At 66.7% G+C, this 461373-nt stretch carries 395 protein-coding genes, 7 tRNA genes, 1 other RNA gene and 4 pseudogenes (2 of these 407 cut by a window edge); 253 read left to right on the top strand and 154 right to left on the bottom strand.

Annotated elements, in window-relative coordinates:
- From larB to ACOGJB_RS11270, 17 genes are all read left to right on the top strand, one after another.
- Positions 1-126 carry the end of a nickel pincer cofactor biosynthesis protein LarB gene (gene larB, locus ACOGJB_RS11350; RefSeq protein ID WP_419837244.1) on the top strand. The gene continues 693 nt to the left of window position 1, outside the view, so only the last 126 of its 819 coding nucleotides appear in the window; its start codon lies off the left edge, out of view; it ends in the stop codon at positions 124-126.
- Positions 126-1451, top strand: a complete 1326-nt coding sequence (gene larC, locus ACOGJB_RS11345; protein ID WP_419840724.1) for a nickel pincer cofactor biosynthesis protein LarC — start codon at positions 126-128, stop codon at positions 1449-1451. Before larB ends, larC begins: the two co-directional genes overlap by 1 nt.
- A gap of 103 nt (positions 1452-1554) precedes the next feature.
- Positions 1555-1628, top strand: a tRNA-Arg gene (locus ACOGJB_RS11340).
- 18 nt (positions 1629-1646) lie between these two features.
- On the top strand, positions 1647-3014 hold the full coding sequence (locus tag ACOGJB_RS11335) for an FAD-dependent oxidoreductase (RefSeq protein WP_419837243.1): 1368 nt from the start codon (positions 1647-1649) through the stop codon (positions 3012-3014).
- A 44-nt stretch (positions 3015-3058) separates the two neighbouring features.
- Entirely contained in the window at positions 3059-6964 is a 3906-nt protein-coding gene (locus tag ACOGJB_RS11330; RefSeq protein ID WP_419837242.1) for a hydantoinase B/oxoprolinase family protein, read from the top strand.
- A 67-nt stretch (positions 6965-7031) separates the two neighbouring features.
- Positions 7032-8246, top strand: a complete 1215-nt coding sequence (locus tag ACOGJB_RS11325; protein WP_419837241.1) for an acyl-CoA dehydrogenase family protein — start codon at positions 7032-7034, stop codon at positions 8244-8246.
- Positions 8247-8668: 422 nt separating this feature from the next.
- Positions 8669-9235 carry a MarR family transcriptional regulator gene (locus tag ACOGJB_RS11320; RefSeq protein ID WP_419837240.1) on the top strand — a complete coding sequence of 189 codons (567 nt, stop codon included), beginning with the start codon at positions 8669-8671 and terminating at the stop codon, positions 9233-9235.
- Entirely contained in the window at positions 9232-9354 is a 123-nt protein-coding gene (locus tag ACOGJB_RS11315; RefSeq protein ID WP_419837239.1) for a hypothetical protein, read from the top strand. Before ACOGJB_RS11320 ends, ACOGJB_RS11315 begins: the two co-directional genes overlap by 4 nt.
- A 94-nt stretch (positions 9355-9448) precedes the next feature.
- The gene (locus ACOGJB_RS11310; protein ID WP_419837238.1) at positions 9449-11899 is read left to right on the top strand and encodes a beta-propeller domain-containing protein; all 2451 of its coding nucleotides are present in this window, start codon (positions 9449-9451) and stop codon (positions 11897-11899) included.
- A gap of 312 nt (positions 11900-12211) precedes the next feature.
- Positions 12212-18607, top strand: a complete 6396-nt coding sequence (locus ACOGJB_RS11305; protein WP_419837237.1) for a S8 family serine peptidase — start codon at positions 12212-12214, stop codon at positions 18605-18607.
- Positions 18608-18710: 103 nt separating this feature from the next.
- On the top strand, positions 18711-19652 hold the full coding sequence (locus ACOGJB_RS11300) for a PAC2 family protein (RefSeq protein ID WP_419837236.1): 942 nt from the start codon (positions 18711-18713) through the stop codon (positions 19650-19652).
- An 82-nt stretch (positions 19653-19734) separates the two neighbouring features.
- Positions 19735-20841, top strand: coding sequence for a chorismate synthase (aroC, locus tag ACOGJB_RS11295; protein ID WP_419837235.1), 1107 nt, complete (start codon positions 19735-19737; stop codon positions 20839-20841).
- A gap of 135 nt (positions 20842-20976) precedes the next feature.
- Positions 20977-21198, top strand: a complete 222-nt coding sequence (locus ACOGJB_RS11290) for a type II toxin-antitoxin system VapB family antitoxin (RefSeq protein WP_419837234.1) — start codon at positions 20977-20979, stop codon at positions 21196-21198.
- Entirely contained in the window at positions 21195-21617 is a 423-nt protein-coding gene (locus ACOGJB_RS11285) for a PIN domain nuclease (protein ID WP_419837233.1), read from the top strand. The genes ACOGJB_RS11290 and ACOGJB_RS11285 overlap by 4 nt, the downstream gene beginning before the upstream one ends.
- Before the next feature lie 20 nt (positions 21618-21637).
- A complete protein-coding gene (locus ACOGJB_RS11280) occupies positions 21638-22354 on the top strand; it encodes a sulfite exporter TauE/SafE family protein (RefSeq protein ID WP_419837232.1) in 717 nt (238 codons plus the stop codon).
- 221 nt (positions 22355-22575) lie between these two features.
- Positions 22576-25020 (top strand): beta-propeller domain-containing protein, encoded by a 2445-nt coding sequence (locus ACOGJB_RS11275; RefSeq protein ID WP_419837231.1) that lies wholly within the window; start codon positions 22576-22578, stop codon positions 25018-25020.
- A gap of 155 nt (positions 25021-25175) precedes the next feature.
- The gene (locus tag ACOGJB_RS11270) at positions 25176-26330 is read left to right on the top strand and encodes a MalY/PatB family protein (RefSeq protein WP_419837230.1); all 1155 of its coding nucleotides are present in this window, start codon (positions 25176-25178) and stop codon (positions 26328-26330) included.
- A gap of 123 nt (positions 26331-26453) precedes the next feature.
- Here the strand turns inward: ACOGJB_RS11270 and ACOGJB_RS11265 are convergent, their stop codons facing one another.
- The gene (locus ACOGJB_RS11265; protein ID WP_419837229.1) at positions 26454-27299 is read right to left on the bottom strand and encodes an SURF1 family protein; all 846 of its coding nucleotides are present in this window, start codon (positions 27297-27299) and stop codon (positions 26454-26456) included.
- Positions 27300-27397: 98 nt separating this feature from the next.
- Here ACOGJB_RS11265 and ACOGJB_RS11260 point away from each other — a divergent pair, with 98 nt between their 5' ends.
- Entirely contained in the window at positions 27398-28324 is a 927-nt protein-coding gene (locus tag ACOGJB_RS11260; RefSeq protein WP_419837228.1) for a hypothetical protein, read from the top strand.
- Positions 28325-28358: 34 nt separating this feature from the next.
- Positions 28359-29102 (top strand): hypothetical protein, encoded by a 744-nt coding sequence (locus ACOGJB_RS11255; RefSeq protein WP_419837227.1) that lies wholly within the window; start codon positions 28359-28361, stop codon positions 29100-29102.
- Positions 29103-29174: 72 nt separating this feature from the next.
- Here ACOGJB_RS11255 and ACOGJB_RS11250 read toward each other — a convergent pair whose 3' ends face one another.
- The 3 genes from ACOGJB_RS11250 to xseA all read right to left on the bottom strand — a co-directional run bounded on the left by ACOGJB_RS11250 (position 29175) and on the right by xseA (position 33121).
- Positions 29175-31100 carry a prolyl oligopeptidase family serine peptidase gene (locus tag ACOGJB_RS11250; RefSeq protein ID WP_419837226.1) on the bottom strand — a complete coding sequence of 642 codons (1926 nt, stop codon included), beginning with the start codon at positions 31098-31100 and terminating at the stop codon, positions 29175-29177.
- A 295-nt stretch (positions 31101-31395) separates the two neighbouring features.
- Complete coding sequence (gene xseB, locus ACOGJB_RS11245) at positions 31396-31653, bottom strand: exodeoxyribonuclease VII small subunit (RefSeq protein ID WP_419837225.1); 258 nt, start codon at positions 31651-31653, stop codon at positions 31396-31398.
- Entirely contained in the window at positions 31646-33121 is a 1476-nt protein-coding gene (gene xseA / locus ACOGJB_RS11240) for an exodeoxyribonuclease VII large subunit (protein WP_419837224.1), read from the bottom strand. Before xseA ends, xseB begins: the two co-directional genes overlap by 8 nt.
- Before the next feature lie 107 nt (positions 33122-33228).
- On the opposite strand from xseA, the gene ACOGJB_RS11235 reads away from it, so the two are divergent.
- Positions 33229-33318 (top strand) — tRNA-Ser (locus tag ACOGJB_RS11235).
- Positions 33319-33353: 35 nt separating this feature from the next.
- Here the strand turns inward: ACOGJB_RS11235 and ACOGJB_RS11230 are convergent.
- The 6 genes from ACOGJB_RS11230 to ffs all read right to left on the bottom strand — a co-directional run bounded on the left by ACOGJB_RS11230 (position 33354) and on the right by ffs (position 38899).
- Positions 33354-34910, bottom strand: a complete 1557-nt coding sequence (locus ACOGJB_RS11230; RefSeq protein ID WP_419837223.1) for a benzoate-CoA ligase family protein — start codon at positions 34908-34910, stop codon at positions 33354-33356.
- Positions 34911-34933: 23 nt separating this feature from the next.
- On the bottom strand, positions 34934-36349 hold the full coding sequence (boxB, locus tag ACOGJB_RS11225) for a benzoyl-CoA 2,3-epoxidase subunit BoxB (RefSeq protein WP_419837222.1): 1416 nt from the start codon (positions 36347-36349) through the stop codon (positions 34934-34936).
- 2 nt (positions 36350-36351) lie between these two features.
- Positions 36352-38019: a 2,3-epoxybenzoyl-CoA dihydrolase gene (gene boxC / locus ACOGJB_RS11220; RefSeq protein ID WP_419837221.1), complete on the bottom strand. Its 1668-nt coding sequence runs from the start codon at positions 38017-38019 to the stop codon at positions 36352-36354.
- A gap of 17 nt (positions 38020-38036) precedes the next feature.
- On the bottom strand, positions 38037-38486 hold the full coding sequence (gene tadA / locus ACOGJB_RS11215; RefSeq protein ID WP_419840723.1) for a tRNA adenosine(34) deaminase TadA: 450 nt from the start codon (positions 38484-38486) through the stop codon (positions 38037-38039).
- A gap of 135 nt (positions 38487-38621) precedes the next feature.
- Positions 38622-38710, bottom strand: a tRNA-Ser gene (locus tag ACOGJB_RS11210).
- A gap of 90 nt (positions 38711-38800) precedes the next feature.
- An RNA gene (gene ffs / locus ACOGJB_RS11205) (signal recognition particle sRNA small type) lies at positions 38801-38899 on the bottom strand.
- A gap of 167 nt (positions 38900-39066) precedes the next feature.
- Between ffs and dnaX the strand changes: the two genes are divergently transcribed.
- The 3 genes from dnaX (at position 39067) to ACOGJB_RS11190 (ending at position 42251) form a co-directional block, all read left to right on the top strand.
- Positions 39067-41010: a DNA polymerase III subunit gamma/tau gene (gene dnaX, locus ACOGJB_RS11200; protein ID WP_419837220.1), complete on the top strand. Its 1944-nt coding sequence runs from the start codon at positions 39067-39069 to the stop codon at positions 41008-41010.
- 34 nt (positions 41011-41044) lie between these two features.
- Positions 41045-41641 (top strand): recombination mediator RecR, encoded by a 597-nt coding sequence (gene recR, locus ACOGJB_RS11195; protein ID WP_419837219.1) that lies wholly within the window; start codon positions 41045-41047, stop codon positions 41639-41641.
- Positions 41642-41849: 208 nt separating this feature from the next.
- Positions 41850-42251 carry a hypothetical protein gene (locus ACOGJB_RS11190; RefSeq protein ID WP_419837218.1) on the top strand — a complete coding sequence of 134 codons (402 nt, stop codon included), beginning with the start codon at positions 41850-41852 and terminating at the stop codon, positions 42249-42251.
- A gap of 39 nt (positions 42252-42290) precedes the next feature.
- Here ACOGJB_RS11190 and ACOGJB_RS11185 read toward each other — a convergent pair whose 3' ends face one another.
- A complete protein-coding gene (locus ACOGJB_RS11185) occupies positions 42291-43472 on the bottom strand; it encodes an acetyl-CoA C-acetyltransferase (protein ID WP_419837217.1) in 1182 nt (393 codons plus the stop codon).
- 149 nt (positions 43473-43621) lie between these two features.
- Here ACOGJB_RS11185 and ccrA point away from each other — a divergent pair, with 149 nt between their 5' ends.
- From ccrA to ACOGJB_RS11145, 8 genes are all read left to right on the top strand, one after another.
- Positions 43622-45007 carry a crotonyl-CoA carboxylase/reductase gene (ccrA, locus tag ACOGJB_RS11180; protein ID WP_419837216.1) on the top strand — a complete coding sequence of 462 codons (1386 nt, stop codon included), beginning with the start codon at positions 43622-43624 and terminating at the stop codon, positions 45005-45007.
- Between the two features lie 57 nt (positions 45008-45064).
- On the top strand, positions 45065-45466 hold the full coding sequence (gene mce, locus ACOGJB_RS11175; RefSeq protein ID WP_419837215.1) for a methylmalonyl-CoA epimerase: 402 nt from the start codon (positions 45065-45067) through the stop codon (positions 45464-45466).
- A 127-nt stretch (positions 45467-45593) separates the two neighbouring features.
- Positions 45594-46676 carry a BMP family ABC transporter substrate-binding protein gene (locus tag ACOGJB_RS11170; protein WP_419837214.1) on the top strand — a complete coding sequence of 361 codons (1083 nt, stop codon included), beginning with the start codon at positions 45594-45596 and terminating at the stop codon, positions 46674-46676.
- A 158-nt stretch (positions 46677-46834) separates the two neighbouring features.
- Positions 46835-48463 carry a site-specific DNA-methyltransferase gene (locus ACOGJB_RS11165; RefSeq protein WP_419837213.1) on the top strand — a complete coding sequence of 543 codons (1629 nt, stop codon included), beginning with the start codon at positions 46835-46837 and terminating at the stop codon, positions 48461-48463.
- Between the two features lie 34 nt (positions 48464-48497).
- Complete coding sequence (locus ACOGJB_RS11160; protein WP_419837212.1) at positions 48498-51026, top strand: DEAD/DEAH box helicase; 2529 nt, start codon at positions 48498-48500, stop codon at positions 51024-51026.
- A 49-nt stretch (positions 51027-51075) separates the two neighbouring features.
- Positions 51076-52185, top strand: a complete 1110-nt coding sequence (locus ACOGJB_RS11155; RefSeq protein WP_419837211.1) for an ABC transporter permease — start codon at positions 51076-51078, stop codon at positions 52183-52185.
- Positions 52186-52279: 94 nt separating this feature from the next.
- Positions 52280-53338: an ABC transporter permease gene (locus ACOGJB_RS11150; protein WP_419837210.1), complete on the top strand. Its 1059-nt coding sequence runs from the start codon at positions 52280-52282 to the stop codon at positions 53336-53338.
- Complete coding sequence (locus ACOGJB_RS11145) at positions 53335-55101, top strand: ABC transporter ATP-binding protein (protein ID WP_419837209.1); 1767 nt, start codon at positions 53335-53337, stop codon at positions 55099-55101. Before ACOGJB_RS11150 ends, ACOGJB_RS11145 begins: the two co-directional genes overlap by 4 nt.
- Positions 55102-55126: 25 nt before the next feature.
- Here the strand turns inward: ACOGJB_RS11145 and ACOGJB_RS11140 are convergent, their stop codons facing one another.
- Together ACOGJB_RS11140 and mtnA are read right to left on the bottom strand one after the other, a co-directional pair.
- Complete coding sequence (locus ACOGJB_RS11140) at positions 55127-57274, bottom strand: bifunctional aldolase/short-chain dehydrogenase (protein WP_419837208.1); 2148 nt, start codon at positions 57272-57274, stop codon at positions 55127-55129.
- A gap of 82 nt (positions 57275-57356) precedes the next feature.
- Positions 57357-58427, bottom strand: a complete 1071-nt coding sequence (gene mtnA, locus ACOGJB_RS11135; protein WP_419837207.1) for an S-methyl-5-thioribose-1-phosphate isomerase — start codon at positions 58425-58427, stop codon at positions 57357-57359.
- 161 nt (positions 58428-58588) lie between these two features.
- Between mtnA and ACOGJB_RS11130 the strand changes: the two genes are divergently transcribed.
- Both ACOGJB_RS11130 and ACOGJB_RS11125 read left to right on the top strand, forming a co-directional pair.
- The gene (locus ACOGJB_RS11130) at positions 58589-58819 is read left to right on the top strand and encodes a hypothetical protein (RefSeq protein ID WP_419837206.1); all 231 of its coding nucleotides are present in this window, start codon (positions 58589-58591) and stop codon (positions 58817-58819) included.
- A 49-nt stretch (positions 58820-58868) separates the two neighbouring features.
- On the top strand, positions 58869-59930 hold the full coding sequence (locus tag ACOGJB_RS11125) for a class I adenylate-forming enzyme family protein (RefSeq protein ID WP_419837205.1): 1062 nt from the start codon (positions 58869-58871) through the stop codon (positions 59928-59930).
- A 256-nt stretch (positions 59931-60186) separates the two neighbouring features.
- Here the strand turns inward: ACOGJB_RS11125 and ACOGJB_RS11120 are convergent, their stop codons facing one another.
- Positions 60187-61731 (bottom strand): ATP-binding protein, encoded by a 1545-nt coding sequence (locus tag ACOGJB_RS11120; protein ID WP_419837204.1) that lies wholly within the window; start codon positions 61729-61731, stop codon positions 60187-60189.
- 96 nt (positions 61732-61827) lie between these two features.
- Here ACOGJB_RS11120 and ACOGJB_RS11115 point away from each other — a divergent pair, with 96 nt between their 5' ends.
- Both ACOGJB_RS11115 and ACOGJB_RS11110 read left to right on the top strand, forming a co-directional pair.
- Positions 61828-62274, top strand: coding sequence for a hypothetical protein (locus ACOGJB_RS11115; RefSeq protein ID WP_419837203.1), 447 nt, complete (start codon positions 61828-61830; stop codon positions 62272-62274).
- 2 nt (positions 62275-62276) lie between these two features.
- On the top strand, positions 62277-62810 hold the full coding sequence (locus tag ACOGJB_RS11110) for a DUF6036 family nucleotidyltransferase (protein WP_419837202.1): 534 nt from the start codon (positions 62277-62279) through the stop codon (positions 62808-62810).
- A 77-nt stretch (positions 62811-62887) separates the two neighbouring features.
- On the opposite strand, the gene menC is transcribed toward ACOGJB_RS11110, so the two are convergent.
- A complete protein-coding gene (menC, locus tag ACOGJB_RS11105) occupies positions 62888-63901 on the bottom strand; it encodes an o-succinylbenzoate synthase (RefSeq protein ID WP_419837201.1) in 1014 nt (337 codons plus the stop codon).
- A 95-nt stretch (positions 63902-63996) separates the two neighbouring features.
- On the opposite strand from menC, the gene ACOGJB_RS11100 reads away from it, so the two are divergent.
- A complete protein-coding gene (locus ACOGJB_RS11100) occupies positions 63997-64386 on the top strand; it encodes a cytidine deaminase (RefSeq protein ID WP_419837200.1) in 390 nt (129 codons plus the stop codon).
- 10 nt (positions 64387-64396) lie between these two features.
- Here ACOGJB_RS11100 and menH read toward each other — a convergent pair whose 3' ends face one another.
- From menH to ACOGJB_RS11085, 3 genes are read right to left on the bottom strand one after another with little or no spacing between them, the layout of a single operon-like run.
- Positions 64397-65287: a 2-succinyl-6-hydroxy-2,4-cyclohexadiene-1-carboxylate synthase gene (gene menH / locus ACOGJB_RS11095; protein ID WP_419837199.1), complete on the bottom strand. Its 891-nt coding sequence runs from the start codon at positions 65285-65287 to the stop codon at positions 64397-64399.
- Positions 65287-67134, bottom strand: a complete 1848-nt coding sequence (menD, locus tag ACOGJB_RS11090; RefSeq protein WP_419837198.1) for a 2-succinyl-5-enolpyruvyl-6-hydroxy-3-cyclohexene-1-carboxylic-acid synthase — start codon at positions 67132-67134, stop codon at positions 65287-65289. Before menD ends, menH begins: the two co-directional genes overlap by 1 nt.
- An 8-nt stretch (positions 67135-67142) precedes the next feature.
- Positions 67143-69380 carry an isochorismate synthase gene (locus ACOGJB_RS11085; RefSeq protein ID WP_419837197.1) on the bottom strand — a complete coding sequence of 746 codons (2238 nt, stop codon included), beginning with the start codon at positions 69378-69380 and terminating at the stop codon, positions 67143-67145.
- Positions 69381-69451: 71 nt separating this feature from the next.
- Between ACOGJB_RS11085 and ACOGJB_RS11080 the strand changes: the two genes are divergently transcribed.
- Positions 69452-70054 carry a TetR/AcrR family transcriptional regulator gene (locus tag ACOGJB_RS11080; RefSeq protein WP_419837196.1) on the top strand — a complete coding sequence of 201 codons (603 nt, stop codon included), beginning with the start codon at positions 69452-69454 and terminating at the stop codon, positions 70052-70054.
- A 154-nt stretch (positions 70055-70208) separates the two neighbouring features.
- Positions 70209-71723 carry a trimethylamine methyltransferase family protein gene (locus ACOGJB_RS11075; RefSeq protein ID WP_419837195.1) on the top strand — a complete coding sequence of 505 codons (1515 nt, stop codon included), beginning with the start codon at positions 70209-70211 and terminating at the stop codon, positions 71721-71723.
- A gap of 115 nt (positions 71724-71838) precedes the next feature.
- Here ACOGJB_RS11075 and ACOGJB_RS11070 read toward each other — a convergent pair whose 3' ends face one another.
- Positions 71839-73368, bottom strand: a complete 1530-nt coding sequence (locus ACOGJB_RS11070) for an AMP-binding protein (protein WP_419837194.1) — start codon at positions 73366-73368, stop codon at positions 71839-71841.
- A gap of 190 nt (positions 73369-73558) precedes the next feature.
- Between ACOGJB_RS11070 and ACOGJB_RS11065 the strand changes: the two genes are divergently transcribed.
- Complete coding sequence (locus tag ACOGJB_RS11065; RefSeq protein WP_419837193.1) at positions 73559-74200, top strand: hypothetical protein; 642 nt, start codon at positions 73559-73561, stop codon at positions 74198-74200.
- On the opposite strand, the gene ACOGJB_RS11060 is transcribed toward ACOGJB_RS11065, so the two are convergent.
- Together ACOGJB_RS11060 and ACOGJB_RS11055 are read right to left on the bottom strand one after the other, a co-directional pair.
- Entirely contained in the window at positions 74149-75078 is a 930-nt protein-coding gene (locus tag ACOGJB_RS11060) for a DNA-methyltransferase (RefSeq protein ID WP_419837192.1), read from the bottom strand. The genes ACOGJB_RS11065 and ACOGJB_RS11060 overlap by 52 nt on opposite strands.
- Positions 75059-75298 carry a hypothetical protein gene (locus ACOGJB_RS11055; RefSeq protein WP_419837191.1) on the bottom strand — a complete coding sequence of 80 codons (240 nt, stop codon included), beginning with the start codon at positions 75296-75298 and terminating at the stop codon, positions 75059-75061. Before ACOGJB_RS11055 ends, ACOGJB_RS11060 begins: the two co-directional genes overlap by 20 nt.
- A gap of 373 nt (positions 75299-75671) precedes the next feature.
- On the opposite strand from ACOGJB_RS11055, the gene ACOGJB_RS11050 reads away from it, so the two are divergent.
- Positions 75672-76637, top strand: a complete 966-nt coding sequence (locus ACOGJB_RS11050) for a 5'-3' exonuclease (protein WP_419837190.1) — start codon at positions 75672-75674, stop codon at positions 76635-76637.
- Between the two features lie 44 nt (positions 76638-76681).
- On the opposite strand, the gene ACOGJB_RS11045 is transcribed toward ACOGJB_RS11050, so the two are convergent.
- Entirely contained in the window at positions 76682-77041 is a 360-nt protein-coding gene (locus ACOGJB_RS11045; RefSeq protein WP_419837189.1) for a VOC family protein, read from the bottom strand.
- Positions 77042-77306: 265 nt separating this feature from the next.
- Here ACOGJB_RS11045 and ACOGJB_RS11040 point away from each other — a divergent pair, with 265 nt between their 5' ends.
- Together ACOGJB_RS11040 and ACOGJB_RS11035 are read left to right on the top strand one after the other, a co-directional pair.
- On the top strand, positions 77307-77582 hold the full coding sequence (locus tag ACOGJB_RS11040) for a DUF2191 domain-containing protein (RefSeq protein ID WP_419837188.1): 276 nt from the start codon (positions 77307-77309) through the stop codon (positions 77580-77582).
- Positions 77579-77908 (top strand): type II toxin-antitoxin system PemK/MazF family toxin, encoded by a 330-nt coding sequence (locus ACOGJB_RS11035; RefSeq protein ID WP_419837187.1) that lies wholly within the window; start codon positions 77579-77581, stop codon positions 77906-77908. The genes ACOGJB_RS11040 and ACOGJB_RS11035 overlap by 4 nt, the downstream gene beginning before the upstream one ends.
- 35 nt (positions 77909-77943) lie before the next feature.
- Here the strand turns inward: ACOGJB_RS11035 and ACOGJB_RS11030 are convergent, their stop codons facing one another.
- Positions 77944-78489 carry a DUF6642 family protein gene (locus tag ACOGJB_RS11030; RefSeq protein ID WP_419840722.1) on the bottom strand — a complete coding sequence of 182 codons (546 nt, stop codon included), beginning with the start codon at positions 78487-78489 and terminating at the stop codon, positions 77944-77946.
- Positions 78490-78595: 106 nt separating this feature from the next.
- On the opposite strand from ACOGJB_RS11030, the gene ACOGJB_RS11025 reads away from it, so the two are divergent.
- The 4 genes from ACOGJB_RS11025 (at position 78596) to ACOGJB_RS11010 (ending at position 83157) form a co-directional block, all read left to right on the top strand.
- Positions 78596-79888, top strand: coding sequence for an ISL3 family transposase (locus tag ACOGJB_RS11025; RefSeq protein WP_419837016.1), 1293 nt, complete (start codon positions 78596-78598; stop codon positions 79886-79888).
- Positions 79889-80221: 333 nt separating this feature from the next.
- Entirely contained in the window at positions 80222-81763 is a 1542-nt protein-coding gene (locus ACOGJB_RS11020; protein WP_419840721.1) for an acyl-CoA carboxylase subunit beta, read from the top strand.
- Between the two features lie 33 nt (positions 81764-81796).
- Positions 81797-82003 carry a hypothetical protein gene (locus ACOGJB_RS11015; protein WP_419837186.1) on the top strand — a complete coding sequence of 69 codons (207 nt, stop codon included), beginning with the start codon at positions 81797-81799 and terminating at the stop codon, positions 82001-82003.
- A 32-nt stretch (positions 82004-82035) separates the two neighbouring features.
- On the top strand, positions 82036-83157 hold the full coding sequence (locus tag ACOGJB_RS11010; RefSeq protein ID WP_419837185.1) for a CaiB/BaiF CoA transferase family protein: 1122 nt from the start codon (positions 82036-82038) through the stop codon (positions 83155-83157).
- 172 nt (positions 83158-83329) lie between these two features.
- Here ACOGJB_RS11010 and ACOGJB_RS11005 read toward each other — a convergent pair whose 3' ends face one another.
- From ACOGJB_RS11005 to ACOGJB_RS10985, 5 genes are all read right to left on the bottom strand, one after another.
- On the bottom strand, positions 83330-84694 hold the full coding sequence (locus ACOGJB_RS11005) for a hypothetical protein (protein WP_419837184.1): 1365 nt from the start codon (positions 84692-84694) through the stop codon (positions 83330-83332).
- 6 nt (positions 84695-84700) lie between these two features.
- On the bottom strand, positions 84701-85240 hold the full coding sequence (locus tag ACOGJB_RS11000; protein WP_419837183.1) for a hypothetical protein: 540 nt from the start codon (positions 85238-85240) through the stop codon (positions 84701-84703).
- A 65-nt stretch (positions 85241-85305) separates the two neighbouring features.
- On the bottom strand, positions 85306-87282 hold the full coding sequence (locus ACOGJB_RS10995; protein WP_419837182.1) for a methylmalonyl-CoA mutase family protein: 1977 nt from the start codon (positions 87280-87282) through the stop codon (positions 85306-85308).
- A gap of 91 nt (positions 87283-87373) precedes the next feature.
- Complete coding sequence (aat, locus tag ACOGJB_RS10990; protein WP_419837181.1) at positions 87374-88081, bottom strand: leucyl/phenylalanyl-tRNA--protein transferase; 708 nt, start codon at positions 88079-88081, stop codon at positions 87374-87376.
- Positions 88082-88137: 56 nt separating this feature from the next.
- On the bottom strand, positions 88138-89073 hold the full coding sequence (locus ACOGJB_RS10985) for a peptidylprolyl isomerase (RefSeq protein ID WP_419837180.1): 936 nt from the start codon (positions 89071-89073) through the stop codon (positions 88138-88140).
- 104 nt (positions 89074-89177) lie between these two features.
- On the opposite strand from ACOGJB_RS10985, the gene ACOGJB_RS10980 reads away from it, so the two are divergent.
- Together ACOGJB_RS10980 and ACOGJB_RS10975 are read left to right on the top strand one after the other, a co-directional pair.
- Positions 89178-90404, top strand: a complete 1227-nt coding sequence (locus tag ACOGJB_RS10980; RefSeq protein WP_419837179.1) for an aspartate kinase — start codon at positions 89178-89180, stop codon at positions 90402-90404.
- 73 nt (positions 90405-90477) lie between these two features.
- The gene (locus ACOGJB_RS10975) at positions 90478-91497 is read left to right on the top strand and encodes an aspartate-semialdehyde dehydrogenase (protein ID WP_419837178.1); all 1020 of its coding nucleotides are present in this window, start codon (positions 90478-90480) and stop codon (positions 91495-91497) included.
- A gap of 74 nt (positions 91498-91571) precedes the next feature.
- Here the strand turns inward: ACOGJB_RS10975 and ACOGJB_RS10970 are convergent, their stop codons facing one another.
- The 3 genes from ACOGJB_RS10970 to ACOGJB_RS10960 all read right to left on the bottom strand — a co-directional run bounded on the left by ACOGJB_RS10970 (position 91572) and on the right by ACOGJB_RS10960 (position 93222).
- On the bottom strand, positions 91572-92588 hold the full coding sequence (locus ACOGJB_RS10970; protein ID WP_419837177.1) for an NAD(P)-dependent oxidoreductase: 1017 nt from the start codon (positions 92586-92588) through the stop codon (positions 91572-91574).
- 93 nt (positions 92589-92681) lie between these two features.
- Positions 92682-92755, bottom strand: a tRNA-Pro gene (locus tag ACOGJB_RS10965).
- A gap of 80 nt (positions 92756-92835) precedes the next feature.
- Entirely contained in the window at positions 92836-93222 is a 387-nt protein-coding gene (locus tag ACOGJB_RS10960) for a response regulator (protein ID WP_419837176.1), read from the bottom strand.
- 173 nt (positions 93223-93395) lie between these two features.
- Between ACOGJB_RS10960 and ACOGJB_RS10955 the strand changes: the two genes are divergently transcribed.
- Both ACOGJB_RS10955 and ACOGJB_RS10950 read left to right on the top strand, forming a co-directional pair.
- Complete coding sequence (locus ACOGJB_RS10955) at positions 93396-94829, top strand: NfeD family protein (protein WP_419837175.1); 1434 nt, start codon at positions 93396-93398, stop codon at positions 94827-94829.
- 169 nt (positions 94830-94998) lie between these two features.
- A complete protein-coding gene (locus tag ACOGJB_RS10950; RefSeq protein ID WP_419837174.1) occupies positions 94999-95265 on the top strand; it encodes a WhiB family transcriptional regulator in 267 nt (88 codons plus the stop codon).
- Between the two features lie 108 nt (positions 95266-95373).
- Here the strand turns inward: ACOGJB_RS10950 and selB are convergent, their stop codons facing one another.
- The 4 genes from selB to ACOGJB_RS10930 form a co-directional block, all read right to left on the bottom strand.
- Positions 95374-97098, bottom strand: coding sequence for a selenocysteine-specific translation elongation factor (selB, locus tag ACOGJB_RS10945; protein WP_419837173.1), 1725 nt, complete (start codon positions 97096-97098; stop codon positions 95374-95376).
- A 46-nt stretch (positions 97099-97144) separates the two neighbouring features.
- Positions 97145-99778 (bottom strand): cell wall-binding repeat-containing protein, encoded by a 2634-nt coding sequence (locus ACOGJB_RS10940; RefSeq protein ID WP_419837172.1) that lies wholly within the window; start codon positions 99776-99778, stop codon positions 97145-97147.
- A 90-nt stretch (positions 99779-99868) separates the two neighbouring features.
- Positions 99869-101152 carry an L-seryl-tRNA(Sec) selenium transferase gene (selA, locus tag ACOGJB_RS10935; protein WP_419837171.1) on the bottom strand — a complete coding sequence of 428 codons (1284 nt, stop codon included), beginning with the start codon at positions 101150-101152 and terminating at the stop codon, positions 99869-99871.
- Between the two features lie 176 nt (positions 101153-101328).
- Entirely contained in the window at positions 101329-102519 is a 1191-nt protein-coding gene (locus tag ACOGJB_RS10930) for an Mrp/NBP35 family ATP-binding protein (RefSeq protein WP_419837170.1), read from the bottom strand.
- A 175-nt stretch (positions 102520-102694) separates the two neighbouring features.
- Here ACOGJB_RS10930 and erpA point away from each other — a divergent pair, with 175 nt between their 5' ends.
- From erpA to ACOGJB_RS10905, 5 genes are all read left to right on the top strand, one after another.
- On the top strand, positions 102695-103030 hold the full coding sequence (gene erpA / locus ACOGJB_RS10925) for an iron-sulfur cluster insertion protein ErpA (protein ID WP_419837169.1): 336 nt from the start codon (positions 102695-102697) through the stop codon (positions 103028-103030).
- Between the two features lie 120 nt (positions 103031-103150).
- On the top strand, positions 103151-104938 hold the full coding sequence (locus ACOGJB_RS10920; protein WP_419837168.1) for a 2Fe-2S iron-sulfur cluster-binding protein: 1788 nt from the start codon (positions 103151-103153) through the stop codon (positions 104936-104938).
- A 213-nt stretch (positions 104939-105151) separates the two neighbouring features.
- Complete coding sequence (locus ACOGJB_RS10915) at positions 105152-105613, top strand: pyridoxamine 5'-phosphate oxidase family protein (protein ID WP_419837167.1); 462 nt, start codon at positions 105152-105154, stop codon at positions 105611-105613.
- Between the two features lie 26 nt (positions 105614-105639).
- The gene (locus ACOGJB_RS10910) at positions 105640-105987 is read left to right on the top strand and encodes a RidA family protein (RefSeq protein WP_419837166.1); all 348 of its coding nucleotides are present in this window, start codon (positions 105640-105642) and stop codon (positions 105985-105987) included.
- Between the two features lie 20 nt (positions 105988-106007).
- Positions 106008-106163, top strand: a complete 156-nt coding sequence (locus ACOGJB_RS10905) for a hypothetical protein (protein ID WP_419837165.1) — start codon at positions 106008-106010, stop codon at positions 106161-106163.
- Positions 106164-106167: 4 nt separating this feature from the next.
- Here the strand turns inward: ACOGJB_RS10905 and ACOGJB_RS10900 are convergent, their stop codons facing one another.
- Both ACOGJB_RS10900 and ACOGJB_RS10895 read right to left on the bottom strand, forming a co-directional pair.
- Positions 106168-106857 carry a winged helix-turn-helix domain-containing protein gene (locus tag ACOGJB_RS10900; protein ID WP_419837164.1) on the bottom strand — a complete coding sequence of 230 codons (690 nt, stop codon included), beginning with the start codon at positions 106855-106857 and terminating at the stop codon, positions 106168-106170.
- A 10-nt stretch (positions 106858-106867) separates the two neighbouring features.
- Entirely contained in the window at positions 106868-108238 is a 1371-nt protein-coding gene (locus ACOGJB_RS10895) for a glutamine synthetase family protein (RefSeq protein WP_419837163.1), read from the bottom strand.
- Positions 108239-108537: 299 nt separating this feature from the next.
- Here ACOGJB_RS10895 and glnII point away from each other — a divergent pair, with 299 nt between their 5' ends.
- Positions 108538-109551: a glutamine synthetase GlnII gene (glnII, locus tag ACOGJB_RS10890; protein WP_419837162.1), complete on the top strand. Its 1014-nt coding sequence runs from the start codon at positions 108538-108540 to the stop codon at positions 109549-109551.
- A 205-nt stretch (positions 109552-109756) separates the two neighbouring features.
- Here glnII and ACOGJB_RS10885 read toward each other — a convergent pair whose 3' ends face one another.
- Positions 109757-111637, bottom strand: a complete 1881-nt coding sequence (locus ACOGJB_RS10885) for an NAD+ synthase (protein ID WP_419837161.1) — start codon at positions 111635-111637, stop codon at positions 109757-109759.
- A 303-nt stretch (positions 111638-111940) separates the two neighbouring features.
- On the opposite strand from ACOGJB_RS10885, the gene ACOGJB_RS10880 reads away from it, so the two are divergent.
- On the top strand, positions 111941-112876 hold the full coding sequence (locus ACOGJB_RS10880) for a sigma-70 family RNA polymerase sigma factor (protein WP_419837160.1): 936 nt from the start codon (positions 111941-111943) through the stop codon (positions 112874-112876).
- A 222-nt stretch (positions 112877-113098) separates the two neighbouring features.
- On the opposite strand, the gene ACOGJB_RS10875 is transcribed toward ACOGJB_RS10880, so the two are convergent.
- Positions 113099-113194 (bottom strand) — tRNA-Sec (locus ACOGJB_RS10875).
- A 149-nt stretch (positions 113195-113343) separates the two neighbouring features.
- On the opposite strand from ACOGJB_RS10875, the gene ACOGJB_RS10870 reads away from it, so the two are divergent.
- The 10 genes from ACOGJB_RS10870 to ACOGJB_RS10825 all read left to right on the top strand — a co-directional run bounded on the left by ACOGJB_RS10870 (position 113344) and on the right by ACOGJB_RS10825 (position 118894).
- Positions 113344-113976 carry a hypothetical protein gene (locus ACOGJB_RS10870; RefSeq protein WP_419837159.1) on the top strand — a complete coding sequence of 211 codons (633 nt, stop codon included), beginning with the start codon at positions 113344-113346 and terminating at the stop codon, positions 113974-113976.
- Between the two features lie 92 nt (positions 113977-114068).
- The gene (locus ACOGJB_RS10865) at positions 114069-115241 is read left to right on the top strand and encodes a CpaF family protein (RefSeq protein ID WP_419837158.1); all 1173 of its coding nucleotides are present in this window, start codon (positions 114069-114071) and stop codon (positions 115239-115241) included.
- A gap of 67 nt (positions 115242-115308) precedes the next feature.
- Complete coding sequence (locus tag ACOGJB_RS10860; protein WP_419837157.1) at positions 115309-115947, top strand: type II secretion system F family protein; 639 nt, start codon at positions 115309-115311, stop codon at positions 115945-115947.
- Positions 115948-116229: 282 nt separating this feature from the next.
- The gene (locus tag ACOGJB_RS10855; protein WP_419837156.1) at positions 116230-116601 is read left to right on the top strand and encodes a hypothetical protein; all 372 of its coding nucleotides are present in this window, start codon (positions 116230-116232) and stop codon (positions 116599-116601) included.
- Positions 116601-116996 (top strand): type II secretion system F family protein, encoded by a 396-nt coding sequence (locus ACOGJB_RS10850; protein WP_419840720.1) that lies wholly within the window; start codon positions 116601-116603, stop codon positions 116994-116996. The genes ACOGJB_RS10855 and ACOGJB_RS10850 overlap by 1 nt, the downstream gene beginning before the upstream one ends.
- 1 nt (position 116997) lies before the next feature.
- Entirely contained in the window at positions 116998-117150 is a 153-nt protein-coding gene (locus tag ACOGJB_RS10845; protein WP_419837155.1) for a hypothetical protein, read from the top strand.
- Positions 117151-117306: 156 nt separating this feature from the next.
- Positions 117307-117576, top strand: coding sequence for a hypothetical protein (locus ACOGJB_RS10840; RefSeq protein ID WP_419837154.1), 270 nt, complete (start codon positions 117307-117309; stop codon positions 117574-117576).
- Positions 117477-118010, top strand: coding sequence for a TadE family type IV pilus minor pilin (locus ACOGJB_RS10835; protein ID WP_419840719.1), 534 nt, complete (start codon positions 117477-117479; stop codon positions 118008-118010). The genes ACOGJB_RS10840 and ACOGJB_RS10835 overlap by 100 nt, the downstream gene beginning before the upstream one ends.
- Before the next feature lie 140 nt (positions 118011-118150).
- Entirely contained in the window at positions 118151-118432 is a 282-nt protein-coding gene (locus ACOGJB_RS10830; protein WP_419840718.1) for a WhiB family transcriptional regulator, read from the top strand.
- 267 nt (positions 118433-118699) lie between these two features.
- Positions 118700-118894 carry a Sec-independent protein translocase subunit TatA/TatB gene (locus tag ACOGJB_RS10825; protein WP_419840717.1) on the top strand — a complete coding sequence of 65 codons (195 nt, stop codon included), beginning with the start codon at positions 118700-118702 and terminating at the stop codon, positions 118892-118894.
- Positions 118895-118908: 14 nt separating this feature from the next.
- Here the strand turns inward: ACOGJB_RS10825 and ACOGJB_RS10820 are convergent, their stop codons facing one another.
- Entirely contained in the window at positions 118909-119040 is a 132-nt protein-coding gene (locus tag ACOGJB_RS10820; RefSeq protein ID WP_419837153.1) for a hypothetical protein, read from the bottom strand.
- 40 nt (positions 119041-119080) lie between these two features.
- Entirely contained in the window at positions 119081-119413 is a 333-nt protein-coding gene (locus ACOGJB_RS10815; protein ID WP_419837152.1) for a WhiB family transcriptional regulator, read from the bottom strand.
- 294 nt (positions 119414-119707) lie between these two features.
- On the opposite strand from ACOGJB_RS10815, the gene ACOGJB_RS10810 reads away from it, so the two are divergent.
- The 9 genes from ACOGJB_RS10810 to ACOGJB_RS10770 all read left to right on the top strand — a co-directional run bounded on the left by ACOGJB_RS10810 (position 119708) and on the right by ACOGJB_RS10770 (position 128925).
- Entirely contained in the window at positions 119708-120001 is a 294-nt protein-coding gene (locus ACOGJB_RS10810) for a hypothetical protein (protein WP_419837151.1), read from the top strand.
- Positions 120002-120293: 292 nt separating this feature from the next.
- Positions 120294-121349, top strand: coding sequence for a PstS family phosphate ABC transporter substrate-binding protein (locus tag ACOGJB_RS10805; protein ID WP_419837150.1), 1056 nt, complete (start codon positions 120294-120296; stop codon positions 121347-121349).
- 165 nt (positions 121350-121514) lie between these two features.
- Positions 121515-122453, top strand: coding sequence for a phosphate ABC transporter permease subunit PstC (gene pstC, locus ACOGJB_RS10800; RefSeq protein ID WP_419837149.1), 939 nt, complete (start codon positions 121515-121517; stop codon positions 122451-122453).
- Positions 122453-123385, top strand: a complete 933-nt coding sequence (gene pstA / locus ACOGJB_RS10795) for a phosphate ABC transporter permease PstA (protein WP_419837148.1) — start codon at positions 122453-122455, stop codon at positions 123383-123385. The genes pstC and pstA overlap by 1 nt, the downstream gene beginning before the upstream one ends.
- Before the next feature lie 88 nt (positions 123386-123473).
- The gene (gene pstB, locus ACOGJB_RS10790; protein WP_419837147.1) at positions 123474-124370 is read left to right on the top strand and encodes a phosphate ABC transporter ATP-binding protein PstB; all 897 of its coding nucleotides are present in this window, start codon (positions 123474-123476) and stop codon (positions 124368-124370) included.
- Positions 124371-124389: 19 nt separating this feature from the next.
- Entirely contained in the window at positions 124390-125097 is a 708-nt protein-coding gene (gene phoU / locus ACOGJB_RS10785) for a phosphate signaling complex protein PhoU (RefSeq protein WP_419837146.1), read from the top strand.
- Positions 125094-126599, top strand: coding sequence for a sensor histidine kinase (locus ACOGJB_RS10780; RefSeq protein WP_419837145.1), 1506 nt, complete (start codon positions 125094-125096; stop codon positions 126597-126599). The genes phoU and ACOGJB_RS10780 overlap by 4 nt, the downstream gene beginning before the upstream one ends.
- Entirely contained in the window at positions 126596-127300 is a 705-nt protein-coding gene (locus ACOGJB_RS10775; RefSeq protein ID WP_419837144.1) for a response regulator, read from the top strand. The genes ACOGJB_RS10780 and ACOGJB_RS10775 overlap by 4 nt, the downstream gene beginning before the upstream one ends.
- Before the next feature lie 122 nt (positions 127301-127422).
- Positions 127423-128925, top strand: coding sequence for an MFS transporter (locus ACOGJB_RS10770; RefSeq protein WP_419837143.1), 1503 nt, complete (start codon positions 127423-127425; stop codon positions 128923-128925).
- Here ACOGJB_RS10770 and ACOGJB_RS10765 read toward each other — a convergent pair.
- A complete protein-coding gene (locus tag ACOGJB_RS10765; protein WP_419837142.1) occupies positions 128922-130043 on the bottom strand; it encodes a zinc-dependent metalloprotease in 1122 nt (373 codons plus the stop codon). The two genes, ACOGJB_RS10770 and ACOGJB_RS10765, sit on opposite strands and share 4 nt — an antisense overlap.
- Positions 130044-130106: 63 nt before the next feature.
- On the opposite strand from ACOGJB_RS10765, the gene ACOGJB_RS10760 reads away from it, so the two are divergent.
- From ACOGJB_RS10760 to ACOGJB_RS10740, 5 genes are all read left to right on the top strand, one after another.
- Positions 130107-131054, top strand: coding sequence for an NAD-dependent epimerase/dehydratase family protein (locus ACOGJB_RS10760; RefSeq protein WP_419837141.1), 948 nt, complete (start codon positions 130107-130109; stop codon positions 131052-131054).
- Positions 131051-131521, top strand: coding sequence for a molybdenum cofactor biosynthesis protein MoaE (locus tag ACOGJB_RS10755; protein ID WP_419837140.1), 471 nt, complete (start codon positions 131051-131053; stop codon positions 131519-131521). Before ACOGJB_RS10760 ends, ACOGJB_RS10755 begins: the two co-directional genes overlap by 4 nt.
- The gene (locus ACOGJB_RS10750) at positions 131518-132204 is read left to right on the top strand and encodes a hypothetical protein (RefSeq protein ID WP_419837139.1); all 687 of its coding nucleotides are present in this window, start codon (positions 131518-131520) and stop codon (positions 132202-132204) included. Before ACOGJB_RS10755 ends, ACOGJB_RS10750 begins: the two co-directional genes overlap by 4 nt.
- The gene (locus ACOGJB_RS10745) at positions 132104-133198 is read left to right on the top strand and encodes a rod shape-determining protein (RefSeq protein ID WP_419837138.1); all 1095 of its coding nucleotides are present in this window, start codon (positions 132104-132106) and stop codon (positions 133196-133198) included. The genes ACOGJB_RS10750 and ACOGJB_RS10745 overlap by 101 nt, the downstream gene beginning before the upstream one ends.
- A 142-nt stretch (positions 133199-133340) precedes the next feature.
- On the top strand, positions 133341-134858 hold the full coding sequence (locus tag ACOGJB_RS10740; RefSeq protein ID WP_419837137.1) for a hypothetical protein: 1518 nt from the start codon (positions 133341-133343) through the stop codon (positions 134856-134858).
- A gap of 111 nt (positions 134859-134969) precedes the next feature.
- Here ACOGJB_RS10740 and ACOGJB_RS10735 read toward each other — a convergent pair whose 3' ends face one another.
- From ACOGJB_RS10735 to ACOGJB_RS10725, 3 genes are all read right to left on the bottom strand, one after another.
- Positions 134970-136562, bottom strand: a complete 1593-nt coding sequence (locus ACOGJB_RS10735; protein ID WP_419837136.1) for a DUF222 domain-containing protein — start codon at positions 136560-136562, stop codon at positions 134970-134972.
- A gap of 80 nt (positions 136563-136642) precedes the next feature.
- Positions 136643-137386, bottom strand: coding sequence for a hypothetical protein (locus ACOGJB_RS10730; protein ID WP_419837135.1), 744 nt, complete (start codon positions 137384-137386; stop codon positions 136643-136645).
- Between the two features lie 181 nt (positions 137387-137567).
- A complete protein-coding gene (locus tag ACOGJB_RS10725; RefSeq protein WP_419837134.1) occupies positions 137568-137732 on the bottom strand; it encodes a hypothetical protein in 165 nt (54 codons plus the stop codon).
- A 140-nt stretch (positions 137733-137872) separates the two neighbouring features.
- Here ACOGJB_RS10725 and ACOGJB_RS10720 point away from each other — a divergent pair, with 140 nt between their 5' ends.
- The gene (locus ACOGJB_RS10720) at positions 137873-139177 is read left to right on the top strand and encodes a PDZ domain-containing protein (protein WP_419837133.1); all 1305 of its coding nucleotides are present in this window, start codon (positions 137873-137875) and stop codon (positions 139175-139177) included.
- A 64-nt stretch (positions 139178-139241) separates the two neighbouring features.
- Here the strand turns inward: ACOGJB_RS10720 and ACOGJB_RS10715 are convergent, their stop codons facing one another.
- Positions 139242-139610: a hypothetical protein gene (locus tag ACOGJB_RS10715; RefSeq protein WP_419837132.1), complete on the bottom strand. Its 369-nt coding sequence runs from the start codon at positions 139608-139610 to the stop codon at positions 139242-139244.
- Positions 139611-139815: 205 nt separating this feature from the next.
- Between ACOGJB_RS10715 and ACOGJB_RS10710 the strand changes: the two genes are divergently transcribed.
- Positions 139816-140196: a hypothetical protein gene (locus tag ACOGJB_RS10710; RefSeq protein WP_419837131.1), complete on the top strand. Its 381-nt coding sequence runs from the start codon at positions 139816-139818 to the stop codon at positions 140194-140196.
- A 106-nt stretch (positions 140197-140302) separates the two neighbouring features.
- On the opposite strand, the gene ACOGJB_RS10705 is transcribed toward ACOGJB_RS10710, so the two are convergent.
- A complete protein-coding gene (locus tag ACOGJB_RS10705; protein WP_419837130.1) occupies positions 140303-141715 on the bottom strand; it encodes an ImmA/IrrE family metallo-endopeptidase in 1413 nt (470 codons plus the stop codon).
- Positions 141716-141735: 20 nt separating this feature from the next.
- Between ACOGJB_RS10705 and ACOGJB_RS10700 the strand changes: the two genes are divergently transcribed.
- From ACOGJB_RS10700 to ACOGJB_RS10690, 3 genes are all read left to right on the top strand, one after another.
- Positions 141736-142038, top strand: coding sequence for a helix-turn-helix transcriptional regulator (locus ACOGJB_RS10700; RefSeq protein WP_419837129.1), 303 nt, complete (start codon positions 141736-141738; stop codon positions 142036-142038).
- Positions 142020-143588, top strand: a complete 1569-nt coding sequence (locus ACOGJB_RS10695) for a HipA domain-containing protein (RefSeq protein WP_419837128.1) — start codon at positions 142020-142022, stop codon at positions 143586-143588. Before ACOGJB_RS10700 ends, ACOGJB_RS10695 begins: the two co-directional genes overlap by 19 nt.
- Before the next feature lie 131 nt (positions 143589-143719).
- Positions 143720-143902 (top strand): hypothetical protein, encoded by a 183-nt coding sequence (locus ACOGJB_RS10690; RefSeq protein ID WP_419837127.1) that lies wholly within the window; start codon positions 143720-143722, stop codon positions 143900-143902.
- 106 nt (positions 143903-144008) lie between these two features.
- Here the strand turns inward: ACOGJB_RS10690 and ACOGJB_RS10685 are convergent, their stop codons facing one another.
- Positions 144009-144683: a DUF3226 domain-containing protein gene (locus ACOGJB_RS10685; protein WP_419837126.1), complete on the bottom strand. Its 675-nt coding sequence runs from the start codon at positions 144681-144683 to the stop codon at positions 144009-144011.
- Positions 144684-145787: an AAA family ATPase gene (locus ACOGJB_RS10680; protein ID WP_419837125.1), complete on the bottom strand. Its 1104-nt coding sequence runs from the start codon at positions 145785-145787 to the stop codon at positions 144684-144686.
- A 207-nt stretch (positions 145788-145994) separates the two neighbouring features.
- Between ACOGJB_RS10680 and ACOGJB_RS10675 the strand changes: the two genes are divergently transcribed.
- The 4 genes and pseudogenes from ACOGJB_RS10675 (at position 145995) to ACOGJB_RS10660 (ending at position 148306) form a co-directional block, all read left to right on the top strand.
- Positions 145995-146249 (top strand): type II toxin-antitoxin system RelB/DinJ family antitoxin, encoded by a 255-nt coding sequence (locus ACOGJB_RS10675; protein ID WP_419837124.1) that lies wholly within the window; start codon positions 145995-145997, stop codon positions 146247-146249.
- Positions 146250-146255: 6 nt separating this feature from the next.
- Positions 146256-146480 (top strand): annotated as a pseudogene (locus ACOGJB_RS10670) (type II toxin-antitoxin system YafQ family toxin); the annotation flags it as partial.
- A 444-nt stretch (positions 146481-146924) separates the two neighbouring features.
- Positions 146925-147170 (top strand): hypothetical protein, encoded by a 246-nt coding sequence (locus ACOGJB_RS10665; RefSeq protein WP_419840791.1) that lies wholly within the window; start codon positions 146925-146927, stop codon positions 147168-147170.
- Positions 147171-147187: 17 nt separating this feature from the next.
- Complete coding sequence (locus ACOGJB_RS10660; RefSeq protein WP_419837123.1) at positions 147188-148306, top strand: hypothetical protein; 1119 nt, start codon at positions 147188-147190, stop codon at positions 148304-148306.
- Positions 148307-148736: 430 nt separating this feature from the next.
- Here the strand turns inward: ACOGJB_RS10660 and ACOGJB_RS10655 are convergent, their stop codons facing one another.
- Positions 148737-149132 carry a hypothetical protein gene (locus tag ACOGJB_RS10655; RefSeq protein WP_419837122.1) on the bottom strand — a complete coding sequence of 132 codons (396 nt, stop codon included), beginning with the start codon at positions 149130-149132 and terminating at the stop codon, positions 148737-148739.
- Positions 149133-149533: 401 nt separating this feature from the next.
- On the opposite strand from ACOGJB_RS10655, the gene ACOGJB_RS10650 reads away from it, so the two are divergent.
- Together ACOGJB_RS10650 and ACOGJB_RS10645 are read left to right on the top strand one after the other, a co-directional pair.
- Positions 149534-149833, top strand: a complete 300-nt coding sequence (locus ACOGJB_RS10650) for a hypothetical protein (protein WP_419837121.1) — start codon at positions 149534-149536, stop codon at positions 149831-149833.
- Between the two features lie 103 nt (positions 149834-149936).
- Entirely contained in the window at positions 149937-150215 is a 279-nt protein-coding gene (locus ACOGJB_RS10645) for a hypothetical protein (protein WP_419837120.1), read from the top strand.
- A gap of 106 nt (positions 150216-150321) precedes the next feature.
- Here ACOGJB_RS10645 and ACOGJB_RS10640 read toward each other — a convergent pair whose 3' ends face one another.
- Complete coding sequence (locus ACOGJB_RS10640; protein ID WP_419837119.1) at positions 150322-151863, bottom strand: ImmA/IrrE family metallo-endopeptidase; 1542 nt, start codon at positions 151861-151863, stop codon at positions 150322-150324.
- 467 nt (positions 151864-152330) lie between these two features.
- Between ACOGJB_RS10640 and ACOGJB_RS10635 the strand changes: the two genes are divergently transcribed.
- Complete coding sequence (locus ACOGJB_RS10635) at positions 152331-152825, top strand: hypothetical protein (protein WP_419837118.1); 495 nt, start codon at positions 152331-152333, stop codon at positions 152823-152825.
- Between the two features lie 32 nt (positions 152826-152857).
- A complete protein-coding gene (locus tag ACOGJB_RS10630; RefSeq protein ID WP_419837117.1) occupies positions 152858-153079 on the top strand; it encodes a type II toxin-antitoxin system HicB family antitoxin in 222 nt (73 codons plus the stop codon).
- A gap of 243 nt (positions 153080-153322) precedes the next feature.
- On the opposite strand, the gene ACOGJB_RS10625 is transcribed toward ACOGJB_RS10630, so the two are convergent.
- Together ACOGJB_RS10625 and ACOGJB_RS10620 are read right to left on the bottom strand one after the other, a co-directional pair.
- Positions 153323-154639 (bottom strand): HipA domain-containing protein, encoded by a 1317-nt coding sequence (locus ACOGJB_RS10625; RefSeq protein ID WP_419837116.1) that lies wholly within the window; start codon positions 154637-154639, stop codon positions 153323-153325.
- Positions 154636-154908 (bottom strand): helix-turn-helix domain-containing protein, encoded by a 273-nt coding sequence (locus ACOGJB_RS10620; RefSeq protein ID WP_419837115.1) that lies wholly within the window; start codon positions 154906-154908, stop codon positions 154636-154638. Before ACOGJB_RS10620 ends, ACOGJB_RS10625 begins: the two co-directional genes overlap by 4 nt.
- 133 nt (positions 154909-155041) lie before the next feature.
- On the opposite strand from ACOGJB_RS10620, the gene ACOGJB_RS10615 reads away from it, so the two are divergent.
- On the top strand, positions 155042-155305 hold the full coding sequence (locus tag ACOGJB_RS10615) for a hypothetical protein (RefSeq protein WP_419837114.1): 264 nt from the start codon (positions 155042-155044) through the stop codon (positions 155303-155305).
- On the opposite strand, the gene ACOGJB_RS10610 is transcribed toward ACOGJB_RS10615, so the two are convergent.
- Together ACOGJB_RS10610 and ACOGJB_RS10605 are read right to left on the bottom strand one after the other, a co-directional pair.
- Entirely contained in the window at positions 155277-155777 is a 501-nt protein-coding gene (locus ACOGJB_RS10610; protein ID WP_419837113.1) for a helix-turn-helix domain-containing protein, read from the bottom strand. The genes ACOGJB_RS10615 and ACOGJB_RS10610 overlap by 29 nt on opposite strands.
- Before the next feature lie 10 nt (positions 155778-155787).
- Positions 155788-156003: a hypothetical protein gene (locus ACOGJB_RS10605; RefSeq protein WP_419837112.1), complete on the bottom strand. Its 216-nt coding sequence runs from the start codon at positions 156001-156003 to the stop codon at positions 155788-155790.
- 428 nt (positions 156004-156431) lie between these two features.
- Between ACOGJB_RS10605 and ACOGJB_RS10600 the strand changes: the two genes are divergently transcribed.
- Positions 156432-157100, top strand: coding sequence for a hypothetical protein (locus tag ACOGJB_RS10600; RefSeq protein WP_419837111.1), 669 nt, complete (start codon positions 156432-156434; stop codon positions 157098-157100).
- Positions 157101-157212: 112 nt separating this feature from the next.
- On the opposite strand, the gene ACOGJB_RS10595 is transcribed toward ACOGJB_RS10600, so the two are convergent.
- Together ACOGJB_RS10595 and ACOGJB_RS10590 are read right to left on the bottom strand one after the other, a co-directional pair.
- The gene (locus tag ACOGJB_RS10595; RefSeq protein ID WP_419840716.1) at positions 157213-157632 is read right to left on the bottom strand and encodes a DNA adenine methylase; all 420 of its coding nucleotides are present in this window, start codon (positions 157630-157632) and stop codon (positions 157213-157215) included.
- The gene (locus ACOGJB_RS10590) at positions 157569-158150 is read right to left on the bottom strand and encodes a hypothetical protein (protein WP_419837110.1); all 582 of its coding nucleotides are present in this window, start codon (positions 158148-158150) and stop codon (positions 157569-157571) included. Before ACOGJB_RS10590 ends, ACOGJB_RS10595 begins: the two co-directional genes overlap by 64 nt.
- A gap of 531 nt (positions 158151-158681) precedes the next feature.
- Here ACOGJB_RS10590 and ACOGJB_RS10585 point away from each other — a divergent pair.
- From ACOGJB_RS10585 to ACOGJB_RS10560, 6 genes are all read left to right on the top strand, one after another.
- Positions 158682-159074 carry a hypothetical protein gene (locus ACOGJB_RS10585; RefSeq protein ID WP_419837109.1) on the top strand — a complete coding sequence of 131 codons (393 nt, stop codon included), beginning with the start codon at positions 158682-158684 and terminating at the stop codon, positions 159072-159074.
- Positions 159071-160369, top strand: coding sequence for an ImmA/IrrE family metallo-endopeptidase (locus tag ACOGJB_RS10580; RefSeq protein ID WP_419837108.1), 1299 nt, complete (start codon positions 159071-159073; stop codon positions 160367-160369). The genes ACOGJB_RS10585 and ACOGJB_RS10580 overlap by 4 nt, the downstream gene beginning before the upstream one ends.
- A 232-nt stretch (positions 160370-160601) precedes the next feature.
- Positions 160602-160772: a hypothetical protein gene (locus ACOGJB_RS10575; RefSeq protein ID WP_419837107.1), complete on the top strand. Its 171-nt coding sequence runs from the start codon at positions 160602-160604 to the stop codon at positions 160770-160772.
- A gap of 23 nt (positions 160773-160795) precedes the next feature.
- On the top strand, positions 160796-161059 hold the full coding sequence (locus ACOGJB_RS10570; RefSeq protein ID WP_419837106.1) for a hypothetical protein: 264 nt from the start codon (positions 160796-160798) through the stop codon (positions 161057-161059).
- Positions 161060-161388: 329 nt separating this feature from the next.
- Positions 161389-161598: a hypothetical protein gene (locus ACOGJB_RS10565; RefSeq protein ID WP_419837105.1), complete on the top strand. Its 210-nt coding sequence runs from the start codon at positions 161389-161391 to the stop codon at positions 161596-161598.
- Between the two features lie 152 nt (positions 161599-161750).
- Entirely contained in the window at positions 161751-162263 is a 513-nt protein-coding gene (locus ACOGJB_RS10560) for a DUF6338 family protein (RefSeq protein WP_419837104.1), read from the top strand.
- 702 nt (positions 162264-162965) lie between these two features.
- On the opposite strand, the gene ACOGJB_RS10555 is transcribed toward ACOGJB_RS10560, so the two are convergent.
- Positions 162966-163313, bottom strand: a complete 348-nt coding sequence (locus ACOGJB_RS10555) for a hypothetical protein (RefSeq protein ID WP_419837103.1) — start codon at positions 163311-163313, stop codon at positions 162966-162968.
- Positions 163314-163661: 348 nt separating this feature from the next.
- Here ACOGJB_RS10555 and ACOGJB_RS10550 point away from each other — a divergent pair, with 348 nt between their 5' ends.
- Complete coding sequence (locus ACOGJB_RS10550; RefSeq protein ID WP_419837016.1) at positions 163662-164954, top strand: ISL3 family transposase; 1293 nt, start codon at positions 163662-163664, stop codon at positions 164952-164954.
- Here the strand turns inward: ACOGJB_RS10550 and ACOGJB_RS10545 are convergent.
- On the bottom strand, positions 164951-167443 hold the full coding sequence (locus ACOGJB_RS10545; protein WP_419837102.1) for a hypothetical protein: 2493 nt from the start codon (positions 167441-167443) through the stop codon (positions 164951-164953). The genes ACOGJB_RS10550 and ACOGJB_RS10545 overlap by 4 nt on opposite strands.
- 30 nt (positions 167444-167473) lie before the next feature.
- Positions 167474-167710 carry a hypothetical protein gene (locus ACOGJB_RS10540; RefSeq protein ID WP_419837101.1) on the bottom strand — a complete coding sequence of 79 codons (237 nt, stop codon included), beginning with the start codon at positions 167708-167710 and terminating at the stop codon, positions 167474-167476.
- A gap of 122 nt (positions 167711-167832) precedes the next feature.
- Between ACOGJB_RS10540 and ACOGJB_RS10535 the strand changes: the two genes are divergently transcribed.
- The 3 genes from ACOGJB_RS10535 (at position 167833) to ACOGJB_RS10525 (ending at position 170324) form a co-directional block, all read left to right on the top strand.
- A complete protein-coding gene (locus ACOGJB_RS10535) occupies positions 167833-168195 on the top strand; it encodes a hypothetical protein (RefSeq protein WP_419837100.1) in 363 nt (120 codons plus the stop codon).
- A gap of 224 nt (positions 168196-168419) precedes the next feature.
- Positions 168420-168989 (top strand): hypothetical protein, encoded by a 570-nt coding sequence (locus ACOGJB_RS10530; RefSeq protein ID WP_419837099.1) that lies wholly within the window; start codon positions 168420-168422, stop codon positions 168987-168989.
- A 240-nt stretch (positions 168990-169229) separates the two neighbouring features.
- Positions 169230-170324 (top strand): IS630 family transposase, encoded by a 1095-nt coding sequence (locus ACOGJB_RS10525; protein WP_419837098.1) that lies wholly within the window; start codon positions 169230-169232, stop codon positions 170322-170324.
- 297 nt (positions 170325-170621) lie between these two features.
- On the opposite strand, the gene ACOGJB_RS10520 is transcribed toward ACOGJB_RS10525, so the two are convergent.
- Complete coding sequence (locus ACOGJB_RS10520) at positions 170622-170873, bottom strand: hypothetical protein (protein WP_419837097.1); 252 nt, start codon at positions 170871-170873, stop codon at positions 170622-170624.
- Positions 170874-170972: 99 nt separating this feature from the next.
- Positions 170973-171239 carry a hypothetical protein gene (locus ACOGJB_RS10515; protein WP_419837096.1) on the bottom strand — a complete coding sequence of 89 codons (267 nt, stop codon included), beginning with the start codon at positions 171237-171239 and terminating at the stop codon, positions 170973-170975.
- 86 nt (positions 171240-171325) lie between these two features.
- Here ACOGJB_RS10515 and ACOGJB_RS10510 point away from each other — a divergent pair, with 86 nt between their 5' ends.
- The 3 genes from ACOGJB_RS10510 to ACOGJB_RS10500 all read left to right on the top strand — a co-directional run bounded on the left by ACOGJB_RS10510 (position 171326) and on the right by ACOGJB_RS10500 (position 173459).
- A complete protein-coding gene (locus ACOGJB_RS10510; RefSeq protein WP_419840715.1) occupies positions 171326-172015 on the top strand; it encodes an RNA-directed DNA polymerase in 690 nt (229 codons plus the stop codon).
- Positions 172016-172492: 477 nt separating this feature from the next.
- Positions 172493-173044 carry a hypothetical protein gene (locus ACOGJB_RS10505; RefSeq protein ID WP_419837095.1) on the top strand — a complete coding sequence of 184 codons (552 nt, stop codon included), beginning with the start codon at positions 172493-172495 and terminating at the stop codon, positions 173042-173044.
- Positions 173034-173459, top strand: coding sequence for a hypothetical protein (locus ACOGJB_RS10500; protein WP_419837094.1), 426 nt, complete (start codon positions 173034-173036; stop codon positions 173457-173459). The genes ACOGJB_RS10505 and ACOGJB_RS10500 overlap by 11 nt, the downstream gene beginning before the upstream one ends.
- 140 nt (positions 173460-173599) lie before the next feature.
- On the opposite strand, the gene ACOGJB_RS10495 is transcribed toward ACOGJB_RS10500, so the two are convergent.
- Positions 173600-173824 carry a hypothetical protein gene (locus ACOGJB_RS10495; RefSeq protein ID WP_419837093.1) on the bottom strand — a complete coding sequence of 75 codons (225 nt, stop codon included), beginning with the start codon at positions 173822-173824 and terminating at the stop codon, positions 173600-173602.
- A 171-nt stretch (positions 173825-173995) separates the two neighbouring features.
- Between ACOGJB_RS10495 and ACOGJB_RS10490 the strand changes: the two genes are divergently transcribed.
- Positions 173996-174979: a nucleotide kinase domain-containing protein gene (locus tag ACOGJB_RS10490; RefSeq protein WP_419837092.1), complete on the top strand. Its 984-nt coding sequence runs from the start codon at positions 173996-173998 to the stop codon at positions 174977-174979.
- Here the strand turns inward: ACOGJB_RS10490 and ACOGJB_RS10485 are convergent.
- A complete protein-coding gene (locus ACOGJB_RS10485; protein WP_419837091.1) occupies positions 174976-176493 on the bottom strand; it encodes a hypothetical protein in 1518 nt (505 codons plus the stop codon). The genes ACOGJB_RS10490 and ACOGJB_RS10485 overlap by 4 nt on opposite strands.
- 385 nt (positions 176494-176878) lie before the next feature.
- On the opposite strand from ACOGJB_RS10485, the gene ACOGJB_RS10480 reads away from it, so the two are divergent.
- Positions 176879-177703, top strand: a complete 825-nt coding sequence (locus ACOGJB_RS10480) for a dCTP deaminase domain-containing protein (RefSeq protein ID WP_419837090.1) — start codon at positions 176879-176881, stop codon at positions 177701-177703.
- On the opposite strand, the gene ACOGJB_RS10475 is transcribed toward ACOGJB_RS10480, so the two are convergent.
- The 3 genes from ACOGJB_RS10475 to ACOGJB_RS10465 all read right to left on the bottom strand — a co-directional run bounded on the left by ACOGJB_RS10475 (position 177668) and on the right by ACOGJB_RS10465 (position 179941).
- A complete protein-coding gene (locus ACOGJB_RS10475) occupies positions 177668-178633 on the bottom strand; it encodes an LLM class flavin-dependent oxidoreductase (protein WP_419837089.1) in 966 nt (321 codons plus the stop codon). The two genes, ACOGJB_RS10480 and ACOGJB_RS10475, sit on opposite strands and share 36 nt — an antisense overlap.
- Before the next feature lie 222 nt (positions 178634-178855).
- Positions 178856-179464 carry a hypothetical protein gene (locus tag ACOGJB_RS10470; RefSeq protein ID WP_419837088.1) on the bottom strand — a complete coding sequence of 203 codons (609 nt, stop codon included), beginning with the start codon at positions 179462-179464 and terminating at the stop codon, positions 178856-178858.
- Between the two features lie 3 nt (positions 179465-179467).
- The gene (locus ACOGJB_RS10465) at positions 179468-179941 is read right to left on the bottom strand and encodes a TIR domain-containing protein (protein ID WP_419837087.1); all 474 of its coding nucleotides are present in this window, start codon (positions 179939-179941) and stop codon (positions 179468-179470) included.
- A 67-nt stretch (positions 179942-180008) separates the two neighbouring features.
- Between ACOGJB_RS10465 and ACOGJB_RS10460 the strand changes: the two genes are divergently transcribed.
- The 6 genes from ACOGJB_RS10460 to ACOGJB_RS10435 all read left to right on the top strand — a co-directional run bounded on the left by ACOGJB_RS10460 (position 180009) and on the right by ACOGJB_RS10435 (position 190168).
- Positions 180009-181229, top strand: coding sequence for a hypothetical protein (locus ACOGJB_RS10460; RefSeq protein ID WP_419837086.1), 1221 nt, complete (start codon positions 180009-180011; stop codon positions 181227-181229).
- Positions 181229-182083 (top strand): hypothetical protein, encoded by an 855-nt coding sequence (locus ACOGJB_RS10455; RefSeq protein WP_419837085.1) that lies wholly within the window; start codon positions 181229-181231, stop codon positions 182081-182083. The genes ACOGJB_RS10460 and ACOGJB_RS10455 overlap by 1 nt, the downstream gene beginning before the upstream one ends.
- 68 nt (positions 182084-182151) lie before the next feature.
- Positions 182152-182457 carry a hypothetical protein gene (locus ACOGJB_RS10450; RefSeq protein ID WP_419837084.1) on the top strand — a complete coding sequence of 102 codons (306 nt, stop codon included), beginning with the start codon at positions 182152-182154 and terminating at the stop codon, positions 182455-182457.
- 225 nt (positions 182458-182682) lie between these two features.
- A complete protein-coding gene (locus ACOGJB_RS10445) occupies positions 182683-183228 on the top strand; it encodes a hypothetical protein (protein WP_419837083.1) in 546 nt (181 codons plus the stop codon).
- A gap of 452 nt (positions 183229-183680) precedes the next feature.
- Positions 183681-186656 (top strand): cell wall-binding repeat-containing protein, encoded by a 2976-nt coding sequence (locus tag ACOGJB_RS10440; RefSeq protein WP_419837082.1) that lies wholly within the window; start codon positions 183681-183683, stop codon positions 186654-186656.
- A gap of 536 nt (positions 186657-187192) precedes the next feature.
- Complete coding sequence (locus ACOGJB_RS10435) at positions 187193-190168, top strand: cell wall-binding repeat-containing protein (RefSeq protein WP_419837082.1); 2976 nt, start codon at positions 187193-187195, stop codon at positions 190166-190168.
- Between the two features lie 706 nt (positions 190169-190874).
- On the opposite strand, the gene ACOGJB_RS10430 is transcribed toward ACOGJB_RS10435, so the two are convergent.
- Complete coding sequence (locus tag ACOGJB_RS10430) at positions 190875-191537, bottom strand: transposase (RefSeq protein ID WP_419837081.1); 663 nt, start codon at positions 191535-191537, stop codon at positions 190875-190877.
- Positions 191538-191829: 292 nt separating this feature from the next.
- Between ACOGJB_RS10430 and ACOGJB_RS10425 the strand changes: the two genes are divergently transcribed.
- Entirely contained in the window at positions 191830-192393 is a 564-nt protein-coding gene (locus ACOGJB_RS10425) for a DUF2335 domain-containing protein (RefSeq protein WP_419837015.1), read from the top strand.
- Positions 192394-192555: 162 nt separating this feature from the next.
- On the opposite strand, the gene ACOGJB_RS10420 is transcribed toward ACOGJB_RS10425, so the two are convergent.
- Positions 192556-193272, bottom strand: coding sequence for a DUF3800 domain-containing protein (locus ACOGJB_RS10420; RefSeq protein ID WP_419837014.1), 717 nt, complete (start codon positions 193270-193272; stop codon positions 192556-192558).
- 331 nt (positions 193273-193603) lie between these two features.
- On the opposite strand from ACOGJB_RS10420, the gene ACOGJB_RS10415 reads away from it, so the two are divergent.
- From ACOGJB_RS10415 to ACOGJB_RS10405, 3 genes are read left to right on the top strand one after another with little or no spacing between them, the layout of a single operon-like run.
- Positions 193604-193903 carry a hypothetical protein gene (locus ACOGJB_RS10415; protein ID WP_419837080.1) on the top strand — a complete coding sequence of 100 codons (300 nt, stop codon included), beginning with the start codon at positions 193604-193606 and terminating at the stop codon, positions 193901-193903.
- On the top strand, positions 193900-196077 hold the full coding sequence (locus ACOGJB_RS10410) for a cell wall-binding repeat-containing protein (protein ID WP_419837079.1): 2178 nt from the start codon (positions 193900-193902) through the stop codon (positions 196075-196077). Before ACOGJB_RS10415 ends, ACOGJB_RS10410 begins: the two co-directional genes overlap by 4 nt.
- 26 nt (positions 196078-196103) lie before the next feature.
- Positions 196104-196391 (top strand): hypothetical protein, encoded by a 288-nt coding sequence (locus tag ACOGJB_RS10405; protein WP_419837078.1) that lies wholly within the window; start codon positions 196104-196106, stop codon positions 196389-196391.
- A 549-nt stretch (positions 196392-196940) separates the two neighbouring features.
- Here ACOGJB_RS10405 and ACOGJB_RS10400 read toward each other — a convergent pair.
- The 3 genes from ACOGJB_RS10400 to ACOGJB_RS10390 form a co-directional block, all read right to left on the bottom strand.
- On the bottom strand, positions 196941-197210 hold the full coding sequence (locus ACOGJB_RS10400; protein WP_419837077.1) for a hypothetical protein: 270 nt from the start codon (positions 197208-197210) through the stop codon (positions 196941-196943).
- 234 nt (positions 197211-197444) lie between these two features.
- Complete coding sequence (locus ACOGJB_RS10395; RefSeq protein WP_419837076.1) at positions 197445-199076, bottom strand: SIR2 family protein; 1632 nt, start codon at positions 199074-199076, stop codon at positions 197445-197447.
- A gap of 1031 nt (positions 199077-200107) precedes the next feature.
- Positions 200108-200557: a hypothetical protein gene (locus ACOGJB_RS10390; RefSeq protein ID WP_419837075.1), complete on the bottom strand. Its 450-nt coding sequence runs from the start codon at positions 200555-200557 to the stop codon at positions 200108-200110.
- A 431-nt stretch (positions 200558-200988) separates the two neighbouring features.
- Between ACOGJB_RS10390 and ACOGJB_RS10385 the strand changes: the two genes are divergently transcribed.
- From ACOGJB_RS10385 to ACOGJB_RS10370, 4 genes are read left to right on the top strand one after another with little or no spacing between them, the layout of a single operon-like run.
- On the top strand, positions 200989-202086 hold the full coding sequence (locus ACOGJB_RS10385) for a phosphoribosyltransferase-like protein (RefSeq protein WP_419837074.1): 1098 nt from the start codon (positions 200989-200991) through the stop codon (positions 202084-202086).
- Positions 202083-204002 (top strand): hypothetical protein, encoded by a 1920-nt coding sequence (locus tag ACOGJB_RS10380; RefSeq protein WP_419837073.1) that lies wholly within the window; start codon positions 202083-202085, stop codon positions 204000-204002. Before ACOGJB_RS10385 ends, ACOGJB_RS10380 begins: the two co-directional genes overlap by 4 nt.
- Positions 203999-205090 (top strand): hypothetical protein, encoded by a 1092-nt coding sequence (locus ACOGJB_RS10375; protein ID WP_419837072.1) that lies wholly within the window; start codon positions 203999-204001, stop codon positions 205088-205090. The genes ACOGJB_RS10380 and ACOGJB_RS10375 overlap by 4 nt, the downstream gene beginning before the upstream one ends.
- Entirely contained in the window at positions 205090-206058 is a 969-nt protein-coding gene (locus ACOGJB_RS10370; RefSeq protein ID WP_419840714.1) for a carbohydrate kinase family protein, read from the top strand. Before ACOGJB_RS10375 ends, ACOGJB_RS10370 begins: the two co-directional genes overlap by 1 nt.
- A gap of 86 nt (positions 206059-206144) precedes the next feature.
- On the opposite strand, the gene ACOGJB_RS10365 is transcribed toward ACOGJB_RS10370, so the two are convergent.
- The 3 genes from ACOGJB_RS10365 to ACOGJB_RS10355 form a co-directional block, all read right to left on the bottom strand.
- Entirely contained in the window at positions 206145-207113 is a 969-nt protein-coding gene (locus ACOGJB_RS10365) for an IS110 family transposase (RefSeq protein WP_419837071.1), read from the bottom strand.
- Positions 207114-207193: 80 nt separating this feature from the next.
- Positions 207194-208408: an ISL3 family transposase gene (locus tag ACOGJB_RS10360; RefSeq protein ID WP_419837070.1), complete on the bottom strand. Its 1215-nt coding sequence runs from the start codon at positions 208406-208408 to the stop codon at positions 207194-207196.
- Positions 208395-208583, bottom strand: coding sequence for a hypothetical protein (locus ACOGJB_RS10355; protein ID WP_419837069.1), 189 nt, complete (start codon positions 208581-208583; stop codon positions 208395-208397). Before ACOGJB_RS10355 ends, ACOGJB_RS10360 begins: the two co-directional genes overlap by 14 nt.
- A 263-nt stretch (positions 208584-208846) precedes the next feature.
- Between ACOGJB_RS10355 and ACOGJB_RS10350 the strand changes: the two genes are divergently transcribed.
- The 5 genes from ACOGJB_RS10350 (at position 208847) to dcm (ending at position 220190) form a co-directional block, all read left to right on the top strand.
- Complete coding sequence (locus ACOGJB_RS10350) at positions 208847-212170, top strand: helicase-related protein (RefSeq protein ID WP_419837068.1); 3324 nt, start codon at positions 208847-208849, stop codon at positions 212168-212170.
- Positions 212171-212256: 86 nt separating this feature from the next.
- Positions 212257-215649 (top strand): DISARM system helicase DrmA, encoded by a 3393-nt coding sequence (drmA, locus tag ACOGJB_RS10345; protein WP_419837067.1) that lies wholly within the window; start codon positions 212257-212259, stop codon positions 215647-215649.
- Positions 215646-217430 carry a DrmB family protein gene (gene drmB / locus ACOGJB_RS10340; protein ID WP_419837066.1) on the top strand — a complete coding sequence of 595 codons (1785 nt, stop codon included), beginning with the start codon at positions 215646-215648 and terminating at the stop codon, positions 217428-217430. The genes drmA and drmB overlap by 4 nt, the downstream gene beginning before the upstream one ends.
- The gene (gene drmC, locus ACOGJB_RS10335; RefSeq protein ID WP_419837065.1) at positions 217420-218214 is read left to right on the top strand and encodes a DISARM system phospholipase D-like protein DrmC; all 795 of its coding nucleotides are present in this window, start codon (positions 217420-217422) and stop codon (positions 218212-218214) included. Before drmB ends, drmC begins: the two co-directional genes overlap by 11 nt.
- A 149-nt stretch (positions 218215-218363) precedes the next feature.
- Positions 218364-220190, top strand: coding sequence for a DNA (cytosine-5-)-methyltransferase (gene dcm / locus ACOGJB_RS10330; RefSeq protein ID WP_419837064.1), 1827 nt, complete (start codon positions 218364-218366; stop codon positions 220188-220190).
- A 261-nt stretch (positions 220191-220451) separates the two neighbouring features.
- Here the strand turns inward: dcm and ACOGJB_RS10325 are convergent, their stop codons facing one another.
- From ACOGJB_RS10325 to ACOGJB_RS10315, 3 genes are all read right to left on the bottom strand, one after another.
- Positions 220452-220688, bottom strand: a complete 237-nt coding sequence (locus tag ACOGJB_RS10325; RefSeq protein ID WP_419837063.1) for a hypothetical protein — start codon at positions 220686-220688, stop codon at positions 220452-220454.
- 118 nt (positions 220689-220806) lie between these two features.
- The gene (locus ACOGJB_RS10320; RefSeq protein ID WP_419837062.1) at positions 220807-221496 is read right to left on the bottom strand and encodes a DUF2290 domain-containing protein; all 690 of its coding nucleotides are present in this window, start codon (positions 221494-221496) and stop codon (positions 220807-220809) included.
- On the bottom strand, positions 221483-223633 hold the full coding sequence (locus ACOGJB_RS10315; RefSeq protein ID WP_419837061.1) for a DEAD/DEAH box helicase: 2151 nt from the start codon (positions 223631-223633) through the stop codon (positions 221483-221485). Before ACOGJB_RS10315 ends, ACOGJB_RS10320 begins: the two co-directional genes overlap by 14 nt.
- 583 nt (positions 223634-224216) lie before the next feature.
- On the opposite strand from ACOGJB_RS10315, the gene ACOGJB_RS10310 reads away from it, so the two are divergent.
- The 3 genes from ACOGJB_RS10310 to ACOGJB_RS10300 all read left to right on the top strand — a co-directional run bounded on the left by ACOGJB_RS10310 (position 224217) and on the right by ACOGJB_RS10300 (position 227852).
- Complete coding sequence (locus ACOGJB_RS10310; RefSeq protein WP_419837060.1) at positions 224217-225287, top strand: ISL3 family transposase; 1071 nt, start codon at positions 224217-224219, stop codon at positions 225285-225287.
- Between the two features lie 297 nt (positions 225288-225584).
- A complete protein-coding gene (locus ACOGJB_RS10305; RefSeq protein ID WP_419837059.1) occupies positions 225585-225917 on the top strand; it encodes a hypothetical protein in 333 nt (110 codons plus the stop codon).
- 105 nt (positions 225918-226022) lie between these two features.
- Positions 226023-227852: a hypothetical protein gene (locus ACOGJB_RS10300; RefSeq protein WP_419837058.1), complete on the top strand. Its 1830-nt coding sequence runs from the start codon at positions 226023-226025 to the stop codon at positions 227850-227852.
- Positions 227853-228164: 312 nt separating this feature from the next.
- Here ACOGJB_RS10300 and ACOGJB_RS10295 read toward each other — a convergent pair whose 3' ends face one another.
- Positions 228165-228452, bottom strand: a complete 288-nt coding sequence (locus ACOGJB_RS10295) for a hypothetical protein (RefSeq protein WP_419837057.1) — start codon at positions 228450-228452, stop codon at positions 228165-228167.
- Positions 228453-228545: 93 nt separating this feature from the next.
- Between ACOGJB_RS10295 and ACOGJB_RS10290 the strand changes: the two genes are divergently transcribed.
- The 6 genes from ACOGJB_RS10290 to ACOGJB_RS10265 all read left to right on the top strand — a co-directional run bounded on the left by ACOGJB_RS10290 (position 228546) and on the right by ACOGJB_RS10265 (position 236576).
- Complete coding sequence (locus ACOGJB_RS10290; RefSeq protein ID WP_419837056.1) at positions 228546-230174, top strand: AAA family ATPase; 1629 nt, start codon at positions 228546-228548, stop codon at positions 230172-230174.
- A gap of 170 nt (positions 230175-230344) precedes the next feature.
- Positions 230345-231439, top strand: a complete 1095-nt coding sequence (locus tag ACOGJB_RS10285) for an IS630 family transposase (RefSeq protein ID WP_419837055.1) — start codon at positions 230345-230347, stop codon at positions 231437-231439.
- A gap of 53 nt (positions 231440-231492) precedes the next feature.
- Positions 231493-231819 carry a hypothetical protein gene (locus tag ACOGJB_RS10280; protein ID WP_419837054.1) on the top strand — a complete coding sequence of 109 codons (327 nt, stop codon included), beginning with the start codon at positions 231493-231495 and terminating at the stop codon, positions 231817-231819.
- Between the two features lie 56 nt (positions 231820-231875).
- Positions 231876-232397 (top strand): hypothetical protein, encoded by a 522-nt coding sequence (locus tag ACOGJB_RS10275; protein WP_419837053.1) that lies wholly within the window; start codon positions 231876-231878, stop codon positions 232395-232397.
- A gap of 541 nt (positions 232398-232938) precedes the next feature.
- Positions 232939-234129 carry a hypothetical protein gene (locus tag ACOGJB_RS10270; protein ID WP_419837052.1) on the top strand — a complete coding sequence of 397 codons (1191 nt, stop codon included), beginning with the start codon at positions 232939-232941 and terminating at the stop codon, positions 234127-234129.
- A gap of 17 nt (positions 234130-234146) precedes the next feature.
- Positions 234147-236576, top strand: a complete 2430-nt coding sequence (locus ACOGJB_RS10265; RefSeq protein WP_419837051.1) for a hypothetical protein — start codon at positions 234147-234149, stop codon at positions 236574-236576.
- A gap of 5 nt (positions 236577-236581) precedes the next feature.
- On the opposite strand, the gene ACOGJB_RS10260 is transcribed toward ACOGJB_RS10265, so the two are convergent.
- Positions 236582-237109, bottom strand: coding sequence for a hypothetical protein (locus ACOGJB_RS10260; protein ID WP_419837050.1), 528 nt, complete (start codon positions 237107-237109; stop codon positions 236582-236584).
- 569 nt (positions 237110-237678) lie between these two features.
- Here ACOGJB_RS10260 and ACOGJB_RS10255 point away from each other — a divergent pair.
- Entirely contained in the window at positions 237679-239214 is a 1536-nt protein-coding gene (locus ACOGJB_RS10255) for a hypothetical protein (RefSeq protein ID WP_419837049.1), read from the top strand.
- A 357-nt stretch (positions 239215-239571) separates the two neighbouring features.
- Here the strand turns inward: ACOGJB_RS10255 and ACOGJB_RS10250 are convergent, their stop codons facing one another.
- Positions 239572-239868 (bottom strand): hypothetical protein, encoded by a 297-nt coding sequence (locus ACOGJB_RS10250; protein WP_419837048.1) that lies wholly within the window; start codon positions 239866-239868, stop codon positions 239572-239574.
- Between the two features lie 115 nt (positions 239869-239983).
- Here ACOGJB_RS10250 and ACOGJB_RS10245 point away from each other — a divergent pair, with 115 nt between their 5' ends.
- The 10 genes from ACOGJB_RS10245 to ACOGJB_RS10200 all read left to right on the top strand — a co-directional run bounded on the left by ACOGJB_RS10245 (position 239984) and on the right by ACOGJB_RS10200 (position 253477).
- The gene (locus ACOGJB_RS10245; RefSeq protein WP_419837047.1) at positions 239984-242389 is read left to right on the top strand and encodes a hypothetical protein; all 2406 of its coding nucleotides are present in this window, start codon (positions 239984-239986) and stop codon (positions 242387-242389) included.
- A 113-nt stretch (positions 242390-242502) separates the two neighbouring features.
- Entirely contained in the window at positions 242503-244011 is a 1509-nt protein-coding gene (locus ACOGJB_RS10240) for an IS1380 family transposase (protein ID WP_419837046.1), read from the top strand.
- Between the two features lie 513 nt (positions 244012-244524).
- Positions 244525-245334 carry a hypothetical protein gene (locus ACOGJB_RS10235; RefSeq protein ID WP_419837045.1) on the top strand — a complete coding sequence of 270 codons (810 nt, stop codon included), beginning with the start codon at positions 244525-244527 and terminating at the stop codon, positions 245332-245334.
- Entirely contained in the window at positions 245318-245677 is a 360-nt protein-coding gene (locus tag ACOGJB_RS10230; RefSeq protein WP_419837044.1) for a hypothetical protein, read from the top strand. The genes ACOGJB_RS10235 and ACOGJB_RS10230 overlap by 17 nt, the downstream gene beginning before the upstream one ends.
- A 258-nt stretch (positions 245678-245935) precedes the next feature.
- The gene (locus ACOGJB_RS10225) at positions 245936-246238 is read left to right on the top strand and encodes a hypothetical protein (protein ID WP_419837043.1); all 303 of its coding nucleotides are present in this window, start codon (positions 245936-245938) and stop codon (positions 246236-246238) included.
- Entirely contained in the window at positions 246235-246471 is a 237-nt protein-coding gene (locus ACOGJB_RS10220; RefSeq protein ID WP_419837042.1) for a hypothetical protein, read from the top strand. The genes ACOGJB_RS10225 and ACOGJB_RS10220 overlap by 4 nt, the downstream gene beginning before the upstream one ends.
- Positions 246472-246480: 9 nt before the next feature.
- Positions 246481-246789 (top strand): hypothetical protein, encoded by a 309-nt coding sequence (locus ACOGJB_RS10215; protein ID WP_419837041.1) that lies wholly within the window; start codon positions 246481-246483, stop codon positions 246787-246789.
- Positions 246786-247088, top strand: coding sequence for a hypothetical protein (locus tag ACOGJB_RS10210; protein ID WP_419837040.1), 303 nt, complete (start codon positions 246786-246788; stop codon positions 247086-247088). Before ACOGJB_RS10215 ends, ACOGJB_RS10210 begins: the two co-directional genes overlap by 4 nt.
- A gap of 1158 nt (positions 247089-248246) precedes the next feature.
- On the top strand, positions 248247-250976 hold the full coding sequence (locus tag ACOGJB_RS10205) for a cell wall-binding repeat-containing protein (protein WP_419837039.1): 2730 nt from the start codon (positions 248247-248249) through the stop codon (positions 250974-250976).
- 158 nt (positions 250977-251134) lie between these two features.
- Positions 251135-253477 (top strand): hypothetical protein, encoded by a 2343-nt coding sequence (locus ACOGJB_RS10200; protein ID WP_419837038.1) that lies wholly within the window; start codon positions 251135-251137, stop codon positions 253475-253477.
- A 968-nt stretch (positions 253478-254445) separates the two neighbouring features.
- Here ACOGJB_RS10200 and ACOGJB_RS10195 read toward each other — a convergent pair.
- Positions 254446-254919: a hypothetical protein gene (locus tag ACOGJB_RS10195; protein ID WP_419837037.1), complete on the bottom strand. Its 474-nt coding sequence runs from the start codon at positions 254917-254919 to the stop codon at positions 254446-254448.
- On the bottom strand, positions 254916-255146 hold the full coding sequence (locus tag ACOGJB_RS10190) for a hypothetical protein (RefSeq protein WP_419837036.1): 231 nt from the start codon (positions 255144-255146) through the stop codon (positions 254916-254918). Before ACOGJB_RS10190 ends, ACOGJB_RS10195 begins: the two co-directional genes overlap by 4 nt.
- A gap of 184 nt (positions 255147-255330) precedes the next feature.
- Here ACOGJB_RS10190 and ACOGJB_RS10185 point away from each other — a divergent pair, with 184 nt between their 5' ends.
- From ACOGJB_RS10185 to ACOGJB_RS10175, 3 genes are all read left to right on the top strand, one after another.
- Positions 255331-257418: a hypothetical protein gene (locus ACOGJB_RS10185; protein WP_419837035.1), complete on the top strand. Its 2088-nt coding sequence runs from the start codon at positions 255331-255333 to the stop codon at positions 257416-257418.
- Positions 257419-257684: 266 nt separating this feature from the next.
- A complete protein-coding gene (locus ACOGJB_RS10180; protein WP_419837034.1) occupies positions 257685-259421 on the top strand; it encodes a hypothetical protein in 1737 nt (578 codons plus the stop codon).
- Positions 259422-259473: 52 nt separating this feature from the next.
- Complete coding sequence (locus ACOGJB_RS10175; RefSeq protein ID WP_419837033.1) at positions 259474-259698, top strand: hypothetical protein; 225 nt, start codon at positions 259474-259476, stop codon at positions 259696-259698.
- Positions 259699-259933: 235 nt separating this feature from the next.
- Here the strand turns inward: ACOGJB_RS10175 and ACOGJB_RS10170 are convergent, their stop codons facing one another.
- Together ACOGJB_RS10170 and ACOGJB_RS10165 are read right to left on the bottom strand one after the other, a co-directional pair.
- Positions 259934-261265 (bottom strand): IS1380 family transposase, encoded by a 1332-nt coding sequence (locus ACOGJB_RS10170; RefSeq protein ID WP_419837032.1) that lies wholly within the window; start codon positions 261263-261265, stop codon positions 259934-259936.
- 449 nt (positions 261266-261714) lie between these two features.
- Positions 261715-262908 carry a type II toxin-antitoxin system death-on-curing family toxin gene (locus ACOGJB_RS10165; RefSeq protein WP_419837031.1) on the bottom strand — a complete coding sequence of 398 codons (1194 nt, stop codon included), beginning with the start codon at positions 262906-262908 and terminating at the stop codon, positions 261715-261717.
- Positions 262909-263023: 115 nt separating this feature from the next.
- On the opposite strand from ACOGJB_RS10165, the pseudogene ACOGJB_RS10160 reads away from it, so the two are divergent.
- Both ACOGJB_RS10160 and ACOGJB_RS10155 read left to right on the top strand, forming a co-directional pair.
- Positions 263024-263188: pseudogene (locus ACOGJB_RS10160) on the top strand (helix-turn-helix domain-containing protein); the annotation flags it as partial.
- A 3-nt stretch (positions 263189-263191) separates the two neighbouring features.
- Complete coding sequence (locus ACOGJB_RS10155) at positions 263192-263539, top strand: IS30 family transposase (RefSeq protein ID WP_419840713.1); 348 nt, start codon at positions 263192-263194, stop codon at positions 263537-263539.
- A gap of 14 nt (positions 263540-263553) precedes the next feature.
- On the opposite strand, the gene ACOGJB_RS10150 is transcribed toward ACOGJB_RS10155, so the two are convergent.
- A complete protein-coding gene (locus ACOGJB_RS10150; protein WP_419840685.1) occupies positions 263554-264726 on the bottom strand; it encodes an ISAzo13 family transposase in 1173 nt (390 codons plus the stop codon).
- A 344-nt stretch (positions 264727-265070) separates the two neighbouring features.
- Between ACOGJB_RS10150 and ACOGJB_RS10145 the strand changes: the two genes are divergently transcribed.
- The 6 genes from ACOGJB_RS10145 (at position 265071) to ACOGJB_RS10120 (ending at position 269676) form a co-directional block, all read left to right on the top strand.
- A complete protein-coding gene (locus ACOGJB_RS10145; RefSeq protein ID WP_419837030.1) occupies positions 265071-265355 on the top strand; it encodes a DUF3467 domain-containing protein in 285 nt (94 codons plus the stop codon).
- 278 nt (positions 265356-265633) lie between these two features.
- Positions 265634-265903 (top strand): hypothetical protein, encoded by a 270-nt coding sequence (locus tag ACOGJB_RS10140; RefSeq protein WP_419837029.1) that lies wholly within the window; start codon positions 265634-265636, stop codon positions 265901-265903.
- A 356-nt stretch (positions 265904-266259) separates the two neighbouring features.
- Entirely contained in the window at positions 266260-267981 is a 1722-nt protein-coding gene (locus tag ACOGJB_RS10135; protein WP_419837028.1) for a hypothetical protein, read from the top strand.
- Positions 267930-268508 (top strand): hypothetical protein, encoded by a 579-nt coding sequence (locus ACOGJB_RS10130; RefSeq protein ID WP_419837027.1) that lies wholly within the window; start codon positions 267930-267932, stop codon positions 268506-268508. The genes ACOGJB_RS10135 and ACOGJB_RS10130 overlap by 52 nt, the downstream gene beginning before the upstream one ends.
- A gap of 321 nt (positions 268509-268829) precedes the next feature.
- Positions 268830-269027 carry a hypothetical protein gene (locus ACOGJB_RS10125; RefSeq protein ID WP_419837026.1) on the top strand — a complete coding sequence of 66 codons (198 nt, stop codon included), beginning with the start codon at positions 268830-268832 and terminating at the stop codon, positions 269025-269027.
- Positions 269008-269676, top strand: a complete 669-nt coding sequence (locus ACOGJB_RS10120; RefSeq protein ID WP_419837025.1) for a hypothetical protein — start codon at positions 269008-269010, stop codon at positions 269674-269676. The genes ACOGJB_RS10125 and ACOGJB_RS10120 overlap by 20 nt, the downstream gene beginning before the upstream one ends.
- A gap of 285 nt (positions 269677-269961) precedes the next feature.
- Here ACOGJB_RS10120 and ACOGJB_RS10115 read toward each other — a convergent pair whose 3' ends face one another.
- The 5 genes from ACOGJB_RS10115 to ACOGJB_RS10095 form a co-directional block, all read right to left on the bottom strand.
- Positions 269962-270438 carry a TIR domain-containing protein gene (locus ACOGJB_RS10115; RefSeq protein WP_419837024.1) on the bottom strand — a complete coding sequence of 159 codons (477 nt, stop codon included), beginning with the start codon at positions 270436-270438 and terminating at the stop codon, positions 269962-269964.
- A 24-nt stretch (positions 270439-270462) separates the two neighbouring features.
- Positions 270463-270873, bottom strand: a complete 411-nt coding sequence (locus tag ACOGJB_RS10110; RefSeq protein WP_419837023.1) for a hypothetical protein — start codon at positions 270871-270873, stop codon at positions 270463-270465.
- Positions 270874-271455: 582 nt separating this feature from the next.
- Positions 271456-271626, bottom strand: coding sequence for a hypothetical protein (locus ACOGJB_RS10105; RefSeq protein WP_419837022.1), 171 nt, complete (start codon positions 271624-271626; stop codon positions 271456-271458).
- Positions 271627-271652: 26 nt separating this feature from the next.
- Positions 271653-272012 (bottom strand): hypothetical protein, encoded by a 360-nt coding sequence (locus ACOGJB_RS10100; protein WP_419837021.1) that lies wholly within the window; start codon positions 272010-272012, stop codon positions 271653-271655.
- On the bottom strand, positions 272009-272230 hold the full coding sequence (locus ACOGJB_RS10095; protein ID WP_419837020.1) for a hypothetical protein: 222 nt from the start codon (positions 272228-272230) through the stop codon (positions 272009-272011). The genes ACOGJB_RS10100 and ACOGJB_RS10095 overlap by 4 nt, the downstream gene beginning before the upstream one ends.
- A gap of 582 nt (positions 272231-272812) precedes the next feature.
- Here ACOGJB_RS10095 and ACOGJB_RS10090 point away from each other — a divergent pair.
- The 3 genes from ACOGJB_RS10090 (at position 272813) to ACOGJB_RS10080 (ending at position 277801) form a co-directional block, all read left to right on the top strand.
- Positions 272813-275035: a hypothetical protein gene (locus ACOGJB_RS10090; RefSeq protein ID WP_419837019.1), complete on the top strand. Its 2223-nt coding sequence runs from the start codon at positions 272813-272815 to the stop codon at positions 275033-275035.
- Between the two features lie 359 nt (positions 275036-275394).
- Entirely contained in the window at positions 275395-276099 is a 705-nt protein-coding gene (locus ACOGJB_RS10085) for a DUF6338 family protein (protein ID WP_419837018.1), read from the top strand.
- Between the two features lie 49 nt (positions 276100-276148).
- A complete protein-coding gene (locus ACOGJB_RS10080; protein ID WP_419837017.1) occupies positions 276149-277801 on the top strand; it encodes a hypothetical protein in 1653 nt (550 codons plus the stop codon).
- 687 nt (positions 277802-278488) lie between these two features.
- On the opposite strand, the gene ACOGJB_RS10075 is transcribed toward ACOGJB_RS10080, so the two are convergent.
- Positions 278489-278977 (bottom strand): transposase, encoded by a 489-nt coding sequence (locus ACOGJB_RS10075; RefSeq protein WP_419840712.1) that lies wholly within the window; start codon positions 278975-278977, stop codon positions 278489-278491.
- A gap of 107 nt (positions 278978-279084) precedes the next feature.
- Here ACOGJB_RS10075 and ACOGJB_RS10070 point away from each other — a divergent pair, with 107 nt between their 5' ends.
- Together ACOGJB_RS10070 and ACOGJB_RS10065 are read left to right on the top strand one after the other, a co-directional pair.
- On the top strand, positions 279085-280377 hold the full coding sequence (locus ACOGJB_RS10070; RefSeq protein ID WP_419837016.1) for an ISL3 family transposase: 1293 nt from the start codon (positions 279085-279087) through the stop codon (positions 280375-280377).
- Positions 280378-280864: 487 nt separating this feature from the next.
- A complete protein-coding gene (locus ACOGJB_RS10065) occupies positions 280865-281428 on the top strand; it encodes a DUF2335 domain-containing protein (protein WP_419837015.1) in 564 nt (187 codons plus the stop codon).
- Between the two features lie 162 nt (positions 281429-281590).
- On the opposite strand, the gene ACOGJB_RS10060 is transcribed toward ACOGJB_RS10065, so the two are convergent.
- Positions 281591-282307: a DUF3800 domain-containing protein gene (locus tag ACOGJB_RS10060; protein ID WP_419837014.1), complete on the bottom strand. Its 717-nt coding sequence runs from the start codon at positions 282305-282307 to the stop codon at positions 281591-281593.
- Positions 282308-282614: 307 nt separating this feature from the next.
- Here ACOGJB_RS10060 and ACOGJB_RS10055 point away from each other — a divergent pair, with 307 nt between their 5' ends.
- The 4 genes from ACOGJB_RS10055 (at position 282615) to ACOGJB_RS10040 (ending at position 290865) form a co-directional block, all read left to right on the top strand.
- The gene (locus tag ACOGJB_RS10055; protein ID WP_419837013.1) at positions 282615-285281 is read left to right on the top strand and encodes a cell wall-binding repeat-containing protein; all 2667 of its coding nucleotides are present in this window, start codon (positions 282615-282617) and stop codon (positions 285279-285281) included.
- Between the two features lie 533 nt (positions 285282-285814).
- Complete coding sequence (locus tag ACOGJB_RS10050; RefSeq protein ID WP_419837012.1) at positions 285815-287806, top strand: ATP-dependent nuclease; 1992 nt, start codon at positions 285815-285817, stop codon at positions 287804-287806.
- Positions 287799-289685 (top strand): UvrD-helicase domain-containing protein, encoded by a 1887-nt coding sequence (locus tag ACOGJB_RS10045; RefSeq protein WP_419837011.1) that lies wholly within the window; start codon positions 287799-287801, stop codon positions 289683-289685. Before ACOGJB_RS10050 ends, ACOGJB_RS10045 begins: the two co-directional genes overlap by 8 nt.
- Before the next feature lie 460 nt (positions 289686-290145).
- A complete protein-coding gene (locus ACOGJB_RS10040; protein ID WP_419837010.1) occupies positions 290146-290865 on the top strand; it encodes a RelA/SpoT domain-containing protein in 720 nt (239 codons plus the stop codon).
- Positions 290866-290875: 10 nt separating this feature from the next.
- Here the strand turns inward: ACOGJB_RS10040 and ACOGJB_RS10035 are convergent, their stop codons facing one another.
- Complete coding sequence (locus ACOGJB_RS10035; RefSeq protein WP_419837009.1) at positions 290876-291784, bottom strand: IS982 family transposase; 909 nt, start codon at positions 291782-291784, stop codon at positions 290876-290878.
- A 148-nt stretch (positions 291785-291932) separates the two neighbouring features.
- Between ACOGJB_RS10035 and ACOGJB_RS10030 the strand changes: the two genes are divergently transcribed.
- Entirely contained in the window at positions 291933-292217 is a 285-nt protein-coding gene (locus ACOGJB_RS10030; protein WP_419837008.1) for a hypothetical protein, read from the top strand.
- Here ACOGJB_RS10030 and ACOGJB_RS10025 read toward each other — a convergent pair.
- Positions 292211-292417: a hypothetical protein gene (locus ACOGJB_RS10025; RefSeq protein WP_419837007.1), complete on the bottom strand. Its 207-nt coding sequence runs from the start codon at positions 292415-292417 to the stop codon at positions 292211-292213. The genes ACOGJB_RS10030 and ACOGJB_RS10025 overlap by 7 nt on opposite strands.
- Here ACOGJB_RS10025 and ACOGJB_RS10020 point away from each other — a divergent pair.
- From ACOGJB_RS10020 to ACOGJB_RS10010, 3 genes are all read left to right on the top strand, one after another.
- A complete protein-coding gene (locus tag ACOGJB_RS10020; protein WP_419837006.1) occupies positions 292392-293741 on the top strand; it encodes a hypothetical protein in 1350 nt (449 codons plus the stop codon). The two genes, ACOGJB_RS10025 and ACOGJB_RS10020, sit on opposite strands and share 26 nt — an antisense overlap.
- A 344-nt stretch (positions 293742-294085) precedes the next feature.
- Positions 294086-294328 (top strand): hypothetical protein, encoded by a 243-nt coding sequence (locus tag ACOGJB_RS10015; protein ID WP_419837005.1) that lies wholly within the window; start codon positions 294086-294088, stop codon positions 294326-294328.
- Positions 294322-294738 carry a TIR domain-containing protein gene (locus tag ACOGJB_RS10010; RefSeq protein WP_419837004.1) on the top strand — a complete coding sequence of 139 codons (417 nt, stop codon included), beginning with the start codon at positions 294322-294324 and terminating at the stop codon, positions 294736-294738. Before ACOGJB_RS10015 ends, ACOGJB_RS10010 begins: the two co-directional genes overlap by 7 nt.
- Before the next feature lie 193 nt (positions 294739-294931).
- On the opposite strand, the gene ACOGJB_RS10005 is transcribed toward ACOGJB_RS10010, so the two are convergent.
- From ACOGJB_RS10005 to ACOGJB_RS09990, 4 genes are all read right to left on the bottom strand, one after another.
- Positions 294932-296644 (bottom strand): IS1634 family transposase, encoded by a 1713-nt coding sequence (locus ACOGJB_RS10005; RefSeq protein ID WP_419837003.1) that lies wholly within the window; start codon positions 296642-296644, stop codon positions 294932-294934.
- A gap of 250 nt (positions 296645-296894) precedes the next feature.
- Positions 296895-297305 carry a DUF6941 family protein gene (locus ACOGJB_RS10000; protein WP_419837002.1) on the bottom strand — a complete coding sequence of 137 codons (411 nt, stop codon included), beginning with the start codon at positions 297303-297305 and terminating at the stop codon, positions 296895-296897.
- 3 nt (positions 297306-297308) lie between these two features.
- Positions 297309-297602, bottom strand: a complete 294-nt coding sequence (locus ACOGJB_RS09995; RefSeq protein WP_419837001.1) for a hypothetical protein — start codon at positions 297600-297602, stop codon at positions 297309-297311.
- Positions 297603-297634: 32 nt separating this feature from the next.
- On the bottom strand, positions 297635-297871 hold the full coding sequence (locus ACOGJB_RS09990) for a type II toxin-antitoxin system HicA family toxin (protein WP_419837000.1): 237 nt from the start codon (positions 297869-297871) through the stop codon (positions 297635-297637).
- 473 nt (positions 297872-298344) lie between these two features.
- Here ACOGJB_RS09990 and ACOGJB_RS09985 point away from each other — a divergent pair, with 473 nt between their 5' ends.
- The gene (locus ACOGJB_RS09985; RefSeq protein WP_419840653.1) at positions 298345-299016 is read left to right on the top strand and encodes a hypothetical protein; all 672 of its coding nucleotides are present in this window, start codon (positions 298345-298347) and stop codon (positions 299014-299016) included.
- A gap of 18 nt (positions 299017-299034) precedes the next feature.
- On the opposite strand, the gene ACOGJB_RS09980 is transcribed toward ACOGJB_RS09985, so the two are convergent.
- From ACOGJB_RS09980 to ACOGJB_RS09970, 3 genes are all read right to left on the bottom strand, one after another.
- Positions 299035-299943 carry an IS982 family transposase gene (locus ACOGJB_RS09980; protein WP_419840652.1) on the bottom strand — a complete coding sequence of 303 codons (909 nt, stop codon included), beginning with the start codon at positions 299941-299943 and terminating at the stop codon, positions 299035-299037.
- 95 nt (positions 299944-300038) lie between these two features.
- Positions 300039-300383 (bottom strand): hypothetical protein, encoded by a 345-nt coding sequence (locus ACOGJB_RS09975; protein ID WP_419840651.1) that lies wholly within the window; start codon positions 300381-300383, stop codon positions 300039-300041.
- A gap of 114 nt (positions 300384-300497) precedes the next feature.
- Complete coding sequence (locus tag ACOGJB_RS09970) at positions 300498-300644, bottom strand: hypothetical protein (protein WP_419840650.1); 147 nt, start codon at positions 300642-300644, stop codon at positions 300498-300500.
- Positions 300645-301075: 431 nt separating this feature from the next.
- Here ACOGJB_RS09970 and ACOGJB_RS09965 point away from each other — a divergent pair, with 431 nt between their 5' ends.
- Both ACOGJB_RS09965 and ACOGJB_RS09960 read left to right on the top strand, forming a co-directional pair.
- Positions 301076-303322 (top strand): cell wall-binding repeat-containing protein, encoded by a 2247-nt coding sequence (locus ACOGJB_RS09965; RefSeq protein ID WP_419840649.1) that lies wholly within the window; start codon positions 301076-301078, stop codon positions 303320-303322.
- A complete protein-coding gene (locus ACOGJB_RS09960) occupies positions 303271-303849 on the top strand; it encodes a hypothetical protein (RefSeq protein WP_419840648.1) in 579 nt (192 codons plus the stop codon). The genes ACOGJB_RS09965 and ACOGJB_RS09960 overlap by 52 nt, the downstream gene beginning before the upstream one ends.
- A gap of 97 nt (positions 303850-303946) precedes the next feature.
- Here the strand turns inward: ACOGJB_RS09960 and ACOGJB_RS09955 are convergent, their stop codons facing one another.
- The gene (locus ACOGJB_RS09955) at positions 303947-304231 is read right to left on the bottom strand and encodes a hypothetical protein (protein WP_419840647.1); all 285 of its coding nucleotides are present in this window, start codon (positions 304229-304231) and stop codon (positions 303947-303949) included.
- 379 nt (positions 304232-304610) lie between these two features.
- Here ACOGJB_RS09955 and ACOGJB_RS09950 point away from each other — a divergent pair, with 379 nt between their 5' ends.
- Positions 304611-304853, top strand: a complete 243-nt coding sequence (locus tag ACOGJB_RS09950) for a hypothetical protein (RefSeq protein ID WP_419840646.1) — start codon at positions 304611-304613, stop codon at positions 304851-304853.
- Between the two features lie 141 nt (positions 304854-304994).
- The gene (locus ACOGJB_RS09945) at positions 304995-305558 is read left to right on the top strand and encodes an orotate phosphoribosyltransferase (protein WP_419840645.1); all 564 of its coding nucleotides are present in this window, start codon (positions 304995-304997) and stop codon (positions 305556-305558) included.
- Positions 305559-305573: 15 nt separating this feature from the next.
- On the opposite strand, the gene ACOGJB_RS09940 is transcribed toward ACOGJB_RS09945, so the two are convergent.
- Both ACOGJB_RS09940 and ACOGJB_RS09935 read right to left on the bottom strand, forming a co-directional pair.
- Complete coding sequence (locus ACOGJB_RS09940) at positions 305574-305834, bottom strand: hypothetical protein (protein WP_419840644.1); 261 nt, start codon at positions 305832-305834, stop codon at positions 305574-305576.
- A gap of 56 nt (positions 305835-305890) precedes the next feature.
- On the bottom strand, positions 305891-306547 hold the full coding sequence (locus tag ACOGJB_RS09935; protein WP_419840643.1) for an NYN domain-containing protein: 657 nt from the start codon (positions 306545-306547) through the stop codon (positions 305891-305893).
- A gap of 367 nt (positions 306548-306914) precedes the next feature.
- Between ACOGJB_RS09935 and ACOGJB_RS09930 the strand changes: the two genes are divergently transcribed.
- From ACOGJB_RS09930 to ACOGJB_RS09920, 3 genes are all read left to right on the top strand, one after another.
- Positions 306915-307115 carry a hypothetical protein gene (locus ACOGJB_RS09930; protein ID WP_419840642.1) on the top strand — a complete coding sequence of 67 codons (201 nt, stop codon included), beginning with the start codon at positions 306915-306917 and terminating at the stop codon, positions 307113-307115.
- Between the two features lie 136 nt (positions 307116-307251).
- Complete coding sequence (locus ACOGJB_RS09925) at positions 307252-307986, top strand: HNH endonuclease signature motif containing protein (protein WP_419840641.1); 735 nt, start codon at positions 307252-307254, stop codon at positions 307984-307986.
- A 51-nt stretch (positions 307987-308037) separates the two neighbouring features.
- Positions 308038-310779, top strand: a complete 2742-nt coding sequence (locus ACOGJB_RS09920) for a cell wall-binding repeat-containing protein (RefSeq protein ID WP_419840640.1) — start codon at positions 308038-308040, stop codon at positions 310777-310779.
- A gap of 72 nt (positions 310780-310851) precedes the next feature.
- Here the strand turns inward: ACOGJB_RS09920 and ACOGJB_RS09915 are convergent, their stop codons facing one another.
- A complete protein-coding gene (locus ACOGJB_RS09915; protein WP_419840639.1) occupies positions 310852-311859 on the bottom strand; it encodes a L,D-transpeptidase in 1008 nt (335 codons plus the stop codon).
- Positions 311860-312088: 229 nt separating this feature from the next.
- Here ACOGJB_RS09915 and ACOGJB_RS09910 point away from each other — a divergent pair, with 229 nt between their 5' ends.
- The 4 genes from ACOGJB_RS09910 to ACOGJB_RS09895 all read left to right on the top strand — a co-directional run bounded on the left by ACOGJB_RS09910 (position 312089) and on the right by ACOGJB_RS09895 (position 319715).
- Complete coding sequence (locus tag ACOGJB_RS09910; RefSeq protein ID WP_419840638.1) at positions 312089-313819, top strand: cell wall-binding repeat-containing protein; 1731 nt, start codon at positions 312089-312091, stop codon at positions 313817-313819.
- A 103-nt stretch (positions 313820-313922) separates the two neighbouring features.
- Positions 313923-314510 (top strand): orotate phosphoribosyltransferase, encoded by a 588-nt coding sequence (gene pyrE, locus ACOGJB_RS09905; protein ID WP_419840637.1) that lies wholly within the window; start codon positions 313923-313925, stop codon positions 314508-314510.
- A gap of 109 nt (positions 314511-314619) precedes the next feature.
- Entirely contained in the window at positions 314620-317859 is a 3240-nt protein-coding gene (locus ACOGJB_RS09900) for a cell wall-binding repeat-containing protein (protein ID WP_419840636.1), read from the top strand.
- Positions 317860-318050: 191 nt separating this feature from the next.
- On the top strand, positions 318051-319715 hold the full coding sequence (locus ACOGJB_RS09895; protein WP_419840635.1) for a sigma-70 family RNA polymerase sigma factor: 1665 nt from the start codon (positions 318051-318053) through the stop codon (positions 319713-319715).
- A gap of 172 nt (positions 319716-319887) precedes the next feature.
- Here ACOGJB_RS09895 and ACOGJB_RS09890 read toward each other — a convergent pair whose 3' ends face one another.
- The 5 genes from ACOGJB_RS09890 to ACOGJB_RS09870 all read right to left on the bottom strand — a co-directional run bounded on the left by ACOGJB_RS09890 (position 319888) and on the right by ACOGJB_RS09870 (position 324193).
- Positions 319888-320676 (bottom strand): SDR family NAD(P)-dependent oxidoreductase, encoded by a 789-nt coding sequence (locus ACOGJB_RS09890; RefSeq protein WP_419840634.1) that lies wholly within the window; start codon positions 320674-320676, stop codon positions 319888-319890.
- Between the two features lie 145 nt (positions 320677-320821).
- A complete protein-coding gene (locus tag ACOGJB_RS09885) occupies positions 320822-321628 on the bottom strand; it encodes an SDR family NAD(P)-dependent oxidoreductase (RefSeq protein ID WP_419840633.1) in 807 nt (268 codons plus the stop codon).
- Between the two features lie 32 nt (positions 321629-321660).
- Complete coding sequence (locus ACOGJB_RS09880) at positions 321661-322329, bottom strand: nitroreductase family protein (protein ID WP_419840632.1); 669 nt, start codon at positions 322327-322329, stop codon at positions 321661-321663.
- A 226-nt stretch (positions 322330-322555) separates the two neighbouring features.
- Positions 322556-323605 carry a DNA-formamidopyrimidine glycosylase family protein gene (locus tag ACOGJB_RS09875; protein WP_419840631.1) on the bottom strand — a complete coding sequence of 350 codons (1050 nt, stop codon included), beginning with the start codon at positions 323603-323605 and terminating at the stop codon, positions 322556-322558.
- 6 nt (positions 323606-323611) lie between these two features.
- A complete protein-coding gene (locus ACOGJB_RS09870) occupies positions 323612-324193 on the bottom strand; it encodes a hypothetical protein (RefSeq protein ID WP_419840630.1) in 582 nt (193 codons plus the stop codon).
- Positions 324194-324435: 242 nt separating this feature from the next.
- Between ACOGJB_RS09870 and ACOGJB_RS09865 the strand changes: the two genes are divergently transcribed.
- Together ACOGJB_RS09865 and hemB are read left to right on the top strand one after the other, a co-directional pair.
- The gene (locus ACOGJB_RS09865; protein ID WP_419840629.1) at positions 324436-324750 is read left to right on the top strand and encodes a hypothetical protein; all 315 of its coding nucleotides are present in this window, start codon (positions 324436-324438) and stop codon (positions 324748-324750) included.
- 43 nt (positions 324751-324793) lie between these two features.
- Positions 324794-325777, top strand: coding sequence for a porphobilinogen synthase (gene hemB / locus ACOGJB_RS09860; protein WP_419840628.1), 984 nt, complete (start codon positions 324794-324796; stop codon positions 325775-325777).
- A 140-nt stretch (positions 325778-325917) separates the two neighbouring features.
- Here the strand turns inward: hemB and ACOGJB_RS09855 are convergent, their stop codons facing one another.
- The 6 genes from ACOGJB_RS09855 to dnaE form a co-directional block, all read right to left on the bottom strand.
- Complete coding sequence (locus ACOGJB_RS09855; RefSeq protein WP_419840627.1) at positions 325918-326592, bottom strand: aquaporin; 675 nt, start codon at positions 326590-326592, stop codon at positions 325918-325920.
- Positions 326593-326764: 172 nt separating this feature from the next.
- Positions 326765-329233 (bottom strand): peroxidase family protein, encoded by a 2469-nt coding sequence (locus ACOGJB_RS09850; RefSeq protein WP_419840626.1) that lies wholly within the window; start codon positions 329231-329233, stop codon positions 326765-326767.
- 287 nt (positions 329234-329520) lie between these two features.
- Positions 329521-330696 carry a zinc-dependent alcohol dehydrogenase gene (locus tag ACOGJB_RS09845; RefSeq protein ID WP_419840625.1) on the bottom strand — a complete coding sequence of 392 codons (1176 nt, stop codon included), beginning with the start codon at positions 330694-330696 and terminating at the stop codon, positions 329521-329523.
- A 108-nt stretch (positions 330697-330804) separates the two neighbouring features.
- A complete protein-coding gene (thrS, locus tag ACOGJB_RS09840) occupies positions 330805-332820 on the bottom strand; it encodes a threonine--tRNA ligase (RefSeq protein ID WP_419840624.1) in 2016 nt (671 codons plus the stop codon).
- A gap of 65 nt (positions 332821-332885) precedes the next feature.
- Positions 332886-333065, bottom strand: a complete 180-nt coding sequence (locus ACOGJB_RS09835) for a hypothetical protein (protein WP_419840623.1) — start codon at positions 333063-333065, stop codon at positions 332886-332888.
- A gap of 148 nt (positions 333066-333213) precedes the next feature.
- Complete coding sequence (gene dnaE, locus ACOGJB_RS09830; RefSeq protein ID WP_419840622.1) at positions 333214-336822, bottom strand: DNA polymerase III subunit alpha; 3609 nt, start codon at positions 336820-336822, stop codon at positions 333214-333216.
- 290 nt (positions 336823-337112) lie between these two features.
- Here dnaE and ACOGJB_RS09825 point away from each other — a divergent pair, with 290 nt between their 5' ends.
- Both ACOGJB_RS09825 and ACOGJB_RS09820 read left to right on the top strand, forming a co-directional pair.
- Entirely contained in the window at positions 337113-338024 is a 912-nt protein-coding gene (locus ACOGJB_RS09825; RefSeq protein WP_419840621.1) for an HDIG domain-containing metalloprotein, read from the top strand.
- Between the two features lie 184 nt (positions 338025-338208).
- Entirely contained in the window at positions 338209-339063 is an 855-nt protein-coding gene (locus ACOGJB_RS09820; protein ID WP_419840620.1) for a TerC family protein, read from the top strand.
- Positions 339064-339093: 30 nt separating this feature from the next.
- Here the strand turns inward: ACOGJB_RS09820 and ACOGJB_RS09815 are convergent, their stop codons facing one another.
- Genes ACOGJB_RS09815 through ACOGJB_RS09805 form a run of 3 tightly spaced genes read right to left on the bottom strand, consistent with a single transcriptional unit; the run spans position 339094 to position 341658 of the window.
- Positions 339094-340521 carry a flotillin family protein gene (locus ACOGJB_RS09815; protein WP_419840619.1) on the bottom strand — a complete coding sequence of 476 codons (1428 nt, stop codon included), beginning with the start codon at positions 340519-340521 and terminating at the stop codon, positions 339094-339096.
- 36 nt (positions 340522-340557) lie between these two features.
- Entirely contained in the window at positions 340558-341112 is a 555-nt protein-coding gene (locus tag ACOGJB_RS09810; RefSeq protein ID WP_419840618.1) for a hypothetical protein, read from the bottom strand.
- Between the two features lie 48 nt (positions 341113-341160).
- Positions 341161-341658, bottom strand: coding sequence for a pyridoxamine 5'-phosphate oxidase family protein (locus tag ACOGJB_RS09805; RefSeq protein ID WP_419840617.1), 498 nt, complete (start codon positions 341656-341658; stop codon positions 341161-341163).
- 57 nt (positions 341659-341715) lie between these two features.
- On the opposite strand from ACOGJB_RS09805, the gene ACOGJB_RS09800 reads away from it, so the two are divergent.
- From ACOGJB_RS09800 to ACOGJB_RS09790, 3 genes and pseudogenes are all read left to right on the top strand, one after another.
- The gene (locus ACOGJB_RS09800) at positions 341716-343212 is read left to right on the top strand and encodes a PQQ-dependent sugar dehydrogenase (protein WP_419840616.1); all 1497 of its coding nucleotides are present in this window, start codon (positions 341716-341718) and stop codon (positions 343210-343212) included.
- A gap of 95 nt (positions 343213-343307) precedes the next feature.
- A pseudogene (locus ACOGJB_RS09795) lies at positions 343308-343520 on the top strand (IS982 family transposase); the annotation flags it as partial.
- A gap of 106 nt (positions 343521-343626) precedes the next feature.
- The gene (locus ACOGJB_RS09790; protein WP_419840615.1) at positions 343627-344118 is read left to right on the top strand and encodes a hypothetical protein; all 492 of its coding nucleotides are present in this window, start codon (positions 343627-343629) and stop codon (positions 344116-344118) included.
- Between the two features lie 123 nt (positions 344119-344241).
- Here ACOGJB_RS09790 and ACOGJB_RS09785 read toward each other — a convergent pair whose 3' ends face one another.
- The 5 genes from ACOGJB_RS09785 to ACOGJB_RS09765 all read right to left on the bottom strand — a co-directional run bounded on the left by ACOGJB_RS09785 (position 344242) and on the right by ACOGJB_RS09765 (position 351869).
- Positions 344242-346662 (bottom strand): hypothetical protein, encoded by a 2421-nt coding sequence (locus ACOGJB_RS09785; protein ID WP_419840614.1) that lies wholly within the window; start codon positions 346660-346662, stop codon positions 344242-344244.
- 196 nt (positions 346663-346858) lie between these two features.
- Positions 346859-347620 carry a succinate dehydrogenase/fumarate reductase iron-sulfur subunit gene (locus tag ACOGJB_RS09780; protein ID WP_419840711.1) on the bottom strand — a complete coding sequence of 254 codons (762 nt, stop codon included), beginning with the start codon at positions 347618-347620 and terminating at the stop codon, positions 346859-346861.
- A 41-nt stretch (positions 347621-347661) separates the two neighbouring features.
- Entirely contained in the window at positions 347662-349545 is a 1884-nt protein-coding gene (locus ACOGJB_RS09775) for a fumarate reductase/succinate dehydrogenase flavoprotein subunit (RefSeq protein ID WP_419840710.1), read from the bottom strand.
- A gap of 189 nt (positions 349546-349734) precedes the next feature.
- Positions 349735-350574: a succinate dehydrogenase cytochrome b subunit gene (locus ACOGJB_RS09770; RefSeq protein ID WP_419840613.1), complete on the bottom strand. Its 840-nt coding sequence runs from the start codon at positions 350572-350574 to the stop codon at positions 349735-349737.
- 71 nt (positions 350575-350645) lie between these two features.
- Positions 350646-351869: a hypothetical protein gene (locus tag ACOGJB_RS09765; protein ID WP_419840612.1), complete on the bottom strand. Its 1224-nt coding sequence runs from the start codon at positions 351867-351869 to the stop codon at positions 350646-350648.
- Positions 351870-352191: 322 nt separating this feature from the next.
- Here ACOGJB_RS09765 and ACOGJB_RS09760 point away from each other — a divergent pair, with 322 nt between their 5' ends.
- Both ACOGJB_RS09760 and ACOGJB_RS09755 read left to right on the top strand, forming a co-directional pair.
- Positions 352192-353643 (top strand): sigma 54-interacting transcriptional regulator, encoded by a 1452-nt coding sequence (locus tag ACOGJB_RS09760; protein WP_419840611.1) that lies wholly within the window; start codon positions 352192-352194, stop codon positions 353641-353643.
- A 106-nt stretch (positions 353644-353749) separates the two neighbouring features.
- Positions 353750-355786, top strand: coding sequence for a hypothetical protein (locus tag ACOGJB_RS09755; RefSeq protein ID WP_419840610.1), 2037 nt, complete (start codon positions 353750-353752; stop codon positions 355784-355786).
- A gap of 17 nt (positions 355787-355803) precedes the next feature.
- Here the strand turns inward: ACOGJB_RS09755 and ACOGJB_RS09750 are convergent, their stop codons facing one another.
- Positions 355804-356514: a TetR/AcrR family transcriptional regulator gene (locus ACOGJB_RS09750; RefSeq protein ID WP_419840609.1), complete on the bottom strand. Its 711-nt coding sequence runs from the start codon at positions 356512-356514 to the stop codon at positions 355804-355806.
- A 235-nt stretch (positions 356515-356749) separates the two neighbouring features.
- Here ACOGJB_RS09750 and ACOGJB_RS09745 point away from each other — a divergent pair, with 235 nt between their 5' ends.
- The 4 genes from ACOGJB_RS09745 (at position 356750) to ACOGJB_RS09730 (ending at position 362001) form a co-directional block, all read left to right on the top strand.
- Positions 356750-357874, top strand: coding sequence for an LLM class flavin-dependent oxidoreductase (locus ACOGJB_RS09745; RefSeq protein ID WP_419840608.1), 1125 nt, complete (start codon positions 356750-356752; stop codon positions 357872-357874).
- Positions 357875-357883: 9 nt separating this feature from the next.
- The gene (locus ACOGJB_RS09740; RefSeq protein WP_419840607.1) at positions 357884-358252 is read left to right on the top strand and encodes an STAS domain-containing protein; all 369 of its coding nucleotides are present in this window, start codon (positions 357884-357886) and stop codon (positions 358250-358252) included.
- 77 nt (positions 358253-358329) lie between these two features.
- Positions 358330-359694, top strand: a complete 1365-nt coding sequence (nhaA, locus tag ACOGJB_RS09735) for a Na+/H+ antiporter NhaA (RefSeq protein ID WP_419840606.1) — start codon at positions 358330-358332, stop codon at positions 359692-359694.
- Between the two features lie 198 nt (positions 359695-359892).
- The gene (locus tag ACOGJB_RS09730; RefSeq protein ID WP_419840605.1) at positions 359893-362001 is read left to right on the top strand and encodes a sodium-translocating pyrophosphatase; all 2109 of its coding nucleotides are present in this window, start codon (positions 359893-359895) and stop codon (positions 361999-362001) included.
- Between the two features lie 205 nt (positions 362002-362206).
- On the opposite strand, the gene ACOGJB_RS09725 is transcribed toward ACOGJB_RS09730, so the two are convergent.
- From ACOGJB_RS09725 to ACOGJB_RS09705, 5 genes are all read right to left on the bottom strand, one after another.
- On the bottom strand, positions 362207-363538 hold the full coding sequence (locus ACOGJB_RS09725; RefSeq protein ID WP_419837032.1) for an IS1380 family transposase: 1332 nt from the start codon (positions 363536-363538) through the stop codon (positions 362207-362209).
- 202 nt (positions 363539-363740) lie between these two features.
- A complete protein-coding gene (locus ACOGJB_RS09720; RefSeq protein ID WP_419840604.1) occupies positions 363741-364139 on the bottom strand; it encodes a type II toxin-antitoxin system VapC family toxin in 399 nt (132 codons plus the stop codon).
- Positions 364139-364426, bottom strand: a complete 288-nt coding sequence (locus tag ACOGJB_RS09715) for a type II toxin-antitoxin system Phd/YefM family antitoxin (RefSeq protein ID WP_419840603.1) — start codon at positions 364424-364426, stop codon at positions 364139-364141. The genes ACOGJB_RS09720 and ACOGJB_RS09715 overlap by 1 nt, the downstream gene beginning before the upstream one ends.
- A 108-nt stretch (positions 364427-364534) precedes the next feature.
- Positions 364535-366529 (bottom strand): ABC transporter permease, encoded by a 1995-nt coding sequence (locus ACOGJB_RS09710; RefSeq protein WP_419840602.1) that lies wholly within the window; start codon positions 366527-366529, stop codon positions 364535-364537.
- Positions 366530-366593: 64 nt separating this feature from the next.
- The gene (locus tag ACOGJB_RS09705; protein WP_419840601.1) at positions 366594-367622 is read right to left on the bottom strand and encodes a quaternary amine ABC transporter ATP-binding protein; all 1029 of its coding nucleotides are present in this window, start codon (positions 367620-367622) and stop codon (positions 366594-366596) included.
- A 77-nt stretch (positions 367623-367699) separates the two neighbouring features.
- On the opposite strand from ACOGJB_RS09705, the gene ACOGJB_RS09700 reads away from it, so the two are divergent.
- Complete coding sequence (locus ACOGJB_RS09700; RefSeq protein WP_419840600.1) at positions 367700-368410, top strand: TetR/AcrR family transcriptional regulator; 711 nt, start codon at positions 367700-367702, stop codon at positions 368408-368410.
- Here ACOGJB_RS09700 and betA read toward each other — a convergent pair.
- Together betA and ACOGJB_RS09690 are read right to left on the bottom strand one after the other, a co-directional pair.
- The gene (gene betA, locus ACOGJB_RS09695; RefSeq protein ID WP_419840709.1) at positions 368368-370053 is read right to left on the bottom strand and encodes a choline dehydrogenase; all 1686 of its coding nucleotides are present in this window, start codon (positions 370051-370053) and stop codon (positions 368368-368370) included. The two genes, ACOGJB_RS09700 and betA, sit on opposite strands and share 43 nt — an antisense overlap.
- A 154-nt stretch (positions 370054-370207) precedes the next feature.
- On the bottom strand, positions 370208-371290 hold the full coding sequence (locus tag ACOGJB_RS09690) for a glycine betaine ABC transporter substrate-binding protein (protein ID WP_419840599.1): 1083 nt from the start codon (positions 371288-371290) through the stop codon (positions 370208-370210).
- Positions 371291-371589: 299 nt separating this feature from the next.
- Here ACOGJB_RS09690 and betC point away from each other — a divergent pair.
- From betC to ACOGJB_RS09655, 7 genes and pseudogenes are all read left to right on the top strand, one after another.
- Positions 371590-373101 (top strand): annotated as a pseudogene (gene betC, locus ACOGJB_RS09685) (choline-sulfatase).
- Between the two features lie 276 nt (positions 373102-373377).
- Positions 373378-374751, top strand: coding sequence for an ammonium transporter (locus tag ACOGJB_RS09680; RefSeq protein WP_419840598.1), 1374 nt, complete (start codon positions 373378-373380; stop codon positions 374749-374751).
- A 316-nt stretch (positions 374752-375067) separates the two neighbouring features.
- Positions 375068-375922, top strand: a complete 855-nt coding sequence (locus ACOGJB_RS09675; RefSeq protein ID WP_419840597.1) for a DUF368 domain-containing protein — start codon at positions 375068-375070, stop codon at positions 375920-375922.
- A 110-nt stretch (positions 375923-376032) separates the two neighbouring features.
- Positions 376033-378873, top strand: a complete 2841-nt coding sequence (gene topA, locus ACOGJB_RS09670) for a type I DNA topoisomerase (RefSeq protein ID WP_419840596.1) — start codon at positions 376033-376035, stop codon at positions 378871-378873.
- Between the two features lie 141 nt (positions 378874-379014).
- Complete coding sequence (locus ACOGJB_RS09665; RefSeq protein ID WP_419840595.1) at positions 379015-380499, top strand: MFS transporter; 1485 nt, start codon at positions 379015-379017, stop codon at positions 380497-380499.
- Positions 380496-381242 (top strand): dTMP kinase, encoded by a 747-nt coding sequence (gene tmk, locus ACOGJB_RS09660; RefSeq protein WP_419840594.1) that lies wholly within the window; start codon positions 380496-380498, stop codon positions 381240-381242. Before ACOGJB_RS09665 ends, tmk begins: the two co-directional genes overlap by 4 nt.
- A 10-nt stretch (positions 381243-381252) precedes the next feature.
- Positions 381253-382689: a hypothetical protein gene (locus ACOGJB_RS09655; RefSeq protein WP_419840593.1), complete on the top strand. Its 1437-nt coding sequence runs from the start codon at positions 381253-381255 to the stop codon at positions 382687-382689.
- A gap of 48 nt (positions 382690-382737) precedes the next feature.
- Here the strand turns inward: ACOGJB_RS09655 and ACOGJB_RS09650 are convergent.
- Positions 382738-382809, bottom strand: a tRNA-Thr gene (locus ACOGJB_RS09650).
- 80 nt (positions 382810-382889) lie between these two features.
- On the opposite strand from ACOGJB_RS09650, the gene ACOGJB_RS09645 reads away from it, so the two are divergent.
- The 7 genes from ACOGJB_RS09645 to folK all read left to right on the top strand — a co-directional run bounded on the left by ACOGJB_RS09645 (position 382890) and on the right by folK (position 387496).
- Positions 382890-383024 carry a hypothetical protein gene (locus ACOGJB_RS09645; RefSeq protein ID WP_419840592.1) on the top strand — a complete coding sequence of 45 codons (135 nt, stop codon included), beginning with the start codon at positions 382890-382892 and terminating at the stop codon, positions 383022-383024.
- A gap of 8 nt (positions 383025-383032) precedes the next feature.
- On the top strand, positions 383033-384175 hold the full coding sequence (locus ACOGJB_RS09640) for a zinc-dependent metalloprotease (RefSeq protein ID WP_419840591.1): 1143 nt from the start codon (positions 383033-383035) through the stop codon (positions 384173-384175).
- Complete coding sequence (gene tilS / locus ACOGJB_RS09635; RefSeq protein WP_419840590.1) at positions 384159-385160, top strand: tRNA lysidine(34) synthetase TilS; 1002 nt, start codon at positions 384159-384161, stop codon at positions 385158-385160. The genes ACOGJB_RS09640 and tilS overlap by 17 nt, the downstream gene beginning before the upstream one ends.
- A 102-nt stretch (positions 385161-385262) precedes the next feature.
- Positions 385263-385814: a hypoxanthine phosphoribosyltransferase gene (hpt, locus tag ACOGJB_RS09630; RefSeq protein ID WP_419840708.1), complete on the top strand. Its 552-nt coding sequence runs from the start codon at positions 385263-385265 to the stop codon at positions 385812-385814.
- A 165-nt stretch (positions 385815-385979) separates the two neighbouring features.
- The gene (locus ACOGJB_RS09625) at positions 385980-386498 is read left to right on the top strand and encodes a hypothetical protein (RefSeq protein ID WP_419840589.1); all 519 of its coding nucleotides are present in this window, start codon (positions 385980-385982) and stop codon (positions 386496-386498) included.
- An 8-nt stretch (positions 386499-386506) separates the two neighbouring features.
- On the top strand, positions 386507-386953 hold the full coding sequence (gene folB, locus ACOGJB_RS09620) for a dihydroneopterin aldolase (protein ID WP_419840588.1): 447 nt from the start codon (positions 386507-386509) through the stop codon (positions 386951-386953).
- A 6-nt stretch (positions 386954-386959) separates the two neighbouring features.
- Positions 386960-387496 carry a 2-amino-4-hydroxy-6-hydroxymethyldihydropteridine diphosphokinase gene (gene folK / locus ACOGJB_RS09615; RefSeq protein WP_419840587.1) on the top strand — a complete coding sequence of 179 codons (537 nt, stop codon included), beginning with the start codon at positions 386960-386962 and terminating at the stop codon, positions 387494-387496.
- 206 nt (positions 387497-387702) lie between these two features.
- On the opposite strand, the gene ACOGJB_RS09610 is transcribed toward folK, so the two are convergent.
- Positions 387703-388404: a PaaI family thioesterase gene (locus ACOGJB_RS09610; protein WP_419840586.1), complete on the bottom strand. Its 702-nt coding sequence runs from the start codon at positions 388402-388404 to the stop codon at positions 387703-387705.
- A 40-nt stretch (positions 388405-388444) separates the two neighbouring features.
- On the opposite strand from ACOGJB_RS09610, the gene ACOGJB_RS09605 reads away from it, so the two are divergent.
- Together ACOGJB_RS09605 and ACOGJB_RS09600 are read left to right on the top strand one after the other, a co-directional pair.
- Complete coding sequence (locus ACOGJB_RS09605) at positions 388445-389599, top strand: acyl-CoA dehydrogenase family protein (protein WP_419840585.1); 1155 nt, start codon at positions 388445-388447, stop codon at positions 389597-389599.
- 9 nt (positions 389600-389608) lie between these two features.
- Complete coding sequence (locus ACOGJB_RS09600) at positions 389609-390943, top strand: 3-hydroxyacyl-CoA dehydrogenase family protein (protein ID WP_419840584.1); 1335 nt, start codon at positions 389609-389611, stop codon at positions 390941-390943.
- A gap of 123 nt (positions 390944-391066) precedes the next feature.
- Here ACOGJB_RS09600 and ACOGJB_RS09595 read toward each other — a convergent pair whose 3' ends face one another.
- The 3 genes from ACOGJB_RS09595 to ACOGJB_RS09585 all read right to left on the bottom strand — a co-directional run bounded on the left by ACOGJB_RS09595 (position 391067) and on the right by ACOGJB_RS09585 (position 396462).
- On the bottom strand, positions 391067-394222 hold the full coding sequence (locus ACOGJB_RS09595) for a hypothetical protein (protein WP_419840583.1): 3156 nt from the start codon (positions 394220-394222) through the stop codon (positions 391067-391069).
- A gap of 306 nt (positions 394223-394528) precedes the next feature.
- On the bottom strand, positions 394529-395308 hold the full coding sequence (gene folP, locus ACOGJB_RS09590; protein WP_419840582.1) for a dihydropteroate synthase: 780 nt from the start codon (positions 395306-395308) through the stop codon (positions 394529-394531).
- Between the two features lie 113 nt (positions 395309-395421).
- A complete protein-coding gene (locus ACOGJB_RS09585; RefSeq protein WP_419840581.1) occupies positions 395422-396462 on the bottom strand; it encodes a polyprenyl synthetase family protein in 1041 nt (346 codons plus the stop codon).
- Between the two features lie 186 nt (positions 396463-396648).
- Between ACOGJB_RS09585 and ACOGJB_RS09580 the strand changes: the two genes are divergently transcribed.
- Complete coding sequence (locus tag ACOGJB_RS09580) at positions 396649-399150, top strand: ATP-dependent Clp protease ATP-binding subunit (protein WP_419840580.1); 2502 nt, start codon at positions 396649-396651, stop codon at positions 399148-399150.
- A gap of 172 nt (positions 399151-399322) precedes the next feature.
- The gene (locus tag ACOGJB_RS09575; RefSeq protein ID WP_419840579.1) at positions 399323-400150 is read left to right on the top strand and encodes a hypothetical protein; all 828 of its coding nucleotides are present in this window, start codon (positions 399323-399325) and stop codon (positions 400148-400150) included.
- A gap of 176 nt (positions 400151-400326) precedes the next feature.
- Here the strand turns inward: ACOGJB_RS09575 and ACOGJB_RS09570 are convergent, their stop codons facing one another.
- From ACOGJB_RS09570 to ACOGJB_RS09545, 6 genes are all read right to left on the bottom strand, one after another.
- Entirely contained in the window at positions 400327-401682 is a 1356-nt protein-coding gene (locus tag ACOGJB_RS09570; RefSeq protein ID WP_419840578.1) for a Fic family protein, read from the bottom strand.
- A gap of 200 nt (positions 401683-401882) precedes the next feature.
- The gene (locus ACOGJB_RS09565; protein WP_419840577.1) at positions 401883-402524 is read right to left on the bottom strand and encodes a hypothetical protein; all 642 of its coding nucleotides are present in this window, start codon (positions 402522-402524) and stop codon (positions 401883-401885) included.
- Positions 402525-402547: 23 nt separating this feature from the next.
- Entirely contained in the window at positions 402548-407176 is a 4629-nt protein-coding gene (locus ACOGJB_RS09560; RefSeq protein WP_419840576.1) for a DEAD/DEAH box helicase family protein, read from the bottom strand.
- Between the two features lie 163 nt (positions 407177-407339).
- The gene (locus ACOGJB_RS09555) at positions 407340-407594 is read right to left on the bottom strand and encodes a hypothetical protein (RefSeq protein ID WP_419840575.1); all 255 of its coding nucleotides are present in this window, start codon (positions 407592-407594) and stop codon (positions 407340-407342) included.
- Positions 407595-407618: 24 nt separating this feature from the next.
- The gene (locus tag ACOGJB_RS09550) at positions 407619-408017 is read right to left on the bottom strand and encodes a hypothetical protein (RefSeq protein ID WP_419840574.1); all 399 of its coding nucleotides are present in this window, start codon (positions 408015-408017) and stop codon (positions 407619-407621) included.
- Positions 408018-408280: 263 nt separating this feature from the next.
- Entirely contained in the window at positions 408281-409168 is an 888-nt protein-coding gene (locus ACOGJB_RS09545; RefSeq protein WP_419840573.1) for a hypothetical protein, read from the bottom strand.
- A 411-nt stretch (positions 409169-409579) separates the two neighbouring features.
- On the opposite strand from ACOGJB_RS09545, the gene ACOGJB_RS09540 reads away from it, so the two are divergent.
- The 3 genes from ACOGJB_RS09540 to ACOGJB_RS09530 all read left to right on the top strand — a co-directional run bounded on the left by ACOGJB_RS09540 (position 409580) and on the right by ACOGJB_RS09530 (position 414043).
- Entirely contained in the window at positions 409580-410635 is a 1056-nt protein-coding gene (locus tag ACOGJB_RS09540; protein ID WP_419840572.1) for a nucleotidyltransferase domain-containing protein, read from the top strand.
- Positions 410636-410660: 25 nt separating this feature from the next.
- On the top strand, positions 410661-411698 hold the full coding sequence (locus ACOGJB_RS09535) for a nucleotidyltransferase domain-containing protein (protein ID WP_419840571.1): 1038 nt from the start codon (positions 410661-410663) through the stop codon (positions 411696-411698).
- A 419-nt stretch (positions 411699-412117) separates the two neighbouring features.
- Positions 412118-414043: a cell wall-binding repeat-containing protein gene (locus ACOGJB_RS09530; protein WP_419840570.1), complete on the top strand. Its 1926-nt coding sequence runs from the start codon at positions 412118-412120 to the stop codon at positions 414041-414043.
- Here ACOGJB_RS09530 and ACOGJB_RS09525 read toward each other — a convergent pair.
- Positions 414033-414890: a hypothetical protein gene (locus tag ACOGJB_RS09525; protein WP_419840569.1), complete on the bottom strand. Its 858-nt coding sequence runs from the start codon at positions 414888-414890 to the stop codon at positions 414033-414035. The genes ACOGJB_RS09530 and ACOGJB_RS09525 overlap by 11 nt on opposite strands.
- Positions 414891-415165: 275 nt before the next feature.
- Between ACOGJB_RS09525 and ACOGJB_RS09520 the strand changes: the two genes are divergently transcribed.
- The 4 genes from ACOGJB_RS09520 (at position 415166) to ACOGJB_RS09505 (ending at position 417614) form a co-directional block, all read left to right on the top strand.
- Positions 415166-415861, top strand: coding sequence for an IspD/TarI family cytidylyltransferase (locus ACOGJB_RS09520; RefSeq protein ID WP_419840568.1), 696 nt, complete (start codon positions 415166-415168; stop codon positions 415859-415861).
- Positions 415862-415872: 11 nt separating this feature from the next.
- Positions 415873-416406 carry a 2-C-methyl-D-erythritol 2,4-cyclodiphosphate synthase gene (gene ispF, locus ACOGJB_RS09515; RefSeq protein ID WP_419840567.1) on the top strand — a complete coding sequence of 178 codons (534 nt, stop codon included), beginning with the start codon at positions 415873-415875 and terminating at the stop codon, positions 416404-416406.
- A gap of 61 nt (positions 416407-416467) precedes the next feature.
- Positions 416468-417508, top strand: a complete 1041-nt coding sequence (rlmB, locus tag ACOGJB_RS09510; protein WP_419840566.1) for a 23S rRNA (guanosine(2251)-2'-O)-methyltransferase RlmB — start codon at positions 416468-416470, stop codon at positions 417506-417508.
- A 33-nt stretch (positions 417509-417541) separates the two neighbouring features.
- A tRNA-Thr gene (locus tag ACOGJB_RS09505) sits at positions 417542-417614 on the top strand.
- A 92-nt stretch (positions 417615-417706) separates the two neighbouring features.
- Here the strand turns inward: ACOGJB_RS09505 and upp are convergent.
- On the bottom strand, positions 417707-418333 hold the full coding sequence (gene upp / locus ACOGJB_RS09500; protein WP_419840565.1) for a uracil phosphoribosyltransferase: 627 nt from the start codon (positions 418331-418333) through the stop codon (positions 417707-417709).
- Between the two features lie 272 nt (positions 418334-418605).
- Between upp and ACOGJB_RS09495 the strand changes: the two genes are divergently transcribed.
- The 12 genes from ACOGJB_RS09495 (at position 418606) to ACOGJB_RS09440 (ending at position 431424) form a co-directional block, all read left to right on the top strand.
- A complete protein-coding gene (locus ACOGJB_RS09495; protein WP_419840564.1) occupies positions 418606-419229 on the top strand; it encodes a LytR C-terminal domain-containing protein in 624 nt (207 codons plus the stop codon).
- Positions 419230-419241: 12 nt separating this feature from the next.
- Positions 419242-420276: a glycerate kinase gene (locus tag ACOGJB_RS09490; protein ID WP_419840563.1), complete on the top strand. Its 1035-nt coding sequence runs from the start codon at positions 419242-419244 to the stop codon at positions 420274-420276.
- Positions 420277-420391: 115 nt separating this feature from the next.
- Positions 420392-422014 carry a chaperonin GroEL gene (gene groL / locus ACOGJB_RS09485; RefSeq protein ID WP_419840562.1) on the top strand — a complete coding sequence of 541 codons (1623 nt, stop codon included), beginning with the start codon at positions 420392-420394 and terminating at the stop codon, positions 422012-422014.
- 112 nt (positions 422015-422126) lie between these two features.
- Positions 422127-422333 (top strand): DUF2191 domain-containing protein, encoded by a 207-nt coding sequence (locus ACOGJB_RS09480; RefSeq protein WP_419840561.1) that lies wholly within the window; start codon positions 422127-422129, stop codon positions 422331-422333.
- A 1-nt stretch (position 422334) separates the two neighbouring features.
- The gene (locus ACOGJB_RS09475) at positions 422335-422754 is read left to right on the top strand and encodes a PIN domain nuclease (protein ID WP_419840560.1); all 420 of its coding nucleotides are present in this window, start codon (positions 422335-422337) and stop codon (positions 422752-422754) included.
- Between the two features lie 135 nt (positions 422755-422889).
- Positions 422890-423738 (top strand): formate dehydrogenase accessory sulfurtransferase FdhD, encoded by an 849-nt coding sequence (gene fdhD / locus ACOGJB_RS09470; protein ID WP_419840559.1) that lies wholly within the window; start codon positions 422890-422892, stop codon positions 423736-423738.
- An 18-nt stretch (positions 423739-423756) separates the two neighbouring features.
- On the top strand, positions 423757-424449 hold the full coding sequence (locus tag ACOGJB_RS09465) for a chlorite dismutase family protein (RefSeq protein WP_419840707.1): 693 nt from the start codon (positions 423757-423759) through the stop codon (positions 424447-424449).
- Between the two features lie 120 nt (positions 424450-424569).
- Positions 424570-425796 (top strand): low temperature requirement protein A, encoded by a 1227-nt coding sequence (locus ACOGJB_RS09460; RefSeq protein WP_419840558.1) that lies wholly within the window; start codon positions 424570-424572, stop codon positions 425794-425796.
- 354 nt (positions 425797-426150) lie between these two features.
- Positions 426151-428202: a hypothetical protein gene (locus ACOGJB_RS09455; RefSeq protein ID WP_419840557.1), complete on the top strand. Its 2052-nt coding sequence runs from the start codon at positions 426151-426153 to the stop codon at positions 428200-428202.
- Positions 428199-429203: a hypothetical protein gene (locus ACOGJB_RS09450; RefSeq protein ID WP_419840556.1), complete on the top strand. Its 1005-nt coding sequence runs from the start codon at positions 428199-428201 to the stop codon at positions 429201-429203. Before ACOGJB_RS09455 ends, ACOGJB_RS09450 begins: the two co-directional genes overlap by 4 nt.
- Positions 429203-429991, top strand: a complete 789-nt coding sequence (locus tag ACOGJB_RS09445) for a hypothetical protein (RefSeq protein WP_419840555.1) — start codon at positions 429203-429205, stop codon at positions 429989-429991. The genes ACOGJB_RS09450 and ACOGJB_RS09445 overlap by 1 nt, the downstream gene beginning before the upstream one ends.
- Complete coding sequence (locus ACOGJB_RS09440; protein ID WP_419840554.1) at positions 429988-431424, top strand: DNA cytosine methyltransferase; 1437 nt, start codon at positions 429988-429990, stop codon at positions 431422-431424. Before ACOGJB_RS09445 ends, ACOGJB_RS09440 begins: the two co-directional genes overlap by 4 nt.
- 53 nt (positions 431425-431477) lie before the next feature.
- Here ACOGJB_RS09440 and ACOGJB_RS09435 read toward each other — a convergent pair whose 3' ends face one another.
- Both ACOGJB_RS09435 and ACOGJB_RS09430 read right to left on the bottom strand, forming a co-directional pair.
- A complete protein-coding gene (locus ACOGJB_RS09435) occupies positions 431478-432488 on the bottom strand; it encodes a ParA family protein (protein WP_419840553.1) in 1011 nt (336 codons plus the stop codon).
- A gap of 4 nt (positions 432489-432492) precedes the next feature.
- Entirely contained in the window at positions 432493-433701 is a 1209-nt protein-coding gene (locus ACOGJB_RS09430) for an ATP-binding protein (RefSeq protein ID WP_419840552.1), read from the bottom strand.
- A 310-nt stretch (positions 433702-434011) separates the two neighbouring features.
- Here ACOGJB_RS09430 and ACOGJB_RS09425 point away from each other — a divergent pair, with 310 nt between their 5' ends.
- The 4 genes from ACOGJB_RS09425 to ACOGJB_RS09410 are packed head-to-tail and all read left to right on the top strand — an operon-like array spanning position 434012 to position 439689.
- The gene (locus ACOGJB_RS09425) at positions 434012-435865 is read left to right on the top strand and encodes an acyl-CoA dehydrogenase (protein ID WP_419840551.1); all 1854 of its coding nucleotides are present in this window, start codon (positions 434012-434014) and stop codon (positions 435863-435865) included.
- A 19-nt stretch (positions 435866-435884) separates the two neighbouring features.
- Positions 435885-436841 carry an ATP-dependent sacrificial sulfur transferase LarE gene (gene larE, locus ACOGJB_RS09420; protein WP_419840550.1) on the top strand — a complete coding sequence of 319 codons (957 nt, stop codon included), beginning with the start codon at positions 435885-435887 and terminating at the stop codon, positions 436839-436841.
- Positions 436838-437404, top strand: a complete 567-nt coding sequence (locus ACOGJB_RS09415; protein ID WP_419840549.1) for a hypothetical protein — start codon at positions 436838-436840, stop codon at positions 437402-437404. The genes larE and ACOGJB_RS09415 overlap by 4 nt, the downstream gene beginning before the upstream one ends.
- Complete coding sequence (locus ACOGJB_RS09410; RefSeq protein WP_419840548.1) at positions 437401-439689, top strand: [protein-PII] uridylyltransferase; 2289 nt, start codon at positions 437401-437403, stop codon at positions 439687-439689. The genes ACOGJB_RS09415 and ACOGJB_RS09410 overlap by 4 nt, the downstream gene beginning before the upstream one ends.
- Before the next feature lie 99 nt (positions 439690-439788).
- Here the strand turns inward: ACOGJB_RS09410 and ACOGJB_RS09405 are convergent, their stop codons facing one another.
- On the bottom strand, positions 439789-440652 hold the full coding sequence (locus ACOGJB_RS09405) for a PAC2 family protein (protein WP_419840547.1): 864 nt from the start codon (positions 440650-440652) through the stop codon (positions 439789-439791).
- A 277-nt stretch (positions 440653-440929) separates the two neighbouring features.
- Between ACOGJB_RS09405 and ACOGJB_RS09400 the strand changes: the two genes are divergently transcribed.
- Genes ACOGJB_RS09400 through ACOGJB_RS09385 form a run of 4 tightly spaced genes read left to right on the top strand, consistent with a single transcriptional unit; the run spans position 440930 to position 443075 of the window.
- Positions 440930-441421, top strand: coding sequence for a GNAT family N-acetyltransferase (locus ACOGJB_RS09400; protein ID WP_419840546.1), 492 nt, complete (start codon positions 440930-440932; stop codon positions 441419-441421).
- A 53-nt stretch (positions 441422-441474) separates the two neighbouring features.
- Positions 441475-441978: a DoxX family protein gene (locus ACOGJB_RS09395; RefSeq protein ID WP_419840545.1), complete on the top strand. Its 504-nt coding sequence runs from the start codon at positions 441475-441477 to the stop codon at positions 441976-441978.
- 37 nt (positions 441979-442015) lie between these two features.
- Positions 442016-442453 (top strand): GtrA family protein, encoded by a 438-nt coding sequence (locus ACOGJB_RS09390; protein WP_419840544.1) that lies wholly within the window; start codon positions 442016-442018, stop codon positions 442451-442453.
- Positions 442443-443075, top strand: a complete 633-nt coding sequence (locus tag ACOGJB_RS09385; protein WP_419840543.1) for a class I SAM-dependent methyltransferase — start codon at positions 442443-442445, stop codon at positions 443073-443075. The genes ACOGJB_RS09390 and ACOGJB_RS09385 overlap by 11 nt, the downstream gene beginning before the upstream one ends.
- Here the strand turns inward: ACOGJB_RS09385 and ACOGJB_RS09380 are convergent.
- The 3 genes from ACOGJB_RS09380 to ACOGJB_RS09370 are packed head-to-tail and all read right to left on the bottom strand — an operon-like array spanning position 443053 to position 446355.
- Entirely contained in the window at positions 443053-444177 is a 1125-nt protein-coding gene (locus ACOGJB_RS09380; protein ID WP_419840542.1) for a prenyltransferase, read from the bottom strand. The genes ACOGJB_RS09385 and ACOGJB_RS09380 overlap by 23 nt on opposite strands.
- Positions 444167-444994, bottom strand: a complete 828-nt coding sequence (locus ACOGJB_RS09375) for a class I SAM-dependent methyltransferase (RefSeq protein ID WP_419840541.1) — start codon at positions 444992-444994, stop codon at positions 444167-444169. Before ACOGJB_RS09375 ends, ACOGJB_RS09380 begins: the two co-directional genes overlap by 11 nt.
- Positions 444994-446355 (bottom strand): glycosyltransferase family 4 protein, encoded by a 1362-nt coding sequence (locus tag ACOGJB_RS09370; RefSeq protein ID WP_419840540.1) that lies wholly within the window; start codon positions 446353-446355, stop codon positions 444994-444996. Before ACOGJB_RS09370 ends, ACOGJB_RS09375 begins: the two co-directional genes overlap by 1 nt.
- Positions 446356-446527: 172 nt before the next feature.
- Between ACOGJB_RS09370 and hemE the strand changes: the two genes are divergently transcribed.
- From hemE to ACOGJB_RS09330, 8 genes are all read left to right on the top strand, one after another.
- A complete protein-coding gene (gene hemE, locus ACOGJB_RS09365; protein WP_419840539.1) occupies positions 446528-447634 on the top strand; it encodes a uroporphyrinogen decarboxylase in 1107 nt (368 codons plus the stop codon).
- Positions 447635-447684: 50 nt separating this feature from the next.
- Positions 447685-449253, top strand: a complete 1569-nt coding sequence (gene hemG / locus ACOGJB_RS09360) for a protoporphyrinogen oxidase (protein ID WP_419840538.1) — start codon at positions 447685-447687, stop codon at positions 449251-449253.
- A gap of 8 nt (positions 449254-449261) precedes the next feature.
- Positions 449262-450713, top strand: coding sequence for an apolipoprotein N-acyltransferase (gene lnt, locus ACOGJB_RS09355; protein WP_419840537.1), 1452 nt, complete (start codon positions 449262-449264; stop codon positions 450711-450713).
- A 34-nt stretch (positions 450714-450747) separates the two neighbouring features.
- A complete protein-coding gene (locus ACOGJB_RS09350) occupies positions 450748-453147 on the top strand; it encodes a HelD family protein (RefSeq protein ID WP_419840536.1) in 2400 nt (799 codons plus the stop codon).
- Positions 453110-453343: a CDGSH iron-sulfur domain-containing protein gene (locus ACOGJB_RS09345; RefSeq protein ID WP_419840535.1), complete on the top strand. Its 234-nt coding sequence runs from the start codon at positions 453110-453112 to the stop codon at positions 453341-453343. Before ACOGJB_RS09350 ends, ACOGJB_RS09345 begins: the two co-directional genes overlap by 38 nt.
- Before the next feature lie 323 nt (positions 453344-453666).
- A complete protein-coding gene (locus ACOGJB_RS09340; protein ID WP_419840534.1) occupies positions 453667-455415 on the top strand; it encodes an ATP-binding protein in 1749 nt (582 codons plus the stop codon).
- Positions 455416-455501: 86 nt separating this feature from the next.
- Positions 455502-459653, top strand: a complete 4152-nt coding sequence (locus ACOGJB_RS09335) for a DEAD/DEAH box helicase (RefSeq protein ID WP_419840533.1) — start codon at positions 455502-455504, stop codon at positions 459651-459653.
- Positions 459539-460702, top strand: a complete 1164-nt coding sequence (locus ACOGJB_RS09330) for an Lhr family helicase (protein WP_419840532.1) — start codon at positions 459539-459541, stop codon at positions 460700-460702. The genes ACOGJB_RS09335 and ACOGJB_RS09330 overlap by 115 nt, the downstream gene beginning before the upstream one ends.
- Before the next feature lie 56 nt (positions 460703-460758).
- Here ACOGJB_RS09330 and ACOGJB_RS09325 read toward each other — a convergent pair whose 3' ends face one another.
- Together ACOGJB_RS09325 and ACOGJB_RS09320 are read right to left on the bottom strand one after the other, a co-directional pair.
- Positions 460759-461175 (bottom strand): PIN domain-containing protein, encoded by a 417-nt coding sequence (locus ACOGJB_RS09325; RefSeq protein WP_419840531.1) that lies wholly within the window; start codon positions 461173-461175, stop codon positions 460759-460761.
- Positions 461132-461373 carry the 3' portion of a hypothetical protein gene (locus ACOGJB_RS09320; RefSeq protein WP_419840530.1) on the bottom strand. It continues 49 nt past the right edge of the window, so 242 of the gene's 291 nt are visible here — the last part of the coding sequence; its start codon lies off the right edge, out of view; the stop codon is at positions 461132-461134. The genes ACOGJB_RS09325 and ACOGJB_RS09320 overlap by 44 nt, the downstream gene beginning before the upstream one ends.

The following is a 461373-nucleotide window of genomic DNA, read 5'->3' as shown; positions in this document are numbered from 1 at the left end:
CTTGCCATGCACGCCTCGTGTGCGGCGGGCATCACGGTGGTGGGCATCGACAATGGTTTCGGCGCAGCGATGGCGGCCATGAGAATCCTGGATCTGGCTGCGGGCTCCAACAGCGGCACAGTGTGATGCACGACTCCCCGACGGCAGGTGCCCCGATCGCATCTGCGAGCGAGCCGACGCTTGCTGACGCCGGTCCCGACGGCGCTGCTGGGCTGCCCAGGACTCACGGCACGGTGGCGTGGTTCGACCCGGTCTCGGGCATCGCAGGCGACATGGCGCTGGGGGCGTTGCTGGACGCCGGTGCCGATCTGGACTTCGTGACGGCTCAGCTGGAATTGCTCTCCCTCGATGGCTGGCGCCTGGGCAGCGAACGCGTGCGGCGGAACGGGCTAGCGGCGACGCGGGCGATCGTTGACGCGCCCGAGGGGCACCATCACCGGCGTTGGCGCGACATCCGCGAGCTCCTGGTCGCAGCGCCGCTGACCGACCGGGTCCGCCAGCGGGCACTCGCAGTCTTCGAGGCATTGGCTACGGCCGAAGGCCAGGTGCACGGCATGGCGGCCGACGAGGTGCATTTTCACGAAGTCGGTGCGCTGGACGCCATCGTGGACATCGTCGGCGTGTGCGCCGCACTCGAATCGCTCGATGTGGACGTGGTGTGCTGCGGGCCGGTGGCGGTGGGCAAGGGGACCATCAACGCAGCTCACGGAGTGCTGCCGAACCCGCCGCCTGCGGTGGTGAACCTATTGACAGGCCGGCGGATCGTCGGGGTCGACATCGACATGGAGCTCACGACACCCACCGGCGCCGCCATCGTTGCTGCCTTGGCTGAGTACTTCGGGCCCGCTCCGGCCATGACGCTCACCAGCACCGGTTTCGGTGCAGGCACCCGGGACACTCCCGGACGTCCGAACGTCACCGGCGTGCTCGTCGGCACGGCAAACCAAACGTCGGCGGCGCAGCCATCGGGGCAGCTGGGTGCGGCGATGGCCGAGATGGCGAGCGCCGATGCCACCGAAGAGCTCGTCGAGCTGGCCGCCAACCTCGACGATGTCTCCGGCGAGGTGCTGGGTCACGCGATCGAAGAGCTGCTGGCAGCCGGCGCGCTCGACGCCTGGGCCATCCCGATCGTGATGAAGAAGGGCCGCCCAGCGCACACCCTGTCAGTCCTGTGCCAGCCCGAAGCCGTGACGCTGCTGGCTGATCTCACCGCTCGGCTCACCGGCACGCTGGGGCTGCGCGCCCGCACGGTTGTGCGCACCGCGCTGGAGCGGCACACATCAACCGTCGACGTCGACGTGTACACGATCTCTGTCAAGCACGGCCCCTATCGGGTCAAGCCGGAATGGGCCGATGTCGTCGCGGCCGCCGAGGCGCTCGGTCGCACGCCGGCGGAGATAGCCCGCGCTGCTGGCCTGCTGGCCGCTGCTGAGCAGTCCGACCAGCGGTGAGAGGGCGTCAGAATCCGAAATGGCTTTTCGCCCTCCAGACACCTCCTCCTAGACTGCTTGGGCGCCATCGGGCCGCCGGCCGGCCCGTTCTCGGTGAGTACCAGCGCTTGTAGCTCAATTGGATAGAGCATCTGACTACGGATCAGAAGGTTGGGGGTTCGAGTCCCTCCAAGCGCGCTGAGCGGCGGGAGCACCATGACCCAGCGCAGAGTTGCGATCGTCGGCGGGGGAATGTCCGGGCTGGGTGCCGCGTGGGCGCTGAACCATCACCCCGACCGGTTCGACTTCGTTCTGTTCGAAGCCAACTCCCAGCTCGGCGGCAACGCCGTGACGGTCGACATGCCCCAAGCCGACGGCAGCACGATCCCGTTCGACATCTCGGTCACGGCGTTGATCCCGTCGGTGTACGACCACGTGCTGCTGCTGTTGGAGCGGTTCGGCATCCAGCGGTTCGACACCAAGTTCAACTACAGCGTGAAGTACCAGGGCGGCACCTACGCACACGACTTCGACTCCGACATCAGGGCTGAGCTGGCCCCCGAGATCGCGAAGTTCCAGCGCCTGCTCGCTCGCCTGCACTCATTCGGTCGACTGACCCGCGCCCGCTCGAAGCTCCTCAATGCCCTCAACCCGTTCAACTACATCAGCATGCGCACCGTGCTGAACGTGGGCGGCTTCTCGGCGGACTTCCGCTACAAGGTGCTCAAGCCCATGTTCGTCAACTTCCTGATGGCGACGAACGTGTTCGACATGCCCGCAGCGCTGTTTGCCAGATATCTGGAATTCTTCGACATCGAGTCCGCCACGCCGATGCAGACCTGGGACCAGGGGACCCGGCGCATCTACGAGAACCTGTCCGCGGATTTCACCGACAAGATCCGCCTGAGCTGTCCAATCCGCAAGGTGTACCGCCAGCCATCCGGCGTGGTGATCGAAGACGCAAGCGGTGCCCGCGAATCGTTCGACGACGTCATCTTCGCCGCCAATGCGAACCAGACGCTGATGATGCTGGACAAGCCCACCACGCTGGAGCGCTACCTGCTCTCGTCGGTTCGTTACGAGAGCGAGCTCCACAACCATGTGGCGGTGCACTCGGACCCCTCAGTCCTGCCCGACGACGAGGTGCAGTGCCTGTCCACGCGCACCAACCACGTCTCCCAGTACGGAGCACGGCCAGACAATTACGAGCTCACCTACATCATGGGTAACCAGCAGCCGTGGGCCCACGGTTCCGATCGGCCCTGCTTGGTGACCTACAACCCGATCACTCCCATCGATCCCGATCAGGTCGTGAAGCGCTGGTGGTTCCAGCACATCGTGCATGACGTCCGCCATGTGGCGCTGCTGGTGCCGCTGTTCCGCTTCATCCAGGGCAAGCGCCGCAGTTGGCACTGCGGGGCGCACACGCTGGTCAACAGCCAGGAGACCTGCTTCGTGACCGGGCTCGCCGCGGCTACCCAGATGGGTGCGGACTACCCCTTCGATGAGCCCGCTGCCCGCCAGGTTTTCAACTACTACGGCAGCATCATGCACGGCTCCCGATTCCGCAAAGCCAAGGCGTAGGTTTCCGTTCGCGCCGCAAACAGCCATCTACCTAGGCTCACGGCATGGAGACCGTGGCGGGCGCTTGGGATTTCTGGGTCGACCGCGGAGGCACGTTCACCGACGTCGTCGCTCGCCGGCCCGACGGCAGCCTCGTCACGCACAAGCTGCTCAGCGAGGACCCGCGCCGTTACGACGATGCCGCTACGACCGCCATCGCGGACCTGCTGGATGTGCCACGGAATGAGCCGCTGCCGCCTGAACGGATCCGCTCCGTGAAGATGGGAACCACGGTGGCCACCAACGCGCTGCTGCAGCGCCGCGGCGTGCCGACTTTGTTCGTCACCACTGCGGGGTTCGGCGACGTGCTGCGCATCGGATACCAGACCCGCCCGCACCTGTTCAAGCTGGACATCGTCCTGCCCGAGATGCTCTATGCCGAGGTGCTCGAAGTCGACGAGCGTGTCGCAGCCGACGGCACGGTGCTGTGCCCGCTGGATCTGCCGGCCGCCACGGCGGGTATGGAGGCGGCTCGTGAGCGCGGCATGGAGGCGGTGGCCATCGTGCTGGTACACGGCTATCGCCACACCGACCACGAGGCCGCGCTGGCCGCCGCTGCACGCGAGATCGGCTTCACCCAGGTCTCGGTCAGCCATGAGATTGACCCTCTGGTCAAGATGGTTCCCCGGGGCGACACCACCGTGGCCGACGCCTACTTGTCGCCGATCCTGCGGAGCTACGTCGACGCGGTGGCGTCGAGAATCGGTACTGCCGACGCGGTGGCGTCGAGGATCGGCAGCGGCAAGGCTGCGGAATGCGACGGCAGCGGCAACGCTGCGCAGTGCGACGATCCGCAGCTGCAGTTCATGCAGTCCAACGGCGGCTTGGCCGATGCCCGGCGCTTCACCGGGCGTGACGCGCTCCTGTCGGGGCCGGCGAGCGGTGTCGTGGGTATGGCTCGTACCGCCCAGGCAGCCGGCTTCGAGCGGCTGATCGGATTCGACATGGGCGGCACATCGACCGATGTCTCGCACTTCGCCGGTGAGTTCGAGCGGGCGAACGAGACCGAAGTCGCGGGCATCCGCGTGCGTACCCCGATCATCGATATGCACACGGTGGCAGCCGGCGGCGGTTCGGTGCTGGCCTTCGACGGCAGCCGCCTGCGGGTAGGTCCCGACTCGGCTGGAGCCGACCCCGGACCGGCCTGCTACGGCAACGGCGGCCCGTTGGCCGTCACCGATGCCAACGCGGTGCTCGGCGTGATCCGGCCCGAGTACTTCCCTGCGGTGTTCGGCGCCAGCGGCACCGAACCGCTCGATATCGACGCCGCCGCCGGTATCGCCGAACTGGCCGAGCCGATTGCGGAGTCGAGCGGTGTGCGGCGCAGCACCGCCGAGGTGGCGTTCGGCTACGGCGAGATCGCAGCCGAGAACATGGCCAACGCGATCCGCAAGATCAGCACCGAACGCGGTCACGACATCACCGCCTACACGCTCGTGTGCTTCGGCGGAGCAGGCGGGCAGCATGCGTGCCGGGTGGCCGATCGGCTCGGCATCACCACGATCCTCATCCACCCGCACGCCGGGGTGCTCTCCGCGCTGGGCATCGGGCTGGCCGATGTGACCGACTTGCGCGCCGAGCCTGTCGAAGCCCCCCTCGACGAGGCGCTCATCGATGATCTGCACCGTCGACTTGCTGCTGCACGCCCCGCCGCCGCCGACGCGGTGGCCGCTGCAGGTGTGCCCCCCGAACGGATCGAGGTGACCGGACGTCTCGCCGTCCGGTACCGAGGCTCGGACACCTCGCTCGAGGTGCCGCTGGGCACGGCCGCCGTGGGGGCGGCGTCGTCGGGCACGGCCGCCGTGGGGGCGGCGTCGTCGGGCACGGCCGCCATGGCGGCGGGGTCATTCAGCACAGCCGACGAGGTGGCCGCGGCGTTCGCAGCTGCACACCGCACGAGGTTCGGCTTCAGCCCGCCCGGATCGGCGAACTCTGCAACGGCGCTGGTGGTCGATGCGCTGCTCATCGAGGCGCGAGGCCGCGCCGTCGATCCGCCTCCTGCAACACCGCCTGCTGACGACAGCGACGCGCTGCTCGCCACCCACACCACCTACATGAGCGCAGACGCCGCCCAGTTCGGCGACGGATCACCGCGCAATGGCCCCTCCCCGCACACCTGCGCCCCCTACGACACCCCGTTCTGGGATCGCACAGCGCTGGCACCCGGTGCCGTCGTGTCGGGCCCGGCGGTCGTCGTCGAGCCCAACGCCACCACGGTGATCGAGCCGGGTTGGCAGGGCACGATCACCGACCGCGGCGACCTCGTGCTCGAACGTGTCACGGCACGGCCGTCGAGCGTTGCCATCGGCACCACGGTCGACCCGGTGCAGCTCGAGATCTTCAACAACCTGTTCATGAACATCGCCGAGCAGATGGGTGTCGTGCTCGAGCACACGGCCGTATCGGTGAACATCAAGGAACGGCGCGATTTCAGCTGCGCGCTGTTCGATCTCGAAGGCCGGCTGGTGGCCAACGCCCCGCACTTGCCGGTGCATCTCGGCTCGATGAGCGAATCGATCCGCACGGTGATCACCCAGAACCCAGCCATGCTGGCCGGCGACGTCTTCGTGCTCAACAACCCCTACAACGGCGGCACGCATCTGCCGGACGTGACCGTCGTGCGGCCCGTCTTCGACGCATCGGGCACCGAGCGCATCTTCTATGTGGCATCCCGCGGCCACCACGCCGACATCGGCGGCTGCGTGCCGGGCTCGGCGCCGGCCGACTCCACCACGATCGACGAGGAGGGGCTCGTCCTCGACAACCTGCAGATCGTGGCCGAGGGCCGATTCCTCGAAGAGACAGTGCGCGAGGTGCTTGCCAGCGGCCCGTGGCCGGCCCGCAACCCCGACCAGAACGTCGCCGACCTGCGCGCCCAGGTCGCCGCCTGCGAGCGCGGCGCCGCCGAGCTGGCGCGCATCGTGGACTACTACGGCCTCGAAGTAGTCCATGCCTACATGGGCCATGTCGCCGACAACGCCGAGGAGATGGTGCGGCGGGTCATCGATGCGCTCGGCAGCAATGACAACTTCCGGGGCAGCTACCGGGCCGAGCTCGACGACGGCAGTGTCATCTGCGTCCGCATTTCGGTGGACTCTGCGAATCGCAGTGCGGTGGTCGACTTCACCGGCACCAGCGGCCAGCACCCTGGCAACTTCAACGCCCCGGTGGCGGTGTGCCGTTCCGCGGTGCTGTACGTGTTCCGCTGCATGGTCGACGATGCCATCCCGCTCAACGCAGGCTGCTTGCGGCCGCTGGAGCTTGTGGTGCCCGATCCTTCGATGCTGTCGCCCCATCCCCCGGCCGCGGTCATCGCCGGCAACGTGGAGACCTCCCAGCAGATCACCGATGCGCTGTTCGGCGCCCTCGGCGTGGTGGCGGCGTCGCAGGGCACCATGAACAACTTCATCTGGGGCAACGACCGCCACCAGTACTACGAGACCATCTGCGGGGGAGCGGGTGCTACCGCTCGCCGCCGGGGTGCCGACGCGGTGCACACCCACATGACCAACACCCGGCTCACCGATCCCGAGATCCTCGAGCAGCGCCATCCGGTGCTGCTGGAGCGGTTCGAGGTGCGCCGGGGGTCCGGCGGGCGGGGTGCGAATCGCGGGGGCGACGGCGTGGTGCGACGTCTGCGCTTCGGCGAGGCGATGACGGCGAACCTGCTGTCGAGTCGCCGCCGGATCGTCCCGTTCGGTGTGGCCGGGGGCGAAGCCGGGGCGCTGGGTCGCAATCTGCTCGAACGCGCCGACGGCACGGTGACCGAGCTGGCTGGGTGCGCCCGAGTGGAGGTTGCCGCAGGCGACGTGATGGAGATCCACACGCCCGGCGGAGGCGGATACGGCGCGCCCGAAGCCGAGCCGCATGACGAAGCCATGACCGAAGCGGCCCGTGAGCCTGCCACATGAGATGGGCAAACAAGAGCCGAGAGCATCGGGCACCGACAGGTCAACAACCAAGGGAATGGTGTGAGTGATGAACGAACCGGTGCTGACGCCCGAACGAGCCGAGCTGGTGGCCAAGATGGCGGAGCTGGGGCCTGCATTTGCTGAGCGCGCCCCGAAATACGACCGCGATGCCAGCTTCCCCCATGAGAACTGGGCTGACCTGGCCGACACGGGGTTCTTGGGGCTCTGCGTTCCCAAAGAGGCCGGCGGGCTGGGCGCAGATTTCGTGGGCTATGCCCTCGTGGCCGAGGAGATGGGACGCCACTGCGCCACCACGGCCTTGACGTTCAACATGCACACGGCCACGGCGCTGCTGTGCGGGCCGATCGCCGAAGCATTGCTGGCCGGCGAGCGCGGACGTGAGCAGGATCCTGACGGAGCCATGGCCGCGCACCTGGAGAACACCCGCCCGCACCTGTGGGAAGGAATGGTCCGCGGCCGCGTCATCCATTCCCAGCCGTTCTCCGAGGGCCAGGCACCGGGGGCCCGATCGGGCTTCAGCACCGTCGCGGTACCCACCGAAGGCGGTTATCGCGTCACAGGCCGGAAGATCTTCGCCTCGCTGAGCGGTGCCGCTCACGTGCACAACGTGCTGGCGCTCGTGGAGGGCGATCCGCGCATCCGCCTGCTCGGCGTGCCGGCCGACGGCGACGGTGCCGAGATTGTCGGCGACTGGGACCCGATCGGCATGCGCGGCACCGACTCCCGCACCCTGGTGATGGACAACGTGTTCGTGCCCGCCCGCAATGAGGTGCTGCCGCCGGGCATGTTCAACGCAATGGTGTCTCGCTTCCCGCAGTTCTACATGAGCCTGACGTTCAGCTACCTCGGGCTGATGCGCGCCATCCTCGACGCCACCCGCACGTACCTGCGCGGCGAGTCCGGCGTGAAGGCATCGCGCGACCATCCGATCAAGCAGACCGGCTGGGCGCAGCTGCAGCTCATCTACGACCGTGCACAGTCCCTCACCTACCGGGTGCTCAGCGAGATCGGCGCCGACCCCGATCCCGAACAGCTGCGGCGCGCCCACGTGGCCACCGTGACCACGATGGAGAGCGCCCCCGAGATGGCCTCGCTCGCACTGCGCACCTGCGGCGGCCGGTCGCTGCTGCGGCCCGGCCGGCTCGAACAGCACTACCGCGACGCCCGTTGCGGAGCCACCATGCTGCCCTGGAGCACCGAGGAGCTCCTGGTGCGCCTCGGCCGCAACGGCCTCTACGACGAACCCGCCGACTCGGATTAGGCCATCCGGGAGTTTCGTCCGACTCGGTGTCGTCGCCGCTCGATCCAGCGCTCGATCCAGGATGCGAGCCATATCACTTGCCCGCTCGACATCAGTATCCCTGCAGGTGCCAAGGCCGCTTCCCAAGGATTGTGCCTGACAACAGTGCCAAACACGACAGTGCACACACCGACAGCGCCGGCGGCCACTCCGGCAGCCCGGCTGACGGGCGTGGCGTTCCTCCAGCATCGCAGCAAGAACCGCGTCGCGAAGACGGCTAGACCGACAGTCGCCGTCACGGCGCCCAGATAGGCGAGTATCACGAGCATTGCTTCAATACCGATCTAGTCGCAACGGAATGCCATGACCGCCAGTGCCGCTGCATGGCCCCGTCGATGCACAGGTTGTTGTTCATATGACTAAGAATGCGTATATTTGTATGCGTGCCTGCCGCCGCGCCCGCTCTGCTTCCGATCTTCAGGTCCAGCACCCAGGTGCGACTCCTCGCCGAGGTGTTCTTCAACCCGCCGGCTAGCGGCCGCGAACTCGCCAGGCGCTTGGGTGTGGCTCAGCCGACCGTAGCCCGAGAACTCGGCCGGCTGGCCGACGCCGGCATGGTGGAGTACGAACAGGTTGGCAAAGCCAAGCTCATCCACCCGGCGCCCACGCCCTTCGCGGGCGCGCTCCGTCAAATCGTTGCATATGCGGCCGGGGTCCCTCATATTGTTCGGGCTGTCTATGAGAACGTGGCAGGAATCGACGACGTCTTCATTCACGGGTCGTGGGCGGCACGGTTCCACGGGGAAGCGGGCGATCCGCCGCGCGACCTTGATCTGGTTGTCGTGAGCCCGACTCATACTCGGTTCAGCCTGGCTTCCCAGCGGGCGGCGATCGAGGCTGAGACCGGTCTGGCCGTCGATCAGCTCGTCCTTGAACCTGCCAATGAGCAGCTCCCGCTGCTTCGCGAGCGCTGCGTGCCGGTCTTCGGCGCCGCGGAGTGCAGCGCGTGAGCGCCAGACCGGCCCAATTCACCGGTCTCGTCGATGCCGTGCTCGTCCGGGCCCAGATGGCCATTGCTCCCATACCGCCGCCACCGGCTGGCCGCGAGTTCCCGGGCGGGCTGGCGTAGAGCGCAAGCCGGCTGCGCTGTCCTGTGGGAATCGTCATCTCAACGTAACATCGCGTGTGGAACGGCGGGGCTGCACATGGCGTCGTGTGAGTTGATGACCGAAGCACCCAAACACACCAGATCCGAGTTCGCCACGAAGCGGCGCCTGCTCGCAGTGCTGGCTGGCGTAGGTCTGCTGGCCGCGGCCTGCGCGAGCGACGCCGACGACAGCGCCGACCGATCGCGGTCGGATCCGTCGCAGCCCGCAGCCACCACCGGCGCACCCGACACCGACACCGCCTCCGCCGATGAGTCCGGCGAGCCGGACGCGTCCGCAAATGGCATGTCGGAGGCCGACACCGGCGGCGACGAGTCGGACACGACCGGTACCGGGGCCGACCTCGACACCTCGTCGGCTGAGATCGAGGACGGTGACGGTGCCGCGGCGCAGGACACGTCGGCGCATAACGGTTCGTCGCGAGACAGTGCGGCCCCCGCAGGCGACGACGCTCCCGTGAGCGGCGTCGAAACCGCAGCGCTGCACTCGTTCGACGAATGCGCAGCCTTGCTCGACTACGTACACACCCATGCAGCCGCAGCAGCAGGACCGTGGGGCTTTGAGACCGGCTTCGGAGGAGGATTCGGGCCGTTCGGCTTCGCCGATGACGCTGTCGCGGACATGGACGAAGCGGGACCCTTCCCGGCGGCTGCGGGTGCCGGCGGCGACGTTCCGCTGCTGGCCGGGGAGGACTACAGCACGAGCAATCTCCAAGAAGCCGGGATCGACGAGCCCGACAGCGTCAAGACCGACGGGCGCCGGATGGTGCTGACAGTGCGCGACACGGTGCAGGTCGTGGACGTGTCAGCCACGACGCCGCGCCGAATCGGCTCGCTGACCCTCGACGCGACGTGGCCCGCGCAGCTGCTGTTGCACGGCGACCGGGTGGTGGCCTTCGTCCGACGCTGGGACTCGCCGTTGCCATTCCCCGTCATCGGCCGCTCGGATGATGACGACGGCGAGCCGCTGTGGCCTGGCGATGACTGGGGTCCCACGACTGAGCTGGTCGAGATCGAGCTCACCGAGGGCGATCCGCGGATCGTGCGGCGCCTCACGCTCGAAGGCGACCTCGTCGGCGGGCGGATGATCGACGGAGTGATTCATGTCGTCACCGCGACGCATCCCCGGCGTATCGACTGGGTGATCCCCCAGCGCGACACGCCCGCAGAGCTCAGCCGAGCCGCTGCGGCCAACAGGCGTTTGGTGGCATCCACCGGCGTGGAGCACTGGCTGCCGCGATACCAGCTCGCCGACGCCGCTGGCAACGTGACCGCCGGCGGGCAGCTCGGCTCGTGTGAGCGCACGTTCGCGCCGGCCCATTACGGCGGACCGGGCACGCTGACGGTCACCTCCGTCGATCTCGGCGCGGGCGACGGGGGGCTCGCCGGCTCGGTGGAGGCCACCTCGATCCTGGCCGGCGGACGCGACATATACGCCTCGTCGGAGCACCTGTATGTGAGCACCACGCGCTGGGACGACCTGCGCCGCTGGCAGGAATTCGACGCAGGCGCCTCCGATGGCGCCGAAACGCCCCAGACCGTCACCGAGGTGCATCAGTTCGAGATCAGCAGCCTTGGCGACGCCGCCGGCTACGTCACGACCGCCTCGGTGCCGGGAATACTGCTGAACCAGTACTCGATGTCCGAGCACGACGGCTACCTGCGCATCGCCACCACGGTGTCGCCGCCTTGGTTCTTCGGTGACGACCTGTCGTCAGAGAGCCTCCTGACCGTGCTCGACGCCGACGACGGTGCGCTGTCGCAGGTCGGCCAGATCGGCGGTCTTGGCGTGGGCGAACGCATCTACGCCGTTCGCTACCTCGGCGACGTCGCTGCGGTCGTGACGTTTCGCCAGGTCGATCCGCTGTACCTGATCGACTTGAGCGATCCGGCTGCACCCGATGTGCGCGGTGAGCTGAAGATCACCGGCTATTCGGCATACCTGCATCCTGTCGCCGAAGATCTGTTGCTGGGCGTCGGCCAAGAGGCCGACCTCGACGGCGTCACGCAGGGCTCGCAGGTGTCGCTGTTCGACATCGGCGACCTCGACTCGCCCCAGCGAATCGACCAGTGGACGCTGGCCGGGGCGCACAGCAACGTCGAGTTCGATGCGCTGCAGTTCTTGTACTGGCCGCCGTCGGAGCTGATGGTGATGCCGGTGATCCAGTACCTCGACGGCGATGACGCCGCCGCGCCGTCGGCGTCGCCGCTGATGGGCGCGGTGGCACTCAGCACCTCGCAGCGGCAGCTCGCCGAACTGGCGCGGCTGAGCCATGCCGATGAGCCGACACGCCGCTGCAATGAGCACCGCGAGATTGTCATCCGCCCCGACGGCACCGAGGAAGCCGGGTCGCTGGAGCGCTACTGCTGGTACGACCAGGACTGGGAAGCGCAGATCACTTCCACCGCCGTGGTGGGCGATCGCCTCTACCTCGCTTCGGCGAAGGGCCTGCAGACGGTCGATCTCGCCACGTTCGCACCGGTCGGCCTGCTGCACTGGGCGCGTTGATCTGCTGCGTGCCCACGCTCGTTCACGAACTGCTCGCCGTGCGCACCCTTGGATGCGCCGAAGGGATCGGCTGCAAATTCCCCTATGCCTCTGCGACCGCTATTCTGTGTGGTCTCAGGTTTGCGTGATGGAGCGATCTCCGTGTGCTCTTCGGATTTCTTTGAGATGCAGGCACCTGCGATGACGGCGGTGTGCGAGCGGTGACTGCGCGCAGGCGTTGTGCCGTGTTCCGATGTGCGGTCGCGGTTGTGGTGTCGCTGGTATTGGCGGCGGCCGTGGCGTCGCCGACGGCTGCGCAGGCATCCGACGGCGATGGCGATCTTGTGTCCGGGGGGGGGGGGGGCTGAAAGCGTCGGCGATGTCGCCGATGGCTTGGAGCCTGATGGGCTGGGGCCGGAGGGTTCTTTGGGTCCCGATCCGGGTGATGGATTGTCGGCGGCGGAGGTGGTGTACCCCAATCTGGGCTCGCAGCTGAGTGAGCTGGCGGTCGCGACCGCCGCTGGGGCAGAGTCCGCTGTTGGCGGCGCGACCGACGGTGAGGCGCAGCCCGGCGGCACGAATGCCCCCCAGGGCGGCGAGCCGCTGCTGCTCACGGTGCAGTTGGACGGCAACCGCACTGACGTCTTGGGCTTCCTGGCCGACAACGGGGTGACGCCGGCGAACGTGGTGGGCGACTACCTCGAGGTGTACGTGCCGCCCGCGCTGCTGGGTCCGCTCGCGCAGCAGACCGGCGTGTCGCGTGTGCGCGAGATGCCGCGGCCGTTCAAGAGCCAGCAAGAAGTGGCCGCCGTCATCGACAGGTCTCTTCGTGCCCATGGCACCGCGGTGTGGCGTTTCAACGGCTTCACCGGCGCGGGGGTGAAGGTCGGCGTCATCGATGGGCCTACCAGTGGCACTTCCAAGGACGGCTTCACCGGCTTGCGCGCCCTTCTCGGCACGGAACTGCCCTCGACAGTAGTCGGCCGCTGCTACAGCGCTGTCGGCACGCCTACGAGCAGTCTGGCGAACTGCGACACCGCGGGCGGCGACGACCACGGCACTCGAGTGGCGCAGTCGGTCATCGACGTCGCACCCGAGGCTGCGCTGTACGTCTCCAACCCGCGGACGTGGGCCGACATCCAGTCCGCAGTCGAGTGGATGCACGGCCAAGGGGTGAAGGTCATCGCCCACTCGATGTCCTGGAGTTTCCACGGTGCCGCCGACGGCACGCCGGGAACCACGCCGAGCCCTCTGAGCACGGCCAAGTGGGCTTCGGACAACGGCATCTTGTGGGTCAACTCAGCCGGGAACTACGCGAAGCAGGCTTGGTACGGCGCTTTTGCCGATTCCGACAACGACGACTACCACGAGTGGTCCGGCACAGGCAGCACCGCGCAGGAGGCGCAGGGGTTCGAGCTGTCCGCATCCGCGAGCGTCTTTGTCAACATGCGCTGGGACGATGCGTGGGGCGGTGCGGCCAAGGACCTCGATCTCGAGGTCCGCTACTCGGCCACCAAAGGCGGGCCGCGGACCGTGGTCGCCACCAGCGCCGACCTCCAGAACGGCAGCTCGACCGATGTCCCGTGGGAGGGCTTGTACCTGCCGACGACGAGCGCGGGGTTCTACTGGGTCTACGCGAAGAAGAAGGCTGCCAGCGCGGCCCCGTCGTGGGTGCAGTTCCTTGCGTTCGGCGCCAGTATCGAGCACTGGACCGCGAGCGGCAGCGTCTCGAGTCCTGGAGACAGCTCGAGTCCGGGGGTCCTGGCGGTCGGCGCCGCGGACGAAGAGAGGGACGGCACCTTCGCCATCAGGTGGTACAGCAGCCGCGGGCCCACACCCGACGGCCGCATCAAGCCCGACATCGTGGGTCTCGATTGCCTGCCGTCATGGAGAGGCGGCGGTGCCTGGAGCTTCTGCGGGACGAGCCAGTCGGCGCCGGTCGTCGCGGGCCTTGCTGCGTTGGTGCTCGAGCGCAGCCCCGCCTCGACCTCTCAGCAGGTGGCTGCGTACCTCAAGACCAACGCAGCCGATCAAGGCGTCCCGGGCGCAGACAGCACTTGGGGTCACGGCTTGGCGTTTCTGCCCTCTGACGGCCTCGCCACGCTCGCTGAGGCTTGCGCGACGACGGCGCTGGCAGGAAGCGGGACCGTCCAAGGAACCTGGGACCAATACTGCCTTCAGGACGGCAACGATGACGTGTCTGCGCGCTACTACAGCTTCGCCCTGAACCAGCAGAGCAGCGTGACGATCAAGCTGTCTACCGCCTCGCAGTTCACAACCCGTCTGGAACTGCGGCGGGGCGGTGACACGAGACGCGGAGGCACCGTGGAGCAGCAGCAAATCACTGGCCGCAAAGGAACGCCTGCCAGCATGACCATGAGCCTGCCTGCCGGCGATTACACGATCTCGGCGCGACCATTCGAGGCGTTCGTCCGCGGCTCGTTCACCTTGGATGTCCAGGGCATCCCGACGCTGGTCCGGTCGGGTTCGGAGGTCAGCATCGCGGCCGGTGCCGATGTGACCGAGGGCGGCGACGCGGTGTTCACGGTGTCGGCGACTCCGCCGCCATCGGCGCCGTTTACCGTATGGGTGAAGGTGACCAAGCAGGGCCACTTCGGCGTGACGGCAGGTCTGCAAGCGGTGACGGTGTCGACGGCAGGCAGCGGTTCGCTGACGGTGCCCACCGTCGACGACAGCGCTGACGAAGCTGACGGCTCGGTGACCGCGACGGTGGATGCCAGCCCGAGATACGCCGTGTCGTCGTCGGCCGGATCGGCTTCGGTGGCCGTGTCCGATGACGAGGATTCGCTGCCGCCGCCGGTGCCGGGCGATGAGTGCGTGTCGGCGCTGACCGGCAGCGGCGAGTTTGAGACAGAGTTCACCGATTCCTGCAATTCGGTGCAACGTGGCGACAGCCACCGCGCCCGCTTCTACACCTTCACCTTGGATAAGCCGTCCACGGTGACGATCGATCTCTCGACGCCGTACGTACCACCGCACCTCTATTTGCGGAGCGGATCAGGCCAAAAGGACGGAGCTTGGCTGAGGCAGGCCACATTCCCTTACTGCTTCTCCTGTCCATGGATCAAAACAGTCCAGATCCGCGGGAGTCTGCCTGCCGGGGATTACACGATCGAAGCCACCACCAAGCGCAGCACCAGCTACTACATCAACTGGAACACCAAAAGCACGACGGGCCCGTTCGTCTTGAAGGTCGCGGGTGTGCCGACGGTGGCTCAGCCGGCGCCGGTTGTTCCGGTGGTGAGTGTCTCTGGTGGCGGCGGTGTGACCGAGGGCGGTGACGCAATATTCACGGTGTCTGCGGTGCCGAAGCCGGCTGCGGATCTCGACGTTGAGGTGACGGTGGCCGCGGTGGGCGATTTCGGGGCGACAACGGGTGCACAGACCGTGACGGTGCCGGTGTCGGGCAGCGTGAAGGTGACGGTCGCGACGGTCAGTGACAGTGTCGATGAGGCTGACGGTTCGGTGTCTGTGTCGTTGGACGCTCCTGCTGCGGATGCGGGCTACACGGTGTCGGCCACCGCCGGATCGGCGAGCGTGGCCGTGTCCGATGACGATGATCCGCCGTTGCCGGTCGTGTCGGTCTCGTCGGCGGGCGGGGTGACCGAGGGCAGCGCGGCGCGGTTCACGTTGTCGGCGTCGCCGAAGCCGTCAGGGACGATGTTCGTTCAGGTCAAAGTGGCGCAGTCGGGCGATTTCGGTGTGCTGACGGGTTCGCGGTCGGTGGGGCTGCCCTCGGGCGGTTCGGTGTCGTTCTCGGTGCCCACGGCTGGTGACAGCGTCGACGAGGCCGACGGTTCGGTGTCGGTGCAGGTGATGGCCGCTTTGGGTTACACGGTGTCGCCCACGGCGGGTTCGGCGAGTGTGGCTGTGTCCGATGACGATGATCCGCCCCCGGTGGTTCCGGTGGTGAGTGTCGCTGCTGGCGGCGGTGTGACCGAGGGCGGTGATGCAATATTCACGGTGTCTGCGGTGCCGAAGCCGGCTGCGGATCTCGACGTTGAGGTGACGGTGGCCGCGGTGGGCGATTTCGGTGCTGTGGCGGGTGCACAGACTGTGACGGTGCCGGTGTCGGGCAGCGTGAAGGTGACGGTGGCGACTGTCGGTGACTCTGTCGATGAGGCTGACGGTTCGGTGTCTGTGTCGTTGGACGCTCCTGCTGCGGATGCGGGCTACACGGTGTCGGCCACCGCCGGATCGGCGACCGTGGCGGTGTCCGACGATGACGATCCGCCGCCGGTGGTCGAGCCGGAGCCGGAGGCTGATCCGCCGTCGGTGGAGGCTGATCCGGCGCCGGTGGTGGTGCCTGTGTGCACCGGCAGTCCGGAGTTGTCGGTGGCTGATGCGAGTGCTGTGCCGGGTGGGATGTTGGTGTTCGAGTTCTCTTTGAGTTGTCGTGCGTCTGGTTCGGTGGTGGCGTACTACTACTTGGTGCGTGACGGCGCGATTGCGGGGTCGACTCAGGCGGTGCGGTTTGCTGCGGGGGTGACGTCGGGGTCGGCGAGTGTGGCTGTTGGGGGTTCTTCTGCGGTGTCGCTGACGGTGGTGTACGCGCCGGGCACGGCGAGGCCGTTCCGTGGGCTGAAGGCGACTGGCGTGATCGTGGAGACGTTGCCGGTGGTGAGCGTGTCGGCGGGTGCGGGCGTGAGCGAGGGCGCGGACGCGGTGTTCACGGTGTCTGCGGTGCCGGCGCCGACGAGCCCGGTGAATGTTGTGGTGGATGTCTCTCAGAGCGGCGATTTTGTGGTGTCGTCGGCGCGGCGGACGGTGGAGCTCAGCGGCGCGTCGGCGACGCTGACGATCGCGACGAGTGATGACGCGGTCGACGAGGCGGACGGGTCGGTGACTGTCACGCTCGTCGACGGCGCAAGCTACGACGTGGGCACGAGCAGGGCTGCGACGGTGAGCGTTGCCGATGACGACGTCCCGCCGCCGGTGGTGAGCATCACGGCCGGCTCGGGCGGCGCCGAGGGCACCAGCGCGACGTTCGCGGTGACGGCGTCGTCGGCGCCAACGGCGAATCTTGAGGTGAGCGTGACGGTTGCTGCTTCGGGCGATTTCGGTGTCACAGCCGGAACACGCACCGCGACGATCCTCGCGGGCACTACCGGGGCGACCCTGACAGTTGCCACCGCAGATGACAGCGTCGACGAGCCCGACGGGTCGGTCACTGCCACGCTGGCGGCGGGCAGCGGTTACGCGGTCGGTTCGCCGGCGTCGCGGACGGTGCAGGTCACAGACGACGACGATCCGCCGGTGGTGATCCCTGAGGTCTCGGTCACTGCTGGTGGTGCTGTGAGCGAGGGTTCTGGTGCGGTGTTCACGGTGACTGCGAGCGAGCCGAAGTCTGCGGGGTTCGATGTCGCTGTGTCGGTGTCGGCGTCGGGCGAGTGGGGTGTGGCTGGGGGTTCGCGGACGGTGAGCTTCGCAGCGAACGCGGCAACGGCGACGCTCACCGTCCCGACCGTCGGCGACAGCACCGACGAGGCCGACGGCGCCGTGTCGGTCGCGTTGGACGCACCCGCGGCGGATGCGGGGTACACGATCTCGACCGTCCAGGGCACGGCCACGGTGGGGGTGTCTGATGATGATGTGGATCCGTTGACGGTGTACATGATCTTTTTCTCGAGGTCGATTGACGAGAACGGCACCGGCTATGGCAATCAGGCGCAGTTCGCCATTGCCCCCACGCGTGCTTTGCGGTCGTGGGAGAAGCTGACGGTGCCGTTGAGCGTGACCGGCGGCGATGAGGGCACGCATTGGACGATGCGCGATCGGAATGATCCTGATGCGGTGTTCGCGAACGAGTTCGAGGTGGTCTTCGGGCCGGGTGATCGCGGTGTTGTGCTGGAGCCCGGCGATCAGCGTGTTGAGTTGGTGTTGACCGCCGTGCCCGACAGCGACTGGGTCGATCAGGCGATCACTGTGTCCTATGGGACCGGCGCTCGGGCGCCGACGCTGAACGGCAGCACTGAAGGCGTGACGTTGGGGATCTCGTGGGGCCCCGACGGCGTCGAGCGCGCCGACGGGTCCACGACGGTGGTGATCATTGACAGCGACGAGCCGCCGCCGCAAGTGAGCATCACCGCCGCCACAGGCGGCACTGAGGGTGCAGACGCGACGTTCACGATCGCCGCGTCGGCGCCGGTCGCGGCCGATCTCGACGTGAGCGTCGACGTCGCCTCAACGGGCGACTGGGGCGCAACCGTCGGCACGCAGACGGCGACGATCCCCCAAGGCGCCACCCAGGCCACCCTCACCGTGGCCACCACAAACGACAGCGCGGACGAGCCCGACGGGTCGATCACTGCCACGCTGGCAGCGGGCAGCGGCTACACCGTCGGCCCGCAAGCGACGCAGAGCGCCCACATCACCGACGACGACGACCCGCCACCCGAGCCCGCCGTCCCGGCCTGCACCGGCAAGCCGACGGTGTCGGTCGCCGACGCGACAGCCGCACGAGGCGACGACCTCGAGTTCGTGATCAGCCTCAGCTGCCGCTCGACGAGCGCTGTCACCGCCTACTACTTCATCTCCCACGGCGGAAGCTTCAGCGGCGGCGAGATCCTCACCATCGACAGCGGCGACATCGACGCCACCGTGAGCGTGCCCACCGCCGGTGTGAACCAGACCATCGGGCTCCACGTCCTGTACACCATCGGCGCCGCCAACAGCACCGCCAAGGCCACATCCACCATCACCAACTGACACGTCGCCGGCAGGCCCCGACGAGACTCGTGCCACGAGCCGTTGCGGAGACTCCGGAGCAAATCGGAGCGCAATTTGTCGGCGCAGCGGCCATAGTTGGAACGTGAACAGTGATGCCGCACACGGGGAAGGTGCCGATGGCCGCAGCGAGCCCGAGCCGGTGGTGATCTGGGATGGCTCGCCGAGACTGCGCAATCCGCTCCTGCTGGTCGCGTTCGAGGGCTGGTTCGATGCCGGCGAATGCGCCACCGGCGCGCTGACGTGGATCCGTGAGCGCAGCGAGGCTCGGCGGGTCTGCCACATTGATCCCGAGGAGTTCTTCGACTTCCAGGAGAGCCGCCCGCACATCGAGATCACGTCCGAAGGGGAGCGCCGCATTCGTTGGCCCGATATCGAGTGCCACGTCGTGCCGGCCGCCCCGCCCCACGACCTCGTGCTGCTGTCGGGCATCGAGCCGCGGATGCGCTGGCGCACGTTCTGCGAAGGCGTGGCGGAAATCGCCCGGGAGCTCGGCTGCCAGATGGTGGTGACGCTCGGGGCAATGGTCGCGGGTGTGGCGCACTCGCGGACGGCCTCGGTCAAGGGCAGCGCCGCGAATGGCGAGCTGGCGGCCCGCTTAGGCCTGGATCGGCCGACCTATCAAGGCCCGACCGGCATCATCGGCACACTGCACGACGTGCTGGACCGGGCCGCGCTGCCAGTCGTGTCGCTGCGCGTCGGTGTGCCCCATTACGTCGCGGGCCCGCCGAATCCCAAGGGCACGCGGGCGCTGCTCGCCCACTTCGAGACGGTCACCGGCGTGACGACGGGCTATCGGGAGCTTGACGCCAGCGTGCAGACTTGGGAGCGTCGCGTTGATGAGGCGGTCGCTCGAGATCCCGAGATCGTGGCCTATATCCGCCAGCTCGAATCCGAAGCGGATCGCACAGCCGAAGAGAATCTGCCAAGCGGCGACGACATTGCGCTCGAATTCCAGAAGTTCTTGGCCGAGCAGCGCGAGTCGCCCTCCGGCGACGTCGACAGCGACGCCGACGAGTCGGGCTGAACGCCGCAGAGGTCAGGCTCTACCGCAAAAGAGACGTACAAACGAGGGCGTCGGCTGGCACCTGCCGTCGTAGGGTTCTCACATGGGCGGCAGCACGTTCGGGGAACGCTTCGCAGTCACCACGTTCGGCGAATCCCACGGCGGGGCGCTGGGAGTGATCATCGACGGCTGCCCGGCGCGCCTCGAATTGAGCGAAGCCGATGTGCAGGTCGACTTGGACCGCCGCCGGCCGGGCCAGAGCCGGATCGTCACCCAGCGCCAAGAGCCAGACCGGGTCACGATTCACTCGGGCGTCTTCGAGGGCCTGACGCTGGGGACGCCGATCGGCATGACCGTGGCGAACACCGATGCGCGTCCCGGTGCCTATTCCGAGATGGCTGCCACGTACCGGCCCAGCCATGCCGACTACACCACCGAGGCCAAGTACGGCATCCGCAACTGGCAGGGCGGCGGCCGGGCATCCGCCCGCGAGACGGTCGGCCGTGTCGCGGCGGGAGCCGTTGCTCGCAAGATCCTGGCGACGGTCGGCACAGAGGTGCTGGGGTGGGTCAGCTCGGTGCGCGACATCAACGCCGACGTGGACCCTGCAGAGCTGACGCGCGAAGACGTGGAGGCCGATCCGACGCGCTGCCCGGACCCAGCCGCCGCGGCTCGCATCACCGAGGCCATCGACGCGGCCCGCCGCGACGGCAATTCGCTGGGCGGGGTTGTGGCCTGCGTTGCCCGCGGCGTGCCGCCAGGCCTGGGCGAACCTGTCTTCGACAAGCTCGATGCCGAGCTTGCTGGCGCGGTGATGTCATTGCCTGCCGCGAAGGGCATGGAGATCGGCAGCGGCTTCGCTGGCACGTTGATGACGGGCCGCACGCACAACGACGAGTTCGCGCCCGGTCCCGACGGCCGACCGATGACCGTCACCAACCGCAGCGGCGGCATACAGGGCGGGATCAGCAACGGTGCCGACATCGTGCTGCGCGTGGCGTTCAAGCCCACCGCCACCATCGCGAGCGAGCAGAAGACCGTCACCAGCACTGGTGAGCCGACGGTGCTGGCAGCGCGTGGCCGTCACGACCCATGCGTGCTGCCCAGAGCGGTGCCGATGGTCGAGGCGATGGTCTGCCTCGTGCTGGCAGATCATCTCCTGCGCCAGCAGACCACCCAGCTCGCAGGCAGTCCTCCGAACCAGGCATAGCGACGATGGTCCTGCATTGATGGACCGAGCCTGATCCGCTGCTGGCACGGCGGACTGCGGGGAGTATATACAAATCGAGCATCATCGTGGCAGTTTGTATATCCAATGGATGATCGATGAGGTATATTGACGACAATGACCAAGCGACTCGTCGACATCGATGACGACACGCTGCATCAGGCGCGGATGGCGCTCGGCGATGTCACCATCAAAGAGGCCGTGAACACCGGGCTGCGCGAGATCTGCGATCGCCACAAGCGTCGGCATCTGTTTCGCCGCATACAGGAATTGGCGCGTTCCGATCTTGGCGACGCCGACGTGATGCGAGGTGCATGGCCGGATTCCATCGAGCGGTGAGCGCGCCGTCCCGATCCCTGTACTTGGCAGACAAGAGCGCGCTCGCGCGCAGCCATCTCGAGGTGGTCGCCACTGTGCTCGGACCGCTGTTCGATGCCGCCGATGTCGTGACATGCCCGATCGTCGATCTCGAGTTGCTCTTCAGTGCTCGAAACGAGGCGCAACACAGCGCGCTGCGCGCCGAGCTTGCCGTACTGCGGTCGTTTTCGATCGATGAGCAGATCACCGATCGCGCTGTCGAAGTGCAGGGATTGCTGGCCGTAACCGGTCAGCACCGTGTGCCGATTGCGGACCTGTTGATCTCGGCAGTCGCAGAGCTGAACGACTTGGTGGTGTTGCACTACGACCGGGACTTCGACACGATCGCTGCGGCGACGGGTCAGCGCGTCGAATGGGTCGCGCCGCGTGGTTCGCTGTGAATCTGACTCAAGCAGCGCTTGTGGCCGGTGCGGGCGTGGTGGCCGGCGTGGTGAACGCCATGGCGGGCGGCGGCTCGCTGCTGACGGTCAGCTTGCTGACCGTGGTCGGCGATCTCGGCGGGCTCGTGGCCAACGGCACCAACCGCATCGGCGTCGTGACCCAGAACGTGGCCTCAGTGTTGGGGTACCGATCCCAAGGCGTATCGGGGCTGCGCAGGTCGGTGCCCGTGCTCATCCCCGCGGTGGCAGGCTCGGTGATCGGCGCGTATGCCGTGTCCAGCCTGCTCAGCGACACGGCCTTCGAACGCACCTTCGGCATCTTGATGGTGCCGCTGCTGATCTTGAGCCTGCGCCCGCCCAAGGCCCGTAGCGACGACATCATGTGGCCGACATGGCTCACCGTGGCGGTGTTCTTCGCTATCGGCCTTTACGGCGGGGCGTTCCAGGCCGGAGTGGGGCTCATGCTGGTCTTGGCGCTGTCGCGCGCCGGTCTGGACCTGGTGAACGCCAACGCGGTCAAGGTAGTGGTGATCGCGGTGCTGACCGTTGTGGCGGTGCCGGTGTTCATCCTGAACGACCAGGTGCACTGGGGCTTCGCCGTCATCGTCGCAGCGGGGTTCGCGGTCGGCGGCTGGCTGGGCGCCCGCTGGGCCGTACGGGGAGGCGATCGCCTCATCCGCCCCGTCTTGGTGGTGGCGGTACTCAGTCTCGCCGGCCGCATGATCGGCTTCTACTAGCAGGATGTGCTGTGTGTCGTGGATGTGGCGCGAGCTGGCGGCATCGGCGGCTGATCAGACCGCAGCCGGTCGGCGGCTGATACGTGAGTATCGCTCACCCCATCTGACAGCAAGTGGTTCGCTCGGACGAGAACGTTCGGTCTGGAGTGCCGAAACTGAACTGTAACAATGGACACGGAACGCCCTCGTGACGTCAGGAGTCTGAGTTCGCGATGACACGCATGGATGCGTCACCAGTGTTGCGCCGCTCGTTGGCTCGCCTGCTGGGCACGATGACCGTGGTAATGCTGGCGGGTGTCGCCTGTGCCGGCGAACCGGTCGACTCTGTGTCGGGTGACTCTGCTGTGCATACGCGCAGCACACTGACGCCGGCCAGAGTTGAGCAGTTCGATGTGGTCGCCTCTGGGCAATCTGATGCCGACGGGTCGAGTGTCGTCGTCGAAGCACTCGGCGGCGAAGCCTCGGGCATCAGCGGGGAGCCGGAGTCGACGGCCCCCGTGCTGTCCGCGCAGTCTGCGACATCTGGCGAGTCTGCGGTGTCGACGGCCCCTGCGCAGTCTTCTGCCCCCGTGCACAAACAAATCTCCCAAACGCCCGAGACCGGACCGCTCGTCGGCTCGCCAGAAGAGCGCCCGCAGTTGCTGCCGACACACCGGGCCTCTGTGGACGCCGCACCGGCGGCCGCGCTGGACCGCTTTGCCGAGTGCGGCGCGCTGCTCGGTTACTTCCAAGCGAACGCTGCCGAAATCACGCGGCCTTGGGGTCTCGGCAGTCAAATCGCTCCCGCAGCAGACTCGGGCCTGGACATTGCGATGGCCGGCGACGCCGCGGCGAGCGACAGTTCCGCTTCAGGTCAATCCGCCCCCATGCAGGCCGGCGCCGACTACAGCATCTCCAATGTGCACGAAGCCGGTCTTGACGAGCCCGATTCGCTCAAGACCGACGGGAGGCGGATCGTCGTCGCCACGGACAATCTGGTCCGTGTCGTCGATGTGACCGGGCCGACACCGACGCTCGCAGCCACGATTGATCTGGGACCCGAATGGGGCTGGAAGCTGCTCATGCACGGTGACCGGGTGCTCGCGCTGAAGACGCACTGGGGTTCCCTCGCCCGGTTCGCCGGATCGGGGCCCGGCCGAGAACAGCTTGATTGGGGGCCAACGAATTGGGGGCCAACGACCGAAGTCGTCGAGATCGACTTGGCGCGCTCAGTACCTGCAATCGCCAGTCGGCTGAGCGTCGAGGGCGAATACGTCGGTGCTCGCATGACCGACGGTGTCGTGCGACTGATTACCCGATCGCAGCCCAAGGGCATCTGGTGGGTCTATCCCGAGACCTCCGACGTGGCCGCCGCGGAGCGGGCAGCCGATGCGAACCGCAGAATCATTGCCGAAACCACGATCGAACACTGGCTGCCGAACTTCATCTTGCGCGATGAGGCAGGCGAGCCCGTCGACGCAGGACACCTCGGCGACTGTGACCGCTTCTGGGCGCCGACGCGTTACGCAGGCCCGGGCACGCTCAGCATCACCACCGTGGACATCGCCGAGAACGGTTTGGCCGGACCCATGGACACCACCTCCATAGCGGCCGACGGCAGCACCGTGTACGCCTCCCGCAATTACCTCTATGTCACCACCACCGACTGGTTTGGCCAGCGTGACCGATTCGCAGATCTGCGCGATGGTCCGCTTGACGAGTCCGGGCCCAACGTGGTCGCGACCGAAATCCACGTGTTCGACACATCGGCGCCGGGTTCGAGTGCGTATGTCGGATCGGCCTCGGTGATGGGCACGGTGCTCAATCAGTACTCGATGTCGGAGCATGAGGGGCATCTGCGAATTGCGACAACCGTGGCCCGGTCTTGGCGCTCTGACGGCAGCCTGGACTCGGAGAACTTCGTGACGGTGTTCGCCGTCGGCGACGACGGGCTCTCCGAGACGGGTCAAGTCGGCGGCCTCGGCGTGGGCGAGCGGATCTACGCGGTGCGCTATCTCGGCGATGTCGCGGCCGTCGTCACCTTCCGGCAGGTCGACCCGCTCTACCTGCTCGACATGGCGGACCCGACCGCGCCGACGGTTCGCGGCGAGCTGAAGATCAACGGCTATTCGGCCTATCTCCATCCGCTGGACGGCGACGTGCTGCTCGGCGTGGGTCAGGAGGCCACCGACGAGGGCCTGCCGCTCGGAGCGCAGGTGTCGATGTTCGACATCGCCGACCTCGACCGGCCGCGCCGCATCGACCAATGGATTTTGCCCGAGAGTCACACTGCGGTGGAATTCGACGCACTCGCCTTCTTGCACTGGTCCGCGCGCAGTGTGGCAGTTCTGCCGGTGGAACAGCATCCGAGCAACCTGTCGCCGCCGTTCATCGGTGCAGTCGTGCTCAGCACCGCCGACCGCGCGCTGACCGAGCGCTCGCGGCTCACCCATGCTGCGCCGCCGGTACGCACGTGCCGGGAACCACGAGACACCGACGACCAGGGCGACAGGGGCGACGAAGTTGGCCCAGCTCAGCTGTCGTGCTGGTACGAGGCTGACTGGTCGGCGCGCATCGTTGCGAGCGCGGTGATCGGCGACCGCTTGTATCTCGCGTCAAGCAAGGCGTTCGGGTCTGTCGACTTGATGACGCTCGAACCGGTGTCCCAGCTGAACTGGGCCAGCTGATTCCCGACGCCTGCGCTGTCGCACGCGGGCCTGGGCTCGGTGAGTGTCGACGCAGTCGAGGCGCCAGTGATCGCTGCGGTGACGGCCGTGGCGGTGATCGGTCTCGTCCGTCCCGTGTTCGGCCTCGATGAGGCAGATGCGCGTAGGGTCGCCCCGTGATCTTCGACTTGGATACCGAACGGGTTCGCAACCGCCCGGGCATCAAGTGGGGACGGGAAGGCCCCGACGTGCTGGCGGCCTGGGTCGCCGACATGGACGTGGAACTGCCTGGCGTCGTGCTTGACGCCGTGCGTGAACGCATCGACTCCGGCGGCTTGGGCTACGACTTCTACGACCAGCCGATCCCCGTGCTGCGCGTCTTCGCCAAGCGCATGGGCGAAGCGTTCGGCTGGCAGGTCGACCCGGCCGACGTCGTCCGGGTTCACGACGTGATCCAAGGCTTGGAGCTGGCGATCACATACTTGACCGAACCCGGGGACGGCATCATCTTCCAGACCCCGGCCTATCCGCCGTTCTTCTCCAGCGTGACCGGACACGGGCGCCGTGTGGTACCCAACCCCCTCATCCGCCATGACGACGGCTGGCGACTCGATCTCGACCACTTCGAATCGGTTGCGTCGGCTTCTGATGTCACCGCAGTGATCCTGTGCCAGCCGCACAACCCGTGCGGCATGGTGCTCGACGCTGACGACATTGCGGCGGTGATCGACGTCGCCGAGCGTCATGACCTGGTGGTGATCTCCGATGAGATCCACTGCGACTTGGTCTATGCGCCCAGGCGGCACATTCCGGTTGCGTCGGTCAGCGAGCTGGCCTCGGAGCGGACCGTGACCGTCACCGCTGCCACCAAGTCGTTCAACATGGCGGGGCTGCGGATGGCATTCCTGCATTCAGCGTCATCGCGTTACGGCCCGGTGATCAAGAAGATCCCCAAGCGGCTGATCGGCGGCATCGGGATCCTCGGCCAGGTAGCCACGATCGCCGGGTGGACCGAGGCGCTGGACTGGCTGGACGACCTGGTGGCCGGTCTTGACAGAAACCGTCACCTGCTGGCGGAGCTGCTGGCCGAGCGACTGCCCGAAGTCGGGTACCGCCCGCCTGACGCCACCTACTTGGCGTGGATGGACTGCAGCGAGCTGGGCCTCGGCGACGATCCCGCCTCGGTCTTTCTGGGGCAGGGCAGGGTGTATTTGAACTCCGGGTTGGACTTCGGGCCCGAGGGCGTCGGCCATGTGCGCCTCAACTTCGCCACCTCGCCGGCGATGCTCGACGAAGCGACCGCCCGCATGGCCAAAACCATCGGCCGCTAACAGTCGCTCGCCCGTGGCGGCGGCGGCAGAACCCTCGGCGACCAGCGATCCGGCAGGTCGCAACGTCGCCGAGTCTCCTGCTGCCTTCGCCGCTGTGACATCTGTGTCTTTTGGTGTATGCGCTCAGTCGTCGGCGATCTGTTCAGACTCGCCCTTGCGGGCGTGGTGGCGCAGCACGAGCGTGTAGCCGACGATGGCGACCGCAGCGAAGCTGAACCACTGGAACGTGTAGCCCAGGTGCGGGCCGGCGTCGAGCTGGGGCGGCGGAAGCGGTTCAAGCGCTGGGAGAGCGTCACCCGGATCGCCCGGCCACGTACCGAGACGGATCGCTGCGCCGTTCTCGTCGACAGCTCCGGTGATCTCGACGTACACCGGCGCCAGGTCCTGCGTTGTCTGCTGGTCGATCCGCTCGACATCGGTGCGGGCCAGCGAGCTGAGCTGTCCCTGGGCTGGGTCGGCGGGCCCAAGCAGGCCGCGTTCTTGGCTCAGCCGGATTCGGCCCGTGATCTGGTCGGCAGACGGGAGCCGGCGCTCGAAGACGTCGACGTCGCCATCGAGCAGCGATGCGCATGCCTGCTGGGGCAGCCATCCGACGATCACGAGCACGCCGAAGGGCGCTTCGCTGCCGTTGGATGCGGTTTCCATCGGCACGGCAATGTGACAGCCGGCACGGCCGTCGAGGCTGCGGTTGCGGATCTGCACCGACTCCTGCCAGTCAGCTCCCACGATCGGCAGGCTCACCGACCGGTACTCCAGTCCTTCTGCGAGCCCGGCGTTCGTCACGGCTTCGAAGAAGCGGTCGGCATCCAGCGCCGCCATGGCCTGCCGTTCGGCGATCACTGCGTTTCGGTCACGCACTTCGTTGTGACGGCTGAGCTGCCAGAAGCCGGCGATCACGAAGATCACCAGCAGCACGCCGGCGAGCGCGTGCCCAGCCAGCCAGATCGGCCTCCGAGCGAAGCTGTACACCTCAATAACCTCGTATCACTACGACGCCCTCGTGCGACCATGGTCGCGGGAGTAGACGTGTCGAACCTATCGACGGCGAACCGGAGGCTGCGATCGTCATGTCAGCGGGCCCCAGTCATTACGCGGTTGTCGATGTGACGAGCTGGCGGGCGATTGGTGATGAGCAGCTTGGCACCAAGCCCAAGCGTTGGCTCATGCATCCCGATTCTGGTGAGCGATGGCTCTTGAAGTACGTCACGCACAGCACGCGTAACGATGGAACCCGCTACCAGAAGGGCGATGATTGGGCGGAACGCGTCGCGTTCGATGTGGCCCGAAAGCTCGGGATCCCGGCCGCGCGCATCGAGCTCGCGGTCGAGCACTCCAGTGGAGCGACTCGCCTGGGGATCATCAGCAGGTCGGTGCTCGCAGCTTCGGACGCACAAGGGCGTCCGACTGAGGAGCTCGTTCCCGGCAACGAACTCTTGGCCAAACCAGTCTCGGAGGGTGCCCGTCATGGCTACACCGTGGAGGCCGTTGAGCAGGCGCTGCTTCCGGTTCAACCCCCGAGCGAATCGCGGCTGGGACTCAGCGCCTGGGACATCTTCGTCGGGTATCTCGTTCTTGACGCGCTGATCGGCAACACTGACCGGCACGAGGAGAATTGGGCAGCCGTAGCGAATTTGCGCGAGCGAAGGCTCGCCCCAACTTTCGATCACGCCTCGTCGCTGGGATTCCTGTTGTCGGATGAACAACGACAGCAACGCTTGGCCACGGCCGATCAGGGATTCACGCCCGAGGGATTCGCAGATCGTGCCAAGTCTCCGTTCGTCGGCAAGCCGCACCCAATCGAAGTCGCAAGAGTGGCACTTGACCGCTGCGCAGCCGATGTCAAAGACCACTGGCTGAGCCAGTGCAGTGATGCCGACCGCTTGACGGAGGCTGTCGCACTCGTGCCGCGGAACCGTATGTCTGCAACGGCGCAGCAGTTCGCGGAACGGGTGCTCAGGCGCAATATCGCGCGGCTGCTCGGTGCGCGTCGCTAAGTTCGTGTCACACCCCACACCTACGGTGAGAGCCATGTCCCCACGAGGCGAGCGCCGCCTGTACGCCGCTTGGCGCAACCCTGACGGATTGATCCGGCCGGTCGGCACTCTCACGCTCCGCACATCTGGTGATGGTCAGTGCTACCGATTTGCCTACTTGAAGGCTGCTGAGCAGTTCGAGGGCTTCCATGGTCTTCCCGGTCTGCCTGATTTGCATGCTGTCCATGAGAGCGAACAACTCTTCCCAGTGTTCCGCAACCGGCTGATGCCGCGCCGTCGACCCGACTATGAGGACTTTGTGAAGAGGCTCAACCTAGATGTTGAGACCGATCCATTCGAAGTTCTGATTCGTAGCGAGGGCTGGAAGGCAACGGATCGCGTGGAGGTGTTCGCACACCCTGAGCGAACCCACGACGACCATCTCTCCATGCTCTTCTTCTTGCGTGGGATTCGCCACCTTGAAGGCGCTGAGCGCGCCACCCTTGATGTGCAAGTCGGCGATGTTCTCGAACTTGAGAAGGAACCCTCGAACCTAGTGAACCCGCGAGCGGTGCTCCTGTGTACACGAACGGACCGCCGCATCGGCTGGGTGCCTGACTGCCTAGTGGACGTCATTCACGAATTAGGCGAGCGAGCAGTCGAGATCACAGTCACCGCCGAGCATGTCAACCCTGAGAGCGCTCCGCTTCACATGCGGTTGTTGTGTCGTTTGCTGGCACCCTGGCCGCAGGGATACGAACCCCTCACCGGACCGGAGTATCAGCCCATCGCAGCGTGAGACGAATGTCCAGCGCAGCTCTTGACGTACGCGATAGATCAGGCGCTGGGTGCTTCTGCTGAGAGGACTGCGTCAGCGCACCTCGACGCGGGCCATATCGCCTGCGGGTTCGAAGCCCAGCACCCGGCCCAGGAAGGACAGCTCAGCTTCGAGCGCGGCCACGATGTTGGGCCCGCGGCGGAAGCCGTGCCCCTCACCCTCGAACAGCAGGTAGGCGTGCGGCACGCCCGCGTTCGCCAGAGCCTCGACGACCTGTTCGGACTGGCTCTGGGGCACCACCCGATCTTCGGTGCCCTGCAGCACGATCATCGGGGTCCGAAGGTGGTCGGTGCGCCAGATCGGCGAGCGCTCCCGGTACAGGTCGGCCTCGGCGGGCCAGGGGCCGATCAGCCCATCGAGATATCGGGCCTCGAACTTGTGCGTGTCGCGGGCGAGCGCTTCGAGGTCGGCCACGCCGTAGCGGGAAATGCCGGCTGCGAACACGTCGCTGCCCGTGAGTGCGCAGAGCGTGGTGTAGCCGCCAGCCGAGCCGCCCTTGATGACCAGCCGCTGCGAGTCGGCAGCGCCCTCGCGGGCCAGATGCAGCGCAGCGTTGATGCAGTCCTGCGTGTCGACGACGCCCCACTGGCCCGCCAGCAGGTTGCGGAAGGCGGTGCCGTAGCCGGTGCTGCCGCCGTAGTTCACGTCCACCACGGCGATGCCACGGGTGGTCCAGTACTGAATGCCCAGATCGAGCGAGCTGCGAGCCGAGCCTGTGGGTCCACCGTGGCTGAGCACCATGAGCGGCGGAGGGCTGTCGGGCTCCGCCGGAACCGCCGAGTTGGCAGGCGGGAAGAAGAATGCGTGCGCCTGGCGTCCGCCCTCGCTGCCAAAGGTGAATGTCTGCGGCACCGACACATCGTCAGGCTCGAGCGCCGAGGGCTCGTTGTCGCTGAGCTGCCGGTGCGTGCCGTCGGACGCGATCTCGACAACGGCGGCTCGCCGGGTCCAGCTTGCGGCAACGGTGACCGCGGCACCATCAGCCGTTACGGCAAGCCGGCCGAAGTCGGTGAATCCGCTCGGGACTTCCTCGAGTCGGCCATCGTGAATACGTCCGAGATGGCTGACGCCATCGGCTGTCCAAGTGCACCACAGGGTGCCGCCCCCGTCCCAGCCATAGGTGGCCTGCGCGAACACCCATGCAGGAACCCCGAATTCGCGGCGGGCACTGCTCGTGTCCGCGTCGGCCAGCAGCGGTTCGGTGTCACCGGTCTCGGCATCGACGCGATGTATCGACCACCAGCCGTCGACGTCGGTCACGATGTGCAGCTCACCGTCGGGGCTCCATGCCGGCTGGGTCAGCGCGGGGCCGTTGCACAGCACCCGGTCGGTGCTGGGCACCGGGTCGCCGTCACGGAGTTCGACCAGATGCAGGCGGGTGTGGTCCCACGGCATGTTTGGGTGGTCCCAGCTGAGGTAGGCCAGCTCGGATCCGTCCGGTGAAGGCCGTGGCGAGGAGTAGAAGTCGGCACCGGACGCCACGACGCTGACCGTCCCGTCGAGGCGCACCGTGACCAGCTCGTTGGTCGGCTCGCCTGCGGTGTCGGGGTGGGACTCTCGCACCCACACCGTGACCGGTTCGAATCTCCCGTCGCCGGCGGCGGGACGTGGTGAGGGCACCAGCGCCGGGTCGGCATAGCGCAGGCTCCCCGGCACATCGGGTTCGGGGGTAATCGGGTTCGGGGCAGTGTTTCCCGCCACGTCGAACAGCCGGATCCGGTGGTCGCTCATGCAGCTGCCCAGCACGAAGTGGCTGCCGTCTGGCGCTTCCAAAGGCAGCCATGCCCCGCCGCCGTATTCGTGCACCGCGGTGCGGATGTCTGCTTCCGATGTATGGGCAACGTCCGCGGGCCCCGCATCGGGCTCGTCGAGCCTCACCCGGACGACGGCGCCCCGCCCGCGCTCGAGTGGCCGCTCTTCGACCCAGTAGGCCCAGCCGCCAGCGACCCGGGGTTCCACCCGACGCACAGCACCTGCGGCAACGTCGGCCGCCTGCAGTGGCGATGGCCACGCGCCATGTGGAAAATCCCCGGAATCACTGGGATTTCTGGCTTCATCATCTTGACAATTGGATGGCGAACTCATAGGTTTCTCGGTGGTTTCGACAAACTGCCGCGGTCACTCACAGTGGGCACTTCCCGTGGCGGCGTGAGCCTGCGCTCCGGGTTTCCACCGACCCGTGACGCGCAAGTGGACCGGGGGAGCGCCCACCAACTCCCCCGGTCCACACCTTCGCGACGCCGCGGGTCGAGCCTCAGGAGGCTTCCTCGTCGGCCGATGCCGGCTCGTGCTGGGCCAGGATCGTCTGCAGGGACAGTTCCGTGGCGCGTAGGCGCCCTTCGCAGTGCGCGATCAGGCGCGAGGCGCGTTCGACCTGGGAGGCCAGCGCGTCGATGTCGATGTCGTCGTTTTCGAGGCTGGTCAGGATGGACTCGAGCTCGACCATCGACTCGGCATAGCCGCCGAGCTCGGCATCGCCCGCCTCCGCGCCGCCGTCGTTGTCTTCAGCCATCAGTGGTCCTTCCCGTTGTCGGATCATCAGCCGGCCTGTCTGGCTGACTGCCGGTAGTCCTGCTGCGGTGAACGACGCTGGGGAACACAGCGTGTTGGGTCTCGGTGGAGATGGTGTCGCCGGCAGCAGGCATCTCTCGCACAATGCCGCCGTCGGCCGCTCGTGTGATCGAGAAACCCCGAGCCAGGGTTCGCTCGGGCGCGACCGCCGACACGAGTGCCGATGCGGAACGCAAGTGCGCCTTGGCTGCGCTGAGGTGTCGCGTCGAGGCCCGTTTCAACCGCTGCCGTTGGGCACGGAGCGACGCCAGCCCGCGCTGCGCATGGGTGTGACTGCGCTGCAGTGCGCGGCTCGCGCTGGTGAGCCTGCCGGCCGCTGCGCGGCAATGCCGCTGCGCGTGATGATCCAGCCGCAGCCGGGCCTCGCCGAGCTGCGCGCGCGGGCGTGCCAGGCGGCGCTCGGCCAGCAGGCCGAGCGCTCCTCGCGCTGTCGCCAGGCGCGCTGTGGCGGCCGATGTCCTTGAGCGAGCGGCACGGTCGATCTCGCGGCGGGCTTGGGCCAGGCGTTCATCGAACGCGGCGACATTCCCAACGAGCGCGCTGGCGCATGCGGTCGGTGTCTTGGCTGCGGTATGTGCCACTTGGTCTGCCACCGAGGTGTCGATCTCGTGGCCGATCCCGCAGAACACCGGCAGCGGGCACGTGGCGATGGCTGTGGCCACGCTGGCGAGGTCAAACGCCAGCAGATCGGTGCGGTCGCCTCCGCCGCGCACGAGCGCGATCACGTCGACGTCGGCTTGGCCGAGTGTGCGCAACGCTGCGACGAGGTCGGCTTCGGCTGTCACGCCCTGCACCCGGGCGTCGCACAGCAGCACCTCGAATGCGTATCCGCTCGACTCGAGTTCATGGACGAAGTCAGCGTGGGCGGCGCTGCCGGCGGCTGTGATGAGCCCGACGCGCAGCGGCACCAACGCGAGCGGCACAGCGGCATTGCGCCGCAGCAGGCCCGACGCGGCCAATTCGGCCAGCGTGCGCTCACGGTCAGCGGCCAGCACGCCGAGCGTGAAGTGCGGATCGACGCCGCTCATGATGAGCTGGACCTGCCCGCTGCCGGCGTAGTACTCCACCTCGGCGCGGATCCGCACCTCAATGCCGTCGTCGAGCGTCAGCCCGCCGGCAGCGGCGAGGTCGCGGTTCACGAACCGCTGACGTCCCTTGAACAGCGCCACCCGCATGCGATCGCCACGACGGTCGCCGTCCGTCCCTGGCTCGATGAGGTTGAAGTAGATGTGGCCGCTTGCTGCCACCGAGTAGCCGATGATCTCGCCGCGTACCCAGACCTCGGCGGGGAAGGCCCGCTGGATCGTCTCGCCGATGGCGTGTGCAAGTGCAGAGACTGACCAGGTGCCGTCAGGCTGCCCGGACATACCGCCTGCCGGGGTTCGGTAGCTCTCCACAGCGCTGCTCACGGCCCTGAGGCTGTCACGAATTCGCCTTCCGCGCGACCGATTATTGCCGTGTGGCAGGGGCCGCGGGCGAGGCGGTCAGCCGTGCAGGCGTCGATAGGGTGCGCTGCGGAAGGTTGCCAGAGCGGACGAATGGGGCGGTCTCGAAAACCGTTGTGGCCCTCGGGTCACCGTGGGTTCGAATCCCACACCTTCCGCCACACCCGCCGTCACCGCAGATCGGTCTGGCGGCGACTCATGACCGCAGCTTGAACCGCTGGATCTTGCCAGTCGCAGTCTTGGGCAGATCGTCGACGATCTCGTAGCGGCGAGGCCGCTTGTAGCCGGCCAGCCGCTCACGGCAGAAGGCGGTCAGGTCGCGCGTCATGTCGTCGGCAGTAACGAGGTCGCCGTCGACGGGAGTCACGTAGGCCACGGGTCGCAGCACGCCGTCGGTGTCGTGCTCGCCGACCACCGCCGCTTCGAGCACGGTGGGGTGCTCGATCAGGGTGGCCTCGACCTCGGCTGGTGACACCCACTCGCCGCCGACGCGCAGCATGTCGTCGACCCGGCCCAGGTACGTGTGATATCCATCGGCGTCGACGTCGTACAGATCGCCGGTGCGCATCCACGGGCCCTCGAAGGTGGCCCGGTTCGTCTCGGATCGACACCAGTATCCCGTCGTCATAGACCCGCCCTTGACGAGAAGCTGGCCCGGCTCGCCGGGAGGTTGATCCCGGCCGCTGTCGTCGACGATGCGGATCTCGTAGCCGCCCACCGGCTTGCCGCTTGTTCCGGGCCGCAGGTCTGCAAGCGAGTTGGACAGGTAGACGTGGAGCATCTCGGTCGAGCCGATGCCGTCGAGCACCGTGACGCCGAACCGCTCACTGAACCGTTCGAAGGTCTCGGCCGGCAACGGCTCGGCAGCCGAGGCGGCCAGGCGGACCGAGGCAAAGGTGTCGTCGGCCAGATCGGAGCCGTTGAGTGCCGCGTAGAAGGTGGGAATGCAGAAGAACAATGTCGGCCGATGGGCGGTCACCAATTCGGCGACCCGCTTCGGCGTCGGCGGTCTGGCAGGTTCGAGAATCGCCGAAGCTCCGACCGAGAACGGGAAGCTGAGCGAGTTGCCAAGCCCGTAGGCGTGGAACATCGGTCCGACCGAATAGCACCGATCCTCGGGCGTGATCTCGAGGACGGAGCGCGCATAGGTCTCGCAGGTGACGCGGATGTCGACATGGCGGTGCGCCGCCAGCTTGGGCTGGCCGGTCGAGCCTGAGGTGCAAAGCCAGAAACCCGGCGATTCGTCCCACGTCGGGTACGGCGCGCTGTCGGCACCTTCGGCCCCGGCGTCGAACTCATCCCAGCTCAGGATGCGGGCGTGTCCGTTGCCGGCATCGGGCGGAAGGTTGCCAGCCACGATCACCGTCGCGACTTCCGGCGCCCCCGAGCACAGATCACCGATGCAGCCGGCGACGGCTTCGGAAACGACGGCGACTGTGGCGCGCGCGCCGGCCGTGATCACGGCGAGATCTCGGCCCGGCAGCAGCGGGTTCATCGGGACCGGCACGGCACCGATCCGCAGCGCACCCAAGAACACAGCCACGTAGGGAACCGAGTCGAGCATCGCCATGGCGACGCGCTCCTCGGGTCGCACGCCGAGCCCCCGCAGCGCAGCCGCGGTGCGAGCAATCTCGTCGGCAAGCTCGCGGTAGGTGTATCGCTGGTCATCGCAGATCACGGCCAACCGGTCGCCGTCGCCGGCAGCGACGCGACGGTCGACCAGCCAAGTCGCAGCATTGAACGGTTCGACCATTGACTGCCTCCTCGTTCGTGACCTCAGATTCGCACGTATTCGAACTCGAGCGGTTTCCGGTTGATGCCGGTGGCTGGCGGCGCTACCCAGCCGGCCATCTTGCCCGGCTCGGTCACAGCGACCTGGAGCGACTTCACGTGCGACTTGTCGTCATCGCTCGGCAGCCAGTCCGAGGCGTTGGCGTGCCATTGCGCATCGCTGATCATCCGGCCGTCCGGTGAGACACGGTGGTTTGCGAAGGTGCCCACGTTGCGGTTGAAGCCGGAATGGGGCAGTCGCAACTCGAAGTCGACCCCGGCTTCGGCGATCGACCGGTTCCAGCGGTCGAGGCCCTTGCTGCAGTCCTCGGTGTAGTCCTCGCGCAGCGTCTCGTTGAGCGCAGCCAGCTGCGTGACTTCCCGGACGCCGATGCCGTCATCGGTGGCTTCGGGCACGAGGCGGGTGGCGTCGCGCAGCACGTGGTCGTCGTCGCGACGCTCTTCCTGGAAGCGGCCTTTCAGCCCGGCGGCGAAGTAGTTGGCGGCGTTCGTCGAGGTCTCGGCACCGAAGAGGTCCAGCGACACGGCGTAGTGGAAGTTGAGATACCTCTGGATCAGATCGAGATTGAGGCCACCGTGGGGGTGAACATCGTCGGTGTCGTGCTCGTGCATCAGTTCCAAGGTGCGCTGCACGACCCGACCGACCCCGGAGGCCCCGACGAACATGTGGTAGGCCTCTTCCTTGAGCATGAAGTCGCAGGTTCGGCTGAGTGGGTCAAAGGCCGACTCTCGCAGGGAGGCCAACTGGTACTTGCCGTCGCGGTCGGTGAAGTACGTGAACATGAAGAACGACAGCCAGTCCGGCGTTTCCTCGTTGAACGCTCCGAGGATCCGGGGGTTGTCGGTATCGCCGGAATGACGCTCGAGCATCTCGTCGGCCTCGTCCCGTCCGGCTCGGCCGAAGTAACGGTGCAGCAGATAGACCATCGCCCACAGGTGGCGCCCCTCTTCGACGTTGACCTGGAACAGGTTGCGCAGGTCATACAGCGAGGGGGCGGTCAGGCACAGTTTCTGCTGCTGCTCGACCGAGGCCGGCTCAGTGTCGCCCTGGACCACGATCAGACGCTGCAGATCGGCCCGGTACTCGCCCGGGATTTCCTGCCAGGCGTCGTCGCCCTGGTGGTCGCCGAAGGCGATCTTGCGATCTGGCTCGGGCTCGGCCAGGAAGATCCCCCAGCGGTAGTCAGGCATCTCCACATGGTCAAAATTGGCCCAGCCCTCACGGCCGACGTCGACCGCGGTCCGCAGGAACACCGGGCTGCGCTTGAACGCCACGGGGCCGAGCTCTTCCCACCACCGGATGAACTTCGGTTGCCACCCTTCCAGTGCTCGCTGCAGCCGGCGGTCGTCGGCCAGGTCCACGTTGTTGGGGATCTTGGCGTCGATGTCGACGATGGTCATGTTCACACCCTCCTGGGGTCGAATTCCGGCCGGGAACCGGTGCCGAAGCGCTGCAACGCTCCATTCGACCCCACGGCGTTGGGTCGTTGAAAGATCCAGTTCTGCCAAGCCGAGAGGCGGGAGAAGATCTTGGTCTCCATCGTCTCCGGCCCAACGAAGCGATAGTTCGCCTCCATTGCGGTGAGCGCATCGGGAGAGAAGCTGTTCCGTTCCTCGAGCGCGATCCTGACTTCGTCGTCCCAGTCGATGTCGTCGGGGGCGAAGGTGACGAGCTCGGCCCCCGCAGCCTCGCGCGCTTCGAGCTCGGTGCCGACGGCGGCCTCCGCTGCGGCAAGTGCGGCGGGTCGGCCCCAGAACCGGGTCTGGAGCCGGCTGAGGCCATTGGACATAGCGAACCAGCCGAGATTGGCGCCGGTGAGCCGGATCGTCGCCGGCTCGGGCGGGTCGTCGAGCTCTTCCCACGTCCCGTCGAGCATGAAGCTGCGATCGGCGGCGAGCACCAGCTCGGCCAGGACTCCGGCAAAGCAGCTGCCCGGTTCGATCAGGGTCATCAGCGACCGGGCAGACAGGTCCAATCGCTTGAGCGTCCGTGCCCAGTACAGCCGGATCTCTCGCACCAGCCAGTGATCTGGATGATCAGCCAGGAGCTCTTCGGCCGCGATAACCACATCAGGATCGCCCTCGGTGCGGAACACCCATGTGCCGATGGCGGTCTCGTTGAAGCGCAGATGGAGCACGGCTGCGTCGAGCTCGCGTGCGCAGCGCAGGACCCAGGCCTCCGCACCGGCTTCGATCAACTCGTCGGGCGTCGCGGGCTGCGGAGCGTCGGGGGCGGTGATCGTGAATGTGGCCGTGCCCGCTCGCCGGTCGATGCGCACCGACACGGCGGAGTACTCGACGGAGTCGCCGTCGACGGTGCGGTCGAGCGGCACGAGACGGATGCCAGGCCCGAGATCTGGGCGATCAGACTCGACAGCACGGGCAGCCACGCGCTCGTCAATGAGGTCGCCAAATGAACTGAGCGGGGCTGCTTGATCGACGAGGCCCCAGTCGACGGCCTGGCGACCCCGGATTCCCTCGGTGCGGGTAGCGAATGCATCGGCGAGATCGCGCCGCACGTGCCGCTTCTCGACGACGCGGGTGAGCCCCCCGGTGCCGGGCAGCACCGCCAGCAGGGGGATCTCGGGAAGCGAGACCGACGAGGCGCGGTCGTCGACCAGCAGGATCTCGTCGCAGGCGAGGGCCAGTTCGTAGCCGCCTCCCGCAGCCGTGCCGTTGACCGCCGCGATCCATACCTGAGAAGAGTTGGCTGTGGCGTCCTCGATGCTGTTGCGGGTCTCGTTGGTGAACTTGCAGAAGTTCACTTTGTGCTCATGGGTGGCGCCGGCCAGCATCCCGATGTTGGCGCCCGCACAGAAGATCTTGTCGAGGCCGCCGGTGACCACCACCACCTTGACCTCGGGGTGTTCGAATCGCAGCCGTTGGACTGCGTCGTAGAGCTCGATGTCGACACCGAGGTCGTAGGAGTTGGTCTTGAGCTCGTAGTCGTCGCGCAGCCCTGCGGTCGGGTCCACGTTCATCGTGAGCGTGGCCCGCTCCCGGTCGATCTCGGTGACCCAATGGCGGTACTGCTCGGGACTCGTCTCAAACTCGATCTCTGGATCGCTCACGGTTCCCCCTCGGCCGCTCAGCGATGATTGCTGAAGAAATCGCTGAGCATCTCGCCGCATTCGGCTTCGCGTAGCCCGCCGATCACCTCAGCGTTGTGATTGAAGCGGGGGTCCACCAGCAGGTTGTAGAGCGTCGCCGCAGCACCCGCCTTGGGGTCATAGGCCCCGAACACCACCCGAGCCACGCGGGCCGACAGCGCAGCCCCGGCGCACATCGGGCACGGTTCGAGCGTCACCACCAGCGTTGCGCCGCTCAGCCGCCAGTCGCCGACCGCCGCAGCGGCGTCGCGCAGTGCCAGCACCTCGGCGTGCGCCGTGGGATCGTTGGTGGTCTCGCGTTCGTTGTGGCGGGCAGCGACGACCTCGCCGTCGATCATCACCACGGCGCCCACAGGCACCTCTCCGACGGCAGCAGCCTGCCGAGCCTGTTCGATCGCCTGTTCCATCGCCGCGTCGTCTGTCACCACCGCAGTGTGGCCGCTTTCTTTCGGCGTCAGACAGCCGCGTCCCACAGCAGTGATGCCGCGGCGAGCCTTGGCGGCCCGGCTGGGCGCCCGCCGCCGGGCATCAGTGCTCGACCTCACATGGCTCAGCACGACATGCGGAGAGTGTGGGATTCGAACCCACGGAGGCCGATGAAAGCCTCACACGCTTTCCAAGCGAGCCCATTCGTCCACTCTGGCAACTCTCCGTAACGATGCAGCGATCGCACGATGATCACTGTGATGATGCCGGGATCGCACGGCGATCCCGGGACATCAGACGTGTCGCCGTCTGGCGAGGCGGCCAGGCGATCTGCGGCACACAACGAGGTCCGCTGAGAGCTGCTGCCTCCCGGCCCTGACTCGGTTCACGGGTCGCCGTTGCACAGGACCCGGCCGCCACGTCAGACGGCGACACAGCCCAAACGATAACCGCAGAGCCTGCCGATGAGTCACCGTCGAGGGCCGAGCGGCCCGTGAGCGCAGCGACGGGGAGATGCCGGCATGCGGCGTCGCCAAAAACTGTCGGCAAGCCGCCGCGTCGGCTCTTAGGATCGCCTCCAAGATGCCGCACCAGTCGCTCTACCGGAGGTTCCGGCCTCAGCGGTTTGCAGAGGTAGTCGGCCAGCCTCACTTGGTCCGGGCCTTGAGCAATGCCGTGCGCGAGGACCGCGTCGGGCACGCATACCTGCTGAGCGGTCCCCGCGGCACCGGCAAGACCTCCACCGCACGCATCCTGGCCAAGGCCCTCAACTGCGAGGCGCTCACCGACGACGGCGAACCCTGCGATGCCTGCGACAGCTGCACCGCCGTGGCCGCCGGCACCTCGTTGGATCTCATCGAGCTCGACGCTGCGTCCAACAACTCGGTCAACCACATCCGGGACATGACCGAGAAGGCAGCCCTCGTCAGCTCCGGGCGTCGCAAGGTCTACCTGCTCGACGAAGTGCACATGCTGTCTGCGGCAGCCTCCAACGCGCTGCTCAAGACCTTGGAGGAACCGCCGTCCCACGTCGTGTTCATCCTGGCCACGACCGATCCGAACAAGGTGCTGCCCACCATCCGCAGCCGTACTCAGCAGTTCGAGCTCTCGCTGGTCGGCGCCGACGAGATGGCGCCTCATGTGCGGGCGATCGCCGACGCCGCCGGAGCGCCGGTCGACGACGCCGTCGTCAACTATGTGACCGAGCGCGGTGCGGGGTCGGTGCGCGACGCGCTCTCCGCGCTCGACACGGTGCTGGCGGCCGGGGGCATCCCCGATGACCGCACCGACGTGAACGCGCTGGTGCAAGCGCTGGCACATGCTGATCTGGCGGCGACCTTGATTGCGGTTGCGAATGCGACCTCGGCCGGTGTCGATGCGCGCGACCTCGCGGAGCGCACCGCACGCCGCCTGCGCGACATGTTCTTGGTGGGTGCCGGGGTGGAGCCTGCTGAACTGCCGCGCGCCGACATCACCTCGGCCCGGGAGCTGAGCGACGCGATGGGTCGGCGCGCCAACGTGCGGGCGCTCGAGGCGCTCGGCAGCGCGCTGGCGCAGATGCCGCAATCGGCCGACCGGCGCCTGACCCTCGAGACCGCGCTGGTGGGCTTGCTCGCCGATGATGCGGTGGGCGCTGGCGCATCGTCGCGAGCTGCGCCGGCGTCGGACGCGCGTCGGCCGGCGGAACGAACCGCGTCTGCGGGCGGCGGACCGGCTGCTGCCCGCGCGGCGATGGCCGCGACCACAGCGCCCCCGTCGATCGATGCCCCTCCCGGTGCCGCACCGCCTCCGCCCACGGCCCCCGCAGCACCACCCGCGCCCCCGACTGCCGCAGCGGTGCCGCCGACGACCGCTGAGCCTGCTGCGGCGTCGGCGCCAGCCGAGCCGTCGCCTGACGCAGTGGTCGGCGTACAGAGAGGCGATGCCGCCGCTCCCTCGTCGTCGCTGGAACCAGACCCCCAGCCAGACATGACAGCCGAGTCCGCACCGGCGTCTGGCGCTGCGATGACGGCCGATGACATCCAGCGCATCTGGGAAACCCAGATTGTCGGGAAGCTGCGTCCTGTCGCGGCAGGACTCTTCCGCGACGCGTACGTTCTTGCTCGCGAGCGCAATGTCGTGACTGTCCGGCTAGGCGAAGGTGTGCCGCTCGCTCAAGCCCGTCGCCGCATCAATGAGGTGCAGCCGATCCTGTCGGAATTGCTGGACCAGGAAGCTCGCCTCGAGGTGAGCGATGCGGGAGGCGAACCCAGCCCGATCTCGAACGCCACCGGCGAAGCGCCGTCCTCACCGACCACGCCTGCCGGGGAGGTCGCGTCCGGCTCTGCCGCCCAAATGGCCGGCGACTCAGTGAACCCGCCCGCCTCCGGCAGCGCCGCTCGGCAGTCCGAGGAAGCCAATCTGTCAGCCTCCGCGTTCTCGCGGGACGTTGGCTCATCGGCAACCTCCCCGGAGGCCAAGGTGCAACGCATCGTGGAACACTTCCCCGGCTCGGTCGTGGTCCGCGACGACGAGGGCGCCACCTGACACTCTCTAGTGATCACCGGCGGCAGGGACTGACGTGTACGACGACGCGGTCGAAGACCTGATCGACGAGCTCAGCCGCCTGCCCGGCATCGGTCCCAAGAGCGCGCAGCGCATCACGTTCTGGCTGCTGAAGCGACCGGCGGCCGATGCACATCGCTTGGCCGCGGCCATCACTGCAGCCAAAGACCGGGTCGGATTCTGCAGCCAGTGCTGGAACCTCAGCGAGACCGACCCGTGTCCCAACTGCGCCGACCCGGCCCGAGCCAACGGGATGATCTGCGTCGTAGAAGAGCCTCGCGACGTGGTGGCGATGGAGAAAGCCGGCTTCCGGGGTCGCTACCACGTGCTCGGCGGGGCGCTGAACCCGCTGGAGGGCGTCGGCCCCGAACAGCTGCGCATTCGCGAGCTGCTTGCACGTCTCGACAGCGAGTCGGTCACCGAGCTGATCGTGTGCACCAACCCCAACATCGAGGGCGACACCACCGCGATGTATCTCGCCCGCCAGCTCGAACCCCTCGGTGTGCAGGTCACTCGTCTGGCGAGCGGCCTGCCCGTGGGCGGCGACCTCGAATACGCAGACGAGCTCACCCTCGAACGAGCCCTCCGCAACCGCCGCACCCTCGCCCCCTGACAGGCTGAGCCGATAGGCGAAGCCGTGGCCCGAGCGGCCCGTGAGCGACGGCGAACAAGAGCGGGAAATAACGAGTGCGGCAACGGGAGGGTTCACCTACTCGCGCGGCTCCTCAGGGGGGCGGGGCGTTAATCGCTGGACGGCGGGACGGTGGCTGCCTACGGTCCGTGTGGCACTTCCCCGGCGGCCTGCGCGCGCGAGGAGTGCTATGGCTGCCTTCGACCACGACGACCCGACGACGGGCCGCACGGCCCACGAGCTGCCTGTTGCGGTGTTCCGACCGTCACCCGATGAACGTGTGATGGTGGCGGGGCCGTGCCATGCGCAGGCACTGTGCCGCAGCGCCGGAACGGCACCGCAGGGGGTCGCCGCGGTGTTCGTGGACCCGTGCGGCGTGCTGTTGGCAATCGCCACTGCACCTGCGGCTGTGGTCGGGGCGATGCTCGTCGATCCGGCCCCGTTCGCCCGGTTGACCGAGCTGCTGGCGGCGAGCCGCATCTACCTGGAGGTTCCGTCTGCCGACGCTGCGGCGATGAGCGATGCAGTCCAGGCTGCGCTGTGGCCGCTCTGCGTTGCGACAGAAGTGCTCGCCCGGCCACAAGCGGCGTGAGGGAGCCTCCGGTGCCCGTTGATTCGCCAGTGACGCCGGCTAGGCGACCTTCAGGACGACGGCATCGCCTTGGCCGCCGCCCCCGCACAGCGCCGCCGCACCCAGGCCGCCGCCACGGCTGCGCAGCGCGCTGGTGAGCGTGAGCGCCAGGCGAGCCCCGGACATGCCGATCGGGTGGCCGAGTGCTACCGCGCCGCCGTTCGGGTTCACGATCTCCGGCGAGACGCCGAGATCCTCCGTCGACGCCACTGCCACGGCGGCGAAGGCTTCGTTGATCTCGAACAGCGACAGATCGTCCACCGTTACGTCAGTGCGCCGCAGCGCCCGCCGGATCGCATTCGCCGGCTGGTGCAGCAGGCAGGTGTCGGGCCCTGCCACCATGCCGTACGCCACGACTTCGGCCAGCGGCTCGATGCCGCGCTCGGCAGCCGCCTCGGGCGACATGACGATCAACGCGCAGCCGCCGTCGGAGATCTGCGAGGCATTGCCGGCGGTGACGGCACCGTCGGATGCGAACGCCGGTCGCAAACCGGACAGGCTCTCGGGTGTCGTTCCCGGTCGCACGCCCTCGTCGTCGAGCACCGCCAGCGGCTCGCCGCGGCGCTGCGGGATGCTCACCGCCACGATCTCGTCGTCGAAGCGCCCGTCCTTTTGAGCGGCCGCTGCACGCTCGTGCGACTGTGCTGAGTATTCATCCATAGCGCTGCGCGAGATGCCCGCACTCGCCGCGTCGCGTTCGGTGCCGTCGCCCATGTGCCCGTCGTCGAAGGCACACCACAGACCGTCGTGGATCATCGCGTCGAGCACCGTCGCTGAGCCCATGCGCATGCCGTTGCGCCCCTCGGGCAGCAGGTAGGGCGCGTTGGTCATCGACTCCATGCCGCCCGCAACGACCACGTCGGCGTCGCCCGCCGCGATCATCTGGTCGGCCATGTAGAGCGCGTTCAGCCCCGACAGGCACACCTTGTTGATGGTCATGGCCGGCACATCCATGGAGATCCCTGCGTTCGTCGCCGCCTGCCGGGCGGTGATCTGGCCCTGACCGGCCTGCAGCACTTGGCCCATCACCACATAGTCGACATCGGCAGCCGCAACACCGGACCGCTCCAGCGCGCCCTCGATCGCGATGCCGCCGAGCTGTGCGCCGCTCAGGCCGGCCAGCCCGCCGTTGAACTTGCCGATCGGCGTGCGTGCGCCCCCGACAATCACCGAACCAGACATCGCAACCCCCTCGCCTGCATCGACGCGCCAGCCCGCGGGCTGGGCGACAGATGTGTGAACGGCGAGTGTACGAAACGGCTCATGAGGCTGCCGGGGCGCCACTCGAGAGTGGAACTTGCAGCCCGTGCGCACCGTTAGCGTTCGGGTCCGTGAAGCAGTTCGCTGATGCCATCGCCGCCGGTGCGTCCGGTCCCGAACTCGAGGCCATGCCGATCCCGGAGAGCTTCCGTGCGGCCTATGTACGGCGCGATGAGCAGGCGATGTTCGAGGGGCGCGCTTCGGCCGACAAGGATCCCCGCGAGGCGGTGCACATCGGCGAGGTCGCCACGCCAGAACTCGCGCCCGACGAGGTGTACGTGGCGGTGATGGCCAGCGCCATCAACTTCAACACCGTCTGGACGTCGATCTTCGAACCCATGCCGACGTTCGGCTTCTTGGACCGGTTGGGTCGCGAGAGCCGCTGGGGCGCCCGGCACGCGCTCGACTACCACGTGCTCGGCTCCGACGCCTCAGCCGTGGTGCTGCGGTGCGGCTCGGCCGTGCGCAACTGGCGGCCTGGCGACCGGGTCGTCGTCCATTGCAACTACGTCGACGATCAGGATCCCGCCGCGCACGAAGACTCGATGAAGGCCTCCAATCAGCGGATCTGGGGCTTCGAGAGCAACTTCGGCGGTCTCGCCGACCTCTCCATCGTCAAGGCCAACCAGCTCATGCCCAAACCGGCGCACCTGTCCTGGGAGGAATCGGCGGTGAACGCGCTCTGCGGCGCCACCTCGTACAGGATGCTGGTCGGCGACAACGCCGCTCGCATGAAGCAGGGCGACTCGGTGCTCATCTGGGGTGCCACGGGCGGACTGGGTGGCTACGCCTGCCAACTCGTGCTCAACGGCGGCGGTGTGCCCGTCGGTGTCGTCAGCTCGCCAGACAAGGCGGAGCTGCTCGGCCAGCTCGGCGTGGAGCACACCATCGATCGCGGCGCCGAGGGCTATCGCTTCTGGAGCGACCCCCACACCCAGGACGAACGCGAGTGGCGCCGCTTCGGCAAGAAGGTGCGCAGCCTCATCGGCGACGACCCCGACATCGTGTTCGAGCATCCTGGGCGCTCAACCATGGGTGCCTCGGTGTTCGTCACCAAGCGAGGCGGCAAGATCGTGACCTGCGCCGCCACCAGCGGGTACATGATCGAGTACGACAACCGGCACCTGTGGATGCGCCTGAAGCAGATCCTGTCGAGCCATTTCGCGAACTACGCCGAAGCGTGGGCGATGAACCGCCTGATCGACCAGGGACGCATCCAGCCGATCCTGTCCAAGACGTTCGCGCTCGACGAGACCGGCTTGGCCGCCTGGCAGGTGCACCACAACCTGCACGAGGGCAAGCTCGGCGTGCTGTGCCTGGCCGACGAGCCGGGGCAAGGCATCACCGACCACGAGAAACGTGAGCGGATCGGCGAAGACCGCATCACGCTGTTCGCACGCCACGCCGCGTCGCTCGAAGCGGCGTCAACTGAGACAGGCAGCGCAGCCGCCGGCTAGCGCAGCCAAACGGCGTCGTCTGTGCGCGCAATTGCACCCAAGAGGAGAGCAACGCTGATGATCCTGACCGAGATCGACCACGTCGCCATCGCCGTGAAGGACCTCGATGCGGCAGTCGACTATTACACCGAGGCGTTCGGCGCAGAGGTCGCCCACCGCGAGACCGTTGATGCCGACGGCGTCGAAGAGGCGCTGATCAAGGTAGCCGACAGCTACATCCAACTGACCGCCGCCACCCGGCCCGACTCGCCCATTGCAAAGTTTCTCGAGCGGCGGGGCGAAGGCCTGCACCACGTGGGCTACCGGGTGGACGACTGCGCAGCAGCGCTGCAGGCGATGCTCGACGCAGGCGCCGTGCCGATCGACACTGCGCCGCGACCGGGCTCGCGTGGCACGACGGTCGCATTCGTCCACCCGAAGGGCAATCTCGGCACGCTCGTCGAACTCGTCGAGGAATAGGCTCGTGATCGGCAGTGCTTGCACTTCAGGTGCGCCGGACGAGCAGACCGGCGGCCCGTGCATTCGGGAGGGTCAGATGACATTGTTCGCGAGGCGATCCACGAGGCGATCCACGAGGCGATCCGCCGTGCGACGCACCGGGCGGCTCGCCGTGCTCGTTGCCGTGCTGGCGGTATTCGGCGCCGCATGCGGCAGCAGCGACGATCCGGCGCCCACGACGGCGGCGGCAGCACCTGCCACAACTGCGCCTGCTGTCACCGAAGCTCCCGCCGAACCCGACGAGTCTGACCCGATCAAGATCGGCTTGGTCACCGACACGGGCAAGGTGGACGACAAGAGCTTCAACCAGTCGGCATGGGAAGGCGCCCAGCAGGCCGCAGCAGCGCTCGGGGCCGATGTCCGCTACATCGAGACCGAAGAGGCCAAGGACTACGAGAACAACATCAACCTGTTCGTCGAAGACGGCGTGGACGTCATCGTCACGGTCGGCTTCGGTCTCGGCGACGCCACTATCGCGGCTGCGACGGCGAACCCTGACATCGACTTCATCGGCGTCGACCAGTTTCAGGCCGAGAATCTCCCGAACCTGACAGGGCTGATCTTCCCCGAGGACAAATCAGGCTTCTTGGCGGGCGCCTTGGCGGGGCTGATGACCGAGACCGACATCGTCGGCGCGGTGCTCGGCACCGATCTGGTGCCGCCGGTCGTTGCCTTCAAGGAGGGCTGGGAGAACGGCGCCCGATACACCAACCCGCAGGTGCAGACCATCTCCACATATCACCCAGGCGGGCTTGACATCGCTTTCGGCGATCCTGACTGGGGAGCGGCCACCGCCCGCCAAGCGCTCGACCAAGGCGCAGACATCATCTTCGGCGCCGGCGGCGCCACCGGCAACGGCGCCCTGATCGAGATCGCCTCCCAGGAGGGGGCCTACTGCGTGGGTGTCGACACTGACCAGTGGAACACCGTGCCAGAGGCGCGGCCGTGCCTGCTGACGAGCGCCATGAAGCTGATAACGCCGGGAGTGGCGGAACTGATCGAAGCGGCGGCAGCGGGCGAGTTCCCGGGCGGCAATCACCTTGGCGATGTGGGACTGGCGGCGTTCTACGACCACGACAGCGCGGTGAGCGACGACTTCAAGCTCAGCCTCGAGGCAATCAAGGGTTTGCTCGACTCCGGGGAGATCTCCACCGGCTACCCGCCGGGCTGATCCAGCGAGCCACGTTCTGAGCCGGTCGCCGTGGGCCGCGGGAATCTCGCCTCGTTGTGAGCGATCTCGCTGGTCCCGCGCTGCCCTCCCGCTCGCCCCGTTTCTGTGACACCGCAGGGCTACGGTGCTCATAGGGGTCGAGCAAGCGGGGAGGGCCGATGCCGACGCTGGATTTCAAGGGCAAGTCCCATGTCTACGGCCATCATCTGGTGGTGCCGTGGCGACCGCTGGTCCCGCATCCGGACCGATCCGTCGGAGCGGGTGAATTCGATGACAACCTGATCATCCACGGCGACAACCTGCACGCCCTCAAGGCGTTGCTGCCGCGCTACGCGGGCCGCGTCAAGTGTGTCTACATAGACCCGCCATACAACACAGGCAACGAAGGCTGGGTCTACAACGACAACGGCAACAGCCCGGCGTTGCGGCACTGGCTGTCCGAGAACGGCCCGGTCGACGGCGAGGATCTCGAACGGCACGACAAGTGGCTGACGATGATGTGGCCCCGCCTGCAGCTGCTGCGCCAACTGCTGTCCGACGACGGCGTGATCTTCGTGTCGATCGACGACAACGAGGTCCATCACCTCCGCATGATGATGGACGAGATTTTCGGCGAAGAGAACTTTTTTGTCACTCAAGTCCGTCGAGCGATGCACACGGTGCGCAACTCGAGCAAAGACTTCAACCTCAACGCTGACTACGTCGTCAGCTATGCCAAGGACAAATCATGGTTCGGCGAGTCAACGGATCGGTACATCCGTTATGTCTCTGACAAGTCGGCGAACTACCCGCGCGATGACAATGACGGCCGGGGTCCGTACAAGCTCGACCCGTTGAGCGCTCGCAACTTCTTCGAGCCGTACACCCACACATTTGAAAATGGTGTCGAGTGGTCGGCGCCCTCCGGCAGTTACCCCCGTTACTCGCGTAAACGGCTGCGAGAGATGGAAGCGTCGGGTGCGATCGAATTCGGCGGGACGGCACCTCGCGCAAAGCGATACCTCAGAGACGTCCAGGCCGGCCAGCCTCCCAACGCTGTGCTCGACCCCGACATCGTGCGTTTCAATGCCACCGGCACGACACTCCTGCAAACGATCTTTGGAGTTGGAGGTGTCTTTCCTCAACCAAAGCCTGTGGAACTCATTCAGTATTTGGTCGAGCTCCTGCGCGACCCCGAGGCGATTGTGTTGGATTCGTTTGCCGGGTCGGGGACGACTGGGCATGCTGTGCTGGCTCTGAACAAGGCCGACGGCGGCAATCGGCGCTTCATCATGGTCGAATGCGAGGACTACGCCGATGAGGTGACGGCGGAACGGATACGTCGCGTGATCGCCGGTGTGGACACGGGTCGGGGCGAATCGCTCCGCGAAGGTCTCGGGGGGACGTTCACATTCTGCACGCTGGGTGAACGCACCAGCGGCAACGGGATGCTCAGCGGCGAATCGCTGCCCAGCTTCGACGACCTTGCCGCATGGCTGGTGCATTCCGCCACGGGCTTGTCGATTGGCACGGAGGATCTGGCGACGCGCGACGAAAACGGACTGATCTTCAGCGATGATTCCCGCGACTACTACCTCATCTATGAGCCCGACATCGCGTGGCTCCGGACCAACGAGTCAGTGCTGACGGCACCGCGTGCGGAAGCAATCGGGGCCATGTGCCGCGAGCGCGACCGCAACGCAGTGGTGTTCGCGACGGCCCGTTACATCCCTCAGGACGAGCTGAAGGACATGAGGGTCATGTTCGCCCAGCTTCCGTTCGCGGTCCAGCAGATCGACGAGGCGTAGCGGTGACAGCGATGCCGTCCGCGAAAGTGCAGTCATGCTGGAACTGAAGGAGTATCAGCGCCGGACACTCCGGGCATTCTCGGAATGGGAGCAGGCCCTCGCCACGGCTCATCAAGAGTACGAGCAACGCGCGTTGGTGCTGTCTCGCGCGAGTCTGGAGCCAAGCGCAGACGATGCGAACTATCCAGCAAAGGCGTGGGCGTCCCTGTCTGGCAGCGAGAGCATTCTCGCGGGCGAACGGCCCCATGTGGATCGCTACGACGGTGCTGGCCGCTCGATACCGCATGTCTGCTTCAAGATCCCGACCGGCGGCGGCAAGACACTGCTGGGCGCTGCTGCGCTGGAGCGTCTCGGGATGCAGACCGGTTTCGTGCTGTGGATCGTGCCGTCTCGGGCCATCTACGCCCAGACGCGCAAGGCGTTCTGGACGCGCCAGCATCCTTACCGCCAATTGCTCGAATTTGCCAGCGGCGGCCGAGTCAAGGTGATGGAGAAGGACGACCGGCTCCAGCAAGGCGATCTCGACAACTACTTGTGCGTCATGTTGCTCATGTTGCCCGCTGCGAACCGGCGTAAGGGCAAGGAGTTCCTGAGGATGTTCCGCGACTCGGGCCGCTACTCCACGCTGTTCCCTCGCGAAGACGATGTGGCTGCCTTCGCGGCGCTGCTTGAGACCCACCCTGATCTCGAGACCAACCCGAGCGGGACCGTCAAGCACAGCCTGTTCAACGTGCTCAAGATGCAGCGCCCGGTGGTGGTGCTCGACGAAGCGCACAAGGCCTACGGAGGCAAGGGCGCGGATGATTTCGTGGCTGCTGTCAACCGGCTCAACCCTCGGTTGGTGATTGAGCTGTCTGCCACGCCGAACGCTGCCATCAGCAACCTGCTCGTGGACATATCGGGTGCCGATCTCGGCCGGGAGGAGATGATCAAGCTGCCGGTGGAGGTCAGCACCAGCGACGGCGACTGGACTGACACCTTGGCCCGCGCCCACGACCGCCTCGTCGATCTGACAGCCGCGGCGCAGCAACTCGAAGGCCGCAGCGGGCGCTACATACGGCCCATCGGCGTGATCCGCGTGGAGCGGACTGGCAAGGATCAGCGCGGCACCGGTTATCTCCACGCCGAGGACGTGCGCGAACATCTCATCGGCCGACTTGGCGAGGCACCTGAATCGGTACGTGTGAAGTCGTCTCAGAGCGATGAGATCGCCGGCGAAGATCTCATGTCGCCGTACTCATCGGTGCGCTGGATAATCACCAAGGCGGCTTTGATGGAGGGCTGGGATTGTCCCTTCGCGTACGTGCTGGTCATGCTGGACAACACACGCAGCAGTACGGCGATCACCCAGCTCATGGGACGAGTCATGCGCCAACCCGGTGCCCGCCGAACCGGCGAGACCGCTCTGGATCGCTGCTACGTGCATTGCTGGCAGACCGGTGTAGACGAGTCTGTCAACGCAGTCAAGCACGGCTTGGAAAACGAAGGTCTGACCGGGCTCGGTCAAGACGTGCAGACCTCCGATGTCCTCTCGGTGGAGCCTCGCGTTATCGAGCGGCGCCCTCAGTTCCGTGACGCCGACATATTCCTTCCCAAAGTACTGGCACGCCGGGACGAGACATGGGTGGACTTGAGCTATGAACGCGACATCCTGCCCGGGATCGACTGGGCCTCGCTGGAGGTGCCCGATACGGGAGACCACCGCAGCGGTCAGAGAGAAGCGACTGAGCAGACCATCAGTGTCGGACTCGACGATGACGGCATCTCAACCTCGCTGACTCGGCGCGTGGGCATGACGGCCGACAATTCAGTGTCCATCGTCTGGTTCGTCCGGCAACTGATCGACATGGTGCCCAATCCGTGGCAGGCCTCGCGTGTTGCGCTCGGCTACATCGGTGCGCTGCGCGCAGAGGGCCACGACGACGGCGAGATCTATGCGGACCGCCGCTGGCATGTGAACCATGTCCGGGAGAGCCTGGCCGCAGAGATCGACGCTGCCGCTCAGGCCGTATTCGTGTCGAAGCTGCGTTCGGGAGACATTCGGTTCGACCTTGAAGCCAGCGAGCCGAATTTCAAGATGGCTGACACATTCACCTACATATGGAGCGAGGGCGACCACACGTTCGAATACGCCGGCCGGCCGGTTCAGCAGAGCCTGTTCGACCCGCTGTTCCAAAATCAGTTCGACTCCGACCTCGAGCGCCAGTTCGCGTTCTACCTCGACGAACACGAAGCGATCGACTGGTGGCATCGCGTCGCCGCCCGACAATCGCACGACTACTACCTGCGAGGCTGGCAGACCGACCGCATCTGGCCAGACTTCGTCGCACTGTCTGCTTCGGACGACCGCGCGGCCCGGCTGCTGGTGGTGGACACCAAAGGCGAGCACCTCGCGGGCAACGCTGATACGACCTACAAGGAGCAGGTCTTCGCCACGCTGGAGGAGCATTTGAGCGGCGCCGACGCCATCGACTGCGGAGAAGTCAAGCTGGGTCCCCGTGGCGAGCAGGGTCGCTTCCGAATCGTTTTCCATCAGCACCAGTTCGACGAGGCACTTGCTTGACCTCCCCCGGAGCTGCCGCCCTCGGCCGTGAATGCGCTGAGGTGGTCGGTTGACATCCTCCGGTGTCGCTGTCACGGGACGAGTCCAAGCTCGCCGCCAGGCATTCCTGCGCGCCGCGGCCGTGCCGCTGGCATCGGTCGTGCTGGGGCTCGTCCTCGGAGCGGTGCTCATCGCCGTGCAGGGCCATTCGGTGCTCATCGCCTACGGAGCACTGGTCCTCGGCGGGGCCGGCGATGCCGATGCCGTGCTGCGCACCTTGCAGAAGGCGACGCCGCTCATCTTCGGCGGCTTGGCTGTGGCCTTCGCGTTCAAGGCGGGCCTTTTCAACATCGGCGGGCAGGGTCAGCTGCTGGTCGGTGCTGCGTTCGCCGCCGGCGTCGGATTCGGGATCGACGGCCTGCCGCTGGTCGTCCACCTGCCGCTGGCACTGCTGGTGGGCGCGATTGCCGGAGCGGCATGGGGCGCGATTGCCGGAGTGCTGAAGGCCACCTCAGGGGCGCACGAGGTGATCGTGACGATCATGCTCAACTTCGTGGCCGGCAATCTGACGGACTGGCTGGCAGCGAACCCCTGGCAGGACCGATCGGGCTCCAACATCATCGCGCGCACCCCGCTGGTCGAGCCGTCGGCTGAGATCCCCACCTGGGGGTGGCTGCCGGCGGGCTTTTTGCTGGCGGTGATCGCAGCGTTCGCGTGCTGGTTCGTTCTGGAACGCACTACCTACGGCTTCGAAGTGCGCAGCGTGGGCGCGAACCGTCATGCTGCCCGCTATGCGGGCATCTCGGTGGCCTGGATCCTGGCCTCGACCATGGCAGTGGCGGGGTTGCTGGCCGGCCTTGGCGGCGCGATCGAGTCGCTCGGCGTCGATGGTCGCTTCGAGGCGGGCGTCAACGTGGGTCTCGGCTTCGAGGGCATCACCATCGCGCTGCTGGCGCGCACCAACCCCATCGCGGTCATTCCTGCGGGGTTGCTGGTGGGTCTGATGGAGGCGGGTGCCGCCAAGATGCAGTTCGAGTCGGGAGTAGCGCCAGAGATCATCGACGTGATCCAAGCGCTCATCTTGCTGTTCGTGGCAGCACCGTTGATCGTGCGTTGGCTGCTGCGGCTGCGCGACGCTGACGACCGACGCCTGACGCTCGGCGCGGGGTGGGGCCGATGACTGCCGCGGACAGCGTCTGTGCAGGGCTCGATCCGGCGCGCAGTGTCTCGCTAGCACATCTGATGCGATTCGGCGCGGAATCGAGCGGGAGGTCATGAGTTCGATGGCACTGGACCCGAGCGCCGGTTCGCCCCACGACCGCGCCGGCGCCAACCCGTTTCGGTGGATCCCACAGCGCGCGTGGTCGCTGGCCGCGGCGGCGGCGCTGGTGGCGGTGGTGTGGGGCTTCTACGCTTGGGACGGGGCACAGACCACCGCCGTGCTGTCAGGCACCGTCCGCGGCGCCACCCTGCTGGTGCTCGGCGCCATGTGCGGGATGATCGGCGAGCGCTCGGGCATCGTGAACATCGGCATCGAGGGGCAGTTCCTGATGTCGGCGTTCACCGCGTTCACCGTCGCATCGATCTCGGGCTCGCTGTTCCTGGGCGTGGTGGCAGGCGTCAGCACCGGGTTCGCCATGGGCTGGATGCTCGCGGCGATGGCGGTGGGGCTGCGGACCGACCAGATCATCGCCGGCACCGTGCTGAACATCGCGGCGCTGGGTCTCACGTCGTTCTTCTATGACCGCGGCCGATCGCTGGGCCAGCCCAAGTATCAGGCGATCGAGCTGGGGCCGCTCGCCGATCTCCCGGTGGTCGGCACAGCGCTGTTCAGCCGGCCGCCGCTCACCTACCTCGCGCTGGTGCTGGTAGTGGTGCTCCACGTGCTGTTGCTGCGCTCGGTGTGGGGTATGCGCACGACCGCGATCGGGGAGCATCCCGGTGCCGCCGCAACCGTGGGCATCGATGTGATCCGGCTGCGTTACTTGAATGTGACCCTGGCCGGCGGTCTGGCGGGCCTCGGCGGCGCGTATCTGGCGCTGGAGTCGGTGGGCACGTTCTCCCGAGCCATGACCGGCGGCCGGGGATTCCTGGCGCTCGCCGTCATGATCTTTGGGCGGCGAACCCCGCTCGGTGCGTATGCGGCGGCGCTGTTCTTCGGATTCACCACGGCGTTGCAGGGCCAGTTCCAGCTCAACGACACCTTCGACATCCCAGCACAGTTCGTGGGGATGCTGCCCTTCGTCGTGACGATCATCGTGGTGGCGGCCGCCGGCCTGTTCGGCCGGATGCGCGACCCGGCTGCGCTGGGCCAGCCCTACGAGGTCCGATGATGGCTGCGGCAGCGGGGTCCGCTGGGGTTCAGCTGGAGTCTGAAGCAGCCGCTGCGCAGCCCGAGGTGTTGCTGGCAGGCCGTCACATCACCAAGCGATTCAGCTCGGTCGTCGCCAACGACGATGTGTCGATTGAGCTGCGGCCTGGTCGGATCCTGGCGCTGCTCGGCGAGAACGGCGCCGGCAAGAGCACGCTCGTCAACGTGCTGTTCGGTCTGCACCGGCCCGATGCGGGCCAGGTCGTGATTGCCGACGAGGAGGTCGAGCTGTCGAGCCCGCACGACGCCATCGCCCGCGGCGTCGGCATGGTGCACCAGCACTTCCAACTGGTGCCGCCGATGAGCGTCGTGCGCAACATCGTGCTCGGCGCGGAGCCGCGCAAGCTCGGGATGATCGACGTCGCACAGGCGCGCCGCCGGGTGCTGGATCTGGCAGACCGGTTCGGGCTCCATGTCGACCCTGACGCCGCGGTGGAAGACCTGCCCGTCGGCGCGCAGCAGCGGGTCGAGATTCTCAAGGCGCTGTACCGCGATGCCAAGGTGCTGATCGCTGACGAGCCGACCGCAGTGCTCACTCCTCAGGAGACCGACCATCTGCTTGATGTGCTGCGTGGGCTGACGGATCAGGGCGTCGGCATCGTGTTCATCACGCACAAGCTGCGCGAGGTCATGGCAGCCGCCGACGACATCGTCGTGCTGCGCGAGGGCAGGGTCGTGGGCACCACCACGCCTGCGCAGACCAGCGAGGCGGCGCTGGCGGAGCTGATGGTCGGCCGCGCTGTCGACCTGCATGGCGACCGGTTCGAGTCCGGTGCCACCGGTGTCGGGTCGGCACCCGCTGCCACCGTTGTCGATGAAGCATCCGGCCAGATGACGCAGACCGGGGTTGCTGCGGATACCGGTGTCGGCGCCCTGGTCAGACGCGCGGTCGTCGATCCGGTGCCGCTGAGCGCGGGTCACCGCAGCGTTGCGGATGCAGGACCGGCAGTTGCCCTTCAGCCGCCGGTTCTCGACATTGTCGGCCTCTGCGCTGATGACGACCGCGGCCAGCGTGCGGTCGACGAGCTGTCGCTGAGCGTGCGTGCGGGAGAGATCGTGGGGGTCGCCGGCGTGGAAGGCAACGGCCAACGGGAGCTGGTCGAGGCCATCACGGGCTTGCGGCACGCAGCCTCGGGCACGGTGTCGATCAGCGACCGGGACGCCTCAGGTGCCCGGCCGCGGCAGGTCACGGTCATCGGCGTGGGACACATTCCCGAGGACCGGGCCAAGCACGGGCTGATCGGCTCGTACTCGGTGGCCGACAATTCGGTGCTGAACCGCTACTTCAGGCCGCCGTTCGCGGCGGGAGGCATGCTGCGCCGTGACCGAATCACCTCCCACGCCGAAGACGTGGTGGCCGCCTTCGACGTGCGCACGCCCAGCGTGGATCTGCCAGCGGACAATCTCTCGGGCGGCAACAAGCAGAAGCTCATCGTGGGCCGCGAGTTCTCCGACGACATCGATCTGCTCATCGCCGCTCAGCCCACCCGCGGCATCGACATCGGCGCCATCGAATTCATCTGGCGCCGCATCCGCGAGCGGCGCGACGAAGGCACCGCCGTGCTGCTGGTTTCCGCCGAGCTGGACGAGGTGCTGGCGCTCAGCGACCGGGTTGCCGTGATGTACGAGGGCCGCATCGTGGCCACCGTCGACCCTCGCACCGCCACCCGCGAAGAGATCGGCCTGCTGATGGCCGGCGCCACCCCCGCCGCTTCGAGCAGCTAGGCGACTTGATCGCCGTCAGCGGCGACTAGACGACACGGTCGCTGCCGCCGTCTTGGGGGATCTGGGCGCCGGTGGTGTGCGCGAATGCCGGGCCGCACATCTGGGCGATGAGGGCGCCGACGTCGGCTGATGACAGCTCGCGGCCGAGCAGGTTGCGCTTGCGGTACTGCTCGGAGGTCAGCCCGTAGGCGGCGGCGCGCTCGGCGATGAGCTCGTCGGACCACAGTCCGGTGTCGAACACGCCGTCGGGGTGCACCACGTTGACGGTGATGCCATCGCCGGCCCATTCGAGAGCTGCGACACGGGCGAGCTGGGTAAGCGCGGCCTTGGAAGCGGAGTACGCGGCGGCGCCGCGGCCAGGTGCGGGAACATTCTTCGAGCCCACGATGACAACCCGGCCACCGGTCGGGGAATGCCGCAGCAGGCGGTGGGCGGCTGCGATCGTGTTCGCCGTTCCGCTCACGTTGATGTCGAACGTCTGCTGCCACTCTGCGCGCAACTCGAGCGTCGCGTCTCGGACACGGAATGCGGTGCCTTCAGCATCGGTGCGCTCAGGGTCGAGGTGGCTCGATCGGTCTGCCTCGCTGGCGTCGGGTTCCTCCACGTCGCAACCGGCGAGCGCAGCAAGCGGTGCGGACGGACCGAAGATGCCGGCTGCGGCCACCACGATGTCGACACCGCCGAAGCACTCGACGGCCTCCTGCAGTGCGATCGCCATGTCGTCCGGATCGGTGACGTCGGCAATTACATGGCGACGCGTGGACCCCGCGGCGCGCCCCGGCCCCTCGTCCAGATCGACGCCGACCACCGCGGCACCCTGCGAGGCCAATGCTGCGGCTGCTGCTTGACCGATTCCCGACGCAGCTCCGGTCACCAGCGCCACCTGACCGGCCAACGCAGCGGGCGTACCGGCACGAGCGAGCTTGGCCTGCTCGAGTTCCCAGTACTCCACGTCGAACAGATCGGCCTCGCTGAGCGCCACGTAGCCGCCCAGCGCCTCCGCAGCACAAATCACGTCGATCGTGTGGAGATAGATGTCCGCAGCGATGTCGCAGTCGACTGCCCGGCACCCAGCGGTCCACAGTCCGAGCTGAGGGTCGAGCACAACACGCGGTGCGGGATCCAGCATGGTGAGAGCGGTCTGCGCGCCGTGCTCGTCGTGGCGGGCACTGTTGCGCTCGAAGTAGGCGCGATAGTCCTCGACGAAGGCATCGACATCGCGGCCCACCATCGGGAACTGCTTGGTACGGATGATGTGATCTGGGGTCGCCGGCCCACGGCATGCCACCGACGCCACATCGTCGCGAGCACAGAACGCGTCGGCGCGCTCGTCGCGCACGGCGCGCAGCAGCATCGGCGCGCCGGCCGCAACTGAAATTGCCGCTCGCAGCCCCGCTATCGACTCGTGCTCGCCTTGCGTTGGCGCCGCGCTGCCGGCACTGCCCCACAGTTCTTCCGGCAGGCTGTCGTCACCGGTCTCGCCGAATGAGGGCACGCCCGCCTCCGCAAGGCACTGCTCGGCTTCGCTGATCGCGTCGACCATCGAGTCGTATGCTTGGCGGGTCGTCTGGCCGAACGTGAAGATCCCGTGGTTCAGCAGGACCATTGCCTCGGTGCGGTCATGGGCTTGGGCCCGCCATTCGTCCGCGCAGCGACGGGCCAGGTCGAAGCCGGGCATCACGTAGGGCACCACGACGACCCGGTCGCCCCAGAGCTCACGCACCTTGGCGTCGCCGTCAGCGGTGTTGGTGAGCGCCAAGACGGCGTCGGCATGGCTGTGCAGCACGGCGCGATGGGGCAGCAGCGCATGCAGGATCGCTTCCACCGATGGATTCGGCGCCGACGCATCGAGCAGACCGATGCGCAGCTGGTTCACCATCTCGGTGTCGCTCAGCTTCGGTAGCTGCGCCAGTCGCCGCACCGGTTCGAGGCGCAGCGGTGCGAAGCCCGGAGGCTCGATGGTCGCCAAGTCCCAGCCGCTGCCCTTCACCCACAGCGTGGGTACCGGCTCGCCCCAGGCGTCGGTGCTGTGGCCCTTGATCGAAGTGTTGCCACCGCCGTGCAACACCAGCGCCGGATCGGCCCCCACCAATCGTGAGCCGTAGGTGATCTCACCGAGATCGCCCAAGTCGGCCCAGCGAGCTGCCTCTGCGTCATCCCAGCGATTCAGCATCCGACGGCTCCCAGCCTGGTTGGCTCGGCCCCCGCCAGCGCCAGCGGCGGGTACCCGCGCGTACTCGTCATTCGCCCGATCCTCACCCGGGGCCTCCGGCCGCGGCCAGTGCGCGAGCAATGGAGTGGTTGTACGGCGGCTGCAGCACGCCCGCGTCGGTGATGATCGCCGCGATCAGGCGAGCCGGTGTCACATCGAAAGCGGGATTCACGGCGTCCGCGCCGGCAGGCGTGAGACGGCTGCTCCCGGCGCGGTGCACCTCGTCGGGGTCCCGCTGCTCGATGACGATGCACTCGCCCGACGGAACCGCTGCATCGATCGTGGTGGTTGGCGCGGCGACGTAGAAACCGATGCCCGCGTCGGCAGCGGCAAGCGCATGCGCGTAGGTGCCGACCTTGTTTGCAGTGTCGCCGTTGGCGGCAATGCGATCTGCCCCCACGATCACTGCGTCGACCTCGCCGCGGGCGATCAGCGAGGCCATCGCGCCGTCGGCGACAACCGACACGTCGATGCCCGCGTCGGCGAGCTCCCACGCAGTGAGCCGGGCGCCCTGCAGCAGCGGCCGGGTCTCGGCCGCCAGCACACGGACCGGCTCGCCCGCTGCAGCCTTGGCGTACACAACGGCCAGTGCGGTGCCCATGCCCGCGGTTGCCAGCCGTCCGGCATTGCAGTGTGTGGCGATGACCGTTGCATCCGCGAGCAGTACGCGCCCGAGGCGACCGATCTCGGCGCACGCCAGCGCGTCTTCGGCGCCGACGGCCAGGGCCTCGTCCAAGAGCCGCCGGCGCATCTGCGCGACGTTGGCCACGCCGGGCTCGGCGAGCGCAGCGTCGATCGTGCGGTCCACGGCCCAGCGCAGGTTCACTGCAGTCGGGCGGGCATTGCCGACCTGGGTCCTCAAGCGCTCCAGCACGGCCCGTGCCTCGGGCAGCGAATTCGCCCCAGCCTCGTCGAAGCCGACGACCACGGCGAGGGCACCGAATGCCCCGAGCGCCGGCGCTCCACGGATTGCGAGCCGTCCGATCGCATCGACGGCGGTTGCCACGTCTCGCACGCTGATGAAGGCCAGCTCAGCGGGCAGGCGCGTCTGATCGATGATCTCGATGCTGTCGCCGGTCCAGCGCAGCGTTGGCGTCGGCTTGGACTCATTCATGCCACCCTCAGTCTCGCGCCCATGTGTGACGATTCCGCCGCGAGAGGCGTTTCCGCATGTGCCTCTGCGCCCCGCCGCGCTGAGTGCAAGAAATTGGCCCGTGACCGTGCAGGACCCATCGGTAGAGTCGTATGAGAGTGGGGCTCAACAGCAGGAGCGGGATGGTGACACCAGACGAAACGCGGGAATTCCTGACCGAGATGTTCGGACAGATCGGCGAGCGCTTCGACCGCGTGGACCAGCGGTTGGACGGCGTGGACAAGCGGTTCGATCGTGTGGACGACCGCATGGACCAGATCGAGCACAAGGTCGATCGGCGGTTCGAAGAACTGACAGTCGTCAACAATTCGCTGATCGATGCCGTAGCCGATATCAACAAGCGACTGAGCTGAACACCTGCAACGACTCATCGCGCTGGCGCTCGGAGGCGGCGAACGCTTCGTGGCCGAGCTGCAGCGCGCTTGGGATGCCGGCGACGCCGTGTTGCCGGTCGATCAGCGGCTCCCGGCTGCAGCCCAAGAGGAACTCGTCGGCCGAATGGGCGCGAGCGTCGTTGTGGATGCCACAGACCGTCACCGCCGCCGCGGCGGTTGGGAAGTCGAGGCCGGCGACGCACTCGTCATGGCCACCAGCGGAAGCACCGGTGAGCCGAAAGGCGCCGTGCTCACCCACGCAGCCATAGAAGCCAACGCGATGGCAACCAGCTCCGCCCTCGAGGTCGACCCGAGCACCGATCGCTGGCTGGCCTGCCTGCCGCTCGCCCACGTCGGAGGCCTCGCAGGAGTAGTCCGCGCACTGCTCACCGACACCCCACTCGATGTCCACGACGGATTCGACACAGCAGCAGTCGAAGCAGCAGCCCGCCAAGGCGCCACGCTCACCTCACTGGTGCCCACGGCACTCGCGCGCATCGACGCCACAGCATTCCGGGCAATCCTGCTCGGCGGTTCAGCGATGCCCGCCCAGCGCCCCTCCAACACGGTCGCCACCTACGGCATGACCGAGACATTCAGCGGCGTGGTCTACGAAGGCTGGCCCCTACAAGGCGTCGAACTCCGCATCCAAGACAGCGAGGTCCAGCTCCGCTGCCCGATGCTGCTGCGCACCTACCGCGACGGAACCGATCCCCGAACCGAAGACGGCTGGTTCGGTACAGGAGACGCTGGCGTCCTCTCGAAAGAAGGCCAACTCTCCGTCTTCGGCCGAGTAGACGACATGATCACCACCGGCGGAGAAAAAGTCTGGCCAGGAGCAGTAGAGCGAATCCTCGCCGACCTGCCCACCATCGCGGAAGCAGCAGTAGTTGGCCGCCCAGACCCCGAATGGGGCCAAGCAGTAACCGCAGTAGTCGTCCCAACCGGCGCCAACCAGCCCCCCGAACTGGAAGCACTGCGTGACGCAGTGAAGGCCCACCTCCCCGCCTACTGCGCCCCCCAAGCCATCGAGCTCGTCAGCAAACTGCCGCAAACACTCCTAGGAAAGACCCAACGCTGGCGCATCTGAGATCGGCCGCCCGCGCTGTCACCGACGTCGACGAGACTCCACCCGACGACGGCAATGGAGATGACGGCGGCGCCAACGGCTCCGGCATCTTCGACATCACCATCAACTGACCCCGCGCAGGGGGTCGTCTTGATCGTCCCGGGCCTGTTCGGCTGAGTGAGGCCCTGTCCGTTACGGCGGGCGGGGCCTCGCCGCGTCGGCACAGTCTGGATGGCGCTTCCCCTGCGACCTGCAGATGCCGTCGCGTTCTTGTGCTCTACGTGCCTGCGGCGGGCCGGACGTAGTGCGCACCACGCCGTTCTCCTCGAAGCTCGAGGTGACCCAGGTCGACGAGGGTCGTCAAGTCTGCGAGGGCTTCACGGCGGTCCACCTTGAACAGTTCCCGGTAGTCCGCATTCGAGACATGGCCCTCCGCGTCGAGGAGTTCGTCCATCCGAAGCATGCGAGATCGCAGTCGCGCAGCGCGTGTCGAGCGGTCACGGTCGGCGCGACGCAGGTCCGCCGCGCTCGACGACATCGACTCATCCGCAGTGCCGACGCCCTCGCCGTCGCTCAGCACGTCGCTGGCGGATGCAGCAGGCGTGTTGCGGAGACGCACGACATGGCTCGACCCGTCGGCGTCGATCTCCGGCGGCAGCAGGCCCATGCCGCTCATCTCGCGGAACATCCGGGGGACGCCCTCGCCTTCATCACGCATGATCCCTGCCGCTGCGAGGACGCGCACGAGCACCGGATTGCGGCTCGCATGTGTGGGCACTCCGTTGCGCAGCGCTTCGAGCGTCACCGGAGGCACAAGCCCGCCGGGGCTGTGCACCTCCATCCGGTCGCTGTAGAACCAGACCTCGATGCCGCGCCCGAAATCGTCGTAATCGCGGTGCGCCACGGCGTTTACCAGCGCTTCTTGCCAAGCGACCTCGGGATACTCCGGAGTGTCTTCGAAGTGCAGCCCGCTCAGGCTCTCCGAACGTCGGACTTGGCCACGAACCACATCTCGAAGCGACTCGATGAGCGCAGCGATCGGCAAGTCGAGTTGCGCGATCTGGGTGACGTTGCGCTGCGCGCCATGCGAGCGCACTGTTCCGTCCACCCGGAACACGCGGGCATCTGCACGCGGGTGCCAGCGCCAGACGGAGTCGCGCGCAAACATGAGCACTGCGGCGTTGGTGACGCGGACGCCGCTTGGCCCGCCCGGGTGGATCAGCCCGTACCGGAACAAGACTTCGGTCGGTGGCCTGCCGGCTTCGGCGACGCGACGGAAGAACCGCTCGGCGAGCCCCATGTCGAGGTCATCGAGTGAGGCGTCAAGGCAGATGCGCTGCTCGTAGCCGTGACGCCGGTAGGCCGTCTTGCGTTCGTTGATCGCTTCTTGGGACTCTCGTACCACGGTGTCGCCAACGCGATATGGGAACCCGTTGCCCTCCACCATGACTGCCTCGGCACTGGGATCGACAGCGACAACGATCAGTTCCGTACCATCGAGCACAACGCGTTGCGTGCGAGGCCGCAACGCCGGAACGATGCGCCTCGCGGGAACGGCCAGGATGTCGGCGATCGCATCGTCGGGGTAGCCATGGCCCGACGGTGTGCCGTCGTCGTCGACTCCCAGGATCAGGATGCCGCCGTCGCTGTTGGCAAACGCGGCAAGCGCCTCGGTAACGAATTTTCGCACTGCGGAGCGGGCGAGGACACGTCGCCGACCGCCGTCCCGGTCCCAGAGCGATTTGAATTCCACGAACTGTCCTTCGCCGCCTCCGAGCAGACGTCGCAGCTCCGGCTCGCTGAACAGCTCAACCCCAGACATTTGCCAAGCATATGCCTGTTTTGACGGTCATATATTGGCCGTCGTGCAGCGACGGGAATGGTTCGCGTCAATTGCAGCGCCGTTACGCTGGCAGTCATGGCTGGCCCCAGCGGCGCAGGCGTTGCTGCTGGCGGCGATGCGGCTGGCACAGACCGAGACGACCAGCCGCCGAATGCCCTGTGGCGTTATGTCCCCGCGCTGCGCACCGAGGACGACGAGTGGAGGCTCAGGCTGGTGCTGCACGACTTCGGGCAGGTGTGGGAGGACACGCCGGTCGAACAGCGTCGGGCGCTCGTGTGCCGGGCACCGGACAGCGTCGACGAGCGATGGGATGCATTCCTGGCTGCCTACGTGGAGCATCGTTGCATCGAGGACGGCATCGAGCCGCCCGCATGGACGCTGCAGCGCGAGCGGCATCTGCGGGCGTTCTGGTACGCAGGCGGCTGCCACGACTACGACCGGGTTCGCACGATCGTGACCACACCGATCACTTTCGAAGCTCACGGCATCTGGATCCCGCGCGAAGAACTCACGGTTGTCTAAGCGTGGAGCCGCTCAGCGCATCCGACATCCGCGGTGCATTCGACGACCTCGCCCGGCGGCTCGACGCCCGCGGCGTGACCGCCCGCATCTATGTCGCCGGTGGAGCGGCAATGGCGTTGCTCTATGACGAGCTTCGACTCACCCGCGACGTGGATGCCTCGATCTCGGCCGGCTACGACGAGGTGATGCGTGCAGCGCACGAGATTGCCCGCGAGCGCGGCTGGCCGTCGACATGGATCAACGAACAGGCAACGATGTACATGCCGCCAGAGCGTGATCGACGCGGCGCAATCGCATTTGAGCGGCCGAGCCTGTCAGTTGTCGCCGCATCCGCCGAGCACATGATCGCTATGAAGGCACGCTCGGCACGTCGAACCGACGAGTCCGATCTTCGGCGCTTGCTGACACATCGGGGCATCGACTCTGTCGAAGACATCGCAGAGATCGTGGCCCGGGTGTTCCCCGGCGAAGAGCTCGGGCTGCGACAGTTGCGCTGGGTCGAAGAGATCGTCAGCTTGCAGAGCGATGACGTGTGAGGCGATGCATCGATGCGGCGGCGCATCGGGATACGCCAAATGCCGTCCCTGCGGCGTGCAACGCAGGCCTCAGGCACTCAAGCAGAGTTAGGCACAGGCAGGTACCCCCCAGCAGGAGTCACATCCTCCGGCAAGGCTTCAGCAAACAGCGAAGCAGTGCCGATCCCATGCACCCCGCGCGGATCAACAGCCACAGCAGTGTCACGAGCAACCCGTAACCCGGCCGGCCCGCAGATAAACGTAGAAACCACTGGCCGCACTCCACGCATGGCAGCGCGCCGAGCAAGGTCGTAGGTGGCATGCGGACCACCGAGCACAGCAGGCTTCAGCACCGCCACGGAGATGGCGCCCACCTCGACGAGCCGGTCAAGCGCGTCAGGGTCGCGCAGGTGTTCATCGGCAGCAATGGGCAGTCCGACGGTCCGGCTGATCTGCGCCCAGTCCGCAGGCTGCGGCGTCGGTTCCTCCACGAACTCGATGTCGAGATGACCGACAGGGCGCAGCGCCTTCACCGCGGTGGATCGGTCCCAACCCCCGTTGGCATCCAGCCGCAGCGCCACGCCGGCGGGCAGGGCCAGGCGAACCGCGGCAATGCGCGCCGCCTCGCTCGCTGCGGTAGCCGCCGCAGCGCTGCCGCCCGGATCACGCGCGGCAACCTTCAACTTCACCGCCAGATGCCCTGCGGCGGCAGCCCGTGCGGCCCGCTGAGCAGCCGCCTCAGGATCCAGATCGGAAACCAGCGCATGCGTCGCGATGCGCCGCTGTGTCGGCACCTCCCCAGCGAGCAGCGTCGCCAGTGTGACCCCCTCGATCTCAGCGTCAAGCTGCGTCAGCGCCGATTCCACCGCAGCAGCAGCGCAAGGTTCACGCGGCGGTTCACCCTCAGGATCGGCTGCCCAACGCTCCAGAGATGCGAGCGCCTCTTCGTAGGTCTCCACGCCGAATCCCGGCAGTGGCGCTGCCTCACCTCGACCCACGCAAGCGTCATCCCCCACGAGCACCTCAATGCCACGCCGCACAGCAATGGCCCCATGAGCAGTCAGCAACGGCTGAGCCAACTCCAGCTCGAATTCCCGCAAGGTCGCCTGCACCGGCTAGACGCTATTGCGGCGAAGCTCCAAGAGAACGAGGGGCGTGCGCAGAGCCCGTACTCTCAGCGACCACCCAAGGCGAGAGGCAAGCCCAGATGCCAAGCAACAAGGACATCGATTGGGCTGAACTGCGCACCGTGGCCCGTCAAAGGGCGCGCATGGCCTACGCGCCGTACTCGGACTACTTCGTAGGAGCTGCTGGCTTCACCGACGACGGCCGCGTGGTGTCTGGTTGCAACGTCGAGAACGCGTCCTACGGCCTGACGCTGTGCGCGGAGTGCGGCATGGTGAGCGACTTGCACCGCAGCGGCGGCGGGCGTCTCGTGGCGGTGGCGGTGACCGGTCCCGACGGCAATCCGATCACCCCCTGTGGCCGCTGCCGGCAGCTGCTGGTGGAGGCCGGCGGTCCGGACTGCATCGTGAACGAGGTCGACACCGTCGGTGCGCTGCTGCCCGGCGCGTTCGAGCTTCCCGCTGAGGGGTAGACGCCCACACTCAGTGAGCGGTGAGGTGTCGGCGGATAGCTGCTGCGCAGGCGTCAGGGTCTTCGAGATGGGCGGCGTGACCCGCATCGGCCACGACGGCGAATTCGCTGTGGGGCAGCAGATCAGCCATCGCGCGGCCAATCGCGACGAATTTGGCGTCGAGTTCGCCGCACAGCACCAGCGTCGGCACCGCTATGCCGTCCAGTCGATCCCACAGGGGCGTCATCGATCCCGTTCCCGCCGCACGCAGCGAGTTCGCCAAGCCGACCGGATTGCATTGCGTGCGCTGGCGGATGGAGGCCTGCCACTCGGCAGCGCTGAGCCGAGACCGCAATGTGTCCCACATCGGCAGTGCCACCCAGTCCTCCACGAAGCGCGCCAAGCCCTCTTCGCCGATCCGCTCGGCAAGCGCATCGTCGGCTGCACGGCGCTGCGCGCGCTCAGCGGCGTCAGCGATGCCGGCAGTCGAGCTGATGAGCGAGAGCGATCGACACACCTGCGGGTGTGCCTCGGCCAGCGCCAGTGCCACCCGGCCGCCCATCGAATAGCCGACGATGTGGCAGGGCCCGTCAGCCGAGTCGGCCGCGAGACCAGCAACCGTCGCCGCCATGGCCTCGACGCTGTAGGGCGCAAGGTCAGCCGGCGAGGGGCTGTGGCCGTGGCCAACTAGGTCGACGGTGATGCACCGGTAGCCATTGAGGCGATCGACCAGCGGCGCCATCGCGGCAGTACTGCCGGTGAACCCGTGGATGATGATGACCGGCTCGCCACGACCGCATGTCGTGACTGCGAGGGGTGCGACGGGGTTCGGGTTCACCGCGACGCGCCGGGCGCCGGGCGCCGGGCTGCCATCTGCGATCCCGGTGAATGCACCGCAGCGCATCGACGGTGGCGTCGACATCACCGTTCACCTGCCTCGCCATCGGCAATTGCCCGTTCGACCGCGTCGGCCAGGCGACGGTGCTGGTCCCGGTTGGCGTCGGCGTCGATGTCGATCGTGACGACGCGAAGGCCGCGCCCCGGTTCGTGGGATGCCAGCAGTGATCCGAGCTGGTCGCAACTGGTGACGTGGTGGTGTTCGAAACCCATGGCCTCCGCGAGCCCGCGGGCCATTTCGGCACTGCTGTGTTTCGGCGGCGTGGTGAGCACCCGATCGAATGCACCGGAATCCACGACGCCGTGCGCCGGCAGGAACGAGAAGATGGTGCCGCCGCCGTTGTCGACGACCACCACGGTGAGGTCGAGCCCGCCGGTCCCTGAGTCGAATGCCCCGACCAGCCCGCCCAGATCGTGACGGAACGCCAGATCGCCGATCAGCACGGTCGTGGGCGCGCCCGACGCTGCTACGCCAGTCGCTGCAGAGATCACGCCATCAATGCCGCTAGCACCCCGGTTGGCATGCACCGCCAAAGGCTCAGCGCGGGCTCGCAAGTACGAATCGACATCGCGCACAGGCATCGAGTTCGACACAAACAGCGCGCAACCCTCCGGAAGGCTGCGCCCAAGTTGCCGAGCAACACCCGCTTCCGCCAACGGCTCACCATCCAACAAACCATCAATGGCAGCAGCAGCCCGCGCATCGCCAGACGCCCAGCGCTGCCCCCACGCGCTGCCCGCAGGGCTCAGCTGCGCTGCGGCGTCAGCCAAGGCGGCAGGCCCCGCTCGCAGGTGCAGCGAAACACTGAAGCTGGCATCAGTCCAGCCACCCGCCGGATCCACCAGCGCAAAGGCAGGCCGATGGCGTTCGATCCAAAGCCGCAAAGGCTTGCAAGTAGGAGCCCCACCAACACGCAGCACGGCCTCAGGGGGCTCAGCATCGGCCCAAGCCGTACGCAGCAGCAAATCGTGATGATCGGTCACCACCACCCCATCCAGCTCCCGCCGCAACTGCGAACACGGCTCAGCCAACAGCGGCCACCCCGACGCTCTGCAGAACGCCGCCACCGCCTCCGCCCACCGATCCCCGTCCCACCAAGGCCCAGCCACCACCACCCCACGAGCACGCCCACGAGCAAACGCCACAAGCTCCACAGCGTCCCCCGCAGACACACCGAAACCAGTCCCAGGGACAAACGTACGAATGGGGAGGGGAGGGGCAGGGATCTGCGACGTTGCGACCTGCTGGATCGCGGGAGCAGAGCACTGCCCCTCCCCTCCCGAAACCCCGGGCGAAGCAACACCGTCAATCGACCCGACCGGCTCCAGAGGCTCACGAAACGGCACATTCAGATGCACCGGCCCAGGATTCATTCCCAACGCCAGCGTCACAGCCCGAGCAGCCGCAACACCGAACCACCGCACCGCGTCAGCGACCGGCAGCTCCGAAGCCACCGGCGTCTCACAGAACCAGCGCACATGACTGCCGTACAGCGAGTGCTGATCGATGGTCTGCCCAGCGCCCCAGCCCCGCAACTCAGGCGGCCGGTCAGCAGTCAGCACCACCAGCGGCACGCCGGAATAGTGCGCCTCGACCACCGCCGGCAGGTAGTTGGCCGCTGCAGTGCCCGACGTGCACACCAGCACCACCGGCCGCCCCGAACCCTTCGCCAGCCCGAGCGCGAAGTAGCCGGCGGATCGTTCGTCGATCCGCACCCAGGTGCGCAAGCCGGCGGTGGCGTCCACGGTGAGCGCCAGCGGCATCGACCGAGAACCGGGCGACACCACTGCATCGCTGATGCCGGCCCCAACCAGCCCCTCGCACAGCGAGCGGCAGGCCAGGTAGGCGGCATCGTTGTCGGCAATGTGCATGCTGCGGCTCACTCGTCTGCGAGCGCGTGCAGGAGGGCTTCGAACTTGGTGGCGGTCTCGGCCAGCTCCGAGGGAGGATGTGCGCCCGCCACGATGCCGCCGCCCGCGAACAACCTGGTCTCGGTCGGACCCGTCAGCGCGCAGCGCAATGCCACACGGAACTCGCCGTGCCCATCCAGCGTCGTCCAGCCGATCGGTGCCGCGTACCAGCCGCGGTCGAAGCCTTCGTGCCGCTCGATCCAGTCGCGGGCGACGCGCCGTGGCAACCCGGCGACCGCCGCCGTCGGGTGCAGCGCGCCAGCGAGTTCCAGCACGGTCGAGCTTGCCGTGACACGCCCGGTGATCGGCGTGTGCAGGTGCATGATGCGCCGCAATTCCATGACCCCGGTGGGTGCGGGAGGCGCCAGCGACACGCCGCGCCCGCGCAGCGTGTCGCGCACATCGGTGACCACCATCGCGTGCTCGGTCAGCTCCTTCGGGTCGCGTTGCAGTTCGGCTGCGCGTTCCCGGTTGCGTGCGGGATCATCGTGGCGGGGCCGGGAGCCGGCCAGCGCGTCGGTTCCCAGCCGTGTGCCGTCGAAGCGCACCAGCCGTTCAGGCGTCGCGCCGAAGAACGTCTGCGACCCGCGACCGACGGCAAACGTCACGCACGACGGGTACCGCTTCCGCAGCCGGTTGAGTACGGCGATGGGTTCGATCTGCGAGGCGATGCGCAGCTCGCGGGCCGTCACGACCTTGTCGAGTCCGCCTTCGGCGATCCTGTCGAGGGCGCGCTGCACGAGCGCTTGGTAGCTGTCGTCGGCCTGGTAACCGGCGCCGAGCAGCGCAAGTGCCGTTGCGTTCGGATCGCTCTCGGGAAACTCCTGCAGTTCAGGGTCCGCGCCAACGCACGCCATTGGGGCCACGGCTTCGCCATTCGGCTCAGCCTCCAAGCCGCAGCCACCGTTGCCCTCTGCCACCCCGCAGGTCGCGCACGCCCCCCCGAATCCAGAACGAGCCGCCGCCATGATCGAACTCAGATTCGCGCCCGGCACTGATGTCAGCCAGGCCCCGCCGTCGCTGCGCACCAAGAGCACTTCGGGCAGCGACAGCTGACCCGTGCCGTATGCCTCCCACGCTGAGCCCGTCTCGGGCGGTTCCGCACTGAACGAGAACCCGCCGACGAGCAGTGGCCCAGTCGGGTGGCCGACGTCGCCGGCAACCGTGACATCGAGGTAGCCCATTGCCTCGGCGGCCGAGCTGAAGCGGTCGGTGCCAGCGGGGGCAGTGGCGTCGAAGGCGCTGCCGAGCGCGCAGAACTCCAGGTCGTCGTCGGGACAAGCCCAGTACAACCGTTGGTGCGCGTCGGAAGCCGCGAACACCGCCAGCGGGTCCAGCTCATCGGACAGCTCACGGCATTTCAGCGTCAGGGCGCGCCGGGCGCGCAATTGCGCTGACGGGTCCGGCGCGCTCGATGCCGGGACCGCCGTCACCGCCGCACGCCGAGCCGGGTCATCGTCGCTGCTGGCCAGGATGCGTTCGGTGGCATGTTCGACGAGCGATTCGCGGAAGTGCTGCGCCACCAGGTCGGTGACCAGCGGGATTAGGCGGGCTGCCAGCCCGGCGCGTTGCGCTGTGGGGACATCTGCGAAGCGGTTTGCGAAGAGCCCGACCGCGTCGGCGGCGACAGCTTCCATGTTCGATGCGTGTCGCAGGGCGAGGCCGATGAGGTCATCGAGCGGCATCTGCGCCGCAAGCAACTCTGCAGCCGAGCGCAGCATCGTCAGTGCGCCCGTGCTGTAGAGCGCTTCATCGTCGGCCCCGCTGGCGTCCGGGGCCGACGGATCTCCTTCTTCACTGCTTGGGGTCGCGCGTACCGGCCGAACCAGGCCGGTGTCGGTTGCCAGGCGCACGAGCTCTGGGTCGAGCCCGGATCGGCGCACAAGTTCGCCGAAGGTCAGGGTGTCACCGCGGCGACCGCCCAGGGCGACCAGCATCGGGTCGTCGTGGCCCTCGCCGAGCTGGCGAATCTGCGCGAGGGAGAAGCCCGCGCCAGACAGGCGGCGGATCTCGCCGAGCCGTCGCTCATGGCTCTCGTCGTAGTGCGCCACCCTCCCTTGCCGGCTGGGCGGGTGCAGGAGACCGAGCTTCTGGTAGTAGCGGACGGTGTCGACGCTCACGGCGTGGATCGCTGCGAGTTCCTCGACACGCACAGCCACAGCGTAGACCCATTGTGGGAGCGATGACTCCAAGAGTCTGAGCTTCATCGAGTCTGAGCTTCATCTTTCCGAACGAGACGTAACTATCGAGTCGCAAGTCGCTGACTAAGGTAGGCTCCATGGCTGAACGCGTGCGCCTGAGTGCCGATGACTGGCTCGCGGCAGCGCTGGACACGCTCGTCACCGACGGCATTGCCGCCGTGAAGGTGCTGCCGCTTGCCAAGAAGCTCGGCGTCACCCGGGGCAGCTTCTACTGGCATTTCGAGAACCACGAGGCCCTGCTCGCGCGGTTGCTGGAGGTCTGGGAAGAGACCAATTCGGGGACAATCATCGCAGCGGCGACAGGCGAGGGCGGGATCATCGAGCGCTACATCGCGCTGATGCGCTGCTGGCTTTCCATGGAGCGATTCGATCCCCACCTCGAGGTGGCGGTGCGGCACTGGGGACGCAGCAATGCCGAGCTGTGGGAGCGCCTGTGGGAGGCCGACGAGCGGCGAGTCGAGGCGTTCGTCGCGATGCTTGCCCCGGAGGTTCCCGATCCGACGATGGCCTTGCACCGCGCCCGGACCATGTACTACCTGCAGATGGGCTGGTACGAGCTCGAGGTGGACATGCCGATGGATGTACGAATCGAGTCCTGCACGTATTACTTCGAGATCTACGTGGGTCGGCCGCCGACCCAGGACGAGCGAGCAGCCATCCTCGCCGGACTGCGCTCCTGACGTTCCGCCATCCGTTCAGCCATTCATTCAGTTATTGCGCGACCGGCACGCTGTTCATATTGACGTGATCCAAACAGGACCGTACGGTTCGAGACGGTGAGCAGCCCAGTGAGCCCAAGTCTGAGCGGCGTGGACTTGCAGTCACAGCGCGACGATGGCGCGTCGAGGTCGTAGGCGCCAGGCCGCGGCCACCGCTGCGCCGGCGCCGCTGTCCCAAGCACGCAACACCTTTCCGCCACTCGAGCTCATCAGCGCCGACGAAGTCGAACGCATCCACGAGGCATCGCTGCGGGTGCTGTGCGAGATCGGCATGAACTTCCTGCTGCCCGAAGCGGTACAGATCCTGTGCGCGGCGGGTGCAAGCTCCGAAGACGGCGTGCGCGTGAAGTTCCCTCCCGAGATGGTCACCGAGCAGGTCGCGCTCGCACCGTCGCAATTCACGCTGCATGCGCGAGACCCGGTCAACAGCGTCGTCTTCGGCGATGACTGGGTGGTGTTCGGCATGGTCGGCAGCCCGCCGAACGTGTCCGACCTCGACCGCGGCCGGGTCACCGGCAACTACGCCGACTTCGCCAACATGCTGCGCCTGCAGCAATCGCTCGACGCAGCCGACACCTGCACCGGCCACTCCGTCGAGCCGATCGATCTCGAAGTGCGCACACGCCATCTGGACGCCGTGTCGGCCATGTACACGCTGTCGACCAAGCCCGGGTTCTGCTACTCGCTGGGACGCGCACGCGTCAGCGACGCCATCGAGATCGCCCGCATCGCCCGCGGCATCGACCACGACACACTCCTGCGCGAACCGTCCATCCACACGGTGGTGAACGCGAACTCGCCGCTCGTGTACGACAAGCCGATGCTGGAGGGTGCCATCGAACTCGCCCGCCACGGCCAGCCGGTCGTGTACACGCCATTCACCCTCGCGGGGGCGATGGCGCCCGTCACCATCGCTGGTGCCCTCACCCAGCAGAACGCTGAAGCGCTCGCGGGCATCACGCTGTCGCAGCTGGTGAACCCCGGCGTCCCCGTCGTGTACGGCAGCTTCACGTCCAACGTCGACATGCGATCGGGCGCACCGGCGTTCGGCACGCCCGAGTACGCGAAGGCCACCATCATCAGCGGCCAGCTCGCCCGCCGCTACGGCCTGCCGCTGCGGGCCTCGAACGCGAACGCCTCCAACGCCCCCGACGTCCAGGCCGCCTACGAGTCGCAGATGTCGCTGTGGGCGTGCGTGGTCGGCGGCATCAACTACGTGCTGCACGGTCTGGGTTGGATCGAGGGCGGGCTGTGCGCCTCGTATGAGAAGGTGATCATCGACGCTGAGATGATCCAGATGATCCGGGCGATGCTGCAGCCAACGGTGATCGACGACGCGTCGCTGGCGGTCGACGCCATTGCGGAAGTCGGGCCTGCCAACCACTTCTTCGGCGCCGCCCACACGCTGGAGCGCTACAACACGGCGTTCTACGAGCCGATGCTGTCGGACTGGCGCAACTTCGAGACGTGGCACGAGGACGGGGCGCTCGACGCCACCCAGCGGGCGAACGGCATCTGGAAGCAGCTCTTGGCCGACTACGAGGAGCCGCCGATGGACGACGCCATCCGCGCCGAGCTCACCGACTTCGTAGAGCGCCGCCGAGCAGAAGGCGGCGTAGAGCCCCTCTAGCCGCGGCGGCGCCGCACAGAATCGATAGCTGCGGAGGCGGCAGGAGACTCTGCGACGTTGCGACCTGCCGGATCGCGGGAGCAGAGGGTCCTGCCGCCTCCGCAGCGGTCGCGCGCTAGTTGATCTGCTTCTCCATGCCTTCCCAGTACGGCGCACGCAGCTTGAACTTCTGGAGCTTGCCGGTGGCGGTGCGGGCGAGCTCCTCGCGGAAGTCGACGCTGGTGGGGCACTTGAAGTGCGCCATCCGCTCGCGGCAGAAGTCGATCAACTCACGCTCGGTTGCCTCGCCGTCGATGACCACAAGAGCCTTGATGGTCTCGCCCCACTTCTCGTCGGGCACGCCGATCACCGCAACCTCGGTGACTGCCGGATGGCTGAACAGCACGTCTTCCACCTCGATAGACGACACGTTCTCGCCACCGGAGATGATCACGTCCTTCTTGCGGTCGGAAATGGTGACGTGGTGCTCATCGTCCATCGTGCCGCCGTCGCCGGTATGGAACCAGCCGTCGGTGATGGCCTCGGCGGTGGCCTCGGGCTGCTCCCAGTAACCCTCGAGCACCACGTTGGCCCGCGCCAGGATCTCGCCCTGGCTGTCGACGTCGATCTTGACGCCGATCGCGGGAGCGCCGGCCCGGCTCAGCTTGCGGGCCTTCTCGTCGGGCTCGAAGTCGTCCCATTCGGGCCGGCAGCGGTTCATGGTCAGCAGCGGCGCCGTCTCGGTGAGCCCGTAGATCTGGATGAACTCCCAGCCCAGCTCGGTCTCCATCCGGGCGATGGTGCGCGTCGGGGGCGGGGCGCCCGCCACCACCATCCGCACCCGTCCGCTGCCGGGAATGGGACCCTCCCACTCGGCCGCAGCATCCAGCACTGCTGCCACCACGGCCGGCGCGCCGCACATCAGCGTCACGCCGTGCTGGTCGATGCGCCGCAGGATCTCGGGGCCGCGCACCTCGCGCTGCACCACGTGCTTGCCTCCCATGCCGGTCACGGCGTAGGGCACGCCCCAGCCGTTGCAGTGGAACATCGGCAGCGTGTGCAGGTACACGTCGCGGTCGCTGACGCCCGAGTGCCAGCCGAAGGTGGTGGCGTTCACCCACAGCGCCCGGTGGGTCTGCTGCACGCCCTTGGGGCGGGCGGTGGTGCCGGAGGTGTAGTTGATGGTGGCGGTGACGTCCTCGTCGGGCGTCCACGGGGCGGGCTCGACGCCCTGCGCGTACATCTGGTCGTCGGCGTCGGTGCCCATCACCACGAAGTGCTCGACGTCGATGTCCTTGCAGGTGTCCTCCATGGAGGGGTCCACCAGCAGCATCGTGGCGCCGCAGTGATCGATGATGTAGCTGATCTCGTCGTGGCTGAGGCGGAAGTTGATCGGCACGAAGATGCGGCCGTAGCCCGACACGCCATAGAACGACGTCATCAACCGGCCGGCGTTCTGGGACACCATCGCGACCCGCTCGCCGTGGCCGATGCCGAGCTGGTCCAGCTTGGCGGCTTGGGCTCGCACCAGTTCGCCGAACCGGGCGTAGGTGATCTCGCCAAGCCCGCCGCCGGGTGCCTCGGGCTCGTCGGCCAGCGCCACCCGGTCCGGATAGACGTTCTCAGCCCGGTACAGGAAGTCGGAAACAGTAAACGGAACCTTCATGTCGTCCCCTCAGTGTGGTGGGTCGGTGCCGTGGATCGTTGCGGGCCGCTGGCGTGCAGCCCCCACTGCAGCAAGTGCGATGGCAGGGTGCCGCGCCAACTCTAGAACGCAGCCGTAATGCAATCGCGAGCCGGTCGCACAGCCGGCCGCCTCGGAACGCTCGCTGCCACACGCCCTAGCCTGCGCAACCGTGAGCGTTGTGCGCCGCCAAGTCCGTCGGGAGCGCTTCAACGCAGAGCACACGCTGCCGTATGAGTTGCGGCTGCTTGACTTCGAGTCGGCGATGCAGGACGTCTACGACTTCTTCTACGACGTCAACCAGCACCTCGAAGGCAAGGGTCTCGGTCGTCTCGAGGACACCGTGCGGGGCGCGATCTTGTCTGGCGTGGTCTCCGACATGCTGACGGCGTACCTCGCCTCGCATTCGCGAACGCTCGTCACCAACGCCTACCACAACGGTCACCCTGACTTGGTGGTGGCCGGCACGTATCCCGAAGACGCAGTCAAGGCCGGTGAGGCCGGTGTTGAAGTGAAGGCCACAACCAAGCGCGGGGGTGCGGTGGACACTCACGGCGCACGAGACCAGTGGTTCTGCGTCTTCGTATACGGCGTCGACCGGGAGACCCAGCCAGCGGCGGCTCGACGGCCGCTGCGCTTTACCGAGGTGTATCTGGCTCATGTCAGCAGGGACGATTTCCGGCGCGACGAGCGGGGCGAACTCGGAACGCGGACGGCCACGCTGCATCGTGCTGGGATTGCCAAACTCCGTGAGAGCTGGGTCTATCTGGATACGGAACCCGAGATGGACGCTGGATCCGAAGCCGGCAGCTGATAGTCGCGTAGGCGCTTGATCGCACCCACGGCCATGTCGGCGTAGTCGAGATCGCGTTCCACTCCAATGCTGCGGTAGCCGACTGCTTCAGCCGCTGCCAGTGTCGAACCTGAACCGGCAAACGGGTCGAGCACTGTCCCTTTGCCGAGCGGCAGCACTGCTCGCACCACTTCTCGGAGGAATGCCTGAGGCTTCAAGCTCGGATGCGGAGCAAGTCGCTTTTCCGGCGGCCTCGTCGGCGCCGACTGGATCACATCAGCGAACGGGCGCTCAGGCGAGCGCCTCCGCAAACCGCCAGTACCCCACATGCGAAGGTTGTCCTGGACCCGACCCTCGAGCGGCTTTCGGAAGAGCAGCCAGGGTTCCCAGCCCGAGCGTGGCATGACCGTGACATCGGGAAACTCATCATGCGCGTTCTTGGGCCGGTCGCCGCCTCGCATGGTCATCACGAGTCGGACGATTTCGCCGCGGCGCTCGAAGCCGGCTTTGCAAATGGCGCCTGCTACGAGGTGCGACACCAGCGGATTTGACGCGACGACGACGTGGGCGCCGGGCACGAGCGCGGGCAAGACAGCGTCGGCCCAGCGGCGGAAGAAGCAACCCAGCTGATCGAGGTCGGCGGCGGTCAGCGTGGTGAAGCGCGGCAATGGCGAGCGCTGATGGCCGTCGAAGCTCGGCGGAAGCCGCCACACGCCGCCGCGACCGTTGCGCAGTTTGGCTTGTTGCGCCGGGGAGTATTCCACGAGACCGTAGGGAGGGTCGGTGACGACACCGTGGATCGACTTGTGCTCCTGCTCGGCAAGCCACTCCAGGCAATCTGCGTGGTACAGCATCGCGTTGCCGACGACGGCGAAGGGCTCAGCGGAGGGTGTAGACACCGTGGCGCACCTTGGCAAGCCGACCGTCGGAGTGTGCATTGAGCCGCAGGTAGCTGCGGATTGACGAGGCTGCGACGGCGCCTCCAAGTCGAGCTTCAACTCGTTCATGGATGTCGCTCACGTGCAAGGGACCAGCGGCGAGTGTCAGCACTTCCTCGATGGCGTCGCGAACTTCGCCCGGCCGACGTCGAGTGACGTTCCCGGTTGGAGTTTTGCTCATTGTCGTGACAATAGACGTCCCGACGTCGTTGCGCCGTGATGGTCTTGAGACCGCCGCTGGCACCCTGACGCGCTGGAAAACGTCGGTGGCCGCACAAGAGCCCCGCGAGGAGCAAGCTCACGCTGAGTGGTTTCGAAGCCCGCATCGGTGATCGCCGCATGACACCAACGTATGCGGCAGGTGTGACATCGACCCGCCGATCGTATGCCTCTGGACCCAGAGGTTTCGAGAGAGCCTCAAGGAGTCTGCTTTCAAGGGTTTATGCAACGCTGTCGAGACTCTGCGGATCGGTCGCGCTCGTGGCAGGCCATACCCGCTGCGATAGCGCCTGTAGTCGCAATATCTTGATGGTGCTCGGCGTAACGTCGGTTCGATGCCTCAAGACGAGATTCCTCAGTCGTCGGATGCCATGCCCGTGGTGGAGAGCCGGACGCCTGAGCCTCCGCGGGCGGGAAGTTTCGACGTTCACCTGATAGACGGCACCTACGAGCTGTTCCGTCACTTCTTCGCCGTGCCCAGCCGCAAGGCGTCCGACGGTTCTGAGATCGGGGCGCTGCGAGGGGTGCTTGGCAACATCGTGCTGCTGCTGGACGGCGGCGCCACGCATGTGGCCGTGGCCACCGACCATGTCGTGGAGTCGTTCCGCAACGATCTGTGGCCGGGCTACAAGGACGGCTCGGGCATCGACCCTGACCTGGCGTCGCAGTTCCATCCCACCGAGGAGGCACTGCGCCTGCTGGGCGTGGCCGTGTGGCCGATGATCGAATTCGAAGCCGACGACGCCATGGCGGCCGGCGCGGCGATGGCGTCCGACGACGATCGGGTGCGGCAGGTATTCATCTGCACGCCCGACAAGGACTTGGGCCAGTGCGTCGGCGGCAAGGTCGTCCAGTGGGACCGTCGAGCCGACGAGATCATCGACACGGCCAGCGTCGAGGCGAAGTTCGGCGTCAGGCCCAGCTCGATTCCCGACTACCTGGGCCTGGTGGGCGACAGTGCCGATGGTTTTCCGGGCCTGCGAGGCTGGGGCGCCAAGTCGACATCGGTGATGCTGTCGCACTACGGCCACATCGAGGACATCCCCGACATGCACACCGACTGGGCGCCCAAGGTCCGCGGCGCCGCCGGCCTCGCAGCGACGCTCGTTGCAGAGCGAGATCTCGCTCTGCTGTTCCGCCGCATCGCCACGGTGCGCACTGATGCGCCGGTGTCAGACAGCATCGACGAACTGGCCTGGCGCGGCCCGCGCAGCGGCTTCGAAGACCTGTGCGATCAGATCGGCGCCGGAGCACTCTTCGATCGTGTGATGAACCTCGCCGCCTACCGCGCCGACGCCTAGTTCAGACGAAGTTCCCCCGGCGCCGGGCCCGAGCAAAGACGGATTCAGGCGGGCTGATTCAGCTCGATCATATTGCCGGCAGGGTCGAAGAAGAACGTCTGGCGAGCGGTGGTGCCCGGCAGCGGCACCGGGTCCTTGACCCTCACGCCAGCGTCTCGCAGCTCGGCCACGGTGGCGTCGATGTCGGCCACCTTGAAGGCCCAGTGCTGGCCCTTGGGCGGCACCCAGTCGGCCACTTCGATGAGATGCACCTCGCCGCCGCCAGGGGTTTGCAGCCACCGTCCGTTGAAGCCGAAATCGGGCCGGTCCAGCTGCTTCATGCCCAACACCTCGGTATAGAACGGCGCCGCTGCATCCACATCGGCGCAATTGATCGATACGTGATGCACAGGCCCCAGTTCCATGCCCGCAGCTTACGACGTGAACCCAGTAGACACAGATGCCATAGCTGTGGCGGCGGCAGGAGACTCTGCGACGTTGCGACCAGCCGGATCGCTGGAGCAGAGGGTCCTGCCGCCGCCACAGCGATCGCGTACTCAACATGTCTTCCTGCGTTCTCGCCGACTACGACAGTCGCTCGTTTCCCGTGGAACTGCTTGCGCGATGTGCCATACGTCGCCCTCGCTCCTGCGGGCCACATGAATAGCATGAAAATGCTATGTTTGTGGCATGAGACGTCGAGTAAGCACTACAGTCGATGAAGACCTTCTCGCCCACGCTCGTGGGCTGCAAGTCTGGGACAGCGATGCAGCGATGATGGACGCCGCGCTCGAGGCCCTTGCCAAACGTCACCGCAAGGCTGAGATTGATGCGCAGTACGAGGTCTACGACCGCATTCCGCTCAGCGCACCCGATAAGTGGGGTGACTTGGAATCATTCCTGGCGGCCGACCTTCATCAGGCACAGCGCCCTGGGGAACCCGACACCGACGAAGTACAGCCGTGAATGCGACTCGTCCACGGTGGGGTGAGGTCTGGTGGTGTGAAGCGCCGGACATCGGGCGCCGTCCAGTCGTCGTGTTGCTGCGCGATTCCGCCTTGGATCGCCTGACGAACGCGGTAGTGGCGCCATGCACGACAACGATCCGAGGCTTGTCGAGCGAGGTTGTGCTTGAACCCGGTGACGATCCCGTATCGGAACTCTCGGCCGTCAACCTCGACTCCGTGCGCATCACGTCTCAGGCTTCGATGGTGGAGCGCTTGGGTCGTCTGAGCGATGAGCGGATGCGGCAGATCTGCACCGCAATGGAATTCGCGTTCTCCTGCGATTGAACACGCCCGATTCCGGGAGTGACAAGGCGGCGCGGTCAGCGGATGATCTTGACTCCGAGCCGATCCCACAGCTCGCCAAAGTTCGTCCTCAGGTACTTCTCCGCTGCGCTGATTCTCTGATAGTCACAGAGGGCGCCGAGCATGAGCACCTCGAATGCCGGAGCCTCCCGCCATTGCACATCTTCTCTGTAACCCGTCACCGCAGCTGCCTCCGTCAACTTGCGGAAGTCGCGCAGATCGCGGTCGTCGATGTTCATTACCGAACAGGCTCCGAAGTGAATGATGCGGTCCCGTGCCTTTCCGGCAAGCCAATCCGCGAGTTCGTCCAGCGAGATGCTCTTGCGACGGTTGTCAGCGAAGCAGAGTTCACCGGGACTGCCATGGAAGCTGAAGTAGCCGACTTGGTACTTCTTGTACCTCGCTTGCGTCCACTTCTTGACGTAGAACTCCAATTCCCCAGCAGTTCCGATGTCGCGATGGATAAACTTCAATCCTTCGAGATCGTTCAGGAACTGCAAGACGGGCCGAATCGAGTACCGCTTCCGCACGTCGTTCTCGGTGTCGCCTTCGAAGGCAAACAGGCGCTTCGCGTTTCCGCGTGGGGTAGTGCGGTGAGGGTCCCGGCTGGATAGGGAGGGATCCCCCAGAATCGGAGGTGCTTTGTTACCCCGATCCGGGAGGATCCCTGTGGCTGTTGACCTTACGCGTGCGTTGTTGCTGATCGTCGGTCTGGGTCCGGGCGTCGCGGTGCTCGATGTGCGGGGCCGCCGCGGCGGCCCGCTCGAGGTCGAGATAGCGCTGACGGACCGGCCGTGCTGTGGGGGCTGCGGCGCCAAGGTGCATCGTCACGGCGCCAGCGAGGTGCGCCTGGCGGATCTGCCGGCGTTCGGTCGGGCGGTGAAGCTGGTGTGGCGCAAGCAGCGCTGGCTGTGTCCGCATCAGGGCTGTGCGGTGCGCACGTTCACCGATCAGCAGCCCGCCATCGCGCCGCCCAGGGGGCGCATGACCAGCCGGGCTGCTCGCTGGGCGACTCGCGGGGCGGGTGCGGGACGCGCGATCAAAGAGATCGCTGCCGAGCTGGGGTGCAACTGGCATACCGCGATGGCTGCGGTGCAGCGTTGGGGCCGAGCGCTGCTCGAAGCCGATGACGGCCGCATTGACGGCGTGACCGCTTTGGGTCTCGACGAGATCTTGATGTTCCGACGCGGCCGGTACCGCGAGCAGCACTGGGGCACCACCATCGTGGACGCCGGCACAGGCAAGCTGCTCGACATAGTCGCTGGCAAGAGCGCCAAGGGCGCCACCAGATGGATCCAGGGACGCACGTCGAGATGGCGAGCCCGGGTGCGCTGGGCAGTCATGGACCTGTCAGGCCCGTACCGCAAGGCGTTCACCGACGCGCTGCCCAAAGCGATCCAGGTCGCCGACCCGTTCCATGTCGTCAAGCTCGCCAACAGCACCGTCGACCAGGTGCGCAGACGCGTCCAGAACGAGACCACCGGCGGACGCGGCACCAAAGACGACCCGCTGTATCGGATACGGCGGCTGCTGCTCAAGGCACACGAACGCGTCACCGAACGCGGCAACGCCAAGCTGCGCGGCCTGCTCGCAGCCGGCGACCCCCACGGCGAGGTCCGCGACGCCTGGCACGCCAAAGAGACCCTCCGCATGACCTACACGATCCCAGACCACGAGGTCGCCCTCGAAGCCATCGACGAGCTGTCCCGCGACCTGCGAGACGACACATTCTCACCGGAGCTGAACAAGCTCGGCCGCACGCTTCGCACCTGGCGGGAACAGATCACCAACTGGCACCGCTCACAGGTGACCAACGGGCCGACCGAAGCGGCGAACAACCTGGCGAAGCTGATCAAGCGAGTGTCGTTCGGCGTCACCAACTTCGACCACTACCGCATCCGAGTCCTGCTGTATGCAGGCAAACCCGACTGGACCCTGCTCGACACCCTCACCCCACGCTAAAGCGCGAAGAGCCGGCAAACACTCCCGACGCGAGCTGCTTGAACCGTGGCTGAGTTGACGCGCTGGACCTACTGGAACTTCCCATCCTGTAACCCTTCCCGGCCCCCAGCACCCAGTCAAGGACGGCGGACTCCACCGGTGGTTGCGAGTGATCGGTCATGATGACCGGTTGTTCGACACAGCAACCACCAGTGGAGTCCGCCCTGGGACAACGCTCACGGGACGACAACGGCGATCCCGGCGTTTGTCTGGGTCTCCGGCCATCGACGAACTATTGTCAGCGGCTGCGTTGCGGGCCTTTCTCGTAGGCTCTGCCAGATGTCTGAGCCGACCATGGACGAGCGGCTGGAAGAGCTCGCCCGCCGCCGCGACGAGGCGCGCAACGCCGGTACCGAGCGGGCCGTCCAGCGCCAGCACGACAAGGGCAAGATGCTCGCCCGCGAGCGCATCGAGTACCTGTTCGACGAGGGCACCTTCCACGAACTCGACATGCTCGCTCGCCACAGGGCCCACGACGTCGGCCTCGACGAGCGCCCCTACACCGACGGCATCATCACCGGCTGGGGCAACATCGAGGGCCGCAAGGTCTTCGTGGCCAGCCAGGACTTCACCGTGTTCGGTGGTGCCCTCGGCGAGGTGTTCGCCGAGAAGACCCACAAGGTCATGGACCTCGCCGAGTCGGTCGGTGCCCCCATCATCGGCCTCAACGACGGCGCCGGCGCCCGCATCCAGGAAGGCGTCGTCTCGCTGGCCGGCTACGGCGGCATCTTCCGCCGCAACGTGCTGGCCTCGGGCGTCATCCCGCAGATCAGCGTCATCATGGGTCCGTGCGCCGGCGGCGCTGTGTACTCGCCCGCCATGACCGATTTCATCTTCATGGTGCGCGACTCCAGCCACATGTTCATCACCGGCCCCGACGTGGTGAAGACCGTCACCGGCGAGGACGTCACCCTCGAAGAGCTCGGCGGCGCCGGTTCGCACAGCACCAAGTCGGGCGTGGCCACGTTCGTGGCGGCCGACGAGAAGGCCGTCCTTGACGACGTGCGTTACCTGATGTCGTTCCTGCCGTCGAACAACCTCGACGCGCCGCCGGTCATCGAAGCCACCGACGAACCTGACCGCTGGTGCCCATCGTTGCGCGACCTCATGCCGCACAGCCCCAACGTGCCCTACGACATGAAGCAGGTGATCGGCGAGGTCGTCGACGACGGCGACTTCTTCGAGTACCACGCCGCCTGGGCGGGCTCGATCGTTTGCGGTTTCGCACGGCTCAACGGCCGCTCAGTGGGCGTTGTGGGCAACCAGCCGATGGTGATGGCCGGCGTGCTCGACATCGAGTCCTCAGAGAAGGCCGCGCGCTTCGTGCGCTTTTGCGATGCCTTCAACATCGGTCTGCTGACGTTCGTGGACGTGCCCGGGTTCCTGCCCGGCGTCGACCAGGAACATGGCGGCATCATCCGCCACGGCGCCAAGCTCTTGTACGCCTACTGCGAGGCGACCGTGCCGCGGGTGCAGGTGATCACCCGCAAGGCCTACGGCGGCGCATATGTCGTCATGGATTCCAAGTCGGTGGGCTGCGACGTCAGCTTCGCCTGGCCCACAGCCGAGCTGGCCGTGATGGGTCCGCAGGGAGCGGTGGAGATATTGAACCGGCGCGAGCTGCAGCAGGCCGCCGACCCCGAGGCCCGCAAAGCGGCGCTGGTCGACGAGTACAGCCGCAAGTATGCGAACCCCTACATCGCCGCCGAGCGAGGCATCGTGGATGCGGTCATCGACCCTGCCGAGACCCGCCAGAAGGTCATCGCTGCATTCGACATGATCGGCGCCAAGCGCGAGGAGTTGCCGCGCCGCAAGCACGGCAACGTGCCCCTGTAAATCGGCGGCGCAGATGGCACGAGCGAGCGACCGGTGACAGCGCCTGTGATCAGCGATTCGAACGTGGCCATCACGCCCGCCGCAACTGCGGCCGAAGCCGCGGCCATCGTCACCGCACTTGAGCTGCTGTGGCCGCGTCCCGCTCCGCCTGCCCCCGACGCGGGCCCGACCACCAAGTGGCGCTTCAGCGGCCGCCCCTGGCAAGCCCCCACGTCCTGGCCCGCCGTCCGCTACCGCTAGCCGTGTCAGCCGGCCCGACTCCCGCGCCACCCATGCCGCTCGACGGCTTGCGGGTTGTGGACCTGTCTTCAGTTTTCGCCGGACCGCACTGCGCCCGCTACTTGGCCGATTTCGGGGCCGATGTCATCAAGGTGGAACGGCCCGGCGGCGACACCGTCCGCAACATGGGCTGGCGCGACGCGCACGGCGAGACGCTGTGGTGGCGCCTCGTCAACCGCAACAAGCGCTGCGTGACGCTCGACCTCAAGGCCGCTGACGACCTGGCGCTGCTGCTGCGGCTGCTCACCGCCGCCGATGTGCTGGTGGAGAACTTCCGGCCCGGCAAGCTCGAAGCCCTCGGCCTGGTGCCCGACGAGCTGATCGAAGCCAACCCGAAGCTGGTGATCGTCCGGCTGACTGGCTTCGGCCAGGACGGTCCCTACCGGGACCGGCCGGGCTTCGCCACCCTCGCTGAGGCAATGAGCGGCTTCGCCTCCATGAACGGCGAGGCCGACGGCGCGCCGCTGCTGCCGCCGGTGGCGCTCACCGACGAGATTGCGGGGCTGGCCGGCGCGTTCGCAGCAATGGCAGCGCTGCACAGCGGCGTCGGCCAGGTGGTCGACGTCAACCTGCTCGACTCCATGTCACAGGCGATGGGCCCGCTGATGACCGCCTGGCACTCCGAGGGCTACCTGCAGCCCCGCCTCGGATCAGGCATCCCCTACAGCGTCCCTCGGGGCACCTACCAGGCATCCGACGGGGGCTGGCTGGCCGTCAGCACCTCTTCAGACTCGGTCGCCGCGCGTGTCATGGCAATGATCGGCGTAGGCGACGACGAACGCTTCACCACGTTCGAAGGCCGCATGGCCCACCGCCCCGAGCTCGACACGGCGATGGCGGAGTGGGTATCGCAACGAACCCTCGCTGAAGCAGTAGCCGCCTTCGACAAGGCCCAAGCCGCAGCAGCACCAGTCCTCGACATGAGCCAGCTTGCCGACGACCCCCATGCCAAAGCCAGAGACGTGTTCGTAGAGGTAGATGGCCTCAAACAGCAGAACGTGATCGCTCGCCTCAGCGCCACACCCGGCCAAGTCCGCTGGACCGGCCGCGACGAGGGCGCCGACAACGACTGCCTCACCGACCTCACCGACGCCGACCCCTGGCCCAACCCCTGAGCAGCCGAGCCAAAGAGCCAAGCGCCCAGAAGAACTAGGGGTGAGCGGGGGCAGGTGTGCCCACGCGCAGTTCGCAGCGCCCACAGCCCGCCCAGCGTTCAACAATCGGCGCTGCGCTTGTTTGAGCATGGGTGCATCTGCCCCCGATCACCCCGGCCCCGACCCTGCGAGCTCAGCCATCGGAGGTAATCGGCGCCACGCCCTTCAGCTTCAGCAAGACCCACCGAGCACCCTTCATCACGGGATAGGTAACACGCGAGATCAGCGGCGAACGAAACGCCAGCCGGTTGAACTTATTGAACAACCCACGGTCCTCCGCCAGCAGCGCCAGCACGTTCAGCGCATCGTGACCGACAAAGAAGCGCTCGCCGATCTTGACCACCATCCCGTCGTTGAGATCGTGCGGCAGCTTCCGGACCTCGTCGACGATCGGGCCGCCCAGCCGCGCATCGACCAGCACGAATTCCCCGACTGACTGCTGCAGCTTCAAGTACTGGGCGTAGTTGTTGCACATGATGCACTCGCCGTCGTACACGAGCCAGACGCGATCCGCGGGTGGAGGCTCCTGCGACCGCTGCCGGCGTTCGAGAGCGCGGAACCCGATGCCCACGATCGGCAGCGACCGAACAACACCCGACAGCGAGAACCGTGCGGGGGCCAATGGCGACAGCAGCAAGAACAACCCCAGCATGACGATGTTCAGGGAGAACGAGATGTTCATGAGCCAGTCGCTCGTGATGTGGAACAGCATCAGCACGGCGCCGAACGGCCGATGCAGGTGGGGCCGGAACACCACCAGCAGCGCAAAGATCTCGATGTAGAGCGTCAGCCACCACATCGACTGCGCCAGCCAGTTGTGCTGTGCCACGAACGGCAGCAGGACCGGGATGTTGTCGGCCTCGAGCAGCGCCCGGTCCAGCAGGATCCTCGACATGGCATCGGGCGAGAACACCTCGAGGCGGCTGTGCCAGATCTTCCAGAAGCCCGACAGCGTGTACGACAGCAAGATCAGTCCCTGTGCAAACCACAGGACCGTGAGGCACGACAGCACGTTCGTGCGCGCCATGCGGGGGCCGTCGTCGCGCCGGGGCAGGAACAGCAACGCGAACCCGACGAAGAGGATCACGTGCGAGCCGTGGTTGATGGCTCCGTAGGAATTGGCAAGCGACACGTGCAACAGCAGGTACGCAAAGCTGCCCAGCCGCCACAGCAAGATTCTCGGGAAGCTCGCTGCAGCGATAGCAAAGAGCAGCCCGACCACCGTCACGACATGGTCGCGAGCGAACCACCCCCCTCCGGTCAGCCACTGCACGGCATCGATCGGCCACAGCGGCGCAGTGGGCGGCCGTCCCATGTAGGCCCGGGCGAACTGCAGCCCTGAAGTGCCGATGTTGAAGGCGAGAAACAGGTAATAGAAGCGACTCAGCATGACCACATCGGTGGCCGCCTCCCTCAGCTCGGCCGGGGTGCGATGTCCGGTCTCGCCCGCCTGCAGGACGGACCTGCGGATCCAGCGCATCGAGCTCTTCGTGCGCACGGCCGCCTACTCCGCGTCCGTGGACGGCCCGATGCGTCCGGTCTCGGTATTCCACTGGCCGATGACCCTGACCGGCCGGTAGAAGTCGGTCCTGAGCGCGATCCCGTCCGCGAGATCGTCGACCCCGTCCCGAACATCGCGAAGGTCGACCTCGGCTTCGACGATGCTGAAGTCGATGCTGTGATCGCCGAGTGCTTGGCGGACGATCGGCACCAGCACATCGGCGACCGTCTCGTCGCAGGGGTCGCCCCGGCGGCACGCCCAGGCGATGCTGCTCATCACCTTCCAGTCGCGAATGTCGGTGCTCGGGATCAGGTAGAAGTCGCCGTCCGTCGGTTCGCCGTCAATCGCATCGATGGCCAGGCCGAACTCGGTCGTCTGCCAGTCGGGAATGTTCGCGAAGAGCTTCCATTTGAAGAACGGGAAGACCTCGCTGTGCTCGGACTCGAGCACCCCGTTGAGCGGGATCATCACCAGGTACAAGACGAAGAACGCCGGAACGAGCAGCTTGGCGAGCCGGAAACGGTTCTTCAGCAATGGATCCACACCTCTGAACCCTGCGATCCGGCGACCCTTCGGAGAGGTCGGCCCGGATGCGAGCGAAGACACGGTCAGGCTGATCGGGCGCGAGCCCGCTCGGCCAAGCCGGCGATGTCGGCCATGATCGCGGACAGCTCGAAGTCTTTCGGCGTGTAGACGGCGGCCACCCCGGCGTCACGGAGCGCCTGATGATCCGCCGGCGGGATGATGCCGCCAACGATCACCGGTGCACTCACGCCCTCGGCATCGAGGCACGCCAGCACCTCTGGCACGAGTTCGAGGTGGCTGCCCGACAGGATCGACAGGCCGATCACGTCGGGGTCCTCGTCGCGCGCTGTCGCGGCAATGTGGCGCGGAGTCAGCCGAATGCCCTCGTACACGACTTCCATGCCGGCGTCGCGTGCTGCGACCGCTACTTGCTCGGCCCCATTGGAATGACCATCCAAGCCGGGCTTGGCCACCAGCACCCGCGGCGGCCCTCCCGCCATCGCTGCGCATCGCTGGGCCACCGTCGCCAGTGCCGAACCCCGCGAGGTGCCGCCCGCAGCCGCGCCGCCCAAACCGGTCGGCGCGCGGAATTCGCCGAACACCTCGCACAGGGCTTGTGCCCACTCGCCGGTGGTCACCCCGGCATGGGCCGCCTCGATGCTCGGCCCCATGATGTTCACGTCGCCTGAAGCGGCCACCCGCAGGTCGTCCAGCGCCGCGACGACCCGGTTCGAGTTCCGGGCGCTGCGCCAGCGTTCGAGGTCGGCCACCAGCTCGGCTTCCACCGCGGGATCCACCCGCAGGATCGACTCGTCGCCCTCCAGCGGCGACGGCGCCGTCTCGGTGAACTCGTTCACCCCCACCACGGTCAGATCGCCGCTCTCGATCTGGCGCACCCGTTCGGTGTGACTCGCCACCAGCCGCCGCTTCAGTTCGGTGATCGCCGCAAAGGCGCCGCCCATATCGAGCACCTCTGTCAGCTCAGCCTGCGCCGACTCCACCAGCTCAGCCGTCAAGCCTTCTACCACCACCGAGCCGTCGAAGATGTCGCCGTACTCCAGCAGGTCGGTCTCATGGGCCAGCACCTGCTGGATTCGCAGCGACCACTGCTGGTCCCATGGGCGTGGGAGTCCCAGCGCTTCATTCCAGGCAGGCAGCTGCAGCGAGCGGGTCCGGGCTCGCTGCGACAGCGTGACGCCGAGGGCTTCGAGGGTGATCCGGGCCACGTTGTTCTCCGGCTGTGCCTCGGTGAGCCCGAGCGAGTTCACCTGTACGCCGTAGCGGAACCGTCGCATCTTGGGGTCGGCCACCCCGTAGCGATCGGCACAGATCTGGTCCCACATCTGGGTGAAGGCCCGCACCTTGCAGACCTCTTCGATGAAGCGGATGCCCCCGTTCACGAAGAACGAGATGCTGCCCACGGTGGCATCGAACCGGTCCGGGGGCACCTTGCCGCTGTCACGCACCGCGTCCAGCACGTCGATGGCGGTCGCCAGCGCGTAGGCGATCTCCTGGGTGGGTGTGGCTCCGGCCTCCTGCAGGTGGTAGCTGCACACGTTGATCGGGTTCCACTGCGGCACGTGCTGCGAGCAGTACGCCACGACATCAACCGTGAGGCGGCGGCTGGCCTCGGGGCTGTATATGTGCGTGCCCCGGCTCAGGTACTCCTTCACGATGTCGTTCTGGGTGGTGCCCCGCAGCGCCTGCGGCGCGACACCGGCGTTGCGCGCGTTGGCGATATAGAGGCTGAGCAGCCACGGCGCGGTGGCGTTGATGGTCATGGAGGTGTTCATGGCATCGGGCGGGATGCCGTCCATGAGCTGAGCCATGTGGCCCAGGTGGGTGACGGGGACGCCCACCTTGCCCACCTCGCCGCGCGCCATCGGGTGGTCAGGGTCGTAGCCGGTCTGCGTCGGCAGGTCGAACGCCACGGACAGCCCGGTCTGGCCCTTGGCCAGCATCGAGCGGTACAGCTCGTTGGACGCCCGGGCTGTGGAATGCCCCGAGTACGTGCGCATGAGCCACGGCCGCGTGCGCCGTGGCGATTCAGTGCCTGTCACAGCCGTGAACGCTAGGCCCTAGCCGGATCGCTGAGCCGCTGAGGACTCGAGCCGGGAGGCACAGATGCCGCCTCCCCAGCGGGCTCGGCTCCTAGCCGTCGAGCATGCGGAAGACCATCGGGCGCAGCCAGATTTCGGGCAGCGGCCGGGTGATGGCTTCAGCCAGCAACTCCAGGTACGCCGCGCGCTCGACCTCCACGGCGCCCAGCCCAGCCAGGTGCGGCGTAGACCATTGCACGTCGAGCAGTGCGCCCCCCGTCACCTTCATCGCATCCACCAGGGCCACCAGCGCGACCTTGGAGGCGTCGCTCTCGGTGTGGAACATCGACTCGCCGGCGAAGAGCGCGCCGACGGCCACGCCGTACAGGCCGCCCACCAGTTCGTCGTCGAGCCAGGTTTCCACGCTGTGGGCCCACCCCAGCTCGTGCAGCTGGAGGTAAGCGGCGTGCATGTCGTCACTGATCCAGCCATGCGGGCGGGCGGGATCGGCGCATGATTCCAGCACCTGTTCGAAGGCGGTGTCGATGCGGATGTCGAAGCGCTTGCAGGCCCGCCGCAACGAACGGCTGACCCGCAGGTAGCTGAGCGGCAGGATGCCGCGCGGGTCGGGCGACCACCAGCCGACGGTGTCGCCCAGCGGCATGGGGAACAGTCCTGCCCGGTAGGCACCGAGCAGCGTGCCCGCTTCGAGGTCTGCCCCAGCCCCGACCAGGCCGTTTTCATCCGCGGTGGACGCCGGTGGGAACGACCATCCCGACGCGTCTGGCTCCGTCGGGCCGTCTTCAGACTGGCGCTGCATCGGAGCGAGCCTACGCCTGATCGGTTCGCTGCGCCCGGCCTGCCAGCGTGTCTGCGCTAGCTGCGCGCATCGGTGTACGCGTCGATCTGGGCCTCGGTGGCCTCGCTGATCGTCACGCTGCGCACCACGACCTCGTCGACCGGCTCGGCGCCGGCGCCGGTCGCCACGTCTTCGATCTCCATCACGACGTCCAAGCCCTCGACGACATGGCCGAGCGGTGAGTACAGCGGCGGCAGCCCTGCGCCGTCGTCGCCGGTGATGATGAAGAACTGCGAGCCGTTGGTGGCGGGATTGCCCCGGTTGGCCATCGCCACCGAGCCGATCCGGTACCAGTCGTCGGCTGGCGGGAAGTCGCCCGTGAACTGGTAGCCGGGACCGCCCCTGCCGTACTGCAGTTGCACGTCGCCGCCCTGCACGACGAAGTTGGCGATGATCCGGTGGAACAGCGTCCCGTCGTAGGCGCCCCAGCGGCCGAGCACCACGAAGTTGTTGACGCTGAGGCGATCCAGCGACGGGTCGAGGACCATCGTGAAGGCGCCCATGTTGGTGTCGAAGCTCGCGGCGTACAGCGTTTCGACGTCGATGCACAGCGGGGGCGGTGCGTCGAACTGGTTGAGCGGGCCATCGCTGCCGTCTTCAGCGGGGCAACTCGCCGGATCCGCCGCGGGGGCTGCGGTGGTCGTAGCGGCCACGGCGTCAGTGGCATCCGGCGCCTCGTCGGTCGCCTCGTCGCTCGTATCGCCGGTCGGCTCGTTGGTCTCGAACGTCGTGACCGCGGGTGCGCCAGCCTCGGCGTCGGTCGCAACGTCGTCGCTCTCGTCGTCACCGCCTGAGAACGTGCTCCACAGCCACAGCCCCACCAGCACGGCGACCACGGCGAGCACGACGCGCAGCACTTTGCGCCCCACGGTGGAGCGCTTCTTGGCGCGCTCGGCCTCGGCCACCGCCCGCATGCGGTTCTCTCGCTGGCGTTGTCTCTTCTCGCTGCTCATAAAGACCCCTGACCAGTACCGGCGGTCACACTACCGACGCCCCAGCACGCCCGGCGCGGCACCCCAGCACCCCCTCGGACGCCTGCCCGTTACCCTCGCCCGACGTGCCGCTCGTAGTGCAGAAGTTCGGTGGAACGTCGGTCGCCAGCGCGACGCGCATGCGCGAGGTTGCCGATCATGTGAAGCACTGCCGCAGCCGCGGCGACGAGATCGTTCTCGTGGTGAGCGCCATGGGCTCCGAAACCGACGAGCTCATCGCGCTGGCCACGCAGATCTCCGACGAGCCGTCGGGCCGCGAGATGGACATGCTGATCACGGCGGGCGAGCGCAAGGCGATCGCGTTGTTGTGCATGGCACTGCACGACGCGGGTGTCCCGGCCGACTCGTTCACCGGCAGCCAGGCGGGCTTTCTCACCGACACCAACCATCGCAACGCCAAGATCCTGTCGGTCGCGCCCAAGCGGGTGACCGAGTCGCTCGAAGCCGGGCGGGTCGCTGTCGTGGCGGGGGCGCAGGGCGTGTCCACCGACAACGATGTGACGTTCCTGGGCCGCGGCGGCTCGGACACGACCGCGGTGGCGCTGGCGCACGGTCTCGGCGCTGACGCCTGCGAGCTCTACACCGACGTGTCCGGGGTGTTCACGACCGATCCACGGGTGTGCCCCAACGCCCGCAAGATCGCTCGCATCGGGTTCGACGAGCTGCTCGAGATGACTGCGATGGGCTGCCCCAAGCCGGCTGCCCGATCGGTCGAGGTTGCCCGCACGTACGGCGTTCGGTTGCACGTGCGCTCGGCATTTACGTGGGAACCGGGAACATGGGTCGTCGATACGGAGTCAGGCATGGACGCGAGAGAGATGGAAAAGCCGATCGTGACCGGCATCGTGCCGGACACATCGCAAGCCAAGGTGACGCTGGTCGGCGTGCGTGACGAGCCGGGCATCGCTGCCAAGGTGTTCCGCACCCTCGCCGACGCGGCGGTCATCGTCGACATGATCGTGCAGAACGTGGGCGATCATGACCGCACGGACATCTCGTTCACCGTGCCCGCAGACAGCGCCGATGAGGTGCGAGCCATCTGCGAGGGCATGGTCGACACGGTGGGTTTCTCATCGACGAACACCGATGCCGGCATCGCCCGGGTGTCGCTCGTGGGCGCGGGCATGGCCAGCCATCCCGGCGTGGCCGCCACCATGTTCGAGACGCTGGCCGCCCAGCACATCAACATCGAGATGATCTCCACCTCGCCGATCCGCATCTCCTGCGTAGTAGCCGAAGCCGACGTAGACCGAGCCACGGTCGCCCTCCACACAGCCTTCGGCCTGGATTGACCAGGCGAATCAGACACAGCCTGGACTGAAAATCACAGGAGCCCGCTAAACGGGCCTCGGTAGCCTCGTTGGCATGCGTGTAGGAATCGTCGGAGCCACCGGTCAAGTAGGCGGCGTCATGCAGGCCATTTTGGCCGAGCGAAGCTTCCCCATCGACGAGTTGCGCTTGTTCGCGTCAGCGCGCTCAGCAGGGCGCAAGATCCAGTGGAACGGCAGTGAGATCGCCGTCGAGAATGCCGCTGAAGCCGACTACAGCGACCTCGACATAGCGCTCTTCTCCGCCGGCAAGACCACGTCGCTGGCGATCTCCGAGCACGTCGCTTCCCAGGGCCCGACGGTCATCGACAACTCCTCGGCGTGGCGCATGGATCCCGACGTCCCGCTCGTGGTGCCAGAGGTCAACGCCAAAGAGGTGTTCAACGCCCCCAAGGGGATCATCGCCAACCCCAACTGCACGACGATGGCCGCGATGCCCGTGCTGGCGCCGCTGCACACCGAGGCCGGCTTGGTGTCGATGGTGGCCGCGACCTACCAGGCGGTGTCCGGAGCAGGCCTCGCAGGCGTCGACGAACTCGACCGCGCGCTCGACGCGACGATCGACGGTGTGGCTGCGCTCACCTATGACGGAGGGGCCGCTGTCCATCCCCCGCACGACAAGTTCCCCGGCCCGATTGCCCACAACGTGCTCGCTCAGGCAGGCAGCTTCGTCGACGACGGCACCGGGGAGACCGATGAGGAGCAGAAGCTTCGAAACGAGAGCCGCAAGATCCTGGGAATCCCCGATCTCGCGGTGTCAGGCACCTGCGTCCGGGTACCGGTCTTCACGGGCCACTCGCTGTCGCTGAACCTGCGCTTCGAACGCCCGATCTCACCCGAACGAGCCACCGAGCTGCTCGCCGATGCACCCGGCGTAGAGCTGGCCGAGGTGCCCACCCCGCTGCAAGCCGCAGGCCAAGACCCGTCCTACGTAGGCCGCATCCGCCGCGACCCCACAGTCGAGCACGGCCTGGCCCTCTTCGTAGTAGGCGACAACCTCCGCAAAGGCGCCGCCCTCAACGCAGTCCAGGTCGCCGAGGTCCTCTCGGCGACGTGAGGCATGGTGCCGAGGTCCTCTCGGCGACGTAAGACACAGCGCAGAGACAGTCGCCCCCGCAGCGGGCGCAGGAGTCAACTGCGGCGCGCCGACACTTCAGCGCCCGGCACTTCGGGCTCGTCGTCGACGATCTCGGCGGGAAAGCCGGGCGCCGTGATGGTGCGCCCCGTGGCCTCCTCGAGCCGCCGGATGATGTTCGGCGACCACTCCCGCTCGCCGTAACGGGCCGCACCGTCGGCGAACACATCCACCAGCACCGGCGACAGCTCCAGCGGCAGGTCGTGCTGCGCCGCGATGTCGGCGAACAGCCCGATGTCCTTGCACACCAAGTCCATGGTGAAGTTGATGTCACGCGAGCCGTTCAGGATCACCTGGCTCTCGGTCTCGTGGACGAACGAATTGCCTGAGCTGATGCGGATGGCCTCATACGTCGTCGCCAGGTCCATGCCGGCGGCGTGAGAGGTGACAAGCGCCTCGCACAGCGAGACCAGGTTGGCGGTGGCCAGGTAGTTCGTCACCACCTTCAGAATCGATGCCGAGCCCAGCGGCCCGGTGTGCAGGATGCGCCGCCCCATGGCCCTCAGCAGCGGCAGCATCGCCTCGAAGGTGTCGCGCTCGCCGCCGGCAAAGATCGAGATGTTGCCGGTGGCGGCCCGATGGCATCCGCCCGACACCGGGCAGTCGATGGCGGCGGCCCCCACCGCTTGCACCTGTGCCCCCAGCCGGCGCACCTCGTGGTGGTCGGTAGTGCTCATCTCAGCCCAGATCTTGGGCCTCGAACGGGATGAGCCGGACGCGGCGGCCGAGGCGAACCCGGCCAGTACCCCGTCGGGCGCCTCGAGCACCGCCGCGGACGCAGCAGGCGTCGGCAGGCAAGTGATCACCACATCGCAGCGCTCCGCCAGCTCAGCACCCGAGGAAGCCTCACCAGCACCAGCATCCACAAAAGGCGCCATAACCGCCCGATCCAGATCGCGAACAACCAGCTCAAACCCGTTGCGCTGCAAAGACCCGGCCAGCTTCCCCCCAACATTCCCAAGCCCGACAAACCCCACCCGAGCACCAGTCGCCCTCGCGTCACCATCCGCCACGCCGCCACCTCGCAGAATCAGCGCTCAAGACCGGAGCCTTGCGCCCTTCTATTGTCGCGAGCGAGGGCGAAGCCCTTTCGCTCGCATGAGACGTCGGGCAGGCGGGATTTGAACCCACGACCTCTTCGTCCCGAACGAAGCGCGCTACCAACCTGCGCCACTGCCCGTTTGCAACCGCCATTGGCAGATTGCTTCGGCTGAAGTTACCGGTCCTGCCAGCGCGGGCGCTACAGCAATGCTGGACCGCTCAGGTCGTGCTTGCCGCATCGGCTTGCAGCAGCTCCTGCGCCGTACGCCGCAGCAGCAGCGGATTGAGCGGCTTGACCAGCCACGCGTCGGCCTCGGAGCGTCGGGCCAGGAAGACGTCGGCCTCACGATCGGCGAGCATCAGCACGGGCACCCGTGGCAGCCTGCCCACGCCCGATTCGAGGCGCAAGTCCAAGCAGGTGGCCATGCCGCCCATGTTGCCGATCTGAAAGTCCAAGATCACCAAGTCGGGCGTGCTTGCCTTCACCGCGGGTCGTACGTCTTGACCTGATCGCACCACCCGGAACGTCACCTCGGGAGCGGAGAGCGCGGCGGCCACCTCTTCGACCACCCAATCGGCGTCGGTGGCGAGCAGCACATCGGTCACGGTGGCGCAGCGTAATGGGGTCGGCGGTGCCCGGCGTCGGGCCGTTCGGACCACGGCTCTTCCCTGCGCTTTCGGTTCTCGTCCCCAGTCTTCATGCGGTTGGGCTTACGGGCCGTTCGGGCCCGTAAGCCCAGCCTCTAGAGTTCGTGCGGCCGCCAATCCAGGGAGCCTGGGTGATCGCACGTCAGCATCGTCGCCGGGTCGCGCGCCTGGGGGCCTCGTTGCTGCTGCTGAGCGCGGTGCTGGGCTTGGCTGCCACCGCGGCGTCTGCTCACGACGAGTCGGGCCCCGACTCGCACGAGTCTGAGACCCCCCAGATCGTCGGCGAAGAACGCCCGCGCCTGATCGTCGTAGTGGAGGTCAACGGACTGCTCGACCCGATCATGGCCTCGTACATCAAGCGGCAGCTGGTCTCCGCGTCAGGTCTCCACGCGGTCGGCGTGGTGCTGCAGATCGACAGCGCCGGGACCACGCTCGATGACGACGCCTTGGTCGAATTGGCTGACGGCGTGCGGCTCGCGCACCTGCCGGTGGGTGCGTGGGTCGGTCCCAGCGGGGCGCAGGCGCTGGGGGGTGCCGCCCACTTGGTCACCGCAGCCGACTTCGCCGCGATTGCGCCTGGAGGCCGCATCGGCGACTTCACCGCGGTCGAGGGATTCATCCATGCCCACGGATCCGGCGCTGACCGAGGTGACGCCGGCGGTGTTCACAGCCACGACGATGACGGGCTCCACTCGGGAGCGAGCGTCCGGTACTTCGACGCCGACACTGCCATGGGTGCAGGTCTGATCCACAGCACGGCACCGGTGATCGGCGAGTTCCTCTTCGCCATGTCCGACGCGGGCGTCCTGCCAGCCATCGGGCAGAACGTGACCGGCGACGACGGCGTGGTCCGACGGGCCCCGGCTGACGACGTGGTCGTCTCGTTCGTGAAGCTGCCGGTGCTCGACGGCCTGTTCCACTCCGCTGCCAGCCCTGCGGTTGCCTACTTGCTGCTGCTCGCCGGGCTGTCGCTGCTGTTGCTCGACTTCTACACCGGCGGAATCGGCATCGCGGCAATCGTCGCCGCATCGTGCGGGCTGCTTGCTGCGTTCGGCTTGGGGACGCTCGACATCCGGCTGTGGGCGCTGGCGCTGATCTTCGTGGGCTTCGTGGCGTTCGCGGTGGACATCCAGACAGGTGTGCCGCGCTTTTGGACTCTGGCGGGCGGCGTGGCAGTGCTCGCCGGGTCGCTGACGCTGTTCGGGCAGCACTCGATGAGCTGGATCCCGCTGCTCGTGGGTCTCGTCGGTGTCGGCGTGTTCGTGCTGTCGGGCTTGCCTGCGCTGGTGCGCACTCGTTACGGCACTGCGACGGTAGGCCGGGAGTGGCTGATCGGCGTGGCGGGGATCGCGGTGACCGATATCGATCCCGAAGGGACCGTCGAAGTTCACGGCGCCCGGTGGCGGGCCAGGGTGAACCGTCTCACTCCGCTGCAAGCGGGCGAACCGTTGCTTGTCAGCGGCCTAAATGGGGTGGTGCTGGAGGTGGAACCGCTCGAGGGCGCGGCCGTGGATTACCGCGAAATGCGCCGACGGCCCGAGCGGCCCGTGAGCCCAATCCCATGAAGACTGGGAACGCGAGCGGGGCATGAGAGCCAGCAGAGCGGCGCGCACAGATGCTCGCGCAGCCTGCCAAAACGGGCCGATGCGACGGTTTCCGAAACCGAATGAGGTTTCGTTTACTCTTGTCAAGTGAATTTTCGTGTTCTAGGGTCCCCCCCGACAAGGGGGGCATATGAGCGCTTTGTTGGTTGAGGAGTGGCAGGACAGCGCAGCTTGTCGAGGACCTCAGGCGGCGGTGTTCTTCCCGCCGCCCCGCACGGAGCGGCGGGACGAGAAGGCTGAGCGCGAGGCGCGGGCGAAGGCCATCTGCGACCAGTGCTCGGTCGTCAGCGACTGCCTGGAACACGCTCTGGATGTCGGTGAAGCCCATGGCATCTGGGGCGGGCGCAACGAGATTGAGCGCCGCAACATGCTGCTCCTGCGCGCTGACGACAACTAGCGCCCTACCCACCGAGCCCGCAGCCGCAGCCAACGCGTCGCTGTTCGCCGCGCCGCCACTCATGGTGTCGCGAGCGAGGGCGACACGCTCTCGCTCGCAGGATGCGGCTCAATCCGATTCCGCTGGCAGCCTCGGTCCGGCGATGCGCAGATCTCCCCGCCGCCGTGTCACCCCCGTCCGGTCCAGGTGGCCCACCAACGGCAGCGCGTACTTCCGGGTGGTGCCGAGTTCCTCGCGAATCTCCGCGACGGTGACGCCTTCGGGTTGAGCGCGGAGCAGGCCGGCGATGCGCTCGGCTGCAGCGGTAACAGCATCGGCCGCGAACCAGATCCCGTCCGCATGCACCAGGTCGCCACGCGCCGACAGCGCCAAGAGCTCCCGCTGGCTGACGCCGCTCACCGCAGGCGGGGCGAAGGGCGACGCTGCCAACTCGGCGATCACCGGGTGATCGGCGAGAACGTCGGCTGCATCGGCGCGTCGGGCCCTGCCGGCTTCGATCACGATCCCTTCGAGCGTGTCCATGGCAAGCCGCTGCCGTTCGTCGAGCGCAGCGAGGTCCAGGCCGAGCGGGCCGGCACGCTCGATCTGGTCCCGAAGATCGTCGACGAGCGCCTCGAGCAGCTCTGGGGGTGCCACCCAGTCGCCCAGCACGGGCTCGGGGCGTTCGCCGGTCAGCCGCTCGAGCTGGCTCGCTTCGACCCACCCGCGCTCGGCGATCATGCGCTTCGCGCGGGCGTCGGGCTTGGCGACCGAGGCTCGCAACTGCGGGTCGGGATCGAGGACGGTGCCGCCGCCGATGGTCTGTCCCCGACCGAAGTCCCGCAGCACGAAGCGGTCACCCACGACGAGCGGCAGCGCGATGGGCAAGTGCAGCCGGGCATAGCCGGTCTCGCCGGGGGCGATGCGTTCGGGCCCGAGCACGCGCAGCCGCACCGGCCACTCGCCCGATCCGAGATACAGGGCGTAGGCGCCCCGCCGGGTCACATCGCTGCCGAGGCCGTCCAGCACCGTGAGCTCCACGTCGACACTGCGGGTGTGGTGCCACTGGTCGCGTCGCACCAGGGCGATGCCTCGTCCGAGATCGTCGGCGTCGACACCGGTGAGATTGAGCGCGACACGGTGACCCGGGCCGATCTGCTCGACGGTCGTGCCTTGGGTCTGGATCGCTCGCACCCGTGCTGGGTGGCCTCCCGGCGCCGTCCGCAGCTCGTCGCTGGTCGAGACGCTGCCGCCAGCGAGCGTGCCGGTCACGACTCGCCCGGCGCCGGTCGCGGCGAACGACCGGTCGATCCACAGTCGGGGCCGGTCGCGGTCGGCTGCTGTGGGTGTGGCGGCGCAGAGGTCATCGAGGGCAGTCCGCAGCTCGTCCAGACCGGTGCCGTCGATGGCGTCGGTGGCGACCACCGGCGCGTGCTCGAGGAATGTGCCCTCGACATGCTCGGCGACGTCCAGCCGGGCCAGCTCGGCCAGTTCGTCATCGACGAGACCGATCTGGCTGAGCACCACCACGCCGTGGGAGATGCCCAGCAGATCCAGGATCGCCAGATGTTCGGCCGACTGCGGCTTCCAGCCCTCCGGCGCCGCCACGACGAACAGGGAGGCGTCCACCGCTCCCACGCCGGCCAGCATGTTCTTCACGAAGCGGATGTGGCCGGGCACGTCGACGAAGCTGACCTGCCTGCGGGAGGGCAGCGTGCAGAACGCGAAGCCGAGGTCGATAGTGAGCCCGCGCGCTTTCTCCTCGGCCAACCGGTCGGGGTCGGTGCCGGTGAGCGCACGCACCAGTGTCGACTTGCCGTGATCCACGTGCCCTGCCGTGCCGACGATGTGCACGCCGCCAGCATGCCCCGCCGGTGCGGCGACCCGGCGCTCTCAGGCTCTAGGGGCCCTCGAAGCGTAAGACGACCTGCCGTAGGTTGGGGTTGCCTGCGAGGTCGGTGATGGCGTTCGACCGCACGAACGCGCTCGACTCTGTGCTGGGCAGGCCGTCGCTGCGTTCTGACTGGATCCGCGCCACGAGCGTCCCTGGGCGAACTCCCGGTGTGGTCGTGTCGCAGACGGCCCTGTCTGGCTCGATCGAGTCGGATCCGTCGGCTTCGCCATCGACGAAGATGACGTCGCTGCCACCGAAAGTGAAGCCGTCGAGGGCGAAGTCGGTGGCGCCGTCACCGTCGGCGTCGATCTCGATCAGGCGCGTCCGCGCTTGCTCGTTGCTCAATACGTCGCATTCCCGCGCCACCTCGGTCCAGTACACGGCGAGGTCCACGGTGCTGGCGCCGCCCGCGAACCGCTTGCGCCCGCCGGTGTCGATCGGCGTGTCGAAGTCGAGGCCCAGCCGCTCGACGGTGAACAACTGGTTGAAGGCGCGACGAGCCTCGAGGTCGTCGGCCACCTCGCCGATGGTTGCCGCGTCAGTCGAACTGGACAGTGCCACTACCAAGATGTGCTGGTTCGTGGCGGACACTTGCACCGACGTGGTCTGGGTGACCGACCAACTGCTCGGGCGGCGGCTGCGCACGTCGAGATCGATGGTCCACTCGTTGCCGACCGTGCCGTCTATCGCGGTACCGGGCTTGGCAGTGATCTTCAGCGCCTCGCCGGGGATTTGGGCGTCGCCTGCGGTGAGCGTTACCGATGCTTGGGAGACCGGATGCGGCTCGGTCACGGTGATCCGGCTGACGCGTGGCGCCGTGGTGTCGCGAGTCACGATCCGCCTGATCGCCTTGCCAGCATTGCCCGCGAGGTCGCGTAGCTGGCTGGAGGCGATCGAAATGCTGTCTCCGATCTTGAGGCTGTCGCCGAACGACGTCGGCACGGCCACATCGAACCTGACGACCCCGGCGGGTACCGTCACCTGCTCTGACACAGAGCTGATGCCGCTGCGCCGGAACACCACGGTCACGGAGTCGTCACCAGCCCGCAGCGGCTCATCGGCTTCGATCCATATCTTGCTGCTGCCCTGCGCTGCGTTCAGTGCCAGCGTCGGCGGTGTTTCGTCGGCTGCGACGAAGTAGTCGACGCGGCCGACGCGCCGGCTGCCTGTCGCGATTTGGATCTTGCCATCCAAGATGCCGATGCGGTCACGGCCTTGCAGCGGCGTCACGCACCCGGTCGGCACGGTCGCATCGGTTTCGAGCAGCGCCCCGGAGAGTGTCAGCACGGCCTTGGTGGTGCTCGTCTCGTTTCCGGCGTCGATGAGGCCTTCCACCTCCTCGGGCCTGAAGGGCGCGTTGCCGTAGAAGTAGTTGGCGACATTCGTGGCGTCGGGGGTGCGCACCGGTGCGGCGAACGTGACGGCGATGTGGCATCCGCCGTCGAACGCCTCCAGGGTTGCGCCCAAGGCCACCAGCGTTGCGGCCCTCATCGCGCTGTCCACCGCCCGGCTCCCCACCGCCGCGGTGCCGCCGAACACGGTGATGCGCAGCTTGCCAGCGGTATCGCCGACCACGTAGTCGTCCGACCTCAGGAATTCCCCAACCGTCAACGGCAGAGCGTCGCGCTCGGTCAGCAGCAGCGGCGCGCACAGCTCGCCGAGCAGCGGCCCGCTGACGATGGCATCGGGTGAGCGCCATCCGTAGGCGAGGCCGATGTCGCCGCTGTCGTCGAAGCACTGTTGCGGCGGGTCGGTGCCCAGCAGTTCTTCGGCGATGTCGATTGCCGTCGCAAAACGATCGGTGCCTTGCCAGCGCTGCGTGGTGATGCCCAGGCCTTTGACGCTGTTCTCGACTGCTGTGCTCACTGCCGCAGTGCCGCCCAGGATGACGACGTGGTCGGTGAGGCTGTCGCGCAGGAACGTCGGCACTGCCGCAGGCAGCTCTGATTGGGGGATCAGCAGGATCGGATGCTCGCCGCGGTAGGCGAGCGGGCCCGCTGCGAGCGCATCGGCGAAGTTCTCGCCGGTGGCCAGCAGCACCGTACGGCCTCTGCCCGGGATCTCTCCCGGTGAGCCCGGCGACCAGCCCACCAGTCCGGCGATCGCCGCGGCGGCGTCGACCGCAGTGCCGACATCGGCGATGCGGTTGACCGTCACGCCGTTGATCGCGGCGACGTCGACCTCGACGCCGGCCGACACCACATCCTCGTTGCCCACGATGTACACGGTGGTGATGGCCGGACGGGCGAGAAACGTGGCAACGGCGGATGGCAGCTCGTCGGGCGCTGTCAACAGCACCGGTGCGCTGTGCAGCTTCGCAAGCGCCGGTGTGGGCAGCGTGTAGCCGAAGTGCTCGTCGAGACCCGAGGTGAGAATGACCGTGTCGACCGTCGGCTGGCCGGCGGTGCTCTCCACTTCAGTCACGTAGGCCTCTGCCACCTTGACTGCGGTCGTGTAGCGGTCGGTGCCCGAGAGGCGAGTGGGCTTCTCCACGTCCGCCGCTGCGCCCATTGCCGGGCTGTGCGCTGTGGCGAGCACGCTCGCTGCGAGCGCCAATGCCACCAGTGCCCGCCCGATCTTGCGAACCGAATACCGATTACTGCATCGGCACAGACCGTCTGTCTTTCTGCGCCGTGGCATGCCTGCATCCCATCGAGGTGATCAGTCAACAAGGGTAAGACACCGGCTGTAAAGGCGGTGCGCCGGGCTGGTGTGTGGCGCGATGCGCGACTATTCGCTGAGCGCTCGGCGCACCGCGGCGGCCACGTCGTCGTCGTCGGCGGGGTCGACGGTGCGCAGGTCGATCACGGTCGTCTGCTCGTTGACGCGGGCGATGACTGGCGGGTCGTGTGCCCGTAGCGCGGCCGCGAAGTCGCCGTCGAGCTCGATGCCGGCGGACGGGATCTCCTGGCCGGGCAGTGACCCGGCGCCGGCTAGCGCGCTCGTGCGTGCCGGTCGTCCGACGCGGAGGGCCTCGGCCCGCTCGGCCAGCTCTTCGATGGGTGTCGAAGCCATGCGCCAGAACGGGATCGCGTCGCCATCGCGTCGCAGGTAGGCCAGCGCCACCGACTGCAGCGCGTCGAGCACCAGCGATCCGGGCCGGAACGCCCGCATCAGCGGGTGCGCAGCGCAGGCTGCGATCAGATCAGCTCGGCCGCAGATGATCCCCGCCTGGGGCCCGCCCATCAGCTTGTCGCCCGAGAACGTGACCAGCGCCGCGCCCTCGGCCAGCGTCTGACGGGCACCGGGCTCGCCGGCCAGCCAGTCGGGGCGCTGTCCCAGCCACGGGCAACGCTCGTCCAGCAGGCCCGATCCCAGGTCTGACACCACCGGCGGCCCGATCTTGGCAAGGTCCGCCACGTCGGCTTCCTCGGTGAAGCCGGTGATGCGGTAGTTGGACGGGTGTACCTTCAGCAGCAGCGCAATGTCGCCGCGCTCGGTGGCGGCCCGGTAGTCGGCGGCCCGGGTTCGGTTGGTGGTGCCCACCTCGACGAGCTGGGCACCTGACTGTTCCATCACCTCAGGCACCCGGAAACCGCCGCCGATCTCCACCAGCTCGCCCCGTGACACCGCCACCCCACGGTCACGCGCCAGCGCCGCCAGCACCAACGTCACGGCGGCGGCGCAGTTGTTGACGACGAGAGCGGCCTCAGCACCGGTCAGCGTCGCCAGCAGCAACGAGGCATGGGTGGTGCGCGAGCCGCGCCGACCCGATGCCAGATCGAATTCCAGATTGGTGAACCGCACCGGACCGTCGGCGCCGGCTTCCAGCCCCAGCGGAGCCCGACTGTAATGACGGCCGAGCGGAGCTCGGCCCAGATTCGTGTGCAGCAGTACGCCCGTGGCATTGACAGCCGGCCCCAGCAGGCTCCGCCGCAACCGGTGCGCCTCATCAACCGCCGAGTCGGGGTCCCCAGCCGCAATAGCCGCCCGCGCAGCAATGACCAGCAAAGGATGCGGCAAACCCACGTCCGCGATCCGCAGCGCCAGGTCGTTCACCGACGGCGGCCTCATCGCCCGGACACTACCGGCACCCCGGTCAAGCGCTAGCGGGAGAGCACAGAACACCAAGGGGTGCGGCGGCGTCGCCCACCGGGCGTGTATTGCAGCGCCACGACGACGACGGCGAGAGTTACGCCCGGCGCGGCGCTCTCACCCAGGCGGTGGTGCCGGCGCACTCCGGGCGTGCGTTACCGGCGAACGCCAAGCTCCACTGGAATAGGGCCGTCCATGCGAGCCGTGCAAGTCCCCATATCCACCGGCGGGCAGATCTCGCAAACCAGCAGCTCGGTGATCGACTCGAACACCTCCGCCGCAGCACCACCAGCTCCACCACCGGCAACAGGCGCCCCGGCATCTCCACCAGCCGACACTGCGGGCTCCAGCGGGATCGAGCCCAGCAAGGGCACGCTCAGGTCGGCCGCCAAGCGCTCCCCGCCGCCCTCGCCGAAGAACGACCAGCGCTGCCCGTCGGGCGCCTCGAATGGACCCATGTTCTCCACGACGCCCACGATCGGCATATGGCTGCGGCGCGCCATGTCAGCCACGCGCACAGCCACCTTCTGCGCGCTCAGCGCGGGTGTGGTCACCACCAGCATCTCGGCCTGAGGCAGCAGCCGAGCGAGCGCCATCTGCACGTCGCCGGTGCCGGGGGGCATGTCGATGAGCAGGTAGTCCATCTCGCCCCAGTCCACGTCGTGCAGGAACTGCTCGACGGCCTTGGCGAGCATGAGTCCCCGCCACATCAGGGCGGTTTCCTCGGTCTCCACCAGCAGTCCGGTCGACACGACCTTCAGCAGGCCGTCGCCGGCAGCGAGCTCGTCGGGCACGATCTTGCCCCGCTCCTCGCCCTCGCCGGGAGGCCGGGCGCCGAGGCGACCCTCCAAGCCGAGCATGCGGGGAATGCTGAATCCCCAGATGTCTGCGTCCAGCACGCCCACGACGAAGCCGCGTGCGGCCAGCGCTGCCGCCAAGTTTACGGTCACCGACGACTTGCCCACGCCGCCCTTGCCTGAGGCCACTGCCAGCACGCGCGTGCTGGCGTGCACCTGCGTCGGCGCAGCGTTGTCGCGCGCGGTGCGGCGGGCACGCTCCATCACCCGGGCCTTCTCTGCAGCGTTCAGCTCGTCCCAGTGCAGCCGCACCTGCTCGATGCCTGCCAGACCGGCGACCCGCGTCTCGCAATCTCGCTTGATGGTGGCGCGCAGCGGGCAGCCGGCGGTGGTCAAGGCCACGGTCACGTGCCCGGTGGTGCCTTCGCGGTAGGCGTTGCGCACCATGCCCAGGTCGACGATGTTGTCGCCCAGTTCAGGGTCCATGACGCCGCGCAGGATCGAGATCATCGCCTCGTCATTGGCGGGGGCATCGGCGGACGCGCTCACGGGGCGCAGGGTAATGGCGTCGTGCGCAGGCCCACCGGCCGGGAGCTGCGCCAGCCCAGGTGCGGGGGTCAGCGGGCAGCACACGTTGCGGGGCCGACCTGTGCAATCACGTGCTGTGGCACTAGCATCGGTCGCGGAACATTCGCCCACTGGGACTGATTCGGGAGTCGCTGTTGTGATCACCCTCACCGATACCGCCGCTGACAAGGTCCACGAGCTCATCGCCCAGGAGTTGTCCGAGGCTGGAGGCGAGCAGGAACTGGCGCTGCGTGTCGCCGTGCGCCCGGGTGGCTGCTCGGGTTTCAGCTACGAGATGTTCTTCGATTCCGAAGTGGCCAACGACGACATGTCGAAGGCCTACGGCGAAATCAAGGTCGTGTCAGATCCGATGAGCGCCCAGTTGCTCGAAGGCGCCACGCTCGACTTCACCGACGGCTTGATGGGATCGGGCTTCGCTATCGACAATCCCAACGCGCAGCGCACCTGCGGCTGCGGCAACTCGTTCAGCTGAGCCACCCAGAACCCAGCCTCAGAGGCTGAGCCCATAGGCGAAGCCGTGGCCCGAGCGGCCTGTGAGCGACAGCGAACAAGAATGGGAAACGACTGGTGTGACGGTGGGAAGGTGCACCTATTGGCGCTTCCTCTGAGTTCGAGTGCATCGCCTGGCGCGGATTCGGCTGCTTCCCAAACCGGCCGGTTGCCGTCCGAACCGCAGGCCGCCACCTTGGGTTTCATCCTCGACGGCCGCGCCGTCGAGGTGCCCGACGACGGTGACACCCTGCTCGGCGTGCTGCGCGACCGCGTCGGCATCGAAGCGGTGCTCGACGGCTGCAGCCCCCAAGGACAGTGCGGCTGTTGCACGGTGCTGGTCGACGACGAGCCCCGCGTGGCCTGCGTCACACCGGCAAGACGGGTAGCAGGCCGCCGGATCACCACCGCCGCCGGATTGAGCCCCGACGAGCAGCAGCGCTGGTCTGAAGCGTTTCTGGCATGCGGCGCGACCCAGTGCGGCTTCTGCACGCCGGGAATCGTGTGCCGATTCGTAGGCCACGAGCGGCGAGGCAGCGATCTGTCAGACCGCACCACGGTCGACAAGGCCCTCGCAGCGCACCTGTGCCGCTGCACCGGCTGGCAGACGATCCGCGAAGCGGCCGCCCACGCTGCTGCGGCAAGCGGCACAGGTGCAAGCGACCAGCTCGCGCGTGGTCCCGGCACCTCAACACACGCCGCGACCCCAACCGCTGATGTCCCCGAGCGCGATCCGTCCGCCGCAGCCCGTATCGCGGCGGCAACCCCTGATTTCGCTGGGCGCGACTCCGAGGCCGCAGCCCGCCGCGCCAGCATCGAGACCGGCGGACCCCAGCAGTCGGTGCGCGCCAGCGTGTTGGGCGGCTTCGATTTCGGGGCCGACGGCGCGCCACCCGGCACCCTCACAGCGGTCACTGGTCCGCGCGGCGAGTGGTTCCTCGGTGAAACCCTGGCCCAGGCCCGGCGACAGGCCGCCAAGGTGCAGGGACGCCGCACCACGCTCGAGCCGGCCCCGCCGATCGACATACCGGAACCGCCAGAGGGCACCCAGTGGGCCATCCGCCTCGCGACCTGCTGGACCGAGCCCGGCTACCTCGAAACCGACGCCGCCTGGTGCGAACCCGACGGCGAGCCGTCGGACCCGTTGGCCAACGGAGGAGCGTTCGGCGGCAAGGCTGAGTCGCCGGTGCGTGACGAAGCGAGACATCTGGCCGACGAGATCGGCCAACCGGTCCGTGTGCTGTGGTCACGAGAAGACGCAGTACGACGAGGCCCCAAACGCCCCCCGCTGGCCGCAGGCCTGCACGCCGATGGCACCGGAATCATCCGCATCGCCCGAACCCCAAGAGCAGCAGAAGTGCTGCAAGCAGTGCTGCCCAACGCTGACATAGTCGAAGTCGACCTACCCGGCCCGCCCACATCTACCGCCCTACGCGCCGCACCCTGGGCAGAAGCCCGGATGCTCGCCGCCGCGCTCAACCGCCGCCAAGCCGCCGACCCGCTCGTCGAATCCACCGCCACAGTCGACGTCACCTCACCCGACGGCGCCGCGGCCCGCGCCACAGTCAGCCCGGAAGGCATCAAGGTGCACATCGACGCAGGCAACCCGCTCGACGAGGTAACGCTGCGCAGCTACGTCATAGGCGCCAGCCATATGGCATGGAGCTGGGTCACGTCGGAGTCGCTGTCGGTCGACGCCGAAGGCGAGATACAAGACCTGACGATCCGCAGCTTCGGCATAGCCCGCTCCGCCGACACCCCCCACATCAACGTCACCATCGAACCCTCGCAACAACCGCCAGTCCAAGCCGGAGAAGCAGTCTTCGCAGCAGTAGCAGCAGCCACCTGGCTGAGCCGCGGCACGCCCGCCCACCTCCCCACGGGCCAATAGAGGTCGCAAGACGCACAGAAATACGAGGGGTGCGCAGGGGCGGCGTGCCCGCGCGCAGTTATGAAGCGCCCCAAGCACACGGCGGTTGGGCACGAAGCGCTTCATCTGTTTGAAGCACGGGTGCGCCGCCCCTGTGCATCCCGGGCGACAACACAGCCCTGCCCCTGTGCACCCCGGGGCCGACACCGGTCATCGCGCTAGCGTCACCGAGCGATGGCTGAACCAGCAATTGACAAGCTGCGGCGCCTTGTAGCCGCAGAAGACGGACTGTGCAGCTTTGTCTGCCTCGACAGCAGCGGAAGCCCGCACGTGTCGATCATCAACGCGGGCGTGATGGACAACCCGGTAACCGGCGAGACCAGCGTCGCGTGCGTTGTGCGAGCCAATGCCCGCAAGGCACGCCTGCTGCGTGACGACCCGCGTGCGGCAATCGCATTCCGCCACCGCTGGGACTGGGTCGCCGTTCACGGCAACGCCCAGCTCATCGGCCTCGACGATCCTGCGGACGGTTTCGACAACGACAACCTGCCCGAGCTGCTTCGCGAGGTGTTCCGCTCGGCCGGCGGCGCCCACGACGACTGGGACGAGTACGACCGGGTGATGGCCCGCCAGCGGCGCCTCGCGATCTTCATCACACTCGACCACATCACGTCCAACGCCGGCAGCATCAGCTGAGCCCCCAACCGCAGGAGAGCACCCCCATGGCTGCACCCGTCGCCCACTATTCGAAGTGGTACCGAGCCGGCGATTTCGTGTTCGTCTCGGGCCAGATCGGGCTCGCAGACGGCGCGCTCGTCGAAGGCGTCGAAGCGCAGGCCCGAGCAGTGCTCGCCAACGTCGTAGAAGCCCTGGAAGAAGCCGGAGGCACGCTCGACGACGTCGTCAAGTGCCTGGTCTTCATGACCGACATCGCCAACTTCTCGCTGATCAACTCGATCTACGCAGAAGCCTTCGGCAACCACCGCCCAGCCCGCAGCGCGATCGGCGTGGCTGCCCTCCCCCTGGGCGCCGAAGTAGAGATAGAAGCCATCGCCCACCTCCCCGAGTAGCAGCGAAGTACGCTCAAACCGTGTTCGGCGCCATAGCCATAGTGATCATCCTCCTGCTGAGCCCCTTCATCATCACGATCTCCTTGGCAGCAGTAGCAGCAGCCCTAGGAAAGCTCCTGCACGAAGACGCCGAAGACCGCCACCAAGGCAGCTCCCTGATCCAAACCAACGTGTAGGCAATTACCGCCAGCGATAAGTACCCAAGCGGTACCCGACAGACCGAACAGTCTGGATCAGGTCAGCATTCTCCTCACCCAGCTTCGCCCGCAACCGCCGGACATGGACGTCCACGGTCCGCGCCCCCCCGTAGTACTCGTACCCCCACACCTGGTTCAGCAACGCCTCGCGCGTAAACACCCGCCCAGGCTGTGACGCCAGGAAGCGCAGCAGCTCGTACTCCATGTAGGTGAGGTCGAGCGGGCGCTCGTCCACCACTGCCTCGTAGGTGTCGAGGTTGATGCGCAGCGGCCCGTAGTCGATGATCTCGGTGGACCTGCCGTTGGATGCGGCCGCCAGATGCGCGAGGCGGGCCTCGAGCTCGCGGGGATGGAACGGGTCCAAGCAGAAATCGTCGAACAGCTCGTCGCGCATCGTCAGCTCGTCGAGCGCGTTGCCGCGCACCAGCACCAGCACCGGCAGTGTGGCGGCTGCGTTCTCGCGCAGCGCCCGCGCCACCGCCCAAGCGACGTCGGTGCCGCCTGAGTCGTTCCCGCCGCCGCTGTCGAGCCGGATGATCGCGCCGGCCCAGCCCTCGGGCGGCGCGCCCGCAGTCACATCAGCAGCGCTGGCCACCGGCTTCCAGGCGTAGCCGCCGAGATCCAAGAACTGCGCCAGCTCAGCACTGGCAGCGGCGGGATGGACGGCGTACATGATCACAACTTCACACGGCAGCGAAATAGTTGTCCAGTTCGAATTGGGTCACTTGCGACTGGTAGGCCGCCCATTCTCGCCGTTTGTTGCGCAGGAACCAGCGGAAGAGATGTTGCCCGAGCGTCTCGGCCACGAGCGCGCTGCCTTCCATCTCGTCGAGGGCTTCGTCGAGCGAGGCGGGCAGATTATGCCCGTAGGCCGGCCCGCCGTGGTCGCTGTAGCCGGTGATGGACGGGGGAGTCTCAGGCGGCAGCTCGTAGCCCTCGGTGATCCCCTTCAGCCCTGCGGCCAGGATGACGGCGAACGCCAGGTACGGGTTGCATGCGGGGTCTGGCGCCCGGTACTCGACCCGCGTCGCCTCGGTGGATTCGTTGCGTGTCGGCGGCACCCGGATGAGCGCTGCACGATTGCTGCGCGCCCACGAGATCGCCACCGGCGCTTCGTACCCGGCAATCAGCCGCTTGTAGCTGTTGACGAGCTGGTTGGTGACCGCGGTGATCTCCCGGGCGTGGGCAAGCAGCCCGGCCACGAAGCCCCGCGCCACATCGGACAGCCCGTCGGTCGAGTCGGGGTCGCTGAAGGCGTTGCGCCCGTCGCGGAACAGCGACATGTGGGTGTGCATCCCTGAGCCCTGCACGCCGGCGAGCGGCTTGGGCATGAAGGTGGCGTGCACGCCGTGCTCGAAAGCGATCTCGCGCACCAGCAGCCGGAACGTCATCACGCTGTCTGACATGGTGAGTGCATCGGCGTAGCGCAGGTCGATCTCGTGCTGGGACGGTGCGTCTTCGTGGAAGGAGTACTCGACCGGGATGCCCATCGTCTCGAGTGCGCTCAGCGTGCGGTGCCGGATGTCGGAGGCAATGTCGGCGGTGGTCAGGTCGAAGTAGCTGCCGGCGTCGAGCGGCACGGGCCGCCCGTCCGCCCGTTCGGGCTCGAAGAGGAAGTACTCCATCTCGGGCGCGACATAGAAGGTGTAGCCCGCGTCGCGTGCACGGTCCATGACCCGACGCAGCACACCACGGGGATCGCCGTCGAACCGGACGCCGTCGGCCCCGGTGATGTCGCAGAACATGCGGGCGGAGATTTCGTCGCTGACGCCGCCGTTGCGCGCAGGCATCAGTTCGAACGTCTCGGGGTCGGGCAGGGCCACCATGTCGGCCTCGGCGACGCGGCCGAAGCCCTCGATGGACGAGCCGTCGAAGACCATGCCTTGCTCGAAGGCTGTCTCGAGTTCCGCGGGTGAGATGGCGAACGACTTGAGCTGACCCGCCACGTCGGTGAACCACAGGCGGACCAGGCGCACGCCGCGTTCGGTGACGCGGCGCAGCACGAAGTCTTGGGGTCGTTCCCGTGCCGGGCTCGTTGCATTCGGGATCGTCACAGTGGCCTGCCCCCTCTGGTCGGGCTCGCGATTTGGCTGTTCTGCGCGGTGGGACTGGTCTCGCCCCTTCGGCTGAGCCCCCATTGTCGGCGGTGCTGGGGGGCCCGAGCTAGGAGTCTGAGCGAGCTTCACGCGCTGTTCACAATTGGGCAATCGCCCCGAAACCCTGGGTCGTTTGTATCGTGCCCACGGATATTGGTGTCAGCCGCCATCCGGTCCCGCTGCGCGCGGGTTCGCAGGACCGCTTACCTGACCCGATCCGCACCCGATTTACATGCGATGCAGCGAAGGAGCATGCAGTGACTTACCGGGCTGAGTACATCTGGACCGACGGCACCGAGCCCACGGCCGAAGTGCGTTCCAAGACGAGGGTCCTCGCCGACGGCGATGAGCCGGGCATCTGGGGCTTCGACGGCTCGAGCACCAACCAGGCCGAAGGCAGCGACTCTGACGTCGTGCTGCAGCCGGTCTACACCTGCGGTGATCCGCTGCGGGGCGGCAACGACATCATGGTGATGTGCGAGACCTTCCTGCCCGAGACGATGGAGCCGCACCCCACCAACATGCGGGCCAAGCTGCGGGCGATCCTCGACAAGTACGGCGATCAGGACTTCTGGTTCGGCCTCGAGCAGGAGTACACCATGCTCGACCCGGTCACGAAGTGGCCCTCGGGCTTCCCGCCCAACGGCTTCCCCGGCCCCCAGGGTCCGTATTACTGCGGCGTGGGCGCGCTGCGCATCCACGGCCGCGACGTCGTTGAGCAGCACACCACCTGGTGCATCGAAGCAGGCCTGAACATCTCGGGCACCAATGCCGAGGTCATGCCCGGTCAGTGGGAGTTCCAGATTGGTCCCGTCGACGCACTCACGGTCGGCGATGAGATCTGGCTGGCTCGCTATCTGCTGTACCGCGCCGGCGAGGATCACGAGATCGAGGTCAGCCTTGCCGCCAAGCCCATGCAGGGCGACTGGAACGGTGCGGGCATGCACACCAACGTGTCCACCAAGGCCATGCGCGAGAACTACGACGCGGTCGTGAAGGCGGCCGAGTCGCTGGGTGCCCCGGGCAAGCCCGAGGAGCACATCACCGGCTACGGCCACGGCATCGAGCTGCGCCTGACCGGCGAGCACGAGACCGAGCGCTACGACACGTTCAGCTACGGCGTGTCCGACCGTGGTGCCTCGGTGCGCATCCCCTGGCAGGTCGCCCAGGACGGCAAGGGCTACATCGAGGATCGCCGGCCGAACGCCAACGCCGATCCCTACGTGGTCACCGCCCTGCTCAGCCAGACCATCGGCGAAGCCCTCGCCTAACCCAGGCCCCCTGCACGATCCCAGCGAACGAACACTGCGCAGAGCGGTTGGCCGGGGGCTGGGGTCTGCGACGTTGCGACCGGTTCCCGAGTGGGTAACCACTGATGCGTCGATGACGTAGGCGAGAAATGCGGCGCGGTGCGCATCTCTCGCCTGCCGGATCGCGGGAGCAGAGCACAGCCCCCCGCCAACCGCGGGCGCGCGCTCAGCGGTAGAAGTTCGTGATCGGCATGCGCCGATCCTTGCCGAAGCTCTTCGCAGTGATGCGAGGACCGGGCGGCGACTGACGGCGCTTGTACTCGGCGATGTCAATGAGCCGCGTGACGCGGTGCACGACCTCGGGGTCGGCACTGAGTTGTTCGAGCATTTCGGGTTGTTCGAGCATTTCGGCAGCGCTGAGGTCGCCTTCCACGTAGGCCTCGACCAGCGGGTCCAGCAGCTCGTAGGGCGGCAGGCTCTGGTCGTCACGCTGGTCGGGCCGCAGTTCGGCTGAGGGCGGCTTGTCAATGCAGGCCCGCGGGATGAGTTCGCCGTCGCCCTGGCGGTTGCGCCATTCGCAGAGCTCGTACACGAGCAGTTTGGGCACGTCGCGGATCACGGCGTAGGCCCCCGCGGTGTCGCCGTACAGCGTCGTGTAGCCGACGGATGTCTCGGTCTTGTTGCCGGTGGTCAGCACCAGCCAGCCGAACCGGTTCGACAGCGCCATGAGCAGCACGCCACGGATGCGGCTCTGGAGGTTCTGATCGGTGAGATCGGCGGCGGCGGTGTCGTCCGGCGAGTCGGTGTCAGCGCCTGATCCGGTGTCGCTTGTGGCTCCCTCGAGCATCCCAGCCAAGGCAGCGTGCGCCGGCTCGATTGGCACCGTGCGGAAGTCGATGCCGAGGTTCGCCGCGAGCTGGGCGGCGTCGGTGCGTGAGCCCTCGCTGGAGTAGCGCGACGGCATGGAGACGCCGTGGACATGTTCGGGACCGAGCGCGTCGGCTGCGATGGCCGCCACTGCACTTGAGTCGATGCCACCCGAGAGTCCTACGGCGACATCGGAGAAGCCGTTCTTGCGGACGTAGTCGCGTGTCGCCACCACCAGGGCCCACCACACCTCTTCCAACGGTTCCAATGGCGGGGCGATCGACTCTCGCTGGGTGGCCGCAGCCGGTGCGATGGCACCCGAGGGCGCATCGAGCGAAGCGGTGCCGTCGCCGGCGCGCAGCTCGGCTCTGCGGCGGTGCCCGCTGTGGTCGTCGCCGAGTTCCGATGCAGAGATCTCTTCACTGCGCAACGGCACGTCGCAGACGGCGACGTGTTCGCGGAATGCGGGCAGCCGGCACACCACGCTGCCGCCCGCGTCGGTGACGAACGAGCTGCCGTCGAAGACCAGCTCGTCTTGGCCGCCCACCTGGTTGACGTAGACGACCGGGACGCCGAGCGTCGCCGCCCGCGCCCGTGCGACCGCCTCTCGGTCGTCCTGCTTGCCGCGCCGGTACGGCGACCCGTTGACCACCACCACGAGCTGTGCGCCCATCCCCACTTGGGTCAGCACAGGGCTGGTGTCGTCGTCACCGCCAAGTCCAGCCCCGAGATCGCCGTCGGGTGCCGCGGCGTCGGCGGTGCGGGGCGGCCCCCACAAGTCCTCGCACACCGAGACGCCCACACTCACATCGCCGATCTTCAGCAGCGGCCCGGCCTCGGTCCCAGGCACGAAGTAGCGCTGCTCGTCGAACACGGCGTAGTTCGGCAGCAGATGCTTGCGGTACACCCCGCGCACAGCGCCGTCCCAGCACATCGCCACCGAGTTCCACAACCGCACCGGCCCGCCCAGCCCCGTGTCCTCAGGAAACCCCACCACAGCAGGCACCGACCCGGTATGCCGAGCAATCCGCTCCAGCGCCGAAGCAGCCCCCGCCACAAACGCAGGCTTCAGCAACAAGTCCTCAGGCGGATACCCAGTAACGGTCAGCTCGCTGAACACCACCACCGCAGCACCGAGCCCCACGGCCTTGTCATAGGCGTCCATGACCATCGAGGCATTCCCGTCAAGATCCCCCAGCCGCAGATTCAGCTGCGCCAACCCCACGAGCAAGACCGTCACAAGAAAAAACCCTACGCCCGCCCCTCACACCCACCACGAGGGTGAGCGCACACGCCGGAGAGGGCGATGGGCGGGGCCAGGTGCCCGCGCGCAGTTTTGCGACGCCAAAGCCCATCCAAACTTCAACAAAGGCGTCGCAACTGTTTGAAGCACGGGTGCCTGGCCCCGCCCATCGCCCGGACGCGCGAGCAACGCGCGCGGAGGCAACGGCACGAGTCATAGGTACGCTCACCCGAAACCGGGGGGAGCCAAGGCAACCACCGGTTGCAGAAGCAGTCGGGGGACAACCAGCGAGGTGGAGCGGTGGCCAAAGAGAGGGTCGAACGTGACGAGGAAGATCTCGTCCGCCTGTACCTGACCGACATCGGCCAGTACCCCCTGCTGAACAAGGACGACGAAGTCCGGCTCGCCCAGCAGATCGAAAAGGGCATCTCTGCCAAGGAGACGCTCGACAAGGACAAGGGCGTCTCGGGGCCGCAGCGCCGCCGCCTCCTTCGCACCCAGCAGCAGGGTGCCCGTGCCGAGCGCACGTTCGTGCAGTCGAACCTGCGGCTCGTCGTGTCGATCGCCAAGAAGTACCAGGCTTCAGGCTTGCCGCTGCTCGACCTCATCCAGGAAGGCAACTTGGGCCTGATGCACGCCGTCGAGAAGTTCGACTGGCGCAAGGGGTTCAAGTTCTCCACGTATGCGACGTGGTGGATCCGTCAGGCGATCACCCGTGGCATTGCCAACACCGGGCGCACCATCCGGCTGCCGGTGCATGCGGGCGACACGCTGGCTCGCCTGCAGAAGGCCCGCTCGCGGCTCGAGCTGAAGTACGGCCGCCCCGCCACGCTGGGCGAGCTGGCGATCGAAGTCGACATGCCCGAGCAGAAGGTCACCGAGGCGCTGCGGTTCGCTGCCGAGCCGCTGTCGCTGTCCGAGCCGCTGCGCGAAGACAGCGACGCCGAGCTGGGCGACGTCGTCGAAGACCGTGCCGCCGAGTCACCATTCGAGGTGGCAGCCACCACGCTGCTGCCCAGCGAGATCGTGCGGCTGCTGTCGCCGCTCGACGAGCGCGAGCGCGAGATCCTCAAGCTGCGTTACGGCCTCGACCGGGGCGAGCCCCGCACGCTCGAAGAGGTGGGCGAGCACTTCCAGCTCACCCGCGAGCGCATCCGTCAGATCGAAGCGCGGGCGATGTCCAAGCTGCGCCATCCCAGCACCGATACCGGTGCTCGGGATCTGCTCTCGGTCTAGGCGTCAGGCGTCGGTCAGGCGTCGAACCACGATCACGATCAGAGCGCCGACGATCACGGCGAGCAACAGCTTTTTCATGGTGCATCGTCCTCTGTGCGGGATGACTGTGCGGGATGACTGCGCAAGATGACAGGGGCCATCGGCACAGCGAATGCTAGGCGCACATCTTCCCAACAGCGCGCGCAATTCGGCGACTGGCGCCTGCGGTCAGTCGGCATGGATTGGCGGAGGTGGACGGGAATCGAACCCGCCGGACGGGGGTCACCCGTCCCGCCCGCTTTGAAGGCGGGGGAGCCCACCAGGCGCTCAGACACCTCCGTCGGCCATCTTTGCGCACCGTGGCGAGCCGCGCCAGCGGTCGAGGCGGCCCGAGGTCGTCAAAAAACAAGTTGATCGCGCCCCGCCGCGTCGGCCAAGGTCACTGCTCACGATGAATTTCATCTGTTGTCATGTAATTGGGAGCAACCATGATCTATGCCTATGTGGGCGCGAAAGGCGGCGTCGGCAACACCGTGACGGCACTGCTCGCTGCGAGCAGCGCCAAGCGGGCCGGCCGCGATGTAGTCCTCGTCGATCTCACCGGCGACTTCGGCGTGGTGCTGGGGACGGCGCCCGATCTGCCGGGAATCGCCGAGTGGACCGCGGCTGAGGAACTGTCGCTGGGTGCGGTCTCCGCGCTGGCGGTCGATGTGGCGCCGGGCATCAGCCTGCTGCCGCGCGGCAGCGGCGATGTCGACGACGCGCGGCTCGGCACGCTGTGGTCGCTGCTCGGGGGCAAGCCCCGCGTCAACATCATCGACGCGGGGCGCGGCCGCCGAGCCCTGGAGCGGGTGGCGGGGCCGCGGGTGCGGCGCCTGCTCACCATGACCTGCTGCTACCAGGCGCTGCATCGCGCGCGAGACGTCGTGGCAGAGGTCGACGACGTGATCGTGCTGACCGACACCCAGCGCGCGCTGGGACTTGCCGACATCGAGGCTGCGCTGGGGCGCCATGCCGATGCGGTCGTGGCCGTCGACCGCTCGATCTCCCGCTGGGCGGATGCGGGCCTGCTGCTGGACCGCTGCGCGAAATCGGCGCGCGCGCTGGATGCGTTCCTGTGAACCGCATGGCACGCGCTGTTGCTCGCCACCCGGCCAGCCGGACGCCATCGAGCAGGGATCGGTCTGGCCTCCCGCACCCGAGCACAGCATTCGTGGAGGAGATCCACGAGCGGTTCCTGCCGACTCCGGCGCCGCAGCCCCGCGAGGTCGCCGACGCTGTCGACACCGCGGCCCCGCTGCTCGATCGCAGTCACGCAGCCGATCTGGTGTCCGAGGTGCTCGCTCGCCTCGCCGGCATCGGCCCGCTGGCGGAGATCTGGACCGATGACGAGGTGACCGAGGTGATGATCAACGGCCCGGGGCCGATCGTGGTGGAGCGGCGGGGGTGCCTGTCGACGGCGGGCCGGATCAGCGCAGCCGAAGTGCACCGCCTCGTCGAGTACCTGCTGGGCCCGACGGGGCGGCGGGTCGACCGTCGCCTGCCGATGGTGGATGTTCGGCTCGACGACCGCACCCGCTGTCACATCGCGGTGCCGCCGGTTGCGGTGGACGGCCCGTACATCACGCTGCGCCGCTTTCCTGCCGGCGTCCGCCGCCTCGACGAGCTCGCCGGCCCACGGGTCGCCGCGCAGCTCGGTCAGCTCATCGCTGCGCGAGCCAACGTGATGGTCTTCGGCCCCACCAGCACCGGCAAGACGTCGTTGCTGGCGAGCCTGCTGGCCACGGTCGCCGAGCGGGAACGGCTGGTGGTGGTCGAGGAAGCAGCGGAGCTGCCCCGGCTCGGCGTCGGGACTGCCCGCCTGGAGGGCCAGCCGCCGAACGTCGACGGGGTCGGCGGGGTGACGATGGCCGAGCTGGTTGCCGCGGCGCTGCGGATGCGGCCAGATCGCCTGGTGGTCGGCGAGGTACGGGGCCCCGAGGCGGCGGCGCTGCTGCAGGCGCTGACGACGGGCCATCGCGGCTCGCTGTCGACGCTGCACGCCGATGATCCCGCGCATGCGCTGTGGCGATTCGAGCAGCTCGCCCGGGCCGGCGGAGCAGTGGGCGATGTCGGCGCCCATATCGCGTCGGTCCTCGACGGCCTCGTCCACATGAGCCGCGGCGTGGGCGGCCGCAGGACCGTTGCCGCCATCTACGAGGTACGCGACGACGGTTCGCTGGCCGAAGCAGTGCCAGGGCCCGGCTTGGCCCGCGTGCCAGCGACGATCGACGTACCGAACCTGCCAGAGCCGGCAGGTGGTGGCGGCATTCCGGCTGAGTCGGTGGGTGGTGCACGCATTCCGGCTGAGTCGGCGGCTGCTGGCCGCACGGCGGCGACTGTCTGATGGAAGCGGCCAGGTGTATTGGGGTCCGGCGCTGGGGTCCGGTGTTGAGGCCTGGTGTTGAGGCCCGGTGCTGAGACTCACCTTGCTGCTGGGCTGCGTGGGTGCCGTCACCTCGCCCGCGGCACGCCGCTGGCTGCGGGTGCGACGCGACCGGCGACGCGAGCGGATGGCAGTCGCCGCCCGCTCTGCACACCTCGGCGACTACTGCGCTGCGGTGTCGCGCCGGCTGGGCGGCGGCGACACGATGCTGCAGGCGTTGCGGGCTGCCGCCGATGGGCCTATGTCGGCGCCGCTGGAGCAGATCTCCGCCGAGCACGAGCGGGGGGTCACGCTGAGCCGCGCCGTGCAGCGATGGGCGGCCAGCGAGCAGACATCGGAGGCCGCACTGCTCTCCACGGCGGTCACGCTGGCCTCAGAACGGGTGGGCGCGCAGCCGCAGCTCTTCGATCATGTGGCTGCGGCCGTGCGGGCGCGAGCCGACATGGCGGCTGAGGCTCATGTCCACGCAGCGCAGGCCCGGGCGTCGGTCTGGGTCGTCGCGGCGCTGCCGTGGGTGATCGCGCTGGCGCTGCTGGCCGAGGGCGGTGCCGCCGCACGGGTGCTCACCTCCACGCCGTTGGGCTGGTTCTGCGTGGGCGCCGCGCTCGCACTCGAGCTTGCGGGCGTGTCGTGGATGCGCGCTGCAGTGACACGGGCGCTGCGATGACGGGCGGGTTGTTCGCAGCGCTGGCGGACGGAGCATGGATGATCTCCCTCGCCGACGGCCCAGCATGGGTGAGCGCGCTGGCCGCCGGTCCGGCATGGATGGGTTCGCTCGCCTCCAGCCCAGTACTCGGCAGCGTCGTGCTGTCGAACCCGGTCGTCATCGGTGGCCTGGCTGCTGCGGCCGTGTGCTGGGGCGGTGCGGTGACCCGCCCCGATCCAGGCCGCCGCCGTGTGCTGCAGCTCGCACCCGTCGAGTTTCCTGCCAGCAGCGCACGCAGCACCAGTGGCGATACCGCCGCTGGCCGCCCTGCTGTCGCCGGTCGTGCTGTCGCCGGTCGTGCTGTCGCCGGTCGTGCTGTCGCCGGTCGTGCTGTCGCCGGTCGTGCTGTCGCCGGTCGTGCTGTCGCCGGTCGTGCTGTCGCCGGTCGTGCTGTCGCCGGTCGTGCTGTCGCCGGTCGTGCTGTCGCCGGTCGTGCTGTCGCCGGTCGTGCTGTCGCCGGTCGTGCTGTCGCCGGTCGTGCTGTCGCCGGTCGTGCTGTCGCCGGCCGTGCTGTCGCCGGCCGTGCAGCCCCCCGCCGTGTGGCGTGGCCGCGCCGCGGCGACATCCCGCGTCCGGATCATGTCGTCGCCGACCTCGGAACCGTCGTCGACGTGATGAACGTGGCCCTCACGTCGGGGCTGTCGATCAGCGCTTCGCTGCAGCTCGCCGTGAGCCATCTCGATGCGGCGAGCGGAACCGGACGCCTGCTGGGGGCGCTGGCCGCGCCGCAGCGCCCGCTTGATGAGGCTCTCGAGGAGTTCGGCAGGACATGTGGCCCGCGTGCCCGCGCCTTCGCTGCCGCGGTCACGGGGTCGTTGCGCACCGGCATCCCGCTGGCGCCTGAGCTGGAGCGTCTCGGTCGTGAGCTGCGCGAGGACCGTCGCCGCCGTCTGGAAGGCAAGGTGCGCCGCCTGCCGGTGCTGCTGCTGTTCCCGCTTGTGCTGTGCGTGCTGCCCGCACTCGGGCTCGTCGCCATCGTGCCGGTCCTCGTCGCGGCTTTCGGTGGCTGAGATGCCGCCCGGCCCGCTCGCAGCCGTCCGCCGTCTGGAAGGCAAGGTGTGTCGTCTGCCGGTGCTGCTGCTGTTCCCGCTTGTGCTGTGCGTGCTGCCCGCGCTCGGGCTCGTCGCCATCGTGCCGGTTCTCGTCGCGGCTTTCGGTGTTTGAGATGCCGCCCGGCCCGTACCGCCAGTCCGCAGCACCGACCCGCGTGCTCTCCCTCGTACCAGCGGCTCGCACCTCCGGCCTGCGCGCTCTGGCTCGCAGCCGTCCACGCCCCCATATCCAGCTGTCCGACCACGACCAGAATTTCAAGGAGCCCAGATGTCCGAACCCACGACCACCCTTCCCCGGAGCGCTCACACGCCGGTACGCCGCACGCACCGGCTTGATGCCGTCGAGACCGGTGTCACCGGTCAGACCAATCAGACTGGTGACACCGGCGAGGCCGGGCAGACCACGGCCGAGTACGCCTTGCTCACCGGTGCCATCGCATTGCTGGTGGCGGCGGTCACGGCCTGGGCGACCAGCACCGGCAAGATCGGCCGCCTGCTCGACGCGGTCTTCAATTACCTGACCAAGGCCATCTCCTGATCAGGTGCCAGCGCACCGCGGATGAACGCGGGCAGGCCACCGTCGAGCTGGCCCTGCTCATGCCGTTCCTGGTGTTGTTGCTCATGTGCATCGTCCAGACGGCCCTGGTCGCGCGCGACGCGGTGCTGGTGTCGCACGCCGCCCGGGTGGGCGCGCGCATTGCGGCGGTGGAGCCGTCGATCGACGCAGTCCGCAGTGCCGTGGTGTCCGCCGCGCCGCTTGATCCGGACCGGCTGGAAATCGAGCGACATGACGGTGACCTGGTGCGCGTCACCGTGCGTTACCGCTCTGCAACAGAGGTTCCGCTGGTCGGTGCGTTGATCGGCGACGTCCATTTGTCGGAGTCGGCAGCGATGCCTGACGAGCGTTCGGTCGGCCGGCCGGCGTCGTCGGAAATTGCCGCTTGCGCATGTCACACCCATGATGTTCAATGACAGGTCACACACCTGTAATTACAGGTTGGGAATCTCGGCGGCCAGCGAACGGCCAGCGGATGGCCGGCAAACGGTCAGCAAGCCGGCCAGCAAGCAAGGTCATGACCGCCGGGACGAGCTGGGACAGCCGTGGAGGACCGATGGCATTCGTAACCGACGCAACAGCCGAAGTACCGGTAGGCAACTGGTGGGACGAGGCAAACTGCCTGGGAGTCGATCCGGATTTGTTCTTTCCCGAGCGCGGGGCCAGCACCCGTGAGGCCAAGGCGGTGTGCCGCGGCTGCGTCGTCAGCGACGAATGCCTCGAGTACGCACTCCGTAACAGCGAGAAGTTCGGCATCTGGGGCGGCATGAGCGAGCGAGAACGACGCCGCGTGCGCCGCCAGCGAGCCCTCACGAGGCGCGCCGCCGCCGCCGGCTGACCTGCCGCTCGCCGGTTTGTCGCCGGTTGACCTGCCGCTCGGCGGTTTGTGGCCGGTTGATCTGCCGCTCGCTGGTTGATCTGCCGCTCGGCGGTTTGTCGCCGGTTGTCCCGGTGCTCGGCGGTTTGTGGCCGGTTGGTCTGCCGCTCGCCGGTTGTCCTGCCGCCGGCGGACTTGGCGCACGTTGACTTGCCGGCGGCTGGCTGGCTGCCGGGTCATCCAGCCCGGCTACCGGTCTGATCGGGCACTGGTACGCTCGCGGGCGTGATGGCAATCGCACTCGGGCCGCCCGAACTGCTCATCCTGCTCATCATCGTGCTGGTGCTGTTCGGGGGAGCCAAGTTGCCGAAACTGGCGCGCTCGCTCGGCCAGGCTCAGCGCGAGTTCCGCGAGGGCGTGAACGACGAGGACAAGGCGGCCGGCGACAGCTCATCGAGCGAGTCTAAGCCCAAGGATTCCTGACTCAGACTCCTGAGTCAGACGGCGTAGTTGGCGCGGCCGCCGTTCGGTCGGTACTGCGCGGCCTGGCTGTACCGATGCGGGGCCGTCCGTCCGATCCCCAGCATCGGCAGCGGCGCCATGCATCCGGCTGCGCCGGTCTCAGGCATGGTGGAACATGTCTGCGGCTTCGAACCGGCCGCTCTGGGATCAGGCAGCCCGGGCGGCCTTGCTCGCACGTCGACGATCTCGCAGGATCCGGCGGCGCTGCCGCTCTGAGGTTCCGCCCCACACGCCGTGGGTGATGTTGTTGGCGAGTGCGTACTCGCGGCACAGGTCCTTCACTGGGCACTCGGCGCACACCTTCTGAGCGGCGATCACGCCGGCACCGTCATTGGGAAAGAACACGTTGGGGTCGATGTCCGCACACCTGCGGCGGGCGACCCAGTCGGTGGCGAGGCTCTCTGAGCCCGGACTGCCTGGTTCGTGACTGCCCGGTTCGCATCTGCTCGGTTCGTAGACCGGATTGATCTGCAACATCATGAGAACCAACGCCGAACGAGCACAGAAGGTTCCGTGTTTCGCGCACTCTCATCCAATTCTCAGCAAGAGGGTCCTGCCGCCAGGCACAGGCATTCGAGCTGGGGAGGCGGCGGGAGACTCTGCGACGTTGCGACCGGTTCCAGGGTGGATGCACCGTGATACGTCTATGACGTCGGCAAGAAATGCGGTGCGGTACGAATCTCTCGCCTGCTGGATCGCTGATCGCTGAGGTTCCTGCCGCCTCCCCTGTGGGCGCGCATCGGTACCCTTGAGCCACCCCCATCGAGGATCGCCGTGACCGACATCGCCACCGACGCCGAAGCCCCCCAGCTCCCTCCCGAGGTCGGCATCCGCATTATCTATCTCGGACCGGTCGCGCCGCATTGGGAGCTCGAGGGCATCTACGGCGACGAAGCCGCCGTCGACGAGTTCCGCCGTCGCACCAACGCCCGACTGCAGCTGCTGCCGCCCCACGACCCGCAATTCCGCCGCAATCGCGAGCGGGTCGTGCGTGATGCCGAGCGCGAGAACTACGAGCTGCACTGGGACCTCGGCATGCCCGACGAGGACGAAGCAGCAGCTTCCTAAGAGGCTGAGCCCCGGGCCCGAGCGGCCCGTGAGCGCAGCGAACAAGAGCGGAAGGTGCAGGGCGAAGCCGTGGCCCGAGCGGCCCGTGAGCGAAAGCGAACAAGAGCGGGGAAAAACTGGTGCGACAACGGGAAGGCGCACCTCTCCGCGCATCCTCTAGGCCGCGTTCACGAGTTGTTTACGGCATCCGTTCCGATCGTTCACCCAGAGCCCGCGGCGATGTAACCGGCCCTTCGTAGCGTGCGCGTCCATGCAAAAAACATGTCTCAACCGCCGCGGCACGAAGTTGCTCTTGGCATTGCTCACCTCGTTCGCGCTGATCGCCGCTGCGTGCGGCAGCGACGACTCGTCTGAGGCCGATGGCGGCACCGCCGGCGCTGCAGCGACGACGGCTGCAACGGCTGACGACGACGATGACACGTCGCTCAGCGGCTCGATCAGCGTCACCGGGTCGTCCACCGTCGAGCCTGTCACCAACCTGGTCGCTGAGGCCTTCTCCGAGGAACATCCCGGTGTGGCCTTCTCGGTGGCCGGCCCCGGTTCGGGCGACGGCCACAAGGCCGCCTGCGCCGGCGAGATCCCGATCTGGAACAGCTCACGCCAGATCAAGGATTCAGAGGCTGAGTGCCTCAACGACGCTGGCATCGAATTCATCGAACTGCGCGTCGGCATCGACGGCATCTCGGTCATCACCGCCGCCGCGAACGACACCGTCGACTGCCTGAGTTTCGAGGACCTCTACAGCCTGATCGGCGACGAGGCCATTGGCTTCCAGAAATGGTCAGACGCCAACGCCTTGAACGCCGAACTGGGCGGCACCGGTCCGTTCGGCGACGGCGCCCTCGAGATTTTCGCCCCCGGCGAGGAATCGGGCACCTTCGACAGCTTCATCGAGATTGCGCTCGAAGACGTCTGGGAAGGCCGTGTCGAAGAGGGACATGCCGATGAGAACTTCGCCGTGCGTCCCGACTACAACGCCTCGGCCAACGACAACGTGATCATTGACGGCGTCTCGGGCAACGAGCACAGCCTAGGCTGGGTCGGCTTCGCCTTCGCCGACGCGAACCGCGACGTGGTCAAGCTGGTGGAGATCGACGGCGGCGACGGCTGTGTCTCCCCGACGCCCGAGACCATCGCTTCGGCGGAGTTCCCGATCGCCCGCTTCCTCTACACCTACATCGACGCAGCGCAGGCCTCCGACCCCGCGATCAAGGCATTCGTCGACTTCATGCTGAGCGACGAGGGCCAGACCTACGTGGTCGAGGCCGGCTACGTGAACCTCGACCCGGCCGACCTCGCCCAGTCACGCAGCAACTGGAGCAACTTGACCACGGGAATGACCTTCTAGCCACCGACCGACAGATCCGGGAACCCTCCCTCCCGTTGACGGCCCCCCTCAGGTGCGCATCGCCGCTGGCTCGCACCTGTGGGGGGCGTCGGCGAGGACGACCGCGAAAGACCCGCTCGCGGCTTGTCGATCCGCAAGACTCGCCGAAGCCATGGAAACCCACGAATGAGCCTCACCGAAGACCGGCCAGAGCTGAGCGCTGCCGACCTGCAGACGTCGCGCAGTCGCCGGGCTCGTTCGCACACGGTCCGCTGGCTGTTCATGGGCGCGGCCGCGGTGACGGTGCTGGTCAGCGCGCTCATCATCTGGACGGTGGCGTCGGAGGCGTGGACCTACATCAGCCAGGTCGAGCTCGACAAGCTCACCGACATCGGATGGTTCCCCCGACGAGGCCTGTTCGACCTCAGCACGCTGCTGGTCAACACGGTGCAGATCTCTCTCATCGCCATGGTGGTGGCGGTGCCGTCGGGCTTCGGTGCCGCGATCTACCTCTCCGAATACGCCCATCCCCGGGTGCGCAAGGTCATGAAGCCCACTCTCGAGCTGCTGGCCAGCGTGCCCAGCGTGGTGCTCGGCGTATTCGCCATCAGCTTCATCACCCCGTCGATCCTCAGCAACTTCTTCGACGACATCAACTACTTCAACAAGCTGGCCGCCGGCATCGCAGTGGGCCTGCTGGTCATCCCGCTGATCGCCTCGATCGCGGAGGATTCTCTGCGGGCGGTGCCGCTGGCGCTGCGAGAGGCCTCCGCCGGTCTGGGCGCCCGCAAGGTCACCACCTCCATCCGGGTGGTGCTGCCGGCCGCCCTGTCCGGCCTCATGGCCGCCACCATCGTCGGGTTCAGTCGGGCGATCGGCGAGACGATGGTGGTCACCATCGCCTCGGGCGGCGGCGACACGTCGCTGTTCAACCTGTCGATTCGGGAATCAGGCGGCACCATCACCTCGGCCATGGCTGCGCTGGGCCTCGGCACCGACCAGGTGGCCGGCAACAATCTGGCGTTCCAGAGCCTCTACTTCCTCGGCGCACTGCTGTTCGCCATGACGCTGGTGCTCAACATGTTGGGCGACGTCATCGTCCGCCGGCTGCAGAACAGGTACTGATGTCTGTTCTGACCACCCCCGCCGGCATCGCCACCGGTCATGTGCTGCGCCGCCGCCCAGGCGCCGACATCGCTGGAGCCGTCTTCAGGTGGCTGCTGATCGGCGCCACGGTGTTCGCGACGGGGTTCCTGGGCGTTCTGCTCGCCGTCATGATCGTGGACGGCTGGGATGTGCTCTCGGGCAACCTCTGGTACTTCCTGACGAACGGCTTCTCCCAGCGCTCGGCAGCCGACACCGGCGTCTCGCAGGGCATCATCGGCAGCTTGCAGGTGGCGCTGGTCACGGGCGTGTTCGCCGTGCCGATCGGCGTCGCTACCGCCATCTACCTCGTCGAGTACGCCCAGGACTCCCGCTTCGCCCGCATCGTCGAGCTGAACATCCGCAATCTGGCCGGTGTGCCGTCGATCGTCTACGGCCTGCTGGGCCTGGCGGTGTTCGTGCAGACGATCGACGGCTTTACCAAGGGCAAGACGGTCATTGCGGGCGGCATGACGCTGGCGGCGCTGGTGCTGCCGATCATCGTCATCACCTCGGTCGAGGCGCTCAAGGCTGTGCCAGATTCGTTGCGCGAGGCCGCGTACGGTGTGGGGGCCACCAAGTGGGAGGTGCTCTCACGCCAGGTTCTGCCGGCTGCGCTGTCCACGATCCTCACCGGAACCGTGCTGGCACTGGCGCGCGCCCTCGGCGAAGCGGCGCCGCTGGTCCTGGTGGGCGCCGCCACGAGCTTCTTGAGCTTCGGCGACGCCAACATGTTCGAAACCTTCACCGGCCCCTACACGGCCCTGCCGGTGCAGATATTCAATTTCGCTCGCTTGCCCGGCGCAGACTGGGGAGTGAATGCTGCCGCGGCCAGTGTTGTCATCCTGGTGCTGGTGCTGGCCGTGAACGGGTTGGCTATCTACCTGCGCAATCGCTTCGAGAAGCAGTGGTGACCCCGCCCCCCTGACCCCGCTCCCCAGACGCAGCACCCCCTGACGCAGAATGATGAACGGTTGACACGTGACACTCGAGAAGGCCCTGATGAGCCAAGAGCCAGAAGCTTCAGCATCTGAGGTGACGGTGCCAGACGCTCTGGCGCGAGAACATACGCGCATCGACGTGAGTGCTGTGGCGGCGATGGCCCCCCTGCGCGTCGAGACCAGCACCGTGTTCGAGTGCGCCGACGTCGACGTGTACTACACCGATTTCCGGGCGCTGCACAACGTCACGCTGGACGTGAACTCCCATGAGGTGACTGCGCTGATCGGTCCGTCCGGCTGCGGCAAGACCACGTTCCTGCGCTGCTTCAACCGGATGAACGATCTCATCGAGGGCGCCCGGGTGGAGGGCACCATCAACTACCACGGGGTCAACCTGTACCAGGACGAGGTCGACCCCGTCGAGGTGCGGCGGCGGGTCGGCATGGTGTTCCAGAAGCCGAACCCGTTCCCCAAGTCGATCTACGACAACGTCGCGTACGGGCCGCGGCTGGCGGGCGTGAAGCGGTCCGAGATCGACGACGTCGTGGAGGGCTCGCTCACCCGGGCTGCCCTGTGGGACGAGGTCAAGGACCGCCTGAAGATGTCGGCGTACGGGCTGTCGGGCGGCCAGCAGCAGCGTCTGTGCATCGCCCGGGCCATTGCGGTGCAGCCCGACGTGGTGCTGATGGATGAGCCCTGTTCTGCGCTCGACCCGATCGCCACCGGCCGCATCGAGGAGCTCATCGCCGAGCTGAAGACCGACTACACGATCATCATCGTGACCCACAACATGCAGCAGGCCGCTCGCATCAGCGACATGACGGCGTTCTTCTCGGTGCAGGCCAACGAGATGGGTCAGCGCACCGGCGAGCTGGTCGAGTATGCGCCGACCAGTTTGATCTTCACCAACCCGGACGATCCCCGCACGGAGGCCTACATCACCGGGCGGGTCGGCTGAAGTACGGCACACTTCACATATGACCGAAGAGGTACGAACCGAGTTCCATCAGTTGATGGACGAGGTTCGGGCCGACCTCGTGCAGATGGGCGGCATGGTGGCCGAGGGGGTCTCGGCGGTGACAGCGGCGCTGCTGGCCGGCGACATTGCCAGCGCCGACCAGATCATCACCGCTGACGACGAGCTCGACCTGCTCAGCATCGAAGCCGAGGAGAAGTGCGTGCAGCTGTTGGCGCTGCAACAGCCGGTGGCGGTCGATTTGCGTGCCATCCTGACCGACCTGCGGATGATCTCTGAGATCGAGCGCAGCGGCGACCTGGTCACCAACATCGCGAAGGCCGTCGTGCGCCTGCTCGGCGCTGAGCTGGAGCCCCGGGTGCGTGGCCTGCTTGACCGCATGCGTGAGCAGGCGGTGCGGCTCACGGCCATGGCCATGGACGCTTACGCCGATCGTGATGCGGGGCTGGCGGCGGTGCTCGACGAGATCGACGACGTGCTCGACGACCTTCACGGGCAGTACCTCGATGCGGTGTTCGCTTCGCAGAACGCGGGGCATCTCGATACCCCCCAGGCCGTGCAGCTGGCTGTGGTGGGCCGGTTCTATGAGCGCATCGGCGATCATGCGGTGAACATTGCGCAGCGGGTCGAGTTCCTGGTGACGGGCCAGTTGCCTGAGCACATGGGGGCCAACCGGGCTCGTGCCCGGCGGGAGCAGGACGAGATGTGATTGCGGCGCTGGTGGCGGTGTCGGCCGCGCTGGCAGCAGCGCTGGTTGCCCTGCTGGTGTTGGTGCGGGCGCGCACGTCGGCTTCGGAGCGGTTGGGCCGGGTGGTGCACCGCTTCGCTGGCGAGACTGACGAGCCGCGCCCCGGCGAGGCGCGCCTCGATCACAACAGCTTGGACGAGTGGATCACGTACCTGGAGTCGATTGCGACGACGGCCGCCATGACGGTCAATCTGGCGGAGCGGGACCGGGCTCGCTGGCAGCTCGCGATGAACGAGCTGGCGGTCGGCGTGGTGCTGGTGGACGAGGACGGCACCGTGTGTGCCAGCAATGCGCTGGCGGACGAGATGATGTCGGCTCGGGATGCGATGGCGCTGGTGGGTGCGGGGGTGACCCAGCTGCTCGAGTCGGCCCGGGAGGGGCAGGCTCGCTCCCGCACGGTGAAGCTGACGGGGCCGCCGCCGCAGGTGATCGAGATCGGCGCGCATCCGGTGGCGAGCGACAGACATGCGCTGGGTGCGGTGGCGGTGATGGCGGACCGGACCGATGGTGCGCGGGTCGACGAGGTGCGCCGCGACTTCGTGGCCAACTTGAGCCATGAGCTGCGGACGCCGGTGGGTGCCATTGCGCTGCTGTCCGAGACGCTGGCCGAGGAGGACGATGCGGCGGTGCGCACTCGGCTGGTCGACCGGATCGGTGCTGAGGCCGAGCGGGTGCGCCACATCATCAACGACTTGCTGGAGCTGAGCCGGGTGGAGCTCGAGGGTTCGATGCGGCAGGAAGAGGTGGCGGTGGTGCCGCTGCTGTGCGAGGTCGCCCAGCAGTATTCCGAGCATGCTCGCAAGCATGATGTGTCGCTGGTGCGGCCCGGTCCCGATGAGGCGTCGGCCCAGATCGTGTTGCAGGCCGATCGGGGGCAGTTGCTGCGGGCCGTGGGGAACCTGGTGGACAACGCCATCAAGTACAGCGATCCGGGGTCCGAGGTTCACCTGTCCGTCGCGCCGAGCTCGCATGACGATCGGCCGCCGACCGAGCTGCTGGCCGATGCGGATGCGGCGGTGACCCGGATCGGGCCTGCTGAGTCGCCGGCGCCGCCGGGTGCGCCGGGTGCGGATGGGCTGTTCGATGGGCCGTCGCCTGGGCTGATTGACGAGTCGTCGTCTGGGCTCTTCGACGGGCCGCCATCTGAGCTGTCCGAAGCCGGCGAGGCGCCGAATGGGTCGGCGTGGGTGGACATCGTGGTTGCCGATTCGGGCATCGGGATTCCCGCCGATGAGACCGAGCGGGTGTTCGAGCGCTTCTATCGGGTTGACAAGGCTCGTGCCCGCGCCACCGGGGGCACCGGCTTGGGCCTCAGCATTGTGAGACATGTGGTGATGAATCACGGCGGCGAGGTGACGCTGCACACTCGCGAGGGCGTCGGCACCACATTCGCGCTCAGATTCCCGGCTTCGCCCAGCCCAGGGTCGCCCGGCCCCGCTTCTACAGACAGGGCGAGCACATGACATCGGTACTGGTAGTCGACGACGAGCCGTCCTTCACCGAAGCCCTGTCGGTGGGCTTGCGGCGCAGGGGCTTCGAGGTGCGCACGGCTGCTGACGGTCGTGCGGCGCTGAAGGCCATCGATGAGGCCGAGCCCGACCTCGTGCTGCTCGACGTGATGCTGCCGGGCATGTCGGGTTTGGACGTGTGCCGGGAGATCCGGAAGAACTCGAAGGTGCCGCTGATCATGCTGACGGCCTTGGGCGAGGAGACCGACGCTGTGGTGGGCCTCGAGATCGGTGCCGACGACTACGTCGCGAAGCCGTATCGACTGCACGAGCTCGTGGCGCGCATCCGGGCTGTGCTGCGGCGTGCGGCCGATCAGCCGACCGAGCCGCCTGCGGATACGTGTCTGCGTGAGGGCGAGGTGGAGCTCGACGTCGACTCACATGAGCTGCGGGTGCGGGGCGAGCTGGTGACCTTGGCGCTGAAGGAGTTCGAGCTGCTGGCCTACCTGCTGGCACATGCCGGGCGGGTGGTGACTCGTGACAGCCTCATGCAGAACGTGTGGGGCTACGACTACGTGGGCGACACCAAGACGATTGATGTGCATGTGAAGCGGCTGCGGGCCAAGATCGAGGACGATCCGTCGAACCCGCAGCGCATCACGACCATTCGGGGCTTGGGGTATCGCTACGAGAGGGCGTCGGAGCAGTCGAGCTGACGCTGTCGGGCTGAGGCGGCTGACGCTGTCGGGCTGAGGCGGCTGACGCTGCCATACCGGGCCGTGTAGCACCGAAGGCCCACAATGGTGGCCGTGATCGCGCGGGTACGGCAGGTCGGCTGATGCAGCCGTTCACGTGGCTTGCTCGCACGCATCTGCTGTCTGCCGCCGGCGACGCGCTGATCGCGATCGCACTGGCGGGGTCGCTGTTTTTCAACCTGGATCCTGCGGCGGCGCGGCCCAGGGTGGCGCTGTACCTGGTGGTGACGATGGCGCCGTTCGCTGTCGTCGGGCCGCTGATCGGGCCGCTGGTGGATCGCAGCCGTGGCGGGCGGCGGGGGATGATCATCGGTGCCGGCATTGCTCGGGCGGTCTTGGCGCTGCTGATGGTGCGCCATCTGGATTCGCTGCTGCTGTTTCCCGAGGCGTTCGGTGCGCTGGTGGCGGGCAAGACGTATCACGTGGCCAAGAGCGCGGTGGTGCCGGGGCTGGTGCGCGAGGAGCGCGATCTGGTCGAGGCGAATTCGAAGCTGATGCTGTTGAGCGGGCTTGGGGGTGCGCTGGCTGTGGGGCCGGGAGTGCTGTTGAGCTTGGCGTCGTCGCGCTGGGTGCTGGTGCTGGCGTCGGTGGTGTTCGTGCTGATGACGTTTCCCGCCGCGCGGCTGCCGCGCACGGCGGTGCGGCCGCGGTCTGACCTTGCCGCGGAGCCGTGGGGCGATGAGCTGAACCAGCTCGGCCAGCCCTCCCAGTCCGGCCAGCCCTCCCAGTTCGGCCAGCCCTCCCAGTTCGGCCAGCCTCCCCAGTTCGGCCAGCCCCCGCAGTCCGGCCAGCCTCCCCAGTTCGGCCAGCCTCCCCAGTTCGGCCAGCCTCCCCAGTTCGGCCAGCCCTCCCAATCCGACCAGCCCCCCCAGCCGGGCCTGCGTCACGGGCCGCCGCAGTCTCGATCGCCCGATCAGCCTGCGCATGCGTCGAGGCGGCGGGGCGCGATGCTGCTGGCGGGTTCGGCCATGGGCGTCGTGCGGGCCATGACCGGCTTCACGCTGTTCCTGATCGCGTTCTGGCTGCGGACCGACGATGCGGCCCCGTTGTGGTTCGGCTTCATGTTCACCGCCAGCGCCGTGGGCCAGCTCATCGGCGCGGTGTCGGCGCCCGTGCTGCGCCGTCGCATCCGCGAGGAGATGCTGCTGGCCAGCACGCTGCTGGCGGCGGCCGCGATGTCCTTCTATGTGGTGACGTCGCCCGACCGCGTCTCGGTGCTGTTCCTGGCCGTGGTGATCGGCTTGATGTCCGCCCTGGGCAAGCTGTGCTTCGACGCGATCGTGCAGCGCGATGAGGTGCCGGCGGAGCGGGGGCGGACGTTCGCCCGCTTCGAGACCCGCTTCCAGCTGATGTGGGTGATCGGGGCGCTCGTGCCGGTGGCTGCGCCGAGCGGCATCCTGCCGTTGCGGGCCGGGGTGATGCTGCTGGGCATTGCCGCCACGGTCGCGGTGCTGCTGTACGCGGGCGGCATGTGGGCACTGGCCCGTGGCCGCCGACCTCCTTCAGAGATCATCGTCACCCGTGTCCGCACCCGCATCGTGCAGACCCGGGTGCGGTCGCGGGACCGCCGCAACCGCGAGCTCTAGAGCGGCAGGTCCAGCCGGGCCAGCCACAGGCCCGGTGCGGCGAGCTCGTTGGGCGTCGGGAGCGCGCCGGGCTCGAAGAGGCGCGCCAGTCCTTCGGGGCCGGCTCGCTCGATCACCCCGGCGATGAAGCTGTCTCCCCGCTCGCGTGCGTCGTTGCTGAGCCGCACGCCGAGCAGGCGGTCGGCGTAGACGTTCCCCTCGGTCAGCTGGCGGCGGCGGACGGCTTCGCTGAGCGCGCCGAATCCGCCGATGAGGCGAGGGCCTGCCTGGGCGACCACATGGTCCACATAGGCGGTGACGACGCTGATGAGGGCTTCGAGATGATCGCTCCTGTCGTCACGGGCCACGCCGAGCAGCAGCTCGGGATTGCCGAAGATGCGCTGGAGCTGTTCTTGGAGCTGCGCTTGGAACTGTTGCGGTTCGTTGCTGTCGAACGAGGTGACTTCCAGCTCGCTGAAGTCCATGTCATCGCGGCGGCGGAAGCCGTCGACATGTTCCCGCAGGTACATGTCGAGCTGTGCCCGCACGCCCGGTACTGCCAGCACGGCCCCCAGGGCGTGCTCCCGGATGGCGACCCACAGCATCACGTCGTCGACGTCGAGGCTCCATTCGTTGGCGAAGTCGCTGATGTTGGCGGTGACGATGAGCGCCTGTCGCATGGGCACGATGAGGTCGGAATTTCCGAATGCCTTGGCGGCGAGGTGGCCGGCCATCATGCCGGCGGTCATCGCCACGGTCATGGGGCTCATCATGGCGAGCAGGCCGGCGACGGGGTCTTGACTCGGCGCCTCGCCCAGACGCTTGGTCAGCCGGTCCATGAGGGGGCGGATGGCTTCGAGGGCGCTGGTCGCCCAGCCGGAGCGGGTGACCGGTGTGATGTGCGGCTCGACCTGCAGGCCGGTGACATGTCCCACGTGCAACTCGGCCACCCGGCTGATCTCGCTGAGGCGATGCCGCTCGACCGGGTCGACGTTGTGTTCGGGCTTGCCGGCGGTGGCGAGCTGGGTGGCGGATTGGCGGGCGCCTTCCCACATGGATTCCGCGTTGCCGCCCAAGATGGATGAGATGTCGCCGAGGAACGGGATGCCCGAGAATGGATGATCGTCGTCGTCGGCCACACCGGCATCGTACGGCTGGATGAAACGGCGCGGAACGTCGCTGCGATGGGGCATCGTAGAGACATGACTCGGGTGGCGGTGTCGGGAGCGGGTGGCGTGATCGGTGCCCGGGTGCTGCAGTGGCTGGCGCAGTCGTTCGAGGTGGCTGAGGCTGTTGGCATGGTTGAAGCCGACAGTCAGTTCGACGTGGGCGGTGCCGAGGTGCTGGTGCATCTGCGGCTGACGGGGAACAACGCGGATCAGGTGCGGCGGGTGTTGGCCGCGGCGGATGGGGTCAGGCATCTGACGCTGGTGTCGAGCGCGAGCGTGTACGGGGCGTGGCCGAATCATCCGACGCCGATTTCGGAGGATCTGCCGGTGCGGCCGAACCTGGAGGCGTCGTGGGCGGTGCATCATGCCGATGCCGAGCGGATGGTGCTGGAGTGGTGTGATCAGGGCGATCGCACGGCGGCGATCCTGCGGCCGGCGCCGGTGGTGTCGAGCGGCTTGGGCGGGCCGATCGGCGAGGCGATGCTGGCTGCGGCGCCGATCCGTACCGGCAGCGATGATCCGCCGGTGCAGTTCCTGCATCTGGACGATTTGGCGTCGGCGGTCGTGCTGGCGACCCAGCGCCGGCTGTCGGGCGTGTTCAACGTGGCCCCCGATGGCTGGCTGTCGCCCGGGGAGCTGCGGGCGTTGCTGGGGGCCCGGCCCAAGATCCGGCTGCCGATGCCGCTGCCCAAGCGGCTCGACCGTTATGTGGCCCGCCGGGTGGGTCATTCCGCCCCCGAGGGCCTGCTGCCCTACACCCGCTATAGCTGGGTGGTGGCAAATGACCGTCTGCGGTCTGAGGGCTGGGGACCCCGCTACAGCAGCGCGCAGGCGTTCGTGATCGCGGATGTCGGGATGCCCTGGGACGACCTCAATGCGCGCCAGCGCCAGTACGCCACGTTGGTCGGTGCGGGGGCCGCAGTGGCGGTGGGGGGCTGGGCTGCCGCGGCTTGGCTCCGGCGCTCCTACGCTTTGCGATGATGACGGTGCCGTCCGAGCAGGACACCTGGGTTGAGCTGACGGCTGAGGAGCTGCCGATCGGCGCCGTCTACGACTGGGCGCTTGACCCCGCCGCGGGGGCGGTGGTGCTGTTCTCGGGCACGGTGCGGGATCACGCTGAGCATCGCACGGGTGTGACACAACTGGTGTATGAGGCCTATGAGTCTGAAGTGGCGCCGCGGCTCGCGGACATCGCCGCCGAGATGCGGCGGCGGTGGCCGAGCGTGCGCAAAGCAGCGCTGCTGCACCGGGTGGGCACGTTGAGTCTGACGGAGAGCTCGGTCGTGGTGGCTGCTTCGTCGCCCCACCGTGATGTGGCATTCGAAGCTGCCCGTTTCGGCATCGATACGTTGAAGGCCACGGTGCCGATCTGGAAGCAAGAGCATCATGACGCCGGGACCGACTGGGGATTGCAGTCCCAGCCGATCGCACAGGTGCCCGGGTCATGAGCCCGCTGCTGTTCTTGGCCATTGCGATCGTGGTGCCGCTGTTGGGGATGCTGGTGCTGGGCGTGGGCGCTCGCGTCAAGAACAAGAAGGTGACCGACGACGAGACGGAGCCGTTCCGGCGCCGGTTGGCGTCGCTTACGCCTCGGTCGCCGTCTGGGCGACTGCCGGGCACACCAGGATTGGCGAGGGCGATGCGCCGGCTCCGGGGCTCAGGCGACACCATCGAGGCCGAGATCAACGCAGGTGCCAACGCAGCAACCAACGCAGCAGCGGGCGCAGCAACCGGCGCAGCAGGCGACGCAGCGGCGCCGGTCGATGCCCCCGCAGCAGCCCGCGGGCATCGGACAAAGCCGACCACAGCCAGCATCCGGTTGATCGAGCGCGACTATTCGGTACCGCAACTGCCACCGTTCAACATGAGCAATCCCAGGCCCGCGGCGCCGGCAAACACCCCCAACGTGCTCGTGATCGGCAACGGACCCGACGGGCTGCAATCAGCGGCCCACGCAGCTCAGCAACCGCAGTCGGCGGCACACCGCCACGACGCCGAAGACCACCGACCGCACGGCCACGCAGGCACCGATGAGGAAAACAGCCAACGTCTCTCACCCGGCCTGCGCCCACCGCCCAGCGGCTCGCCGCCAGGTGTGTCTCGCAACCAGAGGCGTCGTCCTGGCTCGTGACCTCGCGATCGATCTCGGCACCGCGAACACGCTGGTGTACGAGCGGGGGCGTGGCATCGTGTTCAACGAGCCGTCTGTCATCGCGCTCAATGAGCGTTCTGGCGACGTGCTGTCTGTCGGGCGTGACGCCTGGCAGATGATCGGGCGCACGCCCAGCTACATCATCGCTGCACGGCCGCTTCGCAACGGCGCCATCACCGACTTCGACATCACCCAGCGAATGATCCGGCTCATCCTGCAGGGCGTGGGCGTGGGCCGCTTCGGCCGGACCCGTGTCGCCGTCTGTGTGCCGTCGCTCATCACGCCGGTCGAACGGCGAGCGGTGATCGAGGCAGCACGGCGGGCCGGTGCGTCCGATGTCCGGCTCATCGAGCAGCCGATCGCCGCGGCCATCGGCACCGGCTTGCCGATCCACGAGCCGACCGGCTCGCTTGTCATCGACATCGGCGGCGGCACCGCCGAGATCGCCATGGTGTCATTGGGCGGCCTGGTGTCGCTGCGTGCGGTTCGTGTCGGGTCGTTCGACTTCGACTCTGCGCTGATGAACTACGCACGGCGTGCGCACGGCATTGCAATCGGTGAACGCACGGCCGAAGAACTGAAGATCAGTATCGGCTCGGCATGGCCGATCGATGACAAGTTCGACGCCGAGGTGAAGGGCCGTGACCTGACGACGGGGCTGCCCCGCACCTTTGTCATCACGCCGACCGAAGTGCGCTCCGCGCTGGTTGACACGGTGGACCTCATGGTGGAAGCCGTGCTGGAGTGCTTGAGCGAGGCGCCGCCCGAACTGGCGCAGGACCTCATCCACACTGGCGCCCTGATGGTCGGCGGCGGTTCGCTGCTGCGAGGCCTGGACCAGCGCATCGCGTCGGAGGCACGTGTGCCCGTGCTGCGCTCGGAGTCGCCGCTCGAGACCGTCGTGCTCGGTGCCGGCCGGGCGCTCGAGAACTTCGAGTCACTCCACGCCTCGCACACGATCCCCGGCCGCTAGCGCGGGGCTGCCGGCGTTCTACCGCTGCGGCGGGGCACGCTGGTTGGGTGCGCTCACCGGATCACTGTTCTTGGGATCACTCTTTCGCGGGGGTGTGACACGACCGGGGGTGCGGGTGGCGGCGCGGCTGGCCGTGCGGGGTGTGACACGACCGGGGGTGCGGGTGGTGACGCGGCTGGCCGTGCGGGTGGTGACGCGGCTGGCCGTGCGGGGTGTGACACGACCGGGGGTGCGGGTGGTGACGCGGCTGGCCGTGCGGGTGGTGACGCGGCTGGCCGTGCGGGTGGTGACGCGGCTGGGGGTGCGGGTGGCGACGCGGCTGGGGGTGCGGGTGGCGACGCGGCTGGGGGTGCGGGTGGCGACGCTGGCGGGAGCGCTGCTGCTGGCGGCGAGCTGCTCGGCGTCGCCGTCGACGATCGAGCTGCCGATCCCGCCGCAACCGCCTCCTGCCGACGGCTTCGACGCGGGCGTCTTCACGCTGGGCGTGCTGGTTGACCTGTCAGGCCCCGCCGCCGAGGCGAATCGAGCGGCGCTCGACGGCGTGCAGGCCTATTGGGCCGGGGTCAACGCCCGTGGCGGCATCGCCCAGCTGTACTCGGTCGAACTGTCGGTCTGGGACGAGGATGCGACTGCTGCGTCTGATGTCGGCGGGGCGGTTGTTGGGTCGGGTGTTGGCGTCGCTGCTGCGCGTGAGGGTGGCGATGGCCGCATCACGCTCGAGGAGTGGGACGTCGCGGCGCTGGCATACGTGCACAGCGGCTTCGACGCGGCCCAACTGACCGCCGACCTGCCACTGCCCACGGTGCCAGCCGTCGCGACGTTCGCGGGCGAGGACTCGGACTGGCTGCTCACATCGGCAGCGCCGGTGGAGCTGACCACCGCGGCTCTGCTGGACAGGTTCCGTGCGACCGGCCCTGGTGCGACCTGGTGCGTCATCGTGGACAGCTCGCCCCTCGGCCGTCAGGTCGCATCAGTGGCCTACGCCGCAGGCGCGGCCCCTGACACAGTGCCGGCAACGCTCGACCTCGACGTGGGCGAGATCGAGGTGCTCGATCTGGATGCGTCGGTATTCGACATCGCCGACGCGGTCGCCGATCGCCGATGCCGCTACGTGCTGGTCGAGACGGCAGAGTCGACAGCGATCGACGTGCTCGATCGGCTGCCGGCGAATCTGACCGTCGTACGTCGCTCTGCCTTGGCGGCCGACTACGAGCTGCCCGCGCACGTCGAGTTGTTCATCGACCCGGCACCGCCCTGGCGGGCGGGCCGATCCGCCGTGATGGATGCCCTCGCAGCGGACTGGTCGAGCCTCGCGGCAGAGGCTCAGCCCGACCCGAGGGCACGGGCGGGATGGCTGTCGCAGCTCCGGTTGCACGCCCTGCTGGAAGAGGCCGCCGCCGGCGGGGACGTGAGCCGTGAACGGCTGGTCGAACTCTCCGGACAGATCGAGCCTGTCGACCCCGATCGCAACACGTTGCCCGGCGTGCCTCGAGTCGGCATGGACATCTCCGAACCCGTCGGCGGCGGTCCGCTGCGCACGCTCCGCCTGTACGGCCGCAGCGACGTCGGTGCCGACGAGCTTGGACTTCGCCAAGTGCTCGTCGTCGACGTGACGCACCTTGTCGAGGAACTGCGAGACCGACTCGGCACCTTGCGCTAATTGATGACTTGCTCTGTGGTGGTGCTCCTTTCGTGATGTTGCCCTGTGCGTCAGGGCTGTGGTTTGGGGTGTGCGCCGGGCTTCTGGTCGGGCCCCGGTCAGAAGCCCAGGTCAGGGGGCTCTCGGTTGTGGGGTGGGGCGTCGTGAGCCGCCGGGTCGACGTGTGGTGCTGGGGCGTCGTGAGCCGCGAGGTGGAGGTGTGGTGGTGCAGCGGGCTGTGGTCCACCGATCGGGACCTCGGATGAGTCGGTAGCCGTGCTCGTGGAGGTGGTGGTGATGGGTGTGGCACAGCAGCGCGAGGTTGTCGAGGTCGGTGGGACCGCCATCGGCCCAATGGATGAGGTGGTGGGCGTCGCAGCGTGAAGGCGGTGCGTGGCAGCCGGGCCATACGCAGTGCTTGTCGCGTGCGATGAGGAGCCTCCGCAGCCGTATGGGCACGGTGCGCCGTGTTCGGCCGATGTCGGCCGGTCCGCCACGTCCGCCCAAGATGATGGGGATGATCTCGCTGTCGCATGCGAGGCGGCGCACCGTGTCGGGCGCGAGCTCGGTGCCGGCATCGGTGAGACCCGCTTGGTCGGTGTCGCCTCGCAGTGCGTCGAGGCCGATGAGCACGTTGATCTGCGCTGGGGCGAGCCTCCGCATCGGTTCCCCTGGCTGGGGGTTGCTGCTGAGCGCCAACTCATCCCCGGGCTCACACTCGCCGACGGATCCCAGAGTGGGGGGAGGTGTTGTGCGCTTGGAATGCGGGTGGTCGGGGCCCGTGCGGCCAGTGCCGGACCGGCTGGGCGAGACATCGCCGTTCTGCCGTGCGCGTGCAGCCAGATCGTCAATGACTTGAGCGTCGTCTTCGGTGAGGGTGATGCCGGCGAGCGCGTAGGCGAGGGTGTCGGCGTCGCGTTGGGCGGGCGTGCGCCTGTCGGTGCGGATGTGCTTGTCGGCCTGCCACAGTGCGCGGCGCAGCGGTTCGAGCACCGCTTCGACGCCGGCGCCCGTTTCAGGATCGAGCCGTGCCCACAGCCGCAGCATTCCGTTGTGGTCGCGGCCCCACCCCGCACCCCGCTCGGCGCGCTGACGCAGGAACCGCTCGGTGGCCGACTCGACATTGTGCAGTGTCTCGGCCTCGCGAATGTGACGACGGCTGGAGTCGGTGTCGTGCGCCGCGGCGTAGGCGACGAGGTCGGCACGGACCGAATCGGGCACTCGGGCGTCGCACAGTGATTCGGCCTGAACCACATTGATGTCGCCTGCGGACAATGCGTCGAATACGGCGGCGTGCTCGCGGGTCTTGCTCGCAATCCGTCGCAGCCGGCGTGCTTCCCGTTCGGTCACGCCGGTGGCGTCGCGCAGCGTCAGATGCGGCGTCGCGTCGGGCGCGGCGCCGGTGCTGCTCAGTTCGTCGAGCGCCCCCATCACATCCACCCGGTAGCCCGCCAGCCGGTTCGCCAAGCGTTCGATGCTGCCGAGCACGTCGACCAACTCGTCGCGGCACAGCGCCGCGAGCTCACGATGGTCCAACCGTTGCAACCCGAGCATCTCCGGCTGAGCTGCGGGGCGGCCGCCACGGTTGAGGGCTTCGGGGCCGGCCGCAGAGATGGCGCCGTTGTCGGGCGTGTCGCCACCGGTGAGCGCCTCAGCGGCTGCGTCTGCGTCGGTGCCTACGACACAGCTCGCCTCAGGGGCGCTGCCCGAACCGCTTCTCGACATGTGTACCACCGTAGGACCGGGGTGTCACACGAACAAATGAAATAAGTTGAAAAATGTGATCATTCAGCGCAAGTGCACGCTCAGCGCACCGGCACGCCCAGCAGTTCGCCGACGACAGCCCGCACCTGGCGGTCACGATCCTCCAGCGCTGCTTGCACAGCGGCGGCGGCACGTTCATCGTCGAACTGGAACAAGCCGAGCAGCGCCCGTCGACGGATCTGGGGCCGGTCGTCCATAGCAGCGAGCAGCGCCTCGAATGCCATGCCTCGAGCGGCCTCGTGCGGCGCGCCCGCGGTCAACTTCGGGTCCGCTGCGGCATCGTGGTGCGTTTCCCGCCTCGATTCCGAGATGGCCGCAGCATCGGAAGGCGCATGCGCCCCGGCATCCAAGCCTGCGGCAATCGCGCCGAGCGCAGCGACGGCGCTCTCGCGGCACAGCGGATCGTCGTGGCCCGAGGCGATCCGGCACAGCTCGCCGACAGAATCGGGATCCCGGTCACGCTCGCCGAGCGCGGCTGCTACCGCCTCCACGACCGACGCGTCCGGATCGCCCAGCAGTCCCACCAGCTCCACCTCGGCCGGCGCCAGTTCCGCCGCCCGGCATCGCACCGCTGCAGCCTCGTCGACCAGCGCCCGCCTGATCTGGCCTGCACCGAGCGCACCGCAGCGAGCCAGCGCACCGAGTGCTGCCGCCCGCACACTCGCATCGTCGTCGTCCAGCAGCATCTCCGCTGTCGCTGCCTCGCCGCGATAGCCCGCCACCACCGCATCCAGCCTGCGGGCGTAGGCCTCGCCCGCCGTCGTGACTTCCTCTTCGCGGGTCATCGCGGCGCTGCCTCGCCGGCGGAGTTCGTCTCACGATGGCCTGACCCGGCGTCGACAGCCCAGCCGCCAGCAGCCTCGCCGCTAGCCGAACCGCTGCCAGCCGAACCGCTGCCAGCCGAACCGCTGCCAGCAGCCCAGCCGCCAGCAGAACCGCCCCCAGCGGCCCCGCCGTCTTGCCTGCTCACCCGATGAGCGCTTCGAGCACCAGCGCCCCCACCGCGGCGCCGACCACCACCAGCGCCACGAGCGCCACCACGCAGATCACGGTGAACGCCCCTAACCCGATCACCGCAACCAGCTTGCGCCAGATCGCGGTCGGCTTGTACGGCCAGCGCCCCGACTCCATGCGTCCAATATGGCGCATCGGCGACCCGACCGCGCGTGCCCCCGGCGGGGGCCATGCCAGGTGGTGTGACTTTGTGGCTGGTGTGTCCGGCGGTGTGACCGCGCGTGGCGGCGGTGGGGCGCATGGCACGCTGTGCGCCTGTGACCGATGCGTCCGGCCGCCCGCCGCCAGACGATCCCGACGACCGACCCGCCGAGGACGAGGCTGATCTCGGCTGGCGCGCCCTCGCAGGATCGCTCGACGACCTCGGCTTCACCCCGCGAGCAGCCAGGGAAGCCGCCGCTGGCCGTACCGGCGCAGCCGCCGCCGACTCGGGTCCGACCGGTCCCGCCGCTGCCGACTCTGCCGACGGCTATGCCGATCCCGCCGCCGACCCTGCCGACGATCCCGGCGACCCGTACGACGACCCTGACGCCACCGCATCAGGCCACCCGCGCGCCCTGCAGTTCTCGCGCGGCGCCATCGGCCTCATCAGCACCATGCTCGCCCTGACCGTCCTCATCGGCGGCGGCTTCAGCTACCAGCTCTACGACAAAGCAGTCATCGCCCCGGGCGCCACGGCCGACATCGAGGATTTCGTCGACATCGCGGACCACCCCGCCTACGCCTCCGAGGCATCCATCTCCCTCGTCAGCGTCCGCACCAGCTTCGCCCCGTCGCTGTTCGAGGTGATCGGCGGCTGGCTCGATGGTGCCCTCGAAGTCGTCGACCTCGAAGACATCCTCGGCGAGCGCACGGTCGCCGAGAACCGTGAGGCCGGCCGCCTCCAGATGGACCAGTCCACCCAGATCGCCGTGGCAGTCGCCCTCGAACACCTGGGCTACGAGATCATGTCGCCGATCGGCGCCCGCATCGAGCGGATCGTGGTCGATGCCCCCGCCCACGAAGCCCTCCACATCGGTGACATCGTCCAACGGGTCGACGGCACCGCCATCACCACGGCCAAGCAACTCTCCGACACCATCAAGGCCAACGAACCGGGCGCCGAAGCCACGCTCACCGCCCTCGACCCCGACGGTCAACTCCGCGACGTCACTGTCACTTTGGCCGACCGTGACGGCGTCGCCCTGCTCGGCGTCCTCGTTACCACCCACGTCAAGTTCGAAGAGCTCCCCATCGACGTGACCCTCAACATCGAGAACATCGGCGGCCCCTCCGCAGGCCTGGCGTTCACGCTGTCGGTCATCGACGCCCTCACACCCGAACCCCTCACCGGCAATCTGGACATCGCCGCCACCGGCACCATCCACCACGACGGAACCGTCGGCCCCATCGGCGGCGTCCCCCAGAAGTCGCACGCCGTCGTCCGAGCCGGCACCGACCTGTTCCTGGTACCCGCATCGCAGGTCGACGAAGCGACCGCCGTCGCCGAGCCGTCCGTCGCCGTCGTCGGGGTCGAGACCCTCGCAGACGCCCTCGCCGCCATCGAAGCCCACCAGTCCTGACCGGCTGCTCTCATGTGCAGTGAGCCGGTCCCAAGGCCGCTGTCGCTGGAGGTGTGCCGTCTGGTCAGCCGCGCAGCCACTCGGTGATGGCCACGACTGCTGAGAGCGCCACCACGATCTCAATCGGCAGCGCGACCGAGATCCACCGCAGGCGCCGGTCCAGCGCCGTGCGATCCGCCTCGCGCTGTTCGGCCGCTGCCCTGTGGTCCGCCTCGCGTTGCGCAGCTGCTGCTTCGCGGTCTGCCTCGCGCTGCGCAGCCATGGTCAGCGCAAACGCAGAGAACTCCGCCGCGAGCACTGTCTCGAGGTGCTGCTTGGTGACCAGGTCCGGCAATGGCGCGGGGGTCAAGCACGACATCACGTACTCCGCGAGCGGCTCGTCGGTCTGCTCACGCAGCCAAGCGTAGAGCCGAGATCGATCTTCTTCAGACAAGGCGGTCTCCAGACGGCGGCAGCGAACTGTCGGACACCGTAGAAGGCACCCGTCTGAGGTCAAACTGAATTTCAGTCCATTTGACTGCTTGCCGCCGCTTGTATCACCGCCGCTTGCCCGCTTACCGTTCGCATCCGATCTCGTTCGCTGCGTAGTCCAGGAGGCCGCTGTGTCTGAAGCTGTTCGGGTCCGTGCTTACGATTGGATGCGTGAACAGGCCGATGCGACAGTCGCGGAGTACGTGATGTCCCGCTTGAGCCCCGTGCCTGCGGCCGAGCTCGCCACCAAGGACGATGTGCGCGCAGTGAAGGAAGACGTGCGTCTGGTCAAAGACGATGTGCGCGCGGTCAAGGCCGATATCGGGCGCGTCGAAGGCAAGGTCGACGCGCTTGCCGGGCGGGTGGACGAGAAGTTCGACCGGCTCGTCGAGTTGCGCGAGGCCGATCTCCAGCAGAGCGCTGCTGAGCGCGAGGCCGATCGCAAGGACGCCGGCCGGCGAGCCTGGAAGATTGCCCTTGCGCTGCCAGTGGAGGTTGTGGTGCTGTTCGCGGGTGCCGCAGCGATCTTGGAGTGGCTGCGCGGCTGAGGGCGGCCGACTGAGTCGTTTCGAGAGCCGACAGCGAACTGTCGGGCGCCGCTTGAGGTGTCGCCCGGCTAGATGCCGTGGGGTGCCAAGTCGCTCGGATTCCTATTCAGAGGTCGAGGCGCAGCCGGTGCCGGTCCTCCTCGTTGAGATGTCCCAAGTTGCCCAAGTGCTCCAAGAGCGCAAGCTTGCTGACTTCGAGTTCGGAGGCCGCAGATGCGAGGCCCTCGTGTGTGTTGATCGCGTTGCGCGCCCACGCAATCGCAGAGTTCAGTCGGTCCGGTGGCATCAGGAGCCACGCTGCAAATGCGTTGGCGCGCTGTTCGATGGCGAGTGGTGCCCACGGGCCGGATGCGACTGCCAAGCTCGCCCCGACTGAACGGTCGTGCAGCAGATGGCAGAGTTCGTGGGCGAGCGTGAATCGTCGTGTCTGCGGCCTGTGTGCTGACCAGTGGTTTTGGTTGAGCACGATCCGGGGCGCGTGATGGGCGCTGACAAACGACACGGCTCGCAGTTCTGGGTCGTCCAAGGCGATCGTGGCCACTTGGACGCGCCAGTCCGCCAGCCATTCCTCCAAGTGCTTGCTTGACGCTGCGAGATCGCTCCCGGTGTCGTCCAGCAGTTCATCTGCGAGGTCGTAACCCTGCTGCCAGGGTGGCTGAGTGACGTCGATCGGCTCGCCGAAAACTAGGTGCGCCAGGCCGTCGTCAGGTGATTCCTCGTAGGACTCCAGCAGCAGCGTCGCCAGCGACGCTGCGTCGTCTTGGGTGATCGTGGGACTTGCAGAGCCGAAGAGCAGCGGCGCGAGGCACCCGTCGAGCACGATCTCGCCTGAGCTGGCGCCGCCGAACACGGCCTCGGCCGCCTGCGGGGATCCCGATGTGCGGGCCCGGTCCCGCAGATCGCGCCAGCGTGTGAGGAACTCCTTGCGAGTGTCACCGAGCCCAGCGAGCCACGCAGCTCGCGCCTCCGACCGCCGGGGCTGTCGAAGCGCCCCGATGGACTCGACGAGCGACGCGCACCGCTGTGACTCGGGAACCTGGGCGTGAAGCCACCCAGAAGCGCTCTCGAGCATCTCGTGCAGCGCGCCAGCAACAGCGTGCAGATCGTCGCGTGCAGTCCCATTGGTAGCCATGAAGCTGACATCGTCGGCCCCAGCGAGACGGTTGGCTTTCCAGGAGATCTCCGCCTTGTCTCGGAATCGTCGAAGATGGACATCAGGGAAGATGCCGCCGTCGCGCGCGGTTCGCAACGCATGTCGTTGCTGCCAAGCGAAGCATGCTTCCTGCGCAGCCGCCGCATGTGCGAGTCCGATCGAACCGAGGCTCAGCGCCGAGGCGATGCTGCCGACTTCGGCGGCGCTATTGGCAGGCCGCACTGCTGAGGGGTGCCGTTCCTCGTGCAGCAGCGGATCCCAGTTCTCGGCCAGCCATTCGAGAAGATGCGCAAGTCCTCGACAGCGAGCCTTTCGACGGCAGCGCACATGCCTTGAACGCTGCATCGAAATTGACAAATAAATCATTCAATTGTAATCTTGCGCCTGTGTATGAGCGTCGTGACATCCTCACTTGCGAAGGCCTCGGCATAGCCTTGCGCGAAGCGCGTCGTGTCGCTGGCCTGAGCCAGCACGACGCTGCGGCATTGGCCGGCACGACTCGGCCGACGATCAGTTCAGCCGAACGCGGGCAAGGGGGGCTGTCGGTGCGCACCCTGCTGAGCCTGCTCGACGCCTACGGGTGTGCGCTGCGCATCGGAGCCCACCGTGAAGACGAAGCGCATCTCTCGGTCTTGTCGGATGCGGTTTCTGCGACACCGTTAGTGCCACGATGCCCAGCGACGCGCTAGCGGTACTGCTCGACGGCATCCATGTCGCTGATCTCGTCAGGGGTCGCGGCAGGCTCGGGGCGCGCTTGCTGTACCGCGACGATGCAACCCGCCCCCTGTCACTGTCGCTCCCTCTGAGCCGCAGAGAACATCGAGCTGCTGCGGTGGAGCCGTGGTTACGCGGCCTCCTGCCGGATGATCCTCGGGTGATTCGGCGCTGGGCTGACGACTTCGACCTGCCGGACTTGACCTCTTTCTCCCTGCTCGGGACAGCTGTGGGCCATGACTGTGCCGGCGCGGTGCAGTTCTGCGATCCTGACGGGATCGACGACCTGCTTCGTCGCGGCGGCAGCGTCCAATGGTTGAGCCAGCGAGAACTGGATCAGGTTGTGCGCGACCTCCATGAGGACGGCACTGCGTGGCTCGGGGACCCTGCGTGGTTGCAGTTCAGTTTGAGCGGAGGCGAGACCAAGACGTCTTTGCATCATGACGGGGACCGATGGGGCAGGCCGACCGGCATAGTTCCCTCTACGCACATTCTCAAGCCGCAGCTGAGGAAGCACGACTACGACGACCTGCCAGTCAATGAGCACCTGTGCCAAACAGCAGCCCGACGCCTCGGGCTGCCGACAGCGGAAACAGAAGTGCTGAAGATCGGCGGCATTCAGACAGTCGTGATCAAGCGATACGACCGTCTGCAGCGTGATGGAGCCGTGGTGCGACTGCATCAAGAAGACCTCTGCCAAGCACTCGGCATCGAACCTCGTCGCAAGTATCAGGTCAAGGGCGGGCCGTCCGTCGCGCAGGTTGCGAAGCTGCTGCGGTCCGTGTCGTCGTGCCCATCTGAGGACATCGCCGCGTATCGGGACGCGCTCATCTTCAACTGGGTGATCGGCGGCACGGACGCGCACGCGAAGAACTACAGCCTGCTGATCGGCGCCGATGGCGATGTTCGGCTTGCGCCGCTCTACGACTTGGCCAGCGGGCTGCCGTATGTCGAAGACGACAACGTGTCGAGAATCGCTCTCGCTCAGCGCATCGGGAAGAACTACACACTGCGCAAGAGCGACCGCAGATCAGCGTGGGAATCCACAGCCGACGCGCTGGGCCTCGACAGAGCAGAAACCGTCGAACGCGCCGAGCAGATAGCTGCCGCCGTACCGGAGGCATTCGATCTGGCAGTCTCAACGCTGTCGGTCGAGTTCCGGGAATCGCGGACGGTGACCGACTTGCGGAGGCGCTTGATTCACCGCAAGCGAACATGTACCAGCATGAGCAAGGAAGCGGACGGCTCCCCAGCAAGGTCACCGCAACGGACAGCCGGCGCTTCGATTCGGGCGGTCCGATGTGGACAGCCACTCGCCGGCAACAACCACTGCAGGCGCAGATTGCGATTCAAGGCCTGCCCGGATCATCCAGGCAGTCCCGGCAGCAGGAAAGCGCTGGAACAAGCAAGCGCTGCTGCCCAGTCGGCGCGTTCCGCTGCCATACGGGCAGCAGAAGCAAGCCAGCCGCCAACAGCACCTGACAGCAGCGATCCCGCCATACCCCATGCTGGCACGGGAGTGTGACACGAGAACCAGCCGTGACCTACGACATGGCACTATCCGATGCAATTCCTCTCGCGGCCTGCTTCAGGCGCTGTGTTCATTGAGAAACACTCAAATTCGCTTGGCGTGGGATCCCGGCGCGTCTATGGTCCGTGCCCGATCTCAAAGAGCGCGCCGCCGAGCGCGAAGCCGACAGCAAGGAACGCGCCGCTGAGCGCGAGGCCGACAGCAAGGACGCCGGGCGGCGAGCCTGGAGGGTTGCCCTTGCGCTGCCGGCGGAGGTTGTGGTGCTGTTCGCGGGCGCCGCCGCGATCCTGGAGTGGATGCGGGGCTGAGCCGGAACTGGATCGCCGACGATGCATCGTCGAGCACCGGCGGTAGATCATCGGCGTCGATCATCGCTGCTCTTGGCGCGGACGCGCCCACGACATCAGCTGTCGACTATGAGAGACCAAACAGCTGTGTGAGCCAGGAAACGAACTGCTGCGATTGAGGATGCCGCGGGTCGAGCAGTCTTCGTATGACGGCTTCGTGCAGTTGGGGCCCGGGTTCTTCCTGCCATGCGAGCCAGGTGTGGGCCACCGATTTCGTGACGTCGACCTCCCGCAAGGACGCTCCTCGTTCCTGTGCCCCGTCGACACAGTGTCCGGCATACTCCACGAGTTCGGCGTCGTCGTCGGGGACAAGTCCGAGCAGGAACTCTTCGAGGGCGCCTTGGTGGCGATTGTCAGGCATGATCCACACGCCGAACCACGAGCCGTCTTGTCGCTGTCGAACGAAGCCGTCTTCGGGTATCTGCTCGGGCAGATCGGCCATGTCGGGCAATTCGGACTCGCATCGTTGCCGGATTGCATCCCAGCGTCCCGAGGGATTGCCGTTGGCGTCGATGATCACACCGAGCCGCTGGAGACCGCTGGCCTTGAATTCAGCGGAAATCGTGCCCGCTTTGAGGATGTTCGCGAGGCCGCCGCGATCGTCGATGCAGGGCACTTGACTTCCGATTTCAGCCTCCTGCCACGAGATTCCCTGCGCCTCAACGAGCTCTGGGATCACCCGCAGTTCGGTTGATCCCTCCACGAGCAGTTTCATCGCTGGGGTCCGCGCCCGGTCTGCCACCTATCGAACCTCGAGGCCGCGATCTGCAACCGCCGCAACCTCATGCTCGCTGAAGCCGATGCTGCTTGTGCCGTTGCCTGGCTCGATCCGGTGAATTGTCAGATCACCGGGCGGTTCGGCGTCGGGGTCGGCGACCGAGGCGAGGCTCTCATAGCAGTCACGGCTGTGGGTGGTGGCGAACACCTGCACGTCCAAGGAATTTGAGCGTTCCGCGAGCATCGTCCACATCTTCTGCATCACGGTGTAATGCAGGCCCGTGTCGATCTCGTCCACCAGCAGCACTCCGCCCCGCGCTCGCGCCAAGGCCAGTGCCAAGCCGAGCAATCGCCACATGCCGTCGCCGACACTGCCGATGGGAACGCGGCCGTCGACGCCCTGCATCCGCAGGAGAATCCCGCCCCGCGCGCTGCCGCCGAGCGGTGCACGCCTCGAAGCGAGCACCGCAAGCCGTTCGACGCGAGGCTCGATGAGCCGCATGGCCTCGACTGCCCTGTCCTCCGCGTCGGTCAGCACCACATCGTCGAAGATGTCGCCGACATCACCGGGAACCAAGCCGCCTGTGCCCACGAACTGGACCCGTGGAAAGTCGTCGTCGGCGCTCCAACCGTGCCACCTTTGCTGTCGAACCGGCAGCATCCCATCGGCCGTCAAAGCCGCCTCAAAGTCGCGATTTCGCTCGCTGGATGCCCAAACGAAACGCCCCGGCGATTCGTCTGCCGCCTCGCCGGCGTCGTCTTGGTGCAACAACGGCATCTGGACGGGTCCCATTTGCACCGAGAGTTCCGCCACGACTGCACCAGGCCGCGATCCGGCGCCCGACCGTTGCCCCATCACGCGGATGCGCTCGGACATGTCTCGGCACGAGAACAACTGGGCGATGTCGTACACGCGGCCGTGATCCTCATCGGGCAGCCACTCGCCGCGCAATTCGAGCAACGAACGCAACACCCGGTAATCGCCAGCCGAGTGCAGCAGCCCGACGCTCTCGAGCACCGAGGTCTTGCCCGAGTTGTTCGACCCCACCAGCAGGTTCACGCGGCTCAGGCCCTCGAGCCGCATCTCTTCGAGACTCCGGAAGCCGCTGATCTCAATTGACGAGTACACGGCACTGCCCCCGGGCCCGAGGCCTCACTGATGGCACCAATCCTACCGCTGCGCATTTGCACGGGCCTCTGCTCCGAGCAGATCGGCCAGTGCTTACGGCAGCGAAACCTCAGGGTGACTCTGATACGAGGCCGATCTCCACTCGGCACCGTAGCCTGTTCGTTCCTCGTTTGAGATACATTTGGGCACGGCGCAGGAGGTGGCACTATGGCCAAGACCGAGATGATCCGAGCCCGTGTCGAACCCGATCTCAAGGTGCAGGCCGAGCGCGTTCTTCGCGAACTCGGGTTGTCGGCCACCGAGGCGATCACCCTGTTCTACAAGCAAGTAGTCCTGCGCCAAGGCGTCCCGTTCGAGGTCAGCATCCCCAACGCCGAAACCGTCGAGGCCCTGCGCGAGGCCCGCGGACCCGACGAACTGACCGAGTACTCAAGCCTCGACGAACTCAAAGCCGCGCTGTAGTCCGCAGTGACCCTGCGGACGACGAGTCGCTTCGAAACGGACCTCAGGCGCGTCAAGCGGCGCGGCAAGGATCTCGACAAGCTGTGGGCCGTGCTGGAGATCCTCATGGCGGGCGACGAACTGCATTCCCGCCACCGACCGCACCGCTTGTCGGGACAGTGGTCGCAATTCTGGGAATGCCACATCGAGCCCGACTGGCTGCTCATATGGGATCGCCAAGCCGATGCTCTGGTGCTCGTCCGGCACAGGAGAGCGCGAGGTTCGAAGCCTGCTCGATGCCCTTCGCCGCGCAGACGCCGCAGTTGCTTGGTTGGACCTCCATCTCACCGGTTTCGACCGCGGCAATGCGTCCCAGCGTCGGCTCAGCCCGGGGTGGCTGGCGGTGGTCAGCAATCTCCTGATGGGATGCTTCGGCGACCTTCCGATTCGGGTGGCGCTGCCGCAGGCGGCACAGACAGCTGTGATCGGCTCCATTTCCTGGCGTTTGACAACGGCTTTGGCATCCCGCGAACCATGCGCTGGCAACACCCGGATTCTCTGCATCGGTTCAAGGCTGCCGACATCGTGGAATGCGTTCTTCGAAGCCGGCTGACTGACAGGGCGGTCGACGGCCACAATGGCGCCGGGCTTTGGTGCCTCTACGGTCTGGCCCGATTCGCCGGCGGGACCATCACCGTGACGTCTGAAGATGACCTCAGCAACGGTCAGGCTGCAACACAGCTTGCGATAGGAGTGCCCGCGGTTGGCTCTGCCGAGTCGACGCCGTACGTTCAGAAGCGTTCGGTGCCGGTGCCGTGGCGCGGCACGACGATCCAACTCCAAGTCCGCGTGCCGCGCCTGGACGACCTCGCGCAAGATCAGATCATCGAAGCCAGAGACAACCTCCACCGGTACCGGGCTGCCTGGCCCCAAATGGCATAAGTCCGACAGGCAGCCAGATGGTGGGCGGCTTGGATGCCGGCAGCTATGTGCGTGTCGGCACACATCGCGCTGCGCCGCTCGTCGAAACGGTCGACGTTCCCGGCGGCCTTATGTTCATCGATGTCGTTGGCAGTCACGCGGGCGGCTGGCACGGTGCCGTGGCAGAGCAACTGCGCTCTGTGGATGAATTTGTGCTGGCGGCATGCCGCTGCGTTCTGATTCGGTCCCCTGAATCTCTTGATGCGAGCGTCGAGCGGGGCGCCGAGGTCATCCAGGCGGTCTTCAACCAACGCGGCGGATCCGCTCCGCCGGTGGGAGCGTGTTGGTTCGACCTCGGCGACAGGTCGGGGCCTCAGATGTGGTGGTCTGAGACGGATTCTTCGAGCAGCGACGGCCAGATGCTTGCATTGGCCCGTTCCGTGGAGCTGGCGGCGTTGGTGCAAGCCGGCAAGGCTCACTGGCGACCGACGACGTTCCACTATGAGCTGCCCTCCGACGAGCACAGCAGCAACTTCATTCGAGTGGGCGACGTGTTCCGGTCGCCGCGCGACGCAGCTGCCTTGGCCACATGGCTGTACCCATACGCTGGAGCAGACCGGACAATCCTGCTCGACACAAGCACGATCCTGCCGGTTGTGCTGGCACTGCAGACCGCAGCAGCGGAGCACGGGGTGAGGCTGGGCCCAGTTGCCGTTCGCGACGCCTACCCGCACTCCTTGTTGGCCGATGAAGAACTCGTCGAGCTGACCGTGGGGGCGAACGGGGCGTTGGCGCTGATCTCCGTATCGTCGACGGGGCACACCGAACAGGCGCTCGCGGCATGTCTCGAGGCCAAGGTCGGCAACCAATGGGCGCTGCAGACGCTCGTGGATCGATCTCGGCCGGCATCGACGCAGTGGCCCGATGCGAGCGGCGGGGTGCAGGATCCGTGGCTTCACGTCCCCGGAGGAAAGTCGTTCACGCAACACGACTGCGATCTGTGCGACAGCGCGAAGGTAGCCCCTTGTGTTCGTATCGACGCCGTCAGCTTCACGAACACCTCGCTGCCCGAACCGCACGTGGTGGTGATGCCCGACCCGCCCGTAGAAGCTCGCAGCATCGCCAACCTGATCGAAGCCAGCCGACGGCGAGCGTGATCGGCTGGCCCGCGAGCTGCACGACAAGCGACACATCTTGGTGCTGACCGCGGGAACCGTTACCGGCGGAACGTTGCGAGAGATTCTGATCCGCATACACCGCGCTCTCAGTGGGCAGCCGCCGAACAGTTACGTCGTCTCGGGTTTGGTCGTGCATGCGCGGCCGCCGTCGTTTCGCGAATGGCAGTCGACACGCAGTTCGTACAGCCGACGTCTCGTCGCAATGTGGATGACCTACTTGCCGTCTCGTGACCATCCGCTGTCCGTGGAGCAGCGTCTCTATCGACAAACGCTCGATGAGGGCAGGCTCTCCGAGCAAGCACGGCAATATGCCCAAGACCGACGGGATTGGGTTCTGTCCAGCCCGCACAGCGACTGGCAGCGGCGCCGAAGCGCGCCTCTGGCCCGGCGCTATGGGCTTGGCGCGTGGTCAGCCGATCACGCCAGCAGTGTTGAGCCAGATCGGCGTCGCAGCCGACAGGCCGATGCCCGCAAGCCAGTAGTGGCGAATCCGGCCTGTTCGACGGTCCTCATCACGCTGGGCAACCAGGAGATCGACTCTCGAGGTGAACTCGACGAGCTTGACTTCGAGAGTGTCTACTCTGGCGGTGAAGTCGTCGACGCTTTTCTTGGTGGCGAGGCCGGTGAGGTCTTCCTTGGTGGCGAGGCCGGTGAGCGCGGCCGCCAGCGTGATCGACAAGTAGTCCTTGGTCACCAAGTTCGACAGTGGCGCAGGCGGCAAGCACGACATCACGTACTCGGCGGTCGGCTTGTCGAGATGCTCACAGAACCAATCGTAGAGGCGAGAACGATCTTCTTCAGACACAGCACACTCCCTGGAGGACCAGTCCGCAGACCGTATGCATGGAATTTGCAGTGTTCCAAATAAATTTCAGTATCTATCGCCGACGTCGGAATCAGAAGGCCTCCCTGAGCCAAGGTTCGCTCATTACTGCTCGCCCGGGGGCGCTTCGCTGGTGCATTTCGGGGTCGTGCCGCACGTAGTCGACACATAAAGCGGGCACCGATCGTGCCGGGCTGCGCGAAGAGCTACCGCAACACCGAGGACACCGATCTGCTCACGCTCGAAGGCGGACACCGGCGGCTGTTCCGACACGAGACAAGGCGCGATCCCAAACAACCGCGGGTCGCCGCGCTTCTCGGTTTCGTGCCGGGAATTCGCCTCGCGGGCGTCGTTGTCGGCACCAGTGAGCAGCGGGCGGAGCGGTGGGGTTGTCGTCGGGCGCGGTCATGACGTTGTTCGGCGGGTTGGTGACCACGCTGCTGGGCGCGCTCATCGGCCTGATGATGTGGCAGTTCAACTCGCTCAGCGACCGCATCGACGCCCAAGGCGACTGCATCGACGGCCGCGTCGACAGTCTGGGTACCGAGTTGCGCGCCAAGATCGGAGACCTGCGCGCGGAGATGCAGGCAGGGTTCGCCGAGATTGCCGCGGTGCTGCTCGATCACACTGACCGGCTCGCCCGCCTCGAGACCGCCGCCGGGCTGCCGCGCCCGACCGGCTGAGCCATCTGCAGGCGCCGCGGCGATCCTGGAGTGGCTGCGCGGCTGGGCAGGGTTATGCAGCAGGCCCCGAGGCCGCCAGGAGAGTCACCGTCAGCCAGCCTTGATGTTGTGGCCCTCGGCCTCGTGCTTGCCTTCGGCGTGGGACGTGGTCCAGACCACCGACCACGACGAGGGGGCTTTCTGCGCGACTGCGGCGAGCTTGGCCCGAGGTCCCTGTGACGTTGACGAGCATGGGGAGCGTCTCGTACTGCGCGCTGCTGAGCGCGAGGCCGATCGCAAGGACGCCGGCCGGCGAGTCTGGAAGATTGCCCTTGCGCTGCCAGTGGAGGTTGTGGTGCTGTTCGCGGGTGCCGCAGCGATCTTGGAGTGGCTGCGCGGCTGAGGGCGGCCGACTGAGTCGTTTCGAGAGCCGACAGCGAACTGTCGGGCATCGCTTGAGGTGTCGCCCGGCTAGATGCCGTGGGGTGCCAAGTCGCTCGGATTCCTATTCAGAGGTCGAGGCGCAGCCGGTGCCGGTCCTCCTCGTTGAGATGTCCCAAGTTGCCCAAGTGCTCCAAGAGCGCAAGCTTGCTGACTTCGAGTTCGGAGGCCGCAGATGCGAGGCCCTCGTGTGTGTTGATCGCGTTGCGCGCCCACGCAATCGCAGAGTTCAGTCGGTCCGGTGGCATCAGGAGCCACGCTGCAAATGCGTTGGCGCGCTGTTCGATGGCGAGTGGTGCCCACGGGCCGGATGCGACTGCCAAGCTCGCCCCGACTGAACGGTCGTGCAGCAGATGGCAGAGTTCGTGGGCGAGCGTGAATCGTCGTGTCTGCGGCCTGTGTGCTGACCAGTGGTTTTGGTTGAGCACGATCCGGGGCGCGTGATGGGCGCTGACAAACGACACGGCTCGCAGTTCTGGGTCGTCCAAGGCGATCGTGGCCACTTGGACGCGCCAGTCCGCCAGCCATTCCTCCAAGTGCTTGCTTGACGCTGCGAGATCGCTCCCGGTGTCGTCCAGCAGTTCATCTGCGAGGTCGTAACCCTGCTGCCAGGGTGGCTGAGTGACGTCGATCGGCTCGCCGAAAACTAGGTGCGCCAGGCCGTCGTCAGGTGATTCCTCGTAGGACTCCAGCAGCAGCGTCGCCAGCGACGCTGCGTCGTCTTGGGTGATCGTGGGACTTGCAGAGCCGAAGAGCAGCGGCGCGAGGCACCCGTCGAGCACGATCTCGCCTGAGCTGGCGCCGCCGAACACGGCCTCGGCCGCCTGCGGGGATCCCGATGTGCGGGCCCGGTCCCGCAGATCGCGCCAGCGTGTGAGGAACTCCTTGCGAGTGTCACCGAGCCCAGCGAGCCACGCAGCTCGCGCCTCCGACCGCCGGGGCTGTCGAAGCGCCCCGATGGACTCGACGAGCGACGCGCACCGCTGTGACTCGGGAACCTGGGCGTGAAGCCACCCAGAAGCGCTCTCGAGCATCTCGTGCAGCGCGCCAGCAACAGCGTGCAGATCGTCGCGTGCAGTCCCATTGGTAGCCATGAAGCTGACATCGTCGGCCCCAGCGAGACGGTTGGCTTTCCAGGAGATCTCCGCCTTGTCTCGGAATCGTCGAAGATGGACATCAGGGAAGATGCCGCCGTCGCGCGCGGTTCGCAACGCATGTCGTTGCTGCCAAGCGAAGCATGCTTCCTGCGCAGCCGCCGCATGTGCGAGTCCGATCGAACCGAGGCTCAGCGCCGAGGCGATGCTGCCGACTTCGGCGGCGCTATTGGCAGGCCGCACTGCTGAGGGGTGCCGTTCCTCGTGCAGCAGCGGATCCCAGTTCTCGGCCAGCCATTCAAGAAGAGGAAGGAGGTACCAGTGGCAGTACTGCAGCGTCTCGCCCTCGTCCACATGAGCGCACAGGTTCACGTCGTGGACCCAGATCTGGAACGCGCCCCAGCTCGCAGCCATCTCGGGCGACGCCGCTGCGCCTTCGTCCGGATCGGTGAGAAACGCCACTCTCACTGCGAACGACGAAGGCTCGCCGAACAGCCGCTCCCAGCGGACGCTCATCGCCTGCGCCTCTTCCCCTGGCGCACCGTGCGGTGCGCGACAACACTTGCCGCGATCCAGTCGTTCACAATCGTCGGTGGGACCTCTTCCCAGTTGACGGGGTACCCGTGCCACAGGTCACGTGTTCCATCGTGGCACTGAGCGCAGTAAGCCTGTCTACCGTCCGTCGCATACCGCTTCTTGCCGTGAGGCGTGCTGTTCGCCAACAGGCGCGCTGGATCTGCATCTCGCGGACACCGTGAGCCTCTGCGGCCGGCTTGTGTTTCGGGTTCGGCTCGTAGCGCACCGATGACCTCCCAACCGGGGCCACGGTAGCGCTCGCAGGAACCACCCACGCCGGGGCTGAACCAGACCCCTGCCGCCCAGCGTGCGGCGGGGCACCAAGCAGGTCGACGGCTTTCGCGCGGCCGAAGTGCTTTGCTTTGCCGTGGAGGCCGTGGCGTCTGAAGCTGTTCAGGGTCGGCGGTTTGCAGGTCGCGTGTGATGAGGGTCTCGGCGACGGCTGCGTAGACGCACACGGCGATGTGGCCTCTGACTCGTTGCTCGGTCCAGTGCCGGATGGGGCGCAGCCGCCCGAAGTCCTTGAGCGTGCGGAAGCGGGCTTCGACGTCGGCGAGCTGCCGATAGGCGGCCACCACGCGTTCGGCGGAGGCTTGCTGGGAGGTGAGGCTGGTGGTGAGCACGTAACGGCCCGCGAGCAGCTTTTCGTAGGCGTGCGCGTCTTCGTCGTAGTGATAGACGAATCGCCCTTCGCCGGTGTCGAGGTCGAACAGACGCCCGACGCCGCTTTGGCCGATGATGCGCTGAGCGGCGCGTCCGATCTTCGCGGCATCGACAAGCCGCCCGCAGCGGACGCGTTCTTCGAGAGCGAGCAGTTCGGTTTCGGTTCGGGCGAGGAGCTCGGCGGTTCGTTGCCGACGCCCGAGCGATCTGGTGTCTCTGAGTTCGCCTACCTAGGCTGAAGTCCTGCCCGGTGAGCCAATGGAGGTGCGCGATGAGCAGACATTTGACTGCGATCGTGGAGCGGGAAGGCGAGGGCTATGTGGCTCTGTGCCCGCAAGTCGATGTCGCGAGCCAGGGGCTCACTGTGGCCGAGGCTCGAGAGAATTTGGCCGAAGCCCTGACGCTGTTCTTCGAGACCGCGTCCGCGAACGAGATCGACCAGCGGCTGAGCGGCGAGATCTATGTGACCCAGATCGAGGTCGCCGTTGGCTAGGTTGCGCGTCCTCTCGGGGCGAGAGGTCTGACAACAGGCACACGGCCAATATTTTGTGGAGTCATCGCCGAGCGCAGGACCGGACCGTAACCCCCTGGCTGAGGGTCCCGGCAGGCCCAACGGTGACACTCGGATTTTTTGTGTATCCGGCTGTGGTGGTGTTCATCGGATGTAGGCGGCGATGAGAATGGCATCGGTGCTCGCAGTCGTAACGGGAGCCCCAGCTCAGGCCGCGAACACTTCTCAGCCAGCGAGGATCGCTTGGCTGCGCAGGGTGATGGCACTGAGGAGACGGGTCGGGGTGCCTGAGGCCCGCAGTGGCGTGGGCAGATTGTCGATCTCGGCTGTGAGCCGGGCGGGTGTCTCGCGGGCGATGCGCTCGACCTCGGCGACGGCCCAGTCGGGATCGGCGCCCAGGGTCTGCGCGGCGTCGCGCCAGTCGTCGATGCGTGCGCCGACGCCCACTTGGTAGCCGTCGCCGAGTGCCATGGCGAGGTGGATGTCGGGGGCTGGCACGTCGGTGTAGGGCAGCCACGATGCGGTGTCGTACAGCGGGGCGAGCCGGCAAACGCCGCCAGGCAAGTGCAGCAGCGCATGGTTCTTGCCGTGGGCGTCGTTGGCGACGATCACCCAGCAGTACACGAGCCGACGCAGCAGGGCCTCGATGTCTGCAGCGGTGTCGCTGCTGTGGGTGCGCAGCAGGCCGGCGATGTCGGCCGGCGACGGCCCTCCGTCGCGTTGGAATCGCCGCGCTGGGGGATGGCTGAGCGCCTGGCACATGTCTTCTTGATGGATGCGTGCGAGCGATGCCGACCCCGCCGCGGAGTTCACCCGGTCGTAGCGCTGGGTGATGAGCGTCTCGAAGCCGCCGATCACGGCGACCTCGCTGCGGGCCGCGTCGATGCCGAGCGCCCGAGCGGTGGCGAGCGCAAGATGCTCGCCGATTGCCTGGCCCGGGTAGAGGTCCACCGACGGTTTGAGGATGTGGCTGGTGGGCTCCTCGCCGACGGCTCGGTGCCACTGGCCGCCTATGCGGCGCAGGGCCAGTTTCGGCATCGTGCCCGCGAGGCTGAAGCTGGCGAGCGGGTCCATGCGCCACCCGCCGAAGCGAGCACTCTCGCTGAGGTCACCCAGCGCGGCCGCCAGGTCGGCGTCGGCGATCGGCTCCAGCGCCGAAGGACGATCGGCCCGGTGACCAGCCGGGCGGGCGGCCCCGCTGTCTGCTTGGGTGGTGCGGTCGGGTTCGAATTGGACAGCGCCGGCACACTCGGCGCCGACGGGCGTGGCGAGCAGATCGAACGGGTCGACTGAGGCCGCGCCCACGCTGGCACGCCATCGCTCGCGATCGGCTGGCAGGTCCGGCAGCAAACCGTCCAGCCAGTTCTCGACCACCGCGCCGGCATGGGGCTGGATTCGCATCGGGAGAGAGAGCGAGAGCGGGACCGCGTCGGGGTGTGCGAGGTAGCCGGCGTGGTAGGTGAGGACTGTGTCGGTTCCCGCCCGGGAGATGGTGGCGGCATCGATGCCGCCGACCCGCACGCTCAACGCGGCCGGTGTCATTGCCCGGAGGCCACCACGTCGCTGTAGCCCACACGGTCGCTGCGCGCTTCGCGCACCACCAGGTCGCAGCCGAGCGCGACGCAGATCTTGATGAGACCGTCGAGCTGCATGGAGAGCTTGCCGGCCTCGGCATCGCACACAAGCTTGCGCGACACGCCCGCCGCGTCTGCGAGCGCCTGCTGCGTGATGGCGAGCTGTCGCCGCCGGTTCGCGACCACGTTCGCCAACGAACCCGGCGTGCGCACCACGAGTGCTGCCAACGGCTCCATAACGCACACGCTAGCCAGATGTCACTGTTCGCATACACATAGCAAGATGACACTGTACGAATACAGACTTAGCAATAACACTGTACGCACACACGTCGTCCACTCGGTGGACCGAAGAAACCAGAGCGTGCAGATGAGCAGGCTGCGGCACTCCGCCCATGCCCAGTGGACTGTGCCCACCGAGGTCGTGGGCGGCACTTCCAGCGCCGACGACGACGCGATCGAGATCATGGCGAAGGGCGACGACGACGCTGCTGGCAATGCTTGGAAGTTCGTGTTCGACCGGGCCGCCAATCCCGACAGCACCAAGCCGCTGGACATCGACGTGCGCGTCGACACCCGCGGCAAGCGGGTGACGGTGCGGTTCATCAACGGCGCCGGCACAGCCGGCGGGTGAGCACGGTGTGGTTGGGGTGGTCGGAGTTGTTGAGCACGAACTCGCGCAGCGGCCCGAACTCGTCGAACGCGAACGTGCGGTCGGGATGGTTCTCGAGCGCGTCCTCGATGCGGTCCAGCTTCGCTTCGCGGTCGAGGTCGTCGGTGTCCTTCCACGACTTGGTGCGCTGGAACGTGACGTCGTTGGCCCCCAGCAGCTGACGGAGCCGCTCCCGGCCGATCCGCACCACACGGGCCGGGTTGTCGCCCAGGTAGGCGGCCAGCTTGCGGACGCTCCACCGCGTGAACGCCAAGCCCAGCTTCTCGGGACGCTCGCTGGCCGTCTCGACGATGAACGCCTCATCGTCAGTCGTGATCCGGCGGGGACGGCCACCCGCCCACTTGGGGTCCAAAGACGCCATCCCCGACTCGTTGAACCGATGGATCATCTCCCGCACCCGATCGGGAGAGGTCGCCACCAGCCGAGCGATCATCGCAACCGAATTACCGCCCGCAAACGAGCGGCCATGCCACGGCTGCCTCGTGCTCACCGGACAGGTCGCGCTGCACCGGGTTCTCGGCAGCGAGCTCGCGGGTCTCCCCGCTTGCGGTGATCGTCGTGTGGAACGCGAGAGCGTCGACGGTCACAGCAGGCGCCGTGTCCCCGTGGCCGGCAAGCGGTGCCTCGATTTGCGCTGTTTCCCCAGCGTGTTCATGCATCGCCGCTCTGGCTGTCCCTGCCGAATTCGCAAGCCCACGAACGAGCGCCGTTCGCCGCGCATTGCCGTTTCCTGCAAGTCCAAGCCGGGCACCATCACCGAGACGAGCGCTAGCCGACCGCTGTGTCTGAGGCTGTTCGGGTCCGTGCTTGCGATTGGGTGCGTGAGCAGGCTGATGCGACCGTCGCGGAGTACGTGATGTCGCGCATGAGTCCTGTGCCGACGCGGGCGGCACGGCAGTGTCTCAGGCGAAGACGAGATGCCCAGGAGCCGCGGAGCGCCTTGCTTGCCGGTCTCGTGCTGGGAAATCGATTGATAGGCGCCGGATGGGTCGGTTATGTTGGGTCGCGCCTCGTTGCCCGGCTTGTGCGGCGACCTACTAGGAACCGAACGTGCGCTATCAAGCGCCGCGACGAACAGCGAGGCCTGATGACCGCTCCCGTCGAGACGACCGCCGCCATGACCACGCCGGCCGAACAGCGTGACCCCGCACACGACGGCGGTTCGACCGCTGCGGGCGAAAGCGCCCGCAGTACGGATGCCTCGGCTGCGGGCGTGCTCAATGGGGCAGGCGAGCAGGCGGCGGTACGGCGGGAGCTGTCGTCAAACGCCGTCATCACCCTGTTCGGCGGGCTGGTGACAACGCTGCTGGCCGCGCTCATCGGCCTGATGATGTGGCAGTTCAACTCGCTCGGCGCCCGCATCGACGCTCAAAGCGACCGCATCGACAGTCTCGGAGCGTCGCTGCGCGCTGAGATGGCCCAGCAGGGGACCGAGCTGCGTGCTGAGACGGCCGACCTGCGCGCTGAGATGGCCCAGCAGAGCGCCGACCTGCGCGCTGAGATGGCCCAGCAGAGCGCCGACCTGCGCGCCTACATCGCTCAGCAGAGCGTTGACTTGCGCGCCGAGACGACCCAGCTGCGAACTGACCTGCGTGCCGAGATGGCCCAGCAGGGGACCGAGCTGCGTGCTGAGACGGCCGACCTGCGCGCTGAGATGCAGGCAGGGTTCGCTGAGGTCACCGCGATACTGCTCGATCACACGGACAGGCTCGCGCGTCTCGAGACCGCCGCCGGGCTGCCGAGGGCTGCCGACTGAGTCATTCGCAGGCATCGTCATTCAGCGGCGACACCTTGCAGGCCCTCGCGAACCTGGCGAAATTCGCCCTATGACGCGGCAGCGAAGGCCGGCACCCCACAGCCTGCGCGAATCAGTGAAGATGTGTGCGGGGAGCGGGCTGTCGGCGTCTGACTTGGCGCGAAACCAGCCCTGCGGGTTGCAGGTGCCTTGTTTGGGACTCGTAGACGTCGGCGACACGCGTGTCGCAGTCGTAGCTGACGATCCACCGACGGAAGCTCGACTCCAGCGTGTAAGCGAGTTCCTTGTGCTTCTCGTAGGTCATCGCGTCGACGTAGAGGTCGCTTGACTTGGTGAGGTACGGCGGGTCTGCGTACACGAAAAGTTCGTCGGCGTCGCGTTCGGCGAGGCATGCGAGCAGGTCGATGGCGTCCCCGCCGAATACGGATACGCGGTCGGCGAGCTTGGCTACACGGTCGAGCCGCTGAATCAAGTTGGGCTTGTTGAACCGGCAGTCGATCTTGTAAGGGCCGTCTTGGTTGAGCCCACCGATCGGCCGCGCCCGCAGGATCCCTGAGCGATTCGTTCGATTGAGGAAGAACGCTGCAAATCCGAAGCGTTGGGTTCAACGTCGGGTTCTTCTGAGTCGTCTGGCGGGCCCGGGCTCGTCGGGCCGAATGTGTCGCCATGTAGGAGTTCGGCGATGAACTTGGCTCGGTCGCGCTTCTTCTTGAGATGCGTGACGGTCACATCGCCAGCGAGCTTTTCGATGATCTTCAGCAAGCGGCGAACTACGGCCGATTCGTCGTCGTTCAGGCCGACCGTGCCTGCTTGGAACTCGAAGCCGATCTGGCCCCGCACGTCAGGGTCTTGAGTGAGACGGCCGAACGTAGTGGGGTTGCCGCTCTCGACTTCGTCGATGAGGGCGTGTGCCGGATCGCCTGCAGCGAGCCGCTGACGGAGCCAGTCCAAGACAATGATGGCGCTCGCGGCGTGCCCTCGAGAGGAGGGATTGGGGTTGAAACGGTATTTTGCAGCGGCGGACCAGGGCACGTTGCCGAGGCCTGCCATCTGCCCACTGTGAATCCGGTCGAGCCAGAGCCGCGCTTCGTCTCGGTTCCGGACCACAACGCACATGACCTCGTCGGGACTGGTGCTCGCCTCGGAGACCGCCCGCGTGAGCTCCTGTGTCTTGTATTTCCCGGGAGCTTGGTGGGGTCACCCAAGATGCGCAGCGCCGCCAGGCGACGGTCATCGCATCGGTAGCGGCCCGCTTCGTGCCGCGTCGGGGGCAGCGCAACGCAGCTCCGCCGCAGGCATCAAGCGGGGCATCTCGTGCCCGGCATCGTCGGGGAGGCTGCTGGGTCTGCAGATGTTCGGGTCTGCGCCTGCGATCGGCAGCGTGATCAGGCGGACGCCTCGGTCGCTGTGTACGTGATGCCACGGCTGAGCCAGCACTCAGACCACACCGCTTGACAAGGGAGCGTCCGACAAGCACCGATTCGGGTTCCAGACAGGGGGCCACTCCATCTGAACCAACAACCGGATCGCCTTGACGCTCGTGGCGGGCCTGTCGGAGCTGATGTCTCGTAGGATTTCGCCATGCGAACACCGAAGCGGCGGCGACCACGACCACGCATCCAAGATGTTCCGCCGGGTACGGATCTGGGTGCGCTGGCGGAACGCACCCGCTATATCGGTAGTCCCGAGCACAAGGACATGCCGACGTTCGCTGGGCAGCCTCGTCCTCGCGGCGATGCGTCGATCTGCCCGAGAGATCACAATGACGTCGATTTGGTGACGGGCTGGCTGAGGTCGTCCATCCGTGCTGGTTCGGTGGGCGGACCGTGGGAGGACGAATTCCCGCGGTACGTGTGGCACCAAGAGGAGGAGGTCGTCTTCGAGGCGCGACTCGTCAATAGGGGCGACGGTTCTTACAAGGGCTACCCGCTTTCGGCAGACGAGTGGCCCGAGCACATGGCGAGGCAGAGATGAGTGCTCTCCAATTCGAGGTGCAGTGGCAGGACGGCGCTGGCATCGAGGGTCCCGAGCTCGCTGCGACGTTCGCTTCGTTGCGTATCTTGGCTGCTGAATCAGTGCTGACCCGCGTCGACGACAAGCGCGCCCAGACGTTGCGCGATGTCGTGTACGTACCGGTCTACCCCTTGGCTGAGTGGTTGGTGTCGAATTGGTGGTTCCTCGCGTATGAACCAGAGAATCTCCTCAACCGGGACGATCCGGCGTTCGCTCACCGTCATCGGCTGGTCACCGGGTCAGATGGCTATGCCTACCCAGACCTACGGCTCAGCTCGGCCGGCAAGCTGACGCGACTGGAATGGGAACGCCGGGCATCAGAGTGGACCAGGCTCGACTATCGCAGTTCCGGCTCGGCGACTCTTGACCGTGATCAGGTTCTGACGGCTTGCACGGACTTCGTCGACATGGTCATGCGAAGGCTCTCGGCCTGCGGCATCTCGTCCTCGTACTTGCAATCGGAGTGGGAGGCCGTTCAGACCACCGAACACGACGAGCAGGCATTCTGCGCGACTGCAGCGAGCTTGGGCCGAGATCCCTACGACCTCGATGAACGTGAGCAAAGTCTCGTTCTCGATGTCGGCACGCGGCTGGGAGACTTGCGGACCGAAGCGCTGCCCGCACTCGATCCTGCCGACCCGCTGGCGGCTTGTATCGCAATCCACGAAGCGATGGAGGCCTCGAAGTCGAACACTCTTCGCCTCGCTGACGATCTGGTGGGAGCGAGCCGGCGGCAGGTCGGCACGGACCGTCCGTGGCTGGAAGGCTACGAACTGGCGAGAGACACCCGGGCGGCCCTCGGCCTCAACGGTGAGGCGCTCGCCACCAATGCGAACTTGGCCGCGGCGATCGGCCAGCACCCGGCCTCCATCTCTCGAGCCACTCGCCCTGTGAAATCCCTTGCTGCGCTGACGCTGGTAGATGGCGTGGTGAACCCCCAGAGGCCCGGAACCGTGGCCATCGGGTTGAGCGAAACCGGACTGGCCGGCCGGCGCTTTCTGTTCTGTCGCGCACTGGCTGAAGTCTTGACCGCTGGTACCGCCACGATTCTCACGAAGGCCAGAACTGAGCGGCAGCAGCGCAACCGGGCATTCGCAGCCGAATTCCTTGCTCCCTCGGCATCTCTCAGGGACAAGATCGCCGACCGGTACGTCGACCACGACCACATCACAGAACTGGCCGACGAGTTCGGTGTGTCCCCCTACGTAATCGAGCATCAGCTCCAGAACCACGGCATTGCCGAACTCGTGAGCTAAGCCCAGACGCGCCGAATGAACTCCCCGCAGCCGTCGTTAGGACGCACTTCGGGCCACAAGTACGAATCGTCGGTGCTGGTCGGGCTGGACCGGCGCGGTTGCCGCGGAGCACTCATTACAACGCCGCGGGCGAGGTAGACAAGGGCATGCTATCACGCGAAAAACGTGCTCTGATCTGTGGTTATGCGCTCAGCGGGTGCGGCGTCTGTAAATGATCCGGTCGTAGGCGAAGATGCTGACCACGACGACCGCGGCGGGCGCGCTCATGTACCACCAAGGCCAGCCGGTCAGCCGCAACACCAAGCGAGCCGTCAATGACACGACAATGATGCCGACCCAGCCGCTCGCCCAAGCTCTGTGCCACAACGAACGCGTCCGCTCCGACGACACGCCGAAACCGTAGCCCGCAGCGTTCACAGCGGAGCGTTGGCGACAGCGCTGCACGTCCCCAGCAGCAGCGCCATGAACACGTCGAAACCGACCGCCACCAAACAGAAGACCACAACATTCAGCCTGCGCGAAACCGATCGCGATCAGTACCTTGCGCGCCGCGACGCCGACCGCAAGGCGCATCAAGCAGACCTCACTGTGCTCGCCAAGAGAATCAGCCGCCTGACGTTCTGGTTGCCTTTCGAAGTGCTGGGCGCCTTGGCGGCCGTCGTCGCCGTTACCGAATGGCTGCGCGGCTGAGCCGATTCACCGTTCCAGCACCGCTCGACACGCCAACGGTGCTTGGGAGTCGTCGCGAGCACGACCGCTTCTGTGGCCGGTGACGCCGAGGCTGGGGCTGGGTCGGGCAGGCCTTCCGTGTCGCCGTCGGGCGGGGGCGTGCCGGCGGTGTCCGAGACGCCCGGGGCCGTCAGGGCCGGGGCTGGCGTCTGGTATTCAGTGAAAAATACTGAAATATATTTGGATGCTGGTCTTGGTCGGCGTATGGTGGGCGTTTGATTTCGTTCGCTGCGTTGTCGGGGAGGCCGTGGTGTCTGAGGCTGTTCGGGTCCGTGCTTACGATTGGATGCGTGAGCAGGCCGATGCGACAGATGCCCGAGGGCTGGCAGGCGCCGTCGCTGGGGCAGTACTACCGGGCTTTGGACGTCGTCGCCGGTCTCAAAGCCGATACCGAGGAGTTCTTGTTCTCGCGGCTGTGCGACCTGACCAGCATGGATCTGCGGTTCCTCTGCTGCGACTCGACCCCCACCCGCCACTGGGACAAAGCCCGCATCGGCTGACACCTCGCCATTCCGAGACGATGCAGTGGAAACACCGATCGGCCGAGCCCCCGCTGACCTGCACAAACGCAAAACAGGCGCCAAATTCGGGCCAGACAAAAGTGAACGCGCATGGCAGCGTTGCCATGGTGCGCACGCTATAGGGTGCGGATATGGCGGAACTGGCTGATACCGCGTTGGTGCTCATCGTTCTTCTGCTGCCTGGGGCGTTTGCTGCGTGGGGTTACGAGCGGTATCACGAACTCTACGCGCGTCGCTCGAAAGACTGGTTACTGCGCCTGGCGGCAATCGCTGGCATGTGCCTCGTCGTCACATCGGGTCCACTGTATTGGTTGATTTCCAACTACGGCGATGACTTCCGTAATCAGAGATCTCTACCAATATGGATGATCATTGTACCAATAGCCTATGTCGCGATCCCAAGCTTACTTGGTATGATCGCGGGTCTCACTGTCGGTCGATTGACCCGTAGGTTTGAACGATTCGGCACACGTTTCACGAGAATACTTGCGAGTAGTCGCAATGCCCCGACATCTTGGGACTATCTCTTCCAACATAAGAACAGCGGTCTCGTCAGGTGCAAACTTAGAGGGTCCGATCGATGGGTCGGAGGCATTTTTGGACCCGGTGGATATCTGGCGATCGTATGCGGCGGGACGCGGTGATGAGCGTGAGATCTATATCTCAACCGCTTTCCATTTCGATCAAGATGAGGGGCAGCCACGACTAGACCAACATGGTGAGTGGGAAAAGGTCGGCGGCGGCCACGGAGCTGGTATACTGGTCAGGTGGAACGAAATAGAAACACTTGAATTCATTCCGATTTCATATTTCGATCACAACGGAGCACGACATGACTAAGAGAGGCGAATGGGATCAGCCCCGACCGAACTACGTGCAGTATCGCGGTGGCTACAGACCAGTTGCTAAAGTGCGTGATAGTGATATTCCTGTAGACGCGTTTGCTCCACGTCCGCGCAGCGGTCAACCGGGATATCGGAAACCCCGAAAGACATTCTGATCCGCAATCGACCGGAGTAGTGAGAATCCGGTCCATCATCTGACCTGCTCACACGAACCGGGATCAGCCGGGGGCAGTAAGGCGGAGAGGATATATTCATCGGGATCGAGGAGCAACAAGAACAGGTGCGAAAGTCGGCATCAAGAGATGCTGACTTGTCCACGATTGCACAGGTGGCAGTGCATCTCAGTCCGCATGCCCACCTGCTGTAACTGTCGTGCGGTCCTACAGAGCAGACTGATCCAGATGAGGGAGCGTCCGACAGTCCCCCACGCTCGTCCGGACCGCGCTGTGAAGTCTGTGTCGCGCTGGTAGGGCAAGTCGTATCGCGTCGCGTGGGAAACGCTCAGGATGAGATGATGAGCGAGCCGCTTGACGCGTCACTCTGAAAGAACGGGTCCACATGGGGCACATCGTCATCCCAGTACCCATACCTAGCTGCAAGAAACTTCTCGATGCCTGGCATGTCCGGTGTTTCTTGGTAGCATTCTAGGTCCCAGTTGCGTGCAACGGAGAGCATCGCGACTCGTCTCGTCTCCTTCATGCGCTCGTACGAGAATGCCGCGAGGGGAACCGGCGCGTCGGTGGCGCCTTCCGCCTCAGAAAGCCGCTGCAGCGCCTGCTCCATTCGTTCCGCTGAAGGCGGCATAGGCCCGGACGCCGCCAATCGGTAGTTCAGCGTGATGTTCATCACGGCTGTGAGGATGTGCCAATCGAGCCATCCCTCGCTTCGAAGCTGTGCCACGACCAGTGGGAATTGCTGCGTAGTGAGCAGTCTTGTGAGTGTAATTCGTAGGCTTTGAGGAACAGTCCTATAGCGGTAGTGCAATAGTTCGTTCGCTGTGTGCTTTGAGTAGGTTGGGCCGGGACCGTCTTGCCATCGAAGCTCTTCATGTTCGCTGAGTGTCCCCTCCAGGGAGTTCCAGGGCATTTCCGGCGCTTCGCGTTTCCGCGTGGGGTAGTGCGGTGAGGGTCCCGGCTGGATAGGGAGGGATCCCCCAGAATCGGAGGTGCTTTGTTACCCCGATCCGGGAGGATCCCTGTGGCTGTTGACCTTACGCGTGCGTTGTTGCTGATCGTCGGTCTGGGTCCGGGCGTCGCGGTGCTCGATGTGCGGGGCCGCCGCGGCGGCCCGCTCGAGGTCGAGATAGCGCTGACGGACCGGCCGTGCTGTGGGGGCTGCGGCGCCAAGGTGCATCGTCACGGCGCCAGCGAGGTGCGCCTGGCGGATCTGCCGGCGTTCGGTCGGGCGGTGAAGCTGGTGTGGCGCAAGCAGCGCTGGCTGTGTCCGCATCAGGGCTGTGCGGTGCGCACGTTCACCGATCAGCAGCCCGCCATCGCGCCGCCCAGGGGGCGCATGACCAGCCGGGCTGCTCGCTGGGCGACTCGCGGGGCGGGTGCGGGACGCGCGATCAAAGAGATCGCTGCCGAGCTGGGGTGCAACTGGCATACCGCGATGGCTGCGGTGCAGCGTTGGGGCCGAGCGCTGCTCGAAGCCGATGACGGCCGCATTGACGGCGTGACCGCTTTGGGTCTCGACGAGATCTTGATGTTCCGACGCGGCCGGTACCGCGAGCAGCACTGGGGCACCACCATCGTGGACGCCGGCACAGGCAAGCTGCTCGACATAGTCGCTGGCAAGAGCGCCAAGGGCGCCACCAGATGGATCCAGGGACGCACGTCGAGATGGCGAGCCCGGGTGCGCTGGGCAGTCATGGACCTGTCAGGCCCGTACCGCAAGGCGTTCACCGACGCGCTGCCCAAAGCGATCCAGGTCGCCGACCCGTTCCATGTCGTCAAGCTCGCCAACAGCACCGTCGACCAGGTGCGCAGACGCGTCCAGAACGAGACCACCGGCGGACGCGGCACCAAAGACGACCCGCTGTATCGGATACGGCGGCTGCTGCTCAAGGCACACGAACGCGTCACCGAACGCGGCAACGCCAAGCTGCGCGGCCTGCTCGCAGCCGGCGACCCCCACGGCGAGGTCCGCGACGCCTGGCACGCCAAAGAGACCCTCCGCATGACCTACACGATCCCAGACCACGAGGTCGCCCTCGAAGCCATCGACGAGCTGTCCCGCGACCTGCGAGACGACACATTCTCACCGGAGCTGAACAAGCTCGGCCGCACGCTTCGCACCTGGCGGGAACAGATCACCAACTGGCACCGCTCACAGGTCACCAACGGGCCGACCGAAGCAGCGAACAACCTGGCGAAGCTGATCAAGCGAGTGTCGTTCGGCGTCACCAACTTCGACCACTACCGCATCCGAGTCCTGCTGTATGCAGGCAAACCCGACTGGACCCTGCTCGACACCCTCACCCCACGCTAAAGCGCGAAGAGCCGCATTTCCACTGTTCTCCGGTCGAACCCGCTCTGCTGCTCAACCGCAAATATGTCGACGAATTGTTCGAGCTGAACTGCCGTCATGAGCCGGTTCCCGAGTCCTCGCTGAAATCCTCGCTCCATGGCGGAAGAAAAGTTGTCTCCTGGCAGCAGCGAAGCCTCGCGAAGGATGACCAAGAGCGCTCCGAATAGATCAGCGTGCACCGATTCCAGGTCAGCACTGCTATCCGCTCCTGTCGGTGCCAGCCGCACCACCCATTCACGGCCGTCATTGCTGGGCCGAGCCTCGATGCGCTCCGACGTTGCAGGTGCTTGCTGTTGCCGCACTTCGATTCGAACGGTGATTGCCGTCGGGACTAGGCAGAGGTCTTCATGAGCCAGTGCTGCGAGCATCGCTTGGACGCCGGCCGCGAATCTCTCGGCGATCAGGACAGTCGCGTCGTCGTTGTGGGTCAACAAGGTCCAGGAAGTTCCGAGCGCCGCGAATCGAATGCACCTGGTGTCGCCCGTATCTGAGAAGGGCCGATTGCTGAGTTGGCCTTCACCGAACGACTGCCATGAATCTGCGTGGCGCTCGGGCCGATCATCAATCAACTCGCTGATGAGGGCCAATACGCCGCTTCTCTCGACGAGAGTCTCAATCTCTGAGGCCAGTTCCGGACTCGTGTGCTTTGCGCAGAGCAGAATGTAGCCAAGGTGCCGCATTGCCTCTTGGGCCATCGTGTCCTCGGCGAGGTTGACTCCCCCTCTGCCGACTTCATGCTGAGCGACGAGAGCCAGGTCATACAGTTCGGCCGCACGGCACCATGCCCCCGAAAGGAATTCGCAGCTTCCGGCGATCATCAGTCCGCGGGGCGCAAGGTCCACCAGATCGTCATCGGAATTGTTCGCCGCCGTGACAGCCGCGGCAAGCGCATACGCTTTCGCCACTGCGAACAAGCGCAGCTCACGGTACAGCTGAGCAATCGTGAGGGCGGCGAGAACAGACCCGCGCAGGGTGTCACCAGACCACCATTCGACTTGAGCGCGATGCAGTTCCTCCAAAGCCGGACGGACTCGATCGTCGGCCATGAGCGCCATAGCCCGGTCGCGAGCACGCTCCGCGACAATGCTCCTGCCTCCGCGATCAGCGGTCTCTCTGTCGACTCGTTCCAGAAGTTCGCGCCATTCGGCTTGAGTGCTCCAAAGCGGCATCTGGAACTGAATGATGAGCGCGAGCGTGTGCAGCGGGTACAGCGGCGTTTCTCCAATGCGGTCCATCAACTCGGTGAAGGCTGACAGAGCGCGAACCGGATCGCGGTATTCGTACTCGTGAGTCAAGGTGGACTCGATCGGTGCCCACGGCGGGACATCGATCTCGGCAGGGTTGGACCCCGGTTCGGGCAGGTCGTCCTCGCTCACGACCGGATGCAGCCCAAGGAATCCAAGCGCCGACAACAGTGCCGCTCGCCTATGCGGCGTTTCGTTGGGGACGAGTTCCTCGATGCGTTGCGCGAGCGCGCCGCTCCAGCGGTCGAGATCGTCAGAACGGATCGTTGTGACACCGCCCACTGCTGCCCCGCATGCGTACATCAGCAGCGTGCACGCATCGTCAAGACGAGCTGGCTCGGTCTCCGTCAGCGAATCGTCGAGGTAGGTCCGGGCTACACCGTCGACGAGACGCATTTCCCCCGTCCCTCGCAGCGTTGCGCCAATCAGCTCGTAGCGCGCACGCTGCTGGGTTTCGGCCGACAAGTCAGGGCGAGCAAGCAGTTCTCGCATGAGCCCCAGCCAGAACGGCAGGTCATTGCGGGCAGCTTCGCTGAAGACCGATTCCCTCAGCCCCGCCTTCAGGCCCAAGAACACAGCAAGCGTGGCATCCTCGACACGCCGTTCCCGCCACAGCACTCGGCGCTCTAGGTAAGTCTCAGGGAGGTCTCCGTCGTCAGGCGGGGCGTCTGGTCGTAGTTCGGCGGGAATGGCCAAGTACTGCTCTGCAATCCAGAATCCTTCGGATCGGGCGAGCAGTTCAGCAATCGACTCGACGTCGTGGAACTCAAGTCGGATGCCGTGAGCCTCCCGCACCTCATCCACGAGTGCGTGGCGACGGCCTACGGGCACCGGACTCAAGGTGAACGCGCGGACTTCGTGAACTGGATGTCCGGAACCACAGACCGTGTTGATGTCACTTCTGACCTTGGCGACGACACGGTCAGCTGGTGTCGTGCAAACGAACGCGATAGTTCCCTCGCTGACCAGTCCCAGGAACGCCCCGTGCTGGCCGAGTTCACTCCTCAGGTAGCTGCGGAACGTCTCGAAGTCTCGCCCTTGGTCGCCGCCTGCGGAGACCGGTCCGGTGGCAGGCAGCACATTGGAGCAAATGAACTGCTGAGTCAGATGGCGGCAAATGTGCTCGAACTGATGCTGAGCGTTCGCAGCAGGTATCTGGGCCAACGCGAACTTGATCTGCTCCGCGAGCTGAGCCGGGTTAGCCATCGCGAACCCCTCCCAGCGTCTTGCCGGCTGTCATCGTCGCCAATTTGGCAGGCTGCATGGCGCCCAGCGGAACCGCGCGACCAGACGGTCCCATACGAGGTCGCGGTCGCGCTGCACCGGGTTCTCGGCAGCGAGCTCGCGGGTCTCCCCGCATGCGGTGATCATCCTGTGGAACGCGAGAGCGTCGACGGTCACAGCAGGCGCCGTGTCCCCGTGGCCGGCAAGCGGTGCCTCGATTTGCGCTGTTTCCCCAGCGTGTTCGTGCATCGCCGCTCTGGCTGTCCGTGCCGAATTCGCAAGCCCACGAACGGGCGCCGTTCGCCGCGCATTGCCGTTTCCTGCAAGTCCAAGCCGGGCACCATCACCGAGACGAGCGCTAGCCGACCGCTGTGTCTGAGGCTGTTCGGGTCCGTGCTTGCGATTGGGTGCGTGAGCAGGCTGATGCGACCGTCGCGGAGTACGTGATGTCGCGCATGAGTCCTGTGCCGGCAGCGGAGCTGGCCACCAAGGACGACGTGCGCGCGGTGAACGAAGACTGGCGCGTGGTCAAGGCCGATCTCGGGCGTGTCGAAGGCGAGGTCGATGCGTTTGCTGTGCGGGTGGACGAGAAGTTCGACCGGCTTGTCGAGTCGCGCGAGGCCGACCGCCAGGACGCCGGGCGGCGAGCTTGGAGGATTGCCCTTGCGCTGCCGGTGGAGGTCGTGGTGCTGTTCGCAGTCGCCGCAGCGATCCTGGAGTGGCTGCGCGGCTGAGCAGAGTCACTGTGCCGACGCGGGCGGCACGGCAGTGTCTCAGGCGAAGACGAGATGCCCAGGAGCCGCGGAGCGCCTTGCTTGCCGGTCTCGTGCTGGGAAATCGATTGATGGGCGCCGGATGGGTCGGTTATGTTGGGTCGCGCCTCGTTGCCCGGCTTGTGCGGCGACCTACCAGGAACCGAACGTGCGCTATCAAGCGCCGCGACGAACAGCGAGGCCTGATGACCGCTCCTGTCGAGACGACCGCCGCCATGACCACGCCGGCCGAACAGCGTGACCCCGCACACGACGGCGGTTCGACCGCTGCGGGCGAAAGCGCCCGCAGTACGGATGCCTCGGCTGCGGGCGTGCTCAATGGGGCAGGCGAGCAGGCGGCGGTACGGCGGGAGCTGTCGTCAAACGCCGTCATCACCCTGTTCGGCGGGCTGGTGACAACGCTGCTGGCCGCGCTCATCGGCCTGATGATGTGGCAGTTCAACTCGCTCGGCGTCCGCATCGACGCCCAGAATGATCGCATCGACGCTCAAAGCGACCGCATCGACAGTCTCGGAGCGTCGCTGCGCGCTGAGATCGCCCAGCAGAGCGCTGACCTGCGCGCCGAGGCGGCCCAGCTGCGAACTGACCTGCGCGCTGAGATGGCCCAGCAGGGGACCGAACTGCGTGCTGAGACGGCCGACCTGCGCGCTGAGATGCAGGCAGGGTTCGCTGAGGTCACCGCGATACTGCTCGATCACACGGACAGGCTCGCGCGCCTCGAGACCGCCGCAGGGCTGCCGAGGGCTGCCGACTGAGTCATTCGCAGGCTCCGCAGCGATCCTGGAGTGGCTGCGCGGCTGAGCAGAGCCACTAGTAGGGTGCTGAAATACGCAGGTCTGCCGGGAAGCCCAAGTCCCTGACCAGCAGGTTTGCGTTAGGCAACAGCCCCCAAACCGACTTTTTCAGCACCCTGCTAGTGTCCCGAGTGGGGAATTAGTCGCGCTTTAGTGTTGGGTGCGCCATCATGGTGTCTTCGGCGATGATCGGAGGCTGTGATGGGTGCTCGACGGGGACGGCCGGCGGTGGAGGTGGTGCTCGACAGCGAGGAACGCGAGACCTTGGAGCGGTGGGCGCGGCGGCCCAAGTCGTCGCAGGCTTTGGCGCTGCGGTGCCGGATCGTGCTGGGCGCCGCGGACGGCCGGACGAACAAGGAGATCGCCGCGGAGGCGGGCTGTCATCCCGCGACGGCGTCGAAGTGGCGCCGCCGGTTCGCCGAGCGGCGCCTCGACGGGCTCGCCGACGACCCGCGGCCGGGGCCGCCGCGCAAGATCACCGACGCGGTGATCGAGGACGTGCTGGTGCGCACCCTGGAGACCGTCCCGGCGGACGCGACGCACTGGTCGACGCGGTCGATGGCCAAGGCGGCAGGCGTCTCGCAGACCGCGGTGAGCCAGATATGGCGCGCGTTCGGCCTCAAGCCCCATCTCCTCGACGAGTACAAGGTGTCCCCGGACCCGCAGTTCGTCGACAAGGTCCGCGACGTGGTGGGCCTGTACCTGAACCCCCCCGACGCGGCGGTGGTGCTGTGCGTGGACGAAAAGACCGGCATCGGGGCGCTCGACCGCACCGCGCCGATCCTTCCGCTGATGCCCGGCACCCCCCAAAGGCAGACCCACGACTACCGCCGCCACGGCACCACCGACCTGTTCGCAGCCCTCGACACAGCCTCGGGAAAAGTCATCGCCTCGATGACAGCCCGCCACCGAAGCGAGGAGTTCCGCAGCTTCTTGAACCAGATCGACAAAGAGATCCCCGACAGCCTCGACGTGCACATCGTGCTCGACAACGTCTCCACCCACAAGACCCCCGCCGTCAAGCGCTGGCTGGGGCGCCACCCCCGCTTCCACCTGCACTTCACACCCACCTACAGCTCATGGATGAACCTCGTCGAGCGCTGGTTCTCAGAACTCACCACCAAATGGCTAAAACGCGGCACCCACCGCAGCGTCGCCGAGCTCAAGGACTCCATCAACGCCTGGATCCAAAACTGGAACGACAACCCCCGACCGTTCACCTGGCACAAGACCGCCGACGAGATCTTCGACACCATGGCCGCATATATGCAACAAATTCCCCACTCAGGACACTAGGGACTACTCGGATTAGGACGTATCCCGACTGTTCCGGCGCGTATCGCATCCGCGAACACACGGACCTCCTGCGATGCCTGTACGAGGCCGGGATGAGGCTCATGCACTGATGACGAATCCACGTAATGCTCGGCTCCCACGCAGTCCCAGCCAGTGTTCCCAGGCCCCTGCCGATCTGGATCGCGGAATGCTTGTCTGAACGGTGGCGGGTGTGCAGAGCCGCTCAGAACTGTCTCGCCGAGACTTCCTCGCGTCGCACCCGCAAATCGAATGTAGCGGCCGTCGGAATTCTCGCCGTCAGTCGGCTGCGGCCTCCTGAACAAAGACCGCCAACCCTGCCCGATGCTGCTTGAAAAAACTCAGGATCTGTCGCGCGAAGTCAGACGCAACACAGAAGCGATCGCCTGCCTCGCCCGCAAGGCCGGCCAAGGCAAGACCCGACACGAAGCCAGACGAGCCCGCAAACGGCAACTCGCCAACCGCGTCATCCGACGAATGCGGCGCGACGAAACCGCCCGAAACCAGCCCCACGCGCTCGTCGCTTGACAAGGGAGCGTCCCACAGGCCCCTGTGAGCGATCCTCGGTAGACGGCGTTGGTTCGCGAGACGTGGCGCAGCCCTGTAATCTATTTCGTTATGCGACCCGCGTCACTCGTCAACTGCCATGTCAACAGTGTCAGCGCCAACGGCCAGCATGTTCCTAAGGAGTACAAGTTCCTCGATGCCGAGGGCTATCAGCGCGCGCTCGCCGCTCGTCATCGGCTGGTAGCTGAGATCGTCGAAGACGCTCAGCAGGTCGCTGCGGAATACGGCGTCTAGCTCTTCTCGCTGCGCCGAGTCGAGCACGTCGAAGGCCTTTGCCAGCGCAGCCCGCAGCCCCCTGGCTGGGAGCCCCGGCAGACGCAACAGTGACACTCGGAGATTCTGTTATCCGACGTCGGGTTTGCCCATGCGACTGCCGCAGCGCTGGACCAGTTGTACTGGCCCAGCTTCACCCGTGACTGGCTGGCAGAGCGAGGAACCTCCTTCGAACTCGGGACGGGGGGTCTATTCCCGGCGGAGGCTTTCGCCCGGCCGCTGCGTTGCGGTTTGCCGACCGGCTGGTGTGCGCAGCACTCGTCGAACGCTGCCGTCCGGAGATCGAAGCCAGCTTGGTCTCCGAGGGGGAGGTCTTGTGGCCGCGCGGGCTCAGACGCGGCAAGCAGTGGATCGCGCTGGAGGGGTTCGTCGACCAGAGCGACGCGTTCCATGTGCTGTCGGTTGACATTCAGTCCTTCTATGACTCGATAGGCCACGACGTGCTGGCCGAAACGCTGGCACGAGCACGATGCGATGAGACGGTGGTGTCAGCTTTGAGCGAATGGCTGAGCACGGTCATGGGCGACCTGAAAAGAGGGCTCCCGCAAGGACTCATCGCATCTGATCCCCTGGCAACGGCCGTGCTGGCGCCGCTCGACATGGCGTTGCGCGCAGCCGGGTCTTGCTATGTGCGGCACGGAGACGATCTGCGAGTGCTCGGCTCGCTCGCCGATGTCACGGACGCAGCGCGACTGATTCGCAAGGAATTGAGATCGCTGGAGCTGACCATCAACGACGACAAGACTCGGGTGCTTCGCCACGCCACGTACATGGACCGTCGAAACGAGATCAGCAACGCGGTGCGGTGCGGGTCCGCGGAAAAGCCCCTCTGACCTGCGATGATGCATGCCGTTGAGCAACGCTTCTTCCAGTTCAGGGGGGAATCTGCGAGGTGAAACCTGCCAGTGCCGCAAACGCGCGTCTGGCAGGCGGCGGGACCGGGTCGTGTGGGGCGCAGGGCTGCTCGCGCTGGGCCGGTTCGCGGATCGTGTGGGGTTGACCGAGGCGTTGTCCGCGACGGTGCCTGCGGACGGCGAGCCGCTGTGGATCAAGCTGCGGCCCGGCGACGCGGCAGCGAACGGCATCGCCGGTCATCTCGGAGTGATGGACGCTGCGGTGGGGGCGCTGCCCGAGCCCGACGCAGCCTCCTGGTGCGCTTTGGCTGAGGCGACCCCGCGACGTGACAGACGGCGGCCGGGGCGCGCGACTGCATATGCGCAGAGGGAAACTGAAATGCATGTGGATGCTGAATCCGGTCGGCGCACGGTCAACGCTCGTTGTCGCACCGCTGCGTTGTCGGGGAGGCCGCTGTGTCTGAAGCTGTTCTGGCCCGTGCTTGCGATTGGATGTGTGAGCAGGCCGATGCCACCGTCGCGGAGTACGTGATGTCGCGCTTGAACGCGGTGCCGGCAGCCGAGCTCGCCACCAAGGACGACCTGCGCGCGGTGAACGAAGACTTGCTCGCGGCCAAGGCCGACGTCGGGCGTGTTGAAGGCAAGGTCGACGCGCTCGCCGGGCGGGTGGACGAGAAGTTCGACCGGCTTGTCGAGTTGCGCGAGACCGATCTCAAAGAGCGCGCCGTCGAGCGAGAGGCCGACTGCGAACAGCGCGCTGCTGCGCGTAAAGCCGATCTCCGACAGCGTGCCGCTGAGCGTGAGGCCGGCCGCAAGGACGCCGGGCGGCGGGCGGCGGGCGTGGAGGATTGCCCTTGCGCTGCCGGTGGAGGTCGTGGTGCTGTTCGCAGGCGCCGCAGCGGTCCTGGAATGGCTGCGCGGCTGAGCCGACTCACCGTTGCAGCACCGCTCGACGCGTCAGCGGCGCCTGGGAGTCGCTCTGGGCACGGTCGCTTGTGTGGCCGGTGATGCCGGGACTGGGGCTGGGTCGGGCAGGCCTGCGGTGTCGCCGTCGGGCGGGGGCGTGTCGGCGGTGGCCGAGACGCCCGGGGCCGTCAGCGCCGGGGCTGGTGTTGAGCGGCGTTCGCCGCTGGTGCCTGTGCTGGTCGCGGTGACCGTGGCGTTGATCGGCGGCGTGTTCGTGTTCGCCTCGGCGGGCTTCAATGCGCTGCGGGACGACATGAACCGCGGCTTCGCCCAGATGGACAGCCGGTTCACCCAGGTTGATGCCCGGTTCACTCAGATCGACGATCGGTTCGCCCAGGTCGATGCCCGGTTCGCTCAGATCGACGATCGCTTGGCGGACATCAACGAGATTCTGCTGGACCACACAGACCGGCTCGCGCGCCTCGAGGCCGTCCAGAACACCCACACGCATCGGTAGCGGCCCGCTCCGTGCCGCTGCGGGGGCAGCGCAACCGAGCTCCGCCGCAGGCACCAGGCGGGGCATCTCGTGCCCCGCATCGCCGGGGAGGCTGCTGGGTCGGCAGAGGTTCGGGTCTGTGCCTGCGATCGGCAGCGTGATCAGGCCGATGCGACAGTCGCGGCGTACGTGATGTCCCGCTTGAGCCGGCGATCCTGAGGCGACCTGCGCACCCTTGTGGTGCCAGATACGTCGGTTGCGTAACCGACCGCGGCATCCTGCTGGGAGGTGCCGGCGGTGCAGACGGCAGCGAGCGCAGCCTGCAGCCCGGCCGCTATGGTCGCCGACATGGCAAAGTGCACGAAGTGGTGGCGCATGAATCGCACTACTAAGAGGCTCCAACCCCCTCGGTGTGCTCATCTGTCCGGAGGCTTCAGATAGATGGCGATCTTCATATGACAAGTGGCCTCGAACAGCTAAGTCTGTTCAGTACGTCACAGAATGAACCTCGGACATGGCGACTGACGCTTGGCAGTCATCGTGTCACGGTAACTGAGGTGTTTTGGTCGTACTGGTTCCTGGCTGCAGAGCGCCAATCGATGTTCTTCCGTCGCCTACGTGGCGAACCGCCACCATGGACAGATGACCGTGTTCTAGCCAGACACAGATTCACGAACGCTTACCGGGCATCCGATCGTGTCAGCCAGTACTTGCTGCAGCGCGTGATTTACGATCGAGAGCGCGAGTTCGCTGATACGGCATTGAGGATACTGCTCTTCAAGATATTCAATAAGATCGACACTTGGGAGCACATTGTCCGCCATCTAGGTGAGCCTGATACGTCGTCGTTCGACTCACAGACCTACGGACGTATTCTCGATGAACGTGTTGAGCAGGGCGGACGGCTATATGCTGCCGCCTACATCATGCCAAACCCTGGACGAGGGCATCGTAGCAAGCATCGCAACCATCTGGCGCTGCTTCAGGAGCTCATCACAAGCGGGGACTTATCGCGTCTCGCTTCCGCAACCTCATTGCAGGATCTCTACCAGAAGCTCTTGGAAGTTGAGTCGTTCGGCAGATTCCTAGCGTTTCAGTACGCCATAGACCTCAACTATTCGGCCCATTTCGACTTCGAAGAGATGGACTACGTTGTCGCTGGTCCGGGAGCTCTGCGCGGGATCAACAAGTGCTTTGAAGACACCGGCGGGCTTGAGCCAGAACAGGTCATAGCCTTAATGTCTGCCGCTGCGGAGAAATTCCTGTCACAACAGTTGCCAGCATTTCGGAATCTTGATGGCAGGTCTCTGCAACTCATCGATTGCCAGAATCTTTTCTGCGAAGTGGATAAGTACGCGAGGGTTCAGCACCCGGAGAGGTCTCTTGGCAAAGCAGAACGAATCAAGCAGAGCTTCACTCCTAACATGCGGCCTCTGGGCCTTGGCTACCCGCCGAAGTGGGGATTGCGCTGGAGAGCGGACGCACCGGCTATCGATTCTCCACCGATGCCAGAACTCAATGATCGATTGACTGAGGTCTAGCGGCCTGCTGACACCATTTGAGATGACTGTTCGGCGTATGTTTCGCTATAGGTGATAGTTCGCTTGTCTAGATCGCAATATACGTAGCCGCCGCGATTTGCCCTGAGCTGACTGAATACGCCGAATGCCTGTGTATAGGCTTCTCGCCACACCGCGACAGGCTGGTTATCTACTTCCAAGCCTTGAACCATATGCTTGATATGGCGAAACAGTTCCGCATCCAATCGGTCGAGGTCGAAGCTGCTTCCTGTACCATCGCTGTTTGGCGGTATCTCAAGCGCCTTGAACACAAATGCCGCAAGCCCGTCCTCGGTGAAGATCGCTCTGGCGCCGTCTTCGACTTGGTCGAGATACTCGCTTCCATAGCCCTTGTCGTCCACACGACGGCCTTGATCGTCGGTACGAGGTGTTTCTCTGCGCTTTACTCGAAGAATGCGTCTGAGAACAGGTGACCAGCCCAGTACCGTGGCGTGGGCGAGATGTATGACATCATGGTAGCGGTAACCGTCGTCCTTGGCCGCATTGTCGTCTAATGGGTCCCCTACAAGCCCACGGTCTTGCCCGTTGTCGTCGATCCACCGCATGCGGACAACGGGGCGCTGCGGTTGACGTCGCAGCCGCTCCTTGATGTCACCGAAGTAATGGTGGTTGGTGACCTCAAAGAACTTGAAACACATGTGACGTGGCAGTTGATACTCGGAATCGAGATCTGAGTCGTATTGCTTCACGTCTGTATCTTGAAATGCGGTGTGATGATCGGAGGCCCGCTTGAGATTCGATACGGCAACGTCCGCGAGAGTGAGACCGACGCTCCGTGCTACCGCGTCGATGTTCCACAACATGCTCCCTAGGTCGCGCTTGAGGGCGTCTGGAGCTAGAATTTCGATCACCTCATCAACGCGGGTCTCGCGTCCACTCAGTTCTTGCGTATAACGCTCACCGTTCTCGCGTGCGAACAGCTTGCTCGCTCGTTGGGCGATGCTTCCAGCGTCGCTAGCTATGTTCATCAGGGCTACCCGTACCGCGCTGAACCATATAGCCGAATCGTCGCTATAGATAGGCAATAATTCCGCGGCTTTACTCGAAAGCTCGCCGATAGAATCTTGCCTGCTGCCCTCAAATTCTGCGATGAAACACGCTTCTGCCATCTCGCTGAGGTGCATGCAGTAGGTGGTGCCCAAGTCGAATCTCAGATCGGGAGCCAGCTGCTGAACGTTGCGAGCCAAGAGATCCATGTACCACAGCAGATCGCCGAGTTCCTCGTCGCAGAGGCTTCGTATACGGTCCTGTGTGAGCTGCAGGTTGTCTTGCAAGCGATACAATCTCTTGGCGACCGCGGCCACTGAGCCGGTTCTGCTGATCATGCCCAGCAGCGCAACGTTCACGGCCTTGAGATGACCAGTCTCGTGGTTCGATCCAAGAAGCTCGGTACTCACCGTTGTCATAGCGTGGGCGTACTCGTCGGTCTTCGATGCATAACGTGAATATTCAGCAAATGTCATGTCATCGGACATTGGCCCTCGGCATGGCGCTATCTGGAGATGTTCGTTCGGTCGGAGCGGAGGCGTAACTCCTAATGCGACGCTACCACCCTGGTCACTTCGCGGTATCGGAATTGCGCCCAGCGGAGATCTCGGCAGTGCGGCCTCGTCGCCAGCGAGCCGCCCGGCGCAGCCGGAGCGTACTGATGCTCAGGTTGCGGCTGCCTCACGCCGATTGGCCGTCCGTAGCTGAGTCTCGCGCCGAGGCGCTGACCCGCAGTTCGGGCCTCGTCGCGCCCGAGTCGGCCGCAGCGGCGCGCTGTCTCTGGTGACCGGCGCGCAGGCACACCGTGCTCGCGTCTCGGCGTCTCCGCACCTCTATAGCCTCCATCAGCTGCCCTACGTGAAAGGTGCGACTATGTCGGGGTTCTGGAGTTCCGAGACTATTAGGTCTCGAAGGAAGCAGCGACCGGAGTTCATTTGTCCTTTCGATGACGAACGCGTCAAACACGCTGCATATGAACTGAGCATGGGCAATCAGGCGTATGTCACGGGCGAGAAAGACCAAGAACTCATGGAGCCTCTGGGATCTGGCCAACGAGTGCAGATACCAGCTGGCCAATTTGCACTGTTGCTGACCAAAGAAACTATAGAGATGCCGGACGACGCGGTGGGCCTCCTGTCGATAAAGTCCAAGCACAAGCTCAGGGGACTTATCAGCGTTTCCGGGTTTCATGTCGATCCCGGTTACAAAGGGCGCATTCTGTACTCAGTCTACAATGCCGGACCGAAGGAAATCCTGATCGATCAAGACGATCCGGTATTTCTTCTGTGGTATGCAGGACTCGATAATCCAACTAGCGATCTCTACGGCCACGACGGCGGCGAACGGACCAAGGCCCCTCGTACTCAGATCACCGCCGACGACATTATGGAAATCAAAGGGACAACTTTCAGTCCTCAAGCTCTCGCGGCGAAGGTCGAAGAATTGGAGCGCCGCACGGCTTTTTGGCAGTTCCTTGGCCGTTCCGTCATCGGCGCGACAATCGTCGTTGCAGTTTCCATATTCATTGGCTGGGTCTCTGGGTTCGAGATTCGCAGAGCACCGGGAGAGAGTCAAGACTCGGGCCAAGAGGAGAACGCATTAGCGGTCGAATCGAACTGGGAGGCGGCAGGCGAGCAAGGGCAGTTTGTTGAACTTGACTATTCACTCGCCGAGGCCATGGCAGGCCGGCAGCACTGACTCGCAGAATCGGGCTAACTCGTCTGCGCCTTGATCTGGGCGTATGTTGAGGATGACCATGTTCACGCCAGCCTTGGCGTACGACTCAAGCACCGCGATCATCTGATCTGGTGAGCCAGCCACGATGCGGGCTTGGACTTGCTCGCGGGTCTCGCCACTGTCACCTTGCAGCACGGTGACCATCTGTTCAGTGATCGCTGGGTCGCCTGACAGTTCTGAGAAAACCGCCACAGTGCGTTTGAGTTCTCCAGGCTGTCGGCCAGCGCGTGCCAGTTCCTCGTCGAGTTCGTCGTTGATCCGAGGCCAGTCCCATGGAGCCCAGAAACCGTTGTACCAATCGGCGTGCTGCGCAGTGATCCGCCGAACTCGCCGGCCCTTGCCACCGATCAAGATGGGGATACCACCGGGCTGCAGCGGTTTCGGGTCAAAGCAGGCGTTGGTCAGGCGCACGTGGCGTCCCCGGTAGTCGACCGGATGGTTCGAGTCGTAGAGCAGAGCGATCGCTTCCAGCGTCTCTTCGAGCATCCTGACCCGCTCGCCAGCGCTCGGAAAGTCAAACCCATACATGGCGTGTTCAGCCTCGTGCCAGGCTGCGCCTATGCCCAGAACAGATCGTCCGCCAGTGATGTGATCGAGCGTGACGGCCATCTTGGCGAGCAACACAGGGTTGCGATACGTGATGCCAGACACCAGTGTGCCCACGCTGAGTCGTCGGGTTGACGTAGCCAGTGCTGCGGCCATAGTCCAGCCTTCAAACTGTGGACCATCGGGCACCTGTCCAGCGGTTCGAGGTGCGATGCCGAGGCTAAGCGGCACGAAATGGTCGAAGGTGAATGCTGCCGCGAGTCCCAATTCATCTGCCGCCTGCCACGTGTCTCTCAGACGCGCGTAGTCGGTGTTCTCGGGCGGCGTCTGAATAGCGAGCTCCATGCGTTCCCTCGTAAAGGCCGCGTTAACAATATCGACACCTGAGATGGAACTGTCTTCAGCTGGGAGCGATGCGGTCGTCGCTGTCTGGCGCGTGTTGTGTGTTCTGTTTTACGAAACCCGACAGAGCCGCCAACCGCACTCGTGCATGGTCAGGGTCGGCTGATGCTCGGGCTCCAGTCGAGGCGATGCTGATCAGGACAACCCGCTTGGCGATAGTCCGTGTCATGACCAGTCCAGCGGCGCGCCTGCGACCCCAACATCAGATTGCGTTTCCAGCCAAGCCGTGAACGCCGTTCGCAAGTCCTCGGGGAAGTTACGCTGGTAGTCGCGTACGCTGTCGAAATAATCCTTTCCTTCCCAGCAACGGAACTCGTTTGGGATCTTGACCGCCTTGTCGCCGTAGTAGGCAAACGTGCATGACGCGAGTACTCGCGGGACACTTGTGTCCTTCCGGACGTGGTCGAGGTTTGGGCTGCCGTCCTCAAGGCTGTGCCGACCGTCTTCTTGTATCCACGTGTGGCCATCTGCGGCGCGGTGGTAGATGTTGTCACCGTAGAGCTGTTTCAGGCTGCCTACGCGATGAGGTCTCTTCCGCAGGAAGCGCGGGTCATCCCAGTACTTGTCGTAGGAGAGCACTTCCTCGACCAACATGGCGAAGACGAGGTGACCGTGCTGGCCCTTTTGCCGTGAGCCGATTCCCGCTAACCAATCGCCGGGCTGCGCGACGCGTCGAATTCGTGGCTTGCATGTGGCGAGCGTGCACACACCATGGAACGGATTGGGCGCGAAGCCAATGTCGTGTACGACGACGTACGCAAACAGATCAGCCACGGGCTAGCAACCGATCCGTTTGATGGGCTGAGCAAGTCGCGGCACGCCTTGCGCATTCTCGAAAATCCGCTCGCCGTTGAACGCTGCGAGGATCTTCGCTGGGTCCCATGGGACAATCGCGTCGGCGTACCTCTTGAGCGGCTCCGGCTCCTCACAGCCAGCGGAGCCCGGTGCCCACACGCCGATGATCAGCTTGTCCGATGGCAGTTTGTTGGCGTATTCGATCTCCCAAGCGACCCAGTCGTGGTTTTTCGTATCGGGCGTGATGATGACGACAAGCTTGCCAGCCCACTGGATCCGAGGCGCGAGGATCGCCGACTTGATGTACTCGGGGCTACGTGCCTGGTTGGGCCGGTCGCTCGTGATCGATGAGTCCCGTATCTGAACGTCCTTGCCGTCCATCAGTCGCTTGAAATTGGCGTTGTGGTGGTCGTCCTCATGCCGGTGGCTGATGAACACGTTGTGGACTTCGCTCATGAGACCTCCTCAGTCCGTCACCTCCGAGGTTACGTAGGGGGTGCGACAACTTTCGTACGATTACGCCGTGCTCCCGCCGGTGCTCGAGATCTACGTCGTCTGGCACCCCGATGATGCTGAGGGCGTCCAACTCGCCGACACCCTGTTGGAGCACTTTCGCGGCACCCCGTACTCAGGCCTCACCGGCGGTGCCGTCGAGGTCTACGCGAGGTCTGCTCCGTGGGGTCACGACTCCGACGCACCGCGGCCTCTCCCATGCCAGGTAGCGCTACCTCACGACCTGTGGGCGGCTCGTGTGACGGCAGTCCTGCCCGTTGTCGGTGTACGTCTCGCCCGGGCCGTAGAGGACTCGCAGTCCAGTTGGCGGACCTACCTCACGGAGCTTCGGGCGGCGGCTGACGCGTCACCAGAGATCGTCGGCGTCTTCCCGATTCGGTTGCCCGGGACAGTTGACGGAACGCTGGTTGACATGCTCGGTGATCTCCAACATCTCGACTCGGCGAGTGTTGAAGATCCCGCGGTGCTGTGCCGTGAGGTCTCGCAAGCAGTCGCCCAGATTGTCAATGACCCGTTCGGCGACCGACTGACGGTCTTCATCAGTCACACGAAGCGTCATTCGATCGCTGAGGAACCCGATTACGTCGACGAAGTCGTGAAACTCGTGCGTTCAACCATCGGAGACACGCATCTGAGGCCGTACTTCGATACTTCTGACGTGCTACCCGGAACCGACTGGGGCCGCGAACTGCGGGCAAACGCCGCTTCAAGCGCGTTGCTGGCGATCCGCACAGACCTGTACGCCGGCCGCGAGTGGTGCCAGAAGGAATTCCTAACCGCCAAGCAAAACAGCATGCCGGTAGTGACGCTCAACGCCGTCCGCGATCGAGACGAGCGGGGGTCATTCCTCATGGATCATGTGCCGGCAGTGCGCTACGACGACCGGGACGACGGCTCGAGGCGTCGCAGCGTCGAGGCTGCGCTGAACTTGTTGGTCGACGGGGCACTGCGACGGGCGATTTGGAACGCTCAAGGCGAGGAGCTTCGCCTGGGCGGCATCGATTGGGCGCCGCCGTATGCGCCCGAGCCTGCGACAGCCATTCGGTGGTTGCTCGAGAACAGTGCGCGGATCATGGAAGACGACCCGATCCTTGTGATGCACCCGGACCCACCGCTGGGACCCGATGAGTCCGATGTCATCGATCAGCTCTTCGAGGTCGCAGGCGCCGCAGCGCGTGTCGACGTGGTCACGCCGCGGACCTACGCGAGCCGCGGAGGAGGGACTCTCTGATGCCGTCGCAGGGCCTGATCCCGACAAGGGCGTTGGACGGCGTGCGAGTCGGTATTTCAGTCTCCGACAGCGACGATCTACCTCGCCTTGGGCTGGCGAAGGCGCACGCAGAACTTGCCATCGGGGAGATCGCTCGCGCCGTACTCGTCGGCGGGGGCTCGCTGGTCTACGGAGGCAGGATCCGGCCTTCCGGATTCACGCAATGCCTGTTGCACGAAGTAGATCGGTACGGTCGCAGCAACGCCTTGACGCTGTGCCTCGCAGCGCCCGAACATCGGAAGCTCTCTCGAAGCGAACTCGACGGCATCGATCGACAACTGGGTTCGAAGGGCCAGGTGATCTGCTTGGATGAGCGAGGCAACCCTGTTCTCGACATCCTGAAGTCCAAGCCGCCCGAGCCACAGGACACTCACGAAGCCGCCAAGCCCCCCGCATACAGCGCACTTCGGCGCCACATGGTGACCATCACCGACGCGCGTGTGCTGCTGGGCGGCAAACTGTCCACGTTCGCGGGATCGATGCCGGGGATCCTCGAGGAAGCGATCATCACTGTGGCCCGTAAGCAGCCCTTGTTCGTATCCGCGGGCTTCGGCGGCGCAGCTGCGTTGGCGGCGCGTCATCTCGGGATAGACGACCTCGGCTGGGCGCCCGACGACTTCCCGCAACGGCCCGACGACGTCCGAGTCGACCGAGCAGTGGTGGAGCTTGAAGAAGTAGCTGCTGCATCGGGGTGGGATCCCGGGATGACAGGGCTTGAGACCGACGAGCTCGGCCAACTGTCGGCATCACACCGGGCCGGTGAAATCGCTGCGCTGGCTGTGAGAGGGCTGTCCCGAGCACTCAACCCGCCCTGATTATTCCGCGAGAACGAAGCGCTCTGGGTTGGTTGCAGACTCCTGATCTTGGATACAAGGATGGAGTGATGCTGCGCGGGCGCGCCTCGATGGCTGCCTTGTGTGCCGCCGAGCCGTTGGACACCATTACCTTCACGCAGCGGCACCATTTTGGGTCCCTGAGCAGCCGGATGGCCACTGAGTGCTGCGCCGTGGCGCTGGGGCACCATGGCGAGCACCTCGCCGGTGTTGCCGTTCACGGGCACCGTCACGTACCGGTGCCGCTTGCGCATCGAGGTCTCGTTCACCAACAGCACCCGGCGCCGGCGCTGCCGGTGGAGGTCGTCGTGCTGTTCGCGGGCGCCGCAGCGATCCTGGAGTGGCTGCGCGGCTGAGCAGAGCCACCGGGCCGATGCTGGACGGCACGGCAGCGTCTGAGTCGAAGACGAGTTGCCCAGCAGCCGCGGGGTGCCCTGCTTGCCGGTGTCGTGCTGGGAAATCGATTGATGGGCGTGGGGTGGGTTGGCTATGTTGGGTCCTGCCTCGTTGCCCGGCTTGTGCGGCGACCGAATCAGAACCGAACGTGCGCTGTCAAGCGCCGCGACGAACAGCGAGGCCCGATGACCGTTCCCGTCGAGACGACCGCCGCCATGACCCCGCCGGCTGAACAGGATGACCCCGCGAGTGCCGCTGACGCACTTGGTTCGGCCTCCGGTGCCCCCGTCATGAGCGATTCGGCTGTGGCCGGTGACGCTGGGGCTGGGGCTGGGTCGGGCAGGCCTGCGGTGTCGCCGTCGGGTGAGGGCGTGTCGGCGGTGTCCGAGACGCCCGGGGCCGTCAGGACCGGGGCTGGTGTTGAGCGGCGTTCGCCGCTGGTGCCTGTGCTGGTCGCGGTGACCGTGGCGTTGATCGGCGGCGTGTTCGTGTTCGCCTCGGCGGGCTTCAATGCGCTGCGGGACGACATGAACCGCGGCTTCGCTCAGATGGACAGCCGGTTCACCCAGGTCGATGCCCGGTTCGCTCAGATCGACGATCGGTTCGCCCAGGTCGATGCCCGGTTCACTCAGATCGACGATCGCTTGGCGGACATCAACGAGATTCTGCTGGATCACACAGACCGGCTCGCGCGTCTCGAGGCCGTCCAGAACACCCATACGCATCGGTAGCGGCCCGCCCCGTGCCGCGTCGGGGGCAGCGCAACGGAGCTCCGCCGCAGGCACCAAGCGGGGCATCTCGTGGCCTGCATTGTTGGGGAGGCTGCTGGGTCTGCAGATGTTCGGGTCTGCGCCTGCGATCGGCAGCGTGATCAGGCGGGTGCCTCGGTCGCTGTGTACGTGATGCCACGGCTGAGCCAACCCGCAGGGCCGACGTCCTCGAACCTCGCAGCGCCGGTGGCGAGGGGCGAAATTCCCCCTATGACGCGGCGGCGAAGGCCGTTACACTGGCCTTGTTCCGTGTACTTCGCGTAGACGGAACAAGCAGGTGGGGCTGATCGCGTGCGCAAGTGCCGCGATGGGCCCTCCAACCGGTCGGCGCTGTCACAAACCGCGGCGACGCGGGGTTTGACATGCTCGGGCGGGAGCATCTCCCGCCATGCAGAACAAGGAGAACAGGAACCTTGACTATTCGAACGAAGCGGCGTGGTAGGCGTTCGCTCGCGGCGATCTTGGCGTCGATGCTCGCAGCATCGGTGCTTGCGGTCGTGGCGGCGTCGCCGGCTCAGGCTGCGAACACTTCTTTTGAGGTGAAGATCGATCACGACAGCAATGCGGCCACGGCGATGGTTCGTGAGTTCGCGGGGCAGGATCGTTATGACACGGCGCTGCGGCTGGCGAAGAATTTCGCCAACTCCAAGGGCGGTCTGGGCGCGGTGCCGACTGCGTTCGTTGCGTCGGGTGTGAGTCTGGTCGATTCGATCTCGGTTGCCGGCTTGGCTGGCTATGTGGACGCTCCGATCCTGCTGACCGCTACGGACAGCTTGCATGGCGGCGTCGCTGATTTCATCGAGGATTACGGCGTCAGCACGGTGTATGTGCTGGGCGGTTCTGCTGCTGTGGCCGACTCGGTGTTGACTTCCATCGAAGCCCTGAACGCGAGTCCGACTGCGACGCGCGTCGCGGGCGATGACCGGTATGCGACTGCCGCGGCGATCGCGTCGATGATCGACGTTGAGTCGTCGTGGTGCGGCACTGGCGCGGTGAGCGCTGTGCTGATCAACGGCAGCAGCGACGCTTTGGCGTTCGGCGTGGCAGTGCAGACGGTCGCGTACCGGCTGCAGCTTCCGGTGCTGATGACGGCGGCCGACGAGCTGCCTGACGCGACTGCGGAGTACATCACCGCGAACGATGTGGAGCATGTCCAGATCGTCGGCGGCACCGGCGCTGTGTCGGCTGGTGTCGCTTCGGCGCTGACCACGCTCGGCGTCGACACCGTGGACCGGGTCGAAGGCGACTCCGCTTCGGCTGCGTCGGTCGCTTTGGCGCAGATGGCCGGCAACGGCTGCGGCGACGCCTTGGGCCTCGTGTCGAACAACATGGTCGCACTGGTTCGCGGCAACCCTGACGGCGTGGTCGGCGCTCCGGTGCTCGCGTCGAGCCTTGCGGGCGGTTTCTTGGTTTCGCCGCTGGTTGTCGGTGACAGTCTTCCGGCTTCGGTGAGCGACTACCTCGCCGCGACGCCCAAGGCCGTCGGCGCCGACAAGCTGAATCTCGGCATCGTCGCGATCGGCGGCACTGCTGCGGTCAGCGAGGCCACGATGGATGCCGCTTTGGCTGCGGCAGCTTCCTCGGGTGCGCTCACTGTGCAGATCGGCGCCAACACGGACACCAACGCTGACGGGTCGATCAACGCGGACGACCCGGTGCGGCCCGACACGACTGCGGTTGTTCGCACGTCGGGCAGCGAGACCGGTCCGAGGATCTCGCTGTATTTCAGTGATGATGTGGAGCCTGATTTGGCGAAGCTGCAGGACATCATCGAGATCAACGGCGTCCCGGCGGTGGTGTTGGCTGCGACGGCGAACCCTGGCCGGGTGTGCGACCAGCGCAGGATCGACGTGACGCTTGGTCAGCATCTGCGTAGCGGCGACACGATCTCGGTCGTGCGTCACGCGACTCATACATTCGGCACCGGCAGCGACAGGCGCACTGTTGAGCCGGCCTCGACGACGGTGCAGGCTCCGCCTGCTGATCGCACGCGGCCCGCGGTGACGGTTCTTGCCATTGCGCCCGCGAACGCGGACGGCACAGCAGCAACCGGTGTGACCAACCAGGATGTCAACGGCTTCGCGGTGACCTTCAGCGACGCCGGCGGGTTCCCGGTGATGGCCGCAAACAGCAGCCTCGATGCTGATGACTTCACCTTCGTGCCGGCGGCGGGCGTGGGAACCACAACAACGAACGTCATCACGGCGAACGGCGTCACTCACACGGCGACCACCGCGGAGTCCAACAAGCGCTTCGCGGCGACGGTGGAGATCGGCCGTCCTTTGGCGGTGGGTGACAGGCTTGTCGTCAAGCCGGGCGTGATCAGCGACACGGCCCGCCCGCTGGCCAACGGCAACGCGGGGACCTCGGGCACGGCGATCAGGCCGCAGGCGAGCCCGCGCATCACCTCGGTGCTGATGAGCAGCCTCAAGCACAGCGTGCAGAACTCGTGGCCGGTGCCCGACGGGCTCGTCGGCGGCGTCGCAACCGACGGCGCCGGGATCACGATCCGGGCCAAGGCCGACGGCGACGCTGCTGGGGCTGCGGGCAACGGCTGGACGATGGTGTTCGACCGGGTCAGCACTCACAGTGCAGCCAAGCCGCTGGACATCGACGTGCGCGTCGACACCAGGGGCCAGCGGGTGACGGTGCGGTTCGTGAACGGCCCCGCGACAGCCACGTTGGGCGACCTGCTCGCCGCTTTGGAGGCGAACGCCGACTTCGACGCGCGCTTCTCCGCGGGCTTCGCCGACTGCAGTGAGGCGGCGACCGCCGGGCCCAACGGCGGCCATGGGTCCGCGATTGCGCTGGGCCTGGTGACAGGCGAAACGCCTCCACGCGATGTCGTGGCTGCCTCCAACGGCACAGGCCGCACCCAGTTCGCGATCGAGGTCCGGTTCAACGGTTACGTCGACAGCGTCAGCCACGAGGCTCTGCTGGCCGACGTGCTGGCCAACGCAGCTCACCGTGCGGGCACCACCAACGACGCCAGCGGCATCCGTGCTGACGTCGACGGGGGCACCATCGCCGACGACGGCACCATCACCGCCGGCACTGCCGGTGGCGGCCTCGGCCTTTCCGCATCCGATCCGTCCGACGGTTTCGCTGCGCCGGCGAGGATCGTGCGTTATGAGGGCGAGACCGCCTTGGTGAAGAACCTGCCCAAGGCACGTGACCTGATCACCACTGACGCCGGGGCACGGCTCCAAGCCGACAACCCGGGCACCACTGCTGTGGAGACCAACTATCGGCCCGCGGTGCCGCCGGTCGCGAACGGTTTCGCTGCCGACGTCAACACCACAGCGGCCAACGCGAAAGTCGACCAAGGCCGCAACGGCGCTTCGCAGGTCCGCATCTCCCAAACCAGCAGCATCAAGGCCCGCAACTAGCAAGTTGCACAGTTGACCTGAACCGCTCGGGCGGCCTGACCGCCTGACCGGCAAAGACCGACAACGAAAGAGCCCCGGGGCACCCGCCCCGGGGCTCCTTCGCGTCCGGACCCGCCGGACTCGAGCATTCGCGTTCCGACGAGCTTGTCGAAAGGTCCGGCATCGCCGGCATGGCCACGAGGCGGCCGACGGTTGCCTCAGACACCGTTCCCGGAGTGCGAGCACCATTTCACCCAGCTCGGCGACCCGCGATCGCGGCGTATATGTCTCGCACCGGACACCCACCATCAGGCCGGCGCGGTGTTCGCTCAGCGATCTGATCCCGTTCGCGACGACGCCCGGGTGCGAGAGGATCTCTGACTGCACCGCTGTATCGCGCTATTGCGGGCATTGTGCAGCCGGGAACGATTCCGTACCCTTGTGGGTTGCCGTGTCACAGGAAACGTCCTGCAGCGGTTCTACATGACAAGCGGGAGATCGGTGCCACCAGGCCCGGTGCTCGGACACCAGTTAATCCAAGCAGGAGGCTCGGAACCTTGACTATTCGAACGAAGCGGCGTGGTAGGCGTTCGCTCGCGGCGATCTTGGCGTCGATGCTCGCAGCATCGGTGCTTGCGGTCGTGGCGGCGTCGCCGGCTCAGGCTGCGAACACTTCTTTTGAGGTGAAGATCGATCACGACAGCAATGCGGCCACGGCGATGGTTCGTGAGTTCGCGGGGCAGGATCGTTATGACACGGCGCTGCGGCTGGCGAAGAATTTCGCCAACTCCAAGGGCGGTCTGGGCGCGGTGCCGACTGCGTTCGTTGCGTCGGGTGTGAGTCTGGTCGATTCGATCTCGGTTGCCGGCTTGGCTGGCTATGTGGACGCTCCGATCCTGCTGACCGCTACGGACAGCTTGCATGGCGGCGTCGCTGATTTCATCGAGGATTACGGCGTCAGCACGGTGTATGTGCTGGGCGGTTCTGCTGCTGTGGCCGACTCGGTGTTGACTTCCATCGAAGCCCTGAACGCGAGTCCGACTGCGACGCGCGTCGCGGGCGATGACCGGTATGCGACTGCCGCGGCGATCGCGTCGATGATCGACGTTGAGTCGTCGTGGTGCGGCACTGGCGCGGTGAGCGCTGTGCTGATCAACGGCAGCAGCGACGCTTTGGCGTTCGGCGTGGCAGTGCAGACGGTCGCGTACCGGCTGCAGCTTCCGGTGCTGATGACGGCGGCCGACGAGCTGCCTGACGCGACTGCGGAGTACATCACCGCGAACGATGTGGAGCATGTCCAGATCGTCGGCGGCACCGGCGCTGTGTCGGCTGGTGTCGCTTCGGCGCTGACCACGCTCGGCGTCGACACCGTGGACCGGGTCGAAGGCGACTCCGCTTCGGCTGCGTCGGTCGCTTTGGCGCAGATGGCCGGCAACGGCTGCGGCGACGCCTTGGGCCTCGTGTCGAACAACATGGTCGCACTGGTTCGCGGCAACCCTGACGGCGTGGTCGGCGCTCCGGTGCTCGCGTCGAGCCTTGCGGGCGGTTTCTTGGTTTCGCCGCTGGTTGTCGGTGACAGTCTTCCGGCTTCGGTGAGCGACTACCTCGCCGCGACGCCCAAGGCCGTCGGCGCCGACAAGCTGAATCTCGGCATCGTCGCGATCGGCGGCACTGCTGCGGTCAGCGAGGCCACGATGGATGCCGCTTTGGCTGCGGCAGCTTCCTCGGGTGCGCTCACTGTGCAGATCGGCGCCAACACGGACACCAACGCTGACGGGTCGATCAACGCGGACGACCCGGTGCGGCCCGACACGACTGCGGTTGTTCGCACGTCGGGCAGCGAGACCGGTCCGAGGATCTCGCTGTATTTCAGTGATGATGTGGAGCCTGATTTGGCGAAGCTGCAGGACATCATCGAGATCAACGGCGTCCCGGCGGTGGTGTTGGCTGCGACGGCGAACCCTGGCCGGGTGTGCGACCAGCGCAGGATCGACGTGACGCTTGGTCAGCATCTGCGTAGCGGCGACACGATCTCGGTCGTGCGTCACGCGACTCATACATTCGGCACCGGCAGCGACAGGCGCACTGTTGAGCCGGCCTCGACGACGGTGCAGGCTCCGCCTGCTGATCGCACGCGGCCCGCGGTGACGGTTCTTGCCATTGCGCCCGCGAACGCGGACGGCACAGCAGCAACCGGTGTGACCAACCAGGATGTCAACGGCTTCGCGGTGACCTTCAGCGACGCCGGCGGGTTCCCGGTGATGGCCGCAAACAGCAGCCTCGATGCTGATGACTTCACCTTCGTGCCGGCGGCGGGCGTGGGAACCACAACAACGAACGTCATCACGGCGAACGGCGTCACTCACACGGCGACCACCGCGGAGTCCAACAAGCGCTTCGCGGCGACGGTGGAGATCGGCCGTCCTTTGGCGGTGGGTGACAGGCTTGTCGTCAAGCCGGGCGTGATCAGCGACACGGCCCGCCCGCTGGCCAACGGCAACGCGGGGACCTCGGGCACGGCGATCAGGCCGCAGGCGAGCCCGCGCATCACCTCGGTGCTGATGAGCAGCCTCAAGCACAGCGTGCAGAACTCGTGGCCGGTGCCCGACGGGCTCGTCGGCGGCGTCGCAACCGACGGCGCCGGGATCACGATCCGGGCCAAGGCCGACGGCGACGCTGCTGGGGCTGCGGGCAACGGCTGGACGATGGTGTTCGACCGGGTCAGCACTCACAGTGCAGCCAAGCCGCTGGACATCGACGTGCGCGTCGACACCAGGGGCCAGCGGGTGACGGTGCGGTTCGTGAACGGCCCCGCGACAGCCACGTTGGGCGACCTGCTCGCCGCTTTGGAGGCGAACGCCGACTTCGACGCGCGCTTCTCCGCGGGCTTCGCCGACTGCAGTGAGGCGGCGACCGCCGGGCCCAACGGCGGCCATGGGTCCGCGATTGCGCTGGGCCTGGTGACAGGCGAAACGCCTCCACGCGATGTCGTGGCTGCCTCCAACGGCACAGGCCGCACCCAGTTCGCGATCGAGGTCCGGTTCAACGGTTACGTCGACAGCGTCAGCCACGAGGCTCTGCTGGCCGACGTGCTGGCCAACGCAGCTCACCGTGCGGGCACCACCAACGACGCCAGCGGCATCCGTGCTGACGTCGACGGGGGCACCATCGCCGACGACGGCACCATCACCGCCGGCACTGCCGGTGGCGGCCTCGGCCTTTCCGCATCCGATCCGTCCGACGGTTTCGCTGCGCCGGCGAGGATCGTGCGTTATGAGGGCGAGACCGCCTTGGTGAAGAACCTGCCCAAGGCACGTGACCTGATCACCACTGACGCCGGCGCACGGCTCCAAGCCGACAACCCGGGCACCACTGCTGTGGAGACCAACTATCGGCCCGCGGTGCCGCCGGTCGCGAACGGTTTCGCTGCCGACGTCAACACCACAGCGGCCAACGCGAAAGTCGACCAAGGCCGCAACGGCGCTTCGCAGGTCCGCATCTCCCAAACCAGCAGCATCAAGGCCCGCAACTAGCAAGTTGCACAGTTGACCTGAACCGCTCGGGCGGCCTGACCGCCTGACCGGCAAAGACCGACAACGAAAGAGCCCCGGGGCACCCGCCCCGGGGCTCCTTCGCGTCCGGACCCGCCGGACTCGAGCATTCGCGTTCCGACGAGCTTGTCGAAAGGTCCGGCATCGCCGGCATGGCCACGAGGCGGCCGACGGTTGCCTCAGACACCGTTCCCGGAGTGCGAGCACCATTTCACCCAGCTCGGCGACCCGCGATCGCGGCGTATATGTCTCGCACCGGACACCCACCATCGCAGGACATCGGAGGCGGCCGGCGGCCGACCCGAGAGCCGAATCGCCGCAGGCGACAAGGCAGCGCTGCTATCGCATGGCGCCGCAGTCGGCTGAGCAGCACCCGAGGGGGCAGCCGAGACGGTCGCGGCCGACCGCCATGAGCGCAGCGCGTGGGCACGTCGAGCCTGCATCGACGAGCCCACATCGACGTTCGCGGCACCAGATGCAAGGTGTGCGACACGGGCTTCGGCGCGGCCTGCGGCGAGTTCGCCGACCCTCATGGAGCTCTCCTCAGACTCGCTTGCTGGTTTTCCTGATCTGTGAGTGTCCACCGGCAGGGGTGGAGTCCCTGCTCGCGCTGCGGGTCGCAGACCGAATCGGCCTCGACGCCGGGTGACTTGCAGGGATGTCGGGCGCAGGACTCGGCAGGCTGCCCTCAGCACGTCGCGTTCGCCTTGGAGAACCGCGTCGACAGCGACACCGCCGGGCCGGTCCGCGGCCTCCGAGTCGCGTGTCTCGCCCGACGTGTCATCCGCCCGATGCGACGCGACGAACACGCCCGACGAAGCGCTGACGCACTCGCCGCTCGCCAAGGGAGCGTCTGACAGGCCCCACGACCCGACGCGTCGGCGAGACCCCGGTTGCGCAGCTCGGCCGGCATCGTCGCCCACTGCTCGGCGCCCTCGCCGCCTGACGGGCCCAGCCACATGCCCAACACGTCGCGTTCGCCGGCAAGATCCACGCCGATAGCGACATACACGGGCCTGTTGGCGACCTGGGAGTCAAGGGCCTTGACGACGATCGCGTCGAACCCAGCACCGCATAGACCGGATCGAGCGGTGCGGTTCTGCCACGCCGCCATGTCAGAGACGATCCCCTCGGTGATCTCCGAGATCGTCTCCCGGCTCACCGAGGTGTCATAGATCTCCTCGAGATGAGCCTGGATCTCCCCGGCCGTCAGCCCCTTCGCGTACAGACTGATCACATTGCCCGACAGCCCGTCCAGCCGGCGGAGTCGAGTCCGCAACGCAAGTCTGACGAATGGCGCTACGACACGGACTCCCGTGAGGATCAGGACTGACCATCGCCTGCGCGGCATCTGCCACTGCTACGACGCTGCTCGGCTCGATTTGAGCGAGGTCGGCATCGCCGTGATAGAAATTCCTTCCATCTCGCGCCGTGGCTGTGGAATAGTTCGGAGCCATGAGATACTGGTATCCCGCAAACCGGAGGGGGTCAGGTGACATCCAGAGCAAGCGTTTCCCGTCGCACCGCAACGGCCGAATTGGCTGGTGATCTCAGGCGCAGCTACCGCGAGGACTACGATCTGAGCGCCCTTGTCCGAGAAACGTGGCCTGTAGCTGGGGACCGAGCACAGAGGGTCGCTCGCCGTGTCGAAGGGAATCTCAGCATCGCCATTGCCCGATACAGAGAAGAGCACCCCGACTCGTCTCGTGCCCGGTGACGAACTAAGGTCCGCCGAGTCGCCCAACGGGGAGATCGAACCCGACGACGCTGGAGACGCCGAGATAGTCGATGGCGAACCGGTTGACGACGTTACTGAGGTAATCGAAGAACGTCACCGGATGAGTTTGGAATTCCGGGCTGGCCCGCTGCCCGACCCGGAGGCGTTCGCTGCCTACGAAGCCGCTTATCCGGGTGCTGCCGACCGAATCCTGTCGATGGCGGAAGCAGAATTCGCGCATCAGCACCAAATGGAAGACAGGCGCCGCGAGGCGGTTGAAGACATTCTTCTCGCTGTCATCAAGTGGGCACCGCTGATCGCCGGAGTCGTATTTGCTGGCATCATCGCTGTCGCGATTGTCGTGATTGTCCGTGGGGAAGCGTTGCTCGGTGTTGGCGTGGGATTCGCAGACTTGGTTATCGGCGCGCTGATGTACGAATCAGCGATGGGGACACGTCGCGCACGCAAGGATCGTCGTAGCGGCGACTAGCGCATGACCCCTAATCCACAGGCAGCCCATCTGCCAAGCTCGTCATCTCGTCGTTTGAGCCGGTTGCAGCGTGATCTGGAGCGCCGAGCGAAGCGGTTCGCCAGGCAGGGCCGGGAGCGTTCATCGACGGCTGACGCACGCGGGGCAGTCGCACCGCTCGAATTACGAGCTGTTGTGGATGAGGCCATGTATTCGCCCGTCGTCTGCGTCGAACTGCCGCCAGAGGCGATGCACATACCTGTCGTCGCGTGTGCCTCCCGGCCTTGAGTAGTACCGGTAGAGCGCATACGCGACGAGGTCGGCTGCCTGGAGTGCTCGTGTGGCACGGGAGTCAGCGAACAGCGGCACGTCGGCAAGGTTCCTGAGCCGGCCGAGCGAGCTGCTTGCGATGCGCCACTGATTCGTCCAGCTCTGCAGCGTGCCTTCGACACCGCTGCGGTCATGGATGATCGACCCGCGTTGCTGGTGGCCGCTGCGGCTCACGCGGCCTGCGAAGTCGTCGAGCTTCTTCGTCAGCAGTTCGCAGGCGCGGAGTTTGTGACCCTGCGGGTTTCGTTCTGTGACAGCCCCGATGAGCCGCCACGGCAAGGCGGGGCTGACGGGGGCATAGCCGGCCAGAGCGCCGTAGGCGCCCGCAAGAATCCGCTGCCGGTCGGGCCAGTCGAGCTTCGCCCACTGCTTGGTGCCATTGCGAAGCTCGGTGGCGTGCAATTCGAATTGAGTGTGGTCGTGTCCGAGCGGATGAAGCTTGCCGAACAGGAACGAGTCAAGACGCTGTTGCAGGTGCCATGGGTCCTCTTCGTGAACGATGATGCCCCCGACCGCCGGCACGGGGCTGCCGCCGTGGGTTCCGGATTCGTCGACGAAGCACAGGTACAACTGTCCCCCTACGCGTCCGTGCCCCGCCGAAGCGCGGCACGTTCTGCGAGACAGCAGAGGAGCAAGCTCACGGCACCGGATACGTCGGTCCTCTCCGCTGAGCAAACTCTACACGGCCCAATCACGACGCATCAACGCGGCCACACACATGACCGCTCTCGCGCTCGCACAGCTGAGACTGCCAGCCCGGATGAGTGTCGCAGCAACGCGTTGCTGCGTGGCGCCTGGCAGGCGCGATCGGCACGACCCGGAAGCTCCTTGAACGGCCGTTGAGAGCGCTGTCAGGACCCGAAATCACCCCGAAAGGAGCCGAACAAGGAGAAACACAACCTTGACTACTCACACGAAGCGGCGTGGCAGACGTTCCTTCGCAGCGATCCTGGCGGCGATGCTTATGGCATCGGTGCTCGCGGTCGTAGCGGGCTCTCCTGCTCAAGCCGCTAACGCGGCCTTCGAGGTGAAGGTCGATCGTGACGACGCGGCCACGGCGATGGTTCGTGAGTTCGCTGGTCAGGATCGTTACGACACTGCGTTGCGTCTGGCGAAGAATTTCGCCGTCGAGAAGGGCGGCTTGGGTGCTGTGCCTGCGGCGTCGGCACGGTGTATGTGCTGGGCGGCTCGGCGGCGGTGAGCGACGCTGCTGTGACCGAGATCGAAGAACTGGTGAACAAGCCGACGGTGACTCGTGTCGCTGGCGATGATCGTTACGCGCCTGCCGCGGCGATCGCGTCGATGGTCGAGACCGATTCGTCGTGGTGCGGCACCGAGGCAGTGTCCGCGGTGCTGATCAACGGCAGTTCCGATGCTTTGGCTTTCGGTGTGGCGGTGCAGACCACTGCTTACCGTTTGCAGTTGCCGTTGCTGATGACCGCGGCCGGCGAGTTGCCTGACGCGACCGCTGGGTTCATCACCGCGAACGATGTGGAGCATGTGCAGATCGTCGGCGGCACCTCAGCGGTGTCGGCTGATGTGGCTTCTGCGCTGACCACGCTGGGCGTCGATACCGTGAGCCGGGTCGAGGGCGATTCGGCTGCTGCTGTGTCGGTTGCGTTGGCGCAGTTGGCCAACAACGGCTGCGGCGACGACTTGGCGCCGGTTTCGACGGACCGTGTGGTGCTGGTGCGCGGCAACCCTGACGGTGTTGCTGCGGCGCCTGTGCTGGCGTCGAGCCTGACCGGCGGTGCTTTGGTGACGCCGTTGATCGTCGGCGGCACGCTGCCGGCGTCGGTGCGCGATTATCTGGCGGCGACGCCGAAGGCGGTCGGGGGCATCAGTCTGAATCTGGGCATCGTCGCGGTGGGCGGCACGGCTGCGGTGAGCCAGTCGGTGATGGACGCCGCGGTCGAGGCGGCCTCGTCGGGCGCGCTGACGGTGCAGATCGGCGCGGGCAACGACCCGGCGACCGATGCACTCGAGGGCGACAGCAACCGTGACGGGGTCACCGACGCGGACGACGCGGTGCGGCCCCAGGCCGGCACCGCTGTGTTCGCGCTGTATTTCAGCGGCGACGTGACCAGCGGCAGTGACGCCGCCGACGGCGGCGGGCTCGCTGTGACGACGGCTCTGCGGGACATGATCGAGGTCAACGGCATTCCCGCCGTGGTGACCTCGGCGGTGACCGGCGTGACCGGCGGCGGCTGCGCGGACAATGTCGTGTATGTGGCGTTGGGGCAAGGGCTCGCGGCCGGGGATGTGATCTCGGTCGCGTCGTCGTCGCTGAAGCTGGGCGCTGCTGAGGATCAGCGCACCGTGGTGCCGGCGTCTGCGACGGTGCAGGCAGCGCCGAAGGACACCGGCAGGCCTCAGGTGTCGATCATCGGCATCGCGTCGCCGAGGTCCGGTTCGTCGCCGGGCGCGGACGCGTTCACGGTGACGGTCACTGATCCGGGCGGGCTGGCCGCTGACACGCTGACTTCGGCGGGCTTCGCCTGCACGCGCGGCGCGGGCTCGACGAGCACTTCGTCGTCGAGCACCGTCGACCCGGTGTCGGCCTTCGGCACGCCCGCGATCCCTGCCGAGACGGGCGGTGAGCCCACCACGTCGTTCACGACGACGGTGTCGCTGACGAACCCGTTGGTGCCCGGGGACCGGCTGGTGCTCAAGTCCGGCAGGGTCAAGGACCTCGCGGGGAATCTGAGCTCGGCGAAGCCGGGGACCGCGATCAAGGCTGAGGCGAGCCCGAGGATCAGTTCGGTGCTGATGAGCGGGCTCAAGCACTCCGCGCTCAACTCGTGGACGCTGCCGGCCACGGCTGCCGACGCGACCACTGCCTCGGACGCGGCGAACGCGGTCACGATCACAGCGAAGGCCGGCGGCGACGCTGCGGGTGCTGCGGGCAACGCGTGGAGGGTCGTGTTCGACACTGCGGGCACCTATATGGCGTCCAAGCCGCTGGACATCGACGTGCGCGTCGGCACCAAGGGCAAGCGGGCGACGGTGCGGTTCGCGAACGGCGCGGCCACTGTGCACGACTTGGTCGCGGCGCTGAGGGCCAACGAAGACTTCGACAGCCGCTTCGGCGTGTCGCTGCGGTGCTCTGGCACCACCAGGACGCCGCTGGCGGTCAGCAACGCGAACAGGAACGTCACGGCGGCGGCGACGAACGCGGGCCGCACCCAGTTCGCGATCGAGGCCGACTTCAACCGGTACATCTCGGCGGTCGACGCGGACGCGCACGATGCGCTGCTGAGGGACCTGCTGGCCGCAGCAGCGGCACGGGCGAGGGTGGCCAACACCGACGACGGCATCGGCGCCGACGCCTCCGGACAGGCCGGCACACCGGCACACCGGCCGCAGGCGGCCTGACGATGGCCTCCGACGGTCAGACTGTTGTGACGGGTCCGACGAAGAAGGTGCGCTATGAGGGCGAGACCGCTGTCGCGGGCCTGCTGCCCATGGCACGCGATCTCGTCGACACCGCCGCCGGCCACAGCGGCCAGACCGCCGACACCACAGCGAACCCACCGGTCCCGGCGATCATCGAGACCCAAGAGGTTGCTCTGGGCTACGCGGCCGACGCCGCCCCGACATCGGGCACCCATGACCCGGTCGAGGAAGACAAGAACGCCAAGAGCGAGAACCGCATCTCGGTGTCCAGCAGCGTCAAGGCCCGCAACTAGCGAACCTGCTGCACAGTTGACCTGAACCGTTAGGGCAGCCCTGCTGCCCAACGGCAAAGACCGACAACGAAAGAGCCCCGGGGCACCCGCCCCGGGGCTCCTCGCGTCCGGACCCGTCGGACTCGAGCATTCGCGTTCCAACGAACTTGTCGAAGGGTTCAGCGTCACCGGCATAGCCAGGAGGAGACCGGCGGTTGCCTCAGACACCGTTCTTGGAGTGCGAGCACCATTTCACGCAGCTTGGCGACCCGCGATTGCCGCACGCATATCTCGCACCGGTCACTCACCATCGCAGGACATCGGAGGAGGCCGGCGGCCGACCCGAGAGCGGAATCACCGTAGGCGACAAGGCAGTGCTGCTGTTGCATGGCGTCGCGGCCGGCTGAGCAGGACTCGAGGGGGCAGTCAAGATGGCCGCGGTCAACCGCTTTGAGCGCAGCGCGTGGTCATGTCGAGCCTGCATCGACACTCACGAAACCAGATACAAGGTGTGCGACACGGACTCCGGCGTGACCTGCGGCGTGTTCGCCCACTCTCATGGAGTTCTCCTCAGACTCGCTCGCTGATTTTCCTCATCTCTGAGTGTCCACCAGCAGGGTGGAGTTCCTGCTCGCGCTGCGGGTCGAAGACCGAATCGGCCTCGACGACGGGTGACGTGCCCGGATGCCGGCCGCGGCCTCGGCCTCGGCAGGCTGCGCCGATCATGTCGCGTTCGCCTTGGAGATCCGCGTCGATAGCGACACCGCCGAGCCGGCTCGCGGCCTGCGAGTCGCGGGTCTCGCCCAACGTGCCATCCGCCGGATGCGGCACGACGAACACGCCCGACAAGACGCTGACGCACTCGCCGCTCGACAAGGGAGCGTCTGAGTGTCAATACTCATGCTGTTGGGGCTCTGGCGTCATGGCGCGTAGGTGTAGGCGGGGCGTCGAGGGCGGTGGTGGCAGCCTCAAGAACTGCGACCCATCGTTCGGGTAGATCCGAGTGTGGCGCCAGACCACCGCCGTGTCGGGTACCCGGCTGGAGCCGCGGGATCGCATCTGTGGCATCGTCGGTCACGATGGCTCGCGGCTTCCCGTTAGGAGCCGAATTCCTAGTTGGGCAAGGGTCGTCAACAGGTACGCCCGTTCTGCTGGTGTACCGCGGAGCCGGGTAAGCCCTGCGTCGTCGGCGAGGTCAGAAGCCAGCACGATCGCGCCCGCCGGGACAGCAGAGTGGGCCAGCTCACGAAGTTCGACGTTGATCGGCACGACGAGCATCGAGCCCCACTTCGACGAAGCGAGGGCCGGGCCGTCTGCCTCGAGCGGTGCTCCACTGCAGACAGCCTCGACGACGAGGCGATGAAACGGCATCTCGACCGGGTGGCGCTCGAGCATGTTTTCGTCGTGAAACTCGAGATCCGAGCGAGCAACGAGAACCAGTTCGTCCGTTGTCGGATCGTGGACCCAGAGATGTAGTGAAAGCGTCTCGTTCACCTGGCGGAGGGCGCCGGTATCGGCGAAGTTCTTTGAAATGGTTCGAGCGGCCGCCGACAACGCGAGCCGGGTGGGGGACCGGCGCGCGGCGAAGGCGGGACCAGGAAGGACACCGATTCTTACAGCTAAACGGAACCATTGTTCGAGTACCTCGACTAGGGGCACCTCCTCGGTCTCAGTGCGTCGAAGTTCGCGAAGAAACAGGCTGGTCTGGCAGAAGAAGTCCGCGGCGAGGCTTTCGGCCCCCATGTGGCTGAGACGCCCGGCAGCGGCACTGCGGCTCGCAGCGAGGGCAAGTTCCGTCGCATTGGCCCCGGGTGGTTGATCACCCTGTCCGATCCCGAGCACGTAATGACGGACATCGCTGCTCGTCCGACCAGTAGTGCCGTGCAGGTACGAGAGCAGGTTTGGGTCGGTGAGGCTTGTTCCCACGAAGAGGCTCGAAACGCGCTCGAGAAGGGACTGGCAATAGAGCCGGGTCGCCGTCGCAGGTGCGCTGTCCAGCGCGCCGAAATAGTCGTCCTCAGCGAGCACGATGTCGCCACTTGGTACCGAGAGCGCGGTGGGCTGATTGGGATGCGGGATGACGCCGTGGAGATGGATGACCCGGTACCTCTCGACGTCGGCCTCGTCTCGGTCAGGTGCTCCTGACACGATCTCGACTTCGGACGCGGCGACGTCGGCGTCAAGGAGAGCGAGTTCGATGAGGAGGTCGTAGTTGGTAGTTATGACGGTCAGACGGCCAGGCCCGCGTTCAGTCCACAATGCTGCGATCTCGCGCGCCGTCGCGCCTGGGGTGATATCCAGTCGGCTTTCCTTCGCGGGCTGGTACAGCGCCTCCTTCAGTCTTCGAAGGTAGTCATCCTCAGGGAAATGGCTCTTGACGATGGACGCTGCGCCGAGCAGGCCGTGGGTTGCCATGACGAGGCGCTTGAAGCTGGCGGTATGTGGCTCGATCGCAGCACGGGCAACTGATGTCGTGAAGTCGTTGCCTGAGAGTCCGGGTTCGTGGTTCCGAAACGGCTCGCTGCTCAAGGCGACCTCGCCGAGCAGATTCTCGAGCAGGTCTGTCCACCCGGGAAGTCCAGACTCGCGTGACACGCCAGCGCCGACGACCAGGGCGATTCGTTCCTGGCGGGCGAGAAATGCGAGAGCGTCGCGAGTTGATTGGTGCTCAAAGAAACGGCGCAGGCCCGAATAGCTGCCAGTCACGTTCGCTCCGGCGACGGATGCGAACACAGGTATGGCAAGGGCTCGGTGGTATCGTCCTGTCGCGGCGAAATTACGGCGAAACTCATAGCGTGAGACGACTAACTTATCTTGAGGAGCTTGCTCGACTCGAGGACTCGTACGAGTCTGCCCAACGGGCGGACGTCGCACAGCTCGTCGAACTGCAAGCGTGCATGGGGAGTCGCCCAGCGATCTTCGTCGCGTCCGGCGGAAGCCTCGCGGTCGCCCAGTTGGCGGCGGAGGTGCAGAGCACAGCACGGGGGGGGCTTGCCACAGCGGTGACGCCTCTGGCTCTGGTGAGCGAGGCCCCAGTCCGAGATGCATCGGTTGTTGTGATTTCGTCGCGGGCGTCGCATCCCGACGTCTCGTTTTGCCTTGCAGCTGCCCGGCAACGCCACAGCCACCCGATAGTGCTTGTAACGCATCGTGACCCGGCATGGCTCAAACCTGACGTGACCAAGCATCTCTCGGATACGGTTCACATTGAGCCGGTCGTGCCGGATGGTTTCCTCGCGACAAACAGCGTGTTGGCGATGGCCACCCTGTTTGTTCGGGCCGCGGACCCTGCGACGGCGCTGCCCACACTGCCATGGCTCAAGCTCCCCGCACCAGCGATTGAGACGGATCGTGCCTTGGTCCTTCACGGTCCGGGCCAACGCCCAGCGGCGATCGATCTCGAGACTCGGTTCTCCGAGATCGGGCTTGCGAGTGTGCAGGTCACTGACTATCGCAATTTTGCTCACGGGAGACACACAGGATTCGCGCGGAACCTGGAGACCACCTCGGTCGTTTCGTTCGCAGGTCCTGCGACAGAGTCGCTGGCAGAAGCGGTGCTTAAGGAATTGCCCGGCGGCGTGCGGGTGCATCGCATATGGACGTCGAGGGAAGGGTTCGCTGGCGCCTTGGATTTGCTGTGCGCGTCGATGCGGACGGTAGGAGAGACTGCGACTGCAGCTGGCGTCGACCCTGCCCGACCTCAGGTCCCGACGTTCGGAAGGCGCCTCTATCGCCAGTCAGCGCGCCGACACATTGCGGTCGAAGAGGCCGACGCGGTCGATCGCAAAATAGTCGCTGCCGAGATTCCCGCCCGCAGTTCTCTGGCCGGCGACGTGTCGCTGAGCTATGCGGCATGGCGCCGTGACATCAGCGCAACGCGATTCGGGGGTGTGGTGTTGGACTATGACGGCACGATGTGCGGGACTGAAGATCGCTTTGACGGACCACTGCCCGAAGTGCGCTCCGAAGTGCTTCGACTCTTGGGCGAAGGTTGTCTCCTCGGCGTCGCTACTGGGCGTGGGGTCGGATTGCTCGAGGAATTCCGCGGATTGGTGCCCCAAGATCTCTGGCCGAGCGTGACCATGGGGCTCTACAACGGAGCCGTCGTCATTGGCCTTGGCGACCCTGCCCCGATCACCGACCGTCCGGCCTTGACCGAATTGGATCAACTCAGCCACGTACTCCATGAGTCCGAATTTGCGACAAGCGTCAAGATTGAGAAACGGGTCTGGCAAGTCTCTGTGTGGCCTGTGACAGGGACCGGTTTGGGCATCGCGTCCGTCTTGCGCTGGGTGCGAGAGGTTCTGGCCCGCGCAGGAGTAAATGACTTGAAAGTCGTGCAATCGGGCCATTCCGTCGATGTGGTCGCGGCCACGACCTCCAAAGTGACAGTTGTTGAGAGGCTTGAGAATTGCGGCGGCAAGCCGGTGCTAGCCATTGGAGACCGGGGAGAGGTTGGTGGGAACGATTTCGAGATGCTTGCTGCGCGGCGGTGGTCCCTCACGGTCGACCGTTGCAGCGGTGACGCGACGCGATGCTGGAACCTGTCTCGCTCGGGACGGCGGGGCCCGGAGGCGTTAGTGACCTATCTGCGGGCACTGAGCAAGACGTCCTCCGGTTGGCGTTTTCGACCACCTCGCTCGTGAAAGACCAACTGCTCGAGAAGCTCTTGGCTCGCGTCCTCAATTGGGAAGCGGCCGACGTCGCTCAGCGGGGCGGCGAGTACCAGGCAATGGCAGGCCTAAAGTATGACGAATACGGTGGCTACCGGGCAGGAGAGGGGTTTCTCGAAAACCTCACCGGTTGGCTCGGCCAGATGTCCACGGAAGACCGGCAACGAGCGGCCGAGTTTGTGTGCAACGAGATGGTCTTCATCTCAACTGCCGAGCTTGACCACCTCATCGAGACCGCATACCCCGATGTCATCCGGCCAACATTGCTCCGAATAGCGGCCGCACGGGTGGGTTGTGAGCCGTGGCAGCTCACGAGAATCCAAGCGTCGGACGAATTCAAGAAGCTGCACCGCCAAACGTTGATCCTCGGGCTTGGCGACGGAGCACACATTGACCAGCTGCGCAGGACGAGCGAGTTCTCGAACGAGCAGTTCTACATCGCGCCAGAAATGGCGGAATCTTCGGCAGAGCGTATGCGAGACGACCTTCGGAAAGCACTTGACGACGAAGAGGCGCTCTTCGAGCATGTGGTGCTTGTGGACGACTTCTCCGCTAGCGGTGTCACGATGATGCGGCCGAAAGATGGTGGTTCGTTTGCGGGTCGTCTAGTCAAGGCCAAGGAGCAACTCGATCGCCTGACGGATGTCGCTGTGGTTGCAGAGCCGAACGTAAGCGTACTTCTCTATTGTGCGAGCGAGACGGCTCTCGACCACATCAAACAACTGTTGGGCCAGGTCGGTTGGTCGTGGCAACTCAAAGCGATACAGGTCCTTCCAAGCTCACTGCGTGTCGAGGATTCGATTCTGCTCGAGATGTGCGAGAAGTATTTTGACGAGCGATTGCTCGAACAGCTCGGCGTCCATATCGAGGTTGCAGATGGCGATGTCCGGCACGGCTTCGGCGGCGGCAGGCTGCCGGTCGTACTGTCTCACAATACTCCGAACAATTCGATCTCCCTCCTTTGGGCGGACACCCGGCATATGGGTGGGTCTCAGCGCGGGCTGTTTCCTCGCCGACATCGTCACAACGCGGAGCGGCCGTGAGGACACTCCACAACCCGTTCCTGTCACGAGCTTCCGAACAAGAACGCGAGACCTTTGACTTCCTGCGACATGTTGGTGCCGCTGTCCTTGAACTGCTCCCGGACTCGCTGTGGGACCGCCCTCTTATCATCCGCTCGGCTTCGGGCGGAGGCAAGACAACTCTGCTGCGGGTCTTCACCGCTGAGAGTCTGCGGGAAGTCAACGTGCGGAGAGATGATCTGCGCGACCTCGCGGAGCAGCTCGATCGCGTCGGCGCACTCGCGGACAATCCGACACATCTTGGAGTGCTGCTGAACCTCAGCCGTGACTACCGCACAATTGCGATGTCGGGTGCTCCGCCAGGGATTGCTGACCGGCTCTTCTTGCGGCTCCTTGATGCGCGCATCGTCTCGGCGGTGGTTCGTGCAGCCGTCGGCTCCTGCGCGGGGCGTTACCCCGACGATGTGGGGCGGCTCCACCTTGAGCTTGACGACAGCGATGAGCGTGCGGCGGTAGCTGCCGATCAGCTCGGCGGCCTTGACGGCACGGCCTTGGTGGGGGCAAGTCGAGCGATTGAATCAGAAATCGTTGAGATATTGGACTCGCTGAAGCCGGTTGACTGGGACCGGGCAGCCCGCGGACATTCGCAGCTGCACTCGTTGAGACTTCTCTCGTCCGCGGAACTCCTTTTCGACAATCAAACCGTGCCGCCAGTTCACCTGCTGTTCGATGACGGCCACGCGTTAGCAGAGGATCAACGCGCCGCGGTATTGACAGCCCTGCAGGATCGCAGGCTTACCGTTGCGCGCTGGTACGCCGAGCGCCTCTCGGCGCTTGACTCGTCTGAAGTACTGCAGGGGGAGACACGAGGTCGTGACTACGAGCTGCTGGAACTTGAAAGGGCAACTCGGGTCAACGCCCGCGGGGGCGGTCGCCGGTTTGATCGCATCCTTCGGGAAGTCGGCAATCTGAGAGCAGGCTGGCACATCGACCAGTACACGCGCAGCCAGCGAGATTTCTTTGAGTTCCTCGATTCCCCCGTCGTTGTTGAGGACGCGCAGCTGGAGGCCATCCGAAATTCCGCTAAGGAGGCGGCGGGCTCAAACACGTTGCACGCGCGATGGGTCGATGAGGCGACAGGCAAAACGGCACTCGAATCAGCAGTTCTGCTGCGTGGCGCCGAGATTCTGATGGAGCGTTCCAGGAACAAGCCACAACAAACGCTCTTTGACCCAGCAGAGGGGCCTGCGCTAGCGGAGGAGTTGGGCAGCGACGTAAAGGGCGCAGCGCGGCTCTTCCTCGCACGAGAGCACGACGTGCCGTACTACGCGGGGGCCGACACGATCACCCGCGTTGCCTCGGAGAACGTTGAGCAGTTCTTACGCGTGTGCGGCGAGGTATTTGAGTACATGCTGGCCAAGATCACGTTGGACGAGCCGCCGACCGTTCCCGTCGAGGAGCAAGACCGGATCCTCCGCTTCGCCAGTGAGCGCATGTGGAGAGAGCTGCCGGACCGTCTACCTCGATACGCCGACGTGATCCGGCTAGTTAACCGGATCGCTCGGATCGCTGAGCAGCAGACACAGCGTCCAACCGCACCATATCCCCCTGGCGTTAACGGAATCGCAATAACGATGGAGGACCGTACTCGCCTTCTCAATCCGGGCACCCGCGACAGAATTCCAGGCGGTGAAAGACTCTTCGAGGCGCTCGGTGTTGCGGTCGCGCGAAATGTCCTGGTCGCGGATGTCGACTATTCGGTGAAGAAGAAGCGGGTAATGGTGCTGTACCTCAATCGATTGCTCTGCCCACGCCTAAGTCTGCCGCTCAGCCGCGGGAGCTTCCGCGAACAGAAGGTCACCGAGGTGGCCGGATGGCTCCTCGACGGTGACGATGCGGAACCAACAGCGCCCGAACCGCCGCTGTTCGACCTATGACCGGCTCTCAGCCAGGCGCGCTGTGGGGCGACTACGCAATCGGCCGGAACACCGATATGGATGACATGTTGCACGCAGCGGCGATATGCGCCGGTTTGCCGCTGCATCTCGTGATCGGCGACGGTTTCGATCAGCGCACACTGCACATCGTGCGTCGATGCCTCACGCTTGGAATCGACTTCCGCGTCACCACCATGGCACTCCCGCCCGGCGTCGGCCACGGTGCCTCGACGTCGCTTGCACGCGCCAATCGGAAAGCGCTCGCCGAACTTGGCGACGAGCACGGTTTCGTTACGTATCTCGCGCCGGAACCGACAGGGGCCGATCCGCTAACCGTCGGGGCGAGGCAGGCGAGGGCCCTGATCGCCGAGGAGATCTTGAAAGTGGGTGAGGCGGTGGTGCTCGACGTCTCAGCGATGCCGACACGTCGGTTCTTCCCGCTCATCGGGGCGATCGAGGCACAGGTCCGCGAGCACAATGCGGGCGAGTTCCTCATAACGGTGGCGGAGAATCCTGAGTTGGACCAGATGATCCGCTCAGAAGGGACGACCGAGCCAGGCGCCATCGTCGGGTTCCGCCACACGTTGGGAATCGACGCGGCGGATGTCAACACGATCTGGGCACCGGTCCTCGGTGAATCTTCGGAAGCAGAGCTGAGGGCGATTTACGAATATCTCGGACCTGACGAGGTGTACCCAATCCTGCCGTTTCCCGCTCGTGATCCACGGCGGGCTGACGGCCTCATCCTCGAACACCGGGTGTTGCTGTTCGATGTGTTCGAGACGGACAAGCGCAACCTGCTTTACGTCCAGGAAGCGAACCCCTTTGACTGCTATCGAGTGCTAACTGGTCTGTATCTGCGGTCCTCGGATCTGCTAGCGCCACTTGGCGAAGTGAGGGTGATCGTGTCGGTTCATGCCTCGAAGATGCTGTCGATCGGAGCTTGTCTTGCGTCGATCGAGCAGCCGATAGCGGTTGTTACCGCAAGCGGGAGTCATCATTTGGCGGAGGCCCCGGAGGACCGGTGGGTACTGGAGACAACAGACATGACCGCCATCTGGCTCCAGGGAAGCCCATACCGCGCGTGATGTCGCGAGCTCTGTGTGGTGGGTACGTGGTGCTCGACGTCGTGCACTGCACGTGGGGGGTACGACGGGCCGCAGGTGGAACCGCCGCGAACATCGCGGCCAACCTTTGCTACTTGGGGTGGGAGTCCGAGATCACTGCTCGAATTGGTGACGATTCGGCGGGCAAGGCCGTGGTGGCCGACTTGCGAGCGGTTGGCGTCGCTGTTGACGGTCTCTGGCTCGATGCCGACACCGTGACACCACTCATCGAGCACTCATCTCGTGACGGCGTTCCGCGCTACAGGTACGGGTGCTCGGAATGTCGGCGCGGCGTAGCGGTGTACCGGCCACTGCCGGAGGAAGCTGCCTCCGAAGTGCTGAGCGCTGGATTGCGCGATGTTTTTGTCTTCGACAGACCATGCCGCTTCAATGCCGCAGTGGCTGAGGCGCACCGGACCGGAGGACGCCAGGTCGTCTATGAGCCTGCTACCAAAGCGAGTCCAGGAGCGCATCGGCGAGCATGTGCGGCGGCGACAATTGTCAAGATCAGCCGTCCAGACCGCGAGACAATTGGTGACCGCCTTCCACCAACGGCCGAAGGAGAGGTTCGGATCACCACCGATGGCGCTGAAGGCGCGACTCTGGAACTCAACGGTGTCTGTCGGCGGGTTTCGCCGCCGCGCGTCTCGGCTGTCGACGCCGGTGGTGCCGGGGATTGGTTGACAGCCGCGATTGTGCACCGACTCGCGTCGGGAAGTGGGCCTATGGACGCGCTGGACTGGGCACAAGCTGTGGCGGCGATGTCGACTCTCTATCCAGGGGCACGCGGTATGAGCAGCTCGATCTCTCGATCTGCTATGTACCAGCGCGCGGGTCGAATCCGCCGCGGGATGAGCGTGCAAACGGGCGACGTGGCCACGTCGTCTCGTCGTGCGCGGCGAGGTAGCTGCCCCCGATGTGGTCTTGCGCTACCGCGTAATAGGTCATGACATGCATCTGCTAGATGAGCCCCTATGTCAAGTTTTGGGGTGTTGAGGTGGGTCCAGTGAATCGCCCCGGGACGTTCCTATAGATGTCAAGTGCGGGTTTTGAGGGTGGCGAGGTCGGCTCGAAGGGTGCGGTAGATCTCTCGTGCGACGAAGCGTTTGAGGCAGCGGATGGCTTCTTTTTTGGTTTTGCCTTCGGCGACGCGGCGGTTGAGGTAGCTGCGGGTTCGTTCGCAGCAGCGGAGCCGGACGATGACGATCATGTGCAGTGCCCGGTTGGCGTCGCGGTTGCCGGCGAAGTTGAGCCGGTGACGGCTGGTGCGCCCGCTCGAGGCAGGGACCGGCGCGGCGCCGCACAGGTGAGCGAACGACGCTTCGGGGCTGAGCCGGTCGAGTTCGTCTTCGAGCTCGTCGGCTTCGGCGCCGAGCTGGGCGATGCGACGCCCCAGGCTGGCAAGCGCTGTCTTGGCTGCTTGGGCGGGGTCGGCGAGCCGGCCGGGGTCGGGCCGCAGCCGTGCGCACACCGCCGCCTTGCCCCCGAGGGTGCGGCGGCAGTCGAGCTGGGCGCGCAAATCGGCGGGGGCGGCGACGAGCAGGCCGCCGAGCTGGCACAGCGCCGCAGAGCGGGCCTTGACAGCGCTGTTGCGGGCGACGCTGAGCTGACGGATCGCCTCGACGACCCCGGTGGTGTCGGTCGCGGCTGCGGCCGCTTCGCCCGAGAGCACCTTGCGGGCAGCGGCCTCGGCGTCGATGGCGTCGTTCTTGCCGCGGCGGGCGCGAAGATGGCGATGGGGCTGGTCGGCCTCGATGACCGCGCAGCCCTGCTCGGTCAAAGACCGGGCCAGGGCCGCCCCGCAGGAACCGGTGGACTCCACGCCGACCGCGGCGATCGGCCCGAACGACGCGAGCCACCTGCATGTGGAGTCATAGCCCGCAACTGTCGCGGGGAACGACTCGCTGCCCAGCATCCGGCCCAACGGGTCGAGCGCTGCGGCTACGTGGAAGTCGGTGCGGCAGCCGATCCCGCCGATCACCGCCCGTGGCGGTTCTGGCATCATGTTGTCCTTCATCTCGGAGCGGCTCGCGTGCCGGGACGGGACGGACATAACAGTGATGAGGCATCAGCCAGCACACGTTCCTATGAGGTCACGTCGCTCGTCCCGGACCGGCCGCAGCTGACAAGTCCAAGAAGCGAGCCGCCGACGCCGACGAGTCCCACCCAAGGCACCCACAACACGCAGGGCCAGTTCGATAGCAGGTCAGACGCCGACGGCCCGCTCCCCGCACACATCTTCACTGTTCGGTAGTGGTCGAAGTTGGCGTTCCCGAACGACACGCGCTTGATCAGCTTGGCCAGGTTGTTGGCTGCCTCGGTGGGGCCGTTCGTCACGCGTGAGCGGTGCCAGTTGGTGATCTGTGCCCGCCAGGTGCGAAGCGTGCGGCCGAGCTTGTTCAGCTCCGGCGAGAAGGTTTCGTCGCGCGGGTCGCGGGACAGCTCGTCGATGGCTTCGAGGGCGAGTTGGTGGTCGCCGATGCGGTAGGTCATGCGCAGGGTCTCTTTCGCGTGCCATGCGTCGCGGACCTCGCCGTGGGGGTCGCCGGCGGCGAGCAGGCCGCGCAGCTTCGCCTCGCCGCGTTCGGTGACGCGTTCGTGGGCCTTGAGCAGCAGCCGCCGTATCCGATACAGCGGATCGCCTTTGGTGCCGCGTCCGCCGGTTGTCTCGTTCTGGACGCGTCGGCGCACTTCGTCGATGGTGCTGTTGGCGAGCTTGACGACGTGGAACGGGTCCGCGACCTGGATCGCGTGGGGCAGCGAATCGGTGAACGCCTTGCGGTACGGCCCCGACAGATCCATCACCGCCCACCGCACTCGCCGCCGCCGCCCCGAGGTGCGCCCGCGGATCCAGCGTGTGGCCCCTTTGGCGCTCTTGCCAGCGACTATGTCGAGCAGCTTGCCCCGCCTGGCGTCCACGATGGTGGTGCCCCAGTGCTGTTCGCGGTACCGGCCGCGGCGGAACATCAAGATCTCATCGAGACCCAACGCCGTCACGCCGCCGATACGCGACCGGTCGGCTTCGAGCAGCGCGGTGCCCCACCGATGCACCGCAGCCATAGCGGTATGCCAGTTGCATCCCAGCTCGGCTACGATCTCCTTGATCGCCCGTCCCTTGCCCGCCCGGCGAGTCGCCCAGCGAGCAGCCCGAGCGGTCATGCGCGCCCTCGGCAGCGCGATGGCCGGTTCCTGATCGGTGAACGTGCGCACCGCGCACGACCCGTCGGGGCACAGCCAGCGGCGCTTGCGCCACACCAGCCGCACCGGCCGGCCGAACGCCGCCAGATCAGCCAGCCTCACCCCGGCTCGACCCGTGAGCCCACACCGGCCCGCCGCAACCCCCGCAGCACGGCCGGCGGGCCAACTCGATCTCGACCTCGAGCGGGCCGCCGCGTCGGCCCCCCACATCGAGCACCGCGACACCCGAACCCAAACCGACGATCAACGACAACGCACGCGTACAGTCAACAGCCACAGGGATCCTCCCGAACCGGGGCGATAAGACACCTCCGATTCCGGGGGATCCCTCCCTATCCAGCCAGGACCCTCACCGAGCTACCCCACGCGGAAACGCGAAGCACCCGATTGCACCGCTGGTCCCCGAGCGCGACGCGCGAATAGCCTCCCGGCTGTGAACAATCCGGCTGCACGGCCTATACCCGGCCCAAGTGGACCCTTCGATGTCACACCCCGCTGCTACGACAGTGCAGAACTTGGCGTCGAGCGAGGACGGTAGAAATGAATACGGATCTTGTGGTCGGAGCATTGGTCGAGTTTGCAAGTCACCCCGGTTCCTATGGAGTCATTGAAGAGCTGAACGGTGCTGTAGCGACCGTGCGCTGGGATCCCGGCGTCGACCTCAGTCCCAAGGTGAATTGGAAGAGCGGCAGTCTTAGCCGCGTCGAGCTTCCGCTGATGGTGGTACGAACTGGGGCCGACGAACCAGGACTCCGCTTGGAATCGATCGATGGCAAACCTCCAAAGTGGCAAGTCCAGTTCCTGAGCGGTCTGCGAACGGTCCCTGAGGCAGCGCTACGGCCAAACCATAATCTTGATCCAGTTGCGAAGTTCAAGAACGGCCGGATTGGTTCCTACAAGAAGTTCCGACTTGGATTAGTCACGCGCCACCACTACTTCGCGCATCTCCACGACGATCTTGTGTCGCTCGGGCACACCCGGGTTGATGTGAAACCGCACCAAGTCGGCGTAGTTCACCGCGTGGTCACCAACTACCCACATCGCTATCTGCTTTGCGATGAGGTTGGTCTTGGGAAGACGATCGAGGCTGGAATGATCCTCAAGGAACTCCGGACACGAAGAATCGTGAAGCGTTGCTTGGTTGTCGTCCCGCCGAATCTGCGACGGCAGTGGCAATTCGAACTCAAGACGAAGTTCAACGAGACATTCGCTGTCCTCGATTCTGATACCGTCCGCCACCTCCGAAAGACCGAGGGGTACACGGGCAACCCGTTTGCGAGATACGACGATGTCATCGTGTCCGACGCTTGGGTCTCTGGCGATGAGCGGTCGAGAGAGGTGAAGCAAGTCGACTGGGACATGATCATCGTCGATGAGGCGCACCATGCGAGATCCACTCGCCACGGGAATACGGTTACGACGACAAAGCTATATCAGCTTATCCGAGATCTCGCAGACCCGTCCCGTGTGGGCAGGCGTTCGATGCTCTTCTTGACAGCGACGCCGATGCAGCTCCAAACCCATGAGCTGTATTCCCTCGTGGAACTCCTCGATCCTGTGCTCTTCGCCAGCGAGGATCACTTCGAGGCGCACCGACGTGAAGCGCGAGGCTTGAGCAGGCTGGTCGAGCAGCTGAGCGAGTCCTTCCCGATACCTGGTGAGTCTTCGTTGGTGACACTTCAGAAACTGAACAACTGGCTAGGGGCACCGGAGCACGTCATACGGGAAAGGCTGGAGCGGTCCAGTCACGAGCGTGAAGTTGTTTGCCGCGAGCTCTCAGAACAGCACTTGCTCTCTGAGATCCTGATCCGTAACCGTAAAAGCGTCGTCGGGGACTTCATGCCACGACGCGCATCTAGATGGGCTGTAGCGCTAACCGACGATGAGCGTGCGGCGCTTGAACTCGTGGAGGAGTATGTCCGGCGCGGATTCGCTCTTGCCGAGGCGAATAAGGAGAACGCTTTCGCGTTCGTCATGGTCACGTTCCAGAAGCTCATGGCCAGCAGTATCCGTGCTCTGAGCCGTTCATTGGCAGGGCGCCGCGACCGTCTCTTGACCAAAACCGCCTCATTGGAGCAGTCGACTACGCAGCTGGAGCAGTCTTTCGATGAGAGTGAGTCCGCCGCTGGTATCGTCGAAGCAAGGCTGCACCAGGAAGAAGCCTCGCAATTGGCAGAGTTAGTACAGATTCTCGAGGATCTTCCTTCTGATTCCAAAGGCACAGAATTCATTAGGCAGATGGAGACACTGTTCGAGGAAGATCCTGATGCCAAGGTACTCATCTTCACCGAGTTTCGCGAAACACAAGAGTACATCAGCGAACTTCTGCGTCAAATGCAGGGGTCAAACGATCCAGTCGGGGTCAACTTGTTTCACGGCCAGATGAAACCGAGCGCAAAAGACGATGCTGTTGAGCTATTTCGCCTTGGAACGGGTCCCCAAGTACTGGTTTCGACGCAAGCGGGAGGCGAAGGCCGCAATTTCCAGTTCTGCCACTACTTGGTTAACTACGACCTTCCTTGGAATCCGATGCGTGTCGAGCAGCGCATTGGGCGTATCGACCGTATTGGGCAACGCCATGTCGTGCGTGTATTCAACCTCTACTTGGAGGACACGATCGAGGAGCGAGTGCTCGACGTGCTGGAGCGCCGAATCAACGCTTTTGAGGAAACTGTCGGAGGTCTTGATCCGATACTCGGTAATACTGAGGAAGATCTCCGCAAGATCTTGCGACAAGCGCCAGCCGAGCGCGATGCAGCGCTAGACGAACTCGGCCGACAACTCGAAGATCAGGTGGCAAAAGCTCGGCTAGCTGACGTGCAGCTTCGTGATTTTGTCATGGATGTCAAGAGCTATAGGCGAGAGATCGCGGAGAGAATCGCAGGAAGCGAACACGGCCTGAGTCCGGAGTCCCAGCAAGCCTTCATAACCGCGTTGCTTGCGGATGCTCGCACACACATCAAGAAACGAGGCGACGAGTACGAACTGACCTTCAACGATCCGTTCCGCGGCGACAACCTCCATGAGTTCTTTGCGGTGAGTCACAAGCGATGGGCAGTATTCCACCCGGAAGCTCTGCGCGATGTCGAGCATGTCGAGTTCTTCGCCTTCGGACACCCAATCATCGAGTCCATAGTGAGCGATGTACTCGACAGCAACTATGAGGGCGCTACAGGATCGTGGCGACTCAAAGCGAGTCGCTACCTTCCGGCTGTCACCGGTTGGTTGTTCGTGCATCAGATCGACACTCCGGGCATCCGATACCGATCCGACCTGGTACCGGTGTTCGTATCGGACGATGGAACTGTCAGCACGCGCATCGGTGGAGCGCTCGCTCAACGCGGAGCACTGTTCAGCAGATCGGAGGAAGGCGACATACCGCCCGATGCGATTCCGCTCGATGCCTTGGACGAAGCGGCGCAGGCGGCTGCCTCGCACGTCGGAGAACTTGCTGACCAACGTCAAGAGACCGTGACCGCCGAAGCTGAACAGCGCGTAACGCGCGAACGGACCCGGCTGGAAGCCTGGTTCGATCATCGCGACCGCGCGGCCGCCGACAAAATCGCTTCCACCCAAGCGACAGTCGAGCGGATTCGTGCGAGCGTTGATGAAGGAGAGCGCAGAATCCTGCCCGTCTGGGAGAAAAATCTGGAGGATGCTCAGCAGCTTGCGAACGACCTCGCTCTGGATAGATCCCGAAGGATGGCCGAGATAGAGAGCCATCGACACCCGAGCATCGACCACCAGCTTGTATCGGTTGCTCGCATCGAGGTGCGTCCGAATCCGATCGCATTGGACCAACCCGATCTCTCACTGCGGCCCGGTGAGAGTGCTCAGCGTGCTGCGACTGCGCGGCCGATCTGATGGACCGCTGCGGTCGTTACTTCGACGAAGGATCGACGCTGGCAGAACGAGCGTAGAGTCAGGCGACGATTCGGGGAGGCTCCGACATGCCGAAGTCACGACTCGAGTTGCAGCGAGACATGCGTGGCGATCTCATCAAGACGCTGAGCTGCGAACTCCTTGGCCCATTCGATGGCCCAGATGAGGCTTTGCCTCAGCGCCCCACCGTTAGGTACGTCCTCGGGCGCCTAGCCCCGGCAGGCACACAGGTCAGCCCGGAGGAAGATGAAGGGGCAGCCGACGCCGCGGCCGAGGACGACAGCCTCGACACGGGCTATGCCTCGCCCCTCTCGATGGCCATGAATCCATCAAGCATCGGCCTTTCATTCACCGTTGGCCCCGAAGTAGGCGAGGTCGAGGTGACTGTGCAATGGGGCCGGTACGTGCAGGAAAGCCGCGAAAGCGAGCGGAATGACGGTTCAGTCGGGGAGGCGACAGTATGGACCCGCAGTCAGCACACCGAAGTGTTCGCTCTTGCTGTTGGGGACTCGGGCGCCCGGAGCCTTGCAGGGGACGTCCAGGTTCAGTGGCTCTGCCGAACGTTGCCAGATGGCAGGAGGCGTGCGATATCGGTGTTTATGGTGAATCGGGTCAACCCGATGAATCCCGGCAAACCGGATGACAGCGAATGGCTGTTCCAACCGGAGCTCAGTGTGCACCACCGCGACAACACGGCCGTGTTTCGAGCCCGGGCGCTTGACGATGTCGCCAACTTTGAGTTGCTCGATGCTGACCGGCGCTCCGATGAGCTGCTTTTCCGGGATCGACCCGAGTATGCAGTAGGGCATGGTTGCGCTGCCGACTGGCAGGCTGATGGAGGGACAGGCGCAACTGCGATCCGTACAGTTGTACTGCCGGTTCACGAACTACCGAGGATCGATCCTCGGGGTGATGACGGTCTCGGTCTCGACATGCGACTTCTCGGCGGAACGGATCCCGGGGGCGTTTCCGGTGAGCAATTGCAGCGCATGCTGTTTCCGCTAGCGGAGTCCTACGGACGTTGGATCGACGAACTAGCGAGCCGAGTTGCTCTGCTCCGAGGAGGCTTGCGAGATCAGGCAGATGAACATATTGACGCCTGCCGCTTGGTTCATGAGCGAATTGTCGAGGGGATCACACTTCTGAGTCGTGCTGACGACGAGATGTCCCAGCTTGCGTGCAGGGCGTTCTGCTTCGCCAACAGGGCGATGGCGCTACAGCGAGTTCGCTCAGAGGTCGCCCTTCGGCGGCGAAAAGGGGCCGTGGACATCAGCCTTGACGACGTTCCGACATTGTGGCGGCCATTCCAGCTTGCATTCATTCTGATAAATCTCCCGGCGCTCGTCGACCGTAGCCACGCCAGCCGAAGCACCTGCGACCTGCTGTGGTTTCCGACCGGTGGTGGCAAGACCGAGGCCTACTTGGGGTTGACGGCGTTCGTACTTGCCCACCGCCGTATCCGAACACCTGCCCAGGGGTATCGAGCGGCTGGCGGCGTCGGGGTGCTTATGCGGTACACACTTCGCCTTCTCACCATTCAGCAGTTCCAACGTGCAGCTGCCTTGGCCTGTGCCTGTGAGTTCCTTCGTGCGAACGAAGCCGTTTGGGGTGACGAACCGTTCTCGGTGGGGGTCTGGGTCGGCACGAGCGCGACGCCCAACCGATACACCGATCCGAACGGCTACTGGAGCGACGGTGCCAAAGAGGCTTTGCAGAAGTGGCGTGCTGGTGAGAGGCCCAAGGGCGGTACGCCTGCCCAGCTGCTGAACTGTCCTTGGTGCGGGGCACAGCTGGGACCTAGCGAGTACGACGCAGATGACTACCGGCAGCGGATCAACATCTTCTGCTCGGATGATGACTGTGCGTTCTCTCCCGCGAATGACTACGGCCTCGACGGGATTCCGGCACATACAGTCGACGAGCAGATCTATCGGCATCTGCCATCGCTGATCATCGCGACGGTCGACAAATTCGCTCAGATGGCTTGGAACGGACGCATCCAGTCACTTTTTGGCCGAGTTCAACGACACTGTGAGCGTCACGGGTACATCTCAAGTGCCGACGCGACTCATCAAATGAGTCGACATGTTGCGGATCATGCTCGACGATGGCCCGCGGTTGAAGTAGTCGATGTCGAGCCTTTTGAACCACCCGACTTGGTGATTCAGGATGAGCTTCATCTGATCTCGGGTCCGTTGGGCACGCTTGTCGGACTCTACGAGTCAGCAGTGGACGCGTTGGGCTCCTTGGGAGCGGACAATCAAATGCGCCCGCCGAAAGTCGTGGCCTCGACAGCGACGATTCGTCGCGCTGACCAGCAGGTCGGCTCCTTGTTCAATCGCTCACTCATGATTTTTCCGCCATCGGGACTCGACGCAAGTGACTCTTGGTTTGGTGCAGAAGTTCCGTCTGAAGAGGCACCGGGTCGACTGTATTTGGGCGTGTTTGCGCCAGGCAAGTCAGTAAAGACAGCCCTCGTACGGGTATACGCCGCTTTGCTATCGAGGGCCAAGCAGCTACACCAAGCAGATCCGCAAGCCGCTGACGCCTACATGACGCTCGTTGGATACTTCAACAGCCTTCGAGAGCTCGGGGGCGCTGTTCGACTGGCTGAGGACGACATCCCGGGCCGCATCGGCGTTCTCTCAAGGTTCCCCGGCGACGAGTTCGCGGATCGCCTGCTCTACGAACGTCGGGAGCTGACTAGCAACAAGACAGCTGAGGAAATTCCCGAGGTTCTAGGTCTGCTGGAGCAGCCGTTTCCGTCGGGCAAGCCACCTGCAGGTAAGTACCCGGTCGATGTCTTGTTTGCCAGCAGCATGATCTCAGTCGGTGTTGATATCGACCGGCTTGGATTGATGGTCGTCAATGGACAGCCCAAGGCGACGGCAGAGTACATCCAGGCAACTAGTCGCGTCGGCCGCCAGCCGCCCGGACTTGTGGTCACGGTATACAACTGGACGCGCCCACGAGATATTAGCCACTATGAGCGTTTTCGTAGCTACCACACTGGCTTGTACCGCTACGTCGAACCCACTTCGGTTACACCATTCTCATCAAGGGCACGCGACAAGGGCCTCGCTGGCGTATTCGCTGCACTCATTCGCCTAGGTGACGCAAACATGGCACCTGAGGATGCCGCAGGCGGTTTCGATCCTGCTGACGATTGGGTGCGCCGAGCGGTGGAAACGATCGTTGATCGCGCTTCATCAATTGTTGGACCGCAGCGAGCGAGTGACACTCTTGCAGAGCTACGCGGACTCATCGACCAGTGGGAGCACGTGGCCAGTTCGGCGCTCAGATGGTCTAGGCGAGGAACAAATGCAGCGGACAGCCGTTGGTTGATTGACGGCCAAGAGGACACCGATCGCCGCGGGGTGTTCGTCGCCCCGGGTTCACTACGTGAGATTGAGGCGGAGGTGGCGGTCCGTCTGCTCGATCCGGCCGGAGCAACAACGTGAGCGCCCCTCATGTGGATCGCCCCAGAGTCGGCAAATTGCGCCCCACGCAAGTCATCTCGCAGCACGGTCCGGGCGCGATCGTGGATCTTCCCAGGCTCTCGGCGGTGATTGCCGGCCTTGACACGTGGCCAAGAAACGAAACGCGGGACCGTATAGCCGAACCGCGTCTAGAGGCGTTTCTAAGAGTCGGAGGTCTATTTAGGCCGTCTTCTGGCGGCGTGCCTTCATATGTGTTCCCGCAGTGGCTTGTGTGCCCGCACAGACGCTGCCGACTGCTCGCCCCAGTTGGGAGCTTCGAATGGGTTGGGCCTCCGGTCGGTGAATTTCATTGTCGTAGAGACGAACGCCACGACGGCAGGCGCAGGGTCGCCGCTTTTCCAGCACGGTTCATGATCGCTTGCCCTAGTGGCCATTTGGATGATTTTCCTTGGCATTCCTGGATTCACGAAGGTGGCGGTGGAGGCTGCGGCAGCTCTCTGCAACTCCGAGATCTAGGGAGATCGGGAAGTGTTAACGATCTCGTCGTTCACTGTGAGGAATGCGGCAGCAGGAAAGGTATGGCCAGCGTTTTCGAGCAAGGCGCCCTCGAAGGCTGCACCGGAAGAAGGCCGTGGTTCGGTCTCACCGATTACGAGGCCGGCTGCGCAAAGGATCCGAAAGTGATCCTGCGGGGTGCCTCTAATGCCTACTTCGCTGTCATCGCCTCCGCATTGTCTATTCCGCCCTACTCGGAACCAATCCAATCGTCTATTGAACCGTTCAGAGAAAGGCTCTTGTCGCTCGACTCCGCGGGCGGGATCACCGTGGACAAGCTCACTCAGGCGTCGGAACTCGGGATGCTTGGCGACCTTCTTGACTGGTACGCAGCTTCGGATGTACTGGTGGCGTATCAGACAAAGCCTGCGACCATTGAGCGCCTCAGGCCCGCGGAATATCAAGTCTTCTTGGATCCTCCTGAACCGGCGCTACCGCCGCACGAGTTTGAGGTACGACACGTTGGCGTGCCTCAAGTCTCTGAGGCCGACCGAATCATCACGGTGGCTGAGGCGACGCGACTGCGCGAGGTGAGGGCACTGCGGGGCTTCACCCGCATTGAATCCGGCTTCGACATCGGCGAGCTCGCCGATGTGGCCGAACTTCAGATTGACATGGCGCCTCTAGGTCCGGAACAGGAGAGGTGGCGACCAGCCGTCGCACTGCGGGGCGAGGGCATTTTCCTTGCCCTCGACGAGAGTGCCCTGAAAGCATGGGAACAAGAGTCTGAAACCGTGCGGCAGGCAGCGAGGTTGTCAGCAAGCTTCGATGACTACCAGACGAATCGCTCCTCTGAGAGGCAACCGTTTCCGGGAATGCGCTATGTCCTCCTCCACTCGCTTGCGCATGCCCTCATACGTCGACTCTGTCTAGACGCCGGATACTCATCTTCCGCGCTACGCGAACGCATTTACAGCGCAGAAGGCCCCGAACCGATGGCGGGCCTGCTTATCTATACGGCCAGCTCTGACTCCGAGGGCTCTCTTGGAGGCTTAGTGGATCAAGCAGTCCCAGGGCGGTTTGGCAATGTGTTGCGGGATGCTCTAGAGGACGCCGAGCTGTGTGCACAAGACCCTCTTTGTGGTGCTGGCGAACTTAGTGGACACGCAGGATTGAATGGGGCGGCCTGTCATGCGTGCTTGCTTCTGGCCGAAACCTCATGCGAAGCGAGCAATCGTTTCTTGGACCGAGCAGTTCTCGTAGAGACGCTCGGACAATTTGGCCGGTGGTTTTTCCGTGGACCTTGAGGCAGCGGCCATCCAATTCGTTCTCAATGAGCCCACCGAGAGAATCGAAGGACTCATCCGGGCATTGAATAGCGGACGTGTGCATGCTGCTTCAAGCAGAGCACACGTGGCGCGACAACACGCGCTCGGTGGAACATCGCTAGACCGAACGATGGGCCTATTGCGCGCATGGCGAGACGACAATGAAACAATAGTTCGCCTGCCTCGGCTATTGAACGCACTACTCGAGATCCGTGATGCCGTCCAGAGACGCTCAACGCAGGCTGAGCTCGTCTGGACGGGTCACAGACTGCCGGGATCGCCCCTGCGGGGTACATCGTCGGTGTTGCGTGAGATGCTCGACGCGGCTCGGTCGAACGTGATCGTGATGTCTTATTCGGTGTGGCTGGGTAGCGCCAGAGTAGATGCGGCGTTCGATCACTTGGTGACAGCACGGCGCCGCGGCGTACAAGTGACCTTCGTAGTTGATCGGGACTACAGCCCCGATGGCAGTGTTGATGGCCACAACTGTGCACAATTGCGCCTTGGCTGGCCGGCTGATGCACCGAAGCCGGATGTCTACATCTGGGGTGACGACGACGACCAGATTGCGAAGCTCCACGCCAAGGTGATCGCTGTCGACCGGCGCGATCTCCTCATCACTTCGGCAAACCTCACTAGCCATGGGTTAAGCGGCAACCTCGAACTCGGTACGCGACTCGTTGGCCGTCCCGCAGCCCAAGCCCATGACCATGTGTTCGGACTCATCTCGAACGGGACTTTCGTCCGGGAGCGCCTGTGGTGAGCCGCGCCCGGACGTCCGCTGAGACCTACAGTCGGGTTCCAATGAACGCGTGCGCGCCGGCGGGACGTGTCAGCACGATTCGCGGACCTTCGGTCGCGATCGAACCTCACCCGCAATCTGAGGCTTCCGTGGCTGCTACCAGCACGTGGGTGGCGGCACGGGCGCATCAGCGTCCTCTCGCGGCAGACTTGTTCTGCGGCGCCGGCGGCTTGAGCCTTGGGCTAGCCGATGCCGGCTACGACGTTGTCGTCGGCGTCGACAGCGACCCCGTGGCCTTGGAGACTTATGCCGGCATTCACCCCGGCCTCACCCTCTGTCGAGATCTGAGCAAGCCGGCTGCTGTTGCCGAAGTTGCGGAAACCATCTCGGCACTCGGCGTCGAGTTGATTGCGGGCGGGCCACCGTGTCAGCCCTTTTCGAAGGCCGGCGTATCGAAGATCCGCAGCCTTGTTCGGGACGGAATCCGGCCAGAACACGACATCCGACGAGACTTGTGGCGGTCCTTCTTGGACGTTGTCCTTCGGGTTCAACCGAGCGCCGTCCTGTTGGAGAACGTCCCCGATATGGCGACGGCGACGGACACGACAATTGTGCGCAGCCTTGTGGGTGAACTAGAGGCGAACGGATATTCGGTCCATACGACGCTGCTTCGATCTCGTGATCATGGCGTGCCGCAGATCCGACAACGATTCTTGCTGGTCGCGCTAGCCGGTGGACTCGGGTTCCTGTGGCCCTCACCACTTCGTGATGCGGTGACTGTGCGTGACGCTATAGGCGACCTGCCCGTCGTAGAAGGAGGCTGGCGGCCTCAGGAAGCGATCGAAGGTTTCCAGCTGCGCAAGGCGCCACTTTCGCGAGGACAATTCTTGCGGCGCGCTCGACGCGGCCTGCGCGGTGCCGATCGAACACGCATCTATGACCACATCACGCGTCCAGTACGGGATGATGACCGGATGATCTTCGACGCGATGACGCCGGAGACGCGGTATTCAGAAATCGACGAGGCTCTCAAGAGGTACCGCGACGACATCTTTGACGACAAATACAAGCGACTTGACTGGCAAAAGCCCAGCCGAAGTGTCACTGCTCACATGGCCCGAGATGGCTACTGGTACATCCATCCGGAGCAACCTCGTACGCTCACGATTCGCGAGGCGGCACGTCTGCAAACGTTTCCGGACAGCGTTCGTTTTGCTGGGCCTCCGTCGGCCGCGTTTCGTCAAATAGGAAACGCGGTGCCGCCGAGGCTGGCGGAGCGCGTGGGTAGGTCGATTCGGCGAGCGCTAGCTAATCCGGCTTCAAACTCTGGCTCGTCCCGCGACCTCGCACGGAGTGTTGCGACTTGGTTCGAGAACAAGGCCAAGCTGGCTGTGCCGTGGCTCGAGGCACCAACGATGTGGTCGTCTGTACAGGCGCAGATGTTGCTAGCTCAAGCTCGCAGCAAGACAATCCAAGAAGGTTGGCCGCTGTGCAGAAAGCTCGACAGTCCTGAATCCACGATCGAAGCGCGTGGTTTGTTCATCGAGCTGGCGGAGTCGATCGACCGTATGCACCGCGTCGACCGTGTAGTGAAGCTCGCACGATGGCTGACCGACAATCCGGAGCACCTATCGACGAGAGAAGCCCTCGCAACTTGTTCGGGGGTAACTCCTCGGATCGCCGCAATCGCAGCGTTGGTCGACCCGAGCAGCGGAGCCACTCCGGTTGTCACCAGTCAAGGTGCCCTCAGAGTCGCATCACGGGTCTTCGGCCTCGAGACCGACGGTCGGGGGCTCGGTGGTAATGGTCGGCTAGCAATCACGCGGTTGCTCGGCGGGGTGCATGGGCACGTGCCCGACGAATCCCGAACAGCGATGGCCGGAGTTTTGGAACTCGGCTCCAGTGTTTGCACGAAATCGAATCCGAGTTGCGGAGACTGCCCGCTCTCTGCCCATTGCGCGTGGGCGAATGAGTCGGCGCGGTCACGCGAGCGCTGAGGATGTGCGTCTTGTTCGATCGACCAGACGTGTGCGCAAGCGTCCGTGAATCGCAGCCGCGGCGACGGCGTTCGTGCCTGTTTCGGCCGACAACCGAATGCGCACCATCCGGACGCAGCCGCTCCGTGGCGGACTAAGGGTCCGCCACGGGTTAGGTCGCGGGGCCTGTCATATTTTTTGTGTATCCGGTCGAAATGCCGTTGATCACCGGCATCCGAAGGCCTGCAGCCGAGCGCGGCCAAGCCGGGGCCAGCGAATCTTCTATGCCGAGCGAGAAGGCGACACAGCGCTCGGCACCGGTGCGATCGGGTCGATCTGGAGTTCCTTGCACCCTTCGAGATAACTGTCGATCGAACACTGGAATTCTCGCTCGAGGCTGGCGGCATCGGCGGCTTCGGCATTGGCGATGGGATAGATGCCGCTGTTGATTACGCGCGCGTACAGCACACCCGCGTCGCCCGAGGAGACCTCGCCTATGTAGCCCCGGTATACGAGCATCAATCGAACCTTCGTCTTTCTTTGGGACGGAGGCTGCGGGCCTCGCCGGGCGACGATCATGCTATGGCGTACAAGCCGTCCGACCAGCAGCGCAACCCGTCAGTTTCAGATTCATCCTCTATCTCCCGATCGTTCCGCCAGTCGCCGTCGCATGGACATCCCATGTGAGATGAACTTGCCTGTGATCATCATTCCCCAGCGACGGTCGCCCTATGTGCTGCGCGTGAGCTGTCGCGAAGAACGGACGGTGGGCCGCGTGGAGCTGCGTGTGGAACTGGCGGAAGATGAAGTCGAGAAACCGCAGGACGTGAAGCGGTGCAACGCAGGCGATCCGACAGTTGATGCCGTTGATGGTGAAGTGGCTCGCAGGGTGCCCCTGGGTTGCGGCTTGACGATCGAAGTCGAATCGAATGGGCGAACGCAAGACTGCATCGGAATCCCGGCAGAGTTCGACTACGTCGCCTACCGGCATCCCTTCCTTGAGCAGATTGCGGTCGAGGTCATAGGGGCATGGGAAGTAGCACAGGCGATGCCGTGAGACCTCGCCGCCTTCCACCTCGTAGGAGACCTGGATGAGGCTGCCGTCATAGAGAAGGGCCGAGTAGTCACCGTTCTCGAGCCATGTCATGTACTGGTCGACCGTCGGATGTCCGTAGCTTTCGATGAACAGACCTATGCGGTTGAGTGGGTGCCACGACACCTCCGTCGAACCCATGGAGACTTCGGTGGTGAATTGCGCCAACTCCGCTTCACGCATGTAGTCCAGCGCGTTGCGAATCTGATCCCGAACGGCTCTAACGGTTGACATTCGGGGAGTCAGATTGGAGGCTGAGGATTAGCTTGGTCCGAAGTGCCGGGGGCAAGTCGAGCGGGTCCAGTTCTCCGCGCTCGTACGCCTCGAGGAACGCAGCGATGGCTTTGGTCGCCTTTTGGAGTGACTTCTCTGCGCTTTCAGGTCGGTCTCTATGAATGTGTCGCAGCTTCGCCAGCTCGTCGCTCGTCGGAATCGTGAAATGGAGTTGGAAGCTCTTGGAGAAGATGGTCTCGATCTCTTGCTGTATCGGACCCATCTGCTCTCCCCAGCCGGTGATGCGGACCCAGGCGCGGCTTCGAGTGATGGCCGTGAAGAGGCTGTTTCTCCTCGTGACTGCGTTGAACTGGCCGATGGCGTGTTGGCTGTCGGCCGCATACACCATCGGCGCTTCGTTGCCCTTCGCACGGTAGATGTGCGCTATGGCAACAGACTCAGGCTGAAACACCTCGTCAGCGCTCGTGCTCACTCCGACGAGGTGCGACTGGATCCCGTGACGGCTGAGCTGTCGCATCAGATGCGGAGCGCGGGACTTCGCCCTGTAGGCGTCCGGCAGGACGACAAGGATGTCGTCCGGCTCCAGTTCGTCGTCAACCAGGTTGCGGTGAATCTCGCTCGCGATCCACGCGTCGTGCTCGTCCCGGGTCGGGAACGATCGTACCGCGACCGAGTCCCGAGCAGTGAGCAGATTCGGGAAGTACTGCGGGTAGCTCGCGGTTGAACGTTCCAAGGTCACCGGCGACCCCAGGGCAAGGTGCCCACGCACGACGTTGTAGCCGACGTCCCTCCACAGGGTCGGCTCGTCGGGATGCTGAAGCAACCCTTCGTGCCGGTAGACGCCGACACCGAGCGAGTGGGCGGTTGCCAGCGCCCATGGCGTGTTGCGATAGCACATCGGGAGGACGATGTCGCGCATGGGTTCTCCGTCGGACCAGGTCAGGCTGATCAAGCTCTCACCCTTCGGGCCAGTGCCGAACATCTCGTCGGTGGTGGGCATGGCCGCTTCTGAGAGCTTCTGCAGCTCGTCGTAGCCCCAGACAATCCGCTTCGGGTGCTTGGTGAAGAGGTACACGAGCTGAAAGAACTCTGGCGGCAGGTCTTGCGCTTCGTCGATCAGTATTGCGTCGAATATCGGCTGGACGTCATGTGAGCCCGCGACATTGAGGAGTTCGCGGCATGCACCCGCGAACGCGTCGTCCATCCCATACTTGCCGCTCGCATACGACCAGTCCCTCGCAGGTTCACCAAGCGCAGATGCGATCAGGCTGTACACACCGACTCGGGCGCTCGACCCCCATGAGTGAACGATTCGGAGTCGACTCTGATCAGGCTTGTCGTTCGTGGTTTCGAACGTGAATCGAGTCACCAAGTCATCGATCTGCTGGTACAAGGCGCGGGAGTGGAAGGTCAGCGCTATATGCCAGTCGGGATGCTGCGAGTGCCAGTAGGCAGCCTTCAGGGCGAGGACGACAGTCTTGCCAGAACCGGCGAGTCCGCGAATTCGCTGCGGCCCCTCTGGACTCTCGATCGCTGCGGTCTTTTGCCACCGATCGAGATTCGCGATCCCACTCTCGATCTCCTTGAGGATCGCGCCCCGAGAATGGTCCTTCGTGACCGAGCTGCGTCTCTTGGCCGGCTTGATTGTCGCGACTCGCTGCAGCGCTGCCTGCAAGTTCCTCTCAAGCTCCTCACTGATTGGGGAGAGAGCCAGCACCCAGTCCCGCACGGATTCCATCGAGAGGTAGACGCCTTCGGTCTTGCTTCGTGACTTGGAAGGCGGAGTAGTAGCAAACACTGTTGCCGTCTCGGGACTTACGGCTGCGCGCCGTCCTTCCCGTAGACCTTCATGGCGACTCAGATAACCCTCGAGGATCGCGAACAAGCGATCCTGCTCGGCGTAGACGTCCTCCCACTCCTCGTCCGAGCCCGGCATCGAATCTGCCAGCAGGAACGCGACGAGTCCGTGAGCACGACTCACGAGCAGCGCATCGATCTCGACACGCTGGTCAGCAGTCGTCAGCACCGGGTAGCCCAAGTAGACGGTTCCCTCCTCGATGACCGGCTGCAGCTGTCCGGCCAACGCCTGGGCGATCGCTCGATTTCGGCTCTCGCCGTACACGATTTCAAGCGGCATGTCCTAAATCCTTCGCTCGAGAGCCTCGACCGCCCACATTAGGGTGGGCGTGTCGGCCGCCGCCCCCGAATTTCCAATGAGCGGGAGGTGCCAGCTCAGTGGAGAAGTGCCTCGATCACGCCAGCGGCGGATCGGGTCGCCTCATTTGATGATGGCCGGCCGTCAACGGATCGGGTCACTCGCGTACCAGTTCCGGGGTTTCGAAGCCCGCGGCCACCTCTGCCCAAATGACAACGAAGGAGCCCCGAGGTTTCGGGCGCTTCGCGTTTGCGCGTGGAGTAGTGCTGTGAGGGTCCGGGCTGGATAGGGAGGGATCCCCCAGAATCGGAGGTGCTTTGTTGCCCTGATTCGGGAGGATCCCTGTGGCTGTTGACCTTACGCGTGCGTTGTCGTTGATTGTCGGTTTGGGTCCGGGTGTGGCTGTGCTCGATGTTCGTGCCCGACGCGGCGGCCCGCTCGAGGTGGAGATCGAGTTGACCCGCCGGCCGTGCTGCGGGGGTTGCGGTGGGCCGGTGTGGGTGCACGGGACCAGCAAGGTGAAGATGGCTGACCTGGCCGCGTTCGGCCGGCCGGTGCGGCTGGTGTGGAACAAGCACCGCTGGCGGTGCCCCCATGGGTCGTGTGCGGTGGGCACGTTCACCGATCAGGACTCTCAGATCGCGCCGCCGAGGGGGCGCATGACCGCTCGGGCTGCTCGCTGGCGACTCGCCGGGTGGGCGATGGACGGGCGATCAAAGAGATCGCAGCCGAGCTGGGATGCAACTGGCACACCGCGATGGCAGCGGTGCACCGGTGGGGCCAGGCGCTGCTCGACGCCGACGCCGGCCGCGTCGACGGCGTCACCGCTTTGGGGCTCGACGAGATCTTGATGTTCCGCCGCGGCCGATACCGCGAACAGCAGTGGGGCACCACGATCGTGGACGCCCGAAAAGGCAAACTGCTCGACATAGTCCCAGGCAAAAGGGCTAACGGAGCGACCCGCTGGATCCGCGGGCGCACCTCGCGGTGGCGACAGCAGGTGCGCTGGGGTGTGATGGACCTGTCGGGGCCCTATCGCAAAACGTTCACCGACGCCTTGCCCAAAGCGATCCAGGTCGCCGATCCGTTCCATGTCGTCAAGCTCGCCAACTCGGCCGTCGACGACGTGCGCCGACGCGTCCAGAACGAGACCACCGGCGGACGCGGCACCAAAGGCGACCCGCTGTATCGGATACGGCGGCTGCTGCACCGAGCCCACGAACGCGTCACCGAACGCGGCGAGGCGAAACTGCGCGGCCTGCTCGCCGCCGGCGACCCACACGGCGAAGTCCGCGACGCATGGCACGCCAAAGAAACCCTTCGCATGACCTACCGCATCGGCGACCATGAAATCGCCCTCGAAGCCCTCGACGAGCTGTCACGCGACCTGCGAGACAACACGTACTCCCCGGAGCTGAACCGGCTCGGCCGCACCCTGCACGCCTGGCGCACCCAGATCACGAACTGGCACCGCTCACAGGTCACCAACGGGCCAACCGAGGCAGCCAACAATTTGGCGAAACTGATCAAGCGCGTGTCGTTCGGGAACACCAACTTCGACCACTACCGCATCCGAGTGCTGCTGTATGCCGGCAAACCCGACTGGACCCTGCTCGACACCCTCACTCCACGCTAAAACACGAAGAGCCAGGTTTCGACCCCGGGGCTCTTCGCGTCCGGGGCTCTGCTTGCTCGTTCCGGCCCGCGAGGAGCTGTCCGTCGGGCTTGAGGGTGACGCGCAGCGCCGCCGATTGATGTGTCACCCGACGCGTGCAGTCTCCAGAAGTGACCCATCCGCACCGTCGAGGGAAGGTTCGACCAGGGCTCCGAAAACGGTTTGGGCGCCGCTCGACGCTGCCTCTGCGGTGTCTGGGCGCGTGCCGTCGGGGCGCGCGTGCTGGGCTTGGGAGCGGCGGTGATTACCATCGCATCTGTGGCCGACCGTGCCGAGACCGAGACCGGCCCCAACGGGCCGGGAGTCTCGCCGTATGGGCAGGGCGTCCCCGGCGTGTCCGAGGTGCCGCGAGCCGAGGCAGGCGCACAGCGGCGTTCGCTGCTGGTGCCCGCGTTGATCGGCGGCGTGTTCGTGTTCGCAGCGGTGGGCTTCAGCACGCGAAGCGCCGACATGAACCGGGGTTTCGCCCGGATGGACGAGCGCTTCGCTCAGACCGATGCTCGGTTCACGGAGATCAACGGGATTCTGCTGGATCACACAGACCGGCTTGCGCGCCTCGAGGCCGCCCAGAACGCACACACGCACCCCTGACGGTTTCGCTCGCGTCGTGTCCGATGTCGCGCCGTCGGCTGGTGATGGCCGCGGAAGGATTCCCGGTCGAACGGGCGTGCGGCGGCGCGCGGCAATCGTGATGGTGTGGTCGCGGCGCCTGTGCTGGTTTCGGGTCTTGCGGGCGGTCTCTTGGTTTCGCCGCTGGTTGTCGGCGGCGACAAGCTGAACCTGCGGATCGTCGCGGTTGGTGTCACTGCTGCGCTCAGCGCGGCGTCGTCGGCGGGTGCGTTGTCGGTGAGCATTGCGGCCGGCGATGATCCTTCCACTGCTGATGCGGATGAGGGCGACTCGAACGGTGACGGCATGGCCGATGCTGATGACCCGGTGCGGCCCGGCAGCCATGTCTCGCTGTGTTTCGGTGATGACATCGAGGCTGCGGGTTCTTCGGGCGACGCAGCGAACGATGCTTTGGCGGCGAAGCTGCGCGACATCATCGAGGTGAACGGTGCTCCGGTGTCGGTGTCTGCGGTGACGGCCACGACGGCGGGCGGTTCGTGCCTGAACCGCAAGGCGACGGTGACGCTGGGGCGTGCGCTGGCGGCGGGCGACACGGTGTCGGTCGCGGAGTCGGGTCGCACGTTCGGGACCGGTTCGCACAAGCGCACGGTCACGTCTGCGTCCGCGTCGGTGACGAAGCCTGCACCGGACCGGACACGGCCGTCGACGTCGGTTCTGGGCATCGCGGAACGGTCGACGCCTGTGGCGACGTTCACGGTGACGTTCGCCGATGCCGGCGGCTTCGCTGAAGGAGCCGGGGGCGACATCGGCCCTGACAGCTTCACGTTCGTGGCGGCGTCGGGCAAGGGGACCGAGTCCACCAACGTCATCAGTTCTGCTCCGGCGCCGACGGTGACAGCCGGCGCCAAGTCGGCTGTGGTGACGGTGACGATCGGCCGCAACCTGGAGGTCGGCGGCCGGGTGACGGCCGAGCCCGGCCAGATCACTGACGCGGCGGGCAACATGAGCACGGGCACGTCGGCGTCGGCGGTCAAGGCGCAGCGGGGTCCGCGTGCCGGCTCGGTCTTGATGAGCGAGCTGACCCACTCCGCCCAGAACTCGTGGACGGTGCCGACGTCGAATCGGTTCGGCGCGCCGGTCGCGTCGGGAGGCGACACGGTGTTGGGTATCGACGCGAAGGGCTCCGGCGATGCTGCGGGAGCTGCGGGCAATGCCTGGTCGATGCTGTTCGACACGGCGTCGGGCTACAACGCGTCGAAGGCGACAGACATCGACGTGCGCGTCGTCACCCGCGCCAAGCGGGTGACGGTGCGCTGGGTGAACGGCCCCGCCACGACTGCCGATCTGCTGGCCGCATTGCGCGGCAACGCCGATTTCGACTCGAGGTTCGCCGCGAGAATCGCTGATTGCACCGCGTCGCTGGCCACTCCGCTGGCGCGCACGGCCGGAGGCCGGGGCGCGTCGGGGACGGCGACGAACGCCGGCCGCACCCAGTTCGCGATCGAGGTGAACTTCAACGCCTACATCGCGTCTGTAGTGCACGACGAGCTGCTCGAGGACATCTTGGCCGCGGCAGCGAGACGCTCGAAGCTCACCAACGACGCTTCGGGCATTCGCTTCGCTCCCGCCGGCTCAGATGGGACCGAGGCTGGGGGCGGGCTCGACCTCGCCTCTCCGGATGCGGTGACCGGACCGGTCCAAAAGGTGCGCTACGAAGGGACAGCCGCGGTGCTGGACCGGCTGCCCGCCGCACGCGACCTGGTCACCATCCTGGCCGGCGCCGAGGCAGCCAGTGACGCCGACGCCGACTTGGCCGGCGACCAAGCCCGAGGCAACGTCGACGAGGTAGCCGTCGGATACGCAAACGACGCCCCGAACGAGCCAGCCGACGAGTCCCGCAACGGCGCCTCGCAGCGACGGATCTCGGTGTCCAGCAGCGTCAAGGCCCGCAACTAGCGAGCTGCACAACCGGCCCGAACCGGACAGGCGGCACCGCCGCCCGAACGGCAAAGAGCGACAACGAAAGAGCCCCGGGGTCACAGCCCCGGGGCTCTTCGCGTCACATCTGTTCGTTCGAATCCTGCTGCGCTGCGCCGTTGCAGTACCTCGCCGGTCCCTCGGTCTCGCGTCAGCGAGCCCGACAGCTCAGGTGCAGGTGCTGCTGCGCTGCGCCGTGCAGCGATGACCAGCGCGGCCGATTACGTACAAGCAGACACCGACTGACCAACCCTCGCCAGTTGAGGAGAGCCCACCACCTCTGAGAACCAATCATCTGGTGCGCGGCAACCCTGATGGCGTGGCCGCGGCCCCTGGGTTGGCTTCGAGCCTTGCCGGCGGCTGCTTGGTGCCGCCGCTGGTCGTCGGCGACAGCCTTCCGGCTTCGGTGAGCGATTGTCTTGCGGCGACGCCCGAGGCGGTCGGCGGCAACAAGCTGAACCTGCGGATCGTCGCAGTCGGCGGCACCGCTGCGGTCAGCGAGGCCACGACGACCCGCGAGAGCAAGAACGCGTCGCGAGAAGCCAGATGGCGCAGCGGACCTGCCGCCCTCCGAGTCATGACGAGGCCCCAACCACTGGCTCGGCCAACATGGCCTGCGCACCCTCTCCCAATAGATTGGGCACTTTGTGATGCGGTGAAGCGGAATGGCCCGTGTGTTGCAGGACGCAACGTCGCAGGAGGTGCAGGGTGCGTTTGAAGTCGTTTCAGGTGAAGAGGTTCCGGAACGTTGTCGACTCAGGTGTCATCTTGGTCGAGGACCAGGTGACGTGTCTTGTCGGCAAGAACGAGGCCGGCAAGTCGGCTCTGCTTGAAGCGCTCTACCTCTTCAATCCTGCTTACGACGATTCGTTCAGCGTCGAAGATCAGTATCCGAGGTGGCTCACCGTTCAAGACCGACGACAGGGCGACCTCAACGATGCAACTCCAATAGACATCACGTTCGAACTTGAGGATCACGAGGTGAACGAAGTCGCCGGCATCCTCGGAGGGGAAGTCCTGACCAGTCGCGAGGTCACGGTGGCGAGGCACTACGGCGGTGAGAGGACTTGGGACTTGGCGTTCTCGGAGACATCTGCGGTTCGGCATCTGTCGAGCGAGTTCGCGTCGCCGGTGGCGAGAGCGCTCTCGGACGTGGGTACGCTGGACGGCCTCAGGGATGCCCTTGCCGCACTTGTCCCGGATAGCGAGGAATCTGAGCCGAGTGCCGTTCAAGATGACGATGAGCACGAACCTGGTGCAGAGCACGATGGCAGGGAGTCCGGTCTCCGCAGCGAGGACATCGGCGAGGCAAGAGCCGTCCTCGCGAATGAGGGTCTTGAGAGCAGCAGCATCAAAGAACGGCTGGTGAGCGCCCTCGAGCCGCATCTGCCGAAGTTCTTCCGCTTCACGGAGTACTCGACCCTTCCCGGTCGAATCGACTTCGCCGAACTCGCCGGGGACGACGCAGACGGCCCCGCGCGAAGTGGTCTTCAGGCCGCACGAGCGCTGCTCGAACTGTCAGGGACCGAACTCGACCAGCTTCAGAACGATGACTACGAGCTACGGCGCAATGAGCTCGAAGCGGTGCAGATCGACCTGACCAACCAGGTCTTCGAGTATTGGAAGCAGAATCCCGACCTTCGAGTCGTGATCGACGTTGACAAGGAAACCGTCCAACGACAGAACGGCACAACTGCCGTCGCGCGATTCCTTGACATTCGGCTCTCCGACAATCGAACCGGGTACTCCAACAACTTTTCCCAACGATCATCCGGATTCCAGTGGTTCTTCTCCTTCCTGGCGGCGTTCAGTGAGTTCGAACGGCAGGATCAGCCGGTCGTGCTGCTCGACGAGCCGGCGCTTACTCTTCACGGCCGAGCCCAAGCGGACTTCCTGCGGTTCATCAATGAGCGGTTGGCGCCCGAGTCGCCAGTGCTGTACACCACCCACTCTCCCTTCATGGTTGAGGCGGGTCGACTGGAGCGGGTGAGGATCGTCGAGGACTTGGGCCCGCCTTCGGGCGCGATCGCGACCACGGACGTGATGGGAGCCCACGCCGACAGCTTGTTCCCCCTTCAAGCGGCGCTCGGCTACGACATCGCCCAGAACCTGTTCGTCGGGCCGGACAACCTCTTGGTCGAGGGGACGTCCGACTTCATCTATCTCACGATCATGAGCCAGTTGTGTGGAGCGACAGGTCGATCGCAGCTTGATGCACGCTGGAGAGTCCTGCCAGCCGGTGGATCGACCAACATTCCGACCTTCGTCAGTCTGATCGGCCCTCACCTAGGAGACTGCTGATTTATTCGGTTTCGGCACCTACGGCAAGTCTCTGACCTGCGGTTTTGCTCGGGCCAAAGGGGTGATCCGGGAATTGCTCAGCAGTCTCCTAGTGTCCCGAGTGGGGAGTTAGTCGCGTTTTGGTTTGGGGTGCGCCATCATGGGGTCTTCGGCGATGATCGGAGTCTGTGATGGGTGCTCGACGGGGACGGCCGGCTGTGGAGGTGGTGCTCGACAGCGAGGAACGGGAGACCTTGGAGCGGTGGGCGCGGCGGCCCAAGTCGTCGCAGGCTTTGGCGCTGCGGTGCCGGATCGTGCTGGGCGCCGCGGACGGTCGGACGAACAATGACATCGCCGCGGAGGCGCGCTGTCATCCCGCGACGGTGTCGAAGTGGCGGAAGCGGTTCGCCGAGCGGCGCCTCGACGGGCTCGCCGACGACCCGCGGCCGGGCCCGCCGCGCAAGATCACCGACGCGGTGATCGAGGATGTGCTGGTGCGCACTTTGGAGACCGTCCCGGCGGACGCGACGCATTGGTCGACGCGGTCGATGGCCAAAGCAGCAGGCGTGTCGCAGACCGCGGTGAGCCAGATATGGCGGGCGTTCGGGCTCAAGCCGCATCTCGTCGACGAGTACAAGGTGTCCCCCGACCCGCAGTTCGTCGACAAGGTCCGCGACGTGGTGGGCCTGTACCTGAACCCCCCAGAGGCAGCGGTGGTGCTGTGCGTGGACGAAAAGACCGGCATCGGGGCCCTCGACCGCACCGCGCCGATCCTTCCCCTGATGCCCGGCACCCCCCAGCGGCGCACCCACGACTACCGCCGCCACGGCACCACCGACCTGTTCGCCGCCCTCGACACCGCCTCGGGAAAAGTCATCGCCTCGATGACCGCCCGCCACCGAAGCGAGGAGTTCCGCAAGTTCTTGAACCAGATCGACAACGAGATCCCCGACAGCCTCGACGTGCACATCGTGCTCGACAACGTCTCCACCCACAAGACACCCGCGATCAAGCGCTGGCTGGGGCGCCACCCCCGCTTCCACCTGCACTTCACACCCACCTACAGCTCATGGATGAACCTCGTCGAGCGATGGTTCTCCGAACCCGCCACCAAATGGCTCAAACGCGGCACCCACCGCAGCGTCGCCGAGCTCAAGGACTCCATCAACGCCTGGATCCAAAACTGGAACGACGACCCCCGGCCATTCACCTGGCACAAGACCGCCGACGAGATCTTCGACACCATGGCCGCATATATACAACAAATTCCCCACTCAGGACACTAGACGTCACCGTTCTCGTTGATGCCAACGCGCGAGGCATGCAGCGAGTCGCCGGCATGGTCGAACGAGGCCTCCTCAGCTCCAACCGGTTGATCCCGACGAGCATCGCGGCACTCTCCAGCAACGCCGACATTGAGGATCTATTCGACGAAGACGACTACCTGAATCTCTACAACAAGACCTTCGCGGCATCGCTGACAAAGAGCGACCTTCCACCCGGTGACCGCATCGTCAAGCGACTCGAGAACCAGCAGGGAGAGTTCGTGCACGGCGAGGTCGCCGAGACACTGCTCCGGGGCTACTCCGACATCACAATGACTGACGCAACGCTGGATCGATTCGCAGAGCTAATCGACGTGCTCAATCAGACACTGGGCACGTAGGCCCGCTGCCAAGCAGTAGCCGCGGGTCAACGTGCAGGAATGTCTCGGCGGCGGCGATGAACGCGGGTCGCACCCAGTTCGCGATCGAGGCCGACTTCAACCGGTACATCTCGGCAGTCGACACGACCGCGCACAATGCGCTGCTGAGGGACCTGCTGGCCGCAGCGGCGGCACGGGCGAAGGCGGGCAACACCGACGCCGCCATCGGCGCCGACGCCCAGCGAGACACGGGTACCGAAGCGGGAGGCGGCCTGTCCATGGCCTCCACCGAACAGACAGCTGTGACCGGTCCGACGAAGAAGGTGCGCTATGAGGGCGAGACCGCTGTGGTGGGCCTGCTGCCCATGGCACGCGACCTCGCCGCCGCCGCCGCCGCCGCCGCCGGCCACGGCGGCCAGGACGCCGACACCGAAGCGAACCCACCGGTCCCGACGATCAACCCGTCTCAGGAGGTCGCTCTGGGCTACGCGGCCGACGCCGCCCCGACATCGGGCACCCATGACCCGGTAGAAGAGGACAAGAACGCCAAGAGCGAGAACCGCATCTCGGTGAGCAGCAACGTTAAGGCCCGCAACTAGCGAACCTGCTGCACACCCGGCCCGAACCGAACAGGCAGCCCTGCTGCCCAACGGCGAAGGCCGACAACGAAGGAGCCCCGGGGCGGGTGCCCCGGGGCTCCCTCGCGTCACATGTGTCCGTCCGGTTCTTGCAATGCTGGCCCGTTTCGGTAACTCGCCGATCCCTCGGTCTTGCGTCAGCGGATCCGGCAGCTCAGGTGCAGGTGCCGCTGCGCTGTGCAGGAATGATCAGCGCGGCCGATTACGGACAAGCCGATGCCGACTGGCCGGCTCTCCACGGTTGGGGGGAAGCCCACACCGGAAGCCCACACCGCAGACGGCCCGAGCCTGTCAGTGATCGAGCAGATCGCCCCCGTCTCGAACCGTAGCAACGCTCATGGTCGACCACCATCCTCACCGCCCGCTCACCCAGCGGCATACCTCCCATTGCTCGCTGCAGCTCTATCCCTCCCAACAATCAGAGCCTCCTTCAAACAGTGCAGATGTGTGCGGGGCGCGGGCCGTTGACATAGCCTGCGATCGTGCTCTGCTGGATGTCCGAATGATCAGTCACGAAGTGGCCGGCACGGGAGAGGGCGAGGTTCAAAGCCTGCTCGCTGCACTTCGCCGTGCGGGCGCCGCTGGCACCCGGTTGCGCTTGGACCTCACCGGATTCGACTTGGGCAACGCGTCCCGACGTCGGCTCAGTCCGGCGTGGCTAGCGGTGGTCAGCAATCTTCTCGTGGGGCGCTTCAGTGACCTTCCGATCCGGGTGGCGTTACCGGAGGCACCCAGTGCCCGGATGCAGCTTCTACGCGGAGCGTTCTATTTTGCACTCGCGCAACGTCGGGGACCAGTTGAATTCGCATCACACGACGATGCCTCCGCGAAGGCCGTCAGCTCCAGCGAGGGCATCTGGGCTCCTCGACGGGGACCCGTTCCAGTCCTGCTCGAGGAGGCCGCAGGGACGCGGCTCGCCGAACGTGTGTATCTATACGCCAACACGCACTCAAGGGCCGAATCTGGGTACTTCCGTCGCTACGAGGGCTCCGCCGCCTTCCCATTTCTCGGCAAGGCGGTCCCGCGGCCTCAGGGCCGGAAGGGCGATGCGCTCCGCTCGGAGTTCCTGTCAACCACCTGCGAAACTCTCGCGGAGGTGCTGGACAACATCTCCACACACGCATTCAACCTGCGTGACCCTGAATTCAGATCGGATTGGCTCGGACCCGCGATAGTCGACCGATCGCGTTCTTGCCTGCTTGTGAGTCTGACGACCGGCGGCACGGATAGCTGTGATCGGCTTCATTTCCTGGCGTTTGACAACGGCTTTGGAATCCCGCGAACCATGCGCTGGCAACACCCGGACTCTTTGAACCGAGTCGAGGCTGCGGACATCGTGGAATGCGTCTTGCGAAGTCGACTGACTGACCGGGCGGTCGACGGCCACAATGGTGCCGGACTCTGGTGCCTCTACAACCTCGCTCGATTCGCCGGCGGAGCCATCACCGTCACGTCTGAGGATGACCTCAGTGACGGTCGAGCTGCGGCTCAGCTTGCGGTACGTGTGCCTGCAGTTGGCTCTGCTGAATCGGCTCCGCATGTCCAGAAGCGTTCGGTTCCGGTGCCGTGGCGCGGCACGACGATCCAACTTCAAGTCCGCGTCCCTCGCTTGGACGGCCTCGCTCAAGATCAGATCATCGAAGCCAGAGACAACCTGCATCGATACCGGGCCGCTTGGCCCCAAATGGCATAAGCCCGACACGCAGTCAGATGGTGGGCGGCTCGGACACCAGCAGCTATGTGCGTGTTGACACTTATCGCGGCGTTCCGCTTGTCGAAACGGTCGACATTTCCGGCGGCCTCATGTTCATCGATGTCGCAGGCAGTCACGCGGGCGACTGGCACGGTGCCGTGGCGGCGCAATTGCGCTCTGTGGATGAATTTGTGCTGGCGGCATGCCGGTGTGTCCTGATTCGGTCCCCTGAACCCCTCGATTCGGGCGTCGATCAGGGCACCGGGGTCATCCAGGCGGTTATCAACCAACGCGGCGGATCCGCTCCGCCGGTAGGAGCGTGCTGGTTCGACTTCGGTGATAAGTCGGGGCCTCAGATGTGGTGGTCGGAGACGGACCCGTCAAGGAACGACGGCCAGATGCTCGCTTCGGCCCGTTCCGTGGAGCTCGCGGCCTTGGTACAAGCCGGCAGGGCTCACTGGCGACCGACGACGTTCCACTATGAGCTGCCCTCTGATGAGCACCGCAGTGACTTCATTCGAGTGGGCGATGTGTTTCGATCGCCGCGCGATGCAGCGGCATTGGCCACGTGGCTGTACCCATATGCCAGAGCAGACCAGACAATCCTGCTCGACTCAAGCACGATCCTGCCGATTGTGCTGGCACTGCAGACAGCAGCAGCGTCCCACGAGGTGAAGCTGGGTCATGTTGCCGTTCGCGACGCCTACCCGCATTCCTTGTTGGCCGATGAAGAACTTATCGAGCTGACCGTAGGGGCTGGTGGAGCGCTGGTGCTGATCTCGGTGTCGTCGACGGGGCACACCGAACACGCACTGGCTGCATGTCTGAAGACCAAGATCGGCTCCGGGTGGGCGCTGCAGACCCTGGTGGATCGAGCTCGGCCGGCATCGACGCAGTGGCCCGCTGCGAATGGCGGGCTGCAGGACCCGTGGCTTCACATCCCCGGGGGAAACTCGTTCACTCAAGACGACTGCGAATTGTGCGACAGCGCCGACGCGGCCCCCTGTGTTCGTATTGACTCCGCAAGCTTCACGAACACGTCGCTGCCGGAACCGCATGTAGTGGTGATGCCCGACCCGCCTGTAGGAGCTAGGAGCATCGCCAATCTGCTGGAAATGTATGACGACGTCGACGGCATGGGCATCGACTGCGATCCAGCAGAACGCACCAGGCTGAGACGAGATCCTGGCCGGTGGGGTGTTCGCTTCTACCCTCACCTTCTCCTCGCCCACGATCGGTTCGTCGAGGCGCTTGAAGAGCAGATGGGCCACCGCTCGGATAACCCGAACGACGGCCGGTCCGACCTCGACAAGCTGACAGGTGTTGATGCGATCGTGGCGTTGGACGAGGACGCCGATAGCACCGGGTTCGATCGGTTCGTCGAGTGGGCGAGCCGCCGTTTTGCCGAAACGCCCGCGCAGGTGTTCACGATCGCATCGAAACCGGCCGACGGCGAGCGTGACCGGCTGGCCCGTCAGCTGCGAGGCAAGCGGCACATCTTGGTGCTGACAGTGGGAACCGTCACTGGCGGAACGCTGCGCGAGATTCTGATCCGCGTACACCGCGCCCTCAGTGGGCAGCCTCCGAACAGCTACATAATCTCAGGACTGGTCGTACATGCCCGGCCGCCGTCGTTTCGCGAATGGCAGTCGACTCGCAGCTCGTACAGCCAACGTCTCGTCGCAGTGTGGATGACCTACTTGCCGTCCCGTGATCATCCGCTATCCGTGGAGCAGCGTCTCTTTCGGCAAACGCTCGACGAGGACAGGCTCTCCGACCAAGTACGGCAGTATGCCCAAGACCGACGGGACTGGGTGCTGTCCAGTCCGCATAGCGACTGGCTCAAGCGTCGCCAGACGTGGCAGCACCAGTCGGGTGCGCCCAATCCTGCGGCTGTGCTGCTGTGCGGGTCACCTGAGCGGTCAGACGATCAACTCCCTCGGCTGCTTCCGAATTCGCTATTCGGAGACAGGATGTCAATGGTCGGAACACTCGTCGGTGTCGGTGCGGCGTTGCACCGCCGACGCTTGGAACGCGAGTCTCAAGGGGGTCCGCCGGGGCTGCGCTTTGACCTCTCGCGGATTCCGGCGGTGTACTTCGAGGTGCCGATCCTGAGTGCGGTCTTGCGCTGGATCAGGCCATTCGAGGCTTTCTGGGAATACCGGGGTTTGTCCGTGCGGGACGTTTTGCGGGACCTGTGGGCAAAGACCGATTTCGAAGAACCGGGCAGTCGCGAAACGCTGCTAGCCGAACTGGCTCTCGCTGCAGCAGCGGGCAAAATTCCCAAGCGGGCCAAGGACACGATCGAAGAATTCTTCGAGCAGGTCGCCGACGATGATGGCGCACTTGACGCGGTCCCGCTCGATGTTGCCAAGCAACTCTTGGAAGCCGCCTGGGGACCTCTGAAAGATCGCGACGACCACGAGTCCGTTTGCGATCACACATGAGCCCATCAGCACTCGGAGAGGACGCAGCGCCGAGCGGGGGACCGGACCGCAGCCCTCTGGCTGGGAGCCCCGGCGACATCAACAGTGACACTCGGCAGGTCTGTGTCGCCGGTGATGAGCAGATGGACTTCAGCTCTGTGCCCCTCAGGCTTCGCGGCCTCCAGCATCATCTCGACAGCGAGATTCACATCGGTTTGCTTCTCGGTTTGGAACCCGACGCGGGCGCCGCAGCGAGCGCACTCGCGTGTTTTCTCCTCGTATGTTCCGCGTCGGATCTCGACACGGGAGCAGTGCTGCTGCAGCGCTTGGAGGTAGATGTCCTGGCGACGGGCAGCCCCTTTGTCCGCGACCGGGCTCGTGCAGTACACGACGCGGGTGACGTCCAAGGACACCCCGAGCGGCCCGCCGGCATCCGCGGCCAGCGAGCCGGCCATGCCGTCGACGTCGAGCCGGCGGTACTTCAGCAGCGCTGCGTCGCGCAGCCCGTGGTACAGGTTCAAGCCGTCGACGAACGCCGCTGCTCGTGCGGCCATGCTCACCTGCCTCCGGGGATGCCGGACCGAATGCCGCGGGCCGTTCAGCACAGGCCCGCTGTATGATGTCAGCCAGAGCTGTCCTGCGCGGGTGACCGCCAGGAGCGAGAGATGCCCCCCTTTTAAACGGGGGGCATCTCTGCATCCCGCAGGCGCAGTGTGGGCCTGTCGGACGCTCCCTTGTCAAGCGGCGAGCGCGAGAGGGCTGGTTTCGGGTCTGTTCGTCGCGCCACGTTCGGCGGATGACGCGGTTGGCGAGTTGGCGTTTGTGGGCTCGTCTGGCTTCGCGTCGGGTCTTGGGTTCGCCGGCTTTTCTGGCGAGCCAGGCGACCGCCTCGGGCTGGGTGTGCTGGGGGGTGACCGACGCGATGTGCAGCACTGAGTTGATGCGCCGGTTGCCTGTGAAGTCGAGCCGGTGCTTGCCCGGGTCGCCGCTGCCCTCGCCCGATGAGAGCGCGAAGGCGCCGGCGGCGGCACCAGCGGGCGAACTCGGGTCTCGCGTCCGAACCGGGTCGGGTCTCCGACCTCGCACAGCAGGGCTGTGTTTCAGCGGCAGCGTGGAGCCTGACGTGCCGCGGCTTCGGGACGTCATCAACGTCAACGGCGTGCCGGTGGTGGTGCTGGACGCGGAGACGGGCTCGACTGGGGGTACGTGCGACAAGTCCAAGATCGATGCGGCGCTCGGCGGGCGTCTGGGTGCGGGCGATGTGATCTCGGTGGTCGCGTCGGACGCCGAGTTCGGCGCCGGCGCCGGTCAGCGCGCTGTCGCGTCTGCGTCGGCGACGGTGACGGCCACAGCGGCGGACCGCACGCGGCCGGCGGTGTCGGTCGTGGGCATCGCGGGCACGGCTGTGGCCAACGCCGATCAGGAGTTCAACGTCGGCTTCTGCGACGACGACGGCGCCATTGCGGGCACTGCTGTGCTGGCCCCCGCTGAGGTCCGGGTGGTGGCCGGGTCCGGCGGGGCTGCGGTGCCGTCGCCGACGGTGGACCGCGACGCGGGCGAGGCCGCGGCGACTGTCGGTCTGGGTCGTGCGCTGGTGCCCGGCGATCGGCTGATCATCTCGCCGGGCGCTGTCGCTGTCGCTGACGGGAACGTGTCCGCTGGGACGTCGGGTTCGGCGTTGCGGGCGCAGGCGAGCCCGGTTGTGCGCACGGTGCTGATGAGCGATCTGAAGCACTGCGCGCATGCCGGCTGGACGGTTCGGTCCACAGTCGTGGGCCGCGCTGCGGCCGATCATGCGGTCTCGATCAACGAGAAGGGCTCCGGCGATGCCGCGGGGGCTGCGGGCAACGGCTGGACGATGGTGTTCGACCGGGCCAGCACCTACGACGCTGCGAAGCCGCCCGACATCGACGTGCGCGTCGGCACCAGAGGCCAGCGGGTCACGGTGCGGTTCAACAGCGGCCCCGCGACTGCCGCTTTGGGCGATCTGGTGGCTGCGTTGAAAGCCGGCGCCGAGTTCGACGCACGGTTCTGCGCGGGCTTCGCGAACTGCGAGACCGGCAGGGCCACCACGCCGCTGGGCCTGCTCGCGGCCCGCAACGCGTCGGTCGCGGCTGACGGCGCTGGCCGCACCCAGTTCGCGATCGAGGCGGGCTTGGACGCGTTCGCCGGCGAGCTCCGCAACACCAACCTGTTGACCGACGTGCTGGCCGCCACCGCGGTGCGCACCCGGGCGTCGGCGTCTGAGACGCCCGCTGCGGGGTTCACACGGCTCAACACGGCTGCCGCGGGCGGTTCGGGCACTGCCCCGGGCGGCGCTATGACCATCGTCGATGACCTGTCAGCCCAAAGCCCGTCGTTGACTGAGACGGTGACCGCTTCGACGCCGCCGACGCAGTCGGTGCGCTATGAGTTCGAGACCGCTCTGGTGCGGTTCGTGCCCAAAGCACGCGATCTCACTGAGACCACAGCAGGCCACGCCGGCGAATCAGACGCCATCGTCGGCCCCCGGCGTTCGCGGCGATCACCGCCGACGCAGGCGTCGCGACCGACTACGCCGCTGACGCCCCCGCACCGGGCACCACCGACGTGGTCGGCACAGCGCAGGACCGAGTCGATGAGAACCTCAACGGCGCGAGCCAGCGACGCATCACCATGACCAGCAGCGTCAAGACCCCCTGAGGGGCTGACCGAACAAGCGGCCTGAACCGGACAGGCGGCACCGCCGCCCGAACGGCAACAGGCCGACAACCGAGAGAGCCCCGGGGCACCCGCCCCGGGGCTCTCTCGCGTCACGTCTGTTCGATTGGTTCATGCTGCGCTGCGCCGTTTCAGTACCTCGCCGGTCCCTCGGTCTCGCGTCAGGGGGTCCGGCAGCTCAGGTGCAGGTGCCGCAGCGCTGCGCCGTGCAGGGTCGACCAGCGCGGCCGTTTACGGACAAGCCGATACCGACTCTCCGCGGCTTGGGGGAAGCCCACCACCCTCAAGACCCGCACTTGACCCCCATATAGGAACGTCAGGGGCGGAGTTCCTGCTCGCGCTGTGGGCTGGAGACTGAATCGGCCTCGACGATGAGTGACGTGCCCGGAGGCCGCGAGTGGCTTCGGCAGGCTGTCCCCAGCACGCCGCGTTCGCCTTGGAGATCCGCGTCGATGGCGACACCGCCGGGCCGGTTCGCGGCCTCCGAGCAGCGCGTCCCGCCCGACGTGTCATCCGCCGGACGCGGCGCGACGAACACGCCCGACAAGACGCTGATGCACTTGCCGCCCGACAAGGGAGCGTCCGACAGGCTCTGACGCCGCTGTGTCGGCATTCGCTAACCCGAAGACCTGCCGGTTGTCGCGGCATGACCTCTCTATGTTGGCGGGGTGCCAAGGTGGTCGCTTCGTCGTCGACGTTCTCCCGCGGGTGAGCTGCCGCGGGGCATCGTGAGTCTGACCCCGGGCGCTGAGGATCTCATCTTGGGAAGGTTTGCAGAACAACAGCAGTTGCTGAGCCGCTACGCCGCTGCCCATAGCTGCGTAGAGGACTGCATGGAGGCGATTGCTGATCGGGCGCGACCATTCGATCCGTTTCATGTGCTGACCGTCGTGCGCATCTTGGAACTGGCGCATGACCCCAACACATTCCGAGAGTCGACCCACGAAGGGTCGGTGGCCTCGGTCGAGCTGATCTCACTGATAGTCGCTGCCTCAGTCGGCTCTGGCGCGACTCTCCCCGACAAAGCGATGCCGCTGCTGGCGGCAGCCGTTGAGATCGTGAATCTTGCGTCGTTCCTGTTCAGGCTGGAAGCAGCGCGGAATTTCATTGCCATGACTGTTGCCGATTCGCCTCTTGGCATGGTGGCCTCGGGTGCGCGAGGCAAGGAAATCCACTTCCGAAATCCCACCCATGACCACATTGCGAGGGAGATGCTCGCCGGTTTGTTCGGATCGGCTGAGGTCGAGCAGGTGTGTCTCGACAAGCTCGGGTTCACGGTGCGGGACGCTTGCGATGTGTTCGATGCGATCGAACGCATCGGAGAGCGCGCTTTCGCGTTGTACGTGGTCGGGCGCGCTGAGATGGAACAGAACCGGCCGACGTCCTCGGTTCGGATAGGCAGGCGGCTGCGACGACTCACCAGCAAGGCAACTGCCGGGGACGAGGACGCGCAGAACCAGCATTTCGCGGCGCTCATAGCTGCGGTTGCCGACGCAGCGGCGTTCGACGTGGTCGAGTTGGCCAATGAAGCCGATTTGGGAATCGACACGGTCCGAGCCGTCGTGGACTGCTTCGCGTACAGCGACTCAAGTGGTGATCCCAACGAGGCCGCGCAGCGGTTCTTCGAGTCGCAGTCCCCGATGCGAACGCGACCGGTGCTATCGAACGGCGAAGGTAGAGTGCTGCTCCCGCACGGTGTGAACGGCATTCACTGCATACGCGAAAGGATCGAGACCGCTCTCAAACCCGCCGCGAATTCGGGTGTTGACTCCGAACGTTGGCACACATATTCGGATCATCGGGCGGAGTACTTGGAACGGCGATCCGTCGAGCTCTTGGCCAGGCTGCTCTCGGCTACCGACGTCCACAGAAACATCCGGTACTTCGTGCCTGCCGAGAACACCGACGAGACCGCTGCCGGCCCGAGGAGCTACACCCTCTTCGGCGAAGCCGATGCACTGCTGCTCGTCGACGACATTGCGATGGTCGTCGAGGCCAAGGCAGGTTCGTTGCGCCCCGATGCCCGCAGCGGCGATCCGACGCTCCTGAGACAGGACCTGACACGGCTCATCACCCACGCCGCCAAGCAAGCGAAGCGGCTGAGGCAACGCATCTCCGTTGATGGCGGGCTTCGACGTCGAGACGACACATGGCTCGATCTGAGCTATGTACGCGAAGTGCACCTCGTCGCCGTGACACTTGAGGACACCTCGGGGATCGTCACAGCTACCAGCGACTTGATCGACTATGGGCTGTTGAGCAACGATGCCGTGCCGTGGACAGTCTCGCTGCAAGACCTGCGTGTCATAAGCGAAATCGTCCAACGACCGTCTGAGTTCGTGCTGTATCTGCGCCGTCGCACCGAACCCGATACGACGAGGTTTAACTATTCGATGGACGAACTCGACCTTTTCATGGAGTTCCTGACCACCGGGCTGTATGTCGAACCGGACCCTGAACGGCGAGCCGCGGAGCTTCCCTTGTTCGCTGAAGCCGACGAGTCAGCCCGTGAGCGCTATGCACGACAAGCGCCTCGGTTCCTGTTCAGCCGAACCGACGACCTTGATGCGTGGTTCTTGTCCGAGTACGGACGCAGAGAGGCTCCCGCAGAGAAGCCTGCGCTTCCTATCGACCCGGGCGTCGCTCAAGTCGTCGATCACATGGCGTCGCACAGATTGCCTGGCTGGCTCAGCATCGGTGCCACGCTGCTCAGCTACTCGACGCAGCAGCAAGAGCAGTTCACGGAAATGATCGCTGACCTGCGCCGGATGACGCTCGATGACGGAGAAAACCACACCTTCACAGTCGTAGGCGGTGACCACCGCGACCGAAGTCATGTGCTTGTCTTCGCGTTAATTGCGAGTCCTGTGCTCTCGGCCGACGACGTAGAGGGACTGACGGCTTATGTGATGCTCAAGAAGCACCAGCTCCAAGTTGCCATTGGCGCTGTCATCGCATTCGGTCCAGATGGCGAGTTTGAGCCGATCGCCGGAAGCTACGACAGCTCACCACCACGCCCAGACCCTGAATTGGACGCACTTGTTGAGGAGGCCGGTCTCCGGCCCCTGGAACAGATGCATCTCACGAACTCGCTTAGCCCTGATTATTCACGAGTCGGGTTGACTGGCTTGTAGGGGTCCGCGGAAAAGCCCCTCTGACCTGCGACGATGCATGCGTTCAAAGTACGCATCGGCGAGTTCAGGGGGGCATCTCCGAGGTGAAAGCTACCAGTGTCACAAACGCGCGGTTGACAGGCGGCGGGGACCGGGTCGTGTGGGGCGCGGGCCTGTTCGCTCTGGGGCGGTTCGCGGACCGTGTCGGGCTGACCGAAGCGTTGTCGGCGGCGGTGCCTGCCCGCGGGGAGCGCGCCCCGGTTCATGACCGTGGCGCGGTGTTGGTCCATGCGTTGTTGGTGCTGGCCGGCGGCGGTGAGGCGTGCACCGACATCGAGTATCTGCGTGCTCAGCGTGAGCTGTTCGGCGAGGTGGCGTCGGACTCGACGCTGTATCGCACGCTCACCGGTCTGGGCCCCGGCGGCGCCGCGGCGCTGATGGGCGCGGCAGCGGCGGTGCGGCCCCAGTTGTGGGCCGACCGTGATCGCGGTCGCCCGCTGATCCTCGACGTCGACTCGACGCTGGTGGAGATCCACTCGGAAAACAAGGAGGGCGCAGCGCCGCATTTCAAGGGCGGCTACGGGTTCCACCCGATGATCTGCTCGGTCGCGGACGGGGAGCCGCTGTGGGTCAAGCTGCGTCCCGGCAACGCCGCAGCGAACGACATCGCCGATCATCTCGAAGTGATCGACGCCGCTGTGGGGACGCTGCCCGAGCCCGACGCGGCCGGGCACCGCGACGGCGACGACAAGAGCCTTGCGGATCGTCGGTTGGTGGTGCGCATCGACGCTGCGGGATGCTCGGCGACCCTCGCCGCGAAGCTGCGTGACCGCAACATCGGCTTCGCTGTGTCAGCACGGTCGAATCGGGGCATCGCAGCAGCCATCCGCGGCGCTTTGGGCGACCCGGATCGCTGGCACAACGTCCCCAAGCGGGCACGCCGGCACCTGCGGCGCGGCTCTCAGGTCGCGGACCTCACCGACCTCGTCGACCTGACGGGCTGGCCCGAGGGGACCCGGCTGACAGTGCGCCGCGAGCCATTGCATCCAGGCGCGCAGCGCAGCCTGTTCCCCAGCGACAACTTCCGATACTGGGGATTCCTCACCGACCAGACCGGCGACGCCGCCCATCTCGACAAGCTGATGCGCTCACACGCCGACGTCGAGAACGCCGTGTGTCGCCTCAACCACAGCGGCCTCGCGCGCATGCCGTTCACCGACTGGCACGCGAACAGCGCATGGGCCGCCCTGGCCATGACCGGCCTCGCGCTCGTGGGCTGGTTCCAGACCTGCTGCCTCACCGCAGCGCTGCGACGAGCAGCCCCCAAACGGCTCCGCTGGCAACTGTGGCACCTCCCAGCGCTCGTGTGCCACACCGCCCGACGCGTCCTATTGCGGCTGCCCCAACAGCACCCCGGCGCCAAAGCGCTGCTCGCCATCGCACACCCCCGCTGGCCCCCACAGCGCAGCGCCCGCACCCCGCGGGCCGGCCCCGCCGCGTCCGCACCCACGCCCCGCAGCATCCCGCGCCCAAACCGGGGCCAAAAGCTGCCCCGCAGAACCCGAGTTCGCACCCCAACAACCCCGAAACGACAAAACAGGCCAACCCTCACGCCCAAAAGACGACTCGCGGCATTCTCATGAATAATCAGGGTTAGCCATGATTGTTCGCGAGTCGGGCGGTCTGGGCTGTTTGGGTCTGCGGAAAGGCCCTCTGACCTGCGACGATGCCTGCCGTTGAAGTACGCATCCGCAGTCTCAGGGGGCATCTCCGAGGTGAAAGCGAGCAGTGTCACAAGCGCCCACGCGGCAGGTGGCGGAGACCGTGTCGTGTGGGGTGAGAGGCGGTTCGCACTGGGCGGCTGCGCGGACCGGGTCAGGCTGACCGGGAGTGGTGCTGATCAACCGCTGTGTCAGCGGATGTGGCATCTGCGCTGACGACGTTGGGCGTGGACATCGTGGCCCGTGTGGAGGGCGATTCTGCTTCGGCGGTGTCGGTCGCGCTGGCTGGGCTCGCGAACGACGGCTGCGGCGACGACCTCGGTTTGGTGTCGGACGTCCGGGCGGCTTTGGTGCGCGGCAACCCGGACGGCATGGTCGCTGCTGCGGTGCTGGCGTCTACCTTGTCGAACGGCTATCTGGTGCCGCCGTTTGGTGGTGCGCGACGGCTTGCCGGGCGTGGTGCGCGACTGTGTGGCGGCGACGCCTCAGGACATCGGCGGAAACAGGCTGAACTTGGGCATTGTCGCTGTGGGCGGCACTGCTGCGGTCAGTGCGGCGACGATGGACGCGGCTGTCGCGGCGTCGTGGTCGGCGGATGCGCTGAGTGTGCGGATCGGTGCTTCGGCGGACACCGACGACGACGCGGTGGTCAACGCGGACGACCCGGTGCGGCCTGACACGGCCACCGAGATCGTCACGAATGACGGCAGCGAGGTAGGTTCGGTATTCGCGCTGTGTTTCAGCGGCAGTGTGGAGCCTGACGTGCCGCGGCTGCTGGACATCGTCGAGATCAGCGGCGTGCCGGCTGTGGTGCTGGCCGCGGAGACGAGCTCGACTGGGGGTGCGTGCGACAAGTCCAGGATCGATGTGACGCTGGGCCGGCATCTGCGTGCGGGCGATATGATATCGGTGGTCGCGTCGGACGCCGAGTTCGGCACCGGCACCGATCAGCGCACTGTCGCGCCTGCGTCGGCGACGGTGACGGCCACAGCAACGGACCGTACGCGGCCGACGATCTCGATCGTGGGCATCGCGGGCACGTCTGTGGCCAACGCCGACCAGGAGTTCCACGTCAGCTTGTGCGACGACAGCGGGGCCATTGCGGGCACTGCGGTGCTGACCGGGGCTGAGGTTCGGGTCGTGGCTGGGTCCGGCGGCGCGGGCCGCAGGGTTCACACGGCTCAACTCGGATGCTTTGGGCGGTTCGGGTACTGCTGCGGGCGGCGCTTTGACCATCGTCGATGACCTGTCGGCTGAGTCGCCGTCGTTGACTGAGACGGTGACGGCTTCGACGCCGCCGACGCAGTCGGTGCGCTATGAGTTCGAGACGGCTCTGGTGCGTTTCGTGCCCAAGGCACGCGACCTCACCGAGACCACAGCAGGCCGCGTCGGCGCTGACGCCATCGAGGGCCCCCCGGCGTTCGCGAGGATCATCGCGGACCCAGGCGTCGCGACCGGCTACGCCGCCGACGCCCCAGCACCGGGCACGACCGATGTGACCGCCGCCGCGCAGGACAGGGTCGATGAGAACCTCAACGGCTCGAGCCAGCGACGCATCGCCATGTCCAGCAGCGTCAAGACACCCTGACCAACTGAGGGCACACACCGCCCGAGCCGGACAGACGCCACCGCCGTGTGAACGGCAAGAGGCCGACAACCGAGGAGCCCCCGGGCAGCCGCCCCGGGGCTCCCTCGCGTGCTGCACAGCGGACTCGAACCATCAACCCGAAACGCTGAGGGTCGAGAGTTTGTGTGTCGGGCGTGGGCTGAGGGTCCTTGGCTGGGTGCTCTGCGGGGGGCCTGATAGTCGGGGTTAGCGCGGAGCGGGTGCGGGTAGCGTCGGCGTGTGGATCCTGAGGCGTTCATCGCGGGGTGCGGCAGCGCTGTCGAGGCTGGCCAGGCCAGCGTGCTGGCCGGTGCCGGCCTGTCAGCCGGTGCCGGCTATCGGAGCTGGGAGGGGCTGCTCGGTCCTGTTGCGGCAGAGTTCGGTGTTCCCGCGATGGACGATCTGCCGCTTCGTGCCCAGTACATCGAGAACCGGCCCGGAGGCCGCGGCCGCTTCCGCAGCGGTGTCGTGACGGCCGTCGGCGCTGTTGTCCCGGAACCGCTGTGGTGTTCTAACGGGCAGCCTGTAATACTGGGCCTATGAGCACAAGGCGTCAGATTCGGAAGATCGCTGTGATTCTGAGTCACCTTCCGGGCTTTGTAGCCAGCGTTGTCGCTTGGTCCATTGCGATGCCCTATCGAGTGCTGTCGCAGGACCACAGCGCAGCGCAGCCGTCCAGTCTGGAGCAGCAGATGCAGCGGGCGTTCCGCGATCTCGATCCATACATCGAGCGAGTCTCGGCAGCACCAGTCGCCAGCGGACAGAGCACGATCTGACCGGCCCGTATGGTTGACCCGGAGTTCATCCGCAGATACGAGAATCTGTCCCCGGAGCTGCTTGAGACTGTCCGCACCGTCAGCGACAACGAGACCAAGCAGGCGCTGGCGTTGCAGTGGACCGTTCGGGTCGTTGCGGTGGGGGCGTTGGCCTTGGCTGCGCTGATCGTTTGGTGGGCTTGGGCGGCTAGAGATACCCTGCAGAGCAGTCTCGCAATCGCGATCATCGCCTATTTCTTTGCGGGCAGCTTGCTCCAATCGCTCTGGGAGATGCTGCGAGAGAGACTCCGACGACCGAGCGGCGGGAATGAGACGTGAGCGCTGCGCCGACGCGCTCACGGCATTGCGGGGGCATGATGAACCGACCGCTGACGAGCGCAGAATTTCAGGCTGAGATCGAGAGTCGCTTCGCCGATCTCGACGCGGACCTGACGACGATGCTCAGACAGTTTGACGTGTCGGGCCGGAAGCTCAATCAGATTGAACAGAACCAGAGCACAATCGTTGGCAATCAGCGCGTGCTGGGCCAAGCGATCGAGAAACTGCGAGAAGATTCCGACTCGGAAGCGGGACTGGATCTTCTCGACGCTGAACGTGCAGCGGCTGACAGGCCCTGAGGTCGGTGCGATTCCCGAGCCCCTCGGGTGCCAGGACGTTCACGCTGATGCCGCCGTGCCCATAGCGATGAGCGATTCCTTCAGGCGAGTGCCCGGCGAGTTCGAAGCCGCGTGTCTCGAGTGCGGCTACGAACTCCTGCACTGCGCTGGAGGCGATGCGGGCGTTGACGGCTACGTCGAGGTCCGTCGAGACGCGCGAGGGCTGTGCATCGTGCTCTATGGCGTGCAGGAGGACCATCTGTCCGCCGATGAGTGTCCAATTTTTGGGCTGAACCTCGGCCAGTTCGATGAGTGCGAGCCGCAGCTGGTCATCGATGCCGGACAGGTCGGGAAGCGCTGCGGGCTCCCGGTCGATGATTTTGCGGTCGTTCACGTTCTGGCCAGCGGCTCGCGCTCGGGGCGCTGGGAGCGTTCGTCGTCTGAGTCCAGCAGGTCGACGGGGACAGGGTCCACGCGCTGGGGGGCCTCGAAGGGCCAGTCGTCGTCGCTGACAACGCGCAGACCGACATTGGGTCTGCCTGAGTCCGCATCAAGGCCAGCTCGGCGACCCGCGATTGCGGCACGTAAGCCTCGGATTGATCGCTCACCACCAAATCGACTTGGTGATCGTTCAGCGCGCTGACGCCGCCGGCCGCCACGTTGGGGTGCGAGAGCATCTCTGAGTGCACAGCCGGATACGCGTGGAAGCAGCAACCTAGGGCGCGGCTCGACAGGCGCCTTGCGAGCGGTTCGAGCCCGATCTGCAGCCGTTTCTTCGCCCGTGACCGGTCGACCGGTGAGCCTCGCGCAGCCTGCCCGTTTGCCAGGGCCAGCACGTTCCAGGCCGAAGAGGGGCTCCACGGGCGGCCGGCCTCGTACCGGGCGCACGCAAATCGTTGGACATCGGCACGGCCGAGCACCCATGATCGCCCGATCCGCGCACTTCGCGTATGACCGCTCGAGGCTGTCAGCACCTGAAATCGCACCGAAAGGAGCCGAACAAGGAGAACAGGGACGTTGACTATTCGTTTGAGGCGGCGTGGTAGGCGTCCGCTCGCGGCGGTTTTGGCGGCGATGCTTTTGGCGTCGTTGTTGGCTGTTGTGGGGGGTTCTCCTGTTCAGGCTGCGAACACGGCCAGCGAGGTGCTGGTTGATCATGACGGCGACGCGAAGACTGCGATGGAACGCGAGTTCGCTGGTCAGGATCGTTATGACACCGGGATTCGTCTTGCGAAGAATTTCGGTACTTCCAAGGGCGGCTTGGGTGCTGTGCCGACGGCGTTCGTTGCTTCGGGCGGGTCTTTGGTGGATTCGATCTCGGTTGCCGGTCTTGCCGGTTATGCCGACGCTCCGATCCTGTTGACCACTTCGGGCGGCCTGCACCGCAATGTTGCCGATTTCGTCGAGGACTATGACGTCAGGACGGTGTACGTGCTGGGCGGCTCGGCTGCTGTGAGCGACGAGGCGGTGACGGCTATCGAGGCTCTGGATGCGAAGCCGTCGGTGACTCGCATCGCGGGCGACGACCGGTATGCGACTGCTGCTGCGATTGCTGCGAAGATCGATGCTGAGTCGTCGTGGTGCGGCACCGACGCTGTGAGCGCTGTGCTGATCAACGGCAGCTCCGAGGCTTTGGCGTTCGGTGTGGCGGTGCAGACGGTCGCGTACCGGCTGCAGCTCCCGGTGCTGATGACGGCCGCTGACGAGCTGCCCGACGCGACTGCGGAGTACATCACCGCGAACGATGTGGAGCATGTGCAGATCGTCGGCGGCACGGGCACTGTGTCGGCCGGTGTCGCGTCTGCTTTGACGACGCTCGGCGTGGACACTGTGGACCGGGTCGACGGCGATTCGGCTGCTGAGGTGTCGGTTGCGCTCGCGAACATGGCCAACAACGGCTGCGGCGACGATCTGGCGCCTGTGTCGGTGAATCGGGCGGCGCTGGTTCGGGGCAACCCTGACGGCGTGGTTGCTGCTCCGGTGCTGGCGTCGAGCCTCGCGAACGGCGAGCTGGTGACCCCGCTGATCGTCGGCGACACGCTGCCGGCGTCGGTGCGTGACTATCTGGCGGCGACGCCGAAGGTCGTCGCGGGCGCCAAGCTCGCGCTGGGGATTGTCGCGGTCGGCGGCACTGCTGCGGTCAGCGAGGCCACGATGGATGCTGCGGTGGAGGCAGCGGCTTCGGCTGGCGCTTTGTCGGTGTCCATCGGCGCGATGGATGACACCAACAACGACAAGAAGACCGACGCGGACGACCCGGTGCGGCCCGGCACGATGTTCTCGCTGTACTTCAGCGACGACGTGGAAGGGACCGACGCCGAGTTGCTGGCGAAGGTGCGTGACATCGTTGAGGTGAACGGTGTCGTCGCGCGGGTTTCTGCTGCGTCGACGGAGTCGGGTGACGGTGTGTGCACGCCGCGCAGGGTCGATGTGACGCTCGCGAAGGCGTTGGCCAACGGCGACACCATCTCGATCGCGTCTTCGGCGCACACGTTCGGCACCGACGACGATCAGCGCAGGCTTGCTGCGGTCGCCTCTGAGAGGGTGGTCGCTGCGCCGGCGGACACGGCGAGGCCGACGGTCAAGATCATCGGCATCGCGAACGAGGAGGCGTTCCAGATCAGGGTGAGTGATGACCGCGGGATTGCTGCTTCGACTGCGATCGAGTCGGGCGACCTGGTGTTCAATTCGGGCAGGGGCGCCGCGACGCGGGGCACCATCACACCGCCGAGCTCCCTTGTCGATACTGACGACAACCCGGTCAAGGCGGCGACGTGGACTGTGGCTGTGGCCCGCGACGCGGGCGCCGGCGGCACCGGCGTGGAAGCGAACGTTCTGGTGGCTGGTGACCGTTTGAGGCTCAACTCGGGCGCTGTGGTCGACACCTCTGCGAACGTGAACGCTGCTGCGGCGGGTCGGGCGATCGCGGAGCAGGCAAGCCCGCGTGCGGTCTCGGTGCTGATGAGCAGCCCGCTGCACAGCGCTCAGACCAGGTGGTCGGTGCCGACAGCGTTCTTCCCCTCCGACACCCCCGGCGATCACGAGATCTTCATCTCGGCGAAGGCCAGCGGCGACGCTGCGGGTGCTGCGGGCAACGCGTGGAGCATGGTGTTCGACACGCCGAGCACCTACAGCGCTGCCAAGGATGCTGACATCGACGTGCGCGTCGACACCAAGGGCAAGACGGTGACGGTGCGGTTCAACAACGGCCCCGTCACCGTGGCGAGCCTGCTCGCTGCTTTGACCGCGAACGCCGACTTCGACGCGCGGTTCTCGGCCAACACCGGCTGCGACGCCGTGGCGACGACCCGGCTGGAGCCGTCGACTGCGGCCGATGACCGCGACTCGGTTGCCGGCTTCGTCGACGCGGCCGGCGACACGTCCACAACGGGCATCGGCATGACGCAGTTCGCCGTCGAGGTGCGGTTCAGCGGCTACATCGCCACTGTCAGCGCTGACGAGCTGCTCGCGGACATCTTGGCTCGCACGGTTGCCCGCAACCGCGCGAACGAGGCCGCGGACTCCGTGACCGAGCTGCGGACCCTGCTGGGCATCGCTTCGGTCGGCAACGCTTTGTCCATCGTCGGGAGCGCTCCGGGCACGACGGTGCGCTACGAGATGACAACGGCGTCGACGGCGTACATGCCCCAGGCCCGGGACCTCGTCGACATCGCCGCCGGCCACACAGGCGCAGCAGCCATCACGGCCGATGCCGCCGCTGGCAATGCGGCGCACCCGGCAATCACCGCAGTGCCCGCGGTCGCGACCGGCTACGCCCCCGACGCGCCGACCAGGCTCAACGCGACGACCATCAACAACACCGGAGCCCAGGACAGAGTCGACGAGGACAAGAACGGCGCCTCCCAGCCGCGCATCACCGTGTCGGCCAGCGTCAAGGCCCGCAACTAGCAAACAGTTGCACAGTCGGCCTGAACCGGACAGACGGCACGCCCGCCTGAACGGCAAAACATGACAACGAGGGAGCCCCGGGGTCTCGACCCCGGGGCTCTTCGCGTCCGGGGACGGCGGGCTCGAACTGCGGCAGCCCCGACGCTTTGGCGTTCGGCGTGGCAGTGCAGACGGTCGCGTACCGTTTGCAGTTGCCGGTGCTGATGACGGCTGCTGACGAGTTGCCTGACGTGACTGCGGAGTACATCACCGCGAATGATGTGGAGCATGTGCAGGTCGGCGGCGGCACCTCAGCGGTGTCGGCTGATGTGGTTTCTGCGCTGACCACGCTCGGCGTCGACACCGTGAGCCGGGTCGAGGGCGATTCGGCTGCTGCTGTGTCGGTTGCGTTGGCGCAGTTGGCCAACAACGGCTGCGGCGACGCCTTGGGCCTTGTGTCGAACAACATGGTCGCGCTGGTTCGCGGCAACCCTGACGGCGTGGTCGGCGCTCCGGTGCTGGCGTCGAGCCTTGCGGGCGGTTTCTTGGTTTCGCCGCTGGTTGTGGGTGACAGTCTTCCGGTTTCGGTGAGCGACTGCCTCGCGGCGACGTCCAGGGCCGTCGGTGCCGACAAGCTGAATCTCGGCATCGTCGCGGTCGGCGGTACTGCTGCGGTCAGCGAGGCCACGATGGATGCTGCTCTGGCTGCGGCAGCTTCCTCGGGTGCGCTCACTGTGCAGTTCGGCGCTGGCCGGGACACCGACGCTGACGGGGCGGTCACCGCGGACGATCCGGTGCGGCCCGACGCGGCTGCGGTTGTTCGTATGTCGGGCAGCGAGGCCGGTCCGAGGATCTCGCTGTATTTCAGTGATGATGTGGAGCCTGATTTGGCGAAGCTGTCGGACTTCGTCGAGATCGACGGCGTCCCGGCGGTGGTGTTGGCTGCGACGGCGAACTCTGGCCGGGTGTGCGACCGGCGCAGGATCGACGTGACGCTTGGCCGGCATCTGCGCAGCGGCGACACGATCTCGGTGGTGCGTCATGGGACCCACACGTTCGGCGCCGGCAGCGACAGGCGCACTGTTGAGCCGGCCTCGGCGACGGCTCCGCCTGCTGATCGCATGCGGCCCGCGGTGAGTGTGCTTGCCGTTGCGCCCGCGGACGCGGACGGCACAGCAGCGACCGGTGTGGCCAGCCGGGATGTCGACGGCTTCGCGGTGACCTTCAGCGACGCCGGCGGGTTCGGGGTGATGGCCGCGGACAGCAGCCTTGATGCTGATGACTTCACTTTCGTGCCGAGGGCGGGCGTGGGGACTGCAACCACGAACGTCATCTCGGCGGACGGGGTCACTCACACGGCTGCCACTGCGGTGTCCGACAAGCGTTTCGCGGCGACGGTGGAGATCGGCCGTCCTTTGGCGGTGGGTGACAGGCTCGTCGTGGAGCCGGGCGTGATCAGCGACACGGCCCGCCCGCTGGCCAACGGCAACGCGGGGACCTCGGGCACGGCGATCAGGCCGCAGGCGAGCCCGCGCATCGCCTCGGTGCTGATGAGCAGCCTCAAGCACAGCGTGCAGAACTCGTGGCCGGTGCCCAGCGGGCTCGTCGGCGGCGTCGCAACCGACGGTGCCGGGATCACGATCCGGGCCAAGGCCGACGGCGACGCTGCTGGGGCTGCGGGCAACGGCTGGACGATGGTGTTCGACCGGGTCAGCACTCACAGTGCAGCCAAGCCGCTGGACATCGACGTGCGCGTCGACACCAGGGGCCAGCGGGTGACGGTGCGGTTCGTGAACGGCCCCGCGACAGCCACGTTGGGCGACCTGCTCGCCGCTTTGGAGGCGAACGCCGACTTCGACGCGCGCTTCTCCGCGGGCTTCGCCGACTGCAGTGAGGCGGCGACCGCCGGGCCCAACGGCGGCCATGGGTCCGCGATTGCGCTGGGCCTGGTGACAGGCGAAACGCCTCCACGCGATGTCGTGGCTGCCTCCAACGGCACAGGCCGCACCCAGTTCGCGATCGAGGTCCGGTTCAACGGTTACGTCGACAGCGTCAGCCACGAGGCTCTGCTGGCCGACGTGCTGGCCAACGCAGCTCACCGTGCGGGCACCACCAACGACGCCAGCGGCATCCGTGCTGACGTCGATGGGGGCACCATCGCCGACGACGGCACCATCACCGCCGGCACTGCCGGTGGCGGCCTCGGCCTTTCCGCATCCGATCCGTCCGACGGTTTCGCTGCGCCGGCGAGGATCGTGCGTTATGAGGGCGAGACCGCCTTGGTGAAGAACCTGCCCAAGGCACGTGACCTGATCACCACTGACGCCGGGGCACGGCTCCAAGCCGACAACCCGGGCACCACTGCTGTGGAGACCAACTACCGGCCCGCGGTGCCGCCGGTCGCGAACGGTTTCGCTGCCGACGTCAACACCACAGCGGCCAACGCGAAAGTCGACCAAGGCCGCAACGGCGCTTCGCAGGTCCGCATCTCCCAAACCAGCAGCATCAAGGCCCGCAACTAGCGAGCCGGCTGCACAGACGGCCCGAACCGTCCGGCCAGCCCTGCTGGCCCAACAGCGAAGGCCGACAACGAAAGAGCCCCGGGGCACCCGCCCCGGGGCTCCTTCGCGTCCGGACCCGCCGGACTCGAGCATTCGCGTTCCGACGAGCTTGTCGAAAGGTCCGGCATCGCCGGCATGGCCACGAGGCGGCCGACGGTTGCCTCAGACACCGTTCCCGGAGTGCGAGCACCATTTCACCCAGCTCGGCGACCCGCGATCGCGGCGTATATGTCTCGCACCGGACACCCACCATCGCAGGACATCGGAGGCGGCCCGGCGGCCGACCCGAGAGCGGACTCGCCGCAGGCGACAAGGCAGTGCTGCTGCTGCATGGCGCCGCAGCCCGCTGAGCAGCACCCGAGGGGGCAGCCGAGACGGTCGCGGCCGACCGCTTTGAGCGCAGCGCGTGGGCACGTCGAGCCTGCATCGACGCTCACGGCGCCAGATGCAAGTTGTGCGACACCGACTTCGGCGCGGCCTGCGGCGAGTTCGTCCACCCTCATGGATTTCTCGTCAGTCTTGGTTGCTGAGGTTCCTCATCTCAGAGTGCCCATCAATAGCGGTGGAGTCCCTGCTCGCGCTGCGGGTCGGAGACCGAATCGGCCTCGACGATGGGTGCCGTGCAGGGATGTCCGGCGCAGGCCGGCAGGCTGCCCTCAGCATGTCGCGTTCGCTTTGGGGATCCGTGTCGATGGCGACACCGTCGGGCCGGTTCGCGGCCTCCGAGTCGCGCGTCGCGCCCAGTGTGTCATCCGCCCGATGCGACGCGACGAACACGCCCGACAAAACGCTGACGCACACGCCGCCCGGCAAGGGAGCGTCCGACAGGCCCACCCCTTGGAACCAATTATCTAGACAATCGCCGCAGCTTTGCAGCGATGTCGTCGAAGGCCGGCCAAGCTGTCCGATGCTGCCGCTCTCGAGGCCGATCAAGACTCGTTTGGCGGATTGAGCATCTGTTGGGCTCTGACGATACGTTCATGCGCCGCCGCTCGGCTTCGCCAGATCACGACTCCCAAGTAGGGGGCGACCACGACGGCCAGCGCGATGTAGCCCTCAACTGGGCGGTCGGTCGCGATCAGGAATGCGCCGAAAGCCAGAATCAGCAACCCGACAATCTGTGCGGCTCGCTGGCCTCGGTCAGCGCGCCTGTCGTTGCCTTTGACCACGACCATCGTCATCTCATCCTGCCGAAGCCCCTGAGCGGCTATGTCGCCCACGATCTTGTCCGCCAGCGCCGGGTGCTTGTCAGCGAGGCCGCTGAGCGCCTCGATCATCGATGGGAAGATGAGTTGAATCTGCTGGTTGAACTGATTGAAGGAGACCTGCGGGACCGGTGCTTGGGCCTGCTCGGGCTTGTCGGGTGCTAGGTCGCCGTCAGCGTCCTGTTCCCCATCGGTCATTCGCTGATGCCCTGTATGTGTTGCGCAGCGATGTGGCTTCCTCGTGCGCCGTAGCGCAGCCAGCCGTGGAGTACCGCCACATAGGGATTGGAAGCCTTCTCATCGAAGACGTTGTAGGGCGGATGCTGGCCGTGGATGTCGAAGGCCTGCGCCACGCCATCCCAAAATGTCGGCATGGCGACTCTCGCGATCGGGCGGGTTGCCTCCCCAGCGGTGCTGTCGCTCACAACGGACCGAGCCTGTCCGTTACACATGTGTTTGCCATACGCGCAGTATGGCGTGCCCGGCACCCCTGTGCTGACCAGAAGCCCCCATCCCACAAAAACGATGGCGGACTCCACCGGTGGTTGCGAGTGATCGGTCATGATGACCGGTTGTTCGACACAGCAACCACCAGTGGAGGTGTCCAGTATGGCAGCGAGGTTGAGCGAGTTCGAGCGCGCCCGGATTGAGGCGATGAGATCGGCGGGAGCGGCCGCTTTGGACATCGCGGTGGTGCTGGTGCGCGGCAACCCTGACGGTGTTGCTGCGGCGCCGGTGCTGGCATCGAGTCTGACCGGCGGTGCTTTGGTGACGCCGTTGATTGTCGGCGAAACGCTGCCGGCGGCGGTGCGCGATTACCTGGCGGCGACGCCGAAGGCGATCGGCGGCATCAATCTGAATCTGGGCATTGTCGCGGTGGGCGGCACGGCTGCGGTGAGTCAGGCTGTGATGGACGCCGCGACGGCTGCGGCGGCCTCGTCGGGCGCGCTGACGGTGCAGATCGGCGCGGGCGACAACCCCGCCACGTCCGCTGCACGCGAGGGCGACACCAATCGTGACGGGGTCGCCAACGCAGACGACCCGGTGCGGCCCCAGTCCGCCAGCGGCACGTTCGCGCTGTATTTCAGCGACGACGTGACGAGCGGCAGTGACGCCGCCGACGGCGACGGGCTCACGGTGACGAACAGGCTGCGCGACATCGTCGAGGTCAACGGCATTCCCGCCGTGGTGACCTCGGCGGTGACCGGCGTGACCGGCGGCGGCTGCGCGGACAATGTCGTGTATGTGGCGTTGGGGCAAGGGCTGTCGGCCGGGGACGTGATCTCGATCGCGTCCTCGACGCTCAAGCTGGGCACTGATGAGGATCAGCGCACCGTGGTGCCGGCCTCGACGACGGTGCAGGCAGCGCCGAAGGACACCGGCAGGCCTCAGGTTTCGATCATCGGCATCGCGTCGCCGAGGTCCGGCTCGTCGCCGGGCGCGGACGCGTTCACGCTGACGGTCACCGATCCGGGCGGGCTGGCCCCTGACACGCTGACCGCGGCGGGCTTCGCCTGCACGCGCGGCGCTGGCTCGACGAGCACTTCGTCGTCGAGCACCGTCGACCCGGTGTCGGCCTTCGGCACCGCCGCCATCCCTGCCGAGACGGGCGGTGAGCCCACCACGTCGTTCACGACGACGGTGTCGCTGACGAACCCGTTGGTGGCCGGGGACCGGCTGGTGCTCAAGTCCAGCAGGGTCAAGGACCGTGCGGGGAATCTGAGCTCGGCGAAGCCGGGGACCGCGATCGAGGCTGAGGCGAGCCCGAGGATCAGTTCGGTGCTGATGAGCGGGCTCAAGCACTCCGCGCTCAACTCGTGGACGCTGCCGGCGACGGCTGCCGACGCGACCACTGCCTCGGACGCGGCGAACGCGGTCACGATCACAGCGAAGGCCGCCGGCGACGCTGCGGGTGCTGCGGGCAACGCGTGGAGGGTCGTGTTCGACACGGCGAGCACCTACATGGCCTCCAAGCCGCTGGACATCGACGTGCGCGTCGACACCAAGGGCAAGCGGGCGACGGTGCGGTTCGTGAACGGCGCGGCCACCGTGCACGACTTGGTCGCGGCGCTGAGGGCCAACGAAGACTTCGACAGCCGTTTCGCTGTGGCGCTGCCGTGCTCTGGCACGACCAGGACGCCGCTGGCGGTCACCAACGCGAACAGGAACGTCTCGGCGGCGCCGACGAACGCGGGCCGCACCCAGTTCGCGATCGAGGTCAACTTCAACCGGTACATCTCGGCGGTTGACGCGGACGCGCACGATGCGCTGCTGAGGGACCTGCTGGCCGCAGCAGCGGCACGGGCGAAGGTGGACAACACCGACGCCGTCATCGGCGCCGACGCCTCCGGAGAGGCCGGCACCCCGGCCGCGGGCGGCCTGTCCATGGCCTCCACCGGTCAGACGGCTGTGACGGGTCCGACGAAGAAGGTGCGCTATGAGGGCGAGACCGCTGTGGCGGGCCTGCTGCCCATGGCACGCGATCTCGTCGACACCGCCGCCGGCCACGAAGGCCAGACCGCCGACACCACAGCGAACCCACCGGTCCCGGCGATCATCGAGACTCAGGCGGTTGCTCTGGGCTACGCGGCCGACGCCGCCCCGACATCGGGCACCCATGACCCGGTCGAGGAAGACAAGAACGCCAACAGCGAGAACCGCATCGCGGTAAGCAGCAACGTCAAGGCCCACAACTAGCGAACCTGCTGCACACACGGCCCCAACCGGACAGACGGCACCGCCGCCCGACCGGCAAAAGCCAGACTGACAGGAGTCCTGGGGCACCCGCCCCGGGGCTCCCTCGCGTTACGTCTGTTCGTTTGATGCTTGCTGCGCTGCGCCGTTTCAATGCCTGCCCCGCCGATCCCTCGGTCTCGCGTCACCGAGTCAGGTAGCTCAGGGGCAACAAGCTGAGCCTGCGGATCGTCGCGGTCGGCGGCACTGCTGCGGTGAGCGAGGCGACGATGAGCGCCGCGCTTGGCGCGGTGCCGTCGGTGGGTGCGTTGTCTGTGAGCATTGCGGCCGGCGATGATCCGTCCACTGCTGACGCGGATGAGGGCGACACGAACGGTGACGGCATGGCCGACGCTGATGACCCGGTGCGGCCCGGCAGCCATATCTCGCTGTATTTCAGTGATGACATTGAGGCTGCGGGTTCTTCGGGCGACGCAGCGAACGATGCTTTGCTGGCGAAGCCGCGCGACATCATCGAGGTGAACGGCGCTGCGGTGTCGGTGTCTGCGGTGAGGGCCACGGCGGCGGGCGGTTCGTGCCTGAACCGCAAGGCGACGGTGACGCTGGGGCGTGCTGTGGCGGCGGGCGACACGGTTTCGGTCGTGGAGTCGGGTCACACGTTCGGGACCGGTTCGCACAAGCGCACGGTCACGTCTGCGTCAGCGTCGGTGACGGTGCCTGCACCGGACCGGACGCGGCCGTCGACGTCGGTTCTGGGCATAGCGGAACGGTCGACGCCTGTGGCGACGTTCACGGTGACGTTCGCTGATGCCGGCGGCTTCGCTGAAGGTGCCGGGGGCGACATCGGCCGTGACAGCTTCACGTTCGTGGCGGCGTCGGGCAAGGGCACCGAGTCCACCAATGTGATCAGTTCTGCTCCGGCGCCGACGGTGACAGCCGGCGCCAAGTCGGCTGTGGTGACGGTGACGATCGGCCGCAACCTGGAGGTCGGTGACCGGCTGACGGTCAAGCCCGGCCAGATCACTGACGCGGCGGGCAACATGAGCACGGGCACGTCGGCGTCGGCGATCAAGGCGCAGCCCAGTCCGCGGGTCAGCTCGATCTTGATGAGCGAGCTGAAGCACTCCGCCCACAACTCGTGGACGGTGCCGACGTCGAATCCGTTCGGCGCGCCGGTCGCGTCGGGAGGCGACACGGTGCTGCATATCGACGCGAAGGGCTCCGGCGATGCTGCGGGAGCTGCGGGCAATGCCTGGTCGATGCTGTTCGACACGGCGTCGGGCTACAACGCGTCGAAGGCGACCGACATCGACGTGCGCGTCGACACCCGCGCCAAGCGGGTGACGGTGCGCTGGGTGAACGGCCCCGCCACGACTGCCGATCTGCTGGCCGCATTGCGCGGCAACGCCGATTTCGACTCGAGGTTCGCCGCGAGAATCGCTGATTGCACCGCGTCGCTGGCCACTCCGCTGGCGCGCACGGCCGGAGGCCGGGGCGCGTCGGGGACGGCGACGAACGCCGGCCGCACCCAGTTCGCGATCGAGGTGAACTTCAACGCCTACATCGCGTCTGTAGTGCACGACGAGCTGCTCGAGGACATCTTGGCCGCGGCAGCGAGACGCTCGAAGCTCACCAACGACGCTTCGGGCATTCGCTTCGCTCCCGCCGGCTCAGATGGGACCGAGGCTGGGGGCGGGCTCGACCTCGCCTCTCCGGATGCGGTGACCGGACCGGTCCAAAAGGTGCGCTACGAAGGGACAGCCGCGGTGCTGGACCGGCTGCCCGCCGCACGCGACCTGGTCACCATCCTGGCCGGCGCCGAGGCAGCCAGTGACGCCGACGCCGACTTGGCCGGCGACCAAGCCCGAGGCAACGTCGACGAGGTAGCCGTCGGATACGCAAACGACGACCCGAACGAGAGAGTTGCCGCACCTAGCGAGCCGACCTCGCCACCCTCAGGACCCGCACATGACATCCGTGGGAACGTCGCAGGGCGAATCGGGTGACAAGGTAATGTCTGACGCTCCCACACCTACGCACGGTGCCATACTCGCGGGCATGAGCACACTCGACGGCCCTGCTATGTCCGACGCTGATCATTTGGCACTGGCTGTCGAGAACTGGGCCAAGGACCTCGGCGGGCAACTGCAGGCCATGATGAGCAACCGTGAACACGCCTTCGGCCATGTGGACGTCTTTCAGAATGTGCTGACGAGGATCAGCGAGAGTCTCGAAGCGCTCAGCGAGGAGATGCACCAATTCCGCGCTGAAGTGCCGGACTAAGTGGCGGCCCGCCCGCGTGACGCGCACTCAGCCTGAATCCACCGGTGGGGTGGTTGGGAAACAGCCCTGCCCGCCCGGGCGAGCAGCCAGCCCCTGACGCCGTCGCGCCAGGGCCGCCGGCAACGTAATGGGGGTCATTGGGGCGTGGTGGTGCCCGGTTCGGCTTGGGGGGGTTGGGTTGTGTGCTGCGCTTTTGGGGGTGTGCTGCGCCGGGCGGCTGGGCGCTGGGGGCGGTTCAGCAGTGTTGGGGCAGGCTGCGGATCTTGTCGAGCGCGGCGGCGAACGTGTGAGCCCAGGGCCATCGGGCGGGGAGCCGCAGGGTGGGCCGTCCGCTGCGGTTGACGAGCCGGCCGGGGACGGCGAGCAGGCGGCGTGCGATGGTGGCGGCGACGGTGAGCTTTCGGGGGTCGTGGACGTGTCCGATGCGCGCTGTCCAGCGTGCGATGTTGTGCGCGAGCACGGCGCAGGCGAGCCATGCGGCGTTGGCGGCGAAGCGTCCTGAGGGGCTGTGGGCGAGGCCGCCGGCTTTGAGGTCTTTGATGGCGAGCTCGACGCGTGCGTGACGGCGGTAGGCGGCGTCGGCTGTTTTGGTGTCGAGCGTTTCGGCGTCGATGTCGGTGACGACGGCGTGGTGGCGCCAGTCGGGGAACAGGTCGCCTTGCTCGCCGACGATGCGGGTGCGGCGCACCACCAGCCGCACCGTGCGAGCGGGCTTGCCGCGGCGGCGCCGGCTCGAGGTCAACGTCGTCTCGGCGACGTGTGCCTCGCCGTCGTCGGTGTAGCCGATCGGGGTCCATTCGTCGTCGTCGATCGCGGCGATCGCCTTGTCGACAGCGGGGTTGCGGCCCACAGCGATCAGGAACCTCACGTCGAGCTTGTCGAGCCGCTCGGTCAGGTCCCAGGAGAAGAACCCTGCGTCGGCGCGCAGCGTCAGCGCCGCCTGTGGCGCCAACCGCCGCGTCCTGGCGACGGTCTCGGACACGAACCGCAGGTGTCCTTTCTGGGAGGACCCCTTGCGCATCCGCGAATGCAATATCTCGCCGGTGTCGTCGCGCACCGCGACCAACGGGTGATAGCCCAGCGTGCGCGTATGCCCATAGGCGGCGCCTTGCTTCGCGTCGGAGTGCACCTCGCGGACCGTCGAGTCGACATCGATCGTGACCTGCTCGGCCGCAGGGGCGGCGCCTGCGTCCCACGCGCGGCCCAACGCCAGCTCCTGCGCGCGGTCGAGCTGACGCACATGACCGAACGTGAACGACCTCGCGAACGTCCCCAACGTCGACGGCGCCACAGGCGCGAACCCCAGCACCGACCTTGTCGACGCGGCCCGCAGCCTGTCCGCGTCCGAAAAGAACGAACCGCCCACCAGCATCGAGCACACCGCCGTGAGCACCTTGGCACCCGAACCGCGGCCCGACCCCGGCGGCGTCACCACCTCATCGATCAACGACTCCAGACCCAGCCGGGCCACCAGCGACCCCGCCAACAACAACCCCGCATCGGCGACCAAAGACTCCTCGTCGAACACTGCCTCAATCCGGTCCAGACCCCCAGCTACGCTGCTCACAGAAAGTGCCTCCCGTCATGGCATCACGCCGACTATTCGTCAACGGCAAAATGCCACGTCAGGAGGCCTTTCTGGTGGACGCGCACCACCCAAACCCGCCACCCCACCGGTGGATCCAGGCTCAGTTCCCCGTCAACGGGGCGCCACTCTCACAAATGCGGACCAACTAACGGGACCCCGTCACCGGCACAAACCGGCAGCATGAATCCAGTATTCCGACTCTGCGGAACGCAGGGACCACCAAGCGTGCCGGTGTGGTGGTGCGCTTGGGGCGCCGAGGGCGAATCCCGGCGATCTGGTGGGATCTCATGAGCCGGGCGACGCGGTTGACGGGGACCCGGCCCGTCGTCATCGGGGACGACCTCAACCCGACGCCACAACCGCCAATCAGCCGCCGACTTCTACACTCGACTCAATCGCAACCACCGATAGAGCTTGCCGGCGTTTGACTAGAGCTTTCCGAGGCGGCGTAGGAGTGTGCGGTGGGTCTGGATGAAGTCGTCCGGCGTGGCTTCGGCTTCGTAGAACACGTGCGAGTCGATGCCGTGGGCCTCGTCGAGCCACAGGTCATCGCGGATCTTATGTATGGTGTTTCGCGCCATCTCCTGTCCGTCGCCCGAGTATTGGATTTGGGTTCGCAGTACACGCGTTCGATGACGCCGTAACCGTCCAGGCACCGGGACTGTCCGTCTGATGTCGAGCCGGTTTCCTCGGCCGGACGCCGCGGAGTAGTCGCAGTCGAATTCTCTGAGGATGCGCTTGAGGCGCCAGCCAGGTATTGGCCGCTCGCCCTTGTTTACAGAGCGGCTGTTGGAGCGAATCCACTGGGCTGCTGTGAGGACCTCTCGGTCGTCTCGCTGGTCATAGTGCCGCGGGACGAGCCGGTGCTGCGCCAAGCGCAGAGTAAACCGGAACAGATCCTTCTCGTCGCAAGTGGCGATGCGAGAGTTACAGTCGAGGAACACCAGCATCGCGACAAGGCCCGTGCGCTTGTTGCCGTTGAAGAAACAGTGATTGTGAACAACCGAGTGCATCAGCGCAGCCGCGGCAAGGTCGATCGTTGGATACTTGAGCCGGTCGCCGTGCGCAGTCAGTGGGCGCGACGCTGTTGAGCCGACGAGGTGATGCGATCTCACACCGGACGGGTCGATCGGGTCCTCTGAGTTCTTGAAGTCATCGACCAGCGCCGCATGGATCGCCAACAGGTCGTCCTCAGTCAGATAGGTGAGCTGCTCTTGGGCGTCGTTCTGAGGCCATTCCAGCGGCAACGCTTTCGGCTCGGGAGGTATTGAGGTGGCGTCCGCGATTGGCCGCTTGTACATGTACTTTCTGCGCAGACGGCGCAGCGCGCCTTTGGGCAGCTTGCGCACATCGGCGCGCAGCGACAGCCCCATTTCGGCCAGTTCGTCTGCGAGTTCGCCCCTGGTCATCTCTAGGCGGTCCAGCCAGTAGTCGACCTTGGTGAGGTCCTTGGGGTTCTCGACCTCCAGCGCCGCGAGGACACGGCTCAATGACTTGGACGGGATTCGGTCGTCGGGATCGTCGATGTCCTCGAAGCCGGCGTCCCACAAGACGACCAGTGACTCGTCGAGGTCAAGCTCGTGCTCGTCACAGATCGACGACAGTGTCCGCAAGCTGGCCAATCGACGCTCCCTTCTGACGTCTGTTGCACGCTAGCGATACCGGCGCTTCGAATCGTCCTGGGTTGGGGCTGTCCGACGCTCGGCGGATTCCACCGGTGGTTGCGAGTGATCGGCCATGATGACCGGTTGTTCTGCGCAGCAACCACCAGTGGCGCTGTCCAGTATGGCAGCGAGGCTGAGCGCGTTCGAGCGCGCCCGGATTGAGGCGATGAGATCGGCGGGAGCGACCGCTTTGGACATCGCGGTGGTGCTGGGCCGGCATCCGGCGACGGTCTGTCGCGAGCTGGGCCGCTGCGGACTCGGCACCGAAGCGTGGGCCGACCTGCCGCGTGCGCAGCGGCGTCGCCGCCCTCGCAGCCATCACAGCGACAAGGCGGGCCCGCTGGGGGATTATCGGCCATTGAGCGAGCGGCCCGCAGCCGTCGAGGAGCGAAGCGAGCCGGGCCACTGGGAAGGCGACCTGATCATCGCCGCAGCCAACCGCACCGCCGCGGCCACCGGGGTGGAGCGCGTCAGCCGCCACACCTTGGTCGTCGCATTGCCGCACTGCTGCACGGCGCCCAACGTCGCAGACGCGGTCACCCAAGCACTGGCCCGCCAGCCTGCCCATCTGGTGCGCTCGTTGACCTAGGGGTTCGCCGCGGGTTAGGTCGCGTGGTTGGGTGTGATGGTGTAGTTCCATTCGCCGTGCCATTGGTGGGGTTGCAGCGGGATTTGTTTCATCTGTTTGTCGGTGATTTTGATGCCGCGTTGGTACCAGTTGGGGTCGTGGGCTGCTTGGACGGTGAGTCCGGTTTGGGTGGTGGTGGAGGCGATGAGCTCGACGATGGTGGCGATGTCGGTGAGTGGTCTGCCTCGCCAGTTCATGGTGATGAAGCTGAAGAGGCGGTGTTCGATCTTGTTCCATTTGCTGGTGCCGGGCGGGTAGTGGACGACGGTGATCTCGAGGCCGGTGTCGGCGGCGAGGCGGGCGAGGAACCATTTCCAGGCGCGTGGCCGGTATCCGTTGGATCCGCCGGCGTCGGCGGTGATGAGCAGCCGGGTCGCGTCGGGGAACCGCTGCTGTCCGAGGGTGTCCCACCAGCGGGCGATGGAGTTGACGGCGAACTCGGCGGTGTCTGCGGTGTCGCCGACGCTGACCCAGCCGTCGTTGTTGGCGAGGTCGTAGACGCCGTAGCCGATGGCCTTGGCGAACTCGCCCAGTGAGCGGTCCGCGAAGTCGTGCACGTTGACGCGCTGCGGCTCGCCGGCGGGCTGCCATTCGGTGCCTTTGTTGGCGTAGTTCCCGATCAGCTCTTTCTTTTTGGTGTCCACGCTGACCGCCGGCTCGCCGGCGTCGAGGAACTCCTGCGCTAGGCCGTTGAGATAGGCGAACTGGGCGTCGCGGTCGGGATGGGACGTGCCTTCGTTCTGCTTGGCGGGCGCCTGCAGCGAGTAGCCCATCTGGTGCAGGAGCCGCCGCACCAGCTCCGCGGACGCCTTGAAGCCCTGCGCGGCGAGCTCGCGTGCGAGCTGATAGGTCGACTTCAACGTCCAGCGCAGCGCAGAGGTCGGGCTGCCGCGCGTGCTGGGATGCACCAGCTCGTCGAGCGCCTCGGCCAGGCCGGGCTGCTTGACGACCGCCGGGCGGTCCCCGCCGCCCTCCGCCCGCTGACGGTGCGACGGCTCGACCCCGGCGCGCACCTCGCGCACCGCCCGCGACACCGTCGAGGTCGACATCGCCGACGCCTCCACAACGAACGCCTGCCCGCCGCGGCCCAGCGCCTCGGCCAGCGCTCCTGCCGCCACACGCCGCTGACGCTCGCCCAGATGCGGCATCACCGTGTCGAAGAACACTCCCGCCGCGTCCGCCGACAACTCCACGCACCCGACACTACACCACACGATTTATCTTATGGCGGACCCTAGGACCAAGGCCGCGAACTCGCCCGCTGGGCCGACACCGAATCAGCGCTCGGGATCGAGGTGTTCTTCTGCGAACCCCGCAGCCCACAGCAGCGCCGCACCAACGAGCTGACCAACGGGCTGCTGCGACGCTGGCTGATTCACCCTGGGACGTTCCTACAGAGGGTGAATCAAACAGAGTTCGCCGAGGGTCACGAACGTGGATGTCATACATGTGTTCGTTTGCGTATCCGTGATACCGATGAGACACTCTCGCTGTGGCTGAGCAGCAGATGGACTTCAATGTGCAGGTGCCGCCGGAATGTCAGGCCGGTGTGTGGGCCAACTTCGCTGCGGTGTCGCACTCGCCGTACGAGTTCACGCTCGACTTCGTGCGGCTGAGTTTCAGCGGACCGCAAGCCGGGCATGGCGTCGTCGTGAGCAGGGTGAACATGTCGCCGTTGTTCGTGGACCAACTCATCGAAGCGTTGAAGGAGAATCAGGCGCGGTGGCTGGAACAGCAGGTCGAGCAGGTAGACAAGACGCCCAACGAAGAGGAATGAGCAAGCATGTCGCAGCCGGTTCGTGTGTCACCCGGTCGAATTACTTACAGGGATCCGGCCAGCGATGAGCCGTTTCAATTTCCCGTGGAATTCGCGCCGCCGACTGGGCAATGCTCGCCGAAACCGGTGGGGCTGAACTACATTTCTGCTTCGCCACGAGACGCGGCATACATTGAAATGAGACAGCTGGTCGATCAGCACATCGCCGCAGGAACCGACCCCGGCGTGTGGTCTGATTCGGAGATCGACACGTTCTTTGAGGATGCTTCCCGCCAGTCGTGAACGAGTCGTGGCAGTGGGCACCCAGCGACACATCGCACCTTCGAGACTCCATCGCGAGACATCGACGTGAAGCCGCGGACGCCCGCCGTGCCATGCGCAGAGTGGCCGGGTGCCCGCGTCACGTTCTTCCGGGTGATCCAGTCGGGGCGACGCCGTTCGACGAGGACCGTCGCTACATCGAGCTGGGCACTGCACGGATCGAGTTCATCTTGAACCATCAGAACGGTCGGGCGTACCTGTATGCCATCGGCCCTAGCCAAGGTTAGGCACGTTAGTCGTTCCCCCTAAACAGCCACTAGCCCTGATTGTTCGCGAGTCGTGCGGTCTGGGCTGTCTGGGTCTGCGGAAAGGCCCCTCTGACCTGCGACGATGCCTGCCGTTGAAGTACGCATCCGCAGTTTCACGGGGGCATCTCTGAGGTGAAAGCGAGCAGTGTCACAAGCGCCCGCCTGGCAGGCGGCGGAGACCGTGTCGTGTGGGGTGAGAGGCGGTTCGCTCTGGGCGGCTCCGCGGACCGGGTCAGGCTGACCGGGGAGCGGTGCTGATCAACGGCGCTACTGACATGATGCCGTTCGGTGTCGCGGCCCAGACGGTCGCGTATCGGCTGCAGCTGCCTGTTTTGATGACTGCTGGTGATGAGCTGTCCGACGCGACTGCGGAGTACATCACCGCCAACGACATTGAGCATGTGCAGATCGTCGGTGGTACCGGCGCTGTGTCAGCGGATGTGGCGTCTGCGCTGACGACGTTGGGCGTGGACACCGTGGCCCGTGTGGAGGGCGATTCTGCTGCGGCAGTGTCGGTCGCGCTGGCTGGGCTCGCGAACGACGGCTGCGGCGACGACCTCGGTCTGGTGTCCAGTGATCGGGTGGCTTTGGTGCGCGGCAACCCTGATGGCGTGGTCGCTGCTGCGGTGTTGGCGTCGAGCCTTGCCGGCGGTTATCTGGTGACTCCGCTGGTGGTGGGCGACACTCTGCCGGCTTGGGTGCGCGGCTGTCTTGCCGCGACGCCGCGGAACATCGGCGCCGACCGGCTGAACCTGGGCGTTGTCGCTGTGGGCGGCACTGCCGCGGTCAGCGAGGCCACCATGGAGGCTGCGCCCGATGCGGCTTCCTCCACTGATGCGCTGACCGTGCGGATCGGCGCCGCGACTGATACCAGCCGGGACGGCGCGATCAACGCGGACGACCCGGTGCGGCCCGATACGGCGACTGCGGGCACGGCGACCGCGATCTCCGCGACGGCTTCCCCGGCGACGGGGCCGGTGTTGTCGCTGTGTTTCAGCGATGCTGTGACTGCGACCGACAATGTGGATCGGGTCAGGGATGTCGTCGAGGTCAACGGCATCGCGGCGGTTGTGGTCAACGCTGCGGGGAACGCCGGCAGTGTGTGCGACCAGAGCCGGATCGATGTCACTTTGGGCCAGACGCTGAGCGCGGGCGATGTGATCTCGGTAGACGGGTCGTCGATCAAGCTGGGCACGTCGGCGGATCAGCGTTCCTTCGGGTCCGCGACCGCGACGGTGACTGCTCCCGCGCGGGACCGTGTGCGGCCGACGATCTCGATCGTGGGCATCGCGGGCGCTGCGACGGCGAGGTCGACGTTCGAGATCGCGTTTGGCGACAACGTCGCCTTGGCGGGCACTGCACTGCTCGCCAATGATGAGGTGCGCATCGTCGGCGGGCCCGGCGGCACGAGCCCCGCGCCTGCGGTGAGCGTGGCTCATGAACCGGGTGCATCTGCGGCGGTGGCGACTGTGAGCCGTCCGCTGAGGCCTGGTGATCGGCTGATCGTCGACCCGGGCGCGGTCGAGGACGGCTCGGGCAACCAGAGTGCCGGGACGTCGGGTTCGGCGATCCGCGCGCAGGCCAGCCCGCGCATCAACCAGGTGCTGATGAGCGACCTGAAGCACACTGCGCACGCCACATGGACGGTTCCGACCGGTTCTGTGGCCGGTGTCGGCGGTACCGGCGCTGGGATCACGATTCGCGCGAAGGGCGACGGCGACGCTGCGGGCGCTGCGGGCAACGGCTGGTCGATGGTGTTCGACCGGGCCAGCACCTACAGCGCCGACAAGCCGCTGGACATCGGCGTGAGCGTCGACCCCAAGGGCAAGCGCGTGACGGTGCGGTTCAACAACGGCCCCGCCACAGCCACCTTGGGCGATCTGATCGCGGCGCTCAACGGCGACGACAAGTTCGCGGCGCTGTTCTCGGCGGGTTCACCAGCTGCTCTTTGGCGGCTACCAACAATGCGGCCAGTGCTGTGCTGGGCCTGGTCACGGCTCGCAACGTGGCTGCGGGCTTCAGCGACTCCGGTCGCACCCAGCTCGCCATCGAGGTGAAGTTCAACGCGTTCGTTGACGTGGTCCGCGATCCGCAGTTGCTCGAGGACGTCTTGGCGGCCACCAGGGTCCGCACGCGGCCCAACGCGGCTGAGTCCGTGACTGACGGGAACACCCGGGTGCAGACCGCCGCGACCGGCGGCGACAACACGCCTGCTGGCGGCGGTTTGACGATCTATGCGGATCTGAACGCTGACAGCCCGGCGCTGCCCGCCATCGGTACCGGCACAGCCCCGACGCGGTCGGTGCGCTATGAGTTCGAGACATCGCAGGTGCGATACCTGCAGACGGCACGCGATCTCGTGCAGACCACAGCAGGCCACGACGGCGCAGCAGCCATCACCGGGCCTCCGGCGTACGCGGAGATCACCGCCGACGTAGGGGTCGCGACCGGCTACGCCGCTGACGCCCCAGCACCGGGCACGACCGACGTGGTCGACACAGCCCAGGACCGAGTCGATGAGGACCTCAACGGCTCCTCGCAGAACCGCATCTCGGTCACCAGCAGCGTCAAGGCACCCTCCTAGAAGACAGCCGAACAGGCGGGTCCGCCCGCCTGAACGGCAAACAGCGACAACGAAAGAGCCCCGGGGCACCCACCCCGGGGCTCCTTCGCGTCTGTGCTTCGGCTTGCCGGCAGATCGCCCAGCTTCTCGTGCTCACGGGCGTGCTGTGGGCGCAAGCCTGTGGGTCGGCCAGCTCGGCTGATCGGCAGTCTCGCCGCGTCGGGCAAGACGGTGTTCGGGGACGATCAGAGAAAACCTCGGCCGCTGCGACTGACCTGCCCTAGGTTGAGACCCTCGTACACTTTCGTATCGTAGGACTGCGTACCGAGGAGGTGTGTCCGAATGAGCGAGAACTACGACGACGTCAAGGTCATCCACTACACCGACGACGACATCCGCGAAGGCAATCAGCACATGCTCGATGACGTCGGCTGCACTTGGGAGCAGTTGCAGGCGCAGGCGGAGGACGGGCGTTTCGAGAGCGAGCAGGCCCGCGACGTCTGGCTCGTCATCTCGTCCTTTGAACCAGTTACAGCGTGATCTGGAGCGCCGAGCGAAGCAGTTCGCCGGCGAGATCGCGGACCTGCTCAATGGCACCATCACTGATGGCATCCGATTGGACTGCGGGCTCTACACGCACGGGTCGCACGGGCAGGCGATTGTCACCTACGACCTGGATCGGGTGAATCGTCGGGGCGAACCCATCCCGCTGACAATTTCACGTTCGCCGGCAAAGCTCTTCCTGCGCGTGTTCCATGCGCTGCGAATGGACGATGAGAACCGTCATCTGGCCAACATCAAGAGCACGTTCGGGCTCTACGTCCGCAGCAAGAGCGCCTTCGCGTACCACTACGAGCGCGACCCCAACAACAAGTATCCGGTTGCGCACCTGCACATCGACGGCAAGGCCAAACGCTTGCAGAGGGTTCTTGATGTCGCCGGTCGCGACGAGGACACGCCGACGGCTCTGCACTTACCCGTCGGAGGGCGCAGGTACCGGCCGAGCCTCGAGGACATCATCGAGTTCTGCATTGTTGAGAGACTTGTGGATGCCCGAGACGACTGGCAACAGCACCTCAGCGAGTCGCGAGAGAGATTTCACGGGCAACAACTCAAAGCAGCCGTGCGAAATGACCCCGCGATCGCTGCCGAGGCACTGATCAGTCTTGGTTGGACGGCTCACACCTGAGCGCTCAGCACCATGGACAACGACGCTGGCGGCAGAGTGCGTGAAACAGTGCCTCGAGACGACTTCGAAGTCGATGGCTTCGGTATCACGCGTCCTCGGGGGCCGAAGCAGCATTGTCGGCAGGCCCGAGAGACCGGGGCCACCCATCGGCAGTCGGGGCATCAGCCCGGTCAGTGGACCGCCGTCTCCGGTTGGCCTCCACCCCCTCGCCGCTTGACAAGGGAGCGTCTGACAGGCCCGACTCGTGAATAATCAGGGCTAGTCGAGGCGTCCGCGTCTGTCCGCTTACTTTCCGACGTTCCGCGCTGCCTGCTCCACCCATGTGCCGAATTGCTGAGGGCTGTGCCGGGTGTCCCACGTCTCGAATAGGTACGGACTCGTCGCCCCCGACGAGGTCGTCGACCAACCATCTGGCAACCCGCCGAATGTCGTCAGATGGCCGTTGCGGTCGGGAATGGAGCTGATGTCGATCAGCACGATCCCGTTCTCGCGCCGAAGGCTTGCGCCGCACTCATAGTTCACCCACTTGCTCTGGTTCGTGGTGGCACCGAGAAGAACCACCGTCACCGTTGTGCCTTCGAGCTGCGAATCGATCCATCGCCGTATCGCGTCCTCCCCTCGACGCTTGACTTCCTCGATCTCCGACGCTGGACGGAAACCGGCGGAGTGCGCTCCGTACAGCTGTCCGCAATTGCGCACGATCATGGCGCGCCACACGTCGGTGTTCCACTCGAAGCTGAAGAACACGTTCCGGTATGCCATCTGACCTTCCTGTTTGGTCGCTTACTACGTCGCGGTGGTGACGACGTGAAGGGCGATAAGCGGTAGGTAGAAAAGCGACAGCGACCACGAAAACAGAGTCTTGTGCCAAGCACCGTTCTTCGCCGGCTCATCGAGTCTCATGCTGAAAGTCGTCTGGTCCTTCTCGCGAGCCTCATCGTACAGCGCCCGAAACCGCCGCTCTTCCCGCAGATAGAAACCGTCCAGCAGCCAAGCCGACAACCCTAGGTAGGTCGACAGAAGTGCAATCAGCCACCATGCGGTCTCCGATGGCTCACTGCGCGACAACGTGAACGCGACCAGCGCGGCCCACGTCACCATGTACCACCGCTTCACGCTCGCGCTCTGATGCGCGAGACGCGAAATGGTGCCTTGAATCATCTGGAGGTGTACCTGTTTGTTGGTCGCGTCAGACATAGCAGCTTCCTTTCAGGAGGGGAGACGGGCACTCGGCGTCACACAGCCGCCTCGCACATCGGAGGACTGTCCAATTCGGACAGTCCGTCGGCCAAGTCGCCCGGCTTGCCGAGGGCAGGCCCCGCAGGCTGTCGCAGCACACGACCAGCGCGTAGGCGAGGCCGGTTGTGAGCGCTTGGGGGATGTCGCGGTCGATGTTCCCGCCGACTCACCCGACGTCGAAACGCTCGACGTACCGGTCATCGTCACCGGCGCCGACTTGCCCGTCGGCTCGACTGCACGACCGCGTTGTCTGCGGACCGGCCGTCCGAACTGCACGCCTCGACCGGCCGTCCGCTGCGCCCGTTGTTGACGAGTAATCCGAACTGGTCGCCGTGATGCACATCGCCGCATGACAACGCCATTTTCTCCATTGTTGACATGCCTACCTCGGCGGGCTCCACTGGTGGTTGCGAGTGATCGGTCATGATGACCGGTTGTTCGACACAGCAACCACCAGTGGAGTTCGCCGTGGTTGTCGGACGCAAACCCGCAGGTCAGGGTTGTGTGCTTCCGGCCAAAGCTGCATATTCCAGCATGCTGCTAGCGATTCTCGTCCGTCGGGGAAGGCTCGCCGACAGCTGGAGCCAATGCCATCGCCGTCTTCTCGAGGCGTTCACGCTTGCTGCTGATGCGGCCGAAGATGTTGACGCCGACCAGCGGGCCAATTGCCCCGACTAGGAAAACGATGCCGGCGGCGCTGCGATCGGTCATGAGCAGAACGAAACCGAAGACGAGTGCTATGGCGGCAATGATCCACGAGAGAATCTGGCCCGATCCGCCCGTCGGCTGTTCCCGTTCACGACGGCCGTCTCGATCTTCTCTCGGTGCTTCGCCTTTTCGATGATGTCGTCCATGATCGTGACAGCGAGATCCTTGTGTCTGTCGGCGAGGTCGCCGACAGCCTCAATGAGCGACGGAATCAACAACTGAACTTGGCTGATCCGCTGATTGATCGAGATAGCGGGCAGCGATGCGTCTGCCCTCGGCTTGTCCTCAGCGTCTAAAACCGCGTCAGCGCCCGACACCTCCGGAAGCGGCCGCGGTTGACGCTTAGCCGATGATTCGTCGTCCTCGTCCGAGGACCCGGATTCGCTCACTCGGACGTGATGACTGGCGTCGGCGTGAGTAAGCCTGCCGCGTCGTCCGCCAAGACCAGCCAATCCTGGAGGACTGCGGTCGCCAGATCGCGATCTGGCGACTCGTCCAAGTTGTACTCGTCGTAAACGCCCCAGAAGTCGAACACTCGGGCGGCACCGTGCAAACTGCTCGGTGTAGCGAATAGGTATCCGGTCCGAGGACTGATGTTCTTCGCCATGACGCGCACCCTACCCTCCTTGAATCGCGGCCTGCACCGCGCCCGTAAGGGTACGCGGATGCAGGCGCCTCATGCCTTCGGGCTAGACCTTGCAGCGCCCCCAGAGAGATCACTGCCCACAGGCAACCAGCGAACAGATGCTCTTGGAATTGCGATACGAGACGCAGACACTGGTCCGGCGAGCAGCGGTCTGCGGGGTTGGGCGCTCGCCTAACCCCGCAGCTTCAAGCCCAGCAAGTGCCGAGCATGCGAACGTTGGATTCGGAACTCGTTTCGGTCAAACCCGCAGGTCAGAGCGTCGCGCACAGGTCTCGCGCAGCACGGCGAGAGCGGTTCGAGTGCCGGTGGGCCGCAGCAAAGATTCGTCCCGCGGGGCGCTGAGGCATTTGCTGCCGAAATGACTGCCGCCGCGGCGCGCATCGGGTCCGGCAGCGCCGGCGATGTGATTGAGGCCGAAGCGCGCTTGCGGTTCGATGCGATACCGATGCGGCGAGCGCGGTGCTGATCAACGGCGCTGCTGACATGATGCCGTTCGGTGTCGCGGTTCAGACGGTCTCGTATCGGCTGCAGTTGCCTGTTTTGATGACTGCTGGTGATGAGCTGTGTGACGCGACGGCTGATTTCATCAGCGCCAACGACATTGAGCATGTGCAGATCGTCGGCGGTGCCGGCGCTGTGTCGGCGGATGTGGCGTCTGCGCTGACGACGTTGGGCGTGGACACCGTGGACCGTGTGGAGGGCGATTCTGCTGCTGCGGTGTCAGTCGCTTTGGCTGGGCTGGCGAACGACGGCTGCGGCGACGACCTCGGTCTGGTGTCGGGCGACCGGGTGGCTTTGGTGCGCGGCAACCCGGACGGCGTGGTCGCTGCTCCGGTGCTGGCGTCGAGCTTGTCGAACGGCTATCTGGTGCCGCCGCTGGTGGTGGGCGACAGCCTGCCGGGCGTGGTGCGCGATTATCTGGCGGCGACGCCGCAGGACATCGCCGGGGCCAGGCTGAACTTGGGCATTGTGGCTGTGGGCGGCACTGCTGCGGTCACCGCGGCGACGATGGACGCGGCTGTCGCGGCGGCGTCGTCGGCGGATGCGCTGAGCGTGCGGATCGGCGCTGCGACGAACACCAACAACGACGCGGTGACCAACGCGGACGACCCGGTGCGGCCTGACACGGCCACCGAGATCTCCGCCTCTGACGGCAGCGAGGCCGGCCCGGTGTTCACGCTGTATTTCAGTGACAGCGTGGAGCCTGATGTGCCGCGGTTGCAGGACATCATCGAGATCAACGGCGTGCCGGCTGTGGTGCTGGCCGCGGCGACGAGCTCGACTGGGGGTGCGTGCGACAAGTCCAGGATCGATGTGACGCTGGGCCAGCATCTGCGTGCCGGCGATGTGATCTCGGTGGTCGCGTCGGACGCCAAGTTCGGCACCGGTACCGATCAGCGCACTGTCGCGCCTGCGTCGGCGACGGTGCAGGCCAAGGCGGCGGACCGCACGCGGCCTGCGATCTCGATCGTGGGCATCGCGGGCACGTCTGTGGACAACGCCGACCAAGAGTTCCACGTCAGTTTCTCCGACGACAGCGGCGCCATTGCGGGCACTGCGGTGCTGACCGGGGCTGAGGTTCGGGTCGTCGCTGGGTCCGGCGGCGCTGCGGTGCCGTCGCCGTCGGTGAGCCACACCGCGGGCGAGGCCACGGCGACTGTGGATCTGGGTCGTGCGCTGGTGCCCGGCGATCGGCTGATCATCTCGCCGGGCGCTGTTAGTGACGCTGACGGCAACGTGTCCGCGGGGACGTCGGGGTCGGCGTTCAGGGCGCAGGCGAGCCCGGTTGTGCGCACGGTGCTGATGAGCGATCTGAAGCACTCCGCGCATGCCGGCTGGACGGTCCCGGCCGCGGTCGTGGGCGGCGCTGCCACCGATCATGCGATCTCGATCAACGCGAAGGGCTCCGGTGATGCTGCGGGCGCTGCGGGCAACGGCTGGACGATGGTGTTCGACCGGGCCAGCACCTTCAGCGCCGCGAAGCCGCTGGACATCGACGTGCGCGTCGACACCAGAGGCCAGCGGGTCACGGTGCGGTTCAACAGCGGCCCCGCGACTGCCACTTTGGGCGATCTGCTCGCTGCGTTGAAAGCCAACGCCGAGTTCGACGCACGGTTCTCCGCGGGCTTCGCGAACTGCCAGACAGGCAGGGCCACCACCCCGTTGGGCCTGCTCGCGGCCCGCAACGCCTCGGTCGCTGCTGACGGCGCTGGCCGCACCCAGTTCGCGATCGAGGCGGGCTTCAACGCGTTCGTCAGCGAGGTCCGCAACACCAACCTGTTGACAGACGTGCTCGCAGCCACCGCGGTGCGCACCCGGGCGTCGGCGTCTGAGACGCTCGAAGCAGGGTTCACACGGCTCAACGTCGATGCTGCGGGCGGTTCGGGCACTGCCGCGGGCGGCGCTTTGACCATCGTCGATGACCTGTCGGCCGAGAGCCCGTCGTTGTCGGAGACGGTGACGGCTTCGACGCCGCCGACGCAGTCGGTGCGCTATGAGTTCGAGACCGCTCTGGTGCGGTTCGTGCCCCGCGCACGCGATCTCGTGGAGACCGCAGCAGGCAACGACGCGCAAAGCGCCATCACCGGTCCCCCGGCGTTCGCGGCAATCATCGCCGACGCAGGCGTCGCGACCGGCTACGCCGCTGACGCCCCAGCACCGGGCACCACCGACGTGGTCGACACAGCGCAGGACCGGGTCGATGAAGACCTCAATGGCGCGAGCCAGCGACGCATCACCATGTCCAGCAGCGTCAAGACACCCTGAGGGACTGACAGCACAACCGGCCTGAACCGGACAGACGGCACCGCCGCCCGAACGGCAAAAGGCCAACACGAAAGAGCCCCGGGGCACCCGCCCCGGGGCTCCTTCGCGTCCGCGCTTGGGCGTGTCGGCAGATGGAATGTGCCGTGAGGTGGGGCCGCTGTCAGCGGGCTACGCTGTGACTATGGCACGCACACGGTGTTCACCGGAGATCCAGTATCGGCACGGACAGGCTCCGCCGAATCCGCCGCCGCCTCCTGAAGCTGTGAGTTCTCCGCCTTGGGGTCCACAGTCCGAATCGCAGCCAGCGCCGTCGTCGCCACCATCCAGCAGTTCTGAATCCGACTGACGACAGCGCTTTCGTGTTCAGCTCGATAGCTGGGCTGTTGTCGCTCGGCATTGTCCTGATCCCCGGATATGTCTACAACCTGACACGACGACGCCAAGTGCCAATGGCGCGAGCGTCGCGGTTGATGGAGACCATGCAGGTCATTGTTGCCGCCTTCGCGTTCACGGCAGTTGCGCTGGCGATCTTTGGCGTGTTGCGGCAGGTTTCTTGGATCGGCGGTCACAGCCCGGACCCACGAGCCCTAATTCTCGAACCGCGTCATTACCTGCTTGCTGACGACACGCGGCTGTTGTGGGTGCTCGCGTGGGTCGGGTTGATAGCTCTGGCAGCTGGCCTGTTGGCTTGGCTTGCTGCGCATCGCCTGTGGCTACCGGACGGGGTGTTGAAGTGGGCTGCGCCAGTCGTCATCGACGCTTCAGCGTGGCATCGCGTGTTCCACGATCAAGTTCCAGAGAATGCGTCGGTGTACGTGCTGTGCGAATTGGAGGACGGACACCACGTCGGCGGCGAGCTGTCGTGGTACAGCACCGAGACAGAGGAATCCGCAGACCGAGACATCGTGCTGGCCCCACCCTTGTTTCGCATACCGGTCAGCAGTAGCGAGACCGACTACGGGTATTTGGACCAAGTGCAACGGTTAGTGGTCTCGGCACGGCAAATACGAACCCTGCACGTCATCTATGTCTCAGAATCGGAGCCTGCCGAATCCGGCAACTAGCCCTGACTATTCATGAGTCTGTGGGGCGGTGCGATATTTCAGTGATGATGTGGAGCCTGATTTGGCGAAGCTGCAGGACATCATCGAGATCAACGGCGTCCCGGCGGTGGTGTTGGCTGCGACGGCGAACCCTGGCCGGGTGTGCGACCAGCGCAGGATCGACGTGACGCTTGGTCAGCATCTGCGCAGCGGCGACACGATCTCGGTCGTGCGTCACGCGACTCATACATTCGGCACCGGCAGCGACAGGCGCACTGTTGAGCCGGCCTCGGCGACGGTGCAGGCTCCGCCTGCTGATCGCACGCGGCCCGCGGTGACGGTTCTTGCCATTGCGCCCGCGAACGCGGACGGCACAGCAGCAACCGGTGTGACCAACCAGGATGTCAACGGCTTCGCGGTGACCTTCAGCGACGCCGGCGGGTTCCCGGTGATGGCCGCAAACAGCAGCCTCGATGCTGATGACTTCACCTTCGTGCCGGCGGCGGGCGTGGGAACCACAACAACGAACGTCATCTCGGCGAACGGGGTCACTCACACGGCGACCACCGCGGAGTCCAACAAGCGCTTCGCGGCGACGGTGGAGATCGGCCGTCCTTTGGCGGTGGGTGACAGGCTTGTCGTCAAGCCGGGCGTGATCAGCGACACGGCCCGCCCGCTGGCCAACGGCAACGCGGGGACCTCGGGCACGGCGATCAGGCCGCAGGCGAGCCCGCGCATCACCTCGGTGCTGATGAGCAGCCTCAAGCACAGCGTGCAGAACTCGTGGCCGGTGCCCGACGGGCTCGTCGGCGGCGTCGCAACCGACGGTGCCGGGATCACGATCCGGGCCAAGGCCGACGGCGACGCTGCTGGGGCTGCGGGCAACGGCTGGACGATGGTGTTCGACCGGGTCAGCACTCACAGTGCAGCCAAGCCGCTGGACATCGACGTGCGCGTCGACACCAGGGGCCAGCGGGTGACGGTGCGGTTCGTGAACGGCCCCGCGACAGCCACGTTGGGCGACCTGCTCGCCGCTTTGGAGGCGAACGCCGACTTCGACGCGCGCTTCTCCGCGGGCTTCGCCGACTGCAGTGAGGCGGCGACCGCCGGGCCCAACGGCGGCCATGGGTCCGCGATTGCGCTGGGCCTGGTGACAGGCGAAACGCCTCCACGCGATGTCGTGGCTGCCTCCAACGGCACAGGCCGCACCCAGTTCGCGATCGAGGTCCGGTTCAACGGTTACGTCGACAGCGTCAGCCACGAGGCTCTGCTGGCCGACGTGCTGGCCAACGCAGCTCACCGTGCGGGCACCACCAACGACGCCAGCGGCATCCGTGCTGACGTCGATGGGGGCACCATCGCCGACGACGGCACCATCACCGCCGGCACTGCCGGTGGCGGCCTCGGCCTTTCCGCATCCGATCCGTCCGACGGTTTCGCTGCGCCGGCGAGGATCGTGCGTTATGAGGGCGAGACCGCCTTGGTGAAGAACCTGCCCAAGGCACGTGACCTGATCACCACTGACGCCGGGGCACGGCTCCAAGCCGACAACCCGGGCACCACTGCTGTGGAGACCAACTACCGGCCCGCGGTGCCGCCGGTCGCGAACGGTTTCGCTGCCGACGTCAACACCACAGCGGCCAACGCGAAAGTCGACCAAGGCCGCAACGGCGCTTCGCAGGTCCGCATCTCCCAAACCAGCAGCATCAAGGCCCGCAACTAGCGAGCCGGCTGCACAGACGGCCCGAACCGTCCGGCCAGCCCTGCTGGCCCAACAGCGAAGGCCGACAACGAAAGAGCCCCGGGGCACCCACCCCGGGGCTCCTTCGCGTCCGCGTTCCAACGAGCTTGTCGAAGGGTTCAGCGTCACCGCCATGGCCAGGAGGCGACCGGCGATTGCCTCAGACACCGTTCCCGGAGTGCGAGCACCATTTCACCCAGCTCGGCGACCCGCGATCGCGGCGTATATGTCTCGTACCGGACACCCACCATCGCAGGACATCGGAGGCGGCCGGCGGCCGACCCGAGAGCCGAATCGCCGCAGGCGACAAGGCAGCGCTGCTATCGCATGGCGCCGCAGTCGGCTGAGCAGCACCCGAGGGGGCAGTCAAGACGGTCGCGGCCGACCGCCATGAGCGCAGCGCGTGGGCACGTCGAGCCTGCATCGACGAGCCCACATCGACGTTCGCGGCACCAGATGCAAGGTGTGCGACACGGACTTCGGCGCGGCCTGCGGCGAGTTCGCCGACCCTCATGGAGCTCTCCTCAGACTCGCTTGCTGGTTTTCCTGATCTGTGAGTGTCCACCGGCAGGGGTGGAGTCCCTGCTCGCGCTGCGGGTCGCAGACCGAATCGGCCTCGACGCCGGGTGACTTGCAGGGATGTCGGGCGCAGGACTCGGCAGGCTGCCCTCAGCACGTCGCGTTCGCCTTGGAGAACCGCGTCGACAGCGACACCGCCGGGCCGGTCCGCGGCCTCCGAGTCGCGTGTCTCGCCCGACGTGTCATCCGCCCGATGCGACGCGACGAACACGCCCGACGAAGCGCTGACGCACTCGCCGCTCGCCAAGGGAGCGTCTGACAGGCCCCACGACCCGACGCGTCGGCGAGACCCCGGTTGCGCAGCTCGGCCGGCATCGTCGCCCACTGCTCGGCGCCCTCGCCGCCTGACGGGCCCAGCCACATGCCCAACACGTCGCGTTCGCCGGCAAGATCCACGCCGATAGCGACATACACGGGCCTGTTGGCGACCTGGGAGTCAAGGGCCTTGACGACGATCGCGTCGAACCCAGCACCGCATAGACCGGATCGAGCGGTGCGGTTCTGCCACGCCGCCATGTCAGAGACGATCCCCTCGGTGATCTCCGAGATCGTCTCCCGGCTCACCGAGGTGTCATAGATGGCGCTTCGCGTTTCCGCGTGGGGTAGTGCGGTGAGGGTCCCGGCTGGATAGGGAGGGATCCCCCAGAATCGGAGGTGCTTTGTTACCCCGATCCGGGAGGATCCCTGTGGCTGTTGACCTTACGCGTGCGTTGTTGCTGATCGTCGGTCTGGGTCCGGGCGTCGCGGTGCTCGATGTGCGGGGCCGCCGCGGCGGCCCGCTCGAGGTCGAGATAGCGCTGACGGACCGGCCGTGCTGTGGGGGCTGCGGCGCCAAGGTGCATCGTCACGGCGCCAGCGAGGTGCGCCTGGCGGATCTGCCGGCGTTCGGTCGGGCGGTGAAGCTGGTGTGGCGCAAGCAGCGCTGGCTGTGTCCGCATCAGGGCTGTGCGGTGCGCACGTTCACCGATCAGCAGCCCGCCATCGCGCCGCCCAGGGGGCGCATGACCAGCCGGGCTGCTCGCTGGGCGACTCGCGGGGCGGGTGCGGGACGCGCGATCAAAGAGATCGCTGCCGAGCTGGGGTGCAACTGGCATACCGCGATGGCTGCGGTGCAGCGTTGGGGCCGAGCGCTGCTCGAAGCCGATGACGGCCGCATTGACGGCGTGACCGCTTTGGGTCTCGACGAGATCTTGATGTTCCGACGCGGCCGGTACCGCGAGCAGCACTGGGGCACCACCATCGTGGACGCCGGCACAGGCAAGCTGCTCGACATAGTCGCTGGCAAGAGCGCCAAGGGCGCCACCAGATGGATCCAGGGACGCACGTCGAGATGGCGAGCCCGGGTGCGCTGGGCAGTCATGGACCTGTCAGGCCCGTACCGCAAGGCGTTCACCGACGCGCTGCCCAAAGCGATCCAGGTCGCCGACCCGTTCCATGTCGTCAAGCTCGCCAACAGCACCGTCGACCAGGTGCGCAGACGCGTCCAGAACGAGACCACCGGCGGACGCGGCACCAAAGACGACCCGCTGTATCGGATACGGCGGCTGCTGCTCAAGGCACACGAACGCGTCACCGAACGCGGCAACGCCAAGCTGCGCGGCCTGCTCGCAGCCGGCGACCCCCACGGCGAGGTCCGCGACGCCTGGCACGCCAAAGAGACCCTCCGCATGACCTACACGATCCCAGACCACGAGGTCGCCCTCGAAGCCATCGACGAGCTGTCCCGCGACCTGCGAGACGACACATTCTCACCGGAGCTGAACAAGCTCGGCCGCACGCTTCGCACCTGGCGGGAACAGATCACCAACTGGCACCGCTCACAGGTGACCAACGGGCCGACCGAAGCGGCGAACAACCTGGCGAAGCTGATCAAGCGAGTGTCGTTCGGCGTCACCAACTTCGACCACTACCGCATCCGAGTCCTGCTGTATGCAGGCAAACCCGACTGGACCCTGCTCGACACCCTCACCCCACGCTAAAGCGCGAAGAGCCTCATAGATCTCCTCGAGATGAGCCTGGATCTCCCCGGCCGTCAGCCCCTTCGCGTACAGACTGATCACATTGCCCGACAGCCCGTCCAGCCGGCGGAGTCGAGTCCGCAACGCAAGTCTGACGAATGGCGCTACGACACGGACTCCCGTGAGGATCAGGACTGACCATCGCCTGCGCGGCATCTGCCACTGCTACGACGCTGCTCGGCTCGATTTGAGCGAGGTCGGCATCGCCGTGATAGAAATTCCTTCCATCTCGCGCCGTGGCTGTGGAATAGTTCGGAGCCATGAGATACTGGTATCCCGCAAACCGGAGGGGGTCAGGTGACATCCAGAGCAAGCGTTTCCCGTCGCACCGCAACGGCCGAATTGGCTGGTGATCTCAGGCGCAGCTACCGCGAGGACTACGATCTGAGCGCCCTTGTCCGAGAAACGTGGCCTGTAGCTGGGGACCGAGCACAGAGGGTCGCTCGCCGTGTCGAAGGGAATCTCAGCATCGCCATTGCCCGATACAGAGAAGAGCACCCCGACTCGTCTCGTGCCCGGTGACGAACTAAGGTCCGCCGAGTCGCCCAACGGGGAGATCGAACCCGACGACGCTGGAGACGCCGAGATAGTCGATGGCGAACCGGTTGACGACGTTACTGAGGTAATCGAAGAACGTCACCGGATGAGTTTGGAATTCCGGGCTGGCCCGCTGCCCGACCCGGAGGCGTTCGCTGCCTACGAAGCCGCTTATCCGGGTGCTGCCGACCGAATCCTGTCGATGGCGGAAGCAGAATTCGCGCATCAGCACCAAATGGAAGACAGGCGCCGCGAGGCGGTTGAAGACATTCTTCTCGCTGTCATCAAGTGGGCACCGCTGATCGCCGGAGTCGTATTTGCTGGCATCATCGCTGTCGCGATTGTCGTGATTGTCCGTGGGGAAGCGTTGCTCGGTGTTGGCGTGGGATTCGCAGACTTGGTTATCGGCGCGCTGATGTACGAATCAGCGATGGGGACACGTCGCGCACGCAAGGATCGTCGTAGCGGCGACTAGCGCATGACCCCTAATCCACAGGCAGCCCATCTGCCAAGCTCGTCATCTCGTCGTTTGAGCCGGTTGCAGCGTGATCTGGAGCGCCGAGCGAAGCGGTTCGCCAGGCAGGGCCGGGAGCGTTCATCGACGGCTGACGCACGCGGGGCAGTCGCACCGCTCGAATTACGAGCTGTTGTGGATGAGGCCATGTATTCGCCCGTCGTCTGCGTCGAACTGCCGCCAGAGGCGATGCACATACCTGTCGTCGCGTGTGCCTCCCGGCCTTGAGTAGTACCGGTAGAGCGCATACGCGACGAGGTCGGCTGCCTGGAGTGCTCGTGTGGCACGGGAGTCAGCGAACAGCGGCACGTCGGCAAGGTTCCTGAGCCGGCCGAGCGAGCTGCTTGCGATGCGCCACTGATTCGTCCAGCTCTGCAGCGTGCCTTCGACACCGCTGCGGTCATGGATGATCGACCCGCGTTGCTGGTGGCCGCTGCGGCTCACGCGGCCTGCGAAGTCGTCGAGCTTCTTCGTCAGCAGTTCGCAGGCGCGGAGTTTGTGACCCTGCGGGTTTCGTTCTGTGACAGCCCCGATGAGCCGCCACGGCAAGGCGGGGCTGACGGGGGCATAGCCGGCCAGAGCGCCGTAGGCGCCCGCAAGAATCCGCTGCCGGTCGGGCCAGTCGAGCTTCGCCCACTGCTTGGTGCCATTGCGAAGCTCGGTGGCGTGCAATTCGAATTGAGTGTGGTCGTGTCCGAGCGGATGAAGCTTGCCGAACAGGAACGAGTCAAGACGCTGTTGCAGGTGCCATGGGTCCTCTTCGTGAACGATGATGCCCCCGACCGCCGGCACGGGGCTGCCGCCGTGGGTTCCGGATTCGTCGACGAAGCACAGGTACAACTGTCCCCCTGCGCGTCCGTGCCCCGCCGAAGCGCGGCACGTTCTGCGAGTCAGCAGAGGAGCAAGCTCACGGCACCGGATACGTCGGTCCTCTCCGCTGAGCAAACTCTACACGGCCCAATCACGACGCATCAACGCGGCCACACGCGTGACCGCTCTCGCGCTCGCACAGCCGAGATGGGTGTCGCAGCAACGCGTTGCTGCGTGGCGCCTGGGAGGCGTGATCGGCACGATCCGGAAGCTCCTTGAACGGCCGTTGAGAGCGCTGTCAGGACCCGAAAGGAGCCGAACAAGGAGAAACGTAGCCTTGACTACTCACACGAAGCGGCGTGGCAGGCGTTCCTTCGCAGCGATCCTGGCGGCGATGCTTATGGCATCGGTGCTTGCGGTAGTGGCGGGCTCGCCGGCTCAAGCCGCAAACACGGCCAGCGAAGTGAAGGTCGATCATGACGGCAACGCGGCCACGGCGATGGCCCGTGAGTTCGCCGGTCAGGATCGTTATGACACTGCGTTGCGCCTGGCGAAGAACTTCGCCGCCGAGAAGGGCGGCTTGGGTGCTGTGCCTGCGGCGTTTGTTGCTTCGGGCGACACGATGGTCGACACCGATTCGTCGTGGTGCGGCACCGACGCGGTGAGCGCGGTGCTGATCAACGGCAGTTCTGTTGCTTTGGCTTTCGGTGTGGCGGTGCAGACCACTGCGTACCGTTTGCAGTTGCCGTTGCTGATGACCGCGGCCGGCGAGTTGCCTGACGCGGCTGCTGAGTTCATCTCCGAGAACGATGTGGAGCTTGTGCAGATCGTCGGCGGCACCGATGCGGTGTCGGCTGATGTTGTTTCTGCGCTGACCACGCTGGGCGTCGATACCGTGAGCCGGGTCGAGGGCGATTCGGCTGCTGCTGTGTCGGTTGCGTTGGCGCAGTTGGCCAACAACGGCTGCGGCGACGACTTGGCGCCGGTTTCGACGGACCGTGTGGTGCTGGTGCGCGGCAACCCTGACGGTGTTGCTGCGGCGCCTGTGCTGGCGTCGAGCCTGACCGGCGGTGCTTTGGTGACGCCGTTGATCGTCGACGGCACGCTGCCGGCGTCGGTGCGCGATTATCTGGCGGCGACGCCGAAGGCGGTCGGCGGCATCAGTCTGAATCTGGGCATCGTCGCGGTGGGCGGCACGGCTGCGGTGAGCCAGTCGGTGATGGACGCCGCGGTCGAGGCGTCGTCGTCGTCGGGCGCGCTCACGGTGCAGATCGGCGCGGGCAACAACCCGACGACCGATGCACTCGAGGGCGACAACAACCGTGACGGGGTCACCGACGCGGACGACCCGGTGCGGCCCCAGACCGGCACCGCTGTGTTCGCGCTGTATTTCAGCGGCGACGTGACCAGCGGCAGTGACGCCGCCGACGGCGGCGGGCTCGCTGTGACGACGGCTCTGCGGGACATGATCGAGGTCAACGGCATTCCCGCCGTGGTGACCTCGGCGGTGACCGGCGTGACCGGCGGCGGCTGCGCGGACAATGTCGTGTATGTGGCGTTGGGGCAAGGGCTGTCGGCCGGGGACGTGATCTCGATCGCGTCCTCGACGCTCAAGCTGGGCACTGATGAGGATCAGCGCACCGTGGTGCCGGCCTCGACGACGGTGCAGGCAGCGCCGAAGGACACCGGCAGGCCTCAGGTTTCGATCATCGGCATCGCGTCGCCGAGGTCCGGCTCGTCGCCGGGCGCGGACGCGTTCACGCTGACGGTCACCGATCCGGGCGGGCTGGCCCCTGACACGCTGACCGCGGCGGGCTTCGCCTGCACGCGCGGCGCTGGCTCGACGAGCACTTCGTCGTCGAGCACCGTCGACCCGGTGTCGGCCTTCGGCACCGCCGCCATCCCTGCCGAGACGGGCGGTGAGCCCACCACGTCGTTCACGACGACGGTGTCGCTGACGAACCCGTTGGTGGCCGGGGACCGGCTGGTGCTCAAGTCCAGCAGGGTCAAGGACCGTGCGGGGAATCTGAGCTCGGCGAAGCCGGGGACCGCGATCGAGGCTGAGGCGAGCCCGAGGATCAGTTCGGTGCTGATGAGCGGGCTCAAGCACTCCGCGCTCAACTCGTGGACGCTGCCGGCGACGGCTGCCGACGCGACCACTGCCTCGGACGCGGCGAACGCGGTCACGATCACAGCGAAGGCCGCCGGCGACGCTGCGGGTGCTGCGGGCAACGCGTGGAGGGTCGTGTTCGACACGGCGAGCACCTACATGGCCTCCAAGCCGCTGGACATCGACGTGCGCGTCGACACCAAGGGCAAGCGGGCGACGGTGCGGTTCGTGAACGGCGCGGCCACCGTGCACGACTTGGTCGCGGCGCTGAGGGCCAACGAAGACTTCGACAGCCGTTTCGCTGTGGCGCTGCCGTGCTCTGGCACGACCAGGACGCCGCTGGCGGTCACCAACGCGAACAGGAACGTCTCGGCGGCGCCGACGAACGCGGGCCGCACCCAGTTCGCGATCGAGGTCAACTTCAACCGGTACATCTCGGCGGTTGACGCGGACGCGCACGATGCGCTGCTGAGGGACCTGCTGGCCGCAGCAGCGGCACGGGCGAAGGTGGACAACACCGACGCCGTCATCGGCGCCGACGCCTCCGGAGAGGCCGGCACCCCGGCCGCGGGCGGCCTGTCCATGGCCTCCACCGGTCAGACGGCTGTGACGGGTCCGACGAAGAAGGTGCGCTATGAGGGCGAGACCGCTGTGGCGGGCCTGCTGCCCATGGCACGCGATCTCGTCGACACCGCCGCCGGCCACGAAGGCCAGACCGCCGACACCACAGCGAACCCACCGGTCCCGGCGATCATCGAGACTCAGGCGGTTGCTCTGGGCTACGCGGCCGACGCCGCCCCGACATCGGGCACCCATGACCCGGTCGAGGAAGACAAGAACGCCAACAGCGAGAACCGCATCGCGGTGTCCAGCAGCGTCAAGGCCCACAACTAGCGAACCTGCTGCACACACGGCCCCAACCGGACAGACGGCACCGCCGCCCGACCGGCAAAAGCCAGACTGACAGGAGTCCTGGGGCACCCGCCCCGGGGCTCCCTCGCGTCACCGCTTCGGCGTGCCCGCAGATCGTCCAGTTTCTCGAGGGTCTCGTTCTCACGGGCATGCTCCGTGCTAGCCGTAGGGCCACGAGAAGCTGAACTCGCCTGTCTCGTTCTCACGGGCATGCTCCGTGCGCAAGCCTGCGGGGCCGGCCAGCCCAGTTGATCGGCAGTCTCATCGCCGGCCAGAGGGCAACCTCCGCAGACCCACACAACTCCGCCCGCCCGCATCCCACAAGAATCCGAAGGTCCGAGCACTTTCCGACGGGCCTACCGAACTCTCATGAATAGTCAGGGTTAGTGCAGCCATGTCGGCAATCGGGGCCATCCGCTGCGCGTCTGCCGGGTCCGCGGACCTGCTCGGTTGGGGACTGCGGCCCGACGCATAGGCTCGTCTGCTGCGCTGTCGGGAGAATGGGGACCCGTCGCATGCACATTGAACGAGTCACGCTTTCGAATTTTCGCTGTTTCGCAGTCGATGCGACCACCATTGAGCTCGATGCGGCGCTTACTGCTTTCGTTGGCGCCAACGGCACGGGCAAGACCGCCGTGTTCGCTGCGCTCGGCCGCATGTTCGGGGTTTCTCGCGCCGAGCGTCAGGTAGTGCGCGACGACTTTCACGTTCCGATTGACGAAGCCGAGCCGACGGTGACGAGGAAGCTGTGGATTGAGGCGGTGATTGCGTTCCCTGAGCTCGGCGGAGTCGGCGATGCAGCAGGTGCTGGCGAGGGGGTGGACGGAGTCACTGAACCCGATCCCCTCGGGGGAGAGTCGGCGAACGTGGCGGAGTTCTTTAGGCAGATGGCGGCGAACGAGGAAGGGAAACTGAAGTGCAGATTCCGCCTCGACGCCGAATGGACCAATGACGGCTCAGTGGACGGGACTGTGACCGAGACGTTGCGGGCGATCCGCACATTGGACAGTAGCTATGGCGACGATGACTGCAGTCCGCTGCGGCCAATGGATCGGAGTCGGATACAGATGGTCTATGTGCCGGCCTCTCGCGACGGTGCGCGCCATCTCACAGCGTTCCTGAAATCCCGGCTGTGGCAAGCAGGACAGTGGACCAAGAAGTTCCGGGCCGCCGTCGACAAAGCCGCCGCCAAGGTCAGCGATCGATTCCGCGCTGAGCCCGTCGTGAAGGTGGTCGAAGGAGCGCTAAGCGAACGTTGGAAACACTTGCACCGCGGAGAGTTCGATGCCCAGCCGACGTTTCGCCCGATGGATCGCGATCTCGCACAACTCGTCGGCAAGTCTCAGTTGGTATTCAGTCCGAGTGAATCCGGCCGCGAGCGGACCGCGGACCAGCTCAGCGACGGTCAGCGCTCGCTACTGCACATTGCGCTGACCGCTGCGACGATCGACATCGAGAGCAAGATCGCCTCCGGCGGCCATGTGGCGGAGTTCAACGCCGACACTGTGCAGTTGCCATCCCTCACCTTGCTCGTCGTGGAGGAGCCCGAGAACAGTCTCTCGCCTTACTTCTTGTCGCGCATCGTTTCCCAGATGCTCGACATCGGCGCAGGCGCGCGGGCGCAAGCGCTGGTCTCGAGCCAGTCATCGAGCGTTCTGGGTCGAGTCGATCCGCGCGCTGTGCGCCACTTCCGGCTCGATGCAGGATCCCTCACGGCCGAGGTCAACTGTCTCAAGCTGCCTGCCAGCGCCGATGCCGCGGCGACCTACGTTCGTGAAGCAGTGCAGGCATACCCGGAGCTGTACTTCGCCAAGTTCGTCGTCTTAGGCGAAGGAAGTTCCGAACGGGTCGTCATACCGAGGCTGGCTCAGGCTACGGGCACCTCGATCGACCAATCCTTCGTAGCAGTGGTACCCCTCGGCGGGCGCCACGTCGGCCATTTCTGGAGGCTCCTGCGCGGACTGGGGATCCCCCATGTGACGCTTCTGGACCTCGACCGTGGCCGGTCGGGCGGCGGCGCGGGACGGATTCAAACGACGTGCCGCGAATTTGAAGCGGTCGGCATCCAGGTGCTCGACGGTCTTGACCGATTCGAGAATGCCGAGACCCTCGGGGACCTCGGCGAAGACGACTTCGAGGCTGTAGTCGCGGCCCTCCAAGAAGAGGGTGCGGTGTTCTGCTCGCCGCTCGACCTGGACATGAGCATGCTGAACGCATTCCCCGACGCGTACAAGCAGACCGAGGGAGACCAGACCGGGCCGCAAGCGACGCCGGCTTTCGATGCCGTTCTCGGGGCGAACGGAAGTGCTGACTTCTACGAGTCATCCGAACAGGACATCGAGTGGGGCGAGGAGATGCGGTGGTACCGCTATCTGTTCCTCGGCCGCTCGAAGCCGACCACGCACTTGCGGGCACTGCAAAGACTCGACGACGAAACGTTATGTGCCGACATGCCCAAGGAGCTGAGGAAGGTCGTATCGCTCATCCGCGAAGCGGTCGGTGGCTGAGGTGAGACGTGTCGAGCCGACCGACTGGAAGCCGACCGGGGTCAGCCAGCTCGAGCCAAGCGCATGGGACGCTCTGCGTTATGAGGGATCGTCGTTCGTGGTGGCGGGTCCGGGCGCCGGCAAGACCGAGTTCCTCGCTCAGCGAGCCGACTACCTGTTCCAAACCAGGGCGTGCCCACCTCCCCACAGCATTCTGGCGATCTCCTTTAAGCGTGACGCCGCCCGGAATCTCGGCGACCGAGTGCGCGCACGCACACCGGATTCGATCCACCGATTCGACTCATCGACGTTCGACGCGTTTACCAAGGGGCTGGTCGACCGCTTCCGCGCTGCGCTGCCCGAGCCGTGGACATTACGCGACGACTACCAGGTGAGCTACCCGCGCCGATCCGAGATCTCCTCGCACCTTGAAGGACTGGCCGCCAGGCACCCCGACTGGGCAGCCGAGATAGCGGCGCTTCCACGCGACAGCTTCGTCAACCAGATCGTCGGCACCCACAAGCTGCGCGCCGGCGAGCAGAATCCGTGCAACGCTCGCGAGCTGGCTTCGCTGGATTGGTGGAAGCGCCGCTATCGGTCCGACAATCCGCAACAAGTCGACTTCGTGATGCTCAACCGCCTGGCAGAACTCTTGGTCAGAGACAAACCGGCCATTCACCGCGCCCTGCTGTTGACCTATCCGTACGTCTTCATCGACGAGTTCCAAGACACGACCTTCGCCCAATACTCATTCCTGCGCTCAGTCTTCGGGTCCGGACGGACGGTGGTGACCGCGGTCGGTGACAGCAAGCAACGCATCATGGGCTGGGCCGGCGCGCGCGGCAACGCGTTCAAGAAGTTCAAGGCCGACTTCGCCGCGGCTCGGTTCGAGCTCAACTGGAACCTCCGATCAACGCCCGCGATGACGAGCGCACACCATGTCGTGGCCAAGGCCTTCGACACCGACGCCAGGCCAGCAGCGTCCCGAGTCACAGCGACCGTCCAAGGCAACCCACTTGAGATCTGGCACTTCACCGACACTCGCGGCGAAGCGCAATACGTCGCCCACTGGATCAAGAACGACGCAGCCAAGTCAGGCCGCTCCCCCGACCGCTACGTACTTCTCGCACGTCAGAAGACAGCGGATCTCCAGCCACTCCTCGAGGAAGAACTCGCCCGTCACGGAATCCGATTGCGCAACGACGACGGCGCCGTCGGCGAGCTACGCCTCCAGGACCTGCTGGCGGACGAACTCGCCATGAGAACGCTCGACATCTTGCGGCTCGCTGCCACCCCCGGCGGCAACGGCGACGCCTGGACACGAGTCTGCGACCTCGTCACCCGGATACACGAGCACTCGGCGGACGACGACACGGTCCCACCGTCGCATCGTTCGCTCGAGGACTTCATAGCCGGCCTGCGACGATGGATGCTCGCCAACCCGCCCAGCGCAGCGGCCATCCAGCACGCCGTCAACGCTGTAATCGAATACCTAGGCGTCCCGGCGATCCGATCGGCGTTCCCCACTCATCGCCAGCCGGGCTATCTCCAAGCCACGATCGACGCGCTCACTGCAAGACTCCGCGACGTGAGCGAGAGCTGCGGCAGCTGGAATGACCTGTGCGACCGAGCCGAAGGCCGCGGGGCGGTGCCGCTCATGACGATCCACAAGAGCAAGGGCCTCGAATACCACACTGTCATCTTCCTCGGACTCGACGACAACCAGTGGTGGTCCTTCAGCCAAGACCCAGACGAGGCGGCGCGGACCTTCTTCGTCGGGCTCTCACGCGCAGAACAACGCACAATCTTCACCTACTGCGAAGCGCGCGGCGGACGCGAAAATATCAAGCCGCTCTACGATCTCCTCTCCGAGGCCGAAGTCGTGACCGTGCACCCTTGACCCCGATGTTCGCATCAGCCGGGGAGCTTCGCGAAGGAGATCGCAGCACGCTCTCGATCATCGCGGTGCCAACAGTCTTGGCGACATCCGCCTCCCAGGTGGGTCTGATCGGTGACGATCAACAACGAAGGAGCCCCGGGGTCTCGCCCCCGGGGCTCGTTCGCGCTGGACCCGCTGGACTGAAGCATTCGCGTTCCGACGAGTTTGTCGAAGGGTTCAGCGTCGCCGCCATGGCGAGGAGGCGGCCGGCGCGGCAGTCGCTCAGCGGTCTGATCCTGTTCGCGGCTATATCTGGGTGCGAGAGGATCTCTGATTGCGCCGCTGGATCGCGCGGCTGGTCCTCAAGCCCTATCAGCGGATGCGGTTTCCTGCACGGGTTCCCGGAAGGCGTTCGCGAGAACACGCGGATTTCGTAACTCGGATCGTTCCCACCTTGACGCGAATTAGTCTGCCCGGCCACATGGATGAAGGAACTCCTGCCGCGTTCGGTTCGCTGGGGGATGTGCGACGGGCGGGCGAGGTGCTGCGTCGGGCGCTGTCCGCCCAGGAGCCGTTGCCTTCGCGGACGCAAGTCCAGCACGCGCGCGCGGTGGTAGAGGCCTACCGGTCTGCGCACGCGGCACCTCTCGACGCTGCTTACATGGGGTTGCGGTCGTGCTTGGCGCTCGAGGGCCTCGAGGTCGACCTTTCTCGTCGGCTGAAGCGGCTGCCGACGATTGAGGACAAGCTCAGGCGGCTGCCGACGATGGATCTGTCGACAATGCAGGACATCGGAGGCTGCCGGGCGGTGCTCGCCAGCCAAGATGAGGTCCGGCGAGTTGTCGCCCGCTTCTGCGCGAACAGCCTCGAACGCAACAACCAAGCGGACAGGGTCCGGGACTACGTGACGCAGCCCCAAAAGTCGGGGTATCGGGCGATTCACATCTATACGAGGTACCACCGGCGCCGCATCGAGGTTCAGCTGCGCACGAGAGAGCAGGACGGCTGGGCCAAGATCGTGGAAGACCTGACCAGCAGGACTGGAATCGATTTCAAGAGCGGCGATGGACCCGAGGAGGTCCACGATCAATTGCGGAACCTGGGCGAGCTTCTCTCGATTCGGGAGCACGGTCAGGCGCCGTCTGAGGATCTTCTCGATGCCCTCACTCGGCTGGCTGCGGTTTCCGCTCTAGATGGTTAGTTCCAAGGGGTTAGTGGTCGTAGGCGATGAGTGAGCGTGCGGGGCCGGGCCGTCGGGTGGTCTGGTTGTGCCAGATGGCGGCGGTGAGGGCGAGCAGGCGGGTGGCGATGCGTGCTGCGACGCCGGTGCGGGTGCGTGCTTTGTGGCGTTCGAGGGCGGGTTGGCCTTTGAGGGCCCGGTTGATCGATTCGATGATCTGGCGCCAGGGCCGCAGGAACCTGGCGCCGGGCCGCGGGGCTTCTGTGCGGGTGGCGGGCCGTATGAGGGTGATGCCGGTGTCTTTGAGGCCGGTTTCGAACGTTTCGGAGCGGTGGCGGTTGTCGGCGATGAGGGTCTGGCCCGCTCGGGCGATCTGGGCGGTGGCGATCATGTCGGCGCAGACTTCGCGTTCGTCGGCTTTCGCGTCGGCCACCGCGTAGGCGATCGGCAGTCCTGCGGGGGTGGCGACCAGGTGCAGCCGCAGGCCCCAGAAGTACCGCGAATGCGACGCGCAGTACCCGTATTCGGCCCATCCTGCGAGGTTCGAGCGTTTTTGGGTCTCGCGGCTTCGGCCGCACTCGATAGGGGTGGAGTCGGCCAGCCACACGTCGTCGTGCCATGAGTCGCATTCGCGTGCGAGGCATCCCATCACACCGGCGATCATCTCGGCGCTGCGCCGCAGCCGCTTGTTGTAGCCGGCGCGGTCGGGCAGGTACGGGAACCACGGCCCCAGATGCTCATGGGCGTAGCGCATGAACTGCGACTCATTGTCATATCCCAGCAGCGCCGAGATCACCGCCAAGGTGACCAGCTCCGCATCCGACAGCCTCGGCGCGAACCCCACCTTGGGCCGCCAAGGCGCCCAGTCGGGATTGTCGGCCAACAGGTCGTCGATCCTCACATACAGTGCAGTCGCGAGGGTGTCCAAGTCCGGGCCCATGCTGAGAACCTCCAAGCTCAAAGCGTGAATACACACCCCGAGCTTGGACACCCTCACCCCACCAGCGGTGGACCCCACCCCTTGGAACTAACCATCTAGGATTCGCAGTCCAGTCGAATCGCGAAGCTGAAGATTCTGAGGAGGGCTGATGGGAGCGTCTAGGACAACTGAGTTCCTTATCGCCTTTGATCACGACGCCCGCAAGCAGCTCAGCTTGGAGGAATACAGCGATACCGCTCAAGCGCTCAGGGCTTACGGCGAACGCGAAGAGCAATATCGGGCCAATCCCCGCGTGGAGGTCGTCCTCTTGGGTGCAGACTCGTTGGACGCCATCAGGGTCACCCATTCCAACTACTTCGAAGACACAGTCGACGCCCTCGGACACCTGTGCACCGACCTGGGGATGGACTCGTCCCCCAAGCAGCACTACTGACCGCTTCCTGGCGGGCAGTGCCCGCTGGATTCACGGATGGCAACAAAGTCGGCAAGACCGACCACGTCGATGCGATTCGGCCTGCCATGGCCTTCTCGCTGTGCTTCAGTGACGATGTGGGGCGCTGCTGCGGTCGCGTCTGAGAGGGTGGTCGCGGCGCCGGCGGACACGACGATGCCGACGGTCAAGATCATCGGCATCGCCAACGAGGGGACGTTCCAGATCAGGGTGAGTGATGATCGCGGGATTGCTGCTTCGAGGGTGATCGAGTCGGGCGACTTGGTGTTCAATTCGGGCAGGGGCGCCGCGACGCGGGGCGCCATCACACCGCCGAGCTCTCTTGTCGATGGTGACGGCGATCCGGTCAAGGCGGCGACGTGGGCTGTGGCTGTGTCCCGCGACGCGGGTGCGGGCGGCACCGGCGTGGAAGCGAACGTTGTGGTGGCCGGTGACCGTTTGAGGCTCAACTCGGGCGCTGTGGTCAACACCTCTGCGAACGCGAACGCTCCCGCGGCGGGTCGGGCGATCGCGGAGCAGAAAAGCCCGCGTGCGGTCTCGGTGCTGATGAGCAGCCCGCTGCACAGCGCCCAGACCAGATGGTCGGTGCCGACAGCGTTCTTCCCAAGCGACACGCCCGGCGATCACGAGATCTTCATCACGGCCAAGGGCAGCGGCGACGCTGCGGGCGCCGCGGGCAACGCGTGGAGCATGGTGTTCGACACGCCGAGCACCTACAGCGCCGCGAAGGCTGCTGACATCGACGTGCGCGTCGACACCAAGGGCAAGACGGTGACGGTGCGGTTCGACAACGGCCCTGTCACCGTGGGCAGCCTGCTCGCTGCTTTGACCGCGAACGCCGACTTCGACGCGCGGTTCACGGCCAACACCGGCTGCGATGCCGTGGCGACGACTCCGCTGGAGCCCTCGACCGCGGCCGACGTCCGCGACGCGGTCGCCGGCTTCGTCGACGCGGCCGGCACCGAAGCCACTGCGGGCATCGGGCGGACCCAGTTCGCGATCGAGGTGCGGTTCAGCGGCTTCATCGCCACTGTCAGCGCTGACGAGCTGCTCGCGGACATCCTGGCTCGCACGGTCGCCCGCAACCGCGCGGACGAGGCCGCGGACTCCGTGAGCGAGCTGCGGACCCTGCTGGGCATCGCTTCGGTCGGCGATGCTTCGTCGATCGTCGGCAGGGCGCCCGGCACGACGGTGCGCTACCAGATGGAAGCATCCTCGACGGCGCACATGCCCCAGGCCCGCGACCTCGTCGACATCGCCGCAGGCCACACAGGCGCCACAGCCATCGCGGCCGATGCCTCCGCTGGCAATGCGGCGCACCCGGCAATCACTGCGGTGACCCCGGTCGCGACCGGCTACGCCCCCGACGCGCCGACCAGGCTCAACGCGACGACCATCGACAACTCCGGAGCCCAGGACAGAGTCGACGAGGACAAGAACGGCGCCTCACAGCCGCGCATCACCGTGAGCAGCAGCGTCAAGCCAAGGATCGCGGCAACCAGCTGAGCCGCTGCACACCCGGCCCGAGCCGAACAGACGGCACCGCCGCCTGAACGACAAAAGGCTGACAGCGAAAGAGCCCCGGGGCAGATGCCCCGGGGCTCCTCGCGTCCGGGGCTCCGCTAGCTCATTCCGTCCCGCGAGGAACTGCCCGCCGGGCTTGGGGGTGACCCGCAGCGCCGCCGATTGATGTGTCACCCGACGCGTGCAGTCTCCAGAAGTGACCCATCCGCAGCGTCGAGGGAAGGTTCGACCAGGGCTCCGAAAACGGTTTGGGCGCCGCTCGACGCTGCCTCTGCGGTGTCTGGGCGGGTGCCGCTGGGGAGCGCGTGCTGGGCGTGGGAGCGGCTGTGAGTACCATCGCATCTGTGGCCGGCAGTGCCGAGACCGAGACCGGCCCCAACGGGCCGGGAGTCTCGCCGTTTGGGCAGGGCACTCCCGGCGTGTCCGAGGCGCCGCGGGCACAGGCAGGCGCGCAGCGGCGTTCGCTGCTGGTGCCCGCGCTGGTCGCAGTGATGGTGGCGTTGATCGGCCGTGTGTTCCTGTTCGTCTCGGCGGACTTCAATTCCAGCAAGGAGACTCACCCGTGGTGAAGACTCGCAACCTCTTCATCAGCCATTCTTGGGACTTCGGGGACGCCTATGAGCGTCTGTGCGGCCTGTTGAGCGAGGCTTCGTACTTCCAGTTCAAGAACTACTCGGTTCCGCGAGACGATCCGATCCACGATGCCCCGAACCAGCAACTGCTTCGTGCCGCAATCAAGAGGCAGATGTCACCCTGCCATGTGGTTGTCATCATCGCCGGTGTGTACGCGACCTACAGCAAGTGGATAAACGAAGAGATTGCGCTGGCGCAGCACGGTTTCCGGCACCCGAAGCCAATCCTTGCGGTGCAGCCTTGGGCATCGGAACGGACGTCAGCGGTTGTGCGACAAGCTGCCGGCCGTGTCGTCGGCTGGAACACGAACTCGATCGTTCAGGGGATACGCACTCTGTCGCCGTGACCTGCGACGCGCGCTGTCAGCCGAAGAACGCGAGCGCGACGAAGCCGGCTGCGTAGACGGACGCGAACAAGCTTGGAACCCACTTTTCGATGGCCGTCTGGCCCGAATTTGGCGCGTGTTTTGTGTTTGTGCTGGTCAGCGGGGGCGCGGCGGATGGGTGTTTCCACTACATCGTGTCGGCTGGGGTGGTGTGTCAGCCGGTGCGGGCTTTGTCCCAGTGGCGGGTGGGGGTGCGGGTGGCGGCGAGGATCGCTGTCTGCAAGGCGCTGCGGCGGGTGGTGAGGGTGACCGGCTTGTGGTCTGCGTGGAGGCGGACTTCGCGGATGCGGTCGAGCTCTCGCAGGGCGCGGGCGGCGGTGAGGTGCTGGCCGCCCACGTCGGGGTCTGCGATTCCGGCGGTTTGCAGGTCGCGTGTGATGAGGGTCTCGATGACGGCGGCGTAGACGCACACTGCGATGTGGCCTCTGACGCGTTGTTCGGTCCAGTGCCGGATGGGGCGCAGCCGCAGGAAGTCTTTGAGGGTGCGGAAGCGGGCTTCGACGTCGGCGAGCTGGCGGTACGCGGCCGCCACGCGCTGTGTCGAAGCTTGGTCGGTGGTGAGGCTGGTGGTGAGCACGTAGCGGCCCGCGAGCAGCTTTTCGTAGGCGTGGGCGTCGGGGTCGTAGTGGTACACGAATCGTCCGGGGCCGATGTCGAGGTCGAACAGGCGGGCGACGCCGCTTGGGCCGATGATGCGCTGGGCGGCGCGTCCGGTCTTCGCGGGGTCGGTGAGCCGTCCGGCGCGGACGCGTTCTTCGAGGGCGAGCAGCGCGGTTTCTGTTCGGGCGAGGGGCTCGGCTGTTCGTTTGGTGTCGCGTCTCGTTCGGGCGTCGGACTCGACGATCACCGCGCGGGTGCCGTCGGCGAGGGTCGCTTCGGCGGCGCGGCGCCTCAAGCCGGCCGCGTCGGCCCATTCGGTGGTGTCGTCGATGGTCTCGAGGGCCTCCTGGCAGGCTTTGTCTCGGTGCAGGCGGGTGGCCAAAACGTGGTCGCAGCCGGCCTCGGCGACAGCGGCGACGTTGCCGGCGGAGATCAGGCCCCTGTCGGCGACGACGCAGATCCGCCCCGCAGCGAACCGTTCGGCGAGATCGGCGAGCACGCCCGCGAGGGTGGACGCGTCGGAGGTGTTGCCGGCGAACACGTGATGCGCGATCGGGATCCCGTCGCCGGTGCACAGCAGCCCGATCACGACCTGGGGCCGGTCGCCGCGATGGTCACGGGAATAGCCGAACCGTTTGGACTCGAACCGCTCCGAGGGCGCGGTCGTGCCTTCGAGATAGGTGGAGGTCAGGTCGTAGCAGACGAATCTCAGGTCCATGCTGGTCAGGTCGCACAGCCGGGCGAACAAGAACTCCTCGGTGCCCTCCTTGAGATCCGCGACAGCGTCCAAGGCCCGGTAGTACTGCCACGGCGACGGCGCCTGCCAGCCCTCGGGCATCACCGCATCGGCCTGGGCCCACTCGAATAGACGCCGTTTGGAGCACGGCGCCGCCAGACGGTTCGCGGCCATCGCGAACACCGCGTCGGCGAACCGGTCCGCGTCGCGCTCCGCGCCGGCAGCCGCGAACCAGCCGTCGAGGCCCAGTCGCTGCCACAGCGCCGCGGCGCACGCGACGCCGCCCGCCGCGGGCGCCCCGTCGGATTCCAGCGCGGACACATCGACGCGTTCGGCCTCCTCGGCCTCGAGATGCTTCGCCAGTGCCGCGACGATGCGGTCCAGCCGGCCCGAGCGGCGCAGCTCGGTGACCTCGCCGAGGCGCAGCAGCGTCCGATGACGGGTCTTCGCGCCCTCGCGCACCGATTCCGCCAACGACAGGTACTCGTACGTCTTGTCGCCCCTGCGACGCCGCGTCGTCTTCACGAACATGCCCACACCATAGCACGCAAACGCCGCCGAAGACGGCAATGTGTCGCCCCTACATTTCCATCACGAAACACCCCGCAGAACACAAAACCGCAGGTCACAGACCTGACACCCATCAAAAACCGCCCCAAGGCGCCAAATTCGGGCCCGACAGCCCGAAAACCACAAATCAGGCCAACCGGCAAGCCCAAAAGACGACTCGCGGCATTCTCATGAATAATCAGGGCTAGTGGATGCCCGGCGGCTCTCGGGGCTAGTCGGTGTCTGGGGGGTAGTCGGCGCGGAACGCGAGAGCGATTTCTTCGGATGCCTCGGGGATGACGACGACTTGGTAACGACCCGGTTTCGGCAGTGCGACTTCGCGCAGATCGAGCACTGTGGGGATGAGGAGCATTTCGCCGGGGTCCAGGTCAAGGATTTCGCCGATTTGGAACGCGGCCATGGCTTCTGCGAGTTGCTGGCCGTCGCTGTCTTCGACGCGTGCCACGATTTCGTGCGGCAGTTTGGCTTCGGCAGCGGACAGTTCCAGCATGAGCGCGAGCATGACACCCATGGGGGCTGGGAAGTCTGCACGCAAAGCACGCGTGACACCCGCTGAAGCTATGGTCAGCATCCGTTCTCGTACCTGCGCGAAGTCGCACAGGGCGGCGACCCGTACGATCATCGGCTAGGCGGCGGCGAAAGTCTTGAGAGAAGTGCCGACCTGGGTCACGGATGGGAGACCGGCTGTGGTCGGCAGGTGCCCATTTTGTTCAATCTCGATGCGAGGTTCGGTCTGTGGCTCAGCCGGGGCCACGAGACGGATCGTGAGTTCGTCGGCGAAGCCTTCCTCGGTTGCCCATTCTTGGATTGTGGCAACCAAGGCTTGGAGACGATCTGCTGCGCCGGTGAAACCGCGGTCGTCCTCGGCGCACCAGCGAGGCCCTTCCTCCAGATTCGGGTACACCCGCGCTTCAGTCATTCGTTCCCCCGCTGGGATTGTGCCCATAATGGTCATAGTAGGTTTGCGATCTCGGTTGGTGTCAACCCTGCCAGGTCAACCAGCATCCGCTTCAACTGGTGGGGCGGAACATCGTGGCTGTCGTGGTACGCGAAGCCTATGGGCAAGCGCCCGGCAGCGACGAGCTTGCGATGCGAGCCCTTGCGCCGAACCTCAGTGTAGCCGATTTTGTGAAGCATGCTCAGGACTTCCCGCGCTTGGAGGGCAGGCCAGTGGCTCCCCGAACTCACAGCCGAAAAGCTATCTGCGCTCTGCGGGTACGGGCCGCCTCAGCCCCAATGCGTCAGCGAGGCCGCGTTGAGCGCCGAGCTTGGTGCGGTGTCGTGGGCGGGTGCGTTGTCAGTGAGCATCGCGGCCGGCGATGATCCTTCCACCGCTGGTGCGGAAGAGGGCGACACGAACGGTGACGGCATGGCCGATGCTGATGGCCCGGTGCGGTCCGGCAGTCATGTCTCGCTGTGTTTCGGTGATGACATCGATGCTGCGGGTTCTTCGGGCGACGCAGCGAACGATGCCTTGCTGGGGAAGCTGCGCGACGTCATCGGTTCTGCTGCGGTGCCGTCGGTGACTGCCGGCGCCAAGTCGGCTGCGGTGACGGTGACGATCGGCCGCGACCGGGAGGTCGGTGACCGGCTGACGGTCAAGCCCGGCCAGATCACTGACATGGCGGGCGACATGAGCGTCGAAGGCGACCCACATCGACGTGCGCGTCGTCACCCGCGCCAAGCAGGTGACGGTGCGCTGGGTGAACGGCCCTGCCACGACTGCGGTTCTGCTGGCCGCATTGCGCGGCAACGCCGATTTCGACTCGAGGTTCGCCGCGAGAATCGCTGACTGCACTGCGTCGCTGGCCACTCCGCTGGTGCGCACGGTCGGGGGCCGGGGCGCGTCGGGGACCGCGACGAACGCCGGCCGCACCCAGTTCGCGATCGAGGCGAGCTTCAACGCCTGCATCGCGTCTGTAGTGCACAACGAGCTGCTCGAGGACATCTTGGCCGCGGCAGCGAGACGCTCGAAGCTCACCAACGACGCTTCGGGCAACCGCCTTGCTCCCGCCGGCTCCGTAGGGACCGAGGCTGGGGGCGGGCTCGACCTCGCCTCCCCGGCTGATGTGACCGGACCGGTCCAAAAGGTGCGCTACGAAGGGACAGCCACGGTGCTGGACCGTCTGCCCGCCGCACGCGACCTGGTGACCATCCTGGCCGGCGCCGAGGCAACGGGTGACGCCGACGCCGACGCGGCCGGGGACCAAGCGCGGGGCAACGTCGACGAGGTAGCCGTCGGGTACGCAAGCGACGCCCCGAACGAGCCAGCCGACGAGTCCCGCAACGGTGCCTCGCAGCGACGGATCTCTGTGTCCAGCGCGTCGAGCTAGATGGTTAGTTCCAAGGGGTTAGTGGTCGTAGGCGATGAGTGAGCGTGCGGGGCCGGGCCGTCGGGTGGTCTGGTTGTGCCAGATGGCGGCGGTGAGGGCGAGCAGGCGGGTGGCGATGCGTGCTGCGACGCCGGTGCGGGTGCGTGCTTTGTGGCGCTCGAGGGCGGGTTGGCCTTTGAGGGCCCGGTTGATCGATTCGATGATCTGGCGCCAGGGCCGCAGGAACCTGGCGCCGGGCCGCGGGGCTTCTGTGCGGGTGGCGGGCCGTATGAGGGTGATGCCGGTGTCTTTGAGGTCGGTTTCGAACGTTTCGGAGCGGTGGCGGTTGTCGGCGATGAGGGTCTGGCCTGCTCGGGCGATCTGGGCGGTGGCGATCATGTCGGCGCAGACTTCGCGTTCGTCGGCTTTCGCGCCGGCCACCGCGTAGGCGATCGGCAGTCCTGCGGGGGTGGCGACCAGGTGCAGCCGCAGGCCCCAGAAGTACCGCGAATGCGACGCGCAGTACCCGTATTCGGCCCATCCTGCGAGGTTCGAGCGTTTTTGGGTCTCGCGGCTTCGGCCGCACTCGATAGGGGTGGAGTCGGCCAGCCACACGTCGTCGTGCCATGAGTCGCATTCGCGTGCGAGGCATCCCATCACACCGGCGATCATCTCGGCGCTGCGCCGCAGCCGCTTGTTGTAGCCGGCGCGGTCGGGCAGGTACGGGAACCACGGCCCCAGATGCTCATGGGCGTAGCGCATGAACTGCGACTCATTGTCATATCCCAGCAGCGCCGAGATCACCGCCAAGGTGACCAGCTCCGCATCCGACAGCCTCGGCGCGAACCCCACCTTGGGCCGCCAAGGCGCCCAGTCGGGATTGTCGGCCAACAGGTCGTCGATCCTCACATACAGTGCAGTCGCGAGGGTGTCCAAGTCCGGGCCCATGCTGAGAACCTCCAAGCTCAAAGCGTGAATACACACCCCGAGCTTGGACACCCTCACCCCACCAGCGGTGGACCCCACCCCTTGGAACTAACCATCTAGGAGGGGCGGGCCGATTTCAGCTCGTTCGCGCTGTAGGTGGTCACGCTCACGCCTGAGTCCCGCAGGCACTCGCGCCAGGCATCGGTGAGGTTGCGTTCGGCGACATGCATGTCGCCGATGGAGTCGATCGCGGCTGCGAGCAGCTCGGCTGCTGCAAGGCTGATGCCTGGGCGGCTGCTGCAGTCCGCGATCAGCTCGATGCGGCCGCGAGAGTCCAGGATGCGCAGGAGCCGGGGATGCGGCTGCTTGACCGCGTCGATCAGCGCCGGGGTTCTGTGCCTGCTGTGTTGACCCGATGCGTTGCTGCCGAGCGTTGCCGCGGCGAGCCGCATGTAGAACACCCACGTGACGCTCGGAACTCGGCCTTGCCACTGGAGCGGCGCTGCCGCGCTGAGAGCAACCCGCGCCAAGTGGTCATCGACGAGGAGCACTCGAATACGCCCGCTGAGCGGGGTTCAGCGCTCGGCGCCGCTGCCGGGAACGTGGGCTTCAAAAGCCGGGTCCCCTTCGGAAAGACGCGCTGCAATGTCATCGTATTCGTGACCGAGGCGAGCGAAGGCGTCTGCGATCTCGGGGTCGTAGTCGTCAGGCAGGGTGCTCACGAACACTGTCTTGACATGCCGCTCACGGGTGTCGTCAGATGACTGCTCGCCAGCAGGCGAAATTGGCTTCAGCGGATCGGCGAAAACGGTGCTCAATGCCATTGCGGTGACCAAGCCCTTTCCTTGAGAACAACCCTAGCGAAATCACAGTTGCGTGTCGCCAGATCGGCCGCGTCGAACGTGGGGCCAGCACGATCTCGGTCCCTCATGAGCGGCAGTTGAGGGTGCCGTCAGGCCCCGAAGTCGCACCGAAAGGAGCCGAACAAGGAGAAAAGGAACGTTGACTGTTCGAACGAAGCGGCGTGGCAGGCGTTCGCTCGCGGCGATGCTTGTGGTGTCGGTGCTCGCGGCGTCGGTGCTTGCGGTTGTGGCGGCGTCGCCGGCCCAGGCTGCGAACACTTCTTTTGAGGTGAAGATCGATCACGACAGCAATGCGGCCACGGCGGCGGTCCGTGAGTTCGCGGGTCAGGATCGTTATGACACGGCGTTGCGGCTGGCGAAGAACTTCGCTGTGTCGAAGGGCGGCCTCGGCACTGTGCCGGCAGCGTTCGCGTCGTCCGGCGAGACCCCTCGTCGACTCCATCTCGGTGGCCGGCCTTGCTGGCTACGTGGACGCCCCGATCCTGCTGACCGCTACGGGCAGCTTGCACGGCGGCGTTGCCGATTTCATCGAGGATTACGGTGTCGGCACGGTGTATGTGTTGGGCGGCACTGCTGCGGTGAGCGACGCGACGGTGACGGCGATTGAGGGTCTGTCCTCTGAGCCGACGGTGACCCGCATCGCGGGTGATGACCGCTATGCGACTGCCGCGGCGATCGCGTCGATGATCGATGCTGTGTCGTCGTGGTGCGATACCGATGCGGCGAGCGCGGTGCTGATCAACGGCGCTACTGACATGATGCCGTTCGGTGTCGCGGCCCAGACGGTCGCGTATCGGCTGCAGCTGCCTGTTTTGATGACTGCTGGTGATGAGCTGTCCGACGCGACTGCGGAGTACATCACCGCCAACGACATTGAGCATGTGCAGATCGTCGGTGGTACCGGCGCTGTGTCAGCGGATGTGGCGTCTGCGCTGACGACGTTGGGCGTGGACACCGTGGCCCGTGTGGAGGGCGATTCTGCTGCGGCAGTGTCGGTCGCGCTGGCTGGGCTCGCGAACGACGGCTGCGGCGACGACCTCGGTCTGGTGTCCAGTGATCGGGTGGCTTTGGTGCGCGGCAACCCTGATGGCGTGGTCGCTGCTGCGGTGTTGGCGTCGAGCCTTGCCGGCGGTTATCTGGTGACTCCGCTGGTGGTGGGCGACACTCTGCCGGCTTGGGTGCGCGGCTGTCTTGCCGCGACGCCGCGGAACATCGGCGCCGACCGGCTGAACCTGGGCGTTGTCGCTGTGGGCGGCACTGCCGCGGTCAGCGAGGCCACCATGGAGGCTGCGCCCGATGCGGCTTCCTCCACTGATGCGCTGACCGTGCGGATCGGCGCCGCGACTGATACCAGCCGGGACGGCGCGATCAACGCGGACGACCCGGTGCGGCCCGATACGGCGACTGCGGGCACGGCGACCGCGATCTCCGCGACGGCTTCCCCGGCGACGGGGCCGGTGTTGTCGCTGTGTTTCAGCGATGCTGTGACTGCGACCGACAATGTGGATCGGGTCAGGGATGTCGTCGAGGTCAACGGCATCGCGGCGGTTGTGGTCAACGCTGCGGGGAACGCCGGCAGTGTGTGCGACCAGAGCCGGATCGATGTCACTTTGGGCCAGACGCTGAGCGCGGGCGATGTGATCTCGGTAGACGGGTCGTCGATCAAGCTGGGCACGTCGGCGGATCAGCGTTCCTTCGGGTCCGCGACCGCGACGGTGACTGCTCCCGCGCGGGACCGTGTGCGGCCGACGATCTCGATCGTGGGCATCGCGGGCGCTGCGACGGCGAGGTCGACGTTCGAGATCGCGTTTGGCGACAACGTCGCCTTGGCGGGCACTGCACTGCTCGCCAATGATGAGGTGCGCATCGTCGGCGGGCCCGGCGGCACGAGCCCCGCGCCTGCGGTGAGCGTGGCTCATGAACCGGGTGCATCTGCGGCGGTGGCGACTGTGAGCCGTCCGCTGAGGCCTGGTGATCGGCTGATCGTCGACCCGGGCGCGGTCGAGGACGGCTCGGGCAACCAGAGTGCCGGGACGTCGGGTTCGGCGATCCGCGCGCAGGCCAGCCCGCGCATCAACCAGGTGCTGATGAGCGACCTGAAGCACACTGCGCACGCCACATGGACGGTTCCGACCGGTTCTGTGGCCGGTGTCGGCGGTACCGGCGCTGGGATCACGATTCGCGCGAAGGGCGACGGCGACGCTGCGGGCGCTGCGGGCAACGGCTGGTCGATGGTGTTCGACCGGGCCAGCACCTACAGCGCCGACAAGCCGCTGGACATCGGCGTGAGCGTCGACCCCAAGGGCAAGCGCGTGACGGTGCGGTTCAACAACGGCCCCGCCACAGCCACCTTGGGCGATCTGATCGCGGCGCTCAACGGCGACGACAAGTTCGCGGCGCTGTTCTCGGCGGGTTCACCAGCTGCTCTTTGGCGGCTACCAACAATGCGGCCAGTGCTGTGCTGGGCCTGGTCACGGCTCGCAACGTGGCTGCGGGCTTCAGCGACTCCGGTCGCACCCAGCTCGCCATCGAGGTGAAGTTCAACGCGTTCGTTGACGTGGTCCGCGATCCGCAGTTGCTCGAGGACGTCTTGGCGGCCACCAGGGTCCGCACGCGGCCCAACGCGGCTGAGTCCGTGACTGACGGGAACACCCGGGTGCAGACCGCCGCGACCGGCGGCGACAACACGCCTGCTGGCGGCGGTTTGACGATCTATGCGGATCTGAACGCTGACAGCCCGGCGCTGCCCGCCATCGGTACCGGCACAGCCCCGACGCGGTCGGTGCGCTATGAGTTCGAGACATCGCAGGTGCGATACCTGCAGACGGCACGCGATCTCGTGCAGACCACAGCAGGCCACGACGGCGCAGCAGCCATCACCGGGCCTCCGGCGTACGCGGAGATCACCGCCGACGTAGGGGTCGCGACCGGCTACGCCGCTGACGCCCCAGCACCGGGCACGACCGACGTGGTCGACACAGCCCAGGACCGAGTCGATGAGGACCTCAACGGCTCCTCGCAGAACCGCATCTCGGTCACCAGCAGCGTCAAGGCACACTCCTAGGAGTCTGGTCGGTTAGTGGGGTTGTGTGAGGGCGGGTTTGGCTGGTGGGCGCGTGGGGTCGGGTTGGGGTGGCGGGCTGGCTGCGGGCGCGGGTGGGTTATCCGATGATGCCGAGTGTGTTGCGTCTGACTTCGCGCGACAGGTCCTGAGTTTTTTCAAGCAGCATCGGGCAGGGTTGGCGGTCTTTGTTCAGGAGGCCGCGGCTGATGAGTTCGCAGGACCGCAAACCGAGGAGGCTGCTCACAGCAGAGCAGAAGTACGACTTGTGGGTGAGGATGCTCGCCGGGCAGGCCGCCCAGGCCCAGGCGGCCGCGGAGGCCGGCGTGGACCGGTCGGTGAAGGTGTCTTGGTGGGGGTCGATTCCTCCGACTGGCTCTGTCATGGGGTGCTCCTGCTGGAAGTGAAACTCCGGTGGGTCCCCGAACGGCAGGGGCGTTTCGTCACAGCCGAGTCGCCACAGTCAGGCTCCCTACTGGACAGGAGCGCTCCTGCGGGTCCCACGCTCGACGCGACAGGTCAGACAACAGGCACAAGGCCAAAAGATTGTGGAGTCATCGCCGAGCGCAGGACCGGACCGCAGCCCCCTGGCTGGGAGCCCCGGCAACCCCAACAGAGACACTCGGCCTTTCGTGTCGGGAGTTGGAACCTGCAAGGTTCCCTCCCGTTGGCTGACGGTGTTGATGGCAATTGATCCGACTCCCGACCGGGAGGGAACCACCCGCGCAGGTAGCGCCCCGCAGGCCCCGTGGTACCGTGCCTCTGTGACCCGCGAGCCGTTGCCCGAACCGATTCCGGACACTCCCGAGAACGTCGCCGCGGCGCTCATGTCGAGTCCGCCCCGCAAGCCCGACGAGTGGCGCTACCAGCAGGACTGTGACACCCATTCCGATTCCTGGCATCGGCTGAGCATCCGCGAGGGCGTATACCCGTTGCGCGAAACTCGTGGCGGCAACAGGCACACACAGGGACACCAGCATGAGCAAGAAGAATTCGCCCGTGTATAGCCATCGGTCCGCGAAGACGGGCCGATTCGTCGAAGCGGGGCACGCGAAGCGGAACCCGAACACGACGGTGCGTGAGCGGCGCTGACGTTGACCACCATCGCCAACAAGCCAACCAACGGGCGGTACCCTTTGGCCACGACTATGCCGATGGACGCACTGCTCACCCCTTCGGCTGCCCGCCTTCGAGACACCATAGAACGCGACGGGTTGGACCGACTGCCGGAGCCGGTCGTGCTCGCATCAGGGGCCGAGTCGAACGATTACATCGACGTGAAGCGAGCTTTGGCGTCCGGTCCCGAGCTTGACAACGCTGCCGCTGCTGTGCTCAACGCGATCGGCGGCATCGACTTCGATGCTGTCGGCGGGCTGACCCTCGGCGCAGACCACATTGCGGCCGCGATAGCTATGCGCGCCAGCGTGGGCTGGTTCGCTGTCCGCAAGCAGCCTAAGGCACATGGCGCGAAGCGTCTCATCGAAGGCACCCGTATCGACAAGCGCAGCCGCGTGCTGCTAGTGGACGATGTGGTAACCAAAGGCGGGTCGATCATGCAAGCATTCGACGCTGTGCGCAGCGTCGAAGCGACCGTGGTGGCAGCGGTGACGTTGGTGGATCGCGGAGACCACGCGGCCCCCCGGTTCGCTGGACATGGCGTGCCGTACTTCGCGGTCGTCACCTACAACGATCTCGACATCGAGCCTGTTTGACGCTGTAGGGGCGAGTCAGTCCAGCAGAAGATCGAGCACAACGTAGACAGTCGCCAGGAATGGGGCGAGCCACAGCAGAAGCCGACGTAGCCGCACGACCCCTTCCCACGACAACAGCGAGAATCGTGAAGCGAGATGGCCCCAGGTAGGCGCTTTGGGATGCGTCGAGATACCGAGCGCATGGCGTTGGATGCGGCGTTGACGGTGCTGCCATCTGGTCAGGTTGTCGTCGGGTTCGGTATCGAAGATGACTTCCACATGCTGGTCAGAGGTCATCGGCCGCTGCTGATGCGTGCCGTCTTCCTCGTACGTCGTGACGCCGCCGACTGGGATCAGGTGCAATAGCCACCGGCGAAAGCGGTCTTGTCGAGTCCACTTTGCCCATTGGACGCGACAACTGGTGCTGTGCCACACCGCCCGTCGTCCGGGTCGATGTGAGGCTCGCAACCACCAGTGGAGCCCGCCAAGGCTCCTCGTGCACGCGCGCGGGCCGGCGGCGCGATTGCCACAACCTCGATTCCGCGGGACCGGGCTGCGCGAACCGCTGGCAGCAGGTCTGTGTCGTCGGTGATGAGCAGATGCACTTCAGCCCTGTGCCCCACAGGCTTTGCGGCCTCCAGCATCATCTCGACAGCGAGATTCACATCGGTTTGCTTCTCGGTTTGAAACCCGACGCGGGCGCCGCAGCGAGCACACTCGCGTGTTTTCTCCTCGTATGTTCCGCGTCGGATCTCGACACGGGAGCAATGCTGCTGCAGCGCTTGGAGGTAGATGTCCTGGCGACGGGCAGCCCCTTTGTCCGCGACCGGGCTCGTGCAGTACACGACACGGGTGACGTCCAAGGACACCCCGAGCGGCCCGCCGGCATCTGCGGCCAGCGAGTCGGCCATGCCGTCGACGTCGAGCCAGCGGTACTTCAATAGCGCTGCGTCGCGCAGCCCGTGGTACAGGTTCAAGCCGTCGACGAACGCCGCTGCTCGTGCGACCATGCTCACCTGCCTCTGGGGATGCCGAACCGAATGCCGCAGGCCGCTCAACACAGGCCCGCTGTATGATGTCAGCCAGAGCTGTCCTGCGCGGGTGACCGCCAGGAGCGAGAGATGCCCCCGTGTCAACGGGGGGCATCTCTGCATCCCGCAAGCGCAGTGTGGGTCTGTCGGACGCTCCCATGTCAAGCGACGAGCGCGAGGGGCTGGTTTCGGGTCTGTTCGTCATGCCACGTTCGGCGGATGACGCGGTTGGCGAGTTGGCGTTTGTGGGCTCGTCGGGCTTCGCGTCGGGTCTTGGGTTCGCCGGCTTTTCTGGCGAGGTAGGCGATCGCTTGTGTGTTGCGTCTGACTTCGCGCGACAGGTTCGGTGATCTCTCGTTTGCGGGCTGTGGCCCGCGACGGAGCGATCGCGGCTTTGGGGTCGTCGCGTCCGGGGCGGCCTCGCCTGTCGCGGGCCGAGGCGTCAGAGGCGGCGGCTTTGCGGGCGGAGGTGGAGCGGCTGGGGCGCACGGTGGTCGAGCAGGCCGTGGAGCTGGCGGTGCTGCGGGGAAGGGCGGGTTGGGGATGAGCGGTCCTGTCCCCGCCCACATTCGATGAACACCACCACAGCCGGATACACAAAAAATCCGAGTGTCACTGTTGATGTCGCCGGGGCCTCCAGCCAGGGGGTTACGGTCCGGTCCCTCGCCGACAGCGTCTTCGAGATGCTGGCAGGATGGCGAGCGTTCGACGTCTTTCGAGACCCGGCGGCAGCTGCTCCCAGCTCGGTGCCTGATGCCCTGCTCGCTGGCGCTGGCAATGTCGTAGATTTCGGCAGTGGGCCTGGCGGGATGTGCGGGTGCGACGACGGCGCCGGTCGCGATGGCCGATTGGTCAACCGGTGGATGCCGAGCCAAGCGCCGAATCAGCTGGTCATCGTGGCCGACATCGGCGTCATCGACGGCACGGCCCCTGACGGGCGTTGCGACGTTCTCGGGGCGGGGCCCGTACCCAAGTCGATTTTGGATGATCTCTCGCCGGACACTCGCATTACCGGTGCGCTGTTCGGCGGGTCGGGCCAGCCGCTGTGGCTGGGACGCAGCCGCCGCCTAGCGAGTGTCGCTCAGCAGCTCGCTGTTGCCATTCGCGACCGCGGTTGCGTGTTGTGCGGGGCTCCGATGCATCGATGCAAGTACCACCACATCGACGAGTGGGATGCCGACCACGGCACCACCGATATCCCGAATCTCGCTGCGTTGTGCAACGTCTGCCACAACAGCCTGCACAAGGGCGGCCAGCGCCTCTGCCGAGACCCGGCCTCCGGGCACTGGAGCGCTCAGAAACGCACCGATGGACCCCGTAGCCGTGCAGGTTCAGACAGCCACAGCACCGGCGAGCCGTCGAGACTGGATGGCAAGACCCCCAGATCCTCCACCGCAGTCGGCCGCGGTCCGCCGTGAGCTCGTGATGCGCGCTGGGGTTGAGGCCGCGTTACGACAGACTGTCGCCTGATGAACGCAACCCAGCCGCGCATGCGAGCTCGATGGGTGGCTGCGCTGGCTGCGGCACTGACGGCGGCGTCGCTGCTGGCTGTGCCGAACGTTGGCAGCCAGAGCGCTGTGTCGGACGGGCCGATCTCGCCCCGTCAGTGGCCGCGGTCGTTCCTGGCGGCGCCTGAGCTGGAGGCGTGGCCGAACGCAGTGCGCATGTGGGGCCCCGACCGCCACCAGACGGCGCTGGCGGTGTCGCTGACCTTGCGAGGCAAGGGCGGATACCCCTTCGACACTCCCGACGCCACCTCGGGCGCCGGTCGCAGCCTGGGCTCGGCCGACGGATGGTGGGGTCTCGGCCTGTGTCCCCGTTCGATCATCGTGGTGGCGTCCGACGTGCCCGCCGATGCAGTGACCGCCGCGTCGCTGTCTGATTCCACCGGCCGCTCGAGCGAGCCCAGGCTGCGGCGCGTGGCCGCCAGCGACCCCCTGTTCGACCCCATCGGCGGCTTCGCCCGGGTCGACACCTTCGCCGCGCCCATCCTGCTGACCGACTCGGTCCGCGACGGGGCCGACTCGCTGAACCACGCCGCCCGGCTCGCCGCGCAGGACCTGCGCACGGGCGGCTGCAACGCCGCCCGCCAAGCCATCATCGTCGGCGGACCCGCTGCGGTGCCCGTCGAGATCGAACGAGAGCTCGTCTCCATCGGCTACGACGAGGTCTTCCGGGTCAGCGGCGAGACCCGCTACGGCACAGCCGCCGTGGTGGCCCAGTCGCTGGGCACCCGCTCGATCCCTCGCAGCGTCAGCGGGTGCAGAGATTCCTCGGCAGCCGACGGCAATGCGGTGTTGGCGTTCTACGCCAACTCGGTCGTGGAATGGCGAGAGCGAGCGAGCAGGTGCGAACTGCTCGGCCGCACGGTGGTCCTGGCGGTAGGCCTCGACGCCTTGGCTGCGGGCTGGTGGACGAGCTTCTGGCAAGTGCCGGTGCTGCTGCACGACGGCAGCCACGAGCTGCCCGAAGAAACCGCCGTGGCGCTCAGCTTGCTCGACGCCGAGAACCTGATTGTGCTGGGCGACACCACGCATGTTCCCGAGTCGGTCGCCGAGCTGGCAGCTCAAATCGCCCAGGCCGAAATGCGGCGAGTGGCAGGCGACAACCGCTACGAGACCAGCGTCGAGATGGCCAAAATCTTTGGCGGCTGGTGGCCGACAAACGTCGGGGACCACTTCGCGCGGTCATCAGTGTGCCTGGTGGCCTTGAGCGACGAGTCTCCAAGTGCCAAGGGCTGGCCAGATGCGCTTGGAGCTGGAGCGTTCTGCGGTGCCGCCTCGGCTCCGTCGCCCGACGAGATCCCCTATGCCGTCGAGCGGCTCGCGGGGCCGGTCGACGCGAGCGAGCCGGGTCTGATCACGGTTGCGCGACGGCCCGCTGCAGCGGCGCTGTCGGCCGCATCGCCCCGCCCCAAGCGAGCCGCAGTGCCGATGCTGCTGGTGCCCGCAGGGGCCGGCGAACTGCCCGAGCCAGTCGAGGAGTTCCTGCGGGACGTCTTCGTGGTGGGACGCCTGTGCTCGCATGCCGTCGGGGGGATCAACGCCGACGGATCGGGGGCCGACGATGCCGGGGCATACGCAGCGGCAGCGAACGAGGGGCGATGCTTCGCCCCCGGCATGGTGCTGGCATTCGGCGGGGAAGCGGTGATCACCTCCGAAGTGCTTGCTCAGGCCTCGTCGCTGGTCAGCGGGGGCCTGGTGCCGAGTGCCGCGCCCGAAGTGCCGATACTGGTGGGGGCGTCGACGCCGCATCATGCTGATCCGGATCGCATCGAGAAGGCACCTGACGCGAAGCGAGGCGTGGGAGCGTTCGCCACCCGGCTCCCCTTCGACGGCACGGTGTTCCATCGAGCCGACGCCAAGGGGGTGATCAGCCGCACAGATCGCAGTTCGGCCGTCACCAATCGAGACTGGATCTGCCTGCCCAGGGGGACCTACGCAGGCACCCGCTGGCTGGTAGCTGAGACATCGCCCGACGAATCGCCGGCACTCGAAGCCGATCTGACGGTGCTGGGCTGGTATCTCGCCGACGTCGACGAGGTGCGCCGCAAGCCGGAGCCGGCAAGCCCGGGCTGCCTCGCGATGGAATTCTCCCAAACGCAGTCGACATATCTGAGGGCGGTGGGGCCGTACGGGCGGACATCACGGTCAGCGGCCCTGGTAGCCAATGCCAACCGGCGATTCCGGCTGACCGATGTCGTGGAAGCCGCCGAGCCGGTGACCGGCGGGGTGCCCAGCGACGAGCCGCCGTCCACCGGCGAGGACACCCGGTTGGCCTTCCGCAACCGCGACCCCGCCGTGTTCGCACACTTGCCCCCGCACCGTGAGCCGGTGCGCGAGGCGTTCGTCTCGTTGGAGATCGACCGGGGGTTCGGTGCGGGACGCCCGCACACGTTCAACGCTCGGTGGTCCGTGGAGACCCCAGCGGGGACGGTCTCGGGCATCGCCGAGGGCGAGGCCAAATTCGTGTCGAATCGCTGGGAGCTGCGCGGCATGAGCGTGGTGCGGTCCGGAACGTGGATGCGCGCCGAGTACGGGTCCCATCCCGATGAGCCCTCCGAAATCCTCGCGGGAGCCGCCGTAGCGGGCTTGGCCGACGACGGTTATGGGGCTGGCGGGTTCATGGCCACCATCTCGGTGAACGAGTTCGGCAGCGACGACGACACCATCGTGTGGCGAGTCGACGCCTACATCAACGCCCGCCCCTAGGGGCCAGTTGCCGGCGACGGCCCGACCGGTTCCGCTCGGTCATCGGCGTGTGCAGCCGTCGACCGCCGGCGCCTAGACGATCACCACCACCGGGGTGCCGATCGGCGCCCACTGGTAGAGCTGGACGGCCTTGGCGTCGTCTTGGCGGACGCATCCCGCTGAACGGGGCTGGCCGAGCTCGTCGACGGTCTGGATGGGATAGTTGCCGTAGGTGCGGGGGATGGAGTGGAAGCCAACATCGAGCAGCCCGGCCGTTCCCTTCACAAAGCGCACCATGTGCTCCATGGTGACCGGGGTCTTGGGCGACGAACTCCAGCGAGACTTGGAGAATACTTCGTAGCTGCCTGGCCTCGGGAAGGTGGCCCTTCCGCTGACGGGGTAGGTGTCGTAGAGCGACCCGTCGGCCTCAACCAGCCAGACCCGCTGCGCGGTGCGGTCATAGACGACGTGACGGGCGCCGCTCAGACCGACGTCGGGCGTGGACGTGCCGGCGGTCCACAGCACCCGGCCGTCGCTGTAACCGATCGTGACCTTGCCGTCGTCATGCACGGTCAGGTAGGCGCCGGGACGATCGGCCGTACGCGAATTCCACAGCGCTTCGGCGGGTGCGGTACGGGTCGCATCGGGTGCGGCCGGCTCGACGAGCCCGACGGTGGCTGATGCCGGGGTCGTCGCCGGGTCGCCGGATCGCAGCTGTAGGTCGCCATCGTCTCCCATGACGAGCAGGTCAGCCTCGGTGCCCGCCGTGCGGGTGTCCCACAGTGCCGTGGGCGCGCTGCCGTGCGCGAGCGCGGCATCGAACCACTCAGGGGCGGGGTTCGGGGGGCTCGCGCTCGCCGCGCCGGCACCGGCGGTGTCGTACAGCACCAGGTTGCCGTTGCGGTGCAGCAGCAGCCGGTAGCGGCCGCTGGCCGAGCTGATCGACTCACCCTCATGCAGGGCTTCGCCGGGCATGAGGGTGCTCGTGACGGTTCGCTCAGCGTCGAGAATCGGCGTCGTCGCCGGTTCGATCACCGGAGACGCCGCAGCAGCGTGCGTCGGGCCTACGAGCGGCGAGACAGCCAACGCCAGCGCCGCCACACTGGCTATTGCCGCCCGCGAAGCCGGTTTGGTGCCGCCCGGTGCGCCAAGGCACTTCCAATTCCGTCTCGCGACATGCCATATCCGAATCCGCGGGCACACCCCCACCATTGATACCGCACACCACCTCCGAGTCAAGCCCCTGCTGGAGACTCCTGGCGTGCTGTCTATGCCAGCGTGGCGTGGCGTATCGTCTCTGCGCAAGCAACTCGTGGAGCATGAGATCGGCATGAGCGCAGCAAAACGTCGGCCGCACCGTCGCCCAAGCCGACTGGTCGTCGCCATGCTCGGAGTTGCGCTGGCCGGCTCGGCGATCCTCGCCCCGCAGCCCGCAGCGGCGCAGGCCTTCAGCGCCGGGGTGCAGCGGGTGAGCGGTTCGAGCGTGTACGCGCTGGCGGCCAACGTCGCCGGCGGCAGCTGCGACAGCGACATCGGCTCGCACAGCGTGGCGCTGGCATCGGGCGAGAACTGGCCAGACGCCCTCGCGGGCGCTGCGCTCGACCGTCCGCTGCTGCTGACCAAGCAGGAATTCCTCCCGGCGGTCACCCGGGCCTACCTGGAGCCGTGCGCATCCCACGCCAAGGCCAAGGTGATCATCTTGGGCGGCCCCGCTGCGGTGTCCGAGGGCGTGGCCGAGACGCTGCGCGCCATGGGCTATCGGGTTGACCGCTTTGCCGGCGAAGATCGCTACGCAACCGCCCGGCGGGTCGCACGCACTTTCGCCCCCGACAAGATCGCCACCGTCTATCTGGCTTCCGGGGTCAACTTCGCCGATGCTGTCGCAGCCGCCCCGAGCGTCACCAGCGACAACCCGCTCATCCTGACCACGCCCGACGAACTCCACGCCGAGGCACGCCGCTTCCTGACTGACGAAGACCGGGAGGTCGCCTCGGTCACGATCCTCGGCGGCACGGCGGCCATCTCGGCCAACGTGGAGGAAGAGATCAAAGCGCTCGGCATCGGCACTGACCGCATCGCCGGCGCCGACCGCTACGAGACCGCCGCACTGATCGCTCGCCGTGCTTTCGAAATGTCGGGCTGCCACCCGGTCACCGACGTGTCCGTGGCCAGCGGCACCGTCCCGTTCGGCGGTCTCGCCGCGGGAGCAGTCCGCGGCCCCTGCGAGCCGCTGCTGCTCGCTCCCGCCCCCGGCGACCCCGTGCCCGACACGCTGGGCAAGTTCGGGCAGGACTGGCTGCTGGCCGTCGGCGGCTCGACCCAGGCGACGGTCACCGGCATCGGCTCGTCGTCCATCATTCCCACGGCGGCGCTGTCGGCTGTGGCGACAGGCGTCGTCGCAGACGCGGACCCGTCAGGCGGCGGTGGCCTGGCCCAGTTGAGCTGGGATTCCGTGGCCCGGTCGGTGGTGCAGATCCGGTGCGCCGGCCCCGGCGGTGTCATACGTATGCGGGGCTCCGGATTCGTCGTCGGCAACGGTTATCAGATCGTGACCAATCACCATGTGGTCTTCGATGACGAGGGTCGCGGATGCAGCCGGATACGGGCATACGTGGACGGCACCTTCGAACAGGCGCCGGAACGCTTCGTCTCCGTCACCGTCCAGCGGCAGGACGAGACACGCGATCTGGCGCTGCTCGCGATGGACGCCGGCGCGGAGCGGCGGCCGACCGTGCTGCTCGCGACGGAGTCTCTGCGTGCTGGGGAGACGATCACCGCGCTCGGTTACCCCGAAATCGGGGGCGATACCATGACGCTCACCACCGGGCGCTACTCGGGCACCCTCGAGCTGGACGGTGCAACGTGGATCAAGACCGACACGCCGCTCTCACCGGGCAGCAGCGGCGGCCCCGTGCTGAACAACCGACGCGAAGTCGTCGGCGTCGCGACGCTGCTGCAGGTCGCCGTCCATGATGACGGCGGCTTCGCTGTCGGGAATCTCGGAGTGCTCGCACCCGTCGCCGCGGTGGCAGCCTTGCTCGCCGGCGACATCGGCGAATAGTCGGCTTGGCGATCACTGCCGCCGTAGTGTCACCCAGAAGATCAGCGCAGTGGTCTTGATGCGTCCCAAAGAGATCGGTTCACTGGAAGGTGGAGCTGCACCGATGAGCATTGATGCCCCGATGAAACTGAGGGAGATATTGCGGGCGAAGGGCCTCACCGAGCTTCCTGAACCTGTCCGGCTCGCCTCGGGCAACTACTCCCGCTACTTCATCGACGGCAAGGTGGCACTGGGTGCCGGAGACGACCTGCGGCTCGCCGCCGAGGCCATCAATGAGCGGGTGACCGCCGACGGCGTCGACTTCGACGCCGTCGGCGGCCTCACCCTGGGCGCCGACGCCCTGTGCGCCGCCATCGCCGTGGTGAGCGGGGCGAACTGGTTCATCGTCCGCAAGGAAGCAAAAGGCCGGGGCACGAACCGCCTCGTCGAGGGCACACGCATCGGCGAGGGCAGCCGGGTGCTGCTGATCGACGACATCGTGACCACCGGCGGCTCGATCCTGAAGGCCTACGACAGCGTCCAAGCCACCGGCGCCGAGGTGGTGGCCGCCGTCACGCTCGCTGACCGGGGCGACGACGCCCGCCGCTCATTCGACGAGCGAGGCGTGCCCTACTTCCCCATGGCCACCTATCACGACATGGGCATCCCAGCCATCGGCACCGAGACTGCCGGTTCAGCGAGAACCGGCTGACACCTGCCGCCGCTCCAGTCGGCTGACACCCGCCGCCCCGCCGGCCGACGGAGGATCCCCGGAGTCACTGAGGGAACAGGTCACATCAGACGGCATTAGCTTCCCCGACGTGCGTCGGTTGGCCATTGCCGTGTTGTCAGCGGCGGCAGCGGTCGGCGGCGTTGTGGTTCTTCCGGCCGCAGCAGCCGGCGCAGCCGAGAATGACGGCTCGGATGTGTCGGTCACGCGTTATGGCGGCGCGGACCGTTATGAGACGTCGCTGCAGGTGGCAGAGGCGGTGGTTGCTGATGCCGGTGGTTCGGAGTCTTGGGTGGTGCTGGTGTCGGGTCGGCGGTGGACCGACGCGGTGGTGGCTGCGCCGGTGGCGGGCGCGTTGGGCGCGCCGGTGCTGATGACTCCGCCCGATGAGCTGCGCGCCGATGCGCTCGAGTTCCTCCAGCGGGTGGGGGTGACGAGTGCCTTGGTGGTCGGGCCCGACGCGAGCGGCGGCGCCCACGGCCCCGGACGCGGCGTGGGCGTCGGTGTGCTCGACGCGCTTGGCGAGGCAGGCATATCTGCGGAGCGCGTCGCGGGCGAGGATCGCTTCGGCACCGGGGTCGCGGCTGCTGCGCGGGTTACCCCGGGCGTAATGGGAGAGCTGGGCCGCACTGCGGTCATCGCCAGCAGTGAGGTGTTCGCGGATGCCCTGGTAGCGGGCCCGTTTGCTGCTCGTGGCATCCATCCGGTGCTGCTGACGCCGCCAGATGAGCTGCACGCCGACGTGTCCGGCTACCTGGGCGACGCCGGCATCGAGCACATCGTGCTGATGGGCGGCACCGCAGCGCTCAGCGAATCGGTGGAACAGTCCGTCAAGGATCTCGGCATCGATGTCTCCCGTGTCGCGGGCAGCACTCGCTATGACACCGCAGTGAAGGCCGCCGAGCTCGTCGACGGTCGCTACAGCAACGCGGCCGGACAGACATGCTTCGACGACAGCGCCCTCGGGCTGGCCCGCGCGCGAGTGCCGTTCGACTCGTTCAGCGCCGCGCCGCTGCTGGGGCGGCTGTGCGCCCCGCTGGTGCTCGCCGACCCTGTCCAGATTCCGCCGGACACGGCGACCTATCTCGACGCTGGCCGCGAGGCGAATCCTTCCGTCGATCTGCGTGTCTTCGGCGGCGACGCCGCAGTGTCCCAGGCAGCCATCGACGCCTACATCAGCGGCGAAGACGCGGCCGAGCCTGAAGAGGCTGAAGGCGAAGACGACGAAGCCGAAGAAGAGGCTGACGTCGACGTCCTTCCGGCGGGCACCTGCGGCGGCGCCATCGACGACGAACCGGTACAGCTCGTGCCCTCGACCAACGCTGAAGATCCAGCGTGGTCGCCCGACTGCAGCATGCTCGTCTACACCGAGAATGCTTCGCTGCGAATCGTCAGCAACGACGGCACGGGAGCCCGCAAGCTGGTGGACCACGGCGGCGCCTACCTGCACTCCGCGGTGTGGTCCCACGACGGGACCCGGATTGCCTATGTGCGCGGCCGCAATGACGAGAACGGGCGCTGGTCGTCGCACATCTGGACGGTCAACGTCGACGGCAGCCACGACAACCAGCGCACCGAGGGCGATCAGATCGATCGCTGGCCCGCCTGGTCGCCTGACGACAGCAAGATCGCGTTCGAGCGCGAGACCGGCAGCGGCCGCGACGAGGAAGGGAACCGCCTCGACAGTGATCGTCACATCGTCGTGATGACGTCGTTCGGCAACAAGCCGAAGGCGCTCAACGAGGGAGGCGCCTGGGAGCGCAGCCCCGCATGGTCGCCCGACGGCAGCCGGCTCGCGTTCTGGCGCGACGGATTCGTGACGGTGTCCGACACCGGCGGCAGCAACGAACGGCGCATACACGCCGCGGTCTACTTCCACGGCGGGCTGTCTTGGTCACCCGACGGCACGCGCATCGCCTTTGTGCGCGGCGATCGAAGCCAGACATCGGTGGTCATCGCTGACATCGACGGCGTCGACGAAGAGGTGGTCGTCGACGAGGGCCTTCTCACGCTCGCCCCTCGCTGGTCGCCCGACGGTCAGCGCATCGCCTTCCACACCATCGACGACGAGGGCAAGCGCCGGGCATATGTCGTCGGTGCCAGCGGCGAGCCCTCTGGTGTCGCCCAGCATTGTCGCCCCCGCGGCGTCGTGGGAACCACCGCAGGCTTCCCGCTGCCCGACTGGGCACCTTCGCCAGTCGGCACAGTCCGCATCGGCGTGCTGTTCATGGACTTCCCCGATGCTCAGGCCACTCACACCACAGAGCAAGAAGCAGCACGAGGGCTGCCATGGGCCGAGGAATACCTGGAGGCCGTCAGTTACGGCCAACTTGACGTGCGGTTCGTGCCCCACCGCCAATGGCTGCGAGCTCCCCAGAGCTACTCGGACTATCTGGAGGAGACCCCGGGCGGCGGTCTCAGAGTGACCGGGGACGCCATCTATGCGGATGTGATCGAGCTCGTCGACGACGAGATCGACTTCAGCGGCTTCCACAGTCTGGCCGTGGTTCTGCCCAGCAGCCATTTCTCCGGCGGCACGGCAGGCGGGGCGGTCGAGGTGGATGGCGTGTCGCTGCGCAGGCACATCAACAACAATCGGCCACGTGCTGAGCCCGTCGAACCCGCCGACTGGGGCTTTGTCGCCGCGCACGAACTCGTGCACAATCTCGGGTTGCTCGACATGTATCCCTATGACAGCGCTGCGCATGAGCAGCCCGGTCCGCCCCGCGGTCAGGAATGGATCCCCGTCAGTTTCGGCCTGATGGAACTCAACGCCTACTTCACGGCGGACGCATCGCTGCTGCTGCGCCGCACCACCAAGACCTACCCCGATGGCGGCTGGGAGTGGCGGCAGGTGGGGCGGCTGCTGCCCATCGAGATGCTGGCGTGGAGCCGCTGGCAGCTCGGTTGGCTCCACGAGCACCAGATCCAATGCGTCACCGGCGGTACTGCAACGGTGGCCCTCGCCCCCATTTCCAGCGCCGATGGTGCGATTGCCATGGCAGCGGTGCCCATTTACCAACACCGGATCATCGTGATCGAGAGCCGCCGCCAGCTCGGCTACGACCGGGGCCGCGAGTTCACCTGGTCACGCGGCGGGACGGGCCGGCATCAAGCGCTCATCACCGAGGGCGTGCTGGTGTACACCGTCGACACGCTCATCGGCTCCGGCGATCTGCCTGTCAAGATCGCCGGCGACAGCGGCAACGGCCAAGTCGACGAGTTCCCGGTGCTCGGGCCCGGCGAATCGGTGACGCTGCACGGCTACACGATCACGGTCACCGCCGATGACGGCGACGCCCACACCGTGTCGATCACCCGCAACTCCTAACTACACACGTCCCGTTTGGGGTCTGCTTGACTGCTCGGCTCGGCTTGCGGATGCGCACCTGATGCGTCTCGGCGGTGTCCCCCGACGGCCATCTGGGCGCCCTGCACGGAGACCGACCGCAGCAGGCGCAAACTGCCCTGGCCGCCGAAATGTGACGGCAAGCGCCTACGAGGACTGCGGTAGCATCGTCAATGACGGGAGCGTTGGCGTTCCCGCTGATCCGACGCGTGACTGCTATGGCTCTGCGCCTTGAAGACCGAGACTTGGTTCTCGCGTACCAGGCTGGCGACGACGAGGCGTTCGCCGAGTTGGTGCGGGAGTACCGGCCGCAGTTGCTCGGTCACGCGCGCCGCAAGCTCGGTTGCCCCGAAGCGGCCGAGGACGCCGTGCAGGAAGCGCTGGTGCGGGCGCTGCGAGCCATGCCGCGGTTCAACGGCAACTATCTGGTGGGTCCGTGGCTGCATCGCATCCTGTCCAATGTCTGCAACGACGAGGGCAACCGGAAGCGTCGCGAGGGCGAGAAGACTGACCGGTTCGCATCGAACGACCGGGCGCTGAGGCAGGCGCCCTCAATCGAAGGCGAGCTCGGTTTCGACTTCGACGACACCGAGCTGGCCGACGCGGTCGACGATCTGTCTGACCAGTACCGCGAGGCGCTGATGATGCGCTTCGTGGAGGAGCTCAGCTACGAAGAAGTCGCTGCCAAGGCCGGCGTGTCCGAGGACAACGCCCGAGCGAGGGTGTCGCGGGCCCGCAACGCCGTGCGTTCCGCGTTGAAGCTGGCGGCAGTGGCGCCGGTGGCCCTGGTGGGGTTGCTGCGCCGCGGCGAACGGGCTGCTGCTGCGGTCTCGGGCCAGGCCACTCCTGGCGGCGGGCGGGCCGCGCTGCACTCGGCGATGCCGGTGCTGGCCGAGACCGCCCCGATGGCTTCACGGGCCGCCGCCGCGACGGCGAATGCCGCGACGGTCGGCGTTCCGGTGATGGCGAAAGCCGCGGTCGGCTTCGGGCTGGCGACCGCAGTGATCGCCCCGACGGTCGATTCGCCGGTGCACAAGGCGGCCGACCGGGTGCTGCCCGACTCGGTGATGGAAGTTCTGGCGCCGCTGGCCGTGGAGCTGCCGGCGCCCGATGCGCCTGTGATCGTTCCTGTCGCTGCTCCGGTGACTGCGGTTGCCGACCTGACCGATCCTGCCGGCGCTGAGGTGCCGGCTGAAGCCGTGGCGGCCCCCGTAGTGGAAGCGGCCCCCGTGGTTGAGGCAGCTGCCCCCGAGACTGAATCTGTGGCATCCAGCACAGCGGCGGCGACACCGGTGATCGACGACGGCGCACAGGTTTCCGAGGCCGCGGCTGACGGCTCCGAGGCGATCGTCGAGACGAAGGTGGCGACGCAGGTCGTCATCAATCCCGAGCCCACGGTGACGTCCAGCGGCAGCGTGCAAGGCGCCGAGCTGACGTTCACACCTTCGGGCGCCGATCGTTACGACGTGGCCGGTTCGCTGTCGCTGACGGTCACCACGGCCACCACCACAACCGTCGACGGCGTCGAATCCACCGAGACCGTGACCTCGACCGAGTCGGTTGCGGTGATTTCGCCGAGCTCGGCCTCGCTCGAAGCCGCCGACCCGGCGGTGGATGAGCGCCGCTTCAGCGCCCTGCTGGTGTTCGAGGGCGGTGCCGAGATGCGCCTCGCTGCGCGCGGCACGGCCAACGACGACGGCTCCCTGGCGATGACCGGTTTCTTCTCGGGCACGGGCACCGAGTCGCTCCCGCTGGCCGAACGCGGCGACCTCTCAGGCACGCTCACCCTCGACAGCGACGGCATGCCCGCCGCGCTCTCGATCACCCTCACCCAGTAGCGCCTTCACTCAGCGCCGCAGTTCGGGCTAGCCAGCTCGCGTGCTCGATTCCTCGTCGCGGTCCCGTCCGATTGAGGATGGCCCGGCATCGCCGTTCTCACCGGGGCTATGTCGCGCCGGCTCGCCAGGTCGCCGCGGCACTCCCGTGCGGACTGTCGGTCGTCAGACCCGGTCAGGCGTTCTTGATGAGCAGGCCACCGTCTACGGGGAGCACCGCGCCGGTCATGTACTGGCTGGCGGGCAGGCAGAAGTTGAGCGTGCCGTGGGCCACTTCCTCGGGCTCGGCGTAGCGGCCCAGTGCGGTGCGGCGCTTGGCGAAGATCGTCTTGTGCTCCTGCGAGATCTCTGCCGTCATGGCGGTGTTGATCGGCCCGGGGCAGATGCAGTTCACCGTGATGGCCTCGCGGCCCAGCTCGACCGCCAGCGACTTGGTGAGCCCGATCACGCCGTGCTTGGCAGCCGTGTAGGGCGAGCCGAACTTGGTGGCGCCCCAGCCCTCGGTGGAGGCGATGTTGACGATGCGAGCCGCGTCGGACTGACGCAGGTACGGCAGTGCTGCCCGCACGGTGTAGGTGTGCGCCGTCAGCAGCACCTCGAGCGAGATCGCCCAGTTGTCCTCGTACTCGGGGGCATCGATCGGCGAGAACCGTGAGATGCCCGCGTTGTTGATGACGTGGTCGATGCCGCCGAACTGCTCGGCCACCTCGTTGGTGACCTGGGTGACGCGGTCGCGGTTGGCCACGTCCATCGTCCAGCCCGCGGCCGAGCCGCCGGCGTCGTTGATCTCGGCCACCACGGCATCCACCTCGGCCTGGCCCAGGTCGGTCACCGCAACGTGTGCCCCCTCGTCGGCGAACAGGTGCGCCGTCGCCCGGCCCTGGCCCATGCCAGCACCAGTGATCAGCGCCACCCGGCCCTCGATCGACCGGCTCAACGCAGAAAGTCGCTTCGTAGTCCCCACAGCAGTTCTCCTTGATCCCGCGCACGGCCCTCGGTTGTCCCGGCGTACAGCGCACGGCCCGCGGCGGCGCTCAACGTAGCCGCAACGGCTGCTGCGCCCCCCGCCAGCGCCTCGAGCCGGTGTGCGAGTTGGTCTGCCAGCTCGTTCAGCCGGTCTGCCAGGCGGTTCCTCCGTCGATCTTCAGCACGGAGCCTGTTGTGTAGCTCGACGCTTCTGAGGCGAAGTAGAGCGCTGCGCCCACTACCTCGTCGGCTTCGCCGCCCCGTGCCAGCGCGATCTCGTTCTCGGCCCGCTCGTTGAAGGCGTCCATGTCCCAGGCCTTGGAGATGTCGGTGAGGAACGGGCCGGGCATGATGCAGTTCACCCGCACACGGGGTGCGTACTCGCGGGCGAACGACTGGGTGATGGCGTGGATGCCTGCCTTGGCCGCCCCGTACGCCGTCTCGTTCGGCGACGGGGCCACGGCCGCCACCGAGCTCACGTTGATGATCGAGCCGCCGCCGGCTTCGAACATGCGCTTGCCGAACACTGCCGAGGCCCGGAACGGCCCCTTGAGGTTCACCTCGATCACCTTGTCGAACAGCGACTCGGACACCTCGTACAATGACGGGTACAGCGGGGACAGGCCGGCGTTGTTCACCAGCACCTCGCAGTGGCCGAATTCGTCGTAGACCCGTTCGCACAGGGCGTCGTTCTGGTCCCAGTAGCCGACGTGGCATTCCACCGCCAGCGCCCGCTGGCCGGTGGTCGAGCGCACCTCGTCGGCGACCGCCTCGCAGTTGTCGAGCTTGCGCGACGCAATCACCACATCGGCGCCGGCTCGGGCGAACGCCAGCACCATCTCGCGGCCCATGCCCCGGGAGCCGCCGGTGACCACCGCCACCCGACCCGACAAGTCGAACAGCTCGCCAGCCGATCTGCCGGCAGATCCACCGGCCGATGTGGATGTCATGTCAGTGCCTCCGTGTGTTCGCGGACTCTGGATCAGCGGCTCCATGCGTTCCAACTCATTACTGAGTCGAGATCGGTGCGGGTCGCCAGCTTGAAGTCGGTGCCCTGGGTGTAGGCCACCGGGCTCAGCGCGTACTGCCGCACTGTGTCGTAGGGGATGCCCAGGATCTCGGCGGCTTCGCGCTCATAGCCAAGGTGCAGCGTGGTCCAGCAGGTGCCGAGCCCTCGCTCTCGGGCGGCCAGCATGAAGCTCCACGCGGCGGGAATGATCGAGCCGGCCTGACCCACTATCATGCGCGCATCGTCGGTGCGGCCGGTGATACAGGGCAGGAACAGCACCGGGCTGCGATGCATGTTCTCTGACAGGAACTCCGCCGAGGATGTCACCCGAGCCTGCTGCGCCTCTCGCTGGGCGCCCAGGCCCGACCCCACCCGGCCCGCATACACGGGGCTGTTGCGGTAGGCGTCGAAGCCCTTCTTGTACAGCGCCGAGATGGCCTCGATCTTGTCGCGCTCGGTGACGAACACGAAGTGCCAGCCCTGCATGTTCGAGCCCGTCGGCGCCTGCACCGCAATCTCGACGCACTCCCGCAGCACCGATTCGGGCACCGGCCGGTCGAAGTCGAGCCGCTTGCGCACGGCCCGAGTCGACTGCAGCACCTCATCGGCCGACAGGCCCAGCTTGATTCCGGCATCGCTCATGTTGTGCTCCGTTCGGTTGTGCCCGACGCTGCGGGTCCTCATTGCTCGCAGCAGAGTATCTGGCAGCTGTGACATGCACCCCGGGAGCTGCGCGGGTGTTGCTGGGTGTGGCGGTGATGCCGGGTGTCTGCGCCGGTGCTGGCTCGTTCGCGCCGGCGGGAAGTCTGCTTGGAGCGGCGTTTCCGCACTGATGTGCTCGACCTGGCGAACGTTTGCCGGCCCAGGACTAGCGCAGGAATTTGCTGGTGGTGTTGTCGGCGAGCACGCGCCCGCCGGTCTGGCAGCCGGCGCAGTAGTTGACCGAGTAGTCGCGGTATTCGACAGCCCGCACCACGTCGCCGCAGACGGGGCACAGCTGGCCGGTGCGTGCGTGCACCGCTGAGGGTCGTTCGGCCGACCGGCTCATCTGGGCGAGTTGGCGCTCGGCTGTCAGCGACTCGTCGACCACGGCGCCGATGGCGGCCACCACCCGGCTGCCTGCGTCGGCGTCGAGCTTGGCGGTCGAGGCGAACGGCGACAGCTTCGCCCGGTGGCAGATCTCGTTCGCCATGCGACGCCCGAGGCCCGAGATCACCCGCTGGTCCCGCAGGAAATTGTGCAAGCGTGCTGAGTGAGCAGCCATCAGCTCAGCCATGTGGGCTGGGTCGACGTCGGTGGCCTCCGGCCCGAGCCCAATGAACGGATTGGTGGTGGCTGGCGGGGTTGCGTCGGTGGCTTCGGGCTCCACGCCGGTCGACCGGTCGGTGGCGGGTTCGGGTTCTGGTGTGGCTGGCGGGTCGGCGGAGGATGGATCCGCGGCCAGATCGCCGGCCAGCACCCACACGCCGGCTCGTTTCTGCGTTCCGGGCTCGGTGAGCAACAGGCCCAGCCCGCTCTCGAATTCGAACCGCACCAGCCCGTCACGAGGTCGCCGGGGCCGCTTCGCACCGGGTTTGAGCACCCGCAGGCGCCCGCCCTGCATGAGGTGCACCACAAAGGTCAGCCCGCCGCCGTCTTCCCCGTCACCCGAGGCGCCCCCAGCCCCGCTCCTGCCCGTAGCGTCATCGGCGCCTTCACCGCTAGCGACCGGAGCCTCGGGTGTAGGAGCGAAGCGCAGCAGCAGGTACTTGGCTCGCTGGCCGACACTGCACAACGGCCAGCCGACGGCGTCGCTCGGCGGCGGGCTGGCGGTCTTGAATGCCGTGAACGACAGCGGCTCGACCCGCTTGAGCACCTCGCCGGCCGCCAGGGCCTCCAATCGTTCGGCATGCGCCCGGATCTCGGGGATCTCCGGCACGAAGCGTCAGCCTTTCTCGCCGCCGTCGGTGCCGGCGCCGTCAGTTCCGTTGGCGTCGTCAGTTCCGCCGTAGGTGCTGCCGTCCCCGTCGGTGTCGCCGCGCTCCTTAGCGCCGTCGGTGCCGCCAATGCCCCCAGCGCCGTTGCCCGCAGCGGCGAGCGCCTCGCCCAGCGCCGTGTTCACCAGCGCCAACGCCTCAGAAGCAACGATCAGCACGCGCACATCGCCGCTCACCTTGATGAGGCCGGCCTGCAAGGCCGCTAGCGCACCCAGCTCGCCCCGCCGCACGGCTTCGGCCGTCTCCCGGGACTGACTCATCACCACTACGCCGCTGTCGCTGCCCTCGGCGCCATCGCTGCTGCCGTCGCTGTCGTTGTCGCCGTCGCTGCTGCCGTTCCTGTCGCGGGCATCGGGCGGCACCGGCTCAAGGTGAGCTCGACCGCCGTCGATCACCAACCGGTAGGCGACGACCGGTCCGCCATTGCCGTCGCCGATCCGCTGCTCCACGATCGCCTGAACTGCCGGCAGTTCCACATCCGCGAGCACCTCGGACATGGTGACGCACCAGCCCTCTGACCCGATCTCCACGCCAGCGAACCTATGCCGCTCGTCACGGCATGTCACGCCACCGGCCGCAAGCGAAGGGCTGCGTGCGGCCCGAGGCACTTCGGGCGGCGCCACGCACGGCGACGGCTCGAAATCCAGTGGCATCGATCCGGCGGCGTTCACTACGGTGCGCCAAAGCGCATCGCTGCTTGCTCCCGTATCACTGGCAGATCGCCGGTTAGTGGGCGGAAATCCCGCCTGTTACCGTTCCGAAAGGAAGTCCTATGGACGCGACGTCATTCATTGTCCTTGCCGCCGTGGCTGCCGTCATGAGCTTCAATCTCACGGCCAGCCTGATGTGCTGCCGCTCGCTCAGCCGGCGCGTTGACCGACTCGAAGATCGACTCGATTCGCGCATAGATCGCGTAGAGCAGCGCATGGACCGGATGGAGCAGGTGCTCATGCAACTGGTCGCCGACATGGCGCTGGTCAAGGCCGACATGGCGCTCGTCAAGGCGCAGTTGGGCATCGCCACTCCTGCGCCGCAGCCGGCTGTTGCACCTTCTTCGGGCGCTGCTGCGGGCGCCGCAGCGCAGTAGGTCGGGCGCTTCTTCGGGCGCGGCAGCGCAATAGCATGACGGGGTGACTTTTCCGGCACGCCGCCTGCGCCGCCTGCGCCGCACCCCCGCGCTGCGCCGCCTCGTCGCCGAGACCACCGTCACGCCCAGCGATCTCATCGCCCCGCTCTTCGTGCGCGAGGACGCCACCGAGCCGCAGCCGATCATCTCGTTGCCCGGCGTCGTGCAGCACACCCAGGAGTCGCTGCGCAAGGAAGTCAACGAGCTGGCTGGCCTGGGCATCAGCGGCGTCATCCTGTTCGGGCTTCCCACCCGCAAAGACCCCGTCGGCTCGGAAGCCTGGAACCCCGACGGCGTCGTGCAGGTGGCCCTGCGCAACCTGCGAGATGACCACGGCTCGGAGATGGCGATCATCGCTGACCTGTGCCTCGACGAATACACCGACCATGGCCACTGCGGCGTGGTGACCGACGATGGCGAGGTCGACAACGACGCCACGCTCGAGCTGTATCAGCGGGTGGCGTTGGCCCAGGCCGAGGCCGGCGTCGACATGGTGGGCCCCTCGGGGATGATGGACGGCCAGGTCGGCGCGATCCGCCAGGCGCTCGATGCGAACGGCCACGAGAGCCTGCCGATCATGGCCTACTCGGCCAAGTACGCCTCGGCCGAGTACGGGCCGTTCCGTGAAGCCGTCGACGTGACGATCAGCGGCGGCGGCGGCAACCGCAAGGGCTACCAGCAGGACCCTGCCAACGCCCGTGAAGCCATGGCCGAGGTCGAGCTGGACGTTGCCGAGGGGGCCGACATCATCATGGTGAAGCCGGCGCTGGCGTACCTCGATGTGATCGCCGCCGCCAGGGCCAGATTCGACCTGCCGCTAGCGGCCTATCACGTGTCGGGCGAATACGCGATGCTCAAGGCCGCAGCAGCCAACGGCTGGGTCGACGGCGACGCCACTGCGGTCGAGCACCTCACCGCCATCAAGCGAGCCGGCGCGGACCTGATCCTGACGTACCTGGCACGCGAGTTCGCCGAGACGCTGTACTAACGGCCCGCCGCCGCTGAGGACGTCAATCGCGCCTGCCCGCCCCGGCAGTCATTCATTCCGTGCAGCTGGGCCAAGTGGGCCGGCTGGAGGGTCTTGGCCCGCGGTCCGGCAGGAATTGACCGCTCTTGCCGGCCGCTGGTTCAGCGCCGCGGGTGAGTGACGCTTGAAACCGCGATGGCGCAGATTGCACCGATGAACTGCGCCACGATGAACCACGGTGCGCTGGCAGGGGCGATGCCGGCAAACGTGTCGGAGAACATCCGGCTCACGGTCACCGCCGGGTTGGCGAAGCTCGTCGACGAGGTGAAGAAGTACGCGCCGCCGATGTAGGCCGCCACGGCGAAAGCCACGAACTGGGCCTTGCCCGAGCGCACCACGCCGATGATGACGATCACCAGCCCGAACGTGGCGATGATCTCCGAACCGAACGCAGCCCCGCTGATCCGATCCTTCGTCGACCAGGACACCGCATCGAGCTCGAAGATCACATTGGCCGCGATGACGCCCAGGATCCCGCCCGCGGTCTGGCACACCACGTACAGCCCGGCCATCCGGTTGTCCAGGTCGCCGGCGAGCCGTGCCCACAGTGTCACCGCAGGGTTGAAGTGCGCCCCCGACGTCGATGCGAACAGCAGGATGAGGCACGTCAGCGCACCTGCTGTCGCGATCGAGTTCTCCAGCAGCTGCAACCCGACATCGTTCGGGCTGAGCCGCTCGGCCATGATCCCCGAGCCGACCACGCTGAGCAGCAGGAACCCGGAGCCCACGAACTCCGAGGCCAACCGGCTGGAGGTCGTCTCACGCAGCGCTGTCACTCCGACAGCCTGCCAGCCGCGGTTGAACGAACCCCGACCGGGCGGTGAACATCGGGCCCTTCGCGGCGAAACCCACGGGTTCACCAACTACGCCGACTTCGAAGCCTGCGGCCCCCTCCTCACGTGAAGCCCGCCGAGCCCAGCAGCCCAAACTCCAAGAGAAGGCGAAGGCTCACATGCTGAGCGGTATACGGATCTGCCAATCGGGCCTGATGCTGTGGGCGCTGGTGAAGACGATTCCGTCGTTCTGGCGACGTCCGAGGTTCGCGGACCTGATGAGGGTCCAGCGCGCGGCATCGCCGTAGACACGCTGCGCGATGCCGCCGAGGGTGTCACCTGGCCGCACGGTGTACACGGCATGGCCGGAAGCTGCTTCGTGTCGTCCAGTCGGCATGGCGATGGGTGTCGGTATGGCAAGCACCCAGCCGGCGCGGATGGCATCTGTGTCAGTGAGGGTGGCGCCGTCGCTTTGGCGGCGTCCCGCATTCGCTTGGAAGATCTTCCGCCATGCCGAGCCGTCGCGGTAGACGCTGCGGGTAATGGATGCGAACGTGTCGCCGCTGCGAACGGTGTAGTAGAGGAAGTCGGTGTTGCCGGCGCCAATCTGGTCGTCATCGGCAACCACAAACGCGTTGTTGCTCAGCTCGTCGCCGACTGAGGTGTTGCGCCGGATGATGTCCGCCAGCGTCGTGGAGCGCACTTCGTCCAACAGGGCCCTATTCGCCACGAAGTACGGATCGTTCTCGAACCAGAAGCGGTCGCCGTCGCGCAGTCGGCGAAACTGGTCGCCGATGACGGCTTGGAGCGTCTCGCCGACAGATGCCCCCTCAAGGTGATCTTCCGCCAGCGCTGCCGGCCACAAATCCAGGTCGTCCACGTCGCCGTACGCGTCGGTGAGCGTTTGCTGCACGTCGGAATTCGAGGTGATGTCGGCAAAGCTCTCCACTTCGGAGAGGCCATAGGCATCCCGCACGGTGTTGTAGTCGCCGATGCCGTGATCGCGGCCTCGCTGAATGTTCAGTGCCGGAAGGTCGAACGCCGGGCCGTTAGGTGCCCTCATCAGGAAGTTCCTGACCTCATTGATGACGAGGGAATCGACTTCCTGGGCTTTCTGGGCGGCGAACCCGCGCAGCACCTCGGCGATGTCGCGGCTCTTGTAGAAGGACGGGCTGAAGAACGAACTCGCCAGGCTGATCTTCTCTGACTCGCCGTCGTCGTCGACAAGGTTGAGCATGGGCGACAGCAGGGTGTGCCCGACCCGGTACGCCGCTGCGGAGAACTCGCTGGCGATGGTGGGGTCGACGTCGGCGTCGTAGCCCGAGTACTCGCCGATGGCATCGTCACCCAGCAGCAGCGGCAGGAATTCGCTGAAGGTGATGTTCTGGATATGGGCGCCGACGATCTTGCGGGCCAGCTCATAGATCTCGTCACCGCTCAGATCGGCGTTGTCGGCGGCGAGGGCTTCGGCGAGGCGATTGTGCTCCCGCACGAACAGCGTGTGCATGGCGATGAGGCCGATCTGCTCGTTGACGCGCAGGTCGCCCGCCGCGAACAGCGTCGGACGGTTGCTGCCGCCTTCGTTCTCGAGGCCTCCGGTGTTGTAGGGCAGCAACGAGCCGCCGCTCGAGGTCCTGAGCTTTCCGGTGCCGTCGTAGGTGCGCAGCGCCTGGGCGCGCGCCCGATCCGAGCCGTATACCTGCGAGGCGTCGATGAACGCGGTGATGTCGTTGGCCTGCCGGCGGGGGTTCGCGGTGCTCGTGCCTGTCTCGGGGTCGAACACCGAGCGGCTCACCGCAATCGTGGCCTCGCCGGTCCCGAGGGGATCGAACACCGGGTCGTCTGCGGGGACTGCGATCGGGAACGACTCGTCCGCATTGTCCAGGCTCAGGGTGATGTCGTGGTCGATGAACTGGCCCCACTGCCACACGATGTCGGTGGCCCCAGACGAGTTCGGCACTGAGGAATCCTGGGCGACGACGAGGTTGCTGATGGTGCGGGCGTTCGGGCGGGAGGTCGTCGGAGCCGACACTCCGTCGTCGTAGGAGTTGGCGGCCTTCTTGAGCAGTGCCGTGCCCGCCATCCCCCATGCGGGATTGGCTGCGTTGTTCCGGCGCCCGTCGAACGCCCGAGGGGTGAAGTCGGCAGGGAATTCTTCGAGGCTGAGCGAAACGACGTCGCCGTTTTCCCACTCGGCATCGACGTCGTGCCAGCTGATGTCGGCACCGTCGACGCGTGCATCGGCAACGTTGAGCCCCACGTCGTCGACTTGCAGGCGCAGCGCGCTGATCGCGCCGGAGGGCGCGGGATCGAAGGTGATGCTCAGCGTCGCAGCGGTCGAGTCCGACCCGCCCGCCGAATCGGTGAGCAAGACGCTCGTCACCGTGTATTCCTTTGCGCCCCAGGTGAAACCGGCATCGCTGAGCGATCCGCCCACCGACGAGCTGTAGCCCAGCGGCACCCCGATACCGCCTACCCGCAACCTGGCACCCCACACTTGGCTGCCCCCGTCGGCTGTCCAGGTCGAGTCTGCGTCTGCGTTTGCGTTCACGCTGGCGCCGTTGTCTTCCGTCCCGCCGCTTCCCTCGCTGCTCAGCGCCAGGCTCTGGGGGATGGGCCCTGCCAATGCGACCAAGACGGCCAAGAGGGCCGCTGCTAATCCGAATTGACTGATGCGGGCACTGATGCGCACAGGGGCGTTCTCCTCATAACCGCGGGCCGGGGTCTGAATCGATAGTTGGGGGAAGAGACTCAGCGCGAGCGCAACAGGGTCGCCGTGACCCAAGCCACGATCAGATGCTAACGCCGGTAGCTATAGGCGGGTATGCGTTGCTCTGGCCGTTGCGAAGATAGTTTTCACCGCGGGGCACCTGAGGGATGCTCCACGCGAATTGACTCGTGAACTCGGGCGTCTCTCACACTTCGCCGTGATCAGTTCCCGCGGAGGTCGAAGGCGATCTTGGTGGAGCCGCGCTCACCAGCGTTGGCTGCGTGTTCCAGCGCCGTCCGGTATTCCTCGAGCGGGTACAGCTCGGAGACCAGCCGGCCCAGGTCGCAGTCGCGCACCAGCGTGATGGCCGATTCGAAGGTGTGGCCGCCGCCGAGCGACGGCTCGGTGCCGTAGCAGTAGGCGCCCACCAGCTCGGTTTCGCGGTGCCACAGCGCGGAGAGGTTCAGCTCGACGTTGGCGGGCATGCCCAGCACCACCACCCGGCCGCGGGGTCGGGTGAGGGCAATGGCGTCAGTGAGCGACTCCGACGAGGCCACAGCATCGATGGTCACGTGGGTGCCCGACCCCAGCGTCTCGCCGATCACCCGGGTGCCCGCGGCGCGGCGCACTGCTCGGCCGAGCTCGTCGGGCGACACCGCCAAGTCGGCGCCCAGCTCACGGGCCAGGCGGCGCTGATGGCTGTACCGGGCGCCCACCACGATCGCCGCCACGCCGGTGAGCTGGCGCAGCGCAGCCACGGCAACGAGGCCCATCGTGCCGGCGCCAATGACGGCTGCTGTGCCGCCCTCGGTCACGCCGCAGCGCAGCGCGGCGTGTACGCCCGCAGCGGTCGGCTCGATCATCACGGCGGCCTCGTCGGACAGGTCTCCGGGGCTCAATGGGCCCAGCGAGTGGAGCTGGCTGTGGTGGGCGGCGAATTGCTCCGACCAGCCGCCGCCGGTTGACGCGCACGATCCGGTCTGCAGCCCGGCTTCGATCTCGCCGCCGATCAGGTGGCCGTAGTCGTCGCCGTCGGCCGGGGCGGCGTCTGGCCAGGGCGGTGCAAAGCCGTGGGCCTCGTGGCCGAGCACCGGCTCGAGCACCACCCGGGTGCCGTCGTCGGTGTGGCCGACTACCTCGTGCCCAGGCACGAACGGGAACGAGACCAGCGGCTCGAAATAGCGCGACACCATGCCGTCCACCGTCGCCAGGTCAGACCCGCAGATGCCCGACAGCGCCGTGCGCACGTACTGCCAGCCGTCGCCGGGCAGCTCCGGCGGATCCATCTCGGTCAGCCGCAGCGGTCCCACGCCCGCACCTGAGCCGGGTTTCAGCTTCCCTGCGGCCATCGCCGCGGCGAACCGCAGCTCCTTGCGCTCGAACACCAGCGCTCTCACGGCTGCCTGCCCGGTGGGGTCGACAGTGTGCTGCCCACGACGCGTCGGCTGTGCACGTCTGGCACTGCGAGCCGCAGTTCCTTGCGCTCGAACATCAGCGCTTTCACATCAACTTTGATCGGCGCTGCCGACGTCGGTGGCTTTGGATTCCACCTCGTCATCCAGTTGCGCCATGAACTCAGCCAGCGGCACGTCACGACGAACCGCCTGGCCACGCGGGTTCACGCCGACGGTGCCCGCCGCGACATCGTCGTCGCCCACCACCAGCACGTAGGGCACCTTTTCCAGCTTCGCTCGCCGGATCCGCGCCCCCAGTGGATCGTCCGCCGGCACCATCTCGGCCCGGAATCCCGCCTCAGCCAGCTGCGCCACCACCTGTGAAGCGAACGCATCGTGGTCGGCCCGAACTCCCAGCACCACCGCTTGGGTGGGCGCCAGCCACGGCGGGAATGCACCTGCGTAGTGCTCCACCATCACCCCGAAGAACCGCTCGATCGCGCCGAACAGCGCCCGGTGCACCATGATCGGCCGGTGCAGCTCGCCGTCGGCACCGGTGTAGCGCAGGTCGAACCGCTCGGGCAGGTTGAAATCGAGCTGGATCGTCGACAGCTGCCATGACCGCCCGATGACGTCCTGCACGTCGATGTCGATCTTCGGACCGTAAAACGCAGCCTCACCAGCAGCAACGTCATAGTCGTGGCCGCGCCGGTCCAAGGCCTCCCGCAGCGCCGCAGTGGCCCGCTCCCAGCCCTCGGGAGTGCCGACGAACTTCTCGGGATCCTGAGTCGACAGCTTGAAGGTGAAGTCCTCGAAGCCGAACGCGCTCAGCACCGACAGCACGAAGTCCAGCAATCCCTCGATCTCGTCACCCAGTTGTTCGGGCGTCAGGAACAGGTGGCTGTCGTCTTGGGTGAACCCGCGGACCCGCATCAGCCCATGCAGCGTCCCGGACCGCTCGTAGCGGTACACGGTGCCGAGCTCGAACATGCGCAGCGGCAGCTCGCGGTACGAACGCTGGCGCTGGCTGAAGATCAGGCAGTGCATCGGGCAGTTCATGGGCTTGGGGTAGTAGACGCCGTTGTCCATCTCCATCGGCGGGTACATGCCCTCGGCGTAGAAGTCGAGGTGCCCGGAGGTCTCGAACAGCCGGGCGTTGGCCAGGTGCGGCGTGTACACGAACTCATAGCCGCCCGCCTCGTGGCGGTCGCGGCTGTAGTCCTCCATGATTTTGCGGATCACCGCGCCCTTGGGATGCCACACGGCCAGCCCGCCGCCCAGCTCAGCGGGGAAGCTGAGCAAGTCGAGCTCGGTCACGAGGCGCCGGTGGTCACGCTTGGCGGCCTCCTCCAGCCGCTCCAGGTGCGCCGCCAACTCGGCCTTGGTGCCCCACGCGGTGCCGTAGATGCGCTGGAGCATCTGGCGGTGCTCGTCGCCGCGCCAGTACGCGCCCGCCACCCGCATCAGCTTGAAGTGGCCCAGCCGCCCGGTGTGGGGAACGTGGGGGCCACGGCACAGGTCGACGAACTCGTCGGTATTGCGGTAGGTGGTGATCACCCCGCCGGTGGGGCCAGAGGCAGGGTCGTCGGCCTCGCCGTCGAGAATCTCGATCTTGTAGGGGTGCGAAGCGAACAGCTCGTCGGCGGCGGCCCGGTCTACCTCGGCCCGGATGAACGGCTGACGGGCAGCCACGATGGCGCGCATCTCGGCCTCGATCGCTGCCAGATCGTCGTCGGAGAACGTGCGCGGCCGCCCGGCGTCGTCAACGCCGAGGTCGAAATCGTAATAGAAGCCGTCGGTGATCGGCGGCCCGATCGAGAAGGTGGCGCCGGGATACAGCCGCAGCACCGCCTGGGCCAGCACGTGGGCGGTCGAGTGGCGCAGCACCTCGAGCCCTTCGTCGGACGAGGGGAAGACCAGCGACACCGAAGCCCCGTCGGGCAGCGGCCGGTCCAAGTCGAGCTGCTCGCCATCGGCCACGGCAACGAGCGCATCCTTGGCTGCACGCCGCCCCAGCGACGCAGCCAGGTCCGCACCGGTAGCGCCGCCGGCCAGCTCCCGGGTCTGCCCGTCAGGCAGCACCACCGTGACTGCCGAGTTCGGGTCTGCCCGCTCGCTGCCACTCATCGGGACAGTTTCCTCTCCATCGCCCTGCAAGTGCCAGTGAATTTCCTGGCAGCTTGGCGCAGCGGCTACCTGGCGCCCCCGCCCGAGAACACGATGTTGATCAAGATGATCAAGAACAGCAGTCCGCCCAGTACCCACAGCTTGTCTGCCAACTGGAAACTCTTGAACTTCGCAAACGGGACCATCATCTTGTGAGGGTCCTCGAGCGACTTCTGGTCGACCTTGCGGGTATCGCCGTCGCTCATGAGTTCTCCTGAAGAAACTGCCAAGCGGCCGGTGCCGCAGTTGGGAGGGGGCCGGCCGCATGCGCAGCCAGCGGGCAAGGCTAGTGGTCTGGCCCCGTCATGGCTGAGGGGTCTGCCGCCTCAGCAGCGGGCGCACCTCGTGGTTGGGCTAGGTGCGCACGGCGTCGGCGCCGAGCAGCTCGCGCATCGGACCTGCCAGCGTCCGCGCATCGACCCAGCGCGACTCGGGCAGCTTCACTACAGCATCGCCCACCCGCAGATGCACCGGCGCATCGCCAGGACACTCAGACAGCATCCGCTCGAACGAGGCCAGCCAGTGTTCGTCGATGTCCACCCGCTCCACGTCGAGCGACAGCGGCACCGGCCCCTTGCGCAACCGAAACTCCTCCAACTCCGACGCCAGGAACGCCGTCTCGCCGTCGCCGCGCCGATCCGGCCGGCCCCGCACCAGCACCACGGCATCCTCGGCCAGCGCATCGCCCGCAGCTGCGAGGCCCTTGGGGAACAGCGTGACCTCCACCGAACCCTCCATGTCTTCGAGCAAGAACCGGGCCATGGGCTCGCCGCTGCGGGTATAGCGACGCTGCAGGTTCTGCACGACACCGCCGATCGTCACCCACTGCTGACCGCCCTCGGGGTTCTGCGGCAACTCGCCCAGCCCGCCGACCGGGCAATCGACCTTGCGCTGCAACTGCGCCTCGCCGCCCCGCAGCGGATGGTCTGACACATACAGCCCGAGCAGCTCCTTCTCCCACGTCAGCGTGGTGCGCTCGTCGGCCGTGACGTCGGGCACCTCAATGCGCTCGTCGAATGCCACGTCGCCGATGCCGCCGCCGCCAGCGCGGCCTGCACCACTGCCTCCGCCGGAACCGTCGCCGCCACCCGCGCTGGCGTGCCCATTCGGCCCCCCGAACAGCGACTGCACGCCCGCCGCAGCCTCCTCCCGCCGCCGCAACGCCGACTCGATGATCCGGTCGAACACATCGAGCAGGCCCTTGCGAGAGTGCCCGCAGCATTCGAACGCACCCGCCTTGATCAGCGACTCCACGAACCGCCGGTTCAGCACCTCACGAGGCATCCGCATGCAGAAGTCGTCGAAGTCGGCGAAGGGTCCGTTGGCAGAGCGCTCAGCAATGATCGGCTCGGCCACCTTCATGCCCACATTGCGCACCGCCGACAGGCCGAACGGAATCGTCTGCCCATCGGCCGCAAAATCGAGCTCGGAACGGTTGATGTCGGGCACCAGCACCTCGATGCCGTGCTGACGGCAGTCGGCCAGGTACACGCCCGCCTTGTCGATGTTGCGCTTGGAACCCGTCAGCACGGCCGCCAGGAACTCGGTGGGGTAGTTGGCCTTCAGATACGCCGTCTGGTAGGCGATCAGCCCGTACGCAAACGCGTGGCTCTTGTTGAACGCATAGTCGGCGAACGGCTCAATGATGTCGAAGAGCTGCTCGCCGAGCTGCGCCGTGTAGCCCTTGGCCACGCTGCCTTCCACAAACTTGGTGCGGTGCTCGGCAATCTGGGCACGGTTCTTCTTGCCGCAGGCTTTGCGCAGGTCGTCGGCTTCGGACATGGAGTAGCCGGCGATCTCCTGGGCCACCCGCATCATCGACTCCTGGTAGATCATCAGCCCGTAGGTCTCCGAGAGCAGTTCTGCAAGGTCGGGATGCGGCGGCGCAGCAGACTCACGGCCGTTCTTGCGGTGGGCGTAGCTGTTGTGCATGTCGGCGGCCATCGGCCCCGGCCGGTACAGCGCCACCAGCGCGCAGATGTCCTCGAACTGGGTGGGCGCCATGGAGCGCAGCAGCGAGCGCACCGGGGTCGACTCGAGCTGGAACACCCCCATCGTGTCGCCCGCCTGCAGCAGCCGGAAGGTGGCGTCGTCGTCGAGCGGCACGGCGTCGATGTCGAGCCGGCTGCCGGTGCTGGCCTCCAAGAGCCGCACGCACTCGTCGATGATCGACAGCGTGCGCAGCCCCAGGAAGTCCATCTTCAGCAGGCCGAGGTCTTCCACGCCGCCCATGTCGAACTGCGTGACGATGGGCGCCTCGTCGGGGTCCTTGCCAGACTCGGGCTTGCGCTGGATGGGCAGGTAGTCGGTCAGCGGCTCCGGGCTGATGACCACGGCCGCGGCATGCACCGAGTCTTGACGGATCAGCCCCTCGAGCCCGCGGGCCACGTCCACCACCTCGCGCACGTCCTCGTCGCTGGCGTACATCTCGCGCAGCTCGGCGGCGGCGGCGTACCCGTCGGCGTGGCCCTCGACCCGCTCGAGGCAGGCAGCCAGCGGCGTGTCGCGCCCCATGATGAGCGGCGGCATCGCCTTGGACACCCGGTCGCCCAGCGAGTACGGCTTGCCCAGCACCCGGCCGGCGTCGCGCACCGCCGCCCGGGCCTTGATCGTGGAGAACGTGATGATCTGCGCCACATGGTCGTGGCCGTACTTGTCGGCGGCGTAGCGGATCATGTCGTCGCGGTAGCGGTCGTCGAAGTCGATGTCGATGTCGGGCATCGAGATGCGGGCGGGGTTCAGGAACCGCTCGAACAGCAGCCCGTAGTGGATCGGGTCGAGATCGGTGATGCCCAAGCAGTAGGCAACGGCGCACCCCGCCGCCGAGCCGCGCCCCGGCCCCACCCGGATGCCGGCCCCACGGGCATGGCGGATGAGGTCCCACGTGATGAGGAAGTAGCTGCTGAAGCCCATGTCGGAGATGACCCGCAGCTCATAGGCGATGCGCGCCGCAGTGTCTTCGGCCACGTTGGCGCCCCAGCGCCGCTTGGCCCCCTCGAACGCCAGGTGGGCGAGGAAGGCGTCGGCGTCGGCGTGGGGGGCGGGCACCTCGAAGTGCGGCAGCAGCGTGCGGCCGAACTCGATGCTCACGTCGGCCCGCTCGGCCATGGCCAGCGTGTTGTCGCAGGCCTCGGGGTGCTCGCCGAACAGCGCCCGCATCTCCGCGGCCGACTTCAGATAGTGCTGGTCGCCGTGGAACTTGAACCGGTCGGGGTCGCTGCGCAGCGAGCCGGTCTGCACGCACAGCAGGGCGTCGTGGGCGACGGCGTCGTGCTGGTGGGTGTAGTGCAGGTCGTTGGTGGCGAGCAGCGGTGCGCTGAGGTCGTGGGCGATCTGCAGAAGCTGGGGGTTGCAGTCGTGCTGGGCGCCGATGCCGTGGTCTTGCAACTCGACGTACAGCGAGTCTCGCCCGAAGATGTCCTGCAGGCGGCCGGCCCGGCGCCGGGCCTCGTCGTAGTCGCCGGCGAGCAGGGCCTGCTGCACCACGCTGCCGAGGCACCCGGTGGTGGCCACGAGGCCCTCCGCGTGGTCGGCGAACATCTCCCAGTCCATCCGGGGCTTGTAGTAGTAGCCCTCGAGGAATGCCCGGCTGGCCAGCTTGAGCAGGTTGCGATAGCCGGCGTCGCTGTGGGCGAGCAGCGTCAGGTGGTAGTAGAGCTTCCCGCCGCCATCGCCGTCGTCGCCGGTGTCGTCGACCTTGGCGTTCTTGGCCCGGTTGCGGTTGGGGCGCTCGTGGCGACTCTCGAGCGCCATGTAGGCCTCGGTGCCGATGACCGGCTTGATGTCGTGCGCCTTGCAGGCCCGGTAGAAGTCGAGGACCCCGTACATGTTGCCGTGGTCGGTGATGCCCAGCGCGGGCTGGCCGTCGGCGGCCGCGGCAGCTACCACTTCGTTGACGCGTGCCGCTCCGTCAAGCAGCGAGTACTCGGTGTGGGTGTGCAAGTGCACGAACGACGCTGCCACGCTGCTCCTCGCTCTGATCTGTCGGGCTGGCCTGGTCTCGGGTGTGGCCGGTTGCCGGGTTTGCCGCTCGGGGCCGCTGGCCGAATCCGCCGGGACTCGCCCCGCCGACTCGCCAAGTCCTCTGCAGGCCCGCGTGGCAAAGGCCTCACGGTCCGGCGACCAGCCGTCGTGTCGAACATAGACCGGTCGCTGGCGTGATCGTTGAATGTTCGACCAGCGCGCCCGACGAGTCGGCCGAACCCCCAGATAACCCGGTTGGACGGCGGCCCATCGCGCTGCATCATGGAGGCATGACGACCTCGCAGCGCGCGCCCCACGATGCGCCGCGCGCGCCCGACCGCGACGATGGCGACGAATGGGCCGCTGACGAACTGGCCGCCGATGAGCTGGGCTTCGACGAAGGTGCCGTGCTGCCCTGCGACGAGCTGAACAGCGTTCTGGTCGAAGACGACCCACGCGAGGGCCTGTGGGAGCTCGTCGACAGCGGCTGGGCCGGCGAACACCTGCCCGAGCTGCCGGCGCTGGCGCTCGAGCAGGACCCGATCCATCGCCACAAGGACGTGCTGGCCCACACCATCGCCGTCGTGGCCCAGAGCCCGCCAAGGCTGCGAGTGCGCCTCGGGGCACTGTTCCACGACATCGGCAAGCCGCTGACCCGCGATATCGGCCCAGGCGGGGTGACATTCCGCAACCACGAGGCCGTGGGCGCCAAGCTCACCCGCCGCCGCATGCCGCAGATGGGCTACGGCGACGACATCACCGCCGAAGTTGCCCGACTGGTGCACCTGTCGGGCCGCTTCAAGGGCTACGACACCGGCTGGACCGACGCAGCAGTGCGGCGCTACGCCCGCGACGCCGGCCCGCTGCTGGGCGACTTGAACGACATGGTCCGCAGCGACTGCACCTCACGCAACGTCAAGCGCATAGAGGCCCTGCACGACGCGCTCGACCGCTTCGAGGTGCGCATCGCCCGCCTGGCCCGTGAGCAGGCAGCCGCAAAGGTGCGCCCCGAGCTGAACGGCGACGAGGTGATGGCCCACCTGGGCCTCGAGCCCGGCCCCAACGTCGGCCTCGCCATGAAGTTCCTGCTGGAACTGCGCCGCACCGAAGGTGAGCTGGGCGACGCCGAAGTCCGCCACCGCCTCGACGCCTGGTGGGCCGCGCAGGGATCGGCGGCAGCTCCTGAGAAGATGCGCGGATAGGTGAACCTTCCCGCTGTCGCACCAGTTGTTTCCCGCTCTTGTTCGCTGCCGCTCACGGGCCGCTCGGGCCACGGCTTCGCCCTGCACCTTCCGCTCTTGTTCGCTGCGCTCACGGGCCGCTCGGGCCCGGGGCTCAGCCTCTTAGCCGCGGTCGTGCCGCATCCCCGCTCTAGCGTGTGCAGCCGTGGACTGGGTTGCGAATCCTGAGGTTTGGATCTCACTGGTCACGCTGACGGTGCTCGAGATCGTGCTCGGCATCGACAATGTGATCTTCATCTCGATTTTGGCGAGCCGTCTCGACGGCTCGCAATCAGACTCGGCCGGCAGCGGCGCGAGGTCGCCCGCCGACCGCGCACGAGTCGTCGGCCTGTCGTTGGCGATGGGGATGCGTGTGCTGCTGCTGCTGGGCATCTCGTGGATCGTGCGGCTGACGACGCCGCTGTTCTCGGTGTTCGGCCACGAGCTGTCGGGGCGCGACCTGATTTTGCTGGGCGGCGGGCTATTCCTGCTGGGCAAGTCCACATTCGAGATCCATCACAAGCTGGAGGGTGACGACCATCACGAAGCCGAGGGCCGTGCCGGCACATCGTTCGCTCGGGTGATCGTGCAGATCCTGCTGCTCGACCTGGTGTTCAGTCTCGACTCGGTGATCACCGCGGTGGGCATGGCCGACCGGGTCGGCGTGATGATCGCAGCGGTGGTGATCGCCGTGGGCGTGATGCTGTGGTCGTCGGGCCCGGTGATGCGCTTCGTGGGCAAGCACCCGACGGTGAAGATGCTGGCGCTCAGCTTCCTGCTGCTCATCGGCATGTCGCTCGTGGCCGAGGGTGCCGACTTCCACATCCCCAAGGGCTACATCTACTTCGCCATGGGCTTCGCCGTGCTGGTCGAAGCGCTCAACCTGCGGATGAAGCGCAACCGCCAGTCCAAGACCCCGCCCGTCGAGTTCCACGAACGCCGCCTGCCCGAACAGGCCGTTGCGGTCGAGTCAGGGCCCGCAGCAGACGACTCCGGCGCTGAGCCAGGGGCTTCGGCCTAGTTGGTCGGCCTCCACCCATGGGCAATGGCTTCAGGCGTCCTCGGGCGCATCGGGGCCGCTTGACGTCTCGCGCAGCCGGTCGGCCAGCTCGCGCAGCCGATCGAGCGCATCGGCGTCGTCGAGTTCGCCGAGGAACTGCGGCAGCTTGATGCCCGCCTGGCTCGCCACCTCGTGCAAAGGGGGCAGCGCGCCCACCAGTCCCGACACAAAGTTCGCAGTGGTGCCGGCTTGGCCGTCGCCGCCCGAGCCCGAGTCCCACACGGTGATCTTGTCGATTTTCAAGTTCGAGATGGCCTTCACTTGTTCGGCCACGAGATTCGGCAGCTGCTCGGCAACGAGCAGCAAGGCTGCTTCTTGGGCTGCGCCGCCGCTGGCGGCTACCAGCGCACCGAGGCCCTCGGCGCGGCGGCTGAGCAGTGCCAGCAAGCCGAGCGCCTCGGCCTCCATCAGCAGCCGTTGACCGTCTGCCTCGCCGGCCTTGACCAGCCTGATGCGATCGGCCTCGGCCTCGGCCAGCGTCCGCACGCGCTCGCGTTCCACTTGGGCGGGCACCACGATGTCAGCGTCCTGCGCGGCCTTGTCGCGTTCTGCTCGCACTCGCTCGGCTTCAGCTTCGGCCAAGAACGATTCCTGTTCTGCCGCGGCCTGGCTAACGCGTTCGGCGGCGTTGGCGGCACGTTCGGCCTCGGCTTCCTTCTGGCGCCGCTCGCTCGCCGACTCGGCAATCACGACGTGCGATTCGTTCTCGCCTTCGGTCGCTGTGGCATTGGCCTGTGCCACCCGGATGCGCTGCTCGCGCTGCGCCTCGGCGGCACCGATGTCGCCGTCGCGCTCCTGCTCGGCCACCTTGACCTTCGCCTCGCTGATGGCGCGGGCCGCAGCCTCGCGACCGAGAGCGTCGATGTAGCCGGACTCATCGGTGATGTCCTGGATGTTGACGTTGATCAGGCGCAGCCCGACCTTGCGCAATTCGAGCTCGAGCGATTCGGTGATGTTGGTGATGAGCTGCTCGCGGTCGGCGTTGATCTGCTCGATCGGCATCGTGGCGATCACCACGCGCATCTGGCCGAAGATGATGTCGCGAGCCAAGTTCTCGATGTCCAGCAGCGACAGGCCCAGCAACCGTTCCGCGGCGTTCTGCATGACACCGGGCTCGGTGGAGATGCCGACGGTGAACGTCGCAGGAGTATTGACCCGGATGTTCTGCTGGGAGAGCGCCCCCTGGAGCTTGATCTCGATGGGGATCGGCGTCAGATCCAGGTACGCGTAACCCTGCACGATGGGCCACACCATGGTGCCGCCGCCGTGCAGGCACCTCGCCGACTCGCCTTCCCCGCCGACGCGTCCATAGACCACGAGGATGCGGTCGGACGGGCAGCGCTTGAAGCGCGATGAGATCCACAGCAGGGCGATCAGCAGGATGGCGAAGATGCCACCTGCGAGGGCGATGACGGCCATAGCCACCTCTCGTGGTGAGTAGCGGGGAAGGTCAGGCTAGTGAGGCGCTACGAGCACGGTCGAAGGGTCGACGACGCCGACGACGGTGATGGCAGTCTGTGCGGGCAGGTTCTCGTCGGACTCCGTCAGGGCGTTGATAACCCGCATGCGACCCTGCACCATCACTTCGACTTTGCCGGGCTTGGAGCGGTTCGCAGCAACCATGAGATAGACGGTGCCGTGCGCGCCCACGGCGGACTGGTAGTCGATCGAGCCGTTCTCGCCGAGCTTCGCGAACGAGCGCCACAACAAGCCCACGGCAAAGAACACCGCGAGGCCAGCGGCGATGGCGACGCCCACCGACGCAGCGGTGGAGCGGTCTGCCTGCTTCATGAGGACGCCCGTCCAGCCGAACGCAAACGAGAACGCGGTCAATGTCCGGATCGAGAGGAACCCGGTGCTCGGATCGTCATCGCCGACGTCGATATCGACGTCAGCCCCGATGCCGAATGCCAGCAGCGCGATCTGCACCAGCAGGAAAAAGCTGGCGATGAAGGCGATCGCATAGAAGATCTGCAGATCGCCGGTCAGAGCCTGCCACCAGTCGCCCATGAACTGCCCCCTCGCTGGAACTCTACGCCTCGTCCTAGTTCAGCTGGCCTAGCTGATCCGGCGTTCGGTCAGCCCGCCCGACGGCGTCCAGGTTTCGACCACGAGTTGCTGACGGTCAACGCGTACGAGCACGGCGCGAGCGATCCTGGCGGTGAACAGCGCCATGGGTGTCGCGTCGTCGATCTCGTGGTGATGGCCGCGCAGGAACGTCTCGAGCTGGGCGTCGTCGGCCGGCACGGCACTGCCTTCGATGCGGGCATCGCCTGCCTGCAGCTCGCCGCTCTCGGGCGCAGAGTGCAGCCCGAACCGGGGGTCACGCCGCAGGTCGGCGGCCTTCATCGAGTTGCGGTCCATGCCCAGCCAGAGGTGGCCCTCGCGTATGGGGGCTTCCATGCCTGACATCCGAGGGGAGCCGTCGGCACGGATCGTGGCCATGACCGCATGCAGGTGACTCTCGAAACGCCGCTGCATGCGCTGCGCCAGCTCGGAGCATGCCGCAGCAAAGTCACCCCAGCTCACGTTGTTGTCTTGCGTGCCCATCTGCATACCGCCACCGTTCGTACTGCGTGATTCTGCACCACCGCGGTGGGTACGGTCGCCACCGTGAGGCTGGCACGCGCAGGAGCGACCGTTGCGGCCGCAGTGCTCTTGGTCACTGCGTGCGCCATCCCGTCAGGCGATGCCGATGGAAGTGCGTTTGTCGAGCAGGTCGATCCGGCATTCGCCGTGACAGCGCCCCCCGTGACAGCACCGCCAGCGTTGCGGACCGTCCCTCTCCTCAGCACGACAAGTCAGCCGCCCACTACGGCGACATCGGCACACCCGACTGGCTCAACAGACGTAGCAGGCAACGTCGAAAACACGGGCAGCACGGGCAGCACGGACAGCGCAGGCAACACAGAGACGGCGCCGGGATCGGCGCCTTCAACCCAGACGAGTGCCGCGCCAGCCGCCGATGCTGAGCCTTCGCTTGCCGAGATTCGGTTCGAGCTGGTGCCTGTTGCACACATCGAGGCGCCGATTGCGCTCGTCGCCAGGCCGGGGACCGGCCAGCGGTATGTGGCCACACTTACCGGTCAGGTTTGGCTGCTCGACCCGGACGGCGGTGGTGAGGCCGCTCAGGGGCCTGGCGGTGAGGCTGACTTTGGGGCTCGTGGCGAGGTCACTCCTGAATTGGTGGCCGACATCGGTTCGAGGGTCAGCCAAGGCTGCGAGAACGGGCTGTTGGGCATGGCCTTCTCGCCCGCCGGCACCCAGCTCTATCTCAGCTACACCGACACCTCGGCGAACAGCCGGATCGTGGTGATGCCGATGGTGGGCGACACTCCCCAGACCGACCGCCGGCGGGTGCTGCTGGCCCTCGACCAACCGGCGTGCAACCACAACGGCGGCGACCTGGCCTTCGGGCCCGACGGGAACCTGTGGGCCGGGTTCGGCGACGGCGGCGGCGCGAACGACCGGTTCGGGCACGGCCAAGATCGCTCCACCCTGCTGGGCACGATGGTGCGCATCGACCCCGACCCGCCGTCGGGGCGCGGCTACGGCATTCCCGTCGGCAACCCCTTTGCGTCGGGCGGGGGAGCGCCCGAAGTGTGGGCGTACGGCGCACGCAACCCGTGGCGCTTCTCGTTCGACCGGCTCACCGGCGACCTGTGGATCGCCGACGTCGGCCAAAACCGCATCGAGGAGATCCACGTGCTGCCCGCCGCCGACGGCTGGACGCCAGGCGCCAACCTCGGCTGGCCGCTGTTCGAGGGCAACGAGCGGTTCAGCGGCAGCAACACTGGCGGCGAGACGCCGGGCGACCTGGTGTTCCCCGTCTACACCTACGGCCACGACGAGGGCTGCTCGGTAACGGGCGGCTACGTGTACCGGGGAAGCGCCATTGCGGCGCTCGCAGGCACCTACGTGTTCGGCGACTACTGCACCGGCGAAATCTGGGGCCTAGTCCGCGGCCCCGACGGCACAGCCGAGCGCATCGACGTCGGCGTGTCGGTGCCACGCAACACGCTCGTCTCCTTCGGCGAAGACGCCGACGGCGAACTCTACGTCCTCAGCGCAGCTGGCACTGTTCTGCGACTCGAATCAGCGCACCCCTAGATGGTTAGTTCCAAGGGGTGGGGTCTACAGCTGGTGGGGTGAGAGTGTCCGAACTCGGGGTGTGCATTCACGCTTTGAGCTTGGAGGTTCTCAATATGGGCCCGGACTTGCACACGCTCGCGACCGCACTGTATGTGAGGATCGACGATCTGCTCGCACAGAACCCGGGATGGGCTCCGCGGCGGCCCAAGGTGGGCATCGCCCCGAAGCTGTCCGACGCGGAGCCGGTCACCCTCGCCCTGATCTCGGCGCTGCTGGGGTTCGACAACGAGTCGCAGTTCGTGCGCTTCGCGAAAGCGCATCTGCGTCCGTGGGCAAGCTCTATCGGTGGTTGCGACTGTAGTCAAGTGTAGATGTCGGCGGCTGATTGCCAGTTGTGGAGTTCGCCCTGCTACCCATGGCGTAGGAGTTGCCATGATTTCGCCATCGAATCAGCGTCTCGCACATACAAAGCTTGGTGCGGTGATGTGCCACCGTGCGTTCCGACGCCTGTTGGCCATCGTGCAGATGCTGCTGCTCTTCTATTTCGGCAGTTTAGCGTTTCTCTTCCTCTGGCTTGGCAGGAGTATGACCGAGATCGACGATCGGGGAATTCCGCTGGCATGGAGTGTCGCAATTGCGGTTGTCATTGTCGCGGGTGTTTGTGTTCTGATCTCGGGAATTGTTGCTTTCTGGCTGGAGCCGAACAAGCTTCCTCGCGCCCGCTATTGGATGCTGTTGGCGTGCGCTGCCGGCAACTTGGGCGCTGCGTTGTTGCTGGTTACGTCACTTGGGCTGTCGCTGATGACTCGGTCGTTCAGCGAGCCCGCAGCAATGCACATAGCTTGGCACGCGATCGCGCTGTGCCTGCTGCTGCCGACGACCATGAGCGCGTTAGTGCAGATGTCGCAGGCGAGGGCGAGATGAATGATTTTGCCATGCCGCTCGCACCGGTTCAGGAGGCTCTCGTATTGGGGGTATTCGTCTCAGCCAACAGTGTGCAGGCAATTGCGTTCGGAGGTGTCGGAGCGCGCCTACCGGAGCGGGTCCTTACTCGGCGACGGCGTCGTCGGGCTGGGGCTGCCAATCGCCCCAGGTGACGTCGGTGATCAGCCGGTGCATCCACCGGGGCTCGCCGGTCTGGATACCCCACACGTTCACCCCGCGCCCGCGGTCGCGGAACCAGCCGATCAGCGATTCGATGTCGCCCGATGCGAAGATCAGATGGCTGCCGTCGGGCGACCAGATCGCAACCCGGGTCGGTGCGGGCAGTGCATGCACGAGCTCGACGTCGCCGTGGGGCGAGTCCGGCGTATGGACATACAACGCTTCCCGCTCCGGCACGCCGTCGCCGTCGTCGTCGTGGAGGGCCACATAGGCAGCCCTGCCGTCGTCGGACCACGACAGCGCGTTGCCGAGCTGCGCCAGCGTGGTCGTGCCGCCGGTGCCGTCAGCCCGCTGGGTGCGGGCGACCAAGCCCGTCACGTTGTCGTCGGCATCGCGCAGCATCTCGGTGTAGGAGATGTGTTCGCCGTCGTGCGACCAGAACACCCAGCCGTACGCGGACGGGGAGAGCTCGCCGATGAACCGCTGTGAACTCCCGTCGCGGTGGGCGATCCACGACAGCTCGGGCGACAGGTAGTCGAGCACCGGGCGGTCGGTCTCGTCGGAATACTCGAGGTAGGTGCTGTCAGGCGACCACCCCAGGAAGTTCACATTCGCAGCGATGCTCACCGGCCCGGCGTCTTGTTCTGCGTTTTCCCCAGCATCGCCGTCCTTGCCGCTGTCGACAGTGCTGATGCGCAGCTCGGTCGAGCAGTCGGTCGGATCGAGCGCTTCGTACGCGAAGTGCATCCCGTCGGGCGACCACGGGTTGATGATCACCACGCTCCATGCGTGGTAGTGCACCGGGCCGATCTCGCGTGTCTCGCTGCCGTCGGCGGACGCGAGCCACAGCACCCAGCTCTCATCAGTCGGATCGGCCTCGCACTCATGCGGGGTGGCATAGAGCAGATGCCTGCTGTCGGGCGACCAGCGCAGAACGATGGCGTCCTGGGCCAGGGTGACGGGCGGGGCGCTGCCATCGGTCGGCTCGATGCGCGCCTCGTTGACCTCTTCGGACGTCTCGGGGTCGATGTGCCCGGTGACGTAGGCCAAGTAGGTGCCGTCACGGGACCAGATCGCGTCCCGGATGTCGCCGTAGTACCACGTCCGTGAGTCCAGCTGGCCCAAGCTGCGCACCGGGCTGCCGTCGGCGTCGAACAGCAACGCCTCAAAGGAATCGAGGCGGTCGTTGTCGTTGGTGTCGGCGTTGTTCCACGTCAGGAGGTGGCTGCCATCGGGTGACCACCACGGCCACGCTCCCTCGGAGACCAGCAGCTCGCCGGGGGCACCGGGTGTCGCGGCCAGCACCCGCTCCTCATCGTCGGCCCACGCCAGCCGCCGGCCGTTGCTGTAGTCCCACTCCCAGCCGTTGTGATCGACGGTGCGCAGCGTGCGGTCGCTGCCGTCCGAGCGAACCGTGAACAGCGTCGAGCCGATGCCCGGGATGCCCGATGCCTGCGTGAGCGCCAGGAACGGGGGCCCCTCGCTCTGGTCGGCATCGGCAGGCCGGTCCCGCTCGCCCCTGCTGATCGCTTCGAACGTCGTGCGTGCGGTGCCGATGAGCGTTTCGGTGTCCACAGCAGGAGCAGTCGTGCTGCCTGCGAGCGCAACGCGCTCCACGGACACGTCGGAGGAGATTGCTGCGAGCACTGCTTCGGTTGCAGCTTCAGCGGCTATGCCCGCTGCGTCCGCGAGCCCGGCGAACACGATCCGCGCCGGCCGGTAGTCGGCGATCAGCGATGCCGTCGCTTCCGGCAGGCCGTCGGCGACCGCGGCAGGCGAGAAGTACGCGAGAGCCACATCTTCGAATCCCGCAGCGAACGCTCTCGCCGTGTTGATGTCGGCCTGGTTCCAGCCGTTGGCCACGATCAGCACCATCGTGTCGGGGCCCACACGCTCGGGCGTGTCGAGACCGACGCGGGCTGCCGCAGCGGCAGTCTCGGCGCGAGTGGCCCCGCCCAGCCGCTGTATCACCGCCCACCGGTAAGCCGAGCGCACCGCTGCTGAAAGTTCGTCCATCACCGCGGGCGGCACTGCTGCGGGGCCGCCGAGCACCATCACGCGGTCAGGCTCAAACGCGGCAATCAACTCAGCAAGCTCTGCGGGCACGCCGTCGGTGCTCAGGCACGCAGCAGCGGCGTTGCGGGAATGGCGGGCCAGCTCCACGGCCGCAGTCGTGTCGGCTGTATTCGAGCAGTTCGCCAGGACCAGCGTCAGGTTCGGCCCGCTGCGCACCAGGTGCGCCGGCCGCTGCTGCGCCGCCGCAGGCGTCGCCAGCACGACCGAGGCCAGCAGGACTGCCAGCGCCACCGTTGCTGCGGTGGCTCGCGGCCGACGCCGCCGGGGGGCCGCCTCGTCAGGACTCATATGTGCGCGTGTGACCATCATTGAGGTGAAACGCTATCGCCCGCCCACTGGCACACTGCGACCGCTCAGCGGGGCTGGCACTCGCACCAAGCGACGCCGGCGACGACGCTCCACATGGAGCGCGGTTCGCCTCTAGCGACCACCCACGCATCGGCGCCTTGCTGGCGCCGGCCCCGTTCATTCTCGTGTGCGCAGCTCAGTTCTGGCCGGCCAGCTTGCGGTTCTTGATCTTGGCCTTGACGTAGTCGCGGTTCATGAACGCAATGAAGTCCAGGCTGATCTCCTTGGGGCAGGCCTCGGTGCACTCGCCGTGGTTGGTGCACGACCCGAAGAACTGCTCCATCGTCTCCACCATCGACTCGGTGCGCTCCCAGCGCTGCGGCTGGCCCTGGGGGATCAGGTTGAGGTGCGCCAGCTTCGCCGAGGTGAACAACTGCGCCGCCGAATTCGGGCACGCAGCCACGCACGCCCCGCATCCGATGCACGCCGCCGCGTCGAACGACGTGTCGGAGGCCTCTTTGGGCACCGGAGTGAGGTTGGCATCGCCCACCGCCCCGGTGTTCACCGAGATGTAGCCGCCTGCCTCGATGATGCGGTCGAACGAGCTGCGGTCCACCACTAGGTCGCGTACGACGGGAAACGCCTTCGCCCGGAACGGCTCCACGGTGATGACGTCGCCGTTTGAGAATTTGCGCATGTGCAGCTGACAGGTGGTGGTGGCCACCTCGTGCCCGTGCGCCCGGCCGTTGATCATCAGGCTGCAGGTGCCGCAGATGCCCTCACGGCAGTCGTGGTCGAACTCGATCGGCACACCGCCCTCGTCGATGAGCCGCTCATTGATGATGTCGAGCAGCTCCAGGAACGACATGTCCTCGCTGACCCCGGGCGCGTCGAAGGTCACGAAGCCGCCCTTGGCGTCGGGCCCGTCCTGGCGCCAGATGCGCAGCGTGAGGTTCAAGGTGCCGCTCTGGCTCTGCTGGCTCTGGCCGTTTGTCCCGCTCACTTGTAGCTCCGTTGCGTCAGTGCCACCTCGTCGAACGACAGCTCCTCGGTGTGGCGGGTCTGCACGGTGTCGGTGTCGTGCCATTCCCACGCAGCGACGTGCGCAAAGTTCTCGTCGTCGCGCTGCGCCTCGCCCTCGGGTGTCTGGTGCTCGGCCCGGAAGTGCCCGCCGCAGCTCTCCTCGCGCACCAAGGCGTCGCGGGCCATCAGCGTGGCCAGCTCGAAGAAGTCGGCCACCCGGCCGGCCTTCTCCAAGCTCTGGTTGAGATTGGCGCCCGAACCCGGCACGCGCAGGTCGGCCCAGAACTCGGCCTCCAGCGCCGGGATCTCCGACAGCGCTTTCTCCAGCCCAGCAGAAGTGCGTTCCATGCCGATGTAGTCCCACACGATCTTGCCGAGCTCGCGGTGAAACCAGTCGACTGAGCGGGTGCCGCCGATCGAGAGGAACCGCCCGGTGGCGTCGGTCACCTCGGCAACCGCCTGGGAGCACACGGGGTCATCGGTGGGCACCACCGGCTCGCCCAGCCGGGCCGCCAGGTCGTCGCCGATCGTGTAGGGCAGCACGAAGTAGCCGTCGGCCAGGCCCTGCATGAGCGCCGAGGCCCCGAGCCGGTTGGCCCCGTGGTCGGAGAAGTTGGCCTCGCCGATCGAGTAGCAGCCCGGCACCGTGGTCATGAGGTGGTAGTCGACCCACAGCCCGCCCATCGTGTAGTGCGTGGCGGGGTAGATGCGCATCGGCCCGGCGTAAGGGTTCTCGCCGGTGATGCGCTCGTACATGTCGAACAGGTTCCCGTACTTGGCCGCCACTGCGTCTTTGCCTTCGCGGCCGATCACCTCGGAGAAGTCGAGGTAGACGCCGTTGCGCAGCGGCCCCACGCCCTTGCCCTGGTCCACCACGGTCTTGGCGTTGCGGCTGGCCACGTCGCGTGGCACCAGGTTCCCGAAGGCCGGGTATTTGCGTTCGAGGTAGTAGTCGCGCTCGGGCTCAGGGATCTGCCCCGCCGCGCGGGCGTCGTCCATCTGCGAGGGCACCCAGATGCGCCCGTCGTTGCGCAGCGACTCAGACATCAGCGTCAGCTTCGACTGGAACTCGTCGCTGGCGGGAATGCAGGTGGGGTGGATCTGGGTGTAGCAGGCGTTGGCGAAGAACGCCCCACGCCGGTGCGCCCGCCACGCAGCAGTGACGTTGCAGGCCATGGCGTTGGTGGACAGGTAATAGACGTTGCCGTACCCGCCGGTGGCCAGCACCACTGCATGGGCGGTATGCGCCGCGATCTCGCCCGAGACCAGGTCGCGGGTGACGATGCCGCAGGCCCGCCCGTCCTTGGTGATGAGGTCGAGCATCTCGGTGCGGGTGTAGAGCTCGACACCTCCGGCGGCCACCTGCTTGGCGAGCGCCTGGTAGGCGCCCAGCAGGAGCTGCTGGCCGGTCTGGCCCCGGGCATAGAACGTACGGCTGACCTGCGCGCCGCCGAAGGACCGGTTGTCGAGCAGGCCGCCGTACTCGCGAGCGAAGGGCACGCCCTGGGCCGCACACTGGTCGATGATGTTCAACGACACCTCGGCCAGGCGGTGCACGTTGGCCTCACGGCTGCGGTAGTCGCCGCCCTTGACCGTGTCGTAGAAGAGCCGGTGCACCGAGTCGCCGTCGTTGGTGTAGTTCTTCGCGGCGTTGATGCCGCCTTGGGCTGCGATCGAGTGGGCCCGGCGGGGCGAGTCGTGGAAGGTGAAGGCCTTCACCCGGTAGCCCAGCTCCGACAGCGACGCCGCCGCGGAGGCGCCCGCCAGGCCGGTGCCGACCACGATGATCTCGAAGCGGCGCTTGTTGTTCGGGTTGACCAGCTTCATGGAGAACTTGTGGTCGATCCACTTGTCGGCCATGGCACCCGGAGGCACACGGGCGTCGAGCACGCCGTCGGTCGAATCGATGCCGTTGCCGGAAGATTCGGCCGCCGATACTCCGACACGCCGCACTCGGCGCTTGCGTGGTGACATGACTAGTGAGCCTCCGCAGCTTCGCCGTGCGTGTCGTGGCCTTCGCTGCTTCGCACGTGGACATTCACGAACATGTCAGTGCGCCTCCGCAGCTTCGGCCAGGCACTCCAGGCCGGTGGAGTCGTTGACCGGGCAGTCCCGGTTGTCCTCGTCGACCAGGCCGGCCTGCACGAGCACCGGGAACGACAGGTTCCCCACCAGGATCACGCCCGCCAGCACGGTGGCCAGATTGCGGCGCAGGCCGTTGTAGCGCGGGTTGTTGACACCGAGGGTCTGGAACATGCTCCAGGTGCCGTGGAAGATGTGGACGGCCAGCGCCACGTTCGCCACGACATAGAGGATCGCCACTGGAATGGACGACAGCGACTCCACCACGTTGTGGTACGGATCGCCCCGCACGTACGCATCGCCCAGCCACCAGCCCCACGTCAGGTCGGCCAGGTGGAACAGCACGTACAGGCCCACGATGGGGCCGGTCCAGCGCATGGTGCGCGAGGCGTAGTTGGCGGCGACGTAGTCGCGCTTCGACTCGTACTTCTTGGCGCCGCCGATGAAGCCGGCCCGCTGCGAGGCCAGCCGGCTGCGCTCCTTGAGCGTGTACGCCGAATGCAGGTGCACCAGGAACATCGCGAGCAGCCCGACCCGCATGATCCACAGCACCAGCGTGCGGGGCAGCAGACCGCCGCCGAGATCGCGCAGCGTCTCGGCGTACTCGTACATCCGCGAGGGGCCCTCGTAGAGGTGCAGGTTGCCGATCATGTGAACGATCACGAAACCCAGCAGTCCCACGCCGGTCCAGGCCATCACCCACTTGCGGCCGATCGCCGACTGGTAGATGTTCAGCGGGAACGGCAGGGGGCGCTTGGTTGTGAACACCGGTGCAGACCCGGTGGGCTGCGTGGCAGTCGGCGCCATGTATTCCTCCCGTACGTGGCGTTGTGCGGCGGCACAGTATGCCGGGCTCCCGCCGGTCAAGGAGGCTGACGTTAGCGAACTGGCCGGGATGGATCAGCGGCGCTCATCGCCTTGGCAATGACGCGCTGTGCCCACGGCGACCAACCTCGCCCGCCAGCGGTCTGGGAGGGCTGCCACGCCGCGACGCAGGGATGGTGGCCCGCGTGGTCGGCAGCCGCTGCGGCGGCCTGAGAAGCGAGCGCGCGCAGGCCACGCTCGGCGCCGGCGAACACGCTGAGACCGAGCGTGACCTGCTGGCACAGCAGCCGGCCCGCCGCGTTGGCTGACTCATAGGTGCTGGGGTGGCTCAGCTCGTGCTCGTTGGCGCGCAGCGCGTCAAATCCGTCGCGGTGCGGCTCGCCGTTCACAAGCAGTGCCTTGCGCCGCGCCGCAATCGTTCGGATTCCGGTGGGGAGCCTGACCGCATGGCTGGAGCGCCCATCGATCGCGATGTCGATGTCGATGCAGTACAGCGCTTGGTCTCCCATGCCGGCGGGCCACCACAGCGACGGGCGCTCGAGCGTGACCAGCCATTCCAGCTCGTTGCGGCCACGGGCCAGCGCCGGCTCCCACAGCGCCATGCCGTCGTCGCGCGTAGCGACTCGCCGGGTGGCGTCGCGGGACCAGCCGGCGTCGGGGTCGTCGGCGGGCAGCACGGTCGTGGTCACCTCGCCGCGGTGCGTGCCGCTGCTGTTCACGGTGGCAGAGATGCGCAGCACGGCCTGGTCGAAGCTGGCCTCGATCACCAAGGCCCGCACCCGCTCGATGCGCGCCGGCCCGCTGCGGCAGATGCGTACGTGCGCGTCCTGGTCCTGAGGCACCCGGACGGTGCCGCGCGCCGCCTCGACGGCTGCCAGATGCTCGGAGCCCGAGCGAAGCAGTGGACTCACTTCGAACGCGTGCTCGGCGTGGCGCCCGCGCAGATCGCCCAAGTAGGTGCCGTCGAGCCAAAGGTGGCCCAGCTCGCACAGGCCGCTCGCAACGAGCCACCAGCGGGCGTGAGGGTCAGCAGCGCTCTGCGGTCCTGCCGACAGCTCGGGCGGCAGCTTGAAGCGCCTCCGGTAGAGCACGGCGTCGGACTGCGCGAGTCCGGAATCCAGCCACCACCGCCCCAGATGCGGCGTGGCCTCCCACTCGTCGTCGTCCAGTGCCCGGTCGGCAACGGTGCGCCACTCACCAGCCCCCGCAGCACGCACCAGCCAGTCACCAGCCAGCGTCCGGGCACTTCCGCCTCTCGCTGTCAAGTGGAAAGTCATCAAAAAATACTGAGAGAGATGAATAGGTGTGCTGCAAACATCATGCAAGACCCCCGCCCAGCGAGCCGAGCGGGGGCCTTCGAGGAACGGAGCTGCGAGAGCTTCGGTCCATGGGGGCAGCCGGGTGGCCGGGAGGGCCTCTAAATCCAATCCCGAGGGGTTCGACTCCCCTTGCCTCCACCCCTCACGCTATGCGCGGCCAACGGGCGGTGCAACCAGCTTGCGCTGACGCTTGGGAGAACAGCGCCGGTCTCGCCGGATGTCCCGTGCGGCGTCGCGCTCCATGCGATATCGGGCCTCATGGCGGGCTAGGTTGCCCGCCATGACCCAACCCTCCACGCTCGGCGAACTGCGCAAGATCGGCTGGGTGTCCCAGCCGGTCAAAGAGGAGATGCGTGCGAACGCCGCCAAGGCTGTCGCCGCGGGAGAGCCGCTGTTCGACGGCGTGCTGGGCTACGAGAACACGGTGCTGCCTCAGCTCGAGAACGCCATGCTGGCCGGCCACGACGTGGTGTTCCTGGGCGAGCGGGGGCAGGCCAAGACCCGCATGATCCGCTCGCTGGTGAACCTGCTCGATGAGTGGATGCCGTACATCGAGGGCTCCGAGATCTTCGACGACCCCTACAACCCGGTGTCGCGCCACGCCCTCGATCTCGTCGCCGAGCACGGCGACGACACGCCCATTGCGTGGGCGCATCGCGATGTCCGCTACGGCGAGAAGCTGGCCACGCCCGACACCTCGATCGCCGACCTCATCGGAGAGGTCGACCCCATCAAGGTCGCCGAGGGCCGGTACCTGTCTGACGAGCTGACGCTGCACTACGGGCTGGTGCCGCGCACCAACCGCGGCATCTTCGCCATCAACGAGCTGCCCGACCTTGCCGAGCGCATCCAGGTGGGCCTGCTCAACGTGCTCGAGGAACGCGACGTGCAGATCCGCGGCTACAAGATCCGCCTGCCGCTCGACGTGCTGCTGGTGGCGACGGCCAACCCGGAGGACTACACCAACCGGGGCCGCATCATCACGCCGCTGAAGGACCGCTTCGGGGCCCAGATCCGCACCCACTACCCGCTCGACGTGGACACCGAGATGGACATCGCGTCCGCCGAGGCCCGCCCGCTGGATCTGGCCGGGATCGATGTGGGCTTCGACGGCGGCGTCAGCGTCACGCTGCCCGAGTTCATGGCGGAGATCGTGGCGACGTTCAGTCATGTGGCTCGTGCCAGCAGCCATGTCAACCAGCGCTCGGGCGTGTCGGTGCGCATGACCGTCACCAACACCGAGACGCTCGTGGCCAACGCCACTCGCCGGGCGCTGCAACGCGGCGAGCGCAGTGTGGTGCCTCGTGTCAGCGATCTCGACTCGCTCATGAGCTCGACCGCCGGCAAGATCGAGATCGAGTCGATGGAGGAAGGCCGCGACGGCAAGATCGTCGAGACCATGCTCAAAGCCGCCGTGCTGGAGGTCTTCAAGAACCGCTTCTCGCCCGACGAGCTCAGCGACGTGGTGGCCAGCTTCGGCGAAGGCAAAGTGGTGCACACCGGCGACGACCTCGGCTCGGAGGCCTACATGGAGCTGCTCGCCGGCAACCAGGCGCTCGCCGTCGCCGCTGAGTCGCTGGTAGCGACCGCTGCGGATTCGCAGTCCGACGAAGGCGCCGCACCCGCAGTGCTGGCCTCCGCTGTCGAGCTGGTGCTCGAAGGCCTGCACCTGTCCAAGCGGCTCAACAAAGAGCACGTCGGCGCCCGGGCCACCTACCGCTCCCGTGGTTGAGTGGCTGTACGCGTAGCGACCGTTGCCATGAGAGAGTGATGCACATGGGAGAGCGCGTTGGAATCCCGAAGCGCTCGGCTGCGCTCCGGCCGGACGGGGCCAGCCAGTGAAGATCCGCTGGCGCCGGGCTCGCCGGGAAGGCGCGCGCTTCGAATACTCGGCCTGGGACGGCACCCAGACCGGCTTCGACTTCGACGCGGACAGCCTGTTCGCCGAGATGACCGACGATCTGCTGTATCACGGCGATCTCAATGCGGCGCTGCGCCGGCTCATGCAGCAGGGCTTCACCGATTCCGAAGGCAACCGGCTCGAAGGCCTGCGCGAGATGCTCGAGCGGCTGCGCGAACGCCGCTCGGAGATGCTCGATCAGTTCGACCTCGGCGGCGTGTACGACGACATCGCCCGCGAGCTCGACGAGATCACCGATACCGAGCGTGAGGCGCTGGAGGAATTCGCGCACGACGCGGCCGACAGCGGCGATGAGCGCCGCGACGAGATCGCCCAGTCGAGCGCCGCCGAACGCAACCTGCAGCTCGACATGCTGCCCCCCGACTTGGCCGGCAAGATGCGCGGCCTGCAGAGCTACGACTTCGAATCGCCCGAGGCGCGCGAGCAGTTCAACGAACTCGTCGAGCGGCTGCGCCAAGAAGTGGCCCAGAGCTACTTCGACCAGATGACCGGGGCCATGGGCAACATGAGCCCCGAGGACCTGGCCCGCACCAAGGACATGATGGCCGAGCTCAACCAGATGCTCGAACAGCGTGCCCGCGGCGAGGAGCCCGACTTCGAGGGATTCATGGATCGCTATGGCGATTTCTTCCCCGAGAACCCCCAGACGCTCGACGAGCTGCTCGAGATCATGGCCAAGCGCATGGCGGCCATGGCGTCGATGCTGAATTCGATGACTCCCGAACAGCGCCAGCAGCTCGCCGACCTGGCGTCGCAGTTCATGGACGACATGGACCTGCAGTGGCAGGCCCAGCAGCTCGCGCAGAACCTCCAGCAGGCGTTCCCCGACATGGGCTGGGATCGCAACTACTCCTTCGGCGGCGACGACCCGCTGTCGATGTCGCAGGCGGCCGATGTCATGGCGCAGCTCGGCGACCTCGACGCGCTCGCCGAGATGCTCCAAGGCGCCGTCAGCCCCTCCGCGCTGGCCGAAGTGGATCCCGAGCGGGTCCGGGAGCTGCTCGGCAACCAGTCCGCCGAAGCGCTGGAGCGGCTCAGCGAGATGGCCCGCATGCTCGAGGAATCAGGTCTCGCGCAGCACACCGAGGGCCGCCTGGAGCTGACGCCGAGGGCACTGCGGCGCATTGGTCAGAACGCGCTCGGCGACCTGTTCAACCGACTCATGGACGACAAGGTGGGCAGTCACCAGGTGCGCAAGTCGGGCGTCGGCCACGAGTTCGCGTACGAGACCAAGCAGTACGAGTTCGGCGACGCCTTCAACCTGAACATCGAGCGCACCGTGCGCAACGCGGTGGCCCGCCAGGGGACCGGCACACCGGTGAGCCTCACGCCCGACGACTTCGAGATCGAGCGCTCCGAGCTGCTGTCGCGGGCATCGACGGTGCTGATGCTGGACCTGTCGCTGTCGATGCCGATGCGGGACAACTTCCTGCCGGCCAAAAAGGTCACGATGGCGCTGCACTCGCTGATCTCGACGCAGTTCCCGCGGGACTACCTGGGCATCGTGGGCTTTGCCGAATCAGCGTCGGAGCTGACCGCTGCGCAGCTGCCGGAGGTGTCGTGGGACTTCGCCTACGGCACCAACATGCAGCACGGCTTCATGATCGCCCGGCGGCTGCTGGCCCGCCAGACCGGCTCGAAGCAGATCATCATGATCACCGACGGCGAGCCGACCGCACACCTGTCCCGTGACGGTCGCCCGTACTTCGCCTACCCGCCTGTGCGCGAGACCATCGAGGCCACGCTGCTGGAAGTGGCTCGGGCGACCCGCGAGGACATCCGCATCAACGTGTTCATGCTCGACCCGAACAGCTACCTGCGAGCCTTCGTCGAGAAGATGACCGAGATGAACGGCGGGCGGGCGTTCTTCACCAGCCCCCACAACCTGGGCGACTACGTGCTCGTCGACTTCCTCGAGCACCGCCGCCGACTCATCACCAGCGGCCGCCTGTAACTGTCACCCTGTAGCTGTCACTGCGGGTCGGGGAGCAGGCCGGTCAGGACCAATTCGGCGAACTGGCGGGCGAGGTCTTCGAGACGCAATTCGCCGCCAGGGCGGTACCAGCTGGCCAGCGAGTTGAGGCCCGAGATCATGATCCGGGCGAGGACCCTGGCGTTGGCGTCGTCGCGCAGCGAGCCGTCGGACTGGCCTTCTGCAAGCAGGCCGACCCACAGGTTGGTGAAGTCGCGCAGGGGCACCGTCAGGCTCTGGCGGGTCTGGGGAGGCGACTCGTTGTAGCAGCGGATGTTGGCCACCGTGAAGTTGCTCTCGGCCACGATGCAGTTGACGTAGGCCACGATGGCTTCAGCCAGACGGTCGGAGCCTTTCGCCTCGGAGCCCAATGCCTCCAGCGCCGCGTTGATCGCGCCGCGGGCGTGGTCGATGCCGACGCTCAGCACCTCTTCGACGATCGCGTCCTTGGAGTCGAAGTGGTAGTAGAGGCTGCCTGCCTGCATCTCTGCGGCGCCGGCGATGTCGGTCAGGGTGGTGGCGGCATAGCCACGGCACGAGAGCAAGCGCGCAGCAGCATCCAGGATGCGCATACGGCTGCGCTCGCCCTTGCGAATCCTCCGGCCGTTGCCATTGCCGTTGCCGCCGTTCTCATCGACGTCAGCGGCAACGGAGTTGTTGGTGGGATCCGGCTGGGCCGAGCTGCCAATGGCTGCCTCGGTGCTGTCCATGCCTCGGAAGAACTTAGTCCTGAACGGGCGTTCATGCAGGAGTCGAACCCTGATCAGGGGGTTTCACCCGACAGCAGTGCGCGGATCACGGCGAATGCGGGGTTGCGGCGGCGCGGGACCGGGCGCGCTCTGGGGCTGGCACGGGCGTGCTCACCTACACTCCGCGAAGTCGTCTGCGAGGCTCAGGGCCTGCGCAGATCGCGGACGGCTGCGGGCACAGACGACGGGAGCCACGGTGAGATTCAGCTTGTTCATGTACTGCACGATCGGCCGGCGCCACGAGCTGGAAGCCGGCCTCGCAGGGCTCAACAACGACTACTACCAGCGCATGCTCGGCGAGATCGCCGAGATCGCCCGCTTCGCCGACGGCAACGGCTGGTACGGCTTCGGCCACCCCGAGCACCACCTGCAGATCGAGGGGTTCGAGATCTCCAACGACCTGAACCTCATGGCCACCTGGATCGCCCAGCACAGCACCCGGCTGCGCCCGATCGCCTGCGGCTACGTGTCGACCACTCATAACCCGCTGCGGGTCGCCGAGCAGGTGGCGACGCTCGACCACATGACCGGCGGGCGGCTCTGCTTCGGCGCGGTGCGCGGCTACCAGCATCGCTGGGTGGACCAGTTCAAGATCCGCCCCGATCTCGCTGCGGTCGGCAAGTGGAACCGCGGCACCGACGCAGACGACTACAACCGCCGGTACTTCGAGGAGTTCGTCGACATCGTGCTCACCGCCCTCAAGAACGACACGTTCGCCTATGAGGGCGAGTTCTGGCGATTTCCCAACGACAAGCTCAACCCCCACACCCACACCGTGTATTCGGACTTTGGCGCCGGCGTCGACGCCGACATGACGATCCACGAGGTCGGCATCGCACCGCGCCCGCTGCAGACGCCGCACCCGCCGCTCTACGGCGGGTTCACCATGTCGATGAGCTCGGCGGTGTTCTGGGCACGTTACGGCGGCACGCCGATCGTGCTCAGCGACAAGATGGACTTCTGCGAGGAGCTGTGGAAGGCGTACCGCGCCGAGGCCGCCCGTCACGGCATCGAAAAGCCCCGCGGGCACGAGTGCGGCTGGGGCGGCGTTGCGGTGTGCGCGCCCACCGACGCCGAGGCCTGGGCGCAGTTCGCCGACATGGAGTGGTTCTGGAACCAGTGGGCCATCCAGTTCGGCCAAGGCATGCCGCTGCAGCTCGTGGGCAGCCCCGACACGATCAGCCGCCAGATCGAAGAGGCGCAGACTGTGCTCGGCATCGACGAGGCGTTCTTCCTGGTCCCCCAGGGCATCCATTCCGCCGACCAGATCAATGCGTCGATCGAGCTCATCAGCGACAAGGTGATGCCTCGATTTGCCTGAGCGCTGGTCATGATTTCGGGCATCTCCGAGCGGACGATCACCGGGGCTGACGGCTCGACCACGGTGGTGGTGACGCCGCACGGCGAGCTCGATCTGGGCGCGATCGCCTCGTTGGACAGCGCGCTCCGCTCCGCGCTGGCGGCTGCGGGAACACCGCCGCGACTCGTCGTCGACCTGTCCGACGTCGACGTGTTGCAGCCGGTCGTCCTCGGCGTCCTGCTCGACGCGCGGCGACGCTGCGGTGCCGCCCGCGGCGCCATGGCGCTCGTGGTGAGCGCGCCCGGGGTCGCCGCAACCTTGGCCGAGACCGAGGTCGATTCGCTCTTCGCCACCGCCCCCGGGCTGGCTGACGCCATCGCGGACGTGACCGATCGCTGAAGATCGTCGCAACAGAGGGCCTGAGAATCCCGCGCGGCAAGGTGCCCCCAATAGCGGCCCGTAGCCTGTGCGCCGATATGGCGGGTCCCAACTACCTGTTCCAGCGCGAGACATTCGCAGGCGGCGACAGGTGGCTGGCCCGGTTTGTGGCGCGGCCGATTCTTAACTTCGTCCACCGCGAGGTCGCCAGCAGCGCGCTGCTGCTGGTGGCCGCTACAACCGCGCTCATCTGGGCGAACTCGCCATGGAGCCAGGGCTACTTCGACTTCTGGCATACCCACATCGACCTGACGGTCGGCGGTTATCACGTACACCCGCTGACGTTGGAGGCGCTCGTCAACGACGGCCTCATGGCGCTGTTCTTCTTCGTGGTGGGATTGGAGATCAAGCGCGAGCTGGTGACGGGGTACCTCTCGAGCGTCCGTGCCGCGACCTTGCCGGCGATCGCTGCCGTCGGCGGGATGGTCGTGCCTGCGTTGTTCTACGTCGTGTTCAACCCGTCGGGCCCGGCCTCCTCGGGCTGGGGCATACCGATGGCCACCGACATCGCCTTCGCGGTGGGCGTCGTAGCGCTGCTCGGCTCGCGTGTGCCGCCGATCCTCAAGCTGTTCCTGCTGACGCTGGCCATCGTGGACGACATCGGTGCCATTGCGGTGATCGCGATCTTCTACACCGGCGATCTCGACTTCATGTGGCTGGCGATCGCGGTCATGCTGACCGTCTTGGTGCGGACGCTCGCGCTGATGAAGGTGTGGGCGCTCGAGGTCTACTGGTTGATCGGTCTGGTGATCTGGTACGCCACGCTGGAATCTGGTGTGCACGCCACCATCGCCGGGGTGGTGCTCGGCCTGCTGACACCCGCCAAGCCGCTGCTCGACCGGGCACAGGCCCAGAACATGGTGGACGACCTTCCCGATGATCCGAGCGTGGAGCAGGTCCACCAGGCATCGTTTCTGGTGCAGGAATCGGTGCCGGTGACCGAACGGCTCGAGTCGATGCTGCACCCGTTCACGGCGTTCCTGATCGTGCCGATCTTCGCCCTCGCCAATGCCGGCATACCGCTCTCAGAAGAAACGCTGACCGACGCCGCCGGCTCTCCGGTCACCTGGGGCGTCATCCTCGGTTTGGTGGTGGGCAAGCCGCTTGGCATCGCAGTGTTCACCTGGGTGGCGACCCGCTTCGGCTTCGATCTGCCCGAAGGGATGAACTGGCCGCAGTTCGTGGGCATGGGCTTTGCCGCGGGCATTGGCTTCACCGTGTCGATCTTCATCACCGGGCTGGCCTTCGATGACGCCGGCATCAGCGATCTGGCCAAGATCGGCATCCTGGTGGCCTCGGGTGCGGCTGGCGGGGCTGCGCTGGCGTTGCTGTGGTTCTCCGGCAAGCGCGGTGCCCACACCGAGGTCCCGCCCGAAGAGTACGAGCGTCACGCCGAGTCCTGATCTCGCTGCGCGAATAGGTGCGCCCGCTGCGGAGGCGGCAGAAGCCTCGGCTCCCGCGATCCGGCCGGTCGCAACGTCGCCGAGTCTCCTGCCGCCTCCGCTGCTCTGGCATCTGTGCCTGCGGCCCGGCATACTCCCCCGAGCCATCTCGACCTGACCTGATCCTGATCTGATCCTGCTGCGACCCTGGAGGTCCTTGTGACTGCTGTTCCGTATCTGGCCCTGATCGCCTCTGTGCTGGCACTGCTGCTGGCCTACTACTTCGCCAAGGTGGTGCTGCGGGCTGACCAAGGCACCGATTTGATGCGCGAGATCGGCGCCGCCATCCGCGAGGGTGCGATGGCGTTTCTGCGCCGGGAGTACAAGTGGGTCTCGGTCTTCGTGGCAGCCATGTTCGTGCTGCTGTTGATCGTGCCGATTGACGGCCGCCCGGCTGCCAGCTTCGCCTACCTCATGGGCGCAGTGCTGTCGTCGGTGGCGGGCTTCATCGGCATGCACATCGCCACTGCGGCCAACACCCGCACGGCCAACGCGGCCCGCGAGGGTGCCGCGAAGGCCCTGCCGCTGGCGTTCAAGGGCGGGGCCGTCATGGGCTTCAGCGTTGCCGGGCTGGCACTGCTGGGCATCTCGATCAACTACCTGCTGTGGGTGAAGTGGCTGGGCGTTGACCAGGCGTTCCAGGTGGTGGCGGCGTTCGGCCTGGGCGCCAGCTCGATCGCCCTGTTCGCCCGTATCGGCGGCGGCATCTACACCAAGGCGGCCGACGTCGGCGGCGACCTGGTGGGCAAGGTGGAAGCCGGCATCCCCGAGGACGATCCCCGCAACCCCGCCACGATTGCCGATGCAGTGGGCGACAACGTGGGCGACGTGGCCGGCATGGGCGCGGACCTGTTCGAGTCGTACGCCGGGTCGATCGTGGCGCCGGTGGTGCTGGCCTCGCTGCTGGTGCCGGTGTTCATGGAGGGCGACAGCCTGGCTGCCGACTTCGGCGACGCCGAGGCGCTGCTCATGTACCCGATCCTGATCGGGGCGCTGGGCATGATCGCCTCGATCGTCGGCGCGCTGTTCGTGCGTGGCCGTGAGGGCCGCAGCCTGTCGGGGCAGTTGCACACCGGCCAGTACGTGGCCATGGCGCTCACCGTGGTGTTCTCCATCGTGGGCACGCTGGTGCTGTTCGGCGGCAGCCCGACCATCGGCAACTACGTGCTCGACGCACCGATCTTCCTGGCGCTGACCATCATCGTGGGGCTGCTCGGCGGCTGGGCAATCGGCTTCACCTCGGAATACTTCACCTCTGAGCACTACCGCCCCGTGAAGGGCATTGCCCAGCAGTCCGAGACGGGTGCCGCCACGGTCACCATCGAAGGCATCGCGCAGGGCAAGCTTTCGACGCTGCCGGCGGTGGTGCTTGTGGTGACGATGATCGGCCTGTCGTACTGGTTCGGCGGGCTGGCGTTCGGTGCAACCGGCGACGTGATCGGGCTGTACGGCGTGTCGCTGGCAGCTATCGGCATGCTGGCGGTGACCGGCGTCATCGTGGCCGTGGACGCCTATGGGCCCATCGCCGACAACGCCGGCGGCATCGCCGAGATGGCCGAGCTGCCTCCGGAGGTGCGCGGCGTCACCGACAGCCTCGACTCGCTGGGCAACACCACTGCTGCGGTGGCCAAGGGCTTCGCTGTCGGCTCGGCTGCGGTGACGGCGCTGGCGCTGTTCAAGTCGTTCAGCCTGACCGCCGGCGACAAGGTGTTTCTCGACATCAACGACACCGCGGTCACGATCGGCCTGTTCCTGGGCGCCATGACGCCGTTCATCTTTGCGGCGCTCACCATGTCCTCAGTGGGGCGGGCGGCGCAGGCGATGATCGTGGAGGTCCGCCGGCAGTTCGCCGAAATCCCGGGACTGCGGGAAGGCGAGCCGGGCGTGAAACCCGACAGCCGCCGCTGCGTGGACATCTCCACCCAGGCCGCCCTGCGCGAGATGCTGCTGCCAGGCGGTCTGGCCGTCATCCTGCCGCTCGTCATCGGCTTCATCGACGTGAACGCGCTCGGCGGCTTCCTGGCCGGGGCGGTGGTGACCGGCTTCCTGATCGCCATCTACATGGCGAACTCGGGCGGTGCGTGGGACAACGCCAAGAAGTACATCGAGGCGGGAGCGCACGGCGGCAAGGGCACCGATGCCCACGCGGCCGCTGTGGTCGGCGACACCATCGGCGACCCCTTCAAGGACACCTCAGGCCCGGCGATGAACATCCTCATCAAGGTGATGACCATCGTCAGCCTCGTCTTCGTCCCCGCCTTCCTCTAAGCCTGAATCCACCGGTGGGGTGGTTGGGAAACAGCCCTGCCCGCCCGGGCGAGCAGCCAGCCCCTGACGCCGTCGCGCCAGGGCCGCCGGCAACGTAATGGGGGTCATTGGGGCGTGGTGGTGCCCGGTTCGGCTTGGGGGGGTTGGGTTGTGTGCTGCGCTTTTGGGGGTGTGCTGCGCCGGGCGGCTGGGCGCTGGGGGCGGTTCAGCAGTGTTGGGGCAGGCTGCGGATCTTGTCGAGCGCGGCGGCGAACGTGTGAGCCCAGGGCCATCGGGCGGGGAGCCGCAGGGTGGGCCGTCCGCTGCGGTTGACGAGCCGGCCGGGGACGGCGAGCAGGCGGCGTGCGATGGTGGCGGCGACGGTGAGCTTTCGGGGGTCGTGGACGTGTCCGATGCGCGCTGTCCAGCGTGCGATGTTGTGCGCGAGCACGGCGCAGGCGAGCCATGCGGCGTTGGCGGCGAAGCGTCCTGAGGGGCTGTGGGCGAGGCCGCCGGCTTTGAGGTCTTTGATGGCGAGCTCGACGCGTGCGTGACGGCGGTAGGCGGCGTCGGCTGTTTTGGTGTCGAGCGTTTCGGCGTCGATGTCGGTGACGACGGCGTGGTGGCGCCAGTCGGGGAACAGGTCGCCTTGCTCGCCGACGATGCGGGTGCGGCGCACCACCAGCCGCACCGTGCGAGCGGGCTTGCCGCGGCGGCGCCGGCTCGAGGTCAACGTCGTCTCGGCGACGTGTGCCTCGCCGTCGTCGGTGTAGCCGATCGGGGTCCATTCGTCGTCGTCGATCGCGGCGATCGCCTTGTCGACAGCGGGGTTGCGGCCCACAGCGATCAGGAACCTCACGTCGAGCTTGTCGAGCCGCTCGGTCAGGTCCCAGGAGAAGAACCCTGCGTCGGCGCGCAGCGTCAGCGCCGCCTGTGGCGCCAACCGCCGCGTCCTGGCGACGGTCTCGGACACGAACCGCAGGTGTCCTTTCTGGGAGGACCCCTTGCGCATCCGCGAATGCAATATCTCGCCGGTGTCGTCGCGCACCGCGACCAACGGGTGATAGCCCAGCGTGCGCGTATGCCCATAGGCGGCGCCTTGCTTCGCGTCGGAGTGCACCTCGCGGACCGTCGAGTCGACATCGATCGTGACCTGCTCGGCCGCAGGGGCGGCGCCTGCGTCCCACGCGCGGCCCAACGCCAGCTCCTGCGCGCGGTCGAGCTGACGCACATGACCGAACGTGAACGACCTCGCGAACGTCCCCAACGTCGACGGCGCCACAGGCGCGAACCCCAGCACCGACCTTGTCGACGCGGCCCGCAGCCTGTCCGCGTCCGAAAAGAACGAACCGCCCACCAGCATCGAGCACACCGCCGTGAGCACCTTGGCACCCGAACCGCGGCCCGACCCCGGCGGCGTCACCACCTCATCGATCAACGACTCCAGACCCAGCCGGGCCACCAGCGACCCCGCCAACAACAACCCCGCATCGGCGACCAAAGACTCCTCGTCGAACACTGCCTCAATCCGGTCCAGACCCCCAGCTACGCTGCTCACAGAAAGTGCCTCCCGTCATGGCATCACGCCGACTATTCGTCAACGGCAAAATGCCACGTCAGGAGGCCTTTCTGGTGGACGCGCACCACCCAAACCCGCCACCCCACCGGTGGATCCAGGCTAAGGAGCCAACCGGTCGCAACGTCGCCGAGTCTCCTGCCGCCTCCGCTGCTCTGGCATCTGTGCCGGCGAGTTCAAGCTCTCAGATTCCGAGGACTGACAAGCCGATGGCCCGGGCTGCCTCTGCCTGACGCCGGTCGAACGTCAGCACGGTCGCGTTCGGACTCGCTCGACGGGCAGCCGCCAAGTGGATGGCATCGAGCGACCGGCACAGCGTTTCCTCAGCGATGTGCGCAGCATCATCGAACGTCGCGTCATCCAACTCGACGATTTCGAAGGCCTGAAGATCGACTTGAAATTCTTGGCGCTTTGATGTGAGGTCTGACCCACCAAGAAGGCGCGCAAGGTTGCGTCGAACCTCGATCTCGGCGAGACGCGAGGTGATCAGTGCCTGTTCGACATTCATCAACCGACGGGCAACATCGGAGTCTCGTTCAGCAACGTAGCGCTTTACCAGCGCGCTGGACTCGACGTAGAGCATCAGTCGCCGCGGTCCTCGTCGAATATCTCGGCGATGGTGAGTCCGGAGCTGGACGCAATGGGCCGTATTGGTCCGAGCCCTCCCCGCCGCTTGGCAGGAGTGATCCAGCCCTCGGCGACGCCTTGTTCTATGCGTGCGAGGTCGTCCAGCGTCGAGCCGTCCAGTGCCGTCAGCTGAGCAACTGGACGCCCGCGGTCGGTCACGATGATGCACTCACCGTCGGCAGCCCGCCGCACGCATTCCGACAGCTTTGCCTTCAACTCTCGAATGCCGATGTTCGCGCTCATGTGATCACACTAGGCAGCGATGTAGTCTCGAAACAAATCGATTTGTGACCACATCGGTGCACAGCTCGCAGCGGTCTTCGTCACCATTTCGCCGCCGAGACGCTGGGGTCAGGCGGCAGCCGGCGGGCGAAGGCGGTCGGCTACGCCGCGGGTGAGGCGGTCGAGGATTCCTGCCAGCAGGACGATGGCGATTCCGGCTTCAAAGCCCCGGCCGACCGCATCGCTGCGGCGCAGCGCGTTCACTGTCTCCAAGCCGAGCCCGCCGCCGCCGACCAGCCCGGCGATCACCACCATCGCCAGCACCAGCATGATCACCTGGTTGACCGCCACCATCAGCTCGGGGGCGGCGAGCGGCAGCTCCACCCGCCGCAGGCGCTGGCTGCGAGTCGCGCCGAAGCTCGTGGCGGCTTCGTGCACCTCGGCGGGCACCCGGCGAAGCCCCAGATCGGTGTAGTGCACTGCAGCGGGCAGCGCGTAGACCACCGAGGCGATGATGCCCGGAATGCGCCCCACGTGAAACAGCGTGATCACTGGCACCAGCAGCACAAAGCTGGGAATCGTCTGCATGAAGTCGAGCACCGGGTCCATCAACCGCTGGAAGCGATCGCTGTGGGAGGCCTGGATTCCCAAGGGCACCGCGATCACCAGAGTGACCGCCACGGCCACCAGTGTCTGGGCGAGCGTGTCCATCGACAGCTCCCACATGCCGAGCCACCCGATCCCGAACAGGGCGATGCCGATGCCAATGCCGAGCGTGACGCCGCGAGCCGCCAGACCCCCCAGCACGCCGAGCCCGATCATGGCCGGCCAGGGAATGCCCCCCGACAGCAGCTCCCGCAGCGGCGTCACCAGGTAGAGGGTGATGAAGTCGCTGAGCGGCCCTGTGCCGATGCCCGATGAGCCGATGTCGTAGAGGTTGTCGCGAGCCCATGCCGTGATGTCGTTGACATACGGCGCGTAGTGCCATTGCAGCCATTCGGGGAACTCGTGGTGACCCACGATGCCCCCGACGAGCGCTACCAGCGCCGTCGCGGCACCGATCCAGCGGATCGCCGCGATGTCTGCGGCTGACACAGAGCTGTCGCCATGACTGCCCGGCCCGTGGCCGCCGCCGCGCTCGCCCAGCGTCGCGATGCCTCGCGTGAAGCGATCCAGGATGATCGCCATGATGACGATGGCGATGCCGGCCTCGGAGGCTTCGCCGACGTCGATGTCACGCATGGCCCGCAGTACGTCCTGGCCGAGACCGCCCGCGCCGATGAACGCGGCGATCACCACCATGCTCATGGCCAGCATCGTGGTCTGGTTGGCGCCGGCCAGGATTGCTGGTCGGGCGGCGGGGATCCGCACCAGCCGCAGCGTCTGGCGGTCGGTAGCGCCGAACATCTCCGAGGCCTCCACCATCGGGTTGGGCACGCTGCGCAGGCCGATGTCGGTGAGCCGCACCACCGGCGGCAGGGCGAAGATGACGGTGGCGATGAGGGCCGGCACCCGCCCGATGCCGAACAGCAGCACGAAGGGGATGAGGTAGACGAACCCGGGCATGGTCTGCATGGCGTCGAGAGTGGGACGCAGCACGCCGGCGACACGGTCGTTGCGCCAAGCGGCGATGCCGAGGGGGATGCCCGCCAGCAGCGAGCCGAACACCGCCACGGCCATCAACGCGAGCGTGGCGAAGCCCTGCTGCCACAGATCGGTCATGCCGATCAGCACGACGCCGCAGAAGCCGAGCGCTCCCGCCAGCCGGCCGCGCACCCGCCACAGCCCGAGGCCGCAGACGACCGGGTACACGTACCAGGGGAACCATCGCAGGATCGTCTCGAGCTGACGAATGCCGGCGTCGGCCAGATCGGTGACCGGGTTGAGCAGCACCGTGTACAGCCAGTGGGAGGTCTGGTTGTTGATGAGCCAGCGCCGCGTGCGGTCGATCGGGTCGGCCAGCCCGAAGTTCCACGACTCGGGAAAGGCGCCGACCGAGGCGGCGAACCCGACGATCACGAGTGCAACTGCGGCTGTTGCCAGCACCACGGCGACCGGCGAACGTCGTCGGGCTGCCGGCGAGCCTGCACCCACAGGCGGACCAGCCTCGACCGTCTGGCTCATCGCAGGTTCTGTTTCAGCGCTGTGTTTGATGGCGGTGCTGGTGCTGCGGCAACCATGGTCTGATTCATCGCAGGTTCTGCTCCAGCACCGCTGCCACGTCGTCGGGGTGCAGCAGGCCCGCCGGGTTGCCCTCGGCGTTGCAGACCACGACCGGGTGATCCGATGACAGCAGGAACGGCAGCGCAGATTCGAGCGTGGCGGTCTCGCTGGTGCGGGGCCAGCCGTCGTCGATGGCGACGTCGCCGAGCGGCTGCATCAACGAGCACGCGGGGAGCACCTTCGCGATCGGCGCATCCTGGGTGAACGCACGCACGTAGTCGTCGGCGGGCTGAGTCAGGATCTCGAGCGGCGTGCCGACCTGGGTGAAGGCCCCGTCTCGCATAATGGCGATCCGGTCGGCAAGCCGCAGCGCCTCGGCGAAATCGTGCGTGATGAACACGATCGTGCGCTGCAGCTCGAGCTGCAATGCCACCAGCTCGTCCTGCATATCGCGCCGGATGAGCGGGTCGAGCGCCGAGAATGGCTCGTCGAAGAACAGCACCTCGGGCTCGACTGCAAGGGCTCGCGCCAGGCCGACGCGCTGCTGCATCCCGCCGCTGAGCTGCTGGGGGTAGTGATCGCCCCAGCCGTCGAGCCCCACCGTGGTGAGCACCTCGCGAGCGCGCTCATGGCGCTCGTCGCGCCCGACGCCCTGCACCTCGAGGCCGTACGCCACGTTGTCGACGACGCGCCGGTGGGGGAACAGGCCGAAGTGCTGGAAGACCATCGCCATCTTGCTGCGGCGCAGCTCACGCAACGCTGCATCGCTCGCGTCAGCCAAGACGGTCCCGCACACGTCGATGTCGCCGGAGGTGGGCTCGATGAGGCGCGACACGCAGCGCACCAGCGTCGACTTGCCCGAACCCGACAGGCCCATGACCACGAACGTCTCGCCCGCCCGCACGTCGAAGGTGACATCGTGAACCGCCACCAAGCAGCCCGTCTCGGCCTGGATCTGCCCCCGGTCCGCGCCCGCCGAAGCCAGCTCACGGGCGGCGTCGACCTTCTTGCCGAAGATCTTCCACAGACCGCTGACCGTGACGATCGGCTCCATGGCTGCCCCCATTGCCTCCGCCCGCCGCGTTACCGTCCAGCTGGACGGGTTCGGCGTGTCGATACCCTGTGCTGACTGTGGCACGATCTCGCGCCTTCGATGCGACACCCGGCGACAGTGACGCGCCGCCGCCTGCAGCGGACCGCACCGCTTCGAGATCGGGCCCGGTGCAGGATCGGGCCGTGCAGACCCGCGAGCGCATCCTGGCCGCGGCCATCGAGGTCATCCGCACCGATGGCGCCGCCAACCTGACGCTGGATCGCGTCGCCACCGCTGCGGGCGTCAGCAAGGGCGGGTTTCTCTACCACTTCGGCTCGAAGGACGCCCTCATGGCGGGTTTGCTCGACGAGACGCTCGCCGTCCTCGACGACGAGCTGGACATCCGTGAAGAGCGCTTTCGCGCCGCCGATCCCGCGTCCCGTGGCACATTCGCGCTCGCCTACCTCGACTACGTGCGTGAGCCCTACAAGGCAGCCGACGACACCTCGTCGTCGATCCTCGCGGCTGCGGCGCTCGACGACGAACTGCTCGCGAATACCCGGGCGACGTTCGAGCGCTGGCAGGACCGCCTCATGCACCGCGACAAGCTGGCCGAGACCACCGGCCTGCTCGCACGCATCGTGGGCGACGGGCTCTGGCTCATCGACCTGTTCGGCCTCGCACCCCCGACCAAGGCCGAGCGCCACGAGGTGCTCGACCTGGTCTCGACGATGATCTCCGGTCACGACGCCGATCACCCATCCGGTCACGAGGCCGGCGGGGCCAGCGGAGGCGCCACGCACGCCTGACCGTAAACAGGCACGTCCAGCGGCGCGAGCGGCTCATTTCCGAGCAGCAGGTCGGCGGCCTTCTCGGCGATCATCATCACCGGCGCATAGATGTTGCCGTTCGTCACGTTCGGCATCACCGAGGCGTCCACCACGCTGAGACCCGACGTGCCCAGCACCCCCATCGTCGCCGGATCGGTGACCGCATCGGGGTCGGTGCCGAGCCGTGCGGTGCCGGCGGGATGCAACGCCGTCTCGGCGTCGCGCGCCACCCAGTCCATGATCTCGTCGTCGGATTCGGCGGCAGGGCCGGGCGACAGCTCGCGGTCGTTATAGGCCTCGAAGGCCGGCTGGTTCATGATGTGGCGCGTGACCCGCACCGTCTCGACCCACTCCCGCCGGTCCTGAGCGGTGGAGAGGTAGTTGAACCGGATCGCCGGCTTGGCTGTGGGGTCGGTCGACCTGATGCGCACCCAACCGCGGGCATCGGAGTACATCGGCCCGACATGCACCTGGTAGCCGTGCTTGCTGACCGGCGCCGAGCCGTCGTAGCGCACGGCCAGCGGCAAGAAGTGGAACATCAGGTTGGGATAGGCCTCGTCGGTGTTGCTGCGCACGAAGCCGCCGGCCTCGAAGTGATTGGTCGTTCCCGGCCCCCGCCGCGCCAGCCATTGCAAGCCGATCCACGGATGTCGCCAGCGCCGCAGATGGGGCTGCATCGAGACCGGCAGCCGCGAGGCGTACTGGATGTAGACCTCGAGATGGTCCTGCAGGTTCTCGCCGACGCCGGGCAGGGGCGAGACCACCTCGATGCCGTGCTGGCTGAGCAGCGACGGGGAACCGACACCGGAGAGCTGCAAGAGCTGCGCTGAGCCGAAGGCGCCCGCACACAAGATGACGTGCCCTGCTCGGGCGACACGCTCACGGCCCCGCCGCAGGCCCCGCTGGCGGTAGGCGACGCCGGTCGCCCGGCTGCCGTCGAACAGCACCCGGCTGATCAGCGCGCCCGTGCGAAGCGTCAGGTTGGGGCGATCCATCACGGGGTGCAGGTATGCCTGCGAGGCCGACAGGCGCCGGCCGCGGTGGATGTTGCGGTCGAACGCTGCGAAGCCCTCCTGGCGAAAGCCGTTGACGTCGTCGGTCAGCTCGTAGCCGGCCTGCTGCACGGCGTCGAAGAACGCCTCGAACAAGGGGCTTCGTGCCGGGCCCCGCTCGAGCACCAGCGGCCCGTCGCCGCCGCGCCAGGAATCGGGGCCAGCCAGGCACGTCTCCATGCGCTTGAAATACGGCAGGCAGTGCCGGTAGTCCCACGCCGCCATGCCGGGCCGGCTGGCCCACTTGTCGTAGTCGGCCGGATTGCCCCGCTGGAAGATCATCCCGTTGATGGAGCTGGAGCCGCCGAGCACCTTGCCGCGGGCGTGGTACACCCGCCGCCCGTCCATGTGCGGCTCGGGCTCGGTCTCGTACTGCCAGTCGTAGAAGCGGTTGCCGATCGGCATCGCCAGCGCCGCCGGCATGTGGATGAGCACGTCCCATCGGTAATCGCGACGGCCGGCCTCGAGCACCAGCACCTTGTTCGCGGGGTCTGCGCTCAGCCGGTTCGCAAGCGCGCATCCGGCCGATCCGCCGCCGACGATGATGAAGTCGTACACGGGATCGTCCATAGGCCAGATCGTCCACGGTTTCATGCGCTGGTCTGCGGCACTTGACATGCGAGACGAGCCCCGTCGGGGCCGGCCCGGCTGCGCCTTGCGGCTCAGCTTGTGCCGGGCCGACGCCGACGGGTCAGCGTCGTGCTGCAATCTGAACGCTGACGGGCTAGTTCAGCCAGGCGCTCCAGGTCGCCTCGTTGTCTGCGATCCACTGCGCAGCGGCATCGTCGATCGACATTCCCTCGCCCTCGACGGCGGCGAGCATGGCGATCTGGTCAGCGCTGTCGTAGTTCATGGCCCGCAGGAACGCATCCGCTGCGGGGGCGTTGTCGGCGAGGCTCGCATCGATGATCTTGAACAGGACGTCGGCGGGATAGTCGCAGTCGACTCCGCCGTCATCTGCGGTGGCGTAGCACTCGTCGCTGTAGTCAGGCAGCAGCACGTTGGTGAGGTCGTAGCTGTTGAACGCCGAGTGGGGCGTCCACAGGTAGACCAGGATCGGCTCCTCCCGGCTGTACGCGGCGTCCACGGCTGCCAAGATCGCAGCCTCGGACCCGGCATACACCACCTGCATCGGCAGGCCCAGGTTGTTGATGATGTCCTCGTCGTACTGGACGAAGCTCGGATCGCCGCCCAGGAACTGTCCCAGGTCGCCGGTCTCCGCCGTGGCGTACAGGCCGGCCAGCGCCGGATCGGCGAAGCCCTCCCATGTCGCCAGCTCCGGATGGCGCTCGATCATGTAGGTCGGAGTGAACCAGCCGATCTTGCCGACCGGGCCGAGCAGCCCGGCGTTGTCCACATTGGCGCCGTCGTTGTCGATGAAGTCGGTCACGTTCTGCGCGTGGCCTGACGGCCACACCTCGAGCGAGGCACTGATCTCGCCAGTGTTGATGGCCGCCCACTGGGCGTTCTCGTCGATGTCCACGATCTCGACCTCGTACCCGAGCTCGCTCTCGAGAAGCTGCGCAGCGACTGCCACGTTCAGCGCCGAGCCGTTCCACGGATTCGCGGCCAGTGTGATCGCGGTCTGCGAGCCCAGGTCAGGACCCTCGTCGACCGGCATCTCCTCCGGCTCTTCTTCCATCGCCTCTGTCGTGGCGGCCGGCTCTTCGGCCACATCGTCGCTGTCGCCGCCCGTACAGGCAGCGGCGAACAGCCCGAGCACTGCGATGAGCGCTATGAGCAGCTTCCAGCTACTGAGCTTTCGACGCCGACGAATTCGCTCGCCGGATTTGAATACTTCGGACATGGGCACCCCCCGGTTTGTGTCCTCCGTCTGTCGCCGGCATCTGCCGGCGGCCCTCAGCGAGGGCAGTCGGCCTGCGGCGGATCCGACCTCCCCAGTCGTCCCGGAAAAACAGGCCATTTAGACGGTTTTGAAGACATTAGCACGCCCGAGAAACGCCAGAACCGCGCACATGTGCGCGCTCTTGACTGTCGAGTGCGACCAGCCCGTCGAGCGCTGGGTTCGGCCCGAGATCCGCCGGGGACCGACTTGGACTCGACCCCGGTTCTGGCCCGTCTCCGGCGGGCCTACTGTGCGGTTCGATGCCCGCTCCCAACATCGTGCTGGTGATGGCGGATTAGCTCGCGCCGCACTTCACCGGCACCTACGGCCACCCGCTGGTCCAGACGCCGTCGATGGACTCGATCGCCGAGCGGGGCGTCCGGTTCGACGCGGCGTACTGCCCCTCGCCGCTGTGCGCGCCGTCGCGTTACTCGATGATGACCGGCCGCCTCCCGTCGCAGATCGGCGCGTGGGACAACGCCGCGGAGTGGAGCGCAGCCGCACCCACCATCGCCCACTGGCTGAACCTCGCGGGCTACCGGACGGTGCTGTCGGGAAAGATGCACTTCGTCGGCCCCGATCAGCTGCACGGCTTCAGCCGGCGCCTCACCACCGACATCTACCCGGCCAACTTCGCGTGGACGCCCAACTGGGATGCCGCCGGCGAGCGGATCGGCAAGTGGTACCACAACATGGACAGCCTTTCTGGGGCCGGCCAGGCACTCGCCACTTACCAGATGGACTACGACGACGAGGTGGGCTTCGCCACCCGCCGCTGCCTGTACGACCTGGCACGCGAACCCGACGATCGCCCGTTCTTCCTGGCGGTGGCCTTCATCCACCCTCACGACCCTTACGTGGCGCGCCCCGAGTGGTGGAACCTCTACGACCACGACGAGATCGACCTGCCCGGGCCGATGCCCGCCGAGCTGGACCCTCACACCGTGCGCATCCGAGCGGGCATCGAGGCAGACACCGTCGGATGGACCGACGAGCAATGCCGCAACGCCCGTCACGCGTACTACGCCAACACGAGCTACTTCGACTGGTGGCTGGGCGAGCTGCTGGCCGTGCTGGACGAGACCGGCCATGCCGACGACACCGTGGTCATCGCGACCAGCGATCACGGCGACATGCTCGGCGACCGGGGCGCCTGGTTCAAGATGTCGTTCTTCGAGCGCTCCGCCCGCGTCCCGCTGGTGATGGCGGGCCCGGACATCGAGCAGGGCACCGTGCCCAATGTGTGCTCGCTGCTGGACCTGGCGCCGACGCTGCTGGACATCGCAGGGGCCGACATCGCAGCGGGTCCGCTCGGCGAATTGGGTGCACCGCGCGACGGTCGCAGCCTCTGGCCTGCTGCCACCGGGGCTGCAGACCCGATCGACGAGACCGTAGGCGAGTACATGGGCGAGCTGACGTCCCATCCCATGTTCATGATCCGTCGCGGCCACTACAAGTACATCCACTGCGACACCGACCCACCGCAGCTCTATGACCTGGCCGACAACCCCGCCGAGCATCACAACCTCGCCGGCTCAGCCGATCTGGCGGACGTGACGTCTGCATTCGCGCACGAAGTGACCCAGCGCTGGAACTCGACCGCGATTCGCGAGCAAGTGCTCGCCTCCCAGCGGGCCCGCCGGGTCGTTCATGCTGCAGCACCGCAAGGCTGGGACTACGCGCCGCCCCGAGATCCGTCCAACGAGTACATCCGCGATCACATGGACTGGGCCGAAGCGGGCCCCAAGCTGCGCTACCCCGCGAGCAGCTGAGCCGGCTGCCACAGATGTCACAGCGGAGGAGGCGGCAGGGAACTCTGCGACGTTGCGACCTGCCGGATCGCGGGAGCAGAGGGCCCTGCCGCCTCCGCAGCGGGCGCACGTTCTCGAGCAACGCCACAGCTCGCAACGCTGCGGAAACACTTCGGCAACAGCGCCGACCCGCGCTGTGCATCGAGCGGTCATGTCGAGGTGACTCCCGCGCAACACGGCGTTTCTAGGTTCGCCCCGTCAGCCATTCATCGGGATCCGAGTCCTAGGAGATTCGCCATGAAACGCAAGCTCTTCGTCATCGTCGCGGGCGCCGTCGGCGGCCTGTTCCTGTTTGCCGGTCCAGCCGGCGCACAGGACGAATCGCTGTCCGCCGAGATGGTGCAGGCAGTCATGGACAACCTGTGGGTGTTCATCGCCGGCGTGCTCGTCTTCTTGATGCAGGCCGGCTTCGCCATGCTCGAGTCGGGCCTGACCCGCTCGAAGAACGTGGCCAACATCATGGCCAAGAACCTGGCCGATGCGTCCATCGGCATCCTGGCGTTCTTCCTAGTCGGCTACGGCCTCGCCTACGGCGGCGACGGCAACAGCGCATTCGGCTGGGGCTCGTTCGCATTGTCGGGCGTCGACCTGTTCGACATCTCCGAAGGCCTGTCGGGCTCGACCGACTTCTTCTTCCAGGCCGTATTTGCGGCCACAGCGGTCACCATCGCCTCGGGCGCCATGGCCGAGCGCACGAAGTTCAGCACCTACCTCATCTTCAGCCTCGTGACCACGGCGATCATCTACCCGATTGTCGTGCACTGGACCTGGGGCGGCGGCCTCATTGCCAACATCTCCATCGGCGACGCCGTTTACAGCGACTTCGCCGGTTCCACCATCGTCCACAGCGTGGGCGGCTGGATGGCCCTCGTCGGTGCATGGATGCTCGGTCCGCGCCTCGGCAAGTACGCCCCCGACGGGACGTCGCGCAACATTCCGGGCCACAACGTGACGCTCGCCATCTTGGGCGTGTTCATCCTGTGGTTCGGCTGGTTCGGCTTCAACCCGGGCTCAGAGCTCGCAGCCGATGAATACGTGATGTTCGTGGCGCTCAACACCGTGCTGGCTGCGTGCGCCGGCGTCATCGGCGCCACAGCGCTGAACTGGCTGCGCAGCGGCCGTCCCGACGTGCCGATGGCCGGCAACGGTGCACTGGCCGGCCTGGTCGGCATCACCGCTGGCTGCGGCACGATGACGCCCTGGGGCGCCATCGTCACCGGATTCATCGCGGGCCTCATCGTGGTGCTGGTCGTCGGCTTCGTCGACCGCAAGCTGAAGATCGACGATCCCGTCGGTGCCTTCGCCGTTCACGGCGCAGCAGGCATGTGGGGGACACTCGCCATCGGCCTGTTCGCCCGCTACGACGATGCCTTCCTGGGCCGCGAGAACGCCGGCCTGTTCTACGGCGGCGGCATCGAGCAGCTCGTTGTGCAGTTCCTGATGGTGGTGATCGTGGCCGTCTGGGTGATCGTTACCTCGGTGATCCTGTTCGGGGTCCTGAAGGCCACCATTGGGCTGCGGGTGTCGGCGGAGGAGGAGATGGTGGGCCTTGATGTTTCTGAGCATGGGGGTCCTGGAATGGCGCTGGACGACGTGGTTTCGAGCGGCTGACACTCGGCCATGGGCTGAGTTGTCTGGCCCTTCCTTTTCTGCTGTCAGCGGGGGTCCCCGGGTTCTTGCCCGGGGACTTTCCGCGTTTGTGCGTTTGTGCGTTTGTGCGTTTGCCCGGTTGCGCCCGCTGCGGAGGCGGCAGGGCCCTCTGCTCCCGCGATCCAGCAGGTCGCAACGTCGCAGAGTTCCCTGCCGCCTCCTCCGCTGTGACATCTGTGCACTTGTCGCTGCTGTGGCATCTGTGGCTTTGTGCTGATGCTCTAGGTTCGGCTGGGTGCTGCGGCGGGTGCTCTCGAATTTTGTTCGGGGGTTGGCTATGGGGGCTGCCGATGTGGTGCCTGGGGTGTCGGGTGGCACCTTGGCGCTGTTGCTGGGGATCTATGACCGGCTGGTGGGGCAGGTTGCGCACCTGAGTACTGCTGCGGGGCTGTTGCTGCGCGGACGCCTCCGAACGGCGCTCGGGATGGTCGGGCGGGCTGAGTGGGGGTTTCTTGTTCCGCTGGCGGTGGGCATCGGTGTTGCCATTGTTGGGCTTGTTGAGGTGGTTCGGTGGTTGATTGATGAGCAGCCTGTGGGGCTTTCTGCGGCGTTCTTTGGTCTTGTTGCTCTGACCGTGGTGACCACCCGGGTGCAGGTGGGACAGTGGCGGGTCGGGCTTGTGGCCGTGTTTGTTGTGGTTGCGGTTGCTGTTTTCTTCTTGCTGGGGGTTCGTGCTGGCAGCGTTTCGGATCCGGCTGGCTTGGTGATTGTTGGCGCTGGTGCGCTGGCGATTTGCGCCATGATCCTGCCTGGGATCTCGGGTGCCTTTGTGCTGTTGCTGCTGGGGCTGTATGACCCGATCACCGAGGCTGTGTCTGAGCGAGACTTCGGCACCGTGTTGCTGTTTGGGCTGGGAGCGGTGATTGGGCTGGGATTGTTCTCGCGGCTGTTGGCGCGGTTGCTGGATCGCTGGCGGGATGCGATGATCGCTGTGCTGATGGGGCTGATGGCTGGCTCGTTGCGGGTGCTTTGGCCATGGCCGGTCGGTGATGCAGATTCGGGTGGTTTCGGGAACGCGGAGCTTGGCGCACCGCTCGCGTCGGACCTCGTGGTGGCTGTGATCGCTGCCGGGGTGGCAGCCCTTGTTGCGGTCGGACTGCACCGCGTGGGCACCCGGCACGAGACCGCGTAGAGAGGCCTCACCGTCGTTTCGCTGAACAGTTGCGCTACCGTCCGGCGCTGTCCGTGTTGGCGCCGCGACCTTCTGTACTGCAGTGCTGGCGCTGGGTACCCCTGATCTCTATGGCCACTTCTCTCGTCATCGTCGAGTCGCCCGCGAAGGCGCGCACGATCTCGCGCTTTTTGGGCGACGAGTACGTGGTGGAGTCTTCGGTGGGCCACATCCGGGACTTGCCTCGCAATGCCTCCGAGGTGCCTGCCGCCTACAAGTCCGAGTCGTGGGCGACGCTGGGCGTCAACCCCGACGACGGCTTTAAGCCGGTCTACGTGGTGACGGCGCGTGATCAGGTGCGGCGGTTGAAATCGCTGCTGCGCGACGCCGACGAGCTGTATCTCGCCACCGATGAGGACCGCGAGGGCGAAGCCATCGCTTGGCACCTGCTCGAGGTGCTGAACCCGCAGATCCCAGTGCGCCGCATGGTGTTCCACGAGATCACCGCCGCCGCCATCCGCGCGGCCATCGACAACCCGCGTGACCTCGACCGGCGGCTGGTTGATGCGCAGGAGGCTCGGCGCATCTTTGACCGTCTCTACGGCTATGAGGTCTCGCCGGTGCTGTGGCGCAAGGTGGCGCCGCGGCTGTCCGCGGGGCGGGTTCAGAGCGTGGCCAACCGTCTCATCGTGGAACGCGAACGCGAGCGCATGGCATTTCGGGCTGCTGAGTACTGGAGCATCACTGCGACGCTTGACACTGGGTCGGGCGCGGCGGCCGGCGGCACGGGTGGCGGCGACGCGGCTGCCGGTGCCCGCAGCGGTGCGGCGCCTGGTGCGTCTCGCTCGGCGGAGCGGTTTGATGCTTCGCTGGTTTCGTTGAACGCGCAGCGGGTTGCTACCGGCCGTGATTTCAACCAGCAGGGTGAGCTGCGCTCGGGTGACATCGCTGTGCTTGACGCGGGTGCTGCGGCGTCGCTTGCTGACGCTCTCACCGGGGCGCCGTTCACTGTGAGCTCCCGGGAGTCCAAGCCTTACCGGCGCCGACCGTCGGCACCATTTATCACCTCCACCTTGCAGCAGGCTGCTGGTGCACGGCTGGGCTTCTCGGCCTCGCGCACCATGGCGGCTGCCCAGCGGCTGTATGAAAACGGCCGCATCACCTACATGCGCACCGACAGCACCACGCTGTCGGCTCAGGCGCTCGACGTGGCTCGGCGCATCGTCGCGGGTCGCTATGGCAGCGAGAACCTCCCGCCCAAACCCCGCACCTATACCCGCAAGGTCAAGAACGCTCAGGAAGCGCACGAGGCGATCCGCCCCGCCGGCGAGAGCTGGCCCGCTCCCGGCGGCGTCGACGACCTGGGGGGCGATGCGTCGCGCCTCTACGACTTGGTGTGGCAGCGCACCGTCGCCAGCCAGATGATCGACGCCACCGGCGAGACCGTCACCATCAAGCTGGTGGGCACTGCCGTATGCGACCTGGCGCCTGCCCTCGCGCCGGCCAACGGGGCCGGACCGGGTCGCCACAGCGTCGAGCTGTCCGCCGCTGGGACGGTGGTGCGCAGCCCGGGCTTCCGGCTGGTGTACGCACCGCCTCCCACCGGCACCGACGAGGAGCCCGAGCGCATCCTGCCCGACATCGACGCCGGCGATTCGGCCACTGCGGTCTCGCTCGAGCCCGCTTCCCATAACACGAGCCCGCCAGCCCGCTTCACCGAGGCGTCGCTGGTGCGGCGGCTCGAGGAACTCGGCGTCGGCCGCCCAAGCACCTACGCCAGCATCATCGAGACCATCCAGGCGCGTGGCTATGTGTGGAAGAAGGGCTCCTCGCTGGTGCCGGCGTTCACGGCGTTCGCCACGGTGGGCCTGATGGAGCGGCACTTCGACCGCCTGGTCGACTATGCGCTGACGGCCCGCATGGAGGAAGACCTCGACGAGATCGCGAGCGGCGAGCGCGATGCGGAGCCTTGGCTGACCGAGTTCTACTTCGGCGACAAGCAAGCGCCCACGTCCGAGGCGGCGGGCGGCTTGCGCTACCTCGTTTCCGATGACCGGCTGGCAGACATCGACGCGGCGCAGATCAACAGCATTCCCATCGGCATCGACGACGAGGGTGAGCCGGTGGTCGCCCGGGTGGGCCGATTCGGCCCGTACCTTCGACGCGGCGACGCCACCCGGCCGCTGCCCGACGACCTTGCGCCCGACGAGCTGACGATCGAACGAGCACTCGCGTTGCTCGACGAACCCACCGAGCGCGTGCTGGGCACCGACGCCGACACCGGCCTCGACATCATCGTGCGGCCGGGCCGGTTCGGCCCCTACGTCTCGGTGGGGCGGCCCGACGAGGTCGACGAGCGCCCCCGCACGGCATCGCTGCTGAGCCATCACACACCCGAGACGATCACGCTCAACGACGCCCTGCAGCTGCTCACGCTGCCGCGGACGGTGGGAGTCGATCCTGCGGACGGGGCGGAGATCACGGTTCGCAACGGGCGGTTCGGTCCGTACCTGACGAAGGCAGCGGTGGGCGAGGCCAAAGACGAGAACCGCAGCCTCGAGTCCGAAGCGCAGCTCTTCACGCTGACCCTGGAAGAAGCGCTGACGCTGCTGGCTCAGCCCCGCCGCCGGCGCGGCCAGCAAGCGGCGAATGCGGGTCGTGAGATCGGCACCGACCCCGACAGCGGCAAGCCGATGGTGCTCAGGGACGGCCGTTTCGGGCCGTACGTGACCGACGGTGAGTACAACGCCTCGCTGCGCCAGGGCGACGACGCCGAGACGCTGACCGTCGAGCGAGCGGCGGAGCTGTTGGCGATGCGACGTGCGAGGGGACCGGCCAAGAAACGTGCGGCCCGCCGCAAGCAGCCCACCAAGAAGAAGGCAGCCACGAAGAAGGCAGCCAAGAAGCGGGCGGCCAAGAAATCGCCTGCGAAGAAGAAACCGGCGAAAAAGTCAGACACTCCCGGCTCCTAGATCAAGCGCGGATTGGCAGACCTTCTCGTCGCTCTGCCTGTTGCTTCCCGCTCTTGTTCCCAATGCTCATGTGATTGGGCTCACGGGCCGCTCGGGCCACGGCTTCGCCATTTGGCTCAGCCTCCTAGCCTGCTGAGTGCCATGAGTTCGGATAGCTCGAACCCCTCGTTCGACGGCTCGGACGCGTCCGATGTTGACGCCGGGACCGGCAATGGAAGCGATGACGAGGCTCCGCGGCCCGGATTGTTCGCGGCGCCGGGATTCCTGCGCCTGTGGGTGGCGCAGGTCGTCAGCTCGTTCGGCGACTGGATCGGGCTGCTTGCCACCATCGAGGTGGCGCGGCGCATCGGCGGCGACCAGCCGGGTTCGGCCATCGCATTGGTGGTGACGGCACGGGTGCTGCCGGGTTTCTTCCTGGCGTCGGCGGGCGGCATCATCGTGGACCGTTTCAACCGCAAGCGGCTGCTGGTCATCTGCGACATCGCGCGGGCCAGCGTGCTGCTGACGATCCCGTTCATCGACCGGGTGTGGCTGCTGGTGGTGGCATCGCTGGCCCTGGAACTGGCCACCTCGCTGTGGAGCCCGGCCAAGGAGGCCATCGTCCCTAACATCGTGCCCGCCCGGCACCTCACCGCCGCCAACTCGCTGGGCCTGGTGGCCGCTTACGGCACGTTCCCGCTGGGCGCCGGCGCATTTGCCGCCATGGCGAAGCTGGGCGAGCTGATCGGCTGGACCGACATCGGCCAGGTGGAAATGTCGCTGGTCCTCGACTCGGCGACGTTCCTGATCGCTGCAGCAATCATCGCGACGCTGCCGCTCTCGTCGCACATCACCGCCGCGCACGCCAAGCGCGACTCCGGCCGCCGCATCGACTGGCGCCAAGGCTTCCGCGAGCTGCGCGAAGGCTGGGACTTCATCGCCCTCAACCCGCAAGTCCGCGCCGTGCTCGTGGGCTTGGGCACCGGCATGATCGGCGGCGGGATGCTGGTGCCGCTCGGCGCGGTCTACAACGACGAGGTGCTCGGCGCCGGCAGCGCCGGCTTCAGCTCGATCCTGGTGGCGATGGGCCTCGGCGTGGGCGGCGGGGTGGCGTTGGTGACGCTGCTGCAGAGCGCCGCGAACTATCTGGGCCGCCACTCCGCGTTGGCTGCGGAAGGGCGTGCCCGCCTCTTTGTGTTCTCGGTGTTCCTCGCCGGTGCGTCGCTGATGTTTGCCGCCTCGGCGTCCGTCACGCTGTTGGTGCTCGGGGGGGTCCTGCTGCTTGGGCTGGCTGCGGGGTCGGTGTATGTCACCGGGCTGACGCTGCTGCACGAGAACGTGGAGGAGGTGCTCCGAGGCCGCGTGTTCGCTGCCATGTACACGCTGGTGCGGTTCTGCCTGCTGATCTCGATGGCCGCGGGCGGGTTCTTGTCGGACGGCTTCCAGTGGCTCTTTGACGTCGTGTTCAACAACGAGATCTCCATCGGCGGCTCAGTGCTGGCACTCCCCGGCGTGCGAGGTGCCCTGTGGCTGGGAGCTCTGCTGATCCTGATGGCGGGCGTCCTGGCTGGGATCTCACTGCGCAGCCGACGTGGCGAGGGGCGCAGGGCGCCGCAGGCCGCAGGCAGCGCCGGGGACAGCGCATGAGTGCCCGAGGCCGCTACATCGCGCTGGAGGGCTTCGACGGCAGCGGCAAGTCAACACAGGCAGAGATGCTGGCAACCCACCTCGATGCCGTCGCCACCCGTGAGCCAGGCGGGACGCCGCTCGGCGCTTCGCTGCGTGAGGTGCTGTTGCATTCGCCGTCAGAGAATGCGCCCGCAGCGCGCACCGAAGCGCTGCTGTTTGCCGCTGATCGATCCCAGCACATCGCCACGGTGGTTGCGCCAGCACTCGAAGCGGGCCGAGACGTGGTGACCGACCGTTCCTATGGCTCGACTCTGGCGTACCAGGGCTATGGCCGGGGGTTGCCCCTCGACGAGCTGCGGTCGCTGATCGACTATGCTTCCCGCCGACCGGCGGGCGCGTCGAGCGAACTGCCCGAGATCATCCTGCCCGACGTCGTCGTGCTGCTCGATGTGCCGCTGGTCGACGCGGATCGACGTGTGCACCATCTCGATCGCGTCGGCGGCGAGCAGATGTCGTTGCTGGAGTCTGGGTCGACGGGTGAGTCGACGGCTGATCCCGAGGCGGGACAGCCCGGAAGCGACGGGCCGGATCGGCTGGAGGGCGAAGCGCTGCACTTCGCGCTGCGGGTGTGGCGCAGCTACCGCGAGCTGTGCAATGCAGAACCTGATCGCTGGGTCCGCGTGGATGCCGCCGGCAGCGTCAGCAAGGTTGCCGAGCGGGTGCGTGCGGCGGTTGCCGAGCATCCCGCGATGGCGGATTGAGGCGTTCGCGGTGGCATCGAGAGCCGGCGGCCCATCCGATACCGAGAGTTCCGACGAGCCGCCTGGCGCCGAAGACCCAGCCGAGTCGACGGCCACGTCTGAGCCGCCTCGCGCAGCCGAGCCCGCCCCACTGTCGCTGTTCGACTTCGGAGACGAGCCTGCCGCTGCGCCACCCCCCACTCCCGATCCGTCGCCGCCGGAGCCCGCATCCAAGCCCGCGTCCGCTGCTGACGTCCCAGCCGGCCCCGTGGTCGCGCCGCCCCCGGTTCAACCTGACCGGTCGAAGCCGGCGGCTGAATCGACGCCAGCCTCAGCCGAGCGTGCAGCGGCCACCCCTGCCGCGGATGAGCCCCCGGTCCCCCCTGCCCGATCGTCGCTCGATGAGTCGCCGACCGACGAGCCGCCGGTCGGCAACCTGCTCGACGGCATCGCCGGTCAGCCCGCAGCCGTTGACCGCCTGCGGGCAGCGCTTGCCTCGCCGCTGCCGGCGTACCTGTTCGTCGGCCCCGCGGGGGCCGGGCTGCGCAGCGCGGCCTGCCGGTTTGCGGGCGAACTGCTGGCGGCGCGCAGCGCGACCCCCGAGCGTGAGCGTCGCCTTGCGCTCGCCGAGCAACATCCCGACCTGCTCGTGTTCGACCGTGTCGGCGCAGCTATGACGGCTGGGCAGGCTCGCGACGCCGTGCGCGCCGCCGCTGCAGCGCCCGTGTCCGGCGAGCAGAAGGTCATCGTGCTCAACGACGTCGACCGCGCCGCGCAGAGCGCGCCGATCCTGCTCAAGTCGGTCGAGGAGCCACCGCCGTCGACGGTGTTCGTGCTGCTCGCCGAAGAGGTCAACCGGTCGATGGAGACGCTGGCCTCGCGCTGCGCACGCGTCGACTTCGAGGCCTTGGGCGAAGCAGACCTGCACGCAATCCTCATCGCCGATGGCGTCGAGGCTGGCCGTGCCGGCTTCGCCGCGGCCGCGGCCGGTGGCTCGATCGATCGTGCCCGCCTGCTCGCCTCCGACGACGACGCTGCTGCGCGGATCGAGGCGTGGCGAGGGCTGCGGGGTTCGCTGAACGGCACCGCGGCCGCGGCGATGGCCGCTGCGGACGCTGCGCTGGAGGCGACCGAGCAGGCAGCAGCACCCCTCGAAGCCCGTCACGAGGCCGAGCGTGCGGCAGCCGACGAGCAGGCCGAGCTGTACGGGACGAACGTCGGCCGCAGCTCGCTCGACGAGCGCCACCGGCGCGAGCTGCGCCGCGTGCGCACCGACGAGCTGACGATGGGACTAGCAGTGCTGGCCGCACAGATCCGCGACGAAGCCAGCAGCGGCAGCCTGCGGCCCGAGCCGGCCGCGGGGCAGCTCCAAGCCGTCGGCGACGCAGCCGAAGCACTGCGCTTCAACGCGAACCAGCGATTGGCCCTGGGCTGCCTGTTCATCCGCCTCGGCCTCCGGGGCCGTTAGCGCGAGCCGGCCGGGCGCAGCCGCCAAGCTGGCGGGAGGCAGCCGGCGAGCCCGAGGTGGGGATTGAACCCACGACCTGCTCTTTACGAGAGAGCCGCTCTGCCACTGAGCTACTCGGGCAATTCGGCGGCTCACGGTACCAGCGTGCAAAGGCCCAACACGAAGGGGCTTCGCCCTCGATGACCACTACTATTCCCGCCATGAACCTCCTTGCTGCGCAGGTCTGGCACTACTGGCTGGCGGTCCCGCTCACCGTGGTGACAGTGCTGACCGTCTTCAAGCTGGTTGCGGGCTATGTGCAAAAGGTGGTTGCTCCGCGCTACCCCAAGCGCTGAGCCGCAAGGTGACCGACCCCGCCGACGAGCACGTCGACTGGGACTTGGCGCGCCGCATCGCGGTGCGGGTGGCGGGCACCGAACCGCTGTACCAGTCCTATCTTGCTGAGCCCCTGCGCAAGGACTTCGCCAGGTTCGTGCCGGTCGCTGCTGAGCTGGTCGCCATCGAGACCGGGCTGGAAACGCCTGGCGAGGCTCACGCAGAGGTCATCGACCGGGCTGGCTGGATTGACGCCAACATCGCAGCGTTCCGGAGACTGCTGCAGCCGCTGCTGGGCGCACCGGCCGACACTGCGCAAGCCGACACTGAAGAACCGGCGGAGCCCTCACGCGTGACGCGCACGGTCGGAGCGGTCGAGCTGGGTTCGGTGCTGGGCTGGATGGCACGCAGGGTGCTCGGCCAGTACGACCTGCTGTGGGCATCAGACGATGCTGGCGACTCGCGTGGCGACACGGTCGGCGACACCGTCTACTTCGTCGGCCCGAACATCTTGGTGACCGAGAAGCGCTTCGCATTCGTCCCCTCCCAATTCCGGCTGTGGCTTGCGCTGCACGAACTGACGCACCGCTCGCAGTTCACCGGCGTCCCCTGGCTGCGGCCGCATTTCCTGCAGCTCGTGAACGGGCTGGTCGACGAAGCCCAGCCCGATCCCGAACGCCTGCGCGACGGCCTTCGCACGCTGATGACCCAACGCCGCAGCAATTCGGGTCCAAGCAAGTCGAGCGGCAGCAATTCGGGTCAACCGGGCCAGGACCTGCTGGGCGAAGGGGGGCTCGCCGCAGTGTTCGCCACCGAGCACCAGCGCGGCCTGATCGCCCAGGTCGGCGGCATGATGAGCTTGGTGGAAGGGCACGGCGACGTCACCATGGCGCGAGCCGCCCGCGGCCATATCCCCGACGCTGACCGCTTCGCCGTGGTGATGCAGCACCGGCGCCGCAACGTGCGCGGCATGGCCCGCCTGATCCAGCGCTTGCTGGGGATCGAGGCCAAGCTCGCCCAGTACCAGGCCGGCGAAGACTTCATCGCCAGGATCGAGGCCGAGCGGGGCCCTCGTGCGGTGGACCGGATCTGGGAACGCGTCGAGCACCTGCCGTCTATGGCCGAGATCCGCGACCCCCAAGCCTGGCTGGAGCGTGTCCCCGCCGCCTGACCGCTCCGCCCGGACCCCGCCCGACGCGGGGGACGGGACTGCGCCGCCGCGTTCGGAGCGTCGGCTGTCTTCGTGCAGCGACGCCGCTTCCGGCGCGCCGGAGAACCCCGACGAGATCGACCGCTTGGTGGACCGCTGCACATTCGGTGACGTCGCGCGCCCCGAGCTGGTCTGCGCGGTGTCGGGCGGCGCGGATTCGGCCGCGCTGCTCACCCTGGCCTGCCGTTTCGCGCAGCGCAACGACTCGGCCGCGACAGCAGTCACCGCCATCCATGTGGGCCACGGGCTGCGGCCTGCAGGAGCGGCCGAAGCGGCGCAGGTCGAGGCGCTGTGCGATCGACTCGGAGCGGGCTTCCGCGTCGTTCAACTCGACCTTGCGCCGGGAGCCAACCTGCAGGCGCGAGCTCGCGAGGCCCGCCACGCCGCCGTGGGGCCCGACGCGCTGCTGGGTCACACCGCCGACGACCAGGCAGAGACCATGCTGCTGCACTTGCTTCGCGGCGGAGCACTCGATGCGCTCGCTGCCATGCGGGCCGACCGGCGGCCGCTGCTGGGACTACGACGCAGCGAGACCGAACGTGTCTGCGAGCTGGCGGGCTACGAACCAATCCGTGATCCCTCCAACGCCGATCCTCGCTTCTGGCGCAGCCGCGTGCGCCACGAGGCGATGCCGCTGCTGTGCGACATCGCCGGGCGCGATGTGGTGCCCCTGCTGGCGCGCGGATCCGCGCTGGCAGCCACCGAGGCGGACCTGCTCGATGTGCTGGCCGCCGACATCGACCCCACCAGCGCGTCCGAGCTGCGGTCTGCGCCGGTGGCGCTGGCCCGGCGATCCATCCGGGCATGGCTGCGCACCGATCATCCGCCCGATGCCCGCACCGTCGACCGGGTGCTCGAGGTGGCCCGCCACACTCACCGCGCGACCGAGGTCGGCGGCGGCCGTCGGGTCACCAGATCAGCCGACCGGCTGCGCCTCGAGAGCTGAGCGCTTCGCCGCGACCGCACCACAGATGTGTCGCAGGCGCTAGGTTCGACTCACGTGACACCCGCGCCGGGATCGCCGAGCACCCCCAGCGACCTCGACTCCATGCTCGCCGGCGACCCCGCCGTCGGGGAGGTGCTGGTCTCGGGTCCCGAGATCGCCGAGCGGGTTGTCGAGATGGGCGCGCAGATCACTGCCGACTACGCGGGCCGCGAGCCGCTGCTCGTCGCGGTCCTCAAAGGCGCCGTGATGTTCGCGTCCGATCTCAGCCGGGCCATCGACCTGCCGGTCGAGATGGACTTCATGGCCGTGTCGTCGTACGGCAGCAGCACCCGTTCGAGCGGTGTCGTTCGCATCCTCAAGGACCTCGACATCGACATCGCGGGGCGCGACGTCATCTTGGTGGAGGACATCGTCGAGAGCGGTCTGACGCTGTCGTACCTGCGTCGCAGCCTGCTCGCCCGCAGCCCCGCCAGCCTGGCGGTGTGCTCGCTGCTGACCCGCGAGCACAACGGCAGCCTGAACGGCCTCGTCGACTACATCGGATTTCGCCTGCCGCCCGTGTGGGTCATCGGCTACGGGCTGGATCTGGCCCAGAAGTACCGTAATCTGGCCGAAATTCGCGCCTACGACGCCTCCGCCGCCCAAAGCGCCTGAAACTCGATTGGGCGGATCGTGCAGGGCCGGACCGGCACCGATAAATTCGGCTGTGAGCACGCACTGAGGCATTGCGGGCGTCGGTGACACACTGGCGTACTGCGAGCGTCCGGTGACGCTGCGAAGCACTGCAAGCGTCAGTGACGCTGCGAGGGACGGCGAGCTATGAGAGGGAAGTGGGCGGAAGGCATTCAGCCCCGCAACTTCAACTGGGTTGTCGCCGAGCGCCTCGCGGTGTGCGAGCGTCCTGGCGGCTATGGCGCCAGCCACCGACGCGTCCGCCGCCAGGAGGAAATCATCTGGCTGCGCCGCAACGACTTCGACACCGTCGTGTCGCTCATCTCCGCGCCGCACAATCTGCACAACTACGACGAGCTCGATATGCCGTACCTGCACCGGCCGTGGCCCAACGTTGACGGCCTGGGTGACTACCTGGAATCAGTCCACGACGACTTGGAACGGCTGGCCACCGAGGGCAAGCGCGTGATCCTGCACAAGGAGCGCGTCGGCGAGGACGTTTGCGGGTTCGTGGCCTCGTACCTGCTGCTGTCGGGCAAGGTGCCCACCGGTCCGCAGGCGACGGCCATCACCGAGCGGATCTTCGGCCAGCGAGTCGGGCCCGAGGGGCGCCGCGTCGTCGATGTGGCACTCGGCATTCTCGCTGAACGCGGCGCAGCAAGCTGAGCACACCGGTGCCAGCATCAGATAGCGACCGCGACCGCTGTGTTGATGATGCGTTCGCCGCGAGCGACCGCATTGTCAATGATCCGGTCGCCACGAGCGACCGCATTGAGCTGCGTGACCTGCGGGTGACGTGCGTGATCGGGGCGCTGGCGCACGAGCGCACGGCGCCGCAGCCGCTCAGCATTGACGTCGATCTCTACGCAGATCTGAGCCCCGCAGGCGCCGCTGACGACCTGAGCCTCACCGTCGACTACGGCGCTGCGTGCGACCGCATCGTGGCGCTGTGCGAAGAGTCCCAGCCGCTGCTGCTTGAACGGCTGGCCGAGCTGATCGCTGCAGAACTGTGCGGCATCGACGCCGTTACCGCGGCCACGGTGACCGTTACCAAGCTGCGCCCGCCCGTTGCAGCCGACCTCGGCACCAGCGCGGTGCGCATCACCCGTCACCGGGCGTGAGGCGGCATGCCCACCGGGCGTGAGCCGGTGAACGAGCCCCGCGTGCGGGCGTTCGTGGGGCTGGGCGCCAACATCGGCAATCCCGCAGCACAACTGGCTGATGCACTCGCGTCGCTGGATGCCGCCGGAGTCCTGGTGGCCCCCTCGGGCGTGTACCGCAGCGCGCCCATCGGCCCCGATCAGCCCGAGTTCCTGAACCTGGTGGCCGAGTTGGCCGTTTCAGATGGTCCGTACGAGTTGCTGGCCCGCTGCCAGGCCCTCGAGGCCGCGGCACGCCGGGTGCGGGGCGAGCGCTGGGGGCCCCGCACGCTGGACGTCGACGTGCTGCTCTTCGGCGAAGTAGCGATGGGTGATTCCGAGCTGCAGATCCCGCATCCACGCATGCGCGAGCGCCGATTCGTGCTCGACCCGCTGGCCGAGCTCGCACCCGAACTAGTCACCCTCGGCGACGTGACGGCGGTCGCGGACCAAGACTGCGAGCGCATCGGAAGCGTCGAGCTGCTGTACCAGCTCGCCGCCGCACCACCGTCAAACGAGGACTGAGGACTCGACCCGGAAAGCACACATGCCAGAGCCGCGGAGGCGGCAGGAGACTCGGCGACGTTGCGACCAGTTCCCGAGTGGATGCGCCGTGATGCGTCGATGACGTCGGCAAGAGGTGCGGTGAGGTGCTGATCTCCCGCCTGCCGGATCGCTGGGGCCGAGGGTTCTGCCGCCTCCGCAGCGGGCGCACCCACCAGCGCGGCTCCTCAGTCGTCGGGGACCGCAGGTGCGTCGGCCCGCAGGATGAACAAACCTTCGGCGTTGACGCACAGACCGTCGGGGCCGTGCACCTCGGCGTGCTGGACGATCTTGCGGCCCGACGTGTGGTCGATCCACGCCCGAAGCCGCAACCGCACGCCCAGCGGGGTCGCGGCGCGGTAGTGGACGGTGAGGCGGCCGGTGTAGGCCTGCCGGCCCCGCATGCGGTTCAGCGCGCCCATCAGCTCGTCGATGATGAGTGCCACCACGCCGCCATGGGTGCGTTCGGGAGGTCCCGCGAACATAGGATCCACCACGGCCTCGCCGGTCACCGACTCGCCCGACTCCTTGAAGTAGCGCACTTCCACCGATGCCGGATGCAGCTGCCCTCCGCCGATCGAGAACGGATCGAACTCGATCTCGTCGCCGTCCGACAGCGGCAGCGGGAAGTACTGGCCTTCGTAGATCTCCCGCAGGTACGGCCGCGAGAGCATGTCGTCGATCTTCACCCGCAGCGTGCCCGCCTCAAGCCGCGCTGCGTTGGCCTCGACCGACGCCGTGATCTCGTCGAGCACCCCGTCTTCGACCCGCCGATTCGCGAGTGCCTGGTTCAGCCGGCGCATCGCCGCGGCCGCTCGCTCGACCGCGCTCCAATCATGACCGGGTCTGATGGGGCTGTGGGGATTGCTCGGCGAATCCTGCTGCGTCACGGCCCGTGACGCTAGCTGTGCTGGCACATACGCTCGTCGTATGCGGCGCACCATCTTTGAAGACGAGCACGAGATGTTCCGCGAGACGGCCAAGGCCTTTGTCGAGCGCGAGATCGTCCCCAACCACGAGAAGTGGGAAGCCGACGGCAAGGTCGACAAGGCCATGTTCCGCAAGGCGGGAGACGTGGGCCTGCTGGCCACCGACGTGGACGAGCGCTACGGCGGCGGCGGCGTCACCGACTTTCGCTACAACGCCATCGTGAGCGAGGAGATCATGGCCTCGGGCGCTGCGAGTTCGGGCCAGTGCATCACGCTGCACAACGACATCTGCCTGCCGTACTTCACCAAGCTGTGCAACGACGAACAGGCCGAGCGCTGGATGCCTGGCATGTGCAGCGGCGAGCTGATGAGCGCCATCGCCATGACCGAGCCCGGCATCGGCTCGGACCTCGCATCGATGAGCACGACCGCCATCCGCCAGGGCGACGGATACATCGTGAACGGCTCCAAGACGTTCATCACCAATGGCATCAACTCCGACATCGTCATCGTGGCGGCAAAGACCGATCCCACCGAGAAGCACCGGGGCATGTCGCTGATCGTGCTCGAAGAGGGCATGGAGGGCTTCGAGCGGGGCCGCAACCTCGACAAGCTGGGGCTGAAGTCACAGGACACCGCCGAGCTGTTCTTCGACGACGTGTTCGTGCCCGAAGAGAACGTGCTCGGCGGCGAGGGCAACGGCTTCATGCACCTGGTGCGGAACCTGCCCCAGGAGCGGCTGTCGATCGCGGTGGGCGGCGTGGCCCACGCACAGGCTGCGTTCGACTGGACGGTCGAATATGTGGGCGAGCGCACTGCCTTCGGCCAGACCATCGCCTCGTTCCAGAACACCCGCTTCGAGCTGGCCGAGATGAAGACTGAGCTCGACATCGCCTGGGTGTTCGTGGACCGCCAGATCGAGGCGCTCAACGCGGGCGAGCTCACCGCCACCGACGCCGCAGAGGCCAAGTGGTGGGTGACCGAGATGCAGCTGCGGGTCATCACCCGCTGCCTGCAGCTGTTCGGTGGCTACGGCTTCATGACCGAGTATCCGATCTCAAAGGCGTATGCCGACGCCCGGGTGCAGACCATCTACGGCGGCACCACCGAGATCATGAAAGAGATCATCGGCCGCGAAGTCACCGGCACCCGGTAGGAAGCACCCATGAGCGAAATTGATACGGCCGAGCCTGCGAGGCGCATCAACTCAGTAGCGATCATCGGCGCGGGCACTATGGGTGCCGGCATTGCCGCGGTCTCGGCGAAGGCTGGCTGCCGGGTACTGCTGCTCGACGTCGACGAAGCCGCCGCCCAGCGGGCGCTCGACGGTGTCGAAGCGGATTTCCAGGGAGTCGTCAGCATCGGCACGGTCGCCGACCGCCTCGACGACATCGCCGGCTACGACTGGGTGTGCGAGGCCGTCGTAGAGGACCTCGCCACCAAGCGGGAGCTCTTCGAACGGCTCGAGGCCGCCCGCAGCGATGGATCGGTCATCTCGTCGAACACGTCGGGCATTCCCCTGCGGCAGATCAGCGAAGGCATGAGCGAGCGATTCCGGCGAGACGTCGCGATCACCCACTTCTTCAACCCGGTGCAGGTGATGAAGCTGTTCGAGCTGGTGCCCGGCGAAGACACCGAGCCTGAGGTGATCGACGCATTCGCCCGCTTCGGCGCCGAGCGGCTCGGCAAGGGCGTCGTGCACGCCAAAGACACCGTCAACTTCATCGGCAACCGCATCGGCTGCTTCTTCATGCTGTCCGGCCTGCACATGGCCAAGCCGTTCCTGGCCGACGGCATGACACAGGAGACCATCGACGCCGTGCTCGGCGCCCCGGTCGGCCTTCCCCCGACGGGTCTGTACGGGCTCATCGACCTGATCGGTCTCGACGTGATGGAGCTGGTGGGCGCCAACCTGGCCCAGAACCTGCCGGCGGGCGACCGGGGGCTCGACTTCGCTGAGTTTCCTGTCGCGGAGCAGGCGATGGCGGACCGCGGCCAGCTTGGGCGCAAGACCGGCGGCGGCTTCAGCCGGCGGATCAGGCTTGACGACGGGTCCCGCAAGGCCGAGACGTTCGACTTGCTCGCCGAGGAGTGGCGACCCGCCGCGCAGCCCGATCTCGAAGGCGTTCCCGCCGAGCTCGGCGAGGTCCTGTTCGCCGAGGGGCCGCACGGCGAGCTGGCGCGGCACATCTTTGGCGGCACCTTGGCCTATGCGGCAGATCTCGTGCCCGAGATCGCCGATGACATCGCGAACGTCGACAATGCGATCCGCTGGGGCTTCAACTGGGTGCACGGTCCGTTCGAGATGCTCGACCACCTCGGACCCGCTCGCGTCATCGAGTTCCTGAGAAGCGTCGACGCCCCGCTGCCGGCCATGCTCGCAGCACTGGAGGCCTCCGGCCGGCCGACGTTCTACGGCCAGGACGCAGACGGCAACCGCATGCAGTTGATGCCCAATGGCACAGTCGCGCCAGTCGACACCGCCGCGGTCGAGACCTGAGGCGCCGACGCTCAGGTCCGCGGACCGCCGGGGCACCGTACATTGGCGTCGCCGCTTCTCGTCTCGTGCTCAGGCTCACTTGCGTCCAGCTCTTTGCAGATCCCGTGTGCAGGATTGGGTGCGTCAATCGGTGATGGTGCCTGAGGCCTGGGCTTCGTAGTTGGCGGCGCCGAAGGTGTACACGATGTGGAACTTGACCGATGTGTCGACGCCGGCGGTGGGCACCCTCGCCGTCAGGTGGGTGTCGCCGCTGTTGATGGTGACGATGTCAGAGGTAGCGATGTTAGGACCGTGGCTGACCATGTAGTAGATGGTCACAGCGCGAGTCGAGCGGCAGCTCAGGCTGATGACGAATTCGAGGTCGTCGCCTCGCTGTGCGGTGGCGTCGGCGACGTCGACGGTCGGGGCGCCTGCGCAGGCCTCGACGGCGCGTACCGGCGGCGGTTCGTCGTCGTCGAGAATCTGCGAGGTCTGTGTCGGCTGCGGGCCGATCTCATAACCGCTGCCCGCTGCGAGCGTTGCGGTGATGGACCCGTCAGGCTCGTCGACGCCGTCGTCGACGGTCGCGACGGTGAGGGTCGCCTGTGTGGCGCCTTGGGCGATCGTCACCGTCTGTGTGCCGGCGGCGGCGCCCCAGTCGCCTGACGCGCTGACCGTCACCTTGACGTCGAGATCTGCCGCGGCAGGCTTCGACGCAGTGACCGTGAACACCGCAGCAGTGCCTTCGGTGCCGCCCGCGGCCGCAGTGATGTCTACTTGCGGCGGCGGGTCGTCGCTGTCGATGATCACCACGGTGGTGGACCCGTCAGCGCGCTGCGTGCCGTCGGTGCCCCATGAGATGCCCAAGGTGACGCCGTCGGTGCTGCCGTTCAGTGTCGGCGCGCGGCTGGCGGTCCCATACGACACGGTGATCTCGTGGTCGGCCCAGTCGCTGTCAGCGACAGCCGTCAATGCCAGATCGACGCGCTGGTCGCCGGGGCCGAACGTGACCTCGAAGTCGTTCGCGAACACCGCGTCGGGATCATTGAGGTCCCGCATCGTCCACTGGACGCCCTCGTCGCCGCCAGTCACGCTCAACGGCACCGTGAGCGTCTCCCAGGATCGCAGCGTCCGCGATACACCGATGCTGAGACCTGCCTGGTTGTGATATCCCGTGCCGTTCTCCGCGACCGACGTCGAGAAGAAGATCATGTACACCGTCAACGGGTCCACATCGTCGTCGGCCACCGCCACCGACGCTGTGCCCTGGGCGGCGGAGATCGTGTAGCCCGCGTCCGCCGAGGGCGCGTCCAACGACACCGACACGCTGCCGGCGGCTTCGTCGGTGCTGTCATCGGAGGTGGGGACCGTCAGCGTCGCTGTCGCGGAGCCCGCGGCGAGCGTCACTGTCTGCGGGCCGGCCGCGCCGCCCCAGTCGCCCTGGGACGACACCGTCACAGCCACGTCGAGTCCTGCGGTCGGCGGCGGTGACGCAGAGATCGTGAACACTGCACCTGAGCCCTCAGTCACATCACCGCCCGCCGCGACGGAGATCTCGGGGACCACCACGGGCACAGCGTCGTCCTGGGCCGGAACGTCGTCGGCGTCGTCCTCGGCGTCTGCGTCGTCGTTGTCGGGGACAACCTCGATCGGGATCGTTCCCGACGAACGCTGCGTGTCAGGGTCGAGCGGGCAGTACGCCAGACCGTCGGCAGTGTCAATGCCGGGCTTGTCTGCGCAGTACTTCAGCACCGGGTACTGCGACGACGTCCCGAAGTCCCACGGATCATCGCCCGGGCCATTGAATCGCCCGTCATAGGCGCCCACGCTCACGTCGACGTTCCAGTCGGCGTAGATGCCCGCATAGCTCGTCGGGGCCTGCAGCTGCGCCGTTGTGTAGCCCGCGCCCAACGCAGCAGGACTGTCGGTCGGGCCGGAGGTGTCTGTGTCCCAATAGCTGGAGTTGGCAGCCCGCCCTTTGTCAGCCCGACGAACGGGCACGGTGCACCCACCGGTCAGACCTTCATTTCTCCAGCCTTGTGGCCGCGACACTTGCCCCACGGAGTAACTCGAGCGCAGTCGCGGCCAATCGCCCAAGCCGCCGCAGAAGAGGGCCACTCCGACCAAGCCGCCGCCGCGTGACAGCACCTGGCCGTTGGACCTGTTCAAGCGCAAGGCGCCTTCCAGCGTCACCGACCCGGTGGCGTAGGTCGCCCTGATTCGCCCGTCTGACCACTGGCCCGCCAAGCCCCCCGCAGAACCCTTGCTGGCACTCACGTCGCCGACGGCATAGCTTGCAGCAATCCCCGACCAGTTCAGTGTCCCGGCCAGGCCTCCGACGTGTGACTCACCATGCACATTGCCCGTGGCGTAGCTCTCGATGACGAAGCCATAGCGCCAGTTCGACCCGACCAGCCCCCCGACGCTGCGTATTCCGGTCACGTCGACGTCAGACCAGACGCCGCTGACGCGGGCACGCTCCACTGAGCCTGCCAGCGCGCCCACTTCATCATGGCCTCGCACGATGCTGTCGGGGTTGGGGGCGCTCAGCCCCACGTTGCGCACATGCCCGCCTGGGCCGATGTAGCCGAACAGCCCCACGTACCACCGAGCACGGTCGTTGATGTACAGATTCGCGATCGTTCGGCCGTTGCCCTCGAAGGTCGCGGTGAACATGCGGGAAAACGCATGGGCCCTGTCCCCTGCATAACTGTTCCCTATGGAGTCCTCGAACAGGTGCAAGGCGTCCCAGTCACGGACCGCCTCGCCGCCCATCAACGGATACCAGCCCCTGCCGCCGTTCCAGAATTCATCGCCCGCGTCGGCCTGCCCGTTCTCATTGGTGTCGAAATCCAGATCCGCGGCCAGCTCGTAACCGACGCAACCAGACGACGGGCAGCCCATCGCCGACACCGCACCGGGGAACGCCGCCGCGAGCTTGGCGGCGCCGTCAGGGTCATGGCCGGTGTGGCCCCACCTGCCTGGCGGATACACGTCGGCTGAGCCGTCGCCGTTGAGGTCCCACCGGATCGCGTTCAACTGCGCCAAGCTCGAAACTTCGATCAAACCGTCATCGTCGACGTCGTAATCCACCGACGCAGGCGGCAGGGTCTGTGCCGCCGCCGGACCCGCCGACACCGGCACCACCAGCCCGGCTGCCAACACCGTCGCTACACAGGCAGCCGCCCAACCCTTGGCCCGCACGGCGCGCCACCGGCGTTGTTGCGTTGCATCGCAGCGCAGCCGCGATCCCCCCGCTCCGCAACTGCGTCGTCCCCGATCGATCTCCCCAGCCATCATGACCACCGTCCTTATGATGTCCACTTGAGGCAACCGCGCCACGATCCCCTCCCAATCCCGGAACCTAATGCCACCATGCACAGGTGTCCAGAGACGGACGCCGACGCCACCGCATGGCGAGAAGACGACAGCAACCTGCGCCTTGGCCTGGTGTTCCGCGATGACTCAGGCGCTAGCTCAGCCTGTGAGCCCTCATCGGGCGTCAATCCGCGAATGCGGAGAACGACCCGTTAGGAGGACGGCTTCACCCGCGTGCGCGGCGGGCAGGGCAGTCGAGTGGCACGGCGTGAGATGCTCGATTCGCGCTCAGCAGGTACGGCGGACGATCGCGTCGGTCATCCGTATCGCCTGGGTCATCTGGGGGGTGTCGTGGACTCGCACTATGTCTATGCCTGCGTAAATGGCGGCGGTGATGGTGGCGGCGGTGCCGAAGAGGCGGTCGTCGATCTCGGCGTTGGTGATCGCACCGATGGTGGATTTGCGCGACGTGCCGATCAGCATGGGGAGCTCCAGCGTCCACAGCTCGGGCAGCCGTCGCATCATCTCGAGGTTCTGCGAGACGCCGAAACCGAAGCCGAAGCCCGGGTCGACCACGATGCGATCGGTGCCTACGCCTGCTTCGGCGCAGATCAGCAGGCTGGTGTGCAGTCCGTCGGTCACATCGACGATCAGGTCGGTGTGGGGCCGGCCCCGCTGGTTGTGCATGAGCACAGCGGCGGCCCCGCGTTCGGCCACCAGCGGCGCCATCTGGGGGTCGAGGCGGAAGCCGGTAATGTCGTTCACCACCGTGGCACCGGCGTCGAAGGCCGGCTCAGCCACCCCTGCCCAGGTCGTGTCCACCGAGATCGGCACTTCGGCGCCGATGCGATCCAGCTCGGCTCGCACGGCCTCGATGACCCTCACCGTCCGACGCCGCTCTACTTCGATGGGTGTGGGTTCTGCACCTGGACGGCTGGAGGCGCCGCCGATGTCGATGATGTCGACCTCGCCGGCCACCAACTCATGTGTCAGCGCTAGGGCTTCGTCGAGCCGATCGGCCACGCCGTCGCCGGAGAACGAGTCGTTCGTGGCATTGATAATGCCCATGACGAAGGTGCGCGAGCCCCACTGCCAGCACGGTCCGCGGCCTGGGTCCCATGATCCATGCCGGTAGCGGCGCCTGATCGGCCAGCCCGGCTGCATGTTCGGATCGGCCGCCTTCAGACTGCGCCGGTCGCGCCGGCTGCGGCTGCGCCGGCCGCTTCGGGCGGCAGGGCGCTGAGCAGATTTGACGCTGCGGCCCGCAGGCCGACCATGCCCGGCGTTGCATCGAACGGCGCCAGGGCGTCCAAGGCCTGGGTCACGTAGTGCTGTGCCGTCGTCACCGAGCTGGCGATTTCGGGGCCGTCCACCACGATCGCCCGGGCTCGATCCCGCCGATCATCGTCCAGGGGCTCGCCCAGCAGCCCGCCGAGGCCGTCATGGGCGGACTGCCCGTCGGCCAGCATCCGGATCACCGGCAGCGTGTACACGCCTTCCCGCAGATCGTTGCCCGAGGGCTTGCCGAGCTCCTCGTCGGAGGCGACGAAGTCGAGCACGTCGTCGACGATCTGGAATGCCATGCCATACGCGAGCCCGAAACTGTTCAAGCGGTCAAGGGTCTCGCCGTCGGCGCCGGCCACCAGCCCGCCGATGCGGCACGACGTGGCGTACAGCTCGGCAGTCTTGCCCCCGATGGCCAGCAAATACTGATCCTCGGTGCGGGTGAGGTCGTAGATCAGCTGCAGCTCGCGCACTTGGCCCTCGCACAGACGTCCGATCGTGGCGGCCAGCAGGGCGGCCACCTCGGTTCCCAGCGACGCCGCCAGCTCGGAAGCCTTCGCCAGCAGGAAGTCGCCCGCGAGGATCGCCTTCAGGTTGCCCCACCGGTGATTCACCGCCTCGATGCCGCGGCGGGTCTCCGCGTCGTCCATGACGTCGTCGTGATACAGCGAGCCCAGATGCACCAGCTCCACAGCCACGCCGCCGCAGATCATGTCGTCGGTGACCGCATCAGGCGCAGCGCCGCCAGGGTCGAGCGCCAGCGCCGACGCGATGACGAACGCAGGCCGCAGGCGCTTGCCGCCCGCAGGGATCAGGTGCGAGGTCACCTCGGTGAGGAAGTCGTCGCCGGTGACCGCTGCGGCACGCAGCGCCGACTCGACACGAGCCAAGTCTTTGTCCGAGCTGGGTCGGGCCTGCAACGGCGAAAGAGGCGCCACGGCGCAACCGTAAACGACAACGGTCGTGTCCCCACACCGGAGCCGCCCCCGAATCCCGTCGCGCTGGCGGGCGTGAACGAGGCCGATCGCTGAGAGAGCGATCCGGCAGGGCATCGTTACACTGCGCTCAGCAGACCCGAAGCACCGTGTGCAACGCCGTGTGCAAGGCTCAGAGCAGGAGGCCCAGTGTTCGAACGCTTCACCGATCGGGCTCGCCGGGTGGTGGTGTTGGCGCAAGAAGAAGCGCGCCTGCTGAATCACAACTACATCGGCACCGAGCACATCTTGCTGGGGCTGATTCATGAGGGCGAGGGCGTCGCTGCCCAAGCGCTCGAGTCGCTGGGCATCTCGCTGGAGGCCGTGCGCAACCAGGTCGAGGAGATCATCGGGCAGGGCAGCTCATCGCCGAGCGGCCACATCCCGTTCACGCCACGCGCCAAGAAGGTGCTTGAGCTGTCGCTGCGTGAGGCGCTGCAGCTCGGTCACAACTACATCGGCACCGAGCACGTGCTGCTCGGCTTGATCCGTGAAGGCGAGGGCGTGGCCGCGCAGGTGCTGGTCAAGCTCGGTGCCGACCTGTCGAAGGTCCGCCAAGAGGTCATCCAGCAGCTGTCGGGCTACAGCGGCTCGGGCGGCGGACGCGAGACCGTCGGAGCCTCGTCCGGGAAAGGCACCGAGCAGGGCGGCCAGAGCGGCTCACTGGTGCTCGACCAGTTCGGACGAAACCTGACCTCCGATGCCCGGGCCAAGAAGCTCGACCCGGTCATCGGCCGGCTGCGTGAGACCGAGCGCGTCATGCAGGTGCTGTCTCGCCGCACCAAGAACAACCCGGTGCTCGTCGGCGAGCCCGGCGTGGGCAAGACAGCCATCGTGGAGGGTCTCGCCCAGAAGATCGTCAGCGACGACGTCCCCGAGCTGCTGCGCGACAAACAGCTCTACACGCTCGATCTCGGAGCGCTGGTGGCCGGCTCGCGCTACCGGGGCGACTTCGAGGAGCGCCTCAAGAAGGTCCTCAAGGAGATCCGCACCCGCGGCGACATCATCTTGTTCATCGACGAGCTGCATACCCTGGTCGGCGCCGGCGCCGCCGAGGGCGCGATCGACGCCGCATCGATTCTGAAGCCGATGCTGGCCCGTGGCGAGCTGCAGACGATCGGCGCGACAACGCTCGAGGAGTACCGCAAGTACCTCGAGAAAGACGCGGCCCTCGAACGCCGCTTCCAGCCGATCACCGTCGATGAGCCCACGCTCAGCCACACCATCGAAATCGTCAAGGGGCTGCGCGACCGTTACGAGCAGCACCACCGGGTCACCATCACCGATCAGGCCCTCGTGGCAGCGGCGAATCTCGCGGACCGCTACATCGCCGACCGGCACCTGCCGGACAAGGCCATCGACCTCATCGACGAGGCCGGGTCGCGCCTGCGCATCAAGCGCATGTCGACGCCGCCCGATTTCAAGGAGATCGAGAAGAAGCTGGCCGATGTCACCGAGCGCAAGAAGCAGGCGGTCGAGTCGCAAGACTTCGAGACGGCCGGCGCACTGCGTGACGAAGAGAAAGATCTGCTCGAACAGCGAACTGAAGTGATGGCCCAGGCTCGGGCCGAAGGGCACGACCTGTTCGACGAGGTCGACGAAGAGGCCATCGCCGAGGTGCTGTCCATCTGGACCGGCATTCCCGTCTACAAGCTGACCGAGGAAGAGACCCAGAAGCTCCTGAGGATGGAAGAGGCGCTGCACAAGCGGGTCATCGGCCAAGACGACGCCATCAAGGCCGTCAGCCAAGCCATCCGGCGCACCCGTGCAGGCCTGAAGGACCCCAAGCGACCGGGCGGCTCGTTCATCTTCCTGGGCCCCTCGGGCGTCGGCAAGACCGAGCTGGCCAAGACACTGGCGGAATTCCTCTTCGGCGACGAGAATTCGCTGATCAGCCTCGACATGTCCGAGTACATGGACAAGTTCACGGTGAGCCGCCTCGTCGGAGCGCCACCGGGGTACGTCGGCTACGACGAGGGCGGCCAGCTCACCGAGGCGGTGCGCCGCAAGCCGTTCTCAGTCGTGCTGTTCGACGAGATCGAGAAAGCCCATCCCGACGTCTTCAACACGCTGCTGCAGATCCTCGAGGAGGGCCGGCTGACCGACGCGCAAGGCCGCTCGGTCGACTTCCGCAACTCCGTGCTCATCATGACCTCCAACTTGGGCACCGCCGACCTGCGCAAGGCGCGGGTGGGCTTCGCCACCGCCGACGAGGGCGCCAGCTACGAGCGGATGAAGGAAAAGGTCAACGATGCGCTGAAGGCGCAGTTCCGACCCGAGTTCCTGAACCGCATCGACGACACGATCGTGTTCCACGAGCTGAGCGTCGACGAGGTGACCGAGATCGTGGATCTGATGATCAAGCGAACCAGCGATCAGCTGCGGGCCCAGGGCCTCGGCCTTGAGCTGACCGATGCTGCCAAGGAATGGCTGGCCCGCACCGGCTATGACCCGCAGCTGGGTGCCCGGCCGCTGCGACGCGCCATTCAGCACAACGTCGAGGACGCGCTCAGCGAGCGGATCCTCTACAAGGAGTTCCACGCCGGCGAGATCATCGTGGTGGATGTCGAGGACGACGAGATCGTGTTCCGCGCCATCGAGGGCTTCGACCCCGGGCCGATTGAGCTCGAAGAGGCCGCAGCCGCCGAGTAGGAGACAGCGCGGACTGGTGAACCATCCCGTTGTCGCACCAGTCATTTCCCGCTCTTGTTCGCTGTCGCTCACGGGCCGCTCGGGCCACGGCTTCGCCCTGCAGGCTCAGCCTCTAGGCGTGGACCGGCGAACACCTCCTCGTGGTGCGCCAGGGCCCAACACGCTGAACCGGATGCCGCGTCGGCGGGCGCTTGGAGCCGCGCTCGCTGGCATGGCCGTGCTGTTGCTGGCGGCGGGCTGCCGGGTTGACCTGGTCGTCGACATCGACATCTCTCATGACGGAGCCGGCAGGGTCACCGTCGAGATCACCTTCGACGAAGAGGTGATGCGGTGGGCGCCCGACCTGGGCGAGCTCATCGTGACCGATGGCCTCGTGGGTTGGGATGTCCGCCAATTCGTCGAGCCGACTCCCGCAGGCGAGCGGCTCAGCGTGACGGCATCCAAGCGCTTCTCGACTCCAGGGGAACTGGCAGCGGTGCTGGCCGAGATCGACCGGCCTGCGGACGGCTCCGCCGGGCTGTTCCGCTCAGCGACCTTCGTGGGTTCGCGTGACGGAGCGCGGGTGCTGTACGACCTGGCGGTGTCCGTCGGCTTGGATCGGCCGGTCTCGGGGCTCGTGAACCCGGCTACTGCTGATGCGCTGGAAGGCGAGCTGTTCGGGCTGCCCATCGGTGAGATCGAACAGCGGGCCGGGGCTCCGCTCGACGAGCTGGTGACGCTGGTGGTGCGGGCGACCGTGCCTCAGGGCGCTGGGAACTTGCCTGCTGAGGGGGTGCTGCGGCTGAACGAGGGTGGCGTTCGGGAGCTGCGTGTCTCTGGTGAGCTGCTGGATGCTGAGGTTGTTGCTGCTGATGCTGAGGCTGACCGGTTGGCTGAGCGGGCATCGCGGGGGGCGCGCATCGCGGTGATCTGGTGGGTTGTCTTGGCTGCTGTTGTGCTGTTGGTAACGGTTATTGCGCTGCGTGGTCGGCGGAGGCGGCGCGGGCTCACTTTCCGGTAGCTGCTTTTTCGGCTTGTGCTCCCCGGGCTGGGGAGGGGCAGGCGCACCCGTGCTTCAAACAGATGAAGCGCTTCGTGCGCACGTTCGGTGTGCGAGGGGCGCTTCATAACTGCGCGCGGGCAGCCCTACCCCTCCCCAGCCCTCGTCTCGTGGTGTCTTCGATCGGCATCGGAGTGCTAGCTAGACGGGTAGCGATGCTGGCCTGCGTGGCCTGCGGGCAGTGCACAGCGTTGGCCCGATCGCGGCCCGAGGTGTCCGCATGCAGCGTGTGCATGCGGCGCAGGCACTGGCGGGTCGGACGTGCGGGTTGGTTCGATTCGGTGCTGGGGCAGCCCGCCGTCGGGGGTCATCTGTCGCAGCATGCCGACGACGTCAGGGACTGTGTATCTCTTGTTGCGCTGGCCGCCCGTGCGCCTGACAATGCCGACCGCTTCCAGGGACGTGAGCGCTCCGCGGGCAGCTCTTTCGGTGACGCCGAGTCTTTGTGCCGCCATGGGGGCATCGAGCACCGGCATCGAGGGGAGCGCGTCGAGGAGTTTCGCCGCTGCGCTGCCGCTGCGAAAACTCGCAGCGTGCTGCCATCTGGCGACCATGCTCTCGACGTTCCGTGTGACTGCTTCTGCCTGCCGGCCGGCCTGTTCGCAGGCGTCGCTGAACACGCTCAGCCACTCGTGCGTGGCGGCGCTGCGGGCCGTTGCGTCATCGGGTGCGCACATGACCCGGGTCGCGTCGAGCGCGCCGTAGTAGCGGGAGCGGTCACTGCTGAGGGCAGTGCTAATCGGGATCGCTGCGTTGGTCAGTCCAGCGGAGACCAAGACGGCATGGATGATGGCTCGGCCTGTTCGGCCGTTGCCGTCCTCGAATGGATGGATCGTCTCAAACTGGGCATGAACGATCGCGGCGCGCAGCACCGGTGGATGACTGCTGGTGTTGAGGTAACCGACAAGATCGCTCATGAGCCCGGAGACATGCTCAGCGGGCGGCGGCACGAACGAGGCATCTTCCACAAGGCAGCCGGCAGGCCCGATCCATATCGGTTGGTCTCGCCACCCCCCACCGATGTCGTGGTCACGCGTCCCGGCGAAGAGGCGCCGGTGGATGTCGAGGATCTCTTCGATCGTGGCGGTGCGGCCGGCCCGCATCTTCTGCCCCAGATCGACTGCGGCTGCGATCTGTTTCGTCGCGCCGAGCGTGAGCGCATCGTTCTCATCGGACACGGGCCGTCCGGCCTGGTCCAGATAGCGCGCCCATTCGAGCCCCGGCTCAGTGGACGCGACACCCTCTATCACGCTCGAACGGATGCTCTCGTCGCGTGTCAGCATCCATTCCGCCAGCGTGCCGCCCAAGCTCGTCTGAGGCAGAGCAGCGGCCGCAGCCAGCGCTCTGTCGGCGGCCGTGAGCGCGTTCAGGGCATGACCGCTGAGGCTAGGTTCCCACCCGGCGAGCGGGTGCGGCACAAAGGCGCGATACGTCCTGCGCCCGAAGCCGGTCGCGCTCGCCATCCACCCCTCGGCATCGACGTATCTGCCCACATGTCCACATTATCGGGTCATATGTGCTGTTCAGCCGTTTCCGCCGACGCGAAAGCACCGCTAAATGGTCGCATGTGCTATTGCGACCCCCACAGTCTCTACCAAACAGTGAAGATGCGGGCAGGGAGCGGGCCGTCATCCTTGTTTGAGCCGCATGATGTCCACGCGCAGGCGCTGTTCGCTTGAGCGGTTCGGCGGGGTCAGGCTTCGTCGGCCGCGTCGGCGTACTCCCCGTATGCGAGGCCCCGCACATACGGTTCTTCGGCGAGTATGCGGCCGAGCTCGGCAAGGCGGGCGGCGTCCCAGCCGAGCGCCTCGGCGACGGCTTCGTCCCATTGGCGGCGCACGTCGCAGTAGCCGTCACGGAACTGCGGCACTTCGATGCCGCGGGTCGCCTCCCAGCAGGCAGCCAGCGTGTCGCGGATGTGGTCGTCGGTTAGGTCGGGGATGGGGAGGTCACGCCAGACGGCGGGGTTGTAGAACGGGAATCGGAGTTTCTTGCCTGGGCATCGCAGGATCAGCAGCCGACCTGGGGTTGAGTTCAGGAACACGGCGGCGGCTTTCGATGGGGTTGGGGCGATTCCTGTGACGGGCATCCATCCTTGGCCGACGTAGCGCTCATCGGAGGCTACGGCAGTGAGGCGTGCCGTTGAGAGGCCGTGCCCCATTGAGACCAGAAGGTGTCCTGCTTTCTCGAGAATCGGGGGTCTGCCAGGTTTCTTCCATTCCCAGTAGGCATCCGGTGCTGCTTCGATCCGGTGCTGGCCGTCCGCGCCTTTGGATTGAAGCACGGGGAACGGCTCGCCGGTGCCCGTGACCTGTTTTCGGTAGTCGTCGCGCATTGCTTGTCCTGTCGCGTGTACTGCTAGTTCTTCGCTTCGGGTCGGCGGCCCGTCTTGCGGTAGTCGGCGTAGAGCGGCTGCAGCGTGGCGTGGACCATCACTTGCCCCTGTCTGCCGTGTTCTCCGTTCGGGTGTATTGGGCGCTGAGTGTCGGGTTGGTCTTGTGAATGGATCGCTCCCCCCCCCCCCCCCCCCGCCCCGCCGCGCAGCGATGCAAGGTCGTCGTGGGAAGCGAATTCCGCGGCCGCATCTGCGAGCTCGGATGAGCGCCACACAGCGGCCGTCCAGTCACCTGTTGCGACTCTCTCGGCGGGCCAGTGCGAGACTTCGCCCCACCCGTCGGGCAGTGTCCCGGTTTCGATGGACCGCAGATGCGAGTGCAGTGTCTCGGTTTCGTGTTCGTCTGCTGGGAACCGGTCCAACGCGATCACGCGTGTCGGGGGATGCGGGCCGTCGTTTCGGCTGAACACGAAGACGCTCTCGTTGATCTCCGTGTTCTGTGACAGGTTCCCGTCACGCGTCGCGAAATTCGTCAAAATCGTGTGGAGGTGGAGACGCGATGCCAGCCAGCGTCGCTCAGCAAGCCCTGAGGCATTGGTGGCGAGAATCGTGGGGGAAATCATGGCGATCACGCCAAGGGTGTCTTCATCCAAGCAACGCTCGGCAAGTGTCGCGAACAGGGGGTGGATGGAGTTCTTGTCGAGCGCTCCGCCCAATGAGGGATCCGAGCTGACCAGCATTTGTTCGAGCGCGTCCATTCGGCTGCGCAGTGCCCGTTGGTCGTCGTTGTCGAACTTCTCGCCGGCTTTGGTCCGATTGGAGAACGGCGGGTTCATGATGACGACGCGGGCACCGGTAGCGGCTGTGGCGGCGTCGTCCATATCGGGGCCTTCGAGCGGCTGTTCGGCGCCCGTTTCGATGCGGGAGGATTCGGCTGCGTCGTCGAACAGGCGACCAGAGGCGATGATCTCGTTCCGGGCCAGCAGTTCGAGCGTGCCGGCGGCTGAGACGCCGTCAGGCTGGGGTCCATAGGGCATCAGGTGCAGTCCCATTTTGCGGTATTTCACGTCGGCATTGCCGGACATGAGCTGGGTGGCTGCCAGCTGGAGGGACACGGGGTTGATGTCGAGCCCTTTCATTGCCTCTTCGACGGCGACTTTCTGCAGTACAGCCAGTCTGTCGCGGTCGGCTCCGTGAAGTTTCGCTCTGCGTTTCATCTCGGCCATTGCTGCGGCCAGCAGCGTCCCTGAGCCGCATGCGAGATCGACAGTCTTGTGGGCACGCCATACGTCGCTGTCTGACCAGTCCAGGTCGTTCCCGCCGTCGACGGCGTCAAAAGCGAGTCGCGCTGCAATGTCCGCAGCGACGGGACGGGTGAAGAACGCTCCGTCGGATGACTGGTCTCCCATGACTTCGTTGAACAGCGCCCCTGCGTGGTCGGTGCCCATGTCGGCGTAGGTGTCAGCGATCATCTCTGCTTCGCCCGCGATGTGCCGAAGGGCTTGCCGCAGCCCGCCGAGCATCCCCGTCCGCTTTGCTGCTGCCAGCACCTCCATGGCCGGGTCGATGACCGGCAGGAAGTCCTGTCGGGTGATGGTGTGCCATGAGTCACGGAGCATCTCGTCCGGCTCGGGCGATGCTTTGATCTCAGCAAGGGCATTGATCCCTTTGCGTCCGAGCCATCCGCCTGCGTGAACCCGCTGGTGCAGCATCGCGGCGTTCATCCACAGCAGCGCCGCGACAGTCGCCCCGTCGGCGCGCGGCTTCCCCGGCTTGGGTGCTGACAACTGGTTCAGCCCGAAATGCTCGTCGAGCGCTGCTGCCATCCCTGATTCCTGGTGCAGGTATCCGGCTGCCTCGCGCACGGCGCCTCTCAACAGGTTCAGGTCGCGTCGGACCTTGTTGCCTGTGAGCCCGGACTTCTCCAACAGGTTCATCGCGATTGCATCGCCCATTTGTCCTGACAGGTCCACCAAGACCCCGTGCACATGCGCCTCGAAATCGGCTTTCTTGCGGGCCTCGCGTTCCTTGCGTCTCCGTTCCCGCTCGTCGGGGTCAGGAACAGGTCTGCCGCGTTCGCCTTTCGCGACTTGGCTGGCGCGACGCTTCGTCTGTCTCTCGTTGACGTCGCCGATCTCTTGACGCGGTTTCGGTTTGTGGCGGACCACAGTGTCCTCACGGGTCTCGGTGCTGCCGTCGCGCCGTTCGACATGCACGATCATCGAGGTCGGCTGATCCTTGAGTTCGGTCCACAGAGCCTGATCGAACCCCTCGGTGTTGTCGAACTCCAGCAGCGGGCGTTCCTGTTTCACGGCGGCGCGTGCGAGGTCTTCGGCGTCGTCGCGGCTGCCGGACACCACCGCGTACTCGAGCTTGGCCTGTCCGCGTCTGCCGATCGCGACAGCGGTCTTCAATTCGAGCAGACGCGGCTGGTCGGCGGGCACCTGGATCGTCAGGAGCTGCGGAAGCGCGTCCTCGATGCGTTTGTCGTGTGCGCGCAGGGCTTGCAGGATGTCGCCGAGCTCGCGCCAGCCTTCGTGCTTGTCGCTGACAGCGAGATGACGTTCAGCGTCGACCCCTGGGGGTATGACGACCGGCACGATGATGTAGCCGATGTCTTTGTCTCGGGCGCGGCGCATCGCCCGTCCGACGGCTTGCACCACGTCGATCGGCGACTTGCGGGGTTCGAGGAACGCGACAGCGGACAGGGACGGGGAGTCGGTTCCCTCACCGAAGATACCGACATTGAGAATCCCGTGCGGGTTCTCGGCTCCCGCAGCGGCAAGGCGACGTTTCGCTTCGTCCCGTTTCGCGACCGGGGAGGACGCGTCGAGATGCTCAAGCGTGTAGGCGGCGTCAACGTCCGGCGTGCGCTTGGCGATCCATGACTTGACGGCTTCGGACTGCAGCACATCGGTCATTGCTCGGCTGCGGGCGATGGTGTTCAGGAACCCGATGCATGACCTGATCGGGACACAGCTCCCGTCGCCGGCTGTGGCTCCCCCGCCCAGAGCGAGAGCGAACGCCATTCCTTTGAGGTAGTCGCCGGTGGTGGGCAGCCGCTCGCTTCGCTTGGCGCGCGGCTTGGGCTTCCCGCTGTCGCTTCGGGACGACGCGGTCTCGGCTTCCTCTGCTGCCTTCTGGTCGGCTTCGAGCACAAGCAGATTGGCCACGGCGAGGGCTTCCTCGTCTCCGATCCCCATAGCGATTATCCGATAGTCGGATAGCCATCGGTTGCGCACGGCATCGATGTATGTGCGGCGATACAGATCGACGCCGAACACCGACTGTTCGTCCATGTGCCTCACTACCCACTTGGCGTTTTTGGCTGTGCCCGCCGTTTCGTCCGCCCCGGAGTCTCCGTAGATTCGCGGTGTGGCCGTCTGGTAGACGCGATAGGCCGCCGGGAACGCTTCACGGTCATGGCAGAGCGTGAAGTCGCGCAGCCTCTCGTCGGCTGCGGTGCTGCGCTTGCGTCGCCGCACACCGGCTGTGCGATGCGCCTCGTCGCAAACCAGCACCTTGAAGCCGTCCGCGGCGTCGGCTCGAGCGACGCCGTCGGCGATGCGGCCCGCGGACTGATAGGTGCCGAAAATCACGCTCACCGTGTCTGCTGAACGCTCGCCGCGTCTTCCCTTGATCCATGCCGCGATCTCGGCGGGATCGGTCGTGACAGGGCAGCCTTTGATCACGTCGACGGTTTCCATGCCCCGGTCAAGGGTGGCGTCGTCGTCGTTGGCGACTTTCTCCTCGTCCGCTGCGACGCCCTGATCGGAGCACACAGCCATCACCCGCAGCGCAGCCTCAGCGTTCTCGAGGAACTCGCGACGGATCTGCGCCACCAGAGCAATCGACGGGCACAGCACCACCGAGAACTCGCCCTTGTACGTCAACTGCTCGACGATGCGCAAAGCAATCCTGGTCTTCCCTGTGCCGCACGGAAGAACGATGCGTCCACGGGCTTCGCCGCGCGGAATGCCGGGTTCGTCGGCTTGCTCGTTCACCCGCAGCCTGGCCACAGCCGTTTCGACGGCTTCGCGTTGCATGCACGAACGCGTCTGCGTCAACGGCACAGCTTCGCCGGATCGGTCAGCGGCGTTCGCCGTTTCGCCGTCGCAGTGCGGGCAAGGCTCAGGATCGCTCCGAGCAGCCAACGCCGCTCGCTGCATCTCGACTGCGTGGGCGACGTTCACCACTTTCACAGGAGCGCCCGACATGGCGACTTTGCCGGGAGAATGCCCCGCCAGACGCACATCGCCGTTCACGGTCACCCAGCGTTCCGCCCATATCGTCTTGTCCGCGGCTGCGCCGAGAAACTTGTTCATCTCCGGCGAGTTGATCGGCGCCCCTTCTCCGCGGTCATCAAGCTGCCTCGCTTTCGCCTGTATCGCCACCCACCGGCCGTCGTCACGACGTCGAGCCACCAAGTCAATGCCCACATCTGTGGTAGGCGTGCCTTCGGGCATCACGTCTTCTCGTTCGGACCAGTCCTGCCACCGCCAGCAGCCGTCCAGATTCCAGTCGCTGATCAGCGGCGCCACAGCGGCGGTCAGATGCTCAAGCCACACCCCGTCCGTCTGCTCACGGGCATGAGACGTCAGAGAGGCAAGCGCCTCGCTGAGAATGTCTGGGGGATCGCTGTCCTCCGTCATGGGAGAACTCCCCAGCGCGGTTCAGGCTCGGGGCGGATGGGAGCGTTCACGAAAACCTCCAAGCGCCCGGGGGATGTGTCGTGCTTCCTGCGCCGCCGCTGAGTATGTGCGGGCTGAGCTCGGCGGGGGCAGCGAACGCCAAGCGAAGCATGAAGCCATGAAACTAGTGGGCTTGGGTTTGCCAGGTGAGGGAGGGTGGGGGCTTCTCGAATCTTCGGTCATAGAAGCTGACACGCACCTCTGCGCCGCCGCCGCGGCAACGGCGGAGCACCTGCCGTACGAGCGCGTCTTCTTCGGCGTCTGAGCATCCGTGAAGATTCCAGTGGATCAACGCTGAGTTATCCGTCCAGATCGGGACTTCCTCGGTGGAACCGAAAGTTGCGAAGACGACCCCGTGGCGTTCAGGCAGCCGGAACATCAGCAGCCAAGGCTTCCGTAAAGTCTACACGAATCCGAGCCGTTGCAGTCGGTGAACGTTCTGATGCACTGCCCGTCGGACGCGTGGGTACATCTCGTACCCGAATTTGTCGTGGCGCCGAGCCCGAAGAAGCGTCGTTGCAGGTTCCGTCGCGGATGCCTTCAGCCCCTTCAGCCCCTTCAGCGCCATGCGTGCCCATGAGCGCGCATGGTCCAACTCTCGTTCCTTGCGCACGATCGTTCGCTGGCAGCCCGGGCAGCGCCTCGGGGCGATGCTGACGGTGTCGTCTGCGATGATCGTGTGAGCGAGCTGTGTGATGCTGTCCCAGCGCGGGCGGCATACGAATACAGGCAAACCGGAATGTTCGTAACGAAGCCGCGTCGCCTCCTTGATCTCGTGAGTGACGACAATCTCGACGATCAAAGGACGGCGGACTCCGCCGAGCGTCGCATGTGGCAGATGTGCATGCAATCGCGTGCTCGGGCTCCGATAGAGTTGAGTTCCTAGAGCGGTCGACGCAGAGTCCGCCCCGGAGCAAGACCGGGTCGCTCGCAAAAATGGGAGATCCAGGTTAGAGGCCTGGCCCCCTCGACGGGGTGTAGCTCAACTGGCAGAGCGCCCATTTTCTATCGCGCCTGCTGCTCCGCGGCATCCGAACTGTGCGGTGCCGGGGCGGCAGTCATTGCTTATGGGTACTTGGCGGCGTCCAGCCAAGCACCCTTGTTGAAGGCCGCCAGAAACAACTGAGGCTTTGACAGCCCGACGGCGCCGTAGCGATCCCGAGCGTGGCCGACGAGTCCCCGTCCCCAAGCTTCGCTGTTGCGAGTTCTGGAGGACGCCTGCCTGTAGTCATCTACGCAGGCTTCAGCCCAGTGTGACTGCGTGAGACCAGCCTGCAAGAGCACATTGACACCACGCCCCAGTCCCTTGGTCACAGCGAAGACCGAGAACACATCGAGCAGGCTGTACTTCGCGCGACTTCCACGAGCGAACTCGTCAACTTGTCTCCGAGTCAGCTTGCGCCACCTGTCCTGCGCCCCGGTGCTCAGACTTCTCGCTCGGTCTTGCAGCGCCTTTGTCACGATTCCCCCATTGTGTATGTGGCAATTCCGCATCAACCGATACAGATGGAAGAGTTCGAGATCGAGCGACGCACGCTGATCGAGGGCGTGGCCGGTCATAGACAAGAGAGCCTCGTGCATGTTGGAGGTCCTGATGTCGCCTATCGAGTTCATCTCCTTCGGCAACCGGAAGCCGGACATCTCGAGGATCCACTCAATGCACTGCGTGACGAAATCTTCGTGGATGGCTAACGCGTACGGAATGGCGACGGTCGCAAGATGCGGCCCGGCCGCACCCAGCACGTCGGCCGCGGCATCAGGGCGGAGGTTGAAACGAGCGATGTGCGGAACGGCTGGAAAGATCTCAGGCAGCAGCCGGTTCGACCCCGCCGTCAACTGCAAGGTGTGGGAGGCCAGAGCCGATCCGGCAAGGAACGACACCATCGCGTTGTTGGCGTGCTGTCGTGTCGTCGTGTAGTGCCGGTATATGGGGAATTGCACTGTCGAGGCCATCGGCGCTCCTGCGGAAATGGGCGACGCGATCCCGAGAGGCTAGAACTCGGTGCCGAGTTGGACGGTGGGTATTGTCGTGGAACGCGTGCCCTGTGGTCGTGCTTCTCAGCGTTCCTTGCGCTTGCGGCCGCCGTCTCGCGGTGCCCGTGACCGGGGCAGACTTGGCGGGTGGCTCGGACTTGGGCGCTTGTATTGGCTGCCGGGGCGGGGACTCGGTTCGGCGCTGGGGCAGGTAGCGCTTGCGTCGGCCGCCTCGCGCTGCGTCATCCTTCGAGGCGAGTGTCGCGGCGGCATTCAGCCAGGGGCAAGGCACCGGGAAGCAGCGTCCGCGATGACCCGTCGCCGCCGCGGGTGCCGCGAGCGGCCATGCGGCTTGCCGTTGCGCCAAGCGGGGCTAGTTACCCTGTGGTGATGGCTGTGCGCGATGACGCGCTGGTGGTTCCGACGGTTGAGCGTGCTCGGGCTGCTGCGGATGTGCTGGCTGGTGAGGGCGTTTCGTTGGTGTTGCTGTTTGGGTCGGTGGCTGCGGGCACGGCTCGTGAGGGCAGCGATATCGATTTGGTTGCTGTGTTCGATGACATCGATTACGCGGAGCGGTACCCGCGCCGGTGGAGGCTTGAGGCGAGCTGCGCTGCGGCGGCTGGTGTGCCGGTCGATGTGCATGTCACCGATTGGCCTGAGTGGCGTCATCGCACTGTGGGGGTGAGTTCGTCGTTTGAGGCGAGCGTCGCCGCGCAGCCGTTGGGGCGGACGCTGTTTCGGCGCGGCCCGGTCGCTGCGACGGTTGATTGGGGCAAGGAGATCGGGATGCCTGCGAGCAATCTTGACGAGGCCGCCGAACGGCTCAGCGACGTGCGGCAGGCGCTCGCAGACATGACTGCGGCCTGCGGGCAGCGCACTGGCGAGGTTGGCATCGTGGACGGCCGGACCGAGGTCGACGGGTCGGTCAGGGAAGAGCGTTTGCGCAGTCTGTGCGCGAATGCGTCGATGGCGATCGAGCATGCGCTCAAGGCGTGGTGCGCCGCGAGCGGCGTCGCTTCTGAGCGGACCCATAGCGTCGCTCGGCTGCTGGGGCAGGCATCGCCGCTGCCTGGCGAGGTGCAGGACGCGCTCGGTGCGCTGGAGGCCAACACGCTGCGTCCGAGCCGGGAGGCCTACGACGATGTGTCGTGCTGGCGGATCGGCGGCACCTACCCGTCCGCTTTGCCTCAAGCCACGCTGGGCAGCACGCAGCGGCTCGCCGGGCTGCTCGCTGCGGCAGCCGTTGCGTCGGTCGGTGCTGTGCTGGGGCGCCTGTTGGGTGAGGGCCTCGACCGTTCCGACGAGCGGTTCGCGGTCTGCGAGCGGCGTCTGCGCAGCGCCCAGGCCGTGCTCGCCGCCGCCGACCCAGTCACCGGCGAGCCGCGACACGACGACGCCTCGACGACACCGCAGCAACGGGCCGCGCAGGCGCAGCAGGGACCCTGATCGGCACGAGCATTACCCTGTGGTGATGGCTGTGCGCGATGACGCGCTGGTGGTTCCGACGGTTGAGCGTGCTCGGGCTGCTGCGGATGTGCTGGCTGGTGAGGGCGTTTCGTTGGTGTTGCTGTTTGGGTCGGTGGCTGCGGGCACGGCTCGTGAGGGCAGCGATATCGATTTGGTTGCTGTGTTCGATGACATCGATTACGCGGAGCGGTACCCGCGCCGGTGGAGGCTTGAGGCGAGCTGCGCTGCGGCGGCTGGTGTGCCGGTCGATGTGCATGTCACCGATTGGCCTGAGTGGCGTCATCGCACTGTGGGGGTGAGTTCGTCGTTTGAGGCGAGCGTCGCCGCGCAGCCGTTGGGGCGGACGCTGTTTCGGCGCGGCCCGGTCGCTGCGACGGTTGATTGGGGCAAGGAGATCGGGATGCCTGCGAGCAATCTTGACGAGGCCGCCGAACGGCTCAGCGACGTGCGGCAGGCGCTCGCAGACATGACCCGTGCGTGCCGGCTCGACGACGATGAGGTCCTCATCGTGGACGGCCGGACCGAGGTCGACGGGTCGGTCAGGCAGGAGCGTTTGCGCAGTCTGTGCGCGAATGCGTCGATGGCGATCGAGCATGCGCTCAAGGCGTGGTGCGCCGCGAGCGGCGTCGCTTCTGAGCGGACCCATAGCGTCGCTCGGCTGCTGGGGCAGGCATCGCCGCTGCCTGGCGAGGTGCAGGACGCGCTCGGTGCGCTGGAGGCCAACACGCTGCGTCCGAGCCGGGAGGCCTACGACGATGTGTCGTGCTGGCGGATCGGCGGCACCTACCCGTCCGCTTTGCCTCAAGCCACGCTGGGCAGCACGCAGCGGCTCGCCGGGCTGCTCGCTGCGGCAGCCGTTGCGTCGGTCGGTGCTGTGCTGGGGCGCCTGTTGGGTGAGGGCCTCGACCGTTCCGACGAGCGGTTCGCGGTCTGCGAGCGGCGTCTGCGCAGCGCCCAGGCCGTGCTCGCCGCCGCCGACCCAGTCACCGGCGAGCCGCGACACGATGACGCTTCGGCAACGCCGTCGCGCCAAGGTCACTAACAACGCAAAGGGGCCTCGTCAGCTGTTTGCGCGGGGCAGCGCACTACGCGCAGATTCGCGGCACTGCATCGCGCGCGTCAGTAATCCGTCGGGCTGAGCACCTCAGCACGCGACCGGCCGCACGCCCGCTTCAGTACTGTAAGGACGACATCGACGCACCAGCACGGGTCGGCTCGCCAAGAGCTGGACCTGCACCGATGCGGGGTCCGCAGACGGTATCGCACGTCAGGCTGCTCGGCCTGCGGGCCGACGAAGACCGGCGTGTCAATCGTGTCTCGTCGCGTTTTCTGTATGTCGAGGGAGCGACGACATGTCGAGGGAGCGACGACATGTCGAGGGAGCGCCGACAGCGAGTCGCTGCGGTCGGTGCGAGTACGTTGAGGTGACATCGCAGATCGTCGTGCGACGGGTGGAGGCGAATGGTGGCATCAGGCGGCAGGCTGGGGCGGGCGCCGTGGCGGCCCGGTCGGGCGTGTGCATTGACGACGCTGTTGACCGCAGCGGTGCTGTCTGCGTCGACGTTGCTCGCTGATGCCGGTGCAGCGACATCAGTCACGCTGGATCGCATCTGGGGTGCAGATCGCTATGAGACGTCGCTGGCCGTCACGAAACGCTTTGTGGCCGAGGCCGGCGGGCGTGTCGATTCTGCTGTCGTCGTGCCAGGCACCGATTGGCGCGACGCGGTCATCGCCGCCGGCTTGGCCGGTTCGCTGGATGCCCCGGTGCTGCTCAGCCCCGCCGCTGGACCCAGCGCGACCGCCTTGGAGGTGCTCGATCATGCAGGCGTCTCCCGGATTGTGGTCATCGACCGTGCTCGCTCGCTGGGCGCCTCGGCGCTTGAGCGCCTGCGACGCCGTTTCGCCGATGTGGAGTTGCTCAGCGGCAGCGACCCCTCCGCACTCTCGGCGACGGCCGCGCGGCGCCTCGACGACCTCGGCCGTCTGCCGGAGTTCGGACGAACGGCGATGGTGGCAAGTGCGGATGTGTTCGTCGATGCGATGGTTGCCGGACCTGTTGCGTGGCGCGGCCAGCACCCCATCTTGCTCACCTCCCGCGACGCGCTCGGTGCCGACATCACCTCAGCGCTCGCCCAGCTCGACGTTGAGCACGCCGTCATCATGGGCGGCCCCTCTGCTGTGTCGCAAGCAGTCGTGGGGGAGCTGATCGCCGCGCGGATCAGCGTTACACGCATCGGCGGCGCGACGCGCTTCGACACTGCCGTGGCGCTGGCGAGCTTCGTCGACGGTGCGTACGCGTCCGAGCCGGACGCCAAGTGCTTCGACGCCGCAGCGGCAGGGGTCGCCACGGCGCGCTCGCCCTTCGACGCGTTGAGCGCAGCACCGCTGCTCGGACGGAGGTGTTCCCCGTTGCTGCTGAGCGACACCTCGACGCCAGATCGGGCGACGGTGTCGTGGGCGCGCGCCAGGACACCGTCGTTGACGCTGTTCGGCGGCACAGCGGCCATATCGGAGGCAGCGGCAGGGGTGCTGCAATCCGACGCACCCGTCTACGAAGCAGCGGCGGCAGGCGCCGAGCACACCTGCGCTCTCGAGGTGGGGGGCCGCATCGTGTGCTGGGGCGACGATTCGAGCGACCAGCTCGACGCTCCGCCCGGCGCCTTCGCTGTGATCGCGGCAGGGGGACGTCATTCGTGCGCGCTGGACGCCCGCGGACATGCAGTGTGCTGGGGCGACGATTCGAGCGACCAGCTCGACGCGCCCGACCGCGCATTCGCCGCGATCGCGGCCGGCGGGGTGCAACCCCAAGGCGCAACTGCGATGGGATTCTCATGTGCGCTGCGCCGTGCCGGCGGCGCGGTGGACTGCTGGGGCGACGACAGCTACGGGCAAGTGCGGCACGCCCCCGCAGGCCGGTTCTCGGCCGTTGCTGCTGGTTGGGGTCACGCGTGTGCACTGCGGGCGCCGAGCGGCGAGGTGGTCTGCTGGGGTTTCGACGGTCGCGGGCAGGTGTCGAAGGCGCCGCCGGGCAGGTTCTTCGCAGTCGCCGCCGGTGCTTGGCACGCGTGTGCGCTGCGGGTGCCCGACGGCGCCGCGGTCTGCTGGGGCGAGAGCGCTGCCGCACAGGCAGTGGCCGGCTCGTACACGCACGTTGCAGCGGGAGCAGACGTGACGTGCGCGCTGCGGGCGCCGAGCGGCGAGGTGGTCTGCTGGGGTTTCGACGGACTCGATCAGATCTCCGAAGCGCCGACCGGTGCCTACCGTTCCGTCGTCGCGAGCGCGTGGCACGTGTGCGCCGTGCGTGTGAGCGGCGAGATCGTCTGCTGGGGGGACAACTCCGAGGGCCAGAGCGCTGTGCCGCTCGTGCTAGGACCGCCTACGGCGTGACGACGATGCAGTCGCCGCCGGGAACCGTCACCTGCTCGGTGGTGCCGTCTGCATTCGTCTTGGTGTAGGTCACGTCCTCGAAGCAGACGACATACGGCTCACCACGCTCGTAGATCTCATTTTCGAGGCGCTGCCGATTGAGCTGCTCTTCTTCAGTCTGTGTGCCGTCGGTTGCCCAGATCACCGCAATGTCATCGTCGTCGGTGGTCTCGCCGACGTTCTCTTGCCATTGCTGGGTGGTCGAGCTGTCATCCTGCGTCCTGTGGTAGCCAGCGGCATCGTGCTCAGATGTCTCGCCGTCCTTTTCGACGGTGACCTTCGCGCCGGTGCCGTCGCCCCGATCCTCGACGCGGATCGTCACCACGTTGTCGCCCTGCGGTTGTGAGATGCACGTCAGCGTCGGCTGATCCGGGCAGGGGGCCGCGCCGGGCAGACTGGCTTGCTGCGAACCCTGAGGGGTCCCCTCTGACGGCGTGACGATCGTCGATCCCGTGCTGCCGGGTGTCTGCGGCTGCCCTCCCGAAGTTCCCGAGTCGGTGATTTCGAAGACATAGCAGCGTGTGCCCGGCGACGACGGCACGACACACCAGACCGGTCGCAGCCCCGACACCCCTGAGGTTCCGGTGGTGCCGGTGACGGTGCTGCCGTCGTGCATCGTGGCGCTGAATTCGAGTTGCTCGTCACCGGAGAAGCTGTGGCTCGACAAGACGCCGCAAGCTGCGACGCCGTTGTCGTCCGGCTCGGCACACTCCACGGAGATCCCCCCCCCCGTTGCCTGCTGTGGCGTTGCCGCCGAGGCCACAGCCGTGCCGCCGGCCCACGCGCCCGCGAACGCCGCGGCAGCCATCACACTCAATATTGCACGCCTGCCGAAATGCATCTGCGGTTCCTTCGTTGTGTCGAATGTGCCGTCATCGCAGCCGCCGCATCGGCGGGGCCGTCACGGGACTGCGGCGCGAGGGCCGAGGACTCATCAGGGTACCGCAGGTGCGCAACGTGTCCATGTAGGGGTGTTTGGTCGGCGATTTCACGCCGCCGACGATGTGCAGGGCCCGCTCCGCCGCAGCCGCGACAGGAGTGTCGGGGGCACCCGCCGAGCGAGACGGCGGGCAGACTTGGCAGGTGGCTCGGGCTTGGGCACTCGTATTGGCCGGCGGGGGCGGAACCCGTTTCGGCAGCGCTGCGGACGGGACGACCAAGGTGATGATGCCCGTCGCCGGCCGCTCGATGGTCGCTTGGAGCGTCGCCGCGGCGCGGGCGGCGTGCGATGGGGTGACGCTGGTCGTGCCGATCGGCTTGATCGGCACGACTGTCGCCAGCACTGGAGGCGCCGACGTCGTTGTGGCAGGAGGCGCGACCCGTTCGGGATCGGTCCGGTGCGGGCTGGAGACGGTGCCCGTCGACGTCGACGTCGTCGTCTGCCACGATGCCGCTCGGCCTGGCGCCTCGGCGGGATTGATCGAAGACGTGATGGCTGCGGTTCGAGACGGGGCCGACGCCGCGGTGCCGGTGCTGGCGGTCAGCGACACGCTCAAACGGGTTCCGCAGTGGGCCCCCGGCGGAGGCGTCGTTGCAGGGACTGTGGATCGTTCAGGGCTCTTTGCCGTGCAGACACCGCAGGCCTTTCGCCGCGACGTGCTCGTGGCAGCGCATGGCGGCCAGCCTGAGGCCACCGACGACGCCGCGCTGGTCGAGTCAGCCGGCGGCACGGTGATGGCGGTGCCGGGCGAGGCGGCGGCGCACAAGGTCACCACGGCCGCAGATCTCGTCGTTGTGGAGGCCTTGCTCACCGACCGCATCTCGGGCGGCGGGCTCTAGCGTCCACGGTTGTGAGTGCTGCTGTTCGGGGCACGGCTGGGCCGGCGATGCGGGTGGGTCACGGTTACGACGCGCATCCGTTTGGCGGTGCCGGCGAAGCTGTTGACGGCGACGGGCGGACGCTGGTGCTGGGCGGCGTCCGATTCCCGGGTGAGCAGCCGCTGGAGGGCCACAGCGACGCCGACGTGGTGGCGCATGCGGTGATCGACGCGATGCTCAGCGCTGCCGGACTGGGCGACATCGGCACGCATTTTGCTGACAGCGATGAGCGCTGGCGTGGTGCCGACAGCATCGAGATGCTGCGACGGGTTGCCTCTCTCCTAGCTGAATCCGGCTGGCGGCTGGCCAATGCTGATTGCACGGTCATCTGCGATCAGCCGATGATCGCCCCGCATCGCGACCAGATGCAAGCGGGGCTCAGCGGCGCGGCCGGCGGGCCGGTCACGGTGTGCGGCAAGCGCACCGAAGGGCTCGGCACCACCGGAGGGATCGTGGCCCATGCCGTTGCTCTGGTCACCGCATCGTTGACGGCGCCAAGCGCTTGACTGAGTCCGTGCCCCGCTGGACGACTGCGCCCTGCGGGGCCGATGCGAACGGGCGGCGTGCATGGTGCCCGGGGTGCTGTGCGGCCTCTGCCCGGGACAGGCCGCCACCGACCGGTCGGCTGGTCGGGGACTGCGGCGATCAATGAGCGCGCAACGGGGCAGGCGCCGGGGCGCTCCTCCTCAGCGCAGCGGGCGAGGCGTACCGCCTCAGCGTGGAGAGCGGGGAACTCGGTCTTCGGGCCGCGGGGGTGGCGGGCAGCAGCAGCGCGCCGGCGCAGCGAATCGTTCGGCCTCCGGGCGGCAACCTGAGCAACAGCCTCAAGCAGGCCGCTCGCAGTCACGGCCAAGGGGTCTTGGCGGGGATCACCTCGAGGGGCGCCAAGCCGTGCGAGAGCTGCTGCGGGCCGGCAATCGCAAGGTGTACGAGGTGCTGATCTGCGAAGACGCGCACTCGGCTGCCACGCTGGCCGAGATTGTCGACCTCGCCCGCGACCGCAGAGTGCCGGTGCGCGAGCTCACCCGCCGCAAGCTCGACGAGGCCGCGCTCACTGCCGCGCCTCAGGGCGTGATCGCCAAGGCCGCAGCCGTCCAACCTGTGCCGCTCGAAGAACTGGCGAGACCTGCGGGGAATACGCCGCCGCTCGTCGTGGCAACCGACGGCGTCACCGACCCCGGCAACCTCGGGGCCATCCTGCGCACCGCGGAAGTCGCCGGAGCGACTGGAATCGTGCTCACCCGCCACCGCTCGGCCAACCTCACTCCCGCGGCGGCGAAAGCAGCCGCCGGCGCCATCGAGTACCTGCCGATTGCCTTGGTCGGCGGTCTGCCCGCGGCGCTCGCGAAGCTCCGCGACGCAGGTCTGTGGGCAGTCGGTCTCGACGGTCACGCGCCCGACGGGCTCGAATCGCTGCGGGTCGCCGACGAGCCGCTGGTGCTCGTGCTCGGCGCGGAGGGGCGCGGTCTGTCAGCCCTGGTGGAGCGCCGGTGCGACCAGGTCGTGTCGATCCCGGTGCTGGGACGCATCGAATCGCTCAACGTGGCAGCCGCCGCAGCCGTGGCCCTGTTCGACATCTCCAGAGCCCGTACCCGCAATTCGGCCTGAAATCTGGAGTGCCGCCCATACGCTGGACATGGTGCCCGAGTAGCTCAACGGCCAGAGCACCGCTCTTGTAAAGCGGGGGTTGTGGGTTCGATTCCCACCTCGGGCTCAGACCGGGCCGTCTGGTGTCGCGTCGGTGTACAGCAAGGACGCTGTGGCCCCTCTCGGAGCCCTCATGGGGTCGGCCCTCGGCTCAGCGGTTCAGGCCAAGCCGTAAAGACGATCCCCGGCGTCGCCCAGTCCGGGCACGATGAACTTCCGCTCGTCGAGGTGGCTGTCGAGGGCGCCGGTGACCACATGCACCTCGGCGGCTGATCGCAGGGCCTCGACACCTTCGGGCGCGGCGAGCGCGCACACCAGCGTCAGGGGCCCCGCACCTGCCGCAGCCACAAGCCGCAGCACCTCGGCCGCGGAACCGCCGGTGGCCAGCATCGGGTCGAGCACCACCACCGGTCGGCCCTCCAGCTCGCTGGGCAGCGACTCCAGGTAACACTCGTGACCGACGCCTTGGTCCGCCTCGATGCGCCGCATCCCCACGAATCCGACCGGAGCGACCGGCAGCAGCCGCAATGCGGCCTCGAGCATTCCCAGCCCGGCCCGCACCACGGGCACGATCGCCGGCATCGGCTCCAGCCGGCTGGCACCGGCGGTGCCCAGCGGTGTCTCGACGTCGGCCGGCACGCATGTCGCGTCGGCGAGCGCCTGGGTCAGCAGCACCGACGTCAAGCCGTCGAGGTGCCGGCGGAAGTCATCGCGCGCCGTGTTCTTGTGGCGCAGATGTCTCAAATGCTCCGCCGCTAGCGGATGCTCGACGATCGTGACGCTCACCGTCTGACGCTCATGGGGTGCCTCTCGTCGCCTGAAGTTGGTCGTGTGACTCTCGCAGGGTGATGCTCACGAAGCGATCCCCCTGCCGCGATCTTCGTTCGTGCGCAAGTTAGGTGCTGAGGGGTACACCGGGCAGCGCTTCATTGCCCCTACGCTCACAACACTGCCGCTCGTAAGCGGTTCTTCGCCATATACAAGCGCGACCAACACATGCAGCGCACGCCGGCTCGGGCTGCCCGAGACCGGGCCGAACATCGACGGGAGGTCAGCCGATGAACAGCCAAGCCGGCGAATCCAATAGCGGCGCGGCAGTGCGCGGATTGCTGCTGGTGCTGGTGGCCGTGGTCGTGGGCGTGCTGCTGCTCCGTTCGGTCGATGACCCCGACGACACCACCGTCACCGACACGACATCGGCTGCCGGGCCCGGGGCAACGGTCCCGTCGGCGACGGAGGCACCGACGCCGACGACCGGCGTGTCCGATGCCGGCGCGGGCGACCCTGCGCCGGCCCCGAGCGTCGCACCGGCCATCACTGTCGAGCCCGCCACCGACACCACCTCCGCAGGGGCAGAGCCGTTCCAGCCCAGATCTGCGTCAGAGGTGTCCGTGCAGGTCGCCAACTCCACCGCGGTCCGGGGAGCTGCGGGGAGGCTGACCGACCGGTTCAAGACGCTGAGCTACATCACCAACACGCCGACCAACTATGCGGGCACGCCGCTCGACAGCACAGTCATCTACTACAAGCCGGGTGCACTGCTCGAAGCGCGGGCGATTGCCGGTGTGCTCGAGCTTGACCCCGACGACGACGTGCGCCAGATGCCCGCAGACACGTCGGCCGTGCAGGATTTCGAGTCGCCCGACGTACTGGTGGCGCTGGGGAACGACATCGCCGAGTAACGAGTAATCGGCGTGCGAGTCGTTGCGTGCCCGGACAAGTTCCGCGGCACGGCATCCGCAGCGGAGGTGGCAGCTGCGATCGCGGCAGGTGTGCGCCATCACGCCGGCACCCGGGCTGAGGTCGCCTGCCTGCCCGCAGCCGACGGCGGCGAGGGCACGCTTGACGCACTGGGCGGGCCGAATCGCACCTCGTTGGTGACGGGGCCCCTGCGGGAACGGGTAGAGGCACCATGGCGGCTCGTGGGCGACGACGCGATCGTGGAGATGGCTCGTGCAAGCGGGCTGCTGCTCGCAGGCGGCGCCGGGGGGAATGATCCGCTCGCTGCGACCTCGGCCGGCACCGGGGAGCTGATCGCGGAGGCCGTCGCCAGCGGCGCTCGCCGCGTCATCGTGGGCGTGGGCGGCTCGGCGACCACCGACGGCGGCCTCGGCGCACTCGATGCCATGTCGCCGCTGGCCCGCCTCGCCGGTGTCTCCGTGGTGGTGGCCTGCGATGTGCGCACTCGCTTCTGTGACGCCGCACGCATCTTCGGCCCGCAGAAGGGCGCCTCGCCGCCACAGATCGAGCTGTTGACCCGCCGACTCGAGCGACTCGTCGACGTGTACCGCGAGCGATATGGCGCAGATGTCGCCGAGTTGCAGGGGGCAGGCGCTGCAGGCGGCCTAGCGGGCGGGCTTGCCGCAGGCCTGCAGGCTGAGCTGGCACCGGGTTTCAAGGTGGTCGCGACCGAGATCGGTCTGCTGGACGCAATCGAAGGTGCCGATCTGGTCATCACCGGCGAGGGACAGCTCGATGCGGGCTCATTCGACGGCAAGGTCGTGGGCGGCGTGCTGGAAATCGCCGCCGAGAGCGGCGTGCCCGTGGGCGTCGTTGTGGGCACTCGTGAGCCCGGCGCCGATCCTGCTCACTGGCGCCCGCCCGCGGGCAAGCCGCCCCCCACGGGCCTCGTGGTGCTGACGGAGCGATACGGGGCCGAGCGGTCGTTGGGTGACACGCTCAATGCAGTGCGGGAGGCGGCCGCCGAACTGGCCGAGCAACTCAGTTGAGGAGTTGGCGGTTAGCACTCTCTTCCCTAGAGTGCTAATGACTGCTGCGATCACCGCGGCATCGTGACGTCGAGTCACCCCTTCCGAGAGTCATCCGAGACAGGAGCCACCTGATATGGCCAAGATGATCACCTTCGACGACGAGGCCCGCCGTGCACTCGAGTCGGGTATGAACCAGCTCGCCGACGCCGTGCGCGTCACGCTGGGGCCCAAGGGCCGCAACGTCGTGCTCGACAAGAAGTGGGGCGCACCCACGATCACCAACGACGGCGTGTCGATCGCCAAGGACATCGAGTTGGAAGACCCGGTGGAGCGCATCGGGGCCGAGTTGGTGAAGGAAGTCGCCAAGAAGACCGACGATGTTGCCGGCGACGGCACCACGACCGCCACCGTGCTGGCGTGGACCATGGTGCGTGACGGTCTGCGCAACGTGACTGCGGGCGCCAATCCGATGGCCGTGAAGCGGGGCATCGAAGCCGGCGTCGATGCCGCAGTGAGCGCCATCGAGGACATGTCGATCAGCGTCACCGACTCCAAGACCCACGTCGCGCAGGTGGCGGCAATCTCCGCCGCGGACGGCGACATCGGCCAGTTGATCAGCGACGCATTCGACAAGGTCGGCAAGGACGGCGTGATCACCGTCGAGGAATCGCAGACGTTCGGCCTCGAGATGGACCTCGTGGAGGGCATGCGTTTCGACAAGGGCTACATCTCGCCCTACTTCGTCACCGATCCCGACTCGCAGGAAGCGGTGCTCGACGACGCGCACCTGCTGTTCATGCAGGGCAAGATCTCCGCGGTCCGCGACGTGCTGCCGGTGCTCGAGAAGGTGACCCAGGCGGGCAAGCCGCTCGTGATCATCGCCGAGGACGTCGAGGGCGAGGCGCTCGCCACGCTCGTGGTGAACAAGATCCGCGGCACGATCCGCTCGGTGTCGGTGAAGGCACCCGGCTTCGGCGACCGCCGCAAGGCGATGCTGGCCGACATGGCAATCCTGACGGGTGGCCAGGTCATCAGCGAGGACGTCGGCCTCAAGCTCGAGAACACCACACTCGACCTGCTGGGCACAGCCCGCCGGGTGGTCGTCACCAAGGACGAGACGACCATCATCGAGGGCGCCGGCGACGAGGCCGAAGTGCGCGGCCGCATCGAGCAGATCAAGAACGAGATCGAGAACACCGACTCCGACTACGACCGCGAGAAGCTGCAGGAGCGGCTGGCGAAGCTGTCCGGCGGCGTGGCGGTGCTGCGTGTCGGCGCGGCCACCGAGGTCGAGCTGAAAGAGAAGAAGCACCGCATCGAAGACGCAGTCAGCACCACCAAGGCGGCCATCGAGGCCGGCGTGGTGGCCGGCGGCGGCGTCACCCTGGTGCGGGCCGAAGAGGCAGTGAGCGCAGTAGCGGACAGCCTCGACGGCGACGAGTCCACCGGTGCACGTCTGGTCGAGCGTGCCTTGGCCGGCCCGCTGAAGCAGATCGCGGAGAACGCTGGTCTTGAAGGCGGCGTGGTAGTCAGCCGGGTTCGTGACCTCGACGGCTCCATGGGCCTCAATGCCGCTACCGGCGAGTACGAGGATCTCGTTGCTGCGGGCGTCATCGACGCTGCCAAGGTGACGCTGTCTGCGTTGCAGAACGCTTCGTCGATTGCGGCGCTGTTCCTCACCACCGAGGCCGTGATCTGCGAAGAGCCCGACTCGGGCGGCGGCGCCCCCGGCGGCATGCCGGACATGGACTTCTAGCGGGATCCTTCACAGCCCCAAGAACAGCCCAACCCAACGAGAGGGCCCGGGCCACCGCCCGGGCCCTCTCGCGTGCGGATTGGTGCCGCCGATCCGCTGATAGCTTTGGCGTATGGCGAAGACATCTGTCGAAGTCGATCGAGATATCGCAGCACAGGCAGCCGAGATTCTGGGGACGGCGACACTGCGCGAGACCATCGATGCCTCGCTACGCGAGATCGTGAACGTCAAGCGCCGCCTCGAACTCGTTGACATGCTGTCTGAACCCGGCCGTTTCGACTTCGCAGCAGCGGAACACGCGTGGGGTGGGCAGCACTGAGGTGGCCCGCGCCACTCATCTCGTAGATACCAGCGCATTCGGACGCTTCCAACGCCCTCAGGTCCGCGAAGCGGCCATTCCCATGGTCGCGTCGGGACGGGTTGCGCTGTGCGCTCCGGTGATCTACGAACTGGGGTTCAGCGCTCGCAATGCCGCTGAGTACGACGAGATCATGATGCGGGCTGCCGCCTTCGAGGTGGCCCCGACCAGTGACGGCGATCTCGGCAGAGCACTCGCGATACAGCGTCAATTGGCGCGCCGCGGACATCACCGGGCCGTCTCGCTGGTTGACATGCTGGTTGCTGCGATTGCAGAAAGCCGCGGCCTCATCGTGTTGCACTACGACGCCGATTTCGATCTCATCTCAGATATCACCGGTCAACCCACCGAGTGGATTGTCGAACGAGGCACGGCCGACTGACACCGTCGATCCGATGGACGGAACGTTGGTGCCGATTCACGCCTGCGAATAGACGGGCAATTCGCCGCGCTGGTCCCCGGCGATCGGGTGCCGGCGTGGGCGAACCGGAACGGGGGGTGCCGGTACCCTGACCGGATGCGGCGAGGGCGCACGATGCGGGTGCTGGTGGACCGGCTGCGACAGGGCGAATGGCGGCGCTCGCCCGACGAGGTCGTGGTGGAGGAGCCGCTCGAGATCCGTCTCGACGGGCACATGGTGGCCACCACCATGCGCACGCCCGGGAACGACTACGAGCTGGCGGTGGGCTTCTGCGCAGGCGACGGGCTGCTCGGCGACGCAGCGGTGACGGGCGTGCGCTACTGCGGCGAAGGCCCAGCAGCCGAGTTCGAGTACAACGTGGTCACCGTGGAGACCGGCGGCCAGGCGCCGGTGCCCACGCCGCGACTCGGCAACGTCAGCGCCGCCTGCGGGATCTGCGGCAGCACCACCATCACCGACATGGCCGCACGCTTGGGGCCGCTGGCGGGCACCCACCGCTTCAGCGTCGAAGCTGTGCATGCCGCCTTGGCCGCGGTCCCGGGGACCCAGGAGATGTTCGGCCGCACGGGAGGGCTGCACGCCGCTGCAACCTTCGATGCCGACGGCCATCTCGACGTCGTGCGCGAGGACATCGGGCGGCACAACGCCGTCGACAAGGTCATCGGACGCCGCCTGCTCGACGGGCGAGACGACGCTGCCGCCATGGCCCTGTTCGTCAGCGGCCGCGCGAGCTTCGAGATGGTGCAGAAGGCGTGGGCAGCGGGAATCGGAACCCTCATCGCTGTCAGTGCCTCCAGCTCGCTCGCCATCGGGTCGGCTCGGGCCGCCGCCATCACGCTGGCGGGATTCGCACGCGGCCAGGAGCTGAACGTGTACAGCGGCAGCCTGGCAGGTGTGCCCGAGCGTCTCGGCGAGACCCTCGCAGCCGTCTCGGCGAATTCCTAGGCTGCGCGGGTGTCTCAGATGCCGGAGGTGACCACGTCGGTCGGGTGGGGCGTGCTGCACCTATTTTGCAAGCTGACTCCCGCTGCGGATCGTGCCGGCGTACTTGCGGCGCTCGACAGCACCGCTGACGACGACCACCAAGTCCTCACGGTCGCTGTGCTGGGCCACAAGGCCGATGTCGGCTTCATGGCGCTGGGGCCTGACCTGTGGCGCCTGCGCAACCTGCAGACGCTGCTGCAGACCGCAGGCCTCGCAGTGGCCGACAGCTACGTGTCGATGACCGAGGTGAGCGAATACGCGCCCGACCTGCCGCCCGAGATGAAGACCCCGCGGCTCTACCCCGAGCTGCCGCCCGAGGGCAAACGAGCCTTCTGCTTCTACCCCATGTCCAAGCGCCGCAGCGCAGTCGCCGAAGGCAGCGGCAACTGGTTCACGCTGCCCTACGACACCCGCCGTGAGCTCATGTACGACCACGGCAAGTCGGGGCGACAGTTCCGTGGCCGGATCCTGCAGGTGGTGACCGGATCCACCGGCGTCGACGACTTCGAATGGGGCGTGACACTGTTCGGCGAGCACCTCGACGACCTCAAGGACGTCGTGTACACGATGCGCTTCGACGAGGCGAGTGCCATCTACGGCGAGTTCGGCACCTTCTACACAGGACTCCTCGCCGACGCCCCTACCGTCGCCGATCGCATCGGCCTGCGCTAGCAGGCGCAGACCAGTACCGCTGCGCTAGCAGGCGCAGCGCCCGGCAGCATCAAATCGACGCTCACATGAGCCGTCCGGCAATGACGCCGTGCTGCTCTTCGGCCGTGTTTCACTGATGTGATGAATGCGAGAGCGCGTCGGAACCGGCTCAGCGTGCGCGAACGCCCGGTGGCCTCGGGAATTCGGGCGTGGCTGCGGCCTCCGCGCGCCCATGGCGAGGTCATCGAGGACCGCACTGTCAGCTTCCTCGAGCTCTTCTACGACCTCGTCTTCGTGGTGCTGGTGGCGCGGATCGCGCACACGCTCGCCGACGACGTGTCGTGGGTCGGCGTGCGCGATTTCGTGCTCGTCTTCGCGCTGATCTGGACCGCTTGGGCCAACGGCTCGATGTACCACGAGCTCCACGGCGGCGAGGACGGCCGCAGCCGCAGCTACATCTTCGCCCAGATGTCGCTGCTCGTCCTGCTGTCGGTGTACGCCGGCCACGCGACCACCGACACCGACGACGGGCGCGGCTTCGCGGTGGTCTACACCGTGCTGCTCGTGCTGATCGGCTGGCAGTGGTTCGACGTCCGCCGCCACGACGCCCGCGAGATGCGGCCGCTGGCCACCAGCTACATCGTTGGCGTCGGCGCTGTCACCGTGATCATGGCCGTCAGCACGTTCGTCGGCGCCAACGACGCACGGCTCGTCTTGTGGCTCGTCGCTCTCGTGATGAGCTTCGCAGTCGCGGTGATTCAAGGCCCCCGGTTCGGGGAAGCCATGCGGGTCACTGAGTCGATGGCAGAGCGCTTCGGCCTGTTTGTCATCATCGTGCTGGGCGAGGTCGTCGTGGGTGTCGCCGACGGTCTCGCAGAGGCCGCGCCAGACTTCCGCACCATCGTCACCGGGATGCTGGCGCTCGGGATCGGGTTCGGCCTGTGGTGGAACTACTTCGATTTCGTCGGCCGTCGCATTCCCCGGCCTGCGAACGCACCGCGAAGCATCTGGCTCTACGGGCATCTGCCGCTCGTCATGTCGGTCGCAGCGGCCGGCGCCGGCATGGTCTCCCTTGTCGAGCATGCGGCCGATGCTCGCGCCCCGGCCAACAGCGCCTGGCTCATCGCCGGCGCCACGGCCACGGCAGCCACGAGCCTTGCCATGGTCGCCGCGACCATGGCCGGCCACGTCGGCCGCCGGTTCGTCCCTCATGCGCTGCTCGGCGCAGCAGCCGTCTCGCTTGTGCTCGGGGCACTCCGCCCCCCGCCGTGGGCGCTCGCCCTGGGACTCAACGCCACGCTGCTCGCCGTATGGGCCGACGCCTTCGTCCGCCACGCCCGCCACGCCCTCCCCATCGCTGAATCCTGACAGCGCCCCTCCCTCGGCCCGTCGGCGTCGACGACTTCGAAGGGGCGTCACGCTGTTCGGTGAGCACCTTGACGACCTCAAGGAAGTCGTTTACACGATGCGCTACGACGAGGTCAGCGCCATCTACGGCGAGTTCGGCACCCTTCTGTACCGGACTCCTCGCTGACGCCCCCACCGCTGCCGACCGCATCGGCTTGCGCCAGCAGGCGCAGGCGTCCGCATAATCTGCGGGCATCTGCATAGCCTGTCGCCGGTGATCTGTACCGACGCTAGGACGCCCCTCAGCACTGCAGCTAAGGCGGAGCACCCTAATGGTGATGCCCTTGCGGTGGACTGGCGCAGGTGCACGGGCGGGTGAGCGCGGTGTCAGGCAGCGTGCCTTGGTTTTGGCAAGAGATTGATGCGGGGTTCACCGCTGTGAGCGGCGATTTCTCCAAGGAGTTCAAGAACGAAACGGTGAAGGAGCCCGGCATCTTCGCAGCGGATCACATCTCCGCTGAGGCGGTTCTGCTCGTGCGTGAGACCATCCAGAACTCTTGGGACGCGGCGCGTGAGCGGTACGAAGCGAGCGAGGCGGAGGACTTCGCGGTTCGATTTCGACTGTATGACCTGGAAGGCAGTGATCGTCAGCGAATTGTTGAGGAACTTGGATTGGGTGACTTGGCCCGGCGGGTTGCCGGTGTCCGCGCTGAGCACGGGGCCGGCGGTCGCCGGATGCTTGGCCTGAGTGAACGGGACTGCCTGTCGCGCTTGAACGAGGCACGCACGCTTCGGCTGCTTGAGGTGTCGGAGGAGCACGGGGGCGGAATGGGTGGCCCTTGGCAAGGCGACCACTCGAAGCTGTTCAAGGCAATGTGCTCGTTGGGCATCACGCCATCCACGTCAGGCAGGGGAGGTTCGTACGGATATGGCAAGGCAGGCTTGATCCGCGGTTCGGCGATACGCACCGTCGTGGCCTATACATGCTTCCCAGAGCACCCGGACGACCCCGGCGTGACCCGTCGTCTGCTTGGCATGACCTACTGGGGCAGCCATCAACTTCAGGGCAGCAGCTTTAACGGTACACGCTGGTTCAGCGACCGAACCGTCGACGGTAAGGGCGTGCCCTATTCGAACGAGCAGGCTGATCAAGTAGCCCAGAAGATCGGCATCTCGCTTCGCAGCGCGAGCGAGCCAGCGGAGCTTGGAACCACACTCCTAGTCATCGAGCCGACGGTCAACGCTGATGGCTTGTTGCGAGCCACCGAGCGTTTCTGGTGGCCAGCGCTCTGTGACGACGAGTTGGCATTCGAGGTGTCAGTAACCGATGAGACTGTCGACGGCCACGAGCGTCACCCGAGACCCAAACAGAACCCCGATCTGAAGGCGTTTCTGGATACGTTCGACAACGCGCTGACGCCGCCGGATTCCAAGCGAGACCGTTACCGGGAGCACCGCTTGGGGGCGATTGAAGGAGTCAGGCATCCGGGCACGGTTGCCCTGGTCAGCGACCCAGATGGTTGGTCGTTTCCGACCGTCGGGGCCAGCTGGGGACCCAATACTGCGGAGGGAGACGCGGACTCCGTCGGCGACACCCACGATGTGGGGTCGAGTTCAATTGACGACTTGACGAATCCTGAGGCGGAGCACCGCAGTCTGGTAGCTCTCGTACGCGGGCCACGCATGGTGGTTGAGTACCTTGAGGCGGCGCGCGCAGCGCCCCATATTCGCGGCACGTTCGTGGCATCTGCAGATTCGGACGACATGCTGCGAGACACCGAGCCGAAGGCGCATGACGCTTGGCACACCGATGCAGGTTCTGGCGATGTGCCCCCTGACTCAGCGGCCTTGGCCAAGACCTTGCTGCGGCGCATCACGAATCACGTCAACCGGTTCCGCAAGGACATCAAGCCGAAGCCCAAGCCGAACCGCGACCTGAAACTTCCAGTCTGGGATGAGTTGGCTCGCCAACTTGAAGGCAGCGTGCGAGGCTCAGGTCCACCGCCTCCCCCTCCACCGCCTCCCCCGAGGCTGCTATCGATTCATCCCGGTGAGCGCTTGGAACCTGCATCGAACGGCGGTGTTCGCCTCACAGGAAGGGCATCGGTCAGCTTCAGCGAGCACCACACTCCGACGGTGCCGGAAGGCGACCTCATCGAGGTACGGGTGCGTTATCAGTTCGAGGGTGCCGACCGCAAGGAAGCTGCCGACGTGGCGCTGCTCGTAACCGGTCCAGAGGAGTTTGAGGAAGTCGATGGCCGGGTCGGCACGTACCGAGGCCGGCTAAGGGCTCATGAGACTGCCAAGTTCGGGTATGAGAGCGATCCCTACAACCCAGAATGGTCGGGCGCGCTGAGCGTGGAAGCCGAATTGGTGCCTGTGCAGACGACGCCTTCCTCTGATGACGGCATGAGCGATAGCCAGTGAACAGCGAGAAGCGGACGGTTCGCCCGTTTCGGACGGATGCGCGACTTGACGGACTTTTTGCCGGCGCGCTTCTCAGCTTCGGACGTGAGCAGTGCCTCGCCGGCGCATCGGTTGCGATTCGTGACGACTTCGAGCGGTGCGCCGTCGCGCTGCACTTGGCGCCACAGGACTGCTTTGCAGACTTTGTGCAACGCCTGCGTGAAGGGGTGATCGGCACCGGATTGAGGCTCGCAGACACTTGTTTGGTGGTCGCCGCTCGCTCGGGCTATCTCAAGTCCAGTGAAGTCGTCTACAGTCATTCACTGGATGATCCGAGCGCGCTGATGCGCGTGCCCCGGCTTGACGAAGCCGGGACTGGCGAGCGGCGCGAAGTGTTCCGTGCGGCCACTCACGGCGTGACGGTCGACTGTTTTCTCGCGCTTGCACGGACATTGCCCGCGGATCAACGGGTGCCGCTGGTGCCGTGGAGAATCGGCACTTGGCTGTCGCACGCCAGGTTTCGCGTTCGTTGCTGGGAGGACGCAGAGCTGTTCCGGCCGCAGCCGCTTGATCAAGAGAAGCGCATGGAGTTGGGCTTGCCCGAAGGAACTGTCACGTTCGCCGAATTCGACGGAGATGTGGCTGACGCGGAAGCCGATAGCGCCGACGTATGCAATTTCTGGGTTGACGAGGAACTGCTTCAGACCATTGATGCTCAGGCGCGATCAGGCACAGCGGAGGTCCTGCAGCGCTGGTTGTTTGCGGAGTTCGTATCTGCGGTTATACATCGTTACAACGCAGTGGCTCCTGGTGCATCGGCGCCGCAGGAACGCATCGATGACATACGAGAGAGCCTGTTCGGCCGGATCATGCTCCTGTTGGCGGGCCGCGGTGCCGATGACGAACGGTTGGATGCTTTGCTTCACGTCTGTGTGAAGTCGCCCGCTGAGGTCATCGCAGTTGCTCAGGACCGTCTCCGGCTGAGAAAGGCTGCGGTCGCGTCACTCAAGGGTCAAGCCTGATGTATCCCCACCTGCCGCTGCGGACCGCTATGTCGGTGGCCGAGGAACGAATCCGCCAGATGCACCGAGGCGGAAGCAACGTTCTCGAAGACCTGGCGACCGATACCCGCGAGGGCATCGGCTGGACAGGTAGTGGAACACGCGTCGATGTGACCCCGCTGGAGCATGCACAGGTTCAGATCGAGGATCTCGTCAAGTCGAATTGTGATCTCGACGGCACTGCGAATGGCTCGGATCAGGACATGGTGGAAGGCGAGGCAGCGGCATTTGTGTATAGCGCAGTCGTCGGCACAGGAATCGAGCCGTCGGCGCTCGACGACCCGGGCTTCTGGCGTTACGTTGCGCTGGCTCATGTATGGAATTTTGCAGCGTGGCGAGAGCCACGCGCTTTCGCGCCTGTGACAGCCGACAGCGGCACAATCGCGGCGTCGAGAAAGCTCGGCGTCTATGTGGATGGCCGCAAACCGGATGAGTGTGTGCCGTTGCGCATGTTTCTTCGGGTGCGCTGCTTGGGTGGAGCGCCTCATGCTCATCTGGCCGCCGCGGTGCGACAGGGCACCGACTTCTGGCGCAGCCACATTCTGCGAGTAGTGGCTGGCGAGCATCCGCCGATCGTGCGCGCCCTAGTTCGGCGTCAAGCCGACGAAGCAACTCGTCTCAATAGGGATCCTCTGCGCGAGTTCGCCAAGCAGTTGAATCGCACGCTGGTCAACTTGGCACCCGCGGTCCTTGACGATGCAGCTGCCGACGAATTGGTGGGCGAACTGTGGGAACGGCAATCGACGTGAGCGCGGTCACGGCACTGGAGCGCCTGCTGAGGCGTGTGGTGGATGTCGGGGGCTTCCGGTTGGAGTCAGAAATCGACCTGAATGCTGGGGCCATTCTCAGCAGCGACTACGCCCATGCGATCGAGCGTGAGGCGCACAGCGATCCGCGCGGTGCGTGGTGGAAGGCAGTACTTGCTGGAGCAAGCCCGTCCATGTCGACAGGCGATCGAAGCGAAGGTACCGCATCCCCCAGGGTTCCAGTCGAGGATTCTCACTTGAACTCACCGCGTGGGGATGGCTTGTGTCGGAAGTATCTGGGCCGGATTCGAACCGTTGATCTGTTCTGCGGTGTCGGCGGGCTGACGGCCGGGGTGACACTCGCCGCGGCCGAAATGGGACAGCGAATTCGATGCGAACTGGCCGCCGATGCTGATGCCGACGCACTTGCCGTCTTTGCCCGGAACCACAGCGCGCAGCGGCTTGTTGACGAATCGATACAAGCCTTGGTCGACTACCGAGTACGGGGAGAAGGCCAGGCCGCGACTTTCGTTTACGCACCGGAACTACTAGATGATGACGTAGCGCAGTGCTCCACGGGGGTCGACCTAGTGGTGGCAGGGCCGCCGTGTCAGGGGCATTCCAACCTGAACAACCACACTCGGCGCAGCGACCGGCGGAACCATCTGTACCTCTGTGCAGTGGCATTTGCGCTGGCTGCCCGAGCGCGGGCAGTCGTCATTGAGAACGTCACATCTGTGATTCACGACAAGGATCGTGTAGTTGACAGCGCACGTACGTTGCTTGAGGCGAATGGATATGGAGTCATCGATGGAGTTCTCGCAGCTGATGATATGGGCTGGCCCCAGACCCGCAAGCGGCATTTCTTGGTTGCCCGAATGTCGGTAGACGGGTGCGACAGCGGGCCCCTGCCACTCGCTGATGTCGCCGCGGCGCTGCGTGACTCGCATGGCCGATCAGTGATGTGGGCCATTGGCGGCGACCAAGCGCTGTCGGGTGACGCGCGATTGCACGACCTGCCAGAGATCAGCGGAACGAACCTTGAGCGCATCGCCTGGCTGTTTGACAACGATGCCCATGATCTCGCACTCGCCGAACGCCCCGAGTCACATCGTGATGGAACGACGTACGGGGCCTCCTATGGCCGGATGCACGCCGACCGGCCATCGCCCACCATCACCACCGGGTACACCACGCCCGGCAGAGGCCGCTTCGTGCATCCCACCCTGCCACGCACGATCAGCCACGCAGAAGCGGCGCGGTTGCAAGGGTTCCCAGACACGTACTGCTTCGAGCCGTCACCTGGACGCGCCGCGACCTCTGCCCAACTGTCGAAGTGGATCGGCAATGCCGTCACTGTCCCGCTCGGTTATGCGGCGTCACTCAGTGCCTTGTTGCCCGCTCTTGGGTCGCCCAACACGAAACTTCAGACGTAGATCGAGCGAGCAAGAGTGGCTCGGCAGCCTCACTCCGCCAGCAGCGGCGATGCTCAGTCCAGCTGGGGGCAGCGGACGCCGATTCGATCTGCGATGGCACAGGCGAGGTCGCGGAAGTCGTGGTAGCAGTCGCGCACCGCGTTCACATGGCCGCCCACAGCTCCGTCGGCGGCTTTCAAGAAGAACATGGGCTTGCGGGCGTCCTGGGCATACGGCATGAGACTTCTGTAGTTCTTGAGCAGCCCGAGGCAGTGCTTGTCATTCTCGACTTGTTTGTTCTTGCCGCCCGATTTCTGCAGGACTGCTGTGCGGTATTCGTCTGGGATGGCATCCATCCGTCGCGCATATGCCTTGACCGGCCGATCCAGGCGAACCGCGTGCTGCTGTACCACATAGCCGATGGGTTTCATTCGTCCCGCGGGAAGCGTCAACGCCTTGAGCCCGTCGGTCATCCGCGCTTGGGCCAATCGCTGCTCCCAGCCGTGTCTCCAGGTCGCCAGCGTGGGACCCAGGTTGTTGAGGCCTTGAAGCGAGAACAGGTCGGGTGCCAGCGGGACGACGACGAAGTCTGCCGCGATGAGGGCAGCACGGTTGATGGCGCCGAGGTTGGGTCCGACGTCAACGAGCACGAGTTCTGCCTCGGCCTCGGCGCGGGCTCGTTGCAGAATGCGGCTCAGCGCTGAGATCACTCGGAAGGCGCGCACGTTTCGGTCAAGGCACCGGGGCCACTGGCCGGAGAATTCGTCTTCGGCTACTGACAGCGATAGGTCGCCAGGCACGAGGCACAGCGCTGGACGGGGCATGAGCATCACAGGAGTGCTGATGTCGCTGGTGCCCTCCAGCAGTGGCAGCAGGGCGCCGTGAACCGTTTCCCTCGGTGGAGATGACGACCAGAGTTCGTCCTTCTCCCATTCGTCAAGGAACATGCTCGTCAGGTTCGCCTGTGGATCGAGATCGGCCGCTACGACTGTGACGCCCAAGTCCGCGTACATCCATGCGAGGTGGTACACGAGCGACGTCTTGCCGACCCCGCCCTTGTTATTGAAGAAGGCAACTGTGGTCATGCTGTCACGCTCGCCGTGCCGATCTCACGACAACTTTCACACTGTTGTGGGATATGTCGAACTCTGGCTCCGGGTTGAAGTTTGCCGTTAGCGACCGGTATGCCAAGGGGATGCCGGCACCGAAGCGCTGGGCGAAACCGAGGTTTTTCATGATCTCGGCCACGAGCGGGTTCCGGTAGCCCGTCTCACCCCGGCGGAGATCCTCCAGCGTCATGCTTCCGATCAATCCGCCCGGACTCAAGATCTCGACTCGATCAGAGAACCAGTTGATGCGGGAGGGCGAATGCGAGTTCTCGTAGCTGCGGTGCATGACGGTGTTGTAGGCAAGCTGAGTCAGCGCATCAATCGGGTAGTCGGGGGTGCGGATCTCGCGTGCACCAGAACTGATATCAATGCGAGTCGCGATATTGAATCTCAATATCCGGCGTATGCCGTCAGCTACATCCGCAAGTTGGCCCGCCACGAGTTGCGCGTCCATGACAGGGTCGCCAATCTCAGGTCCTTCGTAACGAACGAATTGCAGGTAGGCACTCGGCAGCCACCAGCGCGGGTCGCGCCCGAACGCGAGCAGAGCACCCCAAGTTGGGATGTCATCGCGGAGCAACCGCAATGAGCGCAGTTGTTGCTGCAACGAACGTTGGTTCTCGGCGAGCACCTCTGGGGCTACTGCGCGCGCCAGATAGAAGCGCTCGATGTAGTCGAGATCGAGGTGACTCAACTCTGCGCCATCGGCTGGCCGGAGGTCGAACGACACGTCGACCGAGCGGCGGCGTTCGGCCAAACGCTGTTCGTCCTCCGCGGATGCCTGGCGCACTGTCGGCCCGACCCGAACCCAGACACGGCCCTCGTATCGCACGGGGGGTTGTGTTGACGGATGCACAATCACCGCGGCGACTTCGCAGCCATCAAGCGTTCGGCGCTGCACGTCCATTGACGGGAGCGGCAACGTCCGGCCGTCGTCACGCAGGTCTGCGAGGCGCGTGAGGAGCTGGTCGTCAACGTTCAATCCGGCACATCGCCCATCGTCGGTGACGCCGATCAGAACCACGCCAGCACTTCCGTGATTCGGTAGGTCATTGGCGAAGGCGCAGATGCTTCTGCCCACCTTTTCAGCTGCGTTGCCCGATAGCGACTGCTTGCGTTCGACAAGGTCCGACTCGGCGGCGGTCATCATGACAGCGAGTTCATCGTCGGTATACCCGTTCGGCCCCACGTTCGCAGAGTATCTGCCGCACTCGCCGGCTCGGCCTGCTGGGTGTTCAGCGAAGCTCGCCGAGTCCGGCTTGTGGTAGCGGGGCGCATCAGACTCGGCCCGCGGAGGCGGGCGCATCAGACTCGGCCCGCGACAGCGGAGGCGCTGCGAGGGAAGGGCGGCAAGCGACTGTAATTCGCGCCGCCAGCGAGCCTTCGCGGGCTGTGGAGGGCGAGCCGTAGTCTGGTCGCACGCCGGCCCGCCACCGCGACGCCCCGTCGCACGACTGCCCGGCGCCGCCCGACAAACCAAGCCGCCCCGCGAGGTTGTGATGTCTGAGTACTCCGCCCCTGTCGACGACATGCTGTTCGTGCTTGAACACGTGGCTGAGCTGGATGGTCTGGCCGCTCACGAACGGTTCGCGCACGCCGACCTCGACACAGCATCGGCACTGCTCGACGAGGCCGGCCGCTTCATGTCCGCCGAAGTTGCCCCGCTCAACGTGCCCGGCGATCAGCAGGGGCTCGACTTCGAGGACGGCGTCATCATCCATCCCGACGGCTTCGCCGACGCCTACACCAAGTTCGTCGACGCCGGCTGGAACGGCATGGCCTTCGACGACGACTTCGGCGGCGGCGGGATGCCGTGGTGCGTCGGGCTCGCCGTCCAAGAAATGCTCACCGCGGCCAGCATGGCGTTCAGCCTGTGCCCGTTGCTGACCCAGGGCGCCATCGACGCCATCACCCACCACGCGGATGAAACGCTGCAGCAGACGTTCCTGCCCAAGATGATCAGCGGCGAATGGTCCGGCACGATGAATCTGACCGAGCCCCACGCCGGCTCCGACGTGGGTGCCCTCACCAGCCGTGCTGTCCCGCAGGACGACGGCAGCTACCTCATCACCGGGACGAAGATCTTCATCACCTACGGCGAGCACGAACTCGCCGACAACATCATTCACTTGGTGCTGGCCCGCACGCCGGAGGGCCCCCCGGGCACCCGAGGCATCAGCCTGTTCCTGGTTCCCAAGTACCTCGTGAATCCCGATGGCTCGCTGGGGCGCCGCAACGACCTGCGGGCAGTGTCCACCGAGCACAAGATCGGCATCCACGCCAGCCCGACCTGTGTGATGTCCTACGGCGACGAAGGCGGTGCCGTCGGCTACCTCGTGGGCCCCGAGCACGGCGGCATGCGCGCCATGTTCACCATGATGAACAACGCCCGGCTGTCGGTGGGCCTCCAAGGCCTGTCGCTCACCGACCGGGCGTACCAGCAGGCACGGGAATATGCCGTCAACCGCAAGCAGGGGCGGGCCATCGGCGCCGAGCTTCCCCCCGGCGAGTCCTCGCCGATCGTGGACCACGCCGACGTGCGACGGATGCTGCTGACGATGCGGGCGAACGCCGAGGCCATGCGCTGCGTGATGTATCTGAACGCGGCAGCGATCGACCGCGCCCTCGTCGCGACCGATCCGGACGAACAGCAGCGAGCCGACGAGCTCACCGCGATCCTGACGCCGATCAGCAAGGGCTGGGGCACCGACTTGGGTGTCGAGATGACCTCGCTCGGCGTGCAGGTGCATGGCGGCATGGGCTATGTCGAGGAAACCGGCGCGGCACAGCACTGGCGCGACAGCCGCATCGCCCCGATCTATGAGGGCACCAACGGCATCCAGGCGGCCGACTTGGCGTTTCGCAAGCTGCCGCTCGGCGGTGGCGAGGCCATGGCCCGGCTGATCGGCGATATGGGAGCGACAGCAGGCGCTCTGGCTGCCAGCGACGACGCCGACCTCGCCGCCATCGGCGCTGCGCTCAACGACGGCGTCGCTGCTCTGGGCGAAGCGGCCATGTGGCTGGGCGGGCAGCTCTCCGCGGCACCGAACGATGTGGCCGCCGGCTCTTCGCCGTTCCTGCGGCTGTCAGGCGTGGTGGTCGGGGGCTGGCTGATGGGCCGCAGCGCGCAAGCGGCAGCCGACCTCCTCGCTGCGCAGGGTTTGACGGTTACCCAGGCCCGGCACGATGCCGCAGCCGTGTCGGACGGCAGCGCATCGCCGCAGTTCCTGGCCGACAAGATCGCCACAGCTCGCTTCTACGCCGACCAGATCCTGCCGTCGGCCCGCGGGCTGGTTCCCGCCGTTACCGGCGGCGCCGAGCTGTTCTACGCCATCCCGGCCGACCGGCTCTGAGCGTCCCGGCGCCGCACTGATGACGCTGGGCGACGGCGGGAACGGGAGCGGCAAGATGTGCGCCGATGGGTCCTCGGATGCCGCGTTGATGACAGCGGGCGAGGCGAGGGAGGAACGGGTGAGCGTGTCAGACGGATCGACTTCCGCCGATGGGTCCATCGACCGGCTGCGCGGCTTCTTTGTCGAGTCGGGCCCGGTGGTGGTGGCGTTCAGCAGCGGGGTCGATTCGTCGCTGGTGGCGTGGGCGGCCAACGACGTGCTCGGCCGCGATGCGCTCTGCGTCACCGCCGTGTCGCCGAGCCTCGCCACCGACGAGGCGGCCGACTGCGCGGTCCTGGCGGCCGAATGGGGACTTGCGTGGCGGACCGTTGAGACCGACGAGATGTCACGCGCCGCCTACCGCACGAATGACACCGACCGCTGCTTTCACTGCAAGTCGGCGCTGATGGACCAACTTGAACCACTCGCGGCGGAGCGTGGTGCGCTGGTGGTGCTGGGCGTCAACCTCGATGACCTCGGCGACCATCGGCCTGGCCAGCAGGCAGCAGGCGACCGGGGTGCCCGCTTCCCGCTGGTGGAGGCGGGTTTCTCCAAGGCCGATGTCCGGCGCGTCAGCGCCGATCTGGGCTTGCGCACCTGGGACAAACCCGCCGCCGCATGCCTGGCCTCGCGGGTGCCCTATGGCACGCAGGTCACGGTGCCGCTGCTGGCGCGGCTCGATCGCGCAGAGGCAGCCCTGCGCCGGCTGGGCTTTGCCCAGCTGCGAGTACGCGACTACGGCGACACGGCGCGCATCGAGCTACCGCTCGACGATCTCGGCGAGGCGGTCCGCCGGCGTGAGGCCGTCGTGGAAGCGGTCAGCGGCGTCGGCTATCGCTACGTCACGCTCGACTTGGAGGGCTTCCGCTCCGGCAATCTCAACGGTGCTCTGGCCGATGACGTGTCGCTGCCGCGTGCACGAGGGGTCTGCGGATGAGCGCGGCAGGCACGGGCACCAGCGCGGCAGAGCCGCGGGCTGACTGGGTGCCCGGTTCATTGAGCGAGGCGGCCGAAATGCTGGCCGACGTGGCCATCGCCGCGCTGCCCGGCTGGGTGGAGCGGTGCGTGGCGCAGGCGTGCGAGCGTGCCGGTGTCGCTGCTGCAAGCCTCGGTGAATCGGCACGCACGGCCGGCGTGCAGTGCGCCGCCGAGACCGGCCCGCCGCTGCGAGACCTGTTGGCAACCGATGTCGACGAGCAGCAGACGACGCCGTTAAGCGTGCTGCGCGGCGCCGTGCGATTCCCGACACAGGTGCTGAGCGACGGCGGCGTCCCGGCGCCTGACCGTGATGACTTCGATGCGTCTCGCTTTCCCGACGATCCCTTCGGGCTGACGCCGGCTTCGTTCGCCGACATCGATCCCGCGCTGGGACCGATCGGCATCGCCTGGGGCGCCGCGAAGGCGTTCGAGGTGCTGCAGCGACGCCGCACGGCCGAGCCTGCGAGGCGCAGTGATACGGCCGAGCCTGCGAGGCGCAGTGACACAGGGGGCCAGCGATGACGTCGTTCGGCGAGCGTCGAGCGGCACTGGCCCGCACGGCTGACGCTGCCGATCTGCCGGCCGCGCTGTCTGCGCTGACCGATGCGTGGCTGGCCGAACGCTTCGCGGCCGAGGCAGTCGAGTGCGGGTTCGACAGCGTGAACGAGGCGGGCACCGGCGTCGCGCTTGTGGCCGTCGGCGGCTACGGCCGCGGCGAGCTGTGCCCCGGCAGCGACATCGACCTGCTGCTGCTGCACGACGACATCGACACCGGCAACCTGGCCGACCGCCTCTGGTACCCGATCTGGGACGAGAAGCTGAAGCTCGGCCACGCCGTCCGGTCGCTGGCGGGAACGCTGGAATTGGCGGCTTCGGACACCGACACGGCCACTGCGCTCGCCGACGCGCGCCACCTGGCCGGCGACCCAACCCTGACGGCCCGCCTCAGCGAGGGCGTTCGGGCCGACTGGCGTGACAACGCATCGGGGCGGCTCGATGAGCTGCAGCGCGCCGTGAGCCGCCGGCACAGCCAGAGCGGAGAGGTGGCTTTCCTGCTCGAGCCCGATCTCAAGACCGGCCGCGGCGGGCTGCGCGATGCTCACGCAATCCGCTGGGCCAAGCTGGCCGGCGTCGAACTGCCCGCGGCCGACAACGAACGTCTCGCCGAGGCCTACCAGACGTTGCTGCGGGCCCGGGTGGAGCTGCACCGCACGACCGGCCTGCGCAGCGATGTGCTGTCCGCTGACGACCAGGACGCCGTGGCCGAGCGATCCGGCGCGGTCGACGCCGACGCGTTCATGGCCGAGATTGCACAGGCCGGGCGCATCATCTCATTCCTGTCGGACCAGCTGTGGTCGAGCGTTGCCCGCCAGCAGAGCGAGCTCGCCGCTGGGGACGTGGACATCTCGGGGCTGTCGATTCGCGACGGCGAGCTGGTGATCGACGGCGACCCCTCGACCGATGTCGTGCTGGTGCTGCATGCGGCCGTGCAGTCGGCCCGCAGCGAGGTCCCGATCAGCCGGGCCAGCCTCGACAAGCTGGCCCAGCGCCAGCCGCAGTTCCCCGACCCATGGCCTCAGGGCGCCCGGGCGCTCTTCGTCGAACTGCTGAGTTGCGGGCGAAAGGCCATCGACGTCATCGAGACGCTCGACTACTTCGATGTGTGGACACGAGTGCTGCCCGAGTGGGCGCCGAACCGCAACCGTCCCCAGCGCTCCCGCTACCACCGCTTCACGGTGGATCGCCATCTGCTGGAGGCCGTCGCCGAGGCGGCCCGCTTCACCCACCGGGTGGCGCGCCCTGACCTGCTGGTCATGGGAGCGCTGCTGCACGACATCGGCAAGGGCTACCCGGGCGATCACACCCAAGCCGGCATGCGGCTGGCAGGCCCCATCGCCCGGCGTTGCGGCTGGAGCTCCGACGACGCCGACACGCTCGTGCGCCTCACCCAGCATCACCTGCTGTTGACCGATGTCGCCACCCGCCGTGACCTCGACGATCCGCTGACGGTCGCCACCGTCGCCCGGGCGACCCAGACGCCCGAGTTCTTGGAATTGCTCGCCGTGATGACCGAGGCCGACTGTCTGGCCACGGGCCCGATGGCGTGGGGGGAGTGGACGTCGAGCCTGGTGTCGAGCCTGGTGGAAATGACCTCGGAGCACATGAGCGGCGCTGATCCGTCCCAGCCGAGCCACCGCCGCTTGCTCACCACCGAAGTCGTGGAGCTGATGGCGGCGGGTGAGACGGCGCTGCGAGTCGACGACGACATGCTGACCGTGGTTGCGCCGGACGAGCGTGGCCTCTTCAGCCGGGCCGCTGGTGTGCTGGCGCTGCGTGGGCTCGACGTGCTGCAGGCGGACGCCTACTCGAGCCCTGCGGGAATGGCGGTGTCGTCGTTCCGGATCGTTCCTCCCGACACGCCGGTGGACTGGGACCGGGTGATCTTCGATGTGCGGCGGTCGCTGCGGGGACATCTGGCGCTGGAGGCGCGCATTGCCGAGCGTGCCCGGGTGTACCGGCGCCGCCGTGCGCTGTCAGCGACCCGGGCCGCCACGAGCGTCACCTTCGACGCCGAGTCGGCCACCGGAGCGACGATTGTGGAGATCCGCACCGAGGACCACATCGGCGTGCTGTACAAGGTGACCCGGGTGCTGGCCGAGATGGGCCTCGACATCCGCTCGGCCAAGATCCAGACGCTGGCGAACGAGGTGGTCGACTCGTTCTACGTGGTCGGTCCCGACGGGCCCGTCATCGACGAAGCACACCAGCGAGAGGTAGAGCTGGCCCTGCGCCACGCCCTGACCTAGCTGCGCAGCTGGTCAGTCTGGTTCTTGCTGACGCAAACTGATCAGTCTGGTTCTTGCTGACGCAAACTGATCAGTCTGGTTCTTGCTGACGCAAACTGATCAATCTGGTTCCTGCTGACGCAGGAACTGCTCCAACTCATTGATGAGGCCGTCGGGGTTCTCGACCATCTCGCTGAAGTCTTCTACTGCTTCGGCTGCTGATTCTTCGAGAATCTGCTGCGCGTACTGGGCCAGCGTGTCGTCGCCAGCGACCAGCTCGTCGATCTGACGGCCGTAGTTGGCGGCTGCGCTGTGCAGCTCCGACTCGCCCAGCGTCACGCCCAGAAACTGCCCCACTCGCTCGGCGAGCGCCAGGGCGGCCTTCGGCGAGGGGTAGTTGTGCACGTAGGTGGGCACGGTTGCCCAGAACGACACGCTGTCGAAGCCGGCCCGATGGCAGGCATCGTTCAGCACGCCGATGATCCCGGTGGGGCCCTCGTAGGTGGATTGGCGCAGGCCCATGTTCAGGTTGAGGGCGGCATTGTTGGATGCGCCCACCACGTTGACGGGCGCGTTGTGGTGGGTGTCGGTCAGCAGCGCGCCCAGCGTCACCACGGTGGAGACCCCCAGCGAATTGGCCATCTCGATGATCACGTCGCAGAACGTGCGCCAGCGCAGCCGGGGCTCCACGCCAAGCACGGTGATCACCGCACGCCCGTCGTCGACCTCGCCGATGCGCACATCGGGTGTGGGCCAGTCGATCTTGCGCTCGCCCTCGACCACCTGCACGCTGGGCCGCACCGAAGCGAAGTCGTAGAAGTACTCGGGGTCGATCTGCGCGACCGGATGGCAGCGAAAGCGCCGCCGCAGATACTTGGCGGACTCTGTGGCGGCGTCGCCGGCGTCATTCCAGCCCGAGAAAGCGGCGATGAGGATGGTGTCCTTGCCGGGTTCGGGTTGCTCGATCCACTCAAGATGGCCCACGTTGGCGAGGCTAGCGGCACCCTGTTGTCGCCGACTCTGCGCGGTTCTGTCGTGGGGTGCGCCCGCTGCGGAGGCGACAGAAGCCCCTGCTCCAGCGATCCGGCAGGCGAGAGATTCGCACCGCACCGCATTTCTTGCCGACGTCATCGACGCATCACGGTTCATCCACTCTGGAACTGGTCGCAACGTCGCAGAGTCTCCTGCCGCCTCCACAGCTATGACATCTGTGCCTGTCGGCCCATACCCCGGCGGGTTTCTTGGTCGTACGATGCGTGCTGTGGCTGAGCCCGTTGCGTCGCCGGCGATCTTGCAACCCGGTGTTCGCGTCGAGGTGTGCGACTTGGTCGACGACGCGTTGGTGGGTGCGTTCGCGCGGCTGCACCCGCAGCTGTCGAGCTCGCCGCCGCCCGACGCTGAGGCGCTTGAGCGCATTGTCGGTCACCCCGCCAACACGGTGCTGATTGCCCGTGCCGGGTCGGATGAGGCATCAGATCAGCCATCAGACGAGATCGTCGGCGCGATGATCCTGGTGCTGTTCCCGCTGGCCAGCGGCCTGCGGGCGTGGATCGAGGACGTCGTGGTGGACGAGTCGGCGCGCGGCCGCGGCATTGGTGCCGCGCTCAATCGGCATGCGATCGAGATTGCCCGGCGGGCGGGCTCCCGCACGGTCGACCTCACCTCTCGACCCGACCGCGAAGCTGCCAACCGCCTGTACGCGCGGCTTGGTTTCCAGCAGCGCAGCACCAACGTCTACCGGCTCGACCTCTGACTACGGTTCGAGGCGAACGTCGTTGTACGAGCCACTGGGGAGGCCCCGGAATCATGGATCCTGACAGCATCAACTTGGGCCTGTTCGTCCTTCGCGTCATCGTGGGCGTCACCTTGGCGCTCCATGGAATCGCCAAGTTCCGCGGTGGCATCCGTGGCGTTGGCAACTGGTTCGCTTCCGAAGGCCTGCGCCCTGGACTGCTGCATGCCTACCTCGCAGCACTCACCGAGATCGGCGCCGGATTCGGCCTGGCGCTCGGGCTGCTCACCCCACTCAGCGCGATGGCTTTTATCGGCGTGATGACCACGGCCGGCTGGGTCGGCCACCGCAAGAACGGGTTCTTCATCATCCGCGAGGGCTGGGAGTACGTGTTCGTGCTGGCCGTCGCGGCGGCGGCCGTGGCCGCGACCGGCCCGGGCGACTGGTCCCTCGACAACGCACTCGGCCTTGACTGGAGCGGGCCGGTCTGGTTTGTCGTCGCCATCGCTGGCGGGCTGGTGTCGACGCTGCTGCTGCTGGCCGTGTTCTACCGCCCGAATGCACCCGCGGAGACGTGAGTTTCGGGGCTGAGACCCGAACGATGAGCCCCGAACCATGAAGCCCCGAACGACGAGGCCCAAAACGATGAAGCTGAGCCTGCTGCGCCGCCTGTTCGGCTACGGCGCGGTGTCGGCGGGCACCGTCGTGGTGACCCAGAGCGTGCTGATCGTGGCCTACAGCGTGCTGGACTGGCCCGCAGTCGTCGCCAACGTCACCGCGGTGTGCGTTGCGGCCGGCCCGGCGTACTACGCCAACCGGCGCTGGGTGTGGTCTCGCACCGACCGGCACTCGGTGACCCGCGAGATCCTGCCGTTCTGGGCATACAGCCTCGCCGGGCTCGGCATCTCGTCGTTGCTGGTGGCGCTGGCCGATCGATGGTGGCAGTCCGCGGTTGGGGTCTCGGCAGCAAATCTCGCCGGGTTCGGCGCCTTGTGGGTGGGCAAGTTCATTCTGCTGGACCGGGTGCTGTTCGCCCGCAGTGATGAAGCCTGAACTTGCGGCGCTTGCCCAGCGGGTGAAGGGCTTCATGCTCCACGACGAAGGCCTGGCGCTGTACCGGGTTGCCGCCGAGGTTGCCGCGCTGGGACCGCTGGTGGAGGTCGGCTCCTACTGCGGCAAATCGGCGGTGTACTTGGGCGCCGCAGCGGCCGAGGCGGGCAGTGTGCTGTTCACGATCGACCACCACCATGGCTCTGAGGAGATGCAAGCCGGCTGGGAGCACCACGACCCAGAGCTGGTCGATCCCCGCACCGGTCTCATGGACTCGCTGCCGGTGCTGCGCCAGACAGTTTCCGAAGCGGGGCTCGACGACACCGTGGTGCCCATCGTGGGCGACTCGGTCACGGTCGCGTCCCACTTCGGGGGCGCTGCGCTGGTGTTCATCGACGGCGGCCACGGCACAGCGCCTGCTCATGCCGATTACGACGCGTGGTCGCCGAAGGTGAGGCCGGGGGGCCTGCTGGCGATCCACGATGTGTTTGCCGATCCCGCCGACGGTGGACGGCCTCCGTATGAGATCTGGCTTCGAGCGCTCGAAGACGGGTTCGTCGAGCACGCCGCCGAGGGCAGCCTGCGCGTGGTGCGCAGATTGGTCAACGTTGGGGCGAAGCGATGAGCGCGGTCGCGGCGGTGGTGCGGTGATCGATTGCGTCGGTGGCCAGCAGCACCGCAGCGGCGGTGTAGCTGGAGCGTTCGGCGTCGGGGAAGGTCCTGCGCTGCGGTACGACCCAGCCGGTGTAGTAGGTGCCGTCGGCGTTTCGCATCGCAGAGGCGGCCTCGACGAGCCGGCGGGCAGTGGCGACGTCGCCGGTGCGCAGGTAGGCGAGCGCGCATTCGCAGGTCTCCGCCCCGGTCACCCACGACTGATCGGCCACGCAGCGCACGCCGTAGTCGCCGAGCAGGAACTTCGGTGCGCCCGCGGCGAGATGGGAGCGGGCCTGGGCGCCGTCGAGCGCGCCGCACAGCACGGGGTAGTACCAGTCCATCGCCCAGCGGTCCTTGGGTTCGAAACCGTCCGGACGGTGGCGGATCTGGAGTTCGGTGCGAGCCAGCACGCGAGCCCACGCAGGTCGGGAGACGCCCATCAGTTCTGCCAGTGCAAGACCGCAGCGCAGCGAGTGGACAATCGACGATGAGCCAGTCAGCAGGGCGTACGGCCACGGCGTGCCGTCGGCATGGACCGCCCAGGGGATGTGGCCGCTGGCGGTGCGCAGTCCCACCACGAAGTCGAGGGCGCGCCGCACCGTCGGCCACATGGAGGCGGCGAATCCGCGATCGCCGGTGACGAGCCAGTGGTGCCACACGCCCACAGCGATGTAGGCGCAGCAGTTCGTGTCGACCTTGGGGTCCTCGACACCGTGGGCGGTGTAGTAGTTGTGCCAGCTGCCCGCCGGGTGCTGGTTGGCCTGCAGCCACTTGTACGCACGCTCGGCGGTGTCCCGCCGGCCTGCCGATGCCAGCGCCATGGCGCCTTCGACGTGATTCCACGGATCGGCGTGGCCGCCGTCGAACCACAGGATCAGACCGTCGGGCTGCTGGCATGCCTCGATGGCGTCGGCCGTGGCAGCGACCTGCGGGGGCCCCAGCAGCGGCGCAGTGCCGGCGGCGAGCTGTGCTGTGCGGGTTCGTGCGGTGTCGGCGTCGGCAGGCTGTGGCATGCGCCCGCGTCCGGTGTCGGGGGCCGCGGCGATATCTGCAGGTGCGAATTCAGGCTGCATGTGCAGCGCTCACCGGTTCGGCCCCCAGGCGGGAACTCTCGCTCGCCCGGGGCTTGTACCCATACAGCACCGTCGACTTGGGCAGCACGGCGCTGAGCACACGGTCGAGTGTGCGCGTCAGCTTGGGCGCAGCCGTCATGTCCCACACCAGCATCCGGTGGTAGGCCTGCACCAGCGGATGGGTGTCGTTGTGCGGTCCGACCAGGCAGCGCAGCCACCAGTACGGCGTGTGCAGGCCGTGCGCGCCATGACTGTCGGAGACGTACAGACCTGCGGCGGCCAGCTTCGCCCGCAGTTCGTCGGCGCCGTAGATGCGCACGTGGCCATCGGTTACCGCGGGTGCGTGGTAGTCGGCCGACAGCGCCCAGCAGACCCGTTCGGCGGTTCTCGCCGGAACCGTGACCGCGATGGTGCCGCCAGGCCGCAGCACCCGTGCCAGTTCGGCGATGGCCCGTTGGTCATCGACGATGTGCTCGAGCACCTCCGCGGCGATGATGCGGTCGAAGCTGGCGTCGGGGTACGGCAGCGCAGTGGCGTCGGCAACGACCGCATGGCTGAGCGAGCCCCGGTCCTCGCTGCCGCGGCCCTGTGCGTCGCTGGGCCTCGAATCGGCGGTCGAGGAGTCGAACTCACCCGCTTCGTCCATGGCCGCGAACATCTCGCTGACAGCACGCAGCTCGTCGGGATCGCGGTCTGACGCCACCGTGACGCAGCCGCGCCGGGCGCTCTCGAAGGCATGCCGGCCCGCGCCGCAGCCCAGATCCAGCACCCGGTCACCGCGTACGGCGCCGAGTCGCTCGTAGTCGACGGTGAGCATCAGCGTCCGGCGAGGGCCTTCGCGTACGCGCGCTGTGGCCGCGTCGAGGTGTCGGCCAGCAGCGCACGGTATTGCTCGACGGTGTTGCGGGCCGTCGCCGTCCACGAATAGTTGGCCTGAACACGGGCCCGGCCGGCCGCTCCCACGGTGGCACGCAAGTCGGGCTTCCCAAGCGCCCACCCGATGCGTGCTGCAAGAGCCTCGGAGTCGCCCGGGGGCACCTGCAGGCACGTCTCGCCGTCGGCGCCGGTGACCTCGGGCAAGGCGCCGCCGGTGGTTGCCACCAGCGGCACGCCGCACGACATCGCCTCGATGGCGGGCAGCGAGAAGCCTTCGTACAGCGACGGCACGACGGCGAGTTGCGCCTCGTTGTACAGCTCGACGATGCGCTCGTCGGGCACGCCGCTCACAAACTCGACGCTGCCGGCCAGATCGAGCCGATCGATGAGCCGGCTTGCCGCCGAGTCGTCCTTCGGGCGCCCGATCACGACGAGGTGCAGCGACGGGTCCTCCGTGCGCAGCTTCGCCAGCGCTTCGAGCAGGTACGCGAGGCCCTTCATGGCGACGTCCGCGCTGGCGGTGGTCATGAGCCGGCCGGGCACGGGCGTCACGTCGGGCAGGGGCCGGAACTGGTCGGGATCGACGCCGACCGTGACGATGTTCAGGCGGGCGGGGTCGACGCGCAGGTCGGTCACGATGTCGTCGAAACTGTTGGTCGATACGGTCACGATCCGGTCAAGGCGGCGGGCCACCCGGTTCTGCATGCGGGTGAAGGCATAAAAGCGACGCATGGCGAGCCGCTTGCCGCGGTTGGGCGCATGGGCAATCTCGAGCCGCCGGTCGACGGTGATCGGGTGGTGGATGGTGCCCAGCGTGGGCATGCCCGTCCGTCGCAGCCAGTCGATGCCGTAGCCCAGGCACTGGTTGTCGTGCACCAAGTCAAAATCCTCGAGCCGGCTGCGGAGCGACTGGAAGGCCCGCAGGCTGAACGTGAGCGGCTCGGCGAATGAGGCCGTGCAGGTGATGACCCACTCGAGCGCGTCGATCGGCGAGCGGAACTCCGCCAGCTTGGGCACCCGGAACGGGTCGGGCATGCGGTACAGGTCCAAGCTGGGAAGCTCGGTCAGCTTGATGCCCTCGTCGAGGTGCGGGTACGGCGGCCCGCTGAACACCTCGACGCTGTGGCCGAGGGTCGACAGCTCGCGTGCGAGGTGCCGGACGTAGATGCCCTGGCCGCCCACCCAGGGATGGCCGCGGTAGGTCAGCAGCGCGATGCGCAGCGACGGCCCAGTGTCGGCTGGCCCAGTGTCGGCTGGCGCGTCAGGCGACCGCATGTCTGGTGGCCCGGTGTCGGCGCCCATCGCGGTCTCCGTCTGCAAGCGAGAACCCGGCAGGCGACAACCGGGCAGGTCCGTTGGCCGCAGGCGGGATTGGCAAGGTCGCGTGAGGCTACTTGCCAGCCCGACGGCGCCGACTCGCGGCCCGCAGGGGCCGCGGAGCATCCTGACCTGGTCCCGCTACCGTTCGCAGCGCATGGCCGAATCAATCGTCGAGGCGCCTGCCGGCCCGCTGCGTGGCGATCACCCCAGCCACCGGCTGGGCGACAGCCTCTACCTGCGTGCTGCCCGCTGCCAGCCGACCGAGCGGGTGCCCGTGTGGTTCCAGCGCCAGGCCGGTCGCTCCCTGCCGGAATACCGGGCGCTGCGCGGCGAGGGCAGCATTCTCGATGCCATCGCCGACCCGGCCACCGCGGCGGAGATCACACTGCAGCCGGTTCGGCGCTACGGCGTCGATGCGGCAGTGCTGTTCTCCGACATCGTGGTGCCGGCCGCAGCAGTCGGCTTCGGCATCGACGTGGTGCCCGGCGTGGGTCCGGTGGCCGCCGAGCCGCTGCGCAGCCGCGCCGACCTGGACCGCCTGCCCGAGCTGGACGCCGATGCTCACACCCCCTACGTGCTCGAGACGGTGCGGCTGCTGGCAGCCGAGCTGGACGTGCCGCTCGTCGGGTTCGCCGGGGCGCCGTTCACCGTGGCGAGCTACCTCGTCGAGGGCCGCCCGTCTCGCCAGCACGAGCTCACCAAGGCATTGATGCACACCGACCCGGCGCTCTGGCATGACCTCATGGAGCGCCTCGCTGTGATTGCGGTGGCGTCCATGCGCTCGCAGGTGCTCGCCGGTGCCAGCGCTGTGCAGCTGTTCGACTCGTGGGCCGGGACACTGTCGCCGGCCGACTATGCCGCGTTCGTGGCGCCGCACAGCAAGCGGGTCTTCGACGAGCTGGCCGACCTCGGCGTGCCACGGGCGCACTTCGGCGTCGGCACCGGGGAGCTGCTCGACCAGATGGCCCAAGTAGGGGCCGACGTGGTGGGCGTGGACTGGCGGGTGCCGCTCAGCGCGGCTCGCCAGCGAGTCGGTGCCGGCGTGGCATTGCAGGGAAACCTGGATCCGGTGCTGTGTCTGGCCGGATGGCCCGCCGTGCGCACGGCGGCCGCCCGCATCCTGGCTGAGGGCACCCAGCAGCCCGGCTACATCTTCAACCTGGGCCACGGCGTGCTGCCCGCCACCGATCCCGCTGTGCTCGAACAGCTGACTGACTATGTGCATGCGTACCAGCCCGCGCACGCAGGTCAGCACCCCTGAGCGAGCTGTGTTGTCGCCATGACATCCGCTCGCGATGTTGACCTGTCGCTATGACACCTCAGCGGGTCGTCGTGGTCGGTGGCGGCATCACCGGGCTGACCGCCGCGTACCGTTTGCTGCATCCCGCTGACGAGGGGACCACGGTGCCCCGGGTGGTGCTGATCGACAGCACCGAGCGCCTGGGCGGCAAGATCCTCTCGACGCCCTTCGAAGGGCGGCTCGTCGACGAAGGTGCCGATGCTTTCTTGCTGCGAGTGCCGTGGGCGATCGAGCTGTGTGACGAGCTGGGCATCTCGACTGAACGCATCTCACCGGCGGTTAGCGGCGCATCTGTGCTTCACGCCGCGAGAGGCAAACGGCAGCTCACGCCTCTTCCCGACGGACTCGTGGGCGGCGTGCCCACCCGGCTCGGTCCGCTCATCCGCTCCCCGTTGCTGGGCCCGGCGGGCACGCTGCGCGCCGCAGCCGACTATGTCCTGCCGCGCCGGTTCACAGCGCGCCGATTGCACCGCGATGCGATCGCCCGGCTGGACGCGGCAGCGGCCGCCGCCAGCGCGTCCGGCACCGTGCGAGTTCGGCCGAGTCCCCTCACTGTGGGCGACATCGTTCGGTGCCGACTCGGAACGGCCGTGGCGTCGCAGGTGGTCGACCCGCTACTGGGCAGCATCAGCGCGGGCGACATCAACCGGCTCGACGCGGCGACGTCGGCGCCCATGCTGGGCGAAGCACTCGGACGCAGCCACTCGCTCATGCGGGGACTGCGCCGGATGCAACCGGCCCCAGCCGCACGTGCTTCGGGCAAGTCCGGCCCCGCACCGATCTTCGGCAGCTTCGAAGGCGGAATGGGTCGGCTGGCCCAGGCCCTGATGGAGCGGCTGGATGGGTGCATCCTTCGGCTGGGCACCCCGGTGACGGCCATCCGGCGCCCCGGAACGCGGTTCGCTGTGCACACCGGGTCTGAGGTGCTCGACGCTGATGCAGTGATCATTGCTGCACCCGCACATGCGGCGGCTCAGATGCTGCCCGCCGCGCCCGACACTGCCGCTGCGCTCGGACTCATCAAGTACGCGTCGGTTGCCGTAGTCACGCTCAGCGTGCGGCCCGACGCCATCGAGGCGCCGTCCGAGGCCGGCTTCCTGGTCACCCGAGATACCGGCTGGCTGACGACGGCCTGCAGCTATGGGTCGGCGAAGTGGCCGCATTGGTCCGGCGGCGACCGCAGCGACAGCGCCGACGCCGGTTCTGCCCACGCGGTCCTGCGCGTCTCGGTCGGCCGGGACGACGACGACCGCCACACGCGCGTCGAAGACAGCGAGCTGGTGGAAGCCGTAGTGAGCGAGCTGTCGAGCCTGCCGTCGCTGCGGGACCTGCGCGAGCCCGGCGCGGTCACTGCATGGCGGGTCTCGCGCTGGCCGCAGTCCCTGCCGCAGTACCGGCCCGGACACAGTCACCTCGTCGATCGAATCTCCGAGGTGCTGGCCCGCGAGATGCCTGGCGTGTTCGTCACCGGTGCCGCCTACCGGGGCCTCGGCATCCCGGCATGCATCCGGCAGGGCAACGAAGCCGCAGCAGCGGTGATGCAGCACCTCGGCTCCGATCGCGCCACGCCGTTGCCGTGAATCGCCCCGTGAGGTCTCGCCGGCTGCTGCGCAACGGCCTTGCGCTCGTGCTCGGGGCGCTCACAATGCTGTCGCTGCCGCCGTGGGGGCTGTGGCCGCTCGGCCCGATCGGTCTGGGGCTGTGGCTGTGTTTCTGCCATCGCGGCGCAGAGCGCTGGCGCGACCGTCTCGAAGTCGGCATCGCCTTCTGGCTGGGCGCGTACGTGCTCGGGCTGTTCTGGATGACCGAGCTGACCGTGCCGGGCTGGATCGCGGCCGTGCCGGTCGAGTCGCTCATCATGGCGCTGCCGCTGTCGCTCATCGGGGCAGGCGGTCGCTGGCGCGCAGTCGCCATTCCCGCTGCCCTGGTGGTGGGCGAGGCCGTTCGCTGGGCCATCCCGTTCGGCGGCGTGCCGATGTCCAACCTTGCGCTCGGCCAAGTCGACGGGCCGTGGCTGGGCGCAGCAGTCTTGGCCGGGCCGCTGGGAGTGATTGCGCTCGTAGGCGCGGGCGCTGTCATCGTCGAACGGCTCTGCGCGCGCGAATGGTGCGCGGTCTCATGGCCTGCGCTCATCGCCATCGGCGTCCCCATCGCGGCGCTGGCCTGGCCCGCCACCACGATCGACGGCACCATCACCGCAGCCGTTGTCCAAGCGGGCGGCGAGCTCGGCACCAACGTCGACACGCCCCAGCGCAGCGTGCGCCTCCGGCACCTGGAGACCACCGACGCCTGGCAGGGCGACGCAGACCTCATGGTGTGGAGCGAGAGCAGCACGTCCAGCGACGCACCGCTCGAGGATTCGGACCGTCTCGCCGAGCTGGAATCGCTGGCGGAGCGGCGCGACCTGGTCCTGATCGCCAACTTCTACGAGCGTGCCGCCGATGCCGAGCGCTTCCGCAACACCACTGTTGCGATCAACCCTGACGGGGGGCTGTCTGGCCGCTACGACAAGGCCCACCTCGTGCCGTTCGGCGAGTACGTGCCGCTGCGCAGCGTGGTGGAGCCCTTCGCTGACCTGTCGCTGATCTCCCGGGAAGCCATCGCCGGCGAGGGGCCCGGACTGCTGGCGACCTCGCTGGGCGACATCGCCGTCGTGACGTCGTTCGAGGTGTACTTCGCCGACCTGGTGCGCGACGGCGTCCGTGCGGGCGGTCGCATCATCGCCAATCCCACCCTGGCGTCGTCGTACAGCACGTCCGCGGTGCCCGCCCAGTCGCTCGCCAGCGCACGGCTGCGCGCCGTCGAGACGGGACGCTGGGTGCTGCAGTCGTCCACCACCGGCTACAGCGCCATCGTGTCGCCCGACGGCGACATCGCCCGCCGCAGCGAGCTGCGCGAATCCGTAGTGCTGGGCGCCGACGTCGAGCTCCGTTCGGGATCCACCCCGGCGACGGTGCTGGGATCGTGGCCCCTGATCGTGCTGGCTGCCGCCGTACTCGGCGGGCATGCGGTGCTTTGGCTGCGGGTGCGCCGCGAGTAGCCTTGCTCAGCCTCAAAACGGTGACGGGCCAAGCGTGAGCCATCCGGAAATTCAGGCAGAACAAGCTCATATTGACCGCGCGTACGCGTTGCTGGAGTCGTCCAGGCAGCGGGCGCGGCGGTTGCGAGAGATGGTCGAGGTGGGCCGCGGCGGCACCCGGCAGGCCAGATTCGAACGCGATGTGATCGAAGATGCCGTGGCCGGGCGTCTGAGCCAGCTCGAGCTCGGCTCGTCGTCGCTGGTGTTCGGCCGCATCGACCGCGCAGTGACGTCGAACGCAGTGACGTCGAGCACAGCGAAGACGAGCGCCGACGCGCAGGTGCCCGACGCCACCGGCCCCAGCGAGACCTTCTACATCGGCCGGCTCGCTGTCGCCGACGAGCGGCAGGAACCCGTCGTGGTCGACTGGCGAGCCCCGATCGCGGAGCCGTTCTTCCGGGCTACGGGCGGCAACCCGCTGGGATTGCTTCGCCGGCGGCACTTCGTGTGCCGCGGCCGGATCCTGTCGGACCTCGAAGACGAGATCTTCGACCTCGACGCGCTCGACGGCGCCCCCGCCAACGGCGACCGCCCCCAGCTCGTCGCTCACGGGGCGCTGTACGCCGCGCTCACCCAGCGCCGCGACGGTCAGCTGCGCCAGGTGGTGGCCACCATCCAGGCCGAGCAAGACGAGATCATCCGCAGCCCCCGCAAGGGCATCCTGGTGTGCCAGGGCGGTCCCGGCACCGGCAAGACCATCGTGGCGCTGCACCGCGCTGCCTACCTGCTCTACACGTACCGGTTCCCGCTGGCCGGCCAGGGCGTGCTGGTCATCGGCCCCAACCGGCTGTTCCTGCGCTATGTCGAGCGCGTCCTGCCCAGCCTGGGCGAGGCGGGCGTGCACCTGTTCGTGCTCGCCGATCTGTTCAACGAGATCTTCCCCGAGGTGCGCATCCGCCTGGCCGACGCGCCCGACGTGGCCCGCATCAAGGGCGATGCCCGCATGTCGCAGGTCATCTCGAACGCCGTGCGGGATCGGCAGCGGCCGCTGCGCCGCGATCTGCGTCTCGACTTCGGCCTGGGATACGTCACCCTCGCCGCGAGCACCTCGCGCGCCATCGTGGCCGAGGCTCGCCGGCGTTTCCGCCACCACAACGCCGGCCGCTCCTATGTGGAGCAGGCGGTCTATTCGGCCATGTCTGCCACGCACCGGCGCCGACCCGACCCGTCCAAGCTGCGCGAGCGCTTCGCCCGACATCCCGACGTCATGGCGGCGTTCGAACGCATGTGGCCGCTGCTGACCCCCGCCCAGCTGCTGCGCGACCTCTACGGCTCACGCGCGCTGCTGCGGTCTGCGGCTGCCGGGGCGCTGAACGAGGCCGAGTGGGAACACCTGTGGCGAGCCCGGGAGGACAGCGAGGACGACTACGAGTGGAGCGACGCCGACGTGCCGCTGCTCGACGAGGCGTACGCCGTGCTGGGCCCTCGGTCTCGCTCGCGCAAGCGACGCAGCGACACCGAGGTGCGCACCTACGGCCACATCGTGGTCGACGAATGCCAGGACCAGCCGCCGATGGCGCTGCGCATGATCGCCCGGCGCTCGCTCAACGGTTCCATGACGCTGGTGGGTGACATCGCCCAAGCCACCTCTGCGCACGCTCCGTCCGACTGGCAGGAGGCTCTGGCTCACCTGCCGTCGGGACCGGTGGCACCGCGCCTGGCGGATCTGACGCTCAGCTACCGCATCCCCCAACCCAGCCTCGAACTCGCCAACCAGGTGCTTGCAGCGGCAGCGCCCGGCCTGGCCCCGCCCGCTGCGGTGCGCATCGAAGGCTCGCCGCCGCGCTTCGTGACGGCGCAAGCCGGTGCAGAGGCTGAGCCTTCGGGCGAAGCCGTGGCCCGAGCGGCCCGTGAGCCCGAGTCGAATGAGGACGGGGAACAAGAGCGAGAAGAGATGGTTGCCACGAACGGGCCTGACGTTGAGCGCTCCCTGCTGGCTCAGGCAGTGCTCCAGACGGTGACGACTGAGTCGGCGGCGCTCGATGGCGGGAACATGTTGGTGGTGTCGCCACTGCGCCATATGGACGACATAGCGGCGCTGCTGGAAGACGCCGGCGTGGATTTCGGACGGGCCACGGCGGCGAGCCGCAACGCCACCGGGGCGCTGCACCCGCACGTCACCCTGGCGCCGGTGCGGCTGTGCAAGGGCCTCGAAACCGACGGCGTCGTCGTGGTGGAGCCGGCCGCGATCGTCGACGATGAGCCGCAGGGCCTGCGGGCGCTGTATGTCGCGCTGACCCGCGCGACCAAGCGTGTTGCGGTGGTGTCGTCGCAGCCGCTGCCCGAGCCGCTCCGGTCGGCGGCTGCATCACGCGGCGCCGAGTCGTGCAACACTGGCCGCACTGCCGCACACGCCGATGCGGTCGAGGAAAGCTCGGGAGATGCACATGGCTGATGTCACGGTGACAGTTCTGAACAACGGACCGCTGCTGGTCCGTGGTTTGTGCCAAATCGACGACCACGAGGGGAACACTGTGGCTGACAGTGACTCGGTGGTGGCACTTTGCCGGTGTGGAGATTCGAATACCAAGCCGATGTGCGACGGCAGCCACAACCAAGGATTTGACGGCACTCTGAATCCGCCCAGCTAGCCGCCGCGCTGACGCGCGCCCGCTGCGGAGGCGGCAGAACCCTCTGCGACCAGCGATCCAGCTGATCGCAACGCCGTCGACTCTGCAGCTATGGCATCTGTGCCTCTCCGGGGAGCGGGTATGACGCCCGGGCAATCCTTGTACCCGTAAACCAACACACACGGTCAAGTTTCGCGCATGTGTGTTGGTTTGTAGATCGCAGCACCCGTAAACCAACACACACCGGTAGGATTTCATATGTGTGTGTTGGTTTACGAACCACACCACCACCGAGACTGCGAGCACGGGGAACCAAACATGGCGGCTCGCAAGCGGGTACGAGCGTGACGCAGGGTCATCTCGGCGGCGATCCCCTTGAGCAGGTCGTGGCGACGGCTCTCAACCAACTCGCGACAGGAGTGCCGCCCTTACAGATCGAGCGCACTCAGATCGACTTGAAAGAAGAACCCGGCCGCAGAGACCGGCGAGGGGCGGTGACAGCGGGCGCGCCGCGCAACGAGGAAGCGGCGAAGTACTTGGCGGGCGAGATGGCCTGCATGGCGAACACGCCGGGCGGCGGGGCGATCATTCTCGGCGTCGCCGACGACGGCACCAGAATTGGAACAGAGCTTGAAGAGGGATGGCTCAGGCACCGAATCTGGCAACTGACGCAGCAGAGTCTGACGGTCGCGATCCGTCCCGAAGTCATTAATGGAGTACGCCTGCTGGTCCTGACGACACCAGAAGCGCTTGCGCCTGTCACCTACGGCGGCAAGCTGCTCTGGAGAGTCGACGCCAACTGCGTCGAGGTCGATCCGGTGGCGTGGCAGGCGCAGTCGCTTCAGCGCATCGGATACGACTGGTCGGCAGCGCCGTCTGGTCACACCCTCGACGACGTCCGTCCCACCGCCATCGAATTGGCCCGCAGATACCTGCATGATCGTGACACGGAGCCCAGCAGCGACCTTGCCGGCTCGCAAGATCGCGATCTGTTGACACGGCTGGGACTGCTGGACTCCCAAGGACGGCTCACCAATGCGGGCTCGCTTCTGTTCGTGGAGACGCCCTTCGTCGCGATCGACTACATGCGACGCGAGGCACCGGGCGGGGACAGCACCGAGCGGATCGAGAGCACCGCACCGCTCGTGGAGCAGGTCTGGGAAGTTGAACGTGCCGGACGGGTCGCGAACCGCACCACCCATGTCGGGGACGGGTTCACCGTTCGGCAGATTCGAGCAATTCCCGAACGCGCCTACCGTGAAGCCGTCGTCAACGCGATCACTCACCGTGACTGGCTGTCCCCTCACCCGACGGTCGTCGAGCATGTCGCAGACACGCTCGTGGTGGTATCTCCCGGCGGATTCATCGGCGGCGTAACTCCGGACAACGCGATCACCCACCCCGCCGTCCCGCGTTATCGCAGTCTTGCCCAAGCGTTGGCGACGCTCGGACTCGCTGAGCGTCAGGGCGTCGGCATCGACCGCATGGTGGCGGAGATGCTGGCGATCGGTCGACCTGCGCCGGTGATCTCCGAGGTCGACGGTCCCTACGTTCGGGTCACGCTCGTCGGCGGCGCCCCCGATGAAACCATGGTCGGCTTTGTTGCTTCCTTGGAACCTCCGACTTCCGCGAATGTGGACACACTGCTGCTTATCGAGCAGTTGTGCAGCCACGGCTGGACCGATGCCGCTCAAGCCGGGCCACGCTTGCAGCGCCCTGCCGACGAAGCCGCTCACGCGATCGACCGGCTGCTCGAGACGCGCGCCTCAGGCGAGCCCGTCATCCTCGAAGTGAAAGGAGTTCCGGCGGATCACCCGCCCGCGTACCGTCTCGCCGAGAATGCACGCAGGAGTCTGGCCCGCTGCTTGACACCGCTCGCCACGCCGGACGGACGCGATGTCATGTTCGTCAAATGGGCCGCCGCACGAGGACGCATCTCGTCCACCGAGGCCGCTGACCTCGCCGACATCACCGTGGGCTACGCGAACCGGCGTCTGTCGGCACTCGCTCGCGACGGCGACCTCAGCCCCAGCCGAGAGAACGGAACGGGCAGGGGGTTCCACTACGTCCCGACAAGAACTGAGCATCAATGACGTTGCGTTCCGGGCACTGCCGACCGTCATCAAGAATTGGGACACATGCAGCGCATGTGACACCGGGGCAGTAGGAATGGCTCCCGATGGCCGGTGCGATTGCTGACAGCGGCGCTTCTGGCTGGATGCATCCGACGCTCGGGGTGTTCTCCGCGCCTGCCGCGGCGTGGTTTTCCTCGACGTTCGCCGAACCGACGCAGTGCCAGGTGTCGGGGTGGGAGACGATCTCGCAGGGTCAGCACTGCCTGATTGCGGCGCCCACTGGGTCTGGCAAGACGCTGGCCGCTTTTTTGTGGGCGATCGATCGGGTCATGTGCGAGCCTGAGCCGCCGCGGGGTGAGCGCACCCGGGTGCTGTACCTGTCGCCGCTGCGGGCGCTGGCGGTCGATATCGACAAGAACCTGCGGGCGCCGCTGACGGGCATCGGCCTGGCCGCCGAGCGGCTCGGCACCGACGTGCACATGCCGACCGTGGGCGTGCGCACGGGCGACACGAGCGCCGCTGAGCGGCGACGGCTGGTCACCCGGCCGCCCGACATCGCCATCACCACGCCCGAATCGCTGTACCTCATGCTGACCTCGCAGGCGCGAGAGACCCTGCGCTGGGTGCGGTGGGTGATCGTCGATGAGATCCACTCGGTGGCTGCCACCAAGCGGGGCACGCACCTGGCGCTGTCGCTGGAGCGGCTGTGCGAGCTGACCGCCACGAAGGGCGGGTCGCCTCAGCGGATCGGGCTGTCGGCCACCCAGCGACCGCTGTCGGAGGTGGCCCGGTTTCTCGGCGGCAACGATCCCGACCAGCCGGCGTCGCGCCATGTCGAGATCACCGATGCGGGCATGACCAAGCAGCTCGAGGTGGAGGTCATCGTCGGTGTCTCCGACATGGGCGATCTGGCGGCTGCGAGTGCCGGAGCTGCGCCGAATGGCACCGTGCGCGTCGATCACGACGATGACTTCGCGCTCGAATCGCCGCCGCCCACGCTGCGGGATGAGACAGCGCCGTCGGACACTGTGCCGTCGGACGAGGCGTCGCCGCAGTCAGCGTCGGCGCCCGAGACTCACTCCAACAGCATCTGGCCTGCCATTCATCCCCGCTTGCTCGAGCTCGTGTACGCGCACCGGTCCACGATCATCTTTACGAATGCGCGCCGGCTGGCCGAACGGTTGGCTTCACGGCTGAACGAACTGCATCTCGACGGGCTGAACCGTGCTGCGGAGGCCGAAGGCACTTCGCCGCCGGAGGGTGCTGAGCTGGTGCGGGCTCATCACGGCTCGCTCAGCCGCGAGCAGCGGCTGGGCATCGAGGACGACCTGAAGGCGGGCCGGGTGCGGGCCATCGTGGCCACCTCGTCGCTGGAGCTGGGAATCGACATGGGCGCGGTGGATCTGGTGATCCAGGTGGCCTCGCCCCCGTCGGTGGCGGCGGGAATGCAGCGCATCGGCCGGGCGGGCCACCAGGTCGGCGAACCGAGCGTGGGCAAGATCTTCCCCCGCCACCGGGGCGACCTGGTTGAGGCCGCGGTGGTGGCGCAGCGGATGGGAACGGGCGAGATCGAGTCGATCCGCTTCCCGCGCCAGCCGCTCGATGTGCTGGCTCAGCAGGTCGTTGCGATGGTGGCGGTCGACGACTGGTCGGTGCCCGACATGCTCGCTGTTCTGCGCCGGGCCGCTCCCTACGAGCAGCTCAGCGAAGAGGTGTTCTCGTCGGTGCTCGATCTGCTCGCCGGCCGGTACCCGTCCGAGGAATTTCGTGAGCTGCGGCCGCGCATCGTGTGGGATCGCACCACTGGCATGTTGCGTGCTCGACAGGGCGCGGGACGGTTGGCGGTCACCAACGCCGGCACCATTCCCGACCGGGGCCTGTACGCGGTGTTCACCACCGACGGGTCGCGTGTCGGCGAGCTCGACGAGGAGATGGTCTACGAGGCCCGGGTGGGCGAGACGTTCCTGCTGGGGGCGTCGACGTGGCGGATTGCCGAGATCACCTTCGACCGGGTCGTGGTCACGCCCGCTCCGGGCGAGCCGGGCAAGATGCCGTTCTGGCACGGCGACGGACCTGGCCGCCCGCTCGAGCTGGGCCGAGCGGTCGGGGCCTTCATTCGCACGGTCGGCGACGAGATTCCTGCCGACCTCGAATCCCACCTGATGCAGCTCGATGCCGAAGCGGAGCGGGCCGCCGTAGCGGCTCGGCGCGGCGACCAGACATCTCCGGGCAACGGCGCACGACCGAGCCGGACGGCTTCAAGAGCCGCAGAGCCGACCGCTCGTCTCGTCGAGCGGCTGCAGCAGGAGAACTGTCTCGACCGTTCTGCCGCGGTGAACGTGCTGCGTTACCTGGAGGCGCAGCGGGTGGCGACGGGTGTGGTGCCCGACGACCGCACGATCGTGGTGGAGCGCTTCCGCGACGAGATCGGCGATTGGCGCATCTGCATCCTCACACCGTTCGGCGCGCGGGTGCATGCGCCGTGGGGCATCGCGCTGCAGGCCAAGCTGGCCGAGCAAGCCGCTGGTTCCGCGGGCGCACTCGCCGACGGCATGGGCGGCGTCGAGCTGCTGTGGAGCGACGACGGCATCGTGCTGCGGCTGCCCGATGTCTGGTCGCCCGACGACCTCGACGGCCAGGGCACGGGCGACAACGGGTCTGCCTGGAGCTCGCCGGGTGTGGGCGCCGCGCCCGTGCTGGATGCGACGGACCTGGCGCTCGATCCCGACGAGGTGCGCGAGGCCATCGTGAGCCATCTGCCCTCGACGGCGTTGTTCGCGTCTCGCTTCCGGGAAGTCGCGGGCCGGGCGCTGCTGCTGCCTCGCCGCCGGCCGGGCGAACGGGTCCCGCTGTGGCAGCAGCGCCAGCGCTCGGCAGGGCTGCTGGAGGTTGCGGCGAAGTACCCGAGCTTCCCGATGCTGCTCGAGACCTCCCGGGAGTGCCTGCAAGAGGTGTTCGACGTGCCGGCGCTGTCCGAGGTGCTGTCCGACATCAGGTCCCGCAGGATCCGCATGGTCACCGTCGACACCGACGGTGCCTCGCCGATGGCCCAGAGCCTGCTGTTCGACTGGATCTCGGTGTTCATGTACGGCGGCGATGCGCCGCTGGCCGAGCGCCGGGCCGCGGCGCTGGCGCTCGACCGCGACCTGCTGGCCGACTTGCTCGGCGCCGAGGAACTGCGCGAACTGCTCGATGCGGAAGTGCTCGCGACCCTCGAGCTGGAGCTGCAGCGCCTGGCCGACGGGCGCCGGGCTCGCAGCCCAGACGAGCTCGCCGACGTGCTGAGCCGCGTCGGCGACCTCACGTCCGAAGAGTTGTCGTGCAGGTGTGAGCCGAGTTCCCCGCTGCCATCGCCATCCGTGCGCGATGCTGCCGAGCCAGCCGAGGCCAGCCCAGCCGACGATGCCACGACAGCCTTCGCCCCTGATTCGTCCTCTGGCACGCCGGCGACGGACGGATCGATCGAAGCTGCTGAGTCGCCGCTGGCGACACCCTTGGACGCATCGCCAGGAGGGGGCTGGCTGGCGGATCTGCTGGCGCAGCGCCGCGCTGTCGAACTCCGCGTTGCGGGCGATACGCGGTATGTCGCAGTGGAGGACGCGGCGCGGTACCGCGACGCGCTGGGGTGCGCCCTGCCAGTCGGACTGCCGGCAGCGTTCATGAGCGACGTGCTGGCTGAGGGCGCCGATCCTCTCGATGAGCTGGTCGCGCGTTTCGCCGCAACTCATGTGCCGTTCGAAGCCGCTTCGGCTGCGCAGCGGTTCGGCATCGGGGAGGCTCGGGTCACTGCGTCGCTCAACCGCCTCGAAACGGCACGCCGAGTCACTCGGGGGGCGTTCCGGCCCGACGGCACCGGCACCGAATGGTGCGACACGTCGGTGCTGCGAACGGTGCGGCGGCGCTCGCTGGCGAGGCTGCGCCACGAGGTGGAGCCGGTGCCGCCCGAGGCCTACGCCCGCTTCGTGGCGGCCTGGCACAGCGTCGACCGGCCGCGACGGGGCGCCGACTCGCTGGCAGACGCCATCACCCAGCTTGCGGGCGCTCCCGTGGCGGCCTCGATCCTGGAAGCCGATGTGCTGCCGGCGCGTGTGGCTCGCTACAGCGGGCTGATCTGGACGCGCTGCTGGCCAGCGGCGAGCTGGTGTGGATCGGCGCGGGCTCGCTCGGCCCCAACGACGGGCGCGTCCGCCTCTACTGGCGCGACGAGGTCGCCACCTTGGCACCGCCGCCTGATGACGAGCCCGACGACCCCGTGACAGCGGCACTGCTTGGCCACCTCGGAGAGCGGGGCGCCGCCTTCTGGCCCGACTTGCTCAACGCAGCGGCTTCGGGACTCCGCGATGACGATCCGGAGGGCTCGTCGAGCCCGCCGCTGGCGTCTCCCGCGACCAGCACAGATTTCTCCGCCCGCGTGCTCGCTGCGCTGTGGGACCTGGTGTGGGCGGGACTCGTCACCAATGACACCTTCGCCCCGCTGCGAACCCTCGGCCCGCGCCGCTCAGCTCGACGTTCGCGCAGCGCAGCCAGCCGATCCTCCGGCGCCGGCCGAGCCGCAGGCTCCGGGCGCCAGGGCGCTCGCCGCGGTCGAGCGAGCGTGCTCACCCGCTCGGGTCCTGGACGCCGGCCCCGACCGGGCCGCCTGCGCTCGGGCGGTCCGCCCAGCGCAGCGGGCCGCTGGTCGCTGACCTCGCTGCTGCGCGAGCCCGCGCCGTCTGCCACCGAGCGTGCCCACGGCTCTGCGCAAGCGCTGCTCGAACGCCACGGCATCGTCACCCGCCCCGGTGTGCTGGCCGAGGGCCACCCAGGCGGGTTCGCGGCGGCCTACGGCATCCTGCGTGCGCTCGAAGAGCGGGGCAGTGTGAGGCGGGGCCACTTCGTGGAAGGGCTCGGCGCTGCACAGTTCGCCACCGCCGCCGCAGTGGAGCGTCTGCGGGATCACCGCGAGGGCACAGGCGACGTGCTGATGCTCGGAGCTGCCGACCCAGCCCAGCCCTACGGCGCCGCGCTCAGCTGGCCGCACAGTGGCGGGCGGCCCAGCCGTACAGCGGGCGGCCACGTGGTGCTCGCCGACGGTGTGCCGTTGGTGATGGCTGACCGCGGTGGCCGAACCCTGCACACCTTCGAGCACGCCGCTACCGACCTGCGCTGGATCGACGCATTGCGTCAAGCCCTCGCCGACGGCCGCCTCGCCAAGGTCGAGCTGGCCCGCATCGACGCCACCCCCGCCGCCGAGCATCCAATTCACGACACCCTCACCGAGAACGGTTTCACCCCCGGCTACCGAGGCCCCACGCTCCGCCTTTGACTGTCGAATTCAGGCAATCCCTGCTGCCTCCAAGCCGGCCGCGAGGTGTGGCAGCTTCACACGGGTATGACGCTTACCCACAGACGCGCCGCCTGGGCGAGCGCATGGAGGTCATCGGGGTCCGAAGTCAATATTTCGTCGTCGTGGTCGCACAACGCGACGAGCGCTGCGTCGATGGCATCGCTCAGGCCGCTGCGTGAAAGGAGCACGCCGGCGCGCCGACCGAGCTGGTCGTCGAGCGGCACGGTGACCACAGCCCGCAACGCCATCGCCAATCTCGCTTGGCGAGCACCCCCTCGCCAGACCTGCGCCACGATGCCGCCGTGAGTCGCCACTGTGCTTCCCGACGTTGCCGCACGCTTGACACGACGCCACAGCGCCCGGTCATTGCCTTCGAGCGCGATGAGCGCGCCGGCGTCGAGGACGACGTCACTCGATCGACTGGATTCGTGCCGCGGCGCGAGCACGGACATCGTCTGCTGCATCGAGGTCGCGCCGACGCTGTGTGTCCATCTCTTCTTCGGTGATCTCGCCGAACTCAGCCTCGTAGTCGGCGACGGCCTCGGTCCAGGCGGCGAGACGCTGACTGTGCCTGCTCTTGGCCTCCATTGCCGCATTCACCCATGCACTCACTGACGATGCCTGCCCGGCGTTCACGGCGTCAGATGCTG

It is taken from the genome of Candidatus Poriferisodalis sp. (assembly GCF_965208895.1).
GTDB lineage: Bacteria > Actinomycetota > Acidimicrobiia > Acidimicrobiales > Poriferisodalaceae > Poriferisodalis.
Note: the sequence above shows the minus strand (reverse complement) of the source record. Positions and strands in the feature narration are given on the sequence as shown.

Excerpts from the sequence above, each read along its gene's own strand:
- larC (WP_419840724.1), top strand. The coding sequence starts at position 126 with ATGCACGACTCCCCGACGGCAGGTGCCCCGATCGCATCTGCGAGCGAG.
- ACOGJB_RS11335 (WP_419837243.1), top strand. The coding sequence starts at position 1,647 with ATGACCCAGCGCAGAGTTGCGATCGTCGGCGGGGGAATGTCCGGGCTG.
- ACOGJB_RS11330 (WP_419837242.1), top strand. The coding sequence starts at position 3,059 with ATGGAGACCGTGGCGGGCGCTTGGGATTTCTGGGTCGACCGCGGAGGC.
- ACOGJB_RS11325 (WP_419837241.1), top strand. The coding sequence starts at position 7,032 with ATGAACGAACCGGTGCTGACGCCCGAACGAGCCGAGCTGGTGGCCAAG.
- ACOGJB_RS11310 (WP_419837238.1), top strand. The coding sequence starts at position 9,449 with ATGACCGAAGCACCCAAACACACCAGATCCGAGTTCGCCACGAAGCGG.
- ACOGJB_RS11305 (WP_419837237.1), top strand. The coding sequence starts at position 12,212 with ATGGCGATCTTGTGTCCGGGGGGGGGGGGGGCTGAAAGCGTCGGCGAT.
- aroC (WP_419837235.1), top strand. The coding sequence starts at position 19,735 with ATGGGCGGCAGCACGTTCGGGGAACGCTTCGCAGTCACCACGTTCGGC.
- ACOGJB_RS11290 (WP_419837234.1), top strand. The coding sequence starts at position 20,977 with ATGACCAAGCGACTCGTCGACATCGATGACGACACGCTGCATCAGGCG.
- ACOGJB_RS11275 (WP_419837231.1), top strand. The coding sequence starts at position 22,576 with ATGGATGCGTCACCAGTGTTGCGCCGCTCGTTGGCTCGCCTGCTGGGC.
- ACOGJB_RS11260 (WP_419837228.1), top strand. The coding sequence starts at position 27,398 with ATGTCAGCGGGCCCCAGTCATTACGCGGTTGTCGATGTGACGAGCTGG.
- ACOGJB_RS11255 (WP_419837227.1), top strand. The coding sequence starts at position 28,359 with ATGTCCCCACGAGGCGAGCGCCGCCTGTACGCCGCTTGGCGCAACCCT.
- xseB (WP_419837225.1), bottom strand. The coding sequence starts at position 31,653 with ATGGCTGAAGACAACGACGGCGGCGCGGAGGCGGGCGATGCCGAGCTC.
- ACOGJB_RS11230 (WP_419837223.1), bottom strand. The coding sequence starts at position 34,910 with ATGGTCGAACCGTTCAATGCTGCGACTTGGCTGGTCGACCGTCGCGTC.
- boxB (WP_419837222.1), bottom strand. The coding sequence starts at position 36,349 with ATGACCATCGTCGACATCGACGCCAAGATCCCCAACAACGTGGACCTG.
- dnaX (WP_419837220.1), top strand. The coding sequence starts at position 39,067 with ATGCCGCACCAGTCGCTCTACCGGAGGTTCCGGCCTCAGCGGTTTGCA.
- ACOGJB_RS11190 (WP_419837218.1), top strand. The coding sequence starts at position 41,850 with ATGGCTGCCTTCGACCACGACGACCCGACGACGGGCCGCACGGCCCAC.
- ACOGJB_RS11185 (WP_419837217.1), bottom strand. The coding sequence starts at position 43,472 with ATGTCTGGTTCGGTGATTGTCGGGGGCGCACGCACGCCGATCGGCAAG.
- mce (WP_419837215.1), top strand. The coding sequence starts at position 45,065 with ATGATCCTGACCGAGATCGACCACGTCGCCATCGCCGTGAAGGACCTC.
- ACOGJB_RS11165 (WP_419837213.1), top strand. The coding sequence starts at position 46,835 with ATGCCGACGCTGGATTTCAAGGGCAAGTCCCATGTCTACGGCCATCAT.
- ACOGJB_RS11160 (WP_419837212.1), top strand. The coding sequence starts at position 48,498 with ATGCTGGAACTGAAGGAGTATCAGCGCCGGACACTCCGGGCATTCTCG.
- ACOGJB_RS11150 (WP_419837210.1), top strand. The coding sequence starts at position 52,280 with ATGAGTTCGATGGCACTGGACCCGAGCGCCGGTTCGCCCCACGACCGC.
- ACOGJB_RS11145 (WP_419837209.1), top strand. The coding sequence starts at position 53,335 with ATGATGGCTGCGGCAGCGGGGTCCGCTGGGGTTCAGCTGGAGTCTGAA.
- ACOGJB_RS11140 (WP_419837208.1), bottom strand. The coding sequence starts at position 57,274 with ATGCTGAATCGCTGGGATGACGCAGAGGCAGCTCGCTGGGCCGACTTG.
- mtnA (WP_419837207.1), bottom strand. The coding sequence starts at position 58,427 with ATGAATGAGTCCAAGCCGACGCCAACGCTGCGCTGGACCGGCGACAGC.
- ACOGJB_RS11130 (WP_419837206.1), top strand. The coding sequence starts at position 58,589 with ATGGTGACACCAGACGAAACGCGGGAATTCCTGACCGAGATGTTCGGA.
- ACOGJB_RS11120 (WP_419837204.1), bottom strand. The coding sequence starts at position 61,731 with ATGTCTGGGGTTGAGCTGTTCAGCGAGCCGGAGCTGCGACGTCTGCTC.
- ACOGJB_RS11115 (WP_419837203.1), top strand. The coding sequence starts at position 61,828 with ATGGCTGGCCCCAGCGGCGCAGGCGTTGCTGCTGGCGGCGATGCGGCT.
- ACOGJB_RS11100 (WP_419837200.1), top strand. The coding sequence starts at position 63,997 with ATGCCAAGCAACAAGGACATCGATTGGGCTGAACTGCGCACCGTGGCC.
- menH (WP_419837199.1), bottom strand. The coding sequence starts at position 65,287 with ATGTCGACGCCACCGTCGATGCGCTGCGGTGCATTCACCGGGATCGCA.
- menD (WP_419837198.1), bottom strand. The coding sequence starts at position 67,134 with ATGCACATTGCCGACAACGATGCCGCCTACCTGGCCTGCCGCTCGCTG.
- ACOGJB_RS11085 (WP_419837197.1), bottom strand. The coding sequence starts at position 69,380 with ATGAAGCTCAGACTCTTGGAGTCATCGCTCCCACAATGGGTCTACGCT.
- ACOGJB_RS11080 (WP_419837196.1), top strand. The coding sequence starts at position 69,452 with ATGGCTGAACGCGTGCGCCTGAGTGCCGATGACTGGCTCGCGGCAGCG.
- ACOGJB_RS11075 (WP_419837195.1), top strand. The coding sequence starts at position 70,209 with ATGGCGCGTCGAGGTCGTAGGCGCCAGGCCGCGGCCACCGCTGCGCCG.
- ACOGJB_RS11070 (WP_419837194.1), bottom strand. The coding sequence starts at position 73,368 with ATGAAGGTTCCGTTTACTGTTTCCGACTTCCTGTACCGGGCTGAGAAC.
- ACOGJB_RS11055 (WP_419837191.1), bottom strand. The coding sequence starts at position 75,298 with ATGAGCAAAACTCCAACCGGGAACGTCACTCGACGTCGGCCGGGCGAA.
- ACOGJB_RS11050 (WP_419837190.1), top strand. The coding sequence starts at position 75,672 with ATGCCTCAAGACGAGATTCCTCAGTCGTCGGATGCCATGCCCGTGGTG.
- ACOGJB_RS11045 (WP_419837189.1), bottom strand. The coding sequence starts at position 77,041 with ATGGAACTGGGGCCTGTGCATCACGTATCGATCAATTGCGCCGATGTG.
- ACOGJB_RS11040 (WP_419837188.1), top strand. The coding sequence starts at position 77,307 with ATGAGACGTCGAGTAAGCACTACAGTCGATGAAGACCTTCTCGCCCAC.
- ACOGJB_RS11020 (WP_419840721.1), top strand. The coding sequence starts at position 80,222 with ATGGACGAGCGGCTGGAAGAGCTCGCCCGCCGCCGCGACGAGGCGCGC.
- ACOGJB_RS11010 (WP_419837185.1), top strand. The coding sequence starts at position 82,036 with ATGCCGCTCGACGGCTTGCGGGTTGTGGACCTGTCTTCAGTTTTCGCC.
- aat (WP_419837181.1), bottom strand. The coding sequence starts at position 88,081 with ATGCAGCGCCAGTCTGAAGACGGCCCGACGGAGCCAGACGCGTCGGGA.
- ACOGJB_RS10985 (WP_419837180.1), bottom strand. The coding sequence starts at position 89,073 with ATGAGCAGCGAGAAGAGACAACGCCAGCGAGAGAACCGCATGCGGGCG.
- ACOGJB_RS10975 (WP_419837178.1), top strand. The coding sequence starts at position 90,478 with ATGCGTGTAGGAATCGTCGGAGCCACCGGTCAAGTAGGCGGCGTCATG.
- ACOGJB_RS10950 (WP_419837174.1), top strand. The coding sequence starts at position 94,999 with ATGAGCGCTTTGTTGGTTGAGGAGTGGCAGGACAGCGCAGCTTGTCGA.
- ACOGJB_RS10940 (WP_419837172.1), bottom strand. The coding sequence starts at position 99,778 with ATGCCACGGCGCAGAAAGACAGACGGTCTGTGCCGATGCAGTAATCGG.
- selA (WP_419837171.1), bottom strand. The coding sequence starts at position 101,152 with ATGAGGCCGCCGTCGGTGAACGACCTGGCGCTGCGGATCGCGGACGTG.
- ACOGJB_RS10915 (WP_419837167.1), top strand. The coding sequence starts at position 105,152 with ATGGCTGAACCAGCAATTGACAAGCTGCGGCGCCTTGTAGCCGCAGAA.
- ACOGJB_RS10910 (WP_419837166.1), top strand. The coding sequence starts at position 105,640 with ATGGCTGCACCCGTCGCCCACTATTCGAAGTGGTACCGAGCCGGCGAT.
- ACOGJB_RS10900 (WP_419837164.1), bottom strand. The coding sequence starts at position 106,857 with ATGTACGCCGTCCATCCCGCCGCTGCCAGTGCTGAGCTGGCGCAGTTC.
- ACOGJB_RS10870 (WP_419837159.1), top strand. The coding sequence starts at position 113,344 with ATGATCTATGCCTATGTGGGCGCGAAAGGCGGCGTCGGCAACACCGTG.
- ACOGJB_RS10850 (WP_419840720.1), top strand. The coding sequence starts at position 116,601 with ATGAACGTGGCCCTCACGTCGGGGCTGTCGATCAGCGCTTCGCTGCAG.
- ACOGJB_RS10845 (WP_419837155.1), top strand. The coding sequence starts at position 116,998 with ATGCCGCCCGGCCCGCTCGCAGCCGTCCGCCGTCTGGAAGGCAAGGTG.
- ACOGJB_RS10840 (WP_419837154.1), top strand. The coding sequence starts at position 117,307 with ATGTCCGAACCCACGACCACCCTTCCCCGGAGCGCTCACACGCCGGTA.
- ACOGJB_RS10830 (WP_419840718.1), top strand. The coding sequence starts at position 118,151 with ATGGCATTCGTAACCGACGCAACAGCCGAAGTACCGGTAGGCAACTGG.
- ACOGJB_RS10825 (WP_419840717.1), top strand. The coding sequence starts at position 118,700 with ATGGCAATCGCACTCGGGCCGCCCGAACTGCTCATCCTGCTCATCATC.
- ACOGJB_RS10820 (WP_419837153.1), bottom strand. The coding sequence starts at position 119,040 with ATGCCTGAGACCGGCGCAGCCGGATGCATGGCGCCGCTGCCGATGCTG.
- ACOGJB_RS10815 (WP_419837152.1), bottom strand. The coding sequence starts at position 119,413 with ATGATGTTGCAGATCAATCCGGTCTACGAACCGAGCAGATGCGAACCG.
- pstC (WP_419837149.1), top strand. The coding sequence starts at position 121,515 with ATGAGCCTCACCGAAGACCGGCCAGAGCTGAGCGCTGCCGACCTGCAG.
- pstA (WP_419837148.1), top strand. The coding sequence starts at position 122,453 with ATGTCTGTTCTGACCACCCCCGCCGGCATCGCCACCGGTCATGTGCTG.
- pstB (WP_419837147.1), top strand. The coding sequence starts at position 123,474 with ATGAGCCAAGAGCCAGAAGCTTCAGCATCTGAGGTGACGGTGCCAGAC.
- phoU (WP_419837146.1), top strand. The coding sequence starts at position 124,390 with ATGACCGAAGAGGTACGAACCGAGTTCCATCAGTTGATGGACGAGGTT.
- ACOGJB_RS10775 (WP_419837144.1), top strand. The coding sequence starts at position 126,596 with ATGACATCGGTACTGGTAGTCGACGACGAGCCGTCCTTCACCGAAGCC.
- ACOGJB_RS10770 (WP_419837143.1), top strand. The coding sequence starts at position 127,423 with ATGCAGCCGTTCACGTGGCTTGCTCGCACGCATCTGCTGTCTGCCGCC.
- ACOGJB_RS10760 (WP_419837141.1), top strand. The coding sequence starts at position 130,107 with ATGACTCGGGTGGCGGTGTCGGGAGCGGGTGGCGTGATCGGTGCCCGG.
- ACOGJB_RS10755 (WP_419837140.1), top strand. The coding sequence starts at position 131,051 with ATGATGACGGTGCCGTCCGAGCAGGACACCTGGGTTGAGCTGACGGCT.
- ACOGJB_RS10750 (WP_419837139.1), top strand. The coding sequence starts at position 131,518 with ATGAGCCCGCTGCTGTTCTTGGCCATTGCGATCGTGGTGCCGCTGTTG.
- ACOGJB_RS10745 (WP_419837138.1), top strand. The coding sequence starts at position 132,104 with ATGAGGAAAACAGCCAACGTCTCTCACCCGGCCTGCGCCCACCGCCCA.
- ACOGJB_RS10735 (WP_419837136.1), bottom strand. The coding sequence starts at position 136,562 with ATGTCGAGAAGCGGTTCGGGCAGCGCCCCTGAGGCGAGCTGTGTCGTA.
- ACOGJB_RS10730 (WP_419837135.1), bottom strand. The coding sequence starts at position 137,386 with ATGACCCGCGAAGAGGAAGTCACGACGGCGGGCGAGGCCTACGCCCGC.
- ACOGJB_RS10725 (WP_419837134.1), bottom strand. The coding sequence starts at position 137,732 with ATGGAGTCGGGGCGCTGGCCGTACAAGCCGACCGCGATCTGGCGCAAG.
- ACOGJB_RS10710 (WP_419837131.1), top strand. The coding sequence starts at position 139,816 with ATGCGTGAACAGGCCGATGCGACAGTCGCGGAGTACGTGATGTCCCGC.
- ACOGJB_RS10705 (WP_419837130.1), bottom strand. The coding sequence starts at position 141,715 with ATGATTTATTTGTCAATTTCGATGCAGCGTTCAAGGCATGTGCGCTGC.
- ACOGJB_RS10695 (WP_419837128.1), top strand. The coding sequence starts at position 142,020 with ATGCCCAGCGACGCGCTAGCGGTACTGCTCGACGGCATCCATGTCGCT.
- ACOGJB_RS10675 (WP_419837124.1), top strand. The coding sequence starts at position 145,995 with ATGGCCAAGACCGAGATGATCCGAGCCCGTGTCGAACCCGATCTCAAG.
- ACOGJB_RS10660 (WP_419837123.1), top strand. The coding sequence starts at position 147,188 with ATGGTGGGCGGCTTGGATGCCGGCAGCTATGTGCGTGTCGGCACACAT.
- ACOGJB_RS10645 (WP_419837120.1), top strand. The coding sequence starts at position 149,937 with ATGTTGTGGCCCTCGGCCTCGTGCTTGCCTTCGGCGTGGGACGTGGTC.
- ACOGJB_RS10640 (WP_419837119.1), bottom strand. The coding sequence starts at position 151,863 with ATGAGCGTCCGCTGGGAGCGGCTGTTCGGCGAGCCTTCGTCGTTCGCA.
- ACOGJB_RS10630 (WP_419837117.1), top strand. The coding sequence starts at position 152,858 with ATGAGCAGACATTTGACTGCGATCGTGGAGCGGGAAGGCGAGGGCTAT.
- ACOGJB_RS10625 (WP_419837116.1), bottom strand. The coding sequence starts at position 154,639 with ATGACACCGGCCGCGTTGAGCGTGCGGGTCGGCGGCATCGATGCCGCC.
- ACOGJB_RS10620 (WP_419837115.1), bottom strand. The coding sequence starts at position 154,908 with ATGGAGCCGTTGGCAGCACTCGTGGTGCGCACGCCGGGTTCGTTGGCG.
- ACOGJB_RS10615 (WP_419837114.1), top strand. The coding sequence starts at position 155,042 with ATGAGCAGGCTGCGGCACTCCGCCCATGCCCAGTGGACTGTGCCCACC.
- ACOGJB_RS10610 (WP_419837113.1), bottom strand. The coding sequence starts at position 155,777 with ATGATCGCTCGGCTGGTGGCGACCTCTCCCGATCGGGTGCGGGAGATG.
- ACOGJB_RS10605 (WP_419837112.1), bottom strand. The coding sequence starts at position 156,003 with ATGCATGAACACGCTGGGGAAACAGCGCAAATCGAGGCACCGCTTGCC.
- ACOGJB_RS10600 (WP_419837111.1), top strand. The coding sequence starts at position 156,432 with ATGACCGCTCCCGTCGAGACGACCGCCGCCATGACCACGCCGGCCGAA.
- ACOGJB_RS10590 (WP_419837110.1), bottom strand. The coding sequence starts at position 158,150 with ATGGCAGGCCTCGGCAACGTGCCCTGGTCCGCCGCTGCAAAATACCGT.
- ACOGJB_RS10585 (WP_419837109.1), top strand. The coding sequence starts at position 158,682 with ATGCGAACACCGAAGCGGCGGCGACCACGACCACGCATCCAAGATGTT.
- ACOGJB_RS10580 (WP_419837108.1), top strand. The coding sequence starts at position 159,071 with ATGAGTGCTCTCCAATTCGAGGTGCAGTGGCAGGACGGCGCTGGCATC.
- ACOGJB_RS10575 (WP_419837107.1), top strand. The coding sequence starts at position 160,602 with ATGCTGACCACGACGACCGCGGCGGGCGCGCTCATGTACCACCAAGGC.
- ACOGJB_RS10560 (WP_419837104.1), top strand. The coding sequence starts at position 161,751 with ATGGCGGAACTGGCTGATACCGCGTTGGTGCTCATCGTTCTTCTGCTG.
- ACOGJB_RS10545 (WP_419837102.1), bottom strand. The coding sequence starts at position 167,443 with ATGGCTAACCCGGCTCAGCTCGCGGAGCAGATCAAGTTCGCGTTGGCC.
- ACOGJB_RS10540 (WP_419837101.1), bottom strand. The coding sequence starts at position 167,710 with ATGCACGAACACGCTGGGGAAACAGCGCAAATCGAGGCACCGCTTGCC.
- ACOGJB_RS10530 (WP_419837099.1), top strand. The coding sequence starts at position 168,420 with ATGACCGCTCCTGTCGAGACGACCGCCGCCATGACCACGCCGGCCGAA.
- ACOGJB_RS10525 (WP_419837098.1), top strand. The coding sequence starts at position 169,230 with ATGGGTGCTCGACGGGGACGGCCGGCGGTGGAGGTGGTGCTCGACAGC.
- ACOGJB_RS10485 (WP_419837091.1), bottom strand. The coding sequence starts at position 176,493 with ATGTCCGATGACATGACATTTGCTGAATATTCACGTTATGCATCGAAG.
- ACOGJB_RS10480 (WP_419837090.1), top strand. The coding sequence starts at position 176,879 with ATGTCGGGGTTCTGGAGTTCCGAGACTATTAGGTCTCGAAGGAAGCAG.
- ACOGJB_RS10475 (WP_419837089.1), bottom strand. The coding sequence starts at position 178,633 with ATGGAGCTCGCTATTCAGACGCCGCCCGAGAACACCGACTACGCGCGT.
- ACOGJB_RS10465 (WP_419837087.1), bottom strand. The coding sequence starts at position 179,941 with ATGAGCGAAGTCCACAACGTGTTCATCAGCCACCGGCATGAGGACGAC.
- ACOGJB_RS10455 (WP_419837085.1), top strand. The coding sequence starts at position 181,229 with ATGCCGTCGCAGGGCCTGATCCCGACAAGGGCGTTGGACGGCGTGCGA.
- ACOGJB_RS10450 (WP_419837084.1), top strand. The coding sequence starts at position 182,152 with ATGCTGCGCGGGCGCGCCTCGATGGCTGCCTTGTGTGCCGCCGAGCCG.
- ACOGJB_RS10445 (WP_419837083.1), top strand. The coding sequence starts at position 182,683 with ATGACCGTTCCCGTCGAGACGACCGCCGCCATGACCCCGCCGGCTGAA.
- ACOGJB_RS10430 (WP_419837081.1), bottom strand. The coding sequence starts at position 191,537 with ATGCCGCGCAGGCGATGGTCAGTCCTGATCCTCACGGGAGTCCGTGTC.
- ACOGJB_RS10390 (WP_419837075.1), bottom strand. The coding sequence starts at position 200,557 with ATGGAGTACGTGGCTGAGTTGATCCAATTCGGTCAAGGCCGGACGGTC.
- ACOGJB_RS10375 (WP_419837072.1), top strand. The coding sequence starts at position 203,999 with ATGACCGGCTCTCAGCCAGGCGCGCTGTGGGGCGACTACGCAATCGGC.
- ACOGJB_RS10370 (WP_419840714.1), top strand. The coding sequence starts at position 205,090 with ATGTCGCGAGCTCTGTGTGGTGGGTACGTGGTGCTCGACGTCGTGCAC.
- ACOGJB_RS10365 (WP_419837071.1), bottom strand. The coding sequence starts at position 207,113 with ATGATGCCAGAACCGCCACGGGCGGTGATCGGCGGGATCGGCTGCCGC.
- ACOGJB_RS10350 (WP_419837068.1), top strand. The coding sequence starts at position 208,847 with ATGAATACGGATCTTGTGGTCGGAGCATTGGTCGAGTTTGCAAGTCAC.
- drmA (WP_419837067.1), top strand. The coding sequence starts at position 212,257 with ATGCCGAAGTCACGACTCGAGTTGCAGCGAGACATGCGTGGCGATCTC.
- ACOGJB_RS10325 (WP_419837063.1), bottom strand. The coding sequence starts at position 220,688 with ATGCTCGTATACCGGGGCTACATAGGCGAGGTCTCCTCGGGCGACGCG.
- ACOGJB_RS10320 (WP_419837062.1), bottom strand. The coding sequence starts at position 221,496 with ATGTCAACCGTTAGAGCCGTTCGGGATCAGATTCGCAACGCGCTGGAC.
- ACOGJB_RS10315 (WP_419837061.1), bottom strand. The coding sequence starts at position 223,633 with ATGCCGCTTGAAATCGTGTACGGCGAGAGCCGAAATCGAGCGATCGCC.
- ACOGJB_RS10295 (WP_419837057.1), bottom strand. The coding sequence starts at position 228,452 with ATGACTCGGAGGGCGGCAGGTCCGCTGCGCCATCTGGCTTCTCGCGAC.
- ACOGJB_RS10285 (WP_419837055.1), top strand. The coding sequence starts at position 230,345 with ATGGGTGCTCGACGGGGACGGCCGGCTGTGGAGGTGGTGCTCGACAGC.
- ACOGJB_RS10280 (WP_419837054.1), top strand. The coding sequence starts at position 231,493 with ATGGTCGAACGAGGCCTCCTCAGCTCCAACCGGTTGATCCCGACGAGC.
- ACOGJB_RS10275 (WP_419837053.1), top strand. The coding sequence starts at position 231,876 with ATGAACGCGGGTCGCACCCAGTTCGCGATCGAGGCCGACTTCAACCGG.
- ACOGJB_RS10270 (WP_419837052.1), top strand. The coding sequence starts at position 232,939 with ATGATCAGTCACGAAGTGGCCGGCACGGGAGAGGGCGAGGTTCAAAGC.
- ACOGJB_RS10265 (WP_419837051.1), top strand. The coding sequence starts at position 234,147 with ATGGTGGGCGGCTCGGACACCAGCAGCTATGTGCGTGTTGACACTTAT.
- ACOGJB_RS10260 (WP_419837050.1), bottom strand. The coding sequence starts at position 237,109 with ATGGCCGCACGAGCAGCGGCGTTCGTCGACGGCTTGAACCTGTACCAC.
- ACOGJB_RS10250 (WP_419837048.1), bottom strand. The coding sequence starts at position 239,868 with ATGCCGACACAGCGGCGTCAGAGCCTGTCGGACGCTCCCTTGTCGGGC.
- ACOGJB_RS10220 (WP_419837042.1), top strand. The coding sequence starts at position 246,235 with ATGAGCACAAGGCGTCAGATTCGGAAGATCGCTGTGATTCTGAGTCAC.
- ACOGJB_RS10215 (WP_419837041.1), top strand. The coding sequence starts at position 246,481 with ATGGTTGACCCGGAGTTCATCCGCAGATACGAGAATCTGTCCCCGGAG.
- ACOGJB_RS10205 (WP_419837039.1), top strand. The coding sequence starts at position 248,247 with ATGGAACGCGAGTTCGCTGGTCAGGATCGTTATGACACCGGGATTCGT.
- ACOGJB_RS10195 (WP_419837037.1), bottom strand. The coding sequence starts at position 254,919 with ATGACCGATGGGGAACAGGACGCTGACGGCGACCTAGCACCCGACAAG.
- ACOGJB_RS10185 (WP_419837035.1), top strand. The coding sequence starts at position 255,331 with ATGGCAGCGAGGTTGAGCGAGTTCGAGCGCGCCCGGATTGAGGCGATG.
- ACOGJB_RS10180 (WP_419837034.1), top strand. The coding sequence starts at position 257,685 with ATGAGCGCCGCGCTTGGCGCGGTGCCGTCGGTGGGTGCGTTGTCTGTG.
- ACOGJB_RS10175 (WP_419837033.1), top strand. The coding sequence starts at position 259,474 with ATGAGCACACTCGACGGCCCTGCTATGTCCGACGCTGATCATTTGGCA.
- ACOGJB_RS10150 (WP_419840685.1), bottom strand. The coding sequence starts at position 264,726 with ATGCCGCATCTGGGCGAGCGTCAGCGGCGTGTGGCGGCAGGAGCGCTG.
- ACOGJB_RS10135 (WP_419837028.1), top strand. The coding sequence starts at position 266,260 with ATGACTGCTGGTGATGAGCTGTCCGACGCGACTGCGGAGTACATCACC.
- ACOGJB_RS10125 (WP_419837026.1), top strand. The coding sequence starts at position 268,830 with ATGAGCGAGAACTACGACGACGTCAAGGTCATCCACTACACCGACGAC.
- ACOGJB_RS10115 (WP_419837024.1), bottom strand. The coding sequence starts at position 270,438 with ATGGCATACCGGAACGTGTTCTTCAGCTTCGAGTGGAACACCGACGTG.
- ACOGJB_RS10110 (WP_419837023.1), bottom strand. The coding sequence starts at position 270,873 with ATGTCTGACGCGACCAACAAACAGGTACACCTCCAGATGATTCAAGGC.
- ACOGJB_RS10105 (WP_419837022.1), bottom strand. The coding sequence starts at position 271,626 with ATGACCGATCGCAGCGCCGCCGGCATCGTTTTCCTAGTCGGGGCAATT.
- ACOGJB_RS10095 (WP_419837020.1), bottom strand. The coding sequence starts at position 272,230 with ATGGCGAAGAACATCAGTCCTCGGACCGGATACCTATTCGCTACACCG.
- ACOGJB_RS10090 (WP_419837019.1), top strand. The coding sequence starts at position 272,813 with ATGACTGCTGGTGATGAGCTGTGTGACGCGACGGCTGATTTCATCAGC.
- ACOGJB_RS10050 (WP_419837012.1), top strand. The coding sequence starts at position 285,815 with ATGCACATTGAACGAGTCACGCTTTCGAATTTTCGCTGTTTCGCAGTC.
- ACOGJB_RS10040 (WP_419837010.1), top strand. The coding sequence starts at position 290,146 with ATGGATGAAGGAACTCCTGCCGCGTTCGGTTCGCTGGGGGATGTGCGA.
- ACOGJB_RS10035 (WP_419837009.1), bottom strand. The coding sequence starts at position 291,784 with ATGGGCCCGGACTTGGACACCCTCGCGACTGCACTGTATGTGAGGATC.
- ACOGJB_RS10030 (WP_419837008.1), top strand. The coding sequence starts at position 291,933 with ATGGGAGCGTCTAGGACAACTGAGTTCCTTATCGCCTTTGATCACGAC.
- ACOGJB_RS10020 (WP_419837006.1), top strand. The coding sequence starts at position 292,392 with ATGCCGACGGTCAAGATCATCGGCATCGCCAACGAGGGGACGTTCCAG.
- ACOGJB_RS10025 (WP_419837007.1), bottom strand. The coding sequence starts at position 292,417 with ATGCCGATGATCTTGACCGTCGGCATCGTCGTGTCCGCCGGCGCCGCG.
- ACOGJB_RS10005 (WP_419837003.1), bottom strand. The coding sequence starts at position 296,644 with ATGTTCGTGAAGACGACGCGGCGTCGCAGGGGCGACAAGACGTACGAG.
- ACOGJB_RS10000 (WP_419837002.1), bottom strand. The coding sequence starts at position 297,305 with ATGATCGTACGGGTCGCCGCCCTGTGCGACTTCGCGCAGGTACGAGAA.
- ACOGJB_RS09995 (WP_419837001.1), bottom strand. The coding sequence starts at position 297,602 with ATGACTGAAGCGCGGGTGTACCCGAATCTGGAGGAAGGGCCTCGCTGG.
- ACOGJB_RS09980 (WP_419840652.1), bottom strand. The coding sequence starts at position 299,943 with ATGGGCCCGGACTTGGACACCCTCGCGACTGCACTGTATGTGAGGATC.
- ACOGJB_RS09965 (WP_419840649.1), top strand. The coding sequence starts at position 301,076 with ATGCGGCCACGGCGGCGGTCCGTGAGTTCGCGGGTCAGGATCGTTATG.
- ACOGJB_RS09955 (WP_419840647.1), bottom strand. The coding sequence starts at position 304,231 with ATGACAGAGCCAGTCGGAGGAATCGACCCCCACCAAGACACCTTCACC.
- ACOGJB_RS09945 (WP_419840645.1), top strand. The coding sequence starts at position 304,995 with ATGCCGATGGACGCACTGCTCACCCCTTCGGCTGCCCGCCTTCGAGAC.
- ACOGJB_RS09940 (WP_419840644.1), bottom strand. The coding sequence starts at position 305,834 with ATGACCTCTGACCAGCATGTGGAAGTCATCTTCGATACCGAACCCGAC.
- ACOGJB_RS09935 (WP_419840643.1), bottom strand. The coding sequence starts at position 306,547 with ATGGTCGCACGAGCAGCGGCGTTCGTCGACGGCTTGAACCTGTACCAC.
- ACOGJB_RS09925 (WP_419840641.1), top strand. The coding sequence starts at position 307,252 with ATGCTGGCAGGATGGCGAGCGTTCGACGTCTTTCGAGACCCGGCGGCA.
- ACOGJB_RS09920 (WP_419840640.1), top strand. The coding sequence starts at position 308,038 with ATGAACGCAACCCAGCCGCGCATGCGAGCTCGATGGGTGGCTGCGCTG.
- ACOGJB_RS09910 (WP_419840638.1), top strand. The coding sequence starts at position 312,089 with ATGAGCGCAGCAAAACGTCGGCCGCACCGTCGCCCAAGCCGACTGGTC.
- pyrE (WP_419840637.1), top strand. The coding sequence starts at position 313,923 with ATGAGCATTGATGCCCCGATGAAACTGAGGGAGATATTGCGGGCGAAG.
- ACOGJB_RS09895 (WP_419840635.1), top strand. The coding sequence starts at position 318,051 with ATGACGGGAGCGTTGGCGTTCCCGCTGATCCGACGCGTGACTGCTATG.
- ACOGJB_RS09885 (WP_419840633.1), bottom strand. The coding sequence starts at position 321,628 with ATGACATCCACATCGGCCGGTGGATCTGCCGGCAGATCGGCTGGCGAG.
- ACOGJB_RS09880 (WP_419840632.1), bottom strand. The coding sequence starts at position 322,329 with ATGAGCGATGCCGGAATCAAGCTGGGCCTGTCGGCCGATGAGGTGCTG.
- ACOGJB_RS09865 (WP_419840629.1), top strand. The coding sequence starts at position 324,436 with ATGGACGCGACGTCATTCATTGTCCTTGCCGCCGTGGCTGCCGTCATG.
- thrS (WP_419840624.1), bottom strand. The coding sequence starts at position 332,820 with ATGAGTGGCAGCGAGCGGGCAGACCCGAACTCGGCAGTCACGGTGGTG.
- ACOGJB_RS09835 (WP_419840623.1), bottom strand. The coding sequence starts at position 333,065 with ATGAGCGACGGCGATACCCGCAAGGTCGACCAGAAGTCGCTCGAGGAC.
- ACOGJB_RS09825 (WP_419840621.1), top strand. The coding sequence starts at position 337,113 with ATGACGACCTCGCAGCGCGCGCCCCACGATGCGCCGCGCGCGCCCGAC.
- ACOGJB_RS09815 (WP_419840619.1), bottom strand. The coding sequence starts at position 340,521 with ATGGCCGTCATCGCCCTCGCAGGTGGCATCTTCGCCATCCTGCTGATC.
- ACOGJB_RS09810 (WP_419840618.1), bottom strand. The coding sequence starts at position 341,112 with ATGGGCGACTGGTGGCAGGCTCTGACCGGCGATCTGCAGATCTTCTAT.
- ACOGJB_RS09805 (WP_419840617.1), bottom strand. The coding sequence starts at position 341,658 with ATGCAGATGGGCACGCAAGACAACAACGTGAGCTGGGGTGACTTTGCT.
- ACOGJB_RS09790 (WP_419840615.1), top strand. The coding sequence starts at position 343,627 with ATGATTTCGCCATCGAATCAGCGTCTCGCACATACAAAGCTTGGTGCG.
- ACOGJB_RS09785 (WP_419840614.1), bottom strand. The coding sequence starts at position 346,662 with ATGAGTCCTGACGAGGCGGCCCCCCGGCGGCGTCGGCCGCGAGCCACC.
- ACOGJB_RS09775 (WP_419840710.1), bottom strand. The coding sequence starts at position 349,545 with ATGGCCGACAAGTGGATCGACCACAAGTTCTCCATGAAGCTGGTCAAC.
- ACOGJB_RS09770 (WP_419840613.1), bottom strand. The coding sequence starts at position 350,574 with ATGGCGCCGACTGCCACGCAGCCCACCGGGTCTGCACCGGTGTTCACA.
- ACOGJB_RS09765 (WP_419840612.1), bottom strand. The coding sequence starts at position 351,869 with ATGACTTTCCACTTGACAGCGAGAGGCGGAAGTGCCCGGACGCTGGCT.
- ACOGJB_RS09760 (WP_419840611.1), top strand. The coding sequence starts at position 352,192 with ATGACCCAACCCTCCACGCTCGGCGAACTGCGCAAGATCGGCTGGGTG.
- ACOGJB_RS09750 (WP_419840609.1), bottom strand. The coding sequence starts at position 356,514 with ATGGACAGCACCGAGGCAGCCATTGGCAGCTCGGCCCAGCCGGATCCC.
- ACOGJB_RS09740 (WP_419840607.1), top strand. The coding sequence starts at position 357,884 with ATGATTTCGGGCATCTCCGAGCGGACGATCACCGGGGCTGACGGCTCG.
- nhaA (WP_419840606.1), top strand. The coding sequence starts at position 358,330 with ATGGCGGGTCCCAACTACCTGTTCCAGCGCGAGACATTCGCAGGCGGC.
- ACOGJB_RS09720 (WP_419840604.1), bottom strand. The coding sequence starts at position 364,139 with ATGCTCTACGTCGAGTCCAGCGCGCTGGTAAAGCGCTACGTTGCTGAA.
- ACOGJB_RS09715 (WP_419840603.1), bottom strand. The coding sequence starts at position 364,426 with ATGAGCGCGAACATCGGCATTCGAGAGTTGAAGGCAAAGCTGTCGGAA.
- ACOGJB_RS09710 (WP_419840602.1), bottom strand. The coding sequence starts at position 366,529 with ATGAGCCAGACGGTCGAGGCTGGTCCGCCTGTGGGTGCAGGCTCGCCG.
- ACOGJB_RS09705 (WP_419840601.1), bottom strand. The coding sequence starts at position 367,622 with ATGGAGCCGATCGTCACGGTCAGCGGTCTGTGGAAGATCTTCGGCAAG.
- betA (WP_419840709.1), bottom strand. The coding sequence starts at position 370,053 with ATGGACGATCCCGTGTACGACTTCATCATCGTCGGCGGCGGATCGGCC.
- ACOGJB_RS09690 (WP_419840599.1), bottom strand. The coding sequence starts at position 371,290 with ATGTCCGAAGTATTCAAATCCGGCGAGCGAATTCGTCGGCGTCGAAAG.
- ACOGJB_RS09680 (WP_419840598.1), top strand. The coding sequence starts at position 373,378 with ATGAAACGCAAGCTCTTCGTCATCGTCGCGGGCGCCGTCGGCGGCCTG.
- ACOGJB_RS09675 (WP_419840597.1), top strand. The coding sequence starts at position 375,068 with ATGGGGGCTGCCGATGTGGTGCCTGGGGTGTCGGGTGGCACCTTGGCG.
- topA (WP_419840596.1), top strand. The coding sequence starts at position 376,033 with ATGGCCACTTCTCTCGTCATCGTCGAGTCGCCCGCGAAGGCGCGCACG.
- ACOGJB_RS09665 (WP_419840595.1), top strand. The coding sequence starts at position 379,015 with ATGAGTTCGGATAGCTCGAACCCCTCGTTCGACGGCTCGGACGCGTCC.
- tmk (WP_419840594.1), top strand. The coding sequence starts at position 380,496 with ATGAGTGCCCGAGGCCGCTACATCGCGCTGGAGGGCTTCGACGGCAGC.
- ACOGJB_RS09645 (WP_419840592.1), top strand. The coding sequence starts at position 382,890 with ATGAACCTCCTTGCTGCGCAGGTCTGGCACTACTGGCTGGCGGTCCCG.
- hpt (WP_419840708.1), top strand. The coding sequence starts at position 385,263 with ATGCTCGCCGGCGACCCCGCCGTCGGGGAGGTGCTGGTCTCGGGTCCC.
- ACOGJB_RS09625 (WP_419840589.1), top strand. The coding sequence starts at position 385,980 with ATGAGAGGGAAGTGGGCGGAAGGCATTCAGCCCCGCAACTTCAACTGG.
- folK (WP_419840587.1), top strand. The coding sequence starts at position 386,960 with ATGCCCACCGGGCGTGAGCCGGTGAACGAGCCCCGCGTGCGGGCGTTC.
- ACOGJB_RS09605 (WP_419840585.1), top strand. The coding sequence starts at position 388,445 with ATGCGGCGCACCATCTTTGAAGACGAGCACGAGATGTTCCGCGAGACG.
- ACOGJB_RS09600 (WP_419840584.1), top strand. The coding sequence starts at position 389,609 with ATGAGCGAAATTGATACGGCCGAGCCTGCGAGGCGCATCAACTCAGTA.
- ACOGJB_RS09595 (WP_419840583.1), bottom strand. The coding sequence starts at position 394,222 with ATGATGGCTGGGGAGATCGATCGGGGACGACGCAGTTGCGGAGCGGGG.
- folP (WP_419840582.1), bottom strand. The coding sequence starts at position 395,308 with ATGGGCATTATCAATGCCACGAACGACTCGTTCTCCGGCGACGGCGTG.
- ACOGJB_RS09575 (WP_419840579.1), top strand. The coding sequence starts at position 399,323 with ATGCCGCGTCGGCGGGCGCTTGGAGCCGCGCTCGCTGGCATGGCCGTG.
- ACOGJB_RS09565 (WP_419840577.1), bottom strand. The coding sequence starts at position 402,524 with ATGCGCGACGACTACCGAAAACAGGTCACGGGCACCGGCGAGCCGTTC.
- ACOGJB_RS09560 (WP_419840576.1), bottom strand. The coding sequence starts at position 407,176 with ATGACGGAGGACAGCGATCCCCCAGACATTCTCAGCGAGGCGCTTGCC.
- ACOGJB_RS09555 (WP_419840575.1), bottom strand. The coding sequence starts at position 407,594 with ATGTTCCGGCTGCCTGAACGCCACGGGGTCGTCTTCGCAACTTTCGGT.
- ACOGJB_RS09545 (WP_419840573.1), bottom strand. The coding sequence starts at position 409,168 with ATGGCCTCGACAGTGCAATTCCCCATATACCGGCACTACACGACGACA.
- ACOGJB_RS09540 (WP_419840572.1), top strand. The coding sequence starts at position 409,580 with ATGGCTGTGCGCGATGACGCGCTGGTGGTTCCGACGGTTGAGCGTGCT.
- ACOGJB_RS09535 (WP_419840571.1), top strand. The coding sequence starts at position 410,661 with ATGGCTGTGCGCGATGACGCGCTGGTGGTTCCGACGGTTGAGCGTGCT.
- ACOGJB_RS09530 (WP_419840570.1), top strand. The coding sequence starts at position 412,118 with ATGGTGGCATCAGGCGGCAGGCTGGGGCGGGCGCCGTGGCGGCCCGGT.
- ACOGJB_RS09525 (WP_419840569.1), bottom strand. The coding sequence starts at position 414,890 with ATGGCTGCCGCGGCGTTCGCGGGCGCGTGGGCCGGCGGCACGGCTGTG.
- rlmB (WP_419840566.1), top strand. The coding sequence starts at position 416,468 with ATGGTGCCCGGGGTGCTGTGCGGCCTCTGCCCGGGACAGGCCGCCACC.
- ACOGJB_RS09495 (WP_419840564.1), top strand. The coding sequence starts at position 418,606 with ATGAACAGCCAAGCCGGCGAATCCAATAGCGGCGCGGCAGTGCGCGGA.
- groL (WP_419840562.1), top strand. The coding sequence starts at position 420,392 with ATGGCCAAGATGATCACCTTCGACGACGAGGCCCGCCGTGCACTCGAG.
- ACOGJB_RS09480 (WP_419840561.1), top strand. The coding sequence starts at position 422,127 with ATGGCGAAGACATCTGTCGAAGTCGATCGAGATATCGCAGCACAGGCA.
- fdhD (WP_419840559.1), top strand. The coding sequence starts at position 422,890 with ATGCGGCGAGGGCGCACGATGCGGGTGCTGGTGGACCGGCTGCGACAG.
- ACOGJB_RS09465 (WP_419840707.1), top strand. The coding sequence starts at position 423,757 with ATGCCGGAGGTGACCACGTCGGTCGGGTGGGGCGTGCTGCACCTATTT.
- ACOGJB_RS09460 (WP_419840558.1), top strand. The coding sequence starts at position 424,570 with ATGAATGCGAGAGCGCGTCGGAACCGGCTCAGCGTGCGCGAACGCCCG.
- ACOGJB_RS09445 (WP_419840555.1), top strand. The coding sequence starts at position 429,203 with ATGTATCCCCACCTGCCGCTGCGGACCGCTATGTCGGTGGCCGAGGAA.
- ACOGJB_RS09435 (WP_419840553.1), bottom strand. The coding sequence starts at position 432,488 with ATGACCACAGTTGCCTTCTTCAATAACAAGGGCGGGGTCGGCAAGACG.
- ACOGJB_RS09425 (WP_419840551.1), top strand. The coding sequence starts at position 434,012 with ATGTCTGAGTACTCCGCCCCTGTCGACGACATGCTGTTCGTGCTTGAA.
- larE (WP_419840550.1), top strand. The coding sequence starts at position 435,885 with ATGACGCTGGGCGACGGCGGGAACGGGAGCGGCAAGATGTGCGCCGAT.
- ACOGJB_RS09415 (WP_419840549.1), top strand. The coding sequence starts at position 436,838 with ATGAGCGCGGCAGGCACGGGCACCAGCGCGGCAGAGCCGCGGGCTGAC.
- ACOGJB_RS09410 (WP_419840548.1), top strand. The coding sequence starts at position 437,401 with ATGACGTCGTTCGGCGAGCGTCGAGCGGCACTGGCCCGCACGGCTGAC.
- ACOGJB_RS09395 (WP_419840545.1), top strand. The coding sequence starts at position 441,475 with ATGGATCCTGACAGCATCAACTTGGGCCTGTTCGTCCTTCGCGTCATC.
- ACOGJB_RS09390 (WP_419840544.1), top strand. The coding sequence starts at position 442,016 with ATGAAGCCCCGAACGACGAGGCCCAAAACGATGAAGCTGAGCCTGCTG.
- ACOGJB_RS09385 (WP_419840543.1), top strand. The coding sequence starts at position 442,443 with ATGAAGCCTGAACTTGCGGCGCTTGCCCAGCGGGTGAAGGGCTTCATG.
- ACOGJB_RS09380 (WP_419840542.1), bottom strand. The coding sequence starts at position 444,177 with ATGCAGCCTGAATTCGCACCTGCAGATATCGCCGCGGCCCCCGACACC.
- ACOGJB_RS09375 (WP_419840541.1), bottom strand. The coding sequence starts at position 444,994 with ATGCTCACCGTCGACTACGAGCGACTCGGCGCCGTACGCGGTGACCGG.
- ACOGJB_RS09370 (WP_419840540.1), bottom strand. The coding sequence starts at position 446,355 with ATGGGCGCCGACACCGGGCCACCAGACATGCGGTCGCCTGACGCGCCA.
- hemE (WP_419840539.1), top strand. The coding sequence starts at position 446,528 with ATGGCCGAATCAATCGTCGAGGCGCCTGCCGGCCCGCTGCGTGGCGAT.
- hemG (WP_419840538.1), top strand. The coding sequence starts at position 447,685 with ATGACACCTCAGCGGGTCGTCGTGGTCGGTGGCGGCATCACCGGGCTG.
- ACOGJB_RS09345 (WP_419840535.1), top strand. The coding sequence starts at position 453,110 with ATGCGGTCGAGGAAAGCTCGGGAGATGCACATGGCTGATGTCACGGTG.
- ACOGJB_RS09335 (WP_419840533.1), top strand. The coding sequence starts at position 455,502 with ATGGCCGGTGCGATTGCTGACAGCGGCGCTTCTGGCTGGATGCATCCG.
- ACOGJB_RS09325 (WP_419840531.1), bottom strand. The coding sequence starts at position 461,175 with ATGTCCGTGCTCGCGCCGCGGCACGAATCCAGTCGATCGAGTGACGTC.